Below are 347,030 nucleotides of genomic sequence, written 5' to 3'. Positions count from 1 at the left end.
GACTGTTTAGCAAAAACACAGGGCTCTGCTAAGTCGGCTTCAAGACGACGTATAGGGCCTGACGCCTGCCCGGTGCCTGAAGGTTAAGTGGAGTGGTGCAAGCTGCGAAATGAAGCCCAGGTAAACGGCGGCCGTAACTATAACGGTCCTAAGGTAGCGAAATTCCTTGTCGGGTAAGTTCCGACCTGCACGAATGGCGTAACGACTTCCCCACTGTCTCCAGGACATGCTCAGCGAAATTGAATTCTCCGTGAAGATGCGGAGTACCCGCGGTTAGACGGAAAGACCCCGTGCACCTTTACTGCAGCTTCAGAGTGGCATTAGGAAAGAACTGTGTAGCATAGGTGGGAGGCTATGAAGCGTCGGCGCCAGCTGGCGTGGAGCCATAGGTGAAATACCACCCTGTTGTTTTCTGATGTCTAACCCAGATCCATGAAACTGGATCGGGGACCCTCTGTGGCGGGTAGTTTGACTGGGGCGGTCGCCTCCTAAAGAGTAACGGAGGCGCGCGATGGTGGGCTCAGGACGGTTGGAAACCGTCTGTTAGAGTGCAATGGCATAAGCCCGCCTGACTGCGAGACTGACAAGTCGAGCAGAGACGAAAGTCGGTCATAGTGATCCGGTGGTCCCTCGTGGAAGGGCCATCGCTCAACGGATAAAAGGTACGCCGGGGATAACAGGCTGATAACCCCCAAGAGCTCATATCGACGGGGTTGTTTGGCACCTCGATGTCGGCTCATCACATCCTGGGGCTGGAGCAGGTCCCAAGGGTTTGGCTGTTCGCCAATTAAAGTGGTACGTGAGCTGGGTTCAGAACGTCGCGAGACAGTTTGGTCCCTATCTGCCGTGGGCGTCGAAATTTGAGAGGAGTTGACCCTAGTACGAGAGGACCGGGTTGAACATACCTCTGGTGTACCTGTCGTTCTGCCAAGAGCGCAGCAGGGTAGCTATGTATGGACGGGATAACCGCTGAAAGCATCTAAGCGGGAAGCCTCCCTCGAGATAAGATTTCATAGAGCCGTCGGAGACCACGACGTTGATAGATCGGATGTAGAAGTGCGGTAACGCATGGAGCTAACCGATACTAATTGCTCTATTTGCGCTTGAGAGTCCCACCATCAACGACAACACTGGGTAACACCCCAGCAAGTTGGAAGATCGTGCGGATGATGAAGCTCACGCCTGATAAACTACACCCAAAGCTTCACAGCTGAACGTGCATCGATTAGGGAGCCCATCAAAGTATTACTTTGATGGGACCCTTGAACCTGAATTTGCTCCCGCAAGGGAACCCGCCGGGTAACGCCGGCGGGCCTGTCTCACCGGCTTTATTGCTTGGTGGTTATAGCGTCAGTGCCCCACCCGATCCCATCCCGAACTCGGCCGTGAAACCTGACTGCGCCAATGGTACTGTTGCTCAAGCAACGGAAGAGTAGGTCGCCGCCAGGCATTGAAGCCGGTGATACAAGCAAACACGGATCCAAGAACCCATTCACATGTCACCTACCCTATGTCCCCAACAGGACCGTCGCGGGGTGGAGCAGCCCGGTAGCTCGTCAGGCTCATAACCTGAAGGTCACAGGTTCAAATCCTGTCCCCGCAACCAAACACAGCCCGCAGGTCGAAAGACTTAGCGGGATTTTTGCGTCTGGGGCAGATCAGATTAGGCGCCGCAGGTATCAACCAGGTAGCAAGCTGGCGCGTAGCTGAGCGTATCTGAGCCACGAGCACGTGCCAGCCCAAGTGAGCGCCCCGTACCAACTGCCTTGTGGATCCTGGCTGGGAAGCTGCCTGTCCGCTATCGGGCGGCCAGCCGTAAGAGCGGCCCTTCGTTCAGCCGGTTCGGGGCGGCGGCTATGCGCCCTGAAACCGGTCACTCAGCCGATTGACCCTCGACCTCGAAAGCGGTCGTTCATTTTCCGGCCGATGCGAGCTGTTGCGGTATAAAGGCTGGCGAGGTCTCTTGTCATACTGCGTCACATCAATAGCACTGCCGGGGGCGCGGTGAGCAAAGGGGAAGTAATGGCGGATCTCCGCCTCTTACGTGCCGTTCAACGCTCGCTCAAATGAGATTTAGGGCCGCTTCTTGATCAGCCGGCGGTAGCCGAGACTTCCCCTCTCAATACACCGTCTGCAGTCGAACACCTGTCCGACCGTTGCCATCGAGTTCGATAACCCGCAGCGGCGCGGCGGGGCCGCTGGGCGTCTCGACCAATCCGACCCGGCTGAACTTTTCAATCAAGTGGCGCGCCAGGGGCTTGCTGGCGGTGGTGACGACTAGGTTTAGCGACATGCTGTTCTCGAGCACCGTCGCCCGGAAGATGTCGAGCAGGCCGACGCGATTGAGATCGTCGAGATGGGTGACAGGCTCGTCGAGGAAGAATGTGCCACCCAGGCTTCGCGCCCGCGCCAGGAATAGCGCCAGCGCCAGATCCTGGCGCTGTCCCTGGCTGAAATCCTTGCCGGGATTGAGCTCCTGACCACCGGCATCGGCCAGCCACCGCAAGGGATCGTCGACCTGGCCAAGCTTGATGCGGTCGAAGACGCGGTTGGCGTGCATGCGCGCAAACAGCGGATTCACCGCCCGGCCGAGATCGTTGATCTGCCGGCCGCTGACCTGGACATAGCTGTCGTGAAAGGCGCCGCTGGCCTCCCTGGCAGCGGCGACGCGCGCGCCGATATAGCCGAGGCGCTCGCGCATCGGCTCGACCTCACGCCGCAACCCTTCCAGCCGAGTACGGCGTGCTTCGGCGGTCCAGGCGGCTTGGGCGGCGACCGTCCGCGAAGCGATATCCTCCAACAGCTTTTGCTCGCCCTGTGCCCAATCGCGAGCCACGGCGAGATTGGCTTTCGTCCACTCAGTGTCCGGTGCCGCGGTTTGCCAAAGCTGGCGCAATTTCTCGAGCTCGCCCTGGTGCTGGGCAAAGGCATCGCGGTTGGCGCGCACGGCCTCGGCGGCAACGGCATGGTCTTTGCGGAGTGCATCGCGCCTGTCGCTTTGCTCGGCGAGGTCCTTATCCGCAGCGGCGAGCGCATCGCGGACAACCACCTCACGCTCGCGAATCGGCCCGTCAATCTCGGCTTCGAGCGTGCCCAAGGTTGCGCTCGTGCCGATTATCGGCGCACCGGCCCCCGGCAACGCCGTCGAGACACGATCCCGCTCGCGCAACAACGCCGACAGGGCCGCTGCCGCCGGCAAGGCTAGCGCCAATCGCTCCAACGCCGCGACGCGGTCGGTGTCGCCAACTCCCAGCCGCGCCAGCCGGGGCTTGCGCGCTTCGGCGGCGTGTTCGAGGCCGATGAGTTCGCTCCGCAACAGCTCGACCTGAGCGGATCGGCGCTGCGCGTCCTCAAGCCGCGTGCGGGCCAGCCGCGCCGCTTCACTGCTTGCTGCAGCGGCTTGCTGGGCAAGTCTTTCAACTTCCGGCACGATCGCCAGCGTCGCATTGACCGCGTCGCGCAAAGCGTCGGCGCTCTTCCAGTCATGGCTGCACAAAGGGCACGCGCTGGCGCCGCTGCTATGCTGATGTCCGACCAACTCGCGTCCGGCAGTTTGCAGCCGGGCAAGGGGGCCCGCCGTCGCTTCGTGGAGCTGCTTGGCGCGTTGCGCTTCACCGTCAAGGCGGTTCGCCTCCTCACGCAGACGAGCGAGCGCCTCTTCGCTTGGCACGAACCTGCGTGCATGGGCGAGCTGCGTCCGCAACAGCGCAATGCGCTGATCGGTATCGCCAGCATCGCGCTCTTCGACAAGCGCCGCGCCGGCATCGGCCTGAAGAACAGCAATGGCATCGCTGTCTTGGCTCGCTTGCGGCAGGAGATTGAGCAACTGCGCGACGCTCATCGTGCCAGGCAATGTGCTGGCCTCAGGCAGTCCGGAAAGCGCCCGGTAAAAGGCAGGTACCAACTGCACCAGCCTGGTGCGCGCAGCCTCGAGCATGCGCAAATCAGCCTTGAGGCCATCGCAGCGGACAGTGGCGGCAGCGACGGCGGCGCCGGCTGCCTGGCCCTGTTCGACGATTCCCGCGACCTTTTCGGCCAGCGGCGGGTGTGCCGCTTCGAGTTCCGCAATCGTTGTGCCGAGCCGGTCACGCTCGGGCCAGCGCGTTGCCGAGGCTTCGCTCGCGTCGCGGCGCGTCACGAGAATATGCTGACGGCGGTGACGCTCAAGGTCGAGCGCTTCGATCCGCGCGCCCAGCGAACCTTGCGAGTCGCCGGCTGACACCAAGCCGAGGCGCTGCTCGGCACTGGCGACCTCGGCTGCGGCGGAAACCGTGGTCGTCGGCATGCTCTCCAGTTCAACGGTCAGGCGGACAATCTCTTCGTCACGCCCGGCTATGGTCTGGGCAAGCAGCCGCTCGCGGCTGCCGATTTCAGCGATATAGCGCTCGGCGAGCTTCTCCGCTTCGAGCAGATGCCGAATACCGAGCAGATCGGCAAAGACGTCCTTGCGCCGCTGTATGGTATTGTCGTCCGAATCGACCAGCGTCGCCAACGCCTCGGCGGACAGGAACCGCGTGCCGCGCAGCCAGCCCTGCCGCAGCGGGATCGCGCGCAAGTGATGAGCATCCTCGGCAGCGGCGGCGGGCGCAAGCCGCCCGAGCATGTCGTTAAGGCCAACAATCGGCCCCAAAGCTCCGTCATCGCCCGACATCCGCGCTTGCGTCTCGGTGCCGGTGACCACGCGTTGTAGCCGCCGGGCCGTACCGCGCACATGCAAGTCGGCATCGACCACCGGCGCTTGGTCCGACCGCGAGAATTTTGGAAACAGCACGGCCTGGTCGAAATGGCCCTTGTCGCGCAACCGCTCGACCTGGCCGGTCAATAGCCATTCGGCAGCTTCGCACATCGTCGTCTTGCCGGTGCCATTGGCGGCGAACACCAGGGTCAAGGGTGAGGTGAAATCGAACGCGGCGGCGTCGCCGATGCCGCGAAAAGCTTCGACGCGCATTGTGGAGATCCGCACTCCAGTCATGCTGGTTTCCCTGTCGGTATCGGCGCCTCGGCATCGGCCAACGCCACCGCAGGCGCGCCCTTGCCCTGAAGCTCTTGCCACAGCGCCTCGGCACGATCGCCGATCGCCGGCCAATAGAGGCCGTCGCCAGCGGCAGTAATGGCATCGGGCAAGCCAAGCATGGTCACATCCGCGACCCGTGCCCAAGGGCCGGCACCAGCTGCCAATGCTTCGGCAGAGGACGGCCAGACGAGATGCTTGCGGCAAATGCTGGCAGACAATTCGACCTTGCGAATCTCCTCATCGGCCTCCGGCGCCGGTGCGGTGGGCAGCGCCAGCACCAGATATCCATCCAGCGGTATCGCCGGCGATTGCTCTGCTTGGGACAGCAGGGCGTCGAGCCAGCCCTCGCCTTCATCGGTCGCCCGCGCGATCACTTCACCCTCGTTCGAGGCAACCGGCCAGAGTAGGAGCTTGGCATAGCTGCTCGACCACAGAGCCGCACCGGCAGGCACTTCCGCGGTATCCGCCAATCTTGGCAATTGCGCCTCGCGCGTCATCGCCACCCGCGCGCACAATAGCTCGAGCGCGTCGACGCAAGTGCCGATATCGGGAGGGTTGCCGGTCCCGCTCACGGCAATGCCGCGCCGATCCGCGCCTGTAACGCATTGACCAACGGTGCGTCATCGACCCCTGGCTGATAATCGGCATAGACCGAGGCGACATGGGCAAGACTGACCACTGCCAAGCGCCGCCGTCCGCGCGGCGCGGTGTAATCGGCCGGTCGCGGGGCCAGGCCGCCTCCGGCCCCGGCCGCCGCTACCGGCGCAGAGCTGAAATCGTCGCGCCGGGCTTCGGCCACGACGCCTTCGTCAATGTCGCCGAACCGGGATTGCGCAAGGACCACCAGATCGGGATGTCCGTCGCCTTGCTGTTGCCAGACACTCAACACCGCGCGCATCTGCGCCTTGGTCTTGCGCGCGTCGCGCCAGACCAGCAGGTGCCGGCCGGATTGATCTTGACGCAATTGTCCCTGCCTCGCCGCATCGCCTTGCCACGCGGTGCCTTCGAGCGTTGCCAGCGTCGCCAACGCATGGAAGCCAAATTCAGCGGCCTGTTGCTGCGCCACCTCATGCAGTGCGTCGGGATCGGTGGCCCCAGGACCCGGTCCGTGCAACAGCGCGCTCAGAATCTGCGCCGCCTGGGGCGGACCGCCGTCTGTGAGATGGGCGGCGATCGCAGCGTTCCCGGCGCCTAGCCGTGGCGACCAAGCGGGATCGCCCGGATAGCGGCGCAGGAAGCGGGCGATCTCACAGGCATGGGGCAGTGGCGGCAAGGCCAGCGGCACCGCCAATCCGGTAACGTCAATCGGACAGAGCATCTCGGTGTGCCAGACGAACTTGCCATCGACCGGACCATAAGGCCCCCAATCGGCAACGCCGCTGGTTACCATCGGATCGCACTGGCGAATGACTGCACCAACAACCCCGGCGGTATTGACCCGGCGGCCGCAGGGCAAATTTGCTTGGCCCTTGGTGAGCTCATCCCATTTGCCGAAGACACCGGTCAGGCTGCGCCATTGGTCTTCGGCTTCGCTGGCACGAACCTTGTCGTCGGCGACATTGGCAAGCGCCACCAGCCCTGGCCGCCCGGCGAGCACATGCACCAGCAGTGAGTCGATCGCGCGCACCCAGTTGATATTGTAGCCATGCTGCAGCAGCGATCCGACCACCATTGCCGGCCGGTCGCCGGCTATGCCTTGCAGCGCCTCGCCGATGCGCGCCTGGGCGCTGTCGGGATGATCGCCCGGTAATTGTAGCATGTCGGCGCAGATAAGCGGAAACAGGTCGATATCGTTGAAGCGCAGATGGGTGACCCAGCGCCCAAACTGAAGATCGGGCAGTTCCACTGCCTCGACATTCTGCTCAGCGACCGTCTTGAGATAGGTAATGCAATGGGTCTCGCCAGGCACATGCACCCAGCACCAGCCGCCATTGACGCGGCGGAGCCGGGCAATGCCATTGGCCCCGGCGCCCTCCTGGTCCCAAGCCAAGCGGCGCAGGGTTCGACCGCCACCGGTTGCCGCCGCCGCCCAATCGAGAATCCAGCCGCCCGCCGTCGCACCAAAGCCAGCGATGACGATCAGTGGCCGTGCGGATGCACGGATTGCGGCATCGAGCGCCTCCCAATCGGGCGAACCGAACGCGAATTCCGGAAAGACGACCAACACCGCCTCGTTGCCCGGCGCCATTTCGTTGAGTGCCGCGCCGTTATGCCCGCCGCCCCCGGCCAATAGTTGGACAGCTGCGGCAAGAGCCACCGGGCGGCTGACGTCCGCTGTGATCGAGGCGATCAACGGCTTAGGAAGCTGCGCTAGGCAGACATGCAGCTTCGATTCGACAGTAAGGTTGAGGTCGATCGAGATGGTGTTGACGCGGCCGCCGAACTGATCGGTAATTTCCACCATCCGTGCGCTCGTGTCCCTCCCCGCCCTCTGTAATGGGCTGTCCCTGCAAACGGCCAGCATCTTCGCCGATATTCTGGCCGCTTTAGGCAAACCGCGCCACTGGATAATGCCGCAACGCTTCTTCGCAGCGGCGCAATTGCGGCCATTGTGGCGGGTATGCGGGCCGACCCGGTTCACCTCGCAGGCCTCTGGACCGGGTGAGCCGTTAGTGACGCCATGGTTCTAACGCCCACTTCGGACGAAATAGCACCCTCAAGCTGCCGGTCTGCAACCGGCCCATAGCAGCCGTCAGCTGCGCCCCTCGCGGCGACGACCGCAAATGGCCCATTGCGGTTTGACGGCTTTCGGGGCTCAAAGGCGTCTAAGCGGACGCTGGATCTGCAAGAGTTTCGTCGCCCTGCCCAATGACTATCAAATTGCTATAGCCGGATCGATGTCTTCGCCGCCCAAGAAGCCCATGATTAGAAAGTCCGCGCCCGCCGCGTCGGCAACGATCCGTGCTAAAAAGCCGGGTGGCGGCACCGCCGCAGGTGGCGGGATCAACTTTCAGGCCGCGGTGACGGCGACCGCCGGCGCCCACATGCTGCGGGGCTCGGCAATCGGTTGGCTGCCGGTCAGCGACGTGCCTGTCGCCGTCTGGGCCGAGAGCGAGGGTGCGGGCGATGACGTGCGGCTCGAACTTGCAACCGGGCAGAATGCGGAGGTCCAGGCCAAGAAGGGCCTGAACCGCGGGAAGGCGCTGTGGACATCGCTCGAAGCGATGGTCGTGGCCGTGCGGGATAATCGCCTCGACTACGGTGTGCTGGCGGTCGCGCCCGATTCCAGCGGCACTGTGCGCGAAGATCTGGCAAAGGACCTTCAGCGTCTGGCCCAGGGGCGCAGCGATCACCTGACCGACATCGGTAAGGAACTGCATCGCCGCCTCAAGGCGATCGGCGGCGACTGGGCGGCGGCGTGCCGGCGCATGACCGTTCGGGTGGTCCACGCCCTCGAGGCAGACGGCGCCGACATCCGCGCGGCGAAGGAGGTCCTGCGGTCGGTCTGCGCCGATGACGGCGATGCCGATGCTGCATGGAACGCTCTGTATCAGGACGCGGTGCTTAGGATCGAGCATCGCGGGCGCTGGACGGTCCCGCACCTGCTAGAGGTTCTCGGCAGGGCGGGCATTGCAATCCGGGACGCGCAGTTTCCGGCCTCCGTCTCCAAGAAGCTGGCCGACTGGGTCGCCAGCACCAACCGCGGCTTCACGCTCCCGACGATCCGACGGCCGCTTCCGCTCGACGCGCTGCTGGAGATGCGCACTCTTGGCACCACGATCGACCAGCCGGAGGCGGAAGACGCGGCAACCGCCCTCGCGCGCTATCACGGCGCGTCCGGCTCGCTCGATCGCGACGCTGCGATCTTCGACGCCGAATGGACCGGCCGGTTCAGGCGGCAGGCCGTGGTCGTGGCGGGACCCGGCCTCGGCAAGTCGACGTTGATGACGCTACTCGCCGCCCGCTATGCCGCCGACGGCCTCCCGGTGCTGACCGTGAAGTTGAAACCGGTTGCCGCGGCAATGACCGGCGGGACGGGCTTCGATCAGGCGCTTCGCCAGCAGGCGCTCGCCGGCTCGGGCATGACGCCTGAGCAGTTCGACCGCGCGGCGCTGACGGACCTCGTCGTTTTGGCCGACGGACTCGATGACTGCGGCACCGCGCACGATGCGGTTGCGCGCGCCTTGGGCGCATTCGCGCTTGGCCATCGCGCGGCGCGGGTGATCGTGACGACCAGACCGATCGGCTACACGACATCGGCGCTGGCGGAGTGGCAGCATTATCGGCTCCTTGCTCCCGACAAGGATCATGGCGCGGTCAATCTCGGCAAGCTGCTCGCGGCAGCGCAGGGCGAGAGCGCCGACGCCGACAAGGTCTTCAGGCGCGCAAGGCGGGAACTGGCCCGTTCGCAGGCGGCCGAGACGATCAGCACCAGTCCGCTGCTGCTGGGCATGGCCGCCGCAGTGATCCACGCCAGGGGCGAACTCCCCGACACCCGTCCGCGCCTGTATGCCGAACTGGTCGGCTTGTTCGAAGCGAGCGGCGGCAGCATGACACCCCGACCCGTCGCAGGCGCGATCGCGACACGTGTGCTGGATTGTCTCGGCTGGCTGCTGATGCAGGATCCGCTGGTATCGGTCGAACGCCTCGTGGAGCAGCTCGGCGCCCTGCTCGGCCCGGCGCTCGGTCGCACGCCACTGGCGGCGGTCGAAATCGTCGAGCCGACGCTCGGCTACTGGGAACAGCTCGGCATCATCGAGCGCCTCCATCACGGCGGGGTCGCGTACTGGACCTTCGTTCACAAGAGCTTCACCGAATTCACCGCCGCCCGCCATCTGATGGCGATGGCGGACGCTGAGCGCACGCACGAACTGGATCGTCTGGTCGACGATTCCGACTGGCACGAGGTCGTCGGATTTGCCGGTGGACTGGGCCTCAGCGATGAGATTGCGCGGCTGTTCGTCGATCGCCGCGCTGCCGGCCATGCCGGCCAGATGGAGCGTGCCCTGGCACTGGCGGCAGACCGGGACGCTGCGGTCAGCGACGAGCAGATCCGCCGGCTTGCCGAACTCGCCTTCGCCATGATCGAGGAAAAGGTTCCGGACCGTTTCGACATCGGCGAGGCGCTGGCCAATCTCGCGGAGGCCCGCTCGGCGATCCTCGCGCCGACAGCGTCGGCCCGCCGGGATCATGCGCAGCCTGCGGTCCAGCTGGTCGCCTGGGCATGCCTGGCGGTGGCCGGACCAAACGAGCAGGATGCCGCCGAGATGGCAGCGCGGCTGGACGCACTTCTGCCGACGATCAGCTGGTGCGTTCGCACCTCGCTGCTTGGCGGCCTCCAGCTCGGGGGTCGAAAGGACCGTGACCTGATCGAACGGATCGCGCTGGCAGCACTCGACGCCCAGCCCGCGGCGAACCTTAAGTCGTTCGTGGAAACGCAGCTTGTCCATCAGGCACTGGGCAGCTGGGGTTTCCGGAGCAGGGTCGAGGCGCTGCTGCGCGTCCGGGGCGGCGGCGAACCGGTCAAGCTGCCGTGGGAGCGTTCGACCTCCAAATCGATCTTCGACCTGATGAAGCCTGATGATGCGTGGCGGAACGCTTCAAAGAAGGCGCTCCGCGTTCTTGCGGAAGGTGCGATCACGGCAGGCGGCGAGCCGGCGGACGCCGGCATTCCGCCACGGCTGCCGCAGTTCGGCGCACTCTACGCCCTGTCGAACTTTGGCGAAGTGCCTGCCTATGACATCTACAAATGGAACCGGCCGTTCGACCCCGTCGCGTTACGCACGATCGTGCAGGCCGCCGCCCACGCATCGGCGATCGATTCGCAGGCGCTGGGCGCCGAAGCCGCAGCGGTGATCCGGCGGATCGAGACAGACGATCGCATCGACACCTTTGGTTTCGATCTGCCAGCCGTCGACATCCCCGACCCGGACTGGGCAAAGGCGGCCACGCTGGTGCCGGATCGCGCCATGCTGGTAGCGGCGATGAACCACGGCTCGGAATGGCTGGCCTACCTGGCCGGCAACATCCTGGCAGCCGCGCGCGCGTCACCGGTACAATCGCGCGCATTGCTCGATGGCAACGGTTCGTCGCTCTGGGCAGCGACAGCGGTCGTGCGCGAGCAGCAACCGGTCGACGTGGCGAACGCCATGATCCTGGACCGCCTGTCAGGCCCACTCCCCAGCGGTGCCGAGCACCTGTTTCGAGGGCTGCAGGCCGGTGCGGTCGACCAGTCGCCCGCGGTTGACGCCGCCATTCGCGCCGGACTCGCAAGTTCACACGACCGCGTCGCCGAAGCCGCGGCAAATCTCGCCGAAGCGCTTGCGCAGCGCGGACAGCCGATAGCATCTGCCGTGCTGCTGGAGGGCTATGACCGCTGGACCGGTCTCGAAACCGGCACCCGCGACGGCGTCATCCCGCCGAGTCCGCGTGCAACTCTGCTGAACCTTCTGATTGCAAACGATGCTCTCGGCGAAGATCGCCTGTGGGCAGCCTTGTCCGACACGCGCTCCGACGTCAGAAGCGTCGCCAGCGAGCACGTTATTGCTGCAGTTGCCACATCATCATCGCTACGCCACGCCATATCCGTTGCGGTCAGGACGCGCGCTCTGCCACCTAGGATCGTGGCCAGCGTGCTGGAATCCGAACCACCCTTTAGTTCTGAGCAGGTCGGTATTTTCGAAGCGTTGCTTGGCGACGCAGATGCCAAATGGCGGCGGGCCGGGCTCGAAGTTCTTCGTACAGTTTATCTGAGCAATGAGCGGATCTTGGAGCACGTCGCTATCCTATCTGGGGACGATAACGAAGAAATCAGGAATATAGTGGCAAATAGAACCTCATGAGATCCCAGTCCAGACTCTGGAACTTACTGCGGTAGATTAGTAGATGGGGTGGCCGCGGCGTCGCTTGAACCCGGCACTGCACATCGTCGTAGACTTCCATCGGCTCGGGGCGCATCAGTCAAACCATTCAGCCCGGATACGTGACTTGTCATGCGCGCCGAACGATGCCGAGCGCGTAGCCCTTCGCGCGTTGATCGGCTAGTCTGCGTCGATGGGCGGCGACCGTCGCTGCTTCGCATCGCGAATCGCGCACCTATATCTCGCGAGCTAACAAGTTGCGGTGCGGGCATCGCGCCAGGGGGAGTTGCATGGCCTGTTCTCGTGGTGCGGCCGCGCCGGACGCGCAGACCCAGCGCCAACTATTCGCGGCGTCGGGTGGCTATTGTCAGAACCCAGGCTGTGCCCGTCACCTCTTCGTCGACGCGAACGGACGATTGATCCATGTCGCCGAAATGGCGCATGTTTTTGCCGCGGCCGATAAGGGGCCACGCGCGAACCCGACGCTGAGCGAAGCCGAGCGTGGCGCGTTCGACAACCTCATTCTGCTTTGCGCCAATTGCCACACGATGGTTGACAAAGCGCCCGACGCTTTTCCAGACTCGATGATGCTGGGATGGAAGTTCGACCATGCGAAGAAGCTCGCTGCTGTCTTCGGCGTGACCGAGTTCGCGGACCGGGCGGCCGCGCGCGCTGCGATCGCACCGCTCCTCGATGAAAACCACGCCACCTTTGAGCGCTATGGACCGCACATCGAGGCGGCACGGAATCCCGAGAGCGGCGCTGCCGAGACTTGGCGGCGCAAGATGCTCACCAAGATCCTGCCCAACAGCAATCGTGTGCTTGCGCAGCTCGTTGCCAATCGCGCGCTGCTGCGCGACGACGAACGGGCAGTAGTGGAGGATTTCCGTCACCACATCGATGACCTCGAGGCCCTCCATATCGGCGGCGTCCACGAAGACGCCTCGCGGTTCCCCGCCGCGATGCAAACGATCCTGGAGCACTGACGATGGCAGACAACAGCCCGACGGACTGGGTCGCCAGTCACATCGACGGCCATGGCGGATACAAGCTGGTCAGCCGGACCGCAGAGAAATTCCTGTTGATCGAGACAGGCAGAGGACAGCAGGGCAACGTCGCCGTGATCGGCGCCAAGCCCGTCGTCATGCCCGACGACGTGCGGCCAGTCCTCGCTCACGTTTCCAAGCCCGCCTTCGTCGTCAATATTCCGTCAAGCGCGACCTGGAGCGGACCAGCAATATCGATGGTCCAAGCCGTGCCCGCGGGCTTCGGCTCGCTCGGCGATCTCGGCCGTGCCGCCCGCCAAGGGAATCTGTGGGGATATCGCAACAAAGAGTTCGGATTTTTCGAAGACGCGATCGGTCAGCACGGCAACGTCAGGAACCTTACCAGGCTCTATGACGCGGTGTTTATTGCCGAGCGCTACTTGGGTCCGGCACTTACGATCGCGCTGATCGACGCATATAGCATGAGCGCCGAAGACGTGCGGCGCGCGCGGGCGAAATTCGGGACGTTCGACATCGCGCTTAAGATGTCGAGCTACGGTGATGTCACTTCGGCCGCGACCGCAGCGGCCGTGTCGATGGGTGCCGAGACGATGATGTTTCGCGACCTGATGCGTCGTCTCGGCCAGTGAATCGCGCGCGCCGCATTGCGGCGCTGCGCGACATCGCGTCAGCGCTCGGCCCCCTCGCCGACGACACCGAATGGTACCTGTTCGGCTCTATCGGGCGTGACGAAGCCGGAGCTGCGGATATCGACCTGCTGATCCTGTGCCCGTCCGACGAACGGGCAGATCGGCTACGTGCGGTGATCGACGAGGACGTCCTCGGAATCCCTCTCGATCTGTCGCTTATGACCTTCGACGAAGAGCGCGAGGTCCGCGCCGTCGCGCTGCAACGCGCGCTAAGGATTATTCCTGCAACGGCGTGATCGGATCCGTATCTCGAGCGGATGTACCTTCTCAGCGGCGAGGCCTGATAACTGCCATACGACGGACATGAACTTGCGGCTGGTTTGGAGGAGCTCTCGAGCACGGCTGAATGGCCAATTGTGGGTCATAGCAGCAGCGGGTGGCTGATCAGTTGGTGTCACAACCGTCGGTTGTGACACCAACTCGCAAACGGCTGTTTTCCGCAGAATTCAAGGTGTCAGAAGTCCGCGTCAGATCGCGTGCTGCGTAGGAGATGGCCAGCCATCCATTGCAAGCCCGCCACCTGCGCCCAGCTCATACCTGCCGAGATGAACAAGCGTCCGCTTCCGGGAAGGGGAAAGATGCCGCTGAATGACAGCAAACGGGTCTGAGCGGCCTTCGGGATCCATCATCCCGGCGGGGGATCAGCTCGCGATCGGGGAAGAAAACGCTCGCTCCATCCGGCGGGCAGGCAGATGGTTGCCAAAGTTATCCACAGAAATTTTCAAGGTCTGGGACCGCTGGTCACGCCCATTTTTTTGATGGGACCGCTGGGTTCTAGATCATCGTCGAATAGCGTGTACTTGAGTCGACCAGCGTAGCAACGCTGGAGATATTATGGCAAACAATGAAGCTGAGACCCTGTCGTATTTGACAGAGGAACAACTTGCTGAACGCTGGGGCGTGAGCAAGCGAACACTCCAAGGGCACAGATATCGCGATAAGGGGCGTCCCCTCCAAGCGATGGGTGGTCCGCCCTGGATCTCTATCGGAGGTGCGGTGCGATATAGCCTGTCCGACATAAAGGCGTATGAAGCGCGCAATCACAGTGATGCGCGGTGTTGGGCATGAGCTCAGATCAACACTCCAAGCATCGTCCCCTCGCCTCGACCAAGTATAGACTTGTTGATCACGCGCGCGCCATACGCACCGGCTGTCGTGGTGCGGACAGTTTGATTGCTCACATGGCCACTCTCGGCAATCGAAGCAGCCTCTGTTGGCAAACTGATCGGACCATGGGCTTAGCGATCGGTGCGAGCGAACGCAGTGTCACACGTTGGCTGCCGCTGCTGATCAACGGAGGGCACATCGAAAAAATCACTATAGAACGGCGTGGTCGGCGCGTTCGCGCTTTTAAGCTGATCGGCCCCAGGCAGGGCAGTCAAACTGGCGTTACTACCCCGCCAAGCTGTCGGCATGATGCCAGCCAGAAAGGCGGACAGAATCCTGTAAAGGGAATCCTCAGCAGCGAGGCCGAGCGCGCTGAGTACGCTCGGCTCTGCAGCTTACCTGACGGGCCAGAGCGCTTCGCGGCGCTCGCAGCCTTCGCCCGTGGCAGTCGGGATCTGAGCTAATGCACGATCTTGCGGGCGCTCCTCGTGCCCCGGAGGGGGGGGCAAAAACCCTGCAGCTTTTCGCCGGACACCGGCGAGGGGCAAAAAAAGCGCAAAAACGAAAAATGCGACCAGGGGGTATGATGACTAATCTCGCGGGTAAACGAAAGGGCAATCGGGTGGTATTCGGGCGAGGCTCGTCTCCTTGTGCCGCTCCCGACGGTGCCATCGCCGATTCAGTAGCATGGCCGTCATCGCGACCCCGTCTGCGCTCGGTTGCTGACCTCGTGCCCTATGCGCGCAACGCACGCACGCATTCGGACGAGCAGGTTCAACAGATCGCTCGGTCTATTCAGGAGTTTGGTTGGACGACTCCGGTGCTGATTAGGGCTGAAACGGACGGGATCATCGCCGGCCATGGCCGGCTGCTCGCGGCAGAAAAGCTCGGTATTGCGGAGGTTCCGACCTTGGAGGCGGTCGGCTGGACTGACGCGCAGGTGCGAGCGTACATTATCGCCGATAACAAGCTGGCTCTGAACGCTGGCTGGGATGAGAAGCTACTCGCGGCCGAACTGTGCGAGCTCGAAGAGCTTGGCTTTGACATGGACCTGACGGGCTTTTCGGAAGCCGAGCTCGAAGCGCTCAATCCTGCGAAGTCACGATTCCTGACCGACCCTGACGACGTTCCATGCCTTCAACCGACGCCCGTATCGCGTGTCGGTGACGTCTGGCAGCTTGGCGCGCATCGCGTGCTCTGTGGCGATAGCACGGCAGCGGATCAGGTGGCGGTACTGATGGCCGGTCAACTCGCCAACGCGTGCTGGACCGACCCACCCTACAATGTCGATTACCAGGGTGCGGCGGGCAAGATTGCTAACGACAACATGGAGGCGGATGCGTTCCAAAGCTTCCTTGGTCAGGCTATGTCGGTGGCATTCGAGACTCTGCAGGCCGGTGCGCCCTGCTATGTTGCTCATGCTGATACCGAAGGCCTCGCTTTCCGAGCGGCGTTCAGGTCGGCAGGGTTTAAACTGTCGGGGTGTCTGATCTGGCGCAAGAACGCGCTGGTGCTCGGCAGGTCGGATTATCAGTGGCAACACGAGCCGGTGCTCTACGGTTGGAAGCCGGGCGCGCGGCATCGCTGGTACGGCGGCCGCAAGGCGACCACCATCAGCGAATTAAGTGGATCGGTTTTCTCACAAAACGCGGATGGCACAATACTGGTGCGCGTGGGCCAGGAGTCCCTGCTAGTTTCTGGGACCGACTTGAAGGTTCAACCGCTTGAACCTTCGGTGTTGTGGATCGACCGCCCCGCGCGCTCCGCGGAACATCCAACAATGAAGCCGGTCGAGCTGATTGCCCGTATGCTGCGCAACTCCACCAAAACCGGCGACACTGTGCTCGACTTGTTCGGTGGTTCGGGATCCACCCTCATCTGCTGTGAGACCCATGGGCGAGTCGCTCGCCTCTGCGAGATCGATCCCCGCTTTGTCGATGTCATTGTGCGGCGCTGGCAGGAGTTCACCGGACAAGAAGCTGTGCTGGATGGCGGCAAGCATAGTTTCGCCTCTGTGCAGCATCAGCGCGCACGCGAAGGGCAGCGGTAATGGCGGGCAATTCAAATTCCGGCCGAAAGCGTAAGCCGACGCAGCTTAAGCTTGTTGAGGGCCGCACCTATCGCATGCAGGAGCGGGCAGGGGAGCCCATTGCAACTGGCCAGCTCGGCGCCCCGCCCAGCCACTTCAATCAGCGCCAAGGCGAGATCTGGGCGCATTCGCTCGAGCATGCACCTGCTGGTCTGCTGAAGAGCATAGACGGAGCGATCCTGGCCAGCTGGTGCGTCGCGCAGGCGCTGCACGAGAAGGCCGTTGAGATGATCAATCTCACGCCTGCTGTGATCAAGTCGCCAAATGGTACGCCTCTTCAGTCACCATGGCTTGCCATTCTAAACAAGCAGGCAATCATCATGCGCTCGCTCGTTTCTGAGCTGGGGTTCTCACCCGCGGCGCGTGCAAGGATCTCTATTGCCGAAGAAGAGGACGACGACCCAACTGCCAAGTATTTTAATTGATCATGCCGAAGTGCGACCACTTACATCCCCCGGATGGCTTCCGATCCAGTCGCTGCATATCCGCCGTGGGCCAGGACGATCGGGACAGTGCACGCTCCAACGATGTTGTTGTTAGGATAGCCTCGCGTCGGCCAGACTCGCTTCTCGACCAGCCAATCTGCGACTCTGGTTGATCGATCCGAATTAGGTGCTTGCGCGGTACTGACGCCTCATACCATCAAGGATGTAAGCCAGCGTTTGGTGAAGGGTGAATAGCGGCATGATCGACAATGACGACCTTCTTGGCCGGTTTATGGCAAAAGAGGATTTTTCGGCCTGGTCGGCGAACTGGTCTGACGATGACCGCCAGGCTTTCGCGCGCGTCGCTCGCATCCTGCATGATGCCGGCCTGGACTGGTATCACGTCAACATCGGCCGGCAGGTTCGCTGCGGTCGCAAGAGACCAGGCGCGATCGACGCAACGGAGACGTTCCTGGCCGTTAGCAATCTCAAGCCAACAGGCTGGGTTCGAAAAGGGCCCGACCGTGTCGCACTGGGCCTTCCTCACGACACCGCGGTCTCACTTGCAGCATTGGCTGATGCGTTGGAGGCAAAGCCGAACACATTACGGCGCTTTGCGGGTGGGACCGCGTATTGGCCTGATGAGCTAGCGTCGGACGTTGCGAAATCGTCGGGAAATGAAGAGATGTCGGACGCTGCAACGTTCTATTGGTTCGTCGGAGCCGCATTCGGCCGGCGTGAGGATCAGGTCGAGCGGTTTCTGCGTGACGGCATCTGGGAAATTAGCTCGCCTACGGATGCGGAAGCGGCGCACGTTAAATCGATGCGACCAGGCGAACGCATCGCGATCAAGGCGGCGTTCGTTCAGAAGCACAACCTGCCGTTTGATGGGCGAGGCAACAATGTCTCCGTGATGCGCATCAAAGCACGCGGCGTAATCACAGCGAACCCTGGCAATGGTGAGCGAGTTCAGGTCGAATGGGATCCGACGTTCGACGCTCGTGATTGGTACTTCTACACTTACCGGGCTACGATCTGGCAGGTTACTAAAGGTCATGACATGGCCGATCGGCTGATCGCTTTCACGTTCGGCGATCAGTCGCAGGATCTAGACTGGTTTCGCAACAGCACCGGATGGGCTGAGGTATTTGGGGATAACGCAAGCGTGAGTTCTAGGCGCTTCTGGATCGAGAAGACGATCGCGAGTGGTCGCGCCGATCGGCTGTCGGGTGAGCACGCGCTTGGCCGAGCTCTCTGGTCACCCCAGCGCTCGAAGGATGGCAAAAACATTTATGCCAATATGCTCGAGGTCCGGCCTGGCGACGTCGTGTTCCACCTCGTCGACAATCAGGCGATTACAGGTGTGTCGCTGGTTGAAGGCGCTGCTGATCAGAGCTTTGTCGGTCTAGCTGACAGCGATTGGGCCGACCAACCGGCCTACCGGATTGCCTTGATCGATCACCAGCAGCTCGACCCGCCTTTGGTTCGAGAAGCGTTCCTTGAAGCTGAGCCGTTCGCTACCGAGCTAAAGGAACTGGCTGAGAGCGGGCAGAAGGGGCTTTTCTACAATAGCCGCCGCGGCCTGAATCAGGGCGCGTATCTCACTGAGGTCACTCCAACGTTACGGTCGATCCTCAACCGCGCTTATGTCGAGCTCGCCGGCGAGAATTTGCCTTACATCGATGAGCAGCAGGTCGTGCTCGACCAGGGCGGCGAGGAAGGGGCGGCCTATACTCTCGACGATGCGCTGCTCGACCTTTTCCTGAGTCGGGAAGAGGCTGAGGACATTCTTTTGCTCTGGCGCGCCAAGCGGAACATCATTCTACAGGGGCCGCCAGGGGTCGGTAAGTCTTTTGCTGCGCACAAATTGGCCTACGCTCTGATGGCCATTCAAGATCGAGACAAGGTCGGCTTCGTTCAGTTCCATCAGTCCTATTCCTACGAGGACTTCGTGGAGGGCTTTCGGCCTGCGGAGCAGGGTTTCGAACTCAAGCCCGGCAAGTTTGTCGAGTTCTGTCGGAAGGCGGAGGCCGACCCGAAGCATACTCATGTGTTCATCATCGATGAGATCAACCGCGGCAATCTAAGCAAGATCTTTGGCGAGTTGATGCTGCTCATCGAGTCTGACAAGCGTGACCCGAAGTGGGCGATGCCGCTGGCCTCTGGGAAAGTGCCGTTCCACGTGCCGCCGAACGTGTACCTCATGGGGCTCATGAACACCGCCGACCGCTCACTCGCAGTGGTCGACTATGCGCTACGGCGTCGCTTCGCGTTCGTGTCGCTGATGCCCAATCTCGCTTCGCCTAGGTTCGACGAGCATCTGGAGGGACTTGGCATCGGTCTTGATGTCCGCAGCATGCTTCGCGTTCGGGTCGGCGAGCTCAACGACGAGATCATCGGCGATACCATCAACCTAGGACCGGGTTTCGCAATCGGGCACAGCTTCTTCTGCGCGGCGCCTAGCGTCGGCGAAAGCGACACTGACTGGTACCGCCGCGTGGTGCGCACTGAGCTTGTGCCGCTGTTGCAGGAATATTGGTTTGATGCGCCAGAGAAAGCCGAGAGCTGGAAAATTCGGTTGCTGGCCGCCGCTTGACCGAACCAACGATCCCGATCCGCAACCTCTACTACCTGTTCTGCTACGCTTGGAACCGGTTCGAAGAGGCGAAGGCGATCTCAATAGGCGCAGAGGAAAGCCCGGACTTACCGAACTTACTCGCCCGTGTTCTGGCCGAGGGCACCCGATCCCTCCTCAAGCGCGGCCTCGATCGTGGGTATTTGCCCTATGAGGAGGAGATGAGTACCATTCGCGGGCACATCGAGCTTGGTTCGACCCTGAAGCTGCAGGCGCGCAACATGCGCCGGGTACACTGCGCTTATGATGAGCTCAGCCATGACCTGCTGCACAACCAGCTGCTTAAAGCATCGTTGAAACGATTGCGTAACGCCAATAGCATTGATCCGTCGCTGGCTCGAGAGCTGCACCGACTTTGGACTCGAATGGCTGACGTTGCTGACATCAGCTTGAGCGCCGCCGCCTTTGCCCGGGTTCAGCTCCATCGCAACAACGCGCGCTATGATCTGCTGCTCAAGATCTGCGAGCTGGCGTTCGCGTGCATGATCCCAGATAAAGCCGGATCAGGGTACGGCTTCCAGAATGTGCTTCGTGACGAACGGAAGATGGCGCGAGTTTTTGAGGGCTTCGTCCGCAACTACTATCGTGCGAGCCAGTGTGCGTTCCGAGTGAAGCCTTACCAGCTCGAATGGCAGGCCGTTTCGGTAGCGACGAATGGGGTTGGGCGGCTGCCAGTCATGCGGACCGATGTTTACCTCGAGAGCGCGGCTCGGCGGATCATCATCGACACTAAGTACTACGCCGACGCGCTTCAGCAGCATCATGGCTCGCCAAGCTTCCGCTCAGAGAACCTTTATCAGCTGTTTGCTTATCTGCGGAACGACGCAATTGCGGAGCCGGACCTGGCTGTGGCGGAGGGTATGCTGCTCTACCCTCAGGTGCGGCATGCGCTCGATACGACCTATGTCGTTCACGGTCACCGGATCCGCTTAGCGACCGTGGATCTAGCTGCTAATTGGCCCGAGGTGGAGCTGCGGCTAGCTCAGCTCGTGGTTTAGGGTCTGTTTCACGCCACGTTTGGGTGGATAGCAGCCCAGCCGCTTTCGGGCGCCTAGATGGCGTAAGCGGACGTTCGTTCATCCACAATCAGACGGCAGCTACGCGCCCAATTTCGGTCATTCAAGACAATGATCAGCAATTCCAAAAGCTGTCGTTGGAATCCAACTGTTGCCTTCATAATCTTGAGCTCTAGAGGCGTCAGCGAGTCACCTCGCACCCTTCCGCTCGTGTCGGTTTTGTAAACTATCGCTATGCGTTTCCGGCCATGCGGGCGGCAAATGCCGCCGAGCAGGTGCGCCATTTATCCATTGTACGCAGCTCGTCGATTATCTCCACCGCAGTCAGCGCGCGGTAGCGATACCGGTTATCGAGTGCTGTACGTATCACAGTCTCTACCGACCGACCTCGGCGCCATGCGACCGGGTCGGCATCGAGCAAGGCATAATGCGCGGCCATGTAAACTAGTCCCGGTGGACCCAGAACCGCCACCCACTGGTCGTTGAGCCATTTCGCGGCCGCATAATAGACTGACAGACACAGGATCGCGTGACGGGGGAGCCAGTCGACCTCGGCCCCTTCCTCAATCACCGGAAGGGCGGGGACTGGAGTGCCCCGGCGGGTCGGCCACATGGTGTGACAATCGCTTAGCTCGAGCGATCGCGCGATTTGGACGAGCTCGGCATTGGCACGACCGTTGCGGTGAACGATGCAGTTGCGTGCCGACGTAAAATAGCGGTGGAAGGGCATGAGATAGGCCAGCGGTGAAGGGTCTAGACCAAGTTTTGCCGCGGCTTCCGGAATTTTGAGACCTTCAAACTGACGCGGCAGCGGCATTGATGGCGCCGTCGCACCAGACCGCGTGAAGGCGGTCCGGTCGAAATCTGCCTCTAATATCACCAAGAAGTCATCGAGCGCGGCGCTGACGCGCACGATCCCCATGGTCGCGGTCAGGCGGATTGCGCTTTCGGCAGCGGCCACGGGATCAACGAGCGCGGTAAGCTTGCGCCAAGGCTCGTTGCCTATCGGTAGATTGGTACGGCCTGTGGTGACCGCGAAGACGCCGGTACGAAGCCCTTCCAGCGCGCCGATGGTGACCTTGAGATTGCGGTCGAACGACTCGTTGAAGCGATGAAAGCGGTAAAAGGCTTCACTGTTCGTCAAATACAAGGTCTCCCCGGCGACAGTCCACGACAATTCGATTTCTCAGCAATGCCTTCAAATCACCATTTTGCATATCAAAGCGACCCATGCGCGAGCGATTGAGGATTTTATTCGGAGCGATCAGATTTGGAAAATGTTCGGGTTCGCGCGCCATGATCGGTCGTTGGACCAGCAGACGGGCGATCTCGACAGCGGTCGTTCGCCCATCACGTTCGACAGGGATTAGACGGCCAAGTTCGTCGGGAACAGCTGCCCATCCCCGTATGGCATTTGTGTCGCCAGGGACCACCGAGCGTTTGCGGGGCGCTCGTGGCTAAGTTGGGCGGGCCTGCGTCAATGAAGTCGGCGCTATGCCCGGCTGGAGCTCGGGTGGCGCCGTATCGATGAGCTATGGTCCCGTCATTTGGGCGCGCCCAAAGCGCGATTGATGTCGCGCAAAAGATACTCGTCATAGTGCTGCGATTGGAACCGGTTTCCGCTAGCATCGCGGTATGATCGATAAACTGCTCGACGAGATCGAAGAATCGGACTTGGTCGCACTTGTCACTGCACGGGTTGCAGAACATCGCACGCTCGAGTTCAAGCGAGAAATCGGTCGAGGCGATGCCAACGTGGCAGAATTCCTACGCGACATAGTTGCGATGGCGAATGCGCAAGGTGGCGACTTCCTGGTCGGCATCGAAGAAAGCAACGGTGTGGCGAGCGACGTGCTCGGCGTCGAAATCGACGATTTCGACGCCGAGATTCTCCGTCTCGAAAGCATCCTGCGCACTTGGACCGACCCACGGCTCGGCGGCACTGCGCTCCGCATCATTCCGCTCGCCAACGGCCGGCACGTCATCGCCATCCGCGTGCGCGCCAGCCTCGCCGCACCGCACGCTGTGCGCAACGGCGATCGTCGCAACTATTTCAATCGCAACAGTGCCGGGAAGTACGAAATGGACGCACATGAGTTGCGCCAGGCGTTCACCGCCAACGAACAGCTGATCCCGCGACTTCGCGCGTTGCACGCTGCCGCGGTCGCGGCGGCCGAGGGCGACGACATGCCGTTTCGGCTAACTCGCGAGCCCCGCGCTATCGTGTCTATCGTACCTCTGGCGTTCGATCGCGAAGCGCGCGAAATCGCCTTCACGCACGAAAGTGCGATGCTCCCGGTTCGGGTCAGCGCGTTTAGCTGGATCCACTCGCTCGACGGCCTAATTGTGCATACGCCCTTCGCCGAGGGCAGTGACGGAGAGCGGCCGATGCCGGAAGTGCGCGCGTATACCGTCAATCACTGGCGCGGCCGCATGGATGCCGGTTGGACGATCGGCGCAGTGCGTCAAAGGGACGCCATCGCCTATCAGGCAATCGTCTGGCCCGAAAGTTTCGAGGAAGGGCTGCTCGACATGGTCCGAAGCAGCATCGCCAAGCTCAACGCGCAGGAAGTCCGCGGACCTTGGGTGGTATTTGCCACCATCGTGGGCGTGCACGGCGCGCAACTCATGCTCCCCAACGAATATCGTTCGGCTGCGGCTTGGCGCGACGGCGCGCCGCTCGGCGAATTGGTCTTCGACCATTTCGACGCTGCCGAACTGCTGCCCTTGTTTCGCTCTCTCTGGCTCTTGTTCGGCGAGCAGCGACCCGCGGCGCGTCCGATCCCCGGCCAATAGCTGGCGGTTCTACAGAGTCGTCGCATCCAGTCCGTTGGCCCTGCGACGCTTCAGCGAGGCAAGGATGTTGTCGAGGCGGTGCAGCAGATCATCATAGGTTATGATGTCGATCATGTTGGCGTATTTCCGCTTGATCACCTCCAGGTCGGCGGACTGCCCCTCGTCGAAAGCCGGATGACCATTGTCCTTGCGGTCGCGCCCGAGGATGCACATCGCCTTGGGATTGGTGATGCGAATCCTGAGATTGGGCGGGAGCAGCTTCCTGAACTTCTGGGTGATCTTCTCCTCGCTCGCCAGCCCGCCCTTGCTGAGGTGGAACAGATATTTTTCGGCTTGCATGATCGTCCCTGACAGGGTGCCGGTCGGCACATAGTTGCCGCGGTAGAGCGTCTTCCTGAGCAGGATGTCGGCTTCCGGCTTCTTGATCTCGATCACGTCGATATTGCCGTTCACGTCGACTAGCGCGATGTCGATCTCGCGGTGGTGGATCTTGCCTGGCGTTGTGTAGCGATCCTCGATCGGCACCTTCTCGATCACCGCGACATACTTGGGGAAGATCAGCGGCAGGATGGAGAGCAGTGCCTTCTGCCACTGGTCCTCGCTCTTGTCCCCGGCCTTTAGCCACGCCTTGAGCGTGTCCCGGACGAATTGAAACTTTTCGATCTCCGTGGTGAGCAATTCCTTGGCGTGCAGCGGCGTGTCGCTGCGCCTCGATTTGCGTCTGCTCAGGTAGGTCTCGTACTGCTCTCGGAAGTCGCGCTCGGGCTCGATATATTCGCCGATGATGTTTGTGACCCGCGTCTCGGCGTAGCGGTCCATCTCATAGGTGTTGGGGAACCGCGCGATCAGGTCTTCGAACGCCTCGATCGGGATGGCGTCTTCGCGCTTCCCGCCGATGACGATCTCCTTCGCTTCCAGGATCAGCTTCGCGATCCGCTTGAAGATCGAAATGTTGCGCTCGGCGACGAACAACTTGCGCCGCCACTCGACACCGCTCTTGGCGATCAGCACGTCTTGGTCGATGCCGAGTTTGCGGCCGGCGATGAAATAGTGACTCGGGCCGGCGACCGCGAGGCGGAAGCGATAGGTGAACGGGAAATCGTCCTTTATCTCTTCTTGAGTCGGCTTCTCTAGGAGATCGTCGGGCGTGAAGGTGAACACCGAGCTGATCTCGACTTCGCCCGTCTTGAGCTCATCCATGATCCAGGCATTGCCCTGAAGCGTCGCGCGATATTCGAGCACGACGCCGCTGCGGCTGACCTTGTATTCGGCCATTTCCGTCCCTTTGTTTCTCGTCGGAGTTAGACACTGGCTGTTAAGCCTCGCAACCGCAATGTTCGCCCAAGAGTGCCGCAGCGAGCAGTGGATTCGCGACGCGGCAGCTAAGCGCCCGATCTCGGCCGTTCGACCAGCGATAAACTGATCCCGAAAGCCGCCGTTCGTTCAGTAAGGCTCAGATCAAGAGAGTTTAGTGGACAGCGGCCGGCCGTTTACAGGCATCCAACGTGGAAAGCGGCCCCTCGTTCAGGCTCAGCTGCTCGGCTCGTCCCCTGCAATCCCAGTAATTTGCCGGTTCAGGCGACACCCCGCCGCCTTCGAACTGATCGGAGCTAAATTTGACGGTCGCGTTTGCAAATCGCCAATGCTCGCTCGCTCGCTCGCACTTGCACGCGCTACGGCTCTCCGCTCTCAGCAGCGCATCGGGCGGACGAGCCTTTGTAAACCGTCACCTGAGCTCCATATAAGACCGACGGCCGCCGCCGCAGTATCAGCCGTAGGGCGAGACCTTGAACGGCGGTTGCTGGGTCTCGGAGCCTTGGGGCACGAGCGTCTCCCACCAGCTCAGCAGCGCGCCGCGCGAGAGAAAGGCGAAGGTGTGCAGCAGCATTGGCGTGTCCTCGACAGCCCAAGTTGCCCCCATCGCGCCGGCCGCCAGCCCGGTCGGAACCTCCTCCGGCACCGTGCCGACTGGGATGTCAGGCGGGTAGCACATCGGAAAGGGGAACGGGATGCCGGCGTGCAGCGCGCGCGAACGCAGATCGTAGACCCGCTTCAGCGCCGGTGCGAGCGCTTCTGGGCTGAAGTCGAGCTTCCCCCATTGCGGACGCTCAGCCGGGGCATCGGGCGCGAAGGTCTGCATGAAGGTCAGAAACTTGTTGGTCGCACCGATCACGCCCTTCAGGATCTTCGCGATCTTCGGCAGGAGTGCTTCAGCGCCGTTCCTTTCCAGCAGTTTGATCATCGGCCCGTACGTGATCGAGAGCCGCTCTAACGGCGTCTTGGTGTCGCCGTCCCAATGAGCGGCCGCAGTTTCGATCGCCGAAACGAACAGCAGCCACGACGTCTCCGGCGCGGAATCGGCGATCCACAGCGCGTTCTGATAGAGCCGCGCCGCCTTTACCAGCGCGACCGCCGCCGCAGCCGAAAGCAGCGGATAGGTCGCAAGCCGCGCAAGGTCGGTCAGCGCACGCTGGCCGTTCAGCCGTGGGATCTGCGGTCGTTGGTTCGGGGTCGGCAACGACGGCATGAACGAGGCATCGTGGGCGCGCGGGCGTCCCAGCGGATCGCTGTTCATGCCGAACTCGCGGTCTATCGGTCCGGCGATCAGACGCACCTCGAGCAGCAGCGCGGCGAGCGCCGCCACTTCGTCGAACAGCGTCCCCCCGTGATAGTGATCGTCGCTGGTCAACCGCGGGATACTCGCGTCGGGCATCAACATCAGCCCGGAGCGCAGTACGATGCCGGGCTTCAGATCGTATATCGTCCCGTGGCGCGTGCGCGGCACTGTGTTGAGGAAGCTGTACGGCCCGAAATCATAAGCTTCGGCGGTGAACCAGGCGTCGGAATAGAGCCGCATCTCGACGATCTGCAGCGGTTTGGCGCCCTCGCGGGCCGCCTGCCAGTTGCTCCAGCTGCGTGGTGCGGGGGGAGGCGGCACTTCGTCGTCCTCCGGCTCGTCTTCGCTGCTTTCGGTCATCGGTTCTCGCTCATTTTCATCCACGCATGGTGAAACATCGACACCTCAGCCGCAACCAACGACGGCGGTGACTTGGCCGAGGCTCAGTTTTCGCCGTCAGGCATTGCACCGCACTAGCGCATGCGAGCATCCGGACCTATTTTGTTCCGCAGAGTTCGGACGGACTGGACGATTCGATGACACATGGGAGGCCCGACAGCAGGGGTCCAGCATTCGAAGCGATGATGGCCGACATCGACGCCAAGCTGAAAGTGGAAGGGATCGAGATCCCTAGTCGCGCGCTGCTGGCGGTCCGCGAAGTATCCATGAAGTACAATCTGTCCATCCCGCTTGGCGGACCAGCCGAAGGGCTGCCCGACGATCTTCGCGAGAATGTCGATCTCGCCGAAGCGATCCGGCAGTGGTACGACGACAATTACGGCGACCGCATCAAGACGGATTTGTGCCCGGGCATGGCGGTCGTCGATCTCGACGGCGATCTCTACGAAATCCGCGTCCCGCGGATCTTCGGCGAAGCGCGGTTCGTCCTGTCGCGCGAGTGGATCCCCAATCCGGGAATCACGCGCGGTCCCGTCCTCTGCAACATCGTGCAGCTCGCATCCCACATGACACCGGCCAAGGCGGCGCGGCTGACCGACACCGCGCTGCGCGGCTTGGGCGAGATCTTCGAGATCGCGGTGCCCGCGCTCTATACGCTCGAGACCACGGGCCACCGGCTGATGCACATTGCGCGCGGCGACGTCGCCGTCGCTGTGAGGAGCCTGCTGGACCCCGGCGGGCGCTACGGCGAGTTCAAATGGGCATCGCTCCAGACGGCGGAAAAGGTCCTTAAAGCCGCGATCGACAAGAAGGGCGCGACCTTCAAGTTTACCCACGGGCTCGGGCAGCTGTGTGACGATTTGCGGGCCTGTGGCTTTAGCTTCGACGCCACCGCGCAGGTGGCCGCCATCCAGTGCAAGCCGGGCATCCGCTACGGCGATGAACCGTGCACCCGCGATGAGGCGCTCCGCGCGCATCACGCCAGCCTCGAGCTGGTCAACATCCTTAAAAGCGCGGGAGCCGGGTTCGAGCTCGGCATCGGCGGTCTCACCCGCGAGCATCGCAGCTGAACCGCGGGCGTCCCTATACCATGCAGATAGCCTATTTCGACGAGAGCGGGATCGACGGGGCCCACGGCATCACGCTGATCAGCGGCGTCGTGGCACGGCTTGGGGATTCGCCCCGCATCAACAGCGAGTGGCGGGAGCGCATCCGGCAGGACGGCGTGCCTTGCTTTCACTATTAGGAGTGCAAGAACCAGACCGGCGCTTATGCCGGCTGGGACTGGTGCGGGCGCTGCACCCCACATCTCGATCGGCTCGCCAAGATCGTTTCGGCCAATTCCATCGGCGGCATCACCGCCGCCTTCCAGAATGGCGATTGATCGGGAAAGCGCTGTGATGGAGCGGGCCGCAAGATGATCGGGTGGCTTCACCGGTTCGTAACGACCGTGATTTCTCAACCTCTCAGCCCGAAGCTGCCGAGTAGCGACTTGAGGAGCCCGCGTGGCTGCGAAATTGGCCGATTGGGTCCTTCGTTTGGTTGCGGCCCTGGCACCTCAACGCACGCTTGCGTCGTGCGGAACTCGAACACCGGCCAATCTTCGAATTGGACCAACTGCCGATATGAAAGGGACAGGGTTCCTGAGGTGTCGTCGTCGAGTGCGTAGTCGATCCCGACCATTGACGCGTCAGCTTTGCCGGCCGGTGTTTCGGAGTAAACAAGGCGCTTCATCGCCGTTGCGGAGAACAGCCAAGAGACCGCCTCGAAGTCGGCGCCGTAGACGTCTACGCCGTTCACGGATTCCAGGTAGGATGCTCCCGTCGCCTGCCGTGCCCGCTGCTCGGCCTGTCGGGACGCCTCATCCCTCGGCTGGCCAGGTTGCCGCAGCCGGATCGACGTCGCCGCGAGTCCGTTCGGCACCACCAGGACGGGTTCCGGGCCGACGAGCCCGGCCTTTGCCGTGACTTCGTTCCAGAACTCCGGCGAGTCCAGCTCGTGGGGCATCTCGACGACCTGGCGCGGCCTTGCCGCGAAGAAGTGCCAGGCCTGCCGCCCTGCTGCCTGGGCGAACTGCGAAGCCATGAAACCGTCGAAGTTGGACGAGGGCGGCTCCATCGGCGGTTCGACCAGACCCGCCTTCGCGACGCCGTTCACGCGGAATGTGCGGTCCGCGGCGTCCAATACGCCCTGCACCCTCTCCACCACCACGTCGCGGAACAACGGCACCTTCGCCGGGGTAGTCAGCAGGCTCGCCTCGGCGGCCGCGCGGATCGCCTCCAGCTTCGCGCTGTCGACCTGTCGAGCCTTGAGCCTCGCGAGCCGCGCCGTCTCGATCGCGGCACGCGCCGCCGCGATCGAGCTCAGCAGCGCCGCTTTGGCCGCCGCCAGGTCCCGCCCTGGCCTGAGCAGCGCGAACGCCGATGCGACTTGCGGCCAATCCCGGCCGGCCGCCTCCTCGACGTTCCTGAGCGCGCCGTCCAGTTCGCGACAGGAGGCGTCGGCGCGCGGCAGCAGGTCCTCGCGGGCGGCGAGCTCGCCGACGCCCCGGACCGCCGCCTCGGTCCCCCCGACGTCGGCCGCGGCGGTGAGCAGCGCGACGGTGGCGAGCCGCAGGTCGTCCCACGCGTGGCTCGTCGAGGGGGTGAAGAAGCGACCGGGTACGACGCGCCGTTCGGTCATGTTGTCGAGGGAGCGCACGAGTTCGTCGAGGCGCGCGCCGTGGCTGCGGTCCCGGGATCCCGATCCGGCGAGTTCGATGCGGGCGAAGTCGAGCAGCGCCTTGCGCAGGTCCGGGGGCTGGCTCTCCGGGCGGAACTCCTGGTCGGAGGCGCCCTCCCGCCGCCCCAGCTCGGCCGCCGTCCTCGCGCCGATGCCTGAGGCCTGCTTTCCCTCCATCGTCCACCTAAGCAGCAGCGCCGCCGTCACCAGGAGCACGTCGGCGTGGCAGTCGCGCAGGACGGCCGCGAACAGTTCGCCCGGACGGCTCGATGGCGAGTGCGCGTAGGCGAGGGGTGCCGCCAGGGCGGTGGCGGCGGCCCAGTCGAGATCCAGCAGTTCCGGGTAGACCAGTCTGCGCCACCGCAGCTCCGCATGCTCCGGCAGGCGGTGGTCGAGCGCATCGGCCCAGCGCACAAGCGCCTCGCGGAACAGCGCCGCGGCCGCGTCGTCCTCGTTCCAGACCGCGACCGCGAGGCAGTAGGCGGTGTTGGACAGGTGCTGCCAGAGGAATGGCCAGGCCGCCCTGAACGACAACCACGCGCGTGCGTCGTCCGCGTCGCTCCGCTCCTTCCAGTCGAACACGCTGGGCACGACCTGGAGGAGGCTCGCCCACGCCCCGACGATGTCGGGCAGCACGTTGGCGTACGCCTTCGCGTCCGAGCCGGCCATGGTGATCCGTGGGGTGGCGCTGCCCCCCGGAGGCGTGTCCGTTGTCGTCCGCCGTGTGACCCAGCCCTCTACGCGATGCATCATCATGGGGCCGAGGTCGAGTAGCACCTGGATCACCGTGGGTGGCAGGGCGGGATCACCGGGGCGAGGCAGCAGGAGCATCGGCACGCGCGTGAGCGAGCGGATGAAGTGGTCGTCGTCGGGGATCGCCTCCGCGGCTCGCGCGATGAGCCGGGAATACTGCCGCACCCAGTCCCGGTGGGGCGGGTTCCAAGCGTTGCCAGCGATCTCCGCATAGCTGAACGGGGCCCCGTCGGCGGATCGTGAGGCGTTCGCACTGAGGAGAAACCGGTGATAGCGCGTCATCTCGCTCAGGGCGCTGTCGAAGGCAATGGGAACCCGTCGGTCGATCTGCTGCGCGACCCGGTCGGCGAGTTCCTCCAGGATCTCCGTTGGGGTGGGTAGGTCAGCCTTCATCGCCGGTCCTCTGGAAGACGAAGGCGCGCGCGAGTACTTCCTTTTCGAGCCAATCGAGGGGAACGCCGCCGCGCCGTCGGCACCAGGCGACCCGGCCGGTGACCCGGCGATCGAGCCGCAGGTTGAAGGACAGGACTGGGCCCCGGTCGCTCAGGCTCCGCGCCGTCTCGGTCCGGGTAGGCGTCGCGGCGATGCATCGGCGCGACCAGCGGCGCACGACCCAGCGGACCCAGGTCATGCGGACGTCCCGCAGCGCGGCGGGGTGCCGGAAGTCCGTCTCAATCTCGTTCTCCATCGGCGGCCCGAAGTCGAAATCGAACGCCACCAGCGGCCTGTCCTGCTCGGCCATGTCGGTTGCCACGTCCTCTAGGAGCCGGCTTCCTTGGGAGAACAGCGTTTCGCGCAGGCGCGCCGTCATGTCCCTGGGTTGGATCAGGTTGGCGGTGTAGCGCTCCCTGAGCGCCTCGCGGGCGGGCTGCTGCACGAAGCGAAAGGTGGTCGAGATGAACTGGCCGACCGCGGCCAGGTTGAGGAGCAGCCAGCCGGTATGGAGCCCGAGCAGTACCAGCTTGAAGAGCAGCGAGGCGGTGCCCAGCCCGGTCAGGTGCAGGGCGAATTGGAGGGGCCAAAGAAGCTGCGCGCAGAGCACCATAAGCAGCGCGATGCAGCTCGCGACGGTCTCGAACGCGAGCGACTCGCGGTAGTAGATCTGAACGTCGGTGGAGGCGTTCTCGCGCTGCGCGATAAGTGTGACTAGCGCCAGCGCGAGCGAGACGGCGCCTAGGACCCCTACCTGCGCGCCGATGAAGTAGCTGGAGACGTATAGTATCGTCGGCTTGATGTCGGGGATCGCGGCTTCAGTCGACCAGCTTGGCAGCCAACCCGGGACGGTCGAGGCAGCCAGCGCTTCGGCGGCGACGAGTAGCACATCGACCACCAGATAGGCCGCGAGGAACCTCGCGATAGAGCCGGGCACCAGGAGCCTGCGCAGGGCGCGGTGCGTCCAGCCGTAGCGCGCGCGCCGTACCGCAGGGCTGCCGCGGAGTTGGTCACGGACTTCGCGTGCAACCCAGCGGTCGATGCTGCCGGTCCAGCCGCCGTGTCTCCAGTCGATCACGGACGGCTGATCCTCGCCGCGTTCCGGCGAACCGGGGCCGCCCGGGAGTCGGAGCGCCCGAAACGGGCGTTGCGGACGGACCCGGCGGTCGAGGCGGGGCCCGTCGGAGCCGGGCGGCTTGCCTGATATCCGGCCCCGGTGGCGAGGGCTGCAATCGTTGTGCTCATCTCACCCAGTAAGCGCCGCGACGGGCGCGGACGTCAATCGCGACCGTATGTCCCTTTCCGGTCGCAACCTAAGGCAGTCCCACCAAGGTTGCTCTTCACACCAGTGGGCCTGCCTGCTTTGGAATAGTGCGGCATCGCCTGATCGGGCGAGCCGATGCTGTCATGGACGTCTGCTCTCGGGTCGCGGCAGACCGGCGCTTTAGGTCCGAATCTGGGTCTTGGCGGCTTCGACAGCGGCGTGAACAAACGTCCGCTTTTCGTTTCGGTCGCCCCGAAGCCGTCAGTGCGAAACCGGCCCAACTCCCGTCACTTGCAACATGCAAAAGCTCCTTTGCGATTCCGCCTAGGGATCGGCTGCTTGCGATGCTCTGAGCGCTGGCCCTGCCGAGTTCCACGAGGGCCGTGGTGCGAAGCATCAGGGAGCGAATGGAAGACCAGCGCGGAAGGTGTGGATCTAATCCTGCTGGTACGAGGCGAGATAAAGCGGCATCCTGTCCGGCATGGATAACGAACACCCCAGCTGGGCCGACGCTGAATTGACGCGTGAATTGCCGCACCTGGCGGCTGCGAGTGAAACTCAAACAGTCGAGTTCAAGCGCGAGTTCCCGAAGCACGCCGGCGATCTTGCCAAGGAAATTGCGGCGTTCGCGACGTCCAATGCGGGCGTGATCCTTCTAGGTGTAGAAGACAGCGGCGAGATCATCGGTATTCCGGAAGGGGGAAAGGATGTTGTCCGGCGTGGCATTCGCGAGCGTCTCGAAGGTATCTTCAATCTTGTCCGGCCCACGATCACGCCGGGCATCCGGTTTGCGGTTTTCGAGAACAAGGTCGTCGCGGCGATCACGGTTCCGAAAGGCGCCCAGCCCATCTACTACGCTTCCAGCATTCCCTATCACCGCCTGCTAACGGCGGCCCGGCCCATGGCACCAGACGACGTAATCGAGGCGGTGCTTTCCTGGAGCACGGCTCACGGCCAAACCTCGCCCGAGGCGGAATTCCTCGGAGGACTGGCGCCTTTCTGGGCTCAGGTGGACTTGATGGTTTCTGAGCGGAAGCTTCGCCAACTGAACCCATGGGCCGAGAATCTTCGCTGGACTGCAGGGCATCAGGCCGACCTTGCGCGCCGCTTCGCCGCGAGCGTGCCCCACGAGCTGGAAGCCTTGGTTGAGCCTTTGGACAAGCTCGCTTCGGCACTGGAAGTGATCGCACAGGAACGTCCCATGCTTTCTGGACCCAGCCTCGAGGTTCTCGGCGCAATCCAGGATGCTGAGCAAATCGTCGAGGAAGTCCGCGCCAAGTACCTCGGGCCGGGAAGGTTTAACGCCAAGGTGGTGGCCGATCAGAGGGCGGTGGTCGTCTCCGAGGCCAAGCTCCTCAGCGGCCTGATCGAGCGGATTGATGCAGATTCGAGCGGCTCAATCTATCAAGCTGCGCAGTCGGAGGCGAGCGAGCGTGGGGAAGCGCTCTTCTACGTAGCCTCGATCGGCGCCGGCGTGGGAGATGCGGCCGCCTGCGCGGAATTGCGGGAGATCGCTGCAGCCCTTCGCGTTATCGAGAAGATGTCGGTGTACATGGATGGTGGGAAATCGCTCCTAAAGATCTTCGATGCCGCACGCGACGCTGATCGTCGTCTCCAGCAATGGCTGCGAGTAGGGAGGCGTGATGGCGCTGCGGAGGCCGGCTCATGACCGACACGCGGTAGAGCTGTGAGATCATAGGTCCCGCGCGGCTCGCCTAGGCCGCGCAGCGCCTTCGGTCGATTAGCTCTGCGAATGTCCGCATAAGCGGTCACGGCACTCGAAGCTGCCAGACCGATAACGGCCTAATTGCGGACGTGCAGCATCGTCTGAATGAATGTCCGAAGTCGGGGAGCGGGGTGGGCGCCCTGAATGTCTGAGTGTGGGTCTCAGCCGTCACTCTGAAAGGCGAGCCGGGCTTGTACGATTTCGAGCGCTTCTGGCGGCTATGATTGCTGGAGCCCTTGCGGTTCAGTGCAGCACGCCTCGCCATCGATTAGTACCGTGGGAATGGCTGTCAGTGGTGCAAGTGTGTTCGGCTAGTCCCCGGGTAGGGGGCGCCTCGCTTTGCAAGGCCGACGCAAGCGGGGCTGGATGCCGTCTTCTTTGCACTTAGTGCCCTTGCTCTACCAGCACCTACAGAAGCATTGGGCTTGCAACCATTGATGAAGTGTGCGTCCATCACCTTATAAGTAAACGAAGGTCTAAGGAGCTCGGCATGATGAAGGGTTTATTGTTGGCAGGTGCGATGATTGCGGGTGTTTCGCTGTACGTGATGGCGCCGCAGGCCAAAGCGGCGGACGGAGGCGGTGGTTGCAGTGGTAAGCTGGTCGAGTATGTTCCTTTCACCGCCAACGGGCAGAAAATCGGACAGCTTCAACTGTACTACAATGCGCAGACCGGCGCCAATTGCGCCCTGATGCTGCATGGCGGCTCGACCTGGGGCGTGACGCGCGACACCGGGGTGGCGCTGTACAGAAAGCGGCGCGGCGATCAAAACTACTCTCAGCCCGCTTATCAGCGTGGTGCATACCGTTACCAGGCTGGCCCGATCCGTACCGCTGGCGATGGCTGGTGCGTAAGGGCGGGCGGCGGGATCACGCATGCAGGCAAGCATCACTCTCTTTATACTGGCGCTCATTGCGGCTGATGTCTGAGCGCAAAGGTGGTCTAGCTGGCGACCGACTACTGATTTGGCCGTTCGCGACGGCGGCGGCGGTCGCGGTGTGGTTACTGTTGCCCGCAGAGCGAGTAGAGCGTGTGCCTGCCAAAGCTAGCATCACCGTCGTTAAGGCCCGGCCCGAGCATAGTCAGGCGCAGGCTGTGCCGCTGAGGGCAGCGGCGGAGCAATCTCCAGCTCCGATTCCTGGGTCGGTAGCGCCGACGCCAGCGGTTGTTGCCCCCGAGGAGCGGTTCGAGCTGCCCTTCAATCTCTTCGCTGTCGAGAGCGAAGGATCAACGGAGCCGCCCGTCGGAGAGGGCGGTGCAGCGCTCGATCAACCGTAACTTCTACCAGGTCGCGGTGTTTACGATCGCCAGAGCGGACGCGGAGAGCGAACGGAGCGGCAGCGCCCACGTTCAGCCATCGGCGGCTAGAAAGCGGTCTACAAAGAGCGACCCGCCATAGGCTGTGATCAATTCACCAGGTGAAGAAACGGTGGAGAATTACGAGCGCAGCCACGAGCCACAGAGTTAAAGCGAACCGCCTTCCTGCGCGAACTTGCAGCACTCGGCCGTCCTGCATCCGGATAGCCTTCTTGTTCCAAGTCCATCATGTGAAGGCAGCAAACGGAAGAGTCACACATAAGAGACCGATCACGTAGGTTGTCCACGCTGGTGCGCCAAAGCGACTGATCAACCAAGACAGTAGCAGAGCAATCCCACACGCCGGCACGATCATGCATCCCAACGCTGGGCCGTAGGAGACGAAATCGTCTACGCCAACGATGTTCCAGTCTTGTGTGTTCTCTTCTTCGTTGCTGCTCACATCTTCACGCTACTGATGACGTGACTTTCCGCAGCACCTCGGTCGCGCCACCGACGGTTTCCACCACCAGACATTGCCGTTCCTGCTAATGCAGCCGTGCTTGAAAGCGGCCTTTCGGCCTAAATGAACAAGTGGTACGTTTTGGGGAACGCACAGAGCGGCCTGAACGGCGTCTTATGGGTCACAAGGACCGAAGGCTTTTAACAATTTCGCCTGTAACTGTATGGCGACATAATGCACGATCGCGCGACCCTTGCCTTCTACGGATCCGACGCAAGCAAGTATGTCGCCCGCTATCGGGGCGAGCAGCACCGTGATTTGATGGGCTTCCTCGACCGCCTTCCGCCAGCCGCGCGGGTTTTGGAACTGGGTTGCGGGGGCGGTGGCGACGCCGCGGCTATGCTAGCGCGCGGCTTCGACGCGGTACCGACTGATGGCTCGCCGGAGATGGCGCAGGAGGCAGCTGTCTTCCTAGGCCGACCAGTGGAGGTGCTGATGTTCGAGGACCTCGCCGATGAAGACGTTTATGACGGCGTCTGGGCTAGCGCGTCTCTGCTGCACGTACCTATCGCCGATCTTATGACCATCCTGACGCGTGTGCATCGTGCGCTGAAACCCAGCGGGCTCTTCTATGCTAGCTATAAAACCGGGGCAGGAGAGGGGAGGGATCAGTTCGGCCGCTACTACAACTATCCGTCCAGAGAAGTACTTGTCGCGTCATACATCGCGGCGGGGGCCTGGTCATCGTTAGAGGTCGAAGAGCAGCAGGGCAGCGGCTACGACAACCAATCGACGCGCTGGGCAGCCGTGATTGCGAGAACAGCGTTCGGCTAGAACGCTGCGTCATGTTGTATGGCTGCGTTCCACTCGATAATTCGCGCCAGCTTAGCCGCGTCGTAGTTGCGCTGCAGGAAGGTTACTCGGAGAGCTGAGGTTGATCCTGTCTGTGCCATCAGCGTCTCGCCTAACGGATGGTGGCTGGTGATCAGAAACTCGTTGCGACGGTGCAGGCGAGAAACGAGTTCTAGTGCAGGCACGCAGTCGAATTTACCTGCGCTTCCCCGATTGCAGTGGCGGCAGGCTAGAACGAGGTTCCAGACACCGTTCGGGTTGCCACTCAGCAGCAGTCGGAGTGCCCACGGGAAAACGTGGTCTATGTCGGCAGCAAGCCGCCCTGGCTCGATTGTGACGGGCGTGAAGCAGTAGAAGCAGCGACCCTTCTGATATCCATTCAGCGCCGCCCTAGCGGACGTCACTGCTACGCGTCGCGATCCGTCTGCGGCGGTGAATGCTTGGCTTTCGTTATCATACGCTATGAGGGAGCTGGTGACGCCCAGTTTCCACGCGGTCTCCACTAAGCACCACCGCGCCTCAGTTTCAGACCCGAGGTCGGCGGCGGCAGGGTCATGTGCGAGTGCCTGCAGCGCATTTGTGATCCGGATGCCGGCGGTTGTGGAGCGCTCGTCGAGAAAGAAGCGCTGCTCGACCTCCTGAGAGCCGAGACGATGGAAGGCATCGATGACGTTGTTGAAGCCGAGCGACACCGTGATCGACTGCAGCTCGTCGTCAGAGACATTCCCAGCGTTTGCCCCTCTGCAAGCTTCCAAAAAACGGCTGGATTGGCTGGTTGCCTGCTTTGCTGCTTGAGCAAGATGCGTTCGCAGATGGCGCGTGTACGGACCGGCTAGCTCTTCCAGTTTGATCAAGTCAGGGCCACCGCGCGCTACCTCGAGCAGCGCCTTCGCCAGCGCGAACTTATAGGAAGCAACATTCCGGCCGAACAGCATCAGTGCACGAAACTGGTTGTGGCTGGTGGGTTGAACGGCAAGGAATGGCGTCATAGCTCAATCTACAAACCGGTTTTGTTCGAAACCGCGCCAGCCCGCGGTGGGTGGCGTATAGCCTGTTATATCGCGGATACGATGCCGTGGCTCCGCGCACGAGCAAGCTACTCGAGACGATATTCGGGAAAAGGGACTGGTCCCATCAGTGTGATGGGACCAGTCCCTTTTCAGAATGGTCAAGGCTACCCTCGGCCCCGGGTGACATGCTGAGGAAGATTGATGCTGACACGTCGCTTGCTGCGTCCCGGACCGTGCCGCGTGCCAGATGGGCGTAGCGCTTGGTGGTTTGCTCGCTTGCATGACCCAGGATCTTACCGATAACCAACAAGGACATACCGCTGGCGGCGGCAACTGACGCGAAGGTGTGGCGGAGGTCGTGGATGCGCGCATCTTTTAGCCCGGCACGCTCCCGCACCCGCTGCCAGAATGGCTGCAGATCTGTGAGGCGCCCGCCGGGCAGCTTGCCTGTTAGAACCCACGGATTGCCGTCAACTTGTAAGATCTGGCGCAGCACAGCGAGGACTGGGTCGCCAACCGGTACGTCCTTCGCGCCGGTCTTGGAGTCTGGAAGCCGCAGCAACCCAAGCTTGAAGTCGACGTAATCCCACTGCAGTGTCATGACCTCGTTCAACCGGCATCCGGTGAGCATCAGCAGACGCACGGCAACAATGGCCGAAGGCATTTCTATCCGCTCCGCCTCCATTTCGGCCAACACCTCGCCAACGCGGCTGAGCTCGGCTCCGCTGAGGAAGCGTTCCCTCTTCCTTTCCGGGTACTTCTTGATGCCCTTACGCGGATTGGTGCCTTCAGGCCGGTGGCCCCATTCTTCGGCCAGCCCAAACATCTTAGAGACTACCTCAATCGTCCGATTAGCCTGCGTCGGCTTGTGTCCCAGATCACGATGCAGCCTGGCAATGTCTTGCCGCGTCACCTCGTCAACCCGCTTAGCCCCGATGGCAGGCAAAATGTATGTCTGGAGAGATCGACGGTACTCGGCGGCTGTGCTCGGCTTCACCCAAAGCGCGACATGACGGTCATCGAAGATTTCGGCAAGTTGGCGCACACTCAAGACCCGGCGCTTAGCATCGCGCTCGGCGGCGGGGCTGCCGCCCATCTGGACTTTGGCAGCGGCGGAACGCGCCTGCTCGCGCGCTAGCGCTAGTGACAGAATACCTACTTCACCGATCTTGAGCTGCCGCCAGCTATTACTCTCATCGCGGTAGCGATAAACCCAGACCCGGCGACCCGAGGTCAGGAAGCGGATGCCGAAGCCTCGGACATCATCATCCCAGAGGAATTCCTTGTCGTGGACGGTTGCTGCCTCCACGATGGCCTTTGTCAACTTGGTCATGAAAGTCTCCTGATACCTGCGCACTTTCCGGACCCGTTTCAGGAAGCACCTGGGAAGCAGGGTGCAGAGTAACGGCGCGAAGGCGCGAGAACATCACGAGCGGCATGCCTGCCTTACAGTCAAGCTAACTGCCTAGTATAACGTAAAAGAAGGTAGAAGTAAGAACACGTGCGTAAATTGAGCTACAGTACTCATAACCTGAAGGTCACAGGTTCAAATCCTGTCCCCGCAACCAACACAGCCCGCAAGTCGAAAGACTTAGCGGGATTTTTTGCGTCTGGCGTAGGCGCATGGCCCCAGCATTGACTCGAATCCTTCGGGCAGATTGATCGCTAGTTCTCGGTTATGGGCGTCAGGTCCACGCGCTTGATCAGCAGCCGTATACGCTCGAACGCTTCGGCTCGCTGCGCCTCATCTTCGAAGACGCTCGTCGGATAGGTGATCTGTGCCGGTAACTCCGACCTAGATGTGCTGGCGGCAGTTCACGCCCAGTCGATTGAACCCGCCCCACCTCGTCCGCAGTCACAATGACCGTCCGGACGAAGTGAAAGGCGGGTATTTCATTCTCGAAGCGGGCTGGAGCCCCTTTCCGCGACGCAAGCTACTTCACGGGCGTCACGATCGGGGCGCCCTCGTTCTTGACGAGCACCGCAACGAACTTTGCCGTCTTGGTCCGGCTGCCATTGCGACCCACGATATGAACGTCGTCGCGTCCCTCGAAGTAGGTCTGGCCCGGATGGAGGGTGACAAGCTTGCCGCCCTCGACCTGCATGATGATCGTGCCTTCGAGCACGTACAGGAACACGGATGCATCGTGGCGGTGGATCGGGTCAATGTCGCCGGGTGCATATTCGACGAGGATCATCGTCCCCTCCTTGCCGGGTAGGCCGGCAAGGGGGCGGGTTTGCAGTTCGGTGACCTTGCCGGCCACGAGGGCCAGCCTGGTCCACAGCGACGACCGGCGACCGCCCGTGTCAACCTGCAACATAGGAAGCCCCCTTCGGATGAGCGGCGCGGAAGCCGATCTGTAGCCGGTTCCACAGGTTGATGGCACCGATGGTGAGGGTGAGGTTGACACGCTCCGGCTCGCTGAACGCTTGCTCGATCAGGGCGTAGTCGGCATCGGGCGCGCCGGTTTCGGCGACCAGGGTGAGCGCCTCGGTCCACGCAAGCGCCGCGCGCTCGCGCTCGCTGTACAGCGAAGATTCACGCCAGCCGTTCAGCAGATAGATTCGGAATTCGTCCACGCCGTGCGCGCGGGCATCGGTCGCATGCATATGCAGGCAATAGGCGCAGCCGTTGATTTGTGATGCGCGAAGCTTCACCAATTCCAGCAGCTCGAACTCGAGGCCGCTATCCTTGAACGTCGCCTCCAACGCGAAGAGCGTTTTCATGGCAGCCGGTGCAAGTGTGAATTGATTTGTCATACGTGGTGTCATTATGGTTCTCCATGACGTTCGGATTGTCGTCATGAACTTGACGAGAGAGCATCGTCGGATGTGACATGTGAAATTCCAATTATCATCCGGCGCCAAGAGTATTTCTGGGTACAGGGCGATCCTCAGTGATTATCGTGCGCAGATAATTCCTCAGCTTCCAACATACTGGCGACATGTCGCAGCTTGTCGGGATTGCGCACGATGTAGATCGCCGAGATCTTCCCATCGCGAATTTCCAAGGCCGTCGTCTGAAGCAACTGCCCGCGATCAATGCTGACAAGCCCCGGCAAGCCGTCGATCGTGACCGCTCGCAGCAGTGTCGGTCTGAGATGCGCCTTGCGCGCAACGCCCACGAACAACCGGAGTACGCGGTCCATGCCGTGGATGACGTTGGGGAAGGCGGTGACCCTGCCGCCGCCATCGGCATGGAACGTCACGTCTTCCGCCAGCATGGAAGCTAGCGCCACCGCGTCGCCGTCACGCGAAGCGACGAAAAACGCGCGTGCAATCCTGTCCGCCTCGGCTTGGTCGACTCGGAAGCGTGGTTGCTTCTCCTGAATGTGCCGGCGCGCACGCACCGCCAATTGGCGGACGGCGGCCGTGTCTCGCCCAAGGGTCGCCGCGATGTCCCTCAGGGCGATACCGAACACGTCGTGGAGCAGGAAGGCAGCACGTTCCAGCGGGGATAAGCGTTCCAGTGCCAACATCAGCGTAAGTGTCACATCGTCGGCAATATCTTCCTGCGGGTCGGACGAACCGATGAGCGGCTCCGGGATCCAGGCTCCGACATAGGTCTCTCGCCGGGCGCGCGCTGACTTCATCTGGTCGAGGCACAGCCTGGTCACGACACGCGTGAGGAAGGCGGCCGGGGTATCGATACCGCCTTCGACCTGCGACCAGCGTAGCCAGGCATCCTGGACGATGTCCTCCGCCTCCGACACCGAGCCGAGCATACGATAGGCAAGGCGTTGCAGTCGGGGGCGTTGCGCCTCGAAATCCGCTAGCCGTTGCTCGACGTGCGTCATGCTGTGTCTCTCGATCAGGCTCGTCGCTGGCGGCCCTTGCTTGCTCACCGCGAGCATATAGATGCTCAGGAATGGGTATGCGGCCGCGCGACCGATGTCGCCAACCACTGATCGAAGCGGATCGGCATGATCCTCGCTCCAGGTCCCGGAGTCAGCGAGTCGTCGTCGATCGACATGCCAAAATACGGTGCGTCGTCTTCCACGACGATCTTTCGACCGTCGTCTACATGTCCCAGCCACGTCGCGACGAACTCGTCGAGCGGCGCACATTCGGGCCCGGCGATTTCCGTGATGCCGTTAAGCGGCGCGTCCAGCGCGGTGTCCGCCAGAGCCTCGGCCACGTCCGCTGAGGCCATCGGTTGCATAGCCGCAGTCGTCAGGTGGACCACGTGATCGCGCGTCGAGAAGTCGGCAATGCCACCGACAAACTCGAAGAACTGCGTCGCGCGCACGATGGTGTAGGGAATATGGGATCGCATGATCAGGCCCTCCTGCGCGAGTTTGGCGCGGAAATAGCCGGAGCTTTGCAGGCGTTGCGTGCCGACCACCGACAAGGCGATGTGGTGACGCACGCCAGCAGCCTGTTCTGCCGCCAGCAGGTTGCTGCCCGACGTCTCGAAGAACTCCATCGCTGCGGCATCCTCGAACGAAGGGGAATTAGCGACATCGATGACGACAGCGGCGTTGTTGAGAACACGCGCCAATCCTTCGCCGGTTATAGTATTCACCCCGTTCGCGGGTGATGCGGCGATGGCTTCGTGTCCTGCGCGCGATAAGCGAGCTACGACCTGGCTTCCGACAAGGCCTGTGCCGCCGATGGCTACGATCTTCATGGACGTTCTCCCTGGCGGCAATGGCACCGCGGTTCAGTCCACGCTTGACGAGGTGGCCGCCTGAAGTGTGACATCCGTGAAAAGAAATCGAGGTGCTGAACGGCACAGGGGGAGCGGCCGGGTGCCAGGAGTGGGTCTAGGGCGCTCCGCAACGGTAGCATCGCCGTGACGTGCTTCGCGCTTTGCACTGCCATCACCGATCTGATGATCGTGAACAGACGTCAGCTTTTGGGAAAGCATCGGTCGCCGGCTTGATTTTAGCTTTCGGTCGTCGCGTCACCAGGTTGAGTGCACGAACAGCTCACACCGCTCGATTGCCCATCAATTCGCCCAGGCGCACTTTTCGCTCGGGCGTCCAGTCTTGGTTGAAGGCGATGGCTCCCTGCCTGAACAACATCACGATCGTCGAGCCGAGAAGGAAGCGGCCCATCTCTTCGCCTTTCTTCAACACGATGTCCTGTTCGGCATAGCTCCATTCGGTCGTTCTGCTGGTGCGCTTCGCGTTGACCACACCGTGCCATACGGTCGCCATGCTCCCGACGATGGTCGCGCCGACCAGCACCATCACGAAAGGGCCATGTTCCGCTGTGTCAAAGACGCAAACCACTCGCTCGTTGCGGGCAAAGAGGTTCGGCACGCCGCGTGCTGTGACCGGGTTCACCGAGAACAGCTTCCCCGGCACGTAGATCATGCGCGTGAGCTTGCCGTCGCAGGGCATGTGCAGTCGGTGATAATCCTTGGGGGACAGATACAGGTTGGCGAAGCTGCCGTGGCGAAACTGGGCGGCCAGTGCGTAGTCGCCGCCGACCAGATCCGTTGTGGTGAATCGATGCCCCTTTGCTTGTAGCAGATGATGGTCATCGATCGCGCCGAACTGGCTGATCGCGCCGTCGACCGGGCAGACGAAATCGGCGGCTGCCATCGGGCGCAAGCCGGCTTTGAGGGGACGGGTGAAGAAGTCGTTGAAGCTCTTGTAGCTGCCCATGTCCGGATCTGCGGCTTCGCTCATGTCGACTGCGTATTGGCCAACAAACCAACGGATCAGCCGCGTCGTTATCGCGCCTCCCTGCGCACCGGCGATCCGACCGGCAAAGGTGGTCAGGCGCTGCTTGGGCAGTATGTACTGGAGCAAGACTTTCAGGCGATCGGACATCAGTACCTCGAGCTATCCTGCTATGGCCATGAACCCGTAGGCCCGTTGTTGGCAATGCGGGTGGATGAGCGGATCGACGGCGTGCTGGCCGGCGCAGGGATCGAACTGTGAGCGCGCATGGACCCGCGCTCTGAATGCCGTGCAGCCGACATGGATGAGTGGCCGAAGTCGGGCGCCGAGATCTGGGCGAGAACGGCCGCAACTGGCTCATATTCGCTTGTCGGTACGTCTAAGCCAGTGTCAGTAAGACAGATGGATCCGCAATCGAATTTCTTAGTTGCTGCTGGCACGTACGATAGCGGCGGAGGAGGCGGGATGTACGCGCTGCGTCAGCGCGCTGATGGGGACCTGGCTCTCGGGAGCGTCTATCCTCATGCCGCAAACGCCTCGTTCAGCGTATACTCCGCCCGTCATGACATCCATTATCTCGTCGACGAAAACGCAGGCAGCGTCGGAGCCTATCGCCATCGCGGCGGGCGCTGGGAAATGTTGGCAACGATCCCGACCCAAGGAGCTGCGCCGTGCCATATCGCGCTGAACCCTGCCGAAACCCTTCTGGCCGTCGCCAATTATGCCAGCGGCAGCGTGTCGCTCTTTCGCTTGGATATGCACGATGGATTGCCGCGGGAGCGAGCGCGTGTGCACGCCAATCATGGTTCCGGCCCTGATGCGCAGCGGCAGGACCGGCCCCATGCGCATTGGGTCGGATTTAGCGCCGACGGGCGCTGGCTCTATCAGGCAGATCTTGGAACGGACGAGATCCTCGCTTTCGCCATCGACGGCGCGGGCGACCTTCGCGCAGCACAGCGGTCCTATCAGGCGCCGCCAGGCTCGGGCCCGCGGCATCTGCTGCTCCACCCCCATCTGACCGGCAAAGTCTATCTAGCGAGCGAACTTGCCAGCACGCTCACGGTGCTGGATCATGCTGACGGCAAGTTCCACAATCCGCTGATCATGTCGACGCTGCCGGCCGATTGGCAGGGCGACACGATCGTCGCACACGTAGCGATCAACCAAGCCGGCACCCGCCTTTACGTCTCGAACCGCGGGCACGACAGCATCGCGGTGTTCGCGATCGGCGACGATGCCATCCCAACGCTATTGCAACATGCCCGCGCTGGCGGCGCGTTCCCGCGCTTCTTCCTGCTCCTCGAGGACCAAGCCCTGATGCTCGTGGCGAACGAGAAGGGGCAGACGGTTTCTACGCTGGTGATCGATGGCGACGGTTGCCTTTCGCCAACGGGAACAGAGCTCTCGATCCCCGGCGTTTGCTATCTTCTGATCCCCGCTTCCGCTAAAGGCGAAAACCGCGACTAACCGTCCGAGCAGCGGCAAGGATGATGATCGGCAGCAGGCACATAACCTGCGCGCGCGAACGAACAGTCGACTCTACAGCTGCATGATGATTGCCCGTTCCCGAAACAGCTTCTGTTTCGCCAAAGCCTTGACGAACTGGCCACAATCCATTGCCGGTGGTCCCTTGGGATCGATGACAGCGTCGCCACGGCCCGTGGCAGCAGCCCCCGCCGCAAGGCACAATGGACGGGGTCAAGTCGCCGTCTGGATCTATGGTTGGCGATGCCGGTGAACGGACAACTAAATGGACAGCCGCGTCAGGAGGTTGAACGTATGCACTTGGAAGAGCTTGCGTAACGCGGTCGAAAACACGGGCCGAACGTAATACTCGACCCTCGTCTATCTATGTCCAGACCAAAATCAGCCATAGCCGCGGCGTCGAGGGTGGGGATCACATGAGAACCTCACATGCGATCCACAATTCTGCTAAGCTGTCGTCGTGCGAAACCCGCGCGGAGGACAATCGCTATGACGAACGGTGCACTAAGCCCGGCCGACGCTCCCGCCATGTCGGGTTCCGCGACGGCAAAGGCAGGCCCGCTGTCCGACGACATGCTCCGTCGAATGGATGGATACTGGCGAGCCGCCAACTACTTGTCGGTCGGACAAATCTATCTGCGGAGCAATCCGCTGCTCGAAGAACCGCTTGCGATCGAGCATGTGAAGACCCGGCTACTCGGGCATTGGGGAACGACACCGGGGCTGAACATGCTCTACGTCCACCTCAATCGGGTCATCGTCGAACGCGAGCTCGACATGATCGCGATTATCGGCCCGGGGCATGGTGGGCCGGGGCTGGTCGCCAACACCTATCTCGAGGGCTCCTACACCGAGCGCTATCCGGCGATCGAGCGGAGCCGCGGCGGGATGGACCGTCTGTTCCGGCAATTCTCCTGGCCCGGCGGCATCCCGAGCCATGTCGCCCCGGAAACGCCCGGGTCGATCCATGAGGGCGGGGAGCTCGGCTATTCGCTTGCTCATGCCTTTGGTGCGGTGTTCGACAATCCCGATCTGATCGCCGCCTGCGTGATCGGCGACGGCGAAGCCGAAACCGGCGCATTGGCGACGAGCTGGCACAGTAACAAATTCCTGAACCCCGCGCGCGACGGCGCGGTGCTGCCGATCCTGCACCTCAACGGCTTCAAGATTGCCAACCCGACCGTATTGGCGCGGATCGGTCAGGACGAGTTGATCGACCTGATGCACGGCTATGGCTATGAGCCGCACTTCGTTGCGGGCGACGATCATGCCGACGTGCATCAGCTGCTGGCGGCCACGCTCGATACCGTGCTCGACCGCATCACCGCGATACAGTCCGCCGCGCGTACGGCTGATGCGGGCGCCGTACGTCCGCGCTGGCCGATGATCGTGCTGAAGACACCCAAGGGCTGGACCGGGCCGAAGGTCGTCGATGGTCAGCCCGTCGAGGGCACGTGGCGTGCGCACCAGGTGCCCATCGCGGACTTCAAGGATCCGGAGCATCTGCGACAGCTCGAGGCGTGGATGCGAAGCTACCGTCCCGAGGAGGTGTTCGACGAAGCGGGCAAGTTCCGCGAAGACTATGCGTCCCTCGCGCCGACGGGGCATCGGCGCATGGGATCGAACCCGCATGCCAATGGCGGGGAATTGATGAAGCCGCTGTCGCTGCCGGATTTCCGGGCATACGCGATCGCCCAGTCGGGGCCGGGCGCGGTGAAGGCAGCGGCGACTGCGGCGTTGGGCGGCTATTTGCGCGATGTCATTGCCCTCAACGCCGATTCCGCGAACTTCCGACTGTTCGGGCCCGACGAGACCGCGTCGAACCGCTTGCAGGCTGTGTACGAAGTGACGGGCAAGGCATGGATGGCCGAGACCGATGCGAGCGACACCGATCTCAGCCGCGATGGGCGCGTGATGGAGGTGCTAAGCGAGCATCTCTGCCAAGGCTGGCTGGAAGGCTATCTGCTCACCGGCCGGCACGGGCTGTTCTCGTGCTACGAAGCGTTCGTGCACATCGTCGATTCGATGGTCAACCAGCATGCCAAATGGCTGAAGGTCACGCGCACCATCCCGTGGCGCAAGCCGATCGCCTCGCTCAATTACCTGCTGACCTCGCATGTCTGGCGGCAGGACCATAATGGCCTGTCGCACCAGGATCCCGGCTTCCTGGACCATGTCGCGAGCAAGAAGGCCGATGTGGTGCGGATCTACCTGCCGCCCGACGCCAACTGCCTGTTGTCGGTGGCGGATCACTGCCTGCGCAGCCGCAATTACGTGAACGTGATCGTTGCCGGCAAGCAGCCCGAGGCGAATTGGCTGAGCATCGATGATGCCGTGCGCCACTGCACCGCCGGCGCCGGGATCTGGCATGGGCCAGCGATGAAGGCGAACCGGACGTGGTCATGGCCTGTGCAGGCGACGTACCGACGCTGGAGACGATGGCGGCGGTGATGCTGCTGCGCGACTATGTGCCCGACATTCGCATCCGCGTGGTCAACGTGGTCGACCTGATGGTGCTGCAGCCACAGTCGGAGCATCCGCATGGCCTCGACGAGCGCGCCTTCGATACGCTGTTCACCACTGACAAACCGGTGATATTCGCGTTTCACGGCTATCCCGCGCTGATCCACAAGCTCACCTATCGCCGGACCAACCACCACAATATCCATGTCCGCGGCTATAAGGACGAGGGTACGACGACGACGCCGTTCGACATGGTCGTGCTCAACGATCTCGACCGCTACCGCCTGGCGCTCGACGCGATCGAGCGGATTCCTCGGCTGCGTGATCGTGTACCGGACGAGACGGCGCGCTATTGGGCGCTCATCGAGCGGCACAAGCTGCACGTCTATGAAGAGGGCGACGACCTGCCCGAAATTCGTGCGTGGCAATGGCGGCGGTGAGCACTGGCCGAACTGGCGTCCTTACGCTCAACGAAGGATCTTCCTCGCTCAAGTTCGGCTTCTATGCGGCCGGACCGAAGGGGGTCGAGGAATGCATGTCGGGGGAAGTCGATGGTGCGCAGCCCGGCGACATGTTCGACCGGATCGATGCGGCGCTGGCCGGAGCGCGGCCCGTGGCGATCGGACACCGGATCGTGCATGGCGGGCCGGAGCTGTTCCACCCCGTCGAAATCGACCCGGCCGTCATGGCGCAACTGGAGCGAGCGACGGCATTCGCGCCGCTGCACGGCCCGGCCGCGTTGTCGCTGATAAGGGCGGCACAGGCGCACTATCCGGACGTGCCGCAGGTCGCCTGCTTCGACACGGGCTTCCATCAGCGTTTGGAGGAGGTGGCCGCGATACTCCCGATCCCGAAGGAGTTCCGGGCGGATGGCGTGCGGCGTTACGGATTCCATGGCCTGTCCTGCCAATCGATCGTCCACCAGCTAGGTCAGGACTTGCCGGAGCGGCTTATCATCGCCCACCTCGGCAGTGGGGCCAGCGTCACCGCCGTCCGGAACGGCATGTCTGCCGACACGACCATGGGCCTGACGCCCTCGGGCGGCATCGTCATGGCATCGCGCGCAGGGGATCTCGATCCCGGCCTGCTGCTCTATCTCATGCGCGAGCGGGGTATGGATGCGGCCGATATCGAGGATATGGTTGATCGTCGCTCGGGGCTGCTCGGTATCTCCGGGGTGTCGGGCGACCTGCGCAAGCTGCATGCCGCCGCCGCGACGAACGCCGATGCGGCGCTGGCGATCGCGGTTTTTTGTCGGTCGGTTGCAAAGCAGATAGCCGCAATGATGGTCTCGCTCGACGGTGCGGAAATGATCGTCTTCACAGGCGGGATAGGTGAAAACGATGCCGCGGTCCGATCGAGGATTTGCGCGGACCTCGGCTGGGCGGGTGTTCCGATGGATCATGCCGCCACCGGCGGAGGTGTCGTCGTGCGGGTCATGGAGTCTCAGGAGGGCGCCGAGATCGCGCGAGCCGTCCTTTGCCTTACCGATAGCGCTGCCGGTGCTGGCTGAGAGGGGGCGCTGGAGCGCTCCTGCTTTACGGGTGTCTGCACAGGCGGCCGGCTTCAAGAAGCAGCGATCACCATTCACGCAGAGTGAAAGGCGTCAGTGTTCGGTGAGCTCGACGACCTCGAAATCGAAATGCTTCCACCCGTGCCGCCGCGCCGTCTGTTCTGTCAGCGCCTCCTTGCCCGCGGCCTCCTTCGCAGAGGTGGCGTGGCCCCAGAACACCTCGGTTTTGCCGTTGTGTAGATGCGCAACGATGCGCCAGTAATGGGTGAACGCCGCGGCGGTTGGGCCGATCGTCTTCACGTAGCCGTCGGTCATTGTCGCGGTCAGGAAACGCTTCTTCTTTGCCATCGTCGCGCGTTAGCGCAGTAGCGACGGGTACGGCAGAGGGGCGGGCCTCAATCGTCGCCGCGACGGCCGATCCACAGCCTCTTTTCTGTTGCTAAATACGGCCGTAGTGATCGCGAAGAGATCGACCGTAAGGCTCGGTGTCGGTGCTGATACGGCCTTTTGAACCTGAGTTTCGCGGTAGGCCGGCGCGTCGCTCGGATGCCGTTTGGAGTGGAGCGTTATAATGCTCAGCCATCATCATCCTTGTTGGCGCAGGCGCGGCCGCGCGCCGTCCATGTGGTAACTGACATGCGTGTGCCCCGCCACACGTGGCAGACATGGTAGCCATGATGACGCATCACCGCCGTCACGCCGAAGCTGCCGACCGTCCCGAGTAGTATACCGGCAATCGACAGTACAAGCGCCGCGACAAAGGTAGCCCACGCTACGGCCTCGCGCCACCCGCCCGCCGCCGGGATAATCAGCAGTGCGCCAAACGCAGCGATGCCTAAGCCTAACGGCGCAAACCCGAGAAGCGCGCTTGCCACTTCGATCGTGCCTTCGCGTGCACGAAGCGCGGACATCCAGGCTAGGAGGTCATGGACGCCCAACTGGCGGACCCGCAGCCGCACACCACGATAAAGACAGCGCCTAGCCACCGTTTCCAGGCGGCCACCTCGGGCGCGGGGGTGGTTGCCTTGGGCTTCGGTCCAGATCTCTTGCGGCCCACCATGACCGCCTTGTCGTCGATGCCGCTTCGGTCGGTCAAGCTGTGGGGCGGGCGCAGGATGGTTTGACGAGGCGATGCAGACGGCAGAAGCGGAAGTCGCTAATCCCCGTTATCCAGGCGTCTTCCTCGGCAGGCGATCTATTTGGCGAGATCACGCGCTAGCCGTGCTCCGGCGTTGGCAAGCGCGATGTACATGGCACCCTCAGGAACGACATATTCGTTCTCGCCCCAGAAGAACGGCCAATCGTCGCGGTTCTCGGGATAGTCGGGCTTGAGGAGCAGGACGCCCGGCACGACTCCGCCGGGGATGAAGGAGAAATCTGCGCGGTTGCTGCCATAGGCCACTTCCTTGGACACGGCACCCACGCCGGACACAAAGGAGCGGTCCGAAGCTGGGTGGTGCCCGTGCAGGAAGTCGAGCGCCCGCATGACCGGTGCCACGTCGACCAAGTCGGGAAAGGCCCGGTTGAGCGCGTACCCGGTAAGTCCGAAGTTCAGCACCGCGCCGCTGCCTGCCCAGCCGCCGGTCGTGATCGGCACCCCGAAGGGGTTTTCCTTTAAGGCTGCTTGCGCCTTAGTCGCCCACGCGCGCACGGCGGGCTCGAGTGCGGCGCGGTAGCTGGCCGGCATGTACGGGATGGCCTGTGCCGTCGTGGTCGCGGTGGAGGCGAAGCTACGCAGCATTGTTGGGGTGAGGGCCTGAACCCGGTCGGCATATTGTTGGTCGCGCGTGGAGGCGAGCAACTCCACCGCGGCCGTGAACTCCTCGACCTCTATGGGGCCGCCTGTCGTGTTGCCATGCTTGAACAGATCCGGCGCGTGGCTGTGCTCGTCCGTCCAGATCGATTGCGCTAATTCCAGGCAGTGCTTGGCGAAGGAGGGATCGCGATCCTTCCAGGCGCGATAGGTGGCGGCGAGCGCGGCGGCCGAGCCGTAATCGAGCGCAGAGGCCTTGCTGGTGAAAGCCCAGCGGTCGTCGGGCGTCCCGCTGCGCTCGCCCTGCTTGTCGTAGGAGCGCTCATACGGCTTCAGCTTCGAGTCGTAGACCAGCCCGTCGGTCTTGCTCGCCGCGTCGCCGAGGTGCGTGTACTGGCCGACATCAGGCTCGACGATGCCGTGGATGGCATGGCCGACCGCTTCGTATTGCGCGAGCAACTGCATGCTGCCGTGGCGGATCTGCTGCAGGATGTCGGGCGTGCCGTCGGGTACATGCATCTCGACCTGCCGCGCCCGCCAATCGACCGACACAGTATCGCGGTCGATGCCGAAGGTTTCCCATGCGTCAACAAGCTGACGCACGACCTGATATTGGGTCTGGGTGCGGATATCGAAATCGCCGGCATCGAGCCAACCGCCGACCGCCAGCCCGGGAATATGCTCGCCGGGCTTGAACGGCGTGTCGGTGGTCGGGCCCTGACGGTACAGGTCGATATGTTCATGGTTCAGCGGCGCTTGGCGGGCATCGTCGCGATGGGGATCGCCATGCCACACGCGGTACGCCTCGTTCGCCACGACATGGTCCATCGCGATTGGGAAATAGACGTCGTTGGTCAGGTTCCAGACGTTCTGCAGAACGCCGGCGTCGATCGGGAAAGGCGCGGTGCGCGTAACGCCATATTCGATGGCGTAGGTGCCGGGGGTCGTCACCTTACTGAAGTCCAGCTGCACGTAGCGGTAGCGTAGGTAGTTGCCCCACGCGCGTGCCGGAGTGGTGCCGACCGGTGCGAACCGGCCCGTGCTGTCGAGCTTGAGCAGGCGCGGCTGCAGCGTGCGGCGATCATCGCGGTCCAGTTCGATGGTGGCGACTTTCGCGCTGGCGGGCGTGTAGCCGATCTGAGAGTGGCCGATGACCGGCGGCCTGAGCCAGCCGGGCACGCTGTTCGCGTCGAGAGTCCATTCGAGCACACGGCCGGTGCGCCCCGCCGGCAGCAATTGGCGCACCACGAACCAGCCATTTTGCGCCTGATTGCGCCCGTCGAACAGCGAAAGGCTGCCCTCGCGCGTCGAGATGCCGACGCGCCGCGACGGATCCTCGGGCGAGAGCAACAGGCTGCGACCGGTGGCGAAGGGAAGCGGCTCGGCGCCGGGGCCGTCGCTGCGACCGCTTGCGAGATTGCGCTCCGGCGTAAGCACCATCGCATCGGCGGGATAGCGCGGAAAAAGGGCAGGTTTGCTATCGACGGTGTAGCTGTGGTGGAAATAGGCGGAGGGCACGAACTCTAGGTTGAGCCCGGCTTTGCCGACCTGCGCCGCGGGGAGCGGCTGATCCAGAATCACGGACAGCACCACCGTTCCGCCGCGCCGCTCCGCACGTACGGTGTACTGGAAGTCGGGATATTTCATGATCGCTTCGATCACGCCGGCGGCCTTGTCCACGCGGCGGCTGACGAAGGCGGCCGCGGGATCCCATTGCCCCGGAGTGGCGGCCAGGCGGACATCGCCGTTGGTGGCCGTGCGCACGCCCTGTTGAATCAACTCGACGCCGCTGATCTTGGCATCGGCAAAAAGGCCTTCGTTGACGTTCGAGAACACGAGCCAATTGACGCCCGGTGCTTCGAAATAGTCGGCACGGTCGAGACGCAGCGCCGTCTGGGCCGATACCGGCACCGCCGAAGCCATAAGCACGGCTGCAAACAGGGCCTTACGAGCTAAGGGCATCGACAATCCTCTCTGATACTTCTTCTTTTTGAGAGCGCTACCATAGTAGGCGATCAGCACTTGGCAACAGGTTCGATAACTAAGGAAGGGGCGGCTCAGCGGCTAAGCGGAGGTAACAAGCTCGCGCTGATCTTCCGGATTTTGGGTCAAACGACCTCTAGTAACGGCGTTCCTTCCAATGCAGCATGCGTACCCACAACCCCCCGGTCGATCAGGCGCAAGAAGATGTCTTTTGCCGCCTCGACGTTGCCGGTGTCACTCAGTTCGGTGTGCGCCCGCGTAAACGCGATACTCCATGTCGCGGCGATCAGTGCCGCTGCAAGGGCGGCCTCGGGATCATCAGCGGAGCGGCCCACCCCCTCTGCCAACACGCCGGCCAACGCGCGCACGAAGTCGTCGCGCATCTGCCGCGCCCGAGCTTTCAACGCCTCGCTGGCCTGCGCCGTCTCGACGAACCTTCGCGTGTCCGTGAACAGCGGGAAAGCCTTCAGGCGCTGTTCGACCATCTGGTGCGCAAGCGCCCCCAGTGCCTGGATCGGCGATGTGCTGGGTGCGCGCGATCGGATGGCGTCGAACGCCAGATCATGCCCCTCCTGTTCGCGGTCGAAGAACATGTCCTCCTTGCGCGGGAAATGGTTGAACACCGTCATGCGTCCGACGTCGGCTGCTTCCGCGATCTCGTCGATCGTCACCTGGTCGAAGCCGCGCTCCATGAACAGGCGCGTGGCAACGTCGGAAATTGCCTGGCGTGTCGCCAGGCGCTTGCGGGTTCTTCGATCCAGAATTCGATCCTTCATGGCTTGCGTACTTATATATACCCAGTACATGTATGGGGTTCATCCACTTTGGGGACCTTTTCCATGACTTCGTCAACCATCAAGCCGGCGCCGATCGAAGCCCGCAATCAAGCCGTGCTCGTCAGCGGCGCCAGTTTCGCTGGTCTCGCGTCTGCATATTGGTTGAACCGGCTTGGCTATCGCGTCACCGTCGTCGAGGTGGCGAAGGGGCTTCGGCGGGGAGGAACCCCGGTCGATATCGAAGGCGAGACGATCGACATTCTGGCCCGCATGGGTCTCGCCGACGCGGTGCGCGCCAAGGCACTGCCGCCGCGCCGCTTCGAGTTCAAGAACGAGGCCGGCATGACCTTGGGGACGGTGGGCGACGATCAGCCAGGAAACGAACGGTACGAGATCCACCGCGACGATCTTTTGGACATCCTGTTCGGCGGGGTGGCAAGCGACGTCGAGCTGTTGTTCGGCCGGTCGATCGATCGCCTGGAGGAGGGGGCGGACGCCGTGTCGGCCACCTTCAACGATGGCGAGCGACGGGATTTTGCCTTGGTCTTCGGGTGCGACGGCAACCGGTCGAACACGCGCAAGCTGCTCTTTGGCGACGGCGAGCAATTCACCTACTTCATGGGTGGCTACTTCTTCTTGAAGGTGGTGGCACAGACGGGGCTGTTGTCTGCAAACGTATCCGAGGTCTTCAGCCCCCCCGGTCGGATGGCGATGCTGAATGGCTATGACGACCGGACCGACATCGGGTTTGGTTTTCGGACAGAGGGGGAGATCGACTATGATTATCGCGACCGAGCGCAGCAGCGCCGCCTGATCCACGAACGGTTCGACAAGCTCGGCTGGAAGGTGCCGGCGATGCTCGCCGCCACGTCCGGTGACGACGACTTCTACTTTGACCGGATCAACCAGATCAGGATGCCGAGCTGGTCGCGCGGGCGCGCCACGCTGGTCGGCGACGCAGGCTATTGTGTCTCGCCGCTCGCGGGCTTTGGCGGCTCCATGGCGATCATCGGGGCGGGGCGTCTAGCGGCCGCGCTGGAGCAACATTCCGCCGATCATGCCGCAGCCTTCCGGCACTATGAGGATGGGCTGCGATCCTTTGTCGAAGAAGTGCAGGAGCGGGCGGCAAGTGAGGGGATGTCGATGATGTGCCCAGCGGACGAGCTCGAGCTTGCCGAGCGCGATCAGAAATTCGCTGCGGGCGACATCGGGTTCTAGGCGGCGCGCGCGATCGCGACAGCGCACTGAACTGTTGGGTCCCACCCGATCTGATCGGTCGTTTCCGCTTTAACGCGGAAAGGACGACGCCCCGCGGCCGATGCCAGGGACGTGTTGGATGGTTGCTGACGACGGGCTGGTTTCGGGGCGGGCCGGCGGGTCGGCTTGTATGTCCGGGTCGAACGCTACGGATCCCACTGCTCCGTCTGATGCTGCCGTTTCGCGAACGCTTCATAGGCGTTGAGCAAACGTCTCCTGCAGCATCTCCAGGGTGGCTCGCACGGCAGGGTTCGTCCGCCGACTTTCCGGCCATAACGCAGTGATGCTATTCCGCTCCATGGCGAAGCCGCCCAGCACCGGGACCAGTTCGCCACGGGCGACGTAAGGCGCGGTGACGAATGGCCCGCCCATGCCGATACCGGCGCCGGCAGCGAGCATCGCGATAAGCGCCTCGCTGGTGTCCGTCGTCAGCGTGGAAGGGGGAACGATCTCGATGATCTTGCCGCCGATGCGGAATGGCCATTGCAACGGCTGCCCGGTGCTCTGGTACCGGAGAGTCACCGTGTCGTGCGCGGCAAGGTCATCCGGGTGCGCCGGCGTACCACGCTCCGCCAGATAGGCGGGGGAGGCAAAGCAGCAGAGGCGGAGCGGGGCGAGCGTTCGTGAGAGGAGCCGCGAGTCTGCAAGGTCGCCGATGCGGACGGCAATGTCGATGCCCTCTTCTACCATATCGACGTAGCGATCGCTGAGCCGCAGATCGATCGACAGCTTCGGGTATTGCCGATGAAACGCAGGCAGTGCGGGCGCGATGACATGCACCCCGATCGGCAGCGACGCCGCGATCCGCAAGCTGCCCGACGGTTCCGATCGCGCCGAAGCCGCGACCTGCCCGATCTCGTCCGCGTCGCTCAGGAGCCGAACCGCCCGTCCGTGGAGTTCGCGTCCCTCAGCGGTAAGCGTCAGCGACCGTGTGGTGCGCATGAACAACGGGACGCCGAGCTGTTTCTCGAGCCGCTGCACGCTCTTGCTGATCGCGGAGGGCGAGATTGACAGCGACCGCCCCGCGGCGGTGTAGCTGCCCAACGTTCCCGCCCGCGCAAAGGCGATGAGGCCGGTCAGCCGCTCCAGTACCATCTGTTCCTTCATGGCAACACTGAAGCGACTTCGGCGCGCATTATCAACCCAGATGCGCCCTCATATCTTGTGCATGCTTGGTGAGACGATGGAGAGTGCGATGACCGAAGTGATGAAGGCCGTGCGACTGCACGCGTTCGGCGGCCCCGAGATGCTACGCTACGAGGAGGCGCCCCGCCCAGCGATCGGGCCGGGAGAGGTGCTGGTCCGCGTTCACGCGGTGGGGATCAATCCGCCCGACCTGTACCTGCGCGACGGCTATCGGGCACTGCCGCTGGAGTGGCAGCCTCACCCTGCGTTCCCGATCATCATCGGCACCGATGTGTCGGGCGTCGTCGAGGCGGTGGCCGACGGCGTGACGGGGTTCGCGGTCGGCGACGAGGTGTTCTCTATGGTCCGCTTTCCCGAGGACCTGATGAAGGGCAGCGATGCCTATGCCGAATATGTCAGGGTGGCCGCCACGGAGCTGGCCCACAAACCTTTGGGCATCCATCACGTCGAAGCCGCGGCGGCACCCATGTCGCTGCTGACCGCCTGGCAGTTCCTGATCGCGGTAGGACACGACGCGCCTAATCCGTTCCAGCCGTCCCGCCACGAGCCCGTGCCGCTCGAAGGCAAGACGGTGGTGGTGAACGGCGCCGGCGGTGGGGTCGGCCACCTGCTCGTCCAACTCGCCAAATGGCAAGGGGCGCAGGTCGTCGCCGTTGCGTCGAGCAGGAACGAAAAGCTGATGCGCGAGCTCGGGGCCGACCACTTCGTCGATTATACCAAAGAGGCGGCCGAGGATGTGATCCACGATGCGGACCTCGTCGTCGACGCAGTGGGTGGCGCGAACATGGAGCGGTTGTTGCGCATGTTAAAACCCGGCGGTGGGCTGTTCCTGGTCAACCCGCTCGGCTTCGCCGGTCATGGCGCGGCGCGCGAGCGTGGCATCACCGTATCGTCCACCCAGGTCCGCTCGAACGGCGCGCAGCTTGCTGAAGCGGGCCGCCTGCTCGACGAGGGGACGGTCCGGGTGGTGATCGACAGTCGCTTCCCGCTCGCGGATGCGGCGGCCGCCCACACGCGAGCGGCGAAGGGTGGTATCCAAGGCAAGATCGTCCTGACGGTCGCGTGACCGTGAGGGCGATAGAAAGGCGTCTGAGATGCTGATCGTCACCGGCACCCTCTTCGTGCCTCCTACCGACCTCGCGCGCTTCGTCGCCGAGATGGGCGCCCTGGCGGCCGTAACGCGAAAGCGTAGCGGCAACCTGTCCTACGACACAGCCGTGCTCGACGCGGCGACCGGGCGGTTGCTGGTGGCGGAGCGGTGGCGTGACGAGGCAGCGCTCGCCGCGCACCTGCGTGCGGATGAAACGGAGGCTTTCGTATCGCGGTGGGCACCGCACCTGCAAGGCGACGTGCGCGTGTACGACGCGGACAACGAACGCACGCTACCGGCCGGTTAGGAGAGACGGCGTGCCGCATCACGTCGAGCAAAATCAAGCTGGTGGGCATGCGCCCGTGAGCGGGGCCCCTCCCGCCCCGACCTGAGCGAGATGAAGATCGGCCTGCTCAGCCGCTGCTGCGGCATGAACGCCACGATGGTCGGCATATCGTGCGGTAGAACGAGCTCAGCGAAATCGGTTGCGGGGCGACGATCGCGCGATCGGCTCGTATGGCCGGTCGATCTGCAGATCAGGTCCGAGCGCCTGTAATTCGCTAGGCGCGTGTCGCGGCCAGGCGATCCCAATTGCCATGCGCAAACCCTGTCCGTGCAGCATCGTCGAGCGGGACTTCATCCAGAAAGCGCCGCGGCGCGCCGCCCTCGCGATACTGGTACGGAAAGTCGGTGGAGAACAGCAGGCGCTCGGGACCGACGATCTCCAGACAGCGCAGCAGATATGCCTCGCTCCACATGCCGCTGCCGGTCACATACAGATTTTGGCGCGCATAGTCCGCCAGCGGCCGTCGAAGATCGAGCGCGCGTTCGAAGACGGCCGAGACGCGCTCCAGGTAGAACAATACCACTTCGCCCCAATGGCCGAGAATGATCTGGAGATCCGGCAGTTCATCGAAGACGCCGGCCGCTGCCAAGCGAACCCATTGCAGCCCAGCCTCGTAATGCCATCCGAGGCCGAAGGCGGCGAGCGCCAGATCGGCCTTGTCGCTGATCCCGGAGTAATTGGCTTCCCGTACGGCAGCCAATGGGGTTTGCGGGTGGATGAAAAGCGGCACGCCGAGTTCCGCCGCTTTTGCCAGCATGGGGCGCATGTCGGGATGGTCGAGATGACGCTCACGCGTCCGACCGCAAAGCAGCGCTCCCTTCAGGCCAAGCTCACGAACGGCGCGTTCCAGCTCCCGCGGCGCTGCGTCCGCAGCCGGGGTGGGCAAAGCGGCGAAGCCCTGAAAGCGGTGCGGGTGGCGCGCGCAGGTCTCCGCGATCAGGTCGTTCACGCGGTATGCCATCTCGACGGAGGGTTCAGGGGCGAGGTTGTGGAGCCCGGGCGTGGTGAGCGACAATACCTGCACGTCCACGCCCTGCTCGTCCATCAGCGCCAGGCGACCTGCGCCCAGATCAGCGAGACGGGCCCCATTCTCCCCGCCATCGGCAATGGCGGACACGGGGTCGTGCGGGGGCGGAGCGGCGTTCCACGCGTCGCGTACGGCGTGGGGAAGGATGTGCTCTTCGATCGCGATCAGGCGCATGTGCTGGCTCACTTTGAAGGGTTATGGTTCAAACAGGCTGCCGGCTTGGGAGGTCGCCTGTCGCCGAATTGAGCAAAGCAAACCCTTTGACCCCGTGGGCGAATGCCGCCTGCCACGCCGGCAGTAGAGGTGAAAACATGACCAATGCTGCCCCGTAATGGCCGCTCGCCGCCCGCGGAAATGAGCGTCGGCAGACATCAGGATTGCTCTGCAAAGAAGGCAGCGAGCAAGTTTGCGACCGCTTCGGGTTGCTCCTCGGGGATGAAGTGGCCGCTGTCGGCGACGATCGCGCCGCGCACGTCGTCGGCGTAGGCGCGCAGTGGCGCTGCCATATCGGGAATGGAGCCCTGGTCCGCGCTGATCGCAAGCACCGGCATGGTCAGCTTGCCGTCTTGGACAAGCGCCCGGTTTTGCGCTGCTGACACGCTCACGTCGCGATAATAGGCCAGGCCTGCCCGAAGGGCGCCCGGAAGCGTGAAGATGCGGTGATATTCGTCGAGGTCGGCGTCGCCGATGCTGCGTGGATCGGCCACCTTGCGGCGCAGGAACCAGTCGAGATAGATGCGCTCGCGACCGGCGATCAGGGCTTCGGGCAGATCGGGAACGGTGTGGAAGGCGAAGTGCCACGTCTTCCAGCCGCGATCCGGCGTGGCGGGTAGGAGGTCGGGCAGGGTGACGCCGGGAATGCCGGCATCCAGCAGCGCCAGCCGAACCACCTCGTCGGGGTAGGTAAGCGCGTAGGGCAGCGCCACCCATGCGCCGATGTCGTGCGCGGCAAGGCCGTATTGTGAAACGCCCAGTCGCGCGAGCAGGCCGTGAACGCGCCGGGCAATCGAGCCTGTGTCGTACCCGTCCATAGGCTTGTCGGTGTCGCCCTGCCCGGGCAGGTCGATCGCAATGACGCGGAAGCGTTTGGCGAGGAGCGGCATCACCCGCCGCCACGCATACCAACTTTCCGGAAAGCCTGCGAGCAGGACCAGCGGTTCGGCATCGTCTTGCCCCGCTGTCACATAGTGGAAGCGCAGGCCATCGACCGTCGCGTAGCGATGCTCAAGCCGCTCGTCGGCGGCGAGGGTCGGATCGGTCATGCGGTGTCTCCGGGCTAATCAATCGAGGATCTTGAGTGTGAGCTCGACAAGGCCGTCCCGATCGACCGGGTCGCGCAACTTGCCCGTGGCGCGCAGTCCCTGGAGCAGGCTCAGCAGCAGGTCGGCGCACGGCTCCACCGGCACATCGGCACGAACCGATCCGTCCTGCTTGCCGTCCTCCAGCATGGCGAAAAGACCCGCTCGATTTTCGGCCAGCGTCGTCGCGACGGTGTCGCGCAGCGGCGCGTCGAGCGTCGAGGCTTCGATCAGGCTCGCCACGACCAGGCAGCCGCGCCGTCCGTGATCGCCGGATGCAGCGTCAATATAGGAGTGCAACGTCGCCGCGATGCGCTGGCGTCCGGTCATTGCCTTGTCGAGCTGCCCGGCCATGACCGCGCGCCTCCCTGCAACGTAGCGAGCGTAGGCCGCTGCAAAGAACTTCTGCTTGCTCCCGAACGCCTTGTAGATGCTGCCAGTGGTGAGCCCCGTAGCCGCCTGGAGCGCATCGATCGAGGCGCCCCCATAGCCGCGCTCCCGGAACACGGAGATGGCGCGGTCGAGCGCCCAATCAACGTCGAAGGCACGGGGACGCCCCATCGGACCCTTGGCGGAAGATGCTTCATCAATCACGCTCAAGACATAGGAAGCGATTGCTTCCTATGTCAAGCCGACGTTCGGGCTGGCGGAGGGCACGATCTATCCGCATTTCCCGAACAAGACGGCGCTGTTTGCCCGACGTATTGCACGCGTTCGTACGTCGGCACTGAACGTGCTTGGCGTATTCAACGTATTCGAGGTTCGGGACGAGCGCCTTCGTACCTTGATGGAGAGCTGCTGATCTGGCCGGCGGGGCGGCAGCGCGCCGCTCCGACCGTTTCCACCTCTTGGTAACCTGCGCGTTCGCTCTCTCCTACGCTAGCCCGAGCAGGATCGCGCCCGCTTTCCCGGTTTGCCGTGCCTTCGCGGGAGGCTGAGTTGCATAGGCGCGGTTGAGGCGGCAGGTCATGTGTCAGGTGCGGCAAGCCTGCCGAACAGATCGACCAGCGCCTGCGGGGAGGTTTCTCCGAAGAAGAGCGTCAGGTTCTGCGCCGACCTGCGCGCCACTGCTCGGCTTCTCGGAAACAGCGCGTCTTCATACGCCGAAAGGGCGGTTTCCATGTCTTCGGGGTTGTCCAGGATTGCCCGAGCGAGTGCCGCACCATCGTACATGGCAAGGTTTGCCCCTTCGCCTGCGAAGGGCGACATAAGGTGGGCCGCATCGCCAACCAGGGTCAGGCCGGCCATCCGTGGCCATTCGTGCTCGACGGGCAGCGCATAGATGGGGCGGATCGTCGGATCGGCGATGCTGCCAGTGATGAAGCTGGTCAGGTATGGCGCCCAGCCTGCAAACTGCCCTGCGATGAAGTCCAGTGCTACGCGCGCGTCGGTGCAATCGATCGCCCTCATCCACGCCTCCGGCGCGTTGAGAGCAACGTATCCGGCCACGCTGCCATCCGCGTTGCGGTGAACGATGATGCCTTTGCCCGGTGCCGCTGCTATGAGGGTGCCGGCTCCAATCACCGCGATGTTTCCGGCCCGACGCGCGTCGCTGGCAGCAAGCGCGATCTCGATGAAGCAGGTGCCGGAATATTCCGGTGTGGCATGGGAAAGGAGTGGGCGGACCTTCGACCAAGCGCCATCCGCACCGACGAGCAGGTCCACCGTTGCCTGTGTACCGTTGGCAAAGCAGACTTCGTGGCGGCCAGCGCCGATCTGCTTCAGGGATACGGCCTTGTGATCCCAGCGGATCGCATTGTCCGGGAGCGAGCCGATCAACATGGCACGAAGCTCACCCCGATCGACCTCCGGACGCTTGGATAGATGGTCCGCTGCCGTGTCGAACAGGATGATCCCATCCTTGTTCACGATGCGCTTCGCATCCTCACCCGGTCGAACGAGCCTCAGAAATGCGTCGTGCAGGCCGGCGGCCTCGAGAGCGGATTGGCCGTAATGCTCGTTTATGTCGAGCAAGCCCCCTTGCGTTCTGGCCACAGGCGAGCGTTCAGCCTCGTAAATCGTGGTTTCGACCCCGTGGCGATAGAGGGTGCGGGCAAGGGTCAGGCCGGCAAGACCGGCGCCGATGATAGCAATGGTGTCTCGCATTCACGCGCTCCAGTGTCGCCGGATGCGGCGGTTGTTCGGAGACGCTGGGCGCCAACGCGGGTGCGCGGACGACGTATATGCGGCGGCTTGCAGAGCGCGGGCGCTATACAAAAAAAGCCGTTTTTCGCGACGTTTGCTCGGTAGGGCAGACGAGCGGGTGCGACAAGGATTACACCTCATCTGACCCGCGAGCATTTTCAAAACATTATTGCTTTGCGAGGCTGCTGTCGGGGCGCGCCCCGCGGGGAATGCTTTGGACACCCTCAAGTCAAGCGGATCGATCTCGCCGTCGCGATTCTCCGCCACCGAGATCGCCAATGCGGCGGTGCCGACACGCGTACCGGAAAGTTGGACTTTGCTCGAACGCGCCGGGCCTCGCATGTGACAGCTCTGTCAGGTGATCTTAGCGTCTTCCTCAAGCCAAGGATCACGGCCATCCCGGCCAACTCTCACGGCGGGTTTGCCACCCATGACAGCCCTCTGGATTACGACCGCCGCGTTCCGATCCTGTTCTGGCGCAAGGGCATGCGCGGTGTCGAGCAACCGTTATCCGTCGAAACAATCGACATCTGCCTACTCTGGCAGCCTGCGTTTATAAGCCATGTTGCGATGTTGCCCGAGATCTGCGGCTTCGTGGGCGTCACGATAATCTCATCCAGTCCTTGAAGGTCCTCATGGCGGCAGGCATATGGCGTCTGCTCGGATAGTAGAGATGGAATCCGGGGAACGGCTTGCACCAGTCCGCCAGCACCCGCTGAAGTGATCCGTCCGCAATATACGTCTCGACCAGGCTCTCGACCAGCAGTGCGACGCCGCAACCCCGCAAGGCGCCGTCGAGCAGGAGGTCGGTGTCGTTGGCGGTCATCACGCTGTCGACGATCACGTCCACCGGCCCCTCCGGGCCATCGAAGCGCCAGGGATGCAGAGCTCCGGTCTCGTACCAGCGGTACGTCAGGCAGTCGTGGCCGTTGAGCTCGGCCGGTGTCCGCGGCAGCGACCGCTCCGCGAAATAGGTCGGTGACGCGACCACCGCCATGCGCAGGTCCTGGGTGAGGGGCACCGAGATCATGTCCTGCTGGACGATCGCGCCCGACCGAATCCCGAAATCGAATCCCTTGGCGATCACGTCGGTCATGCCGTCGTCGATCACAAGCTCCAGCCGGATCTCGGGATAGCCGACCCGAAAAGCGGCCAGTTTCGGCATCACGACCAGTTGCGCCGCGATGCGCGGCATGTTGATCCGCACGAGCCCACGTGGCTGCTGCTGGAAGGCGCCGACATCGCGCACCGCGTCGCCGAGCTCGGCGATCGGCGGTCCGAGCCGCTCCAGCAAGGCTTGCCCCGCCTCGGTCGGCGCGACGCTGCGGGTCGTGCGGTGGAGGAGACGGGCGCCGAGGCGCTGTTCGAGCGAGCGCATGCTGTGGCTGAGCGCCGACGGTGACATGCCCAGCCGCCGCGCGGCGCCGCGAAAGCTTCGTTCCTCGGCGGTCGCCATGAAGGCCATCAGTTCGGCAAACTCCGCGCCACGCATATTGGTGAATCCTGTTCAATGGCCCGTGCCAAATCAAGCGTATTATACTCGTTTGGCGAATGCCCGATATCCGTTCGAGACGCGAAGAGGATCGACGATGACGGACATGATGCGACGCTGGGAAATGGACGGGATTGGTCGCGACCGCCTCGCCCTGCGCGAGCGGCCGATCCCGGTCCCCGCTCGGCACGAAGTTCTGGTGAAGGTGGCGGCCGTTTCGCTCAACCACCGCGACAAGATGGTCATCGAAAGCGGGCGCGGCTTGGCACTCGACTTTCCGTTCACGCCCGGCTCCGATCTTGCCGGCCGGATCGTGGCGACAGGCGACAACGTCAAACGCTTCGCCGTCGGCGATCGCGTGATCTCCTGCTTCACGCCCGAGTGGATCGACGGTGCGCGCGCGGGTACAGCCCGCACACCGGCCTACCGCACGCTCGGCGGCTTTTTTGCAGGCGTTCTGGCCGAGTATGTCGTCCTGCCCGAGGAATGGCTGGCCGCGGCGCCGGCGAAGCTTGACGACGCCGAAGCCAGCACTTTGCCCTGCGCCGCGCTCACCGCCTGGTTCGCGCTGGTCGAGCGCGGCGGCGTCCGCGCCGGCGACACCGTGTTGATCCGGGGGACCGGCGGCGTGGCGCTGTTCGGGCTGCAGATCGCGAAGCTGCATGGCGCGACCGTGCTCGTCTCCTGCAGCCCGGAGAAGATTGATCGCGTGCTGGCACTGGGTGCCGACCATGCGATCGACCGGTACGACACGCACGGGCTTGAGGCGCTATACACGCTGACCTACGACCGGGGCGCAGATCATATCCTGGAGACCGTCGGCGGGGCCTATCTCGGCCAGTCGGTCCAGGCTGCGGCGGTCGGCGGGCGCATCTATCAGATCGGCGCGCTCGACGGGTTCGACATCACTTCCCCCGCCATGCCGCTGATGATAAAGGACGTGACGATCCTGGGCATCGGCACCGGTAATCGCCGCGCGCTCGAGGACATGGTGCGCGCAGTCGCGCGGACCGGCATGACGCCGGTGATCGACCGCCGCTTTCCGCTCGCCGATCTGCCGAACGCGCTGGACCGGCTCGGCGCGGGCCGTTCGGCAAGAGCGTGATCGATATGGTTGACGAGGCCGTAGCAGGCGTATCGGAGTGATGGATCAGGCAATCTGCCGCCACGCGAACATGGACGCACCCACACCCGTCCTGTCGGCGCGGGGGATCGCGCTCCCGGCGCCCCGCCGGGGCGAGGATCTGCCAGCATCAGCCGCCCGGGAATGACATCCCGGTGAGGAGCGGCGCGTGCGCGGCGAGGCTGTGAGATATAAACTCCGTGAAGAGCCGTACGCGCTTCGTCTTGCGCGTCTCTCCTTGGGTCAGGAGCCAGAGCGTTCCGTACAGGTGCAGGTCGGTGCCCGGCACCCTTACCAGCATGGGGTCGGCGTCGCCGACGAAGCACGGCAGCGTCGTGATCCCCAGCCCTTGCCGTACCGCCGCGATCTCCGCCCCTGCGTCCGTGACCCTGAAGGGAACCTCGGTGGTGCGGAGTTCACCCTCGCTGGCCCAGTCCGGAACGCCATGCATGCTGATGACGATCCACTTGATGGTATCGGCCGTGCCCGCCCGCCAGGCGGCGAGCCGATCGCGGGATATGTAGACGCCACCGAACAGCTCCGGTCCTTTCGGTCCGTGAAGATTGAGCGGCAGGGTCTTGCGGTCGTAAACCACGCGGATCGCGACGTCGGCTTCTCGGTTGGTCAGGTTTGCCAGTTCGCCCGAGGACAGGATTTCCATCTCGATGTCGGGATGCTGACGCGCGAAATCGGCGAAATCCGGCATGAGCAGGTGGGTCGCGAGGATCGGCGTCAACGTCACGCGGAGAAGACCGCGCACGCTCTGGTCGCGCCCCAGGACGCGCGTCTCCAACTGATGCGACGAGGTCTCCATCTGGATCGCGAGTTCTAGAACCTCCTCGCCCGCCACCGTCAGGCGGTAGCCTGTGGGCAGCCGATCGAACATCTGCGCGCCGAGGCGCTCTTCCAGCTGGGCGATGCGGCGCAGCACGGTCGCGTGGTTCACGCCCAGGCGCCCGGCCGCCGCCCGCACCGAACCGCCACGCGCGGCGGCCAGAAAGTAGCGAACGTCATCCCAGTCGATCATGGTGCAATTCCGCGCCGCAAGCTCCGCCCCCCGAAACCCTGTTCTACCATGTCGCTTGGACGATCGCGAGCCCGGTGGAGCGGGCGACCGTCTGGCCGGATCGTATTTGCACCACCGATGTGCGCAAATCCGCACTCACCGCCCGCCTTCGACCCGCCCATCTTAAGCTCACTGGGAAGCTACCCGCACAGCCAAAGACCAGAGGCGGTGAAACGAAGGATGCACGACATGACCAGATTGAACGGAAAGACCGCCGTCATCACCGGCGGCGCCACGGGCATCGGCTTCGCCGCTGCCAAACGCTTCATCGAGGAGGGCGCCGTCGTCTTCATCTTCGGTCGCCGGCAGGATGCGCTGGACGCCGCCATCACCGCGCTCGGGTCCAACGCCCGCGCGGTGCAGGGCTCGGTGTCCGATGAAGCCGATCTCGACCGGCTCTACGCGGCAGTGAAGGACGAGCGCAGAACCCTCGACATCGTCTTCGCCAATGCCGGAGTGGGAAGCCAACTCAAGCTCGGCGCGATCACCGCCCGGCACATCGATGAGACCTTCGATGTCAATGTGAAGGGTACGATCTTCACGGTCCAGAAGGCGCTGCCGTTGATGGGCGACGGCGGATCGATCATCCTGACCGGATCGAGCGCCGGTACCACGGGTGCACCCGCATTCACGGCGTACAGCGCCAGCAAGGCGGCCGTGCGCAACCTTGCCCGCACCTGGGCAGAGGATCTCAAGGGCACCGGCATCCGCGTGAACGTCCTGTCGCCCGGCGCCATCGCGACCGAACTCGCGACCGAGGCACTCGGCGAGGACGGCCTGAAGGCCTACGGCGCGATGACCGCATTTCAGCGCATGGGCGATCCGGCCGAGCTCGGCGCGGCGGCGGCGTTCCTCGCATCCTCCGACAGCAGCTTCATGACCGGCAGCGAAGTCGCCGTCGATGGTGGCCTGGCGCAGCTCTGACCCAAATCCGGCCCATGCCGGGCCGGCACACTACGAGGATAAGACGATGAAAAAGCTAGAAGGTAAGATCGCCGTCATCACGGGCGGCAGCAGCGGGATCGGATTGGCCACGGCCAAAAGCTTCGTGGAAGAAGGCGCGCATGTCGTCATCACCGGGCGCAGAGCGAAAGAGCTGGAAAAGGCCGCAGCCCTTATCGGCGGAAACGTCACGACGGTCGTGGGCGACGTATCGCGCCTGGAAAGATCTGGATCGGCTCTACGCGGTCGTGAAGGAGCAACATGGTCAAATCGACATCCTCTTCGCCAACGCGGGCGCGGGAACGATCGCGCCGCTCCACGTGGCGACAGAGGCCCATTTCGACCAGACCTTCGACGTGAACGTGAAGGGCCTGTTCTTCACGGTCCAGAAGGCACTTCCGCTCTTCAAAGACGGCGGGTCGATCATCCTGACCTCCTCTGTCTCGAACGTGATGGGGTTGCCAGGATTCAGCGCCTACGCCGCGAGCAAGGCGGCGGTGCGCAGCTTCTCGCGCGCCTGGACGCTCGAGCTCAAGGATCGCAACATCCGCGTGAACACGATGAGCCCCGGACCGACCGAAACCCCGGCCCTGGAGAAGACGACGGGCCTGACCCCCGAGCAAGCCGAGCAGGCGGCCGGGCAATTCGCGTCGCAGATCCCCATGGGTCGCCGGGCCAAGCCGGAGGAGATCGCGGCTGCCGTCACGTTCCTCGCTTCGGACGAGAGTTCCTACATCACCGGCGTGGATCTCGCGGTCGATGGGGGCTTGGCACAAGTCTGAACCCCGACATCCCAAAAGATTGGAGAATAATCATGAACTACGCCGTCATCGGTTTCGGCGAGATCGGCCAGACCCTCGCCAAGGCATTTGCCCGCAGCGGCATCGCCGTATCCGTCGCAACCACACGCGACCCCGAAAGCTTCGCATCGGTCGCGGCGGCGATCGGCCCCGATATCACTCCCACGACACTCGCCGACGCGGTCACGGCAGACGTCATCTTCCTGGCTGTCCGCTTCCAGTCGCACGCGGAGGTCGCGAAGGCACTGCCGAACTGGCAGGGCAAGATCATCGTCGATGTGACCAATGCCTACGGCGTGTCCTCTGAGGAGCTGGGCGGACAGCCATCGGCCAAGGTCGTCGCGCAGGCGTTTACTGGCAGCAGGCTGGTCAAGGGCTTCAACCATCTGGTCGCGGGCGTTCTCGATCAGGATCCGGCCGTCCAGGGTGGCAGGCGGGTCGTGTTCCTGACGAGCGACGATGACGATGCCGCCGCGCAGGTTGGTGCGCTCGCGGAAGATCTTGGTTTCGTACCGATCAACCTCGGCGCTCTGTCGGAAGGTGGGTTGCTCGTGCAGGCGCACGACAAAAGCTGGGGCCGCCTGATCTTCAAGGATCTGGTCAAGTTCGACTGACGGACACCACGAACGCAGCAATGGAGGAAATGCCATGAATACCCAGGAAAACGTCCAGGCCGTGAAGGACTTCTTCGCCGCGCTCGGCCGTGGCGACAGGGAGGGCTTGCTGGCGCTGGTCGCCGAGGACATCGAGTGGATCATCCCCGGCCAAGGCTGGCCGCTGGCCGGCATCCACCGGGGACATGCCGGGCTGACCGATCTGCTCGAGACGGCATCCCGGACAATCGAGACGTCCACGGAACCCCGGGAGTTCGTGGCGCAAGGAGACCGGGTCCTGGTGGTCGGCTTCGCCAGCGGCAAGATGAAAGCGACGAACAAGGCGTTCGAGGATGACTGGATCTTCGCCATCACGGTTCGGGATGGCAGACTGACCAACATCCGGGAATATGTCGACACGCAAGCCTTGGCACGAGCCGCCGAGACGTCCGGGCCCGGGCTGGCAGAAAATTTGCCCGAGGACGGCAGCCATTTGCGCGCCTCATGACGCCATTTAGACTTTGCGCGCAGTTGTCGAATGCCCAACAGTGATGGAGATCCCCATGTACGAACAGTCCAAAGTGTCCGAGTTGATCGGGTTCGCGCGCGTCGCTGCAGGCGCCACTGTCATCGACGTCTATCCCGGTGACGGCGACTGGACGCGCCTCTTCTCCGATGCCGTAGGCCCCGATGGGCGGGTCTACGGCTTCGTACCGACCGAAATCGTCGAGGTGATGGGCGATCAACTCGATCGTATGCGCACCCTCGCGCAGCAGCCCGGCCGAGAAAATGTCGAAGCCGTCTCGGCGGACCTCGTCGCGATGCCGGCGGCCATGCAACCCGCCGACCTAGTGTGGATGCATCTATTCTATCACGATCTCCACACCGCGTTGATGCAAACCAAGGGCGCGACTGCGGCCGCCTTCAATCGTGCGGTCTACGATCGGCTGAAATCCGGCGGGTTCTACGTCATCGTCGATCACGCGGCGGCGGCGGCGTCGGGCACGAGCGACACCCAGTCGCTGCATCGGATCGACCCGGCGTCCGTCCGCAAAGAGGTGGAGGCGGCCGGCTTCGTGCTGGAGGCGCAAAGCACCATTCTTGCGAACAAGGACGATCCGCACGCGGTCAAGGTGTTCGATCCCTCGATCAAGGGCAAGACCGATCGCTTCGCCTACCGGTTCGTGAAGCTCTGACGCGTTTCGTTTGGTCGCGCCAACGGAACGGAACGGCGACCAAGGCCGTTCGGGGGCGACGAAGGGGGACATTGCTATGAATGCCAGCGCACGGCTGACCACACTTACGCGGATCGGGTTTGCGACACGCGGGATCCTGTATCTCGTCATCGCCTTCCTGGTGATCCGCGCCGGACGCACCGAGGATCCCAGCGGCGCGCTGCAATATGTCGCCGATGGCGCGGGGCGGGTGCTGCTCGTCGTCATGGCAGCCGGGCTTCTGGCTTATGGCATCTGGCGATTGTCCGATGCGGCATTCGACATCGAGCGGCACGGATCGGATCGCAAGGGCGTCGCCGAACGGGTGGGCGCGATGGTCAGCGGCGTGGTGCATCTGGTGCTCACATGGCAGGCCGTGCGGTTGATCCGCGGCGTGAAGTCGGCTGGCGATGGGACGCAGGCGGGGACGCAGGTCGCGCTCGACCTGCCCGGCGGCACGCTGATCGTGATGCTCGGTGCGGTCGTGCTGTTCGGCGTCGGCCTCGTCCAGCTGGTCAAGGCGACAAAAGGCAGTTTCCTGCAATATCTCGATCCACGGATCGCGCACCAGCCCTGGGCGCGGTGGAGCGGCCGCGCGGGGTACGCCGCACGCGGTATCGTGTTCATCATCAGCAGCTATCTGCTGCTCAAGGCCGGCTTGAACGACCAGGCCAGCCAGGCCGGTGGCATGGCCCAGGCACTGTCCTGGCTGACTAGCCCGGCGGACATCATCATCGCTATCGGCCTGTCGGGCTTCGGCGTGTTCAGCCTGATCGAGGCGCGATACCGGCGGCTGCACGACATGCCGGTCGCGGACATGGCACGGCGCGCAACCAGCCGATGATCGCCCTTCGCCCATCGTCGTGGGCAGGCAACCAAGCTGCCGCTCGGCCGTCCGCTTGAGCTCGTAGGAGGCACCATGTTCTTTCTCTTCTCGCGGCGATTGGGTTGCGTCGGGTCCTTGCTGATATCGGCGGGCATCACGCTGGTGTTGCTCTACCTGCTCGGCTGGCTGTGACGCTGCGCGGCCGCGCCGGTCTGTTGCTGCCGCTGGCGTGCCTGCTTCAGGGCTGCGGCGGCAGCGGGCCCGTGGACGGCCCGGCTATCTCGGACGCCGATCGCGCGCATGGCGGGCAGGCGCACCAGCAACTGCTCGCCGGCTTCGGCGGCGCCTATAGCGGGCCGGAGGCATCGTACGTGCGCGCCGTGGGTGAGCGGGTGGCCATCGCCGCGGGGCTGGAGGGCCAATGCACCTTCACGTTGGTCAACAGCGATGTGGTCAATGCCTTCGCCATTCCCGGCTGCTACATCTACGTCACGCGCGGGCTCGTCGCGATCGTCGGCAGCGAGGCCGAGCTTGCCTCCGTGCTCGGGCACGAACTGGGTCACATCCTCAGTCGTCATGCCCAGCGCCAGGAACGCCGGTCGATCTGGCGGACGCTGGGCGTCATCGCAGCCAGTGCGACGGGCTCGGAGCGGCTGACCCGGCTCGCCAGCCAGGCCGTGCAGTATTTCGGCCTGCGCTATTCGCGGAAGCAGGAATATGAGGCCGACGATCTCGGCGTCGGCTATCTCGAGCGCGCCGGCTACGATGTCTATGCGGCGGCAGACATGCTCTCCGCGCTGGATCGGCAGGACAAGTTCATGACTGCCACGCGCGGCCGCGACACGGCCCGCGGCGTACCCGAATGGGCGCTCAGCCACCCGCTGACCGGGCACCGGATCGCGCGTGCCAAGGCCGCCGCCGAGGCCACCGGCCTTGCCGACGACGCGTTGCCGGAGAATGAAGCCGCCTATTTCGCGGCAGTCGACGGCCTGCTGTATGGGGACGATCCGGAGCAGGGTTTCGTGATCGGTCAGCGCTTCGCCCACCCCATCATGCGCATCTCGTTCGAGGCGCCCACTGGATTCTCGCTGACCAACAGCCCGCAGGCGATCCGACTGACCGGCCCGGACGGCATCGTCGGCGAGTTCGGCGGCGGCACGATGCAAAGCGGCACGCTCAAGGATTATGCCGAGACGCTCGTCGCCCATGTTGTCGGCAACGCCCCCGCCGAGCTGACCAGTGCCACGGCGCTCACGGTCAACGGGCTCCCCGCGATCGTGACCCATTTGCGCATGGCGGTGCGCGACGGCAGCGTGCCGCTGTCGATCGCCGTCTATGACGCAGGTGGCGGGCAGGTGTATCATTTCATCGTCGTTTCTCCGCCGGCGGATGCCAGCGCCGCGGCCGTGAATGCGCTGTTTCGATCCTTCCGACGCCTGTCGCCCGATGAGGCCGCCACGCTGCGACCGCGCTTCATCAGGACCGTGAGGGCGACTGCAGGAGAGACGCCGGAAGCGCTCATCCGCCGCGTCGCCGATCCGGCGCCGCGCCCCCTGTTCGAACTGCTCAACGGGCGCGGCGGCGATCGTCCGCTCGTGCCGGGTGAGATGGTGAAGATCGTCACTTATGCGGATGCGCGGTAGATGATCGACGCAACGGTCGAGCGGTTGCGTTGGCACGATCCCGAGGTCGGGCGCCTGGTCTTTCCCGGCGGCACGATGACGCTGCGCCATGGCTTCGGCTCCGGGCTTGCCATGCGCCCGGGCGATCCGCCCGGCCATTTCTGGGCAATCGGCGATCGCGGTCCCAACATCAAGGTGCGCGATGCGATCCGCCTGTATGGCCTGGAGCATCTGGCTCCGCTCGGTGACATCGCCGGCGCCAAGATCATGCCGCGCATTGATATCGGGCCGGCGCTCGCCGAGTTCCGGATCATCGGTGACGCCGTCGAACTGCTCCGCATCCTGCCGCTCAAGCATGGCGATGGACGATCGGTAACGGGATTGCCCAATCCGGCGAGCGAGCAACTATTCTCCGAACCGGTGTTCGACCTCGCCGGCATGGCGATACCGCCCGATCCCGATGGGCTGGATAGCGAGGGGCTCGTGGCACTTGCCGATGGCGGCTTCTGGATCGGTGACGAATTCGGCCCGTCGTTAGTGCGGGTCGATGCGGGTGGCACGGTGATCGATCGTCTGCTGCCGAGCGGCTTCGCGCCCACCGACGGCGTTTCAGCGCTTCCCGTGCTGGCGGCGCGGCGCCAGCTGAACCGCGGCTTCGAAGCATTGACCATCTCGGATGATGGTCGGTCCTTGTACCTGGCTTTCCAGAGCCCGCTCGCCCACCCGGACGAGGCAGCACACCTTGCGGCGCGCCACGTCAGGATCTGGCGCCTGGACGCGCAGAGCCGCACGGTGAGGGCGCAATATGCCTATCCACTCGACCCGCCGGAAAGCTTCGCGCGCGATTGTGCGTTGGGCAATGTCGAGCAGAGCGACATCAAGGTCAGCGAATTGCTGTGGTTACCGGGTGACCGATTGCTGGTGCTGGAGCGCGGGTCGGCCACCACCAAGATCTACCGCTGCGACCTTGACGCCGCGCCACTGGACGAAGCGCAGCTCGATCTGTCCACGCGCCCAACGCTCGAGGAACTGAGTGCGCGTGGCGACCAGCTTGCGTTTTCGGTGCTGGCGAAGACGCTGCTCTTCTCGAGTGACGATCATCCCGAGATCTCGGCCGACCTCGAAGGAATGGTGCTGCTGTCGCCATCGGTGCTGCTGCTGGTCAACGACAATGATTTCGGCGTGGAGGGTGCGGAAACGGCCTTCTGGCGTATATCCTTGGCCGAACCTGGGCATGAGCTCGGTGACAGTGGCAATGATCAGGCGTGGGGCAAGGTCACTGGGACGCCAAATCAGGGCCTGTGATCGGCGACGTTACCCGGCGTAGCCACCATCCTCGGTGAACAATATCCTATGTGGAGGGCTTAACTTCCTGAGGGTGGGATCCAGCCGGTCGCTTTTTTCCGGTTGCGTCCGCCGGACTGGGATGCTGATGGCGCCCCATGACCGCCGGCGCACTCGAAGATCTGATCATTGCTCGGCTGACCCGCGCGTCGGGCGGTACGGCGCGCGGTTGGCGCATGGCGCTTGGTCCGATCAAGGTGCGCGACGCGGCCACGCACCCGCACTGCAATTGGGAAGTCGAGCCTTCCGGCACGGTGCGCGAGACTGCCGCGATCGAGCGCCTGCTCGATACCGTACGGCTGGACCACCCGTTCGTCACCGCCCGCTGAGTTCCGAGCGCGTCGGGTCGGCGCTGTGGCCGACCCGAAGAGATCCTAGTTCCGCAAGGGCTTGCCCGTCGTCAGCATTGCCACGATGCGCGCCTGCGTGCGCTCGTCCTTGACGCTCTCCATGAACGCGGCACGTTCCAACTGAAGCACCTGCTCCTCGGTCACGATGTCGATCAGATCAGCGTCGCCACCGGTCAGAACGACCGCCAGACGATCAGCGACGACCACATCATAGGCGGTCGCCAAGCCCTTCTTGTGGAAGTCGGATACTGCCATCTGCAGCCCTGTGCGACCGCTGGCCCCGGCCACGCGGAACGTCGGCTTTTCAGGCGCGGCATAGCCCTCGACCAGCGACAGCGCCTTGGCCTTGGCGTCCGCCAGCAGGCGGTCGCGGTTCATCGTGATGCCGTCGTCCTTGCGCAGGATCATCATCTCGCGAGCTTCGGCCGCCGATTTGGCGACCTGCGCGGTCGAGATCATCTGGAACACCTTCGACAGCACCGGCATCGGCCCGTTGGGCAGCGTGCCCGATTTGGTCCAGCGATCGAGCATCTCGCCATTGCCGCCCCAGCCCGGCACCAAGCCGACGCCGCATTCGACGAGACCGGCATAGGTCTCGGCATGCGCCTGGATCGCGTCCGAATGGAGCAGCACCTCGCAGCCGCCGCCGAGCGCGAGGCCCGCGGGAGCTGAGACGACGGGGAAGGGGGCGTATTTGAGCGCATTGTACGCCGCCTGGCCCCGCGCGACGCTCGCTTCGACCATGTCCCACAGCTTGGCGCCGACCGCGAACATCGCCGCGCCGAGATTGGCACCGGCCGAGAAGTTGCTCGCCTCGTTATAGAAGACCAGCGCCTTGAAGCGCGCCTGCACAACGGGAATCGCTTCCTCGATCAGCGTGATGACCTGGTCGTCGAGCGCGTTCATCTTGGTGTGGAATTCGAGCGCGGCAACACCGTCGCCGACATCCCACAACGATGCCGATGCATTGGTCAGCACGGGCTGCGTGCGCAGCTTGATGTCCTCGAGCAGTTCGACGCCATCGCCGCGCGGCACGTCGGCATAGGCGCCGGCGGTGGTGAGGTACTGACGCTTGCCATCCTCGTCGCGGTAGAACGGGCGGTCGCCTGCCGTCGTCAAGATCGCCGGAACCTCGCGGCCCTCGGCGGCGAGGCGTTCGGCAAACTTGCCCGGGCCGATGCTGTCGATCAGCTCGAACGGCCCGAACTTCCAATTATAGCCGAGCTTCATCGCGTCATCGATCGCGACGATGTCGTCGGCTGCTTCACCGACCAGCATCGCCGCGTAGGACAGCACGCTGCCGAGGATCGTCCAGGCATAAGTGCCGATCTTGCCGGGCTCGGCGATCAGTGCGGCGAGGTCCTTGCCGGTCTTGCCCGGGAGGTCGGCGGGCTTCGCCTCGGGGCGATACTCGCCGGTCGCCAGGTCGAGCGAGAACTTGGTGCGCGTCGCCTTGTCGAAGCGGTAGAAGCCGCCTTTGCCCTTGCGACCAGTGAAGCCGTCGGCGATCATCTTGTCGACCAGCGGCATCGGGCGGAGGGTGTCGAAATACGGATCGCCGGCGGGCAGCGTGGACGACAGGCTCTTCGACAACAGCGGCATCAGGTCGACGCCGACCAGGTCGACGAGCCCGAAGATGCCGGTCTTGGGCACGCCCATCGGGCGGCCGCCAATCTGGTCGGCTTCCTCAACGGTCAGGCCCTGGTCCATCGCCGCGTTGATCGCGACCCCCAGCCAATAGGTGCCGATCCGGTTGGCGACGAAGCCCGGCGTGTCCTTGGCGCGGACGATGCGCTTGCCCATGAAGCGGTCGACGAAGTTCTCGACCTTTTCCGCGACGGCGACATCGGTATGCTCGCCGCGGACGATCTCGATCAACCGCATGTAGCGCGGCGGATTGAAGAAGTGCGTGATCAGAAAGTCGGCCTTGAACTGGTCCGACCGTCCTTCGACGAGATGCCCGAGCGGGATCGTCGAGGTGTTCGACGACACGGCGGTGCCGGGACGCTTAAGCGCCTCCAGCTTGGCGTAGAGCGACTGCTTGATGTCGAGCCGTTCGACGATCGCCTCGACGATCCAGTCGCACTCGGCGACGCGGTCGAGATGATCGTCGATGTTGCCGGTCTCGACGAGCTTCGCCGCGCGCTTCGACATGAAGGGGGCGGGATCAGTCTTCAGCATCTTCGCGACCGCGGCCTTGGCAACGGCGTCGCGATCGTCACCCTCACGCGGCACGATGTCGAGCAACAGCACCGGAATGCCGGCATTGGCGACCTGCGCCGCAATGCCCGCACCCATCACGCCTGCCCCGATGACGCAGACCTTCTTTACAGCATCGGCCATTATGCGCGCTCCAGCACCGTTGCGATGCCCTGGCCGCCACCGATGCACTGGGTGGCGAGCGCGTAGCGGCCGCCTTCGCGTGCCAGCAAAGCCGCGGCCTTGCCGACGATCCGCGCGCCGGTCGCGCCTAGCGGATGGCCGATCGCGATCGCGCCACCATCGAGGTTGATCGTCTCTTCCTTGAGGCCGAGGTCGCGGATGCAGGCGATCGCCTGGCTGGCGAACGCTTCGTTGATCTCGACCACGTCGAGGTCGGCGACGGTGATGCCGGCGCGCTCCAGCGCCTTCCGCGAGGCGTAGATCGGGCCGAGGCCCATCGTCGACGGATCGTTGCCCGATACCGCGACCGACTTGATGCGGGCGAGGATCGTCAGGCCATGCTTGGTCGCGAACTCTTCCGATGTGACGAGCACGGCGGAAGCGCCATCCGTCAACGGCGAGGAGGTGCCAGCGGTGACCGAACCATCGGCGCTGAAGGCGGGCTTGAGGCCGGCGAGTGTTTCGGTGGTGGTGCCGGCGCGGATCGTGCCGTCCTGGCTGACCGGGCCGGCCTTGGTCTGGATCGTGACGATCTCGTCGGACAGCCGGCCATCGGTGCGCGCGGCAGCGGCCTTGTCCTGGCTCTTCACGGCGAAGGCGTCCTGCTCGGCGCGGGTGATCTGATAGTCGCGCGCGACATTCTCGGCAGTCTCGCCCATGCCCATGTACGCGCCGGCGTTGAGCTTGAAGAGATCGGGGTTGGGCAGCGGGTTGTAGCCGCCCATCGGCACGCGGCTCATCGATTCGAGCCCGGCGCAGATGAAAGCGTCACCGGCGCCGATGTTGATCTGGCCGACCGCGATGTGGATCGCGCTCATCGACGAGCCGCAGAAGCGGTTCACCGTCATGCCGCCGACCGACAGCGGCAGGTCGGCGAGCAGGCCGATCATGCGCGCGACGTTCAGGCCCTGCTCGCCCTCGGGGAACGCGCACCCCAGGATGATGTCCTCGATCTCCGCCGGATCGACGCCGGTCTTATCGAGCAGCCCGCGGATCGTCTGCGCGGCGAGATCGTCCGGGCGCACACGGGCGAGGTCACCCTTTCCGGCGAGGTGGAATGGCGAGCGGGCGTAGCTGGCGATAACGACGTTGGTCACGGAATGTGTCTCCATCAGATGGTCGAGCGCAACGCTGCCGCGCGCCGTCTTGTATGCCCCTTAGGTGCGATGTCTAACGTTAACGTCAAGTGCTTCGACGCATGTTTGTCAATCGCATGAGCGAGCGTGAATGACGGATCAAGGTGGGGCGTACGGATCGCCGCTCATCGATTTGCGTATAGCGCCCCTACGTTCTTGTGCGATTTTCGGCGCTCTTTGCTGCGCGTAACAGGGTCGCACAGGAACGGAGACGGACGATGACACAGCAGATAACGGTGTTTGGATATGGCGCAGTCGGCCAGCCGATCGTCGAGCGGCTCGTGGCGCGCGGGGATCGCGTGCGGGTCGCTTCGCGCAACCGACCGGCGAACCTGCCGACGGATGTCGAGCACATGCCGTGCGATGTCCTCAAGGCCGGCGACGTGCGCGCCGCGCTCGAGGGTGCCGCGCAGGCGGTGCTGGCGGTCGGCTTTGCATATGACTCGCGATTGTGGCGTACCGTCTGGCCGCAGGCGATGACCAACATGGTCGAGGCCTGTGCCGAGGCTGGCGCGCGGCTGGTGTTCATCGACAACCTCTACCAGCTCGGACCCCAGACCGCGCCGCGCACGGAGAATATGCCGCTGACCACGGTCGGCGAGAAGCCGGTGATCCTGGCCGAGGTCACGCGCATCTGGCAGGCGGCGCATGGCCGGGTGCGCGTGGCGGCGCTGCGCTGCACAGACTTCTACGGACCCGGCGTCGCGGTGTCGCACCTTGGCGCGCTTGCCATCGGCGAAGTCGCGAAAGGCAGCCCCGCACAGTTGCTCGTGCCCGCCGATACGCCGCACGACTTCGCCTATGTGCCCGATATCGCCCGCGCGGCGGTGATCCTGCTGGACGCACCGGACGCGGATTTCGGCGAGGTCTGGAACATGCCCTGTGCGCCCACCCGCACGCCGCGTGCGCTGCTGGCGATGGCGGCTGCCGCGGCTGGCCACAAGCTGCGCGTGTGGGGAGTGCCGCTGGCATTGCTCCGGCCGCTGGGCTTGTTCTACCGCTTTGCCAAGGAAGTCGCGGATGTCGGCTTTACCTGGGATCGCCCTTACGTGGTCGACGGTGCCAAATTCGTCCGACGCTTCGGTTTTGCCGCGACGAGCTTTGAGATAGGCGTGCCGGCGACCGTCCGCGCCTTTGCGGACGGTCGATGACCGAATGGCGGGGGAAGTAATGGGTCGGATGATTTCGATCGCGAACTGGATAGCAACCGCGGGCGCCGTGCTAGGCGCGGCGGCCTCCCCGCAGGCGGCGGCACGAGTGGAACTCCCGGTCCAGACACTGGCACGAACACCGATCGCCGCGCCCGCCGATCGTCCATTTCGAGGAACCATCGCGCTGGACGTGGACGCGCGTGACGTGGCGCACCGGGTGTTCGTCGTCCACGAACGCGTGCCGGTGCAGCGCGCCGGCGCGATGACATTGCTCTACCCGCGCTGGGAGGCGGCGAGCCACGGGCCGAGCCTCACCGTCACCGAACTGGCCGGGCTGGAGATATCCGCAAACGGACGACCGCTGACATGGCGCCGGGACGCGATCGAGCCGCACGCCTTCCATTTCGAGGTGCCCGAGGGCACGCCGACGATCGACCTGCGCTTCCAGATCGTCGCGGATGACGACCGCCTGTCCGCCGGCATAGTGGCCGTCGCATGGCAGCATCTGCTGCTGTACCCGGCCGGGTGGTACGCGCGGAACATCGCGGTGGCGCCGTCGCTCATGCTGGCGACGGGGCTGAGGCCATTCACGTCGCTCGACATCGTCCAGGCGCTGCAAGGCAGGCTCCGTTTCAAGCCGGTTTCGCTGGAGCAGCTGCTCGACGCGCCGGTCCTCGCGGGCCGTCATGCCGCACGCGTGCCACTCGCACCGGACGGGCCCGGCGCGGTGACGCTCGACCTGGTCGCGACCCGCGCCGGCGATCTCGCCATCCCGCCCGACCGCATCGACGGTTTGCGTCGCATGGTAATGCAGGCGCGCGCGGTGTTCGGTCCGCCGCCGTTCGGCCGGTACGAGGTGCTGGCACGGATGAGCGACGACGGCTCCTCCGGCGGTACCGAGCACCGTGCATCGGCCGAGATCGGCATGGCTTCGTCCTATTTCCGCGACTGGGCCGGGCAGCTCAACAACCGCGATATCGTCGCGCACGAATTCGTCCACGCCTGGAACGGGCTCTACCGCGTGCCTGCCGATCTGTGGGCGCCCACACCCAACACGCCGCAAGGCGGCAGCCTGTTGTGGATGTACGAGGGCCAGACCGAGTTCTGGGGGCGCGTGCTTGCCGCGCGCGCCGGGCTGCGGAGCCGCGAGGAGACGCTCGACAAGCTCGCGCTCGACGCGGCCGAGGTCGCCAATCGAGCGGGACGGGCATGGCGGCCGTTATCCGACGACGTAAACTACCCGTCCTTCATGCTGCGCCAGTCGGTCCCGTGGCGCGACTGGCAACGGCGCAAGGATTACTATCTCGAAGGCGTGATGCTGTGGCTCGACATCGATGCCATGCTGCGCGAGCAGACCAGCGGGCGTCGTGGCATCGACGACTTTGCCCGTGACTTCTTTGCCGGAGCCGGACCGGAGGAGCCCGCCCGCACCTACACGTTCGACGATCTTTGCGCCGCCCTGCACCGCGTCGCGCCATTCGATTGGGCGGGCTTCCTGAATCGCTGGATCGACGGGCATGGCGAGGTGAGTACGTCCGAAGGGCTCGAGCGGCTTGGATGGCGTTTGACCTATACGCCCGAGCGGACGCCGACATTCGAGCAGAACGAACAGGAACTCGGCGGCGCGGACCTGTCCTACTCGGTCGGACTGACGGTTGCCGATGACGGGAGGGTCCGCGCGATCGCCTGGGGCGGGCCGGCGTTCCGCGCGGGCATGGCGCCCGGGGTTCGGATCACCGCGGTGGCGGGCGCGCCGTACACACAAGGCGCGATCCGCGATGCCGTGCGGAACACCGTCACGACCCCGGTGGCGCTCACCTGGGAGCAGGACGGCCGCTCGGTGACACGGACGATCGATTATCGCGGTGGTCTGCGATACCCGCGCTTGCAGCGTATTGCCGGGCGTGCGGATGGACTGGCGGCGCTTCTTGCCGCCCGTTGAGCCCCGCCATCACGCCCCAGCCGCGATCAGAAGTTGAAGCCGAGCGCGGCGCCGATCGTCCGTGGCTGGATCGGCGATACCTCGATCCCGCCGGCCGGGCGGGTGCCGAACGTGCCGGCCGACACCAGCCCGCGCGAATTGGTGAGGTTGCGGGCATAGAGCGACAGGTTGAACCGGCCGAAGTCTGCACCGGCGCGCAGATGTACGGTGGAATAGCCATCGAGCGTGAGGCGCCGGCCGAACGTCGTCCGGTACGCGTCGTCGAAATTGCCCGGCCGATCGCTGACCGTCGAGAAGTCCGCACCGACATAGGGTTTCACGCCATTGCCCATCGACCAGGTATAGTCGGCGGAAATCGACGCATTCCAGTGCGGCGCGAACGGCAATTGATCGCCGTCGAGCCCGCCATTGCCGGTGTCGCCGCGCAAGGTCGCGTGATTGTAGGCCAATGACGCAACCACACTGAGGCCGCGGATCGGGCGCATTGTGCCGGTCGCTTCGAAGCCATAGCTGCGCGCGCCCTTGCCGTTCGCGTCGGCGCTGATCGGCCCCGCCGCCGACTGGAAGATCGCCACGATCAGCGTCTTGTCCCAATCGAGATAATAGCCGGAAAGATCGATTCCGAAGGTACGGTCGGCGGTTTCGGCACGCACGCCGGCTTCGTAGCTGAGCAACGTATCCGCGTCGGTCTGCGATGGATAATTGGCAGGAGCGCCAGGCGGGATGACGTTCGGGCCGCCGGGGCGATACCCCTTGGCGACGCGCGCATACACTTCGCTGCGCGGCGCGAATTCGAAGCGTGGCGAAACCGACCAGGTGAAGACGCCTTCCGACGATGTCGCCGCCTCCTCGCTCCGTCCGCCGAACAGCGCGCCGTCCAGAACCTGGAGCGTGCGCTGCTTGTTCCGGCTGTAGCGAGCACCACCGGTGATGTCGAAGCGATCGCCGAGGTGCAGCGTGGCACTGCCGAACCCGGCATATTCACGATATTTCGATTTCAGCTGCGCCAGGACGAGGTCGGAAAAGCCGGGGATCGCCGGCGGCGGCGTGATCGGCTGTCCCGTGGCGATGTCATACGGGAAATATTGCTGGTAAAGCTGGCCCGGCTCACGCGTGTAATATCCGCCGATCAGCCATTCGAAGGTGGAAGAATCGGGCGATGCGAGCCGCACCTCCTGGGTGAACTTCTTCTGCGTGGACTGGTTCGGATAATAGACGCCGTAGGACGTGGTCGGGAGCCCGTAGATGCCCTGCGACGCTGCGTCGGCAAGCGTCGTACCGCCGCCGACATCGTTGAACGAAACGTCGCTGCGGTCCTCCGTCGCCAGGCGGCTGAAGCTGGTCACCGAGGTCAGCGTCGCGAAGTCGAAATCGTAATCGAGCGTTCCCGTAAACAGCCGGTAATTGGCACGATTGCGATCCGGGAACAGCTGATAGCGGTTCTCGCCGTCGACGGCGGCCCCGGAGAATGGATCGACCGAGATTGGCGCGAGCGTACCGGGGTCGGCATCAAAGGCCGTGCGCGAGCGAACGCGGATATTCTGTGCCACGGCGGAGAGGCGCGCCGAGAAGCGGTCGGTCGGCTTGAACAGCAGCGACGCCCGCCCGCCATAGCTCCGCGATCCATTCACGTCGCGATCCGGAATGCCGATCGCGTCGATGAAGCCCGCCGTGCGACGGTAGAAACCGCTGGCGCGGAATGCCAATGTATCGCCCAGCGGCACGTTGATCACGGCATTGCCGAAATAGCCGGTACCGCCCCCTTTCGTCGTCTCGACCCCGCTCTGGCCGCGCGCTTCCCACTTGGAGAGTTGCGGCGCGACGGTGACGTACTTGACCACGCCGCCCAGCGAGTTCGCCCCGTACAGCGTTCCTTGCGGGCCGCGCAGCACTTCGAGCCGCTCGATGTCGAACGTGTCGAAATCGCCGGCGAGATTGGCGCCGTTGGTCTGGCTGGTGCTGGAACCAAAGGGCGTATCGTCGACATATACAGCGACGGTGGCGCCCGCCCCGCCGGCGTTGATGCCGCGCAGCACGATCCGGGTCTGGCCGGGGTTGCCCTGCTCGAAGGACAGGCCGGGAACCAGCGCGGCATAATCGGCGATGCTGCGGGCCTGGCGACTCTCCAACGCTTCGCCCTGCAGGACCGAGATCGATTGCGGCACCTCGTGCAGCGCTTCCGACCTCTTTTGCGCGGTGACGATGATATCGCCTTGCTGGAGCTCCTGCGCGGCCTCGGCCGGCGCGGTTGCTTGCGTAGCGGCCGACTGAGCATCCTGTGCGGCGGCACCGTTGGCGACAATGAGCGCCGTCAGGCCGCAGGTGACGGACAATGCCCGTTTGAACGTGCTCATTTCACTCGGCCCCTTGCAAAGCGGCGCTTATCGCGCCTTCTCTGATCGGAAACTATTGTCCTGAATGAAACGCTGTCAACCCCATTTATCAAATAGATCTGGGCTTAGTGGAGGTAATCAGTATTCGACGAAGCTAGGTTGACGTTTTCCGATCAGGAACTTAGCATCCTGAATAGAGAATGAGGATGCTTGCCGATGATCCTGTCCCGACGTGAGGCGCTGTGTGGCGCCGGCATGGCGATTGCCACGCCGTACATTGCCAAGGCGGCGGTTCAGGTGAGCCCGTACACGCATCGCCGCTATTCGACACGGGCGGTGGATCTCGTCCGCGGCGCGATCGTCATCGACATGCTGGCGCCGATCAAGATCGACTTCAATCCCGAATTTTATGCGCGGCGCCTGAGCGATCAGGATGCGGCCGACTTTCGCGCCAGCGGTATAACAGCCATCCACCATTCGATCGGCATCGACGGCCCCGAGGCACGTGACCAGGCACTCACCTTCTTTGCCGCATGGGGCAATTATGTGGCCCGCAACAGCCATGTCTTTACCGGCGTCGACAAGGTCGCGGACATTCTCCAGGCCAAAAGAGATGGCAGATGCGCGGTCATCATGGGCCTGCAAAATGCGGATCACTTCCGCGACGCATCGGACGTGAAGGCGTTCTTCCAATTGGGGCAACGCTGCGCACAGCTCACCTATAACGAGCAGAACCGGATCGGGTCGGGCTCGACCGAGCGTGTCGATGGCGGTGTCAGCGATTTCGGCGTCGAGATCATCAAGGCGATGAACGCCGTCGGCATGCTGATCGACGTCTCGCATTCCGGCGACCGCACGACCCTCGACGCGATTGCATTGTCGCCCAAGCCGATCGCGATCACGCACAGCAATTGCCGTGCGCTGATCGATCATCCGCGCATGAAGACGGACGAAGCGATCAAGGCACTGAGCGCCAAAGGCGGCGTGATGGGCACCACCGGCGTGCGCATGTTCGTCAGCAAGACGGATCCGACGACGATCGTGAACATCGTCGATCACATTGATCACGTGGTGAAGCTGGTCGGGATCGAGCATGTCGGGATCGGCACCGATTCCGATCTCAACGGCTATGACGATGCGTCGCCGGAAACCAACAAGATGCTGCGCGGCGCCTATAAGGGCAGCTACGCCTTTCGCGACAAGATCGATGTCGACGGGTTCGATCACCCGCTCAAGATGTACGATCTGACCGAGGAGCTCATCCGCCGCAACTATTCGGACGCGAACATCCGGGCAGTGCTCGGCGGCAATTTCCAGCGGCTGCTTACCGCCACCTGGGGCGGCTGACGATGCCGCTTATCCTCCCTTCATCTTTGCGAGCAACGCCATGAACCCGTCGTCCCCCAGCGTCATCGGGAGCCTCGTGCTGCCGCAGCCGTATCTCCTGTTCCTCGGCGACATGACCGAGCCCGGCTATGCCAAGACGGCGTTCGGCCTGCGCGACTGGGCGCCGGAGCGTTGCGTCGGCGAATATCGCCTGACACCCGACACCGTCTCGACCGGATTGCCGGCGATGACCTCGGCCGAGGCCTATGCCAATGGTGCACGCGCGCTCGTCATCGGCGTCGCCAATCCGGGCGGGGTGATCCCCGCGAAATGGCGCGCATCGTTGGTCGACGCGCTGGAAGCGGGGCTCGACATCGTCAGCGGCATGCACGCCCGCCTTGCCGACATTCCCGGTCTTGCCGACACCGCCGCCCTGCATCAGCGCCGGCTGATCGACGTGCGCGTGCCACCATCGGCCATTCCCGTCGCCACCGGTGCCAAGCGCGCCGGCAAGCGATTGCTCACCGTCGGCACCGATTGTGCGCTGGGCAAGAAATACACCGCGCTCGCGATCCATCGCGCGCTCGTCGCGCGCGGTGTGGACGCCACGTTCCGCGCGACCGGACAGACCGGCATCATGATCGCCGGCGGCGGCCTGCCGATGGATGCTATCATTGCCGATTTCGAAGCGGGCGCGGCCGAAATCCTGTCGCCCGCCGCGCCGGCGGATCATTGGGACATCATCGAGGGCCAGGGCTCGCTGTTTCACCCGGCCTATGCCGGCGTGTCGCTCGGGCTGCTGCATGGCAGCCAACCCGATGTCATCATCGTGTGCCATGAACCCGGTCGCGAGATGATGCTCGGCGTGCCGGGTTATGCGCTGCCCAGCATCGAGGAGGCGATCGAAGCCAATCTGATGTTCGGCAGGCGCACCAATCCGGCGATCCGGTGCGGGGGCATCTCGCTCAACACGGCGGCGCTGGACCCCGCGGCGGCGGAAGCGGAAATCGCCCGCGTGGCAGACCGCCTCGGCCTTCCGGCGGCCGACCCGGTGCGCGGCGGCCCGGCGCTCGACCGTCTGATCGAGCATAGTCTGGCATGACCGCCGCTATCCCGCAGCACGCGATCGCCGCCGCGGGTTCCTGTCCCACCCTTCGGAAAGCCGCTCGTTTATGGTGAAAACGCGTTTGTTACTGACCACTGCCGTTGGCTTGCTCGCGACCGCCGCGCCGGCGCCCGCCAAGCGGCCTCCGGTCGCCGCGCCGACGTACCAGGTCCCGGCCGAGCGGATCGACGGACTGGCGGATTTCGTCGACGGCGTCATGGCGCAGCAGATCGCCACGCGCGAGGTGGCCGGTGCGGTGGTGACAATCGTGTATCGCGGCCGCGTGCTGTTCACGCGCGGCTATGGCATGGCGGACGTCGACAAAGGCGTGCCGGTGGATGCCGCCCGCACGCTGTTCCGGCCCGGCTCGGTCTCCAAGATGTTCACCTGGACCGCACTGTTGCAGCAGGTCGAGCAGGGACGCGTCATCCTGGATGCCGACGTTAACACGTACCTCGACTATCGCATCCCGGAATATAAGGGGCAGCCGATCCGCGTGCGCGATCTGCTCTCGCATACGCCGGGCATGAGCGACCGTTCGGACATCGTCGCCGCCTCGCCCGACAAGCTCGTTTATTATGCCGCATGGTTGAAGACGCATATGCCGCAGCTCCTCTGGGCGCCGGGCACCGAGGTCGCCTATTCGAATTACGGTGCAGCGCTCGCCGGCTACATCGTCGAACGCGTATCGGGCGAGCAATACCCCGATTATGTCGAGCGCCATATTTTCAAGCCGCTGGGGATGACCTCGACGACGTTCCGGGAACCGTTGCCGCCTGCGCTCGCACCGCGCATGGCGACGGGCTACCGGTACGAGGACGGCAGGCTGATCGCGCAGCCGTTCGAGCTGTTCAGCCTCATCATGCCCGCCGGATCGGCAACGTCGAGCGCGGTCGACATGAACCGATTCATGCTGGCGATGCTCGGCGGCGGGAGGCTGGACGGCGCACGCATCCTGAAGCCTGAATCGGTGCGGCTGCTGATGCGCGATTCCGTCGCCAACACACCGGGCTTTCCCGGCATGGCGCACGGCTTCTTCGTCGTTCGCGCCGCGGGACCACGGCTGGTCGGTCATGGCGGCAACACCGACGACTTCCATTCCAATATGATCCTGGCGCCCGAGGCCGGGCTTGGCTTCTTCGTCTCGGAAACCGGGGGCGAGGGGAGTTACGGCGGCCGCACGGAGCTCACCGAAGCGCTGATCGGGCGGCTCTTCCCGCAAGCGCCGGCTGTACGCGTGGCAGCGCCGGCGGGCGAACGGCTTCCCCTGGGCGCCTACCGTTCCAATCGGCGCGACTATTCCGAGCCGGTCGACCCCAAGGAAGACCTGAAGATCGCCAGTGCCGACGGTGGCGGGATCACGGTCGCCAGCGAAAGTCGGACATCGTATTGGCAGCGTATCGGGCCGATGCTGTTCGAGCAGGTTACCGGTACGCGCGCGGGCGGCCCCTATGAACGGCTGCGTTTCTATCAGCGCGGCCGCGAATGGTGCCTCGGCTTCACGTCGCAGCCGCACGTCGTCTACCGCCTCGTCAAATCCTGACCTGACGTCGAAGATCATCCGGGGACATCGCATGCGCCAGAAAGTGAACACCGGGATGGTCGGCTTCTTCATGGCCCGGGTTCTGGCATGCGCCGCCCCTGCGCTCGTCGCCACGAGCAGTCTAGCGCCGGCAGCCCAAGTCGCCGCTACCGCGCCGGACCTCACCGATCAGGTCCAGCCCGGCGCGACCATTGGCAATTATGTTGGTGACGATGTCATGATCCCGATGCGCGACGGGACACGGCTTCATGCCCAGGTCTGGCGCCCCAGGGACGCGACCGGTCCGCTGCCGATTCTGATGAGCCGGTCGCCATACGGCTACACGCTCGACGCGGTCACCAACCTGTTCACCAAATCGTACAAGGAACTGGCGGCAGACCGCTACATCTTCGTGCTGGAGGACATACGGGGGCGTCTTGGATCGGGTGGCAGCTTCGTCAATCTGCGGTCGCGCAAAGCCGGCAAAAACGGCGTGGACGAGTCCACTGACACGTACGACTCGATCGACTGGCTGGTGAAGAACCTGCCGGCGAACAACGGCAAGACCGGGGTCATCGGCGTATCCTATGGCGGCTGGACCGCGACAATGGCGACGATCGATCCGCATCCGGCACTCAAGGCCGTGTCTTCCCAGGCATCGCCCAACGACATGTTCATCGGTGACGATTTTCTACACAACGGCGCCTTCCGCCTCGATTATGCCTGGAGCTGGGTGACGTTGCTGGAGACGGACGGCCGCACCATGAAGCCGTTCGACTTTGGCGGCGAGAGCGACGCCTATGCCTGGTATCTGAAGCAGCATGATCTGGCGTCGCTCGATCGGCAGCATCTAGGCGTCGATATGCCGAGCTGGCAGAATTTCGTGAAGCACCCGACGTATGACGGCTATTGGCGCGCCCAGCGGGCGACGAACAACATGCCAGCGAAGGTTGCAATTCCCAATCTGATCGTCGCCGGCTGGTACGACCAGGAGGACTTTTACGGCCCGCTCTCTATCTACCAGGAGCAGGAAAAGGGCGACACGAACAACCTGAACTATCTGGTGGTGGGCCCGTGGAATCACGGCGGCTGGCGCGGTCCGGGTGCCGCTTACGGGCCATACGACATGCAGGGCGCAACCGGTGACTGGTATCGCCAGAAGGTGGAACTGCCCTGGTTTCGCTACTGGCTGAAGGACCAGGGCACGCTGCACCAGCCCGAAGCCTTGATCTTCCAGACCGGCAGCAATCGCTGGCAGCGCCTCGACAATTGGCCGCTCAAGCGCGGTACGGTGACGCGCAACCTGTACCTGCACGAAAACGGCAAGCTGTCGTTCCAGGCGCCGCAACCGGGCGAGGCGCCGCGCGACAGCTTCGTCTCCGATCCCGCCGATCCAGTGCCCTATCGCAACCGCGCCGCCGGGCCGATCAAGCCGTTCATCGCCGAGGGCTCCAGCTGGGCGACCTGGCTCGCCGACGACCAAGCGCCTTTCGCGCGGCGCAAGGACGTACTGTTCTGGCAGACCGATCCTTTGACCGAAGATGTGAGTATTTCAGGCAATATCGCCGCCAAGCTGTTCGCCAGCACGACCGGGTCGGACGCCGATTGGGTGGTGAAGCTGATCGACATCTACCCCAACGACGACAGCGTCTCGTCGGAGTTGCGCGGTCGACAGAGAATGATCGCCAACGATGTGTTCCGCGGCCGTTTCCGCAGCGGTTTCGGCAAGCCGCAAGCGATCACGCCAAACGCGGTGTTGGACTATGCGATTCCGTTGCACTCCGCATCGCACGTCTTCCAAAAGGGCCACCGCATCGGCGTGCAGATCCAAAGCAGCTGGTTTCCGCTGATCAACCGGAACCCACAGACGTTCGTCGATAATATTCTAAAGGCAAAACCTTCGGAGTTTCAGCGACAGACCCATTCCATTTATCATAGCCGCAAGCAGCCGTCGGCGATCATGGTCTCGTTCGCCCAATAACAGCGAATTATGTCGCCGAGCGGCCGACGACTGGCGTCGCGGGCAAGTACCCCGAACGGGCCAAGCGCCGCGCCGGTCTATCCCGACGCTGCTACTCCAGCCCAAGCGGGCGCAACGGATTGCCGACCAGCCCGGCGACCAGCGCGGCCTGGATACGTGTCGCCGGCCAGATCGTCGACAGCGGCCCCACCAGCCAGTCGCGCAGCAACGGCAGGACGTAACTGTCCGACTGATAGACCGGCGTGAACATGTCGGTGAGTGCCTGATAGAGCAGGACATGGCGGCGGCGGAGTTTGCTCGCCAAAGCGAGTCCGTGTCCGACACTCGCGCCGCGGCGGAGCCCGAGCATGAGCGCATAGGCATCGAGCAGCGCCATGTTGGCACCCTGGCCGAGCTGCGGGCTCGCCGAATGCCAGGCGTCGCCGATATGGATCAGCGCCTGTTCCACCGGTCGACGCACCGTGCGGTGCGCGTAGCTGGCGAAGGTCAGTTGATCGGGATGCGTGATCTGTTCGAGCAGCGCCTGCGTGGCTGGCCATAAGGAGCCGACATCTGCCTTCCACGCGCCGAGCCCGGCCGCACGCCAAGCGGCGACGCGGTCGGCCCGGATCGACCAGAAGAGCGCCGCTTGGCCGCGTGCGGCACCGGGCGGCATGCCGATCGGCAGTACGCCGGCCATGACGCTGGCGGCGCGATAGCGTTGCTCCAGCGCATGGGGATCGAAGCCTGCGCCTGTGGGCCAGTCGAGGCTTGCCCAAAGCGCACCATAGGCCAGCGTCCGCCCCGTCGGTGCGGCAAGCGGCGTGCGCGTGCCGAGCGCATCGACGATCAGGTCGAAGCGTGCCGTGTTGCCGGCGTCGGCAAAGACCAGCGCGCGCCCGCCGGTCACTTCCTTGGTGTCGACGATCGTGCGGCCTGTTTCGATCGGGATGCCGTTGCGCATCGCGGCATCGTGGAGCGCGTCGAACAAGCTGGCGCGGTGGATGCCGATGCCGAAGCAGGGGCGGCTGAGCGCGGTATAGCGCACGTCGAGTACCGTACGACGGCTGTTGGCGGCCTGGCCGAACAGTCGGTCGACGCGCGATCCGCGCGCGACGATGGTGTCCGCCAATCCCAGCTTGCCCAGCACGGCGAGGCCGGTCGGCTGGATCATCAACCCGGAGCCGAGGGCGCGTGGACGATCGAAGCGTTCGAACATCGTCACGCGGTGGCCGTCGCGGTGCAGCAGCAGGGCAGCGGCGAGCCCCGCCGGTCCGCAGCCGGCAATGGCGATATCGAGCGGCCTCGATCGTTCCGGGTTGGCAAGCACCATTGAAACCGCCCCTTAGTGGAAGAGCGCGCATGCCGCCACAAGCCGGCCCCCATTATTCGCCGGCTCGCCACACTGCTCGGGCGGAACCGTCGCGCTATCAAGAAGGTTAGGACCGACTACCTTTCGCATCTTTTCGTTCCCGAAAGCCGCATCATGACATTCAGCTTCGGCGCCGATCGTGCGCCGGCCGACGCTTCCTGCCTGCCGATCGTCCTAGGCACCCGGTCTTGACCAACATCGCCCGCATCGCGACGCGGATTGCCGAGACGCTGGAGACGCACGATGTCGTCTTCGTGGCGGATGACGATCAGCAGGCGGACGCGATCGCGGCTGCGGCCTGCGCCATCCTGCCGCACGGCGACGTCATCTTCCTGCCGTCGAGCGATGCGTTGCCCGGCGACGTCGCGCCGGCATCGCCGGCCAATATCGGGCACCGGGTGGCGGCGCTCCATCGGCTGCGCGAATTGCAGGCCGTATCGGATCGGCCGCGCTTCGCCTGCGTGATGAGCGGCGAGGCATCGGCGCGGGGCTATCCCGCGCCGGCCGCGTTCGATGATGCGCCGCCGACGCTGCGTGTCGGTGATGCGATCGACAGCGCCACGATCGAGCAGACGTTGATCGAGATCGGCTATTTCACCGACGACCGGGTCGACGAGCCCGGCGAAGTCGCGGTGCGTGGCGAGGTGATCGACATCTTTCCGGTCGATGCCGATCTGCCGGTACGCATCGACCTGGCCGATGGCCGGATCGCGGCGATCCGCTGCTACGACCCGGTCACGCAACGATCGCTGGAGCCGCGCGATTCTTTGGGCATCGGGCGCGCGGCCGAGCCTGCCGCGTCGCCCTCGGTGCCGATCCTGGCGCACATAACGCCCGGCGTGATCGCCTTCAGCGCCAAGGCGTTGCAGCGCCGCCAGCGGTTCATCGAGCTGGCGGATAGTGCCGCCGGCAAGGGCAAGGCGGATGCCGCCAAGCCCAAGGACTGGGCCGCGGCGCTGAAGAAGTGGGAAGAGCGCGACTTCAGCGGCGGGATCGAACCGGCGCCACGCTTCGCCGAGACGCGATCGCCACTGGCCGCTCTCGCCAAATTCGCCACGCCGCTGCTGGCCGAGGGAAAATCGCTGGTTTTGGCCGGCGGCACGCGTGACCTGCGCTTCCTGCGCGGCAAGGTCGCCAAACGGTTGAAGCGCGAGATCGCCGAGATCGACAGCTGGACGGCGGCAGGCACGCTCGAGCCGGGCCAGGTCGCGACGCTGACGATGCCGGTGTCGTCGGGTTTCGTCACCGAGCGACATGTCCTGATCGCCGCCGGCGACCTGCTGGGCAGTCGCGCGGTGATCGATGACGGGCATGCGGCAAGCACGGTCGAGCCGTTCTCCGGTGCTGGCGGCGACATCCAGGTCGGCGACGTCGTCGTGCACGAGGATCACGGTGTTGCCGTGGTCGGCGGGCTGGAAGACATGCCGGTGATGGACGCCGGCGCGGAGCCGGGCGAGGCGATCGTGCTGACCTTCGCGGGCGAAGGCCGACGCCTGGTGCCGACGACGGGTGCCGATCGCATCTGGCGCTACGGCGCGGACGGCGATGCGGTGGCGCTAGACAAGCTGGATGGATCGTCCTGGGCCAAACGGCGCGGCGAGATCGACATTGCGATCGTCGAAAGCGCGCGGGGCCTTGCTGCTTTGTCGGATGCGCGGGCCAAGCTGGAGGCGCCGGCGATGGTGCCGGACGCTGCCGCTTACGAGCGCTTCTCGGCCGGCTTCGCCTTTACCGAAACGGCGGATCAGGCGCGCGCGATCAATGCCGTGCGCGACGATCTGGCGGCCGGGCGGCCGATGGACCGGCTGGTGATCGGCGATGTCGGTTACGGCAAGACCGAGATCGCCATGCGCGCAGCCGCCCTGGCCGCGCTCGCTGGGTACCAGGTGGCGATCGCGGCCCCGACGACGGTGCTGGTCCGCCAGCATCTGCAGGCGTTCCAGCGCCGCTTCGCCGCCGCCGGACTGACCGTGGCGGGCCTGTCGCGGCTATCGACCGCGGCCGAGCGCAAGGCGACCAAGGCCGGCCTTGCCGACGGATCGATCGCGATCGTCGTCGGCACGGGCGCGGTGATGGGCAAGGATGTCCGTTATGCCAAGCTCGGCCTGGTCGTGATCGACGAGGAGCAGCGCTTCGGCGCGGCGGACAAGGCGCGCCTGCGCGGCTCGGGCGATGTCCACTTGCTGACGCTCAGCGCCACGCCGATCCCGCGCACGTTACAGATGGCGCTGGTCGGGCTGCAGCAAATCTCGATCCTGGCAACGCCGCCCGCGCGGCGCCAGCCGATCCGCACCAGCATCGATACGCTGGACGACGTGCGGTTGCGCACCGCCTTGATGCGCGAGAAGGGGCGCGGCGGGCAGAGCTTCGTGGTCGTGCCGCGCATCTCCGACATGGCGACGTTTGGCGCGCGGCTGCGGCGGATAGTACCCGATGTCACGGTGGTCGAGGCGCATGGCAAGATGGCCGCGGCGGATATCGATGCGGCGATGGTCGGCTTTGCCGATGGCGACGGCGACGTGTTGCTTGCAACCAACATCATCGAGGCCGGGCTCGACGTGCCGCGCGCCAACACGATGGTGATCTGGCGCGCCGACCGCTTCGGGCTGGCGCAATTGCATCAGCTGCGTGGGCGTGTCGGCCGCGGCAATCGGCGCGGGCAGGTGATGCTGCTGACCGATGCCGAAGACGGTATCGGCGAGCGGACGCTGAAGCGGTTGCGCACCCTGGCAGCGTTCGATCGGCTGGGCGCTGGGTTCGACATCAGCGCGCAGGATCTCGACATGCGCGGCGGCGGCGACCTGCTGGGCGAGACGCAGGCCGGGCACATGAAGCTGATCGGCGTCGATCTGTACCAGGAATTGCTGGAGATGGCGCTGCGCCAGATCCGCGGCGAGGATGTCGATCGCTGGACGCCGGAATTGAACCTGGGATCGGCGGGGCGACTGCCGGAAAGCTGGATTCCCGAACCCGATTTGCGGCTGTCGCTCTACGTGCGGCTGGCCCGCGCGCGCGACAGCGCCGCGTTGGACGGACTGGAAGAGGAAATGGTCGATCGCTTCGGGCCGCTGCCGCCTGCCGCCGAGCGACTGGTCGCCGCGCTCAGGATCGGCATGCTGGCGCGGACGACCGGCATCGCCCGGATCGACGCGGGACCATCTGCGATCGCGCTCACCCCGCGCCGCGGCTGCGATGCGGCGTTTGCCGAGGCAGGGCTGATCGAGAAAAACGGGCGCTGGCTGCTGGCCGAGGAAACCTCCGAGGATGATCGGGCGGAGCGTGTCCAGGCATTGCTCGAGGATCTAGCGGGCGTTGGTTAACTCGACCCTCGATCAACGTCACCCCGGGTAAAGTCCGGGGTGACGGATCGGTTCGCGTCGATGCCGATGGTCTCACTGGCGCCGCCGGCCGACGCAATAGGGCGCCGGCCGGACGAGTCATTCAGGCGAGCTTGAAGCCTTCCTTGTTGGCCATTGCGGTGACCCTGGCATTGTCGGCATCACTCAGTGCCGCATGCAGCGGCGGGAAGATCGCCTCTTCCTCTTCGCGGATATGCTCCTCGATCTCCGCGCGGAAGGTGGCGACTTTCTCCAGGAAAGCGGGCGAGGCATTGTCCATCTGTTCGAGGTCGTAGAGGTTCTGCTTCACATAGCCGTGGTCGTGGTTCAGCTTGTCGGCATCGGCGGTATCGCCCCACGCCCGCAGCGCCGGGTACAGCACGTTCTCCTCGGTGAAGGCGTGCTTGCCGAGCGCGTGCTTCAACTGCGTCAGCAACACGCTGCGCTGCGTGGTGTTCTCGTCGCCAGTCGCCTGCAGCTTGTCGAACAAAGCGAGCGCCATGCGATGCTCGAGCTTCACCGCGTCGAACCAGTCGCCGGCCAAAGCACTCGGCGCCTGCACCGCCGCCTTGCGCCCGAGATTCAGCACCAGCCCGGTGACCAGCCCTGCCGCCGCCGCACCCACGAACGATGCGGTTCGGCCCGATCCGGCCTTCTTGACACTGCTGACCGTGTTGCGCGTGCTCTTGCGCACTGCCGCCGGCGTCTTGGCCACCGTCGTGCCGACCTTGGCCGATCCGTCCTTGACCGCCTTGGTTGCGGCCTTGGCGCGGCGAGTAACCGGCGCGACGATCTCGGCAACCGGCTCGACGACGGCCTCGCTCACCGTGTCGGCGACCGCAGCAAGCGACAGCGCGTCCGCCACACGTGCGGCAGCGGCGCGTTTCGGCGCTGCCGCGGCCTTGGCGCGGCGCGGCTTGGCTGATGTGTCGCTCGACGCCGCCGCTGTGCGCGCCGTGCGGCGCGGCTTGGGCGCGGTGTCGCTCGATGCTGCTGCCGGGGTGCGTGTCGCCCGGCGCGGCTTAGCCGGTGCACTGCCCTTCTGCTCGGCCGCGGCGGCATCAAGCTTGCCACGGTCGTTGCCGATCCGGTCGATCAGCGCCTGTGCCTCGTCGCGGCTGATGTCGTGCTTGCGGGCGAAATACTCGACTTCATACGGCTCGTCGCCCGCCACCTGCGTGCGATCGTTGCCACCGCGTTTGCTCTTGTCGTCAGCCATGTCGTATCTCCCTGTTTCGGGCACAAAGCGCGAGGCGGGTGGCAAGTTCCGCGCCTTGCCGATCGATGGCTGCCGGGGAACGGCTCGCGCGACACTGCGTTGGCGCATCTTCACCGATCATAAGGATCATCCGTGACCATCCCTGCGCGCGCCCGATGAGCCTTCGGCCCTCAGCGCCGGAACGGAGACCGCGGTGAGCGATCCGCTGACCCAGGCGGTCGCGCCGATGGAGGCCAAGCTGGTCTCGGCCCTGCCCGACGGTGCGGAGTGGCAGTTCGAACCCAAATGGGACGGGTTCCGCGCGATCGCGGTGCGGGACGGGGACCGCGTGGCGATCTGGTCCAAGTCGGGCAAGCCGCTCGATCGCTATTTCCCAGAACTGGTTGTACTGCTTCTCGCCTGCGAGACGCAGCGCTTCGTGGTCGATGGCGAGATCGTCGTGCCGCTGGCCGATCACCTCTCGTTCGGCGCGCTACAGGCGCGGCTGCATCCCGCCGCAACCCGGATCGCCAAGCTATCTGGTGAGACGCCGGCACAGATGATCCTGTTCGACCTGCTGTCGCTGGAGGATCGTTCGTACGAGATGGAGCCGCTCGTGGCGCGACGCGAGGTGCTGGAGCGATTCCACGCCGCAAACGGCAGCGCGCAACTGTTGCTGTCACCGTGCAGTCGCGACAAGGCGGTGGCAGAGCAATGGGTGTCGCGGGCCGGCGGCGCGCTCGACGGCGTGATCGCCAAACGGCTCGACCAACCCTATCGGCGCGGCGAACGGGCCATGGCCAAGCTCAAGCAACTGCGCACGGCGGACTGCGTCGTCGGTGGCTATCGTACCACGGCGGACGGCACCGGCATCGCCTCGCTGCTGCTCGGCCTGTTTGGGGCGGGCGGCGCCCTGGATCATGTCGGCTTCACCTCCGGGATCAGCGCGGCCGAGCGCCCTATGCTGCTGGAGCGCCTGTCGGCTTACGCAGGCGGCACGGGCTTTACCGGACGGGCGCCGGGTGGCCCGAGCCGCTGGGCGACCGAGCGCTCGGCGGAGTGGACGCCGCTTCGCCCGGAATGCGTGGTGGAAGTGGTCTATGATCAGGTGACCGACGGCCGCTTTCGACACGGCACGCGGCTGCTCCGCTGGCGCCCGGACAAGGCGCCCGAGCAGTGCACCCAGGAGCAGCTCGTGCGCGAGATCAGCCCGGTGGAGCTGGAGGCGCTGATCCGACGGCGCTGACGCGCGGAGCGCAGTGGCTTGCAGCTCAGGGCTTGGTGGCTTTGGGCTTGGTCGGCTTGGGATCTTCGGTGAAGCGCTTGATCTTGACCGGCAGGTCCTTGCCCTTGGTGCGGCGTGACGGGATCTGCACCGGGTTCTTCTTCTTCCACGCCGCCCAGGTCATCGGGCCGTCGGGTGTTTCGATGATCTGATCGTCGATCGACATGGCTTCTTCCCGTTGCTCCGGTGGCATCAACGTATCATGCGCGCAGGCGTTGCTTCTCCGGGGACGCGCGATCTAGACAAACCGTCACCCCGGACTTGTTCCGGGGTCCACCAAGCGGCTTTCGGTAAGGATAGTGCCTTGAACGCAGAGCGTGCGGCGCGGTGGACCCCGGAACCAGTCCGGGGTGACGCTTGTGTGGCGACCGAGCCTCACTGTGGCGAATGTCGATCCCTACCCGAAACCACCGCCAATCACGCCGCAGCAGCAATCTCGCGCAATGCTCGTTCGATCGCCTCGGGCGGCTGTCCGCCCGAGATCAGATAGCGATCGTTGATGACCACTGCCGGCACCGCGCTGATGCCGCGCGACTGCCACAGCTGCTCGGCGCCGCGGACTTCCTGCGCGTATAGATCGCTGGCCAGGATGTCGGCGGCACGCGCAGGATCCAGCCCGGCGCGCCCCGCCACGGCGACCAGCACCGCATGATCGGACGGGTCCTGCTGAGCCGTGAAATACGCGTCGAACAAGGCGTGCTTCAATGCCGCCTGTCGGCCCTCGATCTGCGCCCAGTGCAGCAGGCGGTGGGCGTCGAACGTGTTGTAGATGCGACTCGTGTCGCTCATCTCCATCGCGAAGCCGAGTTCCGCTGCACGATCGCGGATCATCGTGCGGTTGGCGGCGGACTGTTCTGGCGTGGAGCCATATTTCTCGGCGATATGCTCGCCGATATTCTGCCCGTCCTTGCCCATTTGCGGGTTCAGCTCGAACGGCTGGAACGTGATGTTGGCGGTGACCAGATCGCCGGTGCGGGCCAGCGCTTCCTCCAGCCCGTGCAGCCCGATGATACACCACGGGCAGGAGACGTCGGAGACGAAATCGATCTTGAGCGGCTTGGACATGCGGCACCATTGCGGGTCTGAGGAGCGATATTGCGGATATGGGAGCTTGGATCGATCAATGCACGGGAGGAACAAGTTGCGCACAATTATATTGTGCACAATGAATATCCTTGTTCAGCCCACCACGCCTTTCCCCCGGAGAAGATCATGAGCACGCTCTACAGCACCAAGGTTACCGCCGTCGGCGGCCGCAGCGGCACCATCCGCAGCGAGGACGGGCTGCTCGATCTGCAGCTCGCACTGCCGACCGCGCTTGGCGGCAAGGGCGGGGCGACCAACCCCGAGCAATTGTTCGCCGCCGGTTATGCCGCCTGCTTCGAAAATGCCGTGATCCACGTCACGCGCGGCAAGGCGGAGAAGGTGAAGGACGACGACATCGTCGTGGTGGCGGAGGTCGGCATGTCGCCCAACGGCCAGGGTGGCTTTGCGCTGTCGGTGGCGCTCGACGTGACGATCACCGGGCTCGACCAGGTCACCGCCGAGGCGATCGTCGCGGCGGCGCACGAAGTCTGCCCATATTCGAACGCGGTGAAGGGCAATATCGACGTGGTGATCACGGTCACTGCGGATTGACCGGGCAGGGGGCGGCAATGGCGGAAGAAGCGGATCATCTGCGGCTCGATCGGCAATTGTGCTTCCCGCTCTATGCCGCCTCCAATCTGTTCGGCCGGCTCTATCGCCCGATGCTGGCCCGGCTCGGACTCACCTATCCGCAATATCTGGTGATGCTGGTGTTGTGGGAGCAGGCGCCGCAAAGCGTCGGTGCGCTGGGCAGTCGGCTGCACCTGGATAGCGGGACGCTGACGCCGCTGCTCAAGCGGCTGGAAACGGCCGGGCTGGTCACGCGCCGGCGAGACGCCCGGGACGAGCGCCGTGTCCTGATCGCGCTGACGGAGCAGGGAAGGGCATTGCGCCACAGCGCGCGCGACGTGCCGACGACGCTCGCCAGCGGCCTGGCGCTGCCGCCCGACGACCTCGCCGATCTACGGGCCACGGTGCAGCATCTGGTTGCCGTGCTGGCGACCGCCGACCGCGCTGCGCCACCCGATGGCTAGAGTATCATGATCTCGGCTTATTCCCCCTTCGTTGGTGTAGAGCGTGATCCGAAACCTCGACTATCTCGCCGGGCTGGGGCACGAAGTCGATCATGCTCTCGAGCGGCTGCCCGGCCCACCAGCTACGCAGTGCCGCGATCGGGCCGCCATGCGTGATCACCATGACCAGTCCGGCAGAGGGCACCGCATCCCAGGCCGCTTGCGCTCGCGTCATCAACTCCAGCCCCGTCTCCCCACCACCGGGGCGGAAGCCCGTCGGGTCGGTGACGATGCGGTCCATCAGGTCGCCAGTTTCACGCCAGATCGCGTCCCAGCGCCGCCCTTCCCACGTGCCGAAATCGCGCTCCAGCCAGCGAGCGTCCGCGTGGAGGGCGCAGGCCGTGCGGCGTACGATCAGTTCGGCAAGGCGGTGTGTGCGCCGTGCACCCGAATGCACCACGATCGCGGGCTGCCTTGCGGCCAATCCATCCGCCAGCCGATGCGCGGCGGCGGCGCCTTCCCGGCTCCAGCCCATGTCGGACCGGCCGTAGCAGCGGCCAGCCCAGGCCCTTGCCACCGGCGGGTGACGCACGAGCAGGATTGTCGCGCTCACGCCGCCACTGCGGCCAGCAATACGACCAACTGCCCGATATAGGCCGCAAAGCCGAGGCAATCGCCGGTGCTGCCGCCGATCCGCGCGCGCAGGAAGCGCGCCAGCCACCATAACAGCACCATGCCCGTCGCCATGCTCGTCGCAAGCGACCAGGGGCTGAGCAATGCGAGCGGCAGCACGCCGGGTATGGTCAGCAACGCCGCGCCGGCCGCGCGGCGCCACCGCATACGGCCGCCAATCCGGGCGGCGATGCCCGTGCCGGTTACCGGCGGCGGCAGGATCGCCGCAAGCAGCACCGCCCATAGCCGCCCAGCCGTCGCGGCGCCGATGATCGCCGCCACGGCCAAATCGGCTGGCAGCATGACGATGGCGGCAAGGCGCAGGCCCACCGCCAGGCCGAGCCCCAGCGCGCCATAGCTGCCGATCCGGCTGTCGCGTATGATGCGCAGCGCTTCCTCGCCGCGTGCCGTGCCACCAAAGGCATCGCAGAAATCGGCCACCGCATCCTCGTGGAACGCACCGGTCAGCACGGCCTCGATCGCAAGCGCCAACAGCGCGGCAATCACCGGCGGCCAGACGAGTCCGGCCGCCACGTACACGCCCGCGGTGAACGCGCCGATCAGCGATCCGACCGCGGGCAGCCAGGCCATCGCGCGCGTAAACCCGTCGCTCGCCTGCGTCGGCGTCAGCCGGGCGAGGACCGGGACGGGCAGGCGCGTCAGGAATTGGACCGCGAGCAATGGCGGCGCCCACGAGGGTGCGCGGTCCCCCATCAGTCGGCCCGCGACGCACCGATCGAGTCGAGCCGCGCGACATCGCCGAGCAAGGCCGCCGCGGCGTCGAGCAGCGGCAGCGCGACCAGCGCGCCGCTTCCCTCGCCCAGCCGCATGCCCCAATCGAGCAATGGTTCGAGCCCGAGATCGGCCAGCGCCGCGGCATGGCCCGGCTCGGCCGAGCGGTGGCCGGCGATCATCGCGGCGACCGTACCGGGCGCGAGCCGTTCGGCGATCAGCGCGGCGGCGGTGGCGACATAGCCGTCGAGCAGCAAGGTCGCACCGCGCGCCGCGCCTTGTGCGAAGAAGCCGGCCATGGCGGCGATTTCGTAACCGCACACCGCGGCGATTGCCCCGGTCATGTCCTCGGCCGCCAGCGACCTGGCGCGCGCGACGGCGGTGGTGACGACCCGCGTCTTGAGCGCCACGACATCGTCATCCGCCCCCGCGCCGCGCCCCACCGCTGCCGCCGGGTCCAGGCCGGTCAGCAACGCCGTCAGGCAGGCGGCGGGCGTGGTGTTGCCGATGCCCATTTCGCCTGCGATCAGCAGCGCCGCGCCGGCATTGACCGCGCGATCGGCCTCCGCCGCACCGATCTGCCACGCCGCGTCGACCTGCGCGCCGGTCATAGCCGCGCCACGCGCCAGGCTCTCCGTGCCATCGGCAATCCGCGCGTCGCGAAAGAACGCCGGTGCGTCACTCATCCGCGGCCCGGCCAAGCCGACATCGACCAGCCTGAGCGGGCAATCGTTCGCCCCCGCCAGCGCGTTGCTCGTCGCGCGCTCGGCCAGGATCGTGTCGACCATCATCCCCGTCACTGCCGAGGGCCAGGCCGAGACGCCATCGGCGACGCAGCCATGGTCGCCGGCGAACAACACGATCTGCCGTGGCCTGGTCCGCGTATCGAGCCGCCTTTGCGTCAGTGCCAGCCGCACCGCGATCTCCTCCAGCCGCCCGAGGCTGCGGCGCGGCTTGGCCAGCGCGTCAAGATGCGCCCAGACGACGTCCTGGTCGATCATGCTTTTTCTCCGGCAATGGCAATGATGGCATCGATATCGAGCACCTGTTCGAGTGTCGCGGCGATCGACTCGAGCGCGGCATCGACCTCCTCCCGCCGGTCGAGCCCGTCGGACGCTGCGCCCAGCGTCGCGATCAACGCCGCACGCGCCTCGGCCCGGTCGAACAGCCCGTGCACATAGCAGCCGGCGATCTGCCCGTCGCGCGCGCGCGCGCCATCGGTGCTGCCATCGGCAAAGCGCAACATTGGCGGCGTGTCCGGATCGATCGTCGTCACCCCGGCATGGATTTCGTACCCGCCGAACCGCGCGCCGTTGCCGACGATCTGCCCCTCCACGGGCCGCGTCGTCTTGTCGGCGGCAATCTGGGTATCGATCGGCAGTAATCCGAGCCCCGCGATCGACCCCGCCGCGCCTTCGATGCCGGCAGGATCTGCAATGGTCCGCCCGAGCATCTGATACCCGCCGCAAATGCCCAGCACCCGCCCACCGCGGCGTACGTGCGCGGCGAGATCCTCATCCCAACCCTGCGCGCGCAGGAAGGCGAGATCGGCGATCGTCGCCTTGGTACCCGGCAGCACGATCAGCGCCGCGTCGCCGGGCAGCGGCTGGCCCGGTGGGATCATCCTCAGCCGCACGCCGGGTTCGTGCGCCAGCGCATCGAAGTCGTCGAAATTGGCGATCCGGCTGAGCATCGGCACCGCGATCACCGGCCCGGCGCCGCCATCGGCGTCACGCCCCAGCGCCACCGCATCCTCCGCCGGCAATCGTGCGGCATCCGCCAGCCACGGCACCACGCCGATGCTGCGCCAGCCGGTGCGCTCGGCGATCGCCAGCAGTCCGTCATCGAACAGTGCCGGATCGCCGCGGAACTTATTGACGATGAAGCCGCGGATCATCGCCGCGTCGGCCGGGTCGATCACTGCCTGCGTGCCCACCAAGGATGCGATCACCCCGCCGCGATCGATATCGCCGACGAGGATCACCAGCACATCCGCCGCGCGCGCAAACCCCATATTGGCGATGTCGCTGCGGCGCAGGTTGATCTCGGCCGGCGATCCCGCGCCTTCGACGACGACGATACCCGCCTCGGCCGACAGTCGCCGATACGCCTCCAGCACCTCACCCAGCAGATCGGGCTTGCGCCGCCAGTAATCCCCCGCCGCCATCGTGCCGCGCGCCCGCCCGCCGACCACGAGCTGCGCGGTGCGGTCGCTTTGCGGCTTGAGCAGCACCGGGTTCATGTCGACATGCGGCGCCACGCGGCAGGCGATCGCCTGCAAGGCCTGTGCGCGCCCGATCTCGCCGCCTTCGGCGGTGACGGCGGCATTGTTCGACATGTTCTGCGGCTTGAACGGGCGGACGGTCAGCCCGCGATTGGCCAGCACGCGGCACAGGCCGGCGACCAGCACCGATTTGCCGACGTCCGACCCGGTCCCCTGCAGCATCACAGCAGCCATGCGAGCATCCCCACCAGCGCCCACAAGAGCAGGCAAGCCACGCGATAAACGCCGAGCGCGCGAGCGAGATCGGTCGCATCCGGCGCCGCGCCGCGGCCGAGCACGGCGCGGTACGCCGGTTCGCCGTCATACCGCACCACGCCGCCCAGCTGCCGACCCAGCGCCCCCGCCATCGCCGCTTCCGGCCAGCCGCCATTGGGCGAGGCATGACCCGGTGCATCGCGCACCATCGTCCGCCACCCGCCGCGCCCGGCGAGACAGATCAGCGCGCCGGACAATCGCGCCGGCAGCCAGTTGACCGCGTCGTCGGCGCGCGCCGCCGCCCAGCCGAAATACCGCAGCCGCTCCGTGCGGTGGCCGATCATCGAATCCGCCGTGTTGATCGCCTTGGCCGCAAACAATCCGGGCAGTCCGGCAAGCAGGAACCAGAATGCCGGCGCGACCACGCCGTCGCAGAAACTCTCCGCCAGGCTCTCGATCGCCCCCGTCGCCACACCTGCCTCGTCGAGAATGTCCGTGTCGCGCCCGACGATCATCCCGACCGCCGCTCGCGCCGCCGGCAGATCGCCCGCCGCCAGCGGACGCAGCACGGCCACAACATGATCGTACAGGCTGCGTTGCGCGAGCCCGGTGGTGCCGATCGCGATGACCGCCAGTAAGCCCCAGCGCTCGCCCGCCACCCGATCGATCGCCGCGCCGATCATCACCGATAGCGCCACCAGCAAGAGCAGCAACGCCACGCCCGCCAGTCGCTGCTGCCCGGCGCTGCCGCGGTTCCAGCGCCGCTCCGCCGCGTCGATCAGTGCCCCCGCCGCCATCACCGGATGCCACCAGCGCCGCGGATAGCCGAACGCCGCCTCCACGATCAGCATCGGCAGCAGCACGGCGGCATGGGTCATTGCCCGATCGGCAGGATGAAGCGGTGCCCGGCCGGCGTCAGCCCGATCTCGACCTCGACGCCGTAAGCCTGCGCGATCGACGGCGCGGTCAGCACGTCCGCCGCCGGCCCCGCCGAGACGACGCGGCCGCCCTTCAGCAATACCGCATCGTCGGCAACGCGCGAGGCGAGATGCAGATCGTGCAATACCAGGATCACGCCGCTGCCCTGCGCCGCCACGTCGCGCAGCCGCGCCAGGACGTCGAGCTGATGCGCGGGATCGAGGCTGGCGAGCGGTTCGTCGGCCAGCAGCCAATCGGGCTCGCCGGCCAGCACGCGCGCCAGCAATGCCCGGCTGCGTTCGCCGCCCGACAGGCGCTCCATGCCGCGCCCGGCCAGCGTGGTCATGTCGGTCGCGGCCAGCGCACGCTCGACCGCCTCGTGATCGGCAGCGGTGCTGCTCCAGCGCCCGCTATGCGGCAGCCGCCCGAGCCCGACCAGGGTCGCGACATCCACGTCCCAATGTACGTCGGCGGCTTGCGGCAGCAGCCCGATCGCGCGCGCCCGCGCGCGCCGGTCGAGCGTCTGCACATCCACGCCGTCCAGCGTCGCCGTCCCGCGATCGGGCACGCGCAATGCGGCAAGACAGGCAAGCAGGCTGCTCTTGCCCGCGCCGTTCGCCCCCAGCAGCGTCGTCACGCGGCCCGGCCGAAAGGCGAAGCTGACATCGTCGAGCACGGCGTTGCCGCCAAGCGTCAGGCCGATGCGATCGGCGGCGAGCATGCTCATGCCAGCTTCCGCCGCATGCGGATCAGTAGGTAGAGGAAAAACGGCCCGCCGAGCATCGACATGGCGATGCCGAGCCGGAGCTCGCTCACCGTCGGCGCAAGCCGCACCAGGCTGTCGGCCAGCGTCAGCAGCAATGCGCCGCCAAGCGCGGAGGGTAGCAGGATCGCCGAGGGCCGGTTGCCCGCCAGCGGCCGCACCATGTGCGGCACGATCAGCCCCACGAAGCCGATCACCCCGGCGGACGCCACCGACGCGCCGACGGTCAGCGCGACCCCGGCGATCACCGCGAGCTGCAGCCGGCGCGGATCGACGCCCATTGAGCGCGCGGCCTGTTCGCCCAAGGTCAGCGCGTCGAGCGACCGTCCGGTCGTGGCAAGGATCGCGCTCCCCAGCACGATCAGCGGCAGCGCGACCTTCACGTCGTCCCAGCTGCGATCGGTCAGCGCGCCGAGCAGCCAGGTGACGATCTGCGACGAGACGAACGGCGTCGGCGCAAGGCTGATTGCGAGCGAAGTGAGCGAGCCGGCGATGCTGGTCAGGATCATCCCCGCCAGCGTGAACAGGATCAAACTGCCCGAGCGGCCGGCGATCAGTGCGAGCAGCGCCATCGTCCCTGCCGCGCCGGCCAGCGCGAAGGCGGGCAGCAGCCAGATCTGCGCGGCATAGCCGAAATATAGCGCGATCACCGCGCCGAATGCCGCGCCGGCCGACACGCCGAACAGCCCCGGATCGGCCAGCGGGTTGCGCAGATAGCCCTGCATCACCGCGCCGGACAGGCCGAGCGCCGCCCCGACCAGCAGCCCCAGCACGGTGCGCGGCAGCCGCAGCTCGACGATGATGATCGAGCGCGGATCGGCGGCGGTCCATGCATCGAGCGGCACCCACACTTTGCCCGAGGCCACCGACAGGCACGCCGCCACCAGCACAGCCACCAGCAGCCCGGCATTCAACCGCGTCATGAACCGAATCCCCGTCGTACTTGCGTCAATCGCGCCATCGCCGCGATGATCGTCGGCCCGCCGCAATTCATCAGCCGCACCGGATAGGGCGCAAGCGTGATGCGCCGCGCGAGCCGCTCGACCGCGGGATGCGAGGTCAGCCGATCCTCGCCGACCTCCGCCGCGCTGATCGACAGCAACACGCGCGGCGGCTTGGCGATGAGATATTCGAGCGGCAGCACATCCCACTTCTTGAGCCCGTAGACCGCGCTCATGTTGCGGAAACCGGCGCGACGCAGCAGGTCATCGGACAGCGTGCCGGCGCCCGGCACCAGCCCGCCCGATTGCCAGATCAGCGCCGGCAGCGGCGTCGCGGGCGACGGTCGCGCCGCCGCCTCGATCCGCCCCGCCAGTGCGCGACCACGATCGGCATGTCCCGCCAGGGCGGCGATCTCGCGCACCTGCGTGGCGCTTTCCGTGACCGAATCCGGCACCGGATATTGCACCAGCGCGATATGCATGCGCTTCAGCGCGGCGATCGTCGCCGGTTCGACATGCGGGCCGGTGATGACGATATCGGGCCGCAGCGCGACGACTTCCTCGGCCGTGCCGGAGGTCGCGCGAAAGCGTCGCGCCTGCGCCAGCGGAATCGAGGTGCTGCGCGCATCCTGCGAATAATGGCTGATCCCGGCAATCTGCGCAGGGTCGGCGATCTGCATCAGCACCGCATCGACGCATGGGTTGGTCGAGACGATGCGCGGCGACCGGGGCGGGGCGGCGGAGACGAGGAGGGGGATGAGGGCCAGTGCCAGCCCTATCGTCGTCCACGGCCGCCTTACCTTATCGTCATTCCCGCGCAGGCGGGGATCCATAATGTGGGGGGCACATTGCGGGGCCGACATGTCAGCCAGTATGGACTCCCGCCTGCGCGGGAATGACGGGTAAGCACCCGGGGCACGCATCAAAACTCCACGCCCTTCTGCGCCTTGAACCCGGCATGGTATGGATGCTTCACCTCGGTGAAGTCGGTCACCAGATCGGCGATCTCCAGCAGTTCCGGCTTGGCGGTGCGCCCGGTGATGCAGATATGCTTGGTCAGCGGCCGATCCTTCAGGAACGCCACGATCTCGGCGATCGGCAGCGTATCGTCGCGCAGCACGATGTTGAGTTCGTCGAGGATGACGAAATCGATCTCTGGATCGAGGATCATTTCCTTCGATCGCTCCCACGCCGCGCGCGCCGCGGCGATATCCTGCGCGCGGTCCTGCGTGTCCCAGGTGAAGCCCTGGCCCATCACCTCGAACGTGGCGAGATCGGGATAGGCCTCGAAGAAGTTGCGCTCGCCCGTCTCCCACTTGCCCTTCACATATTGCAGGATCGCCACCTTCATGCCCCAGCCGATGCTGCGGATCGCCATGCCGAACGCGGAGGAGGATTTGCCCTTGCCGTTGCCGGTGTGGACGATCAGCAATCCGCGCTCCAGCGTGCGCCGCGCCTGCATCTTGGCGCGCGCCTCGGCCATGCGCTTCATCCGCGCATTGTGGCGCTCATAGTCTTCGCCAGCGTCTTTGGGGCCAACGTGTTTAGGCGTGTCGGTCATCGAACGAACTCCTCGAGGGCAGTGGCAAGCCGGACCAACGCCGCGGCGCCGCGCGGCAGGCCGATGCGCAGCCGATCGGGCTGGTCGGCGAAAGGACGCGTGAGGATAGCATGCCGCGCGAGATGGGTGAAAAGATCCGCCGCACGCTCGTGCGCGACCAGCCGAAACAGCGGCGCGCTGCCGACGATCGGCAGGCCGGCGTCGCTCAGCACCTGATCGAGCAATGCACCCGTCTCGCCGATCCGCGCCTGCTGCGTGCCGCGCCAGGCGGCATCGCGGTACGCGGCCGTGCCGATCGCCACCGCCGCGCTGGATACCGGCCAGTCGCCGAGCATCGCGCGCGTCCGCGCGGCGACCGACTCCCCGGCAATGACGAAGCCGAGGCGTAGGCCGGGCAGGCCGTAGAACTTGCCAAACGACCGCAGCACGATGAGCGTGTCGGACGCATGCGGTGCGACGCCGGGCGCAGGATCGGCATAGGCTTCGTCGACGACCACGGTCATCGTCTCGGCGAGCGCGCGCAGCATCGCCGGATCGCTTGTCCGCCCATCCGGATTGGCCGGGCTGGCGAGCACGAGCACGAGCAGGTCGTAGGCCGCCCCGTCACCCGCGGCGGAGGGCGCGTAAGCTTCTCCCGCATCGTCACCCCGGACTTGTTCCGGGGTCCACTGCCTCGCACGATCAGGTGCCTGCGAGTTTGCGGCACGGTGGACCCCGGACCAAGTCCGGGGTGACGGTGGGTGTGTTGGTAAGTCACCCTCACTCAACAAGGTAATTGAGGAAATGCCAACGGCATCCGGCCACGCCGCGCGATGCCCTGCATAGCCCGGCACGACCACCGCCGGCCGTTCCGCCCCAAGTACCAGCGCCAGCAACCGCAACGCCAGATCGGTGCCCGGTACCGCGACGACTTGCGCCGCATTGACCCCGAACGCCTGCCCGGCCGCACTCTCCAGCGCCGCGATCTCGTCCGGCTCGGGCAGCCGATCCCAACCGAGCGGCAGGACGCCGACCGGCCACGCCCAAGGGGCGATGCCGGTTGACAGGTCTATCCAGTCGCCTTCGCCAAACGCCGCACGCGCGTCGGCCACCCGGCCGCCATGCGTGCAGAATGTGGCGACGGCATTGCGCATCAATAGGTCAGCCGGATGCCACCGAACGCACCGCAGCCCGGCTGGCCGTAATTGTAGATCGTCTGGTACCCCGCATCGAAGACGTTCTCGACGCGGCCATAGATCTCGAAGTGATCGCCGATCGGGAACGCCGCACGCAGGTCGGTCAGCACATAGCCGTCGAGCCGCCGTGCGTTCGAGGCATTGTCGAAACTGTCGCCGACCGCGGTGATCGTCGCACCGGTCTTCAGCCCGAACGCCCACTGGTAATCGGCATTCACCGTCACGCTGTCCCCCGGACGCCGCGCCAGATCGCGCCCGTAATTGGCACTGCCGGTCGAACGGTCGGTGGCATCGAGATAGGTATAGCTCGCACTGACCGTCAGCGCCTCGACCGGCTTCAGCAGCAGCGCGACTTCCAGTCCCTGTGCGCGGGTGCGGGCGATGTTGTCGTACGTGCCGTTCGGGCGATCGACGCAGATGCCGATCGCCGTGGCGCACGATACGAACGTGACCAAGTCGCGTGTGTTGCGGTGGAACCAGGTCGCGCTTGCCTCGATCGCGCCATCCAGAGCCTTCTGCGTTACCCCCGCGTCCCAGCCGTGCGAACGCTCCGGGGTAAGTGCCTTGTTGCCGTATTCGCTCTGCAACTGGTACAGGGTGGGCGCCTTGAAGCCTTCGGAATAGCTCGCCCGGAACTGGGTCGCGCCATCATTGGGCGAATAGACACCGCTGCCCGAAAAGGTCGTCTCGCCGCCGAACACATTGTGGTCGTCATGCCGTACGCCCGCCGTCGCGGTAAGGCCGGCGATCGGCGTCACCGCCAGCTGTCCATACACGCTGAACAACCGCGCACGACCCTTGGTCACCGGGCCGCCATAACTAGAGGTTGAGAAGCGCGAGATTTCGCGTTCAGCCCCGAACGTCGCGAACACCGCATCGCTCAGGTCGACCACGCCCTGATATTCCAGCCGGTCGTTGCGGCCGATGCCGCGGAACGTCTCGGTCGGATCGCCATCGGGATCGGTGTTGCGGCGATCGCTGTCGGTATGCGCGAAACCGATCCGGTTGCGGAACTTGCCGTCGAACAGAGCCGCATTCAGCCCGGCATAGCCGATCCACTGCTCGCTTTCGCCATATTCGCGCGTATCCTGCAACGGAAAGCCCCCGTCGATCTCGGTGCGGCCATTGGTATAGAAGCCGCGCAGATCGATCGAGACGTTCTCGGCCAGCGCGATCCCCAGGCTGCCGTTCGCGCTATAATTGCGGAACCCGTCTTTCTCCTTGCCCCCGGCAAAGGTCGAGATGCCATCGGTGGTGTAATAGCCGCCGCCGACGCTGGCCGAGACCGGCCCGAATTTGCCCGAGACGTTGGCAAAGCCCTGGCCCGTGCCGAACGAACCGCCTTCCGCACGCGCATTGACCGCGAGCTGCTCGGTCGGCTGGCGCGTGATCAGGTTGACCACGCCGCCGATCGCCTGGCTGCCCCACAGCACCGATTGCGCACCGCGCAGCACCTCGATGCGCGCGATGTTGCCGATCAACAGGCTGCCGAAATTGAACCCGCTACCCGGCGACGAGGGATCGTTCAATTTGATGCCGTCGATCAAGGCGACCGTCTGATCGCTCTCCGCGCCGCGAATGTTGACCGAGGTCGACGTCCCCACACCGCCATTGCGCGTCACGGTGACGCCAGGCGTCTGGCGCAGCAGGTCCGAGACGGTCACCGACTGGCGCTCGGTGATGGTCTGCGTGTCGAGCACGGTGACCGCCTGGCCGACGGTGGATGCTGGCCGTGCATCGCGATTGGCGGTGACGATGACGTCGCTGCCGGCATCGGCGGCCTGTGTCAGGCCGCCAGTCGATTGCGCGGTTTGCGCGAATACTGGTGTCGCGGCCGCGATGCACGGCAGCAGGATCAGGGCAGAATATTTGGTCACGTGGTTTCCCCTTGGCAATGAGCGGGGACGCACGTGATGCTTCGCCAAGGAAGACAGCTTCCCATCGCGCACGACCCCAACGACGTCGTCACGCGAGGAAAAACCTCGATCGCCCGGAACACCCCGTCCGCACGAAGGACAACCACGACAGGCAGGTCTCCTGGCTCCCGGTTCATCGCCTTGCCCGGCCTTCCCGGATCCCAAGGATCCAGTGGCACACGAGGAGCAAGGCTCACCGGTCACAGTTGCGGGGACAGCCCCGGATGACGAACAGATGCTCGCTTCCGGGTTCCCTTTTCATTCCATCTCTGGAAACCTGTCGCGCTTGCGCCCCTACGGTCGAGCGGAGAGTAAGGCAAGATGGCATCGATGAAGACGTTGTTCCTGGGTGGCGCCCGATCGGGCAAGAGCCGGCTGGCGCTGGCCACGGCAGAGCGACATGACGGGCCGCTACACTATCTCGCCACCGCCGAGGCATGGGACGACGAGATGACCGATCGTATCGCCCGGCATCGTGCCGAACGCGACGATCGCTGGCGCACGGTGGAATGCCCGCTCGAGCTGCCGGAGGCGATCGGCGCGATCGATGCGGGCGTGATCCTGGTCGATTGCCTGACCTTGTGGTTGTCGAACCTGATGCTCGGCGATCACGCTATCGCCCAGCGCTCGCATGCGCTGTGCGCCGCGATCGACGCAACGCCCCTCCCGCTGATCATCGTCACCAACGAGGTCGGCATGGGCATCGTCCCCGATCACCCGCTCGGCCGCGCCTTCCGCGATGCAGCGGGGCGGCTCAACCAGGACGTGGCGGCGAGGATGGCAGACAGATACTTCGTTGCCGCGGGGCTGGTCCTGCCGCTGCAGGCCTATGTAGCGCAACGGTGATCCGGTTGCCACTTTCTGCCGGGCGTCCGCATCCTCGCCCGTGGTAGGATTAAATTGATATTCTGCTCGGGAAGCTGTGCTAGCCAGGTCCAGGATGGTGCCGTGGACGCGAGCGGCCACAAGCGGAGGGATGACGGGGATGACGCGGCGTGGGTTGAACGTGGCATGGTGCGGCTTGGCGCTGGCCTTGACCGGCATCATCGGTGCACCCGCACATGCCGACACCCCGGCAATGCACGGTCGTGCGGCGCCAGCCGCAATCGTCCAGCGCGGGCAGGTGCGTTTCACCATCCTCACGGCACAATTGATCCGCATGGAATGGTCCCCCGACAGCCGCTTCGTGGACGATCCCTCACAAATCTTTATCGATCGCGATCAGCCGGTGCCGCACTTCACGGTGACCACGAGCGGCGGCAAGCTGCGGATCGAGACCGCCTCGCTGCAGCTCAGCTATGTGCTGGGCAGCGGTAAGTTCGACGCGCGGAACTTGCAGATCCGATCGAGGAAGCTCGCGCCGGCCTTCGACTGGCATCCGGGCGATCCAGAAACCGGCAATCTGCACGGCACCGCTCGGACGATGGATCGTTATTCGGGCGACATCAACATCGACAGCGGCAAGCGGTTAGATCTCGGCCAGGGTCTGTTGTCGCGTGATGGGTGGCACGTCGTCGACGACTCGACATCGTTTCTGTTCGACGCCGACCTGCGCTGGCAATGGGCCAAGCCGCGCGGCTGTGCGGACTGCCAGGACCTGTATTTCTTCGGCTACGGACATCGGTATCAGCGAGCGCTGGGCGATTATGCCGCCGTGGCCGGACGTCAGCCGATGCCGCCGCGCTTTGCCTTCGGCTATTGGTGGTCGCGTTACTGGAATTATTCGGACCGCGAGATGCGCGATCTGGTCGGCGATTTCGAGCGCTACCAGATCCCGCTCGACGTGATGGTCATCGACATGGATTGGCACCGCACCGACGATCTGAGCTGGGACGCCAAATACGTCAAACGCGACGAGGTCGGGGAATCGGTCGGCTGGACCGGCTATACCTGGAACCGCAGCCTGTTCCCGGAACCGGACCGGTTCCTCGGCTGGCTGCACGACCACAAGCTCAAGACCACGCTCAACCTGCATCCGGCCTCGGGCATTCCCGCGCGAGAAGAAAGTTACCCCGCATCTGCCAAGGCGATGGGCGTGACCGATGGGGCGCCAGTGCCGTTCGAGGCGGCCGACAAGCGCTTCGTGCAGAACTGGTTCGACAAGACGCTCGATCCGCTCGCCAGGCAGGGTGTCGATTTCTGGTGGCTCGATTGGCAGCAATGGCCCAATTCCAAGCTGATGCCGGGCCTGTCCAATACCTGGTGGCTTAACTACGTATTTTATACGCGGATGCAGCAGACCAGCCAGAATCGAGCGCTGATCTATCATCGCTGGGGCGGTCTCGGAAACCATCGCTACCAGATCGGTTTCTCGGGAGACTCGGTGATCTCATGGGCGTCGCTTGCCTATCAGCCCTATTTCACCGCGACCGCATCCAACGTGCTATACGGCTATTGGAGCCACGATATTGGCGGCCACTTCTTTGCCGAGACCACGCCAGAGAGCCAGCGACATATCGACCCGGAGCTCTACGTTCGCTGGATGCAGTTCGGCGCGTTCAGCCCGATCCTGCGTACGCATTCGTCGAAGGAGGCAGGCCTGCGCAAGGAGCCGTGGCGCTTCTCGCCGGAGGTGCTTGCCGCACTTCGCCAGACGGTGGCCCTGCGCTACCAGCTGGCCCCTTACATCTACACCGCGTCGCGTCAGGCCTATGACAGCGGAGTCTCAATCCTGCGGCCGCTATATTATGCCTGGCCCGAGCAGCCGGAGGCCTATCGCGCGACCGGCGAATATATGTTCGGTGACGACATGCTTGTGGCGCCGGTCACTCAGCCGCTCCAAAACGGCGTCGCCAGTGTCTCTATTTGGCTTCCACCCGGCCGCTGGTACGACGACAATCGCGGCGAGGTGATCGAAGGCGGACGCACGATCGTGCGCGACTATCTGCTGGACGAGGTGCCATTGTTCGTGCGCGCGGGTGCCGCGATCCCGATGAACCCGGCATCGGTACACAAGCTTCAGGACGCGGACGATGGCAGGCTCGTCGTGCGCGTCCTGCCGGGCGGTGGCGCGAAGACCCGGGTCTATGCCGATGCGGGCGACAGCGAAGCGTATCGCAACGGCGATTATGCCTTTACCGCGATCGAGACGACGCGCGATGCACGCCAGGCAAAGGTCACGATACGCCCGCGCGAAGGCAGCTACGCAGGCATGCCCGACAGCAGGCAGATCGCGGTCGAACTGGCGAGCGCCGCATTCCCGCAGCGTGTGACCGTCAACGGCGTGGCATATCCGCGATCGGACGATGGGCGTCAGGGAAGCTGGCATTATGATGGCGAGAGCCTGACGGCGCGGATCGTCCTTCCCGCACAGCAGGCCGGCGCTACGCTGAGCGTGACCATCGCTTTCCCCGATGGCGCGCCGCGCATCGATGGACTCCTCTATCGCATGAAGCGCACCGCCGCCGCCGTGGCATGGCTGAAGGAGCAATGGGAGCCTCCGGTGCCGCTACCCGACGACGTGTCGCTGGCGGGACAACTCGGTCGGCTGATCGACTATCACCCGGAACAGCTTGCTGCGCTGATCGCCGCGTTCGATGCGCGCTCGGCGAAGCTCGTGCAGGAGGTGAACGAGACGCGCGCCAAGCCAGAGGTAAAAGCGGAGTTCGCGCGGAAGATCCGGGCGATCTGATAACCTGGCGCCGACAGATGGCGGGCGCCAGGCGGAGCGCTAGTGATTGTCGCGCGGCAGCCCCTTGGTCTGCGCGATGCGCTGGTACTTTTCCGCGCCTTCCAGGATCGCACCGGTCTGCAACTGGCCTACGGTGGCACGCTGGATTTCCTGCCATGGCGTCTGCGAGGCGGGATAGGCATAGCCGCCCGCCTCAACCAGCACGCGGCGGCGCTCGGCCAGCTCGGCATTGTCGATCAACACGTCGGCCGACCCCTTGTTGAGATCGATGCGCACGCGGTCACCGGTCTTGAGCAAGGCGAGGCCACCCATTGCCGCCGCTTCGGGCGAGGCGTTGAGGATCGAGGGGCTGCCGCTCGTGCCCGACTGGCGACCATCGCCGATGCAGGGGAGGGCGTGCACGCCTTCGCGGATGAGATAGGCCGGCGCGCGCATGTTGACGACTTCGGCCGCACCCGGATAGCCGATCGGCCCCGCGCCGCGCATGAACAGCAAATGGCTGTCGGTGATGCCGAGCGACGGATCGTCGATGCGGTGATGATAATCCTCCGGACCATCGAACACCACCGCCGGGCCCTCGAACGCCTCGGGATCTTGCGGGTTGGACAGATAGCGCGCGCGGAATTCCGGGCTGATCACGCTGGTCTTCATGATCGCGGAATCGAACAGATTGCCGCGGAGCACGATGAACCCGGCTTCTTCCTTGAGCGGCGTGGCGAACGGGCGGATGACCTTGGCGTCCTCGATCGTGGCATCGCGGCAATTGTCGCCGATCGTCTTGCCGTTGGCGGTGATCGCATCCTCGTGGATCAGGCCCTGCTTCATCAGTTCGGCGACCACCGCGGGCACGCCGCCGGCATGATAGAAATCTTCGCCGAGATATTCGCCCGCGGGCTGCAGGTTGACCATCAGCGGCACCTTGTGGCCATGCGTCTGCCAGTCATCGAGCGCCAGATCGGCGCCGATATGACGCGCGATCGCGGCCAAATGGATCGGTGCGTTGGTCGAGCCGCCGATCGCCGAATTGACCACGATGGCGTTCAGGAACGCGTCGCGCGTCATGATGTCGGAAGGTTTCAGATCCTCGGCGACCATCTCGACGATGCGGCGGCCGGTGAAATAGGCGACTTCCTGGCGATCGCGATACGGCGCCGGGATCGCCGCCGAGCCGGGCAGCTGCATGCCGAGCGCTTCGGCCAGCGAGTTCATCGTCGTCGCCGTGCCCATCGTGTTGCAATAGCCGGTCGACGGGGCGGACGAAGCGACGAGCTTGATGAAGCCCTCGTCGTCGATCGCGCCGGTGGCGAGCAGCTCGCGCGCCTTCCACACGATCGTGCCGGAGCCGGTGCGCTCGCCCTTGTGCCAGCCATTGAGCATCGGGCCGACCGACAGCGCGATCGCCGGGATGTTCACCGTGGCAGCCGCCATCAGGCACGCCGGCGTGGTCTTGTCGCAGCCGATGGTGAGAACGACGCCGTCGAGCGGATAGCCATACAGCACTTCGACCAAGGCAAGATAGGCGAGGTTGCGATCGAGCCCGGCGGTCGGGCGCTTGCCGGTTTCCTGGATCGGGTGGACCGGAAACTCCAGCGGAATGCCGCCCATCTCGCGAATGCCGTCGCGCAGCCGCTCGGCCAGCACGAGGTGATGGCGGTTGCACGGCGACAGATCGCTGCCGGTCTGTGCGATGCCGATGATCGGCTTGCCCGAGCGCAATTCCTCCAGGCTGAGGCCAAAGTTCAGGTACCGCTCGAGATACAGAGCGGTCATGTCGACATTGGCGGGATTGTCGAACCAGGCGCGGCTGCGCAGCTTGGGGGCGTTGGTGACGGGATCGGTCATGTATGGGTTCCGGGAGATCAGCGGCGAAGGGGCGGGTTTTTGCGTCGACCACGTTGACGCATCTTGGCACCGTATATAGTCAGACAAGATAAATCAGGGCAAGCAGCGGCCTGGCTTTTGCTGCAGCCTGACAGCTAGAGGATGAGGGCGACGATGGCCGGACCAATGCAGATCCCTGTGGGACAATCAGCGTCTGCCGGGCCTGCGCAAAGCTACCGCGCGGCGCTGACGCTGCTCGCCAGCCTGTTCTTCATGTGGGGCTTCATCACCGTCATCAACGGCACGCTGCTGCCGCACCTGCGCAGCGTGTTCGACCTCAGTTATACGCAGACCACGCTGATCGAATCCGTCTGGTTCATCGCCTATTTCTTCGCCTCGATCCCGTCGGCCAAGCTGATCGAGCGCGTCGGGTACCAGAAATCGATGGTCTACGGCCTGGCGCTGATGGCCGTTGGCGCGTTGATCATGGTGCCTTCGGCGCGGCTGCCATCCTATGAGCTGACCCTGTTCGCGCTGTTCGTCATCGCCAGCGGCATCACGCTGCTGCAGGTCGCCGCCAACCCCTATGTCGCGGTGGTCGGCAAGCCGGAAACCGCCTCCTCGCGGTTGAACCTGGTGCAGGCGTTCAATTCGGCCGGCGCCACGCTTGCGCCGTTGTTCGGCGGCTATCTCATCCTCGGGCGGACCACATCGGGCACCGCGGCCGCCGGCGCGGCGGCGCTCACCCCGGCCGAGCGGCTGGCCGATGCGCAATCGGTGGTGCTGCCATACGTGATCGTCGCCATCGTGCTGGCAGTGCTCGCGGTCGTCATCGCACGGTTTCCGCTACCCGCCATGGGTGCTGCGACGCAGCGTTCGGCCAAGGAAGACCGCCAGGGCCATTCGCTGTGGAAGCATCGCAACCTGGTGTTCGGGATCCCGGCGATCTTCATCTACCTGATCGCCGAGATCGGCGTCGGCAACCTGTTCATCAATTTCGTCTCGCAGCCGGATATCGGCAACCTCACGCACCAACAGGCGTCGAACTATCTGTTCCTGCTGTGGGGCGGGATGATGGTCGGCCGGCTGGTCGGCGCGTTCGTCATGCAGAAGGTCGATGCCGGCCACGCGCTCGCCTTTGCCAGCATCGGTGCGACGATCGTGATGCTCATCGCCGCGACCACCACCGGCCACGTCGCGATGTGGGCACTGATCTCCGTAGGCCTGTTCCACTCGATCATGTTCCCGACGATCTTCACCCTAGGCATCAAGGGCCTCGGCCCCTTGACTGAGGAAGGATCGGGATTGCTGATAATGGCGATCGCGGGCGGTGCCCTTGTGCTGGTCCAGGGTTGGCTAGCCGATACTTATGGCCTGCAAGCCTCCTTCTTCCTCACCGCCGCGTGCGAGCTGTATGTGTTGTTCTACGCTTTATGGGGGTCAAAGACGACGGTCGTGCTGCCCGAACAGACCGCCGCACGCTGAATTGCACCGACCTATGGGGCGCGGATCAGCGCTCCATCGCCGATTTGGTATCTTCCAGTGCCAGATCGATCAGCGTTCGCATGGCGGCGCTGGCGCCGGGCGCATCGGCCGCGACGATCGCATCGTAGACGCGGACATGGTCGGGGATTGGGTTACGCGGAAGGTCGCGGGCGCGCTGCTTGAACTGCGTCGTCCAGCTGATGGCGGCACCGATGCTGGCGCTGAGCACGATCAGCGCATCGTTGCGGGTCGCGTGCAGCACCGTAGCGTGAAACTCACGGTCCGCCGCACGTCCCGCTTCGGTGGCGAGCGTATGGCGGCGCATCGCGGCAAGGCAGTCCTTCATCACTTTGAGATCGGCGCGGTCACGCCGTTCGGCCGCAAACGCTGCGGCCGCAGGCTCGACGATCCCGCGCAGCTCGAACAGGCCGCGCACGAACTTGATGTCCGGTTCGCCGGCGAACGCCCAGGCGAGCACGTCAGGGTCCAGCAGGTTCCAGCGATTGCGTGGCAGCACGCGAGTGCCTGCCTTGGGCCGGCTCTCGACCAGTCCTTTCGCGGTAAGCACCTGAACTGCCTCCCGGTATGCGCTGCGCGATACGCCAAGCGTTCCGGCAAAGGCGACTTCACCCGGCAATATGTCGCCCGGCGCATATTCCGCCGAGAGGATGGCAACGCCTAGTTTGTGCGCGATCGCACCATGCAGCCGCCGGCCCGTTCCTCTGCGAACCCGCTCCTCAGCAGGCTCGACCATCGCCGAAGCGGCGACATCGATCTCAGCCGCTGTCTTGATCATCATCAACTGCTCCCCACAATGATCTATTAGCAGCCCGCGGAACCTGAAACACAATTGCCAAAATGCGGGTCTACCGATATGTCCGAGTAATAAGGAGCTGAACATGGCTGATACGCAACATCTCGATCGGTCGCAGCAAGCGTCTGGCTTCAGATCGATCGATGCGCAAAGCGGGCAACCGGTAGGTCCGCCGCTCGCTATCCATGGCCTTGCCGACGTCGAGGCTGCTTGTGCGGCCGCGGAAGGCGCGTTCGATGCCTATCGGGCCATCGACAACGAAGCACGCGCCGCCTTTCTCGAACGCATCGGTGCGGAGATCGTCACGCTCGGCGACGACCTGATCCTCACCGCGATGCGCGAGAGCGGTTTGCCCCGCGCCCGTCTCGAAGGAGAGCGAGGCCGGACCGTCGGACAATTGAAGATGTTCGCGGATGTCGTGCGGCGCGGCGGCTGGATGGGCGTGCGGATCGATCCGTCACTGCCCGATCGTGCGCCGCTGCCCCGGCCCGATCTGCGCATGCGGATGATCCCGCTCGGCCCGGTCGCGGTGTTCGGCGCCAGCAACTTCCCGCTTGCTTTCTCGACGGCTGGCGGAGACACCGCGTCTGCCCTGGCGGCGGGCTGCACGGTGGTGGTCAAGGGCCATCCCGCGCATCCGGCAACCGGTGCGATGGTGGCGGGCGCGATCGATGCCGCGGTGGCTGCGTGCGGACTGCCCACCGGCGTGTTCTCGCATCTCGTGGGGCCGGGTAACGAACTCGGCAGCGCACTGGTGCAGGATCCGCGTATCGCTGCGGTCGGTTTCACCGGATCGCGTGGTGGCGGGCTGGCGTTGGTCAAGCTCGCCCAGGCGCGGCCCGTGCCGATCCCGGTCTATGCCGAGATGTCGAGCGTCAATCCCGTCGTGTTGTTGCCCGAGGCGCTCAAGGCGCGTGGCACGGCACTCGGTACGGCATTCGTCGGCTCGTTGACGATGGGCGCGGGGCAATTCTGCACCAATCCGGGCCTCGTGCTGGCGATCGAAGGCGAAGGGCTCGACGCGTTCGTTGCCGCTGCTGGGACGGCGCTTTGCGAGGCGTCGGCGGCAACGATGCTGACCGGCGGCATCCATGCGGCGTACGAACAGGGTGTTGCAGCGCTGCGCGCGCATGACGATGTGAAGACGATCGCGCAGGGCAAGCTGGGCGAGGGTGTCACGCAGGGGCAGGCGGCGTTCTTCGAAACGAGCGCGGCGCAGTTCCTGGCGGACAAGGAACTGGGGCACGAAGTGTTCGGCGCGGCGTCCTTGCTGGTGCGCTGCACGAGCGAGGACGAGCTTCATGCCGTGCTGCGCGAAGCCGAGGGGCAGCTGACCGCCACGATCCAGATGGATGCCGGCGATAGCGATGCGGCGTCGCGGCTGATCCCGCTGCTCGAGCGTAAGGCGGGACGCATCCTCGCGAACGGCTGGCCCACCGGCGTCGAAGTGTCGCATGCCATGGTGCATGGCGGTCCGTTCCCGGCAACCTCCGACGGGCGCACGACCTCGGTCGGCAGCCTGGCGATCGATCGTTTCCTGCGGCCGGTTTCGTATCAGAACCTGGCGCCCGAACTGCTGCCAACGGTGCTGCGCGACGGCACGGTGGCACCTCGCTTGGTAGACGGCGTGTTCGTCGACTGACCACCTTTGGGGTGGCCGTAGCAGCGGCGCCCTCCGGACGGAGAGATTGATGAGCTTGCGTCTGCTGCAGCACCGTGCCGATGACGGCACGCGGTCGGTTATCGCCGCGACGGCGGAGGGTGCTGCATTCGTTATCGGGATCGATAGCGTTCGTGCGCTTGCGGGCAAGGCGATCGCGGAGGGCCGCGATCTTGCCGCTGCAGCGGCCGCGTGCGGGGCCGGCGCGAGCGTCGACATTGCGACCGAGCTGGCGGCCGGGCGCCTATTGGCGCCGATCGACCATATTGACCCAGCGCACCTGATCATGACCGGCACCGGTCTGACGCATCTCGGTTCCGCCGAGGGGCGTGACAAGATGCACCGCGACGCCGCTGCTGCCGAGACGCAGACCGATTCAATGCGCATGTTCTTGGAAGGCGTGGCCGGCGGCAAGCCTGCCCCGGGCGAGGTCGGACAGCAACCGGAATGGTTCTTCAAGGGCGATGGCTCGGCGCTTACCGGCCCGGGGCAGCCACTCGTATCTCCGCCCTTCGGACAGGATGGCAGCGAGGAGCCGGAACTGGCCGGCATCTACCTGATCGGCCCAGACGGCACGCCGTTCCGTCTCGGCCTGTGCCTGGCCAACGAATTCAGCGATCATGTTACCGAGCGGCATAACTATCTGTGGCTGGCGCATTCCAAGCTGCGCCCGGCGGCACTCGGGCCAGAACTGCTGGTCGGCACCCCTCCCGAGCATATCGGCGGCACGAGCAGGATCTACCGCGACGGCGCGTTGTTATGGGAAAAGCCGTTCCTCTCCGGCGAAGCGAACATGTCGCATACGATTGCCAACCTCGAAGCGCATCATTTCAAGTATCAGCTGTTTCGTCGTCCGGGCGACGTGCACGTGCACTTCTTCGGCACCGCCACCTTGTCGTTCGCCGATGGCGTGAAGACCGAAGAGGGGGACGTGTTCGAGATCGAAGCGGCCCCGTTCACGCTGCCGTTGCGTAACGCGCTCGCCAAGACAGAGCCGACATCGGTGGTGATTCGAACACTGTGAGCAAGTCGCGATATTGTCTCGAGCACGCTTCTTACTCACGGCCGTCGAAGACGTACAAACCAGCCGGCAAGATTGACCGTGAATGCCCGGCGCGGTAGCTGAGTGGCGCCTTTCCCGGACCTTATTGACGGACTTTGGACGATAAATGGCGAGCGCCGGTCTAGAGGCCGTCTTTCTGGCGAACCGTGACAAGCTGCTGCGGTTTCTAGCGTCGCTTGGCGCGAGCGATGCCGAGGACCTGCTGCACGAACTCTGGTTGCGTATCCAATCGGCGCCGATGGGGCCGGTCGCTGCGCCGCTTCCTTATCTGTATCGCGCCGCCCATAATTTGATGCTCGATCGCCACCGTAGCGCCCGGCAGACGGCGGGGCGGGAGCGGGCCTGGAGCGTCGCGGCGGTGGGCGACCAGGAAAGGTCGGACGAGCCTGGTGCTGACCGCATCCTGATCGCACGGGAACAGGCGTCCAAGGCGAATGCCGCCTTGCTCGCGGTCGGCGAGCGCGCCGCGCGCATCTTCCGCCGCCACCGTCTGGACGGCGTGGAACAACGTGTCGTGGCAGCCGAAATGGGCGTTAGTCTGAGCACGGTCGAAGCGGATCTGCGCAAGGCCTATCGGGCGATGATCGAACTGAAGAGGCGCTTCGATGAGGCTTGAACGCAACGGCTCCGTCCTGGTTCTCAGGAGGCCATGATGGCAAAGCACACGGATGAAAACGAAGCGCTCGACTGGGTGGTGCGCGTGGGCGACCGCGCGTTCGACGATTGGGACGCATTTCAGGCATGGCTGGACGCCGATCCTGCGCACGCAGCGCGGTATCAGGCCTTGGCCACGGATATCGACGACATGGTTGCCCTGGTCCCCCCCGAAGCACAGCCGGCCCTCGTCCCGCTGGCGGTGCCGGTTGCCCGCCATCGCGGCAGGTGGATCGGCGGCGCGCTGGCCGCATCGCTGGCGCTGGTCGTCGGCTACGCCACGCTGCGCCACGATGCGGCGCCTTACGTGTTGGAGACCCCCGCCGGCGGGTCGCGCACCGTGGCGCTGGCCGATGGGAGCGCGATCACGATGAGCGGCGGCACGCGAGTGACGCTGGATCGCAACGATGCACGCGTTGCCACGCTGGATCGGGGACAAGCGATGTTCGAGATTCGCCACGATGCAGAGGATCCGTTCGAAGTGACGGTGGGCGATCGGAAGGTGGTGGATGTAGGCACCGCATTCGATCTCAAGCGCACCGGCGACGAGACCCGCGTCGCGGTATCGGAGGGCGCGGTGGATTTTATCGGTGACGCTGATCCCGTACGGCTCGTCGCCGGCCAGGGTCTGGTCGCACGCGACCGCGCTGCACCGGTAATGTCGTCACCGCTCGACATTGCCTCCGTAGGCGCCTGGCGCTCCGGCAGCCTCGCCTATGACGGCGCGCCGATCGCCGAAGTGGCGGGCGATCTGTCGCGCAGCCTGGGGCTGCGCGTGACCGCGGATCGCTCGGTCGCTGCCCGGCCCTTCTTTGGCGTCGTCGTCATCGCTGATATTAAGCGTGATCCGCGGCAGATGGCGGGCGTGCTCGATCTCACCGCACGGCAAAGCGGCAACGCCTGGGTGCTGACCGCCAAGCCGTGATCAGGCATGTTCTCCTCGGGCTGGTGACGTTGGTCGGGGTGGCAGGGCCGGCGCATGCCGGCACGCCGAGAGTCGATTTGCCGGCCGGGCGGCTGGGCGATGCGGTGCTCGCACTCGGGCGGCAGTCAGGTACGACGATTGTCGTTGGCGATCCGCGTTTGTGGGGCCGCGCGGTGCCGGCGATCCGAGGCAGGCTGTCGGTGGCTGAGGCGCTCGACCGGCTGGCGCGCGCGGCCAATGCCGAGCCGCGGCGCATCGGTTCGGGCTGGCGGCTCGTCGCACGTGCCCCGCCGCGTCCCGCGCCGGTGCGACGACCGGCAAGACCAGTCACGATCGTCGAAACCCCGGTCCCCCCAACCGACATCGTCGTCACCGCCAGCAAGCGGGATGTTCGAGCGCGCGACTTTGCCGGACAGGCAGCGATCCTAGGCGGAAGCGATCTTGCATTCGGCCAAGCCGGCGGCACGGACGCGATCCTCGCCCGCTTGGCGACGGTTTCGTCCACCCATCTCGGTGCCGGGCGTAACAAGCTGTTCATCCGCGGCATTGCGGATTCGAGCTTCACCGGCCCGACGCAGACGACAGTCGGGCAGTATCTCGGCGATCTGCGGCTCAGCTACAACGCGCCCGATCCCGATCTGCGCTTGTACGACGTGGCCTCGGTCGAGGTGCTCGAAGGCCCGCAGGGCACGCTGTACGGCGCGGGGTCGCTCGGCGGGATCATCCGGACCATGCCCAACGCCCCGGAAATGGCCGTGACGAGCGGCGCATTGTCGTTCGGTGCGTCGGCGACGCAGCATGGCGACCCTGGCGTGGATCTTGGCGGGACGCTCAACCTGCCGATCGTCGGTGATCGGGCCGCACTTCGAGTTGTCGGATACGGTCTGTCGGAGGGCGGCTACATCGATAACCCGCTGCTCGGCCGCGACGACATCAACAGGACCCGCATTGCCGGTGGACGTGCCACGCTGCGCGTCGATGCCGGCAACGGCTGGACGGTCGATCTCGGGGGTGTCGGCCAGTGGACGCACGGCGACGACAGCCAATATGCTGATCGCACGGGGCCGCCACTGACCCGCCTCAGCGCGATCCGGCAGGGCTTCCGTTCGGATTACATGCTGGGCCAAGCGGTGATCACCGGTGCCGTCGGCGATGTACGGGTCAAATCCTCCACCGGCATCGTCGGACAGTCGCTGCGCGAGCGGTACGATGCCACGCAGGCAGACGGCCCACCCCGCGTCTTCGTGCAGCGCAACGACACCACCTTGATCGCCAACGAAACCCGGCTGTGGCAACCCATGGAAAACGGCTTCGGCTGGGTGATCGGCGGGAGCTTCACACATAACCGCACCCGACTTGCGCGTACGCTTGGGGCCGTCGACGCGCCGGAGCCGGTGACCGGGGTGACCAATCGGATCGACGAGGTGACGCTATATGGTGAGGCCAGCGTGCGCCTGCTGCCTTTCCTCACCGGCACAGCAGGGCTGCGCGCGACACATGCTTCGTTGTCTGGCGTGGGCCAAGACGTGACGCCGCTCATTGCGCTGGCGCAAAGGCGCATCACGGCGGATCGCACCGAGAAGAGCGTGCTGCCCTCCGCATCGCTGATCGCCGCTGTCACCCCCCTGGTTTCACTCTATGCGCGCTATCAGCAGGGATTTCGGCCGGGCGGCCTGGCGATCGAGGGTGATTTTGTACGGCGGTTTCGCAACGATCGTGTTCGTACGCTGGAAGGGGGCGTGCGTTATGGTCTGTCCGGCGCGGACGCCTTCTATATCTCGGCCAGCCTGTCGCATACGCGGTGGCATGACATCCAGGCCGATTTCATCGACGGATCGGGCCTGCCGAGCACCGCCAACATCGGCGATGGACGAATCTGGACAGTCAGCGCGACCGCGGGTTGGCGCCCGGTGCCGGCGCTCGCGCTCGATCTCGGCTTCACGTATAATGATAGCCGCGTTACCGATCCCACCGAGGCCTTCCTTCAGGCATTCTGGCGCAGCGGCCAAGTGCCCAATATAGCGCGTCTGGCCGGACGCATCGGTGCGGATTATCGGCAGCCGATCGGGCGCGATCTCGAACTGCGGGTGGATAGCTGGGTGCGTTATGTCGGGCGGTCGCGGCTCGGCATCGGGCCGGTGCTCGGCGAAACGCAGGGTGACTACGTCGACAGCGCCCTGACGGCGCGGATCGGGCGGCCGAACCTCGGCCTCACGCTTGGGATCACAAACCTATCCGACAGCGTCGGCAACCGCTTTGCGCTCGGCACGCCCTTCCAGACCGGGTCCGGCCAGATCACGCCGCAACGCCCGCGCACGATACGCCTGGGCGTCGATCTCGCCTTCTGACCGGGGCTGTTGGCCGGCGGCCGGCCTGCGGCACGCGGGTGCTCAGCAGGCCGCCCGGTTCATGCCGCGATCAATCGGCCACGTTGATCGGGTTGGTCACGATGATCGTCGGCCGCCCCGTTGCCAGATCGCGCGCTACCATGCCGAACGCCTTGAAGTGGTCCGATCCCATGTGCGTCTGGACCGCGGCCTGATCGGTATAGAGTTCGTTGAACACGTAACGGCGCTCGCCTTCGGCCTCACGCCACAGGTCGTAATATAGCACGCCCGGCTCGGCCCGCGATGCGGCGACACAAACGTCGGCAGCGGCTTCGAACGCTTTCTCTTCGCCCTCTTTGACGGTGACGAACGCGATCACTTTAACGGCCATGCAGATTCTCCATTGTGGTTGCCATGCGATGTGGTCGTGCGAGAGGGTTCGGGCAAGTGTGCGTTTCCACCCGCTTTGCATATCCGGTGTCAGACGTGACTCACTCCATCGGTTGGCGCGCATCGCCTACTCGAGGTCAAGCTCAGCTTTTGCCGCCAGCAACGCGGCATAGGCGCGGCGCAGGTCGCTTTCGACCGTGCTGAGGCTCACCCCGAGGGCGATGGCCACCTCTTTCTGGCTGGCGCCTTCCAGTCGGTGGAGGCGCAGGCAGGTGCGCGCGCGGGGCTCCAGCGCCATAAGGGCGCGGTCGGCGCGATCCAGCGATTGCCGAGCGATGGCGGCGCGTTCGATCGCAGGTGGCCCGGGCTCGATCTCGTCCGGCGCTGTCAGTTGATGCCAATCCCGGTCGCGTAACCGCGCCTGCCGGGCAGAGCGATACCGGTCGCGCATTAGATTGTGCGCCGCGCGGTAGAGGTAGGAAAGCGGTCGGCCGATTGGGGCTGTCGGGCGGGCGTGCAGATTGATCCAAAGTTCATGTAACAAGTCCTCCGCCGCATCTCCTGCACCAAGCGAGTCGAGGAAGCGCAGCAATTGCTGCCGATGCGCGATCAGCACCGCTTCCAGCCCGGCCGAGCCGTCCTGGTCGCTCATCGGCCGAGCGTCTTGATCACGAAGCGCAGCCGGAACGTGTTGCCGCTGGCATTGCCGGTCGTGTCGTATTCGCGCTTCCAGGAGACGCCGACCGAGATGCACTCGTCGTCATAAGCGAGACCGAGGCGCTCGCGGACCGGCTGGAAGCCGTTGCCAAACGACAGTGGGTCCTTGCCGCGCCCCTGCAGGTTGACCACGGCGCCACCGCTCGCCGTCCAGTAGCGTGCGACACGCAGCCGCAGGCCGGCGGTGACTTCCTCGTAATCGGCGATCTTCTCGCCGCCGCCGCCGATATCGCGGCGGTCCGCCACGTCGCCGCGATCGGCCTGGGTATAGGATACGAACGTCTCGGCCGGGCCGGTACTCCAGCTCGCCTGCGCATCGACACGCCGGACCGCGCCGGAGCGATCGTCGAAACGCGCGTGCCCCGACAGGCGCCACGCAGCGCCGACGCGCAGGCTGCCGTCGACCACCACGTCGCTCGTCCGTCCCGACAGCCCGACATCGTCGCGCAATCCGGCAACCGGGTGGCGCAGGAACAGGATCTGCCCGGCGCTGGCGGTGAGCGCCCAATTCGGCCGGTCGTAGCGCCAATCCACACCGTAGGTCAGGCGCGTACCGCCAGCCCAGCGATCCTGGCCGGGTAACGGATTGAGCGCGAACAGCGAATTCGTATCGAGATCGGCGGCGCGCGAATCCTCGTTGGGCAGGACGTCGCTGCCGGCGACCGCGGACGAGGCGAGTTGCAGGCGCGGCGTGATGGTCTGCGTGCCGCCAGCGAGCGGCGCGATCAACGGCCAGCGCAGGTCGAGCGCGCCGGCCGCGATCGCTCGGCCGGCAAGCCCCGGCGCCCCGCGATACTCGGCCGGCGTTTGATCGAGCGCAGAGGTGACACGGTAGCCATCCGCCTTGACCAAAGCGGTCAGGCTCCACAAGCGTCCGCCATCGTCGACGTGCCGAGCATTCCAGGTCAGCCCGGTGCCGGCGCGTGCCACGCTCTGCCCGTCGTCGCGCAGCAGCGAGACGCCGCCGGCATTCAGTTCCAGCGTGCCGGGCAGACCGGTCACGGACAGGCGGCGGCGATAGTCCAGCACCGGTGCGGCGATCGCCTGATCCTCGAGCGTGTCGGAAAAGCTCAGGATCTGGAAACCGTAGGCGGCGGCGGCGAAGTAGCTGTCCCGGTCGATGCGTTCGGCAGTGACGATCGAGCGCAGGCGGTCGTCGCCCGACAAATCGTAGCGGCGCAGATAGGATCGATCGCTGGCGAGCCGCAACGACGCGTCGATCGACCATGAGGGATCGAGCTGAAAGCGGGCGAGCGCATCGATCGAGCCGCGGATCGACCCCTTGCGGCCATCGTCGCTGGGGTCGAGCACGTCGGCGGGCAGCCGCGATGCCTTGGTGATGCTGCCGCCGATCGAGAAGGCGCCGCTCGGCAGCAAACCGCGGTAGCGCGCCTCGACCATCGGCAATACCGCCGAATAGACGTGAGGCGTGATCGTCAGGTCGCGATCGGTACGCGTCTTCCAATAATAGGGTTGGGCATATTCGAGCCCCTTGGTCGCCGAATAAGTGACGTCCGGCACCAGCAGCCCTGAGGCATTGCCCTCATCGGAACCGTCGCTGTGCGATAGGCCGGGCAGCCACAGCACGGGTTGACCCAGCACGTTGAGCCGCGGGTTGCGATAGCTGATCCGGTGTCGATGTTCGTCATGGACGATCTTCGAGGCAGTGATCGTCCAGAACGGGTCCTTCGGACAACCGGCTGCGTCCACCACGTGACAGGCGGTGTAACTCGCATTGTCGAGCGTGGTGATCCCGTTCTTGCGCACGCCGCTGCGCGCCGCCAACCGACGATCGCCCTTCATCGTGACGAGTGGCGCGCTGACGGTACCGTCCTGCAGGCCATCGTCGAGCACGGCGCGATCGGCGTATAGCCTGTTGCCCTTGCCGTCATCGATCGCGATGTCGCCGATTGCGGTGACGATGCCTGCCTCCCGGTCCCAATCGACCGAGTCTGCCCGCAAGCGATGCTCGCCGCGTTTCGCACGGACATCGCCCGATGCCTCGACCCGATCCTGTTTATCGTTCGTCGTCAGCATGTCGGCGCTGAAGTCGATCGGGTCGCCGGCGGGTGCCGTTTGCGCATGGGCATTGGTGGCGGCCAGGGCTGGGATGGCGGCGCCGGCAAGCAACAGAGCACGCCAGCCGAACGTCTCGGATCGAAGGGTCATGCCAGACAAGACGGAGTCATGGCGCCCGAACCTTGATCTTAAAATCGAGGCAATTCCGGCCAAGGTTTCTCGCCGACGGCACCGTCCTGATCCTGACGGCAGGATTGCGGGCGGGATGGACACGCACATGAACAACGAATTGGCGCAGACGGCTGTGCACCCGCTGCAGGAGCCGGAGATCGCCCGAACGCCGCGGCACGCACCGCAGGTCGCGGCACGCGCGCGGAGCATGGTGCGATTGCCGAGCGCGTTCACCGAACCTGCGATCGGCCCGGCCGAGCTCTGCGTCGTCGTGCCGACCTATAACGAGCGCGGCAATCTCGATGAACTGGTGGCACGTGTCGATCGTGCGCTCGCCGGTGTTCGTTGGGAAATGATCGTCGTCGACGACGATTCACCCGACGGCACCGCCGACCATGCCCGCCACGTCTATGCGCAAAACCCCCGCGTGCGCGTGGTGCGGCGGATCGGACGGCGCGGCCTTGCCTCGGCCTGTGTCGAGGGCATGCTGGCATCGAGCGCACCGTACCTCGCGGTCATGGACGGCGACCTGCAGCACGATCCGGTGGTACTGACCCGGATGCTGGAGATTCTGCGCGAACAGCGCACGGATCTGGTCGCTGCGAGCCGGTACATGCCTGGCGGATCGATCGGCGAGTGGAGCCAGTCGCGTGCCGCGACCAGCCACCTGGCAACCCGGGTCGCGCGCGCGCTGACTCCGGTCGATCTCAGCGATCCGATGAGCGGCTTCTTTGCCATCCGTCGCGACGTGATCGACCGCTGGGCGCCGCGCCTGTCGGCGATCGGCTTCAAGATCCTGCTCGACATCGCGATGACCGCCGGCCCGGGCTTGCGCATCCGAGAGGTTCCGCTGCGCTTCGCCACGCGGCAGGAGGGGGCGAGCAAGCTGTCGCCGGGCGTCGCCTGGGATTATGCGATGATGATTGCCGACAAGTTGGTCGGCGATGTCGTGCCGGTGCGCCTGGTGGCCTTTGCCATGATCGGCGCGATCGGCGTGCTGGTGCAGCTGGCCGCCATGGCCGTCCTGCTCGGCCTTGCCGGGGCCGGCATCGTGGCCGCGCAGGCCATCGCGACGGCAGCGGCGCTGGTGGCGATCTACGCGGCGGACAATGTGCTGGCGTGCAAGCCCCGCCCGCGGCGTGGCCTACGCTGGATCGGCGGGCTGATCGGCTTCTGCGCGACCTGCAGCATCGGCGCGGCGGCCAGCATCGGCGTGGCCAAATCGTTGTCGGAATATGGCGCGGCTTGGCCGATTGCATCGGTTGCCGGATCGCTGGCCTTGCTGGTGTGGAATTATGGCGCAGCATCCCGCTATTCGTGGCGCGCGGCATGAGCTTCTCGTTCCCCGCGCAGACCTGGGCGCGGTCGCAGCCGACAGTCGGCAGCTGGCACCGTCTGCTTGCGCGGCCGCTGATGGTGCAGTTCGTCATCGCCATGACCTGCGCCTTCGCCTTGCGTGCCTGGCAGTTCGGCAACCCGATCATTCAGATCGACGAACAATTCTACCTGGTCGTCGGGGAACGCATGCTGCAGGGCGCTGTGCCGTTCGTCGATATCTGGGATCGAAAGCCCGTCGGCACGTTCCTGCTCTATGCCGCGATCCGGTCGCTGGGGGGCGAGGGGATCGTGCAATATCAGATCGCCGCGACCTTGTTCGCCGGCACGACCGCGTTCCTCATCGCCGCCATGGCGCTGCGCTTCGCCAATGCGCGGGGCGCTGCGCTGGCGGGATGCGCTTACCTTGCCTGGCTGTTGGTCTTCGATGGTTCGGGCGGGCAGACACCGGTCTTCTACAACGCCTTCATCGCCGGTGCCGCGCTGTTGATCCTGCAGGGGACTTCCCCCGGTGTGGATCGGCGGCGAATGGTGCTGCTTGGCGCCGCGGCAATGCTGCTTGCCGGTTTTGCGTTGCAGATCAAATATTCCTCGGTGTTCGAGGCGATGTTCTTCGGCTGCGCATTGCTGTGGCGCTGGCCGCGGGATGCCGCAGGTGTTCGCACGCTGCCGCTGGTCGCGTTTCTGTGGGCGGGGTGTGCGTTGCTGCCGACGCTGGCCGTCTGGGGCTGGTATGCCGCACACGGGTTCAACCAGGCCTTTGTCTATGCCAACTTCCTGTCGATCTTCGACCGCGCCGGATGGCCGCTCGGAACGCTCGCCGCGCGGCTCGGCAAGATCGTTGGCCTGGCCTTCCCGCTGCTCCTGTGCGCCTGGCTGGAAAGCGTCACGCGCCGTGGCGGCGAGACCGAGGACGCACGGCTTGCCCGGCAATTCGCACTGGCCTGGTTGTCAGCCGCGATCGGCGGTGTGCTCCTGTTCGGCACCTATTTCGATCATTATTTCCTGCCGGTGCTGGTGCCGCTGTGCCTGGTCGCCGCCAAGCTGCTGGGCGATCGCGCCGCTGGGGTCACGATGGTGGTCGGCGGTCGGCATCGAGCGATGTCCTTTGCGGTTTTCCTGACCGTCACCGCGGCTATCTGCGTTGCATTGGTGGTGCCGAAGCAGCTGAAGAACCGCGGGGCGGGCGCCGACGTCCATGCGGTGGCCGACGCGATCAACCGCTATCGCACAGGCTGCATGCTGGTGTTCGACGGCGAGCCGATCCTCTACCACCTGACCAACGCCTGCCTGGTGACAACGCGCATATTCCCCAATCATCTGAACGATGCGACCGAGGCGCACGCCAGCGGGATCGATATCACGGCCGAGATGGCCCGTGTGCTGGAGGTCGAACGCCCCGACATCATCGTTTCCGCGGACCGCTATGATCCGCATCCCAACGTGGCGACCGCGCAGTTGCTGCGTGCTGCGTTGCGCACCGACTATCGGCTGGTCTATCGCCGGAAGATCGGGTCGCGCGCGCGGCTCGTCTACAAACGCGTGCGCGACGCACGGTAGCGGCGCGCCGTTGCACTTGCCCCGATAAGCTCGGCATCGATCGCTGGATCAGTGATTCTGACTGGGTTGGCCCCGCACGTCACCGGTCAAGCCGGGAGAGGAGCAAGCTGCTTTATGCAGGCTGTAGGGCAAAAAGAAGTGCCCTATGTCGCGCCGTCAGCGTTTCCGGTCCGGTCCGCTGCCATCGTGAAGAACGCGATGCAACCGGAGGCGCCCGCGAGCGTCGCCGCCAGGACGGCGGCGGACCTGAACGCTCCGGTGAGGGCGACGCCGCTCTGCGCGATCACGGCGCCAGCCAACGCCGTCGCGATCAGCCCACCGGTGCGTGCGATGGCGCTGTTGAACCCCGAGGCCGTTCCAGTATGCCGGCCATCGACGGACGACAGCACCGCGGTCGTCAGCGGCGCCACGGCGCCAGCCATTCCGACCGCGATCACCAGCATCCCCGGCAACACGCTCGTCCAGTAGCTCGCCGCAGGATCGACGCGGACCAGCAGGAGGAAGCCAAGGCCGGTCACGATCGGCCCGATGGTCAGTGGCAGGCGAGGCCCGATCCGTTCGGTCGTCCTGCCCATCAGCCTTGAGGCGGCGCCGATCACCAGCGAGAACGGCAGCAGGGCGAGGCCTGCCTGGAGCGGCGTGTAGTTTCCGCCCACGATCAGCAGGTACGGCAGCAGGACCAGCAGCCCGCCCAAGGCGCCGTACAGCAGGAAGGTCAGCAACGTCAGCCCGACGAACGGGCGCGAGGCGAACATCGCAAGCGGCATCATGGCATTGCCGTCGCGCCGGTGCTCGACCCACACGAACACGCAGAGGAGCACGAGACCCATGCCGAGGCCGGCCCAGACCTGCGGCGACGCCCCATGATGGCTGGACCACAAGGTCAGCGACCATGTCAGGACGCCCAGCGCCAAGGTCGCCAGGATGGCACCAGGCACGTCGAGCGGCTGTTCGCCCTCCGCGCTTTCCTCCACGTACCTCCACGCGATCGCTATCGCGGCAAGCGCCACCGGCACGTTGATCAGGAAGATGGCCCGCCATCCGGCCGCGCCGACCAGCCATCCCCCCAGCGGTGGCCCCACGGCGCTGGCCACGGCTCCGGCAGATGCCCAGGTGCCCACGGCCCGGCCGCGGGACTCGCCCTTGAACGCGCTCCCGAGAATGCCCAGGCTGTTGGGCATCAGCAGCGCGGCGCCGACGCCCTGCAGCGCTCGGGCGGCCAGCAGGAGCGGGAGACTTGGCGCGATCGCGCAAAGCAAGGATGCCACAGCGAACAAGGCCGTACCGATGACGAGCACCCGGCGCCGCCCGAAATGGTCGCCCGCGGCACCGCCGACGAGCAACAGCGCCGATAGCGGCAGGAGATAGGCGTTCACGATCCACTGCAGCCCGGCAGTTCCACCATCCAGATCCCTGCCGATCGAAGGCAGAGCGACGTTGGTGACCGACCCGTCGATGAATGCCAGGCTGGACGCGAGCATCGTCGCGGCGAGTATCCACCCCGCATTCGGCGGCGCGGGCTCGGCTTCGTATCGCGCGGTCGCGCGCGGAGGGGCGTCGGGTTCGAATTGGCTCATAAGTCCATCGCGGGTGGCGTTCGGACCAGTGCCCAGTTTATCGCTCCGGAGCCAAGTCCTTTCTGCTCCGCTTCGGAACGGGGACCACCCGGACGCACCTCGATCGAGTCGTCGTCAGCGGCCGGATGGGCTCAGCGCAGCCTCACTCACCTGATCGCTCGTGCTTCGAGCTGGATCTCACCCGCGTTTTCGCGGTCGCCAGCGCTGCGGCCGATTTCGACCCGGTACCGTCCGGACGCGATTTCGAAACGGCGTGCTGCCTCGCTCCAGTCGGCGAGGATGCGCGGCTCGGCGGTGACGGTGACTTCCGTCGATGCTCCAGGCTGCAGGTCGACGCGTGCATAGCCTACCAGCCTGGCCGGCCACCGCCCGTCCGCCGGCCTGGTGTAGATCTGCGGGACGTCGATGCCAGCGACCTTGCCGACGTTCTTGATCGTGAAGCGGATCGTCATCTCCTTGCCGCCGGACAATATCGGCTTCGAGTAGACGAACTTCGCGTACGAGAGGCCGTGTCCGAAGGCGAACAATGGCTTCTGGGCCTTCGCCTCGTACCAGCGATAGCCGACGTTGCTGCCTTCCGGATAATCGACCGGGAAGTGATCAACCGTGACGCCAGATCCCCCGCCGCTGTTCGCGGCGGCGGTGGCTGCTGCAGGATCCTTGAGCCGTTCCAGCCCGACCGGAGCCGGGCGCGGCGCCTGCTCGGCTGCAGCGGGAAAGGTGATCGGCAGACGGCCAGACGGATTGACGGCGCCGAACAGCACGTTGGCGATCGCCTCGCCACCGCGCTGGCCCGGATACCATGCCTCGATGACCGCAGGCACGCGGTCAAGCCACGGCATCAGCACGGGGCCACCCGTCTCCAGCACCACGGCCATGCGGGGGTTGGCGGTCGCGACGGCTTCGATCAGCGCATCCTGACCGTCCGGCAAGGCTAGCGTCTCGGTATCCTGCGCCTCGGTCTGCCACTGCGTGGCGAAGACGATCGCGATGTCCGCCTTCTTCGCCGCGGCGGCGGCAGCGGCATGGTCGCCGCCATCGATGAACTCTACCACGACGTCGGGTGCCAATTTGCGGAAGGCCTGCAGCGGCGAGGATGCGTGGTAAGTCAGCCGAGCGAAGGATGCTGCCGCGCCGCTCTTGAGCGGGATTTCGATCGGTGCACCACCGACCGACCGCACCTGCGACGATCCTCCGCCCGACAGCACGCCGAGGTCGGCATGGCCGCCGATCAGCACGATGCGCTTGGCGGTGCGGGCAAGCGGCAGCATGTTCCGCTCGTTCTTCAGCAGCACGATGCCGGCTTCCGCGGCGCGCTGCGCCACGTCGGCATGGGCGGCATAGTCGATCGGTTGGACCGTCGCGCTGAGCGGCCGGTCCATCGCCCCGCTCGCGATGACGCCGGTAAGGATACGGCGCACCATCGTGTCCAGCTGCGCTGCCGCTACAGTGCCGTCCGCCACCGCCTTCGCCAACGGTGCGCCAAAGTAGAGCGCCTTGTCCAACTCTTGGCCGGATTGTTGGTCCAGGCCTGCATTGGCAGCCTTGACCGTCGAATGCACCGCACCCCAATCCGACATGACGAAGCCCTTGTAGCCCCAGTCCGTCCGCAGCACGTCGGTGAGCAGGTGGCGGTTCTCGCAGGCATAGTCACCGTTGACTTGGTTGTAAGCGCACATGACGGAGCCGGGCTGGCCGATCTCGATCGCGATCTGGAAGGCGAGGAGGTCGCTTTCGCGCAGAGCTGCCTCACCCAATTTCGCGTTCAGCACCATGCGCCCGGTCTCCTGGGAGTTGAGCGCAAGATGCTTCACCGTAGAGACGATGCCGTTGCTCTGCACGCCGCGAATCGACTCGCCTGCCATCCGACCGGCAAGCAGCGGATCCTCGCCGAGATACTCGAAGTTGCGCCCGTTCCAGGGATCACGGGTGAGGTTGACGCCGCCTGCGAGCAGCACGTTGAACGTCTTGGCCCGTGCCTCGGCGCCGATCATCGCACCGCCTGCATAGGCGATCGTCGGATCAAAGCTGGCCGCGGTGGCAAGGCTCGAGGGCAAGGCGGTGGCGACGTCGCCCTTTCGTTGCTCTACCTGGTTGGCGACGCCCAGACTGGCATCGCTCTCGCGCAGCGTCGGGATGCCAAGCCGCGGAACGCCAGGCACGTAGCCGGCTGAGGGGATGATGTCGGTCGGCATCCCGGGCTTGCCGATGACGAACGGCGGGAAGTAGCCATGAACCAGGCGGAGCTTCTCCTCGCGGGTCAGCTGCTCCACCAACCGCTCCGCACGAGCCTCCGCCGCACTCATCGATGCCGCCGGGCCGGACCCCGCCTGAGACGCGCGGGCAGCGGGCTCCTGCGCCTGGAGAGCAACGGACATGCTCGTGGCGAGCAGGGCTGCGATCAATGGACCTTTGAAACGCATAGCGGGACCTTTCAACTGGCAGCGGCGCTCTTGCGAGCGAGATGGTTCAACAAGGTGCGGTGGTCAGGCAGATGTCGAAGGGCGCCGGACGCGGCTTCGCGCACCTTGGCGAAGGCCGCGCCGGCGGCTTCGGGAGCGAGCGCGGGACCGTCGGCGGTGGTCGCAAACCCCATCCCATAAAGGATGTACTGGTAGCTTGCCGGTAGAAACGTCTCGCGGTCTAGATCGAAGTCGAACCGGACGGGCACGCGCTCGCGCCATTGCGCCAGCCGATCACGAAGCGTGTCCGGTATCGAGGCCGGATCCGTATTGTCGCGCCAATAGGCCGTGTCGGTGCGCTGGGTGATGCAATAATGCAGCTTGAGGAAGTCGACGATGCGTTCGAAGCGTTCGCGCATCAGCGTGTTGAACCTGCGCGCCGCCCCCTCGCGCGCGCCACGATCGCGCGTGCCGATCATCTCCACGAGCATCAGCAGTGCGTATTCGATGAGCGAAATGCCCGTGGACTCCAGCGGTTCGAAGAAGCCGGCGGACAGGCCGACCGCCGCGCAGTTTCCGATCCACTGCCGCTCGCGATACCCGGTCTCGAAGCGAAGCTGACGCGGAACGATGCCGTTCCCGAACGTGCCAAGATATCGCCGCAGCACCTCCGATGCCTCGTCGTCGGAGCTGTGCCTGCTCGAATACACGTATCCGATGCCGCGCCTGGCGTTCAATCCGATGTCCCACGTCCAGCCCGACGGTTGAGCGGTTGCGAGAGTGTAGGGGCGGATGGGCGCTTGGGGATCGTCGTATGGCACCTGGATCGCCAGCGCGCGGTCGTTGAACAGGACATTGCCCACGCCGATGAAGCGGGCGCCCATCTCGCGCCCGATCAGGCGTGAACTGAAGCCCGAGCAATCCAGAAAGAAGTCGCCCTCGATGCGGCGATCGCCCGGCAGCTTCAGCGCGGCTATGTCGCCGTCCTCGTGCAGATCGACGTCGCTGATCGTCGCCTCCACCCGTTCGACTCCGCTGGCAGTGGCAACAGCCCGGAGGAACCCGGCGAAACGCACGGCGTCGAAATGATAGGCGTAGTTCATGGGACCGCCGAAGTCGGCGTCCTCCTGACGCTTTGGCGCCAGATTGGCGCGCGCTACCCGCTCCTGCGCGGTCACGGCGTCGGCGTAGGAAGATCGGTTGCTGCCCTGCGCCAACCAGTGGGGAAGAAGGCCGGGATCGCTTCCGCCATAGGGCAGGTTGAACGGGTGGAAATAGCTGTCGGCGCCGGACTTCCAGCCGTCGAACATGACACCCTGCTTGAAGGTGGCGTCGCTCGCCCGCAGGAAGTCGGCCTCTTTCACCCCAAGTGACGCCAGCGTGGTGCGGATCGTGGGGAAGGTCCCCTCACCGACGCCGATGGTACCAATATCGGCCGACTCCACCAGGGTAATCGCCGCCCGAGCGCCCAGCTTGCGGGAAAGAAGGGCGGCGGACAGCCAGCCGGCTGTGCCGCCGCCTAGAATGACGATGCGCTGAGGGGATGTAGCGAACGTCATTGGCAGGGATCCTATCGAAGGGTTGTCAGAACGACGCCTTCACGCGGAGGCCCCACGTCCGTGGATTCTGATAGTTGGAGAGGAACACCGGCGCGTAGCGCGGTGCGCCTTGGGCACCGGCACTGGTGCGGATGTCATGGTTCTCGACATTCAGCAGGAAGGCTTCGATCACGAAGCTGTCCGTCGGCGGCGAGTAGCGCAGTGCGAGATCGGTGCGCGTATAGGCTTTCTGGCGGTCCCAGTTGGTCCCATAGATGCCACGCACCTGGCCAGTGGCAGCCGCGTTCAGGAACGGATTGCTGTCGCCGTTGAAGTAGCTGAGCCAGCTGCTGGTCTCGACGTGCGTCGTGACGCGCGGCGTGATGCTCGCGCCGTTGCCAAACTTGAAGTCGTGCTCGTAGGTGAACGTGCCCGAGAAGCGTGGCGCATGCGCCAGCTCATTGCCCTTCAGTTCGACGATCGATCCGGCCAGCGACGAATTGTACAGGCGACCATCGACGCTCTGCAGTTCGTCGAGCTTCGTGCGCTGCAACGCCGCAGCGATCTGCACGCGATCGTTGGATGTCACGTTAGCTACCAGTTCCGCCTCGAGACCGTAGGACTTCGCGCCCTTGGCGTTCTGCGTGACGATCTGGCTGGACGTGACATTGCCTGCCGCGTCGCGGAAGGTGACCGCCTGGTTCACCTGGTAACCCTTAAAGTCCGAATAATAGGCGGACATGTTCAGGGTCAGCCGGCGATCGAAGAAGCGCGACTTGAAGCCGGCCTCGTAGTTGGTGATCGTCTCGGGATCGGTCAGCTGGGCATTGTCCTGGATGTTGCCCGACTTGAACCCCGAGCTGATGCTCGCATAGCCGAGCACGTCCTGCGCAAGGTCGGCGTCGACCCGTGCCAGATACGTGAACTTGCCCCAGTCGCCCTTCACGTCGTTATTCGAGATTGCGAAGCCTGGCAGGAGAGCCACCAACTCCGCAGCCGTCGCGCCGGGATAAGCACCGAAAATGCCTTGGGTACAGGCGCCGCCCGGCAACTGCTGCGCCGGCGTGCAGCCGGTGCCGGCGAAGGTCACGTTGCGGCCGCCCTCGTCCTTCTTCCAATCGTGCGTGTAGCGCACGCCGCCCGTCAGGCGGACCGCATCGGTGAGATGGTATGTCGCCTGCGCGAAGCCCGCGGCGGAATCGATCTGGCGATGGGCCTGGATGAAGCTGCCAGCCCAGGAGAACGTGCCGTCGCGGTAGCCGTTGCGCTGATCGATGTCGAAGCGGATCGAGTTGACCTCGTGGCTGTAATAGGCGCCCAGGATCCAGTCGAGGCTGTTGTCGCCGGTGGACTTCAGCTGCAGCTCGTGGCTGGTGAAGTCGTAGCGGGAGTCGATCGTCCGGTTCTCGCCAAAAGCACCCTGGAACTCTGCGTTGCCAAGCCCGTCGCCGGTGCCGGTCGGGGGCAGCGCCCCCGCATCGGCGTCCGCCTGCGTGCTGCCGCCGATGCGCGAGAAGCCGGCGATGTAGCTGAGCTGCGCGCTGTCGCTGAAGTCATAGTCCATCGTCGAGCGAACCGCGACCGAGTAACGGTCGGTGTCGGGTGCCGTGTCGGCGAGCACCGACCAGCGATCGGTGCCAGCCCGCGGCGTCTGCAGCAGGCTGATGACCGGCGCACCCTTGTCGAGGAAGCCCTCGGCCGACAGGTTCCAGCGGAAATTGTCCGATGGGCGGAACAGCATCGACACGCGGCCCGAATATTGGTCGCGGGCATAGTATTTCTTACCGCCGGTGACGAATGCCGAACGGTTGATGCCGGGGATGTTGGGCGCCTGCTGATAGTCGGCATAGCCGTCGTTGCGCTCGGTCGCGAACGCGACGCGGAAGCCGAGCGTGTCGGATACTGGCAGGTTGAGCGTGCCACGGGTACCGACCCGGTCATAGTTGCCGACGACCGCCTCGACGTTGCCGTAGAACTTGTCGAGCGTTGGCTTGGCGGTGATCAGGCTGAAGGCGCCAACCGTAGCGTTGCGCCCGAACAGCGTGCCCTGCGGCCCACGCAGCACCTCGGCGCGTTCGAGGTCGTAAAGCAGGATCGTCGCACCCTGGGCGCGGGGAGAGTAGACGCCATCGACGTAGACGGCGACCTCGGGATCGGCGACCTCGGTATAGGCGCTATCGTTGCCGATGCCGCGCAGCGTCAGCAGCACGGCCGACTGGTCGCCCTGCTGGTTGAACTGGAGCGAGGGCACGAAGCGAGCGAGGTCGGTGACGTCCCGGACCTGCTGGCGATCGAGCGCCGCTTGGCTGAACGCGGATACCGCGATCGGGGTCTTCTGCAGGTTCGTCTCGCGCCGCGTGGCGGTCACGACGATGTCCTGGATCGCATTGGAATCGGCAGCTGGCTGGCTGTTGGTCTGCTCGGCTGCCTGGGCGCTGTTCGGCGTCGGATCGGGAGCGGCGGTCTGCTGGTCCAACTGCGCGTAGGCCGGCGTCGCCAGCAGAAAGAGGGTGGCGGCAAGCGCGGTGCTCGCGGCGAAGCCGTACTTCGTGGTCATGTCTTCTCCCCTAAGGAATGCCTGCTTTGAGCGGGCCTGGGCGCCCTCAACGATTTCTTGACATCGATGTCAACGCGGGTTTCGACCGCAAGGTCAGATTTTCCGTAGTCGTGTTGCGCAAAAGCATCAGCCCGCTACGATCACGCTCCATGGGTCACCACCGAGACGTTCTGGACGACCGGAGCGCCACCAGCCTCTTCCGGCTCTGCGTCGGCATCTACTTCATCGGGGGTTTCACCAATGCGCTGGTGGGCCTGCTGGTGCCACGCCTGCGCCTGCTCTTGGGGCTGAGCCACACGCACGCGCTGATGGTGCAGTTGGCGTTCCATTCCAGCTACCTCCTGTTCGCGCTTCCGATCACCGCCATTCTCGTCAGGGCGGGATATATGCGCGGGATCGCGGCCGGCCTCTCGCTGATGGCCGCGAGCGGACTTGCGCTAGCGGTGGCGACATCCACCCTGCACTATGCCGGCGTGCTGCTCGCGCTGCTGGTTCTGGCCAGCGGCGTCACGTTCCTGCAGATCGCCGGGAACATCGTCGTGCCCGTGGTCGAACCCATGGCGAGGGCAGTTCCGAGGATGACCATGCTACAGGGGTTCAATTCGCTGGGCACGGTGCTTGCCCCGCTCGTCGGCGCACGCTTCCTGCTGCAGTCGGCAAGCACGTCGACCAGCAGCCTGTGGGCGGCTTTGCCATTCGTCGGGACCGCAACGGCAACGGCGGTGCTGGCCATCGCCTTCATATCGCGGCGCAACCTGCTTCGATCCATCGGCCGACCGCGTCGAGCGTCAGCCGCTCGCCTATCCGACATCCTCTCCAACCGCAGGCTGCTGGCGGGCTCGGCTGCGATCTTCTGCTACGTCGGCGCCGAGGTGACCATCGGGACGCTGCTGGTCGAGTACCTGACATTGCCGACGGTCCTCGCCTTGTCCCCTGTCGAAGCCGGCCAGTTGGTGAGCCTGTATTGGGCGGGGGCGATGATCGGCCGCTTCGTCGGCGCCCGCTTGCTCGTCGGCAGATCGCCGGCGCGACTGCTGCTCGCCGCCGCCGCTGCCGCGACGTTGCTCGTCCTGGTATCGGTGGCGGCTACGGGGCCGGTCGGCGCGATCGCGCTGCTCGCGGTGGGCCTGTGCAACGCGACGATGTACCCGGTCATCTTCGCGCTCTCGCTACCCGACGACATGTCCACCGCGCCCTATGCGTCGATGGTGCTGTGCATGGCCGTGGTCGGCGGGGCGATCGTCCCATTCGCGACCGGTGTCGCAGCGGATGCATTCGGGTTGACTCCCTCGCTTCTCCTGCCGGCGTCCTGCTATGTGGTGATCATACTGTTCGCCTGGCTGCGGCAAAGAACCATGCCTCTTCACGTCGGGAACCCAGCATGAGCGTCATCACGATCAAGGATGTGGCAGCCTTGGCCGGGGTCTCGCCGAAGACGGTATCGAGGGTCATCAACGGCGAGGCGCACGTCCGGCCTGCCGTCCGCGACGCCGTCATGAAGGTGGTGGCGGAGCTCGGTTATAGACCTAACGAGCATGCACGCGGTCTTTCGAGTTCGCGCTCGTTCCTCATCGCGCTTCTGTTCGACGACCCCGCCTCAGGCTATGCGGCCGACGTGCAGCTCGGTGCGATCGAGCGCTGCCGGCATCACGGCCATCATCTTGTGGTGGAACGGATCGATCGCGCCATGCCCGACTGGCTGGCGGAGGTCGACGCTACGATCGCGTCGCTCCGCCCGGCGGGCGTGGTCCTGACGCCGCCGCTTTGTGACTGGAGCGAACTGACGGCGCTGCTCATCCATCGGCAGGTCCCCTTCGTCAGGATTGCACCCGGCTCGGACACCGTTCCCGCCGCTATGGTGACGATCGACGATTTTGCTGCCGCCGTCGACATGACCGACTTCCTCATCGGTCTCGGGCACCGGAATATCGCCTTTGTCGAGGGCATTCGCAGTCATGGCGCCGCAAGAAAGCGTCTTGCAGGATTTCGGGAGGCGATGACGCGCAAAGGCTACGAAATTCGCGAGGGTTGGATCTACGAGGGCGATTTCACCTTCCGAGCTGGACTTGCGGCCGGAGAAGCCCTCCTGAACCTGCCGAACCGACCCTCCGCGATCTTCGCCGCCAATGACGAGCTTGCGCTCGGTGTCCTGATCAGCGCCCTGCGCATGAACATAGCCGTACCTGGAGATCTGTCCGTCGCAGGGTTCGACAACGCGCCGATCTCCAGGATGGCGTGGCCGCAACTTACGACGGTGCAGCAGCCGAACAGGGAGATGGCTTCGGCCGCGGTCGATATCCTGGTCGACCCAAGCTACACGCACCTGCCCGCCAATTCGTTCTCCGAGAAGATGACCTACACGCTTATTCCCCGAGACAGCACCGGGCCGCGTTCGGCTGGCTAGCCGTTCCGTAGGCATTGGAGAGCTTCCGCCCAAGTGCCTCGCCGCTGCGAAGGCCGGTCCCGGCCAGCTAGGGACGAGATCGTTGTCGCTCAGCGGCCGGAACAAGGAAGGCGCTGAGTCATCTACCCTCGGCCACGTCCTCCTCACGCAAGCGCTTCGCATGAGCCGGGTCACTCGATCTCAACCTCCCGCTCGCCACCCGGATATTTCCCAGAGCAAAAGGTAATCGTCATCGGTTACGAGTAAGAGATGGATGCTGTCGCATAGAGGTCACGCAGGCACCATCACCGCCAGCAGGTCGTCGACCGATCCCACCGCAAAGGCGGTATATTCGTCACCGATCGCGTAAGGCAGCAGCACGCGTCGGTCGTGGAGCAGCGCGCCGCAGCTGTAGGTCACGTTGGGCACGTAGCCCCCGCGCTGTTCGGCACTTGGAAACAGCAACGGGGAAGCAGTCCGCGCAAGCACGCGCGACGGATCCTCTTTATCAAGCAGGCACGCCCCGATGCAGTAGCCTCGCACCATCCCAACGCCGTGCGTGAAGACCAGCCAGCCCTCGTCGATCTCGACTGGCGAGCCGCAGTTCCCGAGCTGAACGAACTCCCAGGGATATTTCGGAGCCATGATCGGCTGGCCGGCCTCCCAGACGTGCAGATCGTCGGAGCGGAGCAGCCAGATGCTCTCGCTGTCCTGGCGACCGAGCATCACGAACTGTCCCCCGATACGACGCGGGAACAGCGCCATGCCCTTGTAGCCGGTCATGGCGCCGGTCATCGGCCGCATCTCCACCGTGCGCAGATCGACGCCGCGCAGCAGCTCCTGCCGGGCTTCATGCCCGTCGAAGGCGGTGTAGGTGCCGATGATGCTGCGCACGCCGTCGTGATCGGTGAAGTTGACGAGGCGCAGATCCTCGACGCCCTGCCGCTGGCTGGGCAGCACCGGGAAGATCACTGTCTCGGACACGTCCTGGCTGTCCTCGCAGACCAGACGAACCCACTCGTCATGATGACGCTCGATGCAGGGTGGGACACCTTCCGGGCTTGGCGCATCCACGATCACCCGGTCCTCCGGACCCCACGTCCCGGTGCGGAACGTTATGGATGAGACATGGCCTTCGCCAATACCGCGAAGCGACACGACGAAGCGGATGCTCTGGTCATCGCCTTGCTCCTCCGGGGGAAGCGCCACGATGCTCGGGTTGAACAACGCTGCTGACTCGAATGCATATTCCTGGCTGAAGTAGGCACCGACCAGCAGCTGGTCGTCCCGCTCGAGGTCCCCGGGGCCAATCTGGTCGCGCACCTCTTCGAAGCGGCGGATCAGCACCTGTTCGACGTTGCGGTGGCGCTCGCGCATGGGCGTGAGCAGAAGTTCCCTCATGCGCCGGCGCATGTCATCGTCGAGGGCGCGGAGGCGGTCCGCCACGACCTGCGCCCGAGGCGTGCGGTTTACCGAGAAAGCGGTAGGATAGCCGAAGCTGAACGGACGGATGACCGTCCGCGACGGATCAGGCCTGAGCTGGACGTCCAGCTTGGTAAAAACGTCTGCGGCTTCCATGGACGGCTACTTTCCAGCAATGTCGCGCCGCGAGAAGCCGCGGACGGTCTGTCGCCAAACAATCGCGAGGCACTTAGGCTCCAAGCCCGGTCGGATCGACCCCGTCGGTCCCCCTTGCCCGTGCTGACGGCCATAGCCGTTCATCTCGGACGCCGCGCGGACGGCAGACATGCAGGGAGGCCGCTCGCCTGGCAGATGGCGCTGACGCTGACGTGGGCGAGCAGCGTAACATGCTTGAGCCCGACCCTCGGTAGGCCGAGGCGTCGGAACTTTCCGATTCGAACGTCGAAAGATCGCCGGTTGCTCCTTGGCGACCGGGTGGCGGGCGCGTATGTTCAGGGTCAGCCGGCCTAAAGGCATCCGCGCTCGTCTAGTCGCGAGTATCGGCCATCCGGTCACCAAGGCCATCGGTGACGCGCCGCCCTCAGGGGATGAGACCATGCGTGAAAGCAAAGGCGACCGGCAGGTCTCCCACAACCTTGTGACCATGCGATAAGTAACCCGCGGCGGATCCCGCCCTTCCACAGTCTGGACGACGGCGACGTCTCGCCATGGTCCCGGCGGAGGCTGCCGCTGGTCCGCGACCTGGGGACGATCGATGACGCAATGAAGAATGGCTTGTTGGCCGCGGCCGTCTGTTGGTGGCGTGCGAACAGGCGCTGCCTGGCACCGGCAGCGCCGATGCGAAGGCGCCGGCATCGCATGAGAGGAAGTGGGACGGCACCGCCCGAACATCGGCATGAGCGTTCCGCACAAGGCAGCCGTCCTGAAGGCGGCGGGCTGGTCCTTGTCGGCGAAAAGGGGGAACAACGAGTTGTCGAGGCAGGATGTTGCTTGGTCGTCCGGCGATGAGAAGATGGGGCCTTCTGCAGACTTGCCACCGTCAGACCCGTGGGCAGTCGACTCTCCGGCGCCGGAAGCAGACAGACAGAGTCAGAATGCTTCACCGAAGTTCAGCTGATCTCGTCACCAAATAGTGTCGCAAGGCGGTCGATACGGCGGTGCCACTCTGGCCGACGTTGGTCGATCCATGTTGCCAGCGCGTCCAATCCACCCATTCGTAGCTGGCAGGTTCGGACGCGCCCGATCTTCTCTGTGGTGATCAATCCGCAATCCTCAAGCACGCGCAGGTGCTGTACGATCGCCGTCAATGACATGTTGAAAGGCTCGGCCAAGGCCGAGACAGACAACGGGCCTCGCCCCAGCGCCTCCACAATTTGCCGCCGCGTCGCATCGCCCAAGGCGTGCAATATCGGTCCCGCGTCCGGCATGTCTTTGGGGGCAGCCATGGTTTGCTATGAGACCGTGGTGACCAGCTTGTCGAGTTGCGTCTGCCAGCCCATCTCCCGGATCTGCGGCCCGTCAGCGCCTTCGAAGAAGGCGCCTTGGAATGTGAGCACCAGTTCCGTGCCTCCTGCGGCGGCGAGCAACTCAGCTGTGATTAACGCAGCTGAGATATCTGCACTGCCGAACGTCATTTTCGACGCCCACACGATGCGCTCATTCGGGACAATGTTGAGGACGGTGTCAGTGTTGGCGATACTCATGCCTGCGAAGGGTGTGCCGTCCCGGAACCGATAACGCAGTCGCTCGGTGGCTCCTTCGCGCAGATCGCTCGCAAATTCCTCGACATCATGTTGGTCCCCCTCGGCGTACCAGCGGCGCTTCATGTCGGAATCCGCGAAGGCTTCGAACACACGCGCTGGTGGCGCAGCGATGACACGGCTCACTGTGAAGCTGGCGTGAGCGATAGCACTCGTGGTCATGGCAACTCTCCTATGGTGAAGTGTAAGCTTCACTAATTTCGGCAACCCACTTAGTCAAGCAGTCACTTCACTTTCTCGTCGTTTCATCTATCCCCAATCGGGAGAGTGTGGGCGACCTCGGACTGCGGCCGCTACAAACGGGCTGATCGCTGTTCGGGACAGGGTAACGACGACCTTGGCTGCGTATAGGACACCCTTCACGGCTTCTGACGCAGTTTGAAGCGCTTCCAGGCCATGGCCGACGACCCTCGCAGGGCGTGCGGAGACGAACGTACCCGCGGCAAAGGCATGCGGCAGGAAGTCGCAGTAGATCATCGGGCCGACCTCATCATCCTTCAGCATAGTCCGGAAGATGTGGGTCGCGTCAATGCCGGCCGGCCGATCCTTTGATCGTGCCAGTGTCGCAGCCACTCGGCGCGAGCCCGCGCATCTCGCTGCCACGGCGAAACAGTCGTCCATCCCAGCGGACGCGTGCAGCGTGCCCGCGTGAGGCCCGACCGAAATGGGCATGCTCATGCGACGTGAGCAGATACGACAATTGTCTGAGCGGCCGATGCGCTTCATCGACTAAAGCGATAGCGGAGATTGTTTCTATTCATTGGCTAAATCTGGTGATCCTTTTAGACAGGGTGGATTGCACAAGAGGAGCAAGAAAATGGCCGATGAAGATCCCAGCGCGCGCTGCCCGATGGGCGGAAAAGGCGGCGGTGCGGGCACTGCTCGCTCGCTGCTCGGCCGCAGCAACAAGGATTGGTGGCCCGACGTTCTGCCGGTCGAAATCCTGCACCAGCATGGGGTGTCGCCCGACCCGATGGGCGAGGATTACGACTATGCCGAGGCGTTCAAGACGCTCGACTACGCCGCGCTGAAGGCCGATCTCACCGCGCTGATGACCGACAGCAAGCCTTGGTGGCCGGCGGACTATGGTCACTACGGTCCCTTTATGATCCGCATGGCCTGGCATGCTGCGGGCACGTACCGCGTCACCGACGGGCGTGGTGGCTCGTCGTCGGGCCAGCAGCGCTTCGAACCGCTCAACAGCTGGCCGGACAACGGGAACCTCGACAAGGCACGGCGCCTGCTGTGGCCGCTCAAGCAGAAGTACGGAAAGCACATCAGCTGGGCCGACCTGTTCATTCTGGCCGGCAACGTCGCCATCGAGAGCATGGGCGGCCCGGTCTTCGGCTTCGCCGGCGGCCGCAAGGACGTCTATCAGTCCGAGGGCGATACCTATTGGGGCGCCGAGGAGCAGTGGATCGGGCACGCGGAGCACAAGTCGCGGATCCGCCCGGACGAGCAGCTCGAACTCGAGGGGCCGCTGGCCGCCGACTCGATGGGCCTCATCTACGTCAATCCCGAAGGCCCTGGCGGCAATCCCGATCCGCTCGGTTCGGCGCGTGACATGCGCGCGACGTTCTCGCGCATGGCGATGAACTCGGAGGAGACCGTCGCGCTCACGGCCGGTGGCCACGCCTTCGGCAAGACTCACGGGGCCAAGCCTGCCGAGAATTTCGGCAAGGAACCCGCGTCGGAAGCCGTCCACATGCAGGGGCTCGGCTGGCTCACGGACAGCGAGGAGATCGGCAAGGGCCATATCACCACCTCGGGCATCGAGGGTGCGTGGTCGAACAACCCGACGAAGTGGACCGGCGACTATTTCCGCCTGCTGTTCAAGTATGAGTATGAGCTGACGGAAAGCCCCGCGGGTGCGAAGCAATGGACGCCGATCAACCAGGAATGGGAAGACATGGCGCCTGACGCGCGTGATCCCAGCAAGCGCGTGCCGACGATCATGACGACGGCCGACATGGCGCTGAAGATGGATCCCGAGTTCCGCGCAATTTCCGAACGCTTCCGCGACGATCAGGCAGCTCTGGACGACGCGTTTGCGCGGGCCTGGTTCAAGCTGACCCACCGCGACATGGGCCCCAAGGTCCGTTACCTCGGGCCAGAAGTGCCGGAAGAGACGCTCATCTGGCAGGATCCGGTGCCTGAAGGCACCGCACCCAGCGATGCCGATGTCACGTCGTTCCGTGAAAAGGTGCTGGCCTCCGGGCTCAGCGTCGGTCAGCTCGTCAAGACCGCCTGGGCGTCTGCCTCGACCTACCGTAAGTCCGACCATCGCGGTGGTGCCAACGGCGCGCGTATCGCGCTGGAGCCTCAGAAGAACTGGGCGATCAACGAGCCCGCAGAGCTTGCGACAGTGCTTGCCAAGCTCAATGAGCTTCGCGGCGGGCTGTCGCTTGCCGACGCGATCGTTCTTGCAGGCTCGGTAGCGATCGAGAAGGCGGCAAAGGATGCCGGCTTCGAGATCAAGGTGCCCTTCACCGGCGGTCGCGGTGACGCGACTCAGGACTGGACCGAGGTCGAGAGCTTCGCATGGATGGAGCCGCAGGCTGATGGCTTCCGTAACTATCTGAGGACGCGGCAGACCGTGAAGACCGAGGAGCTGCTGCTCGACAAGGCTTCGCTGCTCGGCCTCTCGGCTCCCGAGATGACGGTGCTGCTCGGCGGGCTTCGCGTGCTGGGCGCAAACTATGGCGACAAGGCCGAGGGCGTGTTGACCGATCGCAAGGGTCAGCTGACCAACGACTTCTTCGTCAACCTGCTGGACAACGAGACCTTCTGGCAGCTGGTCGACGAGTCGAGCGACGAGGAGTTCATCGGGCATGACCGCGGCGGCAAGGGCGAGAAATGGCGCGCCACCCGTACTGACCTGGTCTTCGGCTCGAACTCGCAGCTGCGGGCGACGGCCGAGGTTTATGCTGAAAACGGGAACGAGGAAAAGTTCGTCAAGGACTTCGTCAAGGCTTGGGTGAAGGTCATGGATGCGGACCGTTTCGACGTAACTGCCAAGCCGGTGACTTCGAATATCGCCACCTGACCAGCGCTTGACCCGGGAAAGAAGGCGGTCGCGAGAGCGATCGCCTTTTTTCGTTTGTAGGCCGGTGAACGCACTGGCTGCAGGCATCCCACCCTCGGTGGTAAGAGGGTTTGGAGGTGGCCTTTGCTCCATCGATCAAATCAGCCGGTCCGCCGGCCTAGTCATGGCAGACGCCGTTCTGCCGAACGGTACTGCTGCTAATCCACATGTCGGATCACCCCGCTAGAGGTTCTCAAATCTGCGGACCGTGATGATTGTAGACATGAACGAATGGCCGGATTTGGGTCGCGACTGTCGGACACTGAGTTTTCGTCGCGGTGGTGCCCGCCGTCGGCTTACGTTAGATTGTTGACGTTGCCGTATTGATGCACTGGTTCTTCAATGGACTGCCAAGTTGGGGACCAATAGTTTGGATGTAACCTTCGAGCAAATCAGTGGCGCACCAAAGTCCCTCTTACTGCTCTGGTCCAGGATCGAGCGAACGGCGCGCGAAGAGGTCGCTCGCGCCATTGGCGGTGTTATCCCAAAGTCGGCGCACGGCATCGCTGCCGTTCTGAATGCGTGGGAGCAGTCGGTGATCGCGAAGCAGCAGCCAGCTTGTTTGCGGGTGTCCGCAGCCAAGGTCCTTCGTGCCCAACTTCAAGAGCACCTGGGAGTCCGCAACGGAATCTGCCACGGTCTGGATGATGTATCATGTGCATACGACGGGATGCCGGCGATTCTGACGTGGAGCATCAACGGCCATGAGGACAGCATCACGTGGGATGAGCTGCAGGCCTCCTTAGCTGGCTCTCTCGCGCACCCCGAGCAATCGGGACGATCTCGACTGCATCTTCCGACACCATCGGAAACAGGATGTCAGACAACCCAGACAACTGAGCTTGGTGGCTTGTCGAACTTGGCCTCAACCTTCCGGAACACAGTTAATCAGGACCCGTCGTCCCGATTCGATCGCGTGAATTTGGGATGGGACACCCCAGCTCGACGACGGTTTCCATGCCCAGCGGCAAAGGCCGTCTGTCACGTGACTGCCCCGCGCTGACTTCCGGCCATCCATTAGGGCTGCTGGAAGGGTAGGTTACCGCATAGAATTCGTATGACATCGTCGGTCAACATGCCGCGTTATGCGCTCTGGATCATCCCGCGCAAGTGGCAGGAGCAACTGGGCGCCAGAGTATGAGAAAGCCATGATAAAGATTGGAATACAGCTTGGTGTCTCGGCGCGCGCGGTAGTGGAACGGCTGGGTCTGGAACCTCATCCCGAAGGAGGCTGGTACAAAGAGACCTGGCGAGGGCATGGCAACAACGAGGGCGAGCGCGGTACAGGCACCGCTATCCTTTTTCTGCTGGATGCCGGCGAACGCTCGCGTTGGCATCGGGTCGATGCAACGGAGATCTGGCTTTATCACGCGGGTGCGGCGCTACGCCTCTTCACCGCCCCATCCGAGAGGGGCAAGGGGGCGGCCGAGCATCGTCTTGGGCCTGACGTGATGGCCGGAGATGAGGTTCAGCACGTCATTTCGCCCGGCGATTGGCAGTCTGCCGAAGCCGTGGGTGGGTGGTGCCTGGTCTCCTGCGTCGTCGTTCCGGCGTTCGAGTTCTCGGGCTTCGAGCTCGCGAGAGAGGGATGGCAGCCGGGAGACGGCGCCTCGTGATGCAGCAGCTTGGCGGCCCGGCGACTGTCCCGCTATGAGTTCCCAATCCGCAAAGTCAGTCGGCCTGGATCTCTCTACGGGTTAAGCAGGCGATCACCTCCGAGAAGGTCGACCGGTTCATCCGCCCGGTTCTTCACCAGCTCCTGGTGAGCGAGAACGAGAGGTATCGGGGGCGTATTGTACGCGTCGCGCAGGCAGTCTCATCGTCATCAGGTAATCTGCGTAGAGTTGACCTACTCAGGCGGCTCGTAGCAGCAGCCAGTCGGTCATCCCGTGCCGGACGGCCGCGTATGAGAGTTCGGTGCCGGTGAGCAAGCGCACACTGCTTCCTACTGGCATTGAAAGGGCGGTCGTTGCGGTGTGGCAGACAAAATAAAGCAGGTTGCCAACACCGCCAGCGGCAAATGTGGCTGCGCACTCGTCCAGCATGCGCTGATTGGCCGATGACTTGACCTGTACGCTGGCACGCTCACCGGTTCCCGTTTTTATTGATAAGAACAGCTTGGTGCGCTGATCGGCGCGTTTGATTTGCGCTCTACGAGGCTCGTGCAGGAGGTGAATTAAACCCGCGCAAAGCCAGAGGTGAGAGCCGAGTTCGCCCGTAGGATGCAGGCGATCCTGTTACCTGCCTCACGGCAAGAGTCAGCTTTAGCTGTCGAGGTCCCGTACCCAGATGTTGCGGAAACTGATCGGCGCGCTCGGATCGCCATGATCCTGGAGCTTGATCGGCGCGCGGCCATGTGCGGTGTAATGCGGTTCGCCGACATAGACCGTGGCGCCTTTCAGCACCCGCTGGTCCTGGACCAACACTCCGTTCATGAACACGGTAACCGTTGCGGGTCGCGATACCATTGCGCCCAGCCCGAAAGTCGGCGCCTGCCAAACGATATCGTAACTCTGCCACTCGCCCGGCCGCCGTGCGGGGTTCGCTAAGGGTGCATATTGTTTGTAAATGCTGCCGGCTTGTCCGTTCGCGTATGTGCGATGACGATAGCTGTCGAGGATCTGGAGTTCATAACCGAGATCGCCATCACCGGTTGATGCCAGGAAGACGCCGCTATTGCCACGCGCCTGCCCATCGCCCGCGATGTGCTGCGGTATCCGCCATTCGAGATGAAATTGATAGCTACCGAAGCGCCGCCGCGTCTCGATATTGCCGCTGCCCTTTGCGACAGTAAGGACGCCGTCCTGCACCAACCAACGCGCGGGCGTGCGGTCGCGCGTCGAAACCCAGTTGGAGAGATCCGTGCCGTCGAACAGCACGATGGCTCCTGCTGGTGGCGGAGAGGGCACAAAAGGCCCCGGCGGCACGACCGGCGGCTGCGGAGTCCAGACCTCGGTATCTTCTGGTCTGGGCAGCGGGCTACTTTGGATTGCCAGCAAGCAAGTGAAACACATGGCAGCCTTCAAGGTGTCGGCCGCAGCAAATGCGCTTTGATGCGAAAAGTATCAGTGCGATGAGACTTTGAAGCCTCCGTCATCCATTCCGCATTGTAGCGGCGCTGACGTGCATGCGGCGCAGTCACCCGCGCCGACACGCTGTGGACCGACAGCGTTTGCCCACAGCCATGCACAAAGGTACGCAGCGCTTCCATCTTATCCATGTTGCCTATTTCAGCGGTGGTGAACTGGTCACGTGACACCGACCGTGACCGATCCATTGCTAGTGGTTATCGCGCGGTAGCCCCTTGGTCTGCGCGATGCGCTGGTACTTTTCCGCGCCTTCCAGGATCGCGCCGGTCTGCAGCTGGCCGACGGTGGCACGCTGGATTTCCTGCCACGGCGTCTGCGAGGCGGGATAGGCATAGCCGCCCGCTTCGACCAGCACGCGGCGGCGCTCGGCTAGTTCGGCATCGTCGATCAACACGTCGGCCGACCCCTTGTTGAGATCGATGCGCACGCGGTCACCCGTCTTGAGCAAGGCGAGGCCCCCCATCGCCGCCGCTTCGGGCGAGGCGTTGAGGATCGAGGGGCTGCCGCTCGTGCCCGACTGGCGACCATCGCCGATGCAGGGGAGGGCGTGCACGCCTTCGCGGATCAGATAGGCCGGTGCGCGCATGTTGACGACTTCGGCCGCACCCGGATAGCCGATCGGCCCCGCACCGCGCATGAAAAGCAAGTGGCTGTCGGTGATACCGAGCGACGGATCGTCGATGCGGTGATGATAATCTTCCGGGCCATCGAACACCACCGCCGGGCCTTCGAACGCTTCGGGATCTTGCGGGTTGGACAGATAGCGAGCGCGGAATTCCGGGCTGATCACGCTGGTCTTCATGATCGCGGAATCGAACAGATTGCCGCGGAGCACGATGAACCCGGCTTCTTCCTTGAGCGGCGTGGCGAACGGGCGGATGACCTTGGCGTCCTCGATCGTGGCATCGCGGCAATTGTCGCCGATCGTCTTGCCGTTGGCGGTGATCGCATCCTCGTGGATCAGGCCCTGCTTCATCAGTTCGGCGACCACCGCGGGCACGCCGCCGGCATGATAGAAATCTTCGCCGAGATATTCGCCCGCGGGCTGCAGGTTGACCATCAGCGGCACCTTGTGGCCATGCGTCTGCCAGTCATCGAGCGCCAGATCGGCGCCGATATGACGCGCGATCGCGGCCAAATGGATCGGTGCGTTGGTCGAGCCGCCGATCGCCGAATTGACCACGATGGCGTTCAGGAACGCGTCGCGCGTCATGATGTCGGAAGGTTTCAGATCCTCGGCGACCATCTCGACGATGCGGCGGCCGGTGAAATAGGCGACTTCCTGGCGATCGCGATACGGCGCCGGGATCGCCGCCGAGCCGGGCAGCTGCATGCCGAGCGCTTCGGCCAGCGAGTTCATCGTCGTCGCCGTGCCCATCGTGTTGCAATAGCCGGTCGACGGGGCGGACGAAGCGACGAGCTTGATGAAGCCCTCGTCGTCGATCGCGCCGGTGGCGAGCAGCTCGCGCGCCTTCCACACGATCGTGCCGGAGCCGGTGCGCTCGCCCTTGTGCCAGCCATTGAGCATCGGGCCGACCGACAGCGCGATCGCCGGGATGTTCACCGTGGCAGCCGCCATCAGGCACGCCGGCGTGGTCTTGTCGCAGCCGATGGTGAGAACGACGCCGTCGAGCGGATAGCCATACAGCACTTCGACCAAGGCAAGATAGGCGAGGTTGCGATCGAGCCCGGCGGTCGGGCGCTTGCCGGTTTCCTGGATCGGGTGGACCGGAAACTCCAGCGGAATGCCGCCCATCTCGCGAATGCCGTCGCGCAGCCGCTCGGCCAGCACGAGGTGATGGCGGTTGCACGGCGACAGATCGCTGCCGGTCTGTGCGATGCCGATGATCGGCTTGCCCGAGCGCAATTCCTCCAGGCTGAGGCCAAAGTTCAGGTACCGCTCGAGATACAGAGCGGTCATGTCGACATTGGCGGGATTGTCGAACCAGGCGCGGCTGCGCAGCTTGGGGGCGTTGGTGACGGGATCGGTCATGTATGGGTTCCGGGAGATCAGCGGCGAAGGGGCGGGTTTTTGCGTCGACCACGTTGACGCATCTTGGCACCGTATATAGTCAGACAAGATAAATCAGGGCAAGCAGCGGCCTGGCTTTTGCTGCAGCCTGACAGCTAGAGGATGAGGGCGACGATGGCCGGACCAATGCAGATCCCTGTGGGACAATCAGCGTCTGCCGGGCCTGCGCAAAGCTACCGCGCGGCGCTGACGCTGCTCGCCAGCCTGTTCTTCATGTGGGGCTTCATCACCGTCATCAACGGCACGCTGCTGCCGCACCTGCGCAGCGTGTTCGACCTCAGTTATACGCAGACCACGCTGATCGAATCCGTCTGGTTCATCGCCTATTTCTTCGCCTCGATCCCGTCGGCCAAGCTGATCGAGCGCGTCGGGTACCAGAAATCGATGGTCTACGGCCTGGCGCTGATGGCCGTTGGCGCGTTGATCATGGTGCCTTCGGCGCGGCTGCCATCCTATGAGCTGACCCTGTTCGCGCTGTTCGTCATCGCCAGCGGCATCACGCTGCTGCAGGTCGCCGCCAACCCCTATGTCGCGGTGGTCGGCAAGCCGGAAACCGCCTCCTCGCGGTTGAACCTGGTGCAGGCGTTCAATTCGGCCGGCGCCACGCTTGCGCCGTTGTTCGGCGGCTATCTCATCCTCGGGCGGACCACATCGGGCACCGCGGCCGCCGGCGCGGCGGCGCTCACCCCGGCCGAGCGGCTGGCCGATGCGCAATCGGTGGTGCTGCCATACGTGATCGTCGCCATCGTGCTGGCAGTGCTCGCGGTCGTCATCGCACGGTTTCCGCTACCCGCCATGGGTGCTGCGACGCAGCGTTCGGCCAAGGAAGACCGCCAGGGCCATTCGCTGTGGAAGCATCGCAACCTGGTGTTCGGGATCCCGGCGATCTTCATCTACCTGATCGCCGAGATCGGCGTCGGCAACCTGTTCATCAATTTCGTCTCGCAGCCGGATATCGGCAACCTCACGCACCAACAGGCGTCGAACTATCTGTTCCTGCTGTGGGGCGGGATGATGGTCGGCCGGCTGGTCGGCGCGTTCGTCATGCAGAAGGTCGATGCCGGCCACGCGCTCGCCTTTGCCAGCATCGGTGCGACGATCGTGATGCTCATCGCCGCGACCACCACCGGCCACGTCGCGATGTGGGCACTGATCTCCGTAGGCCTGTTCCACTCGATCATGTTTCCGACGATCTTCACCCTAGGCATCAAAGGGCTGGGGCCGCTGACGGAGGAAGGATCGGGATTGCTGATCATGGCGATCGCGGGCGGTGCCCTTGTGCTGGTCCAGGGGTGGCTGGCCGATACCTATGGCCTGCAAGCCTCCTTTTTCCTGACCGCGGCGTGCGAGCTCTATGTGCTGTTCTACGCGCTGTGGGGCTCCAAGGTGACGGCTGTAATTCCCGAGCAAAGCGTCGCGCGTTGAGCCGCACCGATCGATGGAGCGTGCATCAGCGCTCCATCGCCAACTTCGTATCCTCTAGCGCCAGATCGACCAGGGTCCGCATCGCGGCGCTCGCGCCAGGTGCGTCGGCCGCAGCGATCGCATCGTAGACACGCACGTGGTCGGGAATCGGGTTGCGTGGAAGGTTACGAGCGCGCTGCTTGAACTGCGTCGTCCAGCTGACCGCGGCACCAATGCTGGCGCTCAGCACGACCAGCGCATCGTTGCGCGTCGCGTGCAACACGGCATCGTGAAACTCCCGATCCGCGGCGCGCCCCGCCTCGGTCGCTAGCGTATGGCGACGCATGCCGGCGAGACAGTCTTTCATCACTTTAAGATCCGCTCGGTCGCGCCGCTCGGCGGCAAATGCCGCTGCAGCGGGCTCAACGATCCCGCGCAGCTCGAACAGGCCGCGCACGAAGTTGATGTCCGGCTCGCCGGCGAACGCCCAGGCGAGCACGTCAGGGTCCAGCAGGTTCCAGCGATTGCGTGGCAGCACGCGGGTGCCTGCCTTGGGCCGGCTCTCGACCAGTCCTTTCGCGGTCAGCACCTGAACTGCCTCCCGGTATGCACTGCGCGATACGCCAAGCGTTCCGGCAAAGGCCACTTCACCCGGCAATATGTCGCCCGGTGCATATTCCGCCGACAGAATCGCGACACCGAGCTTGTGCGCGATCGCGCCGTGCAGCCGTCGCCCGGTACCCTTTCCGACCCGCGGCCCCAGAGGCAGCGCTATCAGCTCGTCTGCCAAAGTTGCGAGCGGATCGTCAGCCTCAGCTGTTGTCTTGATCATAGATAACGTGCTCCTGCGAACGACCTATCAGCGGTGCGTTGATCGTGAAACACAAACGTTGCCAAACTAATGGCGCACCTATATGTCCGAGTAATAGGAGCGGAACATGGCTGACACGCAACAACTCGATCGGGCGCCGCAGGCGACCGATTTCAGATCGATCGATGCGCAGAGCGGGCAGCCCGTCGGTGCACCGCTTCCCGTCCACGGCCTTGCCGACGTCGATGCTGCCTGTGCAGCGGCGGAAAGCGCATTCGATGCCTATCGTGCCATCGATAACGAGGCACGCGCCGTCTTTCTCGAGCGGATCGGCGCGGAGATCGTCGCACTCGGCGACGACCTGATCGTCACAGCGATGCGCGAGAGCGGTTTGCCCCGCGCTCGTCTCGAAGGCGAGCGGGGCCGCACCGTCGGACAATTGAAGATGTTCGCCGATGTCGTGCGGCGCGGCGGCTGGATGGGCGTTCGGATCGATCCGGCGCTGCCCGATCGCGCGCCGCTGCCGCGGCCTGATCTCCGTGTGCGCATGATCCCACTCGGACCGGTCGCGGTGTTCGGCGCGAGCAACTTCCCGCTCGCTTTCTCGACTGCGGGCGGAGACACCGCCTCCGCTTTGGCCGCGGGCTGCACCGTCGTGGTCAAGGGCCATCCTGCGCATCCCGCAACGGGGGCAATGGTCGCGGGCGCGATAGATGCGGCCATCGCGGCATGCGGGTTGCCCACTGGCGTGTTCTCGCATCTGGTCGGGCCCGGTAACGAACTCGGCAGCGCACTGGTGCAGGATCCGCGCATCGCGGCAGTTGGATTTACCGGATCGCGCGGCGGGGGGCTGGCGTTGGTCAAGCTCGCCCAAGCGCGGGCCGTGCCGATCCCGGTCTATGCCGAGATGTCGAGCGTCAATCCCGTCGTATTATTGCCCGACGCGCTGAAGGCGCGTGGCGGGGCACTCGGTACGGCATTCGTGGGCTCGTTGACGATGGGCGCGGGGCAGTTCTGCACCAATCCGGGCCTCGTGCTGGCGATCGAGGGTGAGGGGCTCGACGCGTTCGTGGCCGCTGCCGGGACGGCGCTTTGCGAGGCGTCGGCGGCGACGATGCTGACCGGTGGCATCCATGCGGCGTACGAACAGGGCGTTGCAGCGCTGCGCGCGCATGACGACGTCAGGACGGTCGCGCAGGGCAAGCTGGGCGAGGGTGTCACGCAGGGGCAGGCGGCGTTCTTCGAAACGAGCGCGGCGCAGTTCCTGTCGGACAAGGAACTGGGGCACGAAGTGTTCGGCGCGGCGTCCTTGCTGGTGCGCTGCACGAGCGAGGACGAGCTTCATGCCGTGCTGCGCGAAGCCGAGGGGCAGCTGACCGCCACGATCCAGATGGATGCCGGCGATAGCGATGCGGCGTCGCGGCTGATCCCGCTGCTCGAGCGTAAGGCGGGACGCATCCTCGCCAACGGCTGGCCGACGGGCGTCGAAGTGTCGCATGCCATGGTGCATGGTGGCCCGTTCCCGGCGACCTCCGACGGGCGCACGACCTCGGTCGGCAGCCTGGCGATCGATCGTTTCCTGCGGCCGGTTTCGTATCAGAACCTGGCGCCCGAACTGCTGCCGACGGTGCTGCGCGACGATACCGTGGCACCTCGCTTGGTCGACGGAGTCGCCGTTCAATAACGTGACATCCGGCGACCGCAACGGCGGCGTTATTCCCAAGGAGAGAGATTGATGAGCTTGCGCCTGCTGCAGCACCGTGCCGACGACGGCACGCGGTCGGTGATCGCCGCTACCGCGGATAATGCGACGTTCGTGAATGGCGTGGACAGTGTCCGCGCGCTTGCCGCCAGGGCGATCGCCGACGGCAGCGATCTTGCCGCCGCCGTGGCCGCATGCGGAACCGGTGCGAGCGTCGATCTCGCTGCCGAACTGGCGGCGGGGCGTCTCCTGGCGCCGATCGACCATGCCGACCCCGCGCACTTGATCATGACCGGCACCGGTCTCACGCATCTCGGTTCCGCCGAGGGGCGCGACAAGATGCACCGCGATGCCGCCGCAGCCGAGACGCAGACGGATTCGATGCGCATGTTCCTCGAAGGCGTGGCGGGCGGCAAGCCTGCCGCGGGCGAGGTCGGGCAGCAGCCGGAATGGTTCTTCAAGGGCGATGGCTCGGGTCTGATCGGGCCGGGACAACCGCTCGTATCTCCGCCCTTCGGACAGGATGGCAGCGAGGAGCCGGAACTGGCCGGCATCTACCTGATCGGCCCAGACGGCACGCCGTTCCGTCTCGGCCTGTGCCTGGCCAACGAATTCAGCGATCATGTTACCGAGCGGCATAACTATCTGTGGCTGGCGCATTCCAAGCTGCGCCCGGCGGCACTCGGGCCAGAACTGCTGGTCGGCACCCCTCCCGAGCATATCGGCGGCACGAGCAGGATCTACCGCGACGGCGCATTGTTGTGGGAAAAGCCGTTCCTGTCGGGCGAGGCGAACATGTCGCACACCATCGCCAATCTGGAAGCGCATCACTTCAAATATGCCTTGTTTCGCCGCCCGGGCGACGTGCACGTCCACTTCTTCGGTACGGCCACCTTATCCTTCTCGGACGGCGTGAAGACGCAGGAAGGCGACGTGTTCGAGATCGAAGCGGCACCGTTCACGCTGCCGCTGCGCAACCCGCTTGGCAAGGACCGGCCGACATCGATCGTGGCTCAAGCGCTGTGAGCGAGGGACCCATCCGCGTCGCCATCGTCGGCATGGGCAAGATCGCCGCCGACCAGCATGTGCCCTCGATCACGCGCAACGATGATTTCGTGCTGACGGCGGTTGTCAGCTCGCGAAATCCCGAAATGCCCGGCATCGCGTGGCACAAGACCTTGCAGTCGCTGTTCGACGACGGCCCAGCGATTGATGCTGTGGCGCTCTGCACACCGCCGCAGGTACGCTACGATCTCGCTACGCTCGCCCTTGAGCGCGGCGTGCACGTGTTTCTGGAAAAACCTCCCGGCGCGACCCTGACCGAGGTCGCGGTGCTTGAACAGCAGGCAACAAAGAGCGGCGCCACGTTGTTCGCCGGCTGGCATTCGCGCTTCGCCGCGGGCGTAGCGCCGGCGCGTGCGTGGCTGGCCGCTCGCCGCATCGACTCAGTATCGATCGTGTGGCGCGAGGACGTGCGCGTCTGGCATCCGGGCCAGGCGTGGATCTGGGAGCCGGGCGGGCTCGGCGTGTTTGATCCAGGGATCAACGCGCTGTCGATCGCGACCGACATCCTGCCCAACGCATTTTTCCTGACCAACGCGACCTTGTCCTCGCCGGCCAACCGCGCGGCACCGATCGCGGCAGATCTGACTTTCCGCGACACCACCGGCGCACCGATCACGATGGATCTTGATTGGCGCCAGACTGGCCCGCAAAGCTGGGACATCACGGTCGAGACCGATGCCGGCACGCTGAAGCTAGCCGAGGGCGGCGCTGTGCTGACGCTGCCCGAGGGCACTGATTCCAACGAGGACGAGGAATATCCTGGCCTTTACGTACGCTTCGCGTCGCTAATCCGCGGCGGCCGCAGCGAGGTCGATACACAGCCGCTTAAGCTCGTCGCCGACGCCTTCCTGCGCGGCACACGCATTGCCGTCGAGAACTTCGATGATTGAGGAGAGAGTGATGTCACGGACAATGCGCGGCCTCGCCGCCGCTTTCCTGCTGTCGACCACTGTCATCGCCGGGGCGCAGACCGCACCGGCCGAGGCGCCCGTCACTGCGACGCTGCAGGCCGACAAGCCGGGTCCGGTCTATGACAAGCGCATCTTCACGCAGTTTGCCGAGCATCTCGGCAACGGCATCTATGGCGGCCTGTGGGTCGGCAACGACAAGAAGATCCCCAACACGCGCGGCTTTCGTAACGACGTGGTCGGCGCGCTCAAGCGGCTCGGCGTGCCGGTGATCCGCTGGCCTGGCGGCTGCTTCGCCGATGAATATCACTGGCGGGAGGGCATCGGCGCGAAGGGCAAGCGCCCGGTAAAGATCAACACGCATTGGGGCGGCGTGACCGAGCCAAACACCGTCGGCACGCACGAATTCATGGACGTGACCGAGCAGATCGGCGCGGAAGCTTATATCGCCGGCAATGTTGGTAACGGCACGCCACAGGAGATGGCCGAGTGGGTCGAGTACATGACTTCGCCCTCGGGGACGCTGGCCGAAGAGCGCGCTCGTAACGGCCACAAGGCGCCCTGGAAGGTGCCGTATTTCGGCGTCGGCAACGAGTTGTGGGGCTGCGGTGGCAACATGCGGCCCGAATACGCCGCCGACCTGACCCGCCGCTACGCGACGTTCATCAAAGCACCTGCCGGTACGCGCATTCTGAAGATCGCCGCCGGTGCCAATGTCGATGATTACAAATGGACTGAAGTGATGATGCGCGAGGCGATCGGCCAAATCGATGCCGTGTCGCTGCACTATTACACGATCCCCGGCAGCTGGCCGCCGCGCGCCTCGCCGACCGAGTTCGATGAGACCGCCTGGGCTGAAACCCTGGCCGGCGCGTGGAAGATGGACGAGCTGATCACCAAGCATAGCGCGATCATGGACAAGTATGATCCGCAGAAGAAGATCTGGCTCGCGGTTGACGAATGGGGCACTTGGTTCGCACAGGATCCGGGCACGCATCCGGGCTTCCTGCGTCAGCAGAACACGCTGCGCGACGCGCTTGTCGCGGCGATTCATCTCAACGTGTTCGCCAAGCATGCCGAGCGCGTGAAGATGACCGCGATCGCGCAGATGGTGAACGTGCTGCAGGCGATGATCCTGACCGACGGCAGCAAGATGGTGCTAACGCCGACCTATTACGTGTTCGAGATGTACAAGCCGTACATGGACGGCACGGTGCTGCCGCTCCAGATTAAGTCTCCTTGGTACAACAAGGACCAGTGGACGATCCCGCAGGTCAGCGGGAGCGCCGTGCGCGGCAAGGACGGGCTGGTCCATGTCGGCCTTGCCAACGCCGATCCCGAACGGTCGGTGACCATTTCGGTGTCGCTGGCCGGAGTCACGGCGAGCAGCGTCTCGGGCCGCGTGCTCACCGCTTCGGTGATGAACGCGCGCAACGATTTTGGCGTCCCCGAGGCGGTAACCCCGTTGGCCTTCAACGGCGCGCAGGTGCAGGGCAATATGCTGACGGTCACGCTGCCGGCCAAGTCGGTCGTGATGCTCGAGCTGCGCTGACATGCGTCGCAACGTGATCATGGGAGCGCTGGCAGCAATGCTGGCGCTCGCCACCGCCCCAGCGCCCGCGCAGCAGGAGCCGACCAGCCTCAACAGCCGGATCGCGGGCGATATCGCGCCAGTCCATGATCCAGTGCTGATTCGCGAAGGCGATATTTATCACGTTTTCTCGACCGGGATTGGCCGAGACGGGCAGGGGGTGGTGTCGCACCGCACCTCGCGCGATCTGGTTCATTGGGAGATCGCGGCGGCGCCGTTCGCGGCACTGCCCGCCTGGGTGGCGGGCACCATCCCCGGCGCCAAGAGCCTCTGGGCGCCCGACATTTCCTATGTGAACGACCGATACCGGCTGTATTATTCGGCCTCGACCTTCGGCTCGAACCGCTCAGGCATCGGCGTCGCCACCAGCGCAACGCTCGATCAGAGCAAGCCGGGCTATGGCTGGCGTGACGAGGGGCTCGTGGTGGCCTCGCAGCCGGGCGATGATTTCAATGCGATCGATCCCGCCTTCGTCGTCGACAAGCAGGGCCGCCATTGGCTCGCGCTCGGGAGCTTCTGGACCGGACTCAAATTGTTCGAGCTGAACCCGGCGACAGGCAAATTGCTGCATCCGGGCGCAAAGCCGGTGTCGATCGCGCGCCGGCCGGTGCCGGCCGGTGCGCCGTCGATCGTCGAGGCGCCGTACATCTTCGAACGCGGAGGCTGGTACTGGCTGCTCGCCAGCTACGATTACTGCTGCAAGGGCGTGAATAGCACCTATTACACAGTGATTGGTCGTTCGAAGACTGTGGCCGGGCCTTATCGCGGAAAGGATGGCAGCTCGCTGCTCGAGGGCGGCGGCACGATCCTGCTGCGCGCAGACCTGCAGGAGAAACAGCGCTTCCGCGGGCCCGGCCATTCGGGACATTTCCGCGATAGCAATGGCACCGACCTGATCGTCTATCACGCCTATGACAAAGACAAGAACGGGGCGCCGACCCTCCGTATCGCGAGCCTGAGCTGGGACGCGGACGGCTGGCCCACAGCCCGCTAGAGGAGAGAACATGGACACTATATCGCGCCGCCTGTTCCTTGCCGGAGCCGCTGTAGCAACCGCCACGCCCGCCTTCTCGCGCCCACCCGCCGCCAAGGGCATCGTCAATCCGCTGGTGCGGCAGCGCGCCGATGCGCAGGTGTTCCGCCATAGCGACGGCTGGTATTACATGACCGGATCGGTGCCGGAATATGACCGGCTGGTGCTGCGCCGCTCCAAGACGCTCGCCGGTCTTGCCACCGCGCAGGAGCGCGTGCTCTGGCGGCACGAGAAGACCGGGCCGATGTCCGGCTTTCTGTGGGCGCCCGAACTGCACCTCATCGACGACAAATGGGTGATGTATTTTGCGGCCGGCCCGAGCGGCGGTGGCGAGGACGTGTTCCGCATCCGCACCTATGCCGTCGTGTGTGACGGCAGGGATCCAATGACGGGCAAGTGGTCCGTGCTCGGCCAGTTGCAGCTGGCGTGGGACAGCTTCAATCTCGACTCGACGGTCTTCACGCATCGCGGCACGCGCTATTTGTGCTGGGCACAACGCGAAGAGGGGATCGACACCAATTCGAACCTGTATCTCGCCCCGCTTAAGACCGCGCTGACACTCGGTTCAAAGCCCACGCGGCTGACTGTGCCGACGCTCGACTGGGAGATCCGCGGCTTCAAGGTCGCCGAGGCGCCGGCCTTCCTGGCGCGCAATGGCCAGGTGTTCATCACGTATTCGGCAAGTGCCACAGACGAGCGTTACTGCATGGGAATGATGCGGGCGAAAGACGATGCGAACCTGATGGACCCGGCGGTATGGGTCAAATCACCGCAGCCGGTGTTCAAGTCGTCGCCAGAGCACAAGGTGTTCGGCCCAGGGCATAACAGCTTTACAATTGACGAGAATGGCCGTGACATGCTGGTCTACCACGCCCGCGACTATGCGGCGATCAAGGGCGACCCGTTGTTCGATCCCAACCGCCACACGCGCATGCAGCCGTTCAAATTCGGCGCGAATGGCGGTCCGGACTTCGGTGTGCCCTTCGCGAACGGCCGGCTATAACGGCCGTTAGGTCGACCGCCTCTCCCGCGGAAGGTGCGATCGCCTCGGCAATATCTACCGACCAAAAGGTGCCCAAGAAAGAGGTACGCGCATCATGGGCAGTTCTAAGCGCCAGCACCACCAAACATGGCGTGCTTTGGAACTCGCCTCCGCAGGATGTCGTAACCTATCGAACATTATCGCCACTCGCATGATGCGAGCGACACTGAGGCAATTCGCGCAGGCCGTTCTGCTTGGGGCGGCATTTTCTAGTTCCGCACCGGCATCGGCAGTGCCGATACTGGATAGTGACCGCATCTCCCATGCGCGGTTCGGCAATGATGCGCCTTGGTACGTAAGTCGCATCCCATTCTTTGAATCTGCAGATTCGGCGATTGATACCGTCTATTACTATCGCTGGGCTATGTTTCGAGCGCACCAGCGGGATCTCGGCGCCGAAGGCTTTATATCTACCGAGTTCCTCGACGATGTCGGCTGGCAGCGCGATCCCTACGCCAGCCTAAACGACGCAACTGGGTTTCACATTGCTGAAGGACGCTGGCTGCGTGACCGGCGTTATACGGACGATTACATCCGTTTCATGTACCAAGGCGGCAACGATCGCCACTTCACCGACTACATGGCCGACTCGGTTTACGGTCGATACCTCGTCGATGGTGACCGTAGCGCAGCGACGCGGCATCTTGGCGCAATGCGCCATATTTATCGGCTCTGGGACGACCGCTATGATTTTGCCAAGGGGCTATATTGGGTCGAGCCACTGCTCGATGCTACCGAATACACGATTTCGTCTATTGATGCATCGGGCGGCAAAGACGGATTTCGCGGCGGAGATTCATTCCGCCCGTCAATCAATGCGTATATGTTCGCTAATGCCCGGGCCATTGCGGAACTCGCAAAACTGTCTGGCGATTCAGACGCAGCCGCTGAATACAATAGCCGCGCTGCCGCCATAAGGGCGCGTGTACAGGAGAGCCTGTGGAGCCCTGGACTTGGCCACTTCATCGATCGCTTTAAGACCGATAATCAATTTGTGAAATACTGGCAGCCGATCCGCGGGCGAGAGTTGGTTGGCTATCTCCCGTGGACCTTCAATCTGGTCGATGACGAGGAGCGCTATGCAGGAGCGTGGCGACACGCGCTAGACGCTAAGGGGTTTGGGGGAGACAAGGGGCTCCGGACGGTCGAGCCCACCTACGAATATTATATGCGACAATATCGCTACGAAGGGAGCGCGCCGGAATGCCAGTGGAATGGTCCCACCTGGCCCTTTCAGACAACACAGGTGTTGATCGGCATGGCTAACTTGCTCGATCATTACCACCAGTCGGTAGTGACACGCAGCGATTACATGCGGCTGCTGCGGCAATATGCGTCGTTGCACTTTCACGGCGGCCGGCTCGATCTTGAGGAGGATTATCATCCCGATACTGGCGACCCGATCGTCGGCTTACCACGCAGCCACCACTATTTTCATTCCGGCTTCAATGACCTAGTCCTCACCGGCCTAGTGGGCATTCGCCCACGTGCCGACGATGTTCTGGAGGTAAATCCGCTCTTGCCTGAGGCGGGTGACAAGCAGGCGCTGCCCTGGTTCCACGTTCAGAACGTGCGCTATCATGGCCACGACGTGTCGGTGACCTGGGACGCTGATGGGCGTCGTTATGGTCAGGCTGGCCTGACGATTACGGTGGACGGGAAGCGGGTAGCGCATCGCGCAACGATCGGCCGGGTGACAGTAGCCCTGACGCGTCGGGAGGAACCTGCGCCTGTACACCCTATTGCGCGTTCGGTGCAGTTGGTGCGAGGCGAGTTTCCAAGGGGTAGCGCATCGAGCAATGCTGATGCCGAGAAGATACATGACGCCATAGACGGCCGTGTGTGGTTCTTCCCCGAGCTACCAAACGGATGGGATTCCACCATATCCCGGGCGCCGCAATGGTTCAGCGTCGACTTTGGCCGGCCGACCTCCCTGTCGCGAGCGGAACTGGCCTTTTTTGCCGACGGCGAGCAGTTTGCAGCGCCCGCATCTTACAGGCTGCAGATGCGAACTGCGACTGGCTGGCGCGATCTGCGAACTACCAACCCGCCCGTGCTAGCGAATGGAGTTACCACCGTAATCTGGAACGCGATCTCAACGGATAAAATTCGCCTTATAGTCAGACAAGAGGCTCAGAGGCGTACCCGATTGGTCGAGATCAAGCTCTTCTGAGCCGCGGCCTGCCGCGCTTGGGCGCTCTCGCGCGGCGATTGGCACCATTGTGATCGAAAAGACACAATCCATTTAATCGGACAAATGCATATTGTCTGCTCTTGCTTAACGTCCTAGCAGGACAATGCCGCTCGGAACAACCGGCGGTGTAAGTTAGGGGAGAGGTTATGAACGCCAAGGCGTTTCTTCGTGCATCTGTAGCCGCCAGTGCGCTTGTCGGACTATCGCCGCTTGCAGCGCAGACTACACCGGACGCTGGAGTTCAAGAGGCACCGAAGCCGGTTAGCCCGTCCGATCAAAGCACCAGCCCTACTGCGCCCGCCGACTCTGTACAGGACAGCCCCGTCGAGGGTAGCGACGTCGTCGTCACCGGCTTCCGCCGCAGCCTGCAATCGGCGCAGAACATCAAGCGCCTCTCAGACGGCATCGTCGATGCGGTGGTCGCCGAGGATATCGGCAAACTCCCGGACACGTTCGCTTCTTCCGCGCTGCAGCGGGTCGCAGGCGTGGCAGTGACGCGTGGTGGTGGCGAATCGGCGGGCGTTACCGTTCGCGGCCTTCCGGATCTCACCACGACCTACAATGGTCGCCAGATCTTCACTGCGGAGGGCCGCTACGTCCAGATTCAGGACTTCCCTGCCGGTACGGTTGCCGCGCTGGAAGTGTACAAGTCCGGCCTCGCGCCTCAGATCGAGGGCGGCATCGCCGGCGCGATCAACGTGCGCGGGCGTAAGCCGTTCGACTTCAGCGGATTCGAACTGTCCGGTTCGGCCAATGGCGTGCTGTCGCAGCAGTCCGAGAAGATCGTGCCCAACGGCAATCTGCTGATCAGCAACCGCTGGGATACCGGCATCGGCGAGATGGGCCTGCTGGTCAACGCCTCCTATGTCGGCATCAACTTCCTCGATTCGACGCGCGAGCAATCGCTGGTCATCGCTCGGACCAACCAGGTCAATCCCGACAATGGCGCAATTTCCAACAACGCGCCGGGCCAGCCGGCGGGGCTGCGCTTCCCCGACGCACAGGGCAATTTTCTCGGCTATGGCGCGCGCTACCGCCCGTCGGCCAACGCCGCCTTCCAGTGGAAGCCGACCGCCGAGCTCGAAATCTATGCCGACGGTTTGTACCAGGGCTTCCGCTCGAAGGATTACAACCGCTTCATGTTCGTGCCGATCTTCGGCGACATTACGCTGACCAACGTGGTGACACGTCCGGGCAGCGACCAGATCACCAGTGCCACCGTCAGCGGCGCGTCGCGGCCGGACGGGTATAGCGGTTCGTTCAACGGCAAGACCGACACTTATCAGGCCGGCGGTGGCGCGATCTGGAAGCGCGACCGGCTCGAAATCTCTGCCGATCTGGCCTATACGGACAGCAAATACACCGCCGACAACGTCAACCTCGATTATGCCATGGCCGAATCGCCGGTGCGCAACGTCCAGTTCGACGCGTCGAAGAATGGCGGCGCGAGCCAGAGCTTCGTCAATTTCAACATCTCCGATCCCGCCAACTATATTAGCCGTGGCCTGTATCAGGAGTTGCTGGTGGTCAGCGGGCAGGATTGGCAGGCGCGCACTGATCTGTCCTACGACCTCGACATGGGTTTCCTGAAGCGGCTGCAGGTGGGCGTACGCTACGGCGATCGCAAGGCACAGCGCGATCGCGGCGATATCTATCGGAACAACGAAGGTGACCGCATTCCGTTGACTGATCTGGGGCTGGATGTCAGGGCCACTTTGCCGGGCTTCACCTATAACGATGCGCAGCCTAACAAGACCTTTGCAGCGGCCACCCGCGATAGCATTCGTGACAATCTGGTTCAATTACGCAGCAGGTTCGGTGTCCCAGCGGGCGTCCCGGCGTTCATCCCCAGCGAGAACTTCCGCGCGAACGAGAAGTCCTATGCTGCCTATGCGCAGCTGAAATACGGCTTCGACCTAGGCGACACCGTTATTGACGGCGTGGTCGGCTTGCGCGCGATCAAGACGAAGACGCGGATCGATGGCTTTTCGCGCATCGTGCTGGGGGTAAATCCCGCCGACAATGGCGAAATACTGGATTTCCCGGCCGTTAGCGCCAAGAGCGACTATACCGACTATCTGCCCAACGCGAGTGCGCGGATCGCGCTCAGCGACAAGCTGCAATTGCGCCTTGCTTATACCCAGACGCGTACGCGGCCGAATTTCTTTGATTTGCGGCCGAATACATCGCTCGGCCAGCCCGTCGTCATCACCGATCGGAACGATCCCTGCTTCGACGCTACCGTTGTGACGGAGCCTTGCATCGAACGGAGGCGTCGCGGCGGTTCGGCCGGCAACCCCGATCTCAAGCCACTGACATCGAACAATTACGATGCGAGCTTGGAATATTATTTCTCGCGCGCGGGATCCTTCACGGCGGCAGTATTCAGGCACGATGCCGATGGGTTCGTGTTCGGGGTCGACGACCGCAGCCAGGCCGGCTTACGCATCAACCGGCCGGTGAACGTCGGCAAGACCCGACTCCAGGGCGCGGAAGTGTCGTTCACCAGCTTCCTCGATATCGACGGGCTGCCGGACTGGGCGAAGGGCTTCGGCGTGCAGGCCAACGGCACGTTCATCGATGCCAAGGGCGATATCCAGCCGAATTTTGCGGCGACGTTGGGCAACGAGCAGCAGAGATTCCCGGGCGTATCGAAATGGACCGGCAACGTCGTCGCGCTCTACGAACGGCCGAAATTCTCCGCCCGCGTCGCCTATAACTATCGTTCGGACTTCGTGTCGTTCTACAGCCTCGAAGCGTTCGATCCGATCGCGCATGCCGTGATCGAGAAGGGCCGTGGCCAGGTCGATTTTTCGACCTCGATCACGCCGGTGCCGAACATCACTGTGGCGTTCGACATCATCAATCTCCTCGGCAATCCGCTGCAGCGCTCGCGTCAGTACGACAATGGCGATAGCTACTCGCGCCAGGTCTTAGATCTCGAGCGAGCCTATTCGCTCGGCGTGCGGTTCCGCTTCTGACCGGAGGATAGCCATGAAGCACTTAGTTCTATTGAGTGCGGCGCTTACCGCACCCGTGTTTCCGGCGACGGCGCAAGCTCCGGCTCAAACACCGGTGCCATCCGCTCAGTCAGCAGAGGCAGTGTTCGCCGAGCGTTTGGTCAACGATCCTCGCGCGGAGGCGCTGCGCCCTTATGGCCAGCGCATTCCGCCTGAAGTTCGCGCGGACAAGACCGTGCAATTCGGCAAGGCGCTGCGCGTTCCGATTAGCAGCGTTATGGCTGAGTTCGGCCGCATCGGTGCGATCACCCCGACACTGAAGCCGATAAAGGAGGGCGATCGCATAGTCGTCGCGTTTTGGGCGCGGGCGCAGCGTACCGAGGCTGGTGCGCCGGGCAAGCTCTGCCGGGTTCAACTGGAAGCGACGCCGGTGGTGCGGACGATCTTCGAGCAGGCGTTCGACGTTACGCCCGAATGGAAGATGTACAAGCTGTCCGGCAAGGCGGATCAGGCCTACGCACCGGGCGCTCTCAACGCGGCCTTTCATCTCGGCTGTGCAAAGCAGACGATCGATCTCGGTCCCGTCTTCATTCTAAACTATGGCCGCTGAGAGTCCGAGCCGCTGAGTGAGTGCGCCAGTGTGCCGGAATGATAAGAACGGAGAGAACATAGCCATGACCCGCAAACTCCTTGCCGTGACAGCGCTCACGACCCTCGGGTTCGCCGCCGCCTTTGCCGGGCAGGCGCGCGCCGCCGACGCCCAGCGCGGGAACTTCGGCACCATGCCGGATGGCCGTGACGTTCCGGCGGTGACCCTAACCAATGGTCGCGGCGTTTCCGCCACGGTCATCGCGCTTGGCGCGTCGCTGCAGGCGCTGAAGATGCCCGACAAGGCAGGCAAGGTGGCGGATGTGCAGATCGGTTACGACACGCTCGAGGGCTATCTTGCCAAGCCGGAATTCTTTGGGGCGACGGTGGGCCGCGTTGCCAATCGTATCGCCAAGGGGCGCTTCACGATCGACGGCAAGAATTACAAGACGCCTACCAACGACGGTCCCAACTCGCTGCATGGCGGCGGCAAGGGATTTGACAAGGTGCTGTGGGATGTAGTCGACGTGAAGAGCGGCCCTGTATCTTCGGTGACGCTGCGCTATGTCAGCCCGGATGGCGACATGGGTTATCCGGGCACGCTGACGACCTTCGCGACCTACTCGCTCGACGAGCGCAACCAGTTGATGATCGAGTATCGGGCGACCACCGACAAGCCGACATACGTCAACATCTCCAACCACGCATATTGGAATCTGGCCGGCGTCGGATCGCCGCGCGGCGCGATGGGCCATCTCGTGACCATCCCGGCGGAGCGATACACGCCGACCGATGCGACAGCTATTCCAACGGGGCAGCATGCGCCGGTGGCGGGCACCGTGTTCGACTTCCGCACGCCCCGCGCGATCGGCGACCGGGTACGTGATGCGCGCGATCGGCAGATCGCCTTCGGTCGCGGTTATGATCACAATTGGGTGATCGGCGATGCAGTGACACCGACGACGCACCTGATGGCACGCGTTTTCGAGCCGGTATCGGGTCGCGGCTACGAATTGTGGTCCAACCAGCCAGGGCTACAGTTCTATTCGGGCAATTTCTTCAACGGCACGATTACGGGGAAAAACGGCCAGATTTATCGCATGGGCGATGCCATCGTGATGGAGCCGCAGCTCTTCCCTGATGCACCGAACCAACCGAACTTCCCCTCGGTGCGGCTGAACCCAGGCCAGACGTACAAGAACACGATGGTCTACAAGCTGATCATACAGCGCTGAGTTGGCTAGCCGGGAGAGAGACAATGAAGTTGGTTTTATGGGGCCTGCTCGCCTCGGCTGCCTCGGGCGCGCTGATCGCGGCTCCGGCAGAGGCTCGTGCCCGCTGGACCGAAGTGCAGGCGAACGGCTGGTACGCTAAACAGCCTTGGCTCGTCGGTGCGAACTACGCACCTGCCACCGCCATAAATCAGCTCGAGATGTGGCAGGCTGCGACCTGGGATCCCAAGCGGATCGACTACGAACTGGGGCTTGCGCAGGGTATCGGCATGAACACCATGCGCGTGTTCCTGCATGATCAATTGTGGCAACAGGATCGTGAAGGCTTCAAGCGGCGCATTGGTGAATTTCTGACCATTGCCAAGGCACACGGCATCAAGCCACTGTTCGTGCTGTTCGACAGCTGCTGGGATCCAGATCCCAAACTCGGGCCGCAGCATCCCCCAATCCCCGGTGTGCACAATTCAGGTTGGGTGCAGGGCCCCGGAATGCCCGGACTGCGTGATCGCAGCCGTTATCCTGCCTACAAAAACTACGTGAAAGGAGTGATCGGCGCATTTGCTAACGACGACCGCATCCTCGGTTGGGACCTGTGGAACGAGCCCGATAACGGCGCTGATCAATACAAGGGACAGGAGGGCAAGGAGCCGCTGGTACGCGCGCTGTTGGCACAGGTATTCAGCTGGGCGCGCGACGCAGAGCCGAGCCAACCGCTGACCTCCGGGGTGTGGCTTGGGGACGACTGGAGGCCAGGCGGCAAAGCCTCTGCCATGGAAAAGTTGCAGTTGGGTCAGTCAGACGTGGTGACGTTCCACGACTATAATTGGCCCGAGACATTCGAGGGCAGGATCAAGCAGTTGCTGCCCTACAACCGGCCGATCCTGTGCACGGAATATATGGCACGTGGCAACGGGTCGACGTTCGACGGATCGCTTCCGATCGCCAAGCGCTACAATGTTGCCGCCATGAACTGGGGTTTTGTAGATGGACGTACGCAGACACGGCTGCCTTGGGACAGCTGGCAGAAGCCCTACGTTGTCTCTGAACCGACAATCTGGTTTCACGAAGTCTTCCGCGGAGACGGCACGCCCTACCGTAAGGCCGAGACAGATTTGATCCGTCGCCTTGCTGGAAGCCCGAAGCATGCCGTACCGTCAGCTGAGGAACCTTCAACCGCATCGCCCAAGCGCTAAGATCAATGCGGGGTGGCGCAGCAGTGCTAGTCGGCCTTCTGGCGCTTTCGGGTGCCTCTGCTGCGCAGGCGCCAGGTGGCCCTGCCAAGCCGTATGTGGATTCGGCTAAAGCTTACCTGTTCGCTCATATGACAAAGGAGCATTATGGCGAGCTATTCTATTCAGTCAGCCTAGATGGTTTGCACTGGACGCGGCTGAATGGCGGTAAGCCGGTATCGGCGGCATATCACGGGCATGCCTCAATCGCGCGGAGCAACGAAGGTCGCTATTACTTGGTCGGCAATAAGGGCGACGATGACCCGCTGATACGCTTCTGGGTGTCCAACGATCTGGTGCGCTGGACCAGCTTCGGGACATATCAGCCGGACCTGAAGAACATTCATGGCCATCCGCATACGTTGCAACGGATCGGGGCACCGAAGCTATTTTATGATGACGCATCGCGGCGGTTCTTGCTGACGTGGCACACGCCCAATCTGGACGGCTCTACGCAGGATCCGGAACGCTATTGGGGTAGCCAGCGCACGCTGTATGTAGAGTCTGACGACCTCAAGACCTTCGCTGCGCCACCTCGCCGGCTTTTTACTTGGGACATGGCGACCATCGACACAATCGTGCAGCCGAACGATCACGGCGGATACTGCGTGATCATCAAGGATGAACGCTATCCATCCTATTCTTGGCCAACCGGTAAGACGATTCGGATTAGCTGCGCAAGGAAGCTGCTTGGCCCTTACCCGTTTCCGGCCTCCCCACTGAGCCCGAATTTTCGTGAAGCCCCGACGATCATTCGGGCGCCTAATAAGATCGATTGGCTGCTATATTATGAGCAATATGCCGGGACGAGCTACGGCCTGTCGATGGCGCCGACGCTAAGGGGGCCTTGGTATCAGGTGTCCGGCAATAGCGGCGTGCCAGAGTGGAATCGCTACGAGATGCCCGCAGGCACGCGTCACGGATCGATGATCGGCATCACGCGCCAACAATATGACGCGATCGTGGCTGCCTTCCCAAACCAATAACCCTCGGAGAGAAGATGTGACGGACAAGGGCGGCATGTTCCTCCGCGCTAGCATCATGGCTTGCGCACTCGCCTTCTCTCCGCCTGCCGGGGGTGCTGGCGGCCGCACGTTTGTGAACCCGTTGTTACAATCGGGGCCCGATCCTTGGATCACCCAGTACGGCGGAACGTTCTTCTATATGAACACGCTGGGTAACCGGCTTGCGATCCGCAAAGTAAAAGACATCGCGCGATTAGCCGATGCGCCTGAGATTACAGTCTGGACGCCGCCTGAAAAAGGCGTGAACGGGGTATCGATTTGGGCTCCTGAACTCCATCGGATAAATGGCCGCTGGTATATCTATTACACCGCCGCCGAATCTGGTCATGATGATGATGCACATCGCGGCATCTTCGTGCTGGAGAACAGCAGTGCAGATCCTACCCAAGGCAGTTGGCTCGACCGCGGCAAGTTGAGGACCGCGTACCCGGGCATTGATGGCACAACCTTCGTAGTGTCGGGCAAACGCTTTTTCGCTTATTCGCCCTATGTCGGGTCCGAAAGCGATCTGGCCATTGTCGCCATGGCCAATCCTTGGACATTAGCTGGGCGAGAGTCGATCGTCGCAAGACCCGATTTGATTTGGGAACAGCAAGGCGGTCGACGCATCCTCGAAGGCCCAGAATTCCTCGCAGGTCCTACCGGCCGTCTGTTCCTCACCTATTCCGCTAGTGCTTGTTGGTCCGACGACTATGCCGTTGGGTTACTTAGCGCGCCTGCGGGATCCGACCCGCTTGACGCTGCCTCGTGGACCAAGTCGACACGGCCGGTGATTGCCACGGCGCCAGACCAAGGCGTTTTTGCACCGGGGCATAACGGTTTTTTCAAGTCTTCGAACGGTCAGGAAACGTGGGTCATCTACCATGCCAATCCCCGGCCTGACATGAGATGCACCCGTGATCGCGCTCCGCACATTCAGCGTGTGTACTGGTCATCGAACGGATCGCCCATCTTCAAGCGTCCGGCGGGGTCCATGGTTCCTCGGCGGTCTCCTGCGAGTTGATAATCAGCGGCTCCAGTAAGTACTCTTCAGCAGTCATTGCAGCAATGACCACGAGCAAGCTCTACTGACCCTTGAGTACGCGCTTCACGTCAAAGGCGGCGTCGGCCGCGTCACCGCCAACCCGGTCAACGTCTTTGTTGAACTGCGCAACAACGCGCGGCCCGGTCAAACCGTCCAGGCTGTCCCTGAGCAGCTTCTGGTATTCCTGTCGCGAATCCGCCTTGGCAAAGGTCCTGGCCCTGAACTCGGCAAGCGCCGCCTCAAACTTCAGCCGGTCCTTGGGTCCAAGGTCGCGCTTGGCAGCGGCGAGGGTGCGGTTAAAAGCTTCCGGGCTGCTGCCGTCGATGACCGCCGGGCCATCCGTACCGCCGCTACAGGCGCAAAGTACAAGGCAGATAGACAGCGTAAAGAACGATCGCACGGGGATTGTGTCCTTGCTTGGTTGTCGTGAGCTAGGGCTCTGTTCGATCTGTTTGCCTTCACCCGCACACGCAACATGATGGCCGCCAGCGCTTTAACCCGCCTACTATAACAGAGCTGGGAACTCTACATCACGCCATCTGGTTTCTGGGCCGTGGTCATGCTGCTGGCCTTGGCGTTGACATTCAGCCTAGCCGCGGCAGCCCGTCACCGTACACGACGTCGTTCGCGAGGAGGCCAACCCGTCCCCTCCTTCTAGCCAAACAAGTTTCGTGTGACGGGCGCGTCTCAACCCAGGCTTGTTGAAGCCGGCAGACGAATTCAGGAGTATGCGTTGACGTGCCTAGCGTTAAGCGGCTTACATTGATTGGGGGCTTTAGCCCCTTGACGGAATGGAGAGCGCATCGATGAATGCATTGACGAAGCTGCTCGGGGCTGTCGCTGCCATCTCCCTCGCCGCGGCCGCACCGGCACAAGACTACGCCAAATACTCCGATGCGGCGATTGAGCGCGAACTTACACAGCGGGCGACGGTCGAGATGATCGCCATGGTGCCGATGCGTGACGGCGTGGGTCTAGCGACGAACATCTACCGTCCCAAAGATGCAGTAGGCGTCTTGCCCACTATTCTGTGGAAGACGCCGTACAACGAGCTGGCCTACAAGGTGGCGACCAGTCGCCGGGCGCTGGAGGCGGTGAAGCGCGGCTACGCCTTCGTGGTGCAAAGTGAGCGAGGGCGCTACTTTTCGGAAGGCAAATACGAGATACTGGGCCGTCCACAGACCGACGGCTACGACACGCTGACATGGATCGCAAAGCAACCCTGGTCGAACGGGAAGGTGGGCACGCTTGGCTGCTCGTCGTCGGCTGAGTGGCAGCTAGCCCTCGCAGGCATGAATCACCCCGCGCACGCGGCCATGGTGCCGATGGCGTCCGGCGCGGGGATCGGCAAGGTCGGCGCGTTCGAGGAGCAGGGCAACTGGTACACTGGCGGTGTGCCGCGCACGCTGTTCCACGTCTGGCTGTACGGGGTCGACAACCCGCTACGTGCCGAGCTGCCGAGAGGTCTTGACCAGTCAACCCGCGCACGCATTGCACGCTACAATGACCTCGACGCTAAGAAGCCCGAGGTGAACTGGCAGTCGCAGATTCGGCATCTGCCCTATGCCGATCTGCTGAAGGACCTTGGTGAGCCGCCCGCGACCTTCGAGCAGTTCACCGCTCGCAGTGGCCCTGCCGATCCAGCGTGGCAGACGGGCGGACTCTACCACGACACGATGGGGTGGGGGGTGCCTGCGCTGTGGTTCAACAGCTGGTACGACGTGTCTATCGGGCCGAACATGGCGCTGTTCAATCACGCGCGTGCGAGCAAATCTGATCCGGAGGCAAGCGCCAATCAGTACGTCGTGGTGGCCCCCAACACGCACTGCGCCTTTGCACGGCTGGGCCCCGACTTCATTTCGGGCGACCGCAACCTGGGCGACCCGAGCTTCGACGTCGATGCACAGGTGTACAGCTTTTTCGATCGCTGGCTGAAGGGCAACCGCTCGGCGTTCCCCTCGAGCACGCCGGCCGTACGCTACTACAACATGGGGGCGAACCGGTGGAGCGAAGCGAAGCAGTGGCCGCCGGAAAATACCGCGACATTGCGGCTCTACCTGCGCTCGGGCGGGCGCGCGAATGGCCTTGATGGTGACGGGCGGCTCGATGCGGCCCCGCCGCCCGCGGGCGAGGCGGCGGACCGTTATACCTACGATCCGGCCAATCCTGTCCAAACCATCGGCGGCGGTGACTGCTGCAACGGAGGCTTGGTAACGGCGGGTGCTTTTGACCAGCGGGTCATTGAGGCGCGTAACGATGTACTGGTGTACACCAGCGATCCCATGACGCGCCCGACCGACGTCACCGGCTTCGTTCAAGCGGTGCTAAAAGTGTCCTCAGACGCGCTCGACACCGACTTTGCGGTCAAGCTGGTAGATGTCGCGCCGGACGGTACTGCCTACATCCTGGGCGACACGATCCTGCGCGCGCGCTACCGCAACGGCTTCGACAAGCCGGCGGCAATGACATCCGGGCAGGTCTACACTCTTCGCCCGACGCCCATGACCACCAGCAACACCTTCCTGCCGGGACACCGGATCCGAGTGGAGGTGACGTCTTCCAACTTTCCGAAGTTCGTCCGCAACCTGAACACCGGCGGCAACAACGAGGCCGAAAAGCGAATGGTCGTGGCGCACAATCAGATCCACCATGCCGGCGAGGCGGCGTCCTACATCGAGCTGCCAATTGTGCGCCGCTGAGTGGCGCAGCGATGGAGCACTCGCCTGCCTGCACGCAGGCCGCCTAATTAGATTGGGTGTGGATTGCTGCAAGCAGTGCACGAGTAGCATCGCTTCCCGACAGCGGTCTGGCAAAGTGATAACCCTGAATTGCGCTGCAACCTAATTGCATCAGGATCTCTGTCTGGGCCTGCGTCTCCACGCCTTCAGCGATGATGTTGAGGTCGAGTGCAACGCCAAGCTTCACGATCAACTCGACAATCGCACGCGTCTGGCGATTGGTGCCGACACTATCGATGAAAGACTTGTCGATCTTGATCGTGTCGATCGGATAGCGATTGATGTAGCTTAGCGACGAGTAACCGGTTCCGAAATCATCGAGTGCAATGCGTACTCCCATCGCGCGCACAGCGGCGATCGTCTCGGCAATTTCCGCTGATGGATGCAGGAATATTCCCTCGGTAATCTCCAGTTCCAATGTCTGGGGCGGGATATCGAACTCGCGCAGAACACCTGACAATATGGCCACGAAATCGGGTTCCACGAAACCTGCAACAGACGTGTTGATGCTGAGGCGGAGATCTCGACTGCCAAAACGTTTGTGCCAGTCGGCGAGCTGTTCACAGGCTTTGCGCATCACCCAGCGGTCGATTTCTCGAATGAGCCCGATCTCCTCGGCAACGGGTATGAAGTCGGCCGGATTGGTCGCGCCGCGTACCGGATGATCCCACCGCAACAGGGCTTCGAAACTGCGGATCGCGCTGGTCGCTGGATCTACGATCGGTTGATAGGCAAGATTGAATTCGCCACGACCGATTGCACGGCGCAGGTCGGTCTGCAGCGTGAGCCGGCCTGCGGCCTCCTCGTGCATCGAAGCGTTGAAGATCGCATAGTCGCCGCGGCCAGCGCGCTTGGCTTCGTACATGGCGATGTCAGCGTCACGCATCAGGTTGTCAGGTACAGCACCAGCGCCACCGGCGAGCACGACGCCGATGCTGCACGATGGGAAGACGCTTTGCCGTCCAAGTTGAACAGGCGCGCGCAAGACTTCGATGATCGCCTCGGCAATTGCCACCGGCATCTCCAGGTCATCAGTATCCTCGATCAGGATTGCAAACTCGTCTCCTCCGATCCGCGCGAGCGTATCCTGTGGACGGACGCATTGCCTGAGGCGCTGCGCTATCTCCTTGAGCAGCGCGTCACCGGCAAGGTGCCCCAGGCTGTCATTGACGATCTTGAAGCGATCAAGGTCGAGAAAGAGCACGGAGCAAGATGTCGCACAGGTCAGGCTTTGGCGCTCGAGCGCCTTGGTCAGCCGCTCCATGAAGAAGGGCCGGTTGCGTAGCCGGGTCAGACTGTCATGAAAGGCGGCATATTGCAGCTCGGCTTCGATCCGCTTGCGCTCGAGTATCTCTGCGGCCAGCGCCTCGTTTTCGATCTCTGCAACCCGGACCCGCGCCGTCAGCTCTTGTGCATCCTTGCGCTCGGTGATGTCGCGCTGAACCGACACCCAATGCGTGAACCAGCCCATTTCGTTCGCGACAGGCACGATGCTGAGTTCCACCCAGAACTCGGTGCCGTCCTTGCGATAGTTGATCATCTCGATCTCGATCGGCTCCCACGCTGCCAGCGCGCGACGTAGCCTGGCCCGTGATGCTGGATCGGTCTTTGGTCCCTGCAGTATGCGTGGCGTCAGCCCCATCACCTCCTCGGCGGAGTAACCGGTCGCCTCGGTAAACGCCGCATTGCAATAGATAATGCGCGGGCCGGGCAGGTCGATGGGCTCTGCCTGAGTGATGACGATGGAGTCGCGCGCATGAACGGCCACGGACTCCAGGAGACGAAGGCGCTCAAGGCTGACGCGCGTTGCAGTGCTGTCGACGAGGTCGACTCGCTCCTGAAGCACCGCCATGTCGAACAAAGTTGCCAAGTGAGCGGCATGCGACCGCAGCACATAGGTCTGCGCGGCACTCAGTCTCGGACGCGCGTGTGTGTCGAGGACGATGAGCACGGCGCCGTTCGTGCCAGCGATCGGCAAAGCGGCCGCAAACCGCACGTCACCGCCGAACTCGCCCCGGAAACCAATCGCTAACGGTGGACCTCCGATGACCTGTGTAACCGATGCGGTTGTCGCACTCTGACCGTCTCCCAAAAGGAAAGGCAGCACTCCGCGCAATGGTCCCTCTCGGCTGCCGGCCAGCGGCATCAGGTTCCCGTCGACAGTCGTACATATTATTGCCGCCGCACAGCATGTAGCTCGAGCCGCCTGTCCAACAATCGTCTCGAAGGCCGTCAGGTGGGCTGCCTGGTAGTCCAAATCTCGTGGTGGATCGATCGCTTCCCCAATCCAGCGGGCGGGCAGCTCTAATGACACAGGGTGGTATCCCGCAGGGGTCAGGCAACACTCGGAAGTACGCGAGTATGGCAATCCTGGAGGGGTATCAGGTACCCTATAGGAATTCGTTAATCGGCAGCCCTCGTGACCGAATGCAGCCATGCCGCGTGCTTGTCTGCGGTCGTTTGGGTATTAATGTCTCGGCGGCTGAAACAAATTTACCCGCGTGAACGACTGCCTTTGCAATTTGAGCCGTAGCTTCAATCAGCGCATCAGGATTGTTCGGCGAAAGCACGGCAATATGGCAGAAATCCTCCATCGCCATGCCTGCGCGCAAGAGGAGCTGCCTGACCAGCTCGATGGTACCGGCGTCCATACATGCCTCCTGAGACGACACAGCCGATAATCCCCTCACCAGTCCAGACGCAGCTTTTGCACCACGCTGCACATTCCAGTCGACTTGCCCGGAAAACGGAGCATTGATGTTCGTGTGAAGCGCGCCCGGAGACGTGTGGTTGCCGCCTCGACCAGCGCGACTGGCGAGGCTGTGGTCGGTGGGGAGCGGCAAGGTGCCGGTCCCGCACGAAGGACCACCACATGACAAAACTCAGCGACACGCAGCTCGTGCTGTTGTCCCACGCCGCACAGCAGATAGGCGGTAGTCTGCTGCCGCTCCCGACCACCATCACCGCGCCACGTCCAGCGATCAACAAGTCGATTGGCTCGCTGCTCAAACGCGAGCTGATCGAAGAAAGCGAGGTCGCTGACAATAAGCTGGCCTGGCGCGGCGATGGCGAGGCTCAATACGGCGTCAGCATTTCCACGGCAGGGCGCGAAGCGATCGCGCTTGTCGCCGAGACGCCTGCGGACGAAAGCTCGATTTCGCCAGTGGAAAAGAAGCAGAGCAAGGCGGCCCTCGTGGTCGAGCTGCTGCAGCGTGACAACGGCGCCACGCTCGACGAGCTTGTGGCGGCCACCGGCTGGCTGCCGCACACCACGCGCGCTGCGCTGACCGGCCTGCGCAAGAAGGGTCACGTGCTGGACAAGAGCAAGCGGGATGGCGTGACCTGCTACTCCATCACGATGGTCGCCTGATCATGGCGAGCATCGACGAGGAGTTGGCGACGCTGATCGCGCTACCTTCCGCTGACTTGCCAGCGGAGTGGCAACGCATCTGCCGGTCGGAACCACCGCGCATCGCAGCGGACCTGCTCCGGCGCGGTATCGCCTACCGGATGCAGGAACACGCTATCGGGAAGATGTCGGCAACCTTGTCGCGAGCACTGGCCAGCGGCAACAAGGTCGCGCCCGAGATCGCAACCGGCACCCGGTTTGTACGTGAGTGGAACGGTCGTACGATCGATGTCCATGTCACGGTAGACGGCATGCTGTGGGAGGGGCGCATGTACCGCTCGCTCTCTGCCATCGCGCGCGAGGTGACCGGGGTCGCCTGGTCCGGTCCTCGGTTCTTCGGGGTCGGCGCATATGGATGACCGGAAGATCATCCGCTGTGCAATCTATACCCGCAAGAGCACCGAGGAAGGGCTGGAGCAGGAGTTTAACAGCCTTGATGCGCAGCATGAGGCAGGTTCCGCCTATATCCTCAGCCAGCGACACGAAGGCTGGATCGAGGTTGCCGAACGCTATGATGATGGCGGGTATTCCGGCGGCAACATGGAACGACCGGGGCTCAAGCGCCTGCTGGCCGATGTTGCCTCAGGCAAGGTCGACACGATCGTCGTCTACAAGGTAGATCGCCTCACCCGTGCGCTGACGGACCTCGCCCGTATTGTCGAGGTGCTCGATGCACGCGGGGCGTCGTTCGTGTCGGTGACGCAGTCGCTCAACAGCACGACCAGCATGGGCCGGCTGACGCTGAACGTACTGCTGAGTTTTGCGCAGTTCGAGCGCGAGGTGACCGGCGAGCGCATCCGCGACAAGATTGCGGCATCCAAGCGCAAGGGCATGTTCATGGGTGGGCTGGCCCCGATCGGATACGACGTTCAGAGCTGCAAGCTCGTCATCAACGAAGCTGAAGCTGCCACCGTGCGGCACATCTTTGCCCGCTATGCCGAGCTTGGCTCGGTGCGGGACGTGGTCGAAGAGCTCCGCGCGGGTGGCTACCGCACCCGGCTGCGTAAGGTCGCCAACCGCACGGTCGGCGGCATACCGTTCGAGAGCGGCACGGTGTGTCACCTGCTGTCCAGCCAGGTGTATATTGGCAAGGTGGCACATAAGGGCGAAGTGCACGAGGGCGAGCACCAGCCGATCATCGATGATGATTTGTGGGCACGTGTTCAGCAGCGCACCGCGGACAACCGGGTTGGCAACAGGCGAACCCGCAACAGCCACTGCACCAGTCTTCTAGCGGGGGTTCTGCGCGATGGACATGGCCGGCGCATGACACCCAGCCATGCGGTGAAAAAGGGCAAGCGATACCGCTACTATGTCACGCACGCCGCCGAACTGCGGCCTGGTGCTCCCGAAGCGTGGCGCATGCCGGCAGCCGATGTGGAAAGCGCGGTGGTCACCCGGCTGATCGCGTACTTCCGCGACTTTCGCGAGATCGCGGCGCTCGCTGGCCCCGGCGCCTCCGCCCTACACATACGCGCGCTGGTCGAGCGGGCAGGGGAGGCGGCTGAGCGGTTGCTGGACCAGGTGAAGATGAGATCGGTCATCTCGAAGCTGGTGACTTCGATCGCACTTACCGGCGATGAAATTAAAATCACCATCGATCGCGGCGGGCTGGCTCGAACACTGGACCTGCCGACACCGCAGAACGACACACTGCTGGTGCTCACTGTTGCGGCGAGCAAGGTACGCGAGGGCAAGGCGACCAAGCTCGTACTGGCCGGACCTGCGAGCACGGCACTGGCTCGTGACCCTAAGCTGGTCGCTTTGCTCGCTGAGGCCCGCGCAACGCGCGATCTGGTGCTCGCCTCGCCCGACCGAACTATCCGTGACATTGCCAACGAACAGCAGCGTTGCCGCCACCGCATCGCCCGGCTGATCCGGCTGTCCTGGCTGTCGCCTGACATCGCCACTGCCATTGTCGAAGGGCGGCAGCCACGGTCACTTACGCCGCGTAAGCTCCTGAATACGGACTGGCCCTTGGAGTGGGATGCGCAAGCCTCTATGATGGGATCGTAGCTTTAATCGTTCGCCTGCGACGATGTTCTGCACAGGCGCGCGCGCCGTGCTGATCGTAGGTCAGCCGCGGTTGCAAAGTGAGAACGTCTTACGCAGGAAAGCTGCCACCGTGCTTCGTTCAAATACACGCAGCAAAGCAGGGCCAAGGAGAGCACTTTGATGATCAGCATCCGTCACAAGCAGGTTCTTGCCCTTTTGCTGATGATGGTGGCCACTCCCGCCGCAGCGCAGTTGCCTTCGAACAGCGTTCCCGTGTTCATCCAGGACGAGCGCGTGCTCATCGGGAAATACCGCTATGTCGAACGCGCAGACGGCATGAAGATCGACGTGCACCTGAATGCTGACCACACGGCATTGTATCACATCAAGTCTGGCGAGAACGATGCCGACTTCATTAAAGCGGAAGGCTTCTGGACACTGGATGGTCCTTACATCCACATTCACAACCGGCCCGGTCCCGTCCGACTTGAGCAGTCAGGGACCCCGAAGCGCGATGCGTCGAAGGGCCTGTCCGTAACCGTTATCAACGCGGACGGTACGCCAGCCGAGGGACTGGGAGTGACGTGGCCCGAATCCAACAGTCTCTACTACATGAGCGATGGGCAGCATCTGTCTTCACCAGACGAACTTGGCGCCGCGCAGAGCTTCTCGATCGTTAGATCCTCTGACAGGAAGGTGTTGCAGGAAGTGCGGCTAACCCGAGGAGGGCCCAACAGCTACCGCTTCACCTATTACCCTAGCGACGTCGAGCCGTTCGACACCCCGGCGATGGCGTTGGACCCGCGCGGTGACCGGCTGGAGGTGGAGGTCGGTACAGCGTATGCGCGACTTGACCATATCCGGCAGTAGCCCTCCTTAGTCAGAGCTTCACCTGCGCTGCGGCGATCGCTGCCGCGCGCGCGCGCGGCGCAGCCGACGATTAGCTATCTCGTTCGGCGCGCTTGCGATCTGCTTTGCGAGCACGGCTGATTGCAGCTGCGCGCTCACGTGCTCGCTTCTCCGATGGCTTTTCATAGTGCCGACGAAGCTTCATTTCGCGATAGACGCCTTCGCGCTGGAGCTTCTTTTTCAGGACGCGGAGCGCTTGGTCGACGTTGTTGTCGCGAACGATGATCTGCATACTTGCGGGCTTTCGGCTGTCGCGCTCTGTCGAGCACTGACCCTTTAAATCCGGCGGATGTACAAGCCAAGGTAGGAATCGAGCGAACAATCTGTTCGTTAGGTTGGGAAAGCGACAGTCGGCTCTTGGTCACAAACTGCGGAAAAGCGAACGCCGCGTGGGCCACCAAACGTGCTATGGCTCAGATGTAGCTGCTGAGGGAGGGACGTAATGCCAGTCAAGGATCTCGTCGGTACGCCCCGTCCTACAGCGGAAGAAAAGGCGCTTCTCATCGAACTGCATAGGCGCCTCGGTGTGCCGTTACCGAAACGGCCCTGGTATCGAGACGAAGGCGGGCTTGAACCTGTGCCGACCCCTTCCGGTCCCAAGCCTGTCCCTATGGCAGGCGGGGCAGCAGCCCGATTTGAATGACCGCTGTGAGATGCGATCGCCAGCCATTCCGATGACGGTAGATGGACCTGTCGTGTCTGTCTGCCTTTGGCGTCCGCTTTGCCGATCGCGAACGGCATGATGTCGTGTGCGCCGCGGTGCGTGGAGATCGGCACGTCCGATCTGATCAGAGTGGAAGTGACTGCTGCGCCGCTTCCGCGCCGGCAATCTGCTCCACCCTGAAGCTTCGTGTTGGGGCCGGTTGAAGGACTTCAGCCTCCGGCACAGTGGCGTCAAGCCAGTCCATGCGCTGATGTCGTAGGAGCACGGCGCCTTGCCGCTCTTGATAGCGTGCGACCTCCGGGTTCGCGGCAACGGTCAGAATGGCGTAGGACTCGGGCCAATGCTTACCACCCGGTTGCCAGATCCCGGCGAGATAAAACCAGTCACCTTCGGCGAGGACGAACCGATAGCGTCGCCCGTTTTGGGCGACGTGAAACTCCGACGCTGGGATGAGGCACCGATTAGATGGAAAGCTCCGCCCTTCGGAGCGCTCAAACCGGTAAGGGCGCCCGTTCGGAGCGAAAGGCTTGAGGCCCCACGCCAGTTCGACCATTTCCAGGTCGTCATTGTTCCGCCTAATGATGGCACGACGTGAACCTATGGGCGCATCCGGGTCGAAAGGACTGGCGGTCATCGCGGCGAACGTATTGAGCACGAGCGCCGGGAGCAACCCGGAGGACGGGACTGGGCATGTGCAACGATTATCGGCTTGAGGTGGATGCTGCGACGATCGCGGAGGACTTCGCTGACCTGAAGATCAAGATCAAGTTTTCGGAAGGCGTGCCAAACATCGAGGCACGGGCTGACATCAAGATCACCGATGTCGCGCCAATCGTCCGCACGATTGAGCGGGGCGAAGGCGATCTCGTCCAACGCCGCTGGAGCTGGCCCGGACCCACCGGTAAGCCGGTCTACAACTTCCGCTCCGACGGTCGCGAGTTCACCTCCGGCAGGTGCCTCATCATCGCTGACGGCTTCTATGAGTTCACAGCACCCGCGGACCCGAAGAAGAAGCGCAAGGACAAGTGGCTCTTCACCAAGGTCGGCGAGCCATGGTTCTGCATTGCAGGTCTCTGGCGATCCCACCCGTCAGTAGGCGAAGCCTTCACGATGCTCACCATGGAACCCGGCCCCGACATCGCCCCGTACCATGATCGACAGATCGCCATCCTCAATCGCCAGGACTGGGCGGCGTGGCTTGATCCCGCCGTTCCAGCAAAGGAGATCCTTAGGCCGCTGCCCGCTGGCAGCCTGCTCGTTGAGCAGGCCGGCTAGCGGAGGGCAGGTGTTACGGGTCCGGCACGTCTTCATATCGCCCTGCGCGGCGTAGTTGGCGGACGATGCCGTTGAACGCTGCGGTGACGCCCTGCGCCCGCCCGATGTCGTTCTCCTGCTTGGCCGCATCCCAATAGAGCTCCAGCGGCCATCGCTCGGGGCAGTGGGGTAGCAGGCAGCGCAAGGCCAGCCGGACCTCGACTACATCGACCCGCGCGTCCGAGCACTTGGCGACACCGCCGCGCAGGATGTGAACCGACAGCGCGATGACAACGCGCTGGTGCCGTGCGAGCTTCTGCACGGCTCAGCGGAAGTCGTGCGATTTGAACCGGACGACTTCCTCCGGGTCCATGCCGTCGGCGTGTGGTGGCCAGTAGCTGTTGCGGGGCTCCGGGCTCCAGCCTTTGTCGCCGCGATCGGGTGAGCCAGGATGCTTGGCACCGTCGCCGCGGTCGGTGCGGTGCGGAAACGACATCTCGCCGACCCGGTACAGCAGATCGCCATGGTCGATGATCCTGTCGCAGATGACGTGGATGACCTCGCCTTCCTTCTGCACGCGACCCTTCATGCCGATCATGGAAGCCGACATCACGGTGCGGCGCTGGCGCTCGAAGCGGTCCGGCCACAGGATGCCGTTCGCGATGCCCGTCTCATCCTCGATCGTGATGAACAGCACGCCCTTGGCCGAGCCGGGCTTCTGTCGCACGAGGATGATGCCGGCGACCTCGACGTGGCGTCCGTCGCGGATGGTGGCGAGATCCGCGCATCTGACAACACCGCGTCGTGTCAGCTCGTCACGCACAAAGGCCAACGGGTGGGCACGGAGCGATAGCTGCAGCGCGCGGTAATCCTCGATCACCTCCCGACCGTCGGTCAGTGGGCGCAGCTCGACGGCCGGCTCGATCCCTTCCGCGCTGACGGCCTCGTCCGCCCGGTCGGCCGCTGCAAACAGCGGCAGCGGCGCTTCGCCCAGACCTCTGACCTTCCAAAGCCCTTGCCGGCGATCGGCACCGAAGGCGTGGAATGCGTCGGCGTCAGCCAGCTTCTCGATCGCGGCACGTTGAACACCGGACCGCCGCCAGACATCCTCGACGGACTCGAACGGCGTCAGCTCACGTGCGCCGACGATCGCCGCCCCGTCGGCATTGGACAGGCCACGGACCTGCCGCAGGCCAAGCCGGACGGCCAGATAGCGCCCACCGGTCCGCTCAAGCGTGCAATCCCACCTGCTCGCATTGATGCAGGGCGGCAGGACGGGCACGCCGTGCTGCTGTGCGTCTCGCACAACCTGCGCCGGCGCATAGAAGCCCATCGGCATGGCGTTCATGAGGGACGCGCAGAACACATCCGGATGATGGTGCTTCATCCAGGCGGACGCATAGGCGATCTTGGCGAAGCTGGCGGCGTGGCTCTCTGGAAAGCCGTAGGAGCCGAACCCTTCCAGCTGGCGGAAGGTGCGCTCGGCGAAGTCGCGCGGATAGCCCCGTTCGACCATGCCCCCGATCAGCTTGTCCGAGAAGTGCGACACGCCGCCGGTGAGCTTGAAGGTCGCCATGGCACGCCGCAGCTGATCGGCCTCGGCCGGCGTGAAGCCTGCACCCACGATCGCTACCTTCATTGCCTGCTCCTGGAACAGCGGCACACCCAGCGTCTTCTCGAGCACGGCGCGAAGTTCCGGCCGTGGGTATTCGGGCTTCTCGAGACCGTCGCGCCGACGCAGATACGGGTGCACCATGTCGCCCTGGATCGGCCCTGGTCGGACGATCGCGACCTGGATGACAAGATCGTAGAACCGCTGCGGCTTCATGCGCGGCAGCATCGACATCTGCGCGCGGCTCTCGATCTGGAAGGTGCCGAGCGTGTCCGCCTTCTGGATCATGGCATATACCGACGGATCGTCATCCTGCAGGTCAGCCAAGCCGATCCGTATGCCCTTGGCCTCCTCAAGCAGGTTGAAGGCGCGGTTCATGCAGCCGAGCATGCCCAGACCTAGCACATCGACCTTCATGAACTTCAGCGCGTCGATGTCATCCTTGTCCCATTCGATGATCTGGCGATCCTCCATCGCGGCGGGCTCGATCGGCACGAGGTCATCGAGGCGGTCATGGGTCAGGACGAACCCGCCGGGATGCTGCGACATGTGGCGCGGCACCCCAATCAGCTTTCGCGCGAGCTCCAGCGTCAGTCTTAGCCGGCGATCGCCGATGTCTAAGTTCAACTCATCGACCTGCTTCTCGCCAACGCCTTCGGCTGACCAGCCCCAGACGAGACCAGCCAGTGACGACGTCAGATCTTCAGGTAGCCCGAGCGCCTTGCCCACGTCGCGCACAGCGCCGCGCGCGCGGTAGCGCTGCACGACCGCGGTCAGCGCCGAGTGGTCGCGACCGTAGGTCTCATATATCCACTGGATGATCTCCTCGCGCCGCTCATGCTCGAAGTCGACATCGATGTCCGGCGGCTCGCGGCGCTCGCCCGACACGAACCGCTCGAACAGCAGCTCATGCTTGATGGGATCGATCGAGGTGATGCCGAGCACGAAGCAGACACAGGAGTTTGCGGCCGATCCACGCCCCTGGCACAGAATGCCGCGGCGACGCGCCTCGCGCACGATCGCGTAGACGGTCAGGAAATAAGGGGCATAGCCAAGCTCGGCGATCAGCCTCAGCTCGTGTGCTATCTGGTCGCTGTACGCTGCCGGCACGGCTCCATCGAACATCCGCTCGACCGCTTCGGTGGCCAGTTGCTCGAGTCCCTGCTGTGCGCTCAGCCCCTCGATCACTCGCTCGTGCGGATACTGATATGCCAGTTCGCCAAGATCGAAGGTGCACGCACGCGCTATGTCGACGCTGGCGCGCAGCGCGTCTGGATACGCCTTGAACCGCCGGACCATCTCAGCAGGGGACTTGAGCGCACGGTCGGCGTTCACCTCGCGCCGGTAGCCGAGTTCGTCGACGGTGCATTTCTCGCGCACTGCGGTCACCACGTCCTGCAGCAGCCGCGCCTCGGGCGCGTGATACAGAATGTCACCGGTGACCACGGGGCGGACGCCGGCGGCGGCGGCCTGTCGCGCGAGCGCATCTATGCGCACCGCATCGTTCGGGCGTCGTCGTTGGTACAGGGCCATGTAGCCGCGCTTGCCGTAGACCGCTTTGAGCTCCGCAAGGGCGGCGGCGTTGGCGTCGCTTGCCTCCTCCGCGAGCAGGATCGCGATCATTCCCTTCGACCATGGTTCGAGGTCGTGCCAGTGGAGTTCGCACTTGCCCTTGCCTGCTCTCCGCTTGCCGATGGTCAGGAGCCGCGTGAGGCGCGACCAGGCCGGACGATCGGTCGGATACAGCAGCAGCCGACGTCCGCAGGCGAGATCGATGCTGCTGCCGGCGATCGAACGAACCCCGGTCGCCTTCTGTGCCTCCCAGGCGCGAACCACGCCTGCCACAGTGCCGATGTCGGACACGCCCAGTGCGTCGAGCCCCAGCAGCGCGGCGGCCGCGAACAGTTCATCGGGGCTCGATGCACCGCGGAGTAGGGAGAAGTGGGTGAGAACCTGCAGCTCGACATAGTCCGTCATGCGAACACGCCGTGCATCCACCAGCTGAGATCGCCGGTGTCCTCCAGGAACCCGTCGCCGCGCCGGAACACCCAGTAGCGACCGCCGGTCTCGTCTTCGATGCGGTAGTAGTCGCGCACCGCCCATACCTCGGCGTCACGTCGCCACCATTCGCCGTGGATCCGTTCGGGACCATCGCCTGCTACTACCTTGTAGGCACGTCCACGCCACTCGAAGCGGCGCGGTGGCTGATCGGGCAGGAGCGCGATCACGCGCGACAGCGGTTCGGGGCGCGCGAACAGCCGGACGGGTCGGATCCACCTGGGCCATGAACGCGGCGTGTCGATCGGGCTCACGCGCGTGACCGCGCGCTCCGGCACATGGCTCTCGACCGGCGCGACCCGGAAGACTGCTCGCTCGCCGATCCTGCCGGCGACCACATCAACCAGACGCGCCGGGTCGCGGACCAGCGTCTCACCGGCGAGCACAGCGCCCAAGTCGATAGCATCGAGCGGCTCGGTGTGCGGCGCCACAAGGTAAAACTGCTCCAGACCCAAGCCTGGGTCGATGCGTTCGATCCTGAGCTTCATCAGGCGCAGCAGGTGACGGACCTCGCGGGTAGGTCGCGACGTACCGATGGCGACCGTCTGCTCCGTGCCGTCCACTCGAAGGCCGCCCAGCCGCAATGAGCGTGCGCCGAGCCCTCTTGCTCGCAACAGCTCGGCCAGATCGTCCAGCAGATCCTCCATGACCTGCGCGATCGCTTCGGCGGTGACGATCGGCTCCAGCAGCCGGCGCTCGACGCGGGGCACGGCCGCATCGTCCCGCGGGGTGATAGGCTCGGCAACAGCGCCGATCGCCTGATCCAGTCTCGTGATCGCAGCCAATCCGAGCCGGCGCGCCAGCGGACCACGCGCGATCGGCAGAATGTCGGCGATCCGATCAAACCCGAACCTGCGTGCCGCAACCAGCGCCGTGCCGCTGAGCCGCAGGGCGGCGATGGGCAAGCCGCTGATCGCCGCAACGGTTCTGCCCGGTGCGACGATGGCGACGTCGGCAGACCCGAACCGCGCGACAGCGTGTGCCGCACCCGGCGTGTCAGCGATTGCAACGCGGGCAGTGAAGCCCGCACGCTGGCAGAAGGCACGCAAGCGCTGGCAGAATCTCTCCTCTCCACCGTGCAGATGGTCGCACCCGGTCAGGTCCAACCATAGCCCATCCGCGGGCGTGACGGCGGCAATGGGCGACCACCGCCGAACCGCGCGCAACGCCAAGCGATCCAAAAGCGCCGCATCCGCGTCCGGTTCTGCGGGACGGAAGTCGAGATCCGACACCAGCGCACGGGCATGGGTGGCGGCCATGCCGACGCTGATCCCCAATGCTATTGCCCCGTCGCAAGCGGCGACCACCTCCTCACGTCGCCCGACCTTGGCAATCAACGCAAGCGGCGACCTATGGAAAGCGGCAACAATGGCTGCGGTCGTCTTAGGCGTACCCGCCGGCTTTGCTCTGTGGAACGCATGGGGTGCGGCTTCCGATCGGCGCCCGAGCTCGCGCATGGGTGGCCGCGAGTGTGCCGGGAGCGCCGCGATCTGGCTTTCCACATCCCCCCTTGTTGGCATGTCGGCACGCGCCCAATGCGCGCCTGGTCGCCAGCCGCCGCCCCGAGGAACGGAGCAGGCGCCGGGATCGTCATCGACGGGCAGCTCGAGCGCGACGCGCTCAGGCCGCGACATTACGTGCCGGTCCAGCCGTCTCAGCCGCTCGATGGCCAAGTGCGGCAGGAACAGCGAGACGACCCGTCTCATCGCAGCCCTCCACCGTTAGAGAGAAAGGTTCGCCGCCGCGCTGGCGTGCGAGTTCCAGCAGCCAGCGCGCTCGTCCGACGCCGGAGACGCTGAGGCGTGCTGACGGCGCGCTCGCGATCCGCCAGCGCGTCCAGGCAGCTGATGGATCGGAAAACGGATCCTGTTCACGTGAACGCCGCCGCCGGAGCAGAAGCACTGGTATGTCCGCTTCAGCGGCGACAAGCTGCAGCCGGCGCGTCGCCACCATGGAGATCTTGCCCGCTTGCGCCACCACGGTCGCTGGCGTTCCGTCGCGCACTGCGTCCTCAATGACCGCGAGCAATGCCGCATCGTCACGCGGTTGCGCGTAGATCACGGCTGAGGAGGGAAGGCCTGCCTGCTCGAGTCCAGGCGCGTAAAGATCGTTGCGGCAACTCGCCCATAGCACCGGGCCGCCCGTGGCATGAGCCTCGCGGGCGGCGATGCCTGCCAGAAACAGCGTAGCCGCCGCATCATCGACCAGCGAGCAGGTGAGAGCAGCGACTTCGTGAAGCGCGCCGGCTCGCAGGCCGCCACCACCAAGGCGCCCGTCCAGCTCGCAAATCCCGAACGGCAAGATGCGGTGATCGGTCACGGGAGTCGCGATCGTGCGTAGTTGGACTAGGGTGTGGGTAAGCGACTCGGCAGCGACGGACATGATGATCTAGACTCGGTATGTTCGCTTTATGTTCCACTGCGGGCGCTGATTGGTCAAGGCATTTAGCCGACCTCGGTGGTTCGATAACCAAAGCAAAATCGTTGGATTCCAAGCAGCGAGCTGCTTGCTAGTGAAACGTGCCATGGTAGATCGGCGCTAGTTATCCGGAGTAAGAAATGCGTCGATCCATCCTGCTGGCACTTGTCCTCACCGCCGTGCCCGTGGCGTTATCGGCGCAGGCAAGTCGGCCGCGCTACGGCAGCTTCGGGTTGGAGCTCCAAAACATGGATCGCTCGGTTAAGCCGGGGGATGATTTCTACGCATATTCGCTCGGGACGTGGTTGCGCGATCACCCAATTCCGGCGGACAAGTCGGGCGCAGGGTACAATTACGACCTGCCCGACGAGATCGAGGGGCAGGTGCGGCAGATCGTCGAACAAGCGGCGGCAAAGCCTGGCTCGCCTACCGAGCGCAAGGTCGGTGACCTTTATGCCGCCTGGATGGACGAGAACGCGATCGAAGCGCGCGGGCTGGCGCCGCTCAATCATTGGCTTGCCCCGATCTCCGCCGTGCGCACGCGTCCTCAACTCGTCCAGCTGATGATGAAGCCAGGGTACCCGGCGCCGATCAACATCGGTATCTCGGCAGACGCGGATGATCCGACCCGCTACATGGTTGATGCGAGCCAAGCTCGTCTGGGGCTGCCGACCCGCGATTACTACCTGCTGGCCGGCGAGAAATACGACGCGATCCGCAAGGCATATCGCGCGTACCTGATCCGCATCCAGACTCTCGCGGGCATAGCTGACGCAGCCGCCAAAGCAGACCAAATCATCGCATTGGAGACGCGGATCAGCCAGGACCAGTGGACCCCCGAGCGGCGCCGCGACCCGGTTGCAACCCACAACCCGATGACGCGTGACCAGCTGACCAAGCTGGCGCCCGAGATGGACTGGACGCCTACCCTGGCCGCCATGGGACTGGCGAGCGCAGCCAAGGTCAACGTGTCGGAGCCAAGCGCGGTTGCAGCCACTGCCAAGCGGTTAGGCGACGTGCCGCTGTCGACCTGGAAGGAATGGCTGACCGCCCGCTTCATCAGCGGGCAGGCGTCGTTTCTCCCGCATGCGTTCGATCAGGCCAATTTCGATTTCTACTCGAAAACGCTGAACGACGTGCCCGAGCAAAGGGCACGGTGGAAGCGCGGCATCGCCCTGATGGATGATGCATTAGGGGAGGCGGTCGGCCAAGCGTACGTCAAGCGTTACTGGTCGGCCAACACCCAGGCCAAGGCCGACGAGCTCGTCACGGACATGATCGCGGCCTACAAAGACAAGATCGAAGCGGCGAGCTGGATGGATGCACCAACCAAGACTGCGGCGCTTGCCAAGCTGGCCACGTTCGATCCTCGGGTCGGTCATCCCAAGACATGGATCGATTACTCCACGCTAACAGTGAGCCGTACGGATCCGCTCGCGAACAACATCGCAGCGCAGACGTTCCAGTGGCGCCTACAGCTTGCCCGTTTCCCGCACCCGGTCGATCGCGGGCTGTGGTACATGACGCCCCAGACGGTGAACGCCTACTACGATCCGACACTCAATCAGATCACACTACCAGCCGCGATCCTGCAACCGCCGTTCTTTGACCCAAACGCCGATCCAGCCGTCAACTATGCCGAAACGGGTGCGACGACGATCGGACATGAACTCGGTCACGGGTTCGACGATCAGGGACGTCAGTTCGATGAAAAGGGTCGGCTGCGCGACTGGTGGACCAAGGAAACCGCGGCGAAGTACACCGTGCAGGCGGATCGGCTCGCTTCGCAGTTCGACCAATATGAGCCGATCCCCGGCGTTCACATCAAGGGCCGGCTGACGCTGGGCGAGAACCTGGCAGATCTCGGCGGTCTCGAGACGGCCTATGCCGCTTACCGTCGCTACGTTGCCCGGCACGGAGAGTCTGCGGTGATTGACGGGTTTACCGGTGATCAGCGGTTCTTCCTCGCTTATGCCCAAGCGTGGCAAGGTAAGCGGCGGGAGGGTGCGGTGCGGCAGCAGCTCCTGTCAGACCCGCATTCACCGGAGAAATATCGGGTGAACGGCATCGTCCGCAATTTTGCGCCTTGGTATACTGCGTTCGGCGTAAAGCTCGGCGCGGCCATGTATCTTCCACCCGAGCAGCGCGTCAGCGTTTGGCGCTAATTAGATTAGCGATCTGGCGGGTTCGCGGCAGACTTGAGCGCAAGTAGTGCCGCGTCTCGTCAAGCTTCATACTATCACGTGCGCGATGGGGCACCAGCAAGCGCCCTGTAGGCGCCCGGCGCCCGATGGGTCGGGTTCGGGTGGGAACCGGCCCGGCCGCTTTGGAGCAGCAAGCTGAGGTAAGCAGCCGTACGTTCACAATGACTGCCGGGCAGCTGGCCTTCAGATCGAACCGGCCGTAACAGTCGAATCCGGAGCACTTGATACACACGATTGAACTGATCGGTCGGCTTCACGGAATGGGAGCGAGTTTGGATTGCTCTGCTTCACGTCTTGGTCGAAGTCTGCACGGGTGTAGTTCCGCGGATAATAGGAAAAGCTCTTCAACTGAAAGTAGGCATTCACATCCATGTATCGCCGCGAGAGGTACAGGCTGGCCGCCTCGGCAGCAGCCGCATCGAAATCCCGGCTCAGGTGGACGGATGTTATTCCGGTCTCGAAGGCGCTGTTCATATCGACTGGCGCAGCACCACTGGCGGCCCAGTCGTCCAATAGGATGCTGGCGATCTTCGGGGGGCCATAGGCCATAACCGGGCCAACCGAGACACCCGCGATCATCCCGGCATGGTCGTCAAGCCAGGCGCGCGTCTCCTCGAAAGTTCTCGTCGTCTCGCCTGCGTAAAGCAGGACGTTGACCTTCGCCCGCACGCCATGTCGGCGACATGCCGCCAGCAACTCTGATGCGCGGCTCAGATATCGATCGGGATCCGCCGACTTCCGCATATGAAGTATCTGTGTGGGAGAAGCCGTCTCTAGTCCCAGGTCGAGGACTTCTAAACCGGCTTGCGCGAGATGCGCGACCGTGTCTGGCGTCAGGGCATCAACGCGGCTCTCCGTCCGCCATGGGATTCTGGGAGCTTGGTCCATCACAGCCTCAACGAGCCTGGAACCCCATTGCACATTCGGGACGAACATGGACGCCTGCAGGTACGGATGTATCTCTGACCCGTCATATTGTGCCTGGACCGCCGAAAGTGACCTCGCGATCAACTCGGGAGGTCGAAGTTTCTCCAGCCGGATGTCCCGTTCCTCGCAGAAGGCGCAACCCATGCCGCATCCTCGAGAGGCCTCGATGCTCGGTTGATACTGAAGATGGTTTTTCACCAGCCGGTGGTTTAGCGTGAAGTCCGGCGTAGGCGATTGCAGGCGCCGCAGATCGGGCTTGGCGGTGAGCAGGCTATTCAGGATCGGCTCGCCCAGACCAGGAACGAAGATGTCCGCGTGCGGTATCTTCGAGCGCAGCCAGTCAACATCCGGACCGACCACCCAGCGACCTCCGATGATAATCCGAACCTCGGGATCCCTCTGTCGGACCAACCTGCAGAAGGTCTGCGCCCAGGGGAGGGCGTAGAAGCTCGGGATTGAGATCATGAGCGGCTGTTGGGACGGCAGGACCCCTGTCCCGAAGAGCTCATCTACGACTTCCGACGGATCGCGATGCTCGCCGTGCAGCAGCATGGTCGTGAAGCCGGCGGCGTCGAGCATGGTCGCCAGCGACAGAGCGCCGTAATTCAGGTATAGCTGTCGTCGAGCAAGCACGTGGTCGCGCTTCTTCGGCGAAAGCATGCCGGAAGATACGAACGCGATGGCATTTGAGCGATGCATTTGGTTGTCACCATCTTGCGATTATCAGTCGGGGGCCGGACTTGCCGTTCATTAGTATCGAAGGGATCGATGGAAGTGGTAAAACCGCGCAAGTTGGAATGCTCGTCGACCGGCTAAGGGAATGCGGCAAGAGCGTCGTGCAAACAAAGGAGCCAGATGGGGGCCATATAGGTCGTGAGATCAGAGCGATCCTGACCGCGCCACAACGCACACTTTCTCCGGTCGAGCAATTGCTCTTGGTTAGCGCTGCAAGATATGATCACGTGCGGAGTGTCGTGCGGCCGGCGCTTGATGCAGGCAAGTGGGTTATCTCGGATCGCTACTTGGATTCGACATTTGCCTTCCAAGTCGCGGTCTCCGCCACTGAGCTGGGGCCCTTATACGATGCGGCAAGAAAGGTGGTCGTGGACACGACGATGCCGGATCGCACCATCGTACTCGACATTCCGCTCCGGGTCGCCCAGGGGCGACGCACGCAAAGGGGGCAGGTCGAGGTCGACCCTTCGGAAGCCACCCGGGACTTCCGCTTGATAAGGGATGCCCTTCTCAACGTAGCCGCTCGGGATGCGGATCGCTGCAGGATCATCGATGGTGACCAGCCAATATCAACAGTGGGCAGCGAAATCTGGAAGGTGATCCAGACGATGCTATGATCACCGTAGACCGATATCCGAGAACCCGCCGTATCCTGCCCGCGAAGCCTTAATTCCTACGGAGTTTTCCATGAATCCACAGACCCGCAGTCTGCTCGTGCAGCGCGTGGCAGACTCGCTGGCGGCGATAGGGCCTGGATCGGTGTTCGAGCGCTTCGCTGTCGTCCTAATCGAGCACATGCTAGGCATCGAGCTGGCGCAACGGGGATCGTCGATCGGCGGCAGTCCGATCGGGGGCGTGCTCGACGCCACCACTGCCGACGGGCGGATCGCCGTCGAGGCGTCGATCCTTCGAGAATACTTCGCGGGATCGATGAACAAGCCGCGGCGCGACATCGATCACGTGCTCGTTCTGGCGCCTTTGGCCGAGGACATCTATCTGCTGTGTTCGCAGCGGGCGCCCACCGGGGTGATCGAGGCCTTCACCATCGAAATGGCGCAGAGGGCCGACATGGCGGGGCATAGGGTCCATCTCATGGACAGCCGTGCGATCGCGGAAACCATCGTCGATCGGCTGATGCTGCAGGACAATGCAATCGACGCGTTGTCGGAACACTTGCCTGTGCTAAGCGACGTTCGCGATGACCATCCGGCCTCCCTTCTGGCTCCTTCACTCACCTCCTTGTATGTCGCCCACGAGGCTGTCGATGCCGAGCTCGATCGCCGTATCGTGACAGACCATTGCGTCGAGGTCTGTGGGATCGGAGGGATCGGAAAGTCCCAGGCGGCGGCGGCATGCCTCGCCCGCAACAAGCCTCGCTTCGACTACAGCTTTTGGGTGAGCGGCAGGGATATCGACAGCATCGGACAACTATCCGCGGTGCAGCTGCGGCGCGGTGGCGCAGAGCGTAACGTTAGCGCCCTTCTACGCAGGAATCGGACATTCGTGGTGCTCGACGATGCCGACGACGCGTTATCGGCAGACGAGCTTGCCCGGCTATGCGGTCGCGAGTCCAGGATACTGGTAACTCGTCGCAGCGCTTCCCCAGGAGCCTATAGCCTGCCGATGATGGATGAGCAGGACGCGCGAGAGCTGCTTGGCAAGGAGCTTGCGATCCCGCCGCGGGAGGAAGCCTTCCAGGCGATCTGGCGGTCGATTGGGGGTCACCCGCTTAGTCTGCGTCTGATCAATTCCGCTTCCCGCGGCGGGGTGTCATGGGACGATCTCGCAGGGGACTGCGCCCGCGTTGGCAGGATGGCCGATGGAGGTACGCCACTCGCGGAACGGATACTCGGGCGTCTGCGGCACCTGCTAGGAGACGAATTGTCCGTCTTCGTCTGGGCAGGCCAGAGCCACTGTGACCGCGCCTTCCTGAAGTCGGTGATTGGTCCGATCAGCCTGGTAACGCTAGAGCAGTTCGGCCTCACGGCGCCGGAAAGCCCCTCTTCGGTCCGTATACACGACATCGTGTTCACCTCTCTCGCCGTCGGCGAGTGGCTGTCGCCACAACGCGCAGCGGTTATCGACGGTCACCTGGAAGCGTTCATCGTCAAACACATCCGTGACGATGGCCACGGTCTTCAAAAGATCGCCAGCCAGCTGAGGGGCAAGATCGCGAGGAACGTCGAAAACGGAGATCGTCGCCCCGCGTTCCTGTATGCCTTGGCGGTGATCTGGACAGGCAGCGCCGTTCGCGTCGACCTCCTGCCCGACCCGCTGCAGTTGGCGGAGGAGTTGGCGCACCAGAGTGCCGCCACCCATGAGGTCGCGATCCTCGTTGTCGTCGAGACGATCGAGGCTCGCGGACGTCATATACGACAGATGGCCGGAAGTTCTGCGGGAAGGGAATGGGCGTCGAGGAACCTGCCAGCTTACGATCTTCTGACGTCGATGGCGGACCTGGCACCCCGCCAGGCCGCCGAGATAGGGCACCATCGTGCCAAGACGCTCCGGATCCTGAAGCGATATGACGAGGCCGAGGAGGGCTTCAGGACGGTCGTTGAGAACTTCCCGCTCTACGATGCCAAGCTCCAGCTTGTCCGTATGCTGACGCGGAGGCCGGAGGGTCAAGCGGAGGCGAAGCGGCACTCCTTGGAGATCATTGCTGCCTACAAGCGGGGCGAAGGCGTCTCGGCATCTTCGTTCATGGCGCTTGGTGATACACTCAACGGTGAACGGACCAGCTGGTCCGGCGACATAATGGACGAGCATGAGGAGCTGTTTCTCTCCGAAGCGCTATACAGTGCAGCTGCCGGCGTCTCCCAAGGCTACCACTCGGTAGCAAGCTTCGTTCGCGCGCTCGTCTGGCACGCACCCGAGCGGGTGGAGGATCTGCTCCTACGTCTTCCGGAACCGACGCCGCTGATGCTCGACGATGACCAAAGCCGCGCAGGTTATGCCGAGATCATGTTCCATGCCGCCATGTCAGGGTCCGAACAGAGCTATCTGTCGCGGGCGCTGGAGGCATATGGGGCGCTTACCTCGCCCGACGACTACCAGAAGCGAAAGTGGGGTGAGACGCTCTTTAAATTGGGAGACCTGCCAGCAGCAGAGGCGATGCTGGAGGACGTCGAGGACGAAGAAGGTCGCATCTGGCTCGCGCACAACCTGTCGCAGGTGAAGCTTGGGTTGGGAAAGTCCGACGACGCGTTGGTGCTCGCGGACGAGGCGGTGGAAGGATCGACAGGCGCCAATGTGAAGTATCGAAGCAGCTTCCTCCTGCAGCGGATCAAGGTGAAGTTGGCGCTGGGCATGGATGCCTGTGGTGACATCGATGAGGGATGCAGGCATACCGCGAACGCGGGCCTGTTGGCGGAATTCGCATTCCTCCGACAGCAATGGGACACCACGGCGACGATCTAGAGGCTTCTTGGGGGGCGTGGCAGTGCGGAGAAAGGGGGTTCCGAGAGTATTCGATGTTCAGTAATTTGGAGCCGACGCGACTCTCAGAATGCGCTTTAGCAGGGGTACCTGCCTGCAGCTTTGGCAAGGCCAACGAATGAACCCGCCGACCCTAATAGGGCAAGTCGCCGGCCCCTGAACCGCAACGACCGCGCAGTGCGCGAACAATCACGCCCCTCGGCCGCTCCTTGTATTTGGTGAACGGATTGGCGTACCTAGATCTACGGGGGTGTCATTGAGCAACAGGAGTGATCAATTTACGGCGGGAGCGTCCGCGGTCGGCTATCTATACCAAGCTCGGCTCGCGCTGCTCTTATGTATTCCGCATGTGAACACGGGTGTTGAGGTTGAGGTTTCGATCGAACGCCTTGATGATGTGTCCTTTCAGAAGGGCACGGCCTTGGAGCTGCTGCAAACAAAGCATCACATCGATCGTGTGGCCAATCTGAGTGACGCGAGCGAAGATCTCTGGAAAACTTTGCGTGTTTGGTCGGTCGCCGCAAAAGATGATCCATCATTGCCGTCTCGTGCGAGACTGGCATTGATCACGACTGGATCGGCGCCCGTGGGGGCTGCCGCATCCCTGCTCCGACCGCCCGGTGCATATGCGCCGGGTGCGAAACGTGATCCGAAGTCCGCCAATGAACGGCTGACCGAGGTGGCCCAAACATCCAAGAACAAGGCGTTGGCGCCCGCATTTGCCGCGTTCCTTGCGCTCTCGGAACCAATGCGGTCAGCCTTGTTGAGCGCTGTCGAAGTGCTCGATAATCAGCCCCTGATTACCGATCTAGATGGTGAGCTGGAGCACGCCTTGCGTCTTGTTGCACCCCCTAGAAAAGCCGCAGTTGCGCGCGCGATGCTGGAGGGGTGGTGGTGGCCGATGGTTTGCGGGGCCCTCGTGACGAGCCCGCCTACACCTATTGCGATTGGCTTAGTTGAGGCCAAGCTCGACGACATCCGTGAAATGCTCAGGAGGGATTCCCTCGTCGCAGACTTCGAACATGCTGAACCCGATGAGCTCGATTACGCAGGATACGACGGATTTCGTTTCGTGCAGCAGCTTCAGGTCATCGGGCTTGGCGGCAACCGTTTGCGCTTCGCCAAGCGGGATTTCTACAGAGCGTTTGCTCAGCGGTCGAAATGGACGCGCGACCATGTTGTGCTTGACGATGAGGTCGCGAAATTTGAGCAGCGGCTGGTCGAAGAATGGCAGCCGCGGTTCGAGGCGATGTGCGATGACCATGCTGACAGCGCGGAGGACCAGGCTGCCCTGAAGCAGGGCGGGCAGATCCTATATCAATGGGTCGAGAACGAAGCGAGGTTCCCGTTCCGCTCGCTCACGGCCCGCTTCCTGAATGTTGGATCCTACCACATCCTGGCCAACGACCTTCGAATTGGCTGGCATCGAGATTATGTCACTATCTGCGAGGGGGAGACCTGAGATGCCGGGCCAAACGCGGTATGAGGCCCTGTGGCGTGACCGGCCGCAAGAAGAAGCTGCTCACTTCAATCCCGCATTCTGCGGTGAGCTTCTGGCCCGAACCATCAAGGAGTTTCGCAAGCAGGCAGGTCGCACGATGCCCTTGGTCTATGCTTTTTTAGTCGCGCCACTGGTCCTGCACCCGAACGCTCGGAGAGCGCTCCCCGGCAGAGCTAACACCGCCTTCGCGTCTTGGGCTGGCGACAATGCCGACATGCTGAGCACGCTCGCGGACAGGACCTTGCGGCTCCGGCCAGTTACCCGGGAGGCGCTGCTATTCCTTGTTCAAATTGGAGCTGCGGAGATCAGCGAAGATGGGCTCGGGATCGGCAACCACCCGCTAAAGCTGAGCGGCAAGCCTTCGGCGTCAACGGATGAGGTTGATGAAATGCGACGGGCTTCCGGAATGCTCGGTAGGTGGTTCGGCAACCAAGCGGATCCCGCGGCTGTCTTGCAGGCAATGGGAGTTCGGGTGTGACCCTCCAGATCAGAGCGATCGCAATCTACTCTCATGACGGCGAACGTCGCGATGTGCGCTTCAATCTAGGTGCGCTGAACATCGTCACCGGCGCATCCAAAACCGGCAAGTCCGCGCTGCTAGACATCGTCGACTATTGCTGGGGTCGTTCGGAATGCACCATTGCGGAGGGTGAGATCCGGCGGGGCGTTTCATGGTTCGCGGTGATCTTTGACAATGACGGCGAAGGGATTTTAGTCGCAAGGCGCAATCCCGGGCCGGCCGGCAAGGCCAGCGATGAGATTTACTTCGAGCGGAATGTTGAGGACTTTCCAGAAACAACTGTTCCTCTCGTCAAGAACTCCACAGCTGATGGACTTCGTCAAAGGCTGTCTGCAATCCTCGGCGTGGCGGAAAACGTCCATATCCCTGAGCCCGGCGCCACCCGCCGCCCGCTGGACGCATCTGCCAGCCAAGCGATCTTCTTCTGCCTCCAGAACCAAGACGAAATCGCCAGTCGCCGCCTCCTTTTTCACCGGCAGGGGGAGGAGCGCATCCCCCAAGCCATCAAAGACACCCTTCCATACTTTGTTGGCGCCATGGGTGAGGATCACTTCCTCAAGCAGAAACGGTACGAGGACGCTCGTCGCCGACTAAGGGCTCTCGAGCGAAGTTATGCGGACGCGCTAGCCTTGACCGATGAGGCCTCGGGCACTGCGCGTAATCTCCTTAAGGAGGCGAAGCGCGTTGGATTGCTAGACCTCGATGCGTCGGCCGATTCCCTTGAGGGCCTTCGGGCCTTGTTGGGGCATGCTGCGCGTCCCAGGAGTCTGGAGTATGCTAAAACCGACGATCCCGCGGCGGATCTCACCGACTTAGAAGAACGACGACGTCGCATTCGGATTGAGCTCCAGGAACTGCGCGATGACATCAAAGATCTCCAACGCCTGACCAGGGAGGCCTCCGAATTCGAAACGGAAGCTCGAGAGCAGCAGGCCAGACTGGCCTCTATCGAACTGGTCGCCCACGATGCGACCGGCCATGAAACCTGCCCGCTATGCGATAGCCATCTTGCAATAGCGGTCCCTGCCGTGGACGAGATTCGAAAGTCACTCGGTCGCTTGGATCGTCAGCTGAGTACCGTGCGTCGGGATAACCCTCGACTCCAAGGGCAAATCGCCGAGCTGGAAATGAAGCGTACAAGCCGCGAAGTTGATCTACAGATCGTTCAGGGAGACATCTCCGCCCGGATTGCCGACAATGAGCGGCTCCGAATTGAGCAGGATCAGTTCACTGAGCAGGCCCGCGTTGCTGGCCGCGTTGGCTACTACCTAGAGAATGCTCGCACGCTATCTGACGGTGAAGGTCTCCGCTTGCAGGTGGCGCGGGTAAGGGCAGAGGTCGGAGAGCTTGAGGCAGCTCTGGACCAGGAGGCAATGGAGGAACGGCTTACGACGGCCCTCGGATTGGTCGGTCGCGACATTACTGACTACGCTGGACGGCTGGAGCTTGAACATGGCGAGAACAGCCTTCGCCTTGATCGTAAGAACCTTACTGTCGTGGCTGATACGATCAACGGACCGCTCTTTCTCTATCAAATTGGCAGCGGCGAAAACTGGGTCGGCTATCACGTGGCCGCGCATCTCGCGTTGCATAAGCTGTTCCGCACGCTAAATCGCCCTGTGCCAGCCTTCGTCATGCTCGACCAGCCTTCTCAAGCTCACTACCCGAAGGAAAAGGACGTTGGCGAGATATCTGGTGCAGAAGACGAGGACCAGCTTGCGGTCGCCCGTCTATATCGATTGCTGCTCGATTACTGTGTGAGCATGGCGCCGAGCATGCAGATCATTGTAGCTGACCACGTCGATTTACTCCAAGAATGGTTTCGAGAATCGACAGTTGAGCGCTGGAGGGACGGGATCAAGCTCGTTCCCATGACATGGCTACGCTAGCTGCAATTGTGCTTGACACATCGATCAGCGGAACGGCGAAAATTAAGCAACGGCTACGCGGGGCGGACGTCTACATGCGGGCACAGGCGGCTAGCTGAACAAAGGTCCGCTTCCGCGGGTTGGACGGCCAAGAGCCGCTGATCAGCAACAGGCCCAGTTTCTGCCGCCGGGCAACAACTGAACCAACGGCCGGTTTCGGGGTGCAGTCAAACCGCCACCAATGTCGCATTGTGGGTCTCTCCGGCCTCGGCCGCCAAGCCATTTTTGATCGTCGTCAGCTAATGCCGTATCGTAACAACAGCTTGTCCTCTGGATTGTGAGATTTGCTACCTCATACTCACCAGTCCACCTAATCCGGGGTAGATTGGATTTTGCAAGAAAGCATTGCTTTACTGCTGCCCCTGTCATCCAAGTAAGTATTGATATGAGGGTTTTTATCCACCCGCCTGTTGTAATGACGTATCTTGTATTTGGTATAGAATGCGCGATTCATTTCGAGTCGTGCTGCCTGTACGACTTGGCCCACGGTGACCCCGTCAGCAAACGTCGTTACGTATAACGCGTTTGTATCGCCGATCATCCCGTTTATCTCCAGGAACCGGACAGGCAGGCCCAAGATAGCGAGGCCCGGTGGCGCAGCGACCTTGCCGCCGACACTCTCAAGATCGCCGTCGCGCGACTCTCTCTTGAAGCCGAGTGATCTAAGCAGGGTCAGGTCGCCTGCCCGCTCGGCGCGCCCCCCCGACGTCTTATGGAACCTATTTGCCTCAGCAACAGGGTTCTCGTCAAATTCGCACATGAAGGCTTTGATGTAATTAGCCGGTAAAGTCCTGCCGCTTTTCGGGGGCCTTCCTGCTCCCTCCCGCTTCGTTTGCCGTTCGGCCATGGAAATATGGACGCTGTCTGTCCCAGGCTTGTCGCCAGAATAAGTCTCGCCGAAGTTGCACGCCGTAAGCGCAATAAAAACTGGGAGCAGCATCTTCATACTCGGCCAATCTCTTATCTCAAGAAGCCTATATCGACACCAAACTTGGCTTCACTTGCATGCCGGTTCCGCCAGCCCAAGCCGTGAGCCTATCAGCCCCAAACCTGTGCTTTGGCGGGGCGAGCATGCTAGAACCGCCTATATGTCAAAATCCCAAAGTAACGGCGGCACCGTCGATGTCGACGGCGCCATATATGATTGGCACCTCCAGCGTGAACCGCATCAGTCGGATGACGAAGGTTGGAAAGGAATGATGATTGCCCTTCTCCAGCGCGGTGCCAAACGCGAAGCATGGGTAGCATTCCCGCCGCCTAAGCGGCTCTTGAAGGGTATGCCGCGCGGTCGTCTTCAACTCGATGATGCAACGATTTCGCGGTGCGTGCGCGCCGCTCTGTCGGCCGGTTGGGAGCCGATGTCCCGGGGCAAGCCGGTGGTGTTCGCAGTCGATGCCGAAGGCAATTGAAGCGACTGATGCGTGCGAGAGCCGAAGTCCGTATGGCCGCGACGGCGCGATCTGCGTTGAAGGTTTTTGCCCGACTTTATACTAGCACCGGATTGGTGCTTGAACGCCTCGCGCTCCAAGGCACGTATAAAGGCAAATCGTCAGATTTTTTGAATTCAATGAATTATCGACATTCATTCCATGCTGGCAATAGCGCCGATGTCGTGAAGCACAGCCTACTGGTCGCGCTTGTGCGGGCCTTGCAGCAAAAACAGAGCGCGCTGACCCTAATCGACACCCACGCGGGCTGCGGGCTGTACGACCTTGGCAGCGAGGAAGCACGACGCACCGGCGAGTCCGCGCAGGGCGTGCTGCGCGCCTTTGCCGACCCAAATCCCTTGCTGAACGACTACCGCGCCGCCGTACAGGCGGTGAATGTCGGGCTCGAGCCGCACCTCTACCCCGGCTCGCCCAGGGTTCTTGCGCAGCTTCTGCGCCCACAGGATTTCCTGATCCTGAACGAGAAACACCCCGAGGACGTTCAAGCCCTGCGCCGCGTGATGCGCGACACATCCGCTGCCGTGCATGAGCGCGACGCCTACGAGCTTTGGCTGGCGATGCTGCCGCCCCGCACCGCGCGCGGCGTCGTGGTGGTCGACCCGCCGTACGAGCAGCCCGATGAACGCGCACGTCTCACAGCCACCCTCGCTGCGGCTTACCGCAAATGGGCGCACGGGGTGACGGTAATCTGGTTTCCGTTAAAGGATCGCGCCACGCATTGGCGGTGGAAGGAGCAGTTACGCAAGCTCGGCATCCCGAAATTACTGCAGGTGGAGCACTGGTTGTACGATGGCGATCAGCCCGGCATCTATAATGGCGCGGGCCTTTATATCGTCAATCCGCCCTACGCCTTGACGCAGGCGCTGCCGCCTCTGCTGGAAGCCCTGCGCGCCGTGCTGGCGCCGGAGGGGCATCGAGGCGCGATCACAGCCGATTGGCTGGGCCATTGAAGTAAACCCTCATTGATGCTTCTTCTAAAGGAGGAATTGCCGCGCTGCTGGTTTAGGAAAGATCATCCCTCAAATTGGCTCCCTTTCGGAGGTTGGCTGGTGACCATCGCTGCTTGTGCTCGGCATTCGCCGGGAGCGCTGCTTGCTCCGGAAGCAGTCGACTGCCGAAGACGCTGGGAAACGGTGTCTCAGCCCCGAAGAGGGTCATCGCGCTGGAGGTCGGCAGCCCCGATGCCGTCGCTCAAGCGAGCTGAACGAACGACCGAAGTCGGGGACACGAGAAGAGGCTGCGAGCGGCCGAGATTGGGCTAAAACGCCAGAAAGAACGAAATCTCCGAGGCGGACACTCCTCTTATAGTTCCCGATCAACCCCGCTGAGTTCCGCCTCGGCGGCTCGAGCGGATGCAACGGCGTGTTAGGCCAAGCGTTGCGCTTAGATGAACTGCCTTGTCCTGTTGGCCGCGGCGCCTCTGCTAGCAGCGAACCCCAGCAGCATCTCTGCGATGAAATGGGAGCGTCGTGTCCTCCTGATCAGCGCTCCTACCAGTCAGAACGCAGAGCTGGCCGCACAGCGCCGCATCATTGCTCGTTGGAAGGTCGCAGGTGCGGCACGCGACCTGAGCATCGTCGAAGTCGTAGGCAACAAGGTGGCTGGGGCTACTGACAAGGGTGCTGCGCTCCGCGAAAAATTCCGACTTTCCGCGACGGGCTTCACCGGGATCTTGATCGGCAAGGACGGTGGCGAAAAACTGCGTAGCGCCGATCCCATTCCCGCGATCGTGTTGGAAGAGGTCATTGACGCCATGCCGATGCGCCAGGCCGGTGACAGATAGCCCTTTCGATACAACACACGGTTCGACTTGAACGTGGAGGGCGCACGCCTTCCATGACAAACCAAAGCCAGCTGGAGGTTGGTTGATGGTATTCGGAGCAGCACGGAATTGCTTGCCCTAACAAGTTTTGTCAATTCGAGGACCAGGAGCCGATGCGGTACATACTGAGCAACATTGTTCCGATCGCGGCGGCAACGCTCGTTGGGCTGGCCATCCTGTTCTTGGGTTTCCGATCTCGCCTAAAGGGCTGGCCGCTCGCCGCTGCAACGCTGGCACTATTCTGGTTGTCGGCCATTTTGGCGGGTGCGCTTATCCTCGCACCGGTAGATGCGGGTCCTTGGACGGTCGCACTAGGGAGCGCTTTCATCATCTGGATCGGCTTCGTGCTGCCTGCTCTTTCGATTGCCCTCAACGTACGCGGCCAATCCTGGTCGACCAGCTTGGCCGACGCAACCTGGTGGCTGGCGATCATGCTGGCACAGTCCGCGGTGCTGCACAGCATCGGATTGATAAAGCCCCCGTCCGTCGTGGACGCTGTCGCTCATGGCGTTAGGCGGACAGCCACATAGCTGGCGTCGAGGCTGATCCACCAGGATCGCGGATTCACCCAGAGTGAAAGGCGTCATTGTTCGGAGAGCTCGACGACCTCGAAGTCGAGGTGCTTCCAACCATGCCGCCGGGCCGCCTGATCTGTCAGCGCCTCCTTGCCCGCGGCTTCTTTCGCCGAGGTGGCGTGGCCCCAGAACATTTCCGTTTTACCGCTGTGCAGATGCGCGACGATGCGCCGAAAATGGGTGAATGACACGGGGGTAGGGTCGATCGTCTTCACGTAGCCGTCGGCCATTGCGGTTAGGTAGCGCTTCCTCTTCGGCATCGCCGCGTCATAGCGCAGTGGCGACGGGCGCGGGAGAGGGGGCTGTCCTCAATCGTCACCGAGACGGCCGATCCTGTACGGTCCCGACCGCGTCGCCAGTGGTTGTCCCTTCCAGCTCAGCCGCACCAGGCGGTCGCGGACCAGCCCGTCGATCGCAGCGTGGACCGCGGGCATCGCGCCGCGCCAGTCCGACGCGATCGCGCGCGCCACCTCGCTCGGGCAGATCGTCGCGTCCGGTTTGCGGCGCTCGAGCAGAGACAGCGTCGCGGCCCTTGGATCGGTCATTCGAACTACGTCGGCCCCGTAAGCCACCCCGTCAAGCCGCGAGAGCAGCTGGCTGTTTATGCAGGCTGGTCGTGCGGAGCGGTTTGAATAACGGGCCTAGCGGCCGCGCAGGACCAAGATGAATGAGCGACCGCTTCTGGCGATTGACCTGCCCCCGTCGAGTGAACCGGGTTTATTGTTAGTGGATTATGTTCGTTGCCGCCATATCCGGGCGGAGGTGGAGCGAAGCGGAACCGGAGGCCGGATATGGCGGTGAAGCCGTTTCTGGGGCCGGTGGTCGGTAGCCCAGGCTGCTGTGCGGCCGGACTGTGTTGTAATGCCGCCGCCAGGCTTCGATCAGCACCGTCGCCTCGGCGAGGCTGTAGAAGATCTCGCCGTTGAGCAGTTCGTCGCGCAGCGACCCGTTGAAGCTCTCATTGTAGCCATTCTCCCATGGTGATCCCGGTGCGATGTAGAGCGTCTTCACGCCGATCTGGCCGAGCCATTTCTGCACAGCGTTGGCGATAAACTCGGCGCCATTATCCGACCGTATGTGCGCCGGCGGGCCTCGTGTGACGAACAGGTCCGCCAAAGCCGCCAGCACGTCTTCATGCTTGAGCTGACGTGCCACGATGAGCCCCAGGCACTCCCGGCTGGCTTCGTCGATGATGGTCAGGATACGGAACTTGCGACCATCATGCGTGCGGCCTTCGACGAAGTCGTACGCCCATACATGCCCCGGATACTCAGGCCGCAGCCGGATGCACGATCCGTCATTAAGCCACAGACGTCCGCGCTTTGGTTGACGTTGCGGGACCTTGAGCCCCTCACGCCGCCAGATCCGCTCGACCCGTTTATGGTTCACCGTCCACCCGGCATGGCACAGCAATGCCGTCACCCGGCGATAGCCGTAGCGACCATATTGCTTCGCCAGTGCGATGATGTCCTCGCTCAGCACCTGCTCATCATCCGCCCCACGCGGCACCTTGCGCTGCGTCGATCGATGCTGCCCCAGCACCCGGCAGACCCGTCGCTCGGATACCGGAAGCTCTCGTCGCACATGATCGATACAACGCCGTCGCCGCGCGGGGCTTAGAAGTTTCCCCGCGCCGCCTCCTGCAAGATCAGCTTATCCAACGTCAGGTCCGAGATCGCCCGGCGGAGCCGAAGATTCTCCTTTTCCAGATCCTTCATACGCCGTGCCTGGTCGGTTTTCAGACCGCCATATTCCTTGCGCCAGCGGTAATAGGTTTGTTCGCTGACAGAGATCCGCCGGCACGCTTCGGCAGTCGATGCCCCCTGCGACAGAACGATCTCAACTTCACGCAGCTTCCCGATGATCTCTTCCGGCTTGTGCTTCTTGAATGGCATCTGTCGTCCCTTTCGTGGTCCAGACTATCATAGTCTCTGGGCCACTCAGCGGGGGGCAGATCAAGGCTTCGGCGTCCGGCGGCATTGGGACGCCGACGGCATGGAGCTCGGGATCGTAGGTGCAGCCTGAATTAACGGGGCCGTGACGATGCGACCGAACAGCTGCTGGAGTAGATGATCGCGGTCTGTCTCCGCCCGGTTCCGCCTCGCGCTGCGGCTGAACAGGTCCTATCATCCCCGACTGAACTGAAGATTTCGATGCTCTGGCCTGTGCAGCAGTCCCTCAAAGGGCTTGAGACATACTTCCGCCTGGCCGACTCGCGCGCGGCCCGCGCGCGGTTTTGCCCGTCTGAAGGTGACGAAGGTCACACACGCAGCATGTCAGGGGGCGGGCTTTGCGGCTGTTCGACGGCGAACGCCTTCCAGGACGAGGGTGAGCATGCCGCCTAGGACGTATGCCAGAAGGTCGTGCGGGTCGAAGCTCGTGCCGAGCGACACCCGCGCGAGCGTTTGGTCCGCTAGGCCGATGGCCTCCAGCAAGCCAAAGAGCTGCGCCGCCTAAATTGAGAAGGCGATGGCCAAAGCAGCCAGGACCGCCGACCTGACCCCAAGAGGGACCCAGGCCCGCAATGCGCAATACACCAGCACGACGGCGAGGCTGTCGCCAAGATAAGGCCGGATCAGTCGGTCATGGACCCACAGCGCAATCGCCGATTCCACCAGGAAGAGCAGCAGCGCGGCAAGTGCATAGCGAGGGCGAAACGTGGCGCCGATCGTCGTCCATCGACGGAGCAACAGGCGGGAGCGCGATGACGGCGGGAAAAGTCTCATGGCGGCAAGCTAGCATCGACATGTGCACGCGCGATGCAGTCGTTGTCTGTTTCGTGCATGGAGCGCTAAGAGGCAAGTCCACGAGCAGTCTGACCATGGGTGGCTTGCGGACGAGACGCACGGCCGCCGCTCTGCTGGGTGACGATGGTCGCAAGCAGACATGAACAAGCAGCCGATTGCGGGCAAGACCAAGGGCAGAGTGGTGGCGCCTCGTGGTTCGCGCCGTAGATGCCTTACCGTCCGCCGCGGCGCACGCTGCAATGGCTCTGAGCGATTTCCCTTTCTGTAACTGTTGCCGTGCGACCGTTCGGGATGAGCAAGGATCATCCCGCTACGCCGACGACCGGCCGCCGCATCGCTCTGCTCGTTGACGCCGACAACGTTTCACAAGCGAAGATCGGCGCGATCGTTGCGGAGCTGTCCAGCTACGGCGTCGCCAACATCCGGCGTGCATATGGCGACTGGACGAGCGGGAACCTGAAGGGCTGGAAGGATAAGCTCCATCTGTTCGCCATCCGGCCGATGCAGCAATTCAGCTATTCGACCGGAAAGAACGCCACCGACATGGCGCTCGTGATCGACGCGATGGAACTGCTCTACACGCAGGATCTCGAGGGCTTCTGCATCGTATCGAGCGATGCGGACTTCACGCCGCTGGTGATGCAGCTCAGATCCAACGGGCGCGACGTCTATGGCTTCGGAGAGCGCAAGACGCCCGAGCCGTTCGTGAACGCCTGCACGACCTTCCTCTATCTGGATGGTCTTGGAGACGCCGCAGCTGTAGCGGATGTGGAGACCGCCTCCACGAAGTCAGCGGCCAAGCCAAGTGCGGCAGCCGAACCGAAGCCTGCGGAAGCCGTTCGAAACCTCGCCGGAGACACCAAGCTGATCACTGCGCTGCGTGGAGGCGTCGAGGCTTCCGCTCGTGAGGACGGCTGGGCATTGCTGACCCACGCTGCGACTGCCGCACAGCGCCAGGCCTCGATCGATCCGCGCAATTACGGAGTGAAAGGCTTCACCGCATTGTTCGAGAAGACGAAGCTGTTCGAGGTCGTTCGATCCGAGGGTGGGCATCCGTATGTGGCCGACAAACGCAACAAGGCGCGGGCCCCGCGGCCTGGGATCTAGCAACTAGCCATGCCCTTCCCTGCACGCAGGCCGTTTGCTCGTCGACACGCAACGAGGAGTAGATTTGCACAAGACCCTTCTGCAGGCATGCGAGGGGCCCGCCCCGCCGCGCAGATGGCGCTGATGCCGACGTGAGCGACGGCCGACAGTTTCCGTCACGTCGGACGTCGGTTGAGAAAACGCCGATCCCGCGTTCGATCATGACTTGAGTTCGATGGCGCGATGGGCGTAGCATGCTCGTGCCCGCCGGTCGGTGGGCCGAGGCGTCGAAACCTCGCGATTAGAACGGTCGAAAGACCGCCGGTTGCTCCTTTGCGACCGGGTGGCGGCGTGCATGTCCAGGGCCACCCGGCCTAAAGGCGTCCGCGCTCGTCTAGTCGCGAGTTTCGAACATTCTCTAGCTGAGGTCCCCTGCGGCAGGGGCGACGTTGGCGATCGCTACTTCATCACTGTTGGCCTTCTCTTGCAACGTCCTTTGTCGGTGATCGATCGACCCGGGGTGCAACAGTCTCTCCGGGGTCATGTGACGGCTATCGTCCTGCAGCCTTCATTAGTGTCACATGCCGCATTGGGGTCGGTTCGTATCGAAGGGTGGTGCTTCAACAACCGTAGCTCGGGGTCATCGCTGCCCCAATGTTTAAAGCGAAGTCACCGGTCCCTCCGCCTCCCGGGAGGATCGTACCGTCCGACGGGACGGATAGCGTGAGCTCGTGTCAGGCGCGGGCAGCCTGCATCATCTGGCGATGCGGCTCGACCGTCTCGGCCTTGAACTGGAAGTGGGTGCCGTCGCGCCACATGCCGAACAAGATGGTCGCCAGCTTGCGCGCGACCGCCACCTTTGCCTTGTTGAACCCGACCTTCTTCGCCAGCCGAAGACCCCAGTCCTTCAGCGACGAGAAGGTCTTGGTCGCTGACATGAGCACCGTCGCGGCGGTGACCAGGTGAGTGCGGGTCAGGCGGTTGCCCATCTTGCTGATCTTCCCATGGGTGAGGCTCTCGCCCGACTGGTAGACCCGCGGCGTGAGGCCAAGGTAGGCTGCGACATCGTCGGCGCGGCGGAAGCGGGTTGGCTCCTCGATCGCGGTGAAGAAGGACAGCGCGGTAAGCGCACCGACACCGGGCACCGCCATGAAACGGCGGCACACCGGGTTGGCGGCGGCGAGCATCTCCAGCTCGGCCCCGATCCGTTCGGCGTCAGTCTCGAGCCGCTCGCACAGATCGAGCACAGGCAGAATGCGTGGCCGCAGGTTGATGCCTTCGTGATCCTCGATGAGCAGCAGCTGCTGGATGACACGCTCGCGATACGTCGCTGCCGCTTTGGCGCCGGGCTCCACCCGTCCACCATAGACCCGCAGCAGGCCACGGATCATGTTCTCGTTGGCGAGCCGCTGCTGGACCAGCCGGTGACGCATGATGAGCTGCGCGCGTACCTCGTAGCAGGCGGCGCTCTTCACATAGACCTCGGTCAGATAGTCGCGTCCCGTTCGCGTGATCTCGGCGATGCCGCGCGCGTCGTTGGTATCGGTCTTGTTCCGCTTAAGCGAAAGCACCCGGTGCACCTGAAGCGCATCCATCACCGCCACCTGGTAGCCGAGCCGGCGCAGACCACCCGACAGGTGGACGGACATGGCACCGGTCTCCATGCCGACGACGGCCACGTTGGAGGTGAAGTTCTTTGCCAGGTAACGTCCGATCTCGGTCGGATGCGTCTTCATCGAACACTGATGGACGACTTTGCCGTCACTATCGAGCACGCACACTGCCGTCGACTTCAGTCCCACGTCGAGCCCCACCCACACGCGACCTCGGGCCGGGTCCGTCTCAGCAGCGGCCCGGACCGCCAGGATCTCGGGGTTAGTGATCTTCTTGGTCATAGCGTCTTCTCCTTCCTGCACGCGACGCCATCGTGCGCCTTCTAGCCGAAGAAAAAAGACCTCAGCTAAACCACAACCGGTCACCAAGGACCGGCGCCGTCTCGATCAACGAGGCGGCGCCGTCGGTGGCGCGCCGCCCTTTGGGGGGTGAAACCATGCGTGAAAGCAAGGGCGTCCGCGTTAGGTCTCCCACCCTCCTGACGATGCGATGACGTAACCCGCGGCGGTTTCCGCCCTTCCACAATCTGGACGACGGCGGCGTCGGGCCAAGGGTCCCGGCGGAGGCTGCCGCTCGTCCGCGACCTGGAGAAGATCGATGACCGGAATGAAGAATGGCTTGTTGGCCGCAGTGGTTCTGCTGGTGGCGTGCGGACAGGCGATCCCCGGCAATGGGAGCGCCGATGCGAAGGCGCCGGGAGCGCGTGAGAAGAAGTTGGACGTCGCCGGCCTGACCATCGGCATGAGCGTTCCGCAGACGGTGGCCGTCCTGAAGGCGGCGGGTTGGTCCCTGACGGAAGACAAGGGATACAGCTGGGAGCAGGACGTGAACAACGAACTCTCCAGACAGGATGCCGCCGGGCGTCAGTTCGACTACAACAAGAAGGGCGTGGGATCGTTGATCGGCACCAAGGGCGATGAGCGCGTGGTTGTGGAGTTCAGTTCCGCTCCCTCGCCACAATTGGGTCGGATCAAGGAAGTCAGATACGAGGCACCGGCACCGGGTAGGACGGCGCAGCAGATGGTGGCAGAGCTTTCGCGGAAGTATGGGGCACCCGATTACTCGGGAGCGCCTGGGCTTAGTGCGGGCGCGACATGGTGCGTGGCTGGACCAGTCTGCGCCAACGGCCGCGGGTTCGGGACGAGGACCGTCCTCTTCGGCGGACAGCGTTCGTTGGGAATGGGGGGCGGCATGGCGATCCGTATGATCCAGGGCCGCGACGCGTCCGCCCTGCGAGATGCCGAACTGCTGCGAGCAACGGCTTCCGCCGCCGGGACGCGAGGCAAGCCGTCGTATTGAGCCGCAGGGCATCGACGGCGGCGACGATGGCGAAAGTGCTGGGCCTACGCATGGTGGCGATGCTCCCCTGCGCTGGCCTTTCAGATGATGGATGGGGAACAGGAAGATGACGAAGAAAGCCGGATTGAAGTCGTTTCTGCCGTCCGCCGGAGTTTTCCTTCGGCTGACGCTCCGTCCCGCTGCGGAATTTGTCGCCGTTGGGGGCGGGCGGATCCGTCGGGGGTGTTCCCGTCTCGCCATCCGTTGGTTGGCCTGTTCCATCGTGACGTGCTTCGTTCCGGCCGTCTCGCCGGCCGCTCGAGGCCCGTTGCTCTTGCAGCCGATGACCTCCGATCAGGTGTTTGAAGCCGGTGCCGCCGGCACCGGCTGCTCCTGGTCCCTCCCTCCTGATCGTCCGATGCGCTTCGCGGCCGCCGAAGATAGGGCGGTAGTGCGTCTGGATGGGCGGATGATCATCCTTGCGCCCCGACCGAACGCGCCCGAACTGTTCCCATTCACCTTCAAGGACTGGCACGCGGAGGGCGTGACCGTCCACATCCAGCCTATCGGAATCGCGCGGCGCGTCGGGACGGAGGCGACCACATCGCGGGCGACGCTGACCATTGCCGTCCAAGGCAAGTCGCAGAGGATCGTTGGTGCTTTATCGTGCGGAAGTTGACTGCCGGCTGCGGCGGAACGTGGCAACCATCGGCTCCGTTGTTTTACTTCATTTGAACACCTACCTTTATCGGACGTCATGCGCCGAAGCGGACGTCTTAAAGGCCGCTGCTGGATGAAAGCAGATCGACGGTGCTAGCACCCCCATGCAGCGTTTAACGTGCGCCCGAAGCCTGTTAACTGCGCCGGGCACCACCCCGGTGTGCGGGATTTCGTCTGAGCTGTCACCTGCCCCCAGTGCGCGAGGGCATAATAAGCCTGCCTCCGGGGCAGGGTTAAATTGCACCAACACGCAGATAAGAAAGGAGTGGTGCCCGAGGGCGGGTTCGAACCACCGACACCACGATTTTCAATCGTGTGCTCTACCAACTGAGCTACTCGGGCACACGGCGCGTTTCCGCACCGGAAGCGCGCTCTTAGTCGGCGTGCCCACGGCTGTCCAGCCCATCCGGCATGCTATCCGCATCATCGCGCTCGGCGGGGCCCGCCGGAATGCGATAGCCTTCGCCCAGCCATTGCAGCAGGTCGCGATCGCGGCAGCCCTGGCTGCAGAAGGGCTTGTGCGTCGGTGATGGCGGCTTGCCGCAGATCGGGCAGCTGTCTTTCTTCATCTCGGGTCCAATTCGAAGACCGGCGCGGCGCCGGTGCGGCGGGCGAGCTCCACCGTCCATGTGGGGTTGGCATCCAGCACGGCAAGGACCCGGGCGGATACGCGGTGCTGGCGGGGCGCCAGCGGAGCGGCGCGTTCGAGCTGGCGGAGCAAGGCGCGGGCGGCGGCCGCTGCAGGATCGATCCGCAGCAGTTCGGGCAGCGAGGCGTGGAGCCGGGGGCGGACGATCTGCAGGAAGCCGAAGCCGTTCATCTGGGTGCGTTCGAACGGCAGCGGGAGCGCGGCGTCGATTGCGGTGCCGACCGCCTGGCGCGCCGCCTTGCCGGCGATCGTCGGGAAATCGATGCCGATCGAGCCGCCGATATCGTGGCGCACGATCGCCTGGGCCACGGCGGTGGCGGCGGCGAGCGCCAGCGGCTCCAGCGCGCCGGGGCCATCGACGTCGAACAATGTCATCGCGGGCGCCAGCGAGAGGCGGAGCGCGCCGCCGGGAAAGGCGATCTCGCCGCTCAGCGCTTCCTCGAGCAGCTCGGACCAGCCGGCCTGTTCCAGTGCATCCGCCTCATGGCGCCACAAGCTGCGAACGGGAAGGCCGGTGGCGGTGATGCGGGCGAGGAGATCGGGGCCGGCCGCCGGTGCGTCGTCGCTGGGGGCGGCGCGGGGGCGCTTGGCGCGGCCGGCCTCGGGAATGGCCTCGCGTACGATGCGGACGGTGAGCGCCGCGCCCTGGGTGATGCCGGCGGGGAGCGGGGAGAGCGTCGCCTCCGCCCCGCCATCCAGCATCACGCGGCCTTCGCGGCCCTTGGTGGTGATCTCGACCAGACGGGCGCGGGCGACGGTGCCGAGGCGGAGCGCGCCGTCGTCAAGCTCGATCCGCGCCTGCAGGATGCGGTCGCCATCGACCAGCGCCGCACGCGCTTCGCCGATGCCGGCCTCGTAGAGCCATTCAGGCAATGGCCACGCCGGCGGTGGTGAGCAGGGCGCGGGTTTCGAACAGGGGCAGGCCGACGACGCCAGAATGCGAGCCCGAGAGGAAGCGCACCCAGGCCTCGGCACGGCCCTGGATGGCATAGCCGCCGGCCTTGCCGAGCCCCTCCCCACTGGCGACATAGGCATCGATCTCGGCGCCCGACAGCGGCTTGAACGCGACGATCGTGTCACTGATGCGGGTGCGCGCCTTGCCGGTGGCATCGATGACGCAGACTGCGGACAGGCAATGGTGGCGGCGGCCCGAGAGCAGGCCAAGCATGCGGCGCAGGTCAGCTTCGTCGGCGGGCTTGCCGAGGATGCGGCGGCCGGCGGCGATCGTCGTGTCGCCGGCCAGGATCACCTCGCCCGGCCCACGCTCCACCGCATGCGCCTTGGCGGTGGCGATGCGCAGCGCATAGGGGCGCGGCAGCTCGTCCTTCAGCGGATCCTCGTCGACATCGGGCGCGGCGATGCGGGCGGGCACCACGCCGATGCGGGCGAGCAGCTCCAGCCGGCGGGGGGACGTGGAGGCAAGGACGAGGCTGGGCATGAGATCGGTCATTATACCAGATACCGTTCGGGCTGAGCCTGTCGAAGCCCCCGAACCGGGCGCTGCGCCCGGTACACGCCCCTCGACAAGCTCGGGACGAACGGAGAGCGGCCGATCGCTTACTTGAAGCGGTACGTGATGCGACCCTTGGTCAGATCGTAGGGCGTGAGTTCGACGAGCACTTCGTCACCGACGAGCACGCGGATGCGGTTCTTGCGCATCTTGCCGGCGGTGTGGCCGAGAATTTCGTGATCGTTTTCGAGCTTCACGCGGAACATGGCGTTGGGCAAAAGCTCCACCACCTGGCCGCGCATTTCGAGCAGTTCTTCCTTGGCCAAACAAACCTCTAGCAAATTTCGGGGAAATCTCGGGAAGCGCGGCCCTTAGCGGATCGGGCCGCGAAAGGGAAGCGGGGTGGGGGCTAAGTTGAGAAAGGTTCTCTGAAAACGCCGCATGTTTCGCCTTTCTCAACTTGGGGCAGAGCTTGGGCGTCGGGCAGCGGCGATGGCAAAGAGCAGCGTTCGGGGCACGGCACGATGTTAGCGCAGGCGAGCGTTGTAGGACAGCGCGCAGCGTCCAACAAAATGGCGGACGGCGCTTGATCAAAGGAGCGAGCCATGCGCACCCTTTTGGTGGCCGGCGCGGGTTTCGACGCGGGCCACCTTTTTCTGGGCTGATCTGCGGCGGCAGATTGGGGTTGGCGGCCGGGCATCAGTTCGGCAAGCGTGACGATGTGCCGCACGGCGAACGGCCGAAATCGGTTTCGTTCGTCGGGTGCCAGGCGGCTTCGTCGCGCATGCTATTGGTACGGCTCAATTGCCTCCGGTTTTTTCAAGTTCGGCAATGCGTGCGGCCAATTGCTCCTCGAACTTGTAGAGATCGGTGAGCGCCGAGATACTCTGCCGCGTTTCTTCCTTGCCCGCGTGGTATAGGCCTCGATCAGGCCAAGGATCGCCGTATGGCGTTGGGTGTCGGTCATGCCGTTCCTGTCCTCCAGAGGCGTTGATACGAACGCGTGGACATCGCATCGTCGATAGCGATACCATCTAAGTCGGAAATCCTTGCGCTTTTCGCAACCGATTTCTTTCGTGGTCGGCGTAGCCGCCTGGGGAAGGAAGAAGAAATAGGCGCGTCGTGGCGAAGCCACGCCGTCGGTCGGGGGCGTCTGGCGCCCCCGCCGGCCGGTCGCGCTTGCTGAGCTGTGCTCAGCCTGTGTTAACAGCGAGCGCTGCTAACAGCAGCAGCGCGACGATATTCGTGATCTTGATCATTGGGTTCACCGCCGGGCCCGCCGTATCCTTGTACGGATCGCCGACCGTGTCGCCGGTGATCGCGGCCTTGTGCGCTTCGCTGCCCTTGCCGCCGTGATGGCCGTCCTCGATATATTTCTTGGCATTGTCCCACGCGCCGCCGCCGCTGGTCATCGAGATGGCGACGAACAGGCCGGAGACGATCACGCCGAGCAGCAATGCGCCGAGTGCCGCGAAGCCGCTCGCTTGGCCCGCGACGAGCGTGATGACGTAATAGACCAGGATCGGGGCGAGGACGGGGAGCAGGCTTGGCACGATCATCTCGCGGATCGCCGCTCTCGTGACGAGATCGACGGTGCGGGCGTAGTTGGGGCGGCTGGTGCCGGCCATGATGCCGGGATTGTCGCGAAACTGCGCGCGGACATCCTCCACCACCGCGCCCGCCGCCCGGCCGACCGCGGTCATGCCGAACGCGCCGAAGCTGAACGGGAGGAGGGCGCCGAGTAATAGCCCGACGATGACGTAGGGATTGGAGAGGCTGAAATCGACGTTGAGATCGGGGAAGAACTCGGCGAGATCGGTGGTGTAGGCGCCGAACAGGACGAGCGCGGCGAGCGCGGCGGACCCGATCGCATAGCCCTTGGTGACGGCCTTGGTGGTGTTGCCGACCGCGTCCAAGGCATCGGTGCGGTGGCGGACGTCGTCGGGCAGGCCCGCCATCTCGGCGATGCCGCCGGCATTGTCAGTGACCGGGCCGTAAGCGTCGAGCGCCACGACCATGCCGGCGAGCGCCAGCATCGCGGTGGCGGCAAAGGCGATGCCGATCACGCCGGCGAGCTGGTAACTGGCGATCACCGCGACGGAGATGGCGAGCGTGGGCAGCGCGGGGCTCTCCAGGCTGACCGCGAGGCCCTGGATCACGTTGGTGCCGTGGCCGGTTTCGCTGGCCTTGGCGATGCTGCGCACGGGGCGGAAATTGGTGCCGGTATAATATTCGGTGATCCACACCAATGCGCCGGTGAGCGCGAGGCCGATCATCATGCACCAGAACAGGTCCATGCCGGTGAACGACGCGCCGCGCGCCGCGCCCGCCGCGGCTTCGGTGGTGAGGTTGTCGGACGCGGCATCGAGGAAGCCCGCGCCGCCGATCACCGCGTTCATGTCGCCGATCGTGTACTGGGTGGCGAGGTAGATGGCGGGCACGGACAGCGCGACGGTGACCCAGAAGCCTTTGTAGAGCGCGCCCATGATCGATTCGCCGCGGCCGAGGCGGACGAAATAGGTGCCGACGATCGAGGTGACGATGCACACGCCGCCGACCAGCATGGGCAGCGTCATCAGCTTGAGCAGTTCGGCGGTGTCGGCTTTTACCAGCAAGGCGATGGAGACCATCGTGACGCCGAGTGTGACGACATAGGTTTCGAACAGATCGGCGGCCATGCCGGCGCAGTCGCCGACATTGTCGCCGACGTTATCGGCGATGGTGGCGGGGTTGCGGGGGTCGTCCTCGGGGATGCCGGCCTCGACCTTGCCGACGAGATCGGCGCCGACGTCCGCCGCCTTGGTGAAGATGCCGCCGCCCAATCGCGCGAAGATCGAGATGAGTGAGGCGCCGAACGCCAGAGCCACGAGCGAATCGATGACGATGCGGTCGTTGGGGGCGTGAGCGGCCGGACCGGTCAGGTACCAGAAGAAGCCGGCGATCGAGAGGAGCCCCAGCCCCGCCACGAGCATGCCGGTGACCGCGCCGGAGCGGAACGCCATGGTCAGGCCACCCTGCAGCGAGGTACGCGCGGCTTCTGCGGTGCGGACGTTGGCTTTGACGCTGACGTTCATGCCGATGAAGCCGGTGATCCCCGACAGGACCGCGCCGATCAGGAAGCCGATGGCGGAGACATAGCCGAGGAACCAGGCGACGAGCGCCGCCATGACCAATCCGACGATAGCGATCGTGCGGTATTGTCGGCCGAGATAGGCCCTGGCCCCTTCCTGGATCGCGGCGGCGATATCCTGCATGCGCTCGTTGCCGGGGCTGGCGGCCAGGACCTGGCGGCTGGTGATGATGCCGTAGAGTACGGCGATCAGGCCGCAGACGATGGCGGCATAGACGATCTGCATGCGCTCTCCCTTGCGTTGTTACGCGCCGGAGCCGGGGCTTTGCACCGTGCTCCCACGATCGGGGGCGAGCGTATAGGGCGGTCGTGGGGAGTGCAAGCCGGGCTAGCCGCCGTGCTGGAAGCCGAGTCTGGGGGGGAGCGGGAGGGCGTGGTCGCCGTCCTGCAGCGTGAGACCGGTGCCATCGGAGAACTGGCCGACGCACGTGACGGGGGCGGGGGCGGCGAAGTCGGCCGGGGCGGCGAAGAGGAGCGCGTAATCGTCGCCAGCCGTGGCGGCCTTGAGACGGGCGGCGCGGGTGGTGCCGGCGAAGGTCGTGTAGGCGGGAGACAAGGGGATCCGGGCGAGATCGATCGTGAGCGCGAGATTGCTGGCGGTCGCCATGCGCTGTGCGTCGATGAGCAGGCCGTCCGAGACGTCCATCATCGCATGGACATGGGGGGCGAGCGCGCGGCCTTCGGCCAGGCGCGGCTGCGGGCGGCGATAGGCTTGCAGGAGGTCGTGGGGGCCGGGCTGGCCCTGCGCGATGGCGAGCCCCGCGCCGGCATCGCCGATCGTGCCGCTGACGTAGAGCGCATCGCCGGCCTGGGCACCGCTGCGCGGGGGAGCGGGGGCGTGCTCGCCGATCGCGGTGAGCGTGATGACGCGCGGGGCGTGCGCCGGGAGCGAGACGGTGTCTCCGCCGAGCAGCGGGGTAGCGAAGTGGGTAAGGGCGGTGGCGAGACCCGTGAGGAAGGTGGCGTCCCAGTCCGTGTTCCCCGGCGCAGGCGAGGCGCGCAGCGGATAGTTGAGCAGCACGCCGACCGGCGTGGCGCCCTTGGCGGCGAGATCGGACAGGTTCTGCGCGACGAGCTTCCACGCGACATCGTGCGCGGGATCACTCGGCAGATAGTGCACGCCTTCCACCAGCGTGTCGGTGGTGAGCGTGTAGCGCCCGAGCGTCGCGGTGTCGTCCGCCAGGTCGTGCGCGCCGGGGTGCAGCGGGAGCGTACGCAGGCGGGCGAGGAACTCGGCTTCGGTCATGGTGCGATGGTAGCCGGTGGGATCGCGCGCGTCTGCCAAGGAACGATCGCCCTTCTGGCGCTTTCCAGGTGCATAGCCAGGAGAGCAGCATGGACGACGACCGCGTTTGGGCCTTCGAAGAGAGCCTGTGGACTGCCGATGCCGAGCATTACCGCGCATCGATCGACGCGCAATGCCTGATGGTGCTGCCGAACCCGCCGTTCGTGCTGAGCGGCGACGAGGCGGTGGCGGCGGTGTCGGCGACGCCGCGCTGGTCGAGCGTCGAACTGACCGAGCGGCGTGTCGCGCGGCCGGAAGAGGGGCTGATCGTCGTCGCCTATCACGTGAAGGCGGCACGCGACGACGAAGCGTATGAGGCGCATTGCACCTCGACCTACCGGCGGCGCGGGCACGAGGATTGGCAGGTCGTGCAGCACCAGCAGACGCCGCCGCTGGGGCTGTCTTCGGCGGGTGATTGATCGCGCGTCGGGTGCACCGCGCGCCCGGCGTTAGAACGTGGCCTGCAGATTGACCTCGATGAAGCGCACGGTTTTCTTGTCGCGGGCCAGTGCTTGCGGTGCGTCCTTCAGGAAGTCGCCCTTGAACAGCAGCGCGTAATTGCTTTCCAGACGCAGATGCTTTGGGATCAGCCAGTAGCGTAGCCGCCCTTCGACCTGCTGCCCGCCGAACCGGCCCGATCCGCCGGTCTTGTCCGTCACGTTGAAGAACCGGTCGCGGCGCGAGGCGAGCCAGATGCCGCGGTAATCGGCGAGCAGCTCGAACCGGTCGCCCGGCCGGGCCTCGAAGCGGACGCCCGGCGCGCTGATATTCTCGCGGGCGAGCGCGCCATAGGTACCGGACGGGCCGAAATCGTCGCGGCGGCTGCCGAACAGGGTATCGAAGCGGCCGAGTTTGCCGCCGGGCCGATCGCCGCTGGCATGATCGTAGAACAGGCCGACGCGCGGCTTGAGCGGCGTATCGAAGGTGTAGCCGGCGGCGGCATGGACGAAGCCGGCGGCGACGCTCTGCTTGCCTGCGGTCGCCATGGTGGATTCGCTCACCCGGCCGAACTGGTAAGCGCCCTCCAGATCGTAGTCGACCGTCCGTGCCTTGGCCTCGCGCGACAATCGCGCATCGATCGTGTGCAACCGGCGGTCGGCGGTTTCGCGATCCGATCCATCACGTTCGGCCAGCCGGTAATAGGCGATTTCGCCCTGCGTGCCGGCAAACAGCTTCTTGCGCTGCAGATGCGCACCGAAGAACACGGTGTCGAACGACTCACGGTCCATCACCACCGCATTGTGGCGGATGCGATCCTGTTCGTCGGGCAGGCGCTGCTGCGGCAGGACGTAGAAGGCGACCAGTTCGGTGTTGCGGTCGGGCTCGATATCCACCTGCACGCCGGTGAAGCCGTTCACCGTGTTGCGATATTCGTCGGTCGCGACCAATCGTCCGGAGCCGAGATTGATCAGGAAGCGGCCGCCCTGCAGCGCGACATTGGTCCCGTTGGCGAAGGGATCGGTCAGCCGCCATTTGACATAGGCCTGTGGCAGCTCGAGCGCATCGACATCGCCGTTGCCGATCTGCGTGGCGCCGCGAATGTCATAGGCCCGGCTGTCGATGATCTCGGCACCGATCGCGACCGGGCCGGGGCCATATTCCACCGCGATGCCGGTGCGCAGCAGGAACGCGTCCTCCGACGTCGCAAAGCCCGGCCGGGGGCGACCGTCCACCGTCTCGAACCGGGCGCGGCTGGAGGCGGTGACCATCAGGCCGGTCTCGTCCTTCTTGGGCGCGGTCTCCTCCTTGCCCGGCTTCTCGGTGGAGGAAGCGGGAGAGGCGGGGAGCGACTGCGCCTGGGCCGCATGAGCGGCCAGCGTGAGCAGCGGGGCGGCGATGGCGAAGCGCAGGATCATGCACGTACTTTTGCGCATTATCGCGGCGGTTTCGTGACATGGGGACAATGAGGGGCAACATTCGGCAACAATTGTGGCGGCTGCGCAGCGCGGCTGCTGTTCAAACGCGAACGTCCCTGGCGATAGCGTCGAGCAAGCCGTTGACGAAGCCCGCCTCGCGTTTGTCGAAGAAAGCATGTGCGACATCGACATATTCGGTGATCACGGTGCCGACGGGCACGTCGGCGCGGGCAAGCAGTTCATAGCTACCGGCGCGCAGAATCGCGCGCATCGACTTGTCGAGCCGGGCGAGCGTCCAGCCGGTGGAGAGCTTGGCGGCGATGGCGGCATCGATCTCGTCCAGCCGCGCGGTTGCACCTTTGACGAGATCGTCGAAGAAATCGACCTCGGGCTCGGCATATTCCGCGTCCTCGATCGTCGCGCCGAGCCGGTGTTGGTGGAATTCGTGCAGCAACGTCGGGACGGGCGTGCCCTCCATGTCATGCTGGTACAGCGCCTGGACGGCGGCGAGCCGGGACGCGGCGCGCGCCTGGCTGCGGGCTTTGGTGCGAGTGGGGGTGCGGGGGTCGGGGGAGGTCATCGGCGGGGGCTATAGAGGATGATCGCGCAGAAATGAACCTGTTACCCGGCGAAGGCCGGGGGCCAGTCGGGAGACGTCGATTGGCGTATGCTGCGCGCTGTAACTTCTACCTGTCCGCCTGGGCCCCGGCCTTCGCCGGGGAACAGTATGGGGCTGCGCGGGTCAGAGCCGCAGCGCCACAGACTTGGCGTGGGCGGGCAGGCCTTCGGCTTCGGCGAGCGCGACCGCCGCCGGGCCGATCGCCGCCAGGCTGGCGGGATCGAGCTGCAGGAAGCTGGTGCGTTTCATGAAGTCCAGCACCGATAGCCCGCTGGCGAAGCGCGCGCGGCGCCCCGTCGGCAGCACGTGGTTGGGGCCGGCGACGTAATCGCCGATCGCCTCGGGGGTGTGCCGGCCCATGAATACCGAGCCGGCGTGGCGCACGCGATCGAACAGGGCTTGCGGGTTGTCGCAGGCGAGTTCGAGATGTTCGGGCGCGAGGCGATCGACTAGCGGCAGGGCTTCTTCGAGGCTGGCGGTGACGATGATCGCGCCGTTGGCGTCCCAGGCGGTGCGCGCGGTCTGCGCGGTGCTGAGCGTACCGATCTGCAGGTCGACCGCGTCGGCCACGGCGCGCGCGAACGCCGCGTCGTCGGTGAACAGGATCGACTGGCTGGTCGGGTCATGCTCGCTCTGGCTGAGCAGGTCGGCGGCGATCCAGTTTGCATCGTTCTGGCCATCGGCGACGACGACGATTTCGGACGGGCCGGCGACCATGTCGATGCCGACCACGCCGTAGAGCTGGCGCTTGGCCTCCGCGACCCAGGCGTTGCCGGGGCCGGTGATCACGTCGACCGGCGCGATCCGGCCGGTGCCGTAGGCGAGTGCGGCGATCGCCTGTGCGCCGCCGACGCGCCACATTTCGGTGACGCCGGCGATGTGCGCGGCGGCGAGCACCAATGGATTGATCTCGCCATTGGGCGTGGGCGTGACCATCGCGATGCGCTCGACCCCGGCGACGCGCGCGGGGATGGCGTTCATCAGTACCGATGACGGATAGGCTGCGCGGCCGCCGGGGATGTAGATGCCGGCGGCGGCAATCGCGTTCCAGCGCGCGCCGAGGCGGACGCCGGCAGCGTCAGTGGTGTCGCTGTCTTCTGGGCGCTGTTTCTCGTGATAGGCGGTGATGCGCTTGGCGGCGAGGGTGAGCGCGTCGCGGAGAGTGGGATCGAGGCCTTCGTACGCGGCGAGCCATTCGCTGCGTTCGATGCGCCAGCCGGTGTCGTTCAGGTCGTGGTGATCGAACTTCCTGGTGAAGGCGGCGAGTGCGGCATCGCCTTCGTCGCGGACGCTGGCGACGATCGTGCGGACGTCGCGGGCAACGTCGGCATCCGCCTCGCGCCGGGCGTTGACGAGGGTCGTGAACGCTCGGTCGAAAGCGGGGTCTGAGGTGGAGAGCTTGATCACGCCGCCTGCTCCTGCGCCACGGAGCGGCGGAACGCCTCGACCAGCGGCACGATCTCCGGCCGCGTCTTGAAGGCGGCGCGATTGACGATGAGCCGCGATGTTACTTCCGCGATCACCTCGACTTCCACCAAGCCATTCTCTTTCAGCGTCCGCCCCGATGACACCAGATCGACGATCCGCGGCGCGAGGCCGAGCAGCGGCGCTAGCTCCATCGCGCCGTTCAGCTTGACGCATTCCGCCTGCACGCCGCGCGCCTTGAAGTGCGCCGCCGTCACGTGCGGATATTTGGTGGCGATGCGGACATGGCTCCAGCCGCGCGGATCGTCGTTGGCGGCAAGCGCGGCGGGTTCGGCGACCGAGATGCGGCAATGGCCGATGCCGAGATCGACCGGCGCGTAGAGCTCGGAATAATCGAACTCGGCCAATACGTCCGAGCCGACGATGCCGAGCTGCGCTGCGCCATGCGCCACGAAGGTTGCGACGTCGAACGCGCGGACGCGGATCAGGTCGATGCCGGGCTGGTTGGTGGCGAAGCGCAACGCACGGCTGTTCTCGTCGCTGAACGCCGCTTCGGGCTCGATCCCGGCGCGGCGCAGCAGCGGCACGGCCTCGTCGAGGATGCGGCCCTTGGGGATGGCGATGATGAGTGGTTGAGGCATGTCGTCGGGGCTTTACGTGGGGGCGGGGCAGGGAGCAACACACGCCCGACAATTGCGGGAGATGCCGGACATGAGCGACGCAGTACGGGAAGCGTTCCGGATTCAGGAACATTATTGTGCGGCGATGGACGCGCCGATCTATGCGCGGATCTGCGCGGCGGTGGCGGAGGGGCTCAGCCGCGACAGCGCGGTCGGCGCACGGGTGCTGGATTGGGCGGGCGAGCCGACACGCGATGCCTTGCCGCTCAGGTTGATCGGTGGGCTGCATGCCTTGGTGATCGCAGGGCAGGATGACGAGTTGGCGGCGGTGTTCGACGGGGCCGTTGCGGACGGGGCGGCGATCGTGTCGATCTTGGAGCGGGTGCTGGCACGGCACGAGGCGGCGCTGATGCCGTGGCTCGACGGGCCGCCGCAGACCAACGAACCGGGCCGCTCGGCGGCGCTGATGACCGGGCTGCTGGAGATCGCGCGGCGACATGGGCCGAGGATCGAGGTGCTGGAGATCGGTTCGAGCGCGGGGCTCAACCTGCTGATCGATCGCTATCGCTTCGATCTCGGCGGGACGCTGGTCGGGCCGGTGGACTCGCCGGTGACGATCGTGCCCGACTGGACCGGCGACGCGCCGGAGGCCGTGCCGATCGAGATCGTCTCGGCGCGGGGCTGCGATGTGGCGACGATGGACGCGACCGATCCGGCGGTCGAGGCGCGGCTGTCGGCGTATGTCTGGGCGGAGACGCCCACGCGGTTGGCGCGGTTGCGGGCGGCGGTGGTGATGTTGCGCGAACGGGGTGTGCGGCTGGACCGGGCGGATGCGGCGGATTGGGTGGAGGCGCGCCTGGCCGAGCCGCAGGCGGCGGGGGTGACTCGCGTGCTGATGCATTCGGTGGTGTGGCAATATCTGCCGGAGCCGGTGGCGGAGCGGATCCGCGTGGCGATGGCCGCCGCCGGCGCGCGCGCGACCGACGAGCGGCCGCTCGGCTGGGTGGCGATGGAGCCGGATCGTTCGCTGGCGCACCAGGTGGTGCGGGTGCGAAGCTGGCCGGGGGAGGGGGACTGGCAGGTGCTGGCGACGGCGCATGCGCATGCGGCTTGGGTGAAGTATGGCGCGGTGGCGGCGGGCGAGGGGATCGTCTTGCCCGCGGGGGCGAAGATTACCGTCTAATTCCTCCCCGAGCTTGCTCGGGGAGGGGGACCGCGCCCGTAGGGCGGGGTGGAGGGGTATGCCCCGCACGCGGCGCTCGTGGCGAGAACCCTCCACCATTCGCTGAAGGAGCGAATGGTCCCCCTCCCCCAGCAAGCTGGGGGAGGAATTAGGGGAGCCAGCTCTTGATCGTATGCACCACTGACCCTGGCGCCTCCCACGGTACGAAATGCCCGGCATCGACATGCACGACCGTCAGATCCGGCACCAACGTCTCCAGCCCCTCGAGCTGGCTCGGCAGCAATGCCTTGTCCTGCATCCCCCAGATGACGAGCGTCGGCTGCGTCACCGGCGGGAACGGCGCGCCGAGGAACGCCGGGCGTTCGGGCGTCTCGTCCATCCCCGGCACCACGATCTGGCTGGCACGATACCAGTTGAGCATCGCGGTCATCGCGCCGGGCTGACCCCATTCGTCGAGATAGGCGGCCTTGTCTTCGCCGGCAACGGTCTTGGTCAGCACCTTGGCGAAGGTCGTGCCGAAGAAGCGCTCCAGCCCGGCGCCGATCAGGCCCTGGTCAAGTGCCGTGTCGCGGAATTTAGTGATGTATTGGCTGGCCGCGCGCTGTTGCGGATCGTCGAACAGCGTCTTCTGGAAGATATAGGGGTGCGGCGCGTTGACGATGATCAGCCGGGCGACGCGGTCCGGCCGGGTCAGCGCCGCCATCCAGGCGATCGCGCCGCCCCAATCGTGGCCGACCAAGGTGAAGCGATCGATCTTATAGTGGTCGGCGAGCGCGATGAGGTCGGCGACGATCTTGTCGGGGGTGTAGTCGCTGACATTGGCGGGCTTGGACGAACGGGCATAGCCGCGCTGATCGGGGGCGAGGACGTAGTGGGTCTTGGCTAGTTCCGGGATGACGTGGCGCCAGGTGCGGTGCGATTCGGGGAAGCCGTGAAGCAGGATGATGGCGGGATGGGCGGGGTCGCCTTCCACCGCGACGTCCAGGGTGACGCCTGTGGGGAGCTCCACGCGTTCAAGGTCGAAGTCAGCCATCATTTTCTCCTTTCAAGCCCCTCTGCAGGGGAGGGGCTTATTGGGTGTTACGGATAGCTCACCGTCAGCGGTGCCTCGGGGATCGGGATCCATTCCTTGTCGTCGCCGGGCACTTTGGGGAAGGCGCCGGCCTTCCACGCGCGCCTGGCTTCGTTGATGCGCTCGCGGCTGGAGCTGACGAAATTCCACCAGACGTGGCGCGGCGTGGCGAAGGCTTCGCCACCGCAGAGCATCACGCGGCCGCCCGTCGCCGAGCGCAGCGACGTGGAGATGCCGGGTTTGAGCACGTACAGCACCATCGGCTCCAGCGTCATGCCGTCGAGCGTCGCCTCGCCCATCGACACGTATACCGCGCGCTCGTCGGCGCCGGGATCGATCGGTACGTGGCCGCCGGCGTCGAGCACGATGTCGGCATAGATCGTGCTGGCATAGGTCGTGGTCGGCGCGGAGACGCCCCACAGGTCGCCCATGATCACGCGGGCGCGGGCGTTGGTCGTCTCGACGGTGGGCAATGCTGCTTTTTCGACATGTTCGAACGCGGGGTCCATCTCCTCGTCCTTCTCTGGCAGCGCGATCCAGGTCTGGATGCCGGAGAGTTCGGGACCTTGCGCGCGCTCGGACAAAGGCGAGCGTTCGGAATGGACGATGCCGTGGCCGGCGGTCATCAGATTGACCGCGCCGGGCGCGATCGTCGCCATCGTGCCGAGCGAATCGCGGTGGTCGAGCCCGCCGGCATAGAGGTAGGTGACGGTCGCCAGGTTGATATGTGGATGCGGGCGCACGTCGACACCATTACCGATTGCCAACTGCGACGGGCCCATCTGGTCAAAGAACAGGAACGGGCCGACCATCGTACGCTCCTTGTTGGGCAGCGTGCGGTGGACCTTGAACCCTCCGAGATCGTGGGTGACGGGGGTGACCGTCTGCAGAATCAGGTCGTCATTGGTCATCATTTGCCTCCAGCAGCGCAAGCAGATCGTGCGGGTAGATGGTCTCGGGATGGTCAGCCAGATCGGCGCGATCGAACCAGCGCCACGCGCGCATCACACGGCGTTCGAGCGCGGTGTGACCGGTCGTGTCGATGTCGACCATGTCGGTGGTCACGCGGAAATAGCGTTCGTCGGCGGTCACCTCGACGCCCTCCAACGTGAGGAAATCGGCGGTGCGCTGCGCGACTTGGGGTCCGGGGTCGAGCGCCAGGCCGGTCTCCTCGATCAACTCGCGCGCGGCGGCCTGTTCATAGCTTTCGCCGGGATCGACCGCGCCGCCCGGGGTGCACCAGAAAGGCGGGCGATCGTTAGCGGTGAAGCGGAACAGCAGCACGCGGCCGGCAGGGTCGGTGAGCAGGATGCGCGCGGCGGGTCGGGGAAGTCTCATCCGTCTAGCTGTTCCCCGGCGGGGGCCGGGGTCCAGTCGCGATGGCGTTGGTAACCAGGCGCCGCGCCCGCCAACTTCTGTTTCCCGACTGGGCCCCGGCCTTCGCCGGGGAACACGAAGGTGGGCAGGGTCACGCGGCGTCCAGCTCCGGATAGTGGCGGAAGATGCCATCGGTGTTGAACGGGATGCGGCGTTCGCTCTTCAGATACGCCTGGATGCCGGAGAGGTCGGCGACCCGGTCGTGAATGCGGATCACGCCGGGATAGTCGCGCTCGATCGCCGCCATCCGCTTGGGGAACATGTAGCGCAGGCCCTCGACGAGCTGGAACAACGAGGTATCGGCATAGCTCCAGCGATCGTCGATCAGCCAGTCGCCGGCATTGCTGTTCGCCGCCGCCTCGAAATGCGCGAGGAACTTGGGCAGGCGTTCCTCGCGGAACGGCCTGGCGGCGCGGGCGGCTTCGGGTTTCTGGTCGTCGTAATAGGCCATCATCTCGACCGGGTGGTGGATGTTGTGCACCTCCGTGACGAGGTCGGCGATGGTCAGCTGCAACTGGTTGAGCCACAGCCGATCGGCCAGGGCGGCAGGCGCCAGTTGGTGACGCTCGCCGAGATACAGCAGGATATTGGCGACCTGCGCGACGACCAGCCCGTCTTTCTCCAGATAGGGCGGGGCGAAGGGGCCGCGTGTCTCGTGGCGCTCCAGATCGGTCATCAGCGCCTCAGCACCCTTGCGCGGGGCACGATCGACATAGGCGATCCCCGCTGCCTCCAGCGGGAGCCGGACGAATTCGCCGCGGCCCTGGATCGTGGGCCAATACCAGAGATTATAGGCCATGCTCATTCCCCCGGTGCGCGCGCCTTGATCGCCAGCGCGTGGATATGGTCGCGCAGCAGGTCGGCCAGCGCCTGGTTGACGAGGCGCTGGCGCTGGACCCGCGAGAGGCCAACAAAGGCGGCGCTTTCCACCTCGACCGAGAAGTGCGATTCGCCGGTACCGTCGTCGCCCATATGCCCGGCATGCTGGGCGCTGTCGTTGCTGACAAGCAGCCGTGTCGGGGTGAGCGCGGCCGAGAGGCGCGCCGTGATCTGATCGGCGATCGGCGAGGTGGCGAGGTCTGTCATCGACCCTATATAAACCGTTTTTGGCATTCGGGGAGCCGCGTGGCGGATCAGCGTGAAAAGAAGGTGGGCGTGCGGTTCCACGGCCGGGTCGAGGCCGAGGGGCGACTGTGCTCCGAACCCGGCTGCCAGGAGGCGGGCGAATTCCGCGCGCCGCTGCTGGAGGGGGTCGGCAGCGGGCATGAAGGGCCGCGGCCCTATCGCTGGCTGTGCCTGGATCATGTGCGCGCGTTCAACGCCGGCTATAATTTCTTCAGCGGGATGAGCCCGGACGAGATCCACGATGCGCAGCGTCCCTTTGCCGGCTGGGAGCGCGAGACGCGCGCGTTCACCGGCACCGGCGGAGCGGACCGGCCACCGAAATGGGCCGATTTCGCCGATCCGCTGGATGCGATCGGCGCGCGGTTCCAGCGCCGACAGGAAGAGGTCCGCCGGGATGGGCGGCCCTTGTCCGAAGTGGATCGGCGATCGTTGAAGGTGCTGGGGCTGGCGACCGATGTCGATCGGCGCGGCTTGCGATCGCGCTATGCCGAGCTGGTGCGGCGCTATCATCCCGACCGCAATGGCGGCGACCGCAGCCATGAAAAGGCGCTGCAGGAGGTTATCGCGGCGTACACGCAGCTGAAGGGCGCCGCGGCTTTCGCGTGAGGTGGCAGGCGAAGCCTGACGGAGGGGGTGGGCTGGCAACGCTACTTTAGCGCTTGGGGAGAGCCCCCTCCACCACCCGGCTGAAGAAGCCGGGCGGTCCCCCTCCCCGTGCCTGGGAGGAGCCAGGCCTCGCGGTGTGAGGATCGACCGACATTCGAGATCCGCCGCAATGCGCATCGCTTTCCGGGGCGCGCTTGCATCAGCCAAGTCGTCACCCCGGACTTGTTCGGCGGTTGTACCCTTCGAACAAGTAACTCGCCGTCATCCCCGCGTAGGCGGGGATCCATATACTCGAACGTCTGCATTTCAGCCGCTAAGCCCGCCACTATGGATCCCCGCCTTCGCGGGGATGACCAACCATGTCTGAAAGGGATAGTTGCCGACCTGTTCCGGGGTCCACCAAGCGGCTTACGATATGGACCGCGCATTGAAGGCAGAGCGTGCGGCGTGGTGGACCCCGGAACAAGTCCGGGGTGACGGTGAGGATTACGGCTAGGCCGTGGCCTCGCGCTCGGCGATCTCCGCCAGTTGCTCGGCGCATTTGCCCCAGCCTTCGGTGAAACCCATCGCCTCGTGTCCCGCCTTCGCCTCCGCAGTCCAGTGGCGAGCGCGGGCGGTGTAGCGGGTCTTGCCGTGTTCCTCGGCGAGCTCCCACATGCCGGTCATGAACGGCGTCTGCGGAATCCAGCCTGCGGCAAAGGCATCGGTGGTGATGAAATGCCGGCCCGGCACGACGTCCAGGAACACGCCTTCCAGTTCGTGGCGTTCGCCGTCCGGCCCATGCATGATCATCGCCGAGCGGCCGCCGGGGCGCCAGTCCTGCTCGATGATCTCGGTTGTCCAGGGCCTGGGGCACCACCATTCCGCCATGCGGACGGTCGCGATCTGCCAGACCAGGTCGATCGGCGCGTCGATCAGGCGGGTGACGGAAAGCTCGTGGGCGTCGGTCATGGCAACTCCTCAGGGCTTGGGGATCATGCTGCGCCGCCTGCCGCTGCTGCCACGACACCGAACATGGCGCCATGCGGATCGCTGGCGACGATGATGCGGTCACCCCCGGGGACGTCCATCGGGCCGGCATGGACGGTGCCGCCGCCGTCGGTCACCTTGGTGGCCGCGGCATCGATATCGGTGGTGCGGAAATAGAACTGCCAGGCGGCGGGCGCGCCGGGCGGCGCGTTCATCGTCGCGCCGATCGTTTCGTCGCCGGCCTGAACGAAAACATAGTCACCCATCTCGCCCATCGGCATCTTGTCGGGGTAGGTCCAGCCGAACATCTCGGCATAGAAGGCGTTGGCGGCGCTCTGGTCCGTGGTGTTGAGCTCGTTCCAGCTGCATTTGCCCATGGCGGTACGGTCCCACACGCTACTGGTCGCGTCGATCGCGCCGCGCATGACGTAGAAGGGGATGCCCTGCGGGTCGGCGACCAGCGCCAGGCGACCGACACCGGGCAGATCGTGTGGTCCAGTGATCAGACTGCCGCCGGCGGCGGTGATCCGCGTCACGATCGCGTCGGTATCGTCGACGCAGAGATAGAATTTCCACCCCGGTCCCACGCCGGGTGGCCGCTCGCCCGCCATACCGGCCAGCCCGCCAACGAAATTCTGATCGCCAGTGTCGATCATGCGATAATCCATCCCGCTGGGATCGGCATCGTGGATCGTCCAGCCGATGACCTGTTCGTAGAACGCCTTGGCGGCGTCCGGGTCGGGCGAGGTCAGTTCGTACCAGATCGGGCTGCCATGGGGATAGGTCACCGTATGTCTCCTTGCTATCGTCTGCCTTGCTGCCGTGGGTGGTTCAGGCGTCCAGCACGGGCATGAAGCCGCCATAGATCAGGCGCTGGCCATCGAACGGCATGTCCGCGGGCGGAGTTTCCTGCGACACCTGGCTCATGCCCGCATCCCGCGTTGGCTTGTCGGGCCATTCCACCCAGGAGAAGACGACATTTTCCCCGTCCGCGGCATGCACCGCGCGGAAGAAATCGGTGACCTTGCCGGCCCGCACGTCGTCGCCCCATGCCTCGACCAGGCGCGTCGCGCCGCTTTGCAGGAAGCCCGGCGCAAGGCGGCGTGCCATGTCGAAATATGCGTCCTTCTTGTCGGGCGCGACGGGGATCAGGAAGCCGTCGACATAGCCGGGCTCGGTGCCGCCGCCGTCATCGATCTCCGGGGCGAAGCCGGCGAAGATCATGCGTTTCCCGTCAAACGGCATCTCGCCCATCTCCTTCATGCGCGGATCCTCCATCATGCGCTGGATGCCGCGCTGGTAGATGTCGCGCGAGGGCCATTCGCACCAGCTGAACACGACGGTCTCGTCCTCCTTGGCCTGCACCGTGGTGCGGAAATCGTTGACCTTGCCGATCGGCACGTCGTCGCCCCAGCATTCCACCATCCGCGTCATGCCGAACTCGCGGAAGATCGGCACCGCCTTGCTGGCATGCTCGATATAGGCCTGCTTGCTGGCGCTCGGCACGGCGAGTACGAAGCCTTGGATGTAGTTCATCGTCTCTCTCCTCCTTTAGGTCAGGCGGCGACCGGTTCGGCGGCGAAATCGGCGAGATGCGCGGCCAACGCGCGGGCATAGGCTGGACGAGCTTCGCCGCGCGCGACATAGGCGGCGAGATTGGGGAATTCCTCCAGCAGCCTGCTGTCGTGCAATCCGCGTAGCACGCAGACCATCGTCAGGTCGCCGACGGTAAAGCTGTTGTCGAGCCAATCCTTGTCGCCCAGGGCAGCGGAAAGATCGACCAGCCGGCCGCGGATATCCTCGATGACCTTGGGACGGCGCTCGGCCGACCAGGCACGATCGGCCTCGAAGATATCGACCACGGCGAGCTGCATGACATAGGGTTCGACCGAGTTGAGCGCGGCGATTACCCATTGTTCGGCGCGTGCCTGTCCGGCCGGATCGGCGGGCAGCAAGCCGGGGGCGGCGCGGGCGATGTGCAGCGCGATCGCGCCGGATTCGAAGATCTCGACCGCATCGTCGCGGTAGCTCGGGACCTGCCCGAACGGCTGGAACCGGCGGTGCGCCGGGCTTTTCACGCGATCGAAGTCGATCACGTCGACGGCATAATCCTGGCCGGTTTCCTCGAACGCCCAGCGTGCGCGCATGTCGCGGACATAGCCGCGGGCGAAATCGGGCACCCATTCGAACACGGTGATGGTCGGAATCATGGCGATCCTCCTGCTTGCGGGTGCGGCTCAGGCCGCGGCGTCGGCCATGTGCTCGGGGCCGCTCGCGGCGGCGGCGGGGTCCATCCAGAACGGGCCGAGGCCATGGCCGTCGGGATCGGCAAAGGCGCGCGAGTACATGAAGCCCAGATCTTCGGGATCGTGCAGTTCCTGCCCGCCCGCCGCCACGGCGGCCTTGGTAAACGCATCGACATCGGCCCGGGCATCGAACGCCAGCGCAATCAGCATGCCACTGGTGGTCTTCGCGTCTATGATCTGCTTGGCCGTGAAGGTCGCGTAGAAAGCGTGATCGAGCAGCATGAAGTGGATCGTGTCCGACCAGACCATCGACGAGGCCTGATGGTTGGAGAACATCTCGTTCTTCACCATGCCGATCGCCTCGTAGAAGGCAGTCGAGGCGGCCACGTCGGCGACGGGCAGGTTCACGAAGATCATCTTGGCCACGCGTCTCTCCTGGGCTTGCGAATTGTTGTGTTTCGAATCGCTGTTTGACGATGATGCCGCGCGCCGTTATTAAAAACAACCATGAAGTTAGTAAAAGTAACCGATTTAAATGAAGCGCCGGAAAAGAAGTGGTATGACGATGCCTGCGGCACGGCACTCGGCATGGAATTGGTCGGCGAACGCTGGTCGCTGCTGATCGTGCGCGAGCTGCTGCTGGGGCCGCGGCGGTTCGGCGATCTTCGGGCGGGGCTGCCCGGGATCAGCGCCAACGTGCTGACGCAACGGCTGGAAGGGCTGGCAGCGGCGGGGATCGTCGCCCGTGCGCAGCTGCCGCCGCCGGCGCGCGCGCAGGTCTATGTGCTGACCGATTGGGGGCGCGAGTGCGAGCCTGTGGTGCTGGGATTGGGGCGCTGGGCGCTGCGCTCGCCGCGGCATGATCCGATGCAGCATTTCTCGCCCTCGGCGCTGATGCTGTCGCTCAAGATGCTGTTGGTGGCCGAGCGGGTGGGGGATCTCACCGCGACGATAGGATTTGAACTGCGCGGCGAGACCTATGTGGCACGCGTGGCGCACGGTGCGATCGTGGTGGCGCGCGACGCCGCCACCGGCGCCGATGCAATGCTGTCGGGGGAGACCAATGCCTTCCTGCCGGTCTTCTATGGCGGGATGCCCTTGACGCAGGCGCTCGACGCGGACGCCCTCTACTTGGTGGGAGACCTGGCATTGGCGTCACGCTTCGCTACCATGTTCGCCCTCCCCGAAAAAATCACCTGAGCGGCAAAGTTGCGCACAAGCGGTTGAGTCCCGTTGCCGGCTTGCCCTAAGGCGTTGGGCCACACACGAGGCGATCCATGACCGACATCCCCAATATCCAGCCCGATAGCCGCGAGACGACGATTCTTGACGCGCCCGATCGCATGGTCAGCGTGCGCGACATGTTCGGGATCGATTCGGACATGGAAGTGCCGGCGTTCAGCGAAGCCGACGAGCGCGTGCCCGATCTCGATCCGGCCTATGTGTTCGATGCCGATACGACGCTCGCCATTTGCGCCGGGTTCGCGTTCAACCGTCGCGTGATGGTGCAGGGCTATCACGGCACGGGCAAGTCGACGCATATCGAGCAGGTCGCCGCGCGTCTCAAATGGCCGTGCATCCGCATCAACCTGGATGCGCATATCAGCCGCATCGATCTGGTCGGGCGCGATGCGATCGTGCTCAAGGACGGCAAGCAGATCACCGAATTCCGCGAAGGGCTGCTGCCTTGGGCGCTGCAGACGCCGACCGCTCTGGTGTTCGACGAATATGATGCCGGACGGCCGGACGTGATGTTCGTGATCCAGCGCGTACTGGAGACCGAGGGCAAGCTGACGCTGCTCGACCAGAACCGCGTTATCCGCCCCAATCCCAATTTCCGCCTGTTCGCCACCGCCAACACGATCGGTCTCGGCGATACGAGCGGGCTGTATCACGGCACGCAGCAGATCAACCAGGGGCAGATGGACCGCTGGAACATCGTCGTCACGCTCAACTATCTGCCCGCCGCGGTGGAGGCGCAGATCGTGCTCGCCAAATCGGGCGAATATGACAAGCCCGAAGGCAAGGCGCAGGTCGACAACATGGTTCGCGTCGCGGATCTGACGCGCAAGGGCTTCATGAACGGCGACATCTCGACCGTGATGAGCCCGCGCACGGTGATCACCTGGGCGCAGAACACGCTCATCTTCAAGGATGTCGGCTTCGCGTTCCGCTTGAGCTTCCTCAACAAGTGCGACGAGGCGGAACGCAGCCTGGTGGCGGAATATTACCAGCGCGTATTCGGCAAGGACCTGCCCGAAAGCGTGGTAGGCAAGGCTTGAATGCGGACTAACTATGGACTAAGTCCAGTTGGTCCATAGGAGCTTGTCATGGCCGAGGCCGATTTGCAGAAAACATTCAACGTTCATGACGCCAAGACGAACCTGTCGAAACTGATGGACCGTGCGCACGCTGGCGAGGAAATCATTCTCGCCAAATCGGGCATTCCTTATGCCAAGCTTGTTCCGTTGGCTGAAGCGACGAAGCCCCGGCGCCGGCCCGGCGGCTGGCCCGAACTGGCCAACATTCCGGATTCGGTGTGGTTCGATCCGTTGCCGGCGGAAGAACTCGAATTGTGGGAAGGTAAGCGGCTGGAGAAATACGGCCTGTGAGCCGTTATCTGCTAGACACGCATGCTGCCTTGTTCTGGTGGAGCAACGCGTCGAAGCTGGGCGATGGCGCGCGTCGCGCGATCGAAGAGCCGAACGCGATCATTCTGGTCAGTTCAGTTAGCGCCTGGGAAATCGCCACCAAGTATCGATTGGGCAAGATGGGCGATATAGGTGACCCGACCGCCCATTATAGCCGCTTGATGGCGCGTGATGCATTTGTGGACCTGCCCATTAACACGGCCGACAGTTTGCGCGCGGGCGCGCTGGCCGGCGGTCACGGGGACCCGTTCGACCGCATCATCGCAGCGCAAGCATTGAGCGGCGATCTGACCGTCATCACGCGAGATCGCGAGATCGCGGCATTCGGCTGCAAGGTACTCTGGTAATGACCACGGAAACGCCCCTAGATCGCTTCAAGGCGGTGCTTGGCGGCACGTCGCGCGCGCTGGCCGAGGAGCCGGAGATCGAGCTCGCCTTTACCGCCGATGCGCCGACCGCATCGGGCAAGCACATCAAGGTGCCGATGCCGGCGCGGACGCTGCCGGCCGAGCAGGTGGCCGAGGCGCGCGGGTTTGCCGATGGCTTTGCGCTGCGGCTGAAGCACCACGATACGGCGCTGCACACGCGCGGTGCGCCGGGCGATGCCGTGGCGCGGGCGGTGTTCGATGCGGTCGAGGGCGCGCGGGTCGAGGCGCTGGGGGCGCGCGGCTATGCCGGGATCACCGCCAATCTGGCGACCGCGCTCGACACGCGCCTGCGCGCCGATCCGATCACGCGGGCGCGCAACCGCGAGGAAGTGCCGCTGTCGACCGCGCTGGGGCTGATGGTGCGCGAACGGCTGACCGGGCAGCAGGCGCCGGCGGTGACCGCGCCGGGCATGGCGCTGGTGCGCGACTGGATCGAGGGCAAGGCGGGCAAGGATCTCGACGCGCTGGCACTGGCGATCGACGACCAGCGCGCCTTTGCCACGCTGACGACGCGGTTGTTGGAGGATCTCGAGCTGATCGAGGGGGACATGATCCCCGAGGAAAGCGACGAGGGCGGCAATGAGGACGAAGGCACCGACGAGCAACAGTCGGACGAAGGCGACGAGGGCGAAAGCGACAGCGAGGAAGGGCAGGGCGAAGTCGAAGCGCGCGGCTCCGAGCGCGATGCCGATAGCGAGCAGGGCGAGAGCGGCGAAGAGGGTGAGCAGGAGTTCGACGACGTCGATGGCGAGCCGGGCGACGAGGGCGAGGACGGCATGCTGCCGGTACGCCCCAACCGGCCGACGCAGGATTTCGCCGGGCAGTTCGACTACAAGGCGTGGACCAATTCCTATGACGAGGTGATCGCTGCAACGGAATTGTGCGATGCGGACGAACTGACACGGCTGCGTTCGTATCTGGATCAGCAATTGGTCCACCTGCAGGGCGCGGTGACTAAGCTTGCCAATCGGCTGCAGCGCCGGTTGATGGCGCAGCAGAGCCGCAGCTGGGATTTCGACCAGGAAGAAGGCATGCTGGATGCGGCGCGGCTGGCCCGCGTGGTGGTCAATCCGATGCAGTCGCTGTCCTACAAGATCGAGCGCGAGACTGATTTCAAGGACACCGTGGTCACCTTGCTGATCGACAATTCGGGATCGATGCGCGGCCGGCCGATCTCGATCGCAGCGATCAGCGCGGACATCCTGGCGCGCACGCTGGAGCGCTGCGGGGTGAAGACCGAGATCTTGGGCTTCACCACGCGCGCGTGGAAGGGCGGACAGTCGCGTGAGACCTGGCTCGCCGCCGGCCGGCCGCCACAGCCGGGCAGGCTGAACGACGTGCGCCACATCGTCTACAAGCGCGCGGACGAGCCGTGGCGCCGCGCCAAGCCCAATCTCGGGCTGATGATGCGCGAGGGGCTGCTCAAGGAGAATATCGACGGCGAGGCGCTGCTATGGGCGCATTCGCGGCTGATCGGGCGGTCGGAGGATCGCAAGATCCTGATGGTGATCTCGGATGGCGCGCCGGTGGATGATTCCACGCTCAGCGTGAATTCCGGCAGCTATCTCGAACGGCATCTGCGACAGGTGATCGGCTGGATCGAGGGCAAGTCGCCGGTCGAACTGGTGGCGATCGGCATCGGGCATGACGTGACGCGCTATTACAGTCGCGCGGTGACGATCATGGATGCCGAACAACTGGGCGGGACGATCATCGAGCAGCTGGCGGCATTGTTCGACAAGAATGATTGATCCGCCGGAGGGCGGGTTTGTCGGGCCGGTGAAGCGATCGGTGACGATCGCCGGGCACCAGACGTCGATTAGCCTGGAGCCGCTGTTCTGGGCGGCGGTGGAGCGCGCGGCCGAGATGCGGAAGCTGCCGCTTAGCGCGCTGATTGCCGAAGTGGATGCGGCGCGGATATTGGCGGACGATCCGCCGAATCTGGCGAGTGCGCTGAGGACATGGGTGTTGGGCGAGGTGTCTTCCGCCCAGCTTTGACCGTCACCCCGGACTTGTTCGGCGGTTGCACCCTTCGAACAAGTAATTCGCCATCATCCCCGCGCAGGCGGGGATGACGAACCATGTCTGAAAGGGGTAGTTGCCGACCTGTTCCGGGGGCCACCGTGCAGCAACGCCTATCGCCCGACTGGATGAGTGGACCCCGGACCAAGTCCGGGGTGACGGTTATCCTTCGGGCAAGCTCACCTGCCCAGCAGCACGCGGGCCTGGCCGGCGATCTGCGCCAGCATCGCGGCATTCGGTGCAGTCGCCGTGCGCGCGCGATCGACGACGGATTTGAATTGCGCCACGCGATCGGCATTCTTGCTCAGCCAGCTTTCGACCAGGGCCTGCGGATCACCCGCTCCGCGGCCCAGGAATTCCAGCCGCAACTGCTGGAAGTCGCGCGCCAGGCCGGCGATGAGCAGCCGCTCCCACGGATCGCTCGGGGTGATGCGGGCGGCATTGGCCTGTGCCCAGTCCAGCCCGAGCGCTTGGCCGAGCCGCGTGAATGCGCGCGTGAGCACGAGCTCGTCCAGGCCCAGGCGCTCACCCAGATCGGCAAGCCCCACCGCGCCATCCAGCTCGAACAGCCGCACCACCTTCTGCACCAGTTTCTTGGAGGCGCCCGCCCCCTCCAACCTGGCGGCGATCCGCGCGCTCTGTGCGCTGGCCTCGGCCAGCAGCAGGTGCTTGGTTTGCTTGTCCAGGCTGGCGATACCCGTGCCCAGCCGCCCCAGGATCTCGGCCGGACCGGTGCCTGGCCGCGACACGCGCAGCAGATCCGCGATCTGCGCCCGCGTCGCCACCGCGACTTCGTCGAACAAGGCGATGCGCGCCGCTTCGGGCATCTCTGCCGTCTCGATCTCCGCCCACAAGGAAGGCAGGTCGAACAATCGCTCCGCGACGACGAACAAAGACGCGATGTCGGCCATTGCCGCGCCTTCCTCCTCCGCCAGCTCGAAGGGGTAGAGCACGCCCATGCGGTTGACGATGCGGTTGGCGAGTTTGGTGGCGACGATCTCGCCGCGCAGGCGATGGTCGTCGATCGCCTGGCCGAACTTCTTGCGCATCGCGCGCGGGAAGGAGGCATGGAGATCGTCCCGCAATTCGGGATCCAGCCCGAGCTCGCTATGCTCGATCGCGTCCTGCAGCGCGAGCTTGGCGGTGGCGAGCAACACGGCAAGCTCTGGCCGGGTAAGCCCGCGCAATTCCTGCACGCGGCGCAGCAGATCGTCGTTCGACGCCAGCCCCTCGACCGCGCGGTCGAGCCGCCCGGCGCCTTCGAAGATCTCGATCAGGCGGACATAGCTCGGCAGCGTCTGGGGCCCGTCATTCTCCGCCACGGACAGCGCCAGCGTCTGCAGGCGATTATCCTCCAGCACCAGATGCGTGACATCGTCCGTCATGCTGGCCAGGAAGGTGTTGCGCTTGGCGTAGCTGAGGCGGCCCTCGATCATCTCGCGGTTGAGCGCGATCTTGATGTTGACCTCGTTATCCGAGCAATCGACGCCGGCCGAATTGTCGATGAAGTCGGTGTTGATCCGGCCGCCCCGCGCCGCAAAGGCGATGCGCGCGGCTTGCGTGACGCCCAGATTCGCACCCTCGCCGATCGCGGTGGCGCGTAGATCCTCGGCATCAACGCGCAGCCGATCATTGGCCGGGTCGCCGACCTGGATATTGTTCTCGGCCGCGGCCTTCACATAGGTGCCGATGCCGCCGAACCAGATCAGGTCGACCGGGCTCTTGAGGATCGCCGAGATCAAGGCGGTCGGCTCCATCTCCTCGGCATTCAGCCCGAGTGCGGTGCGCACCTGCTTGCTGAGCTTGATCGTCTTGTCGGTGCGCGGGAACACGCCACCGCCCTTGGAGATGAGCTTGGCGTCGTAATCCGCCCAGCTTGAGCGCGGCAGCGCGAACATGCGGTTGCGCTCTTCCCAGCTTGCCGCCGGATCGGGATCGGGATCGAGGAAGATATGCCGGTGATCGAACGCGGCAACGATCTTGAGCGTCTTGGACAGCAGCATGCCGTTGCCGAACACGTCGCCCGACATGTCGCCGCAGCCGATCACGCGGATCGCTTGGCTTTGCACGTCGACACCGCGCTCGGCGAAGTGGCGCTGCACGGAGAGCCATGCACCCTTGGCGGTGATGCCCATCGCCTTGTGGTCGTAGCCGACCGACCCGCCGCTGGCGAACGCGTCGCCGAGCCAGAAATCATGTTCGAGCGCTATCGCATTGGCGACGTCGCTGAACGTCGCGGTGCCCTTGTCGGCGGCCACCACGAAATACGGATCATCGCCGTCCAGGATCGTCACGTCCGCCGGGTGGACCACCGCATTCTCGACGATATTGTCGGTGATCGACAGCAAAGCGCGGATGAAAATGCGGTAGCTTTCGGTGCCTTCCGCCAGCCAGGCGTCGCGATTGGACGCGGGCGGCAATTGCTTGGGATAGAAGCCGCCCTTGGCGCCGGTCGGCACGATCACCGCATTCTTGACGCGCTGCGCCTTCATCAGCCCGAGGATCTCGGTGCGGAAATCGTCGCGCCGGTCGGACCAGCGCAGGCCACCGCGGGCGACGGGGCCGGCGCGCAGATGGATGCCCTCCACGCGGGGGGAGTAAACCCAGATCTCGCGCCATGGCACGGGGGCAGGCAGGCCGGGCACGAGATGACTGTCGAGCTTGAAGGCGAGGGCCACCTGTCCGGCGGGCGCAAAGGCATTGGTGCGCAGCGTCGCCGCGATCACGCTGCGCAGCGCGCGCAGGATTCTGTCGTCGTCGATCGCCGAGACGGCATCGAGCCCGCGCTCGATCGCGGCATCCGTTGCCACGATGCTGGTCGCCTTCTGCGCCGGATCATGCGCGGCGGCGAAGCGGTCGATCAACGTCGCTGCGACATCGGGCGCGCGGCGCAGCGCATCCACGACGGTCGCCAGCCCGTAAGGCAGCCCCGCTTGGCGCAGATAGCGGAACCACGCGCGGAACAAGACGACCGAGGACGGGGCCATGCCGGCATCGACGATCAGGCGATTGAACGCGTCGTTCTCCGCCTTGCCCTCCAGCACCGCGGCGATGGCGTTTTCGAGCGTGGTGGTGTCGTCGTCGAACCGGCGGGCGGCCTCGACCAGGAATTCGTGCACGAAGCCGTGCGCGTCGTCGCCGAGCGCGGTCGGGATCTCCTCGATCACGCGGAAGCCGAAATTTTCCAGCACCGGCACGGCATCGGACAGCGCCAGCGCGCCGCCTTCGCGGTAGATTTTCAGCCGGGAGGCGCCCTGTGCATCGCGGAACAGGCGCACGGTGCGATCGCCGTCGCTATCCAGGCGCGACAGGCAGACGATGTCGCGCGCCGCTTCCTCCGCGCTGTTGCCGTTGCGATAGCCTTGCGGGAAGCTGGCGGCATGGCGCAGCGCCAGCCGCGCGGCGCGCGACGGATCCAGTAATTCGCCAAGCGCCGCCTCCACCGCGGGAACCCAGCCACGCACCATCCGCGCGAGGCGGGCATCGAGCGGCGCGGCGTCCGGCATATGGCCTTCGCCGCGCAGATCGAACGTGTAGCGGATCAGCGCGACCGTGCCGTCTTCCAGCGCCAGCCCCCAATTGAGCAAGGCGCCGCTGCATGCCTCGGCCAGCATCTCGCCGATCGCCACGCGGCGGGCGGTGGTCAGGTCATCGCGCGGCAGCCACACGAACGCGAACATGTGCCGCCCCAAGGTCGAGCGCACCAGCACGAGCTTGGGCCGCGGGCGATCCGCCAGCGACATTGCGGTCAGCGCGAGATTCTCCAGATCGTCCGCGTTGAACGCGGTGATCAGATCGTGCGGCAACGCGGCCAGCGCATGCGTCAGCGCCTTGCCGGTATGGCCCTTGGGATCGAAGCCGAACTTCCCCTCCAGCGCCGCGAGCCGCGTGCGCAGCACGGGGACGTCCTGCGGCGTCGCGGCGAGCGCCGCGCTGGTCCACAGGCCGGCATGGATCGACAGGCCGGTGACCGCGTCTCCCGTCATGATCGGCACGAGCAGCAGATCCAGCGGCACGTGGCGGTGGACGCCCGAGATCAGGTTCGATTTGAGCAGCAACGGCGCGTCGCCGCCGGCGCCGAAATGCGCGATCGCCAGCGCGCGCGAAGCGTCGGCCAGGATCGGCACGGTCTGTGCGGTACGCGCGATGCCGAGCGGGTTCGTGCTGCGCGCATCCGTCCAACTCTCATGGCCCAGCAGGGTGAAATTACCGTCGAGCAACCAGCGCAGCAGCTCGGCGCCCTCGCCGTCACCATCGAAATGGCTGCTCGCCTGCAGGATGTCGGCGTCCTCCGCCATTGCCTGCTGCAAGGCCGGCCAGTCCGCGACCGCGGCGCGCACATCGGCGAGGTTGCCGGCAAGTTCGGCGAGCAGATCGCGCCGGTCGCGTGCATCGGCGCGCTCCAGCTCGATATAGATCATCGATTCGGGCGCGCCGGTGTCGCCGACCGCGGTCAGCGTGCCGTCGGCATCGCGCGTGACGCGCAAGACGGGGTGGATGATCCGATCGATGCCGATGCCGTGCGCGCCGATCGTCGCGGCGATCGAATCGACCAGGAACGGCATGTCGTCATTGATGATCGCCAGCCGCATGCGACGCCTGAGGTCCGTCCCCGGCAGCGGCTCCAATTCCATTGCCGGCTCGCCCGGGGCGCGCGTCTCGGCCGTGGCGGCAACGAAGGCGGCGGCGGCGGCGCGCTCGGCCTTGCCGAAATCCTGCAGCTCGCCCGGCAGAGCACCCTTGGTCAATCGGGCGGCAAGTGCGTCCGACAGCGATTTCAGCATAGTCTTGGCCATGCCAGCCCTATGCGCCCGCGCCGTTTGTTGCTCAACCCCCGACGCGGGCGGCTGGCGCTCAGGCGGCGGCGCGCATCGCTTTGGCGGTCAGCGCCTCGTCCTCGATCGCGGCGACGATCTGCAGCGTGTTGCTGTCATCGGCCCGCGCGAGCAGCACGACATAGCCGCCGCTCTGCACCTTGGTATCCAGCGTGACGCGGGCGAGGCTCGGCCTGTCGCGCAACGCCGCGCTGTGATCCCGGGCCGGCCCGGTGGCGGGGCGCCGCAGCCCCCGCTCGGCCTGGACCACGCCCTTGATCCCGCCGTCGATCGATTCGAGGAACGTCTCCAGCCCGCCGGTGCCGACGCCGATGCGGCGCGCATGGCTGAGCACGGTGGCGTATTCGGTAAGGCGCGTCTTGTCATAGTCCGCGCCGAAGATCAGCTTGGCGACCGGCGTCATCGGCGCGCGCAGCTGCAGCGTGATCCCGGCCGTGTCGAGCAGCGCCTCATAGCCTTGCGGATCTTGGTCAGCTGCGGCGGCGAAATCGTGCGCGCGGCCCAGCGCGCGGTACAAGGTGGCGCGGCTGCGCGTGTCGGCGGCGCGGACCGCGGCGGCGGTCTGCTGCGCCAGCATCAACTGATCGGCCAGGCTGCCGGCCGCGCGCGGCGCCGCGTCGGTCGCCTCTTCGGGGTCGTCGCGCTCGGCACTCGGACCGTCTGCCCAGACCGGGGCAGTGGCAGCCGCCCGCGGCGCGGTGCGCACCGACGCCTCGATCTCGGCATCCAGCCCGGCCTGCGTGCCGGCGTCGACCAGTTCTTTCCAGTTGATCACGCCATAAATGAAATCGATCGTGTCCTCGTCGGACGAAAACGGCATCAGGATGCCGCGATACATCGTGTTGTGCCCGCGCGAGGAGATGAATTCCGCCTCGAAGCCGATCGGCGCGCGATTGGCGATGATCTGCAGGTAATGATCGGTCAGGCGCGACAGCAATGACCGGCTCGGCACGTGCGAGATCATCGTCGCGCTGCCATCCAGCCCGCATTCGTCGCGCAGCGCGCGGCCTAGAAAGGCGATCGCCGGATCCTCGCTGCCGCGCGAGAAATCCAGCAGCACGCTATGGGGCCCAAAATCGGCGATGCTGGCCGGATCGAGATCCTCGATCGAGGGGTAGGCGCGGCCTTGCAGCAGCGACACCCAATGATTGTACGCGCGGACATGCATGCGCCGCTCGTCCGTGCCGATCGCGGGCGTCGGCGCATCATCGACCATGTCGGGATCGGGATCCGATCCGATCCGATCCTCTTCGAAGCCGCGAACATTATCCATTGCGCATACATCCCTGGGGGCACCGGGCGCCCCATCCGTTGGTCGGGCACCTTGTGCGCGCTGCGTGGTAAACGATGCGTAAAGGGGCGCAGGGATGAACGGCGCTTGTAACCCCCCCAACGACCTGCTACCGCGCCGCCTCGCTGTGCTGCACATCAGCCCAGCCGCGCCGCTTTAGCTCAGTTGGTAGAGCATCGCATTCGTAATGCGGGGGTCACAGGTTCGAGTCCTGTAAGCGGCACCATTATCCAATGAAATCAACGACTTAACAGATCTCCTCCGGAGAGGTCTGGGTCGTTGCTGCTGTGACTTTGATCGGCCTGAGATGTGGCTTTGATTGGTCGGTATTCGGCCACTTACTCACACAATCGATCACCTAGACCCCTGATCCGGCACGTCGGTGTCCAACTGCTTTTAGGGTGGCGAATCACCTCCTGCTGTAGTGGCCCTCAGACCGTCAGTTTTAAGCCTCGTACGAGGCTCCTAGAGCATCCCAGAGGGCAATCACGGGCCATCTTTTTTTGACAAACAAAATCAGTTTTCGCCGCCGTGTAAGCTTCTGATCTTGCTGCTCATTTTCCCTCTCCTAGCAGCCAAAAACAATCCCTTTTCTTGCTTTTTAAGTACACTTTTAGTATTCAGATCAGGAGGAATTCTCCTCATCAACTAAAGTGAGCAACTTAAAAATGACCATCCACACCTCTACCCCAATTTACACCCAAGAACCAAGGCCGGTGGGAAAATTCGACCGGGTTTGCATTCAGGGTATTCTGTCTGAAGTCAAAGTATACGACCTTCCAAATCCGGATAATGATAACTGGTCCTTTCAGCTCTTGACGGTTTCTCCTCCTGCAATGTTAGCTATATTGGCAATATTACATTACTTCAAAGTATGGCCATTTTCTGTCTAGTGATAACCTACTTTCGTCGGCGAGATTTGGATGAAATATTTCATGAGTGGTTGCTGGGCGTATTAACATCAAATTTATTCGCTAGGATTACTTATTAATATGGCAGGAGGAACCTTCAGCGCCGCTGCCAGCCTGCCCAATGCCCGTACAGTTGGATTGCGCGTGCCGCGTTCTAGGTCGCTGACGTAGCTGCGTTTCATACCGGCATCCAACGCAAGCTCCTCCTGCGAGATGCCACGCTCCTTACGGATGCGGCGCACATTCTCCCCAAGCTGGCGGACCAAATCCATCGTCGGAGATGGCCCCAGTACCGGGTAATGGTCTGTCCCCCAGCCGTGTCATTTGCCGTTGTATGATTTCGTCCCGCCGACGATGGTGGGCTCCAGCGTAGGGAGAAAAACATGCGTACAGCTTACTTTGGGGCGGTCGCCTTCATTTCCGTCCTATCCGGCTGTGGCTCGAATCCAGATGCCAATAATTTGACCAACGAAGCGAATGCCAACGCAGATAAATTGGAGGCCGACGCCAGTAGATTGGACGTAGGCGCAGATGCCATTGTCGATGCAATCGCAACCAACGCTCGACCAGCGGCTGGGATGTTGGGGGAGGCGTTTCAAGCCGCGTTCGGCAGCCAAGGTGAGGCTACAGCTAAGGTCGCTGACGAGGGCGGCGAAATGACCGAGGTCACGTACAGGCCTGAAAAGCTCCTTTGGCTCGACCGTGGGCCAGTGCTCGTAAGCATCGGAGGTGATGGTGCCCCTCAATGGAGGAAGTACGCCGTCCATTATCTGACCTATCAGGGGGGCGTCTTCAAAATGGAAAACGGCTGGCTGGACGTTGGCAGCGCCGGAGCAGAGCCGTCCGTATCCGATAAATTCTCAGCGTACCCAATGCTATATTCCGAAGGGTTTGCCGTAGGAGCTGGCGGATCCGAAAGTTGGTTTGAACTAGCGGAACTTCGGCCCGACGGCCCGCACGCGCTAAAACTTTATCGCCAGATCGACGATGGCTCGCAGAGGGAGCAGATCGGAGTAAACGGTAAGTTTGCTGCCATCACGCACGCCGGCTTTGACCTACGATGCGGGTCTGGCAAGATCGTGCACTTCGCTCGCAAAGCCGATTTGTACGTGACGACCGACTTAGGGAAAGACGAAGAATGTCGTTGAGGCGTGGGGCGGAAACTGCCGCTAAAGGAAAATGCATCCGCACAGCACACCTCGGATCTATTGCCGCCATCGCGCTTTTGGCGGGCTGTGGTTCTGATCCAGAACCCGACAACGTGATGGCCAGGGCTGAAGCGAGGGCGACGGCGAGATCCGCTGCGAACCAAGCAACAGCGGATCGGCTGAACGCTATAGGCGACGTGGAAATTCGGACTGCAGCTGCAAATCGGCTCCCCGTGCGGGAGCCCGAAGGCGATCCAAACTGCGTTGATAGCAATGGGCTATGGCTTCCAACAGTGGACAACCCCTGCATGGCCCAAGCGATATCGGACCGGGCTAAAGACCTATCTGCCGACGCTGAGGAAGCCCGATCGCCGGATGATTTGGCAGCTGAGGCAGGCGTCACGATGGCAGGGGTGACACGACGGATGCGGTATGAGGTGGCAGCCACTCGGCTCGTTGCCGCAGGTTATAAGCCGATGGAACGGGAATCGGATTCGCAGTGCGCCAATTCCGGCGCACGACAGGGCGTGGATAGAGTCGGATGCACAAAAAACAGCAACTTCTTCGGCTGTATATACCCGATGGAAGGTGGGCCGGAGCCGTTTTGTTGGTCCGATTCAGCAAAGGCGATAATGTTGTACGTCTAACCACGGACGATGCTGCCGGGGGCACTCTTACCGATATAGAGGTCGGCACGACTTACTGATTACGGCGTGCGTGGACGGCGGCCGTAACCACCGTCCTTGCATCACTTCGAAAATCGAGCTTTGAAGGTGCCTACAGCGGCAACGATCGCCGTGTCGAGCTCGCCAGCTCGAACCGCAGTGGCTACCGATTTGAACACCTCTACCAACTCCGTGCTCGACTGAACCTTGATCGCACTCTTGCCCTTCTGAAGCTCCAAGGCCTGATTGCCGTATTTGATCCAAACGAGCATTCCACCGTCGCTGTCGTTCACCCACCAAGGTCGAATGCGAGTACGAACGGGAACCTCGGAGATCTCGTCATTTTCAAGGTCACGGACCCGGCGATATTTCACCCGCTGGCACGACTTGCCGGCCTCTAACGCCTCAGCCAACGAGATCTGATCGGCGATGCGATCGAGCAGTTTCTGCCGCATGGCAGCGATCCCACGAACACGATATGCAGCCGGATTTGCCGAGACGATTGTTAGTGAAGAAATGACGGTCATGTTGATCCTCCTATGTACGAGGATCACGTCGTCCGCCTGACCAGGAATGGAGACAACGGATGCCGACCGTGCGCATAATGTGACTGCCAGCTACCGAACTTAGAACCGCCTAACTGATTAATTTAATGCGGTTTTTAAATGATCGCTGTGATTGTCAAAGAGGGGCAAAGTGCCGGAATTTCGCGGTGAAATCAGCGAGTTATTTCCAGTACGAGTATTCGTAATGCGGGGGTCACAGGTTCGAGTCCTGTAAGCGGCACCATCCTAACTCATTGTTTCTGCTGAACTTTGTTGGTGCCGGCTCGTGGAGCGGTGCTTACCATCAGCAGGCTGGGCTGTTTGCACCCCCTGCGTTGCAACCCCTACCATGAGGGTCATCATCCAGCCTGGGGCCATAGCCAATTCCTCTGCTTTCTGTATCGGACTCGTTGCACGGGTCGTAGGCAGGCCTGACTACAGCCGTTGTAATGCCTGACGGTGCAACGATCACGGTCACTCGTTAGCTATTCCGCTACTGATATCGCTGATGATCCCTTGTAGCCCGTTATCGAACGGATCACATTGCCGACGTCCTCGTAGGACATAGTGACTGTGCTCCAGTTTCTAGGGTCGCCAAAATTGGAGCCCTCAGGCCAGGGATGGTGATTAGCTCCATCGAGAGCCAGAAAGGGGGTCCCGCTCGCGTCTTCGAGGCGGTAATTTGGCTCTTGGCCAGTGCCCGTTATTCCCATCCGCATGACGACTGTACCATGCGCCTTCGCCTTGTGCATGACACCAAGCACCTTACGGGCAAATGCCACCCGTTCGGCAGGGCTGGAACGCAGATCGTGTAGCGTCGCGTCGGCTGGTAGGGCGGTAGTCATCCGGCTTCTCCATGCTTTGCGGTCCATATCGAAGCGCCGGACGTTGCGACAGCCGCTCCATCGGGAGGCAATCTGAGGAATATTCCTTCTGCTGTGTCGAAAGTCAGAGTGCCGCTCCAGCAAACAAAGGCAGTATACGCCCGACGTCTTCGTACGACAGCACGCGGTCGAATTGCAGCGCGTTTTCGGCGTGCTGCTCAGCAAAGCGAGCAGGACACATGAGGATCGTCTCGAAGTCAGTGTAGTTCAGCCACATCGGATCGTTGGCTTTCAGGGCCGCTCGGCGTCGATAATCCACCGCCTGCTTCATGAGCAGTTTGCCGTCGGCAGGCTTGTTTTCAACATGTAGAGCGAACCGCTCGCCTTCCGCCTCCAATACAACAAACACGTCTGTCTCGCCTTCTGAGCCATCAGGAAGGCGGCACCACCAGTGCTTCCACCAATGGCTTGCCTTTGGCCGGATGGCCGATTGCTCCGCGGCCAAGATATGCGCTTCGGATGCGAACCGTTTGAAACGGCCGCCCCGGAGAACGTCTGTCAGAAGAGTGGGCGAACGAAGCAGGCCTTCGGCGAAGCTCAGGTCGAGTTCGGCTTCAGAAATCCTCACCGTCGAAACCTCGCCATGACGTGCATGCTGTGTTCCCATGTAGAATAAACCGTCGCGCGGCGGCAGCAAATTAACAGGGTAACGAGTCGGCGCCAATGAACCGCTGTCGATCGCCTTCCTCGGTGCAGGGCAGTGCCTCAAATGGTGCCGTGGCTGGCTGATCTCACGATAAACGGAGGAACGCACCGACTCGGCAGGCGCGGCATTTCGCGGACTGCTTTGCCGATCGCGAATGTCTGGATGTCGTGGAAAGCGGACGTTCAGTGACAGCTTTTACAAACAAGAAAGCCGCCGCCCCGGGTCAAGGAGGGCGACGGCTTTCGTTCAGCCTGAGCGAGTGCGTTAGGCGAGAGCGAGGTTGGTTTTAACCTTGCTCTTGCGACGACGCATGCCGAAGCCGATGGCGCCGAAGCCGGTCAGCATCATAGCCCACGTAGCGGGCTCGGGAACGGCGCCCGTGGCCGCAGCAGTGCCGAAATTGTAGCTGTACGTGCTCGTGTCGGTTGTCAGGGACAGATTGTCGGCAAACGCGCTGAAGGTGGAGCAATTGCCGGGGCAGCCGCCGTTACCGACGCCGATGCCGAGCACGCTGCCGCCGAGGAGGTCGCCCCACTCGGATAGGGAGCGCAAGTTATAGGCACCGGAACCAATACCGCTCGTGCCGTCAAAGCCTTGGCCAACGATTTGCCGCCAGAACAGGTCAGCCGCCTTAACCGTGCCGGGCACGCCAAGCGTATAGCCACCGTTGTTCGCAGCTTCCCAGATCAGCTCGCTTTGGCCCGCGAAACCGCTGACGAGGTTAGAACCGTTCACATTCACGCGGAAAGCTGGCGACTGGGGGTTGCTAGCAATACCGCCGTTGTCCACCTGATAGTCGGCGGTGAACGATCCTAGGCTGTTGGCGGCAATGCCTAGTCCGGTCATGTTGTTGTAGATACGCGACCGCTGACCTTCGATGTCGATGGAGCCGTTCGTGCTGATCGGCGACGTTGCCGATATGCGCGCAAACGAAACGGTCCCGTTGTCGTTCAAGCGATTGTCGGCCGGGTTAGACGTGAAAGTCCGACCGTCGGCGGTGGAAGGCAGTGCACCATTTTCGAGGGTGGCCACAGTCTGCTGAGCCAATGCAGGAGCAGCCGTGGTAAGGAGCAGCGCGGCTGCAAGAGCAAGCTTCTTCATAATTCCCCCGGGGTCGTGTGATGTTGAAATTTCCGTACGGATGAACGAATCGTTAATCAATGGCAGATGGTGTACTTGTCGCTATTTGGGACACCTTTGCTAATCATCACTTTCTCGCAGCCTGGTGTGCAGACCACCTGGACCGCTGCGCCGCGCTCAGCGGCGGGGGCACGAAGGCGACGGAGCTGATCGTGCAGGGAGGGGCCGAATGTCCGTTTCTGGCGCTAGCTGCCATGGCCGAAATTGGTGGATAGCAGTCCGGCGGCTTTTGGCAGATGGTGCCAAAGGCAGCCGTGATCCGGCACGTGGCAAGATAACGCGCGTTGCGCCATCCTTTGCTGTCTTATAGGGGCAAGACACTAGCTCATAGTGAGGATTTCCGTGACCAACGTTCAGCCGGCTCAGCAAGTGACGCTTACCGTGAAGAACTGTACCATTCTCGCGTTCGGGATGATTATCACGGCATTCCTCGCGTTGGGATCACACGATCTCGCCATCGCGCACCTTGGGATCCCCTATCCTAACGACGGAGATGCCCCTCCTTGGGCTAGGTATGTCGGGCAAGTCGTGCGGCTTGGCGCGATGGTGTACGTTTGCCGTCTGGCAAGCTGGTATCTCGATCGGCACAACATCTATTTTGCTGCCGCGTTCTTCGGGCTGCTGGTCGTCCTCCTGCAGGAAACGCTGCGCGTTATAGTCGTCGACAACATCGTCTCCGATGGGTGGGTTGACCTGCGCTGGGTCTACCTGCTGATGACCCGCCTGCCTAACGCGCTGTTGTCGTTTTACAGCGGTGCCATCGCGGTCGTCATAGCCCGAAAGGTCGGATCGGATCGGCCTGTGGCAATGCTTTTGGCTGTCGTTCTTGCAAGCGCCATCGGTTATTTTGGACTGCTGCCGGTGCTGAAGTTCATTGCGGATCTAGTAACCGCCATGATGCACCTGACTGAGACTCCTGAAGTACACACGATGCCGTACGGAATTTACGTTTACAAATACATTTATGGCATGTTCATAGAGCCGACCATTTCCTCGTTTATTATCATCTACCTTTTGTGGCCGGTTCTTAAAGGGTCGAAGTTTCGTCGTGTTGCGCTGTTCGTCCTGCTTATGTTGCTGATGAGAGGGCGGATCGTCGCAACCGGCCTATTCAGTTTCTGGATCAAGGATAGTTGGTGGCTGGCCTTCGCCGCCGAAGGGCAATTCTTGGTCGAGACGTTCGTGCTCGCAGCGCTGACCGGCGTGACTTGGGCTGTCATCACACCGAAGGCGGCGGCCAGAACTGATTATGCGACCTGACTCGTTCGCTGGTCCTTCCGCTCCCGACTACAACGGGAACATTCGGAAGATTTGTAGGCGTTCATCGCTTTGACGAACGGCTGCTCCCAGACGAAGCCGCCATACGCCCGCAGTTGCCCAAGCAGCTTATAGGCTAATTTTGCGCCGGGCCATCTCAGCGAAGGCGTACTGCGCGATAACGGTCTCGGACTTATCCCTGTAAATGTCGGCGAGATCGAGCAGGTCCTCGTCTCCGAGTTCTATGATCGACATCTCGATCTGCGTGAGACGCTTCATCGCCCCAGCGTTCCGCTTCATCCGTGTTTTCATTATGCGATCATCGTACCACCAATGACGAGCAAGGGGCAGGCCCCCAAAGCTCGCTGCCTCCGGTCGGTGACGGTGCCATCGCAAGGCCGTCAGATAGCGGGCAACGGTGCTACTGAGTATGTCCTTTGCCCCAGGCATGAAGAAGGACGTCGGCCGCTGTCGTGGCTAAATCTAGTCTTTCTTCGCCGCTGGCTTGCGACCGCGGCGCCCGGGAGCTTTGTCCTTTGCCGCACGTGCGGCGTTCGTCTCCCCGAGCTTCCGACCGAACCCGATCTTCTTTGCCATCGCGCGGCGAACTTCTGAGTAGGTTGCGGCCGTCATCGGGTAGTCGGGTTTGAGGCCATACCGCTGCCGGTATTCAGCCGGCCTGAGCCCATTGGCCGCAAGGTGCCGGGCAAGGGTTCTGTATGGCTTCCCGTCTATCATCGAAATAATGTAATCGGGGCTGGCTAGTGACTTGCGGGCCGTCACGGCCGGTTTGTGCTCGGGTGCGGGAGCTTCTGGCTCAACACTGGCCTCGGGAGCGGCCAAAGACTTCACCGCAGTGTGCATTGAGGTGAGGAACGCTGGGACATCTTCCGATGCGGCGCGAGTGTTTGAGTTGGACAGCCATGCGATCGTGAGCTCGGCTGCCAGGGTAACAGGATCAATAACGTTTTCCACGGCTGGAACCTTTGGCGGGGGGAAGATGCGTATTACTGCAAAACAGATTTGCGGAAAGCCTTAACGGATGCCACGAGACCTACCTGTCAGGCGATCCTCAACGCCTTCGCCATACCGCCACCGGCGCGTTGTTTCGGTTCATGGGTCGCTCGCCTGCACCACAGCAATCAACGTGCAAAGCCAGCGCTAGGACACTGGCTAGCAGCGTAGTGGGGGACTAGAGAGGTACTCGAGCCGAAGAAGGCGCTATTGGCTTCCGCCGGATCTCGGAGGCCGAACAAGGAGGCTGCAATATGATGGCTGCAGTAATCTTGTGTCTGGTCGCGAGCGTGCCGAACGGCACCACGATGGTTTGCAGCGACAGCACACGAATTCGCATCGCGGGCTTGGAAGTGGGCAAACTCGTACCCACGAAGGCACGAGGCGTTCTGACGAGGCTCACGATTGGCAAGAAGGTATCCTGCTTGCCCGCGGGAAACGAAGGACCCTTTATCGTGGCGCAATGCACGCCCCCGGATCGATCCGACCTGGCCTGCACTCTGGTCAAGTCTAATGCGGGCATCCGTTCGAATGTGGCATGGCAGCGCTATGGTTTGAAAGAGTGCGGATAGCTTTGTTCTGGAGCTTATTGCCACGTTGTCGAGCTGATCAGAAACGACAAAGCGCGCGAGCTGATTGCTCCTCCTGACACCGCGCCAAAGGGGGACCGTTGCTACGGTGCCGACAGTTGCCGGTCGCCCGATTAGGCTGGCCGCCATCGCTAGACCACCGCAGCAACACTACGTCCGGCATCTATGCAAAACAGACGATCATCGAGCTATCGGTGACGAAGGTGCGAGACGCCCTGAAATATCTGGCGTCGCGCCTAAGCTGATCGCGACAGGCCGATTTCACACAGCAAAAACCGCCAGTCTTTCGACCAGCGGCTTCCGGCTCGCGTGACGAATCCAACCTTATGCGTAGCTGACGGTCGTCTTGACCTTACCCCGGCGGCGCATGGCCCCACCGATCACGCCGAAGCCGACCAGCATCATCGCCCATGTGGTGGGCTCCGGGACGGACTGTGCAAACTGGGTGTAGATGTCGGCAGACGTAACCTTGTAGCCTGTGTTCGCCAAAACGTCGAATTTGAGGTTCCAACCTAGGGCATCAAACGCCGCCAGATCGGTCGCGCTCACTTCGCCCATTTGGCCAAAGCAGAAGTTTGGGTCCATGATGCCGATCTGCCCGGTGCAACCGCCTAAATCCTTAAAGTGCGAGGCCTGCTGGCCATCGCCACGGTTGCGACCAGTCGAGAACAGCGAGCTACCGTTGAATTGGGTCTGGCCCCCATCAATCGAAAAATAGGCTGCGGAGCCCACTGCGAGGTCAAGCGCCGGTCCGGTGCCGGGTGCGATGTTCGTAGAGTCGGCGCTGTAGCGGAACAGGTCGAGCGTGGAGAAGCCACCCGCGCCCCCTGCGTCGCGATTAAACCCTGTAGCGCTGCCGGTATCATACTGATCGACGCCGCTGACAAAGCCAAGCGCGTGGCCGATTTCATGGATGGCGACGCCGATAAAATCGAAAGTGCCAGCCGTGATGCCGTCAGTTGGGTTGAAATCGAAGGCGAAGTTGCTGCTAAAGTTGACCTGCGCATCACGCTGGGCAGGGTTGAATCCAGTGTAACCCAGGGCCTTCAACGTCGCGCCATTAACAACCATCTGAGTATTGTTGAGACTATCGTCGTTGTCGAAGATCTTGGTCGTCCAGTCGACGCCAAGTTTCGTAGCAGGATTGCCATAGCCACTGGTAATCGCCTGGAGATCACCTGCAGCAGTGAGCGGGCTCAGACTGGCGTTTGCTTTTGCGTCAAGCGCCCCAACACCAGTCGCACCGAGTTGTTCATAAATGTCTGAAGTGCCCACGAGATAACGCGTACTGCCGGTCGACCCGATCACGCCGGTGGCTAGAGGATTGTAGCCAGTCTCTAGGCGGACGGTCACATCGCCTACGTCGGCGGACGTCGTCAGTACCGATGCCCAATAGTCGGTTGCAATCTTGAAACCTTGTGCAGCAGCCGTGCCGGTCACAGAGCCATTGTAATCAACCAGCTGAAACGTCACACTAGCCATCGCTGGCGTGCCGATCACCATCGCCAAAGCCGCAGCTGCTGCCAGTCTAGTCTTCATATTGAGCATTTCGCTTCCCCCTGTAGTTTGACCGGTGCTGAACGAGCAATTAGATCGTACGGCTGCAGCGGCCGATTCACCGTAACTTCTAATCGCGCCGGACTTCCTCGCAACCAATTGTTAACCAGTTTTACAAATTTAATACGATAGCGGCCCGTCGTGTCTATTTGGCCACACCTAACGCCACCTAAACCTAGAGCGCAGTGCCTCGGAGGTGCCCAGCGCGCCTGCACTCTGGCCTATCTTCTGCCGACGATTGGATCATAGCGGCGCGCCGTGCTGGGGCGATCAGTTCCAGGCCGTCGCTAGTAATCGGGTGCAACGCAGCCGAGCGCGCGCCCCGTATTGCGGCTGGCCTGCCTTGTGCCGGTTGGGGTAAAAGAACTTCGTCACCGGCCTCCCGAATGATCTGGTTACCGCCATCCCTTTTTGTTGGGGCGACGGTCTCGACGGGGTTGGAGGGTACACCGCGTAGTTCGGCCGCTAGCCGTTCAAGTACGACAGCGCCTACCGCCGGCGCCTGCTTCTGTGACGAAATGGAACAGGCGTGAATAAGATCGAGAAAAGACGTTTTCTTTTGGTGAACGGCAGGTTAACAACACCAACAGCCCCGCGCTGTGCGAGGCACAGAGGGGACCTAAAATGAAGATGATCCGTAACATTGGGGCTGCTGTTGTTCTAGCCGCGTCTTTCGGCAGTGCTGCTAACGCGGCGACGGTAGTTTTTTCGGGTAACACTACGACCGCGCCTACGTACAATCGAGCATTTACCACGACCACGTTGTCGGGAGCCGGTACGAACGTCGCCTATCAGTCCTTCTCGTTCACTGTCGACGCAGCAGGCGCTTACACCTTTGATGCCGTTAGCGCATTTGACAATTTTCTGTCCCTATATACGGGTGCGTTTAACCCATCATCGGCACTGACCAATATTACTGCCGTTGATGATGATAGCGGCGTCGGCTCCAACGCTCAGCTCACGGCCAACCTCCTCGCCGGGGCTGCCTACAACATTGTCTTTACGTCTTACGCCAACTCTGATCGGGGCGCCTTCACACTGACGGCCGCTGGTCCTGGCACTGTGCGACTTGCCACCTCCGGCGCCGTGCCTGAGCCTGCGACCTGGGCCATGATGATCCTCGGCATGGGTGCAGTTGGGTTTGCGATGCGTCGTCGCATCAAGGTTTCGGAGGTGAACTTCACCAACAAGGTGCGCGCGATCGCCGCCGCGTAAGCACCATCCGTCAGACAAGCAAAAGAGAGCCGCTGGCCGAAAGGTTGGCGGCTTTTTGCTTGCTTATGATCCGGCGAAGTGACGTCCGCGCGTTCTGACTCATCACGGCAAGTGTACCGTGCCCGCATGATCGAGCCGCACACTGACGAGGCGTTCATTCAGGAGATGACTGGCGCCGATCTGCTGGCGGCATACCAACGCACGGATGGCGCGAGCGCAGAGGCTCGTCGGCTACTTGCTAAGCTCCAGCGCCGCTGGCTCGACCTTTAGAGACCGATCACCGCCCAAACGATGAGGCACCACAGCATGATGCCGATCGGAATGGCAAACCAGAGGGTCCGCTTCATCGTGCTGGCGCGTTTGCTGGTCGAGGTGGTGCTTGCACCGAACGCACTCGCCGTTGATGCCTCCGCCTTTTTCTGGCGATGCTGTGGCTCAGGCTGTTGGAAGTAGCTTGCCCACGCCCGTTGGCGCCGCCGTTTCTCTGCTCCTGCCATACGGATGGAGATGAGCAAGACTGCGACCAGAACGATCAGCACGATGATTAGGGAATCCATCAGCCGGCCCTTAGCGGCTCGGACTACGACTGGTTAGTGCTGTTGGCCGCCGCTACTGCTGCGTTCCAACCGAGGCTCGTCACGGCATAATGCATAGTTCCCCGCAGCGGCCTATTCGCTGCCGGGCTGAACGCGGGACGCTGCTCGCTCGCGTTCAACGTCAAATCGAACTGGGCGACCCACCCGACCGGCAGCGCCACCGAGTTGGCGGCGATCGAGAAGGCTGCCGAGGTGGTGCGGGCTGCGCACCCGTATGTCAGCGTGGGAGGCTAAGACACGGCACGATCGGCTCTCCGACCTATGACGCTGATCTTGTCGCACCTAAGAGCAAAGGGCTATGTGCCAGTTCGGCACAGGTTAATTTTTGTTTACTGTTACCGCATAGAAATGTTCAAGAAAGAGACGATGGCCCCATCTTCCCTCGTTGACCGCCATGTGACTCCTCCACTACCGGAAAGATTAACAGCAGGTTAATCGCCAAGTTGGCTCACGGTAGGATAGGGAAACTTTAATGAAGAAAATGATGGCAACCGCGCTGGTCGGTGCTCTAACGCTTAGCGCAGCCCCAGCCTATGCGGGTACGTTTCTGGTCGAGGTGGGCACGAACCTAGGCAGCCCGAATGGCACAGGCAGCGGTGTGGATCAGCCCAAGTTCCGCGTGACTAACACCACCGCTGGATCTGACACAACACCGTATCTCACCAGCCTTGCACTTACGCTCGATGGTGGCTCGATCTACAACATCACAAACATCGACAACTTTGGTGGTGGCTCCATCAACGGCGGCACTGATAATTCGCCAGGTGTCGGAACGCCTTCGGAGACGCTGCTTCCTTCCAAGACGGCGATGCTGACCTACGGGGCGACTAACTTCGATCCTGGCGCCTACTCTGCATTCCGCGTAAACTTCGGCACCACTGCCAACCCAAGCGCCAGCGTTGATTTCCGCAACGTGTTGTTCAATGGCGCCAATACGCTAACGGGCACGTTCAGCGATGGATCGGTCGGTCGCGTTAACTTCAGCGGCAGCACCACCGCTGACCCGGCCTCCTTCTCCTTCAACTCCTTCGCTGCCACCGGCGCCGTCCCTGAGCCAGCCACGTGGGCAATGATGATCGTTGGCATGGGCGCGGTCGGCTTCGCCATGCGTCGTCGTAGCGCAGTTAAGACTACCGTCAGCTACGCTTAAGCTTCGCTTCGTCACGCGGTAGAGAAGCCGCCGGCCGAAGGCTGGCGGCTTTTGCTTTGCACTAAACCAGCGAGTGATGGGCGGCCCCTCACCGCGGGCCATGCCAAGACCGCGAAAGAACCAACGACGTGACCAAGAAGCACGAGTACCGGCTCCTATCACATCACGGCATCTTTGTTCGGGCGCGCTTGGTTGTGGCAAAAGAAGGGTATGCCATGGTGCGCCGTAAGGGTTCTGCGCCTTTCATCATTCCCGAGATTGAATGGGTCGCCCCCACTCCAGTAGACGCCGCATAAACGAGTCAGCAGGAAGGTGTTGCCGCGGCGAGGCAGCAACGCACGCGATCGCTCAAGTTTAGGCGATCCCTCCCGCCACAGCAACAGGCGGGATGCTAACACTAACTACGCCACGTTCAAGCGCTCGTCTAACCCCGCCTGTCATCCGGTGTGTTCACCCGGATTACCTCTCCGTGCCGCTCTCCCCGTTGTCGCGCTCGTTGCGACTTGCGCCACCATCGAACGCCAAGCACAGCCGCCAGCAGCAGGGCGAAGATGAGCACGTAGGCTGCGTCGGCGCGCTCGGACATGGGCGCGTAAGGGCCGAACTGGATGAGCTTGGCGAGAGGCTCGCGACCGGCTGGTACCAATCTGAGGCAGTCGCATGCTCGTACTAAAAGCGACGATTGTTCTGGGTTAAATATCCAAGCGGCAAAGTAGGTATGGCGGAGGTCTGTTTTCGCAGAAGTTTCCTTCCAAAGCGCTTTGCCTAGGGGACGCCAATTGCGCGATCTCTCGTGAGTTTGGGAAGCGGCTGGGTTGTGTAACAGTGTCAGCTCTGTATCGGTAGTAAGCCGTTGAACAAAAAGGTTATTTATTGAAGCGTTAGTAGCCTTCGTAATGCGGGGGTCACAGATTCGAGTCCTGTAAGCGGCACCATTTACTTCGCCGACATGCAAAGCGGAAAATCGGCGATTTCCTCCGATCTTGCAGAGCGCGATCGACAGCGACTTTTTTAAGATTCCTGCGCCCCCGCATTCGGGGTTAGCGGCTGGCTAACGCCGAATGTGTGGAACGTTAGGCGCCCTTCGCGGCTTCTGGTTCTGTCAGCAGCTTCTAACAGCGACAGGAATCATGATGAATTCGAACCTCGTATCCGCCGTCTTCGACAATCACGCCGATGCAGAGCGTGCGCTCTCCGAGTTGCGAGCCGCTGGGGTCAGCGACAGCGCGATTTCGATCGTCGCCCAGCATGAAGGCAAGAACACCACCACCGATGGTAGCGGTGCGGACACGCAGGAGTTCGTCGGCAAGGTCGCTGCTGGGGCCGGGATCGGCACGATCCTGGGCATCGCCGCGCTCGCCATCCCGGGCGTCGGGCCGCTCGTTGCCGCCGGTGCGATCGCATCGGCCGCTATTCCAGCTGCGGCCGTTACCGGCGCGGCGCTGGGCGGTGCCGTTGGTGGCCTGGAGAAGGTCATGACCGATCACGGTGTCAGCCAGGATGATGCCCGTTATTACGAAGGCCGGGTTAATGACGGCGGCGTGTTCGTCTCGATCGACACTAGCGATGCCGGCGTCAGCCCCGAAGTAGCAGCCGACATGCTGTACCGTGCGGGCGGGCACAATGCATCGCGCTCGCGGATCGCCACCGCGTAAGCACCGGCGTTCTCAGACCGAACCGAGAGGGGCATCCCGCATGGGGTGCCCCTTTCTCGTTCCAGCGCGTGCGATCTGTTGCCGTTCGAGTTTCGTAGCGGCTAAACTTCCACGTAACCCTTGCGCACTTTCTCGGCGATCAGCTTGGTCGCTTCCCGTTTGGCCCGCTCATTGGTCTCGAACGATTTGACCATGGTGCTGCCCTTCGTTCCCATCCGGCCGAACACCACCGTCACATCCAGATCGGCCACGGCGATCTTCCAGAACTTGTCCGAGCTGCCTTGCTGGAAGCGGAACTCGCTAAAGATCGCGGTCTCGTGTGGCGATTGAGGCGCGGGTTCGGCCGTTGGCTCGCTGAGGGCGGTCGGCACGGCCAGCGGCAATGGCGCACCATCGAAGGGATCGTCATCGCCCTCCACCGGTTCACGGTGCAACGCGGCTTCGATCTGGGCGATCACCTGCCCGGGGTCACGCAGCCAGCTGTGCGACGGCACGTCTATCACCTTCCAGCCGAAGCTGCGCAGGATCGCCGGCTGGAAGACATAGCGATCCTGGACCGCGCCGCGGCCATTCCCGTCGAGCAGGATGGCAAGTCGATACCCGCCGCCACCCGGCGACATGATGGCAAGATCGCAGCGGAAGCTGGCGCTGCCGACATCGACCCGGACGTCATGGCCGCGCGCGGCCAGCGCTGCCGCTACCGCGTCCCGCACGGCGTCGGCCGGGGCAGGGCGGGCGAAGACGCGTTGCGCCTCGGGATTGAGCGTCGCCAGTACCGCCTGTCCGTGCGCAGTATCGCCGCGCGACTGCGCCTCGGCAAAGGACAGGAAGGTGCGCAGCGCGCGGGCACCATCGTTATGCGTGTTGGTGATCGCCTCGGCGCGAATCGTCGATACCACAGCCATGTGACGGCGGGCGCGGCTGAAGATGACGTTGAGCCGCTTCTCGCCGCCGCGCTGGTTGATCGGCCCAAAATTCATCGCCATGCGGCCACTGGCGTCGGGCGCGTAGCAGATGCTGAGCAGGATCACGTCGCGCTCGTCACCCTGCACGTTTTCGAGATTCTTGATGAACAGGCCGTTGATCTGCCCGTCATCCTCGCGCAAATATTCGGCCTCGAGCCGCGCAGCGAATGCCTTGTCGTCGGCCGCCAGCGTATCGAGCTCGTCTTCGATCTCGGTCTGCTGTGCTTCCGAAAAGGCGACGATGCCGATGCTGAGGCCGGTCTCGCGAAACAACAGGTCGCGGACCATCGCCGCGATCAGCCGCGCTTCGGGATCGTTGATGCGCTTGTCATAGATGCCGTCCGCCACCGGATGGAAACTGATCGCGCGCGCCAGCAGCCGGTCGACCGCCGTCGGCGCGGATGCCGCGTCGTCCGAACGGAGCGGCGAAGGCGCATCGGACGCATTGCCGATCACCAGATCCGGGATCGTGATCAGGCGTCCGTCATAGAAAGCGGCATTCGAGAAGCTGATCAGCGCTTCGGAGCGGCTGCGATAATGCCAGGCGAGGAGGTTCGCGGGCAGGCTGCGCGCGGCCTGATTGAGCAGGCTGTCGGCATCGAGGATGATTGCTACCGCTTCGCCATCCTCTTCCGCCGTGACGTGCATGTCGTCCTCGTCGCGCGCCGAGGCGAAGAAGCTGGTGGGCGGCAATTGCATCTCGTCGCCGACGACGATCACCTGCGGTGCGCGCGATAAAGCGGGAACGGCCTCTTCGGTCGGGATCTGGCTTGCTTCGTCGAAGATCACCACGTCGAACAATTCGGGATGGAGCGGCAGCGTGTCCGATACCGAGAGCGGGCTCATCAGCCAGATCGGCTTGAGATCGATCACCACCGGCCCGGTCTCGTCGTCCGACAGATCGCGGATCGAGCGATAGCGCATGGTCTTGCCGAATTCATGCTCCAGCTCGCGCCTGCCGATCGAATAGATGCGCTTGAACTCGCGTCCTACTGCATCGAGTTGCGTTACCGACATCATCGACTGCTTCACGTGATCGCGGAATCGCCGATGGTTGGTGGCGAGGATGGCCGCCGAATTGTCGTTCTGGAGCAGGTCGCGTGCCTTGGCCGCGCGGCGGGATGCGGAGGCAAGCTCGGCGGCGTCGAAGCGCTGCAGTGCGGGCTCGTCGCGCAGCGTGCGTGCAAAGGCTTCTTCGAGCACATGGGCCTCGATCGCGGTCGGGGTGAGCGGCAGGGTGCGCATGGCAAAGGCAATGCCCGGACCTGCGGCATCGGCCGCCGCGAGCAGTGGCAGCAGATCCGGCAATTCCTCCAGGCCTTCGCGCATGTCCCGGATCGCCTCCGACACTGCGCCGATCGCCATGTCCCCCGCCACGGTCAGGAAGCGTGCGCAGAGCGCTGCCAAGGCTTCGACCGGCGCAACGGGCGCTGCCTCGCGCGCTATCAAGGCGACGGGATCCGCGGCGGAACCGGCATGGACAATCAGCGTCCGCAGCATCGGCGCGGACGCCCCCGCCCAATCGTCGCGGGCGGCGGCCAATGCTTCGGCGTCGGGCGTGGCGAAGCGCCCGGCAAACGCGCGGCGCGCGTCGGTCTCGGCGGCGGCGGCGGCATGCCGCGCGGCCAGTCGTTCGAGCACGACGGTAACGCTGGGTTCCACCGCATGGGCGTCAAAATCATAGCGCTCGCGCACCGTACGCTTCAGCCGCCGCCAGGCACCGCTGAAGAACTTGAAGAAGGATGGCTCCTGGCGTCGCGCCTGATCCAGCGCCGCTACGGTATCGTCGGGCGTCAACGGCTCACGCCAATTGACCGCAGCCGCGGCGGCAAGCTCTGCCTCGTCATGCGCGCGATCGAGCGAGAGGCGTCCGGCGGCGAAATCGCCGGACAGCGCCGATGCCGGATCGAGCAGCGCCAGATTGCCGGCAAGATTGGTGTCGATCGCACGTCGTGCCGCGCGCACCAGCTGCAGCGCGTCGGCAAGGCGCGTGTCGGCAGACAGCAGGGTGGCGCCATCCTCCAGCGCTGCATCGAGCAGGTCGATCAGCCGCTCGCCTTCGGCGATCGCCGCTTCGGCCTCGGCATAAGCGCGATCGCTCGCCACCATTGCGGGGGCGAGCCGGGCGAACGGATGCTCGGCCAAGCTGGCGACGCCGAAGCTCTCGATCATCGTGCGGTGGATGCGCTGGACCAGCGCGTGATGCGTGTCCCATTCGGTAAGCAGCGGCAGGCGCTCGCGCACGGCGGGGCCGAGTGGCTGGACTTCGGGCAAGGCAGCGCGGCGGCGAACCATCGCGCGCACGCTGGCGCCGGTCGCTTCCGGAACACGTCTGGTGGCGGTCTCGAACGCGGTGATGCGTTCCAGGTGCCGCGTCAGCGCGTCGATCGTGCGCTGGCGCATCGCCTGTTGTGCATCGAGCGCATCGTCCTGCTTGGTCCAGCGCTCATAACTATCTTTCAGATCGTGGACGAAGGCCTTCTTGTCCTCCTGCGAATCGTGGATCAGGCACGACAAGCGATCGAGCCCCGCCGAGCGCAGGCGGTTGAACACCACGTCCAGCGCCGCACGCTTTTCGCAGACGAACAGCACGCGCTTGCCGCGCGCGGCATAGTCGGCGATCAGGTTGGTGATCGTCTGCGACTTGCCGGTGCCGGGCGGGCCCTGGATGATGAAGCTGAGGCCCGATCGCGCCATCGCCACTGCCGCATCCTGCGTCGCGTCGGCCGGTACGACCGAATTGAGTTCGGCAAGCGGCAATGCCGGCGGTGCTTCGCTTTCCAGTTCACGAGGCTCGATCGAGAAAATCCGGTCGAACGCCGACGGTGGCACGGCATCGTCGATCAGCTGGTTATAGTCGCGCACCAGCGACATCTTCTTGTAGTTGAAGTTCGCCAGCGTGACCTGGGTGAGATCGATCTCCCATTTGTGCCGATGCCCGTCGCCGCCGGCGAGCGCGTAGGTGAGCGCCTCGGCATCGCCGTTCGCCACCATCCGGTCCGGCCGCGCGGGCATGCGGCCGCCGACCGCGAGCCGCTGCGGCAGCGGCGTCGGGCGGACATATTTCTCGAACAGGGCCAGGCCGAGCGGGCGATAATCGTCGCGTTCGTAGCTGAACTCCGGCCGTGCGACGCCGCTGGCCCGCGCGGTGCGCTGCTTGCGTCGCTGGAACAGCTTCAGCCGCTGCACCGCCTTCTGGTGGATCAATTCAACCTGCGGCTTGTCGGTGACTGCTAGCGTTACCCCCGGCTCGCTGCGGTGGATCTGTGCGGCGATGTCGGCATGGACCTGCTCGATCGAACTGTGCGCCAGATCGACCGTTTCCGGCAGCCGGATATCGTAGAGCTGGCGCAGATAATGCCGCAGTGCCGGATTGAACTCGGCCTCGCTACCGGGGCAGCGCAGCAGATATTGATCGCGCACGCCCTTCTTCTTGATCACCTCGACCGGCAGCCATAACAAGGGCGACAGGATCCGCTCGGCCGGCGCGTCCTTCAGATTGTGCCAGTGGAGAAAGGCGACCACGAGCCGGAGATGGCTGAAGCCGTATTCCGCGCGGTCGCGCCGCGTCTCCTGGATGATCCGGTCGAAGGCGGACGGCAGATAGGGCTGGTCCTCGAAACGCAGCCATTTGGCGAGCGGGATCTGGGTACCGCCCAGGATGTCGGCGGCGAACTTGCCGTTCCAACTGCACAGCTGATCGCCGCCGATCGATTCCAGCCGCATCACCACCGGCACGCTGGCAACGGTGAGGTTCACGCTGGCCTGGGTCGGGCGGAAGTGGATCAGGCGATTGCGGCGCGACAGATCGAACAGCCGGTCGCGCAAATGCGTGAGCACCGCGCCGCGGCGCCCCTTCGTGCCCGTCGCCGCAGCCAGCGCGCGCTCGACATCGATACCGGCCGGCTGGTCGCGATAATCTTCCAGCCGTTGCGCGAGCGCGGCGAGATCGCTTGCCCGTTCGTGACGGTTGAGCGCGGTCATCTCGCCGATTAGCGCAGCGATCACCGGATGGAGCGCGTCGTTAAGGCGGAACAGATTGCCCTGCGCGCCGGAGAAACGCGCGACGTCTTCCACGTCGTTCAGGTCCAGCCCGCAGGCGAGGCTGGCGAGGATCAGGCCGATGACGAAGATGTCGGTCTGCTCGTCGTGATGGCCGATCGCCTGTTCCCACGCGCGATAGCCGGTGAGGTAAGCCGGTTTGAACGCCGTCTCCTCCTGATCGCCACGCGCGCGCAGATCCTCGACCTTGCTGCCGGTATCGACACCGGTCGAGACGCGATATTCGCCGACGATGCGCAGTGCCGATCCTGGCGGCGGTTGCACCTCCCGCAGGCGTGCTTCGTCGTAGCTGGGCCGGCGCCCGTCAGGCTGCGCCAGCGCCAGCCGGCCGTTCCCACAATCGATTACCGCATCGCCACCAAGCTCGGCGACGCGCTCTGCCGCATGCAGTGCGGCCACCGCGCGCATCAGCGGCAGCATTACGTGAAGCAGGTCCTCGGCGGGCAGCACTCTGCCTTCGGCCAGGTGCTGCGCCAGCGTGACGGGATCGCCCTCGCTCATGCCGATGCCTTCTTGAGCGGCGAGAAGACGCGCTCGATCGCGGCCTTCGTCATTTTCAGATCGCGTTTCAGCGCCGCGCGGAACGCGCTTTCGCCGTCATAGCTTGCGGCAAGGCGCGCGCCGGCAGTGAGCATCGCATCCCGGCCGTCCGGATCGGCCATCGCGACATCGAGGCTGAGCGCGACGAGATAGTCGCGGAACGGGCCATCGATACGCCCGGCCAAGGCGGCATCCTCGATCGCTTCCTCGTCGGCGCGCCAATCCGGGAAGAAGCGACGAATGAGGTTGCCGGTCGCTTCGGCATCGGCGGCAGGATCGGCGGAGAGCCGGGTCAGGAAGCGCCGCGTGATCGACGTCGCCTCGTGCTGGCGTGGCAGATCGAGCGCCGCGATCGACAGCGGCCCGCGGATGCGCTGCTCGATCCACGCATCGGTCTCGGCATCGCCGCGCCACCATTTGTCGAGTGCCTGGGCGCGCAGGAAGATTTCCGGATGGGTGTCGCCTTGCGAGCCGCGGGCGTCGCTCTCGGCTTCGGCAGCCTGCCGCAAATAGGCTTGCGGATCGACCGCCGTCAGGCCGGTCATCGTCTTCACTAGCGTGGCGATTGCCGGATCGGGCGCGCCGGTCGCGACCGCGCTGCCGCGATCGGCATAGAGTTCGGTGTGCAGCCGATATAGTCGCGCGGTCTCGACATGGCTGGGCGCGGCGCCGGGATAGGCCAGTGCATGATCGAGGATCGTCGTCGCCGCGTAAAAGGCGCCGTCTTCGATCGACCATAGCCGGTAATGTGCAAGTTCATGGCCGAGCAACGCAATGCGCTCGTCACGTGACAGCTTCTCCAGCACCGGGCCGTGGAACAGGAGATGGATTTCACCCGGCACGAAGCACAAAGCGGCGTTCATCGCCCCGTCCGACGCCTGATACAGCGTTGCCGGCGCATCGAGCCCCAGCTTTGCGAGCACGGCGGCGCAATCCTCATGCACGTGCGGGTGCGCTGCTGCATCGATGCGGTAGGTTTCGCGCAACAGATAGGAGCGCATTTCCTGCACCTGCTCGTCACGCGTCTGGTGCGAGCAGCCCCAGGCCCAGATTTCCGGCTCGTTCTCTCGCAGATGCTCGACGATCAGGCGATGGTAAGCAAGCGGCTCGAGCGCCGGTGGCGATTGTGATTCGTCCCCCATCGTATCGATCCTACCGTGGGTTCGGCATCGGTCAAACAACAAGCCGATGGGTCGGACCCTTCTTCCCAAATGCCTTGGCAAATGTAGGATGACGATTGCACTGATCGCGAGGCAGGCATGCTTTTACCAATTCTCCTGCAATCCTCATCGCCGTCATTTCTGCCGGATGATGCGTGGGCGAGAATTTCGGCGGACGTCGCGCTTGCTCGATCCTCCACGACCATCGATTTCATCCGGGACGACGCGGACGCGGCGGAGGGCGAGTATACGCTTCGCCTGACCGTCCACGATCCTGCGGGATTGACCACTAACAGGTGGGCGACGAGCCGTACCTGCCGCGGCGTGCAGGAGGCGGTAGAGGCACTCGGGTCCGTACCTTTCCCAAGCGTCCAGATGCCACGGGATGCAACAGAGATCGTGATGGACGGCGTCGCTTACTCGGTGCGCTTTTCCGCGCGGTACGGCTCTCAACTTGGCGGGCCGCTTGAACTGCGTTCTAACATCGGAACGCCGCTTGCCGCTTTTGTAGACAGGATGATCGCGACCGTTCAGCCGTGTTGGTCTTCGTACCGACTTCTCCCCAAGCCCGAGCGCTAGATGTCATTGTCATGCCTCTGCCTTGAGGATGCCGGCGTCTGCCGAGGTGGCACTTAACCAGGGATTCCGGGGTAACTCCCCGGGCGTTGCCGCTCGACGATGCTGCCTTTATGCGAGCGGGCGTGAGTGGGAGCGAACCAGTAGCGGCCGAGGTGCCGGACGAGCAGGTGGCGCGGCCGTGGCACAGGAGGCGCGCGCTGCGCATCGGTGGTGCGGCGACATTGTTCGTGTCGGCGTCGCTGGTCGGGCTCTGGCTGGAGCGGCGGTCGATCACCACCGCGGTGATCGATCGCAAGCTGGCGCAGGCACATGTGCAGGCGCGCTACCGCATCGTCGATCTGGGCTTCGGAGGGCAGCGGCTGATCGATGTGGTGGTCGGCGATCCGGCCCGCCCGGATCTCACCGCCGACTGGCTGGAGCTTGGCACGCATATCGGCCTGGATGGCGCGCGGGTGACCGGCGTGCGCGCCGGCGGCCTGCGGCTGCGGGCAGCCTTCGTCCGGGGCACATTGTCGCTGGGCGCGATCGACCGGCTTCTGCCTCAGTCCACCGGCGGCGGCACGTTCCGGTTGCCGGCGATCGACCTTGAAGTCACGGACGGCCGCTTGCACCTGACCGTGCCGGCGGGGATCGTCGATCTTGCGCTCACCGGCCAAGGACGTCTCGACCATGGCTTCAGCGGGCGGCTGCAGGCAGCAAGTCGGCAGTTGACGGCGGGTGGCTGCCTGGTGCGCGGCGTGGGCGCGGCGACCATGGTCTGGACAACCAGGGCCGCGGTGCACCTGTCGGGTCCGCTCATGGCCGATCGACTGCTGTGCCCCGGCACCACCGCCGAGCGCGTCGCCATCGACCTGGCGGCGAGCCTGTCTGCGGGCATGGCCCATTGGCAGGGCAGCGCCACGCTGCGTACCGGGCGGCTCGCCGCATCATCGCTCGCGGTCAGCCAGGCGAGGGGCAGGATCACCTTTGCCGGTACTGCCGCCACCACCACGGGAAAGGTGGCGCTAGTGAGCGGACCGGCCACGCTCCGCGGGATTGCTACACGATCGCTGGCATTGAACGGACGCTATCGCCTGGGCCGCGATCCGGGGTTTGCCGGTCGCGCCCGGGCGGACGGCATCTCGCTCCCGGCGACCATGCTCGCCGCCATCCGCCGCCAGGGGCAAGCCGCACCGGCAACGCCGATCGCTCCGCTGCTCGCCCGGGCAAGCGACGCGGTGGTGGTTGCCGGCCGTGACTTCGATGTCGCCGCCGACCTTGCCCTGACCCGCGGCGGCATCACCTTTTCGCGCGTCGACAGCATGGCGCGATCCGGTGCCGCCGCCAGCTTCGCACCCGATCGTCCGGTCGATTTCGCCTGGGGCACGATGCCGGCGATTGCGGGCATCGCACGACTGTCGGGCGGCGGCCTGCCGTCGGTGACGGTGCGGCTTGCCCAGGCTCGGTCGCGCGGGCCGATCCACGGCGTCGCCACGATCCTCCCTTATGCCGCCGGGGGTGCCCGGCTGGCGCTCGATCCGGTACGCTTTACGGCCGATGGCGCTGGCGGGCGCATGGCGACCGTCGCGACGCTCTCCGGCCCGCTAGCCGACGGACGTGTCGAGGGCCTGCGTCTGCCGCTCGAGGCGGCGTGGAACGGCGCGGGGGTGCTGAGCCTCAACCCGGACTGTATCACATTGTCCTACGATCAACTCGCCCTATCCACGTTGCGCCTGCGCAGCGGAAGCGTGCCGCTGTGCCCGAGCGGCGCCGCCTTGGTGCGTGTCGCGGGGGGCAAGATCGATGTGGAGGGCCGTGCGCCCATGCTTCGTCTGGCGGGCCGCCTGGGATCCACGCCGCTGACCTTGGCGGCGGATGATGCCCGCTTCTCGCTGAACTCGGGCGGCATCACCGCGCACGACGTTGCGGTGCGGCTCGGCCAAGGCGAGTCGGTGACTCGGCTGGACGTCGGGCGGCTCGCCGGTGCCGTGTCCGCAGCGGGGCTGGGCGGCCGTTTCGAGCAAGCAGGCGGCCAGATCGGCAAGGTGCCGTTGCTGATCTCGCACGCGGGCGGCAACTGGCGGATGAAAGACGACGCATTAGCGTTGTCCGGCACCGCCGACGTGGCGGATTCCGCTGCTAAGGCGCGGTTCCAGCCATTGCATGCCGATGCGGTCCAGCTGCGGCTCGTCGGCGGCGCGATCAATGCGTCTGCGGCGCTCGCCGTGCCGGGCAAGTCGGTTCACGTGGCGGACGTCACGATCAAGCACGATCTCGGCAGCGACACGGGGCGGGCGACACTCGCCGTCCCCAAACTTGCCTTCGACGATGCATTCCAGCCGGACGACCTGACGCCGATGACCTATGGCGTGATCGCCGATGTGCGTGGCGCCATCTCGGGTGACGCGCGGATCGACTGGACGGCACAAGGCGTCACCAGCACCGGCACCTTCCGCACCGACGGGCTCGATCTGGCCGCCGCCTTCGGCCCGGTCGCCGGGCTTGCCGGCACGATCCGCTTCACCGATCTGCTCGCGCTGGAAAGCGCCCCCGATCAGGTCGCGACGGTGGCGTCGATCAATCCTGGCATACCGGTCACCGACGGTCGCGTCGTCTATCGTACCTTGGCGAACAGCCGGGTGCATGTGGCGAGCGGGCGGTGGCCGTTCGCGGGCGGCACGCTGGTGCTGCAACCGACGATGCTCGATCTGGCCGGCGCCCGCGACCGCCGACTGACGTTCGAGTTGCAGGCCGTCAATGCCGCGCAATTCCTGCAGCAATTCGACTTTGGCAATCTGAGTGCGACGGGCACCTTCGACGGCACCCTGCCGATGATCTTTGACGCGACGGGCGGGCGGATCGAAGGCGGGCACCTCAAGGTGCGGCCGGGCGGCGGCAACATCGCCTATGTCGGCGAACTCACGCAAAAGGATCTCGGCATCTGGGGCAACATCGCCTTCCAGGCGCTGCGCTCGATCGACTATCGCGATCTTGCCATCACCATGAACGGCCCGCTGGCGGGCGAGATGATCACCGAGGTGCGGTTTGCCGGCATCAGCCAGGGCAAGGGCGCGAAATCGAACTTCCTGGTCCGTCGGCTGCAGAAATTGCCCTTCGTCTTCAACATCCGCATCCGCGCGCCGTTCCGCGGGCTGATCGATGCGACACAATCCTTCTACGATCCCTCGCGGCTGATCGAGCGCAACCTGCCGGCGCTGCTGCAACAGCAGAACGCGACCGGACTCCGCGCCGAGCCACTCGCTCCACCGATCAGTTCCATTCAGCCTGCCGCAAGCGACCCCATGCCATGAAGGACCATCGAAGATGACGAGGCCGGTTACCAAACATCGCAAGATGATGAGATCGAGCTTGATAGGCGTATTGATCGCGACGACGGGATGCGTGAGTATTAGTGCGCCTGATAAGCCGATTGAAATCAATCTTAATATCAACGTTACGCAACAAGTGGTGTATCGGCTGGATAGCCAGGCCAAGTCGCTGATCGAGAAGAATCCGGGGATTTTCTAACATGACGAGCAAAGCCATCCTGATCGCTTTTGGTGCAACGGCGTTTCTCAGCCTCGCGGTTCCGGCAGCGGCGCAGCGCGATCCGGCCTATGCCGCGGCGCGATCGGCGGGGCAGGTGGGCGAGCAGCCCGATGGCTATCTGGGCGTGGTCGGCGCCGGCTCGGCCGAGTTGCGGGCGCTGGTCAGCAACATCAATATCCAGCGCAAGGCCAAGTACACGCAGAGCGCGCAGGCGAGCGGTGCGACCGTCGAGCAGATGGCGTTCACCAGCGGCTGCAACCTGATCCAGCAGACGCAGCCGGGCGAAAAGTACCGCGCGCCCGATGGCGCCTGGCAGACCCGCAGCGGGACGGCCCCGATCCGCGACGGTCGCTGCGGGTAAGCCGCACATCGCTTGACTCGTCAATGGGTTGAGCGCCACAGAACAAATAGTGAACAAGTGAGTCGCCGACCGGCTGCGTATCATCGTGATTCGCAGGGCGGGCGACCGACTTTGCTCGGGCTCGAGATCGATGGAGGATGAGCTGGAACGCGGGCACTTGCATGAGATCTTCGCGCTGGAGGCGGCGGACGCCAGTAGCGCGGCGGGGTTTGCGGCGATGATGCTGCGCCGTGCCGAGTGCGAGGCGTCGGCGGTGGTGTGGCTGCGGCAGGAACAGGCGCATGCCGAGGGCGGCGCGTTGTACCTGCCCGGACTGCTCGACCTGGTCGCGGGCGGCAGCGACCTGGTGATCGGCATCCTGCCCGATCCGCTGGCGGTGCTGAAGGCGGCCGCCGACCTGGCGCGGTGCCCCGAGGTCGGCGTGGTGGTGATCGAGCTGTGGAAAGATCCTCGCGTGCTCGATCTCACCGCGACGCGGCGATTGGCGATGGCGGCGCAGAGCTCGGGGGTGACCGCCTTGCTGCTGCGGGTGGCGGGAACCCCGGCACCCAGCGCTGCGGCGACACGCTGGGCGGTGCGCGCGGTGCCGTCGGTGCCGCTGGAGGCGAATGCGCCGGGCCATGCCGCGCTCGACGTGGAGCTGTTGCGCCAGCGTGGCGGCCGGGCCGGCGGGCGCTGGATTATGGAGTGGAATCGTGACGAAGGAAGCTTCTGTGAAATACCCCAAAGCGGCGGCAGGCAAAGCGGGCCGCCGCCACCTGGCATTGTGGTTTCCCCGGCTGTCGGCCGAACGGCTGCAGCGGGCCGGCGCAGCGCCGGCTGATGCGCCGTTCGCGCTGGTCGAGAAGGTGCGCGGGGCGATACGGCTTGCCGCGGTCGATGCCCGCGCGCTGGCGCTGGGCATCGCGCCCGGCCTGACGCTTGCCGATGCCCGGGCGCAGGTGCCCGATCTGGTGGCGATCGATCATGATCCGATCGCCGATCACCTGTTGCTGGAGCGAGTCGCCGATGGCTGCGACCGCTATACGCCGCTGGTGGCGATCGACCCGCCCGACGGCCTGACGCTGGACATCACCGGTTGCGCGCATCTGTTCGACGGCGAGGCGGCGCTGGCCGAGGATCTGGTCGCGCGGCTGGCGGCGTACGGGCTGCAGGCGCGCCATGCACTGGCCGCCACGCCCGAGGCGGCACAGGCGCTGGCGCGGTTCCAGACCATGCCGGCGACCGACGAAGCAGGCGCGGTGCGCCGCCTGAGCGTTGCCGCCTTGCGCCTGGACGATGCGACCGAGCTGGCGCTGCGCCGCGCCGGGCTGAAGACGATCGGCGATCTCGCCGGACGGCCGACCGGGCCGCTGGCCGCGCGCTTCGGCGATGCCATGACCGGCGCGCTCGCCTGCCTGATCGGCAAATCGGACAGCCGCATCGTCGCGCGGCGCGTGGCGCCCGCCTTGCTGGTCGAACGCCGCCTGGCCGAGCCGATCGCGCGCACCGAACAGGCGCTGATGATCCTGGGCGAGCTGGCGGCCGAGGCCGGCGAGCAGATGGAGCAGCGGCATCTGGGCGGACGCCGCTTCGTCGCGCGCTTCTTCCGCAGCGACGGCCTGGCGATCGATCTTGCGGTCGAGACCAGCCTGCCGGTGCGCGATCCCGCGGTGGTGATGCGCCTGTTCGACGATCGCCTGGGCAGCCTGGCCGATCCGATCGATCCGGGCTTCGGCTTCGACCTGATCCGGCTGGCGGTCCCCACGCTGGCGCCGCTCGCGCCGACGCAATTGCTGCTGGAAGGCGGTGCGGTGGCGCAAGGGGAATTGGCCGCGCTGATCGATCGCCTGAGCACGCGGATGGGGCGCGGCCGGTTTCGCCGCATGGCGCCGCGCGACACGCACAATCCGGAGCAAGCGGTGCTCGCCTTGCCGGCGGTCGAGGCGACCGAACCGGCGAACTGGCCAGAGCCGGTGCCGGGCGAGCCGCCGCTCCGCCCGCTGCACCTGTTCGATCCGCCGCAGCCGATCCAGGTCACCGCGCAGGTGCCGGACGGGCCGCCGCGGCAGTTCCGCTGGCGGCGCACGTTGCACGACGTGACTCGCTTCGAGGGGCCCGAACGGATCGCCGCCGAATGGTGGCACGATGCTGGCGCCAAGCCGACGCGCGATTATTACCGCATAGAAGACGCGCTGGGCCGCCGCTTCTGGGTGTTCCGCCATGGCCTGTACGAGACCGAGCGGAAAAATCCCGGCTGGTACATGCACGGCCTGTTCGCGTGAGCGAGGAGGCGGCGCCGCCACCACCAGCACCACCGCCAACGCCTTTTGCGGAACTGGTCGCGGCGACCAATTATTCCTTCCTGCGCGGTGCCAGCCACCCCTCCGACATGGTATCCGAGGCGCACCGGCTGGGCATGACCGGCATCGGCATCGCCGATCGCAACACCGTGGCGGGCGTGGTGCGCGCCTGGGTGGCGCTGCGCGATGCGCCAGAGACGGCGCGTGCCGCGCTGAGCAAGGCCAAGGAAGCCGCCGGCCAATCGCCCGTGCTGAGTGCAGCGGAAAATGCCGCCTGCGAGGTCGATCTGCGGCTGATCGTCGGTGCGCGGCTGGTGTTCGCCGACGGCACGCCGGACATCGTCGCCTATCCCGCCACGCGTTTCGGCTGGGGGCGGCTGACGCGGCTGCTGACCGTCGGCAACCGGCGCGCCGGCAAGGGCGGGTGCCTGCTGGAGATCAGCGACCTGTTCGCGCATCTCGACGAGCTGTTGCTGATCGTGCTGACCGACAGCAGCTTCGTCGCCACCGAGAATGCGGCGATGGCGGCGGAGCGGATGCCGGGGCGCCACCAGCACCAGCCGGCCGATCCGGGCGACAACGTCATCCCCTTGCCCGGGTTCGATCCCCCCGCAGCGCCGCCGGCGCCACGATATTGGCAGCCGCTGCGCAACGAGAGCGGGCTGCAGGGCACGCTGTTCCGGCTGCAGCGTGCTGCCCCTGATCGCGTCTGGCTGGGCATCACCATGCCGCACCGGGGCAATGACCGGCGCCGTTTCCAACGGCTGGCCGAGATGGCCGACACGCTCGGCATTCCGCTGATCGCGACGCGCGACGCGCTGTATGCCGATGCCCAGGCCCGCCCGCTGCACGATGTCGTCACCTGTATCCGCGAGGGCGTGAAGGTGCAGCAAGCCGGGCGGCTGCTTGCCGCCAATGGCGAACGCTATCTGCTGCCGGGCGACACGATGGCGCGCCTGTTTGCCGACCGACCGGACGCGGTAGCAGAGACGGTCGCTTTCCTGGCCCGCATTCAATTCGATCTCGGGCAGCTCAAATACGAATATCCGCACGAAGCCGTGCCCGAGGGATGGAACGCGCAGGATTGGCTGCAGAACATCGTCCTGCAAGCCGCGCTGCGGCGCTATCCCGGCGGCCTGCCGGGCAAGATGTGCCGCCTGCTCTATGAAGAGTTCGGGCTCATCCGCGACCGCAACTATGCCTATTATTTCCTGACCGTGTACGATGTGGTGCGCTTCGCACGATCGGTCGATCCACCGATATTGTGCCAGGGGCGGGGATCGGCGGCCAATTCGGTGGTCTGCTTCCTGCTCGGCGTCACTTCGGTCGATCCGATGGAATACGACCTGTTATTCTCGCGCTTCGTGTCGAGCGAACGCGACGAGCCGCCCGATATCGACGTGGATTTCGAGCATGAGCGGCGCGAGATCGTGATGCAGTACATCTACGATCGCTATGGCCGCGAGCGTGCCGGGATCGCCGCGACGGTGATCCATTTCCGGCCGCGCAGCGCGGTCGGCGAGGTCGGCAAGGCGCTTGGCCTGTCGGAGGATGTCACCTCGCGGATCAGCAGCACCGTATGGGGCAGCTTTGCCGGCGAGATCGAGGATCAGCGCTTCGCCGAAACCGGGTTCGACCTGCGCAGCCCGGAGATCGCGCGGCTGAAGCTGCTGGTCGACCAGATCCTGCAATTTCCCCGTCACCTGTCGCAGCATGTCGGCGGGTTCGTGCTGACGCAGGACCGGCTGGACGAGACCGTGCCGATCCATAACGGCGCGATGGCGGATCGCACGTTCATCGAATGGGACAAGGACGATATCGACGCACTGCAGCTGATGAAGGTCGATATCCTGGCGCTGGGGATGCTGACCTGCATCCAGAAGAGCTTCGATCTGATGCGGCAGCACGATCTGGGCGATCACGAGCTGAAATCGATCCCTCAGGGCGACCCGGTCGTGTACGACATGCTGTGCCGCGGCGACAGTATCGGCGTTTTCCAGGTCGAGAGCCGGGCGCAGATCAACATGCTGCCGCGGTTGAAACCGCGCGAATTGTACGATCTCGTGATCCAGGTGGCGATCGTGCGGCCGGGGCCGATCCAGGGCGACATGGTGCATCCCTATCTGCGCCGCCGATCGGGGATCGAGAAGGTCCATTATCCCTCGCCCGATCCGGCATTCGGGCCGGCAAGCGAATTGTACGACCTGCTCGGCAAGACCAAGGGCGTGCCGCTGTTCCAGGAACAGGCGATGAAGCTCGCGATCGTCGCGGCCAAGTTCACGCCAGACGAAGCCAACCGCCTGCGCAAGGCGATGGCGACGTTCCGCCATGTCGGCGGCATGGAGGATTTCGAGACCAAGATGGTCGGCGGCATGACGGCGCGCGGCTATGACGAGGCGTTCGCACGGCGGTGCTACGAGCAGATCAAGGGGTTCGGCAGCTATGGCTTTCCCGAAAGCCATGCCTTGTCGTTCGCGATCCTGGTCTACATCTCCTCCTGGATCAAATGCCACCAGCCGGCGGTGTTCGCCTGCGCCTTGCTCAATTCGCAGCCGATGGGCTTCTATGCCCCGGCGCAGATCGTGCGCGATGCGCGCGAACATGATGTCGAGGTGCGCGGCCTGGACGTGAATGCGAGCGACTGGGACAACAGCCTGGAGCCGGCGGGTGATGGCGCGGGGCAGGGGCTGGCGCTGCGGCTCGGGTTGCGGGTGATCACCGGGTTCAAGCAGAGCTGGGCCGCGGCGCTGGCCGAGGCGCGGCAGGCCGGGCCATACGATACGATCGAGTCGCTGGCGCGCCGCGCGCATTTGCCGCAGCGTGCGCTGCGGCTGCTGGCCGATGCCGATGCGTTCCGCTCGCTGGCGCTCGATCGGCGGGCGGCGTTGTGGGACGTGCGGCGGACGCCCGATGCCGCGCTGCCGCTGTTTGCCGCGGCGGCGGCGCGCGAGCTGGGCGAGGAAGAGGATCAGGCGCTACCCGCCATGTCGCCGGCCGAGCATGTCGTGGCCGATTACCAGATGACGCGATTGTCGCTGAAGGATCATCCGATGCGGTTCCTGCGCGGGATCCTGGACCGGCACCATGTCTCGAGCTGTGCCGCGGTATCGGCGGCCAAGAACGGCGCGCGCGTGCGGGTCGCCGGGATCGTGCTGGTGCGGCAGCGGCCGGGCAACGGCAATGCGATCTTCGTGACGATCGAGGACGAGACCGGCATCACCAACATCGTGCTGTGGGCCAGGTTGTTCGAGACGTATCGGCGCCAGGTGATGGCGGCGCGGCTGATGGAAGTGGAGGGCGAGGTGCAGCGCAGCCCGGAAGGCGTGATCCACCTGATGGCGTCGCGCGTATACGATCGCACCGAATTGCTCGATCATCTGTCGGAGATCGACCAGGCCAAGGTGCGGCTGTTGCGCTCCGACGCGTTCGAACATCCCCAGCCGCCGCGTTATCCGGGTGGCGCGGCGCCGCGCTCGGCACGCGATACGGCACGCCACGGCCATCCGCGCGACGTGCGCATCCTGCCCAAGTCGCGCGATTTTCATTGATGTGGACGAGGCGACCAGGGTTGCGATCGGGGGCGTGTGGACCTGCCGGTGTGGGTATCCGGCAGGTCCGTTACGCCAGGGACGCTCCAACGGAGGAGATGGGGCGTCCCGTACACGTCCATCTAGATTGGGGTAGAGGACGGGCGAAGATACGTGGACGGGCGGCTGACGGATGCAGCGGCGCGATAAAGTTTAGTCGGGCCTTATCGGCGTGCCGCGGATGTGGCCGCCCGCCGCGCCGGCTGGCGCGGTCATACGGGTGACACGACACCCGTTGCGACGACCGGACCCTGCGGTACGTCGGTGGATGATCCACCCAGCGCCTCCAGGCTGATCGCCAGCGTGGCACCGGTGGCCAATCGCGCGCGGTTCGCCGCCGCGACGTTAAGCGCCGTCGCGCCGACCGTGCGCAGCAGGCCGAGCGAATGTGGCGTGCCGTCGGCGCCGATGACCCACAATTGCGCGCTGCGCCGGTCGTCGGCCAGAGTCGTCTCGGCAATCCTGAGCGCGCCCGAGCCCGGATCGTAGATGGCGGTGACCGGCGCACCCTTCTTGACCGGTGCGATGGCCGCGGCGAGCAGCGCGTCGGGCATCACCGGCAATGCCCGGGGCGTGGGGGCGGGCTCGGGCGTCACGACCGGCGCCGGAGTCGGCGGGGACTCCACGGGCGCCTGTGTCGGGGTGGGCGCCGGCACCGGCACCGGCACGCGCACGGGCACGCCGACCGGCACGCGCACTGGTGCTGGCAGCGGGCGCAGCACGATCACCAGCAGCAACGCGGCGGCGACCGCGCTCATCACCGCAGCGGCGGCCGGCCAGTAGCGCGACGACGCGGCCGGCGGCGGCGCCTGCAGCGCGTCGAGCGAGCGCTCCACCCGCGCCGACAGCGCCGCGGGCGGCGCGTGTTCCGGCCAGAGATCGAACAAAGTGGCCAGGTAATGGCGCCATTGCTCGACCGCCTGCGCAAAGCCGGGTTCGGCCATCACGCGGCGCAGCGCCGCCCCGCGCTCCTCGCCCTCCAGCACGCCCAGCGCCAGTTCGGCGGCGGCGACATCTGGATCCGAACCCGTCTCGAGGATCGTATCGTCGCTCACTGCTCGAGACACTCCCTGAGCTTCATCAGTCCGCGGCGGACCCAGCTCTTGACCGTGCCGAGCGGGGTGTTCCGGCGCTCGGCCAGTTCGGCATAGGTCAGGCCGTCGAAGAAGGCGGTGCGGATCGAGTCGCGCTGGCGATCCTCCAGCGTATCGAGGCAGTCGTGCAGCAGGTGCGCGTCCTGGTCCGCGCTCAGCGCCTCAAGCGCCGAGGGGCGGGTGTCGACGATCGGCTGGGTGTCGTCCAGCGGGGTGGTGCGGCGGATCGTCTGCGCGCGGCGCCAGTCGATCGCCCGGTTGCGTGCGATCGTCGCCAGCCAGGTGATCGGGCTGGCGCGGGACGGTTCATAGGCGCCGGCGCGCTTCCAGATCGTCAGGTATACATCGTGCAGCACGTCTTCCGCCGCCTGCCGGTCGCCGCAGATCCGCAGCGTGATGCCGAACAGTTTCGCCGAGGTGAGCCGGTAGAGCTCGCGAAAGGCGCCGCGGTCTTCCTCCCCCGCGGCGACGAGGACCTCCACCAGACGCTGGCGCCGCTGCTGCAGCGTCGGCGCGTCGGCCGGCATATCGGGGTGGGGTTTCATCACTCGGCGCAGAAGCTAGCGGGGATGATCGACGGCGGCAATTGCTGCAGATTACCCAAGCGTATCGGCAGTGGCGTTTTGGCGGACCTTTGCGTAATAGCGCCGCATTCGCTTATCGCCCAGGAACCCCCGGCCATGCGCATCGCCATCGCCTCCGACCATGCCGCATTCGATCTCAAGGCCGTCCTGTCGGCTTGGTTGTCGGGCGACGGCCATGACGTGATCGATCTTGGCCCGAGCGGTACCGACCGGGTGGACTATCCCGATTACGGCTACAAGCTGGCCGAGGCGGTCGCCTCGGGCAAGGCCGCGCGCGGGATCGCCTTGTGCGGATCGGGGATCGGCATCTCGATCGCCGTGAACCGCCACCCCGCCATGCGTTGCGCCTTGGTCGGCGAGCCGTATTCGGCGATGCTGGCGCGCGAGCATAACGACGCCAACGTGATCGCGCTCGGCGCGCGGCTCACCGGCGAGGACATGGCCAAGGCGTGCATCGCCGCCTTCCTGGTCGCCGAATTCGCCGGCGGGCGCCATGCCGGCCGCATCGACAAACTCAGCCATCCGCAATTCGAGGAGTTATCCGCATGAGCACCAACCCGCAGACCTTGTCCGACGTGCAGCCGGATGGCTTCTTCACGCGCACGCTGGCCGATGCCGACCCCGCCGTGTTCGCCGGCGTCTCGCACGAGCTGAACCGCGAGCAGACGCAGATCGAACTGATCGCCAGCGAGAATATCGTCTCCAAGGCGGTGCTGCAGGCACAAGGGTCTGTCTTCACCAACAAATATGCCGAAGGCTATCCGGGCAAGCGCTATTACCAGGGCTGCGCGCCGTCCGACGAGGTCGAGACGCTGGCGATCGAACGCGCCAAGCAATTGTTCGACTGTGGCTTCGCCAACGTGCAGCCGCATTCCGGCGCGCAAGCCAATGGCGCGGTGATGCTGGCACTGGTCAAGCCGGGCGAGACGATCCTGGGCATGAGCCTGGATGCCGGCGGCCACCTGACGCACGGCGCGCGCGCGGCGATGAGCGGCAAATGGTTCAACGCGGTGCAATATGGCGTCGATCCGGTGACGCACCTGATTGATTTCGACCAGGTCGAGGGCCTCGCACGCGAGCACAAGCCGAAGCTGATCATCGCCGGCGGCTCGGCCTATCCGCGCGCGATCGATTTCGCCCGCTTCCGCGCCATCGCCGATGAGGTCGGCGCCTATTTCATGGTCGACATGGCGCATTTCGCCGGCATCGTCGCCGCTGGGCTGCACCCGTCGCCGCTGCCCCATGCGCATGTCGTCACCACCACGACGCACAAGACGCTGCGCGGGCCCCGTGGCGGCATGGTGCTGACCAATGACGAGGCCATTGCCAAGAAGATCAATTCGGCCGTGTTCCCGGGGCTGCAGGGCGGCCCGCTGATGCACGTCATCGCGGCAAAGGCAGTCGCCTTCGGCGAAGCGCTGCAGCCCGATTACAAGAGCTACATCGCCGCGGTGGTGGAGAACGCCAAGATCCTGGCCGCGACGCTGAAGGAACGTGGCGCGGACATCGTCTCGGGCGGCACCGACACGCATCTGGCCTTGGTCGACCTGACCCCGCTCGGCGTTACCGGCAAGGATGCCGACGAGGCGCTGGAGCGCGCCGGCATCACCTGCAACAAGAACGGCATTCCGGGCGATCCGCTGCCGCCGACCAAGACCAGCGGCATCCGCGTCGGCTCGCCCGCCGGCACGACGCGCGGCTTCGGCCCCGCCGAGTTCCGCGAAATCGGTAATATGGTCGCCGACGTGCTGGAAGGTTTGCGCGAAAAGGGCGAGCAGGGCGATCCGCAGGTGGAGCATGCGGTGCGCACGCGCGTTAGGGCGCTGTGCGATCGATTCCCGATCTACCCGGAAGGTATCTGACCATGGCCGATTTCAAATCCGAACTGCAATCCGATCCCAAGCTCGGCAAGAGCATGGCGAAATGGGCGGCGCTGGGTGCCGTCGTGGCGATCCCGGTGCCGTTCGTCGGCCCGATCATTGGTGCGGCGGCCGGCGCCGGCTACGCCTATTTCAAGCGCAACAAGAGCTGATGCGCTGTCCATTCTGCGGCCATGAAGACAGCCAGGTAAAGGATTCGCGGCCGACCGACGATGGTGCCGCGATCCGCCGCAGGCGGCAGTGCGAGGATTGCGCCGCCCGTTTCACGACGTTCGAGCGCATCCAGCTGCGCGACTTGTACGTGCTGAAAAGCGAGAACAAGCGCGAACCCTTCGACCGCGAGAAGCTCCTCCGCTCGGTCTCGATCGCGGCGCGCAAGCGCCCGGTCGAGGCGGCGCGGCTGGAAAAGCTCGTCTCCAGCATCCAGCGCCAGCTGGAGACGCAGGGCGAGAACGAAATCCCCGCCAAGCGCATCGGAGAGCTGGTGATGGAGGGGCTGAAGGGGATGGATTCTGTTGCCTATATCCGCTTTGCCAGCGTGTATAAGGACTTTCGCGAGGCGCGCGACTTCGAGGAATTTGCCGGGAATGTGAGTTCGGTGGGGCAGGAATAGGATCGCTTGCCGCGTGGGCTACCGTGTTCAGGGCGGTTGTCGCCGAGCCTTTTAATCGCACCGTTCGTCCCGAGTAGCCATCGAGCTTGTCGAGATGGCATATCGAGGGATAGGGCATAGCGAATGACGTTCTGGACCTATATCCTTCGCTGCAGCGACGGCAGTTACTATACCGGGCACACGGACAATCTTGAGCAGCGCGTTGGGCAGCACCAAGCTGGAGAGATCGAGGGATATACCCATGCGCGACGCCCGGTGACGCTCATGTGGTCGCAGGATTTTGGATCGCGGATCGAGGCGCTGGAAGCCGAGCATCGAGTCAAGGATTGGTCGCGGAAGAAGAAAGAAGCCCTGTTTAGAGGTGATTGGGAGGCGCTGTCGGCAGCTGCCAAGAAACCGAAGGCCGCTCTTGTCTCTCGATACGACGTTTCGACAAGCTCGACGCCTACTCGAGACGAACGGGTTGAGGGTGAGACTGACGGACAAGTCACTAACCTGCCCCCCGTCATCGTCCTCGTCCGCCCGCAGCTCGGCGAGAATATCGGCAAGGCCGCGCGGGCGATGCTCAATTTCGGGTTGGTCGAGATGCGCCTCGTCACGCCGCGCGATGGCTGGCCCAATCCTTCCGCCGGGCCGGCCGCCAGTGGCGCGGATGTCGTGCTGGAACGGGCGCAGGTGTATGACAGCGTGGCCGCGGCGGTGGCCGATTGCCGCCATGTCTATGCCACCACGGTGCGCAAGCGCGGGGTGACCAAGCCGGTGGTAACGCCGGAACAGGCGGCGGTGGCGATCCATGATGCGGTGGGGCGGTCGGCGATCCTGTTCGGGCCCGAGCGGTCGGGGCTGGAGACGGACGATGTCGCGCTTGCCCGCGAGATCATCACCGTGCCGATCAATGCCGAGTTCGGCTCGCTCAACCTGGCACAGGCGGTGATCCTGGTCGCTTATGAATGGTCGAAGGGGACGGGCCTCGCCTCGCCGCCGGAAACCGACCTGCCCGATCCGGCGCCGCAGGAGGAGCTCGAGGGCATGATCGCCCAGCTGGATGCGATGCTGGAGGCGGCGAACTTCTTCTATCCGCCGGCGCGCACCCCGGTGACCAAGCGAACGTTGCGCACGTTGCTGACCAAGCCGGGTTGGTCGAGCCAGGAAGTGCGCACGATGCGCGGGGTGTTGAGTGCGCTGTCGGGGAAGAAGGGGCCGCGGGGGTAGGACAAGCTTCCGATCTCAGGACCGTCACCCCGGACTTGTTCGGCGGTTGTACCCTTCGAACAAGTAACTCGCCGTCATCCCCGCGTAGGCGGGGATCCATATACTCGAACGTCTGCATTTCAGCCGCTAAGCCCGCCATTATGGATCCCCGCCTTCGCGGGGATGACGAACTATGTCTGAAAGGGATAGTCGCCGACTTGTTCCGGGGTCCACCAAGCGGCTTTCTGTGTCGATAGTGCCTTGAAGCCAGAGCGTGCGGCACGGTGGACCCCGGAACAGGTCCGGGGTGACGGCTTGGCTGATGCCAGCTGACCAGACGGCTGCAGGACCACCGGATCGGCTGATTGTTGTTTAGTCCCTACGCCGGTCGAATGCCTTCAGCTCATAGCTGATCGAGGCCTCGACCAGCGCATCCCACAGATCGGCGATGGCATCTGCGGGCAGGCCGGCGGCTTCGGCGGCGGTGATCGCGTTGGAGACGACTTGCGCCTTGCGGTCTTCGTCGCGCACCGCGCCGCGATCCGGCTTGATGCGCGCGGCGGCGTCCATATAGGCGAAGCGGCGGGCGAGCAGCGCGATCAGCTCGCGATCGACCTGGTCGACGCCGGCGCGGACCTCGGCCATCGTGGTGCAATCGGGGCCGGACAGGATCGGATCGGTCATGACATGGGTCTTGCCGAGGCACGCGGCGCCTGTCCAGCTTGACTCAACGGCGCACCCCGGCTAATCGCCCGCCTTCGCAAATGGCGCCGCACCCCGGTGAAGCGGTGGCCCTGTTGACGTCCCAGATGTCAGCGGAGCGATGACCGGGTATCGATCAGCTGAGCTCTCATCGGCGAAGCGGGTCTTGTTATTGGCACTTGCAAGGTAATTTTACGATGTCGAAGCGTTCATCCGCAAAGCATAAACTCGATCGCCGCATGGGCGAGAACATCTGGGGCCGGCCCAAGTCGCCGGTCAACAAGCGTGAATATGGCCCCGGCCAGCACGGCCAGCGCCGCAAGGGCAAGGTCAGCGATTTCGGCATCCAGCTGCGCGCCAAGCAGAAGCTCAAGGGCTATTATGGCGACGTGACCGAGAAGCAGTTCCGCGCTTGCTACACCGAAGCCGCACGCATGAAGGGCGATACCGGCCAGAACCTGATCGGCCTGCTCGAGCAGCGCCTCGACATGCTGGTCTATCGCGCCAAGTTCGCGCCGACCGTGTTCGCTGCACGCCAGCTCGTCTCGCACGGCCACATCCGCGTCAACGGCATCAAGTGCAACATCGCGTCGCGCCGCTGCTTCCCGGGCATGGAGATCACGCTTGGCAACAAGGCCAAGGAAATGGCCCTGGTGATGGAAGCGCAGAGCCTGGCCGAGCGCGAAATCCCCGATTATGTCGCGCCCGACGGCAATGCGAAGGTGACCTTCACCCGCGTGCCGACGCTGGACGAAGTGCCTTATCCGGTGAAGATGGAACCGAACCTCGTCGTGGAATTCTATTCGCGCTGAGCTCTCTTCGACATCAAGGCGTACAGAAAGGGCGGTCCGGCAACGGGCCGCCCTTTCTCGTTCGTGGACAAGAGCGCTCCGCTTCGCCAAGAAAGCGGCATGCCCTCTTCCGGAGTATCCAAGCCGATGCGCGCTGCCTTGTTCCTCGCCTCCGCCGCCCTTGCTCTCCCCGCGTTTGCGCAAGGCGCGCCAAAGCCCGCCATCTCGGTCGATACGCTGAAGACGGTGACGCAGACGCTATCCTCGGATGCCTATGAGGGGCGGGCGCCGACCACGCCGGCCGAGGCGAAGACCACTGGCTATATCGTCGAGCGGTTCAAGCAGGCCGGGTTGAAGCCGGGCAATAAGGGCAGCTGGTATCAGGACGTGCCGCTGGTCGAGATCAGCGCGAGCGACGTGACGCCGCTGACCTTCACCGGGGGCAAGACGCCGGTCACGGCGGCGTATCGCAGCGATCTGGTGATCGCGACCTACCGTGTGACGCCCAAGGTGGCGATCAGGAACAGCGACGTGGTGTTCGTCGGCTACGGCGTGAACGCGCCGGAGCGGGGCTGGAACGATTATGCCGGGGTGGATGTGAAGGGCAAGACGGTGGTCATCCTGATCAACGATCCCGATTGGCAGACACAGGGCCTGACCGGCGATTTCGGCGGCCGCGCGATGAACTATTACGGGCGCTGGACCTACAAGTTCGAGGAAGCGGCGCGGCAGGGCGCGGCGGCGGCGATCATCGTGCATGATACCGAGCCGGCGGCCTATGGCTGGGGCGTGGTGCAATCGTCCTGGACCGGGCCGCAGCTGGAACAGGATACGCCGGGCGATCATATGGACCAGAGCGAGGCGGTGGGCTGGATCCAGAAGCCGGTGGCGGAGGCGTTGTTCGCGAGCGCGGGCAAGGATTTCGGCGCGCTGTCGCGGGCGGCAGCGAGCAAGGGTTTCAAGGCCGTGCCGCTGGGGGTGAAGGCGAGCGTCGGCTTCACCAACACCGTGCGGCGGCAGGCGTCGAAGAACGTCATCGGTATCCTGCCGGGCACCGCCAAGCCGGACGAGGTGGTGCTGTATTCGGCGCATTGGGACCATCTCGGCCGCTGCGATGCGGTGAAGGGCGACGATATCTGCAACGGCGCGGTCGACAATGCCTCGGGCATTGCCGGGCTGGTGGCGATCGCCGAGGCATCGGCCAAGGCCGGCCCCGCCAAGCGGAGCCAGGTCTTCCTGGCGGTGACGGGCGAGGAATCGGGGCTGCTCGGTTCCAAATTCTATGCCGAGAACCCGGTCTATCCGCTGGCGCAGACGGTGGGCGGGGTGAACATGGACGGGCTGAACGTGGTCGGCAAGGCGAAGGACTTCGTGCTGGTCGGCGCGGGCAAGTCCGAGCTCGAAGACATGGTCAAGCCGCTGGTTGCGGCCGAAGGACGCGTGATCGCGCTCGAGCCGACGCCGGAGAAGGGCTATTATTACCGCTCCGACCATTTCAGCATGGCGAAGCTGGGCGTGCCGATGCTGTACGGGGAGAGCGGCGACGATCTGGTGGTCGGCGGGACGGCGGCGGGGCGTGCGGCGGCGGAGGATTATACCGTCAACCGCTACCACAAGCCGCAGGACGAATATGATCCCAAGTGGAAGTGGGATGGCGCGGTATCCGACCTCACCATCTATTATGCGCTGGGGCATAGCCTGGCGGAGAGCGACCGCTGGCCCAACTGGTATCCGACCGCTGAATTCCGCGAAATCCGCGACAAGAGCCGTGCCGGGGCGAAATAGGATGACCGACCACGTGATACAGCCGGCCGAATGGGCGCCGCACCGGGCGGTGTGGATCGGTTTTCCGAGCCATGCCGATCTGTGGCTGGAGGATCTCGACCAGGCGCAGGCGGAAGTTACCGCCTTTGCGCAGGCGGTGCATGCCGGGGGCAAGGGCGAGCGCGTGATCCTGGTCGCGGCGGACGACGAGGCGGCGGCGGCGGCCCGGGGATTGGCCGGCGATGCGGCGGAGGTGGTGGTCGAGCCGTTCGGCGATATCTGGCTGCGCGATACGGCGGCAATCCTGCTGTCGGATGGCAGCGCGCGCGATTTCCGCTTCAATGGCTGGGGCGGCAAATACGATTTGCCGGGCGACGACGATGTCGGCCTGCGCCTGGCGGCGCGGCGCGGGATCGTGGCCGAGCGGCGCGACTGGATTCTGGAAGGCGGAGCAATCGACGGGGACGGGACGGGGCTGGTCGTCACGACCGAGCAATGCCTGCTCAATCCCAACCGCAATCCCGGCCTGTCGCGAGGCGAGATCGAGACGCGGTTGCGCGACGATCTGGGGTTCGGCCGCGTGCTGTGGCTGGGGGAGGGGTTGGTCAACGATCATACCGACGGCCATGTCGACAATCTCGCGCGTTTCGTCGGGCCGAACCGGTTGGCGCTGCCCGAGGGCACGGACAACGATCCCAATTGGCAGGTGTACCAGCAGGCGCGGCGTCGCGCCGAGGACGCCGGGGTGGAGGTGGTCTCGATCCCGTCACCGGGTCGCGTGCTGCGCGACGAGGAGATCGTGCCGGCGAGCTACATGAACTTCTATATCGGCAATGCCGCGGTGGTCGTGCCCTTGTACGGAGCACCCAACGACGCCGCGGCGGTGGCGGCGATCGGTGCCCTGTTCCCGGATCGTGAGACCGTAGGCTTGCGCGCGGATGCGATCCTGACCGGGGGTGGCAGTTTCCACTGTATCAGCCAGCAGATTCCCGCCTGACGAAGAGTTTAGTGGATGGTCGGCGTGGGAGCAACGCCGGCTGGGGCGTCACCGCCCTGTCGGCGTTGACACGCCTGCGCCGACCGTGATCTGACCGCTTGTTCCCCAGGGGAGTCGCGCGATCATGCTCGTTCACCGTCTGCTTGTGGCGCCAATCCTCTTGGCGGGGCTGCTTGCCATGGTGCCGGCGGATGCGCCGCGGGCTGCGCCAGCATCACCTTGCGCGCCGCCGGGTTGGTGACGGGATCGGCAAAGGCGGAAGTGGCGCACGGCCAAGCGGAACTGCCTTTCGCTTGCTACGAATAGGCGCGTGACAAGCAATCGCTCGTGCGCCAGCTCGGCGCGTAAGCCAATGGCGTCAGCGATATCGCGCTGGCGCAGGCGATGCTGCTGAACATCACGCACCCCGCCGCACGCGCCTGGGTGGCGCGATAGGATCGGCCGCGGCCGCGCGTGCCCGAAACGACGATGTCGCATCTCGGCGATTTAAAAGTCAGCAACGAGCCGCTACATGCCTGTGCATGACCGAGATCACCGTCGCCGCGCTCCAGCTTGCCTTCACTTCCGACATGGCGGCGAACATCGCCCATGTCTCCGAGCGCGTGCGCGAAGCGGCGGCGCAGGGGGCGCAGGTGATCCTGCCGCCCGAATTGTTCGAGGGCGAGTATTTCTGCCGCGTCGAGGACGAGGGGCTGTTTGCCAATGCCAAGCCGGTCGGCGAGCATGCAGCGGTGCGCGCGATGCGCGCTCTCGCGGCGGAACTCGGCGTCTATATCCCGACCAGCTTCTTCGAGGCGGATGGCCCGCATCATTACAACAGCCTGGCGATGATCGGTCCCGACGGCAACGTGATGGGCGTGTACCGCAAGAGCCACATCCCCGACGGGCCGGGATACGAAGAGAAATTCTATTTCCGCCCCGGCAATAGCGGTTTCAAGGTGTGGCCGGGGCCGTCCGCGACGCTGGGCGTGGGGGTGTGCTGGGATCAATGGTATCCCGAGACCGCGCGCGCGATGATGCTGATGGGCGCCGAGATCCTGTTCTACCCGACCGCGATCGGCAGCGAGCCACATGATACGTCGCTGGATACCGCACGGTTGTGGCGGCGCGCGATGGTCGGGCATGCGGTGTCCAACGTGGTGCCGATCGTCGCCGCCAACCGCGTCGGGACCGAGCATGACCAGACCTTCTATGGCACCAGCTTCATCACCGACGAACGCGGCGACATCCTGGCCGAACTGGGCCGGGAGGAAGAAGGCGTGATCGTCGCGACGCTGGATCTCGACCGGATCAAGCGCCATCGTGCCGCCTTTGGTTTCTTCCGCGATCGCCGGCCCGATCTGTACGGACGGCTGGTCGAGGACGTCTGAGGGGGCCGCCTCCGCGAGGGGGCGGTCGCGAGGTCGTGCGGCATGGGCGCGCCGGATCATGCCGGCATAGCGATCAATCGTATTTCGGCAGCTCGACCTCTGCGCCGACGCCATATTTATCTCGCAACAGGGCCATGGCCTGATCGACATACGCCGCGGCGGCAAATTCCTGCGCTTGATCGAGCGCGATGCAGGCATCGTGCAACATGGAATAGACCAGTACCGCGTCCATCACTGCCTCCGCTCGGGTGACGGCCCGGTAGGTAGCACCCCGAGTCGGTAATACCGCGTTGGGCGGGCGGGCGGAAGGTGCATCCTGGAAGTCTTCGTGCCGCAACGAGACGACGTGATTTATCCGCATCGGTTGTATTGCTGTCGATCGCCGCTGCTATCATCGTCGAACTGCCTGCACGTACTTAACATTTGTGGCGGAGACGCGTGTCACAAACGTCTAAGGATGTGTTCGGCGGCTGTCCTGATCGGAACGGGTGGAACGAGTTAGATGGATACTGTCGACGATCTGATGCGGGATCTGACGGCGAAACTGGGCGCGATCGCCAACGAATATAAAACACGCGCTGATGATATGCTCGCCTCGACCAAGGCGCGGGCGGCGGCCAACGGGCAGCAGGTGGACCTGGTCGCCCGCGCGCGGGCGATGATGGCGGATCGCAAGGCCAGGCGCCGATATTTCCCGACAGAGCTGTTCCATGAGCCGGCGTGGGAGATGCTCGTCGCGCTGTATATCATCCACGACACCGAGCACACGTTGAACGTCAAGCAATTGGTATCGTGCAGCGACGCGCCGGCCACGACGTCGCAGCGCTGGATCGAGCATCTGCACAGATCGGGGCTGATCGACCGAGTGACCGATCCGATGGACCGGCGGCGGATCGACGTCTCGCTGAGCGAGCGCGGTCATGAAGCGATGACGCGCTATTTGAGTGAAGGCGGGATGCCGTGAGGGTTGGACCCGAACAGGTCGGCTATCCCCTTCAGACATGGTTCGTCATCCCCGCGAAGGCGGGGATCCATAGCGGCCGGCTTCGCGGCTGAATCCTGACGTGTGAGTATATGGATCCCCGCCTACGCGGGGATGACAGCGCATGCCTTGTTCGAGCGGTACAACTGCCGAGGAGGTCCGGGGTGACGGCCTGGTTGATGTGCAGCGCGCCACACTGCGGCCTGTCCTCCTAGGCCCCGGCCTTCGCCGGGGAACATCGAGCGCGGCTTCGACGGGTTGGTGTGAGGTCAGCTCTACCCGCTTGCCCGCGGCTTCAGTCCTGGAACGCCCAGCGTAATGTCTTGGCGAGACCGAACGTGCCGGCGGCGACGAGTGGGCGGCCGAGGCCGGAGGTGGGCAGGCCGTGCATCTCGCGCGCCCAGGCCGGGAGCAGATCGACGGCGGCCTGGAAGGTGATCGCCTGAACCGGTTGCGCGGCGCGTTTGGGGGCGCGTTGCGACAATACGAGCTGGGCCACTTCGCGCGTGCGGGCGTCGCTGACCAGTTCCGGGCGCATCGACTGGATCAGCGCCTGTGCCTCCGCTCTGGTCCGTGGGATCGGATCCGCGCCTAGTTTCTCGGCGATCAGCGCGACTTCGGCGAAATAGCGGTCCTGTTCGGCGCGCGGCATCGACGGGTTGCCATAGGTCAGCCAGGCATCGAGGAAGCTGGTCATCTCGGTGACGTGTACCCAGGCGAGCAGGCGCGGATCGTCGGCGACATAGGGCGTGCCATTGGGTAGCGTGCCCGAGACGTGGCCGTGGATGCCGCGCACGCGGGCAATGACGGCTTCGGCATCGCCGCGCGAGCCATAGGTGGTGATGGCGATGAAGCGCGCGGTGCGGCGCAGGCGCCCGAGCATGTCCTCGCGGAAATTGCTGTGATCCCACACACCCGCCAGCACGGCCGGATGGAGCATCTGCAGCAGCAGCGAGGTGATGCCGCCGACCATCATCGTGGTGACGTCGCCGTGCACCGTCCAGGCGGCGGCGTGCGGGCCGAACAGCCCGTCGGTGCGGCGTTGCACCGGTTGCTGGCCGCGATTGGTATCGTTGAAGATCGCGCGTACCTCACCGACCAGGGCGCGCTTGACCTGTCGGAAGGGCGAGAGTGCGGCCAGGTCCATCAGCGCAGGCCCGCCTGCTGCTCGAGCCAGATGGCCGCCGCGTCGGGCGATTTCTTGTCCGCGTCGCGGTCCACCATGTAATTCGCGCTCCGCATATGCTCGACGCCGATGCGCCCGATCAATGGCGACAACGCACCAGTGAGCCGCGGGTCGCGTGCCGCCTTGGCGGAAATCTGCAGGATCGCATCGTAGCGTGGGATTGCGCGGCGTGGGTCGGTCAGCACCACCAAGTCCTGCGCGGCGATGCGCCCGTCGGAGGTGTAGGCGGAGATCACGTCGGCGGTTTTGCTGTCGAGCGCGCGGTACATGAAGGTCGGGCTGTATGCCTGGGTCGATCTGAAGTTGAGCGCGTAGAGCCGGCGGATCGCCGCCCATTCGGGCCGTTCGAGAAATTCGGGATCGGAGGCGAGCGCCATGGTACCGGCGACGGGCACGAGATCGTCGATCGTCGCGATGCCACGCTGCCGGGCGTCGGCGCCGCGCATGGCGAAGCAATAGGCGTTTTCGAAACCGAGCGCGCCGAGCATCGTGACGTTGTTGCTTTTTTCCCAGGCGGCGATCGCGGCCAGCATCGGCGCGCGCTCCGGCACGTCGGTGCGGCGCATCTCGTTGGTCCAGATCGTGCCCGAGTAATCGACCGAGATATCGATATCGCCGGCCTTCAGCGCGCCGAACACGACCGCCGAGCCGAGCCCGTCGCGGTAGCGCACGCGGTAGCCGGCACGCTCCAGGCGGTGGCCGACCAGCCGCGCGAGGATATATTGCTCGGCAAAGCCCTTAGCGCCGATCGTTACGGTGCGATCACCGTCGCCGCGCGGCCATAAAGGCGCGAGTGCGATGACGATGCCGAGCCCGAGGATGCCGGCGGGTATCCAGATGCGTGCGCGGCGGCGATGGCGGATGCCGTGCTCGATCAACCCCAGCAACGCATCGACCGCCAGCGCGAGCGCGGCCGCGGTGAGGCAGCCGGCGAGCACCAGGGCCCAATTCTGCGTCTGGAGCCCGGCGAAGATCATGTCGCCGAGGCTCGGCTGGCCGACGGTGGTGGAGAGCGTCGCCGCGCCGATCGTCCAGACCGCGGCGGTGCGGATGCCGGCCATCAGCACGGGCGCGACGAGTGGCGTCTCGACCAGACGAAGCTTTTGCCAGGGCGTCATGCCGATGCCGTCGGCGGCCTCGATCACCGCGGGATCGAGCCCGGTCAGCCCGGTCACGCCGTTGCGGAGGATCGGCAGCAGCGCGTAGAGCGTGAGCGCGAGCAAGGATGGCAGGAAGCCGAGCGCGGGGATGCCGCCGCCGACCAGCGCCGACAGCGACAGCAGCAGCGGATAGAACAGGGCCAGCAGCGCCAGGCTGGGGATGGTCTGGACGAGGCTTGCCAGGCCGAGTGTGACACGCGCGACATTGGGGTGACGTGCCGACCAGACGGTGAGCGGCAGGCTGATGATGAGGCCGAGCAGCAGCGCCGAGGCGGCGAGCAGCAGGTGCGATGCGAGCAGATCGGGCACGCGGCCCATGGCTTCGAGAAACGGGCTCATGGCGCCCGTTCCAGCGCCTGCAGTCGGCGGCTTTGTTCGCGCGGGACGGCGACTAGCGCGTCGGCCGCGGCGCCGCCGTCGCCCGCCAGCAGCGCGCGCGGCGTGGCATCGGCGACGATCCGGCCCTGCGCCATGACCAGCACGCGATCGGCGAGCAACAAGGCCTCGGCCATGTCGTGCGTGACCATGATCGTGGTGAGCGCCAGCCGATCGTGCAGCTCGCGGACCCGCGCGCCCAATTGATCGCGCGTGACCGGGTCGAGCGCACCGAACGGCTCGTCCATCAGCATCAGCCCGGGCGCGGTGGCAAGCGCACGCGCCACGCCGACGCGCTGGCGCTGCCCGCCGGAGAGCGCGTCGGGCATGCGGGTAGCGAGCTCGGCGGGGAGATCGACCAAGGCGAGCAGTTCGGCAACGCGTCGGTCATTGTCTCGGTCGCCGGCGATGCGGCGGCCGATGGCGATGTTCTCGGCGACGGTCAGATGCGGGAACAGGCCGATATTCTGGAACACATAGCCGATGCGGCGACGCAGCGTGTGCGGCTCGGCGGCGGTGACGTCCTCACCGGCGATGGTGATGCTGCCCGCGGTCGGATCGATCAGCCGGTTGATCGTCTTGAGGAGGGTCGACTTGCCCGAACCCGACGTGCCGACCAGCGCCACGAAGCTGCCGCCGGCGATCTCCACCGAGGCGTCGTCCACCGCGATGGTCGCGCCATAGCGTTTGGTCACGCCGCTAAAGGCGACCGAGGGTCCGCGGGAGGAGGTGCTATCCGGCATCGACGGCGTTTGTGCGGGACGCTATCCCCGGCGTCAAACGACAAGCGCAGAGCATAAGGGGACGGGCATGACCGAACAGGCGATCTTCATCACCGGGGGCGGATCCGGCATCGGCCGCGCGACTGCCTTGCTGTTCGCCGCCCGCGGCTGGCGGGTCGGGTTGGCGGATGTCGATGCGGCGGGGCTGGCGGGGACGGCGGCGTTGCTGCCGGCGGACATGGTGTCGACCTATCAGATGGACGTGCGCGACCGGGAGGCGTGGGTGACGACGCTCGATGCGTTTACCGCGACGAGCGGTGGGCGATTGGACGTCTTGTTCAACAATGCCGGGATCGGCACGGGCGGGCCGCTGGCCGAGGCCGATTTCGCCGAGATCGACCGCGTGGTGGCGGTGAACCTGATGGGTGCGCTGAACGGCGCCAGGATCGGTTATGCCTATCTGGCGCGCACGCCGGGGTCTTGTTTGCTCAACAGCGCTTCGGCGTCGGCGATCTACGGCTCGGCGGGACTGGTGCCCTATTCGATGACCAAGTTCGCGGTGCGCGCGATGACCGAGGGGCTGGACGGCGAATGGGCGGGAGCGGGAATCAAGGTGCGCGCGATCGTGCCGAGCTTCATCGACACGCCGCTGCTGCAGAGCCCGGCGGGTGGTTCGAACCGGTCGATCCGCGAGACGGTGACGGCGGCGGGCCTCGAACTGACGCCGGTGGAAGAGGTCGCCAAGGCGGCGTGGTCGGCAGTACATGGCGACCGGGTCCACACCTTTGTCGGCAAGACCGCGCACCGCATGGCGTTTGCCGCACGCTGGATGCCGGGCAAGCTGCGCCAGCAGATGCGGCGCGGGCGCGCGGCGAAATAGCTCAGTCGGTGAGCAGGCGATCGATCGCGGTGGCCAGGTCGACGTCGCGGTGGGAGAGGCCGGCGGCGTCGTGCGTGGTCAGCAGGATGTCGACGCGGTTCCACACGTTGGACCATTCGGGATGGTGATCGGCCTTTTCGGCGAGCAGCGCGACGCGGGTCATGAAGGCGAAGGCCTGGCTGAAATCGGCGAAGGTCAGCGTGCGCGTGATGGCATCGCGCGCTTCGTCATAGTCCCATTCGTCCAGTGCATCGAGCGCCTCGGCGCGTTCCTCCTCGCTCAACTGCTCGATCGTCACATATCCCTCCGTCTGGCGCCCGCCGCCGCTAGTCGGTAAGGCTTAGAGCATGGCCGATCCCGCTCCACCAGTCCCCGCTCCCGCCTTCACCGCGCCGGACATCGCCGCGATCGAGGATGTCGCGCTGGCGACGCTTGGCGCATTGCCGCGCGAGTTCCGCGCGCATCTCGGCGATATCGTGCTGATCGTCGAAGACTTCGCCGATGACGCGACGCTGCGGGCGCTGGGCGTCGAGCATCCGCTCGACCTGACCGGCGTCTATCATGGCCGCCCGGTCGGCGAGAAATCGTCGGGTGATTCCGGCGCGCTGCCCGATCGCATCCACCTGTACCGCCGCGCGATCCTGCAGGAATGGATCGAGACCGGCGTGGGGCTGCAGGAGCTGGTGTCGCACGTGATGATCCACGAGATCGGCCATCATTTCGGCCTGTCGGACGCCGACATGCACGCGCTGGAGGATGCGGCCGCTTGAGCGCGGCGCTGCGGGCCGAGCGCGTCACGTGCGTGCGCGGCGGGCGGACCTTGTTCACCGATCTGTCGTTTGTGCTCGAGCCGGGCGATGCCGCATTGGTGAGCGGGCCGAACGGCATCGGCAAGTCGAGCCTGGTGCGCATCGCCGCGGGCCTGCTGGCGCCGCGCGCGGGCGCGGTCACGGCAGTGGGGCGGCGGGCGTTGCTGACCGAGATGGCGGCGCTGGATGCCGAGCTGCCGCTGGGCAAAGCGTTGAGGTTCTGGGCGCGGATCGATGGTGTCGCGTCGATCGACGAGGCGCTCGCCGCTTTCGGTCTGTCGGCGTTGGCCGAGGTACCGGTGCGCTTGCTCTCGACCGGGCAGCGCAAGCGTGCCGGGCTGGCGCGGGTCGTGGCAAGTGGTGCGGCGATCTGGTTGCTCGACGAACCCGCCAACGGGCTCGACGCGGCGGCGACGGCGCTGCTGGAAGAGGCGATCGCCCGACATCGCGGGGGCGGGGGAATCGTGCTGCTCGCCAGCCATCTGCCGATCCGGGTCGATGGCGCGCAGCCGGTCGATCTGGTGCATGCGCCATGAGCGTGCTGGCGGCATTGATCGCGCGCGACGTGCGGCGCGCCTGGGCGGGCGGCGGCGTGACGTTGGTCGTCGCCTTCTTCCTGCTCGTCGCGATCCTGTTTCCGTTCGCGATCGGGCCGGATGCCACGCTGCTGGCGCGGGTCGGCGGCGGGGTGATCTGGGCGGCGGCGTTGCTGGCGGCGTTGCTGCCGGTCGAGCGGCTGATCGCGCCCGATGCGGAGGCCGGCGTGCTCGACCAGTTGGCGGTGCGCGGGATGAGCATGGCGAGCGTTGCCGCCGCCAAGATCGTCGCGCACTGGCTGAGCTTCGGGCCGCCGGTGATGCTGGCGGCGGTGATCGCGGCCGGCTTGCTGGGCGTGGCGCCATCCACGCTGCTGGCGGTCGAGCTCGGACTGCTGATCGGCACGCCGGGGCTGGCGGCGCTCGCGGTCGCCACCGCCGCGCTCGTGGCCGGCGTGCGCGGTGCGGGCGCAGTCGCGGGGCTGGTCATGCTGCCGCTGGCGGTGCCGCTGCTGATCTTTGGCGCCGGCTCGATCGACGGTGGCGCGGGGGCGGTGAAGCTGCTGGCGGCGGTCAGCCTGGTGCTGCTGGCGGGCGCTCCGTTCGTGGCCGGGGCAGCGATGCGCGCGGCGATGGACTGACGCTAGGCCGGGCCGGTCGACTGGCGCGGGACGAGCGTGAACGGGTGATCGACGACCGGGGCATAGGGTTGCTTTTCCAGCATCGCGACGAGCATGTCGGTGGCGTCGCGCGCCATGTCGAATACCGGCTGGTGGATGGTGGTGATGCGCGGCCAGACGATGCGCGCGATGGCGCTGTCGTCGAAGCCGGCAATGGAGACGTCGCCCGGCACCTTTAGTCCCAAATCGTGCGCCGCCATGATCGCGCCCGCCGCCATGTCGTCATTCTGCGCGAAGATCGCGCTCGGGCGGTCGGGCGAGGCGAGCATCGCGCGCGCTGCGGCGAAGCCGCTGTCGAAGGTGAACAGGCCGTCGCCGAGATGGTGGGGCTGCACCGTCAATCCCGCGGCGGCCAAAGCATGGTTGAAGCCGAGCAAGCGGGCCGCGCTGGAGGGATGGCTGGGATCGCCCTTGATCGTGCCGATGCGGCGATGGCCGAGCGAGATGAGGTATTCGGTCATCAGCCGCGCCGCGCCGACATCGTCGGTGATCGTGCGCGGGCCGAGATCGGGCGAGTGGGTCGGGGCGATGCGCACGAAGGGGAAGCGTGCCTGGGCCAGGCGTTCGAGGATCACCGGATGATCCGACGCCGGCGGCGTCAGCACGATCCCGTCGAGCGCGGTCGAGCGGACCAGCCCGAGGATGTTGTCGGCGACCGCCGCGACCTGCTCTACGGGGAGCACCACGAGGCGGTATTTCTCGCCATGCAGCCGCGCGAGCGCGCCTTGCTGTAGCTCCACGACGTAATTGGGGCTGGGATTCTCGTAGAACAGCCCGAGGAGGTAGGAGCGCCGCCCGACCAGCCCCTGCGCCACGACATTGGGATGGTAATGCAGCGCGGTTGCCACCTTCATCACCTTGTCGCGCATCTTGGGCGTGACGTTCGGCGCATCGTTGAACACGCGCGAGACGGTCTTGATCGAGACTTCCGCCTCCCGCGCCACATCGATGATCGTCGCGCGGCGGCCATGGTCGAGCGGTGACGTGGCTGACATGCGGGCTCCCCGGCGCGTGATCGGCATTGGTCGGTCATGGTTGACCAACGTTGCCATTTTGGCGGCGGCCAACCGGACTTGGCAAGGCAAAAAGGGTGCCGGTTCGAACATGCTAATGTGCATCATGTCGCGGTGAATTCCGAGGAACCATCGCCTGGCACCAGCGCTTGTGCCCTCGACTAAGCGAGGAATTTCAACATGCTGGCAATGAACTACCGCGGTCCATACCGGGTACGAGCCGATGAAAAGCCGATGCCGACGATCCAGCATCCGGAGGACGCCATCGTCCGCGTGACGCGGTCATGCATCTGCGGCTCCGATCTGCATCTGTATCATGGCATGGTGCCCGACACGCGCATCGGCACGACCTTCGGCCATGAATTCTGCGGCATCGTCGAGGAGGTCGGGCCGGCGGTCGAGAACCTGAAGGTCGGCGACCATGTGCTGGTGCCGTTCAACATTGCGTGTGGCAAATGCCATTTCTGCCAGCAGGGGCTGTTCGGCAATTGCCACGAATCGAACGCGCAGGCGACGGCGGTCGGCGGCATCTACGGCTATTCGCATACCGCCGGCGGCTATGATGGCGGGCAGGCGCAATATGTCCGCGTGCCCTATGCCGATGTCGGGCCCACCGTCATCCCCGACTGGATGGACCCGGACGATGCCGTGCTGCTGACCGACGTCGTGCCGACCGGCTATCAGGCGGCCGAAATGGGCGGCATCAAGCGCGGCGATACGGTGGCGGTGTTCGGCGCGGGTCCGGTGGGGCTGATGGCCGCCAAGTCCGCCTGGCTGTTCGGTGCCGGCCGCGTGATCGTGTTCGACGAGCTCGAATACCGGCTGGAGTTCGCCAAGCGCTTTGCGCATGCCGAAGTCTATAATTTCCGCGAGATCGACGACATTGCGGTGTTCATGAAGAAGCAGACCGACGGCCTGGGCGCCGACGTGTGCATCGACGCGGTCGGCGGGGATGCCACCGGCAACGGCACGCAATGGCTGCTCGGCACCAAGCTGAAGCTGGTCGCCGGCAACGCGATCGCGCTGCATTGGGCGATCAATTCGGTCAAGAAGGGCGGGATCGTCTCGATCGTCGGCGTGTACGGCCCGACCGGCAACATCGTGCCCATCGGCAACGTCGTGAACAAGGGCATCACGATCCGCGCCAACCAGGCATCGGTCAAGCGGCTGCTGCCCCGGCTGATCGAGCATATTCGCGAGGGCCGGCTGGACCCCAAGCAGATGATCACGCACCGCGTGCCGCTGGAGCATATCGCCGACGCCTATCACATCTTCTCGGGCAAGCTCGACGGCTGCATCAAGCCGGTCCTGCTTCCCAACGGCGCCTGAAGGGACCGATCATGACCAACCTTGTCGATACGTCGAAGATACCGGGCTGGGGGACCGATGCCGATCCCGAGAACGACCCGACCTATCCGATGCGTCATATCGAGGACCAGACGCGCGGCGACACCTGGGCGCGGCCGGTGCAGCAGCAACCCGATGTCGAGGTGCTGGAATCGATCGAGTACAAGCACATGCCGGCGGTCACCGGCACGTCGACCCCGCCGAGCGGGATCAGCGGCATGATCCGGCGCGTCGCGTTCAAGCGCAGCGAATCCGACTGGTGGCACTGGCTGCTGTTGATGGGGGCCGACCGGATCAACGTCGTCGAGGGCATCGTCGATGACCTGGCGCACGGCAAGGTGCCGAACATCCCGGCAGAAATGGGCGCGCGCGCCGAGTGGCAGCACAACAAGAGCGGGCTGGCCAAGAAGATCGGCGTGCTGGGCCTGATCGTGGGATCGGTGGCGCTGGTCGGCGTGGTGCGGAAGCGGCGCGAGGCGCCGGTGGAGGAGTGAGGCGGGGGTGGGCGGGGCGGCTAAGCGCGACGTTCTGCTGAGTGCGAGGCATCGTCGTCACCCCGGACTTGTTCCGGGGGCCACTTAGCCTCTCGTCCGCTGGCCCGCGAGCATGCGGAACAGTGGACCCCGGAACAAGTCCGGGGTGACGGAGGATAGTCCAGAAACTGGAGTTAACCACCCCGTTCGTCTTGAGGTGCCCCTTCGACTGCCTGCAAGGGCAGGCGCTCAGGACAGGCATCGAGTAGCCCGCAGGGCGTATCGACAGGGCGTATCGAAAGACACGCGCCCCGCGCTCCATCAGTGCTTCGATACGAGCCCTCGATACGGCCTGCGGCCTACTCGGTCTCTACTCAGCACGAACGGGTGTGTGAGTGGAGCGTCCGTGGTCTAGCTGGAGCTCAGCCCCCTGCTCTCGCGATCAGGCGGCGAGCGGGAAGCGTAATAGTCGATCCTCGACCGCGATCACCGCCTGTGCGCCGCCGCCCACCGCGCGCACGATCTCGCGGTGGTCGGCATCCAGGCCGCCGGTGAGCGACCCGAAGGCGGGAAAGATCATCTTGCTCGACGTCATCACGAAGCAGCGACGCGAGACGAGGCGGCCGCGAACGCGGATGCGCAATTTGGGATGGAAATGGCCCGACAGTTCCGGACGGGGATCGGTGGGGTCCGCTTCATGGCGCAGCACCAGGCCGTCGACGACCGCCTCGGGCAGCACCTCGCCGCCGCAGCGATCGATGTGCGGATCGTGATTGCCGGTGATCCAGATCCAGCGGCGCGCACCGGTCAGCGCGCGCAGCATGTCCTGCGCGGCGTGCGGCAGGCGATCGCAGCCGGCGGAATCGTGGAAGCTGTCACCCAGGCACCAGATCTCCCGCGCCTGCGTGGCGGTGGCCAGCGCGGTCAGATCCGCCAATGTCGCCATGCTGTCATAGGGCGGCAGCATCTGCCCGCGTAGTGCGTACCAGCTGGCTTTTTCGAAATGCAGGTCGGCGACCAGCAGCGCTTGGCGCGCGGGCCAGAAGAGCGCGCCTTGCGGCAGGGCAAAAAGATCGTGGCCGGCGAACGAAAAGGGAACCATTGCCGGGCTATGACGGTAAATGCGTGGTGGATCAACGCCATGCGGGCGTTAATACACTATTCCCTTGCGCTGCAGTGCAACAGGCGTAGAGCGCGCCGTCCTTCATCACAGGCCGAATGCAATGTCTTCCGCCGTAGCGACGCCCGGGCAGGCGCCATCGCCATCCGCCCCACACGCCCACCCTGCGCTGATCGTGCTGACGATCGGTGCGATCGGTGTCGTGTTCGGCGATATCGGCACCAGCCCGCTTTATGCCTTCCGCGAGGCGCTCGGCCAGAGCGGCAAGGACGGGATCGACGCGAGCGAGATATTGGGCGTGCTGAGCCTTGCCTTGTGGTCGCTGATCCTGGTCGTGACCGTCAAATATGTCGTGTTCCTGATGCGCGCGGACAATCAGGGCGAAGGCGGCGTGCTGGCGCTGACGGCATTGGCTAGGCGGGCGCTGGGCAAGAGATCGATGGTCGCGATCGTGCTCGGCGCGGCGGGGGCATCATTATTCTATGGCGATGCGATCATTACCCCGGCGCTGTCGGTGCTGTCGGCGGTCGAGGGGCTGCGCACGCTGCCGGGCGTGGGGCAGGGAATCAGCGAGCAGAGCATCCTGCTGCTGACGATCGTCATCCTGGTCGGGCTGTTCCTGATCCAGGCGCGCGGTACGGCGCGCGTCTCGGCGCTGTTCGGGCCGGTGTGCCTAGTGTGGTTCGTGGTGATCGGCGGAATCGGGCTGTGGCATATCGCCGACGAGCCATCGATCCTGCGCGTCTTCTCGCCGCATTACGGCGTGATGTTCCTCGTCACGCACGGCGTGACCGGGCTGTTCGTGCTCGGCGCGGTGTTCCTGACGGTGACGGGCGCGGAAGCGCTGACCGCCGACATGGGGCATTTCGGGCGCGCGCCGATCCGGCTCGGCTGGTTCTTCCTGGTGTTTCCGGCATTGTGCCTCAATTATCTCGGCCAAGGCGCGTTCGCGCTGGCGACGCTGGAGGCGGCACAGGCATCGGGCGGCAAGTTCGCCAACCAGGACTGGTTCTTCCTGATGGCGCCGGAGCGGTTCCGGCCGTGGCTCGTCGGCCTGTCGCTGGCGGCGACGGTGATCGCGAGCCAGGCGGTGATCACCGGGGCCTATTCGCTGACTCAGCAGGCGATCCAGCTTGGGCTGCTGCCGCGCCTGCGCATCCGCCAGACATCGGCGCGCCATGCCGGGCAGATCTACCTGCCAGCGATCAACTGGCTGTTGCTGGCGGGTGTCCTGGTGCTGGTGGTGCAGTTCCGCAGCTCGACCGCGATGGCCGCGGCGTACGGCATTGCGGTGACCGGCACGATGGTGGTGACGACGTGCCTTGCCTATATCGTCGCGCGGCATCGCTGGAACTGGCGGCGGCCGGTGGCGATCGCGGTGATCGCCCCGTTCTTCCTGCTCGACCTGATCTTCTTCGGCGCCAACATCCTGCGCGTGATCGAGGGCGGATGGGTGCCGCTGGTGGTGGCGGCGGCGATCGGGCTGCTGATCTATACCTGGGTGCGCGGCCGCGGCATCGTGCGCGCGTTCGAGGAGCGGCAGAGCGTGCCGCTGAGCGATCTCGCCGCAGCGCTGGCCAAGCGGCCGCCCGAACGGGTCGAGGGCACGGCGGTGTTCCTGACCGCCAACCCGCATAGTGCGCCGGGCGCCTTGCTGCACAACCTGAAGCACAACAAGGTGCTGCACGAGCGCAATCTGGTGGTCAGCATCCGCACCACCGACCGGCCGGTGGCAGCGGACGAGGACCGCGTGAAGCTGGAGCGGGTGGACGACAATTTCGTGATCGTGATGCTGACCTATGGCTTCATGGAGACGCCCGACGTGCCGGCGGACCTGGGTTTCCAGGCGGCAGCAGCGAAGAAGGTGCTGAACCCCGCCAAGACGAGCTATTTCATCGGGCGCAACACGCTGAAGCCGTCGGCCAAGGAAGGCATGCCGCTATGGCAAGACCATCTGTTCATGTTCCTGCAGCGCAACGCGAGCGACCCGACCGATTTCCTGAAGATCCCGCCGGGCAAGGTGCTGGAGCTGGGCGAGCAGGTGATGGTCTGAGGAGGGCGTTTGGGGGAGTGGGTCGGTGAAGGGGTTGAACATCGGCAGCCTGACGTAGGCGATGGATGCCGTCCCGAAAAAGCGATGGTGGTTCGAAAATCGCGTGAGCGCGTCTTACTCGCCGTCACCTGGGCGAAGATCGTCATCCGAAATCTCGTAAGCCAAGATGTCGCCCGGCGCACAGTCAAGATAACGGCAAATCGCGGCAAGGGTGGAGAAGCGCACACCCTTGACCTTGCCCGACTTGAGCAACGACAAGTTCGATTCGGTGATCCCGATGGCCTCGGCGAGTTCCTTGGAGCGCACCTTGCGGCGGGCCAGCATCACGTCCAGGTTGACGATGACGGGCATCAGACGAAGTCGGCCAGGTCGCGCTCGGCTCGCATCCCCGCCTCCAACGCCCACGCGGTGGCGTAGGCCGCGATTGCCAGCAACAGCGCCGGCCCGGCAACGGTCAGATCGAGCGCGATATACCAAGAGGCACCGCTGGGCGTGCCCGGGAACAGCAGCATCGCCTGCAAGCTGTCAGTCAGCGGCTGCGCAACTGCCCACAGTACCGCGGAGAGCGCTCCACGCCTGAGCCAAGGCAAGGCACGCGCCAGCACAGGCCCGCCGCGTCCTCCAAGCCGGCGCAAGGTCAATCCGACGGCCACGAACAGGAAGACCAGGAAACCCTCGTCGAACAGGCTCAGACCTGCCAGACCTAGTCGCACGGATGGCTGGCCAACATAGGCGGCAAAGCGCGCGTGCGCCGCGGGGTCACCGGAAACCGAGGCTTGTTCGGCGACCGGTAACAAACCGATGAGATCGGCACCTTGGCGACATCCCTGCTGGTTGCCGCACGAAATCGACCAGCCCGGCACGATCGACTGCGCCACCGTCGCCACTCCCCACATCGTCGCCACTAGAAGGAATACGATCCCTGCGATGCGGCAGACACGCGCCTTCCCGGAAGGAAGAGAATAGCTGTCACTCATCATATTCTTTCTGTTTGACGAAAATTACTTGCCAGAATACACCATTGTCATCGTCGGTGCGACGGCCCTTCGCAAGGGGGGACACATGATGTGTTGGAAAAAGAGCGCCGTTGGCGCTGTAATGGCGCTCGCCTCCACCTGCGCTATGGCGCAAGACAATGCTCCACCGCGAGACCGGACGTCGCGATGGGCCGGATCGGAGGTCGCTATCGGGCTGCTTGAGCACGGCTCGAACTTTCATCCGTTGGGCGACGAGTTGGTATTTCCCGATCTGCCGGCCGGGCAAATATATGAAGGCGGCGAGGAGGATGGCACGGTCGACGTCCAGCTTGTCTATCGCAGCGCCCCGTTACCCTGGGCGCTAAAGCCGCGGCTGACCGGCAAGGTGCAGGTCAACACCGCTGGCCGCACCAGTTTCGCCAGCGTGGGCGCGGAATGGCGGCAGCACGTCCTCCACGGCCGGATGTATGGGCAGGTCGGGATTGGGCTGACCATCCACGACGGCTATCGCTTCACCCCTGATCCGTTCGACCCCACCCTGCCGATCGGCGAGGCCCGGCGGCGATATCACATCTATCGCACGCGCACCGCGTTTGGTTCGCAGCTTCTGTTCAATCCCAATGCGTCGTTGGGCGTGCGCCTGAATCCGGGCTGGGCAGTCGAGGCGACGTGGGAGCATTTCAGCCACCGCCAGCTGTTCTCAAAACAGAATCCTGGGATCGACAATCTCGGGCTGCGTCTCGTGCACACGTTTGGTCGGCGTCAATGATCCTTCTGACAATGCTCCTTGCGGCGCAGGCGGCACCTCCACCGGCCGCACTCAACGATATCGTCGTGGTCGGGCAGCGCATGGAGCGGCTTAAGCGGCTACGCATGACGACGAAGCGCGACCGCGCGACCGGCGTCACCCGATGCATCTTCAAACGTCGCAGCGGCGACCCCACGCTGGACGCAGCCGTTTGCGACGCGGTTATTGCCTGCGTCCCAAAGGTGAAGACGGTAGACGAAATGCGCAGCTGCGTCGCGCCGACGATGGATGCGTTGGTCGCCAAGGGGGTGCCATGGCAAGCAGGGCCAACGAGGGATCGGTAGGGATCAGACGGTATGGCATTCCGGGCCAGATCGTTTCGCGACCATCAAGCGAGGGCAGCCATCATCGGGCGCTGCACCCCACCGCGCGTGTGCCGCAACTGCCCCCCGGCTCTGCGGGGACAGTGTGCGACAATCCCCGTCAGCCGGCATACGCCTTCACCAAGTCGAACAGATAGGCGCGGCCGTCGTATAGCGATTTTATGCGGATGCGTTCGTTCAGGCCGTGGACGCCGTTGAAATCGGCGTCGATGAACATGCCGGGTACGCCGTAGACCGGGATGCCGATCGCCTGGAAGAAGATGCCGTCGGTGGCGCCGGTCGACATCAGCGGGACCAGCGGCACGCCGGGGAAATGCTTGGCGGCGACGGCCTTGGCTGGACCGAGCAGCTTGGGGTCGAGCGGGGTGGGCACGGCGGTGGGGCGGACCGGCTGGTTGATCGTCACCTTCACCTTGGCGCCGGCGAGTTCCTGCAGCTTGGCGGCGGTGGCCTCGACCGTTTCGCCGGGGAAGATTCGGCAGTTGATGTTGGCGGTGGCGCGCTGCGGCAGCGCGTTCTCCGCATGGCCGGCGTTCAGCAGCGTGGCGACGCAGGTTGTGCGTAGCGTCGAATGGAAGGTCTTGTCGGTGCTGACGATCTTGTCGGCGGCTGCATCGCTCGGATCGGCGAGCAGGCGCTTGATGGCGTCGCCCATCTCCCCCGGCACCGATGGCGCGGTGGCGGTGAAGAAGGCGCGCGTGGTCTCGCTGAACTTGATCGGGAATTCGTATCCGCGCACCGCCTCGACGGCATCGGCCAGTTCGTAGATCGCGTTTTCGGGCACCGGCTGCGAGCTGTGCCCACCGGGGTTGGTGGCGGCGAACGTGTAGTTCTGCGCCGCTTTCTCGCCGACCTGCATGGCGAGCACGCTGCGCTTGCCCTGCGCGTCGATGCGCCCGCCGCCACCTTCGTTGAGCACGAATTCGGCGGCGATCAGATCGGGCTTGTTCTTGGCGAGCCATTGCGCGCCGTTCCAGGCGAAGGTCGTCTCCTCACCGCAGGTGAGCGCGAGCTTGATCGTGCGCTTCGGCTTGTAGCCGGCCGCCTTGAAGCGGATCATGCTGTCGGCCCACACCGCCGCCATTGCCTTGTCGTCGACCGTGCCGCGGGCGTAATAATAGTCGCCTTCCTCGATCAGTTTAAACGGATCGCGCACCCAGTCCTCGCGCTTGGCCTCGACCACGTCGAGATGACCGAGCAGCAGCACGGGCTTCAGCCTGACGTTGCTGCCGGGCAGGATCGCGACGATGCCGCCCTCCTTCGGGTGATCGGGCACCGAGAAGAGCGTGATGTCGTTGTCGGTATAGCCCGCCGCCTTCAGCCGCGTGGCGATCTGCGCCGCGGCTTGCGTGCAGGAGCCGGCCGACAGTGTCGTGTTGGTCTCGACCAGTTCCTTGTACAGGCCGAAGAAGCTTTGCTGATCGGCGCTGAGCGTCGTCTGCGCCGGTGCGGCTTGTGCCGCCAGAATTGCCGTTATCCCGAATGCCGCCTGCCTGATCGTCCGCATCGTCGCCCCCAATGATCGTGTTCGAAGGCAGCGTAACGCGTCGCGCAGGCGGCGCAAGGCGGGTCAGAAGAAGCGCTGCGTGCCGCGCGGGAGGGCGAAGCGGACTTCGCGGTTGGGGAAGTCGATGTCGACCCGGCGGAACATGCGCAGCGCGTCCATGCCGAGCAGCAAGGCCGGGCGTTTCTGCAGCCCGAAACGGGCAAAGGGCGCGGCGTCGGCAAAGGCGACCGGCAGGTTCTGGAACGTCACGCCGCCAACCCGAACCTCGGCGATCTGGGTATAATCCGCCGCCAGCTTTTCACCGGTGACGCTGGTGAGCGAAACGGGGATCATGCGGCGACGGCCGACCCGTGCCTTCAGCGCCAGATTGCCCATCGTCACGGCCGAGCCGGTATCCAGTACGACGCGAACCCTGGTGCCGCGATACATGGCATCGGTCACCACCAACTGCCCCAGTACGCTGCGCGCGGTGACGACGATCTCGTCGGTGCTGGAGCGGGTGCGCTGGCGGCGCTTGGTGGCCGCAGCGACGGTCATCTGGCGGCGGTCGAAATCGATCGTCAGCGCGCGATCCTGCAGCGTGTCGAGGCCGAGCAGACCGTGGCCGCCGAGATGCTGCGCCTCGAGCGCCGGCGCCTCGATGCTGGCGCCGCCCAACGTGCCGACGGTGATCAGCGGGATGATGGCAGTGGCGACGATGCTGGTACCGGTCATCGCGGTCATTCGCACCCGGCGGCCGGGGCCGAGCTTGAGCAAGTTGGCCAGCTCGCGCGAGATCACCGTGCGCTGTGCGCCGGTATCGACGATGAACGCGTAAGGCCCCGCGCCGCCGATCGTCACCGGCAGCGTCATGCGATCCTGCTCGGTGGCGAAATCGAGCTGCTCGGGTGGGGCGGTGCCGGGTGGTGGCGGATCGACTGGATCCTGCGCTGCCGGCGTGGCGGCTAGCAGGCTGAGCAACAAGGCGGCCCTGATCGACATGGGGGGAGGGTGCGCCCGGATCGGACCTTTTGCAATGCCTGCGTTCGGTTCGTGTCAAGCGAAGCCGACACCTGCGCTTGGGTGTGTCTCGACTACGCTCGACACGAACGGATTGGTGGAGGTGATTTCCGTCGTCACCCCGGACTTGTTCCGGGGTCCACCGTGCCGCACGGTCTGCGGTTGCGGCACTATCGTCGTGGCAAGCCGCTTGGTGGACCCCGGAACAAGTCCGGGGTGACGGTTTGAGGAGTGGGGCTGCCGGCGGGGTGGATGGCTGAACCGTTGCATCCGGGAGGAGTTTAGTCGAGCCGCATGGCTTCTGCGGCCAGCGCTTCCGCCTCGATCAGCAGGGCGTCGTCGGCGAGGCCCGTGGCGATGCGTTCGCGGCCGATCAGCGTCAGGACCGGCACGGCGAGCGGCGAGACGCGGTCCAGGTCGACGTGCAGCATCGTGTGCGCGGCGCGGTCCAGCAGGTCGGCGAGGCGGCCGACATCGGTCATGCGCGCGCGGGCATCCTCCCATGCCGCCTGCAGCAGCAAATGGCCGGGTTCGTATTTGCGCAGCACGTCGTAGATCAGGTCGGTCGAGAAGGTGACCTGCTTGCCGGTCTTGCGCTTGCCGGGATGCTGGCGCTCGACCAGGCCGCCGATCACCGCCACCTCGCGGAAGGCGCGCTTGAGCAGCGCCGAACTCTGCACCCAATCGACGAACTCCTCCTCCAGGATGTCGGGCGAGAACAAGGCGGCGGGATCGGTGATCTTTTCCAGGCCGTAGCAAGCGAGCGCATAATCGTTAGAGACGAAGCCCATCGGCTTCAGGCCCAGCGTCTCCATGCGCCGCGTGACCAGCATGCCGAGCGACTGGTGCGCGTTCCAGCCTTCGAAGCTGTAGGCGACGACATAATGCCGGCCCTCGCGCGGGAAGGTTTCGACCAGCAGCTGCCCGGGGCTGGGCAAGGTGGAGCGGCGCGTCTGCACTTCGAGCCATTCGCGCACGTCGTCGGGGAAGCGGTGCCATTCGCCGGGCGCAGCGAGGAAGCCGCGGACCCGCTCTGCTAGGTTGGTCGACATCGCCATGCGGGCGCCGCCATAGGTGGGGATACGTGCCGGGCGCGAGCTGGCGCGGACCAGCAGATCCTCGTTATCGACGCCCATCACCTCCAGGCTCATGCCGGCGAAGAAGAAGGTGTCGCGCGGGGTGAGCGTGGCGGCGAACGCTTCCTCGACCTTGCCCAGCGCGCGACCGTTCTTGAACCGCACGGTGAGCATCGTTGCCTCGACGATGATCCCGGCATTGAGGCGGTGCTGCGCGATGAAGCTTGGATGGCTGACGCGCCACAGGCCATCGGGTCCTTGCGTCAGGCGTTTGAACTTGTCGTATGCTTTCAGCGCATAGCCGCCGTCGCGGATGAAGCCGAGCACGCGCTCGAACGTCTCGCTGGTCAGCGCGGAATAGGGGAGGGCGGAGCGGATTTCGCCCAGCATGTCGGCGCTGCTGAACGGCGCGGCGCAGGCGCAGGCCATGATGTGCTGCGCGAGCACGTCGAGCCCGCCTTGCCGAAAGATGTCGGGGTCGAGTTCGCCTGCCTCCACCGCATCGAGCGCGGCGCGGGCTTCGAGATATTCGAAGCGGTTGCCCGGCACGATCACCGCTTCGGATGCTTCGTCGAGCCGGTGGTTGGAACGGCCGATGCGCTGCAACAGGCGCGACGATCCCTTGGGCGCGCCCATCTGGATCACGCAATCCACATCGCCCCAGTCGACGCCGAGATCGAGGCTGGCGGTGGCGACCAGGCCGCGCAGCTTGCCGGCGGCCATCGCGCTTTCCACCTTGCGCCGCGCCTCCAGGCTGAGCGAGCCGTGATGGATGCCGATCGGCAGGCTCATCGCATTGGCCTTCCACAGATCTTGGAAGATCAGCTCGGCCAGGCTGCGCGTGTTGCAGAACACGATCGAGGTGCGGTGCGTTTCGATCTCCGCCATTACCTGCTCGGCAGCGTAGCGGCCGGAATGGCCGGACCAGGGTATGCGGCCCTCGGGCAGCAGGATGGCGATGTTGGGTTCGGCACCCGGCTCGCCCTGGACCAGATCGACCGTGTCAATGTCACCATCGGGCGCCAGCCAGGCGCGGTAGCCGTCTGCATCCGCCACCGTCGCCGACAGCGCGACGCGGCGCAGGCCGGGGGCGAGGCGCTGCAGCCGTGCCATGCACAAAGCGAGCAGGTCGCCGCGCTTGCCGGTGGCAAAGGCATGGACCTCGTCGACGACGATCGTCTTGAGGTTTTCGAAGATCAGGTTGCTGTCGGGGTAGCTGAGCAGCAGGCTGAGCGATTCGGGGGTGGTGAGCAGGATCTGCGGCGGGCGGAGGCGCTGGCGTGCCTTGCGGTCGCTCGGTGTGTCGCCGGTGCGTGTCTCGACGCGCAGATCGAGGCCCATTTCCTCGATCGGCGTGATCAGGTTGCGCTGCACGTCGATCGCCAGCGCTTTCAGCGGCGAGACGTAGAGCGTGTGCAGGCCCTCGGTCGGATTTTCGATGAGTTCGGTGAGGGTCGGGAGAAAGCCGGCCAGCGTCTTGCCTGCTCCAGTGGCGGCGACGAGCAGGCCATGGTGCCCGGCGCGCCCGACATCGAGCATGTCGAGCTGATGCCGGCGCGGGGACCAGCCGCGCGTGGCGAACCAATTGGCAAGCGGCGGCGGCAGATCGTGTGTCGGTGCCGATATGGAGGAAAGGGCCGCGTGCATTCCCCTAGATCGTGATCGGCGGGGCGGGGATCAACCCGGGTCGGTGCCGCGCTCGCGATCCTGTTCGGCCTGTTCGGCATAGAGCTGCTTGGTGGCGCCTTCGCTCTCACGCTGCTGGCGCTTGCTCAGGCGGTTGTGCGTCATCGCCCAGATAAGCGCGCCGGCAAGCAGGATCGGCCCGCCGATGATCACGAATCCCCAGATGTTCTCGAACATGGCAGCCTCGCTTGTGATGCAAATTCCTCAACCTAACGAAGGTGTTGTCGTTTCGATCCTGAGGGGTGGCGGCGGGACATGCCCCTTGGCCGCAGCCCTCCCACGCGCCATATCGACGGCATGGCAAAGCTCGGCGACTGGATCGATCCGCAACCGCACGGCATCTACGTGACGCCCGCCGACATCTGGGTCGATCCGTCGCGCCCGGTGCCGCGCGCGCTCGTCACGCATGGCCATGCCGATCACGCGCGCGGCGGGCATGAGCAGGTGTGGGCGACGCCCGAGACGCTGGCGATCATGGGTGTGCGCTATGGCCCGCAGGCGGGGGTGCCGGTCGCCTATGGCGAGACGATCGACTGTGGTGGCGGGGTCCAGGCGACGTTCGTGCCCGCAGGCCATGTGCTGGGCTCGGCGCAGATCGTGCTGGATCACCGCGGCGAACGCATCGTCGTGTCGGGTGACTATAAGCGGCGGGCGGACCCGACCTGTGCCGGGTTCGAGCCGGTGCAATGCGACGTGTTCATCACTGAGGCGACGTTCGGGTTGCCGGTGTTCCGTCACCCCGATACCGGTGACGAGATCGACAAGTTGATGGCCGCCCTGCGCGCCAATCCGACACGCTGCGTGCTGGTCGGCGCCTATGCGTTGGGCAAGGCGCAGCGCGTGATCCGCGAACTGCGCGACCGCGGTCATAGCGATCCGATCTACCTGCACGGCGCGGTGCAGCGGTTATGCGACCTGTATGTCGAACTGGGCGTCGATCTGGGCGAGCTGCGGCTGGTGGCGGATACGCCCAAGGCCGAATTGATGGGCAAGGTGGTGGTGGCGCCGCCGGGCGCGCTCAACGATCGCTGGTCGAGGCGGTTGCCCGATCCGATCACGGCGATGGCCAGCGGATGGATGCGCGTGCGGCAGCGCGCGGTACAGCGCAACGTCGAGCTGCCGCTGATCCTGTCGGATCACGCCGATTGGGACGAGCTGACGGAGACGCTGACCGAGATCGCGCCCAAGGAGGTATGGGTGACGCATGGCCGGGAGGATGCGCTGGTCCATTGGTGCATGACGCGCCAGATCAAGGCGCGGGCGCTGGCGCTGGTGGGGTATGAGGACGAGGATGACTGAGGGGGTTGCGCGTTGAGCGTTGGGCCGGTGTTCTCCCGCGGAAGCGGGAGTCCAGGGCCACAAGCTCGGGCGCCTGTAACCCTGGGCTCCCGCTTTCGCGGGAGAACAGGAGGGTACGGGCGATATGCTCTGGACTCCGGCTATATGCCCTAGGCATCAGCGCCGCCCTTGCCCGACGGCTCGTCTTCCCCGGCCGCCTTCCGCGTCTTGTCGACCTGCTCCACGATCGCGGGCCCCGTCAGCCCCGCGTCGATCATGCCGACCAGCTTCATCGCCGGATTGTCGGCCGGTGCGTGCGGATCGTAGGCGAGCGGCAGGAGCACCTTGCGCGCGCCGGGCGGATCGCCGTCGACCAGCAACTGGCGCACGACCAGCAAACGCAGGCCGGAGTCGTGCGGTGACAGATCGAAGGCGCGGAACAAGGCGTTGGTCGCGCTGGTGGTCGGTTTCTCGTCCGCGGCCAGGAAGCTGGTGTAGAATAGCATCAGCGGCTCGGCGGCATCGGGATCGAGCCGGTTGGCCTTGACGAACCAGCTGCGCGCCTCCTTCCACACCTTGGCGTCCCGAGATTTGGCGATCGCCGCCATGCGCAAGCGCGCGCGGCCCTTGTAGAGCAACGCTTCGCGATACTTGGCATCGGCGGCCAGCGCACGGTCCGCCGCGGACTCGCACAGCGCATCGTTGCCGGCATCGTATTCCGCCTCGGCCAGCACCGCTTGCGCCGCCGGGTCGGCCGGGAAGAGCGCGGCGCGCTTGCGTGCCTCGGGCAGCAGGGCGAGCGCCTGATCATGCGAGACTCCGCGATCGGAGCGCATCCTGACCGCCATCGTCCCGGCCTCGCCGGTGGACAGCGGGCGCAGCGCGATCGCGCCGACCTTGGTGCGATCGGGCGGCAGCTTGATGCCCATGATCTTGTTCTGCCGGAGGTAGGCGTCCATGTCCTTGTTCAGCGCCTTGAGATCGCCAAAGGCGGTGCGGGCGGCCTCCAGGCTCGGTTTGCCCTGGTTGATCAGCTTCAGATAGGCGGACAATTGGCCCTGACGTGGCTCACTGAAGGTCAGCATGTGCGTCAGCAGCCAGGCGCGGCCGTAGAACACGTCCTGCTGCGTGGGCGACAGCTTGGCCTTGCTGTCGTCGAGCAATGTCTCGACCTTCATCGCGGGGGCGAACAGCAGGCCCGTCGCGCGATGCTGTGCCGCCACGCCGATCTGCACCGCGCCATCGGGCGTGATCTTGGCGGTGGCGTTGAACTCGGCAAAGCCTTCGACGAACCAGCGCGGATAGGCGGCGGCGAAATTCTCCAGCATCAAATGATGGGCATATTCGTGGAATAGCACGAGATCGGCGTTGAAGGTGTCGCTCGGGCCGTTGATGCGACGCGGCGTATAGGCGATCGATCCGCCTGCGCGAGGCACGTAGAAACCCGCCACGTTGCGGCACCCTTGTCCGCACAGGTTCACCACCGCAGTATCGCTCGGCACGACATAGATGGTCAGCCGGTTGGAGCGCGCGCCGGCGACCGTCTCCATGCCGCGCATATAGCGTATGGCACTGTCCAGTCGTTCGAGCCGCTCGGCGAAGCCGGTCAGCCAGCGTTCGTCGCTATCGGCATAGATCAGGAAATGGTCGCTGCTCGCCTCGCGCCATTCGGCAGCGGCGGGACGGGCGATCAGCGCCGCGGCAGCGATGGCGAGCGATGCCAGGAGGCGCGGCGACATCACGCGGCTGGCCGGTCGATGAAGCGGCGCTTGTCGGTGACGATCGTCATGCTGAGTCCCCCCGGCTCTTACGGCGCCTGTACGCCGAGCCACAATTAAGCCTTTTTAGCGGCGCACTTTCCAGTCGAAACTTCGGGGTCGGAGAAAAGGGCGGATGCAGATCGTGGCACTGCTGATGCTGCAGAGCGGCACCGCCGGTATGGCCGGGCCGGTCGGCGATGTGGTCCGTCTGAAGCCGGTGCTGCCTCGCCGGTGCGATGAGAATGATGGCGACATCGTGGTGTGTGGCAGGCGGCATGATGATCAATTCCGCTTGCCGCGGCTGGACAGCGAACGCTTCGAGCCCCGTGCCGCGCGGAAGGCGGAGATCGGGCTTGGCGGCAATGTGAAAGGCGCCGCGGAAGTCGAGAGTGCGACGCTCGGTTCCGGGCTGATCAGCAACCGGGTGATGTTGCGATTGAAGATGCCGTTCTGAAAAGAAGGCGCGCGCCGGCCGTTTGCGTAGAGCACGATGACGTCAACTTAACGGATGGGGATGCCCCCCAAGTCATCAAGCTTTAGCCGGCGCCTTCCAGCGCTTTCGCACGCCGGCGCTGCACCGAACTGCCGATGCCGAGTGCCTCGCGATATTTGGCGACGGTGCGCCGGGCGATGTCGAAGCCACGCCCGTTCAGCAGTTCGACCAGGGTGTCGTCGGACAGGATCTTGGCCCCCTCCGCTGCGACCAAGGCGCGGATCGCGGCCTTCACCGCCTGGGCCGAGACGGCATCGCCGCCTTCGGAGGACTGGATCGCGCTGGTGAAGAAGTATTTCAGCTCGAACAGCCCGCGCGCGCAGCTGAGATATTTGTTGCTGGTGACGCGGCTGACGGTCGATTCGTGCATCTCGATCGCGTCGGCCACCTGCCGCAGCGTCATGGGTTTGAGATGCGCGACGCCGTGGAGGAAGAACGCCTCCTGCTGCTTGACGATCTCGGTCGCGACCTTGACGATGGTGCGCTGACGCTGGTCGAGCGCCTTGACCAGCCAATTGGCGCTGGCGAGCATTTCGCCGAGCCATGCCTTGCTCGCCTTGTCCTGCTGCCCGCCGGACAGTTCGACATAATAGCCGCGATTGACCAAGAGCCGCGGCAGCGTGGCGGCGTTGATCTCGATCCCCCAGCCATCCTTGCCGCCGACCCTGCGGCGCGCGATGAAGATGTCGGGGGTCACCGCCTGCGCCGGTTCGCCGCCGAAGCGGCAGCCGGGCTTTGGATCATAGCCGCGCAACTCGCGGATCATGTCCGCCATATCCTCGTCGTCGACGTTGCACAGCCGCTTCAACCGGGTGAGTTCGCCGCGCGCGAGCAGATCGAGATGGTCGATCAGCCGCGCCATGCACGGATCGTAGCGATCGGCCTCGATCGCCTGCAGCTTGAGGCATTCGGCCAGATCGCGCGCGCCGACGCCGGTGGGCTCGAACGTCTGGATGAGGCCCAGGACATGCTCGACACGGGCCAGCGCGACGCCGAGCCGGTTGGCGATCTCCAGCAACGGGACGGTGAGATAGCCGCATTCGTCGATCTGATCGATCAGGTGCGCGGCGATGAACAGATCGGCGCCGTTCACCACCGTCCCGGCCTGTGCGAGCAGATGATCGGCGAGGCTGAGGTCGCCGGCGGCAAAGGAATCGAGATCGGGTCCATCCTCGCCGATGGCGCCGCCGCTGCCGGTGCCGGCAAGGCCGAGCGATCCGTCCATCCCGGCACCATCGGAGGGGCTGTCGTGATGGAAGCTTTCGGTGGCGAAATCGACGTCGAGTGCGGCCTCGCCGCTACTGTCGCTGCCCATGACCAGCGCGTCGGCGGGGGCGGGCTCGCGCGCTTCGAGCGTTGCTTCACGCTCCTGCGTCGGGCCGTCATCATCGGGTGCGGATGCTTCGAGCAACGGATTGCGCTCGATCTCCTCGGCGATGAACCCCTCGACCTCCAGGTTCGACAGCGCGAGCAGGCGGATCGCCTGCTGCAGCTGCGGGGTCATCACCAGCGATTGCGACTGCCGCAGGTCGAGGCGTGGGGCGAGGCTCATGCGGCTACAGCGAGAAGCCCTCGCCGAGGTACAGCCGGCGGACGCTTTCGTCGGCGACCAGTTCGGCCGGCGAGCCGGTGAACAGCACGCGACCGTCATAGATGATGTAGGCGCGGTCGACGATGTCGAGCGTCTCACGGACATTGTGGTCGGTGATCAGCACGCCGATCCCGCGCTCCTTCAGCTGGCAGACGAGATCGCGGATGTCGGCGATCGAGATCGGATCGATGCCGGCAAACGGTTCGTCGAGCAGCATGATCGAGGGGTCGGCGGCAAGCGCACGGGCGATTTCCGCGCGGCGACGTTCGCCGCCCGACAGCGCCATGGCGGGTGCATCACGCAGGCGGGTCAGGCCGAAATCGTCGAGCAGCTTTTCCAGCTTGGCGCCGCGTGCGGTTTTGTCGGGCTCGGCCAGTTCGAGCACGGTGAGGATGTTGCGCTCGACCGAGAGGCCACGGAAGATCGAGGTTTCCTGCGGCAGATAGCCAAGGCCGAGGATCGCGCGGCGGTACATCGGCAGGCCGGTGATATCGTCGCCATCGAGCATGATGCGGCCCGAATCGGGCTTCACCAACCCCATTACCGAATAGAAGCAGGTCGTCTTGCCGGCGCCGTTGGGCCCGAGCAGCCCGATCACTTCGCCGCGTCCGACAGTGACCGAGACATCGGTGAGCACGACACGCTTGTCGTAGGATTTGGCGATCGACACCACGGCGAGCCCGGCGCCGGTCGCCTGTTCGTGGATCGGCGGCATCGCGTCGAGGATCGCTGTGTCGGTCATCTTCGGCGCTGCTCGCATCCTGGGGTTAGCATGAGGCTTGCGCGTATCTGGCAGGCTTCATGCATAATATGGCGCACCGTAGCCGATGTTGGAAGGGCGGCGGCGAGCAAAGCCGGCGAACCCGGCGAATTCAGCGCCTAATTGCGCTTGGGCACCGAGAACCGGCCGGTCACGCGGCCACTGGGGGCAGTCGAGGTGGTGCCGGCGGTACCGGTGCGCGCGCCGCCGACCGACGAGCCGTCGATAACCGCACGGCCGCTATCGAGATTGATCGTCAGGCGCCCGCCATTGACGGTGTTGCCGCCCTGGTTGAGCGTGACGGCGCCGAGCATCGTCACGACGCGGCGGTTGAGATCGTAGACCGCATATTGCCCGCGCGCGCTCTGGTCCGGCCGGTTGACGGTGACGCCGCCCGATGCATCGAGCCGCGAGACCTGCGGGCTGCCGTCGACCACTTGCCCGGTATAGGCGACGGTCATGCGCGCCGCGGTCAAGGTCATCTCGGCCTGCTTGACCGAGACGTTGCCCGACAGGATCGCGCGGTTCGCCTTGTCCTGCAATTCGATATGTTCGGCCGCGAAATCGATCGGCGCGTCCGAATTGTGGCGCGTCTGCGCCACGGCCGGAGCGGACAGCAGCGGCAAGGCGCAGGCGAGCAGGCAGGCGATCTTCTTCATGGGCGGCTATTTCGTCTTTCCGGGCACGATCCGCAAGCGGGCGTTGCCGTCCAGCGTGACGATGTGCGATTCGAGATCGGCCTTCATCGCATTAGCGCGGAAATTACCTTGCGGCACCGTGCCGGTGACCGCGCCGCCGCTCTGCATCTTGCGCGTCTTCAGATCGACCGTCGCGTCGTGCGTATCGAGCCGGTAGCCGTTCGCCGCCTGGAAGCGGATCGGGCCGTCCATATTCACCTGCTCGGTATTGAGATCGTAGCGACCCTTGTTGGCGACCAGGGTCGCCGGGCCGTCGGGCAGCTGGATCGCCGCCGACAGCGCATTCAAATGCACGATCGGCTCGCGCGAACTGCGCTGCAGCGCGGAGCCGGCGGTGAGGGCGAAGGGGCGTCCCTTGCTGTCCTCGCCGCGATAGCGCGCCTGCTGGATGCGCAGGCGTTCCTTAGCGACCTCGACCTTGTTCTTGTCGAGCAGGAACGACACGTCGCCGCGCATCGTCAGCGGTGCCATGACCAGGAACGCGGCCAGCACGCCGATCATCACGGGCAATGCGACGCGCGACAGGCCGACGAAGCGGTCGTGGCTGCTGCCGGGCGCGGCCCAGATCTGGCGGGCTGTCCGCGCCCGGGCGGCGACCTCAGACATGCGCGAAGATATCGGTTTCGGGCCAGCCGGCGAGATCGAGCTCGGCACGGTGCGGCAGGAAATCGAAGCAGGCCTGGGCAAGCGCGGTGCGGCCCTCGCGCGCCAGGCGCCGGTCGAGCTCTTCGCGCAGGCGGTGGAGATAGCGCACGTCGGACGCGGCATAATCCTTTTGCGCGTCGCTCAGCACCGGACCGCCCCAATCGGAGGATTGCTGCGCCTTGGAGATATCGGTCTGCAGCAGCTCGCGGACCAATTCCTTCAGGCCGTGCCGGTCGGTATAGGTGCGCACCAGCCGCGAGGCGATCTTGGTGCAATAGGCAGGCGCAGCGGTGACGCCGAGATAATGATCGATCGCCGCCAGATCGAAGCGGCCGAAATGATAGAGCTTCACGCGCGTGGGATCGGCGAGCAGTGCGCAGAGATTGGGCGCGTCATAGTCGCTGGCCGGTCCGAAACGGACGAGATGCTCGTCCGGCCCGCCATCCGACAATTGCACGACGCACAGGCGATCGCGCGGGGTGAGCAGGCCCATCGTCTCGGTATCGACGGCGATATCGACGCCGTCCGCGAACAGGCCGGCGGGAATGTCTTCTTCGTGGAGATGTACGGTCATCCGATCCGCCTAGCGGGGATCGGATGAACGCTCAATGGCGCGTTGCAGCGGCCTCGCGCCGTTCGCGGCGCTTGCGCGCCAGGATGTTGAGCGTCTCGACCCCGGCCGAAAATGCCATGGCGGCATAGATATAGCCCTTGGGCACATGCACGCCGAAGCCGTCGGCGATCAGCACCGCGCCGATCATCAGCAGGAAGCCCAGGGCCAGCATCACCACGGTCGGATTGGCCTCGATGAAATTGGCAAGCGGCGTGGCGGCCAGCATCATCACGGTGACGGCGACGATCACCGCGACGATCATCACCGGCAGATCATCGGTCATGCCGATCGCGGTGAGGATCGAATCGATCGAGAAGACCATGTCGAGCGCGAGAATCTGCGCGATCGCCGATCCGAAGCTGAGCGCGGTCTTGCCCTTCTTGTCCAGCTGCTCGCCCGTCTCGTGCGGATCCATCGTGTGATGGATCTCCTTGGTCGCCTTCCACAACAGGAAAAGACCGCCGGCGATCAGGATCAGGTCGCGCCACGAAAAGGCGGTCTCGAACGACGGCGTGCCGTGCAGCCCCGGTGTGCCCTGGATGCCGAGATCGAACACCGGCGCGGTAAGCCCGGCGATCCAGGCGATCATCGACAGCAAGACGAGCCGCAGACCGAGTGCGAGGCCGATACCCAGGCGGCGTGCCTTGACCTGCTGCTCGGGCGGCAGCTTGTTCGACAGGATCGAGATGAAGATGAGGTTGTCGATGCCGAGCACCACTTCCAGCACGATCAGCGTGGCAAGCGCCGCCCATGTGGCTGGATCGGAGAAGAGTTGCACGAGGGACATGACGCTTCGATGTGCCGAGGCTGTGGCATTCATGCAAGCATCGATCGCCAACCTGCCGCAATTTGGACGAATTCGTTCGCGGGACTCGTTTTTTTAAGGTAGACCGATTCGGTGGCACGATCGGTTTGGTGTCCCGGGGATCTGCGCTGTTCGTCCGGCGTTGGTATTCCGATAGGCGATTTTGGACGAACCGGGAAGACGAACAGGGCATGAGTTTCGATAAAGGACGCCGCGGGGATCGCGGTGGGCGCGGCCGCGACAAGCGCGACGGCTTCGGTGGCGACGATTTCAACAGCGGCAGCAGCTTCGGCGGCGGCGGTGATCGTTTTGGCGGCGGCGGCGGTGACCGCTTCGGCGGCGGCGGCGATCGTTTCGGCGGCGGTGGCGGCGGCGGCGGTGATCGCTTCGGCGGCGGCGTACCGAGCGGCGGCGGCTTCCGCAGCGGCGGCGGTGGTGGCTTCGGCGGTGGAGCAGGCGGCGGCGCCGGGCGCGGCATGCCGCCCCAGGTGGTCGGCGAGGGCACCGGTGTGGTCAAGTTCTTCAACGGCCAGAAGGGCTTCGGCTTCGTCGTGCGCGATGATGGCGGCGAGGACGTGTTCGTGCATATCAGCGCCGTCGAGCAGGCTGGCCTGACCGGTCTGGCCGAGGGCCAGCCCTTGGGCTTCACGCTGGTCGATCGCGGTGGGCGCATTTCCGCGACCGACCTGAAGATCGACGGCGAGCCGATGGCCGTCACCGACCGCGGCCCGCCGCGTGAGCGTGATGCCGCGGCTCCTGGTGGTGCAGGCCCGCGTGGTGCTGCCCCCGGTGGTGCGCCGCAGCGTCAGCTGACCGGCGAGAAGGCGACCGGCACGGTCAAGTTCTTCAACGCGATGAAGGGCTTCGGCTTCATTCAGCGTGACGACGGACAGCCGGATGCGTTCGTGCACATCTCCGCGGTCGAACGCGGTGGCATGACCAGCCTCAACGAAGGCGACCGGCTCGAATTCGAGCTCGAAGTCGATCGTCGCGGCAAGCATGCAGCGGTGAACCTCACCTCGATCGCGTAAAGCGGTTGGAGTATTGATAAGGACAGACCCGGTGCGTCGTACGGCGTGCCGGGTCTTTCTTTTTTGGAAACGCTCGACCCGAGCGTCTCCTCCGGCGCACCGCATCCGCGGGCGCCGCGACTGCGTAGATAGGCGATCTCATGGGCAATCTCGATCGCCTGGTCCCGGCAGGGATCATCGAACAATGGGTGTTCCATCTGCGCCGCCAGCGATCGCGCGCAATGGACGCGATCTGGCTGATGGACCAGGGCTATACGGTGCATGACGGCCGCAACGGGGTTCCGATCGACGACGTGACCGAGCGCGCGCGCAAGGAGCAGGAGACGGTGATCGCCGAGGTCAACGATCTTCTGGCATTGTATGACGGGATCAATCTGGGCACGGCGGACTGAGTTTACCGTGATCGTGCTGGATCAGTGGCGTGCGGATCGAGGCGGCTTCGTTCCTCGACAGAAGCTGGAGCCGAGGGTCATGGGCGTGGGTTTCCGGGGCCCTGGGCTCCCGCTTTCGCGGGAGAACATAGACATGCATCCTCCGCATGATTGCCTTTCACGCTCGAACATGAAGCCTTCGGATTGATCCAACCCTCCGTTCGTGTCGAGCGCAGTCGAGACACCGATCCCAGGCTCCGGTGTCTCGACTTCGCTCGACACTAACGGGGATGGGTTGAACGCGAGGGATCATTTCTGACCACCTTTGTTCTCTCAGAGGCATGGTCCCAGCGGCGCACTCTGGTTGGACGCAAACCTCGGCTCGTCACCCCGGACTTGTTCCGGGGTCCACCGCGCCGCACACTCTGAAGCCGCCGATTTGCGGCACTGTGGACCCCGGAACAAGTCGGCAACTATCCCTTTCAGACATGGTTCGTCATCCCCGCGAAGGCGGGGATTCATAGTGGCGGGCTTAGCGGTTGAAATGCAGACGTTCGAGTATATGGATCCCCGCCGTCGCGGGGATGACGGCGAATTACTTGTTCGAAGGGTACAACCGCCGAACAAGTCCGGGGTGACGGCCGCTAGTTTACTCGATAGCTGATCGTCCCGCTTCGCAAGTGGCCGCTGCCGCTACACGATCATCCGGCGCAGCGCCGCCACCGTGTCCGCTTCGGCCGCCGGCTTGTCGGTCCTGATCCGCGCGATGCGGGGGAAGCGCATGGCCACGCCAGATTTGTGGCGCTTCGATTCGTGGATCGAATCGAATGCGATCTCCAGTACGAGCGTGCGCTCCACCTCGCGTACCGGGCCGAAGCGGTTGAGCGTATTGGCGCGCACGAACTTGTCGAGCATCTTCAGTTCGTCGTCGGTGATGCCGGAATAGGCCTTGCCGACGGGTAGCAACTCGCCTTCCTCGGTCCAGCAGCCAAAGGTGTAATCGCTGTAGAAGGAGGATCGCCGCCCCGAACCGCGCTGCGCGTACATCATCACGCAATCGGCGGTGAGCGGATCGCGCTTCCATTTGTACCACAGGCCGACGCGGCGGCCGGTGACATAGGGCGAATCGCGCCGCTTGAGCATCACGCCCTCGATCGCCGCATCGCGCGCGGTGGCGCGGATGCCTTCGAGGTCGGTGAAGTCGGCAGCGTCGATCACCTGGCTGAGATCGAAACGGTCGGGATCGAGCTGCGCCACGAACTGCTCCAGCCGGGCGCGGCGCTCGGTCCAGGGCAAGGCGCGCAGGTCCTCCGCGCCGTCGAACAGGATGTCGTAGACGCGGACGAAGGCGGGATAGTCGGTCAGCATCTTGCCCGAGACGATCTTGCGCCCGAGCCGCTGCTGCAGTGCGTTGAAGCTCGCAGCGCCGCCGCCATCCTCCAGCGTGCCGCCCTGATGCTCGCCCTTCACCAGCAACTCGCCGTCGATCACGCCGGGGGTCGAAAAGGCACGCGCGACGTCCGGGAAGCTGCCGGTCACGTCGTCGCCGGTGCGGCTGTACAGCCGGGTCTCGCCGGCGACGTGGACAATCTGCACGCGGATGCCGTCCCATTTCCATTCCGCGGCGTAATCGGCGAGATCGACGCGCAGATCCTCCAGCGGATGGGCGAGCATGAACGGCCGGAATACCGGCACGTCCTCCGTCGTCGGCTGGGCGCCGGTTCCCTCGGCCCAGGCGAACAGGCTGGCATAAGGCGGGGCGATGCCGTGCCACACTTCCTCGACCGCCTCGACATCGATGCCGAAGGCAGTGGCGAGCGCGGTCTTGGCAAGGCGGGCGGACACGCCGATGCGGAGCGCCCCCGTGGCCATCTTGAGGAGGGCGAAGCGTTCCTCGGCATCGAGCCGGTCGAGCATGCCGGCCAGTGCTGCGGGGGCATCGGAGCGCGACAGCGCGTTCAGCGTGTCCACGGCCTGCGAGATGCTGAGCGGCTCGGCGTGCGGCGGCGGCACCGACGGTGTTGGCCACAGCAAGGCGATCGTCTCGGCACTGTCGCCGACATAGTCGCGGCTCATCCGGTACAGCACGGGATCCACGCGCGCCTCGATCAGGCCGCGGATCACCGCCGGCTTGACCCCGGGCAAATCGAGATCGCCGGTCAGTGCCGCCAGACCCCAGCCGCGATCGGGATCGGGCGTGCTGCGCAGATAATCGCCGATCAGCTTCAGCTTCGCATTGCGCGAGCGGGTGTAGATCAGCGAATCGAGCAGGTCGGCAAAGGCGCGCATCAGGGTCTAACGCCCGGCGCGGCGTTCGCGCTCCCGTGCTGCGCGGGCGTCAGCATCCGGCGATGAAGATGTTGGCGGTGAGCCGGGCGGCGTGCGGATTGGCGCTGAACGGCATGTCGGGCGGGATGATCCCCGAATGGAGCAATGCCCCGCGATAAATCACCAGACGATCGGGAATGCCCGCCACCGCCGCCGAGCAGAGGCTCGACCGCAGCGAGCAGGCGGCGGACATAGGCATGGGCGGCGTCGTCCTCGGGCGTGATGATGCGGCGGACGCCGGGATAATGGTTGCCGGCGCTCGCCGGAAAAGGCGCGAGGGCTGCGGCAAGCGCGATCAGATCCGCGACATGGCCGCTGACATCGTCGATCACCATCACCGGGCTGCGGCTTTCCCCGACGAGACGCAGCGACGCCTTCATGTGCCTAGCCGATCAACAGCCCGGCCAGCGCCGCGGACATCAGATTGGCCAGGCTGCCGGCGGCGAGCGCGCGCAGCCCGAGCCGGGCGATCGTCGGCCGCTGGTTGGGGGCAAGGCTGCCGGTCACGGCCATCTGGATCGCGATCGAGCTGAAATTGGCGAAGCCGCAGAGCGCAAAGGTGATCACCGCGATCGTCCGGGGGCTGAGGCCGGGCTGCGTGCCGAGCGAGATATAGGCGACGAATTCGTTGAGCACGATCTTCTGCCCGAACAGGCCGCCGGCGATACCCGCCTCGTGCCACGGCACGTTCAAGAGGAACATGATTGGCGCGAAGACATAGCCGAGCAGCCCCTGGAAGCTGAGCGTCGGGTAGCCGAACCAGGCGCCGACGCCGCCAAGCAGCCCATTGGCGAGCGCGACCAACGCGACGAACGCCAGCACCATCGCACCGACCGCCACCGCCAGCTTCACCCCGGTCTGTGCGCCCTGTGCCGCGGCCATGATGATGTTGGCGGGTTTTTCCTCGTCATGCGTCGCTTGCGGCAGCGGCTCGCCGGCATTGTTGTCGGGCACGGCGCCGAGCGGCAACTCGCCCTCCGGCGCGCCGAGCTTGTCGGGCATGATGATCTTCGCCATCAGGATGCCGCCGGGCGCCGCCATGAAGCTTGCCGCGAGCAGATAATCGATGCGGATGCCCATCGAGGCGTAGGCGGCGAGGATCGTGCCGGCGACCCCGGCCATGCCGCTGGTCATCACGGTGAACAATTGCGGCGCGGTGAGGCCGGCGAGATAGGGGCGGATGACGAGCGGCGATTCGCTCTGGCCGACGAAGATGTTCGCCGCCGCGCACAGCGATTCCACCTTCGACACGCCGATCACCCATTCGATCGCGCCGCCGACCCAGCGCACGATCAACTGCATGAGCCCCAGATAATAGAGAATCGACACCAGGCTGGCGAAGAAGATGATCACCGGCAGCGCGGAGATCGCGAAACTCTGTCCGCCGATCTCGGGCGTCGCCATCTTGCCGAACAGGAATTCGGTGCCTTTTTGCGAATAGCCGAGCAGATTGGCGACGCCGCCGGACATCGTGCCGAGCACGCTCTTGCCGATGCTGGAATACAGCACGAGCACGGCAATGCCGACCTGCAGCGCGAAAGCGGCGCCGACGATGCGCAGCCGGATCGCGCGCCGATCGGTGGATAACAAGATGGCGATGCCGAGGATCACCGCGATGCCCGCAATGCCGATCAAAAACGTGTTCATTGCGCGCCTGTCTGCCCCGGGATGCCGGCAGCTTCACCCAGTTTTTCCGCCATGCGCAAGAAAATTGCGCTGTCGGCACGGCGATCTTGCCGCGCCGCCGCGATTGACGCGAGGGCGAAAGGCGGTAGCGTCTCAGCGATGAACCAGACGCCACCGGCTTTTCCACGCTCGCTTTTCCTCTTCTCGATCTTCTACGGCGGCATGGTGTGCATCGCCGGGGTGCTCGGCAACAAGCAGGTGTCGCTGGGGCCACTGTCGGCGATCGGGCCGATGTTCGGGCTCGGGCCGCTCGCGGTGGAGGCGGGGATCTTCGCCTTCCTGCTGCTCGTCATCGTGTCGAGCGCCGTCGCCGAACTGCATGGGCCCAAGGCGGCGAACATGCTGGTGCGGATCGGGTTCGTGCCGCTGATCGTGTCGATCATCCTGTCGTGGATCGTGCATTTCCTGCCTGCCTCGCCTGATATGCAGCCCGCCAATCGCGACGCGATCCAGCTCGTGCTGGGGGCGACGTGGCGGATCTGGTTCGGCGGCATCGTCGCCTACGGCATCTCGCAGACGCTGAACGTGACGATCTTCGCGGCGCTGAAAGGGCGCGAAGGCGGGCAGTTGCTGTGGTTTCGCGCGGCGATCGCCAGCGTGCTGAGCCAGGTGGTGGATACGCTGCTGTTCGCGACGATCGCCTTTTACGGTGTGTTCCCGATCGGCGAGCTGATCGCCGGGCAGATGCTGGCCAAGATCGCGCTGTCGCTGATCCTGGTACCGCCGCTCATCTATCTGGTGGTGGCGCTGGGGCGGCGGCTGGACGGCACCCCGCTGCGGCCCTAGTTGCGCCGGCATGACCGATCACTCCCCCGCACCGGCGTTGCTCGCCAAGGCCGAAACGCTCGTCGAGGCGCTGCCCTATCTGCAGCGTTATGCCGGGGCGACATTCGTCGTGAAATATGGCGGGCATGCGATGGGCAGCCCGGAGCTTCAGCGCGATTTCGCCGAGGACGTGGTGCTGCTGAAGGCGGTCGGCATCAACCCGGTCGTCGTGCATGGCGGGGGGCCGCAGATTGGCGCGATGCTGAAGCGGCTGGGCGTCGAATCGCGCTTCGTCGATGGCCTGCGCGTGACCGATGCGGAAACCGCGCAGATCGCCGAGATGGTGCTCGCCGGATCGATCAACAAGGAAATCGTCGGCTGGATCGGGCAGGCGGGCGGCCGCGCCGTCGGCCTGTCGGGCAAGGATGCCGGCTTCGTCACCGCCGAAAAGGTCGGGCGTAGCACGCCGGACAAGTTGCAGGGCATCGAGCGGCATGTCGATCTGGGCTTTGTCGGCGAGCCGGTCGGCGTCGACCGGCGGATCATCGATACCCTGTCGGCCGCCGACATCATCCCGGTGATCGCCCCGATCGCGATCGGGGCCGACGGGCACACCTATAACATCAACGCCGACACCATGGCCGGCGCGATCGCCGCCGCTCTGGGTGCCGCGCGGCTGTTCATGCTGACCGACGTGGTCGGCGTGCTCGACAAGCAGGGCGAGTTGCTGACCGATCTCACCCCGGCGCGGATCGCCGAGCTGCGTGCGGACGGCACGGTGACGGGTGGCATGATCCCCAAGCTCGATACCTGCGTTGCCGCGGTCGAGGGCGGGGTGGATGCCGCGGTGATCCTGGACGGGCGCGTGCCGCATGGCATGCTGCTGGAGATCTTCACGCGGCAGGGCGTGGGGACGTTGGTCCACCGCTAAGGGCTCGGCTGCGCGCGGCGTGGCGATCGAGCGTGCGCATAAGCCACATCGTCACCCCGGACTTGTTCGGCAACTATCCCCTTGAGACATGGTTCGTCATCCCCGCGAAGGCGGGGATCCATAGTGGCGGGCTTAGCGACTGAAATGCAGACGTTCGAGTATATGGATCCCCGCCTACGCGGGGATGACGGCGAATTACTTGTTCGAAGGGTACAACCGCCGACATGGTCCGGCGTGACGGTCGGGCAGTCCGTCACGCTTCCAGCTTTGTTGCAGACCCCCGCGAGTAACCCGGCTGTTGCGGTATCGTGACGTTTCCATGTCGCCCGCCGTCATGCCGCTGTCGCCGAACCATCACACGCCGACGCTATGATTGGCTTCTGTCCTGAGCAGGAGCGAGTCCCATGTACGCGATCGACCGCAGCAATGATCTGAACGGCTGGATTGCCGAAATCGGCACCGTTCTCGCCCGCGTGGCGTTGCCCGATCCGGCGGTGGACGGGTGCCCTACCGATACCGTCCTGCTCGCCTTCACCATCGAACCGCATGGCGAACTGGCCGACATCCGCGTTGCCGGATCATCGGGCGATGACGATCTCGACCGGCTGGCGATCGCCAAGCTGCGCCGCGCCGCGCCGTTGCCGGCCGGGCCGCCCTGCGCGATGCGCCGCACGCAAGTGGTGGCGATGCGCCTCGCCGAGCAGTCCGCGCAGACGTACCACGTCGCGGACCGATCACCCGCTTTCGCCTGATCCGCCGCGCCGAGGCAATGCGGCCGTCTGGCGGGTATTCTCGTGCCCGCGGATGCGCTATCCCTTCCGGCCAAGCCTTTCAGCCGGAGACCGTCCTTGCTCGTCATCCTGAACATCATCCAGGTGCTGCTCACCGTGGTATGGTGGATCATCATCGTCCAGGCGATCCTGTCCTGGCTGATCGCCTTCAACGTCATCAGTACGCAAAACGACATGGTACGCACGGTGTGGGAGGCGTTGCGCCGGATGACCGAGCCGCTGTACCGCCCGATCCGCCGCATCCTGCCCGATTTCGGTGCGCTGGACCTGTCGCCGCTCGTCGTGCTGCTGATCCTCTACATCCTGATGAACATCGTCATCCCGGCGCTCGCCGTGCAGATGTATACCGCGCCGGTCGTCTGACATGCCGGCCTTCACCCTGCGCGACGATGGCATCGCCATCGCCGTCCGGGTGACGCCGCGGGCGGCACGCGACAGCTTTGCCGCCGGTACCGCCGATCACTTCAACGCGCGGCTGACCGCGCCACCGGTGGAGGGCGCGGCCAATGGCGCGCTGCTGCCGTTGGTGGCCAAGGCGTTCGGCGTCAGCCGGCGCGCGGTGACGATACTGGCGGGTGAGACCGGGCGGTTGAAGCGCCTGCATATCGCAGGCGATGTCGCGGCGCTGGCGAATAGCGCCGCGCGCCTCTATGAGGCCGCGCCATGAGCGCACATATCATCGACGGAAAAGCCGTTGCCGCCCGCCTGCGCGCGCGCATCGCCACGCAGGTCACCGACTTCGTCACCGCCGCCGGGCGCGCGCCGGGGCTCGCCGTCGTGCTGGTCGGCGAGGACCCCGCGAGCGCGGTGTACGTGCGCTCAAAGGGCAAGGCGACGCGCGAGGCCGGCATGGAGAGCATCGAGCATCGCCTGGCGGCCGATATTGGTCAGGCCGAATTGCTTGCGCTGATCGACACGCTGAACGCCGATCCGGCGGTGGACGGCATCCTCGTGCAATTGCCGCTGCCCGAGGGCATCGACGAACAGGCGGTGATCACGCGGATCGACCCCGACAAGGATGTCGATGGCTTTCACCCGGTCAATGTCGGGCGGCTGGCAACGGGGCTCGACGGCTTCGTGCCGTGCACGCCGGCCGGCTGCGTCATGCTGCTCAAGGAAACGATCGGCGACCTGACCGGGCTGGACGCGGTGGTGATCGGGCGCTCGAACATCGTCGGCAAGCCAATGGCTGCCTTGCTGATCGCGGAAAGCTGCACCGTCACCGTCGCGCACAGCCGCACGCGTGACCTGGCCGGTGTCGTCGCGCGCGCCGACATCGTCGTCGCGGCGGTCGGCCGGCCCGAAATGGTGCGTGGCGAGTGGATCAAGCCCGGCGCGACCGTGATCGACGTCGGCATCAACCGTACCGAGGCGGGGCTGGTGGGCGACGTCGATTTTGCCGGCGCGATGAGCGTGGCCGCCGCCGTCACGCCGGTGCCGGGCGGGGTCGGACCGATGACCATTGCCTGCCTGCTGCGCAACACATTGATCTCCGCGCATCGCCGGGCAGGCATCGCGTTCGACGAGCGCGCGGCGTGATCGAGCTCTACGTTTCCTCGCTTATCACCTTCTTCGTGGTGATCGATCCGCCGGGCTGCGCGCCGATCTATGCCGGGCTGACGGCGGGGGCGAGCGGCGTGCAGCGCCGCGCGATGGCGGTGCGCGCGGTGATGGTCGCCTCGGCGATCCTGATCGTGTTCGCGCTGTTCGGCGAGGATCTGCTCCGCGCGCTGGGCATTTCGCTGGCCAGCTTCCGCATCGCGGGCGGCATCATGCTGTTCCTGATCGCGCTGGAGATGGTGTTCGAGAAGCGCACGCAGCGCCGCGAGGACCGTGCGCAGAAGATCATCGAGACGCCCGAGGTGGAGGACGTGTCCGTCTTCCCGATGGCGATGCCGATGATCGCCGGACCGGGCTCGATCGCCTCGGTGATGCTGCTGATGGGGCGCAATGACGGGATCGAGCGCTCTGCGATCGTGCTGGCGGCACTGGCGACGATCCTGCTGCTCACGTTGCTGGCGCTGCTCGCGGCAGGGCCGATCATGCGCGTGCTGGGCGCCAAGATCGAGGCAGTGATCACGCGGCTGCTGGGCGTGCTGCTGGCGGCGCTGGCGGTGCAGTTCGTGATCGATGGCGTGCGGATGAGCCTGAACTAGACGTCTGCACGTCTACTTGTTCCCTGGCGAAGGCCGGGGCCCAGGCGGGGAACATGCGTAGCGCGCGCTGCGCGTCGTAACATCTACCTGTCCGCCTGGGCCACGGCCTTTGCCGGGGAACAGACAGGTGCGGCGACGTGCATCTGATGCCTTCACTCCTCCCCGTTCGTGCTGAGTAGAGACTTAGTAGGCCGCAGCCCGTATCGAGGGCTCGTATCGAAGCACCTTGGAGCGCGCGGGCGCGTGTCCTTCGATACGCACTCTCGATACGCCCTGCGGGCTACTCGATGCCTGTCCTGAGCGCCTGCCCTTGCAGGCAGACGAAGGGGCTACTCAGGACGAACGGGGGTGAGTTCTAGATCGCGATGCCCGCGAATGATCCACTCCATATGGCGTTCGAGGTCGTTGGTGTTACTCGATCCGGAACAACCGGAAAGGCGAGCCCTTGGGCAGGGGTATCGGATCGAGCCACGCAGGGGTCTCCCCATGCGCTAGCTGATCGTAGAACCCGCCAGGATTGCGCGCGCGGTACACCGTCGATTCGGCCATGTTCGGGCAGACCAGCAGCAGCGTCGCGCCATATTTGCGCGCGGTTGCCCGGAAATTGTCCGGCGAGCGGCCGAAGGCGTGCTGCACGTCGAGGATCGCGGTGCCGTTGCGGTGATAGGGGCCGGCGATCGCATTGTGGTGCGTCAGCGTGATCAGCCGGGGCCCAAGATCGACGAAGGTGAAGATCGTCGCCTTGGGCAGGCGGTTCAGCGGGCGCATCGCGGGTTGCGTCAGGCACAGCCCGGTCGCGCGATTGACGACCTTCGTGCGCGCGCTCGGCCGGTCGATCGGCAGATACTTGATCGCGGCGGCGGCGAACGTGCCCGATACCACCGCCAGCGCGGCGAGCGTGCCCAGGACACGCACCGGCAGCGAGCGCTGGCGGATGAACCAGGGCAGCACGATCCAGGCGAGCGCCACCGCACCTGGGATGGCCAGCAATTGCGCCGCCGGTCCGGCGCGCGCCTGCCACAGCAGCATCAGCCCGGCAAAGGTCGAGAACATCAGCACCGGCACCCAGCCGGTGATGCTGGGGGATCGCCGCGCGCGCCACGTGGCGAGACACGCGCCAATCAGGCCGATCACCGGCAGCGTCACGATCGGGAACGCCATGCGGAACGGATGCTTGTAGATCGGCCGCGCCTCGCGGACATTGTTCAGCCAGTTGCGCGCCAGTTCGGGCGAGACCTGCTCGGGCCGTCCGAGGCATTGCGGGAACAGATAGGCGAAGCCGCCGGCGATCACTGCCGCGGCGATCAGCGCGAGCACCAGCCGTACCACGCGCCTGGCCGGGTTCAGCCGGGCGAGCAGGAACAGCAAGGCGCCGCCGGCCACCATCACGCTCAGCCATACCGGCGTCAGCGCGTCGCAGCGCAGCACCTGGTTGGCATTGGAAGCGAACAGCACGAAGCCGATGCCGCTGCCGCCAGCGAGCGCCAGACCATAGACCTGCAGCCGTGCCGCTTCGTCCCGGTCCCATACCCAGCGCAGCGTAATGATTGCGCCGGCCATCGCGGCATAAGGCAGAAGTTCGAGCCCGATATTGAGCGATACCGCGCTCGACAGGCCGACGATCGCCCCGCCGCGCAATTTCCGCGGATCGGCAAGCCCGGCGACGGTCAGGCTGAGCATCGCCAATTGCCAGCCGTGATGATCTATCCGTTCGGGCATGAACATCGACATCGTCGAGCCCAACCCGACCAGGAATACGATGCCCAGCGGCCAGGCGACCCGGCTGACCAGCCGCCGAACGGTGGCCGACAACCCGAGCATCGCGATACTGAGCGGCAGGAGCGGGGCAATGCCGCAGGCCAGCCGCTCGGCTTCGGCGCTGCCGACGAACGGGCGCAGCAGCAGGATCAGCCCGGCGATCGGCAGATCGACGATGCGGCTCCAATGGATGTCGAAGCCGGCAGGCGGGCTCAGGCGGTATTGCCGCAGATCGTACCAGCCTTGGCCGTTCAGCAGCGCCCGCACCTGCGCCAGCCGCATATTGTCGTCGGTGTCGCCGAGCGACAACCACTGGATCATGCCCCAGCGGTCCCATACGAACCACAGCAGCAGCACGGCCCAGGCGAGCAGCGTGTATCGCACCCAGTTACGGTCGAGTTCTTCTTCCAGCGGCAGTACGGATTTCGCGAAATCGTTCAAAATGCTTCCCTCGCCAGCCCCCGCGCTCTAGTGCGGCGCGCGTAAAGGGCAAGGCGCACGTGACCGCGATCATCAGACAGATAGAAAGCATGCGCGCGAGCGGGATGTTCGGCCAGCTGGTCCGCTTCGGCATTGCCGGGCTGATCTCGACCGGCGTCTACTCGGCGGTGTACCTGCCGCTATCGGCGCACGTCTTCGCGCCCAACCACGCCGTGTACGCCGTACCGTTCGCTTTCGTCGTTGCGGTGACGGCCGGGTTCTTCCTGCACAGCGCCTGGAGCTTCAAGGGGCACGGCACGCGTGATACCAGTGGTCAGCAGCATGTGAAGTTCATCGTGGTGCAGCTGTTCGGCCTGGTGCTCAATGCGGGTTTCACCTGGGTGCTGACCGGGCCCTTGCATCAGCCCAATTGGGTGCCGCTGATACCGATCGTGCTGATCACGCCGATCGCGACCTTCGCGCTCAACCGGCAATGGGTGTTTGGATAAGATATGGACCGCATCGTCTACGACCGCATGGCGGCGCATGATTCGACCCATTGGTGGTACCGCGCACGGCGCGATATCCTGGCCGATTATCTGACGCGCGAGGGCGGTCTGCCGCCGCAAGCGCGGATCCTGGAGATCGGCTGCGGCACCGGGCACAATCTGCCGATGCTGGCGAGCTTCGGCAGCGTCGACGCGATCGAGATCGATCCCGCGGCACGCGACATCGCCTCGCTTCGGCTCGGGCGCGAGGTCGGCGATGCGCCTTTGCCGATCCTGCCGGGGGTGGAGCGCGGTTCCTACGATCTGATCGCGGTGCTGGACGTCGTCGAGCATATCGAGGACGATATCGGCGCGCTGGACGCGATGGCGACGTGCCTGAAGCCGGGCGGCAAGATCCTGATCACCGTGCCTGCGCACCAGTGGCTGTGGAGCGCGCACGACGTGGTGAACCACCACCACCGGCGCTATTCGAAGAAGAGCCTGGCCGCGGCGATCCGCAAGGCGGGCCTGGAGCCGAAGAAGCTCGGCTATTTCAATTCGCTGCTGTTTCCGCTGGCGGCCGCGGCGCGGCTGGCGGGGCGGATAACCGGGCGCGACGACAGCGACGATTCACCCCCGCCGAAGCCCGTGAATGCGCTGTTCGAACGGATTTTCCGGCTCGAGCGGCATATGGTCGGGCGCGTGCCGATGACGCCGGGCGTTTCGATCATCACGCTGGCGGTGCCTAAAGGCTAGGCTAGAGCATGATGACGTCGGGTTGAGACATCATCCCGTTCGTGTCGAGCGAAGTCGAGACACCCTGCGCTTGAACGCGGTGTCTCGACTTCGCTCGACACGAACGGGTTAAAGTGAAGTGACCACAGTCAAGCTACCTATCCTCCCGTTCGTCCTGAGCTTGTCGAAGGGCGGATAACAAGCGCTGCGCCCCGGACACGTGCTTCGACAGGCTCAGCACGAACGGGGTGGGTTAAGCCTTGGCGTTGCTGTGGTCGGCCGCATGGGCGGCGATCATCGCCTCGACCGGCCCGGGCGGTACGCTCGCTTCGCGCGGTTCGGCGCGGTAGCCGAGCGTGGCCTTGCCCTGCACCGGACCGGCGACGTCCGACACGAGGTAGAGCGGGCGACGCTTCGATTCCACGTACAATCGCCCGAGATATTCGCCGATCATCCCCAGCACGAACATCTGCACCGCGCCCAGCAGCACGACGATCAGCATCGTCGAGGTCCAGCCCTGTACCGCGCTGCCCGAAAAGAAGCCGACCGCGATATAGACGAACAGCAGCAGCGACAGGCCGGTGAGCGCCAGGCCGGCATGGCTGGCGAAGCGCAACGGTGCGGTGGAGAAGCCGGTGACCGCGTCGAACGCCAGCCGGATCATCTTGGCGAGCGGGTAATTGGTCTCGCCCGCGTGCCGCTCGGCGCGGTCATAGGCAAAGGGCACCTGACGGAAGCCGATCCACGCGACCATCCCGCGGATGAAGCGCGCCTGTTCGGGCAGCGACAGGAAAGCGTCGAGCGCCCGCCTGCTCATCAACCGGAAGTCGCCGGTGTCGAGCGGAATGGGCGTGTCGGTCAGGCGGTCGAGCATGCGGTAGAAGACCGCGGCAGTGAGCTTCTTGAACAGGGTCTCGCCCTCGCGCTTGCGGCGCACGGCGTAGACGACGTCGGCATCCTGCGCGGCCATCGTCGCGCGCATGTCGGCGAGTAGTTCGGGCGGGTCCTGCAAATCGGCATCGATGATCAGGATCTGCGCGCCGGCGCACAGATCGAGCCCTGCGGTCAGCGCCAGCTGGTGGCCGTGGTTGCGCGACAGGTTGATCGCCACGAGATGCGGGTCGGCGGCTGCCAGGCGCTGCATCGCCGCCCAGCTACCGTCCTTCGATCCGTCGTTGATCAGGACGATCTCGTAATCCTCGCCCACGGCCGCCCTGGCGGCGCCGGAGATGCGCGCGTGCAGGATGTCGAGGCACGATTCCTCATTGTAGCAGGGTACGACGACGGACAGTGCAGGGCGGTTCATGCGGGTCCTGCTACTCCTTTGGCTCCATCGGGAGCAAGAACGATGGTGACATGCCTAGCCAAACATCCCGCGCCGTCACCCCGGACTTGTTCCGGGGTCCACCGTGCCTCGATGGACATGCGCCCGTTGATGAGTGGACCCCGGAACAAGTCCGGGGTGACGGGGTGGTTGGGCGTGCTCCCCGCGCCTTACGCCTTAAGCCTGCGCCGCGGCCCTTGCGCGTTCCTCGACCAGGCGTTCCAGGATCGTCAGCGGTACGGCGCCGTCGCGCAGCACTTCGTGGAACTGCTTCACGTCATACTTGGCGCCCATGATCTTCTTGGCGTTGTCGCGCGCGCGCAGCCAGCTGATATGGCCGAGTTTGTAGCTGCAGGCCTGGCCGGGCATCGTGCAGTAGCGCTCGATCTCGCGCTGCGAGCGGCCGCGGGCAAAGCCGACGGTGGCGACGAAATAGTCGGTCGCCTGCTCGCGCGTCCAGCGCTTGGTGTGGATGCCGGTGTCGACGACCAGCCGTGCGGCGCGGAACAGGAAGCTTTGCAGGTAGCCGGCACGCTCGATCGGTCCGGCATAGCCGCCCAGTTCGTCGGCCAGCTGTTCGGCATAAAGCGCCCAGCCTTCGACATAGGCGCCGAAGAAGGTGAACTTGCGCAGCAACGGCGTCTTGAGCGCCGCGACGGTGCTGAGCTGCAAGTGATGGCCGGGCACGCCTTCGTGATAGGTAAGCGACGGCAGCGTGTATTTCGGCCAGTCGCCGACGCTCTTCAAATTGATCCAGTAGATTGCCGGGCGCGAGCCATCGATGGCGGCGAGATTGTAATAGCCGTTGGAGGCGCCGTCCTGGATCTCGACCGGGACGGCGCGGATCTCGAGCGGGGCGTTGGGCGGGTTGATGAATGCCTGGGGCAACTTGGCCTGCATCGCCGCCACCCCGGCATTGAGGCCGGCGATCAGCTCGGCGCGACCGGCGGCGCTGTCGGCATAGAGTTGCGCGGGCTGCTTGTTGAGGACGGTCAGCCGCTCGCCGACAGTGCCCTGCGTCAGACCCTGGCTTTTCAGGATCGTGTCGAGCTGGGCGGTCAGCTGTGCCACCTGTTCGAGCCCGATCTTGTGCACCTCGTCCGGCGTGAAATCGGTCGTGGTCGCGCCGGCCAGTGCCGCGGCGTAGATTTCGTCGCCCTTGGGCAGGCGCCACAGGCCGGCCTTGTCGCTGGCGGTGGTGCGCAATTGCCTGACCAGCGCGATCTGCCGGTCCAGCGCGGGATAGACCTTGGCGGTGACGATGTCCGCCGCGCGCTTGCTCCAATCGCCCTTCAGACCGGCGGCGGCGGCGCGGGTGGCGACCGAGGTGACGAGGCTGCTGGCGGCGGGTGCCTGGCTGCGCAGCGCGGTCATCTGTCCGAGCGCGAGATCCAGCGAGAAATCGGGCGCGAGGATGCCGCGCGCCGCTTCGCTGCGCTGCATCTCACTATCCTGGTCGAGCGCGGTGGCGAAGGCCGACAAGCGCGCCAGATAGGCCTCGGCGTCGGCGGCGGTTTTGATCGTGTGCTGCGAATTGAGGAAATCGGGCACGTCGAAATAGGCGCCCTGCTGCTGCGTGATCGTATAGGGGCGCACTGCCGATCCGACGCCGAACTTGGCCGGGCCGACCGTCTGGCTGTTGAGCGAATACAGCACGACTTCGCGGTTGAGCTTGCCGGCGGCGGACAGCGTGTCGGGCTTGATCGCTTCGATCCGTGCAATCGAGTTGCGCGTGCGGGTGAGATCGGCGCTGCGCCCGGCGGCGGAACGATCGTCGAGCCGCGACTTCAGCGGCGCCAGCGCGCCCTTATCGAGCCCGAAGCCAGTCGCGCCTTCGGGCGATTCGAGCAGCCCTTCGTCGAAGATCTTGACGAACAGGGCATCCAGCGCAGCGTCGCCAGCGGTTGCCGTGGCGGCAGTGGCTAACCGCGGCAGCAGCGAGAGCGCAGTGGCGGCGGTGCCGGAGGCGAGGAAATGGCGACGATCCACGGTAATTCCTTTGCGAGTGTTACCTCAGCCTAACACACGGTCCTGCTTCGGCAAGCTCACACGCGCTCGACGGCGTTGACGGCGTCGGCGGCACGGAGCGCGGCGATGACGCGGGTCAGATGCTGCACGTCGTGCACCTCGACGTCGATCACATTGGTGTGGATGCCGGTGTCGCGATTATCCAGCCGGATGTTGACGATGTTGGCCTTTTGCGCGCCGATGATCGTGGCGATCGTGCCGAGCGCCCCCGGCTCGTTCTTGACCTCGACCGAGATCCGGCCGGTGGCGCCCTCGGTTTCGTCGCCCCAGGCGAGATCGACCCAATCGGCATCGTCGGCGGCGGCAAGCAGCGGGCAATCGATGGTATGCACCTCGATCCCCGCATCCTCGCGGCGCAACCCGACGATGCGGTCGCCGGGGACGGGATGGCAGCATTCGGCGAGATCGTAGGCGACGCCCGGCGTCAGCCCGCGGATCGAGATCGCGCGCGATTGCGGCGGCAGCTGGCGCAGCGCATCGGCGCCGGCGGAGCCCGGCATCAGCGCCTCCATGACCTGCGCGTCGGTAATGCGCCGGCGCCCGATCGCTTCCATCAGCGCGCCCTGATCGGGCAGCTTCAACCGCTTCAACGCGGCGTCCTGCGCGTCCGCGGCGATCGTCGCCGGCAGGCGGCTGACGATTTCGTCATAGATCTTGCGGCCCAACGCCTGGGTCTCATCGCGCTCCTTGTGGCGCAAGTGACGGCGGATGCCGGCCAGTGCCTTGCCGGTAATCGCGAAATTGAGCCAGGCCGGCTGCGGCTCCTGCGCCTTGGAACGCAGGATCTGCACCTGATCGCCATTCTCGATCCCCGTGCGCAACTGCACGACGCGGCCGTTGATCTTGGCGCCCACCGCCTGGTCGCCGAGATCGGTGTGCACGGCATAGGCAAAGTCGATCGGCGTCGCGCCCTTGGGTAGCTGGATCAGCTCGCCCTTAGGGGTGAAGGCGAAGATGCGATCGGCATACATCGCCATCTTGGTATGCTCGAGCAGTTCCTCGGGGCTTTCCGCCGTATCGAGGATCTCGACCAGGTCGCGGATCCAGCTGACCTGCGTCTCGGGCTTTACCTTATCCTGCTTGTACGCCCAGTGCGCGGCGAGCCCCAGTTCGGCCTCTTCGTGCATGTCGCCGGTGCGGATCTGGATCTCGACACGCGAATTGTCGGCGTGGATCACGGTCGTGTGCAGCGAACGGTACCCGTTGCGCTTGGGCGTGGAGATGTAATCCTTGAACCGCCCCGGCACCATCGGCCAGCGGCGGTGGATCTGCCCCAAAGCGGCGTAGCAATCCTCCTCGGTCGGCACGATCGCGCGGAACGCCATGATGTCGCTCAGCTGCTCGAAGCTGATGTGCCGCTCGGCCATCTTCTTCCAGATCGAATAGGGGTGCTTCTCGCGTCCCGAAATGTCGGCGTCGATGCCGTGGCGGCTGAGCAGCAGCTTGAGGCCGGAGCCGATCTTGGCGATCCGGTCCCCGCCGCCGCCGGTCTTCAACTGCTCCAGCCGGCGCGTGATCGATTCGTACGCTTCGGGTTCGAGTTGCGCGAAGGCGAGCGTCTGCATCTCCTTCATGAACTCGTACATCCCGATCCGCTCGGCGAGCGGCGCGTAGATGTCCATCGTCTCCTTGGCGATGCGACGGCGCTTCTCGGGCTTGGCGATGTGATGCAGCGTGCGCATGTTGTGCAGCCGGTCGGCGAGCTTCACCAGCAGCACGCGGATATCGCCCGACATGGCGAGCAGGAACTTGCGCAGATTCTCCGCCGCGCGCTCGTTTTCGGTCTGTGCCTCGATGCGGCTGAGCTTGGTCACGCCGTCCACCAGCCGGGCGACTTCGGGGCCGAACAACTGCGTGATCTGCTCGATCGTCGCGACCGTGTCCTCCACCGTATCATGGAGGATGGCGGTGGCGATCGTCTGGTCGTCCAGGTGCAGTTCGGTCAGGATACCGGCGACCTGGATCGGGTGGCTGAAATAGGGATCGCCGCTGGCGCGCTTCTGCGTACCGTGCGCGTTGACCGAGAAGACATAGGCGCGATTGAGCAGCGCCTCGTCCGCGTCCGGATCGTAGCTTAATACCCGATCGACCAATTCATATTGCCGCAGCATGTGACCCTCATGTGGCCGCATGCTGCTGCTTTGCAACAAAATGTTATCTGGCGCGTGCGTTGCACTTGGCAAGGGCCGCCTCGTCGAAGGCGTTCGCGCCGGCAGCGAAGCTCGACAGCGTGCCGACATGCTTGACGACTTGTTCGCACACGATCGCGTCGCGCGACGTCGTCTTGGCGGCAGCACAGGTACCCTCGGCGCACTTCCACATCACGCCGCCGCTGATCAGGCTGGGCTTGGTCGGCGCGGTGGCAGGCTTGGCGGTGTAATAGCCCTGCGCCTGCGCGGCGGTAGCGGAGAATAGCATAGCAGCACCGGCAAGGGCGGCGAACGAAAGACGGGACATGGCGATCCTCCTGATGGTGCAGGGCACAATAAGTTTCTAAACGCCACTTAATCGGCCGTTGTAGGCGTTGCAAGATAAACCGACTTTTTCGGTCCCCTTGGTCGGCAAAAGTGCGTAGGCTGAATGGTTATGGACGATAAGCCACGTCAACCGTTGCGCGATCTTGCCGAATGCAGCCTGCCGGCGGCGTTGGAGGCGATGGGCGAGCGCTGGTCTTTCCTGATCTTGCGCGGGGCGTTCAACGGCCTGTACCATTTCGAGGAATTCCAGTCGCAGCTTGGCATTGCGCGCAACATCCTGGCCAATCGCCTGGCGCGATTGGTCGAGCATGGCATCCTGAAGCGCGATGCGCTGCCGGCGGATCGGCGCAAGATCGAATACCGCCTGACCGACAAGGGCGAGGCGCTGCTACCGACGATGCTGGCGCTCCGGCAATGGGGGGAAAGGTGGGAAACCGGCATGCCGTCGACGCCGGTGCTGGTGGACAATCGCGACGGGCGCGCGATCCAGCCGATCACCGTGCGCGCGTGGGACGGGCGGGTGCTGGGCAAGCGCGACCTGCATTGGGCGCTGCCGGGCGATGTGGCGGGCGATCCGGCGGCTGAGGCGGCGGAATAGTCAATTTCCGAGTAGCGCTTCCCGCCGTTCGTGCTGAGCTTGTCGAAGCACGTGCCCGGAACACGTCCTTCGACAAGCTCAGGACGAACGGTTTGCCTGAATTCGTCCTACTTCAGGCAGTGAGCAGCGTCTTCAGGAAGGCGCGCACCGGCGGCGCGTGGGGGACGGCGCGGGCGCTTGCCAGGTCGACGTTGACGACCACCATCTCGACGGCGCAGTGCAAGTCGCCGGTGACCGCGTGGCACAGGTGAAAGCGTTGCGTGAGGCTGGTGCCACCGACCTTGGCGATGGCCACGAACACCTCGATCTCATCGCCCCATTTGAAGGGTTTGAGGTAATCGATCTCCGTGTGACGGACGTTGAATTCGGTGTCGCGCCAATCAGGCAGCGCCTGGATCCCGGTCCATGGCCAGAATTCGGTCACCGCGACATCGACATATTCCAGATAGCGCGAGTTGAAGACGATCTTCTGCCCGTCGATTTCGGAATACCGCACCTTGAAGCGCGTGGAGAACGCAAAACCGTCCCTCACGCCGGCGCCGTCAACGTTCCGGCTTGCGCCGGCTGGCCGCCTGCGAAGCGCTCGGCGATCCACACCTCGGCATCGTTCCAGTCGTCGATCCGGGCGTGCGCATCGGGTGCCTTGGGGATGTTCACGGCAAGGGCCGGTTCGGCGATCATGTGCAGGCGGTGGACCTGCGGCGCGTGGCGGGCGACCGATTCGTGATGCACGGCCAGATCGTCGACGAACACGGTGACCGGATTGCCATGTTCGGCGACCAGCCTGGCCACGGGTTCGCCCTTGCCGCCCCGATTACATTCGACGCGATGGTCGATGCCGAACCTGGCGAGTTGCTCGATGCGCGGCAGGCGGCACTGGTCCTTGAGATTGGTGAGGATGACGATGTCCGCCACTTCGGCGAGCGCCGCGAGCGCCTCACGGGCATTGGGCACGAGCGTCTGCCGCTCCATCTCGGTCGGGAAGAAGCCGTCGAGCATGGTCCACATATCCTCGCGCGTCAGCGCGGGGCCGTCGCCCCGGCGCGTCATGCTGGCGGCAAAATCATCGCCCGGCGTGAAATCGATGTCGTGCGTCTCGCCCAGCCAGACGCCGAAATGGCGCACCATGTGCAGCAGCACTTCGTCGCAATCGGTGATCAGCAGCGGCTTCATGCGTCCAACTCCGCGCGGGCGGCGACCAGGGCGGCGGGTGATATGCCGAGCTCGCCGGCGCAGGCGATCAGATCCGGTTCGTAATTCTCCAGGAAGCCCAGCACCGCCGCCAGCACCGTCGGTTCGCCTGCGCGCGCGCGCAGATCCTGTGGGTCGAGCCCGGTCGTGTCGAGCAACCGCTGTGCGCGATCCGGCTCCGCCAGCGTCCAGATCAGCGCTTGCAGCGCCAGCTGTGCCGCGTCTTCGTTTGTCTCGCGCGCGCGCATTGCTTATCACTCTCGGGCTTAACGGTTAGGATGGCGCGGACGTGGCAAAAAGGGTGCTCGTTGTCGAGGACAATGAACTCAACTTAAAGCTGTTCTGCGACCTGCTGCGCGCGCACGACTATCTGCCTGAGGGTGTGCGTGACGGCCGCGAGGCGGTGGACCTGGCGCGCGATTTCCAGCCCGATCTGATCATCATGGACATCCAATTGCCGCATGTCAGCGGCTTCGAACTGATCGGGCAGTTAAAGGCGGATGAGACGCTGCGGCCGATCCCGGTAATGGCGGTTACCGCCTATGCGGGGCGTGAGGACGAGGAACGGATCAGGGCGGTGGGCGCCGACGCGTATGTGTCGAAACCGATCTCGCTGGCGCGGTTCGTGGAATCGGTGCGCGCGCTGCTGTAGGTTCGTTTCTGGACGCTGCTTGTTCCCCGGCGTAGGCCGGGGTCCAGTAGCGCGACGTACCGAACGGGCGCTGCGTGCGATCATGTCGACCTGCGCGACTGGGCCCCGGCCTGCGCCGGGGAACTGCCTTGCCGCAAGCCCACACGCAAAAAGCCGCAGGGGCTGCCCCTGCGGCTCGCGACCGGCCATAGCCGGGATCAAGTAACCCGCGGTAAGCGGCTTACTTGATCTTGGTTTCCTTGAAGTCGACATGCTTGCGCACGACCGGATCGTACTTCTTGAACGAGAGCTTCTCGGTCTTGGTGCGCGGGTTCTTCTTCGTGACGTAGAAGAAGCCGGTGTCTGCCGAGCTCAGCAGCTTGATCTTGACGGTTGTTGGCTTGGCCATGAGCCCAGTTCCTGAATCTGTAAAAAAGCAAAGAGCGGCGAACAAGCCGCCGCTCACAAGCCGCGCTCGTTGGCCCAAAGCCGTGTCCAAGTCAAGCGTCGGCATGTTCTTAGGCGGCTGTTTACCCCTATGGGCGCAGCGTGCCGCCATAGTCGAGAGGGCGGGCACATGACGCAAGCGCGGATCATAGACGAGCTCAGGATGCGAATCGGCCTGATCGACGCGCGAGTGACGCGCGGCGTGCCATCGGCGCTCGCGCACGAGATCGATGCGGTGCGCTGGATCGCGCTGCGCAACGGCATGCGTGCCGCGGTGGCAGTCGCGCAGGCGCTGGAGATGGCGCTCGCGCGCGGCGAGCGCGGGCCGCTCATCTCGGGTTGGCTCGATTTGTTGCACGACGCGGTCGGCAGCGAGCGGCATGATGAAGCGGCGTGCGACACGTTCCGCGCGGCCTGCTCGGTGCGGTTGTTCGGATAGCAATATGGATGCGTTGATGGCGGCGCTGGTCGCGGCGGCGCTGGCACAGGCAAGCGACAAGACGCCGTGGCTTGCCGGAATGCTCGGCACGCGATTCGCGCGACCGGTGGCGGCGATACTGGGCACGGCACTCGCGCTCGCCTTGGGCAACACGCTCGCTGCGCTGGCAGGGGTGCTGGTTGCGCATGAGATGTCGCCGAACGCGCGCGATTTATTCCTGGCGGTGGCGCTGATCTTCGCCGGCGTCGGGGCCTTCTCGCCGATCAAGCCGCCGGATCGTTTGGCGGGATGGAAGACCGGTGCCTTCCTCACCAGCCTGCTCGGCGTGTTCATCCTGGCGCTCGGCGACCGGAGCCAGTTCATCACTGCGGCGATCACCGCGCGCAGCCCGTCGCCCTGGCTGGCTGCGGCTGGCGCGACTATCGGTACGCTTGCCGTCAACATACCCGCGATCCTCGCCGGGGAAGAGGCGCGCGGGCAATTGCCGATCACGGCCGTGCGGATCGCGGTTGGCGTGCTGTTCCTGCTGGTCGGCGTGTATCTGGCGCTCGGGGCGATCAGACTGATCTAGAATTTGCCTCGATCTGCAGGGAGCTTCTGGCGTATCGGACCGTTATCGCAACGAACAAGGTACCGTGAAGGAACGCATCATGGCCGACACCGCTGAACCGTTGAAGACCCCAACCGACATCAAGAGCAATGCCGCAAAGTCCGTGGCCGAGGCGCTGAACGGCATTCTGGCCGACAGCTTCGCACTCTACCTCAAGACCAAGAACTTCCACTGGCACGTGTCGGGGCCGCATTTCCGCGACTATCACCTGATGCTCGACGATCAGGCGACGCAGATCCTGGACACGACCGATGCCATCGCCGAGCGTGTGCGCAAGACCGGCAATACGACCTTGCGCTCGATCGGCGACATTGCGCGCCACCAGACGATCAAGGACAATGACGAGACCTTCGTGCCGGCAGCGCAGATGCTGATCGAGTTGCGCGAAGACAATCTTCGGCTGGTCGAGTCGCTGCGCGAAGCCAAGGACATCGTCGACGAGGCGAAGGACAATGCCACCAGCGGCATTCTCGACGACTGGACCGATCTCGCCGAAGAACGCGCCTGGTTCCTGTTCGAGGCCAGCCGCAACGTCTGATCGCGGCTTGGCGGGCGGGAACCGGCCTGTCCGCTGCTTCGTTTCGACATAGCTAATCACGGAGGACGTCACATGCTGCGTTGGGCCATTATCTTTCTCGTCATCGGGCTGGTCATGTCGGTGCTCGGCTTCGGCGGGGTCGGCGGGGCGTTCGTCGGGATCGCCAAGATCCTGTTCTTCGTCGCTATCGCCATCTTCGTGATCTTCCTGGTACTCGCCCTGCTGGCGGGCAAGGGCATCAAGAACGCCGTCGACTAGGCCTCTCTGCGACGATGCGGTTCCCTTGTCGCCGCATCGTCGCTCCGGTCACGACATCATCATGCGCGGCGTTTCGAACATTGTCGTTCTCACCGGCGCGGGTATCTCCGCCGAGAGCGGTGTCCCGACGTTCCGTGGCCCGGGCGGCTTGTGGGAGGGGCATCGCCTTGAGGATGTCTGCACCCCCGAGGCGTTGGCGGATGATCCCGTGCTGGTGCATCGTTTCTACGACGAGCGCCGCGCGGCTTTGGAGAGTGTCGCCCCCAATGCGGCCCATGTCGCCTTGGCGCGACTTGACCGGGACTGGCCGGGCGAACTGCTCATCATAACGCAGAATGTCGATGACCTGCATGAGCGAGCGGGCGCCAGGCGAATGCTGCACATGCATGGCGAGCTGAAATCGTCGCTGTGTGCGGCGTGCGGCGATCGGCGCGCTTTGGCCGGGATGCTACCGCCGGGCGCGGTGTGCGATGTGTGTAGCGCGGCGGCATTGCGGCCCGACATCGTGTTCTTCGGTGAAATGCCGCATGACATGGAGCGGATCGAGGCGGCGGTAGCCAATTGCGATCTGTTCGTCTCGATCGGTACGTCGGGCGCGGTGTACCCCGCCGCCGGATTCGTCCGCACCGCGCGCTACTACGGGGCACGGACGCTGGAGTTGAACCTCGATCCCACCGCCGGGAGCATCTTCTTCGACGAGACGCGCCAGGGTGCGGCGGGCGTGTTGGTGCCGCAATGGGTAGAGGAAATGCTGGCTTGATCCTCCTTGGCACGGGGAGGATTTTAGTCAGTCTACCCAGTCGAGGCCCATGTCGCGGTAGACGTCGCGTTCCTCGTCCCAGCCGGGCTTCACCTTAACGTGCAAATAGAGGTGCACGGGGCGGCCCATGATGCTGCTCAATTCCTTGCGCGCCCGCGCGCCGATTTCCTTGATCCGCGTGCCGCCCTTGCCGAGCACGATCGCGCGCTGCGTCGGGCGTTCGACCAGGATCTGCTGGTGGATCTCCACCGATCCATCCTCGCGCTCGTTATATTGCTCGGTCTCGACCGCGCTCGATTGCGGCAGCTCGGCATGGAGCTGCAGGTATAGCTGCTCGCGCGTGACTTCGCTGGCCAGGCTGCGCTCGGTCGCGTCCGACACCTGGTCTTCGGGGTAATGCCAAGGCCCGGCCGGCATCGCCTTGGCGAGATGCGCCTTGAGATCGGCCAGGCCGTCGCCGGTGGTCGCGCTGACGAAGAAGGTCTCGGCAAAGGGGACGAGCTGGTTCAGCTTCTCGGCATGGAGCAGCAGCTTCGCCTTGTCGGCGAGATCGACCTTGTTGAGGATGAGGTATTTGGGCTCGGAGCGGCCGGCGATGCTCTCGGCGATCCCGGTCACCTTCGAGCCGAGCCCGCCCTTGGCATCGACCACCAGCGCCAGGATGTCGGCACCCTCCGCGCCACCCCAGGCGGCGGACACCATCGCGCGGTCGAGCCGGCGCTTGGGTTCGAAGATGCCGGGCGTGTCGACCAGCAGCAGCTGCGTGTCGCCTTCGATCGCCACGCCCATCAGCCGCACGCGCGTGGTCTGCGCCTTGGGGCTGACGATCGCGACCTTCTGGCCGACGAGTGCGTTGACGAGCGTGGACTTGCCGGCATTGGGCGCGCCGAGGATGGCGATCAGGCCGCAATGTGGGGTAGGTTCGGTCATCTGCCGGGGTTGGCGCATGGGGCGCCTTTGGGCAAGTATTTAGGTACTTGCGGAATGGTCTCGCAGGTCGATCAGGCCGCCGCGTTGTCGATGCCGAGCTCGCCCAATTTGCGGTACAGCGTGGAGCGACCGATGCCGAGGCGGCGCGCGACCTCCGTCATGCGCCCGCGATAATGGCCGATCGCCAGGCGGATGACATCGGCCTCGATCTCCTCCAGCGCGCGCAGATTGCCATCGGCATGGAACAAGGTGACGCCGCCGCTGGTCGCCATCGGCACCGGGCCGGGCGTCGTGTGGCGCTGTTCGCTGAGTGCCGCGATCTGCGGGAAATCGGCGCGGGTAAGCGCGGCACCGTCGCACAAAACGGCGGCGCGGAAGAGCGCGTTCTGCAACTGGCGGACATTGCCCGGCCAGTCATAGCCGCCGAGCAGCGCCAGCGCATCGTCGGTGATGCCGAGCGGCCGCAGGCCCGGCTGCTGCGCGATGCGGGCGAGCAGGTGGCGGGCGAGCGCGGGGATGTCGCCGGTGCGGTCCCGCAACGGCGGGATGGTGACTTGCACGACGTTGAGGCGGTAATACAGGTCCTCGCGAAAGCGGCCCGCCTCGACCTCCTCGATCAGCCGCTTGTTGGTCGCGGCGATGACGCGGACGTCGACTTCCTTGGCATGCCGCGCACCGATCGGCTGGATATCGCCGTTCTGCAGCACGCGGAGCAGTTTGACCTGTGTCTCGAGCGGCATCTCGCCGACTTCGTCGAGGAAGATCGTGCCGCCATCGGCCTCCTGGAAGCGGCCGATCTTGCGTTCGAACGCGCCGGTGAACGCGCCCTTTTCATGCCCGAACAGCTCGGATTCGACCAGATTGGGCGGCAGCGCACCGCAATTGACCGTGACCATCGGCTTCTTGCCGCGCGGGGAGGCGGCGTGCACCGCTTCGGCGACGACTTCCTTGCCGACGCCGCTTTCGCCCTCCAGCAGCACGGCGACGCGCGCGCGCGCCGCCTTGGCGGCGATGGCGAGTGCGGCGCGGAATTCGGGAGCGGAGCCGACGATCTCGTCAAAGGCGAGCAGGGCGGGAATCTTCTCGGACAGCGGCCGCAATTCGCCCGAGGTCTTGCCGGTGACCGCGGCATCGAGCGCGGCGAGCAGCCGTTCGGGGGCGAGCGGCTTGACCAGGAAATCGGTGGCGCCCGAGCGCATTGCGGCCACCGCCTGCGCGACCGAGCCGTTGGCGGTCAGCATGAGGAGCGGCAGCGCCGGGCGGCGGCTGCGGATTTCGGCGATCAATGCTGCGGCGTCGGCGTCGGGCGCCCAGTGATCGAGCAGGATCGCGTCGAGCTGCATGCCGTCCTGTGTGCCGAGCATCGCGATCGCCATTTCGCCGTCCGCGGCGAACACTGCACGCCAGCCGCGGCGCGCGGCGATCGCCGCGACGAGGCGGCGTTGCGCCGGCTCGTCGTCGATCAGCATCAAAAGGCGCTGTCCGTTGCGCGTCATTCGTTGGTCCTGTTCCGTAGCACGGTAACCGTAATCCAGCGGAGTAAAGACGGCCTTAAGCGTAGCGAGCCGCGCAGCGATGGGACTTGAGGGACAGGCGGGGGGCGGCTAAGCGAGAGCGACAACGATGGACGGGATATGAGGACATGGCGGGCAACGGCGATCTGAACGCGCACGAGCAGACTTATGGCAAGGTCATCGGCATGCTGAAATGGGGATCGGTCGCCACCGCGATCATCGTCGCCTTGGTGATCTGGCTGATCGCCTGAGCGGGCCGGCGGTGAAGATCGCAGTCCTCAAGGAACAGGCCGCCGGGGAAAGCCGCGTCGCCGCGACACCCGAGACGGTCAAGAAGTTCATCGCGCTCGGCGCCGAGATGGCGGTCGAGGCGGGGGCGGGCGTCGCCGCTTCCTGTGCCGATGCCGATTATGCTGCCGCGGGCGCTAAGCTGGGTGATCGCGCGGCGACGCTGTCGGGCGCGGATATCATCCTTGGCGTGCAGGGGCCGGATGCGGCATCGCTTGCCGGGGCCGCGCCAGGCGCGTGGCTGGCAGCGAGCCTTAATCCGTTCGTCGAACGCGCCCGTATCGATGGCTATGCCGCGGCGGGTATCGAGGCGCTGGCGATGGAATTCATGCCGCGCATCACGCGCGCGCAATCGATGGACATCCTGTCCTCGCAATCGAATCTGGCGGGCTACAAGGCGGTGCTGGATGCGGCGGCGGAATATGGCCGCGCTTTTCCGATGATGATGACGGCCGCCGGCACGGTATCCGCTGCGCGCGTGTTCGTGATGGGCGTGGGCGTCGCCGGGCTGCAGGCGATCGCCACCGCACGGCGGCTGGGCGCGCAGGTTTCGGCAACCGACGTGCGCTCCGCGACCAGGGAGCAGATCATGTCCCTGGGCGCCAAACCCGTGTTCGTCGAGAATGTCGTCGGGATCGAAGGCGAAGGCTCCGGCGGCTATGCCGGCGAGATGTCCCCCGAATATCAGGCGGCGCAGGCAGATTTGGTTTCGGGCCATATCGCCAAGCAGGATATCGTCATCACCACCGCGCTGATCCCCGGACGCCCGGCACCGCGGCTGATCTCCGCCGCGCAGGTGGCGAGCATGCGGCCGGGTTCGGTGATCGTCGATCTCGCGGTCGAGGCCGGTGGCAATGTCGAGGGCGCCGTGGCGGGGGAGGTGGTGACCGTTGGCGGCGTGAAGATCGTCGGGCATCGCAATGTCGCCGGTCGGCTGGCGGCGGATGCGAGTGCGCTGTTCAGCCGCAACCTGTTCAATTTCCTGGGCGCGTTCTGGGACAAGGAAGCGGGTAGGCCGGTGCTGGATGACGAGATCGGCGATGCGATCCGGCTGACCCAGGGTGGCGTGGTCGTCAGTCAGAGGCTGTTGGGCTGACATCGGCATGGCGATCGCCGAAAAGCTGCTGTAGCGTATGCGGTCAAATCCGCGCGACTGGCGGATCGACGACATCGCCGCGGTCTGTAATGGCTTCGGCATCGCTTGCACGCCGCCGCGCAAAGGCTCAAATTACAAGGTGAAGCATGTCGACATGGCCGAGATACTGACGATACCTGCGCACCGGCCAATTAAGCCGATCTATGTGCGTGAACTCGTCAGGTTCATCGACGCCGTGCGTGGAGCACGTTCATGAAGCCACTCGATTACGAGGTCGATATCCTGCCGTTGCCCGAATCCGACGGTGGCGGCTTTACGGCAATCGCGCCCGAATTGCCGGGGTGTCGATCTGATGGCGACACGCCACAGCAAGCGCTCGACAATATCTACGACGCGATCGCCTGCTGGATCGAGGCAGCGCAAGAAATGGGCCGCGCCGTCCCCGTGCCGCGCCGGGCGGCCGCCTGATGGGCCTGCTCAACGCCACTGCCGCGGATCCGCGCGAACTGATCGACAAGCATGGCGAGGCGCTGAGCGACGGCGAGACGGTGTATTTCGTTTACAAGACGGTGCGGGATTATATCGCCTTCACCAATTGGCGCGTGCTGTACATCAATGTGCAGGGGCTGACCGGCAGCAAACGCGAATATCTGACGGTGCCGTATCGCTCGATCACCGCTTTCTCGATCGAGACGGCGGGGACGTTCGATCTGGATGCGGAACTGAGCATCTATCTGTCGGGGCATGACGCGATCGAGTTCAAGGTCGGGCGCAATGCCGATGTGCGCGCGCTGCAGAGCTTCCTTGCGCAGAAGTTGGATCGATGAAGATCGGGCTGTCCTACAGCCAGCCGTCATGTCATCGTGCTGATGGTCGTACGCGGACAAAGTTGGTGAAGGCGAATCTTGCCGCGCGTTCAGCGAAACTTCCTCAACTTTGCCGATCTCGGAGCGCCTGAATGGACTTCATCTCGATCCTGTCGATCTTCGTCATGGCCTGCTTCGTCGGCTATTATGTCGTCTGGTCGGTCACGCCGGCGCTGCACACGCCGTTGATGGCGGTGACCAACGCGATCTCCTCGGTAATCATCGTCGGCGCGCTGATTGCCTCCTCGGCGGCGGGGATCGGTGGGACCGGGGCAATGTCGAAATGGCTGGGGTTGCTGGCGGTGGTGCTGGCGAGCGTGAACATCTTCGGCGGCTTCGCAGTGACCGCGCGAATGTTGGCGATGTACAAGAAGAAGCCGGCGGCGGCGGCCAAATAGTTCGTCGTCCCGGCGCGGGCCGGGATCCATCGTGCCGCATGCGCTGGTGAAGAGTTGGACCCGGCCTTCGCCGGGGTGACGGTTAAGGGGCTGACATGGAACACGTTGCGGTAAATCCCTGGGCGGCTCTGGCCTATCTGGTCGCCGGGGTGTGCTTCATCCTCGCGCTACGTGGCCTGTCGTCGCCGGCGACCTCGCAGCGCGGCAATCGCTACGGAATGATCGGCATGACGATCGCGGTGGTGACGACGCTGCTGACGCATGTGCCGACCATGCCTTTGGCGGACGGCGGCACCCTTATCGATGTGAAGACGGCGATCCAGATCCTCGCGGCAATCGCCATCGGTGCGGCGATCGGCATCGGCACCGCGAAACGCATCGCGATGACCGACATGCCGCAGCTCGTCGCCGCGTTCCATTCGCTCGTCGGCCTTGCCGCCGTGCTGGTTGCCGCCGCTGCGTTCCTCAACCCGCAAGCATTCAGCATCGTTGATGCCGCCGGCCAAATCCTCACCATCTCCCGGATCGAAATGGGCCTCGGCATTGCGATCGGCGCGATCACCTTTTCCGGCTCGGTGATCGCGTTCCTCAAGCTCAACGGCAATATGGGCGGGAAGCCGATCATGCTGCCCGGGCGGCACGTGATCAATCTTGCGGTGCTCGCCGGGATCGTCGGGCTGGTTGGTTATTTCACGCAGGACCAGAGCGCCTGGGTTTTCTGGACGATCACCGCACTCAGCTTCGCGATCGGCTTCCTGCTGATCATCCCGATCGGCGGGGCGGACATGCCGGTCGTCGTGTCGATGCTCAACTCCTATTCCGGCTGGGCTGCGGCGGCGATGGGCTTTACGCTGCACAATACGGCGATGATCATCACCGGAGCGCTGGTCGGCTCGTCGGGCGCGATCCTCAGCTACATCATGTGCAAGGCGATGAACCGCAGCTTCATCAGCGTGATCGCCGGCGGCTTCGGCGCGGAAGCGGCGGCCGAAGGCGGAGAGGCGAAGGAACAAAGGCCGTGGAAGCGTGGCTCGGCCGAGGATGCCGCGTTCCTGCTGCAACAGGCCGAGCAGGTGATCATCGTCCCTGGCTATGGCATGGCGGTGGCGCAGGCGCAGCACGCGCTGCGTGAGATGGGCGACAAGCTCAAGGAACATGGGGTTCGCGTGAAATATGCGATCCACCCGGTCGCCGGGCGCATGCCGGGGCATATGAACGTGCTGCTCGCCGAGGCCAACGTGCCGTATGACGATGTGTTCGAGCTGGAGGACATCAACGGCGAATTCGCCCAGACCGACGTCGCGTTCGTGATCGGCGCCAACGACGTGACCAACCCGGCGGCAAAGACCGACAAGAGCTCGCCGATCTACGGCATGCCGGTGCTCGACGTGGAGAAGGCCAAGACGGTGTTGTTCATCAAGCGATCGATGGGCGGCGTGGGCTATGCCGGCGTCGACAACGATGTGTTCTACATGGACAATACGATGATGCTGCTGGCGGATGCGAAGAAGATGGTCGAGGAAATCATCAAGTCGCTCGACTGATCTCAGCGGACGTACAAGGCGATTTGGTCCATTCCGGTGGTTGATCGGGCGCTCGTTGGTGGATCCTGCCTGCGCCGGCGGATTGCTTGCCAGAATGGATGTAAACTGCCGCGCTGGATCGCGTAGAATGCGTATTTGGATGTGGCGACGGGGGCAGGCAGGGGGCGGATGATGAACGGTGAGTGGCTTGAGCAGAGTCCGAGCTATGCGCGCAGGCTCGGCTCGCTCGTCGTGGCGGATAAAGCGGCGGCGCAGGTTGCCGGCGACCTGGTCGAACTGAGCGGCGCTCGTGTCATCAAGCGGCTCGACTGGCATGCCGTGACGGACGGCGCGTGGGACGATTACGGCGTTGCCGACCTGGTGCAGATCGATGCCATCGGAGTCCCCGACACGATGCTCGACAGCGCGTTGCCGATCCTGGACACCTTCGCCCGCGACAAGGCCGCGCGGATCGTCGCCGGCATCGAGGAACGGCAGATCGATCTGGTCGCCGCCCACCTGTACGGACGGCACGTGCAATTGCTGGTGGCGCCGAGCCAGGCGGAGCATATCGCCGCGCTGGCGATTGCCGGCAGCATGCGGCCCGATCTGCTCGCCAACGAGGCGGCGCGCGATGCCGAGGCGATACGGTTGCGGCGACTCAACGAGGAAGTGGCGCGGATCGCCGAGACGCTGGCGCGGCTGACGCGAGACGATTCGCTATCCTTCCCACGGCCTACTTTGGCGGTGACGGATCGCAAGCTCGGCTATGGCGCGCAACCCCATGCCGACGAGGCGACGGCGTCCCCCCAGGAGATCCGCCAGGCGATCCGCTCGCGGCGTTGCGCTCGCAATTCTTCGACGAAGGGCTGTTCGAGGATCCCGCGTGGGACATGCTGCTCGATCTGTTCGCGGCCGAGCTGGAGCGCGCGCAGGTATCGGTATCCAGCCTGTGCATCGCCGCGGCCGTTGCGCCGACGACCGCGCTGCGCTGGATCGCCAAGATGACCGACGCCGGCCTGTTCCTGCGGCAGCCCGATCCCTTCGACCGCCGCCGCACGTTCATGGCGCTGTCGGACAAGGCGCTGGAGGGCATGCGGCAATATTGCGCGGCTGTGCGGCGCGCGGGGCTGTCAATCGCCTGACTCCATCGCGGATTGACGGCGCGCGCAGAAGGCGCGATAGCGCGCGGACCCGGTTTCGGGCGATTAGCTCAGTTGGTAGAGCGTCTCGTTTACACCGAGAATGTCGGCGGTTCGAGCCCGTCATCGCCCACCATTTTCGATCAGAACCGCGAGCCGCGGCCCTGGCGATATGGATTCCGCTTGCGGTCTCCACCAGCGTCGACTCCGCTCCATAGATTTCGATCGCGTCGTCGCGAACGATGACCTTTTCTATCAGCGAATGGATAAGGCAACGTCGTTGTCTCGCGTCGGCGGCCTTGAGCAACCCGTGCATCTCGGAGACCTTCGACATCGCTTCTTCCGAAGACAGAGGTCGGACGGTCTCCGATATTAACCTCTGCGTTGCCGCAATCTGCCGCTTAAGGCTGGCGGTCTCCTCTCCGAGCGCATCAATCTTGGCCCTGGAACCCGAGTGGCCTTCCAGGCCGTCCCAGCGGCAACTTCCCAGAGATTGTCCTCCCTCGCTTGGCTCCGCTAAACTGACGTTTGAGTTGCTGAAGCCGACTTGATGCCGCAGCCTTGGCTGAGTGTTGGCAATCGCAGGCACGAGCAACCGTCTCGCGTACACGCGCTGGCGTCGGGAGCTCCATCGACGCCTTATCGATGACCGCGTCATCCAGTTCATCCCGAGAACTCGAAATGACTCTGCCACCGGGACACTTACCGCGATTCAGTCTCTGGGCGCATTTGTAATAATGATGGATCGAGTAGTGCCGCCCACAGATCCGGCGCGGTGCGGGTCTCGACCGCGATGTCGGGGCCGATCGCGCGCTGGATCAGATCGACCATCCCCCTGACCAGGGCGTCAACATTGGTCGAACGCAGGTCTAGCGGCTGCCGGTGCGAGAAGGCAAGCAGGCGTTGCGTAAGCGCGGCTGCGCGTCTTCGCGGGCATCGCCGTCTATGCGGCGACCAAGTCGGCGCTAGAGAGCTTCACCCGCGGTCTGGCTCGCGAGCTGGGCTCTCGCGAAATCACCGTCAATCTGGTTCGCCCTGGCCCGATCGATACCGACATGAACCCCGCCGACGGGCCTCTTGCGCCTTCCATTCTTCCGAGCCTCGCTATCGCGCGCTACGGCAAGGCCCGGGAGGTCGCCGAAGCCGTTGCGTTTCTCGCCGGGCCGGGTGCTGCGTACGTGACGGGCTCGGGGATTCTTGTCGATGGTGGCATCGCTGCGTAAGGCCGGGCCCGTCATTAGTGATCGCCGGACTTGCGGCCCCTCCCATCACGAGTAGCGTATCGACATGAACGACCAGAAAAAAGGCGTAGTGGTTCAAGGCCGCCTGATCCCCTTTCCCTCGTCGATCAGCGCAGAGGCACACGCCAGTCTGGCGCGACTGGTCAACGACGATGGTGTTACGGTGAACGCGCTCCACACCATGCCCTTGCCCGAGGATCATGCCGGCTGGATGCAGATCAAGGCGGCTGTTGACGGACAATATGCGGCGGCGGTGAAAGGGCTCGCCGGCACGCTGAGCGCCAGCGTTGAGACGATCCGAAGCGGTGAAGCCACCCTCTACGTCGCGACGCCCGAGACCATGGCCAAGCCGGACTGCGCCTATCTGGACTTTCATGGCGGGGCCCTGGTGTTCGGCGGCGGCGAGGCGTGCCGCGCGCAGGCGCGGATGCAGGCGGATCAGCACGGGGCGCTCTGCTACGGCGTCGATTACCGGATGCCGCCCGAGCATCCCTATCCAGCGGCGCTGGACGACGCGATGGCGGC

307 protein-coding genes, 4 tRNA genes, 2 rRNA genes, 2 pseudogenes and 1 riboswitch (2 of these 316 only partly in view) are annotated in these 347,030 nt (G+C 64.6%); of the genes and pseudogenes, 167 read left to right on the top strand and 148 right to left on the bottom strand.

Annotated elements, in window-relative coordinates:
- From NV382_RS11935 to NV382_RS11925, 3 genes are all read left to right on the top strand, one after another.
- Nucleotides 1-1,108, top strand: a 23S ribosomal RNA gene (locus NV382_RS11935); it begins 1,684 nt to the left of the window's first position.
- Nucleotides 1,109-1,334: 226 nt separating this feature from the next.
- Nucleotides 1,335-1,449: ribosomal RNA gene (gene rrf / locus NV382_RS11930) — 5S ribosomal RNA — on the top strand.
- A gap of 80 nt (nucleotides 1,450-1,529) precedes the next feature.
- Nucleotides 1,530-1,606: transfer RNA gene (locus tag NV382_RS11925), tRNA-Met, on the top strand.
- A 513-nt stretch (nucleotides 1,607-2,119) separates the two neighbouring features.
- Here the strand turns inward: NV382_RS11925 and NV382_RS11920 are convergent.
- The 3 genes from NV382_RS11920 to NV382_RS11910 are packed head-to-tail and all read right to left on the bottom strand — an operon-like array spanning nucleotide 2,120 to nucleotide 7,418.
- The gene (locus NV382_RS11920; protein WP_260596970.1) at nucleotides 2,120-4,948 is read right to left on the bottom strand and encodes an AAA family ATPase; all 2,829 of its coding nucleotides are present in this window, start codon (nucleotides 4,946-4,948) and stop codon (nucleotides 2,120-2,122) included.
- 20 nt (nucleotides 4,949-4,968) lie between these two features.
- Nucleotides 4,969-5,586 (bottom strand): hypothetical protein, encoded by a 618-nt coding sequence (locus tag NV382_RS11915; protein WP_260596969.1) that lies wholly within the window; start codon nucleotides 5,584-5,586, stop codon nucleotides 4,969-4,971.
- Nucleotides 5,583-7,418 (bottom strand): ABC-three component system protein, encoded by a 1,836-nt coding sequence (locus NV382_RS11910; RefSeq protein WP_260596968.1) that lies wholly within the window; start codon nucleotides 7,416-7,418, stop codon nucleotides 5,583-5,585. Before NV382_RS11910 ends, NV382_RS11915 begins: the two co-directional genes overlap by 4 nt.
- A 457-nt stretch (nucleotides 7,419-7,875) precedes the next feature.
- Here NV382_RS11910 and NV382_RS11905 point away from each other — a divergent pair, with 457 nt between their 5' ends.
- From NV382_RS11905 to NV382_RS11870, 8 genes are all read left to right on the top strand, one after another.
- Nucleotides 7,876-11,796 carry an NACHT domain-containing protein gene (locus tag NV382_RS11905; RefSeq protein WP_260596967.1) on the top strand — a complete coding sequence of 1,307 codons (3,921 nt, stop codon included), beginning with the start codon at nucleotides 7,876-7,878 and terminating at the stop codon, nucleotides 11,794-11,796.
- A 434-nt stretch (nucleotides 11,797-12,230) separates the two neighbouring features.
- A complete protein-coding gene (locus tag NV382_RS11900) occupies nucleotides 12,231-12,800 on the top strand; it encodes a hypothetical protein (RefSeq protein WP_260596966.1) in 570 nt (189 codons plus the stop codon).
- A gap of 95 nt (nucleotides 12,801-12,895) precedes the next feature.
- Nucleotides 12,896-13,450 (top strand): hypothetical protein, encoded by a 555-nt coding sequence (locus NV382_RS11895; protein WP_260596965.1) that lies wholly within the window; start codon nucleotides 12,896-12,898, stop codon nucleotides 13,448-13,450.
- Entirely contained in the window at nucleotides 13,447-13,746 is a 300-nt protein-coding gene (locus NV382_RS11890) for a nucleotidyltransferase domain-containing protein (protein WP_260596964.1), read from the top strand. Before NV382_RS11895 ends, NV382_RS11890 begins: the two co-directional genes overlap by 4 nt.
- A 1,457-nt stretch (nucleotides 13,747-15,203) precedes the next feature.
- On the top strand, nucleotides 15,204-16,667 hold the full coding sequence (locus NV382_RS11885) for a site-specific DNA-methyltransferase (RefSeq protein WP_260596963.1): 1,464 nt from the start codon (nucleotides 15,204-15,206) through the stop codon (nucleotides 16,665-16,667).
- Nucleotides 16,667-17,131, top strand: a complete 465-nt coding sequence (locus tag NV382_RS11880) for a phage terminase small subunit P27 family (protein ID WP_260596962.1) — start codon at nucleotides 16,667-16,669, stop codon at nucleotides 17,129-17,131. Before NV382_RS11885 ends, NV382_RS11880 begins: the two co-directional genes overlap by 1 nt.
- A gap of 259 nt (nucleotides 17,132-17,390) precedes the next feature.
- Nucleotides 17,391-19,727: an AAA family ATPase gene (locus NV382_RS11875; protein ID WP_260596961.1), complete on the top strand. Its 2,337-nt coding sequence runs from the start codon at nucleotides 17,391-17,393 to the stop codon at nucleotides 19,725-19,727.
- Nucleotides 19,724-20,764, top strand: coding sequence for a 5-methylcytosine restriction system specificity protein McrC (locus NV382_RS11870; protein WP_260596960.1), 1,041 nt, complete (start codon nucleotides 19,724-19,726; stop codon nucleotides 20,762-20,764). The genes NV382_RS11875 and NV382_RS11870 overlap by 4 nt, the downstream gene beginning before the upstream one ends.
- 250 nt (nucleotides 20,765-21,014) lie before the next feature.
- Here NV382_RS11870 and NV382_RS11865 read toward each other — a convergent pair whose 3' ends face one another.
- Together NV382_RS11865 and NV382_RS11860 are read right to left on the bottom strand one after the other, a co-directional pair.
- On the bottom strand, nucleotides 21,015-21,926 hold the full coding sequence (locus tag NV382_RS11865) for a hypothetical protein (protein ID WP_260596959.1): 912 nt from the start codon (nucleotides 21,924-21,926) through the stop codon (nucleotides 21,015-21,017).
- A complete protein-coding gene (locus tag NV382_RS11860; RefSeq protein WP_260596958.1) occupies nucleotides 21,913-22,215 on the bottom strand; it encodes a hypothetical protein in 303 nt (100 codons plus the stop codon). The genes NV382_RS11865 and NV382_RS11860 overlap by 14 nt, the downstream gene beginning before the upstream one ends.
- A gap of 202 nt (nucleotides 22,216-22,417) precedes the next feature.
- Here NV382_RS11860 and NV382_RS11855 point away from each other — a divergent pair, with 202 nt between their 5' ends.
- Nucleotides 22,418-23,578, top strand: coding sequence for an AlbA family DNA-binding domain-containing protein (locus NV382_RS11855; protein ID WP_260596957.1), 1,161 nt, complete (start codon nucleotides 22,418-22,420; stop codon nucleotides 23,576-23,578).
- Nucleotides 23,579-23,587: 9 nt separating this feature from the next.
- On the opposite strand, the gene NV382_RS11850 is transcribed toward NV382_RS11855, so the two are convergent.
- Together NV382_RS11850 and NV382_RS11845 are read right to left on the bottom strand one after the other, a co-directional pair.
- A complete protein-coding gene (locus NV382_RS11850) occupies nucleotides 23,588-24,853 on the bottom strand; it encodes a Shedu immune nuclease family protein (RefSeq protein WP_260596956.1) in 1,266 nt (421 codons plus the stop codon).
- Nucleotides 24,854-25,346: 493 nt separating this feature from the next.
- Entirely contained in the window at nucleotides 25,347-26,555 is a 1,209-nt protein-coding gene (locus NV382_RS11845; protein WP_260596955.1) for a hypothetical protein, read from the bottom strand.
- A 224-nt stretch (nucleotides 26,556-26,779) separates the two neighbouring features.
- On the opposite strand from NV382_RS11845, the gene NV382_RS11840 reads away from it, so the two are divergent.
- Nucleotides 26,780-27,664 (top strand): HEPN domain-containing protein, encoded by an 885-nt coding sequence (locus NV382_RS11840; protein WP_260596954.1) that lies wholly within the window; start codon nucleotides 26,780-26,782, stop codon nucleotides 27,662-27,664.
- A gap of 20 nt (nucleotides 27,665-27,684) precedes the next feature.
- Nucleotides 27,685-27,840: a hypothetical protein gene (locus NV382_RS11835; RefSeq protein ID WP_260596953.1), complete on the top strand. Its 156-nt coding sequence runs from the start codon at nucleotides 27,685-27,687 to the stop codon at nucleotides 27,838-27,840.
- Between the two features lie 212 nt (nucleotides 27,841-28,052).
- Here the strand turns inward: NV382_RS11835 and NV382_RS11830 are convergent, their stop codons facing one another.
- Nucleotides 28,053-30,461 carry a hypothetical protein gene (locus NV382_RS11830; RefSeq protein WP_260596952.1) on the bottom strand — a complete coding sequence of 803 codons (2,409 nt, stop codon included), beginning with the start codon at nucleotides 30,459-30,461 and terminating at the stop codon, nucleotides 28,053-28,055.
- Entirely contained in the window at nucleotides 30,451-31,578 is a 1,128-nt protein-coding gene (locus tag NV382_RS11825) for a hypothetical protein (protein WP_260596951.1), read from the bottom strand. The genes NV382_RS11830 and NV382_RS11825 overlap by 11 nt, the downstream gene beginning before the upstream one ends.
- 667 nt (nucleotides 31,579-32,245) lie before the next feature.
- Here NV382_RS11825 and NV382_RS11820 point away from each other — a divergent pair.
- From NV382_RS11820 to NV382_RS11810, 3 genes are all read left to right on the top strand, one after another.
- Nucleotides 32,246-33,433, top strand: coding sequence for an AlbA family DNA-binding domain-containing protein (locus NV382_RS11820; RefSeq protein ID WP_260596950.1), 1,188 nt, complete (start codon nucleotides 32,246-32,248; stop codon nucleotides 33,431-33,433).
- 547 nt (nucleotides 33,434-33,980) lie between these two features.
- Complete coding sequence (locus tag NV382_RS11815) at nucleotides 33,981-34,412, top strand: hypothetical protein (protein ID WP_260596949.1); 432 nt, start codon at nucleotides 33,981-33,983, stop codon at nucleotides 34,410-34,412.
- A 1,071-nt stretch (nucleotides 34,413-35,483) separates the two neighbouring features.
- Nucleotides 35,484-36,083, top strand: a complete 600-nt coding sequence (locus tag NV382_RS11810) for a class I SAM-dependent methyltransferase (protein ID WP_260596948.1) — start codon at nucleotides 35,484-35,486, stop codon at nucleotides 36,081-36,083.
- Here NV382_RS11810 and NV382_RS11805 read toward each other — a convergent pair.
- The 7 genes from NV382_RS11805 to asd form a co-directional block, all read right to left on the bottom strand.
- Entirely contained in the window at nucleotides 36,080-37,090 is a 1,011-nt protein-coding gene (locus NV382_RS11805; protein ID WP_260596947.1) for an HNH endonuclease, read from the bottom strand. The two genes, NV382_RS11810 and NV382_RS11805, sit on opposite strands and share 4 nt — an antisense overlap.
- A gap of 145 nt (nucleotides 37,091-37,235) precedes the next feature.
- Nucleotides 37,236-38,444: a tyrosine-type recombinase/integrase gene (locus tag NV382_RS11800; protein ID WP_260596946.1), complete on the bottom strand. Its 1,209-nt coding sequence runs from the start codon at nucleotides 38,442-38,444 to the stop codon at nucleotides 37,236-37,238.
- A 601-nt stretch (nucleotides 38,445-39,045) separates the two neighbouring features.
- Nucleotides 39,046-39,432, bottom strand: a complete 387-nt coding sequence (locus NV382_RS11795; RefSeq protein WP_260596945.1) for a cupin domain-containing protein — start codon at nucleotides 39,430-39,432, stop codon at nucleotides 39,046-39,048.
- Nucleotides 39,419-39,871, bottom strand: a complete 453-nt coding sequence (locus tag NV382_RS11790; RefSeq protein WP_312026738.1) for a carboxymuconolactone decarboxylase family protein — start codon at nucleotides 39,869-39,871, stop codon at nucleotides 39,419-39,421. Before NV382_RS11790 ends, NV382_RS11795 begins: the two co-directional genes overlap by 14 nt.
- Before the next feature lie 134 nt (nucleotides 39,872-40,005).
- Nucleotides 40,006-40,836, bottom strand: coding sequence for a sigma-70 family RNA polymerase sigma factor (locus NV382_RS11785; RefSeq protein WP_260596943.1), 831 nt, complete (start codon nucleotides 40,834-40,836; stop codon nucleotides 40,006-40,008).
- Nucleotides 40,837-40,973: 137 nt separating this feature from the next.
- On the bottom strand, nucleotides 40,974-41,741 hold the full coding sequence (locus tag NV382_RS11780; protein WP_260596942.1) for an SDR family oxidoreductase: 768 nt from the start codon (nucleotides 41,739-41,741) through the stop codon (nucleotides 40,974-40,976).
- 301 nt (nucleotides 41,742-42,042) lie between these two features.
- On the bottom strand, nucleotides 42,043-42,750 hold the full coding sequence (asd, locus tag NV382_RS11775) for an archaetidylserine decarboxylase (RefSeq protein WP_260596941.1): 708 nt from the start codon (nucleotides 42,748-42,750) through the stop codon (nucleotides 42,043-42,045).
- A gap of 12 nt (nucleotides 42,751-42,762) precedes the next feature.
- On the opposite strand from asd, the gene NV382_RS11770 reads away from it, so the two are divergent.
- The 5 genes from NV382_RS11770 to NV382_RS11750 all read left to right on the top strand — a co-directional run bounded on the left by NV382_RS11770 (nucleotide 42,763) and on the right by NV382_RS11750 (nucleotide 48,205).
- Nucleotides 42,763-43,005: a hypothetical protein gene (locus tag NV382_RS11770; protein WP_260596940.1), complete on the top strand. Its 243-nt coding sequence runs from the start codon at nucleotides 42,763-42,765 to the stop codon at nucleotides 43,003-43,005.
- A gap of 204 nt (nucleotides 43,006-43,209) precedes the next feature.
- On the top strand, nucleotides 43,210-44,211 hold the full coding sequence (locus NV382_RS11765; protein WP_260596939.1) for a lactonase family protein: 1,002 nt from the start codon (nucleotides 43,210-43,212) through the stop codon (nucleotides 44,209-44,211).
- Between the two features lie 507 nt (nucleotides 44,212-44,718).
- Nucleotides 44,719-46,680: a phosphoketolase family protein gene (locus tag NV382_RS11760; protein ID WP_260596938.1), complete on the top strand. Its 1,962-nt coding sequence runs from the start codon at nucleotides 44,719-44,721 to the stop codon at nucleotides 46,678-46,680.
- Nucleotides 46,632-47,132 carry a phosphoketolase family protein gene (locus NV382_RS11755; protein ID WP_260596937.1) on the top strand — a complete coding sequence of 167 codons (501 nt, stop codon included), beginning with the start codon at nucleotides 46,632-46,634 and terminating at the stop codon, nucleotides 47,130-47,132. Before NV382_RS11760 ends, NV382_RS11755 begins: the two co-directional genes overlap by 49 nt.
- A 131-nt stretch (nucleotides 47,133-47,263) precedes the next feature.
- A complete protein-coding gene (locus NV382_RS11750) occupies nucleotides 47,264-48,205 on the top strand; it encodes an acetate/propionate family kinase (RefSeq protein ID WP_260596936.1) in 942 nt (313 codons plus the stop codon).
- Nucleotides 48,206-48,298: 93 nt separating this feature from the next.
- Here the strand turns inward: NV382_RS11750 and NV382_RS11745 are convergent, their stop codons facing one another.
- The 4 genes from NV382_RS11745 to NV382_RS11730 all read right to left on the bottom strand — a co-directional run bounded on the left by NV382_RS11745 (nucleotide 48,299) and on the right by NV382_RS11730 (nucleotide 52,612).
- Nucleotides 48,299-48,553: a hypothetical protein gene (locus tag NV382_RS11745; protein WP_260596935.1), complete on the bottom strand. Its 255-nt coding sequence runs from the start codon at nucleotides 48,551-48,553 to the stop codon at nucleotides 48,299-48,301.
- A gap of 227 nt (nucleotides 48,554-48,780) precedes the next feature.
- Nucleotides 48,781-49,116 (bottom strand): hypothetical protein, encoded by a 336-nt coding sequence (locus NV382_RS11740; protein WP_260596934.1) that lies wholly within the window; start codon nucleotides 49,114-49,116, stop codon nucleotides 48,781-48,783.
- Between the two features lie 284 nt (nucleotides 49,117-49,400).
- Nucleotides 49,401-51,920: a glycoside hydrolase family 9 protein gene (locus tag NV382_RS11735; protein WP_260596933.1), complete on the bottom strand. Its 2,520-nt coding sequence runs from the start codon at nucleotides 51,918-51,920 to the stop codon at nucleotides 49,401-49,403.
- 146 nt (nucleotides 51,921-52,066) lie between these two features.
- Nucleotides 52,067-52,612, bottom strand: coding sequence for a TetR/AcrR family transcriptional regulator (locus NV382_RS11730; RefSeq protein WP_418066687.1), 546 nt, complete (start codon nucleotides 52,610-52,612; stop codon nucleotides 52,067-52,069).
- Here NV382_RS11730 and NV382_RS11725 point away from each other — a divergent pair.
- On the top strand, nucleotides 52,505-53,935 hold the full coding sequence (locus NV382_RS11725; RefSeq protein ID WP_260596931.1) for an FAD-dependent monooxygenase: 1,431 nt from the start codon (nucleotides 52,505-52,507) through the stop codon (nucleotides 53,933-53,935). The genes NV382_RS11730 and NV382_RS11725 overlap by 108 nt on opposite strands.
- 231 nt (nucleotides 53,936-54,166) lie before the next feature.
- Here NV382_RS11725 and NV382_RS11720 read toward each other — a convergent pair whose 3' ends face one another.
- Nucleotides 54,167-55,081: a LysR family transcriptional regulator gene (locus NV382_RS11720; RefSeq protein WP_260596930.1), complete on the bottom strand. Its 915-nt coding sequence runs from the start codon at nucleotides 55,079-55,081 to the stop codon at nucleotides 54,167-54,169.
- Between the two features lie 88 nt (nucleotides 55,082-55,169).
- Between NV382_RS11720 and NV382_RS11715 the strand changes: the two genes are divergently transcribed.
- Complete coding sequence (locus NV382_RS11715; RefSeq protein ID WP_260596929.1) at nucleotides 55,170-56,186, top strand: NADP-dependent oxidoreductase; 1,017 nt, start codon at nucleotides 55,170-55,172, stop codon at nucleotides 56,184-56,186.
- A gap of 28 nt (nucleotides 56,187-56,214) precedes the next feature.
- The gene (locus tag NV382_RS11710) at nucleotides 56,215-56,517 is read left to right on the top strand and encodes a putative quinol monooxygenase (protein WP_260596928.1); all 303 of its coding nucleotides are present in this window, start codon (nucleotides 56,215-56,217) and stop codon (nucleotides 56,515-56,517) included.
- A 253-nt stretch (nucleotides 56,518-56,770) separates the two neighbouring features.
- Here the strand turns inward: NV382_RS11710 and NV382_RS11705 are convergent, their stop codons facing one another.
- From NV382_RS11705 to NV382_RS11680, 5 genes are all read right to left on the bottom strand, one after another.
- Nucleotides 56,771-57,757 (bottom strand): amidohydrolase family protein, encoded by a 987-nt coding sequence (locus NV382_RS11705; protein WP_260596927.1) that lies wholly within the window; start codon nucleotides 57,755-57,757, stop codon nucleotides 56,771-56,773.
- 197 nt (nucleotides 57,758-57,954) lie between these two features.
- Entirely contained in the window at nucleotides 57,955-58,845 is an 891-nt protein-coding gene (locus tag NV382_RS11700) for an alpha/beta fold hydrolase (RefSeq protein WP_260596926.1), read from the bottom strand.
- A gap of 18 nt (nucleotides 58,846-58,863) precedes the next feature.
- The gene (locus tag NV382_RS11695; RefSeq protein ID WP_260596925.1) at nucleotides 58,864-59,442 is read right to left on the bottom strand and encodes a TetR/AcrR family transcriptional regulator; all 579 of its coding nucleotides are present in this window, start codon (nucleotides 59,440-59,442) and stop codon (nucleotides 58,864-58,866) included.
- A gap of 405 nt (nucleotides 59,443-59,847) precedes the next feature.
- Nucleotides 59,848-60,987 carry an FAD-dependent oxidoreductase gene (locus NV382_RS11690; protein WP_260596924.1) on the bottom strand — a complete coding sequence of 380 codons (1,140 nt, stop codon included), beginning with the start codon at nucleotides 60,985-60,987 and terminating at the stop codon, nucleotides 59,848-59,850.
- A gap of 640 nt (nucleotides 60,988-61,627) precedes the next feature.
- Nucleotides 61,628-62,482 carry a LysR family transcriptional regulator gene (locus tag NV382_RS11680; protein ID WP_260596923.1) on the bottom strand — a complete coding sequence of 285 codons (855 nt, stop codon included), beginning with the start codon at nucleotides 62,480-62,482 and terminating at the stop codon, nucleotides 61,628-61,630.
- A 133-nt stretch (nucleotides 62,483-62,615) separates the two neighbouring features.
- Here NV382_RS11680 and NV382_RS11675 point away from each other — a divergent pair, with 133 nt between their 5' ends.
- Nucleotides 62,616-63,623, top strand: a complete 1,008-nt coding sequence (locus NV382_RS11675; protein WP_260596922.1) for a zinc-dependent alcohol dehydrogenase family protein — start codon at nucleotides 62,616-62,618, stop codon at nucleotides 63,621-63,623.
- A 148-nt stretch (nucleotides 63,624-63,771) separates the two neighbouring features.
- Here NV382_RS11675 and NV382_RS11670 read toward each other — a convergent pair whose 3' ends face one another.
- Nucleotides 63,772-64,668, bottom strand: coding sequence for a LysR family transcriptional regulator (locus NV382_RS11670; RefSeq protein ID WP_260596921.1), 897 nt, complete (start codon nucleotides 64,666-64,668; stop codon nucleotides 63,772-63,774).
- A gap of 228 nt (nucleotides 64,669-64,896) precedes the next feature.
- On the opposite strand from NV382_RS11670, the gene NV382_RS11665 reads away from it, so the two are divergent.
- The 10 genes and pseudogenes from NV382_RS11665 to NV382_RS11625 all read left to right on the top strand — a co-directional run bounded on the left by NV382_RS11665 (nucleotide 64,897) and on the right by NV382_RS11625 (nucleotide 72,377).
- Nucleotides 64,897-65,631, top strand: a complete 735-nt coding sequence (locus tag NV382_RS11665; RefSeq protein ID WP_260596920.1) for an SDR family NAD(P)-dependent oxidoreductase — start codon at nucleotides 64,897-64,899, stop codon at nucleotides 65,629-65,631.
- A pseudogene (locus NV382_RS19590) lies at nucleotides 65,609-65,812 on the top strand (SDR family NAD(P)-dependent oxidoreductase); the annotation flags it as partial. The gene NV382_RS11665 and the pseudogene NV382_RS19590, both read left to right, overlap by 23 nt.
- The gene (locus NV382_RS11660; RefSeq protein ID WP_312026737.1) at nucleotides 65,772-66,431 is read left to right on the top strand and encodes an SDR family NAD(P)-dependent oxidoreductase; all 660 of its coding nucleotides are present in this window, start codon (nucleotides 65,772-65,774) and stop codon (nucleotides 66,429-66,431) included. The pseudogene NV382_RS19590 and the gene NV382_RS11660, both read left to right, overlap by 41 nt.
- A gap of 32 nt (nucleotides 66,432-66,463) precedes the next feature.
- Nucleotides 66,464-67,063: an NADPH-dependent F420 reductase gene (locus tag NV382_RS11655; RefSeq protein ID WP_260596919.1), complete on the top strand. Its 600-nt coding sequence runs from the start codon at nucleotides 66,464-66,466 to the stop codon at nucleotides 67,061-67,063.
- A 34-nt stretch (nucleotides 67,064-67,097) separates the two neighbouring features.
- Nucleotides 67,098-67,550 (top strand): nuclear transport factor 2 family protein, encoded by a 453-nt coding sequence (locus NV382_RS11650; RefSeq protein WP_260596918.1) that lies wholly within the window; start codon nucleotides 67,098-67,100, stop codon nucleotides 67,548-67,550.
- A 55-nt stretch (nucleotides 67,551-67,605) separates the two neighbouring features.
- Nucleotides 67,606-68,238 (top strand): methyltransferase, encoded by a 633-nt coding sequence (locus NV382_RS11645; RefSeq protein WP_260596917.1) that lies wholly within the window; start codon nucleotides 67,606-67,608, stop codon nucleotides 68,236-68,238.
- 76 nt (nucleotides 68,239-68,314) lie between these two features.
- The gene (locus NV382_RS11640; protein WP_260596916.1) at nucleotides 68,315-69,100 is read left to right on the top strand and encodes a DUF1206 domain-containing protein; all 786 of its coding nucleotides are present in this window, start codon (nucleotides 68,315-68,317) and stop codon (nucleotides 69,098-69,100) included.
- A 170-nt stretch (nucleotides 69,101-69,270) separates the two neighbouring features.
- A complete protein-coding gene (locus tag NV382_RS11635) occupies nucleotides 69,271-70,725 on the top strand; it encodes a M48 family metalloprotease (RefSeq protein ID WP_260596915.1) in 1,455 nt (484 codons plus the stop codon).
- Nucleotides 70,726-72,009: an esterase-like activity of phytase family protein gene (locus NV382_RS11630; protein WP_260596914.1), complete on the top strand. Its 1,284-nt coding sequence runs from the start codon at nucleotides 70,726-70,728 to the stop codon at nucleotides 72,007-72,009.
- Nucleotides 72,010-72,146: 137 nt separating this feature from the next.
- Nucleotides 72,147-72,377, top strand: coding sequence for a hypothetical protein (locus NV382_RS11625; RefSeq protein ID WP_260596913.1), 231 nt, complete (start codon nucleotides 72,147-72,149; stop codon nucleotides 72,375-72,377).
- 45 nt (nucleotides 72,378-72,422) lie between these two features.
- Here the strand turns inward: NV382_RS11625 and NV382_RS11620 are convergent, their stop codons facing one another.
- Both NV382_RS11620 and NV382_RS11615 read right to left on the bottom strand, forming a co-directional pair.
- The gene (locus tag NV382_RS11620) at nucleotides 72,423-74,741 is read right to left on the bottom strand and encodes a 3-hydroxyacyl-CoA dehydrogenase/enoyl-CoA hydratase family protein (RefSeq protein ID WP_260596912.1); all 2,319 of its coding nucleotides are present in this window, start codon (nucleotides 74,739-74,741) and stop codon (nucleotides 72,423-72,425) included.
- Nucleotides 74,741-75,877, bottom strand: a complete 1,137-nt coding sequence (locus NV382_RS11615; protein WP_260596911.1) for a thiolase family protein — start codon at nucleotides 75,875-75,877, stop codon at nucleotides 74,741-74,743. Before NV382_RS11615 ends, NV382_RS11620 begins: the two co-directional genes overlap by 1 nt.
- Nucleotides 75,878-76,134: 257 nt before the next feature.
- On the opposite strand from NV382_RS11615, the gene NV382_RS11610 reads away from it, so the two are divergent.
- Nucleotides 76,135-77,067 (top strand): NAD-dependent epimerase/dehydratase family protein, encoded by a 933-nt coding sequence (locus NV382_RS11610; protein WP_260596910.1) that lies wholly within the window; start codon nucleotides 76,135-76,137, stop codon nucleotides 77,065-77,067.
- 19 nt (nucleotides 77,068-77,086) lie between these two features.
- Entirely contained in the window at nucleotides 77,087-79,009 is a 1,923-nt protein-coding gene (locus tag NV382_RS11605) for a M61 family metallopeptidase (protein ID WP_260596909.1), read from the top strand.
- A gap of 26 nt (nucleotides 79,010-79,035) precedes the next feature.
- Here the strand turns inward: NV382_RS11605 and NV382_RS11600 are convergent, their stop codons facing one another.
- Nucleotides 79,036-81,363, bottom strand: coding sequence for a TonB-dependent receptor (locus tag NV382_RS11600; protein ID WP_260596908.1), 2,328 nt, complete (start codon nucleotides 81,361-81,363; stop codon nucleotides 79,036-79,038).
- A 195-nt stretch (nucleotides 81,364-81,558) separates the two neighbouring features.
- Between NV382_RS11600 and NV382_RS11595 the strand changes: the two genes are divergently transcribed.
- From NV382_RS11595 to NV382_RS11580, 4 genes are all read left to right on the top strand, one after another.
- Nucleotides 81,559-82,689, top strand: coding sequence for a dipeptidase (locus NV382_RS11595; protein ID WP_260596907.1), 1,131 nt, complete (start codon nucleotides 81,559-81,561; stop codon nucleotides 82,687-82,689).
- 40 nt (nucleotides 82,690-82,729) lie between these two features.
- Nucleotides 82,730-83,770: an N-acetyltransferase DgcN family protein gene (locus NV382_RS11590; protein ID WP_260596906.1), complete on the top strand. Its 1,041-nt coding sequence runs from the start codon at nucleotides 82,730-82,732 to the stop codon at nucleotides 83,768-83,770.
- A gap of 70 nt (nucleotides 83,771-83,840) precedes the next feature.
- Entirely contained in the window at nucleotides 83,841-85,316 is a 1,476-nt protein-coding gene (locus tag NV382_RS11585) for a serine hydrolase domain-containing protein (RefSeq protein WP_260596905.1), read from the top strand.
- Nucleotides 85,317-85,347: 31 nt separating this feature from the next.
- Nucleotides 85,348-87,276, top strand: coding sequence for a CocE/NonD family hydrolase (locus NV382_RS11580; RefSeq protein WP_260596904.1), 1,929 nt, complete (start codon nucleotides 85,348-85,350; stop codon nucleotides 87,274-87,276).
- A 91-nt stretch (nucleotides 87,277-87,367) separates the two neighbouring features.
- Here the strand turns inward: NV382_RS11580 and NV382_RS11575 are convergent, their stop codons facing one another.
- Nucleotides 87,368-88,588, bottom strand: a complete 1,221-nt coding sequence (locus NV382_RS11575) for an FAD-dependent oxidoreductase (RefSeq protein WP_260596903.1) — start codon at nucleotides 88,586-88,588, stop codon at nucleotides 87,368-87,370.
- Nucleotides 88,589-88,815: 227 nt separating this feature from the next.
- Between NV382_RS11575 and NV382_RS11570 the strand changes: the two genes are divergently transcribed.
- Entirely contained in the window at nucleotides 88,816-91,947 is a 3,132-nt protein-coding gene (locus NV382_RS11570) for a TRCF domain-containing protein (RefSeq protein WP_260596902.1), read from the top strand.
- Between the two features lie 121 nt (nucleotides 91,948-92,068).
- Here NV382_RS11570 and NV382_RS11565 read toward each other — a convergent pair whose 3' ends face one another.
- Entirely contained in the window at nucleotides 92,069-93,184 is a 1,116-nt protein-coding gene (locus NV382_RS11565; RefSeq protein WP_260596901.1) for a hemerythrin domain-containing protein, read from the bottom strand.
- Here NV382_RS11565 and NV382_RS11560 point away from each other — a divergent pair.
- Nucleotides 93,183-93,320 carry a hypothetical protein gene (locus NV382_RS11560; protein ID WP_260596900.1) on the top strand — a complete coding sequence of 46 codons (138 nt, stop codon included), beginning with the start codon at nucleotides 93,183-93,185 and terminating at the stop codon, nucleotides 93,318-93,320. The two genes, NV382_RS11565 and NV382_RS11560, sit on opposite strands and share 2 nt — an antisense overlap.
- A gap of 57 nt (nucleotides 93,321-93,377) precedes the next feature.
- Nucleotides 93,378-94,409, top strand: coding sequence for an ATP-dependent DNA ligase (locus NV382_RS11555; protein ID WP_260596899.1), 1,032 nt, complete (start codon nucleotides 93,378-93,380; stop codon nucleotides 94,407-94,409).
- Between the two features lie 25 nt (nucleotides 94,410-94,434).
- On the opposite strand, the gene NV382_RS11550 is transcribed toward NV382_RS11555, so the two are convergent.
- Together NV382_RS11550 and NV382_RS11545 are read right to left on the bottom strand one after the other, a co-directional pair.
- Nucleotides 94,435-94,614: a hypothetical protein gene (locus NV382_RS11550; protein WP_260596898.1), complete on the bottom strand. Its 180-nt coding sequence runs from the start codon at nucleotides 94,612-94,614 to the stop codon at nucleotides 94,435-94,437.
- 251 nt (nucleotides 94,615-94,865) lie between these two features.
- On the bottom strand, nucleotides 94,866-95,513 hold the full coding sequence (locus NV382_RS11545; protein WP_260596897.1) for a DsbA family oxidoreductase: 648 nt from the start codon (nucleotides 95,511-95,513) through the stop codon (nucleotides 94,866-94,868).
- 147 nt (nucleotides 95,514-95,660) lie between these two features.
- Between NV382_RS11545 and NV382_RS11540 the strand changes: the two genes are divergently transcribed.
- Together NV382_RS11540 and NV382_RS11535 are read left to right on the top strand one after the other, a co-directional pair.
- Complete coding sequence (locus NV382_RS11540) at nucleotides 95,661-96,086, top strand: organic hydroperoxide resistance protein (RefSeq protein WP_260596896.1); 426 nt, start codon at nucleotides 95,661-95,663, stop codon at nucleotides 96,084-96,086.
- Between the two features lie 17 nt (nucleotides 96,087-96,103).
- The gene (locus NV382_RS11535) at nucleotides 96,104-96,568 is read left to right on the top strand and encodes a MarR family winged helix-turn-helix transcriptional regulator (RefSeq protein ID WP_260596895.1); all 465 of its coding nucleotides are present in this window, start codon (nucleotides 96,104-96,106) and stop codon (nucleotides 96,566-96,568) included.
- A 4-nt stretch (nucleotides 96,569-96,572) separates the two neighbouring features.
- Here the strand turns inward: NV382_RS11535 and NV382_RS11530 are convergent, their stop codons facing one another.
- From NV382_RS11530 to NV382_RS11480, 11 genes are all read right to left on the bottom strand, one after another.
- A complete protein-coding gene (locus NV382_RS11530) occupies nucleotides 96,573-97,160 on the bottom strand; it encodes a histidine phosphatase family protein (RefSeq protein ID WP_260596894.1) in 588 nt (195 codons plus the stop codon).
- Complete coding sequence (locus NV382_RS11525) at nucleotides 97,157-97,933, bottom strand: adenosylcobinamide-GDP ribazoletransferase (protein WP_260596893.1); 777 nt, start codon at nucleotides 97,931-97,933, stop codon at nucleotides 97,157-97,159. The genes NV382_RS11530 and NV382_RS11525 overlap by 4 nt, the downstream gene beginning before the upstream one ends.
- Nucleotides 97,933-98,952 carry a nicotinate-nucleotide--dimethylbenzimidazole phosphoribosyltransferase gene (gene cobT / locus NV382_RS11520; RefSeq protein WP_260596892.1) on the bottom strand — a complete coding sequence of 340 codons (1,020 nt, stop codon included), beginning with the start codon at nucleotides 98,950-98,952 and terminating at the stop codon, nucleotides 97,933-97,935. Before cobT (NV382_RS11520) ends, NV382_RS11525 begins: the two co-directional genes overlap by 1 nt.
- The gene (locus NV382_RS11515; protein ID WP_260596891.1) at nucleotides 98,949-100,409 is read right to left on the bottom strand and encodes a cobyric acid synthase; all 1,461 of its coding nucleotides are present in this window, start codon (nucleotides 100,407-100,409) and stop codon (nucleotides 98,949-98,951) included. Before NV382_RS11515 ends, cobT (NV382_RS11520) begins: the two co-directional genes overlap by 4 nt.
- Entirely contained in the window at nucleotides 100,397-101,308 is a 912-nt protein-coding gene (cbiB, locus tag NV382_RS11510; RefSeq protein WP_260596890.1) for an adenosylcobinamide-phosphate synthase CbiB, read from the bottom strand. Before cbiB ends, NV382_RS11515 begins: the two co-directional genes overlap by 13 nt.
- Nucleotides 101,305-102,075: an ABC transporter ATP-binding protein gene (locus NV382_RS11505; protein ID WP_260596889.1), complete on the bottom strand. Its 771-nt coding sequence runs from the start codon at nucleotides 102,073-102,075 to the stop codon at nucleotides 101,305-101,307. The genes cbiB and NV382_RS11505 overlap by 4 nt, the downstream gene beginning before the upstream one ends.
- Complete coding sequence (locus NV382_RS11500; protein ID WP_260596888.1) at nucleotides 102,072-103,034, bottom strand: FecCD family ABC transporter permease; 963 nt, start codon at nucleotides 103,032-103,034, stop codon at nucleotides 102,072-102,074. The genes NV382_RS11505 and NV382_RS11500 overlap by 4 nt, the downstream gene beginning before the upstream one ends.
- Nucleotides 103,031-103,885 (bottom strand): ABC transporter substrate-binding protein, encoded by an 855-nt coding sequence (locus NV382_RS11495; protein ID WP_260596887.1) that lies wholly within the window; start codon nucleotides 103,883-103,885, stop codon nucleotides 103,031-103,033. Before NV382_RS11495 ends, NV382_RS11500 begins: the two co-directional genes overlap by 4 nt.
- 89 nt (nucleotides 103,886-103,974) lie before the next feature.
- Nucleotides 103,975-104,613, bottom strand: a complete 639-nt coding sequence (gene cobO, locus NV382_RS11490; protein ID WP_260596886.1) for a cob(I)yrinic acid a,c-diamide adenosyltransferase — start codon at nucleotides 104,611-104,613, stop codon at nucleotides 103,975-103,977.
- Nucleotides 104,610-105,746, bottom strand: a complete 1,137-nt coding sequence (locus NV382_RS11485; RefSeq protein WP_260596885.1) for an aminotransferase class I/II-fold pyridoxal phosphate-dependent enzyme — start codon at nucleotides 105,744-105,746, stop codon at nucleotides 104,610-104,612. Before NV382_RS11485 ends, cobO begins: the two co-directional genes overlap by 4 nt.
- Nucleotides 105,746-107,665: a TonB-dependent receptor plug domain-containing protein gene (locus tag NV382_RS11480; protein WP_260596884.1), complete on the bottom strand. Its 1,920-nt coding sequence runs from the start codon at nucleotides 107,663-107,665 to the stop codon at nucleotides 105,746-105,748. The genes NV382_RS11485 and NV382_RS11480 overlap by 1 nt, the downstream gene beginning before the upstream one ends.
- A 133-nt stretch (nucleotides 107,666-107,798) precedes the next feature.
- Nucleotides 107,799-108,000, bottom strand: a riboswitch (cobalamin riboswitch).
- A 34-nt stretch (nucleotides 108,001-108,034) separates the two neighbouring features.
- On the opposite strand from NV382_RS11480, the gene cobU reads away from it, so the two are divergent.
- Complete coding sequence (cobU, locus tag NV382_RS11475) at nucleotides 108,035-108,550, top strand: bifunctional adenosylcobinamide kinase/adenosylcobinamide-phosphate guanylyltransferase (protein WP_418066686.1); 516 nt, start codon at nucleotides 108,035-108,037, stop codon at nucleotides 108,548-108,550.
- Between the two features lie 130 nt (nucleotides 108,551-108,680).
- Complete coding sequence (locus NV382_RS11470; protein ID WP_260596882.1) at nucleotides 108,681-111,335, top strand: glycoside hydrolase family 31 protein; 2,655 nt, start codon at nucleotides 108,681-108,683, stop codon at nucleotides 111,333-111,335.
- Between the two features lie 39 nt (nucleotides 111,336-111,374).
- Here NV382_RS11470 and NV382_RS11465 read toward each other — a convergent pair whose 3' ends face one another.
- Nucleotides 111,375-113,177 (bottom strand): IlvD/Edd family dehydratase, encoded by a 1,803-nt coding sequence (locus NV382_RS11465; protein WP_260596881.1) that lies wholly within the window; start codon nucleotides 113,175-113,177, stop codon nucleotides 111,375-111,377.
- Nucleotides 113,178-113,330: 153 nt separating this feature from the next.
- Between NV382_RS11465 and NV382_RS11460 the strand changes: the two genes are divergently transcribed.
- Nucleotides 113,331-114,641 (top strand): sugar MFS transporter, encoded by a 1,311-nt coding sequence (locus tag NV382_RS11460; protein WP_418066685.1) that lies wholly within the window; start codon nucleotides 113,331-113,333, stop codon nucleotides 114,639-114,641.
- Nucleotides 114,642-114,666: 25 nt separating this feature from the next.
- Here NV382_RS11460 and NV382_RS11455 read toward each other — a convergent pair whose 3' ends face one another.
- Nucleotides 114,667-115,395, bottom strand: coding sequence for a FadR/GntR family transcriptional regulator (locus NV382_RS11455; RefSeq protein WP_260600392.1), 729 nt, complete (start codon nucleotides 115,393-115,395; stop codon nucleotides 114,667-114,669).
- Nucleotides 115,396-115,540: 145 nt separating this feature from the next.
- Here NV382_RS11455 and NV382_RS11450 point away from each other — a divergent pair, with 145 nt between their 5' ends.
- The 5 genes from NV382_RS11450 (at nucleotide 115,541) to NV382_RS11430 (ending at nucleotide 122,105) form a co-directional block, all read left to right on the top strand.
- The gene (locus NV382_RS11450; RefSeq protein WP_260596879.1) at nucleotides 115,541-117,097 is read left to right on the top strand and encodes an aldehyde dehydrogenase (NADP(+)); all 1,557 of its coding nucleotides are present in this window, start codon (nucleotides 115,541-115,543) and stop codon (nucleotides 117,095-117,097) included.
- A gap of 49 nt (nucleotides 117,098-117,146) precedes the next feature.
- Nucleotides 117,147-118,139: an AraD1 family protein gene (araD1, locus tag NV382_RS11445; protein WP_260596878.1), complete on the top strand. Its 993-nt coding sequence runs from the start codon at nucleotides 117,147-117,149 to the stop codon at nucleotides 118,137-118,139.
- Between the two features lie 145 nt (nucleotides 118,140-118,284).
- Nucleotides 118,285-118,794 carry an RNA polymerase sigma factor gene (locus NV382_RS11440; RefSeq protein WP_260596877.1) on the top strand — a complete coding sequence of 170 codons (510 nt, stop codon included), beginning with the start codon at nucleotides 118,285-118,287 and terminating at the stop codon, nucleotides 118,792-118,794.
- A gap of 36 nt (nucleotides 118,795-118,830) precedes the next feature.
- Nucleotides 118,831-119,757, top strand: a complete 927-nt coding sequence (locus NV382_RS11435) for a FecR family protein (RefSeq protein ID WP_260596876.1) — start codon at nucleotides 118,831-118,833, stop codon at nucleotides 119,755-119,757.
- Nucleotides 119,754-122,105, top strand: coding sequence for a TonB-dependent receptor (locus NV382_RS11430; protein WP_260596875.1), 2,352 nt, complete (start codon nucleotides 119,754-119,756; stop codon nucleotides 122,103-122,105). Before NV382_RS11435 ends, NV382_RS11430 begins: the two co-directional genes overlap by 4 nt.
- A gap of 70 nt (nucleotides 122,106-122,175) precedes the next feature.
- Here the strand turns inward: NV382_RS11430 and NV382_RS11425 are convergent, their stop codons facing one another.
- The 3 genes from NV382_RS11425 to NV382_RS11415 form a co-directional block, all read right to left on the bottom strand.
- A complete protein-coding gene (locus tag NV382_RS11425; protein ID WP_260596874.1) occupies nucleotides 122,176-122,475 on the bottom strand; it encodes a putative quinol monooxygenase in 300 nt (99 codons plus the stop codon).
- 126 nt (nucleotides 122,476-122,601) lie between these two features.
- Complete coding sequence (locus NV382_RS11420) at nucleotides 122,602-123,126, bottom strand: RNA polymerase sigma factor (protein ID WP_260596873.1); 525 nt, start codon at nucleotides 123,124-123,126, stop codon at nucleotides 122,602-122,604.
- Nucleotides 123,123-125,360, bottom strand: a complete 2,238-nt coding sequence (locus tag NV382_RS11415) for an LPS-assembly protein LptD (RefSeq protein WP_260596872.1) — start codon at nucleotides 125,358-125,360, stop codon at nucleotides 123,123-123,125. Before NV382_RS11415 ends, NV382_RS11420 begins: the two co-directional genes overlap by 4 nt.
- Before the next feature lie 127 nt (nucleotides 125,361-125,487).
- Between NV382_RS11415 and NV382_RS11410 the strand changes: the two genes are divergently transcribed.
- Together NV382_RS11410 and NV382_RS11405 are read left to right on the top strand one after the other, a co-directional pair.
- A complete protein-coding gene (locus NV382_RS11410; protein WP_260596871.1) occupies nucleotides 125,488-126,714 on the top strand; it encodes a glycosyltransferase family 2 protein in 1,227 nt (408 codons plus the stop codon).
- Complete coding sequence (locus NV382_RS11405) at nucleotides 126,711-128,276, top strand: hypothetical protein (RefSeq protein WP_260596870.1); 1,566 nt, start codon at nucleotides 126,711-126,713, stop codon at nucleotides 128,274-128,276. Before NV382_RS11410 ends, NV382_RS11405 begins: the two co-directional genes overlap by 4 nt.
- 143 nt (nucleotides 128,277-128,419) lie before the next feature.
- On the opposite strand, the gene NV382_RS11400 is transcribed toward NV382_RS11405, so the two are convergent.
- The 4 genes from NV382_RS11400 to NV382_RS11385 all read right to left on the bottom strand — a co-directional run bounded on the left by NV382_RS11400 (nucleotide 128,420) and on the right by NV382_RS11385 (nucleotide 136,350).
- Entirely contained in the window at nucleotides 128,420-129,853 is a 1,434-nt protein-coding gene (locus NV382_RS11400; protein ID WP_260596869.1) for an MFS transporter, read from the bottom strand.
- 146 nt (nucleotides 129,854-129,999) lie between these two features.
- Nucleotides 130,000-132,276: a beta-glucosidase family protein gene (locus NV382_RS11395; RefSeq protein ID WP_260596868.1), complete on the bottom strand. Its 2,277-nt coding sequence runs from the start codon at nucleotides 132,274-132,276 to the stop codon at nucleotides 130,000-130,002.
- 11 nt (nucleotides 132,277-132,287) lie between these two features.
- Nucleotides 132,288-133,814, bottom strand: coding sequence for a tryptophan halogenase family protein (locus NV382_RS11390; protein ID WP_260596867.1), 1,527 nt, complete (start codon nucleotides 133,812-133,814; stop codon nucleotides 132,288-132,290).
- A 25-nt stretch (nucleotides 133,815-133,839) separates the two neighbouring features.
- On the bottom strand, nucleotides 133,840-136,350 hold the full coding sequence (locus NV382_RS11385) for a TonB-dependent receptor (protein ID WP_260596866.1): 2,511 nt from the start codon (nucleotides 136,348-136,350) through the stop codon (nucleotides 133,840-133,842).
- Nucleotides 136,351-136,376: 26 nt separating this feature from the next.
- Between NV382_RS11385 and NV382_RS11380 the strand changes: the two genes are divergently transcribed.
- A complete protein-coding gene (locus tag NV382_RS11380) occupies nucleotides 136,377-137,735 on the top strand; it encodes an MFS transporter (RefSeq protein ID WP_260596865.1) in 1,359 nt (452 codons plus the stop codon).
- Nucleotides 137,732-138,754: a LacI family DNA-binding transcriptional regulator gene (locus tag NV382_RS11375; protein ID WP_260596864.1), complete on the top strand. Its 1,023-nt coding sequence runs from the start codon at nucleotides 137,732-137,734 to the stop codon at nucleotides 138,752-138,754. The genes NV382_RS11380 and NV382_RS11375 overlap by 4 nt, the downstream gene beginning before the upstream one ends.
- 270 nt (nucleotides 138,755-139,024) lie before the next feature.
- Here the strand turns inward: NV382_RS11375 and NV382_RS11370 are convergent, their stop codons facing one another.
- From NV382_RS11370 to NV382_RS11360, 3 genes are all read right to left on the bottom strand, one after another.
- Nucleotides 139,025-140,311, bottom strand: coding sequence for a glycoside hydrolase family 130 protein (locus NV382_RS11370; RefSeq protein WP_260596863.1), 1,287 nt, complete (start codon nucleotides 140,309-140,311; stop codon nucleotides 139,025-139,027).
- Between the two features lie 953 nt (nucleotides 140,312-141,264).
- Nucleotides 141,265-141,600, bottom strand: a complete 336-nt coding sequence (locus NV382_RS11365) for an ArsR/SmtB family transcription factor (RefSeq protein ID WP_260596862.1) — start codon at nucleotides 141,598-141,600, stop codon at nucleotides 141,265-141,267.
- 6 nt (nucleotides 141,601-141,606) lie between these two features.
- Nucleotides 141,607-142,077 (bottom strand): SRPBCC domain-containing protein, encoded by a 471-nt coding sequence (locus tag NV382_RS11360; RefSeq protein WP_260596861.1) that lies wholly within the window; start codon nucleotides 142,075-142,077, stop codon nucleotides 141,607-141,609.
- Nucleotides 142,078-142,732: 655 nt separating this feature from the next.
- On the opposite strand from NV382_RS11360, the gene katG reads away from it, so the two are divergent.
- Nucleotides 142,733-144,961, top strand: a complete 2,229-nt coding sequence (katG, locus tag NV382_RS11355; RefSeq protein ID WP_418066684.1) for a catalase/peroxidase HPI — start codon at nucleotides 142,733-142,735, stop codon at nucleotides 144,959-144,961.
- Nucleotides 144,962-146,148: 1,187 nt separating this feature from the next.
- Complete coding sequence (locus NV382_RS11350; RefSeq protein WP_260596860.1) at nucleotides 146,149-146,616, top strand: cupin domain-containing protein; 468 nt, start codon at nucleotides 146,149-146,151, stop codon at nucleotides 146,614-146,616.
- Nucleotides 146,617-147,264: 648 nt separating this feature from the next.
- Here the strand turns inward: NV382_RS11350 and NV382_RS11345 are convergent.
- Genes NV382_RS11345 through NV382_RS11335 form a run of 3 tightly spaced genes read right to left on the bottom strand, consistent with a single transcriptional unit; the run spans nucleotide 147,265 to nucleotide 150,082 of the window.
- On the bottom strand, nucleotides 147,265-148,026 hold the full coding sequence (locus tag NV382_RS11345; RefSeq protein ID WP_260596859.1) for a 3-keto-disaccharide hydrolase: 762 nt from the start codon (nucleotides 148,024-148,026) through the stop codon (nucleotides 147,265-147,267).
- Nucleotides 148,023-148,259 carry a hypothetical protein gene (locus tag NV382_RS11340; protein WP_260596858.1) on the bottom strand — a complete coding sequence of 79 codons (237 nt, stop codon included), beginning with the start codon at nucleotides 148,257-148,259 and terminating at the stop codon, nucleotides 148,023-148,025. Before NV382_RS11340 ends, NV382_RS11345 begins: the two co-directional genes overlap by 4 nt.
- A 20-nt stretch (nucleotides 148,260-148,279) precedes the next feature.
- Nucleotides 148,280-150,082: an IlvD/Edd family dehydratase gene (locus NV382_RS11335; RefSeq protein ID WP_260596857.1), complete on the bottom strand. Its 1,803-nt coding sequence runs from the start codon at nucleotides 150,080-150,082 to the stop codon at nucleotides 148,280-148,282.
- Nucleotides 150,083-150,235: 153 nt separating this feature from the next.
- Here NV382_RS11335 and NV382_RS11330 point away from each other — a divergent pair, with 153 nt between their 5' ends.
- Entirely contained in the window at nucleotides 150,236-151,546 is a 1,311-nt protein-coding gene (locus NV382_RS11330) for a sugar MFS transporter (RefSeq protein WP_418066683.1), read from the top strand.
- A 25-nt stretch (nucleotides 151,547-151,571) separates the two neighbouring features.
- On the opposite strand, the gene NV382_RS11325 is transcribed toward NV382_RS11330, so the two are convergent.
- Nucleotides 151,572-152,357, bottom strand: coding sequence for a FadR/GntR family transcriptional regulator (locus tag NV382_RS11325; RefSeq protein WP_260596855.1), 786 nt, complete (start codon nucleotides 152,355-152,357; stop codon nucleotides 151,572-151,574).
- Nucleotides 152,358-152,463: 106 nt separating this feature from the next.
- Here NV382_RS11325 and NV382_RS11320 point away from each other — a divergent pair, with 106 nt between their 5' ends.
- The 13 genes and pseudogenes from NV382_RS11320 to NV382_RS11260 all read left to right on the top strand — a co-directional run bounded on the left by NV382_RS11320 (nucleotide 152,464) and on the right by NV382_RS11260 (nucleotide 169,908).
- Nucleotides 152,464-154,020, top strand: coding sequence for an aldehyde dehydrogenase (NADP(+)) (locus NV382_RS11320; RefSeq protein WP_260596854.1), 1,557 nt, complete (start codon nucleotides 152,464-152,466; stop codon nucleotides 154,018-154,020).
- A 51-nt stretch (nucleotides 154,021-154,071) separates the two neighbouring features.
- Entirely contained in the window at nucleotides 154,072-155,064 is a 993-nt protein-coding gene (gene araD1, locus NV382_RS11315) for an AraD1 family protein (RefSeq protein ID WP_260596853.1), read from the top strand.
- 32 nt (nucleotides 155,065-155,096) lie between these two features.
- On the top strand, nucleotides 155,097-155,993 hold the full coding sequence (locus tag NV382_RS11310; protein ID WP_260600390.1) for a Gfo/Idh/MocA family protein: 897 nt from the start codon (nucleotides 155,097-155,099) through the stop codon (nucleotides 155,991-155,993).
- 10 nt (nucleotides 155,994-156,003) lie between these two features.
- Complete coding sequence (locus NV382_RS11305) at nucleotides 156,004-157,563, top strand: alpha-N-arabinofuranosidase (RefSeq protein WP_260596852.1); 1,560 nt, start codon at nucleotides 156,004-156,006, stop codon at nucleotides 157,561-157,563.
- A gap of 1 nt (nucleotide 157,564) precedes the next feature.
- The gene (locus NV382_RS11300; RefSeq protein WP_260596851.1) at nucleotides 157,565-158,596 is read left to right on the top strand and encodes an arabinan endo-1,5-alpha-L-arabinosidase; all 1,032 of its coding nucleotides are present in this window, start codon (nucleotides 157,565-157,567) and stop codon (nucleotides 158,594-158,596) included.
- A gap of 10 nt (nucleotides 158,597-158,606) precedes the next feature.
- Nucleotides 158,607-159,635, top strand: a pseudogene (locus NV382_RS11295) (glycoside hydrolase family 43 protein); the annotation flags it as partial.
- A 97-nt stretch (nucleotides 159,636-159,732) separates the two neighbouring features.
- Entirely contained in the window at nucleotides 159,733-161,850 is a 2,118-nt protein-coding gene (locus NV382_RS11290; RefSeq protein WP_260596850.1) for an MGH1-like glycoside hydrolase domain-containing protein, read from the top strand.
- A gap of 167 nt (nucleotides 161,851-162,017) precedes the next feature.
- Nucleotides 162,018-164,852 (top strand): TonB-dependent receptor, encoded by a 2,835-nt coding sequence (locus tag NV382_RS11285; protein WP_260596849.1) that lies wholly within the window; start codon nucleotides 162,018-162,020, stop codon nucleotides 164,850-164,852.
- A 13-nt stretch (nucleotides 164,853-164,865) separates the two neighbouring features.
- The gene (locus tag NV382_RS11280; protein WP_260596848.1) at nucleotides 164,866-165,441 is read left to right on the top strand and encodes a hypothetical protein; all 576 of its coding nucleotides are present in this window, start codon (nucleotides 164,866-164,868) and stop codon (nucleotides 165,439-165,441) included.
- 64 nt (nucleotides 165,442-165,505) lie between these two features.
- Complete coding sequence (locus NV382_RS11275) at nucleotides 165,506-166,654, top strand: aldose epimerase family protein (RefSeq protein ID WP_260596847.1); 1,149 nt, start codon at nucleotides 165,506-165,508, stop codon at nucleotides 166,652-166,654.
- Between the two features lie 23 nt (nucleotides 166,655-166,677).
- Nucleotides 166,678-167,844, top strand: coding sequence for a glycoside hydrolase 5 family protein (locus NV382_RS11270; protein WP_260596846.1), 1,167 nt, complete (start codon nucleotides 166,678-166,680; stop codon nucleotides 167,842-167,844).
- Between the two features lie 23 nt (nucleotides 167,845-167,867).
- Nucleotides 167,868-168,866, top strand: a complete 999-nt coding sequence (locus tag NV382_RS11265) for a glycoside hydrolase family protein (protein WP_260596845.1) — start codon at nucleotides 167,868-167,870, stop codon at nucleotides 168,864-168,866.
- 16 nt (nucleotides 168,867-168,882) lie between these two features.
- Nucleotides 168,883-169,908: a glycoside hydrolase family 43 protein gene (locus NV382_RS11260; protein WP_418066682.1), complete on the top strand. Its 1,026-nt coding sequence runs from the start codon at nucleotides 168,883-168,885 to the stop codon at nucleotides 169,906-169,908.
- A 61-nt stretch (nucleotides 169,909-169,969) separates the two neighbouring features.
- Here NV382_RS11260 and NV382_RS11255 read toward each other — a convergent pair whose 3' ends face one another.
- Nucleotides 169,970-170,329 carry a hypothetical protein gene (locus NV382_RS11255; protein ID WP_260596844.1) on the bottom strand — a complete coding sequence of 120 codons (360 nt, stop codon included), beginning with the start codon at nucleotides 170,327-170,329 and terminating at the stop codon, nucleotides 169,970-169,972.
- A 406-nt stretch (nucleotides 170,330-170,735) separates the two neighbouring features.
- On the opposite strand from NV382_RS11255, the gene NV382_RS11250 reads away from it, so the two are divergent.
- Entirely contained in the window at nucleotides 170,736-172,628 is a 1,893-nt protein-coding gene (locus tag NV382_RS11250) for a CocE/NonD family hydrolase (protein WP_260596843.1), read from the top strand.
- A gap of 43 nt (nucleotides 172,629-172,671) precedes the next feature.
- Here the strand turns inward: NV382_RS11250 and NV382_RS11245 are convergent, their stop codons facing one another.
- Together NV382_RS11245 and NV382_RS11240 are read right to left on the bottom strand one after the other, a co-directional pair.
- Nucleotides 172,672-174,813, bottom strand: coding sequence for a putative bifunctional diguanylate cyclase/phosphodiesterase (locus tag NV382_RS11245; RefSeq protein WP_260596842.1), 2,142 nt, complete (start codon nucleotides 174,811-174,813; stop codon nucleotides 172,672-172,674).
- 244 nt (nucleotides 174,814-175,057) lie between these two features.
- Nucleotides 175,058-175,318 carry a hypothetical protein gene (locus NV382_RS11240; RefSeq protein ID WP_260596841.1) on the bottom strand — a complete coding sequence of 87 codons (261 nt, stop codon included), beginning with the start codon at nucleotides 175,316-175,318 and terminating at the stop codon, nucleotides 175,058-175,060.
- A 221-nt stretch (nucleotides 175,319-175,539) separates the two neighbouring features.
- Here NV382_RS11240 and NV382_RS11235 point away from each other — a divergent pair, with 221 nt between their 5' ends.
- The 4 genes from NV382_RS11235 (at nucleotide 175,540) to NV382_RS11220 (ending at nucleotide 178,941) form a co-directional block, all read left to right on the top strand.
- Nucleotides 175,540-176,037 (top strand): DUF3489 domain-containing protein, encoded by a 498-nt coding sequence (locus NV382_RS11235; protein ID WP_260596840.1) that lies wholly within the window; start codon nucleotides 175,540-175,542, stop codon nucleotides 176,035-176,037.
- A 2-nt stretch (nucleotides 176,038-176,039) separates the two neighbouring features.
- The gene (locus tag NV382_RS11230; RefSeq protein ID WP_260596839.1) at nucleotides 176,040-176,435 is read left to right on the top strand and encodes a DUF2924 domain-containing protein; all 396 of its coding nucleotides are present in this window, start codon (nucleotides 176,040-176,042) and stop codon (nucleotides 176,433-176,435) included.
- Nucleotides 176,428-178,092, top strand: a complete 1,665-nt coding sequence (locus tag NV382_RS11225) for a recombinase family protein (RefSeq protein WP_260596838.1) — start codon at nucleotides 176,428-176,430, stop codon at nucleotides 178,090-178,092. Before NV382_RS11230 ends, NV382_RS11225 begins: the two co-directional genes overlap by 8 nt.
- 159 nt (nucleotides 178,093-178,251) lie before the next feature.
- Nucleotides 178,252-178,941, top strand: coding sequence for a hypothetical protein (locus NV382_RS11220; RefSeq protein ID WP_260596837.1), 690 nt, complete (start codon nucleotides 178,252-178,254; stop codon nucleotides 178,939-178,941).
- 70 nt (nucleotides 178,942-179,011) lie between these two features.
- Here NV382_RS11220 and rpsU read toward each other — a convergent pair whose 3' ends face one another.
- Nucleotides 179,012-179,212: a 30S ribosomal protein S21 gene (gene rpsU, locus NV382_RS11215; RefSeq protein ID WP_260596836.1), complete on the bottom strand. Its 201-nt coding sequence runs from the start codon at nucleotides 179,210-179,212 to the stop codon at nucleotides 179,012-179,014.
- Nucleotides 179,213-179,768: 556 nt separating this feature from the next.
- Nucleotides 179,769-180,299, bottom strand: coding sequence for an SOS response-associated peptidase family protein (locus NV382_RS11210; RefSeq protein WP_260596835.1), 531 nt, complete (start codon nucleotides 180,297-180,299; stop codon nucleotides 179,769-179,771).
- 35 nt (nucleotides 180,300-180,334) lie between these two features.
- On the opposite strand from NV382_RS11210, the gene NV382_RS11205 reads away from it, so the two are divergent.
- Complete coding sequence (locus tag NV382_RS11205) at nucleotides 180,335-180,919, top strand: SOS response-associated peptidase (RefSeq protein WP_260596834.1); 585 nt, start codon at nucleotides 180,335-180,337, stop codon at nucleotides 180,917-180,919.
- A gap of 13 nt (nucleotides 180,920-180,932) precedes the next feature.
- Here the strand turns inward: NV382_RS11205 and NV382_RS11200 are convergent, their stop codons facing one another.
- Genes NV382_RS11200 through NV382_RS11185 form a run of 4 tightly spaced genes read right to left on the bottom strand, consistent with a single transcriptional unit; the run spans nucleotide 180,933 to nucleotide 186,950 of the window.
- Nucleotides 180,933-181,220 carry a hypothetical protein gene (locus tag NV382_RS11200; protein WP_260596833.1) on the bottom strand — a complete coding sequence of 96 codons (288 nt, stop codon included), beginning with the start codon at nucleotides 181,218-181,220 and terminating at the stop codon, nucleotides 180,933-180,935.
- Between the two features lie 3 nt (nucleotides 181,221-181,223).
- Nucleotides 181,224-184,487 (bottom strand): error-prone DNA polymerase, encoded by a 3,264-nt coding sequence (locus NV382_RS11195; RefSeq protein ID WP_260596832.1) that lies wholly within the window; start codon nucleotides 184,485-184,487, stop codon nucleotides 181,224-181,226.
- Nucleotides 184,484-186,274 (bottom strand): Y-family DNA polymerase, encoded by a 1,791-nt coding sequence (locus NV382_RS11190; RefSeq protein WP_312026736.1) that lies wholly within the window; start codon nucleotides 186,272-186,274, stop codon nucleotides 184,484-184,486. The genes NV382_RS11195 and NV382_RS11190 overlap by 4 nt, the downstream gene beginning before the upstream one ends.
- Nucleotides 186,189-186,950 carry an ImuA family protein gene (locus NV382_RS11185; RefSeq protein WP_260596831.1) on the bottom strand — a complete coding sequence of 254 codons (762 nt, stop codon included), beginning with the start codon at nucleotides 186,948-186,950 and terminating at the stop codon, nucleotides 186,189-186,191. The genes NV382_RS11190 and NV382_RS11185 overlap by 86 nt, the downstream gene beginning before the upstream one ends.
- Before the next feature lie 176 nt (nucleotides 186,951-187,126).
- On the opposite strand from NV382_RS11185, the gene NV382_RS11180 reads away from it, so the two are divergent.
- On the top strand, nucleotides 187,127-189,151 hold the full coding sequence (locus NV382_RS11180; protein WP_260596830.1) for a M13 family metallopeptidase: 2,025 nt from the start codon (nucleotides 187,127-187,129) through the stop codon (nucleotides 189,149-189,151).
- A 222-nt stretch (nucleotides 189,152-189,373) separates the two neighbouring features.
- On the opposite strand, the gene NV382_RS11175 is transcribed toward NV382_RS11180, so the two are convergent.
- The gene (locus NV382_RS11175; protein WP_260596829.1) at nucleotides 189,374-190,816 is read right to left on the bottom strand and encodes a B12-binding domain-containing radical SAM protein; all 1,443 of its coding nucleotides are present in this window, start codon (nucleotides 190,814-190,816) and stop codon (nucleotides 189,374-189,376) included.
- On the opposite strand from NV382_RS11175, the gene tmk reads away from it, so the two are divergent.
- The 5 genes from tmk to NV382_RS11150 all read left to right on the top strand — a co-directional run bounded on the left by tmk (nucleotide 190,804) and on the right by NV382_RS11150 (nucleotide 198,200).
- Complete coding sequence (tmk, locus tag NV382_RS11170; protein ID WP_260596828.1) at nucleotides 190,804-191,469, top strand: dTMP kinase; 666 nt, start codon at nucleotides 190,804-190,806, stop codon at nucleotides 191,467-191,469. The two genes, NV382_RS11175 and tmk, sit on opposite strands and share 13 nt — an antisense overlap.
- A 70-nt stretch (nucleotides 191,470-191,539) precedes the next feature.
- Nucleotides 191,540-194,272 (top strand): hypothetical protein, encoded by a 2,733-nt coding sequence (locus NV382_RS11165; protein ID WP_260596827.1) that lies wholly within the window; start codon nucleotides 191,540-191,542, stop codon nucleotides 194,270-194,272.
- Between the two features lie 367 nt (nucleotides 194,273-194,639).
- Nucleotides 194,640-195,752 carry an ABC-three component system protein gene (locus NV382_RS11160; protein ID WP_260596826.1) on the top strand — a complete coding sequence of 371 codons (1,113 nt, stop codon included), beginning with the start codon at nucleotides 194,640-194,642 and terminating at the stop codon, nucleotides 195,750-195,752.
- Between the two features lies 1 nt (nucleotide 195,753).
- Nucleotides 195,754-196,269, top strand: coding sequence for a three component ABC system middle component (locus tag NV382_RS11155; RefSeq protein WP_260596825.1), 516 nt, complete (start codon nucleotides 195,754-195,756; stop codon nucleotides 196,267-196,269).
- Nucleotides 196,266-198,200 carry a DUF3732 domain-containing protein gene (locus NV382_RS11150; RefSeq protein WP_260596824.1) on the top strand — a complete coding sequence of 645 codons (1,935 nt, stop codon included), beginning with the start codon at nucleotides 196,266-196,268 and terminating at the stop codon, nucleotides 198,198-198,200. Before NV382_RS11155 ends, NV382_RS11150 begins: the two co-directional genes overlap by 4 nt.
- 349 nt (nucleotides 198,201-198,549) lie before the next feature.
- On the opposite strand, the gene NV382_RS11145 is transcribed toward NV382_RS11150, so the two are convergent.
- A complete protein-coding gene (locus tag NV382_RS11145) occupies nucleotides 198,550-199,185 on the bottom strand; it encodes a hypothetical protein (RefSeq protein ID WP_260596823.1) in 636 nt (211 codons plus the stop codon).
- 142 nt (nucleotides 199,186-199,327) lie between these two features.
- Between NV382_RS11145 and NV382_RS11140 the strand changes: the two genes are divergently transcribed.
- From NV382_RS11140 to NV382_RS11125, 4 genes are all read left to right on the top strand, one after another.
- Nucleotides 199,328-199,648 carry a hypothetical protein gene (locus NV382_RS11140; RefSeq protein WP_260596822.1) on the top strand — a complete coding sequence of 107 codons (321 nt, stop codon included), beginning with the start codon at nucleotides 199,328-199,330 and terminating at the stop codon, nucleotides 199,646-199,648.
- Between the two features lie 158 nt (nucleotides 199,649-199,806).
- Nucleotides 199,807-200,637, top strand: a complete 831-nt coding sequence (locus tag NV382_RS11135) for a 23S rRNA (adenine(2030)-N(6))-methyltransferase RlmJ (protein ID WP_260600387.1) — start codon at nucleotides 199,807-199,809, stop codon at nucleotides 200,635-200,637.
- 503 nt (nucleotides 200,638-201,140) lie between these two features.
- Nucleotides 201,141-201,470: a DUF4174 domain-containing protein gene (locus NV382_RS11130; RefSeq protein ID WP_260596821.1), complete on the top strand. Its 330-nt coding sequence runs from the start codon at nucleotides 201,141-201,143 to the stop codon at nucleotides 201,468-201,470.
- A gap of 152 nt (nucleotides 201,471-201,622) precedes the next feature.
- Complete coding sequence (locus NV382_RS11125) at nucleotides 201,623-202,039, top strand: hypothetical protein (protein ID WP_260596820.1); 417 nt, start codon at nucleotides 201,623-201,625, stop codon at nucleotides 202,037-202,039.
- 53 nt (nucleotides 202,040-202,092) lie between these two features.
- On the opposite strand, the gene NV382_RS11120 is transcribed toward NV382_RS11125, so the two are convergent.
- The 3 genes from NV382_RS11120 to NV382_RS11110 form a co-directional block, all read right to left on the bottom strand.
- Nucleotides 202,093-202,314: a hypothetical protein gene (locus NV382_RS11120; protein WP_418066681.1), complete on the bottom strand. Its 222-nt coding sequence runs from the start codon at nucleotides 202,312-202,314 to the stop codon at nucleotides 202,093-202,095.
- Between the two features lie 78 nt (nucleotides 202,315-202,392).
- On the bottom strand, nucleotides 202,393-202,629 hold the full coding sequence (locus NV382_RS11115) for a DUF3253 domain-containing protein (RefSeq protein ID WP_260596818.1): 237 nt from the start codon (nucleotides 202,627-202,629) through the stop codon (nucleotides 202,393-202,395).
- Between the two features lie 178 nt (nucleotides 202,630-202,807).
- A protein-coding gene (locus NV382_RS11110) for an IS3 family transposase (protein WP_260596817.1) occupies nucleotides 202,808-203,979 on the bottom strand; the annotation gives its coding sequence in 2 pieces (ribosomal slippage) (nucleotides 202,808-203,715 and nucleotides 203,715-203,979; 1,173 coding nt in all).
- 1,143 nt (nucleotides 203,980-205,122) lie between these two features.
- Here NV382_RS11110 and NV382_RS11105 point away from each other — a divergent pair.
- Nucleotides 205,123-205,938 (top strand): NYN domain-containing protein, encoded by an 816-nt coding sequence (locus NV382_RS11105; RefSeq protein WP_260596816.1) that lies wholly within the window; start codon nucleotides 205,123-205,125, stop codon nucleotides 205,936-205,938.
- 713 nt (nucleotides 205,939-206,651) lie between these two features.
- Here NV382_RS11105 and NV382_RS11100 read toward each other — a convergent pair.
- Nucleotides 206,652-207,812, bottom strand: coding sequence for an IS110 family RNA-guided transposase (locus NV382_RS11100; RefSeq protein WP_260596815.1), 1,161 nt, complete (start codon nucleotides 207,810-207,812; stop codon nucleotides 206,652-206,654).
- Nucleotides 207,813-208,128: 316 nt separating this feature from the next.
- Here NV382_RS11100 and NV382_RS11095 point away from each other — a divergent pair, with 316 nt between their 5' ends.
- Together NV382_RS11095 and NV382_RS11090 are read left to right on the top strand one after the other, a co-directional pair.
- Complete coding sequence (locus NV382_RS11095) at nucleotides 208,129-208,830, top strand: hypothetical protein (protein WP_260596814.1); 702 nt, start codon at nucleotides 208,129-208,131, stop codon at nucleotides 208,828-208,830.
- 106 nt (nucleotides 208,831-208,936) lie between these two features.
- A complete protein-coding gene (locus NV382_RS11090; protein ID WP_260596813.1) occupies nucleotides 208,937-209,488 on the top strand; it encodes a hypothetical protein in 552 nt (183 codons plus the stop codon).
- Between the two features lie 307 nt (nucleotides 209,489-209,795).
- Here the strand turns inward: NV382_RS11090 and NV382_RS11085 are convergent.
- The 7 genes from NV382_RS11085 to thiL form a co-directional block, all read right to left on the bottom strand.
- Nucleotides 209,796-209,871 (bottom strand) — tRNA-Phe (locus NV382_RS11085).
- A gap of 32 nt (nucleotides 209,872-209,903) precedes the next feature.
- Complete coding sequence (locus tag NV382_RS11080; protein WP_260596812.1) at nucleotides 209,904-210,098, bottom strand: DNA gyrase inhibitor YacG; 195 nt, start codon at nucleotides 210,096-210,098, stop codon at nucleotides 209,904-209,906.
- Complete coding sequence (locus NV382_RS11075; RefSeq protein WP_260596811.1) at nucleotides 210,095-211,051, bottom strand: ribonuclease; 957 nt, start codon at nucleotides 211,049-211,051, stop codon at nucleotides 210,095-210,097. Before NV382_RS11075 ends, NV382_RS11080 begins: the two co-directional genes overlap by 4 nt.
- A complete protein-coding gene (locus tag NV382_RS11070; RefSeq protein WP_260596810.1) occupies nucleotides 211,044-211,616 on the bottom strand; it encodes a Maf family protein in 573 nt (190 codons plus the stop codon). Before NV382_RS11070 ends, NV382_RS11075 begins: the two co-directional genes overlap by 8 nt.
- Before the next feature lie 119 nt (nucleotides 211,617-211,735).
- Nucleotides 211,736-211,954 carry a translation initiation factor IF-1 gene (gene infA / locus NV382_RS11065; RefSeq protein ID WP_010162480.1) on the bottom strand — a complete coding sequence of 73 codons (219 nt, stop codon included), beginning with the start codon at nucleotides 211,952-211,954 and terminating at the stop codon, nucleotides 211,736-211,738.
- Between the two features lie 867 nt (nucleotides 211,955-212,821).
- Nucleotides 212,822-214,984 (bottom strand): sodium-translocating pyrophosphatase, encoded by a 2,163-nt coding sequence (locus NV382_RS11060; RefSeq protein WP_260596809.1) that lies wholly within the window; start codon nucleotides 214,982-214,984, stop codon nucleotides 212,822-212,824.
- A 102-nt stretch (nucleotides 214,985-215,086) separates the two neighbouring features.
- Complete coding sequence (thiL, locus tag NV382_RS11055; RefSeq protein WP_260600386.1) at nucleotides 215,087-216,004, bottom strand: thiamine-phosphate kinase; 918 nt, start codon at nucleotides 216,002-216,004, stop codon at nucleotides 215,087-215,089.
- An 89-nt stretch (nucleotides 216,005-216,093) separates the two neighbouring features.
- Between thiL and NV382_RS11050 the strand changes: the two genes are divergently transcribed.
- Nucleotides 216,094-216,462 (top strand): nuclear transport factor 2 family protein, encoded by a 369-nt coding sequence (locus tag NV382_RS11050; RefSeq protein WP_260596808.1) that lies wholly within the window; start codon nucleotides 216,094-216,096, stop codon nucleotides 216,460-216,462.
- Between the two features lie 30 nt (nucleotides 216,463-216,492).
- On the opposite strand, the gene NV382_RS11045 is transcribed toward NV382_RS11050, so the two are convergent.
- The 4 genes from NV382_RS11045 to hisG all read right to left on the bottom strand — a co-directional run bounded on the left by NV382_RS11045 (nucleotide 216,493) and on the right by hisG (nucleotide 220,584).
- Entirely contained in the window at nucleotides 216,493-217,899 is a 1,407-nt protein-coding gene (locus NV382_RS11045; RefSeq protein ID WP_260596807.1) for an alginate export family protein, read from the bottom strand.
- Between the two features lie 100 nt (nucleotides 217,900-217,999).
- Nucleotides 218,000-218,479: a transcription antitermination factor NusB gene (gene nusB, locus NV382_RS11040; RefSeq protein ID WP_260596806.1), complete on the bottom strand. Its 480-nt coding sequence runs from the start codon at nucleotides 218,477-218,479 to the stop codon at nucleotides 218,000-218,002.
- Nucleotides 218,480-218,641: 162 nt separating this feature from the next.
- Nucleotides 218,642-219,925, bottom strand: a complete 1,284-nt coding sequence (gene hisD / locus NV382_RS11035; RefSeq protein WP_260596805.1) for a histidinol dehydrogenase — start codon at nucleotides 219,923-219,925, stop codon at nucleotides 218,642-218,644.
- Nucleotides 219,922-220,584, bottom strand: coding sequence for an ATP phosphoribosyltransferase (hisG, locus tag NV382_RS11030; protein WP_260596804.1), 663 nt, complete (start codon nucleotides 220,582-220,584; stop codon nucleotides 219,922-219,924). The genes hisD and hisG overlap by 4 nt, the downstream gene beginning before the upstream one ends.
- Nucleotides 220,585-220,654: 70 nt before the next feature.
- Here hisG and NV382_RS11025 point away from each other — a divergent pair, with 70 nt between their 5' ends.
- Nucleotides 220,655-221,746 (top strand): DUF2332 domain-containing protein, encoded by a 1,092-nt coding sequence (locus tag NV382_RS11025; RefSeq protein ID WP_260596803.1) that lies wholly within the window; start codon nucleotides 220,655-220,657, stop codon nucleotides 221,744-221,746.
- Between the two features lie 148 nt (nucleotides 221,747-221,894).
- Here the strand turns inward: NV382_RS11025 and NV382_RS11020 are convergent, their stop codons facing one another.
- The 5 genes from NV382_RS11020 to NV382_RS11000 form a co-directional block, all read right to left on the bottom strand.
- A complete protein-coding gene (locus NV382_RS11020; RefSeq protein WP_260596802.1) occupies nucleotides 221,895-222,779 on the bottom strand; it encodes an alpha/beta fold hydrolase in 885 nt (294 codons plus the stop codon).
- A 47-nt stretch (nucleotides 222,780-222,826) separates the two neighbouring features.
- A complete protein-coding gene (locus NV382_RS11015; RefSeq protein ID WP_260596801.1) occupies nucleotides 222,827-223,729 on the bottom strand; it encodes a pirin family protein in 903 nt (300 codons plus the stop codon).
- Nucleotides 223,719-224,156 (bottom strand): NUDIX hydrolase, encoded by a 438-nt coding sequence (locus NV382_RS11010; protein WP_260596800.1) that lies wholly within the window; start codon nucleotides 224,154-224,156, stop codon nucleotides 223,719-223,721. Before NV382_RS11010 ends, NV382_RS11015 begins: the two co-directional genes overlap by 11 nt.
- A 130-nt stretch (nucleotides 224,157-224,286) precedes the next feature.
- Nucleotides 224,287-224,994 carry a glutathione S-transferase gene (locus NV382_RS11005; RefSeq protein WP_260596799.1) on the bottom strand — a complete coding sequence of 236 codons (708 nt, stop codon included), beginning with the start codon at nucleotides 224,992-224,994 and terminating at the stop codon, nucleotides 224,287-224,289.
- Between the two features lie 2 nt (nucleotides 224,995-224,996).
- Nucleotides 224,997-225,281 (bottom strand): BolA family protein, encoded by a 285-nt coding sequence (locus NV382_RS11000; protein ID WP_260596798.1) that lies wholly within the window; start codon nucleotides 225,279-225,281, stop codon nucleotides 224,997-224,999.
- Between the two features lie 39 nt (nucleotides 225,282-225,320).
- Between NV382_RS11000 and NV382_RS10995 the strand changes: the two genes are divergently transcribed.
- The gene (locus NV382_RS10995; RefSeq protein ID WP_260596796.1) at nucleotides 225,321-225,926 is read left to right on the top strand and encodes a J domain-containing protein; all 606 of its coding nucleotides are present in this window, start codon (nucleotides 225,321-225,323) and stop codon (nucleotides 225,924-225,926) included.
- 492 nt (nucleotides 225,927-226,418) lie between these two features.
- Here NV382_RS10995 and NV382_RS10990 read toward each other — a convergent pair whose 3' ends face one another.
- The 5 genes from NV382_RS10990 to NV382_RS10965 are packed head-to-tail and all read right to left on the bottom strand — an operon-like array spanning nucleotide 226,419 to nucleotide 229,558.
- Nucleotides 226,419-226,877, bottom strand: a complete 459-nt coding sequence (locus NV382_RS10990; RefSeq protein ID WP_260596795.1) for an SRPBCC domain-containing protein — start codon at nucleotides 226,875-226,877, stop codon at nucleotides 226,419-226,421.
- Nucleotides 226,878-226,900: 23 nt separating this feature from the next.
- On the bottom strand, nucleotides 226,901-227,683 hold the full coding sequence (locus tag NV382_RS10985) for a VOC family protein (RefSeq protein ID WP_260596794.1): 783 nt from the start codon (nucleotides 227,681-227,683) through the stop codon (nucleotides 226,901-226,903).
- 43 nt (nucleotides 227,684-227,726) lie between these two features.
- The gene (locus NV382_RS19780; RefSeq protein ID WP_470423652.1) at nucleotides 227,727-228,431 is read right to left on the bottom strand and encodes a DUF1428 domain-containing protein; all 705 of its coding nucleotides are present in this window, start codon (nucleotides 228,429-228,431) and stop codon (nucleotides 227,727-227,729) included.
- A gap of 20 nt (nucleotides 228,432-228,451) precedes the next feature.
- A complete protein-coding gene (locus tag NV382_RS10970; RefSeq protein ID WP_260596793.1) occupies nucleotides 228,452-229,105 on the bottom strand; it encodes a glutathione S-transferase family protein in 654 nt (217 codons plus the stop codon).
- A gap of 27 nt (nucleotides 229,106-229,132) precedes the next feature.
- A complete protein-coding gene (locus NV382_RS10965) occupies nucleotides 229,133-229,558 on the bottom strand; it encodes a VOC family protein (protein ID WP_312026780.1) in 426 nt (141 codons plus the stop codon).
- Nucleotides 229,559-229,648: 90 nt separating this feature from the next.
- Here NV382_RS10965 and NV382_RS10960 point away from each other — a divergent pair, with 90 nt between their 5' ends.
- From NV382_RS10960 to NV382_RS10935, 6 genes are all read left to right on the top strand, one after another.
- Nucleotides 229,649-230,341 carry a winged helix-turn-helix transcriptional regulator gene (locus tag NV382_RS10960; RefSeq protein ID WP_260596791.1) on the top strand — a complete coding sequence of 231 codons (693 nt, stop codon included), beginning with the start codon at nucleotides 229,649-229,651 and terminating at the stop codon, nucleotides 230,339-230,341.
- Nucleotides 230,342-230,418: 77 nt separating this feature from the next.
- Nucleotides 230,419-231,423: a cobaltochelatase subunit CobS gene (cobS, locus tag NV382_RS10955; protein WP_260596790.1), complete on the top strand. Its 1,005-nt coding sequence runs from the start codon at nucleotides 230,419-230,421 to the stop codon at nucleotides 231,421-231,423.
- Between the two features lie 48 nt (nucleotides 231,424-231,471).
- Entirely contained in the window at nucleotides 231,472-231,753 is a 282-nt protein-coding gene (locus NV382_RS10950; protein ID WP_260596789.1) for a type II toxin-antitoxin system Phd/YefM family antitoxin, read from the top strand.
- Nucleotides 231,754-231,782: 29 nt separating this feature from the next.
- A complete protein-coding gene (locus tag NV382_RS10945) occupies nucleotides 231,783-232,139 on the top strand; it encodes a type II toxin-antitoxin system VapC family toxin (RefSeq protein ID WP_260596788.1) in 357 nt (118 codons plus the stop codon).
- Complete coding sequence (gene cobT / locus NV382_RS10940) at nucleotides 232,139-233,971, top strand: cobaltochelatase subunit CobT (protein ID WP_260596787.1); 1,833 nt, start codon at nucleotides 232,139-232,141, stop codon at nucleotides 233,969-233,971. Before NV382_RS10945 ends, cobT (NV382_RS10940) begins: the two co-directional genes overlap by 1 nt.
- A complete protein-coding gene (locus NV382_RS10935) occupies nucleotides 233,964-234,218 on the top strand; it encodes a ribbon-helix-helix domain-containing protein (RefSeq protein ID WP_260596786.1) in 255 nt (84 codons plus the stop codon). Before cobT (NV382_RS10940) ends, NV382_RS10935 begins: the two co-directional genes overlap by 8 nt.
- Before the next feature lie 203 nt (nucleotides 234,219-234,421).
- Here NV382_RS10935 and NV382_RS10930 read toward each other — a convergent pair whose 3' ends face one another.
- Together NV382_RS10930 and NV382_RS10925 are read right to left on the bottom strand one after the other, a co-directional pair.
- Entirely contained in the window at nucleotides 234,422-239,038 is a 4,617-nt protein-coding gene (locus tag NV382_RS10930; RefSeq protein WP_260596785.1) for an NAD-glutamate dehydrogenase, read from the bottom strand.
- A gap of 58 nt (nucleotides 239,039-239,096) precedes the next feature.
- Entirely contained in the window at nucleotides 239,097-240,350 is a 1,254-nt protein-coding gene (locus tag NV382_RS10925; protein WP_260596784.1) for a PAS domain-containing protein, read from the bottom strand.
- 168 nt (nucleotides 240,351-240,518) lie between these two features.
- On the opposite strand from NV382_RS10925, the gene NV382_RS10920 reads away from it, so the two are divergent.
- Nucleotides 240,519-240,594, top strand: a tRNA-Thr gene (locus NV382_RS10920).
- A gap of 741 nt (nucleotides 240,595-241,335) precedes the next feature.
- Here the strand turns inward: NV382_RS10920 and NV382_RS10915 are convergent.
- A complete protein-coding gene (locus NV382_RS10915; protein ID WP_260596783.1) occupies nucleotides 241,336-241,551 on the bottom strand; it encodes a helix-turn-helix domain-containing protein in 216 nt (71 codons plus the stop codon).
- 111 nt (nucleotides 241,552-241,662) lie between these two features.
- On the opposite strand from NV382_RS10915, the gene NV382_RS10910 reads away from it, so the two are divergent.
- On the top strand, nucleotides 241,663-242,427 hold the full coding sequence (locus NV382_RS10910) for a hypothetical protein (protein WP_260596782.1): 765 nt from the start codon (nucleotides 241,663-241,665) through the stop codon (nucleotides 242,425-242,427).
- A gap of 748 nt (nucleotides 242,428-243,175) precedes the next feature.
- Here NV382_RS10910 and NV382_RS10905 read toward each other — a convergent pair.
- From NV382_RS10905 to NV382_RS10895, 3 genes are all read right to left on the bottom strand, one after another.
- Complete coding sequence (locus tag NV382_RS10905; RefSeq protein WP_260596781.1) at nucleotides 243,176-243,619, bottom strand: DUF6641 family protein; 444 nt, start codon at nucleotides 243,617-243,619, stop codon at nucleotides 243,176-243,178.
- A 966-nt stretch (nucleotides 243,620-244,585) separates the two neighbouring features.
- Nucleotides 244,586-245,185 carry a hypothetical protein gene (locus NV382_RS10900; protein WP_260596780.1) on the bottom strand — a complete coding sequence of 200 codons (600 nt, stop codon included), beginning with the start codon at nucleotides 245,183-245,185 and terminating at the stop codon, nucleotides 244,586-244,588.
- 246 nt (nucleotides 245,186-245,431) lie between these two features.
- Nucleotides 245,432-246,268, bottom strand: coding sequence for a PEPxxWA-CTERM sorting domain-containing protein (locus NV382_RS10895; RefSeq protein WP_260596779.1), 837 nt, complete (start codon nucleotides 246,266-246,268; stop codon nucleotides 245,432-245,434).
- Nucleotides 246,269-246,649: 381 nt separating this feature from the next.
- On the opposite strand from NV382_RS10895, the gene NV382_RS10890 reads away from it, so the two are divergent.
- Nucleotides 246,650-247,567 carry a hypothetical protein gene (locus NV382_RS10890; protein WP_260596778.1) on the top strand — a complete coding sequence of 306 codons (918 nt, stop codon included), beginning with the start codon at nucleotides 246,650-246,652 and terminating at the stop codon, nucleotides 247,565-247,567.
- A 126-nt stretch (nucleotides 247,568-247,693) separates the two neighbouring features.
- Here NV382_RS10890 and NV382_RS10885 read toward each other — a convergent pair whose 3' ends face one another.
- The 3 genes from NV382_RS10885 to NV382_RS10875 all read right to left on the bottom strand — a co-directional run bounded on the left by NV382_RS10885 (nucleotide 247,694) and on the right by NV382_RS10875 (nucleotide 250,716).
- The gene (locus NV382_RS10885; RefSeq protein WP_260596777.1) at nucleotides 247,694-247,864 is read right to left on the bottom strand and encodes a hypothetical protein; all 171 of its coding nucleotides are present in this window, start codon (nucleotides 247,862-247,864) and stop codon (nucleotides 247,694-247,696) included.
- Between the two features lie 183 nt (nucleotides 247,865-248,047).
- Nucleotides 248,048-248,539 carry a Ros/MucR family transcriptional regulator gene (locus tag NV382_RS10880; protein WP_260596776.1) on the bottom strand — a complete coding sequence of 164 codons (492 nt, stop codon included), beginning with the start codon at nucleotides 248,537-248,539 and terminating at the stop codon, nucleotides 248,048-248,050.
- A 953-nt stretch (nucleotides 248,540-249,492) separates the two neighbouring features.
- A complete protein-coding gene (locus tag NV382_RS10875) occupies nucleotides 249,493-250,716 on the bottom strand; it encodes an NF038122 family metalloprotease (RefSeq protein ID WP_260596775.1) in 1,224 nt (407 codons plus the stop codon).
- Nucleotides 250,717-251,349: 633 nt separating this feature from the next.
- Here NV382_RS10875 and NV382_RS10870 point away from each other — a divergent pair.
- Entirely contained in the window at nucleotides 251,350-251,940 is a 591-nt protein-coding gene (locus tag NV382_RS10870) for a PEPxxWA-CTERM sorting domain-containing protein (RefSeq protein WP_260596774.1), read from the top strand.
- 266 nt (nucleotides 251,941-252,206) lie between these two features.
- Here NV382_RS10870 and NV382_RS10865 read toward each other — a convergent pair whose 3' ends face one another.
- On the bottom strand, nucleotides 252,207-252,497 hold the full coding sequence (locus tag NV382_RS10865; RefSeq protein WP_260596773.1) for a hypothetical protein: 291 nt from the start codon (nucleotides 252,495-252,497) through the stop codon (nucleotides 252,207-252,209).
- A gap of 511 nt (nucleotides 252,498-253,008) precedes the next feature.
- Here NV382_RS10865 and NV382_RS10860 point away from each other — a divergent pair.
- The 3 genes from NV382_RS10860 to NV382_RS10850 all read left to right on the top strand — a co-directional run bounded on the left by NV382_RS10860 (nucleotide 253,009) and on the right by NV382_RS10850 (nucleotide 255,341).
- Nucleotides 253,009-253,686, top strand: coding sequence for a PEPxxWA-CTERM sorting domain-containing protein (locus tag NV382_RS10860; protein ID WP_260596772.1), 678 nt, complete (start codon nucleotides 253,009-253,011; stop codon nucleotides 253,684-253,686).
- A gap of 128 nt (nucleotides 253,687-253,814) precedes the next feature.
- Entirely contained in the window at nucleotides 253,815-253,982 is a 168-nt protein-coding gene (locus NV382_RS10855) for a hypothetical protein (RefSeq protein ID WP_260596770.1), read from the top strand.
- Nucleotides 253,983-254,819: 837 nt separating this feature from the next.
- Nucleotides 254,820-255,341, top strand: a complete 522-nt coding sequence (locus NV382_RS10850) for a hypothetical protein (RefSeq protein ID WP_260596769.1) — start codon at nucleotides 254,820-254,822, stop codon at nucleotides 255,339-255,341.
- 101 nt (nucleotides 255,342-255,442) lie between these two features.
- On the opposite strand, the gene NV382_RS10845 is transcribed toward NV382_RS10850, so the two are convergent.
- Nucleotides 255,443-260,869, bottom strand: a complete 5,427-nt coding sequence (locus NV382_RS10845) for an AAA domain-containing protein (RefSeq protein WP_260596768.1) — start codon at nucleotides 260,867-260,869, stop codon at nucleotides 255,443-255,445.
- Entirely contained in the window at nucleotides 260,866-262,050 is a 1,185-nt protein-coding gene (locus NV382_RS10840; RefSeq protein WP_260596767.1) for a M48 family metalloprotease, read from the bottom strand. Before NV382_RS10840 ends, NV382_RS10845 begins: the two co-directional genes overlap by 4 nt.
- Nucleotides 262,051-262,769: 719 nt before the next feature.
- Between NV382_RS10840 and NV382_RS10835 the strand changes: the two genes are divergently transcribed.
- From NV382_RS10835 to NV382_RS10810, 6 genes are all read left to right on the top strand, one after another.
- Nucleotides 262,770-265,937, top strand: a complete 3,168-nt coding sequence (locus NV382_RS10835) for a YdbH domain-containing protein (RefSeq protein WP_260596766.1) — start codon at nucleotides 262,770-262,772, stop codon at nucleotides 265,935-265,937.
- A 70-nt stretch (nucleotides 265,938-266,007) separates the two neighbouring features.
- Nucleotides 266,008-266,154, top strand: coding sequence for a YnbE family lipoprotein (locus NV382_RS10830; protein WP_260596765.1), 147 nt, complete (start codon nucleotides 266,008-266,010; stop codon nucleotides 266,152-266,154).
- A 1-nt stretch (nucleotide 266,155) separates the two neighbouring features.
- Entirely contained in the window at nucleotides 266,156-266,536 is a 381-nt protein-coding gene (locus NV382_RS10825; protein ID WP_260596764.1) for a YdbL family probable chaperone protein, read from the top strand.
- Between the two features lie 157 nt (nucleotides 266,537-266,693).
- The gene (locus tag NV382_RS10820) at nucleotides 266,694-267,359 is read left to right on the top strand and encodes an ImuA family protein (protein ID WP_260596763.1); all 666 of its coding nucleotides are present in this window, start codon (nucleotides 266,694-266,696) and stop codon (nucleotides 267,357-267,359) included.
- On the top strand, nucleotides 267,250-268,800 hold the full coding sequence (locus NV382_RS10815) for a Y-family DNA polymerase (RefSeq protein WP_260596762.1): 1,551 nt from the start codon (nucleotides 267,250-267,252) through the stop codon (nucleotides 268,798-268,800). Before NV382_RS10820 ends, NV382_RS10815 begins: the two co-directional genes overlap by 110 nt.
- On the top strand, nucleotides 268,797-272,366 hold the full coding sequence (locus tag NV382_RS10810; RefSeq protein ID WP_260596761.1) for an error-prone DNA polymerase: 3,570 nt from the start codon (nucleotides 268,797-268,799) through the stop codon (nucleotides 272,364-272,366). Before NV382_RS10815 ends, NV382_RS10810 begins: the two co-directional genes overlap by 4 nt.
- A 251-nt stretch (nucleotides 272,367-272,617) precedes the next feature.
- Here NV382_RS10810 and NV382_RS10805 read toward each other — a convergent pair whose 3' ends face one another.
- On the bottom strand, nucleotides 272,618-273,460 hold the full coding sequence (locus NV382_RS10805) for an anti-sigma factor (protein WP_260596760.1): 843 nt from the start codon (nucleotides 273,458-273,460) through the stop codon (nucleotides 272,618-272,620).
- On the bottom strand, nucleotides 273,457-274,044 hold the full coding sequence (locus tag NV382_RS10800) for a sigma-70 family RNA polymerase sigma factor (RefSeq protein WP_260596759.1): 588 nt from the start codon (nucleotides 274,042-274,044) through the stop codon (nucleotides 273,457-273,459). The genes NV382_RS10805 and NV382_RS10800 overlap by 4 nt, the downstream gene beginning before the upstream one ends.
- A gap of 135 nt (nucleotides 274,045-274,179) precedes the next feature.
- On the opposite strand from NV382_RS10800, the gene rpiB reads away from it, so the two are divergent.
- The 5 genes from rpiB to NV382_RS10775 all read left to right on the top strand — a co-directional run bounded on the left by rpiB (nucleotide 274,180) and on the right by NV382_RS10775 (nucleotide 277,788).
- Nucleotides 274,180-274,632 (top strand): ribose 5-phosphate isomerase B, encoded by a 453-nt coding sequence (gene rpiB, locus NV382_RS10795; RefSeq protein WP_260596758.1) that lies wholly within the window; start codon nucleotides 274,180-274,182, stop codon nucleotides 274,630-274,632.
- A complete protein-coding gene (glyA, locus tag NV382_RS10790) occupies nucleotides 274,629-275,945 on the top strand; it encodes a serine hydroxymethyltransferase (RefSeq protein WP_260596757.1) in 1,317 nt (438 codons plus the stop codon). Before rpiB ends, glyA begins: the two co-directional genes overlap by 4 nt.
- A 2-nt stretch (nucleotides 275,946-275,947) precedes the next feature.
- The gene (locus tag NV382_RS10785) at nucleotides 275,948-276,115 is read left to right on the top strand and encodes a hypothetical protein (RefSeq protein WP_260596756.1); all 168 of its coding nucleotides are present in this window, start codon (nucleotides 275,948-275,950) and stop codon (nucleotides 276,113-276,115) included.
- Nucleotides 276,115-276,576 carry a transcriptional regulator NrdR gene (nrdR, locus tag NV382_RS10780; RefSeq protein WP_260596755.1) on the top strand — a complete coding sequence of 154 codons (462 nt, stop codon included), beginning with the start codon at nucleotides 276,115-276,117 and terminating at the stop codon, nucleotides 276,574-276,576. Before NV382_RS10785 ends, nrdR begins: the two co-directional genes overlap by 1 nt.
- A gap of 123 nt (nucleotides 276,577-276,699) precedes the next feature.
- Nucleotides 276,700-277,788, top strand: a complete 1,089-nt coding sequence (locus NV382_RS10775) for a TrmH family RNA methyltransferase (protein ID WP_260596754.1) — start codon at nucleotides 276,700-276,702, stop codon at nucleotides 277,786-277,788.
- A gap of 351 nt (nucleotides 277,789-278,139) precedes the next feature.
- On the opposite strand, the gene NV382_RS10770 is transcribed toward NV382_RS10775, so the two are convergent.
- Entirely contained in the window at nucleotides 278,140-278,451 is a 312-nt protein-coding gene (locus NV382_RS10770; protein WP_260596753.1) for a chorismate mutase, read from the bottom strand.
- 215 nt (nucleotides 278,452-278,666) lie between these two features.
- Here NV382_RS10770 and rpsD point away from each other — a divergent pair, with 215 nt between their 5' ends.
- From rpsD to NV382_RS10755, 3 genes are all read left to right on the top strand, one after another.
- Nucleotides 278,667-279,281 (top strand): 30S ribosomal protein S4, encoded by a 615-nt coding sequence (rpsD, locus tag NV382_RS10765; protein ID WP_260596752.1) that lies wholly within the window; start codon nucleotides 278,667-278,669, stop codon nucleotides 279,279-279,281.
- Between the two features lie 126 nt (nucleotides 279,282-279,407).
- Nucleotides 279,408-281,045 carry a M28 family peptidase gene (locus tag NV382_RS10760; RefSeq protein ID WP_260600384.1) on the top strand — a complete coding sequence of 546 codons (1,638 nt, stop codon included), beginning with the start codon at nucleotides 279,408-279,410 and terminating at the stop codon, nucleotides 281,043-281,045.
- Nucleotide 281,046: 1 nt separating this feature from the next.
- Nucleotides 281,047-282,021 carry an agmatine deiminase family protein gene (locus NV382_RS10755; RefSeq protein ID WP_260596751.1) on the top strand — a complete coding sequence of 325 codons (975 nt, stop codon included), beginning with the start codon at nucleotides 281,047-281,049 and terminating at the stop codon, nucleotides 282,019-282,021.
- A gap of 296 nt (nucleotides 282,022-282,317) precedes the next feature.
- Here the strand turns inward: NV382_RS10755 and NV382_RS10750 are convergent, their stop codons facing one another.
- Nucleotides 282,318-282,521, bottom strand: a complete 204-nt coding sequence (locus NV382_RS10750; RefSeq protein ID WP_260596750.1) for a hypothetical protein — start codon at nucleotides 282,519-282,521, stop codon at nucleotides 282,318-282,320.
- 21 nt (nucleotides 282,522-282,542) lie between these two features.
- Between NV382_RS10750 and aguB the strand changes: the two genes are divergently transcribed.
- The gene (aguB, locus tag NV382_RS10745; protein ID WP_260596749.1) at nucleotides 282,543-283,391 is read left to right on the top strand and encodes an N-carbamoylputrescine amidase; all 849 of its coding nucleotides are present in this window, start codon (nucleotides 282,543-282,545) and stop codon (nucleotides 283,389-283,391) included.
- Between the two features lie 73 nt (nucleotides 283,392-283,464).
- Here aguB and NV382_RS10740 read toward each other — a convergent pair whose 3' ends face one another.
- A complete protein-coding gene (locus NV382_RS10740) occupies nucleotides 283,465-283,623 on the bottom strand; it encodes a hypothetical protein (RefSeq protein WP_260596748.1) in 159 nt (52 codons plus the stop codon).
- A 270-nt stretch (nucleotides 283,624-283,893) separates the two neighbouring features.
- On the opposite strand from NV382_RS10740, the gene NV382_RS10735 reads away from it, so the two are divergent.
- Nucleotides 283,894-284,355: a helix-turn-helix domain-containing protein gene (locus NV382_RS10735; protein ID WP_260596747.1), complete on the top strand. Its 462-nt coding sequence runs from the start codon at nucleotides 283,894-283,896 to the stop codon at nucleotides 284,353-284,355.
- A 313-nt stretch (nucleotides 284,356-284,668) separates the two neighbouring features.
- Here the strand turns inward: NV382_RS10735 and NV382_RS10730 are convergent, their stop codons facing one another.
- From NV382_RS10730 to NV382_RS10720, 3 genes are read right to left on the bottom strand one after another with little or no spacing between them, the layout of a single operon-like run.
- Nucleotides 284,669-285,520, bottom strand: a complete 852-nt coding sequence (locus NV382_RS10730; RefSeq protein WP_260596746.1) for an oxygenase MpaB family protein — start codon at nucleotides 285,518-285,520, stop codon at nucleotides 284,669-284,671.
- Complete coding sequence (locus NV382_RS10725) at nucleotides 285,520-287,058, bottom strand: ABC transporter permease/substrate-binding protein (protein WP_260596745.1); 1,539 nt, start codon at nucleotides 287,056-287,058, stop codon at nucleotides 285,520-285,522. Before NV382_RS10725 ends, NV382_RS10730 begins: the two co-directional genes overlap by 1 nt.
- Nucleotides 287,055-287,837, bottom strand: a complete 783-nt coding sequence (locus tag NV382_RS10720; RefSeq protein WP_260596744.1) for an ATP-binding cassette domain-containing protein — start codon at nucleotides 287,835-287,837, stop codon at nucleotides 287,055-287,057. Before NV382_RS10720 ends, NV382_RS10725 begins: the two co-directional genes overlap by 4 nt.
- A gap of 67 nt (nucleotides 287,838-287,904) precedes the next feature.
- Between NV382_RS10720 and NV382_RS10715 the strand changes: the two genes are divergently transcribed.
- Entirely contained in the window at nucleotides 287,905-288,696 is a 792-nt protein-coding gene (locus NV382_RS10715) for an SDR family oxidoreductase (RefSeq protein ID WP_260596743.1), read from the top strand.
- A gap of 1 nt (nucleotide 288,697) precedes the next feature.
- On the opposite strand, the gene NV382_RS10710 is transcribed toward NV382_RS10715, so the two are convergent.
- Nucleotides 288,698-288,994, bottom strand: a complete 297-nt coding sequence (locus NV382_RS10710; RefSeq protein ID WP_260596742.1) for a 4a-hydroxytetrahydrobiopterin dehydratase — start codon at nucleotides 288,992-288,994, stop codon at nucleotides 288,698-288,700.
- Nucleotides 288,995-289,043: 49 nt separating this feature from the next.
- On the opposite strand from NV382_RS10710, the gene NV382_RS10705 reads away from it, so the two are divergent.
- Genes NV382_RS10705 through NV382_RS10695 form a run of 3 tightly spaced genes read left to right on the top strand, consistent with a single transcriptional unit; the run spans nucleotide 289,044 to nucleotide 290,682 of the window.
- Nucleotides 289,044-289,466 carry a metallopeptidase family protein gene (locus tag NV382_RS10705; protein ID WP_260596741.1) on the top strand — a complete coding sequence of 141 codons (423 nt, stop codon included), beginning with the start codon at nucleotides 289,044-289,046 and terminating at the stop codon, nucleotides 289,464-289,466.
- Complete coding sequence (ccmA, locus tag NV382_RS10700; RefSeq protein WP_260596740.1) at nucleotides 289,463-290,041, top strand: heme ABC exporter ATP-binding protein CcmA; 579 nt, start codon at nucleotides 289,463-289,465, stop codon at nucleotides 290,039-290,041. The genes NV382_RS10705 and ccmA overlap by 4 nt, the downstream gene beginning before the upstream one ends.
- Nucleotides 290,038-290,682 carry a heme exporter protein CcmB gene (locus NV382_RS10695; protein ID WP_260596739.1) on the top strand — a complete coding sequence of 215 codons (645 nt, stop codon included), beginning with the start codon at nucleotides 290,038-290,040 and terminating at the stop codon, nucleotides 290,680-290,682. The genes ccmA and NV382_RS10695 overlap by 4 nt, the downstream gene beginning before the upstream one ends.
- Before the next feature lie 2 nt (nucleotides 290,683-290,684).
- On the opposite strand, the gene NV382_RS10690 is transcribed toward NV382_RS10695, so the two are convergent.
- Nucleotides 290,685-291,716 carry a LacI family DNA-binding transcriptional regulator gene (locus NV382_RS10690; RefSeq protein WP_260596738.1) on the bottom strand — a complete coding sequence of 344 codons (1,032 nt, stop codon included), beginning with the start codon at nucleotides 291,714-291,716 and terminating at the stop codon, nucleotides 290,685-290,687.
- Nucleotides 291,717-291,914: 198 nt separating this feature from the next.
- Between NV382_RS10690 and NV382_RS10685 the strand changes: the two genes are divergently transcribed.
- Nucleotides 291,915-293,063: a zinc-dependent alcohol dehydrogenase gene (locus NV382_RS10685; protein WP_260596737.1), complete on the top strand. Its 1,149-nt coding sequence runs from the start codon at nucleotides 291,915-291,917 to the stop codon at nucleotides 293,061-293,063.
- Nucleotides 293,064-293,074: 11 nt separating this feature from the next.
- Nucleotides 293,075-293,575 (top strand): hypothetical protein, encoded by a 501-nt coding sequence (locus NV382_RS10680; protein WP_260596736.1) that lies wholly within the window; start codon nucleotides 293,075-293,077, stop codon nucleotides 293,573-293,575.
- Nucleotides 293,576-293,996: 421 nt separating this feature from the next.
- On the opposite strand, the gene pdeM is transcribed toward NV382_RS10680, so the two are convergent.
- Entirely contained in the window at nucleotides 293,997-294,656 is a 660-nt protein-coding gene (gene pdeM, locus NV382_RS10675) for a ligase-associated DNA damage response endonuclease PdeM (RefSeq protein WP_260596735.1), read from the bottom strand.
- Between the two features lie 121 nt (nucleotides 294,657-294,777).
- On the opposite strand from pdeM, the gene NV382_RS10670 reads away from it, so the two are divergent.
- Nucleotides 294,778-296,727, top strand: a complete 1,950-nt coding sequence (locus NV382_RS10670) for a potassium transporter Kup (RefSeq protein WP_260596734.1) — start codon at nucleotides 294,778-294,780, stop codon at nucleotides 296,725-296,727.
- A gap of 114 nt (nucleotides 296,728-296,841) precedes the next feature.
- Here NV382_RS10670 and NV382_RS10665 read toward each other — a convergent pair whose 3' ends face one another.
- Both NV382_RS10665 and NV382_RS10660 read right to left on the bottom strand, forming a co-directional pair.
- Nucleotides 296,842-297,078, bottom strand: a complete 237-nt coding sequence (locus NV382_RS10665) for a helix-turn-helix domain-containing protein (protein WP_260596733.1) — start codon at nucleotides 297,076-297,078, stop codon at nucleotides 296,842-296,844.
- Nucleotides 297,078-297,704, bottom strand: coding sequence for a hypothetical protein (locus NV382_RS10660; RefSeq protein WP_260596732.1), 627 nt, complete (start codon nucleotides 297,702-297,704; stop codon nucleotides 297,078-297,080). The genes NV382_RS10665 and NV382_RS10660 overlap by 1 nt, the downstream gene beginning before the upstream one ends.
- A 28-nt stretch (nucleotides 297,705-297,732) precedes the next feature.
- On the opposite strand from NV382_RS10660, the gene NV382_RS10655 reads away from it, so the two are divergent.
- Complete coding sequence (locus NV382_RS10655; RefSeq protein ID WP_260596731.1) at nucleotides 297,733-298,473, top strand: acyloxyacyl hydrolase; 741 nt, start codon at nucleotides 297,733-297,735, stop codon at nucleotides 298,471-298,473.
- On the top strand, nucleotides 298,470-298,796 hold the full coding sequence (locus tag NV382_RS10650; protein ID WP_260596730.1) for a hypothetical protein: 327 nt from the start codon (nucleotides 298,470-298,472) through the stop codon (nucleotides 298,794-298,796). Before NV382_RS10655 ends, NV382_RS10650 begins: the two co-directional genes overlap by 4 nt.
- Before the next feature lie 139 nt (nucleotides 298,797-298,935).
- Here NV382_RS10650 and NV382_RS10645 read toward each other — a convergent pair whose 3' ends face one another.
- The 4 genes from NV382_RS10645 to NV382_RS10630 form a co-directional block, all read right to left on the bottom strand.
- Nucleotides 298,936-300,342, bottom strand: coding sequence for a M20/M25/M40 family metallo-hydrolase (locus NV382_RS10645; RefSeq protein ID WP_260596729.1), 1,407 nt, complete (start codon nucleotides 300,340-300,342; stop codon nucleotides 298,936-298,938).
- 63 nt (nucleotides 300,343-300,405) lie between these two features.
- Nucleotides 300,406-301,323, bottom strand: a complete 918-nt coding sequence (locus NV382_RS10640; RefSeq protein WP_260596728.1) for a retroviral-like aspartic protease family protein — start codon at nucleotides 301,321-301,323, stop codon at nucleotides 300,406-300,408.
- Nucleotides 301,324-301,622: 299 nt separating this feature from the next.
- Nucleotides 301,623-304,064, bottom strand: coding sequence for a ligase-associated DNA damage response DEXH box helicase (locus NV382_RS10635; protein WP_260596727.1), 2,442 nt, complete (start codon nucleotides 304,062-304,064; stop codon nucleotides 301,623-301,625).
- Nucleotides 304,065-304,094: 30 nt separating this feature from the next.
- Nucleotides 304,095-304,280, bottom strand: coding sequence for a hypothetical protein (locus tag NV382_RS10630; RefSeq protein WP_260596726.1), 186 nt, complete (start codon nucleotides 304,278-304,280; stop codon nucleotides 304,095-304,097).
- Nucleotides 304,281-304,400: 120 nt separating this feature from the next.
- On the opposite strand from NV382_RS10630, the gene NV382_RS10625 reads away from it, so the two are divergent.
- Nucleotides 304,401-305,402 (top strand): ligase-associated DNA damage response exonuclease, encoded by a 1,002-nt coding sequence (locus NV382_RS10625; protein ID WP_260600383.1) that lies wholly within the window; start codon nucleotides 304,401-304,403, stop codon nucleotides 305,400-305,402.
- A gap of 149 nt (nucleotides 305,403-305,551) precedes the next feature.
- On the opposite strand, the gene NV382_RS10620 is transcribed toward NV382_RS10625, so the two are convergent.
- On the bottom strand, nucleotides 305,552-307,120 hold the full coding sequence (locus NV382_RS10620) for a DUF1570 domain-containing protein (protein WP_260596725.1): 1,569 nt from the start codon (nucleotides 307,118-307,120) through the stop codon (nucleotides 305,552-305,554).
- Between the two features lie 154 nt (nucleotides 307,121-307,274).
- Between NV382_RS10620 and NV382_RS10615 the strand changes: the two genes are divergently transcribed.
- On the top strand, nucleotides 307,275-307,595 hold the full coding sequence (locus tag NV382_RS10615) for a hypothetical protein (protein ID WP_260596724.1): 321 nt from the start codon (nucleotides 307,275-307,277) through the stop codon (nucleotides 307,593-307,595).
- An 82-nt stretch (nucleotides 307,596-307,677) separates the two neighbouring features.
- Here NV382_RS10615 and rpoN read toward each other — a convergent pair whose 3' ends face one another.
- The 6 genes from rpoN to NV382_RS10585 all read right to left on the bottom strand — a co-directional run bounded on the left by rpoN (nucleotide 307,678) and on the right by NV382_RS10585 (nucleotide 312,728).
- Nucleotides 307,678-309,186 (bottom strand): RNA polymerase factor sigma-54, encoded by a 1,509-nt coding sequence (gene rpoN / locus NV382_RS10610; protein ID WP_260596723.1) that lies wholly within the window; start codon nucleotides 309,184-309,186, stop codon nucleotides 307,678-307,680.
- A 4-nt stretch (nucleotides 309,187-309,190) separates the two neighbouring features.
- The gene (gene lptB, locus NV382_RS10605; RefSeq protein WP_260596722.1) at nucleotides 309,191-309,967 is read right to left on the bottom strand and encodes an LPS export ABC transporter ATP-binding protein; all 777 of its coding nucleotides are present in this window, start codon (nucleotides 309,965-309,967) and stop codon (nucleotides 309,191-309,193) included.
- 137 nt (nucleotides 309,968-310,104) lie between these two features.
- A complete protein-coding gene (locus NV382_RS10600) occupies nucleotides 310,105-310,644 on the bottom strand; it encodes an LptA/OstA family protein (protein WP_260596721.1) in 540 nt (179 codons plus the stop codon).
- 6 nt (nucleotides 310,645-310,650) lie between these two features.
- Nucleotides 310,651-311,289 carry an LPS export ABC transporter periplasmic protein LptC gene (gene lptC / locus NV382_RS10595; protein ID WP_260596720.1) on the bottom strand — a complete coding sequence of 213 codons (639 nt, stop codon included), beginning with the start codon at nucleotides 311,287-311,289 and terminating at the stop codon, nucleotides 310,651-310,653.
- On the bottom strand, nucleotides 311,282-311,902 hold the full coding sequence (locus NV382_RS10590) for a ribonuclease D (RefSeq protein WP_260596719.1): 621 nt from the start codon (nucleotides 311,900-311,902) through the stop codon (nucleotides 311,282-311,284). Before NV382_RS10590 ends, lptC begins: the two co-directional genes overlap by 8 nt.
- A 31-nt stretch (nucleotides 311,903-311,933) precedes the next feature.
- A complete protein-coding gene (locus NV382_RS10585; protein WP_260596718.1) occupies nucleotides 311,934-312,728 on the bottom strand; it encodes a TerC family protein in 795 nt (264 codons plus the stop codon).
- A 209-nt stretch (nucleotides 312,729-312,937) separates the two neighbouring features.
- On the opposite strand from NV382_RS10585, the gene NV382_RS19585 reads away from it, so the two are divergent.
- Nucleotides 312,938-313,777 (top strand): cold-shock protein, encoded by an 840-nt coding sequence (locus NV382_RS19585; RefSeq protein WP_312026735.1) that lies wholly within the window; start codon nucleotides 312,938-312,940, stop codon nucleotides 313,775-313,777.
- A 140-nt stretch (nucleotides 313,778-313,917) separates the two neighbouring features.
- On the top strand, nucleotides 313,918-314,169 hold the full coding sequence (locus NV382_RS10570) for a hypothetical protein (protein ID WP_260596717.1): 252 nt from the start codon (nucleotides 313,918-313,920) through the stop codon (nucleotides 314,167-314,169).
- Between the two features lie 672 nt (nucleotides 314,170-314,841).
- Here the strand turns inward: NV382_RS10570 and NV382_RS10565 are convergent.
- Genes NV382_RS10565 through NV382_RS10550 form a run of 3 tightly spaced genes read right to left on the bottom strand, consistent with a single transcriptional unit; the run spans nucleotide 314,842 to nucleotide 318,123 of the window.
- Nucleotides 314,842-316,437, bottom strand: a complete 1,596-nt coding sequence (locus NV382_RS10565; RefSeq protein WP_260596716.1) for a cisplatin damage response ATP-dependent DNA ligase — start codon at nucleotides 316,435-316,437, stop codon at nucleotides 314,842-314,844.
- Nucleotides 316,437-316,856, bottom strand: coding sequence for a DUF6445 family protein (locus NV382_RS19775; protein WP_470423651.1), 420 nt, complete (start codon nucleotides 316,854-316,856; stop codon nucleotides 316,437-316,439). Before NV382_RS19775 ends, NV382_RS10565 begins: the two co-directional genes overlap by 1 nt.
- A gap of 4 nt (nucleotides 316,857-316,860) precedes the next feature.
- Complete coding sequence (locus tag NV382_RS10550; RefSeq protein WP_260596715.1) at nucleotides 316,861-318,123, bottom strand: NupC/NupG family nucleoside CNT transporter; 1,263 nt, start codon at nucleotides 318,121-318,123, stop codon at nucleotides 316,861-316,863.
- A gap of 138 nt (nucleotides 318,124-318,261) precedes the next feature.
- On the opposite strand from NV382_RS10550, the gene NV382_RS10545 reads away from it, so the two are divergent.
- The 7 genes from NV382_RS10545 (at nucleotide 318,262) to NV382_RS10515 (ending at nucleotide 322,805) form a co-directional block, all read left to right on the top strand.
- Entirely contained in the window at nucleotides 318,262-318,948 is a 687-nt protein-coding gene (locus NV382_RS10545) for a queuosine precursor transporter (RefSeq protein ID WP_260596714.1), read from the top strand.
- Between the two features lie 10 nt (nucleotides 318,949-318,958).
- A complete protein-coding gene (gene argB, locus NV382_RS10540; protein WP_260596713.1) occupies nucleotides 318,959-319,858 on the top strand; it encodes an acetylglutamate kinase in 900 nt (299 codons plus the stop codon).
- A gap of 404 nt (nucleotides 319,859-320,262) precedes the next feature.
- Nucleotides 320,263-320,610, top strand: a complete 348-nt coding sequence (locus NV382_RS10535; protein WP_260596712.1) for an energy transducer TonB — start codon at nucleotides 320,263-320,265, stop codon at nucleotides 320,608-320,610.
- A gap of 96 nt (nucleotides 320,611-320,706) precedes the next feature.
- Nucleotides 320,707-321,012: a YggT family protein gene (locus tag NV382_RS10530; RefSeq protein ID WP_260596711.1), complete on the top strand. Its 306-nt coding sequence runs from the start codon at nucleotides 320,707-320,709 to the stop codon at nucleotides 321,010-321,012.
- Nucleotide 321,013: 1 nt separating this feature from the next.
- On the top strand, nucleotides 321,014-321,316 hold the full coding sequence (locus NV382_RS10525) for a DUF167 domain-containing protein (protein ID WP_260596710.1): 303 nt from the start codon (nucleotides 321,014-321,016) through the stop codon (nucleotides 321,314-321,316).
- Nucleotides 321,313-322,188, top strand: a complete 876-nt coding sequence (gene folD / locus NV382_RS10520; protein WP_260596708.1) for a bifunctional methylenetetrahydrofolate dehydrogenase/methenyltetrahydrofolate cyclohydrolase FolD — start codon at nucleotides 321,313-321,315, stop codon at nucleotides 322,186-322,188. The genes NV382_RS10525 and folD overlap by 4 nt, the downstream gene beginning before the upstream one ends.
- On the top strand, nucleotides 322,185-322,805 hold the full coding sequence (locus tag NV382_RS10515; RefSeq protein WP_260596707.1) for a MarC family protein: 621 nt from the start codon (nucleotides 322,185-322,187) through the stop codon (nucleotides 322,803-322,805). The genes folD and NV382_RS10515 overlap by 4 nt, the downstream gene beginning before the upstream one ends.
- A 411-nt stretch (nucleotides 322,806-323,216) precedes the next feature.
- On the opposite strand, the gene NV382_RS10510 is transcribed toward NV382_RS10515, so the two are convergent.
- A complete protein-coding gene (locus NV382_RS10510) occupies nucleotides 323,217-325,004 on the bottom strand; it encodes an AcrB/AcrD/AcrF family protein (RefSeq protein ID WP_260596706.1) in 1,788 nt (595 codons plus the stop codon).
- 89 nt (nucleotides 325,005-325,093) lie between these two features.
- Between NV382_RS10510 and NV382_RS10505 the strand changes: the two genes are divergently transcribed.
- A complete protein-coding gene (locus NV382_RS10505) occupies nucleotides 325,094-325,492 on the top strand; it encodes a GtrA family protein (RefSeq protein WP_260596705.1) in 399 nt (132 codons plus the stop codon).
- Between the two features lie 3 nt (nucleotides 325,493-325,495).
- The gene (locus tag NV382_RS10500; RefSeq protein ID WP_260596704.1) at nucleotides 325,496-326,227 is read left to right on the top strand and encodes a class I SAM-dependent methyltransferase; all 732 of its coding nucleotides are present in this window, start codon (nucleotides 325,496-325,498) and stop codon (nucleotides 326,225-326,227) included.
- Between the two features lie 232 nt (nucleotides 326,228-326,459).
- Here NV382_RS10500 and NV382_RS10495 read toward each other — a convergent pair whose 3' ends face one another.
- From NV382_RS10495 to NV382_RS10480, 4 genes are all read right to left on the bottom strand, one after another.
- Nucleotides 326,460-327,512, bottom strand: a complete 1,053-nt coding sequence (locus tag NV382_RS10495) for a glycosyltransferase family 2 protein (protein ID WP_260596703.1) — start codon at nucleotides 327,510-327,512, stop codon at nucleotides 326,460-326,462.
- A gap of 195 nt (nucleotides 327,513-327,707) precedes the next feature.
- Nucleotides 327,708-329,519 (bottom strand): DUF885 domain-containing protein, encoded by a 1,812-nt coding sequence (locus NV382_RS10490; RefSeq protein WP_260596702.1) that lies wholly within the window; start codon nucleotides 329,517-329,519, stop codon nucleotides 327,708-327,710.
- 56 nt (nucleotides 329,520-329,575) lie between these two features.
- On the bottom strand, nucleotides 329,576-331,669 hold the full coding sequence (locus NV382_RS10485) for a RelA/SpoT family protein (RefSeq protein WP_260596701.1): 2,094 nt from the start codon (nucleotides 331,667-331,669) through the stop codon (nucleotides 329,576-329,578).
- A 43-nt stretch (nucleotides 331,670-331,712) separates the two neighbouring features.
- Nucleotides 331,713-332,015 (bottom strand): CC_3452 family protein, encoded by a 303-nt coding sequence (locus tag NV382_RS10480; RefSeq protein ID WP_260596700.1) that lies wholly within the window; start codon nucleotides 332,013-332,015, stop codon nucleotides 331,713-331,715.
- Between the two features lie 129 nt (nucleotides 332,016-332,144).
- On the opposite strand from NV382_RS10480, the gene NV382_RS10475 reads away from it, so the two are divergent.
- A complete protein-coding gene (locus tag NV382_RS10475) occupies nucleotides 332,145-332,633 on the top strand; it encodes a winged helix-turn-helix transcriptional regulator (protein WP_260596699.1) in 489 nt (162 codons plus the stop codon).
- 112 nt (nucleotides 332,634-332,745) lie between these two features.
- On the opposite strand, the gene NV382_RS10470 is transcribed toward NV382_RS10475, so the two are convergent.
- The 3 genes from NV382_RS10470 to NV382_RS10460 are packed head-to-tail and all read right to left on the bottom strand — an operon-like array spanning nucleotide 332,746 to nucleotide 334,072.
- Nucleotides 332,746-333,165, bottom strand: coding sequence for an acyl-CoA thioesterase (locus NV382_RS10470; protein WP_260596698.1), 420 nt, complete (start codon nucleotides 333,163-333,165; stop codon nucleotides 332,746-332,748).
- Nucleotides 333,162-333,806 carry an HAD family hydrolase gene (locus NV382_RS10465; protein ID WP_260596696.1) on the bottom strand — a complete coding sequence of 215 codons (645 nt, stop codon included), beginning with the start codon at nucleotides 333,804-333,806 and terminating at the stop codon, nucleotides 333,162-333,164. The genes NV382_RS10470 and NV382_RS10465 overlap by 4 nt, the downstream gene beginning before the upstream one ends.
- Nucleotides 333,803-334,072, bottom strand: coding sequence for a DUF3572 domain-containing protein (locus tag NV382_RS10460; protein WP_260596695.1), 270 nt, complete (start codon nucleotides 334,070-334,072; stop codon nucleotides 333,803-333,805). Before NV382_RS10460 ends, NV382_RS10465 begins: the two co-directional genes overlap by 4 nt.
- A 41-nt stretch (nucleotides 334,073-334,113) precedes the next feature.
- Here NV382_RS10460 and NV382_RS10455 point away from each other — a divergent pair, with 41 nt between their 5' ends.
- Complete coding sequence (locus NV382_RS10455) at nucleotides 334,114-334,476, top strand: response regulator (protein WP_260596694.1); 363 nt, start codon at nucleotides 334,114-334,116, stop codon at nucleotides 334,474-334,476.
- 220 nt (nucleotides 334,477-334,696) lie between these two features.
- Here the strand turns inward: NV382_RS10455 and rpmG are convergent, their stop codons facing one another.
- On the bottom strand, nucleotides 334,697-334,864 hold the full coding sequence (gene rpmG / locus NV382_RS10450; RefSeq protein ID WP_260596693.1) for a 50S ribosomal protein L33: 168 nt from the start codon (nucleotides 334,862-334,864) through the stop codon (nucleotides 334,697-334,699).
- Nucleotides 334,865-335,065: 201 nt separating this feature from the next.
- On the opposite strand from rpmG, the gene NV382_RS10445 reads away from it, so the two are divergent.
- The 5 genes from NV382_RS10445 to NV382_RS10425 all read left to right on the top strand — a co-directional run bounded on the left by NV382_RS10445 (nucleotide 335,066) and on the right by NV382_RS10425 (nucleotide 337,507).
- Nucleotides 335,066-335,341, top strand: a complete 276-nt coding sequence (locus NV382_RS10445) for a hypothetical protein (protein WP_260596692.1) — start codon at nucleotides 335,066-335,068, stop codon at nucleotides 335,339-335,341.
- A 4-nt stretch (nucleotides 335,342-335,345) separates the two neighbouring features.
- A complete protein-coding gene (locus NV382_RS10440) occupies nucleotides 335,346-335,912 on the top strand; it encodes a TMEM165/GDT1 family protein (RefSeq protein ID WP_260596691.1) in 567 nt (188 codons plus the stop codon).
- 79 nt (nucleotides 335,913-335,991) lie between these two features.
- Nucleotides 335,992-336,489: a Dps family protein gene (locus tag NV382_RS10435; RefSeq protein WP_260596690.1), complete on the top strand. Its 498-nt coding sequence runs from the start codon at nucleotides 335,992-335,994 to the stop codon at nucleotides 336,487-336,489.
- Nucleotides 336,490-336,561: 72 nt separating this feature from the next.
- The gene (locus tag NV382_RS10430) at nucleotides 336,562-336,747 is read left to right on the top strand and encodes a DUF1328 domain-containing protein (RefSeq protein WP_260596689.1); all 186 of its coding nucleotides are present in this window, start codon (nucleotides 336,562-336,564) and stop codon (nucleotides 336,745-336,747) included.
- 61 nt (nucleotides 336,748-336,808) lie between these two features.
- On the top strand, nucleotides 336,809-337,507 hold the full coding sequence (locus NV382_RS10425; RefSeq protein WP_260596688.1) for an NAD-dependent deacylase: 699 nt from the start codon (nucleotides 336,809-336,811) through the stop codon (nucleotides 337,505-337,507).
- 27 nt (nucleotides 337,508-337,534) lie between these two features.
- Here NV382_RS10425 and era read toward each other — a convergent pair whose 3' ends face one another.
- A complete protein-coding gene (gene era, locus NV382_RS10420) occupies nucleotides 337,535-338,437 on the bottom strand; it encodes a GTPase Era (RefSeq protein ID WP_260596687.1) in 903 nt (300 codons plus the stop codon).
- A 71-nt stretch (nucleotides 338,438-338,508) separates the two neighbouring features.
- Nucleotides 338,509-339,933 carry a sigma-54-dependent transcriptional regulator gene (locus NV382_RS10415; protein ID WP_260596686.1) on the bottom strand — a complete coding sequence of 475 codons (1,425 nt, stop codon included), beginning with the start codon at nucleotides 339,931-339,933 and terminating at the stop codon, nucleotides 338,509-338,511.
- Between the two features lie 146 nt (nucleotides 339,934-340,079).
- Here NV382_RS10415 and NV382_RS10410 point away from each other — a divergent pair, with 146 nt between their 5' ends.
- The 10 genes from NV382_RS10410 to NV382_RS10365 all read left to right on the top strand — a co-directional run bounded on the left by NV382_RS10410 (nucleotide 340,080) and on the right by NV382_RS10365 (nucleotide 345,400).
- The gene (locus NV382_RS10410; RefSeq protein ID WP_260596685.1) at nucleotides 340,080-340,202 is read left to right on the top strand and encodes an aa3-type cytochrome c oxidase subunit IV; all 123 of its coding nucleotides are present in this window, start codon (nucleotides 340,080-340,082) and stop codon (nucleotides 340,200-340,202) included.
- 11 nt (nucleotides 340,203-340,213) lie between these two features.
- Nucleotides 340,214-341,335: an NAD(P) transhydrogenase subunit alpha gene (locus tag NV382_RS10405; RefSeq protein ID WP_260596684.1), complete on the top strand. Its 1,122-nt coding sequence runs from the start codon at nucleotides 340,214-340,216 to the stop codon at nucleotides 341,333-341,335.
- 37 nt (nucleotides 341,336-341,372) lie between these two features.
- On the top strand, nucleotides 341,373-341,591 hold the full coding sequence (locus NV382_RS10400) for a type II toxin-antitoxin system HicA family toxin (RefSeq protein ID WP_260596683.1): 219 nt from the start codon (nucleotides 341,373-341,375) through the stop codon (nucleotides 341,589-341,591).
- Nucleotides 341,588-341,803: a type II toxin-antitoxin system HicB family antitoxin gene (locus NV382_RS10395; RefSeq protein ID WP_260596682.1), complete on the top strand. Its 216-nt coding sequence runs from the start codon at nucleotides 341,588-341,590 to the stop codon at nucleotides 341,801-341,803. The genes NV382_RS10400 and NV382_RS10395 overlap by 4 nt, the downstream gene beginning before the upstream one ends.
- Entirely contained in the window at nucleotides 341,803-342,162 is a 360-nt protein-coding gene (locus NV382_RS10390) for a PH domain-containing protein (protein WP_260596681.1), read from the top strand. Before NV382_RS10395 ends, NV382_RS10390 begins: the two co-directional genes overlap by 1 nt.
- A 131-nt stretch (nucleotides 342,163-342,293) precedes the next feature.
- Nucleotides 342,294-342,599: a proton-translocating transhydrogenase family protein gene (locus tag NV382_RS10385; RefSeq protein ID WP_260596680.1), complete on the top strand. Its 306-nt coding sequence runs from the start codon at nucleotides 342,294-342,296 to the stop codon at nucleotides 342,597-342,599.
- A gap of 95 nt (nucleotides 342,600-342,694) precedes the next feature.
- Complete coding sequence (locus NV382_RS10380; protein ID WP_260596678.1) at nucleotides 342,695-344,143, top strand: NAD(P)(+) transhydrogenase (Re/Si-specific) subunit beta; 1,449 nt, start codon at nucleotides 342,695-342,697, stop codon at nucleotides 344,141-344,143.
- Between the two features lie 171 nt (nucleotides 344,144-344,314).
- Nucleotides 344,315-345,130, top strand: a complete 816-nt coding sequence (locus NV382_RS10375) for a hypothetical protein (protein ID WP_260596677.1) — start codon at nucleotides 344,315-344,317, stop codon at nucleotides 345,128-345,130.
- A complete protein-coding gene (locus NV382_RS10370) occupies nucleotides 345,127-345,267 on the top strand; it encodes a hypothetical protein (protein WP_260596676.1) in 141 nt (46 codons plus the stop codon). Before NV382_RS10375 ends, NV382_RS10370 begins: the two co-directional genes overlap by 4 nt.
- Nucleotides 345,268-345,324: 57 nt before the next feature.
- Nucleotides 345,325-345,400, top strand: a tRNA-Val gene (locus NV382_RS10365).
- Between the two features lie 566 nt (nucleotides 345,401-345,966).
- Here the strand turns inward: NV382_RS10365 and NV382_RS10360 are convergent.
- A complete protein-coding gene (locus NV382_RS10360; protein WP_260596675.1) occupies nucleotides 345,967-346,095 on the bottom strand; it encodes a hypothetical protein in 129 nt (42 codons plus the stop codon).
- Nucleotides 346,096-346,181: 86 nt separating this feature from the next.
- Between NV382_RS10360 and NV382_RS10355 the strand changes: the two genes are divergently transcribed.
- A complete protein-coding gene (locus tag NV382_RS10355) occupies nucleotides 346,182-346,487 on the top strand; it encodes an SDR family oxidoreductase (RefSeq protein WP_312026779.1) in 306 nt (101 codons plus the stop codon).
- A gap of 64 nt (nucleotides 346,488-346,551) precedes the next feature.
- Nucleotides 346,552-347,030 carry the 5' portion of an alpha/beta hydrolase gene (locus tag NV382_RS10350; protein ID WP_260596674.1) on the top strand. 256 nt of this gene lie beyond the right edge of the window, so only the first 479 of its 735 coding nucleotides appear in the window; it begins with the start codon at nucleotides 346,552-346,554; its stop codon lies off the right edge, out of view.

It is taken from the genome of Sphingomonas endolithica (genome assembly GCF_025231525.1).
GTDB classification, from domain to species: Bacteria; Pseudomonadota; Alphaproteobacteria; order Sphingomonadales; family Sphingomonadaceae; genus Sphingomonas; species Sphingomonas endolithica.
Note: the sequence above shows the minus strand (reverse complement) of the source record. Positions and strands in the feature narration are given on the sequence as shown.

What these genes read in the sequence shown, in the direction of transcription:
- NV382_RS11920 (WP_260596970.1), bottom strand. Translation starts at nt 4,948, where the DNA reads ATGCGCGTCGAAGCTTTTCGCGGCATCGGCGACGCCGCCGCGTTCGAT.
- NV382_RS11910 (WP_260596968.1), bottom strand. Translation starts at nt 7,418, where the DNA reads ATGGTGGAAATTACCGATCAGTTCGGCGGCCGCGTCAACACCATCTCG.
- NV382_RS11905 (WP_260596967.1), top strand. Translation starts at nt 7,876, where the DNA reads ATGATTAGAAAGTCCGCGCCCGCCGCGTCGGCAACGATCCGTGCTAAA.
- NV382_RS11885 (WP_260596963.1), top strand. Translation starts at nt 15,204, where the DNA reads ATGACTAATCTCGCGGGTAAACGAAAGGGCAATCGGGTGGTATTCGGG.
- NV382_RS11880 (WP_260596962.1), top strand. Translation starts at nt 16,667, where the DNA reads ATGGCGGGCAATTCAAATTCCGGCCGAAAGCGTAAGCCGACGCAGCTT.
- NV382_RS11875 (WP_260596961.1), top strand. Translation starts at nt 17,391, where the DNA reads ATGATCGACAATGACGACCTTCTTGGCCGGTTTATGGCAAAAGAGGAT.
- NV382_RS11855 (WP_260596957.1), top strand. Translation starts at nt 22,418, where the DNA reads ATGATCGATAAACTGCTCGACGAGATCGAAGAATCGGACTTGGTCGCA.
- NV382_RS11850 (WP_260596956.1), bottom strand. Translation starts at nt 24,853, where the DNA reads ATGGCCGAATACAAGGTCAGCCGCAGCGGCGTCGTGCTCGAATATCGC.
- NV382_RS11845 (WP_260596955.1), bottom strand. Translation starts at nt 26,555, where the DNA reads ATGACCGAAAGCAGCGAAGACGAGCCGGAGGACGACGAAGTGCCGCCT.
- NV382_RS11840 (WP_260596954.1), top strand. Translation starts at nt 26,780, where the DNA reads ATGGCCGACATCGACGCCAAGCTGAAAGTGGAAGGGATCGAGATCCCT.
- NV382_RS11835 (WP_260596953.1), top strand. Translation starts at nt 27,685, where the DNA reads ATGCAGATAGCCTATTTCGACGAGAGCGGGATCGACGGGGCCCACGGC.
- NV382_RS11830 (WP_260596952.1), bottom strand. Translation starts at nt 30,461, where the DNA reads ATGAAGGCTGACCTACCCACCCCAACGGAGATCCTGGAGGAACTCGCC.
- NV382_RS11820 (WP_260596950.1), top strand. Translation starts at nt 32,246, where the DNA reads ATGGATAACGAACACCCCAGCTGGGCCGACGCTGAATTGACGCGTGAA.
- NV382_RS11815 (WP_260596949.1), top strand. Translation starts at nt 33,981, where the DNA reads ATGATGAAGGGTTTATTGTTGGCAGGTGCGATGATTGCGGGTGTTTCG.
- NV382_RS11810 (WP_260596948.1), top strand. Translation starts at nt 35,484, where the DNA reads ATGCACGATCGCGCGACCCTTGCCTTCTACGGATCCGACGCAAGCAAG.
- NV382_RS11805 (WP_260596947.1), bottom strand. Translation starts at nt 37,090, where the DNA reads ATGACGCCATTCCTTGCCGTTCAACCCACCAGCCACAACCAGTTTCGT.
- NV382_RS11800 (WP_260596946.1), bottom strand. Translation starts at nt 38,444, where the DNA reads ATGACCAAGTTGACAAAGGCCATCGTGGAGGCAGCAACCGTCCACGAC.
- NV382_RS11795 (WP_260596945.1), bottom strand. Translation starts at nt 39,432, where the DNA reads ATGTTGCAGGTTGACACGGGCGGTCGCCGGTCGTCGCTGTGGACCAGG.
- NV382_RS11790 (WP_312026738.1), bottom strand. Translation starts at nt 39,871, where the DNA reads ATGACAAATCAATTCACACTTGCACCGGCTGCCATGAAAACGCTCTTC.
- NV382_RS11785 (WP_260596943.1), bottom strand. Translation starts at nt 40,836, where the DNA reads ATGCTCGGCTCGGTGTCGGAGGCGGAGGACATCGTCCAGGATGCCTGG.
- NV382_RS11780 (WP_260596942.1), bottom strand. Translation starts at nt 41,741, where the DNA reads ATGAAGATCGTAGCCATCGGCGGCACAGGCCTTGTCGGAAGCCAGGTC.
- asd (WP_260596941.1), bottom strand. Translation starts at nt 42,750, where the DNA reads ATGAGCGAAGCCGCAGATCCGGACATGGGCAGCTACAAGAGCTTCAAC.
- NV382_RS11765 (WP_260596939.1), top strand. Translation starts at nt 43,210, where the DNA reads ATGTACGCGCTGCGTCAGCGCGCTGATGGGGACCTGGCTCTCGGGAGC.
- NV382_RS11760 (WP_260596938.1), top strand. Translation starts at nt 44,719, where the DNA reads ATGACGAACGGTGCACTAAGCCCGGCCGACGCTCCCGCCATGTCGGGT.
- NV382_RS11755 (WP_260596937.1), top strand. Translation starts at nt 46,632, where the DNA reads ATGGCCTGTGCAGGCGACGTACCGACGCTGGAGACGATGGCGGCGGTG.
- NV382_RS11750 (WP_260596936.1), top strand. Translation starts at nt 47,264, where the DNA reads ATGTTCGACCGGATCGATGCGGCGCTGGCCGGAGCGCGGCCCGTGGCG.
- NV382_RS11745 (WP_260596935.1), bottom strand. Translation starts at nt 48,553, where the DNA reads ATGGCAAAGAAGAAGCGTTTCCTGACCGCGACAATGACCGACGGCTAC.
- NV382_RS11740 (WP_260596934.1), bottom strand. Translation starts at nt 49,116, where the DNA reads ATGTCCGCGCTTCGTGCACGCGAAGGCACGATCGAAGTGGCAAGCGCG.
- NV382_RS11735 (WP_260596933.1), bottom strand. Translation starts at nt 51,920, where the DNA reads ATGCCCTTAGCTCGTAAGGCCCTGTTTGCAGCCGTGCTTATGGCTTCG.
- NV382_RS11725 (WP_260596931.1), top strand. Translation starts at nt 52,505, where the DNA reads ATGCCCCTCCTGTTCGCGGTCGAAGAACATGTCCTCCTTGCGCGGGAA.
- NV382_RS11720 (WP_260596930.1), bottom strand. Translation starts at nt 55,081, where the DNA reads ATGAAGGAACAGATGGTACTGGAGCGGCTGACCGGCCTCATCGCCTTT.
- NV382_RS11715 (WP_260596929.1), top strand. Translation starts at nt 55,170, where the DNA reads ATGACCGAAGTGATGAAGGCCGTGCGACTGCACGCGTTCGGCGGCCCC.
- NV382_RS11710 (WP_260596928.1), top strand. Translation starts at nt 56,215, where the DNA reads ATGCTGATCGTCACCGGCACCCTCTTCGTGCCTCCTACCGACCTCGCG.
- NV382_RS11705 (WP_260596927.1), bottom strand. Translation starts at nt 57,757, where the DNA reads ATGCGCCTGATCGCGATCGAAGAGCACATCCTTCCCCACGCCGTACGC.
- NV382_RS11700 (WP_260596926.1), bottom strand. Translation starts at nt 58,845, where the DNA reads ATGACCGATCCGACCCTCGCCGCCGACGAGCGGCTTGAGCATCGCTAC.
- NV382_RS11695 (WP_260596925.1), bottom strand. Translation starts at nt 59,442, where the DNA reads ATGGGGCGTCCCCGTGCCTTCGACGTTGATTGGGCGCTCGACCGCGCC.
- NV382_RS11690 (WP_260596924.1), bottom strand. Translation starts at nt 60,987, where the DNA reads ATGCGAGACACCATTGCTATCATCGGCGCCGGTCTTGCCGGCCTGACC.
- NV382_RS11680 (WP_260596923.1), bottom strand. Translation starts at nt 62,482, where the DNA reads ATGGCGACCGCCGAGGAACGAAGCTTTCGCGGCGCCGCGCGGCGGCTG.
- NV382_RS11675 (WP_260596922.1), top strand. Translation starts at nt 62,616, where the DNA reads ATGACGGACATGATGCGACGCTGGGAAATGGACGGGATTGGTCGCGAC.
- NV382_RS11670 (WP_260596921.1), bottom strand. Translation starts at nt 64,668, where the DNA reads ATGATCGACTGGGATGACGTTCGCTACTTTCTGGCCGCCGCGCGTGGC.
- NV382_RS11665 (WP_260596920.1), top strand. Translation starts at nt 64,897, where the DNA reads ATGACCAGATTGAACGGAAAGACCGCCGTCATCACCGGCGGCGCCACG.
- NV382_RS11660 (WP_312026737.1), top strand. Translation starts at nt 65,772, where the DNA reads ATGTCGTCATCACCGGGCGCAGAGCGAAAGAGCTGGAAAAGGCCGCAG.
- NV382_RS11655 (WP_260596919.1), top strand. Translation starts at nt 66,464, where the DNA reads ATGAACTACGCCGTCATCGGTTTCGGCGAGATCGGCCAGACCCTCGCC.
- NV382_RS11650 (WP_260596918.1), top strand. Translation starts at nt 67,098, where the DNA reads ATGAATACCCAGGAAAACGTCCAGGCCGTGAAGGACTTCTTCGCCGCG.
- NV382_RS11645 (WP_260596917.1), top strand. Translation starts at nt 67,606, where the DNA reads ATGTACGAACAGTCCAAAGTGTCCGAGTTGATCGGGTTCGCGCGCGTC.
- NV382_RS11640 (WP_260596916.1), top strand. Translation starts at nt 68,315, where the DNA reads ATGAATGCCAGCGCACGGCTGACCACACTTACGCGGATCGGGTTTGCG.
- NV382_RS11630 (WP_260596914.1), top strand. Translation starts at nt 70,726, where the DNA reads ATGATCGACGCAACGGTCGAGCGGTTGCGTTGGCACGATCCCGAGGTC.
- NV382_RS11625 (WP_260596913.1), top strand. Translation starts at nt 72,147, where the DNA reads ATGACCGCCGGCGCACTCGAAGATCTGATCATTGCTCGGCTGACCCGC.
- NV382_RS11620 (WP_260596912.1), bottom strand. Translation starts at nt 74,741, where the DNA reads ATGGCCGATGCTGTAAAGAAGGTCTGCGTCATCGGGGCAGGCGTGATG.
- NV382_RS11610 (WP_260596910.1), top strand. Translation starts at nt 76,135, where the DNA reads ATGACACAGCAGATAACGGTGTTTGGATATGGCGCAGTCGGCCAGCCG.
- NV382_RS11605 (WP_260596909.1), top strand. Translation starts at nt 77,087, where the DNA reads ATGGGTCGGATGATTTCGATCGCGAACTGGATAGCAACCGCGGGCGCC.
- NV382_RS11600 (WP_260596908.1), bottom strand. Translation starts at nt 81,363, where the DNA reads ATGAGCACGTTCAAACGGGCATTGTCCGTCACCTGCGGCCTGACGGCG.
- NV382_RS11595 (WP_260596907.1), top strand. Translation starts at nt 81,559, where the DNA reads ATGATCCTGTCCCGACGTGAGGCGCTGTGTGGCGCCGGCATGGCGATT.
- NV382_RS11590 (WP_260596906.1), top strand. Translation starts at nt 82,730, where the DNA reads ATGAACCCGTCGTCCCCCAGCGTCATCGGGAGCCTCGTGCTGCCGCAG.
- NV382_RS11585 (WP_260596905.1), top strand. Translation starts at nt 83,841, where the DNA reads ATGGTGAAAACGCGTTTGTTACTGACCACTGCCGTTGGCTTGCTCGCG.
- NV382_RS11580 (WP_260596904.1), top strand. Translation starts at nt 85,348, where the DNA reads ATGCGCCAGAAAGTGAACACCGGGATGGTCGGCTTCTTCATGGCCCGG.
- NV382_RS11575 (WP_260596903.1), bottom strand. Translation starts at nt 88,588, where the DNA reads ATGGTGCTTGCCAACCCGGAACGATCGAGGCCGCTCGATATCGCCATT.
- NV382_RS11560 (WP_260596900.1), top strand. Translation starts at nt 93,183, where the DNA reads ATGTCGTATCTCCCTGTTTCGGGCACAAAGCGCGAGGCGGGTGGCAAG.
- NV382_RS11565 (WP_260596901.1), bottom strand. Translation starts at nt 93,184, where the DNA reads ATGGCTGACGACAAGAGCAAACGCGGTGGCAACGATCGCACGCAGGTG.
- NV382_RS11550 (WP_260596898.1), bottom strand. Translation starts at nt 94,614, where the DNA reads ATGTCGATCGACGATCAGATCATCGAAACACCCGACGGCCCGATGACC.
- NV382_RS11545 (WP_260596897.1), bottom strand. Translation starts at nt 95,513, where the DNA reads ATGTCCAAGCCGCTCAAGATCGATTTCGTCTCCGACGTCTCCTGCCCG.
- NV382_RS11540 (WP_260596896.1), top strand. Translation starts at nt 95,661, where the DNA reads ATGAGCACGCTCTACAGCACCAAGGTTACCGCCGTCGGCGGCCGCAGC.
- NV382_RS11535 (WP_260596895.1), top strand. Translation starts at nt 96,104, where the DNA reads ATGGCGGAAGAAGCGGATCATCTGCGGCTCGATCGGCAATTGTGCTTC.
- NV382_RS11525 (WP_260596893.1), bottom strand. Translation starts at nt 97,933, where the DNA reads ATGGGGGACCGCGCACCCTCGTGGGCGCCGCCATTGCTCGCGGTCCAA.
- cobT (WP_260596892.1), bottom strand. Translation starts at nt 98,952, where the DNA reads ATGATCGACCAGGACGTCGTCTGGGCGCATCTTGACGCGCTGGCCAAG.
- NV382_RS11515 (WP_260596891.1), bottom strand. Translation starts at nt 100,409, where the DNA reads ATGGCTGCTGTGATGCTGCAGGGGACCGGGTCGGACGTCGGCAAATCG.
- cbiB (WP_260596890.1), bottom strand. Translation starts at nt 101,308, where the DNA reads ATGACCCATGCCGCCGTGCTGCTGCCGATGCTGATCGTGGAGGCGGCG.
- NV382_RS11505 (WP_260596889.1), bottom strand. Translation starts at nt 102,075, where the DNA reads ATGAGCATGCTCGCCGCCGATCGCATCGGCCTGACGCTTGGCGGCAAC.
- NV382_RS11500 (WP_260596888.1), bottom strand. Translation starts at nt 103,034, where the DNA reads ATGACGCGGTTGAATGCCGGGCTGCTGGTGGCTGTGCTGGTGGCGGCG.
- NV382_RS11495 (WP_260596887.1), bottom strand. Translation starts at nt 103,885, where the DNA reads ATGGATCCCCGCCTGCGCGGGAATGACGATAAGGTAAGGCGGCCGTGG.
- cobO (WP_260596886.1), bottom strand. Translation starts at nt 104,613, where the DNA reads ATGACCGACACGCCTAAACACGTTGGCCCCAAAGACGCTGGCGAAGAC.
- NV382_RS11485 (WP_260596885.1), bottom strand. Translation starts at nt 105,746, where the DNA reads ATGCGCAATGCCGTCGCCACATTCTGCACGCATGGCGGCCGGGTGGCC.
- cobU (WP_418066686.1), top strand. Translation starts at nt 108,035, where the DNA reads ATGAAGACGTTGTTCCTGGGTGGCGCCCGATCGGGCAAGAGCCGGCTG.
- NV382_RS11470 (WP_260596882.1), top strand. Translation starts at nt 108,681, where the DNA reads ATGACGGGGATGACGCGGCGTGGGTTGAACGTGGCATGGTGCGGCTTG.
- NV382_RS11465 (WP_260596881.1), bottom strand. Translation starts at nt 113,177, where the DNA reads ATGACCGATCCCGTCACCAACGCCCCCAAGCTGCGCAGCCGCGCCTGG.
- NV382_RS11460 (WP_418066685.1), top strand. Translation starts at nt 113,331, where the DNA reads ATGGCCGGACCAATGCAGATCCCTGTGGGACAATCAGCGTCTGCCGGG.
- NV382_RS11455 (WP_260600392.1), bottom strand. Translation starts at nt 115,395, where the DNA reads ATGGTCGAGCCTGCTGAGGAGCGGGTTCGCAGAGGAACGGGCCGGCGG.
- NV382_RS11450 (WP_260596879.1), top strand. Translation starts at nt 115,541, where the DNA reads ATGGCTGATACGCAACATCTCGATCGGTCGCAGCAAGCGTCTGGCTTC.
- araD1 (WP_260596878.1), top strand. Translation starts at nt 117,147, where the DNA reads ATGAGCTTGCGTCTGCTGCAGCACCGTGCCGATGACGGCACGCGGTCG.
- NV382_RS11440 (WP_260596877.1), top strand. Translation starts at nt 118,285, where the DNA reads ATGGCGAGCGCCGGTCTAGAGGCCGTCTTTCTGGCGAACCGTGACAAG.
- NV382_RS11435 (WP_260596876.1), top strand. Translation starts at nt 118,831, where the DNA reads ATGGCAAAGCACACGGATGAAAACGAAGCGCTCGACTGGGTGGTGCGC.
- NV382_RS11425 (WP_260596874.1), bottom strand. Translation starts at nt 122,475, where the DNA reads ATGGCCGTTAAAGTGATCGCGTTCGTCACCGTCAAAGAGGGCGAAGAG.
- NV382_RS11420 (WP_260596873.1), bottom strand. Translation starts at nt 123,126, where the DNA reads ATGAGCGACCAGGACGGCTCGGCCGGGCTGGAAGCGGTGCTGATCGCG.
- NV382_RS11415 (WP_260596872.1), bottom strand. Translation starts at nt 125,360, where the DNA reads ATGACCCTTCGATCCGAGACGTTCGGCTGGCGTGCTCTGTTGCTTGCC.
- NV382_RS11410 (WP_260596871.1), top strand. Translation starts at nt 125,488, where the DNA reads ATGAACAACGAATTGGCGCAGACGGCTGTGCACCCGCTGCAGGAGCCG.
- NV382_RS11405 (WP_260596870.1), top strand. Translation starts at nt 126,711, where the DNA reads ATGAGCTTCTCGTTCCCCGCGCAGACCTGGGCGCGGTCGCAGCCGACA.
- NV382_RS11400 (WP_260596869.1), bottom strand. Translation starts at nt 129,853, where the DNA reads ATGAGCCAATTCGAACCCGACGCCCCTCCGCGCGCGACCGCGCGATAC.
- NV382_RS11395 (WP_260596868.1), bottom strand. Translation starts at nt 132,276, where the DNA reads ATGCGTTTCAAAGGTCCATTGATCGCAGCCCTGCTCGCCACGAGCATG.
- NV382_RS11390 (WP_260596867.1), bottom strand. Translation starts at nt 133,814, where the DNA reads ATGACGTTCGCTACATCCCCTCAGCGCATCGTCATTCTAGGCGGCGGC.
- NV382_RS11385 (WP_260596866.1), bottom strand. Translation starts at nt 136,350, where the DNA reads ATGACCACGAAGTACGGCTTCGCCGCGAGCACCGCGCTTGCCGCCACC.
- NV382_RS11375 (WP_260596864.1), top strand. Translation starts at nt 137,732, where the DNA reads ATGAGCGTCATCACGATCAAGGATGTGGCAGCCTTGGCCGGGGTCTCG.
- NV382_RS11370 (WP_260596863.1), bottom strand. Translation starts at nt 140,311, where the DNA reads ATGGAAGCCGCAGACGTTTTTACCAAGCTGGACGTCCAGCTCAGGCCT.
- NV382_RS11365 (WP_260596862.1), bottom strand. Translation starts at nt 141,600, where the DNA reads ATGGCTGCCCCCAAAGACATGCCGGACGCGGGACCGATATTGCACGCC.
- NV382_RS11360 (WP_260596861.1), bottom strand. Translation starts at nt 142,077, where the DNA reads ATGACCACGAGTGCTATCGCTCACGCCAGCTTCACAGTGAGCCGTGTC.
- katG (WP_418066684.1), top strand. Translation starts at nt 142,733, where the DNA reads ATGGCCGATGAAGATCCCAGCGCGCGCTGCCCGATGGGCGGAAAAGGC.
- NV382_RS11350 (WP_260596860.1), top strand. Translation starts at nt 146,149, where the DNA reads ATGATAAAGATTGGAATACAGCTTGGTGTCTCGGCGCGCGCGGTAGTG.
- NV382_RS11335 (WP_260596857.1), bottom strand. Translation starts at nt 150,082, where the DNA reads ATGACCGATCCCGTCACCAACGCCCCCAAGCTGCGCAGCCGCGCCTGG.
- NV382_RS11330 (WP_418066683.1), top strand. Translation starts at nt 150,236, where the DNA reads ATGGCCGGACCAATGCAGATCCCTGTGGGACAATCAGCGTCTGCCGGG.
- NV382_RS11325 (WP_260596855.1), bottom strand. Translation starts at nt 152,357, where the DNA reads ATGATCAAGACAACAGCTGAGGCTGACGATCCGCTCGCAACTTTGGCA.
- NV382_RS11320 (WP_260596854.1), top strand. Translation starts at nt 152,464, where the DNA reads ATGGCTGACACGCAACAACTCGATCGGGCGCCGCAGGCGACCGATTTC.
- araD1 (WP_260596853.1), top strand. Translation starts at nt 154,072, where the DNA reads ATGAGCTTGCGCCTGCTGCAGCACCGTGCCGACGACGGCACGCGGTCG.
- NV382_RS11310 (WP_260600390.1), top strand. Translation starts at nt 155,097, where the DNA reads ATGGGCAAGATCGCCGCCGACCAGCATGTGCCCTCGATCACGCGCAAC.
- NV382_RS11305 (WP_260596852.1), top strand. Translation starts at nt 156,004, where the DNA reads ATGTCACGGACAATGCGCGGCCTCGCCGCCGCTTTCCTGCTGTCGACC.
- NV382_RS11300 (WP_260596851.1), top strand. Translation starts at nt 157,565, where the DNA reads ATGCGTCGCAACGTGATCATGGGAGCGCTGGCAGCAATGCTGGCGCTC.
- NV382_RS11290 (WP_260596850.1), top strand. Translation starts at nt 159,733, where the DNA reads ATGGGCAGTTCTAAGCGCCAGCACCACCAAACATGGCGTGCTTTGGAA.
- NV382_RS11285 (WP_260596849.1), top strand. Translation starts at nt 162,018, where the DNA reads ATGAACGCCAAGGCGTTTCTTCGTGCATCTGTAGCCGCCAGTGCGCTT.
- NV382_RS11280 (WP_260596848.1), top strand. Translation starts at nt 164,866, where the DNA reads ATGAAGCACTTAGTTCTATTGAGTGCGGCGCTTACCGCACCCGTGTTT.
- NV382_RS11275 (WP_260596847.1), top strand. Translation starts at nt 165,506, where the DNA reads ATGACCCGCAAACTCCTTGCCGTGACAGCGCTCACGACCCTCGGGTTC.
- NV382_RS11270 (WP_260596846.1), top strand. Translation starts at nt 166,678, where the DNA reads ATGAAGTTGGTTTTATGGGGCCTGCTCGCCTCGGCTGCCTCGGGCGCG.
- NV382_RS11250 (WP_260596843.1), top strand. Translation starts at nt 170,736, where the DNA reads ATGAATGCATTGACGAAGCTGCTCGGGGCTGTCGCTGCCATCTCCCTC.
- NV382_RS11245 (WP_260596842.1), bottom strand. Translation starts at nt 174,813, where the DNA reads ATGCCGCTGGCCGGCAGCCGAGAGGGACCATTGCGCGGAGTGCTGCCT.
- NV382_RS11240 (WP_260596841.1), bottom strand. Translation starts at nt 175,318, where the DNA reads ATGGACGCCGGTACCATCGAGCTGGTCAGGCAGCTCCTCTTGCGCGCA.
- NV382_RS11235 (WP_260596840.1), top strand. Translation starts at nt 175,540, where the DNA reads ATGACAAAACTCAGCGACACGCAGCTCGTGCTGTTGTCCCACGCCGCA.
- NV382_RS11230 (WP_260596839.1), top strand. Translation starts at nt 176,040, where the DNA reads ATGGCGAGCATCGACGAGGAGTTGGCGACGCTGATCGCGCTACCTTCC.
- NV382_RS11225 (WP_260596838.1), top strand. Translation starts at nt 176,428, where the DNA reads ATGGATGACCGGAAGATCATCCGCTGTGCAATCTATACCCGCAAGAGC.
- NV382_RS11220 (WP_260596837.1), top strand. Translation starts at nt 178,252, where the DNA reads ATGATCAGCATCCGTCACAAGCAGGTTCTTGCCCTTTTGCTGATGATG.
- rpsU (WP_260596836.1), bottom strand. Translation starts at nt 179,212, where the DNA reads ATGCAGATCATCGTTCGCGACAACAACGTCGACCAAGCGCTCCGCGTC.
- NV382_RS11205 (WP_260596834.1), top strand. Translation starts at nt 180,335, where the DNA reads ATGTGCAACGATTATCGGCTTGAGGTGGATGCTGCGACGATCGCGGAG.
- NV382_RS11195 (WP_260596832.1), bottom strand. Translation starts at nt 184,487, where the DNA reads ATGACGGACTATGTCGAGCTGCAGGTTCTCACCCACTTCTCCCTACTC.
- NV382_RS11190 (WP_312026736.1), bottom strand. Translation starts at nt 186,274, where the DNA reads ATGAGACGGGTCGTCTCGCTGTTCCTGCCGCACTTGGCCATCGAGCGG.
- NV382_RS11185 (WP_260596831.1), bottom strand. Translation starts at nt 186,950, where the DNA reads ATGTCCGTCGCTGCCGAGTCGCTTACCCACACCCTAGTCCAACTACGC.
- NV382_RS11180 (WP_260596830.1), top strand. Translation starts at nt 187,127, where the DNA reads ATGCGTCGATCCATCCTGCTGGCACTTGTCCTCACCGCCGTGCCCGTG.
- NV382_RS11175 (WP_260596829.1), bottom strand. Translation starts at nt 190,816, where the DNA reads ATGCATCGCTCAAATGCCATCGCGTTCGTATCTTCCGGCATGCTTTCG.
- NV382_RS11165 (WP_260596827.1), top strand. Translation starts at nt 191,540, where the DNA reads ATGAATCCACAGACCCGCAGTCTGCTCGTGCAGCGCGTGGCAGACTCG.
- NV382_RS11155 (WP_260596825.1), top strand. Translation starts at nt 195,754, where the DNA reads ATGCCGGGCCAAACGCGGTATGAGGCCCTGTGGCGTGACCGGCCGCAA.
- NV382_RS11145 (WP_260596823.1), bottom strand. Translation starts at nt 199,185, where the DNA reads ATGAAGATGCTGCTCCCAGTTTTTATTGCGCTTACGGCGTGCAACTTC.
- NV382_RS11140 (WP_260596822.1), top strand. Translation starts at nt 199,328, where the DNA reads ATGTCAAAATCCCAAAGTAACGGCGGCACCGTCGATGTCGACGGCGCC.
- NV382_RS11135 (WP_260600387.1), top strand. Translation starts at nt 199,807, where the DNA reads ATGAATTATCGACATTCATTCCATGCTGGCAATAGCGCCGATGTCGTG.
- NV382_RS11130 (WP_260596821.1), top strand. Translation starts at nt 201,141, where the DNA reads ATGAAATGGGAGCGTCGTGTCCTCCTGATCAGCGCTCCTACCAGTCAG.
- NV382_RS11125 (WP_260596820.1), top strand. Translation starts at nt 201,623, where the DNA reads ATGCGGTACATACTGAGCAACATTGTTCCGATCGCGGCGGCAACGCTC.
- NV382_RS11120 (WP_418066681.1), bottom strand. Translation starts at nt 202,314, where the DNA reads ATGGCCGACGGCTACGTGAAGACGATCGACCCTACCCCCGTGTCATTC.
- NV382_RS11115 (WP_260596818.1), bottom strand. Translation starts at nt 202,629, where the DNA reads ATGACCGATCCAAGGGCCGCGACGCTGTCTCTGCTCGAGCGCCGCAAA.
- NV382_RS11105 (WP_260596816.1), top strand. Translation starts at nt 205,123, where the DNA reads ATGAGCAAGGATCATCCCGCTACGCCGACGACCGGCCGCCGCATCGCT.
- NV382_RS11100 (WP_260596815.1), bottom strand. Translation starts at nt 207,812, where the DNA reads ATGACCAAGAAGATCACTAACCCCGAGATCCTGGCGGTCCGGGCCGCT.
- NV382_RS11095 (WP_260596814.1), top strand. Translation starts at nt 208,129, where the DNA reads ATGACCGGAATGAAGAATGGCTTGTTGGCCGCAGTGGTTCTGCTGGTG.
- NV382_RS11090 (WP_260596813.1), top strand. Translation starts at nt 208,937, where the DNA reads ATGACGAAGAAAGCCGGATTGAAGTCGTTTCTGCCGTCCGCCGGAGTT.
- NV382_RS11080 (WP_260596812.1), bottom strand. Translation starts at nt 210,098, where the DNA reads ATGAAGAAAGACAGCTGCCCGATCTGCGGCAAGCCGCCATCACCGACG.
- NV382_RS11070 (WP_260596810.1), bottom strand. Translation starts at nt 211,616, where the DNA reads ATGCCCAGCCTCGTCCTTGCCTCCACGTCCCCCCGCCGGCTGGAGCTG.
- NV382_RS11060 (WP_260596809.1), bottom strand. Translation starts at nt 214,984, where the DNA reads ATGCAGATCGTCTATGCCGCCATCGTCTGCGGCCTGATCGCCGTACTC.
- thiL (WP_260600386.1), bottom strand. Translation starts at nt 216,004, where the DNA reads ATGACCGAAGCCGAGTTCCTCGCCCGCCTGCGTACGCTCCCGCTGCAC.
- NV382_RS11050 (WP_260596808.1), top strand. Translation starts at nt 216,094, where the DNA reads ATGGACGACGACCGCGTTTGGGCCTTCGAAGAGAGCCTGTGGACTGCC.
- NV382_RS11045 (WP_260596807.1), bottom strand. Translation starts at nt 217,899, where the DNA reads ATGATCCTGCGCTTCGCCATCGCCGCCCCGCTGCTCACGCTGGCCGCT.
- nusB (WP_260596806.1), bottom strand. Translation starts at nt 218,479, where the DNA reads ATGACCTCCCCCGACCCCCGCACCCCCACTCGCACCAAAGCCCGCAGC.
- hisG (WP_260596804.1), bottom strand. Translation starts at nt 220,584, where the DNA reads ATGCCTCAACCACTCATCATCGCCATCCCCAAGGGCCGCATCCTCGAC.
- NV382_RS11025 (WP_260596803.1), top strand. Translation starts at nt 220,655, where the DNA reads ATGAGCGACGCAGTACGGGAAGCGTTCCGGATTCAGGAACATTATTGT.
- NV382_RS11020 (WP_260596802.1), bottom strand. Translation starts at nt 222,779, where the DNA reads ATGGCTGACTTCGACCTTGAACGCGTGGAGCTCCCCACAGGCGTCACC.
- NV382_RS11015 (WP_260596801.1), bottom strand. Translation starts at nt 223,729, where the DNA reads ATGACCAATGACGACCTGATTCTGCAGACGGTCACCCCCGTCACCCAC.
- NV382_RS11010 (WP_260596800.1), bottom strand. Translation starts at nt 224,156, where the DNA reads ATGAGACTTCCCCGACCCGCCGCGCGCATCCTGCTCACCGACCCTGCC.
- NV382_RS11005 (WP_260596799.1), bottom strand. Translation starts at nt 224,994, where the DNA reads ATGGCCTATAATCTCTGGTATTGGCCCACGATCCAGGGCCGCGGCGAA.
- NV382_RS11000 (WP_260596798.1), bottom strand. Translation starts at nt 225,281, where the DNA reads ATGACAGACCTCGCCACCTCGCCGATCGCCGATCAGATCACGGCGCGC.
- NV382_RS10990 (WP_260596795.1), bottom strand. Translation starts at nt 226,877, where the DNA reads ATGACCGACGCCCACGAGCTTTCCGTCACCCGCCTGATCGACGCGCCG.
- NV382_RS19780 (WP_470423652.1), bottom strand. Translation starts at nt 228,431, where the DNA reads ATGAACTACATCCAAGGCTTCGTACTCGCCGTGCCGAGCGCCAGCAAG.
- NV382_RS10970 (WP_260596793.1), bottom strand. Translation starts at nt 229,105, where the DNA reads ATGATTCCGACCATCACCGTGTTCGAATGGGTGCCCGATTTCGCCCGC.
- NV382_RS10965 (WP_312026780.1), bottom strand. Translation starts at nt 229,558, where the DNA reads ATGATCTTCGTGAACCTGCCCGTCGCCGACGTGGCCGCCTCGACTGCC.
- NV382_RS10960 (WP_260596791.1), top strand. Translation starts at nt 229,649, where the DNA reads ATGAAGTTAGTAAAAGTAACCGATTTAAATGAAGCGCCGGAAAAGAAG.
- cobS (WP_260596790.1), top strand. Translation starts at nt 230,419, where the DNA reads ATGACCGACATCCCCAATATCCAGCCCGATAGCCGCGAGACGACGATT.
- NV382_RS10950 (WP_260596789.1), top strand. Translation starts at nt 231,472, where the DNA reads ATGGCCGAGGCCGATTTGCAGAAAACATTCAACGTTCATGACGCCAAG.
- cobT (WP_260596787.1), top strand. Translation starts at nt 232,139, where the DNA reads ATGACCACGGAAACGCCCCTAGATCGCTTCAAGGCGGTGCTTGGCGGC.
- NV382_RS10935 (WP_260596786.1), top strand. Translation starts at nt 233,964, where the DNA reads ATGATTGATCCGCCGGAGGGCGGGTTTGTCGGGCCGGTGAAGCGATCG.
- NV382_RS10930 (WP_260596785.1), bottom strand. Translation starts at nt 239,038, where the DNA reads ATGGCCAAGACTATGCTGAAATCGCTGTCGGACGCACTTGCCGCCCGA.
- NV382_RS10925 (WP_260596784.1), bottom strand. Translation starts at nt 240,350, where the DNA reads ATGGATAATGTTCGCGGCTTCGAAGAGGATCGGATCGGATCGGATCCC.
- NV382_RS10915 (WP_260596783.1), bottom strand. Translation starts at nt 241,551, where the DNA reads ATGGATTTGGTCCGCCAGCTTGGGGAGAATGTGCGCCGCATCCGTAAG.
- NV382_RS10910 (WP_260596782.1), top strand. Translation starts at nt 241,663, where the DNA reads ATGCGTACAGCTTACTTTGGGGCGGTCGCCTTCATTTCCGTCCTATCC.
- NV382_RS10905 (WP_260596781.1), bottom strand. Translation starts at nt 243,619, where the DNA reads ATGACCGTCATTTCTTCACTAACAATCGTCTCGGCAAATCCGGCTGCA.
- NV382_RS10895 (WP_260596779.1), bottom strand. Translation starts at nt 246,268, where the DNA reads ATGAAGAAGCTTGCTCTTGCAGCCGCGCTGCTCCTTACCACGGCTGCT.
- NV382_RS10885 (WP_260596777.1), bottom strand. Translation starts at nt 247,864, where the DNA reads ATGAAGCGGAACGCTGGGGCGATGAAGCGTCTCACGCAGATCGAGATG.
- NV382_RS10875 (WP_260596775.1), bottom strand. Translation starts at nt 250,716, where the DNA reads ATGCTCAATATGAAGACTAGACTGGCAGCAGCTGCGGCTTTGGCGATG.
- NV382_RS10870 (WP_260596774.1), top strand. Translation starts at nt 251,350, where the DNA reads ATGAAGATGATCCGTAACATTGGGGCTGCTGTTGTTCTAGCCGCGTCT.
- NV382_RS10865 (WP_260596773.1), bottom strand. Translation starts at nt 252,497, where the DNA reads ATGGATTCCCTAATCATCGTGCTGATCGTTCTGGTCGCAGTCTTGCTC.
- NV382_RS10860 (WP_260596772.1), top strand. Translation starts at nt 253,009, where the DNA reads ATGAAGAAAATGATGGCAACCGCGCTGGTCGGTGCTCTAACGCTTAGC.
- NV382_RS10850 (WP_260596769.1), top strand. Translation starts at nt 254,820, where the DNA reads ATGAATTCGAACCTCGTATCCGCCGTCTTCGACAATCACGCCGATGCA.
- NV382_RS10845 (WP_260596768.1), bottom strand. Translation starts at nt 260,869, where the DNA reads ATGAGCGAGGGCGATCCCGTCACGCTGGCGCAGCACCTGGCCGAAGGC.
- NV382_RS10840 (WP_260596767.1), bottom strand. Translation starts at nt 262,050, where the DNA reads ATGGGGGACGAATCACAATCGCCACCGGCGCTCGAGCCGCTTGCTTAC.
- NV382_RS10825 (WP_260596764.1), top strand. Translation starts at nt 266,156, where the DNA reads ATGACGAGCAAAGCCATCCTGATCGCTTTTGGTGCAACGGCGTTTCTC.
- NV382_RS10800 (WP_260596759.1), bottom strand. Translation starts at nt 274,044, where the DNA reads ATGAAACCCCACCCCGATATGCCGGCCGACGCGCCGACGCTGCAGCAG.
- rpiB (WP_260596758.1), top strand. Translation starts at nt 274,180, where the DNA reads ATGCGCATCGCCATCGCCTCCGACCATGCCGCATTCGATCTCAAGGCC.
- glyA (WP_260596757.1), top strand. Translation starts at nt 274,629, where the DNA reads ATGAGCACCAACCCGCAGACCTTGTCCGACGTGCAGCCGGATGGCTTC.
- NV382_RS10785 (WP_260596756.1), top strand. Translation starts at nt 275,948, where the DNA reads ATGGCCGATTTCAAATCCGAACTGCAATCCGATCCCAAGCTCGGCAAG.
- nrdR (WP_260596755.1), top strand. Translation starts at nt 276,115, where the DNA reads ATGCGCTGTCCATTCTGCGGCCATGAAGACAGCCAGGTAAAGGATTCG.
- NV382_RS10775 (WP_260596754.1), top strand. Translation starts at nt 276,700, where the DNA reads ATGACGTTCTGGACCTATATCCTTCGCTGCAGCGACGGCAGTTACTAT.
- NV382_RS10770 (WP_260596753.1), bottom strand. Translation starts at nt 278,451, where the DNA reads ATGACCGATCCGATCCTGTCCGGCCCCGATTGCACCACGATGGCCGAG.
- rpsD (WP_260596752.1), top strand. Translation starts at nt 278,667, where the DNA reads ATGTCGAAGCGTTCATCCGCAAAGCATAAACTCGATCGCCGCATGGGC.
- NV382_RS10760 (WP_260600384.1), top strand. Translation starts at nt 279,408, where the DNA reads ATGCGCGCTGCCTTGTTCCTCGCCTCCGCCGCCCTTGCTCTCCCCGCG.
- NV382_RS10755 (WP_260596751.1), top strand. Translation starts at nt 281,047, where the DNA reads ATGACCGACCACGTGATACAGCCGGCCGAATGGGCGCCGCACCGGGCG.
- aguB (WP_260596749.1), top strand. Translation starts at nt 282,543, where the DNA reads ATGACCGAGATCACCGTCGCCGCGCTCCAGCTTGCCTTCACTTCCGAC.
- NV382_RS10740 (WP_260596748.1), bottom strand. Translation starts at nt 283,623, where the DNA reads ATGGACGCGGTACTGGTCTATTCCATGTTGCACGATGCCTGCATCGCG.
- NV382_RS10735 (WP_260596747.1), top strand. Translation starts at nt 283,894, where the DNA reads ATGGATACTGTCGACGATCTGATGCGGGATCTGACGGCGAAACTGGGC.
- NV382_RS10730 (WP_260596746.1), bottom strand. Translation starts at nt 285,520, where the DNA reads ATGGACCTGGCCGCACTCTCGCCCTTCCGACAGGTCAAGCGCGCCCTG.
- NV382_RS10725 (WP_260596745.1), bottom strand. Translation starts at nt 287,058, where the DNA reads ATGAGCCCGTTTCTCGAAGCCATGGGCCGCGTGCCCGATCTGCTCGCA.
- NV382_RS10720 (WP_260596744.1), bottom strand. Translation starts at nt 287,837, where the DNA reads ATGCCGGATAGCACCTCCTCCCGCGGACCCTCGGTCGCCTTTAGCGGC.
- NV382_RS10715 (WP_260596743.1), top strand. Translation starts at nt 287,905, where the DNA reads ATGACCGAACAGGCGATCTTCATCACCGGGGGCGGATCCGGCATCGGC.
- NV382_RS10705 (WP_260596741.1), top strand. Translation starts at nt 289,044, where the DNA reads ATGGCCGATCCCGCTCCACCAGTCCCCGCTCCCGCCTTCACCGCGCCG.
- NV382_RS10695 (WP_260596739.1), top strand. Translation starts at nt 290,038, where the DNA reads ATGAGCGTGCTGGCGGCATTGATCGCGCGCGACGTGCGGCGCGCCTGG.
- NV382_RS10690 (WP_260596738.1), bottom strand. Translation starts at nt 291,716, where the DNA reads ATGTCAGCCACGTCACCGCTCGACCATGGCCGCCGCGCGACGATCATC.
- NV382_RS10685 (WP_260596737.1), top strand. Translation starts at nt 291,915, where the DNA reads ATGCTGGCAATGAACTACCGCGGTCCATACCGGGTACGAGCCGATGAA.
- NV382_RS10680 (WP_260596736.1), top strand. Translation starts at nt 293,075, where the DNA reads ATGACCAACCTTGTCGATACGTCGAAGATACCGGGCTGGGGGACCGAT.
- pdeM (WP_260596735.1), bottom strand. Translation starts at nt 294,656, where the DNA reads ATGGTTCCCTTTTCGTTCGCCGGCCACGATCTTTTTGCCCTGCCGCAA.
- NV382_RS10670 (WP_260596734.1), top strand. Translation starts at nt 294,778, where the DNA reads ATGTCTTCCGCCGTAGCGACGCCCGGGCAGGCGCCATCGCCATCCGCC.
- NV382_RS10665 (WP_260596733.1), bottom strand. Translation starts at nt 297,078, where the DNA reads ATGCCCGTCATCGTCAACCTGGACGTGATGCTGGCCCGCCGCAAGGTG.
- NV382_RS10660 (WP_260596732.1), bottom strand. Translation starts at nt 297,704, where the DNA reads ATGAGTGACAGCTATTCTCTTCCTTCCGGGAAGGCGCGTGTCTGCCGC.
- NV382_RS10650 (WP_260596730.1), top strand. Translation starts at nt 298,470, where the DNA reads ATGATCCTTCTGACAATGCTCCTTGCGGCGCAGGCGGCACCTCCACCG.
- NV382_RS10645 (WP_260596729.1), bottom strand. Translation starts at nt 300,342, where the DNA reads ATGCGGACGATCAGGCAGGCGGCATTCGGGATAACGGCAATTCTGGCG.
- NV382_RS10640 (WP_260596728.1), bottom strand. Translation starts at nt 301,323, where the DNA reads ATGTCGATCAGGGCCGCCTTGTTGCTCAGCCTGCTAGCCGCCACGCCG.
- NV382_RS10635 (WP_260596727.1), bottom strand. Translation starts at nt 304,064, where the DNA reads ATGCACGCGGCCCTTTCCTCCATATCGGCACCGACACACGATCTGCCG.
- NV382_RS10630 (WP_260596726.1), bottom strand. Translation starts at nt 304,280, where the DNA reads ATGTTCGAGAACATCTGGGGATTCGTGATCATCGGCGGGCCGATCCTG.
- NV382_RS10625 (WP_260600383.1), top strand. Translation starts at nt 304,401, where the DNA reads ATGGCAAAGCTCGGCGACTGGATCGATCCGCAACCGCACGGCATCTAC.
- NV382_RS10620 (WP_260596725.1), bottom strand. Translation starts at nt 307,120, where the DNA reads ATGTCGCCGCGCCTCCTGGCATCGCTCGCCATCGCTGCCGCGGCGCTG.
- NV382_RS10615 (WP_260596724.1), top strand. Translation starts at nt 307,275, where the DNA reads ATGCAGATCGTGGCACTGCTGATGCTGCAGAGCGGCACCGCCGGTATG.
- rpoN (WP_260596723.1), bottom strand. Translation starts at nt 309,186, where the DNA reads ATGAGCCTCGCCCCACGCCTCGACCTGCGGCAGTCGCAATCGCTGGTG.
- lptB (WP_260596722.1), bottom strand. Translation starts at nt 309,967, where the DNA reads ATGACCGACACAGCGATCCTCGACGCGATGCCGCCGATCCACGAACAG.
- NV382_RS10600 (WP_260596721.1), bottom strand. Translation starts at nt 310,644, where the DNA reads ATGAAGAAGATCGCCTGCCTGCTCGCCTGCGCCTTGCCGCTGCTGTCC.
- lptC (WP_260596720.1), bottom strand. Translation starts at nt 311,289, where the DNA reads ATGTCTGAGGTCGCCGCCCGGGCGCGGACAGCCCGCCAGATCTGGGCC.
- NV382_RS10590 (WP_260596719.1), bottom strand. Translation starts at nt 311,902, where the DNA reads ATGACCGTACATCTCCACGAAGAAGACATTCCCGCCGGCCTGTTCGCG.
- NV382_RS10585 (WP_260596718.1), bottom strand. Translation starts at nt 312,728, where the DNA reads ATGTCCCTCGTGCAACTCTTCTCCGATCCAGCCACATGGGCGGCGCTT.
- NV382_RS19585 (WP_312026735.1), top strand. Translation starts at nt 312,938, where the DNA reads ATGAGTTTCGATAAAGGACGCCGCGGGGATCGCGGTGGGCGCGGCCGC.
- NV382_RS10570 (WP_260596717.1), top strand. Translation starts at nt 313,918, where the DNA reads ATGGGCAATCTCGATCGCCTGGTCCCGGCAGGGATCATCGAACAATGG.
- NV382_RS10565 (WP_260596716.1), bottom strand. Translation starts at nt 316,437, where the DNA reads ATGCGCGCCTTTGCCGACCTGCTCGATTCGCTGATCTACACCCGCTCG.
- NV382_RS19775 (WP_470423651.1), bottom strand. Translation starts at nt 316,856, where the DNA reads ATGAAGGCGTCGCTGCGTCTCGTCGGGGAAAGCCGCAGCCCGGTGATG.
- NV382_RS10550 (WP_260596715.1), bottom strand. Translation starts at nt 318,123, where the DNA reads ATGAACACGTTTTTGATCGGCATTGCGGGCATCGCGGTGATCCTCGGC.
- NV382_RS10545 (WP_260596714.1), top strand. Translation starts at nt 318,262, where the DNA reads ATGAACCAGACGCCACCGGCTTTTCCACGCTCGCTTTTCCTCTTCTCG.
- argB (WP_260596713.1), top strand. Translation starts at nt 318,959, where the DNA reads ATGACCGATCACTCCCCCGCACCGGCGTTGCTCGCCAAGGCCGAAACG.
- NV382_RS10535 (WP_260596712.1), top strand. Translation starts at nt 320,263, where the DNA reads ATGTACGCGATCGACCGCAGCAATGATCTGAACGGCTGGATTGCCGAA.
- NV382_RS10525 (WP_260596710.1), top strand. Translation starts at nt 321,014, where the DNA reads ATGCCGGCCTTCACCCTGCGCGACGATGGCATCGCCATCGCCGTCCGG.
- folD (WP_260596708.1), top strand. Translation starts at nt 321,313, where the DNA reads ATGAGCGCACATATCATCGACGGAAAAGCCGTTGCCGCCCGCCTGCGC.
- NV382_RS10505 (WP_260596705.1), top strand. Translation starts at nt 325,094, where the DNA reads ATGCGCGCGAGCGGGATGTTCGGCCAGCTGGTCCGCTTCGGCATTGCC.
- NV382_RS10500 (WP_260596704.1), top strand. Translation starts at nt 325,496, where the DNA reads ATGGACCGCATCGTCTACGACCGCATGGCGGCGCATGATTCGACCCAT.
- NV382_RS10495 (WP_260596703.1), bottom strand. Translation starts at nt 327,512, where the DNA reads ATGAACCGCCCTGCACTGTCCGTCGTCGTACCCTGCTACAATGAGGAA.
- NV382_RS10485 (WP_260596701.1), bottom strand. Translation starts at nt 331,669, where the DNA reads ATGCTGCGGCAATATGAATTGGTCGATCGGGTATTAAGCTACGATCCG.
- NV382_RS10480 (WP_260596700.1), bottom strand. Translation starts at nt 332,015, where the DNA reads ATGTCCCGTCTTTCGTTCGCCGCCCTTGCCGGTGCTGCTATGCTATTC.
- NV382_RS10475 (WP_260596699.1), top strand. Translation starts at nt 332,145, where the DNA reads ATGGACGATAAGCCACGTCAACCGTTGCGCGATCTTGCCGAATGCAGC.
- NV382_RS10465 (WP_260596696.1), bottom strand. Translation starts at nt 333,806, where the DNA reads ATGAAGCCGCTGCTGATCACCGATTGCGACGAAGTGCTGCTGCACATG.
- NV382_RS10460 (WP_260596695.1), bottom strand. Translation starts at nt 334,072, where the DNA reads ATGCGCGCGCGCGAGACAAACGAAGACGCGGCACAGCTGGCGCTGCAA.
- rpmG (WP_260596693.1), bottom strand. Translation starts at nt 334,864, where the DNA reads ATGGCCAAGCCAACAACCGTCAAGATCAAGCTGCTGAGCTCGGCAGAC.
- NV382_RS10445 (WP_260596692.1), top strand. Translation starts at nt 335,066, where the DNA reads ATGCGAATCGGCCTGATCGACGCGCGAGTGACGCGCGGCGTGCCATCG.
- NV382_RS10440 (WP_260596691.1), top strand. Translation starts at nt 335,346, where the DNA reads ATGGATGCGTTGATGGCGGCGCTGGTCGCGGCGGCGCTGGCACAGGCA.
- NV382_RS10435 (WP_260596690.1), top strand. Translation starts at nt 335,992, where the DNA reads ATGGCCGACACCGCTGAACCGTTGAAGACCCCAACCGACATCAAGAGC.
- NV382_RS10430 (WP_260596689.1), top strand. Translation starts at nt 336,562, where the DNA reads ATGCTGCGTTGGGCCATTATCTTTCTCGTCATCGGGCTGGTCATGTCG.
- NV382_RS10425 (WP_260596688.1), top strand. Translation starts at nt 336,809, where the DNA reads ATGCGCGGCGTTTCGAACATTGTCGTTCTCACCGGCGCGGGTATCTCC.
- era (WP_260596687.1), bottom strand. Translation starts at nt 338,437, where the DNA reads ATGACCGAACCTACCCCACATTGCGGCCTGATCGCCATCCTCGGCGCG.
- NV382_RS10415 (WP_260596686.1), bottom strand. Translation starts at nt 339,933, where the DNA reads ATGACGCGCAACGGACAGCGCCTTTTGATGCTGATCGACGACGAGCCG.
- NV382_RS10410 (WP_260596685.1), top strand. Translation starts at nt 340,080, where the DNA reads ATGGCGGGCAACGGCGATCTGAACGCGCACGAGCAGACTTATGGCAAG.
- NV382_RS10400 (WP_260596683.1), top strand. Translation starts at nt 341,373, where the DNA reads ATGCGGTCAAATCCGCGCGACTGGCGGATCGACGACATCGCCGCGGTC.
- NV382_RS10395 (WP_260596682.1), top strand. Translation starts at nt 341,588, where the DNA reads ATGAAGCCACTCGATTACGAGGTCGATATCCTGCCGTTGCCCGAATCC.
- NV382_RS10390 (WP_260596681.1), top strand. Translation starts at nt 341,803, where the DNA reads ATGGGCCTGCTCAACGCCACTGCCGCGGATCCGCGCGAACTGATCGAC.
- NV382_RS10385 (WP_260596680.1), top strand. Translation starts at nt 342,294, where the DNA reads ATGGACTTCATCTCGATCCTGTCGATCTTCGTCATGGCCTGCTTCGTC.
- NV382_RS10380 (WP_260596678.1), top strand. Translation starts at nt 342,695, where the DNA reads ATGGAACACGTTGCGGTAAATCCCTGGGCGGCTCTGGCCTATCTGGTC.
- NV382_RS10375 (WP_260596677.1), top strand. Translation starts at nt 344,315, where the DNA reads ATGAACGGTGAGTGGCTTGAGCAGAGTCCGAGCTATGCGCGCAGGCTC.
- NV382_RS10370 (WP_260596676.1), top strand. Translation starts at nt 345,127, where the DNA reads ATGACCGACGCCGGCCTGTTCCTGCGGCAGCCCGATCCCTTCGACCGC.
- NV382_RS10360 (WP_260596675.1), bottom strand. Translation starts at nt 346,095, where the DNA reads ATGGTCGATCTGATCCAGCGCGCGATCGGCCCCGACATCGCGGTCGAG.